Source organism: Alteromonas aquimaris (assembly GCF_026183695.1).
Classification (GTDB): domain Bacteria; phylum Pseudomonadota; class Gammaproteobacteria; order Enterobacterales; family Alteromonadaceae; genus Alteromonas; species Alteromonas aquimaris.
Genome location: NZ_JAPFRD010000011.1, coordinates 171,915 through 532,789 on the forward strand (window position 1 = coordinate 171,915; position 360,875 = coordinate 532,789).

Consider the following 360,875-nt stretch of genomic DNA (forward strand, 5'->3'; position numbering starts at 1 on the left):
AACAGTGAACATCGTCACGCCCATCCCTACCAATGTGGTGTTTAGTACTGCCAACGTTAATACCGAGGCGGCGCGTCGTGACAACCTGTTAATAGAAACCATTCCCGCCACCTCCGCCTCTGATCAGGGGGATAACAACAAGGGACTAGGTTCAGATTCTGATCGAGCGCGCTCACCGGGCCAACTTGCTGGCCCCCTTGTGTATGAAAAGCCTCAAATCCAGTCTCAGGTAAGTGAAGCACTTGCTCAGCAGGAGGAAGCGGCAAATAACAGCGAGCAGGATGAGGCAAACGGCGAGAGCGCCGGTAAAGATAGTGCCGAAGATAAACAACAACAGCAAGCAGAAGAACAAAAGCTCAAACAATTAAAAGATCGTGATGCCGAAGTACGTCGTCATGAAGAAGCTCACGCATCTGTAGGGGGGCAATATGCCGGCGCGCCTCAATATGAATATGAGGAAGGCCCCGACGGCAAGCGCTATGCTGTGGGTGGCGAAGTGTCTATCGATATTTCTGAAGCGCCCACGCCTGAAAAAACCATTCAAAAGATGGAGCAGGTTCGCGCAGCCGCGTTGGCACCTGAACAACCCTCTCAACAAGATTTAAAAGTGGCTGCCGAAGCGCAGCAAAAATCTGCCGAAGCTAAAGCAGAGTTAGCCAAAGAAAAAGCGCAAGTCGCTCCGACGGCGGGACTAAAGGCGCGTTTAGCTGATGTGGACAATTCAATATCTACGAACAATGCAACTGCAACTAGCATGGCTGTTCGCACAGGCGTTATCCAACAACACTACCAAGGTGTGGCATCACCAAAAGGTGGTGGCTTTTCTGCCAGCGCATAACGCTTTCGCCTTCGTTCAAAAGTTTTTCTGTCTAACGGGTTGTATCACGTGCGTGCGCATTGACTAACCGGCTTTGTGCGTAATGAATCAACTTTGCTTAGCGGCATGACCGACCTTTGTGATGGGGATGTGCTACCGATACCGGCAGCAACATTTGTTGGTGCTTCACCGGTTTATTTCATCGGGTAAACCATTCCACCGTAATGCGTGGAGGATTCACGCAGCCATTTGGTTAATATCCACTTAGTGCCCTGTGTCACGGGCCGACCTGAGTGATACGAATCACGCAAGGTGGCCCCGTCGCGTGTCCAGTTATCAAAAATCAGTACATCGCCTACATTACCTTTTACACGAATACCAAGCTTTGGAAATTCTGTCTCACCACCCGTATAGTTGTCTGATAAATAGGTGATCGCAGTTTTCACCCGTTGACCCCCATCACTTAGGATCTTATCAAATTCAGGCCCTTGACCAACTATGGCATCGTAATGGGGCTTGTATTCCTGATGGTTTTTATAACGCAGTAAATTCATTGATTCACCGCGTTTACGGCTTATTCCAGTTAATGACTCAAGGATCATGTCTATTTCAAGACAAAACCAATCGAGATGATCGGGAGTGATGGGAACGATATCACTGGTACGAATGTCGTTTTTGATGCCCTTACCGGTTACGGGGTCATGCACCATTGACGGTTGTAGATGGGGTTGTAAACGCAACGTTATGTAGTTACAACAGAGTTGAGAAATTACTTTTCTGTATAATTTGATCCCAATTTTTTCAACCGTTAATACAGGTTCATGATGAGTACGCGCAAACCAACTTCGGCACACATACTCAAGTAAATCGTCAATGTCAGCATTTTGTTCGGCGTATTCTTTAACCTGATTAGTGAGATCGTGTAGGGCCAAATCATGTAACAGTCTAGGCGCAAATCGCTGCAACAACGCTGCGTAAAAGACCTGATCTTTATGCCCATCACTCAGATTCAAAAGAATCAGAATAGACTCAGCGTGCCCCGCTATGGCTTCACTGTGTAATAATTTAAAATCTGCTACGGTTAAGTCCGGTTCATCGAAAAATGCTTTCAACGTTACCAGACGATGCAGTGTTCCTTTTACCCCAGCATTCCAACGTTGCTGTAAAAATTGATAAGCATCGTCTGGTCGCTGTCGAAAATATTGTTCAGCCAGATACAAGGTTGCCATTGAATGGCCAAACTGTGCAGCTTGAGTAAGAGCCTGATTTGCTGCTGGAATATTTTGACGCGAAAAATGTTGTAATGCTTGTTGAAAGAAAGCCTCTCCGTTCATTGACTGCCTGCACGGGTATTTAAAAACTAAAAGACTAACGCCCTTACATTGACATTACAACTGCTGACATTCTGTACAAGTAATCGCATTTTACCAAATGATGACGTTTTCACAGCGGGGGATGACACGCAGCAGGTTTATGGGTGAGGTGTAAGATTGAAGGATAAGTAGGGTGGTGGGCTTTAAGAAAGCCGATTATACACGCAATAGAGGAATGCAAGACTGTTGCATTCCTCCACATTTGCGTTTTTCACGATAGCAGAGTTTATTAACTTATTTCTGCTTGGCTTTCGCAAACGCATCAGCAAAGGCATTACCCATCGCCGCGTTTTGCGCCGGCGCAGCGTGGCGCTGGCCTTTATTGTGTCCCTTGGAATTAGAACGGGGTGATGCAGATTTGCTCTTAGGTACAGCGGCCTTGGCTGGTGCAGGGGTTTCATCTAATCGCATAGTAAAGGAAATACGCTTGCGCTCTACATCTACTTCCATCACTTTCACTTTGACGATGTCTCCCGCTTTGACTACTTCGCGCGGATCGGAAATAAACTTATTAGTCAGTGCCGAGATGTGAACCAGACCGTCCTGGTGCACGCCTACATCCACAAAGGCCCCAAAATTTGCCACATTGCTCACCACGCCTTCTAATATCATGCCTGGTTTAAGATCGCTAATGGTCTCCACACCTTCTTTGAACGCCGCCGTTTTAAATTCTGGGCGCGGATCGCGGCCAGGTTTATCCAGTTCTTTAAGAATGTCTTTGACGGTGGGCAGACCAAATTGTTCATCGGTAAACGTATCAGGTGAAAGTTTTCTCAGTAATTCAGTATTACCAATTAAATCGTTAACCGCTACATTCGTTTGCGCCACAATTTTATCAATCACCGGGTAGGCTTCAGGATGCACAGCAGAACGATCAAGCGGATTGGTACCATCGTTGATGCGCAGGAATCCAGCGGCTTGCTCGAAAGCTTTCGGCCCTAAACGCTCAACCTTCAACAACGCTTTACGATCGGAAAATGCGCCATTGTTATTGCGGAACATGACAATGTTGTTAGCCAGGGTTTTATTCAGACCAGACACATAACTTAACAACGCTGGTGAAGCCGTATTTAAATCCACCCCTACAGCGTTCACACAGTCTTCAATAACCTGATCAAGTGATTTGCCTAACTGACTTTGACTTACATCATGCTGATACTGGCCTACGCCAATCGCTTTGGGCTCAATTTTAACCAATTCAGCAAGAGGATCCTGTAAACGACGAGCAATGGAAACTGCACCACGTAATGACACATCTAAATCAGGCAGTTCTTGCGAGGCTAATTCAGAGGCTGAGTAAACCGATGCCCCTGCCTCACTGACTACAATTTTTTGCGCCTTTAGTTCAGGCTGGGCTTTCAGCATCTCGGCCACCAGTTTATCGGTTTCGCGCGAAGCGGTGCCGTTACCAATGCTGATCAGAGTGACTTTATGTTGTTGGCACAACACGGCCAGGGTGCGTAATGACTTATCCCACTGATTTTGTGGCGCATGGGGATAAATGGTATTGGTTGCCAATACCTTACCGGTGGCATCCACAATGGCCACTTTCACACCGGTACGTAAACCCGGATCCAAGCCCATGGTCACACGCGAGCCAGCCGGGGCAGCCATAAGCAAATCGTTCAGGTTCTTGGCAAATACATTAATTGCCTCTTCATCCGCTCTTTCACGCAAGCTGGCAAAGAGTTCCGTTTCCATGTGCATGCCGATTTTGATTTTCCAGGTCCACTGCACCACCTGCTGCAAAAATGCATCCGCTGGACGGCCTTTATCCTGAATCTCCACGTGTGCGGCAATAATGCTCTCACATTCTGAGCGCTGACCGGCAGACTCGTTCGTTGGATCGGCGTTCAGGTGTATGTGCAACATACCCTCATTGCGGCCACGGAACATTGCTAATGCGCGGTGTGAGGGCACGGTTTTAAATTTTTCCTGATGCGCAAAATAATCTTTGTATTTGGCCGCTTCTTTTTCTTTTCCCGCAACCACTGAACTGACCATTACCGCATTGTCGGTAAGGTAACGGCGAATTTTAGCTAATAATGCTGCATCTTCAGCAAAGCGTTCCATCAAGATAAATCGCGCCCCTTCAAGAGCGGCTTTGGTATCGGCCACCCCTTTATCGACATCGACAAACGCTTGTGCTTCGTTTTCCGGATCTAGTTCAGGGTTGCTATATAATGCGTCGGCAAGCGGCTCCAGTCCTGCCTCAATAGCTATTTGTCCCTTGGTGCGCCGACGAGGTTTATAAGGCAAATACAAATCTTCCAGCGTAGTTTTGCTGTCGGCTGTTTTGATCTGAGCGGCTAATTCGTCACTCAATTTGCCTTGTTCGCTTATTGACTTAAGAATAACGTTGCGACGATCTTCCAGTTCACGTAAATAGGTTAAACGCTGTTGAAGATTACGTAACTGGGTATCGTCCAGCCCTTGGGTGACTTCTTTTCGGTAACGGGCAATAAAGGGAACAGTGGCGCCTTCATCCAGAAGATTAACGGCAGCTTCAATCTGGCTTTCTTTTACCGCCAGTTCTTTCGCAATAGTCGATATGATCATAGATTATCAATTGAATGTTTAATTAGGGCTGAAGAATGAATGTCTCAGCCAAGAGATAGGTTCATTTCACGTAAAAACAAGAGACGCAGTATATCACTGATAAATTAAGAGGGGAGATTAAAATCTGGCAAGATTCTATAAAGCATCAAAAACGTCAGGTAGCACTCATAGCAAACATCAAAGCGGATTGGTAACACTTCATACTTATTTCACATAACATCGTTTAGCGTCGTTACTTTCATTACATTATTTAAGTAGAAAGTGCCGCATCATGAACAGCCAAATTCAATTAATAAATGTGAGTCAGCAATTTTCAGATCAAGGTGCCACCGTGCATCTGTTCAGCAACCTTAATTTAGTCATACAGCAAGGCCGGTCTTACGCGATAACCGGACCTTCAGGTAGCGGCAAGTCAAGTTTATTAATGATTATGGCAGGCCTCGAGCAGCCTCACGCGGGGCGCCTTTCCTACTTTACATCTAACACCATTGCACCGCTGGACAGCCTACGTAGAAGCACCGGCTTTGTATTTCAACAATTTCATTTACTGCCAGAGCTTTCAGCGTTGCACAACGTTGCGCTCCCTTTAAAGCTGCGGGGAGATAAATATGCAGAAGAAAAAGCCGAAGTATGGTTGGCGAAAGTAGGCCTGGCGAACAGAATGAACCACAAACCCACCACCTTAAGTGGTGGCGAGCAACAACGGGTGGCCTTAGCCAGGGCATTGGTGTTTGAACCCAAGTACATTTTTGCTGATGAGCCCACAGGTAATCTTGATGCAAATAGTGCCCATGACGTAGCGGATTTACTGTTCTCATGCTGTGAAGAACAAAACGCTGCATTGGTAGTGGTCACCCACTGTCAGAAGCTGGCACGAAGAGCGCAGCGCGTGTTTAATCTTGAGTTTGGGCATTGTGGTGTGCAACGAGATGATGCGCGCAGGGGGGCATTATGCTAGGACCATCTATCAAATTAGCCTGGCAACTTTTTCATCAAGAGAAGTACGCTAACCATCAGGTGCTGCTACGCTGGACCCAAGGAGTATTGCTGGTTTTTATGGTCACATTAAGCCTGACCAGCTCGAATATTCAATATTTTTTAGAGCGCAATCTACAGTCACTACTGGGGGCTGACGTGGTTGTATCTCACTCGCAAAAACTCACTCTCAACCAGATTAAGGAATTAAACAGCTGGGCTAAAAAAATTGTGTGGACGCGGCAACTAAAAGCAATGATTACCAGGGATGAACAATGGCAACAGATTTCGCTTAAAGCGGTGGGCAATGATTATCCCTTGCAGGGAGAGCTTCGCTACAGTCAGCAACTAGATGTGGAAGGCGAGGCGCGGACGGTTTCTTTTCCAAACGGCATCCCCCGGTTAGGAGAGATCTGGCTAGAACCCAGATTGATGAAGGCGTTAAACGTGCATGTCGGCGAGGATATTGAGTTGGGTGAACGCGCCTTTAAAGTTTCCAGCATACTCTTGCATGAGCCTGACCGGCTGCTGGAAGCGCATAATGTTGATATGCGCGCCATGATAAATGCGGAAGACTTATCAAGTTTGCAGTTTCCGGATGAAGTGATTCAGCATCGTTATTTGATTGCCGCCAATAACTCGAACATTCAAAACATATTGGACTGGCAGGCCGTTAACCTGCCCGCTGCGAGGATACACCATAAAGGGAGTGGGCATCCATTGGCCTTATTTTGGAAAAGAGTGGAAAACTTCGTTGGGCTTACTTCAATTATTCTGTTTTTCATGGCGGCAATCGGAATCCAGCAACTTTCTCACGTGCACGTGCGCAAAGATCAGCTTTTCACCGCTTTATGCATGAGCATGACAGCGTCAAAACTCCCTGGTGCGGTGATTTCTTGGTTTAAATGGTTTTTCGGGTTTGCCTGGTCATTACCTGGCGTACTTTTATTTTCTACAGCACTGCACTGGCTAATCGTAAAGTGGTTACGCGATACCTTTACCGATATTGAGTGGTTTTGGGATGTAACTCAGCTTTATACGCCGATAGCGATATTGGCAGTCGTTTTTATGCTTTTTTATTCCCGCGTCTGGCTATCTTTTATCAACTGCTCTGCAGCTCAGCTGTTAAGAGAAGCACCGCTGAAATCGCAGCAATGGATAAGCCAGCTAATGATTCTGGTCGGGTTGACTATGGTTGCTTTTTTCTATTCAGATAATCACACCCTCACTTTCATGGTTGTCATCGCATTGGCTTTTTGCGTGGTGACGATGATCGTAGTGAGTTGGGGGTCATTATATGTGTTGGAGCGTATAACGAGGAGAATGTCAGGACTTATCCCCTTCTCACTTTACATGATGCGGCAACGCATAGTGAGCAAAAGTACCCAAATGCTGGGAGTGGGGCTGTCGTGCTTTCTCTTACTCTTTACCCTGATGTTATTAAAAGACTTTGGGGCATCGATGAGTCATTATACCCGACAACATGATGGCAATGTTTTAGTCACGCAAGCTACCCCAGCGCAAATGGACGCGATCCAGCAATGGGCTGGGCAGAAGGATATCTCCCTTCGTCAGCACAAACCTTATGTTTACGCGCAGTTACTCGAAGTGAATTCAATTGCGCTAGCAAAGTTTATCAGTAATCCCAGTGAAAGCGCTGCAACCCTTTCCCGACCCATCCGGCTGCATTGGAGTGACACGATTCCTGGCAATAATCGCGTCGTAACAGGACAGTGGTGGCAACCCGATACAAGGCACTGGCAACAGATTTCGGTGGAGCAAGAAGTGATGACCGATTTAAAGCTTCACCTAGGTGACACGCTATATTTTCAAATTGGCCCTGACCGCGCTGCCTTCAGGATTGTGGCCAGTCACGAGTATCAAGCCGGAAATGGCTCGATTACTTTTTGGATGCAGGTGCCCCCTGCTGCTCTGGCTCACCTCAATGCAGCCCGTTATAGCATGGCTAGCATGGAACTGGCTGAACCCCACTGGGCCGAGCTCAGTCAGCTTTGGCGGCAACATCCATCGCTGCGGATGGTAACCCTTAAGGACTTAATGCGTCGATATGACAACGTGTTAGGAATGGTAACCACGGTGGTCAGTGGGTTCTCACTAATTATTAGCTTACTGGCGGCAATCGTCATTGTGGCTACGGTAAAATCCTGTGAAGCGCGGGATAGAAGCCGTAACAGTGTCATCTTAAGTTTTGGGTTATCCAGGTTAACCTGTTTTCGCCTAACGATAATTGAATGGTTTTTTACTGCCACAATCGCCGCCTGCGGCGCCATTTCAGGAACCTATCTGGCCGGCATGCTAATTTATCACTCACAGTTTTCGCTGGCGTATTCACCAGATTTCCTATGGCTGGCCGCAACCCTGTGCATTGTGTTGCTATTGGTTACCGCGCTAGGTTTGATGGCAAGCAAACAATCGCTGAATAATAGCATCCGACAACTTATGGCAGAAAATTAGCCGGACTTCACATCTGTTTCACATACAAGGCGTCATTATGAGCAAAACAACAGGAGAACGATGATGAAAAATAAGTTACTACGCTTTGCTCTTTTCGCAATGGCTGCACTTGGTATTCCCTTTACTGTGGTCGCCAACGATGAAGGCAAAATACTGATGATAGTTAGCAGCAACGGAAAAGAGGCTGGAGAAGTAGCACCCGGCTACGAGTTTGACGAATTCGCCAAAGCCTATTTGGTATTCAAGCAAAATGGATTGAAAGTGGATATTGCCAGCCCTGCTGGAGGTACGCCCGTGGCGGATAAATATAACCCCGAAAAAGACTTCAATGCGGAGGTGTTGGCAAACCGTCATATCATGGCGCAACTTACTCAAACCATTCCCACCAGTGCCGTGAATGCGCAGGATTACGATGCTGTATTTGTGGTGGGTGGAAAAGGTGCGATGTTCGACCTACCTGACGATAAGGCGCTGCAGCAGATTATCGCTGAGGTCTGGCACCAAAATGGTGTGGTGGCGGCCGTATGTCATGGCCCAGCCGCACTCGTCAATGTAACCCTTGATGATGGAAGTTATTTAATTGCGAATAAAAAAATAAATGGGTTTACTAATCAGGAAGAGCAATTGTTTGGCAAAAAATGGATAAATGAGTTTAAGTTTCTTTTAGAAGATAAATTTGCCGAAAGAGGAGCAAAATTCGAGTCTAGCCCATTTATGCTGAGCCACGTGGCGATAGATCAGCGACTTATAACAGGACAAAACCCTGCATCCACCGTTGCGGTAGCGAATAAAGTGGTGGAACAGCTCGGTAAAACACCCGTACAGAGTGCGCCCTATTCTGACGATTATACATTGGCAATCGTCGCCGACTACCTGAGTGGTAAAGAAGAGGCATTGGATAAATTCAAGCAGCAACCTGAAAACGTTCAGTTGGAGTGGGTGGGGATGTATGGTTATTACTATGCCGAAGTGGCAACTACGGACAACCAATCCAAGCAAGCACTGGAACTGATGCAGGTAGCTCAACCTTCGCTTAAGCATCCGATGCTTGGTGTAAAAATAGCACAAGTACAGCACGAGTTGGGCGAGGTGAATGCGGCGATAGTAACCCTTAATACGCTGTTAAAAGATACGCCTGACTTCCAACCTGCCCTAGACATGCTTAAAAGCCTGTCTATATAATCGGTTAAAAATCATGAGCACAGCGATGTTACCAGAGAGTTCTTCATTGCGTATTTTGCTGGTGGAAGACCAGCAAAATATGGCCAGAAATGTTGCAGATTATATGGAGCAACAGGGGCATGTGCTTGATTTTGCCGTTCGGGGTGATCAAGGGTTAATGTTAGCCACTCGAGAATATTACGATCTGGTTATACTTGACCTTAATTTACCCGGAATGGATGGTATTGAAGTGTGTCGTCAGCTTAGGCAACAGTCATCGCGACACGTGCCTGTTTTAATGCTGACGGCTAGAGACGCCATCGAGGATAAAATAACCGGTTTTACGGCAGGGGCGGATGATTACCTCACCAAACCATTTTCCCTTCAAGAGTTAGAGGTTCGGTGCATTGCGTTATCGCGGCGACACCTGCTACAAACCGATGACGTAGTGGTAATTGGGCCATTGCGAATAGACAGAAAACGTCAATCAGCCAGCCGCAATGGTGAGCTATTACCCTTACACACGATGGGATATCGTATTCTAGTTATACTGGCTGAAGCGTATCCGGTAGTGGTCAGTCGAAGTGAGCTTACGCATAAATTATGGGGTGATGAGCCTACCGAATCCGATGCATTGCGTTCGCATATTTATCAATTACGCAATGCGCTGGATAAATCTTTCCCATTCGCCATGTTAAAAACCATCCACGGCGTGGGGTTTGCGTTGCAAGATCAGAAAGATACCTCATTGTGAAAGCCGATCCCGATTTAGCTAAATTTAACAGCATCAGTAGACAGGTCATTATTCGCTTCTGTCTTTTCACCCTCATACTCTGTGCCGTTTACAGTTTGCTCAGTTTAATTATGTTGTACAACTTAGAAGACCGTTTTATCGAACGTGAAATGGCTCACGAAATGAATTATTTAAGCCAGGAATACCGTAACACTGGCAATTGGTCCGCACCACGGCGAGAACATATGAAGCTTTATTTCGCCAGGCAGGATTTTCCTCAGGATATTCGTGAGATGGCGATCCGCGAGCCACAGCGAAAAGAGTTTTCCGGTGATCAAGGACGTCATTACCATATAATGAAATTGCCCGCTTTTTCAGAGGCGTGGCTGGTGGCAGAAGTCAGTGGGGAATTATTGGTTAGGCCAATCAGAGACGATGTCATAAAGTTTTTAGTCATCAGTGGATTTGTCGTCACGCTTATTGCGTGTTTAATTGCGTGGCTTATTGGACGAAGAACTACTCAACCACTCAGAAAACTAGCGCATCTAATTAACACAATGCAACCAGGACAGATGCAGCAGGGTTTCTCAACGCAGTTTCCTAATAATGAGATTCGATTTCTGGCAAGGTCTCTGGAAAATACCATGCTTGCGTTTAATGAGGCGTTAAAGCGAGAAACATGTTTTACCCGAGATGTCAGTCATGAATTACGAACACCGCTTGCCGTTATTAGAAATGCACTAGAGGTATATCGTCAAGAACTCTCAACATTGCCTGCAGAGCTCAAACGTATTGATGATGCCAGCCAGAATATGGAGCGTATCGTCACCACCCTGTTAATGCTCGCAAGGGCGGAACATGTTGAAAGTGAAAAAGCGGCTGTAAAACTGATGCCCATTATCGAGCAGACTATCCTTAACCATCATCATTTACTGGCAGATAAACCGGTCAAAGTGAATGTGGAGGATTCCTGTCACGTATCAGTCTGGGCCCAGCCCGGTATGCTGGATGTACTGTTAGCCAATATTTTAAGTAACGCCTTTCAATACACCCTCAGTGGACAAGTCACTATTCGTTTCCACCAGAATATGCTGGTGATTGAAGATACTGGTCCTGGTATCGACACTGAAATTGCCAGCGAAATCACTTGCCCCGCCGTACGTGGGAAGCACAGTCTGGGATACGGTTTTGGGCTGGCTATTGTTGAGCGGCTATGTCAACAACAAGCCTGGGAGTTGAAGGTGAAAAGTGAACAAGGCACCGAAATCCAAATAAAAATCAACGCTTAACGGAATTGAGAAATCTTAACAAGGATAATTTGAACATGGCAAATAAAATAGCTTGTTTGGTGTTAACACTCTCGCTTTTCCTCATATAGCCCCAACCGATGGTTGTGATACCATCGGTGTATTCTTTTCGTGTACAGAAACATACTTGTTTAAGTGAAAACCAAACTCGTTACCCCAGAAGGCTATAAAAAACTCAAAGACGAACACGACCATTTGTGGTTTGAAAAGCGTCCGGAAATCACCAAAATTGTAACGTGGGCTGCGAGCCTGGGCGACCGCTCAGAAAACGCAGATTACACCTACAATAAGCGATTACTGCGACAAATCGACCGCCGTGTTCGTTTCCTGCGTAAGTTGCTTCCAGAACTGACCGTTGTGCATTATTCGCCGCAACAGGAAGGAAAAGTATTTTTTGGTGCCTGGGTAGAAATTGAAAATGAGTTGGGTGAAATTCATGCTTTTAGAATAGTGGGCCCGGAAGAAATTTACGGCGAAGAAAAAGGGGTTATTTCGATTGATTCGCCGATGGCGCGAGCCTTACTCAAGAAAGAAGTAGATGATGTGTGCACTGTGACCACGCCTTCTGGCAAAAAAGACTGGTATATCAATAAGATAAAATACCAACAAGCGTTTGCTAAAATGTCCGCCGGTGAACAAAGAAAATCATGAAAATCATTTAATGATTAATTTGTGAACAAAAATTCACGCAAACGGTCATAATTCATACTTAAAGCGTTTTTACGGTGTTACGTATTATGTATAGAAGTTTTTCTACGCGTTCTCAGTCAGTTTCAGCCTTAAATCTGGCAGTGACGATATCGGGATTCTTCCTCTTTTTGACCGGGGCGTTGCTGGTTATTGTGGGTTTTGTGGATATTTTTGGCAGTTGGGAAAACGTGAGAAAACTGGCATATTTACTAGCTGGAGCTATACTCTATAAGGTAGGTCTGACCATGATCAGACATTACGCTACGTTGACCCTAAAGAGGGAAAGACGTAGAGGATTCTGGCTTTAAAACATTTAGCTATAATAGTTTCGTGATTAGTACAAATCAATTTAATGATAAGTGCTGAAGGAGGGGCTAATTTCGAAATCCACGCTATACTTAAGTGACAATTCGAGAAAGTCGAAATTAAAAAATACCCGAATATTTAATCCGGGTTAAGCAGATACATATTAAGTTCTGCACATGTGGAATAAGGCGAGCAAGGATTATGCTCATCCCCAAAAATATGAGAAAGGCCGGCAGGTAACTGCCGGCTTTTTTCACATTTATTCAGACGCTTCTTCTTCGCCTTTAGGTATAACTTCTAACAGTTCAACTTCAAAAATAAGCGTAGAGTTAGGGGCGATATTCCCTGTCGCACGCTTACCATAAGCTAAGTTTGAAGGGATATGAAAACGGTATTTTGCACCCTCTTTCATTAATTGGACACCCTCGGTCCAGCCGACAATAACCCGATCAAGTGGGAAAACAGCAGGTTCGTTACGTGCGTATGACGAATCAAATTCGGTGCCGTCAAGTAAAGTGCCTTTATAATGCACTTTAACTGTATCTTCTTTGTCTGGGCTTTTCCCCTCACCTTCTTCAAGTACTTCATACTGCAGTCCTGAATCAGTGGTTTTAACCCCTTCTTTTTTAGCGTTCTGGGCTAAATACGCTTCACCAGCGGCAATATTCTCTTCTGCTTTTTTCGTAGCAATTTCTTGTTGCTTAGCGCGAAGCGACTGCTCACCTTCCTGGGCAAATTGCTGGATTTCCTGAGTTGAGAATTTCAGGCTGTCGTTTAAGGCATCTTTAAAACCTTGCATGAGAGCATCCTGGTCCATCTCTTCACCCATTTCTTTTTGCTGCTTCGCACGATTATCAACAAAAAGACCCATGCTTGCGCCCATGGCATATGCTTGCTTCTGCGCAGCCGTCATTTCACTGCCTTGATTGTCCGTCGAAGCAATTTCAGCCGACTCAGCTTTGTCTGTGGCGGTTGTGTTTTCTTCATTGGTATTTGGTTGGCAGGCAAAAAGGCCTAACGCAGTAAGGGTAGATAAGGCGACTAGCGACTTACGCATAAAAAACTTCTCCATAATCTTGTTTAAATCGTACTTTACCATGTCGTTTTTTGGCACGTTACACAATGTCATAGTGCTACTGCTAAATGGTAACCGTTTTGACGATCGTTACAGTGTAAAATTAAACGTGTTCCGTGCTATGGTAAACGTAGTAGTAACAAAGCGAAACCCATTTGACAGGAATCATTAACAATTGTTCCCTAAAGCTTTATTAATTTTCCTATTGGTTACGTTCATCGCTGCCTGCTCAGTGCCAGAAAGTAAACCTGACAAAGTTTGGCGTCATGCGGAGGAAGCAGCTTTTGCGGCCGATATCAGTCCGGATGGTCGCTTTTCAGTTGTGTCTAGCCTTACGCAGGGCATTAATGTGTGGCAATACGGGAAAGAAGAGCCCATCTATCAATGGAGCCACCAAGGCGCGGGCAGTAATGTGGTCGTTTCCGTGCATATTTCTGCTGATAACCAATATGTTGCCACCTCTGACAGAGAAGCCTTTGCCTTGTGGAGCATGCGGCGCGGAGAGCCCGTTGGTTTTTGGCGAATCGACGAGTCGTCGGTGCGTGATATAGCCGTAGCAAATGAGGGCAAAGGGCTTCTTGTCGCTCGCTCCAACGGCAAAGTAATGTACTTTGAGCCAATGACTGGGCGACGTCTGGAATTTTTGGGTCACCAGGAAAAAGTAAATAGCGTTGACATCTCACCCAACGGGAAATTTGCCTTAAGTGGCGGCAATGATTATGTGGCCTATCTGTGGAGTACCGAATCGGGACAAATCATTCATACCTTTACCCATCCTAGTAGAGTAACGTTGGTCGCTATAGATGATGAAGGACGATACGTGTTTACTGCGGACAGCCAGCAAAAGTCACAGATATGGAACGCGCAAACAGGTGCGCCGGTAAGTAATTTGCAGTATATTGCGCGTCAGAAAATTTTTACCGATGCTGTATTCTCAAAAGATGGTAAGCGCTTGCTAACGGGAGCCCCCTCTCGTCGTGTCTATGAGTGGGATATCCAAACGGGTGAGCAAATAAATGAATGGAAAGTGGCTCCCCGAGAAAATATGAGCCCTCCCAGCGCTGTTGTGTATGGCGTAGGGTATATCGATGAGAAACACGTGCTCACAGAAAGCAGTAGCGGTTTGGCCGAGTTATGGAGTCGCGAAAATGACTAATCCATTGATAGAACAACAATTACATAGTGCAGAGCAGTTTATCGAAGAACTGCAAACGAAAGTGGCTTTTCAGGAGCACACTATCGAATTATTAAACGATGCGTTGGCCAGTCAACAGCATCAGCTAGATAAACTGCAATACCAAATGAAACAAGTATTACAAAAAGTCAAAGCGATAGAGCCATCCAATATTGCCAAGCCATCTGAAGAAACGCCCCCTCCCCATTATTAGCGCGCGAGAGTAAGTGGGCACGATTGCCTCATCTCACTTCGTAAATTTCAGGTGGAGAAGAGTAGGTTCCTCTTCCCCACCTGAACTGACATAAATTCACCCCTTTGTATTCCTATTAATACCAAACATTAATGCGAATAGGTATAAGCTTTACTTTACATCATTTGAAACGCTGAAGATAAATGTACACGGGTGGTCTGTGTAGGTGTTTTATTAAAAAACTTGATTCCACAGCGCAAATTTGTTTAATTTGTAAGCAGGTCGAAGCCCGTTCACAATTTGGATAGTGGGTTAATAAGAAAAAGGGGTAATAAATATGGGTAGGTTTTGGTTAATTCTTGCAGGCTGTGCCAGCTTTTTCGCATCTTTACTGCATGTGGCCATCATTTTCCGAGGTGCTGACTGGTACCGCACCTTCGGTGCGGGCGAACAGATGGCTCGATTGGCAGAATCAGGTAGTTTATATCCTGTTATCGTTACCGGTGTTATTGCGCTGGGATTATTCATCGGGGCTTTGTATGCGTTCTCCGCGGCAAATCTTTTGACCAGATTACCCCTTCAAAAAGCTGTTCTTTACCTTCTTACCGGGGTTTTTTTAGTACGGGGTGCAATCGGGCTGGTATTTGTTGTATCACCAAATTTTTATCTACCCGCGGCCAATCCCCCGTTGTTCTGGTTAATTAGTTCTGCAGTATGCATTATGCTGGGTACCAGCTATTTGCTTGGCACCCGGTGGCACAACCGAGACACCCGTGCGCATCAATTTGCCTGAGAGCGAATTTCGATCAATTTAGTCTGTCTGCTATCAAAATAGTGAACCTGCTGTCCGTCAAAATACGCATCTTCTTCTAACATGATGCGTATTTCTTTGTTCCATTCTTTTGCATCATAAGCGTTATTTAATTCAATGGAGTAAGCAGTATTCGCATGCAGAGGATAATCGCCATCGCCGGGTACCCCATCCTGTTGATCCCACATGCCTAAGGTGGTGCCAGCGGCATGCCCATGGTAGCCCAGAGGGTGGGTGTAAATAGTGGGTTTTAATCCCGCTTTTCTAGCAGCCTGTAGACTTTCTTTTAACACTTCATTGCCCGTTTTGCCTACTGCAAACCTGACGGTAAAAATATCCTGTAACTGGTTACCCTTCGCCAGTGCCTCATGCAAAAAATCCGGAGCGGTTTTTTCGTGTGGCCTCAATACATAGGCATGCTGTTGGGTATCGGTATGTAAGCGTAAGTAGCTTATTCCAAAGTCGACATGTAGTAAGTCGCCGTGTTGAATCACTTTAGCCGATGCATCAGTAAAAGTATTTTCATGGTCAAACTGCGCTGCACTTCGGCGTTGGATGGAAACGGAGGGATGAAACCAGGTGTCTAACCTTAAGGACACCACCTTTTCGCGAAACCACCAGACTAAATCCTCAGTAGTGGTTTCGCCCGGGGTAATGGTTTTACTGGAAAACCCTTCGGCAATGATTGCGTGGGCTATTTTCCCCATGGTTTTCATGAGTTCGATTTCTTCAGGTAAACGCTGTTCCAGCCAAGCCACCGCTACCGCCTCTGCAGACACTAAGCGTTTTTGATATTGCGGTTTTAATGCCGCAATTAAGCGTGCTTTTTCACTGGCTACCAAGCCGTCGGCATGCGCCCAGTTTGCGGATTGATTGATTCCAATCCGTTGAGGATTATGTTTTTCTATAAACTCTGCAAGTGCCCGCCACTGGTCGGGTTGTGCATCTTTGTTCCATGCGCGCTTGAACAGCTTGCCCACGGGGTAAGGCGCAATGGCGTGGGTTAAAACGGTATTCTCATCTGTCAACGTCACCACCAACATGGTCGTACGACGAGCCGATAGCCACGTTGCAGGAAGTAAAGTCTTTAAAACAGGATCCTCATTGTATTCACTACTAATCAGCAGCCACATGTCGATGTCAGCGTCCTTCATTGCCTGCGGTAGTATTTGATGGACGCGTTTATGTGTAAGTGAATCAACAATTTCTGCTCTTTGCTTGAGTGGCAATATTTCTTCAAAAGGGGAAGCTACGGCATTAATACTAAGTAATAACAATAAGACGAAAGGGCGCATTTAAAGGGTCCGGTTTATGAGCAGAAACGCTACTATAAGTAAAAAGCACATAAAAAAAAAGCGTCACCGGGACGCTTTTTACATGGGCATTAAGACTAAAACCTGTCTAAATTCATTACTTTGTGCCACGCCTTAACAAAGTGATCGACAAACATTTGATCTGCGTCATTTGAGGCATAAACTTCTGCCACTGCCCGAAGTTCCGCATTGGCGCCAAAGACGAGGTCGACCGGTGTGGCCGTCCACTTGTTTTTCCCACTTTTGCGGTCGACCCCTTGATATAATCCTTCATTGTCGTCCATCTTCTCCCACTTCGTATCCATACTTAACAGATTAACAAAAAAGTCGTTATTCAATGTACCCGGTTTATTCGTCAAGATACCGTGCTGGGCACCATTCGCATTTGCATCTAACGCTCGCATTCCACCAATGAGGACGGTCATTTCGGGTACTGTCAAGCTTAGCTGGTCCGCTTTATCTACCATCATTTCTAAAACCGGACGATAACTATTGGCTTCATTGTAATAGTTTCTGAATGCATCGGCAGTGGGCTCAAGTAACGCAAAGGATTCAACATCGGTTTGTGTTTGTGTTGCATCAGCTCGACCCGCCTCGAAAGGCACCGCTACGGGGTGACCCGCATCTTGCGCAGCCTTCTCAATAGCCGCAGCCCCGCCAAGGATAATCAAATCTGCCATAGAGACCTGTTTCTGCTGTGAATTTTTATTAAAATCAGTCTGAATTTTGGTCAGCGTGGATAACACTCTCTTAAGCTCATCAGGGTTGTTAACTTCCCAACTATTTTGCGGTGCAAGGCGCAACCGTCCACCATTAGCGCCCCCACGCATATCCGTGACACGATGACTTGAAGCAGCAGCCCACGCCGTTCTGACCAGCTCAGAAACCGTCAGTTTACTGTCCAGAATCTGCTGCTTAAGTGACGCAATATCCTCGTCGCTAACCTGCTCGTAACCGACAGTTGGAACCGGGTCTTGCCAAATTAGTTCTTCCTGTGGAATGCCCTTACCTAGATAACGTGTCGTGGGTCCCATATCGCGGTGGGTGAGTTTGTACCACGCTTTACCGAATGCCTTTTTATACTCATCGGGATTTTTGAGAAAACGCTCAGCAATTTTTCTATATTCAGGGTCGAATTTCAGCGCCAGGTCTGCGGTCGTCATTACCGGAGGATTTTTCTTTCCGTTTACGTGTGCGTCGGGCACCGCGTTGTGCAGGGACTTATCTTTAGGATGCCAGACAATACCGCCGGCAGGGCTTTTTGTCTGTTCCCATTCAAGATTAAGTAAATTAGACAAGTACAAAGAGGACCATTTGGTTGGAGTTTGGGTCCAAGCCCCTTCTATTCCGCTTGTTGTGGTATCTTCTGAATGACCCTTGCCACATTTATTTATCCATCCCTGCCCCTGTTTTTCCAAACCTGCGGCAGCCGGTTCTTTACCTACACAGTCCGGTTTTCTGGCTCCATGCATTTTACCGAATGTATGGCCACCGGCGATTAACGCAACCGTTTCTTCATCATTCATGGCCATACGACTAAACGCTGTTCGAATATTTTTTGCCGAACCCATCGGATCAGGCTTACCCATTGGGCCTTCGGGGTTAACATAGATCAGCCCCATGTGAGTTGCCCCTAACGGACGAATCAATTCGCCGTCTTTATTCATGCGATCACTGGCAAGCATTTCAACTTCTGGCCCCCAATAAACAAAATCTGGCTCCCAATCATCAGCGCGGCCGTAAGCAAAGCCGTAGATTTCAAAACCCATGTTTTTCATACCAATTGTTCCAGCCAGCACCATCAGGTCACTCCAGGATAATGCTCTGCCATACTTTTGTTTAATCGGCCATAGCAACCGACGAGCCTTATCCAGGTTACCGTTATCGGGCCAACTATTCAGAGGGTCAAAACGCATTTGACCCCCGCTAGCGCCACCTCGACCGTCTACGGTGCGATAGGTGCCGGCACTATGCCAGCTTAAACGAATAAACAGAGGGCCATAGTTACCAAAATCTGCTGGCCACCAATCCTTCGACGATGTTAAGAGCTCATTCACATCCTTTTCTACTGCCTCAATATCCAGCTTTTTAAATTCTTCTGCATAACGGAATTCAGCACCATACGGATTGGAGCGGGTTTCATGGTCCCTTAATGGCGACAAGTCCAGTTGATCCGGCCACCAGAATTGGTTGGATACCGGTGAAGAAAGTTCACTAATGATACGATCATCAGCTGCGAGCGGTGTTGCCACGAGTAACGCACATAATGTCGCGACCTTTGTTTTACGCATTAGCATATAAACGCCTTATTCGGGAGAGCCACAAAGTTATCGAAAATATAGGTTACAACTTATTAACTTTCCATTTACCGCTAATTCATATAAGCGATTGCTGTGATGAGTTTTTATGATTAGGTTTATCAAAACTTATTAGACAGACACCATCACGAAATGAAAAACCTATAAAGTTCAATATTAAGTGAGCGGATGGCACATTCTGTGCGTATATGTAATCGAGCTAACAAATGGAGATGAACAATGACCAAATTTCATAAATTTTTAGCCATTACCAGTATGGCTTTGGCCTTAGGCGCATGTGACGTGGATAAGACAGAAGATGGCGAACTGCCTGACGTAGATGCTGATGCAGGTGAGCTACCTGAATATGAGGTCAAAAAAACCGATGAAGGCGAACTTCCCGATGTCGATGTAGAGGGAGGCGAAATGCCCGAATATGACGTCGATGTGGCAGACGTAGATGTAGGTACTACTACGAAGGAAGTAGAGGTGCCCACCGTTGATGTCACCATGCCAGACGAGGACGAAGAAGACGAAGAAGACAAGGATAGATAATTTCCTTTTCATCACCAGCAGATTAAGGAGCCAGCTGTAAGCTGGTTCCTTCAGCTTTTCATTTTTCGTTATGTGTAATGTTTGCCCATCGAATAAAAAATGTTCGCGGTACTACTTCTGCAAAAAACTTCTTTGCCTAATAATAGATTAAGGTAAAATTAATTATCCGATAGTAACGCCGGAGGCTTACTTATTATCGCTTTCCGCATTTTCTGTTTCAGATGGCTCCAATTCGTCGGTTTTGGGCTGTTCCAATTCCACGCTATTTTCCAGGTCGCCTTGCATCGCACGAATAAACGCGTTTTTCAAAATACCCAGAATGGAAGGGATAATAGCGGTATCTGGCTCTTCAATAGACCCTTCTATGGGGATGCGGGTAGCAATTTGATCTTCAGACTGATTCTCGAATATTTCAGTAACAAAAGCAGAGAGCATTTCTGTTAACCCTTCGAAAAAACCATCCCCATCTTCTTCAATATCCCCTTTCCACGAAAAGACTTCCACGTTATGCAATACTGGCTTGGCGTAGCCCGATATTTTGCCATTGTCACTAGCCAACTCCAAGGCCAAATCAAGTGAGCCGGCCTCTAAGTCGAATGGCGCATAGGTATCGAGGAAATTTTTGAAATTGACGAGCGCCACTCCTTCAGCTTGTGCATCAATATCAAAGGTGGGATTTTTAGTGGAGGGATCTAAAGAAGCGTGGAACTTCAAGGTACCAGCGTCTTCAGTTTGACCTTGGGCTTGTACACGAGCGACTAGATCTCTGGAGAGATCTCTGCTGTTGACAAGGTTTTGTGCGATTAAATCAATATCGTGCAAAGAGAGGTGGACTTCAGGTTCAACATCAGTGTTGTGAAAGCCAATCTTACCTTTATGAATACGTAGCTGATCTATTTTAAGTGGAAATAGTTGATCAGCCAGCACCAGCCACTTTTCATCCTTACCTGATTGGGCCTTGGTTTTGTCTTTGCTATCAACAAAATTTAGCTCGGGTTGGTAAAGATTTATCGACCCAACAAATGCACCATCTAACAGAGCCGACCACAGTAAACTAAACTCGACTTCATTCGCTTTGATAAACGGTTCTTTAACTTTTCCGTTGCGCTTGACCAACACAATATCTTCGAAGCTGTAAGCTCCTCGCCACAGCATGATATCGACATCACCTACCCGACCTACAAATTCCTGAGGGGTTTCGTTGCCAGCAAATCCTTCCGGTTCCGACAGCATTCTGTTGACATACCACTCAACCGCGTAAGGCAGTGCTAAACGCAACGCAATTATGATCCCCAGAAAGATGAGAACCCCCGTGATCCAGCGAGAATACGTTTTTGATTGCATCGAAGCGACCCTGCTTTAATCCATTACCGTTCAAACGGCAAACTAGGACAGAACGATCATAAATAAAGCAGAGTTAAGGTTTAAAAACACCGATTACACTGTGCTTGGATTTTGCTGCATGCTGCACATTTTCTTCGGTCTGGCTTTCACTATATCCACAGGCTACGCATTCAAGTTTTTCAACATTATGTTCCATATATAACATAACAGTATCGGCGGCCTTGCACTGAGGGCACGTTGCACCAGCGATGAAACGCTTGCGTTTTTTCGTCGTCATTGTGTTCCTTTCATTATTAGGATGACGCTGATTATACCGCAATTAAGCCATTAATAATTCCTCAAACATTCTGGTATGATACGCGCCGAAATTGGGGAGACGGATATTACATGATTAAATTGTCAAACATGACGTTGATGCGGGGCAACAAGGTGCTGCTGGATGAAGTGTCAGCGCAAATTAATCCGGGTCAAAAAGTCGCGTTAATCGGTGCAAATGGTTGTGGAAAATCCAGTTTGTTTGCGCTTCTGCGTCACGAACTGAGTGCGGAAACCGGCGAATGTAACCTTCCCATTCAGTGGCGCATTGTTAGCGTCGCGCAGGAAACGCCTGCTACCGAACGACGGGCAATTGATTATGTTATTGATGGTGATACCCACCTGCGCTCGTTGCAAGCGGATCTGGTTAAAGCTGAACAAAGCCATGATGGCGAAGCCATAGGTAAGTTGCATGGCCAGTTAGAGCATTCAGGCGCCTATACCGTAGAGGCGCGAGCCGCCACTATACTAGCTGGGCTGGGATTTTCGCAAGCACAACTAGTGCATCCAGTCAGCGCATTTTCAGGAGGATGGCGAATGCGGCTGAACTTGGCGCAGGCATTACTATGTCCTTCTGATTTGTTGCTGTTGGATGAGCCTACCAACCATTTGGATCTGGATGCCGTCATCTGGCTGGAAAAATGGCTTCAACGTTATGAAGGAACGTTAATTCTCATATCCCACGACAAGGCGTTTATTGATAGTGCGGTGTCCAGCATTATCAGCATTGAACACAAAAAGCTGGTGGCGTATACCGGTAATTACTCCAGCTACGAAAAACAGCGTGCCGAGCGCGCGCGCTTGCAAACTATTGAGTACGAAAAACAACAGGCGAAACGAGCGCATTTGGAATCTTTTATCAATCGATTTAAAGCAAAGGCGAGTAAAGCGAAACAGGCGCAAAGTCGAATCAAACAGTTGCAAAAAATGGAAGATTTGCTGCCTGCTCATGCCCAGAGCCAGTTTAACTTCTCATTCGCCGAACCCTCGGCGCTGCCCAATCCGCTGGTGCAAATGAGCGATATCAAGCTGGGATATGGTGAAACGACCATTCTTAAACAAGTTAAGCTTAACTTGGTACCCGGGAGTCGTATTGGTTTGTTAGGGCGCAATGGTCAGGGCAAGTCTACGTTGATCAAATTATTAGCGGGCGTATTGACACCACAGCATGGTAATTTCACCACTGCACAAGGATTGAACGTAGGTTACTTTGCCCAGCATCAGTTAGAAACCCTCGACCCTAAAGCAAGCGCGTTATTGCATATTCAGCGTCTGGACGAAAAAGCGACTGAACAATCGATGCGTGATTATCTGGGTGGGTTCGGTTTTCATGGTGACGAAGCGACCTCGCCGGTGGCGCCTATGTCAGGCGGTGAGAAAGCGCGATTGGTGTTAGCCATGATAGTTTATCAAAAGCCTAATCTACTATTGCTGGATGAACCCACCAACCATTTAGATCTGGAAATGCGCCATGCGTTGAATATCGCTTTACAAGCCTACGAAGGGGCCATGGTATTGGTTTCGCACGATCGCTTTCTGCTCGGTTCAGTGTGCGAATCGTTTTATTTGGTTAATGAAGGCGAAGTTAATCCGTTTGATGGCGACTTAGAGGACTACAAAAACTGGATACTCGCTCAGGTTAAAGCTGTGCAGCAGCCAGTTGACGCAGAGGCTAAGGTAGATCGCAAGGCTGAAAAGCGCAAGCAGGCGGAACTTCGTCAACAAGCAGCGCCATTTAAAAAGGCACTAGAAAAGTATGAGAAGCAGATGGCGAACGCTACTGATGAATTGTCAAAGATTGAAGAGCAATTAGCCCAACCGGATATTTACGATGACAGGAATAAAGCCACATTGCTTGAGCTACTCACCCGTCAAACACATTTAAAAACGCAGGTAGAAGAGGTGGAATCTCTATGGTTGGAAGCGCAAGATGCTATCGAAACCATTATGCAGGAGAAAAAAGCCGATACTGAATAGGCTTAACAAGTGGTCAATCTCTGTCCATTTTTTTTACAGTAACAAAAAATTGTTGATTTCGGGTTAAATTAACCTATTGATTTAACGAGTAATTTATCTATTGGCTTAATCGTTGCTTATGCCTAAGCGGAACAATAACACTAACTAGGCACTCAACATGAAAACAGCAAGAATACTGGCTCTATTATTAAGCTTTATGTCGATATCGGCGCAAGCTGCATATATCCATATCGATGATAGTGATGTGGATACCATAACTATTACTGCCGGAGATTTTGAAGATGGTTTCTCAGTAAACGGCGAACTACTTACAGTCGGTCTGGGCGAGAGCGGTTCAATCACACTGGAAGACGGGCTTCCCCATTTCTTTACCGGGCGGTGGGTCGATCTGGGAAGCTTGCCAACAGGCCCCGAGATAGACAGTCTGCCTGTCCCTGAAATAGTTCTATTATTTGGCCTTGATAATGTACCGTTTAGTGGTATGGGAGCAATTCGAGATACTGATGGATTTATGGGTTCCATAGAAGGGTTGTTTGTTGGCTTTGACCCCCTTATGTGGGGTTTAGGCACCCCTCCTGTAGAAGATATCCCTTTCCCTGTCTACGCACAGGATGGGTCTACCAAATTCTTTTCGGCTCCTTTTTTAACCGGTACCTTCACCTCTGAAGCCGCACAAGTACCAGAGCCTGCAATGGTAGGATTATTGGCACTGGGTTTAGCCGGTTTAGGATTGAGACGCCGCCGCACGTTCGCGTAAAAGCCGCGGTATTCATCGAACTAAGATTCTTTAGTTACCCCATGCCCGTTAACTGATTAGCGGGCATTTTACTTTTCTAACCTAAACGCTTTTTGCACTCTCCCGTATTTTGAATAATCATAAATAAGATTAGCTTGGGTTTTGTAAGCGTACTGGCGAGCGATTTCACCTCTTTCATTTTAGAGGAATAAAACAACGTTGGTGGGTGTACGCCCTATCGCCCACTAAGACGCAATATTGTTGGAATTACGAAAAAACCAGTGTTGTGTTAAACACGAACTCATTTACAATCGATCACGCACGCACGCACGCAGCGGCGAGCGTCGTGTTGGTTTCTCTATGTATGTGAAGAAGATACTATGGCGCGTCGTTCGGCGTCGGCAGTGCTTTTTGAAAGAGCGAAACTGGTTGATTTTACGTTACCAGCGCGCATACGTGATAAACACAATCCGTTAATTAGTTTAGAAAAGGGGCACAAAGATTGCCCCTAAGTAATGGCAACCAATGACAAAACTCTCTTTCCAGCACTTTTGGAATTTTAGTGTTACACACTATTTGGCAGGCGAAAATAAACGATGTTGCCTGACATTACAGGATCAGTATGGCGTGAATGTTAACCTGTTGCTTTTATTAGGTTGGTGCATCACACATCATAAAATAGTGACGCTGGTTCAGTGGAATGAGTTGCAAGGGGCTATTGAACAAAGTGACGAAAATTTAAAAGCTCATCGCCATAGGCGCCAAAAAGAAAAGCAAAAGACGCAATTTGACAGCGCTCGCTATCAGCTTTTAAAGGATCAGGAGCTAGTATTGGAACGTAGGCAGCAAGCGGATATGCTGGAGCAGTTTAGTCAGCAAGTCCATCTTTGTATTGAGCCTGACCAGGTTAATGGTAGTATCCCTGCTTTTGTTCATTCATATAACTTGCGCGGTAAACCCGACGCACTGGCGTTAATGGCCGAAGTTATTAACTCACTGTAGAAAATAGTAAAGTCGGTTGTTATGAGTCATCCTCAGCTAAATCACGGAAAAATCATTGAAAGCGCATTCACCGCTCCGCGCTGGGCCCGTAATCGGCATATCCAGACTATCTGGCCCCGTTTTTTTCAAAAACGTCTGCCTCTTAAATTTTCTATGGAAAGGTTGGCGTTACCCGACGACGATTTTGTTGATCTGGCGTGGGGGCCTAAACCAAAAAAACTGACTGGTTTAGTAACGCTTTTTCACGGTCTAGAGGGCAATATACGCTCTCATTACGCCAACGACCTTATGGCTATTTTAAGTACCAACGGCTGGCAGGTGGTAATGATGCATTATCGGGGTTGTAGCGGTGTGCCTAATAAACTTCCTCGAGCCTATCATTCTGGAGAAACGGAAGATCCCAGTCATTTTTTGGATGTCTTGCATAAGCGCTTTCCCAGCATCCCGAAAGTGGCAGTCGGCTTTTCGCTTGGGGGCAATATGTTGCTAAAACTGTTAGGTGAAAACCCAGCCCAGAAGTGGTTAAAAGCAGCAGTGGCCGTGTCGGCCCCGTTAAAACTATCAGAATGCGCACAGAGCATTAACCAAGGCTTTTCTCGCGTTTACCAAAAATATCTTTTAGGTAGCATGAAGGCTACCTTGAAAAAGAAAATGGAATATATTGATTACCGCCGCTTAATTCAGCTCAAACCTAGTGATTTAAATGACATAACCAGCTTTCAACATTTTGACCAAAAAGTGACGGCACCATTGCACGGCTTTGCTGATGCCGAAGACTATTACGAAAAAAGTAGTGCCTTTCATTACTTAAGTGCAATTCATTGTCCTACACTTATTCTGCATAGTATTGACGATCCGTTTATGAATCACCTGATCATTCCTAGTGAAGAAAACTTGGCTAAAGAGGTGACCATCGAGTTGAGTGATAGAGGAGGTCATGTGGGTTTTATGCAAGGTTCGATGGCCAGTCCGTCGGTGTGGCTACACAAGCGCATAAAACGGTTTGTCGAGCGCTATCTTCCCATCGAAACGGAGGTAAATAGATGATAATTCCTATCGATCAACTTTCGCCAGAAACCCTACAAAATATCGCACAAGAGTTTGTACTTAGAGAGGGTACCGATTATGGCGATGAAGAAGTGGCATTGAGTGATAAAGTGCAACAAGTCATCTCACAGCTCAAGACGGGTGAGGCGGTATTAGTCTATTCCGAACTGCACGAATCCGTCGATATTAAACATTTTTCTGAACTGGCGACTAATCACGAGTCCGACTCACTATAGCTATATAAGCTATTTATAATAAAGGCTTTGTTCTCCAGGCGTACCTCAAAGGCTAACGTCGTCTCGTATCTGTTACCTTATATAGGTATAAGCTTACATTCCCCCCTAATATTGAGAGACAAAATAACCCGTGTATGCTCAGGATATTAATTCAACTCAGGAATTAACCAATGACATATCGTAACTCTTTACTCGCTATTACCATCGCTACCGCTTTGACCGCTTGTGGTGGCGGTGATTCTGCCCCTCCCGCAGTGGAAGAGGCTCCTGCGCCAACTGTACCAGCACCTGCGCCTACACCAGCCCCTACTGCTTCTCCAACTGTGACCCAAGGTGTCATCACAGGCTTTGGCAGTGTGTATGTTAATGGTAAACGGTATGTTTCTGACAGTGCTTCCTTCACTATTGCAGGCCAAAGTGGTGCGCAGGAATCGGGACTCAAGATGGGAATGGTAGTAAAAGTGAAAGCTACCGAAGGAGAAGAAGGTCAGGATCCGGAAGCCAGTGAAATAGAGTACGAAGAAACGTTACAAGGTATTGTTAGCCTAATCGATTACGGTAATGCCCGACTGACTATTTTGGGGCAGGCTGTGTATTTCGATGATTTGACTGAGTTTGAAAATGTCGATCCAGCTCAGTTGAGTATTGGGGACATGGTCGAAATTAGTGGGTACGTCACCGAGTCAGGCTTTTATGCCACCTACGTAGAGCTTGAAGCAGAAGAGGACGAAATAAAACTGGCTGGCTCTGTTTCGGCGTTAAACACTGAAGCGCAGACTTTTTCGTTAGGTCAGCTTACGGTGAATTACAGTGAAGCGAGTTTTGACGATATGCTTGCTGGGGATTTGCGAGATGGCTTGGTAGTGAAGGTAAAAGGTAGCGTTTACGATATCCAGACCCAAACCTTGACCGCGATAGAGGTGGAAAATAAAGAACCGGATGTGGAAAATGATTTCGATGATGTAGATGAAGTTGAAATTGCAGGGGTGGTTACCAGCTACGATAGTGCGGCAGGCACGTTTAAGGTAAATCGCTATAACTTTGTGCTCAACGATGAAACCGAATTCGAAGAGGGCGCCCTTGAAAATTTTGCGGGTAACCTGTGGGTTAAGGTTGAGGGAAGTCGCGACGGCGATACCTTTGTGGCTGAGCAGATCGAATTTAAAGAGCGTAAAAATAACGGTAAATCCGAAGGCCAGGTTACCGCTGTTGACGGTGAGGCCGAAACCTTTGTTATTAACGGTATTACCTTTACTGCAAATGCTGACACCCAATATGAAGATGAGTCAGAACAAAACGAACGTCGTTTTACCTTTGACGATATTGTAGTAAACGACATCTTAAAAGTAGCTTCCAGGGAATTACCGGACAGTACGGTACTGGCGCTGAAAGTTAAACGCATTGATGAAGACGATCGCGAAGGCGAAGTTAAAGGCGTGGTGAAAGCACTTACTCTGGAAGGAATGACAGTGGCGGGTGTGGCCGTGTTGTTTGATGAGAATACAGAGTTCGAAACAGACGAGGGTGATATTACTGCGGAACAGTTTCTTACTCTGGCTGAAGGGAACACTGCACTTATTGTAGAAGTTGAAGGTGAGTATGGTGAACTAGGCCTTATCGCCACGGAAGTAGAAGTGCGGACTAATCGAGATAACGATGATCAGGACGAGGACGATGGAAAAGCTGATAAAGTAGAACTTGAGGGGCTGATTGAAGCAATTAACGGTGAGTCGGTAATAGTGGCTGGCTATGAACTCCGCTTTGATCAGGAGAGTGAACTTGAATTTAATGACGATGCGGTTTCTTTGGAAACATTTTTATCCTCAATTGCAGTAGGTGACGCGCTGGAGTTCACCGGTTTATGGGTAGAAGACACCTATATTCGGGTGTTGGAGGCTGAGGCTGAAACCGCTGCGGAATAGTGGCTTGGACTGATATTCTCCTACACTAAGAGAATGCATTTATAGAAATAGTATAAAAGGCTTGAACACCGGTTCAGGCCTTTATTTTTTGCACCTCTTACCCTTATTTAAGTAGTCACCAAGAAGCGCTCGTTATTGCAATCTAAAGGCAAAGAGATCCACCAACAAAAGCGCGTTTAGTTGCTCGATAATAAGTTTTGATAAAGATTAGTGCGCGTCACTTATTATTGGAACTGATTACGTAGTAGCAGACAGCTCTATTGATAATTGCGTTCTGAAACATGTTTAACATTTGAATAGTGTTTGAAAATAGCCACACTTTCTCCTGCAACCTATCAAAATCATTCGTTACCTCTAATCCCCTGACAGAGGACTTTAATATAACCAACTGAAAAACAACAAATAAGTTAAAAATTTAGAGAATGTGTTTGTTTAGGAGCAAAATTTGCAAAGCAAACTCTGATTTTCATTTGTCATCGGGGGAACATGATGAAAAGTATTTTCACGCACCTTAATAAACCGATTAATCTGGCTAAGCTTTGTCGTGGCAATCAACGTCGCCAGCGCAGGGAAGTGTTGAGCACCATCCTTATGCTGATGATGATGATGATTGTGGCCGGCTTCAGACACGCCAGTGCAACGTCCCGTTAACATCGTAAACAAGGCATCAATGCACAGGGGTATTAAGGGCAGTGCAAGCTGCCCGCCGACTATTGTTGGGTAAAGGTAACGGAGAACGTCACCGGTACACTCAGCGTAATGCTAGATAAGCTTGCAATCTCTTTCAATACTTCTACACCCTGGCCTAAATCAAAGGCATTAGCATCAATCACTGTGGGCGAGACCGTGGTGACGGTCATCATAGTGTCGTTGCGTGCCACACTTACATTAAATGTAGCCGGTGCTTGTTTACCGTGGAGTTCAAGGGTGCCTCTGACTTCTCCCTGAATCACTTTTCCCGACTCAACGTTCATCAAAGGTTCCGGCACTTGGGCGGTAAAGGTCGCATGAGGAAACTTGGCTACTTCGAACAATTTTTCCTGCATCCGGGTGTCGCGAATTTCGATATTGGTATTCACACTATCTAACGGAACTTTAACCGATAACTTACCTGATTTATCCAGCGAACCCGAAAGCGCGTCAAAGCGATGTACTTCGATGACCTGTGCGTTTTTAGTAGAAACAAAATGGAGACTCGAAGCATCTGCATCAATTTGCCACTGTGCGAAGACAGGCGCACTCAATACCCATGCAATTGCGATTAAACTTTTAAGTGTCATATTTTATTCCTTTTCGTATTGGACAATGTCTTTCCACGGGACTCGTTGATCCCCCATTACCACAAAGTCCGGATTATTTAGCGACTTGGTTTGATTGTAGGTCAATGGCTCGAAATCGGCCGCCAAAATTTTCCCGCCTGCTTCAGTAACAATGCATTGTGACGCACCCGTGTCCCATTCGCCTGTAATGCCAATGCGCATGAACACATCTGCCTTTCCTTCCGCGATAAAGCAGGACTTAAGTGAACAACTCCCTAAAGGTAATGTCTGGTAGATGCGGTTACCACTTAAACGCTTGAATATTTTATCCCGTGACTGGCGACGGCTTATCGCGATCATTACCACGCCATTATGCGGGTCATCTAACTTACGCACCCTAATTTGCTTATGTTCATCCGGGCATTCTTTAAACGCACCCTTACCCTTGGTAGCGTAATAAATCGTTTGACCTGTGGGCCAAAAAATTACTCCTAGAATAGGTTCATTATCTTCAACTAAGGCGATATTTACCGCAAAATCGCCACTCCGAGCAATAAACTCCTGGGTGCCATCAATAGGGTCGATAAGCCAGTAGCGGGACCAGGATTTACGATCTTTCAATTTAGCGTTTTTATTTTCTTCCGACAAAATAGGGATGTGCGGTGTTTTTTCAGTCAACTTTTTGGTGATGATATCGTTGGCCAGGTAATCGGCACTCGTCACGGGGGAGTCGTCCGCTTTGGTATAACTTTCAAAAGCGCCCTTATCGTATACCGACAAGATCGCCTGGCCAGCTTCTACCGCAGCGTCTTTGGCCAGTTTCAGTAAGTCTTCAAGGGAGTCTTCGGGCATAGTTACTGCTCCTTTAACCACTTCTGAGCAAGAAATAAGGCTGCGACACAGCGAGCCTCGACGAAATCTGGCCGACCAAGCAAGCTATCGCTATCAGCCATAGGCCACTGTACCACTTCCAACGGTTCTGGTTCATCCCCAGGCAACTGTTGGGGATACAAATCCTGCGCGATGACAATATGCATGGTGGCATTAAAAAATGTGGGTGCCATGCTCACAGCATGGATAAGATGCAGTGACTTGGCTGCGTAGCCTGCTTCTTCCTGCAATTCACGATTGGCTGCCTGTAACGGGGTTTCGCCGGGGTCAATCAAACCTTTGGGAAAGCCCAGCTGATAGGAGTGGGTACCTGCAGCATATTCACGAATCAGTAGCATGGTATCGGCATCTATCATTGGCACAATCATTACGGCCCCGCGCCCACTACCGGCCATGCGTTCAAATTGACGGGTGGCACCATTAGAAAATTCCAGATCCAGCCTTTCCACCTTAAACAGACGACTTTGCGCAACTATCTCACGATGGTGAACTAACGGTAATGGTTTGGAAGGATCAATTTTACTCATGTTATCAGATACAACTTTCGTTATTATTAGTACAACAAGTTAAGGTTACTGCATTTTAAGGAATTTCGCTTGCCATTTCTGCCTTGGAACCAAATCGATACCGTATTACTCGATATGGATGGAACGTTATTAGATTTACACTTCGACACCCACTTTTGGATCGAACATTTACCGAAAAAGGTAGCACAGCTGACCCAAAAACCCATTGAATTGTGTCGCGCTGACATGCTGGCGCACTATGAGCGAGTGCAAGGCAGAATTGAATGGTACTGCCTGGATTACTGGGCCAACGAATTGCAGATGGATATCATGTCTGCCAAACGTGAGATCGAGCATCTTATTGCGATGCGAGAAGATTCGCTGCCTTTTCTGGATGCGTTGCGCGAAAGTGGTAGAGAGGTGGTACTTGTCACCAATGCGCATCCCAATAGTCTGTCGTTAAAGGTTGAGCATACCCAACTCGACGCGCATATTGACACATTAATTTCGACTCATGAATTCAATGTCACCAAAGAATCGCAGACGCTTTGGCAGAAATTACAGGCGCGTTTACAATTTGATCCACAACGTACGTTGTTTGTGGATGATAGTCTGGTTATTCTAACCGCCGCAAAACAATTCGGCATAGCGCATCTGCTAGCCGTGAGAAACCCGGACAGTCAGCAACCTGAGCGCGAAATCAAAGATTTTCCCAGTATCGCTGACTATCGGACTTTACTCGAAGAGATTCGTCAGTATCCAGTAGAGAAATAAAAAAGCCATGAAGAAGTTATTAGTCGGCTCACGTAATCCCATTAAAGTCGCCGCGGCAAAGCAGGCGTTCATGAAAGCATTTAGTACCCAATCCCTGCTAGCCGAAGGCATTAATTCACCTTCTGGCGTAAATCGCCAACCTATGTCGGAAGCTGAAACCAGACTAGGTGCGATTAATCGGGTAAACGCTATTTTAGAGGATTCGCACCTTTGCGTAATGGAGACGGACTGGGTGGTGGCCATCGAGGGCGGTGCGCAGCAATTTGTGGACGGTCCCGCCACGTTTGCCTACATCGCTATCTGGCATCAGCACAAATGGTCAATTGGTCGCAGTGCAAATTTACCCCTGCCAAGCCCGATTTATCAGGCGCTCGAACAAGGGCAGGAGTTAGGTGATGTAATGGACGAATATTTTGGTACCTCAAACGTTAAACAAAAAGGCGGCGCAATTGGATTGCTGACCAACAACCTCGCCACGCGCCAAAGTGTTTATGAGTTAGCCATCATCCTGGCGCTGAGTAAGTTTCAACATGAGATTGGCTGTTCACCTGTGACGACTGTAAAAATTTTACTGATGAGTGCTGAATAATTGCCCATAGCGGTCGCCAGCAACATTAAAAAAAGTTAACCTCATCAGTTATCTATCTGATTATAGGTTGGTAATGCGGCTTCTAAAAATCTGGTTTCTAACTTGCAGGCAGTGCGGTCTCATTCACAAAGTCGGAGACTGTTATGTCCAACACCGTTGAGACGATCAACCCAGCCACGGAAGAGACATTAAACCAATACACACTGCTTTCAGAGAAAGAGGCATTAAACGCAGTGGATAACGCCCACTCGCAGTTTCAAAAATGGCGAAAAACCTCGTTCGCTGAACGCGCTAAACTGTTTCATGCGCTTGCTGACCTTATTGAAGCCCGCTCCAATGATTTAGCGAATCTTATGACCAGTGAAATGGGCAAGGTAGGTGCGCAGGGAAAACAGGAGGTGGCACTGTGCGCCCAAATTTGTCGCTATACCGCCGACCACGCTGAAGATGTCCTGGCCGATGAAAATCGCGTATACGAAGAAGGCACCGCCATCATCACCTATCAACCCATTGGGGTCATACTGGGTATTCAGCCCTGGAACTTCCCTCTCTACCAGGTGATTCGTTACAGCGCTTCTACCATCATGGCGGGGAACGTGGCGGTATTAAAACATGCTGCTAATGTGTTTGGTATGGCGCAAGCTGTTCAGCAACTCTATGAAGATGCTGGTTTTCCTAAAAATGTGTATCAGTCACTATTAGTTGACGGAGAAACAGCCAGTAAGCTGATTTCCCACGATGCCATTCGCGGGGTCTCGTTTACAGGAAGTGATGAAGTAGGTAAGTCTGTTGCCGAAAAGGCGGGTTCGCAAGCGAAAAAATCGGTTATGGAATTAGGGAGCAATGACGCCTTTATCGTGCTGGCTGACGCCGATATAGATACAGCAGTTGAAGCCTGCGTGCAGGGAAGAATTATCAATAATGGTGAAACCTGTGTGGCAGCGAAACGGTTTATTATCGTGGATGAGGTGTTTGACCAGTTCAGAGATGCATTTGTTACCGCATGTAAAGCACTTAAGATGGGCGATCCTAGCGCAGAGGATACTGATATTGGTCCGATGGCTAGAAAAGACTTGCGTGATGAATTACATCAGCAGGTACAAGAATCGGTCAAGAAAGGCGCGGTGTGCAGCTTGGGTGGAGAGATGCCGGATCAAAAAGGTTGGTATTATCCAGTCACTGTGCTGGAAAATGTTAGCGCAGGTATGCCTGCCTACGACGATGAACTGTTCGGCCCGGTTGCCGCGCTGATTAGAGCAAAAGACACACAAGACGCGATGAACATCGCCAACAGCTCACGTTATGGGCTAGGGGGTGGTATTTTTACCGCCGACAGAGACGAAGCCATACGCCTGGCGCGTGATGAGTTTGACACCGGCATGGTGAATATCAATGGGTATGCATTGGCACAACCGAATTTACCCTTTGGTGGGGTTAAAGATAGTGGCTATGGCCGAGAGCACGGCGGCTTCGGTCTTCGTGAATTCGTCAATGTGAAAACACTCATGATTGCCAATTAAAGCTTAAAACGTGTATATCCATCAGCTTCAGGTTGACCAAATAGTAAGGCGGCCTGGCTGACTTCTTCTGGTAGCGAAGGATCAGGCTTAAACTGACCCTCTACGCTTACCAGTTCAAATTCACTATTTAATCTGGCTTTAAGGGTTAGCCCTAACTTATTCGGCTCATCAACGCTAACGCTTACACCTTGCCCGTCACACGCCAGTTTTGCGGTATATTCACCGAACGCGATGGGTCCCTGGGTTCCAGACACGGTGGCATTTAACCAGTCTCCCGTTGCCTCAAGTCTGTGGCAATCTGGGGTAAACTCCAACTCATTCACTAACACTCTGAAACGCCCGCCAGCGTTAACAGGTAAGGGCAATTGCACTTCCGCCAGCACGCGATCGACTGGAAAATAAAGCGAAGCGTCCGCGATACGGATATTTTTGACATTAAATAAACTCACGCTAATGGGTCCCATAAAGGCGACTTCTTCGGCATCCCGAATGTTTCCCGCTACGATATCAGCTTGTACCCTCCCGGAAAGAAGAGACCACGCCGAAAGTTGCCAACGCACGTCTTTTACTGGCATACCTTGCACCACGACCTGTTGCACTTTGCCATCCCAAATGGTGCCGCTTACCCCGCTGATTGTGATGTTGGCGGGGAGGGCCACGCGGCCAAGAACCTGACTCGCTGGCACGTAGGCGAGCACACAAATAACGAAAAAAACTACCCCGGCAAGGGTAAATGAAAGCGAAGACTTCATGCTTTTCCTAACTGTAAGCGTCTGATTTTAACCTGTCCTGGTTCATCCGCTTCCGCAATGTCTGCATTAAGAATGACGATGCCTAGCTTTTCCATTTCCTGTAGCCAACCCAACACGTCGTTAAAGGGCGCTTGATCTACCCAAACCTGCAATTCTTCACCTTGGGGCTGCATGCGGCTAATAGCAATATTAAAGCGGCCAGTCGTGCTGTTTACCACCTGTGGCAATGAGCCAGTGAATCGATTGGGTGTCCCGGCTGCGGCGCGTAATTGCTGAGCACGATTGGCACGCTCGCTTACCCACTCAAGAAGTTTTTGCTGATTGGCCAAGCGGGTTTGTTCGCGTTCGAGCCCGGCGTTTAAGGGGGCAAATATTCCCCAATATAAGATAGCGATGAGGATAACTACGCCACTTAACGCTACCAACATTTGTTCGCGTTCCGTTAGCGCGCGATATTTCTCGATAATTATCTTCACGACTCACTCCGAATGGCTATGGTGCCAATAAACTCGTCTCCGCGATTATTTATAGCCCCGCTCTCCACTTCAAACCCGGCATTTTCAGCGTGTTTTTTAAATTGTTCAAGTGCTTCAAAGTTCTTGCCCGCTGCCTGCATACGAATTTCAGCGCGACTGGCATCAAAGCGAACCGTTTGCGGTTTAACCCGTGACTGGGTAAACGCACTGCCTAACTGACTGAGCATCGCTAACATGGACGAGTTACCCGCCCCTGCTTCTAATTTGGTCATTTCAGACTGGACCGCCCGTTTAACGTCGCGATACACCCCGATCGTTGGAAAACCCCGTTTGACGGTCTGATCAATTTGCTGGGCCAACTGTGCATTTTGTTGTTTAAGCTGCATAAGCCTTACGCCTTTTTCAACGACGCTGGCGGTAAGAACTAATAGTGCCAGTATTGCGGCGACACGCCACTGCTTCCAGGCTGAATTATTTTGCCGTTTGACTTTGTATTCGCCTTGCAGCAGATTGAATGAAACGCTGTTCGCGGTCGTCGCTAGCGTCAACATAGGCAGTTCCACCGCCTCGTTTACTATTTCGGTATTAGGGATGTCTTGCAATGCATATTGCGAGTAGTTTTTAATCTGTAACGGTGCTTTTTGACCTTGACTGTAATGCGCTACCGCGGGGAGGATCCAGTCAACCTCGCCTTGTAAACCACACCATTCATCCTGGCGGATTATAATGTCGTGGCCCACATTCAAGACGGACCAGCCCTCACTAAAATGAGGCACGGCCAGCACGTCCGGAATAATCGTATCGCAGGAAAGTCCGGCGTCAGCTAACCATACTTGCCAGGTCTCAAGCAGTGCGCGTGATACCACTGCTACCGCTTGTTTATCGTTTACCTTTGGGCCTAACGCAAAAAATTGTTTGCCGATATCCTGTGCCAGCTCCTCTTCCAGCATAAAGGGAATGGCAGAAAGCACTTTGCGACTCGCCCGCGGCGGTAAATTCACCCACTTCAATGCTATATTACAGCTGGCCACCAGTGCGATCACCGGTCTTTCACCTGCGCGTTCTGCCAGCGATGATAGCTCAGATGCTTCGGCTAGTTCGCCTGAGGCAATCACTTCTTTTTCCGTGCTTGACCACACCAGCCAGCTGACAGGTTCGTTAATAGAGGAACCCAGCCTTACTAATAATTGTTCCATTAATCAATTCCTCCAAACTCACGTCTGATTACTCGCACCATCTCCCCTTCAGGCGCATGAAACACCGACGTCAGTTTGAATGTCGCTTTATTGTAACGGGTCTTAGTGTGCAACATAAAATATTCCGATGACACCGTAAACCAGGCTATTTGCTCATTGGTTAAGGAGAGCGCAGCGATATCAGGTTCACTCCTGAACTCTTCTACATTCTCCCATCCCTCCTGGGGTCTTGAGCTAATTAAGCTTTTTGCCTGTTGCAGGGATAATCCTGTTAGGCCAGCCATGACTGGCGCGCGTTCTTCGGTGATTGTGTTCACATTCACCTTTAATTCGGTCACCCCTGGCACCACACATATAGAGGGCAAAATTTGATTCAGCCATTTAACTTCCACGCCATTAATCAGACGTAATTCAGATTGTGAGTACATTAAACCATTTGCCGCCAGATATGGAAACTCGCGTGATTCATATTCACTATCCTCTGCGCCATAAGGGCGCATTCTGTCATCCTCGTCCAGCCAGTCAGCCAGGCTATCACGCACGGTGTCTGCTGCGAAATTAGAAATATTAAACTCGGTCGCAAGCAGTAGACGGTGAAACGCCTCCATCGCTGGCGTGACGTCATTTGCGCTGCCATTGCGTTTACTTTTAGGTTTTCTGTTGCCACCATTACCCTCAGCGTTGGTGGTGTCTTCGGCATCGCGGGTGCCATTCGTGCTGCCCGCATCAAGAATAGCATTGAGGTTAAAACAGCTTTGCATATCCTCTAGAGTGGCGCTGATTGTCCCCCCTTCAACGGGATACATAAACTCCTGGGTCCAGGGTTGGTCCAGCGCAATTTTTTCGCGACTTTCCTGCATTAGCAAATCGATCGATTTACGGGCAAATTGTTCTGCACCCATCGCGTACCAGTAAGCCTGATTATTATCCTTTATGTTCATTGCGCGCTGAACTTGAAGCTGTAACCGTGATGCCATATCCGTGGCCAGCACTGAGACCAGTGCCACTACCATTAGTACAATTATTAACGCCACCCCGCGTTGTGGTGCAATACGCGATTTCATGAGCGACTTCTCAGAGTAAATTCGCGCCGAATTTTACCGAAGTCCTGAGTGTCTATTTCAAATGCAACAGCGAGCGGCAAAGTGGTGGAGGTAAAGCTTTCTTCCCAGCTGTTCTCCTCATCGCTAGCGCCTTCGCGCTGGGTTACGGGAAGAAAATACACCCTAAAGTCGGTCACATCTTCCAGCATTATGCGAACTTTTGGCTCATACCCAATGACATTATCCACATAATTGCTATAAAGACGTTCGAGTTTGTTATCTACTAAGCGGTATCCCACATACTGTAACGTGCTGCGAGGCAGCATGTTACGCGGATTATGGCGACCACTGCGTACAAATTCTATGGCATCCGCTTCGCTTCCATCCAGTTTGCCTCCGCGCATCACCACTTCATTGATTTCCCCTTCAATACGCGTGGGCTTGGCGATGGCCTGCTGAATATCCCTTTCTAAGGTAAGCATAGTGCGCTGTAGCTCTTGTAATTTGGAAAAACGTTCTTCGGATAGCGCGTTACTGTCAATCACGGTGGTAAGAATACCTGTGGCTGCTAACCCAATAAGCGAGAAAATCGCCATCGCTATCAAGATTTCGATGAGGGTGAAACCGGTATGTTGGCGAGCTGGAAACCTATTCATCTTGCGAAGGTTTTGCTAAGTAGGTGGTTATAGTAGTAAGGCTGCTCGAATAGTCTTCGTGTAAGCCCACGCTTACTTCAACAGCACGCAGGTCCTTATCGCTGGTTTGGATTACTTTTTGCTGCCAGTACCAGATGCGGTCTGACATTTCCTGTTGGCCTTTTAGATTATTTTTTGGGGGCCAGGTGGGGTCTCTCAGCAAGGCATGTAATCGGTTATTTGCCACCCAGGTAGCAAACGTAATTTCTTCTATTTGCCCTACGCTGAACAAATGGTCGGACGCGGCTTTCATCACCGCGGTCCCTGTAATCGCAAAAATCAACAAGGCCACCATCACTTCCAGTAAGGTCATGCCTCGTGGGAGCTTACTGGACATCAGGCGTCTCCAGTGGCCCTGCTAAAGTGAGAGGGGGGATATCCTCATTCATCAACACAAAATAAGCGGGGGTCTCGCTGCCGAATCCAGGTTCGTAATTGAAGGTTAAGGTGAACGGGGTAACTTCACCACTGGACATTATTAGAACCTGGGGAGGCGGTAACGGTTTATCTTCTTCATTGCCAATGTTAACCCCTTCGTCGGACACACTTAATTCTTCATCAAATAGTTCGCGGTCAAATAAACGGTCTTCCTCCAACCAGGGCAAATCATCTAAATTAAGCTGGAAAGTAAAAGGTTCGGGCAGGGTACGTTTTTGATAAATGTCTTCTTCAATAACCTGCCAGCGATCGTCTTCGTCCAGCCGCATAAACTGATAAAAATTATCCTTTTCTTCAATGCGTAAGCCTAATTCCTGCTGGTTCAGTACGGCGAAATCACTGGCCATATCGATCAGTACTTGTAAGCGGGCGGCTTCCTGCTTTAACCGGTCTGTTTCGCTGCTGCTAAAGACGTTAAATACCACATAACTACTTGCCAGCCCAATCAATAATAAGACCAGCAAAACCTCAAGCAGCGTGAAACCACGCTGCGTAGACTGCTTGTAGAAAAGGTATCGGGCTAACTGCATACCACCAAACTTAGTTTAAGTATTCGTTGATATTCCAGTTGCCGATATCGTCATCAGTGCCTGCTTCCTGATCCGGCCCATTGGAAAAAATGTCAATTCTGCCAAGCTCTCCCGGACTGATAAGGGTATAGGGGTTGCCCCATGGATCATCAGGCAACCGACGAATAAAGCCATCAGCAGGATAATTGCGTGGGATAGGGTCAATGGTAGGCGCGGTGACCAAGGCATCTAATCCCTGTTCCGTGGTAGGAAAAACATTATTACGTAATTTGTACATTTCCAAGGCGCTTTCCAGTTGCTGTATATCCACTGCCGCCTTCTTCAACTGCGCTTCTTCCTGATTACCCAGAATTTGAGGTGCCACCATGGCCGCCATGATACCGATGATCAACAAGACCACCATCACTTCTATCAAACTGAAACCCGAATTCTGTCTAAATGCTTTCATTACATATTCACCATATTGTTTAACGCTAAAATAGGTTGCAGAATGGCCAGTACAATAAATAGTACTATTCCAGCCATACTGACAATGAGCAAAGGCTCAAATACTTTAAGTGAGACACTTATTAACGACTCAAATTCCCTGTCCTGATTATCGGCTGCACGGGCCAGCATTTGTTGTAACTCACCTGACTTTTCCCCTGATGCAATCATGTGCATCATCATCGGGGGGAACATTTTTGTTTTGTCGAGTGACGCGCGTAAACTGCTGCCTTCTTTTACGTTGATAGCTGCTTCCGACACTTCATTTTTAATATGCTGATTTTCTAGCACGTCACTGGAAATGCGCATCGCTTCGAGCAAGGGCACGGCGCTGGCCGATAATATACTTAATGTCCTGGCAAAACGCGCAGTGTTAAGACCGCGGGATACTTTGCCTATAAGCGGTAACTTGAGAATAAGCTGGTGATAGCGAAGCTTCATCGCTGGTTGTTGCAATAGTTGCCGGATAAGTACGGCCAGTAGGATGAGAATAGCAGCCATGACTAGACCATAATCCTGTACGAAGGTACTGATGGTAATCAATACCTGGGTGATAGTGGGAAGTTCTTGCCCCATATTATCAAACTGGCCAACAATTTTCGGCACCACCACGGTCAAGAGCAGGATCACGATAGCCAGCGCGAAAAACATCATTAATGAAGGATATATCATCGCCTGAATGATCTGGCTGCGAGTTTGCTGGCGGCGCTCGGTATAGTCGGCAAGACGGTTGAGTACGGTATCCAGATGGCCGGACTTTTCCCCCGCCGCTACCATCGCCCGATAAAGCTCGTCAAATACGCTGGGAAACTCTGCTAATGCATCGGCCAGTCCATGCCCTTCCACCACTTTGCTGCGAACTGCCATCATCATGTTTTTCTGACGCGGCTTTTCGCTTTGCTCTGCAACGGCGAGTAAAGCCTCTTCAATGGGTAGAGCAGACTCTACTAACGTCGCCAGCTGTCGGGTCATCAAAGCTAACTCCGCGGCCGACACCCGGGGTTTGAATAAACTGAAAGACGATTTGCCGCTTTTACTGCGCTCGGCAACCTGTTCCACTTCAAGTGGAATAAGCCCTTGCTCACGTAACTGTTGCCTGACCTGACGCGCATTATCGCCTTCTAACACACCAGAGGCGTTACGGCCGGAAGTATTTAGCGCCTTATATGCGAACGCTGCCATTTAGTCCTCCCTGGTAACCCGCAACACTTCTTCCAGCGCAGTGGTCCCGGCTAAAACTTTCCGACAGCCATCTTCTCTAATGCTTGGGGTAAAGGTACGGATATACTTTTCGATGGCTTGTTCACCGTGGCCTTCGTGCATCATTTCCCGGATTTTTTCGTCCACGAGTAACAGCTCATGTATCCCTGTGCGGCCACGATAGCCGGTTTGATTACAAGCTGCACAGCCATGGGGCGCATAGATTGTAGGAGGCGCGGCGATGTCGGCTATACCCAGGATCTCCACTTCCTGTGGGGTGGGTGTATGTGGCTGTTTACAATCAGCACACAGGGTGCGCACAAGACGTTGGGATAAGACTGCCAGCAAGCTGGAGGAGAGCAGGAAGGGTTCAATTCCCATGTCTTCTAAGCGAGTAATCGCACCGGCCGCCGTATTAGTATGCAGGGTGGATAATACCAGGTGACCGGTCAAGCTGGCTTGAACCGCGATTTGCGCAGTTTCGATATCGCGGATTTCACCCACCATTACCACATCCGGGTCCTGCCGCAGAATAGCCCGCAATCCTCGCGCAAAGGTCATATCTACCCGTGGGTTGACCTGTGTCTGGCCGATACCTTGTAAGTCAAATTCAATAGGATCTTCAACCGTTAATATATTGCGATCTTTGGAGTTAATTTCAGATAATCCCGCGTAAAGCGTGGTACTTTTACCCGACCCTGTCGGGCCTGTTACCAGAATAATGCCGTGGGGTTTACGGATAAGATTGGAAAAATGCTCGCGATTACGTTTGGTCATGCCAAGGTCAGTCAAATTCAAACGTGCGTTATTTTTGTCTAACAAACGTAGTACCACGCGCTCGCCATGGCTCGAAGGCATGGTCGAGACGCGCACATCCACTGCGCGACCAGCAATACGTAACGTTATCCGCCCATCCTGAGGCACACGCTTTTCAGCAATATCCAGTTTGGCCATGACTTTTATACGCGACACCAACATCGAGGACAGCTTGCGGTTAGGCCGCAATATTTCCCGTAATACACCGTCTACCCGAAAGCGTACTACCAACTGATTTTCAAACGTTTCGATATGAATGTCCGACGCCCCTTCCTTGATCGCTTCGCCGAGCATGGCATTAATTAATTTAATAATGGGCGCATCGTCTTCACTATCGAGTAAGTCTTCGGTATCGGGCAGCTCGTCAGCCAGGGCAAACAAATCGGATTCGTTACCTAAATCTTCCATCAACTGTTTCGCTGCCGACGAGTCGCGTTGGAATGCCTGGGTCAGCAAATATTCGAACTGATCAACGGGGATCTCTTTTAAACGAAACGGTACGCCGAAAAAGCGGCGCACTTCTGCGAACACCGACAAGGGAGTTTCCTTGGTATGATACAGGATGGCCGGTGTTTCATTCTCTTCCAGCAGAACATGATTACGTTTGGCGAAGCTGAAACTTAATTGACGATGATCGGGATCAGCCTCCATACCTTCCTCAGGTAGCGCCTCTAACGCCTCTTCCTGGGCGACGAGAGCTTCATGCAGTTCTACATTTTCCGCCATAATTAATCGTCACCTTTTTCGCGGCGTTCTTTCTCCATCAGGTATTCCTCAAATGTCGGCGGAAGAGTTAATGCATCATTCCATTCGGGCATGCTTGGGCCTTCTTTGTCATACATTAACGGAATACCTTCTTGCTGCCGTTTAAGTTGTTGCGCGCGAATATAATTATATTTGCGATGACTGATTTCGTTCATGGTGACCCCGTCGCGAACGATAGTCGGTTTGATAAATACCATCAGATTACGCTTACGCTTGCTGGTTGAGGTAGTTTTAAACAAGTGGCCAAGAATCGGAATATCGCCTAACAGCGGCACCTTAGAGACGCTTTCCTGCACATCTTCGTCAATCAACCCACCCAGGACGATAGTACCGCCATCATCCACGATAACCGTAGTTTTAATTTCCCGCTTGTTGATAGAGATATCCACCGCAGTTGCTCCGCTTACGCTAGATACTTCCTGTTCAATTAATAACTGCACAGCATCACCCTCGTTGATTTGTGGGGTAACCTTTAATTTGATACCTACTTCCTGACGGTCAACTGTGGTAAACGGATTGGAATTATTATCGCCGGCTGTGGTACCGGTAATAATCGGTACTTCCTGACCGACAATAAAGAAGGCTTCTTCATTATCCATTGTGGTCAGGTGCGGTGTAGCCAGAATATTGGAGTTGGTGTCATTACTTACCGCCTGAACCACAGCGCCCCAACCATCTTTTATCACCCCAGCTATCATGCCACTGGCACCACCCAGCAGATTAGCCAGCGGGGTAAGATCCCCTTCAATGGTTTCTTCCGTTTCCACGGGTTCACCGTTAGCCGAAATGATGGTGCGTTTAACGGTTCTGTCTTCTGCCTGTCTTAAGGCCACACCTAACGATCCCACGGGTACAACACCATTGGTGAATTGAGTTCCGCCACCTTCTTCGGAAACCCATTGTACGCCTAGGGTGGTGCCATCCCCTTCAAAAACTTCCACGATAATCGCTTCCACCTGAACTTGAGCACGGCGCACATCCAGTTGGCGGATAACCTCTTCCAGTGACCGCATCATGTCAGGCTCAGCGGTGATCACCACCGAATTAGACGATTCATGGGCATCAATACTCACTTCGCGGCCTGAACTACTTCTGCGACCGGTGGGAGTAGCGCTGGCTTGCTCCTCCGCCTGAATACTGGCGGATACCCCTTGTAACACCTTCACTAAATCTTCCGCTTTGGCGTAATTTAAAAAGATCACGCGGGTGTTACCGTTGGTTTGTAATTCCTGATCCATTCGTTTGATCAAGTTAACAATACGCTTCCGCGCTTTCTCATCGCCACTGACAATTACCGAATTAGTGCGATCATCTGCAACCACCCGTGGATCGGATTTTGCTCCCGTATTGGCGGCTTTACCCTGCGATTTGTTAATGCTATCGATAATACGCACCATTTCGCCGGCAGAGGCAAATCGAAGTTTGACGATATCTACTTCTTCATCTCCTGCCTGATCTACCCGTTCGATGATCTCGACCAGACGGTTCACCACCGCGGCACGGCCTGTCAGCATCATCACATTGGAAGGGTCGTGGCTGACTACGTTGCCGCCTCCGGCCTGGTCATTAAGTTGACGTAAAATAGGAGCAAGTTCGCGCACTGGTACATTGTAAACCGGCACCACGCGGGTGATCATTTCATCGCCGTCAGTCTCCATGCCTTCGACGACAGGTATATTGGACGTTTTTGCATCCTTTGCGCGCACTACTTTTAAAATACCGCTTGGCATTTCTACCACAGCAAAGTCATAGACCTGAAGAACGTTTAGAAAGAACTGATAGTACTGGTCTTCGTTTAACATATCATAGCTGCGAACACTGATTTTGCCGCGAACATTCGGGTCGACTATGATTGTACGCTGCAGGTTTTTACCCACAATCGTAATAAACTCATTGATGTCGGTATCTTTGAAGTTCGGCATATATTCGGCGGTGTATGCCGCAGCACTGAGCAAGGCAGCGCATAGTGCCAGGCTGATTTTAGAAAACAATTTTTGGCCAACTCGCCTCATATTACAATCGTCCTATATCTTAATCGTAGTCTGCGGATGGGATATCCAGATAAATGGTTTGCATATCCCCGTCGCGCGATACAGTTAATTCAAGTACTTGCGCATTTCGCAATTCATTCATCGCTTCCATGGATTGCTGCGCATCAGTTAAATCCAGCCCGTTAATCTGCACAATCACGTCACCCGTGTTAAGACCTGCAGCTTCAAATAATTCAGGCGATTTTCCCGGGCGTACCTGGTAGCCAATGAGCTGGCCATTTTGAGTTTGCGGCGTTATCGAAATAAATTCGGTGAAACTGGCTGGCTTTTCGCGTAGGTTTTCCGCCAGCTCAAGGGCCTCTTCGCGAACCCCTGGCGACATTTCTTCATTCCGTTGTAAGGGTCTGCTGTTAGGCTTCATGGTGGGCGAATTACGTCGCTTTGCTTTGGCAAAATCAACACCATCCAGCATTAATGTTTCGTGACGTGGCCCGTTACGAATGATCACGCGGTCATGGAATACCTGATGTAAGGTGGCATTCGTGCCTTCTATTTTTTCCCCTAACCCATAGGTATTTTGTTTACCACGATTTTCAATAATGGCCGCCCCGCTTTGCTCAAGCGAACTTGCTACTACTCCGGTCAAGGTAAGGTTCAATTGCGTCTCAGGCGCATCGGTAACCTGCTCAACTTGCGGCGCATCGTCCTGTTTTACCTCACCGAAAAGATTTAACCGTTGTATTTGACTGATGTCGTCCCCACGTTTGGGGCCGCGAACGGTTTGTCCTGAGTTAGCGATATCAACAGATGTGGAGGAAACCTCTGGTTGAGGTATAATTTGCCAGACCAGGCGGGCTGCAAACGCTAGCAAATAAAGACTCAGAAGCACAACCAAAACGAGTTGTAACTGTTTTTGATGCTGGTTAAAGAAGTGGACCAGCGATTGTGAGTTGAATTTGCTGAATGTCATGCTGCCAAAGATGGAACTACTATATTCATTGTATAATTGTAAGGATTCAATGCATCAAAGCCGACCCATCATAGCCTAGTCGGGGTAGGGGTCACAACACTAAAACGAACGAGTAACAAAAATATTACATGAGCGACCGTAAAGTTGAAAATCTATCTGAAAACGTCCGCATAGATAAATGGTTATGGGCGGCCCGATTTTTTAAAACGCGTTCAGTAGCGCGAGACATGGTGCAAGCTGGCAAAGTGCATTACAACGGGCAGCGTGTCAAAGCGGGCAAAATCGTCGAACTGGGAGCGATGATTAAGATCCCTGCGGGTTGGGATACCAAAGAAGTGGTGGTGAAAAAAATTACCGATAAACGGCAAGGAGCACCTCTAGCGCAGCAATTGTATGAGGAGACCGTACAAAGCATCGCCCAGCGTGAAGATAATCAGACTGCGCGAAAACTTAGCGGCTTTCATAGTCCGAAACCCGATGGCAAGCCCGACAAAAAACAACGCCGCCAAATTATTAAATTCAAACATCAGTAACGATGTCAGCAGGAAAGATATATGAGTGACTTTGATCAGCTTAATCGATTTTTAATTGACCGTGCCCATGTCAGGGGACAGCTTGTGCGATTGCAGGACAGTCTGACTGATATTGTTCATAGCCAGGAATACCCCGTACAAATTCAGCGTTTGCTGAGTGAAATGGCGGCGGCCGCCAGTATGCTCACAGCAACGCTAAAATTTGAGGGGGAAATCAGTTTGCAAATTCAGGGTAATGGGCCGGTTAATTACGCGGTAATCCATGCTACCCATAACCAAACCATGCGCGGTGTGGCTCGCTGGGACCAAAGTAGCCCATCTTTACCTGATGTATTAGAAGCGCTACTCCGCCAGGCCGTATTAGTGATCACCATCACGCCCGATAAAGGAGAGCGTTACCAGGGGGTTGTGGCGCTGGATAAGCCTACATTGGCTGAAAGCATGGAAAGCTATTTTGCGCAATCAGAACAGTTACCAACAAAAATAATGCTAATGACTGATTTGCGCGATCCTGAACACATAAAAGCAGCCGGTATGCTATTACAGGTATTGCCCGAAGATGCCTCACAAAGCGTACTCGCTTCGGGTAATGACTTCGAGCACCTGGTTAAACTAGGAGAGACGCTCTCAGAAGAAGAAATGTTTTGCCTACCAGTGAGTGAGATTTTATACCGCTTGTATCATCAGGAGGAAGTAGAACTGTTCGCACCACAACCGGTGAAATTTGCCTGTACGTGTTCCAAAGTGCGCACCGCGCAAGCCCTGAGAAATGTGGAAAAAGCGGAGTTGTTGAATATTATTGCCGAAGATGGCGCGGTAAATATGAACTGTCAGTACTGTCATGCGGAGTATTCGTTTGACGAAATTGATATAGAGGCCATTCATGCCGGTAACTTTGACTCCCCTGAGACGCCACAATAAGTATTGCCATTGCTCATTTCAGAAGGGGCATCGTCTGCCCGCTTCTGAAAGTTTTCAAGGCTTGCAACATTTAATTTTTTAAATCTTTTCAATATCCTATTTTGTAACAGTCAAGCTTTCTTGCCAGAAACGTATTGTTCTTAACACCCACCACTCATTTTTCTTCCCAAAGAAAGCCTCAAGGAGGTTGTCGAATCCGTTTTATCATATACACTTGCTGCAATTGATGTGATTAGTAACCCAGTGTGTAAGGTTTTAAATAGGATTTCATAAAAATGACTGCGGCAGCCAATTTAAGTCGTTCTACAACGGCATCCGTCCATACGGATTTAAATACTTCAGAATTAGTTGAAATAGCGTTACAGCGCAAAGAGGGAAAGTTAGCCTCTAACGGTGCGCTGGTGGTTGAAACCGGTACACGTACAGGGCGCTCGCCAAACGATCGTTTCATCGTTAAAGAGCCGTCCACGGAAAATGATATTGACTGGGGCAAGGTTAACAAACCTTTTGATGCGCAAAAGTTTGACGCATTGTGGGAGAGAGTGGATGCATATCTTGCGGAGCAAGAGCACTTTTTGTCCCATTTACAAGTGGGCTCGGATGCGCGCTATGCCTTACCAGTGAAAGTGCGCACGCAAACGGCGTGGCAGCACATTTTTGCCAAAAATTTATTTATCGAGCCGCAGACGTATAATCCCGATAACAAACCTGAATGGCAAATTTTAAACGTACCGGGCTTCACCTGTGAACCTGACCGTGATGGCACCAACAGTGATGGAACGGTAATCATTAATTTTGCTCAGCGCAAGGTGCTTATTGCGGGCATGCGTTATGCTGGCGAAATGAAAAAAGCCATGTTCTCGGTGCAAAACTTCCTCTTACCAGGCGAAGAAGTATTACCCATGCATTGCTCTGCGAATGTGGGTGAAGATGGCGATGTAACCTTATTTTTTGGCTTGTCGGGCACGGGAAAAACAACCCTTTCCGCGGACCCTAAGCGTTTCCTGATAGGCGATGATGAACATGGCTGGGCACCCGGTAGCGTATTTAACATTGAGGGTGGCTGCTACGCAAAATGTATCGATTTGTCGCAAAAGAATGAGCCCGTCATCTGGGATGCGATCAAGTTTGGGACGATTTTGGAAAATGTAATTCTGGATGACAAACGGACACCCGATTATACGGACACCAGCCTTACCCAGAACTCACGAGCCGCCTACCCGCTAGAACACATTGAGAAGCGTGTAGAAGAAAATCGGGGTGGCGAACCCCGTTCAGTGGTGTTCTTAACCTGTGATGTGAGTGGTGTTTTACCTCCTGTATCTGTGCTAAGTGAAGAAGCAGCTGCTTATCACTTCCTGAGTGGATATACCGCCAAGGTTGGGTCAACCGAAATAGGCTCTACCGCCGATATAGAGTCGACGTTTTCCACTTGTTTCGGTGCTCCATTTTTCCCACGGCCTGCCCGCGTGTATGCCGACTTATTGATTAAGCGGGTAAAGGACTTTAATGCCAAAGTGTTTCTGGTAAATACAGGCTGGACGGGCGGCCCCTACGGTACGGGTAAGCGCTTTGACATTCCCACTACCCGCGCAATTATCGACGCTATCGTATCCGGCAGCCTTGCCAATGTGGACACTCACTATATCGAAGGGTTAAATCTGCACGTACCTGTTGAGGTACCCGGCGTCGATAGCAATTTGTTGGTGCCGCAAAATACCTGGGCAGATAAAGCGCGATACGAAGAATATGCACAGGATCTCATCGTTAAGTTCCAGCAAAATTTTGCAAAGTATGACGTGGATGAAAAAATTGTTACAGCGGGACCTGGCTATCGCTGATTAGCTATGTCCTTTAAATGCCCGCTTTTATAGCGGGCTTTTTTTATGAGACTGGCAACCAGAATTCAGCAATGAGTCCCTTTTCAGGATGGTTGCGCAGGACAATATCACCATGGTGGGATTTGATAATTCTGCGGCTAATGGCCAGGCCCAGACCGGATCCCAGACTGCCGCGAGCTTTATCACCTTGTGTAAATGGCGTAAACACTTCTTCCAGTTCGCCTGGCGGAATTCCGGGACCATAATCTCGAACTCGACAATAAACTCTGTTTAGATCTTTATCTTCAAAGGTGGTGACCACAATATTGTTACTGCCATAGCGAAATGCATTTTCAATCAAATTATCTAACACTCGTTTGATGGCAATTTTGCGTAAGGTAAGTAAGGGCACGTCATTCATCTTAAGCTCAATGTGATGAGTCTCTTCGATGTGGCGAGCCTGTGCCAGCTCACGGATTAGTGTGTTCATATCCGCCGACTCAAGGCGTTCTGTGCCTTCCTGCCGCGCATAATCGATAAACTGATCGATGATGGCGTTCATATCTTCGATATCGTTGACAATCCCTTCTTTTAACCAGTCTTGCTCATCGGGCAGCATTTCAGTGGCTAATCGAATGCGGGTAAGAGGCGTGCGCAAATCATGGGAGATGCCCGCTGTCATTAATGCACGATCGCGTTCAAGTTGCTGAATCCCCTGATTCATGCGGTTGAACGCTCGCGTTACTTCTATCATTTCGCTACTGCCCTGTTCCTTCAATGGTTCCGGCGATTTTCCCTGCCCCACTTGTAGCGCGGCCTTCTGCAGTGCCTGTAGCGGACGATTAAGACGCCTGACGAACAGCCAGCCCCCCGCCACGCTTAGCACTCCAATAACCATTAAGTACATGGTGAGGGGGGAAATATTCGCTTCGCTTAAACCGGAAATAGGAATGGCTATCCAACGATCAGGATGGGATTCCAGGTGTATCCATACCAAATAGGGCATAGCGGCGTTGTTATTAGGCTGGGTACTGATCCTCACATCAGCTCTGGTATTTAATGATTTCGAGACTGCGGCCGACATAAACCCGTAATAGGTGGCGTGCGGCAAATCTTTTTTCATCGCCTGGCGCGCCGTATATACCTTAATACCTGTGGCGCTAGCAAGTTCAGACTGTGCGGTAGATGGGCTCGCCAGGCGGTCCTGGCTAAGCAATGTTTTAACCTGCGTCGCCAATAAACTGTTAATTTGCTGATAGCTCGGCTGAATAAAGTAATAAGTTACCGACAGGTAGGAAACAACCTGATTAATCAACAACAGTACGCCGATCAGCAATACAGTCTGCCCAAAGGCGCTTTTAGGAAGCATGCGCATAACTAAAACCGCTTAAGCTTGCTCTCCACCGTCAGGTACGAACACGTAACCTAATCCCCACACTGTTTGGATATAACGAGGATTAGCCGGATCCTCTTCCAGCATACGACGTAAACGGGAAACCTGAACATCGATACTACGCTCCAGCGCACTATAATCTCGGCCGCGGGCCAGATTCATCAGTTTATCTCGGGATAAGGGCTGTCTAGGATGCTGAACCAGTGATTTGAGCACAGCAAATTCGCCACTGGTTAAGCTCATGGGATTACCATTGCCAGTCATTTCGCGGGTGGCTAGATTTAGACGGTAGGTGCCAAAACTTATCACTTGCTCGTCTTTTGAGGGCGCACCTGGCGCTTCAGCGGATTGACGGCGCATAACCGCTTTAACCCGGGCTAATAATTCCCGAGGATTAAAGGGCTTGGGCAAATAATCATCAGCGCCCATTTCTAATCCGATAATACGATCAACTTCATCACCTTTGGCTGTCAGCATAATGATGGGGAGCTGGCTTTCAGCCTGGCGTAACCTGCGGCAGATAGACAATCCGTCTTCACCTGGTAACATCAAATCCAGCACCATCAGATGGAAATTCTCCCGTTCCAATAACCGATCCATCTGCTCCGCATTTGCTGCCGCCCTGACCTGATAGCCCTGTTCTACCAAATAGCGCTCTAACAGACTGCGTAAACGCATATCGTCATCAACCACTAGAATTTTAGACGTTTCCTGACCCATTACTTTTTCCTGGCTCTGAATAGTAGTTTTTATCTTATATGTTTTCACTATACCCAGAAGGGTCCTAAAACAAAAAGTTTATCTGTTCTGTTATAAGTAAATGAGTGTTACAAAATTTGTCAGCGAATTCATTATCCGTTGCATTTTGGTGGCTAAGCTGGCAAATATAAATGGGTAAATACGGAGGCCATTTTATGACTGTACCCATCGATGCGGTTAAGCGAGAGATCAAACTTGCCGAGTTGTCTGCGGCGCGACTCAACTACTTAAAACAATTTATGCATTTAGAAAACGCGCACGTACTTGGCCAACATTCCACCTTCTGGCACACCTATGTCCATTGGAAAATGTTCAAATGGGGGGTAAAGCATAAATCTATAAAAGAAATTACAGGGCAACTGTTTAGAATGGTAGGAGCTATAACCAAAACCCCGTTTGGCCTGCTGCCAATGGGGAATACAGGGGGGGCGAATGTCAGTCCGTTTAAAGCTATGCCCTTGAAACCTGAGCATGCCAGGTTACTAAATAAACTAAAATAAGGCGGTTAATTTATTCCGCAGTGGGTATTAAGTAATCATTCGCTTAAAGACCCAGTAAGGTTACGGATTACTTCTCTGATAGCCAATCCATTTGATGGCCCGCCCGGCGTTTCTTGTCCAGCAATTCTTCGATAAGTGGCGTTAAAATTAATTCCATGGCCAGACCCATTTTTCCGCCAGGCACTACAATAGTATTGATGCGAGACATAAACGCGCCGTCGATCATCTGTAGCAAATAGGGAAAGTTGACAGTTTTCATTTCGCGGCGAAAACGCACTACTACAAAGCTCTCATCCTGCGAGGGTATTTCTCTGGCTGAGAACGGGTTTGATGTATCCACTGTGGGAACACGTTGAAAATTGACGTGAGTGCGCGAGAATTGCGGCGTAATGTAATGAAAGTAGTCATCCAGGCCCCTTACGATGCTACTCATTACCGCTTCACGAGAATGCCCTCGATCAGTGGTGTCTCGGACTATCTTTTGGATCCACTCAAGGTTAACGATGGGAACCATGCCGACCAGTAAATCCACATGCCGAGCAACATCATTGTCCTCGGTTTTAACGCCCCCATGCAACCCTTCATAGAAGAGTAAGTCCGTATTTGGCGGAAGATCTTGCCAGGGAGTAAAGGTGCCCGGCATCTGGTTAAAGGGGACGGCTTCATCAAATGTATGCAGATATTGGCGAAATTTCCCGTGTCCTGATTCACCATAGTCTTTAAATAAGGTTTCCAGCAAATCGAAATCGTTTGCCTTGGGGCCGAAATAGCTGATATGTCTACCCTGCTCCTGCGCCTTACGTATTTCCACTTCCATTTCCGGGCGCGTAAATCGATGAAAGCTGTCTCCACCGATAAACGCAGAATTAACCCGTAGATTACGGAATATGTGGCGTATGGCGTTGGTGGTCGTCGTCGTGCCGGCACCGGAGGAACCGGTAATGGCAATTATAGGGTGTTTCACAGACATAAAAACTTCGACCTTAATTCAACATGGCAGATTAGCTTACCAGTTTATTAAACTAAGTGAAGCCTTGTTATATCGAGCCGCATCGATGTTTGTTTAGCTCAGACATAAATCGAAACACTCCGCTAGCGTTTTTACTATTGCGGAGTGTAATAAAGATTTACACTTGGCTTTCGCGGGCGATAGCGCGATGCGCTATATCGGTTCGAAAATACATATCAGGCCAGCTTATCTCATTCACTAATGCGTAGGCATTTTCCTGGGCTTCAGTAACATTGTTGCCCAGTGCAGTAGCACATAGCACTCGACCCCCACTGGTTACCACCTGGTTGTCCTTCAGCGCGGTACCGGCATGAAATACTTTACCCTGTAATCCACTGGCTGCTTCCAGCCCATGAATGGATAAACCTTTATCGTAATTGCCAGGGTAACCACCTGCAGCAAGTACAACACCTACTGCTGCGCGTTCATCAAAGGTGATAGTCGCTTCGTTAAGTTTCTTTTCACAGGCTAATAAACAAAGTTCGGCCAAATCCGATTTTAACCGCATCATAATAGGCTGCGTCTCCGGGTCACCGAAGCGGCAATTATATTCAATTACCTTTGGCGTACCATCAGCCATAACCATCAACCCAGCGTATAAGAAGCCGCTATATGGATTACCTTCAGCGGCCATTCCAGCCACCGTCGGTTCAATCACCTCTTGCATAATGCGTTGATGAACTTCTGGGGTTACCACGGGGGCAGGAGAATAAGCGCCCATCCCGCCTGTATTAGGCCCTTTATCGCCGTTGGCGGCGCGTTTGTGATCCTGACTGGTGGCGAAAGGAAGAATATGCTTACCGTCAGCCATGACAATAAACGATGCTTCTTCTCCTTCTAAAAACTCTTCAATCACCACTCGACTACCGGCGTCACCGAATACGTTATCCGCAAGCATATCCCGGATAGCCGATTCTGCTTCTGCCTGGTTCATCGCCACGATCACCCCTTTACCCGCCGCCAAACCATCTGCTTTGATGACAATTGGCGCGCCTTTTTCCTGAACATACGCCAGAGCTTGGTCTATCTCGGTGAAAGTCGCATAGTCGGCTGTGGGAATGTTATGACGGGCAAGAAAATCTTTGGTGAAGGCCTTGGAGCCTTCAAGTTGCGCAGCGGCCTGGGTGGGGCCAAATATGGTTAGTCCCGCTTGCTCGAATGCGTCAACGACACCTTCAACAAGTGGGGCTTCAGGCCCCACAATGGTAAGCGTGATAGACTTGTGTTTGACGAAGTTGACCAGCGCTGGGATATCAGTGACCCCAATGTCTACATTTTGAAGTTTTGCTTCTGATGCGGTGCCTGCATTACCTGGTGCTACATAAACAAGCTCAACCTTCTCAGATTGTGCTACTTTCCAGGCCAATGCATGCTCACGGCCACCGCCGCCAATTACAAGTACATTCATTCAAGCTTTCCGTTAATTTTTAGGTTTTACAAATTTCAATGTCATACGATTACTTTCGCCGATAGCGAGGTACTTATCCTTATCTTTATCGCCCAATGCCATACTTGGCGGTAATGACCAGACGCCACGGGGGTGATCCGCAGTGTCCAGCGGGTTTTCGTTAATTGCACTTTCTGCTTCCAATTTAAAACCAGCGGCCTGGGCGGCTTCGATTACCAGCGACTTTTTAATGTAACCACTTTCTTTCATCATGGCGTCATCGGCTGCTTCGGGTAATTGATGATCAACCACCCCAAGTATACCACCTGGTTTTAGTGCTTTGAAAAAAGCTTTAAACGCATTGGTTAATGATTCTTCGCCTTTTTGCATATACCAGTTGTGCACATTTCTAAAGGTCAGTACCGCATCCGCACTGTTTGCTTTGGCAAGATCAGGTGCTTTCATCACATCAAATTCGGTGAGTTCGATATTGGCGTAAGGAGGGTGATTGGCCATTTTGTCCTTAAATTGGTCAAGGTAACGGCTGTAATATTTTGGTGAATTATCAGTTATGTGAAAATGAGCGGCCACCAGTTTGCCGTTTTCTTTCAGTAATGGCGCTAAAATATCTGTGTACCAACCGCCACCAGGCCAAATTTCGACTACAGTCATGCTAGGTTCGATACCGAAAAAGCGAAGGGTCTGCTGTGGGTGACGGTACTCGTCCCTCAATCTGTCTTTTATCTCACGGTGTTCACTAGCGACAGCATCTGTGATGGGATCAGCTAACGCTGAGCCTGCGGCAAAGGTCAGTAATGCGGCAGAGAGTAGAGTGGTAAGTGGCTTCATTGGACTTCCTTTTTTCAAATGGACAATACAGATAGGTAGCGAAGGTTAATCTTCGCTACCGTTATATTTGTTACCAGTGTAGCCACAATTTTAAGAAGTTGAATTGTTTTAAACGATTAATTTCAACAAATTAACGCTCTACTTAGTGGCGGAAATGTCGCATTCCGGTAAAGACCATTGCGATTCCATGCTCATTCGCGGCTGCAATCACCTCTTCATCTCGCATAGAACCGCCAGGCTGAATTACTGCTTTTACGCCTGCTGCTGCCGCTGCGTCAATTCCATCGCGGAAAGGGAAGAACGCATCAGATGCCATCACGCAACCTGCAACTTGAAGATTCTCATCGGCCGCTTTAATACCGGCTATTTTGGCAGAATACACCCGGCTCATCTGGCCAGCACCAACACCGATGGTCATGCCATCTTTACAATAAACAATGGCATTGGACTTGACATATTTGGCGACTTTCCAGCAAAACAGTAAATCTTGCAATTCTTCAGCTGAAGGTTGACGCGTGGTTACCACGGTTAAATCTTCCGCCTCCACCATGCCAAAATCGCGTTCCTGAACCAATAACCCGCCGTTTACTCGCTTGAAGTCGTAACCCTCGGTAAGTTGTCCGTGCCAATCGCCACAGCTTAACAAGCGCACATTTTTCTTAGCGGACACCACTTGCTGCGCACCTTTGCTAACCGAGGGTGCAATAATCACCTCAACAAATTGACGCTCAACGATGGCGCTGGCGGTTTGTTCGTCCAGCTCACGGTTAAATGCGATAATTCCTCCAAATGCAGAGGTTGGATCGGTTTTATATGCGCGGTTATAAGCATCCAGAATGCTGTCGCCGATAGCGACGCCGCAGGGGTTGGCATGTTTCACGATCACGCAAGCGGGTTCAGCGAATTCTTTTACGCACTCCAGTGCCGCATCAGTATCGGCAATATTGTTAAAGGACAATTCTTTGCCCTGAAGCTGCGTCGCTGTGGCAACAGAGGCTTCCTGAATGGTGTTCTCTACGTAGAAAGCTGCGCTTTGATGACTATTCTCACCGTAGCGTAAATCCTGTTTTTTGGTCATTTGAACGTTGAAAGTACGGGGAAACTCGCTATGCTGATGGTCGCAATCTGCTTCACAGTCTGTCTGATCCAGCTTTGCACCAAAATAGTTCGCAATCATGCCATCATATTCTGCAGTGTGTTCGAATGCTTTGATCGCTAGGTCAAAACGCGTCGCGTAAGAAACAGAGTTTTGATGTTGCTGCATTTCATCAATGACACGCTGGTAATCAGCGGCGTTAACTACAATGGTCACATCATTATGGTTCTTTGCTGCTGCACGAACCATGGTAGGGCCGCCAATGTCGATGTTTTCGATAGCATCTTCCAGGGAGCACTCTTGATTCGCGACCGTCTGGGCAAAAGGATAGAGATTCACCGCGACTAAATCGATGGCACTGATGTCGTTCTCTGCCATTACCGCTTCATCTTTACCACGGCGAGCCAAAATGCCGCCATGAACTTTAGGATGCAGAGTTTTTACCCTACCGTCCATAATTTCAGGATGCCCTGTGTAGGCAGAAACTTCGATTACTGGTAAACCTGCATCGGCAAGAAGTTTTGCCGTGCCGCCAGTGGAAAGTAACTCAACGCCTGCTTGGTGTAACGCCTGGGCGAATTCAACCATGCCGGTTTTGTCAGAAACACTTAACAGTGCGCGTTTAATGGGTTTAGGTGCATGCATAATAATTAACTAAATAAAAAAGAGAGTGAAACAAAAAGAGCACCAATCGGTGCTCTTCGTTAGGGCCAGGCCCGTGCAGTCTTAGTTCATGCCATACTGCTTCAGTTTCTTACGAAGCGTACCGCGGTTAATTCCCATCATGATTGCCGCGCGGGTTTGATTGCCGCGGGTGTAAGTCATGACTTCCTCAAGCAAAGGCGCTTCTACTTCTGCCAGTACTAAATCGTACAAATTATCGATATTGGCGTTATCCAATTGCTTCAGGTATTTATTTACAGCTTGTTTAACCGAATCACGCAAAGGCTTCTGGGCCTGCGTCTGAGAAGGAGTGGTTACTGTTGTTGTAAAAGGTGAAGTCACATTTTGATCGAACATAATACTTTCTTGCTCTTTAGTTAGTCATCACTATGCTGCAGGAGAAACATCATGCGTGTTTCTTGCTTGCAGCGATTGAAAATATCGTCCAAGCGCATTGAGCTGCTCATCGGCCTCTTCAATTGCATTGAACTGTTTGCGAAACTGTCGATCCGTATCATGTTCCGCCAAATACCAGCCAACGTGCTTGCGGGCAATACGTACACCAGTTATCCCGCTGTAGAACCCGTGCACGTTGTTTACATGCTCACTTAGTACCTGGTGTTGTTCAGACAGCGATGGTGGTGGGAGGTTCTCACCTGTTTTCAGAAAATGTTGAATTTCTCTGAAAATCCAGGGGTTACCCTGAGCGCCCCTACCAATCATGACACCGTCTGCACCTGTTTTATTGAGCACGTCCAGTGCTTTTTCGGGTGAGGTAATGTCCCCGTTTGCTACAACGGGAATAGATACGGCTTGTTTTATAAGCCGAATCGTTTCGTACTCCGCCTCACCCTTATACATACATGCACGCGTTCTTCCATGAACGGCTAACGATTGTATGCCATTGTCTTGCGCAATCTTCGCTATCTGAACGCCATTGCGATTGTCGGTGTCCCACCCCGTACGGATTTTTAGAGTGACAGGAACATCAACAGCCGCTACGACCGCACAAATGATTGCTTCGACCTGTTCGGGATATTGCAACAACGCCGAACCGGCCAACTTTTTATTAACCTTCTTGGCTGGGCAGCCCATATTGATATCAATAATCTGCGCGCCATTTTCTACATTTAATCGCGCTGCATTCGCCATTAACTCAGGCTCAGCACCCGCGATTTGCACAGAGCGGATTCCGATTTCGCCACTATGATCCATCCGATGTTTTGATTTCTCGGTATTCCATACCAAAGGATTACTGGACAACATTTCCGAAACCACTAACCCGGCACCCATCCTTTTACACAGCTGACGAAAAGGTCTATCAGTTACTCCCGCCATAGGCGCGAGCATCAAATTATTGTCGAGCGTGTAAGGACCGATTCGCATAGTAAATATTAAACAACGATAGTGCAGAAATTAAACAACTTGCCCAAACGGGGCGCTAAGTGTACGTGTTTTCGAAACGTAAGAAAAGGCTAAAAATCGCACAAAATATTGCGTTCAGCCCTTGACAACAACTATTGATTCGTAAAGAGAAACTATTGCATACGTATGCAATATTAGGATGGTTATCCTATTTGCGCGAGATTTACAAGATTAATCAACCACATGTTGAGGCTTAATTTATATCTTGATCCCTGAGACGCGTGCCCATTCTCCCTCGATTACACTGGGGTCGAGCGTAATATCTTTTGCATAGGCCGCTTCAATTTTGGCAATTTGCTCTGCTAAGATACCTGATAGCACGAGTGAGCCCCCTTTTTTACAGTAATCTGTGATGGTGTCTTGCAATTCGATGAGCGGTCCAGAGAGGATATTCGCCATCACAATATCCGCTTTTAGTGAGGGTTGATCATCGGGAAGATACACCTTCAGGCGGTCTGCAACATTATTTCTGCTCGCATTTTCCATGGAGGCTTGCAGCGCCTGCGGATCAATATCAATACCTATCACCTTTTTTGCGCCTAATTTTAAGGCCGCCAGGGCCAATATCCCTGAACCACAGCCAAAATCGACCACCACCTTGTCTTCAACATCTATCCCATCTAACCATTTTAAACATAATGCTGTCGTCGGGTGAGTGCCGGTACCGAACGCTAACCCCGGATCCAGCATCACGTTTACGGCGTCTGGGTCGGGTACCTCTCGCCAGCTCGGACAAATCCATAATCGACTACCAAATTGCATGGGGTGAAAGTTCTCCATCCATTCTCTTTCCCAGTCTTTATCTTCAAGCGGCTCTAAGCGGTAGTTGAAATCTTTTCCCAGTACCTTGGCTTTTTGCAGATTGTTGATGATTGATGGCATATCGTCGCTGGCATCGAACAAGCCGACCACCTGCGTATCTGGCCACAACATAACTTCACCGGGTTTAGGTTCATACATGGGGGTATCCTTAGCGTCGACGAAGGTCACCGCTTGTGCTCCATTGGCGCTGAGCATGTTGCCTATCTGTTCCGCTTGCTCTGCAGAAGAATCTATTTTCAGTTGTAGCCAGGGCATGGTACTTTCACTTTTCACTTTTCACTTGTCAGTATTAATTTAATGGCAATTACTATAATAACAGTCTGCAAGGTACGAATGGAATGGTATACTTTTGCCGGGGCAGTGTCTGCGTTTCACTATAGAGAGTCACTTGATTGAAGTTATTCATTCGTAATTCTATTTTAATACTACTTTTTTTCAGTGCGAGTTCTGAGGCGCGAGAGATAGAGGTGGCTGCGGGCTGGGACAAGCCTCCCTATATTATGTCCCGCGGACATACAGGCTTTGAGCTTGAGTTAATTCGCGCCATACTTAAAGAGTTAGGGCACGAAATGGTGCCAGTTTATGTCCCCATGGGGCGAGTTCCTAAAATGGTCAGAGAAGAAAGTGTCGACATAGGTTTAACCATGAATCATCGACATAACATCGACCGCACAACCCTGAGTAAAGCATACGTCGCGTATCAAAATGTGGCCGTAACGCTGGCAGATCGCAATGTAGCGCTTAAGCGAATGTCAGACCTGAAAAACTACACGGTGATTGGCTTTCAAACGGCTAAACGCGTATTGGGCAATGAATATTCCGATGCCGTAGAAGGGCATTCTGGCTATTTGGAAACGCCACAGCAAAGTCGTCAGGTATCCATGCTGTTGTTTGGCAGTGTGGATGTAGCCGTAATGGACCGAAACATTTTTAACTATTTCAAAAACCAACTGCCGTCACATCAACAGTTTCCCACCAAGATGTTTGAAATTTTTCCCGTCATTTTTTACCACGCCGCGATCCTGGATCCGAAATTAAGGGCGGGGTTCGATAGGGTATTAGCTGAGATGATGAGCGATGGTCGATATCAGGCATTAACAAGACAGTTCTACGTTGCTGATCTGCTCGAGCGGGCAGAACAACCAGGGGAACAGAGCGTAGATTCAGGAAATGCCGGCGCCGAGGATAATGCTAATTAGCCACTAAACAGGTGTCTGCGTTGGTCGTGTCAGCGCGTCCGCATTTAAAGCTGTAATCCCAGCAGAGCCAAAGCGTTTTTTTCGAACACCAGACGGCTAATACCAATTCGCACTGATGTTTGCTCACTCAGCGCGTAAATTTTTACACTTTTCACAAGCCAATGGTGTGAAGGTTTAGTGGATCTAAATAAACTCAGGTAAGTTCACGCTTCGGGTGGTATTAAAAGCTGACCCAAACCGGGGGGACGGAAGAACCCGGTCAAATATATGCGGGGAAAGAAAAAAAGGGCAAACATCTGTTTACCCTTACATAATACCTTATTCTTTATTCATAAACTCACGAATATCTTTCACCAATTGCTCCAGTGAAGGATGATGGATATACATCATATGACCCGCTTCATAATATTTCATGGTTACCCGTGAGGTATCCATGCCGTGGTGATTCATCGAATATTCCGTGGCAAAGAAGGGAGTGGCCAAATCGTAATAGCCGTTGGCGACAAACACTCTGAAGTCTTTGTTCTGGCGCATGGCGCGTGACAAATTTGGCGTCATGGCTAGAAAACCCTGGCTACGGGGGCTGTCCCCGTATAGCCAATCCCAGTTGCGAAACACTTCTGCCGAAAGAATATGATATCGATCCTCCCGTTCAACATTGAGTTCCGTGGCCATGTAGTGTTGCAGAGCGGCAGTGTAAGCCCCGTCAATCGCATACGAGGACGGATCAGCTTCAAAACTATCGCTAACCTGATCCTGGTCTTCTCCTAAATAACGGCTATCAAGTCGGCCCACTACTTTCCCCTGGTCACGCAACAATTCTTTCATGAAACGAAACTCGTTTATGCGCAGGTCAGTTTGTTCAATATAACGCTTGGACAGCCCGGTATACTGATGCAGCTTATTCACCGCCTTTTCAATTTGGGATGGTTGCGCTAGATCGCCTTTTAGCAATACACTAGCGTAGTCACTCAGGGCAAACTCACGCACTTCGTTCAAGAAACTTTCGAGGTCGGGATATTTTGACTTATTGGGAATTGCGTTGTGATACCAGGCTGTAGCAGCATAAGTTGGTAAAAAAGTCAGATAGGGCAGATCGTTGCCAGCAGTGAAATCGCCAGTCTGAAAATCCAGAATGGAAGAGATCAGCAACACCCCGTTTAAATCAATGCTGCCCCAGCCCTCTTGTAATTCTTTTACCATTGCAGCAGCTCGGGTGGTACCATAACTTTCACCCGCTAAGTATTTAGGCGAATTCCAGCGCTTGTTGCGGGTAATATAAACGCGAACGAATTCGGCCAAAATTTCAGCGTCCTGTTTTACGCCCCAAAACGCTTTGCCTTCTTTATCCCCCAATGCTTTGGAATAACCGGTGCCGACCGGGTCGATAAACACTAAATCGGCCATATCCAACAAACTTAATGGATTAGTTTCGATAGGATAAGGTGGTGCGCCAACCCGTTCTGCATCGCTAGGCAACACAACCCGTTTAGGTCCAAAAACACCCATATGCATCCACACGCTGGAAGAGCCAGGCCCCCCGTTGAAGACGAAGAGTAAGGGACGGTCCGTGACATCTTTCATATCGGTGCGCGTATAAGCGATGCTGAAAATACTGGCGGCAGGTTTGCCTTTGCTGTCCTGTAAATGTGTTTCCCCAGCGGTCACTTTGTAGTTGACCGGAGTGCCATTTAACAATGTTTTATGTTCTGAGGTGGCTACAACAGGCTCTGGAATATCTGCAGGGGGGGCCTTTTCCTCAGCCATGGTATGGAGGGGGTAAGCCGTTAAAAAAATAAGTAGAACAAAAAGCTGGAATTTTATTAATTTCATATTAGACGAAGTGAAGTTAATCATTCCGTCTAACATGCCAGAAATCACCTTCGCTTACAAATACTTACAAGATGAAATTCAGATAGATGCGGTAGCTGGTGGGGGGCTTAGCCGGGGCGTTTCACCCAGGCTGTACACCAGCCGTTGACGTTAACCAGTTTACCCGGGAATATTGCACATGGGCGGTGCTCGTCCCCTTCTTTGCCTTGAATGTACATACAATTACCGCATATCGCGTTAGCTTCTGGAGATTTGGGGGTATATTTTAACGCTTCAGCAGTGGGATCGCTGACCTGTAATTGCTCTTGAGCCAAGGTATGTAAGGCTGCACTACCTAGCGTTATTCCGATAAGTGATTTACCTGAAATTTTCAAAAAATTTCTGCGATTATATCCTGCCATTTTTCCTACCTCGTAAGAGAAACGAAAATGATTCTCTTTTATACCCTGCCAAAAACAGAAAAATCTGCTTATTCCAGCAGATTTTTTGCTACGAGTTTTCCCGTTCGGCGCTCAAACTAAGCGTATCACCATCCGTATGAATAGACAATTCGATTGGTTGACAACACACCTGGCAATCCAAGATTTGCGTTTGTCCAATATCGTTAAGTTCGTCCACTTCCACGTCGTTTGGTGCCATACAATAGGGGCATGAAAATGACATCGGTCTGGTTAGACTCATATGCTATCCTCTTGATCTTGTTTCGCATTAATACGCAGTTAAAATAGAGGCAGATCCGCACGTCATGCAAAAGCCACATAAAGTTGGGGTTTGCCCCTGCTGCCACCGCACCGCTCAGCTGACTTTTCATCACCTCATACCCAAAAAGATGCATCGACGAACTTTTTTCAGAAAAAACAAAAGGCACGAATTAGATGAAGGCATCATGATTTGTCGGCAATGTCATAATGGCATTCACCGCTTTTATTCTGAGATGGATTTAGCTAAACGATTAAATTCTTTGGTGGCGTTACAGTCAGATGAACGATTGGCTGCCTATTTCGCCTGGGTGAGTAAGCAGAAGATCAGGATCGATGCAGACTAGAAAAATAGTGAAGAATACTGTATAAATATACAAGTTCGCTATTCAAGTATTCTAGTGTGATGAGAAAAACCCTACCCACATTCTATTATTTAACCCACTTTCATGAGTTTCTCGGCTTTTTCTCTGGGGTGAATAAGACGCTTTTAGGCGAGCAGGAAACCCGCTTTATTGAAGGCTTCGCCGCGCTCACCCACGATCAGCAATGTATTATTGCACGAGCGGCCAATCGAAAATATGCGGTCATTAATCGATACCACTTCAATTATGAGGAAATTCTCAACCCTCAACAACAGATTGATGAGTTGATCGAGAAACGATGGTTTACTGATTTATCCACCGCTAAAGCGCATGATGTGGCAGCCGTGATGACCAAAAGCGACTTGATTGAGCTACTAGTTCAATTAACTCAGTCATCTATTTCTCCAGCGCTAAAGAAGCCTGAGCTAAGTAACCTGCTTATGCAACAAGTTTCGCTGAAGGGGTGGCCAAAAAATTTTCTTCCGGAACAGTTTTTAGTACGGGGATTTGAGCACACCTTCAGGTTTCTCTTATTTGTGTATTTTGGGCATACCAAGGGACGTTTAAACCAATTTTCTTTGCGCGATTTAGGCGTGATGCGTACCCGCAACGAAAATCCTTCAGAGCAAATTCGCTTTCATAACCAAGAAGACGCCCAGGCAGCTTTTTTCTACGCCATGCAGCTAGAGCAAATGCCGTATTGGCAAGATAACCAATTTACATCAGCGCCTCGTGTAGCGAAGACACAGCTACATTCTCCATTGGCTATTCAATGGCAGGAGAAGTATCAGTTTGCCCTCGGGCTTCAACTGTTAAGTATTGATATTGACACTGGGCTAAACGTTTTGGCCAACGCCCCAGGGGACAAGGCAAGAGAAAAGTGGATACGTGAAGCGTATAAGCATGGACAGAAAGATGCGGTTAAAGCGGAATTGGAAGTACTCATCGATACACCGCCGTCAGATACGATATTAAATTTTGCAGAAGACTTTTTAGCGCGTAAATTTTTGAAAAAGCGAACCAGTGCGCTAACAGATATGCTGCGAAGTGCCACCCGCACCCTGAAGCTGGACATCAGCCAGAACACTGGGGTAGAAGCGGGGGTGTTAGCCCAGTACAAACGCCAAGGCATCACAGCTTACCGAACTGAAAATCAACTGTGGCGTAGCATGTTTGGGTTAATTTTCTGGCCAATCCTGTTTGAGCAGGATGAGTTTGTAAATGAATTTGACCGACGACCCGTTTGTCTGAAAGAAAACACCTTCTATACCCGCTACGAAAAGCAGATTGAAACTTTGTTGGCGCAAGTGAATTCGCTAGCAAAGTTGCAACAACATATACTATCCATTGCCAGCAGTCGCTACGGGGAGCCGAACGCATTATTTATCTGGTCACACAAACTGTTGGATCCCATCAACGCACTTCTTGAACATTCTCAACTGGAGCCGTTATTAGGTTTTTTACGCATGATGTGCCAGGATTTTCACAGTCTTCAAGATGGTTTCCCCGATATAATGGTTATCGAAAAGGGTGAGCTACGGTTTGAAGAAATTAAAGCACCCGGTGATCAACTTAGACGAAATCAGCTGGTCTCCATCCAACGCTTGCAGCAGGCCGGCTTTACCGTTCAGATTAGCAAAGTGGAGTGGTATTTTGATCCGCAGCAGCCTTACGTGGTAGTAGATATTGAAACAACGGGAGGCAAATCCGATTACCACCGCATCACCGAAATTGGGATGGTTAAACTGATTAATGGACATGAAGTGGGGCGTTGGCAAAGTTTACTCAATCCCCAGCGGCGAATCCCCTCATCGATTACCGCTTTAACAGGTATCACCAATGATATGGTAGCCGGGGCCCCCTTATTTGCTGAGGTGGCTGGTGAAATTAATGAATTTACTCAGGATTGTGTATTCGTGGCGCATAATGTGAACTTTGATTACGGTTTTATCAGGCAGGAGTTTGCGCGCTTAGAGCTGCCATTTAAGCGAGCGAAATTGTGTACGGTGAGAGAAATGAGAAAAGTAAAGCCCGGGCTAGCGTCTTACTCTCTCGCTGCGCTTACGCAAACATTTGATATCAAGATGGAACGGCACCACCGAGCCTTATCTGACGCTAAAGCGGCTGCTGAGTTATTGAAAATTATTCTCAACGAACGGCTATCTGCTCAAGTACCTAGCTAATTGATAAATATTCTTCCCAATTGGGGGGAGCTTTTCTGAGTGTGCATTAGAGCGCATACCACGCATGGGGCTTTCCATAAGGCAATGCGTGTATCATTTAGTCAGCATGTCGTTAGGTGGTTTGCTTATCCATGGTGAACGCAGGTAACAGATATGCCATAAGTTGTCTTTTCCAGTCTGGAGGCAGCATACCGTTGGCTGATAAGTTTGCCGTTGAGGGGGCAAGCAATTCAGCAGCTAAGTCATTAAAAATTTTGCCTTGTGTCAGCGCTTCGATACGATTAAAAATATCTTCAATCATTTCGTCTGCGGCCAGGTGCAATCTGGCTATGGCGTATTCAGTAAGTTCGGCTTTGACTCTGTTATGCAAAGCCAATTTTAGGGGGGTTTCCAGTCCATTTGGTTGGGTTGGTTTAGATCGCCAACGCGTTTCCAATTGCTCATTTTCATCCATGAAAATTAATGCAGTGGCGAGAAGGATACTTGTTGGCAGCTTATAGAATGGAAGCTGTCCTATGACCAATTTTGTATGTGCTGACATATTTTTTATTTTTAAAGCTTGGCTACTTGATACAACTTCTACATTACACTTAGATCACCACAGTCTTGCCTGTTTTTGCTGAGTCAAAAATGGCTTGGATAATCTGGATGTCTTTGAGGCCTTCTTCCCCAGAGACTAACGCTGGCCCCTTGCCAAGAATGGCAAGCGCGTCATTATCCATCTGTAACGTCTGTTGCATACCGGTAATGGGCGAAAGCACTGTACCATCGCTGATTTTTCCCCTCACACCACTATAGGATTGCATGGGTTGCAGAGAATAGACCCCGCGCTCGCATTGAACTTCCAACCGATTAAATGATTTCACCACACTGGTACCACATTGTGCGACTAAACCATTTTTAAACTGCATATCAAAATAAGTGGTTTCATCAACTTCAGTGAAGGTATCTGGATGGGACTTTTCGTGATACCCAGTTACGCTAACAGGCTCCATGCCAGTAATAAAACGTACCCCATTGATAGGGTATACCCCCATATCATAGAGTGCGCCGCCACCCATTTCCTTTTGCATGCGCCAATTATTTGCGGGCAGGCCGTTGCCTGCGTATCCAGCAAAGCTTGCAATGCGAGTAAATGCTCCAAATGGCATAGTGTTTTTCAAGCTCGCCAAGCGGCGAGTATTGGGCTCATGTTGCATACGGTAGCCAATTGCCAGTTTCACCTTATTTTGCTTACATGTATCCATTATGTTCTGGCATTCACGTGGATTCATCGCCATGGGCTTTTCGCACCAAACATGCTTACCGGCCTGGGCCGCTATAACCGAATACTTTTCATGTAAGCTGGTGGGCGTAACCACATAAATGATATCAATGTCAGAATTATTCGCTATGTTAGGCAAGTCATCGTAGGAATAGACATTTTTGTCAGCAATATTGTATTGTTTTTGCCATTGCGGAATCTTTTCTGGGCTGCCGGTCACAATCCCACGTAGTTCGCAAAATTGGGTATGTTGTAAAGCAGGGGCAAGCAGTCCTTTACTATAACCTCCTAAGCCGAGTAAGGCGACACCAAGCTTACGCGGAGATGATGGTGTGCGGGCGCCAAGCAGCCGAAAGTGAGGCATGGCTAATGCGGCCAGGCCTGAAGCTAAAAATTGTCTACGGGTAAGTTGCGGCACATGGTTTCCCCTTCTTCAACAAATTACATAAATTTAATTCTATTGACAGAACTGGTGCCAACAGTGGACGTATAAAACTATGCACTGTTGAAGGTGCGTACGCGTTCTTGCAATTTTGGCTCGTCCCCCCGACGAGCCTTTTTTTGTACGCCATAATCTGCTAAATCGTTTCACCCAAAATGGGGTACAAAAGAAACATGTAAAACTTATTTGCCTGCCTACCCGCAAGTAATACGGGGATTAATACCAAGTGGCATTAATGTTTGATCCGCTAAGAGATAGAGGCGGGTATCTTGCCAGGGTGGAGTGGTATATTTAGTCCAAAAAAAAGCCCGGTAACTACCGGGCTTAATTTATTTGGCCATACCTAACTTTTTCTCCAGGTAGTGGATGTTCGTTCCACCAGCGAAGAAGTTTTCATCGGCCATAATTTTTCGTTGTAAAGGAATGTTGGTTTTAATTCCGTCTATTACCAGTTCATCCAGAGCATGGCGCATTCGCGCGATCGCTTCGTCCCGACTTTCGCCGTAGGTGATCAACTTGCCAATCATCGAATCGTAAAAGGGTGGTACTGAATAACCTGCGTAAATATGTGAATCCCACCGAACGCCTAAGCCGCCAGGTGAGTGAAACATATTAATTTTGCCGGGACTGGGTACAAAATTATCAGGGTCTTCAGCGTTTATGCGGCATTCAACTGCATGACCACGAATTTGAATTTGCGATTGGTCAATTGATAAGGGCTGCCCCGCCGCGATGCGAAGTTGCTCTTTGATCAAATCAACCCCGGTGATCATTTCCGTTACCGGATGTTCCACCTGAATACGGGTGTTCATTTCGATAAAATAAAACTCACCGTTTTCATACAGGAATTCGAACGTACCTGCACCCCGATAGCCAATCTCAATACAGGCACGACGACAGCGATCACCGATTTTACTGCGCATTTGTTCAGACACACCAGGAGCCGGCGCTTCTTCCACTACTTTTTGATGGCGGCGCTGCATTGAACAATCACGCTCACCTAGGTGTATGGCATTACCCTGTCCATCCGCTAATACTTGAATTTCCACATGACGAGGGTTTTCAAGAAATTTTTCCATGTAGACAGTAGCATTGCCGAACGCTGCTGCGGCCTCGGCCTTAGTTGTTTCAATCGCACGTACTAACTCATTCTCGCTACGCACAACACGCATACCGCGACCACCACCGCCGCCGGCGGCTTTTACAATGATCGGGTAGCCAATACGTTTGGCAATACTTTTATTGCGTTCTTCATCGTCATTTAAGGGGCCATCTGAACCCGGTACACAGGGTACCCCTGCTTTTTTCATCGAATTGATTGCAGAAACTTTATCCCCCATCAAATCGATGGTGTCAGCCGTAGGCCCAATAAAAATAAAACCACTTTTTTCCACTGCTTCAGCAAAGTCAGCATTTTCTGCTAAAAAGCCGTAACCAGGATGGATAGCGATTGAGTTTGTCACTTCTGCGGCGGCGATGATGCGTGGAATATTCAGATAACTATCGGTTGCAGAGTTACCACCGATACAAATGGATTCATCCGCCAACAGGACATGTTTAAGATTGCGATCTGCAGTGGAGTGCACGGCGACGGTCTTAATGCCAAGCTCCTTACAGGCCCGCAAAATACGCAGGGCAATTTCACCGCGATTTGCTATGAGCACTTTATCTAACATAATTGCCAACCTACTTATTCGATTACGAACATTGGCTGATCAAATTCCACGGGGTCTTGGTTCTCGACCAGAATTTCTTTGACTACACCAGCTTTGTCAGCTTCAATTTGATTCATCATTTTCATCGCTTCTACGATGCAAAGGGTATCGCCTACATTTACTGACTGACCCACTTCCACAAATGGTTTAGCCGTGGGCGATGATGAACGATAGAATGTGCCTACCATGGGTGACTTGACCACATGACCGGATGGGGCCGCAGGCGTGCTGGCTTCAGCAACTGGTGCGGGGGCGGCAGGCGCCTGCGCTACTGGTGCCTGGGCGGCAAAGGTGTACTGTGGAGGCATCATTGGTTGGCCGGTAGGCCCACGATGGATGCGTACTGATTCTTCACCTTCGGTGATCTCCAATTCAGCAATACCTGATTCTTCAACCAGCTCGATCAGTTTTTTAATCTTTCTTATATCCATGTTCGGTCTCTGTCTGTTAGTTCGATTTATATTGTGTAACTGCTGCGGTTAACGCAAGGTGGTAGCCTAAACTGCCCATGCCAAACAAAACCCCAGCGGCGATATCGGAAAAAAAGGAATGATGTCTAAAGTTTTCGCGAGCATATATGTTGGATAAGTGCACTTCGTAAAAAGGAATGGCCACACTCAGTAACGCATCTCGCAACGCTATGCTGGTATGGGTGAAGGCGCCAGGATTGAAAATGATCACGTCTATCTTGCCGAATGCTTGATGTATGCGATCTATCAACGCATGCTCTGCATTAGATTGAAAGTGGTCTAGAGACACTGCGAGTTTTTCAGCATGTGTGCTGACACTCTTCACTATTTCAGAGAGGGTCTCGGTACCATACTTTTCAGGTTCACGATGACCTAACATATTCAGGTTAGGACCGTTTAGAAGCAAAATGTTCATTAAAATGCAGTTATCTTCCGACAAATCGTCATATATTTTCCATTCCACCAAAATTTTTAGCAACTTGCACGAAAAAAAGCCAATTTCGCGAAAACTTTTTAAGTTAACCATCGATTATAGTCAGGAATGAAGATTTAGCAGCAAAATACTGGTCTAATCAGCCATTATCGCCGCAAATTTAGTTGGAAGGCATTTCTTCGAAATTAAACTTTATCGATTGAAAGTTACCATGAGGTAAGGCTTTGTACACCCCAAAATGCAGATGCGGTAAGGAGGAGAACCCAGTGTTACCCGATTTCGCGATAGGTTGCCCCTGCTTTACGCGCTCGCCTCGATTGACCAGTACGCCATTTTTCTGCAAATGGTAGTACTCGCCTGTAGTGCCATCATCATGCAATATAACGACATAATTGGCATATCTTGCGTACTTTCGTGCTGGACCGCCACGATCAAATGACGCTTCTAGGTCGATTACTTTGCCCCCTCTTGCAGCAACCACTTGGGTACCCACCGGAACGGCAAAGTCGATGGCGTACTTTGAGGCACCTTGATGACTGTACTGACCATTAAAACCTTGCACTATCTTATGTCTACCGTTTTGTACAGGATAGCGGTAAGCAAAGTTATCGTTATGCTGTGGGTTAAGGGTACCCGCTGTCCAACTTACTTCCATGGTGGACCAGTATCGCTCCAGCGAAGTGACCCGACCAAGTGCACGGGGGCGGGTATCGGATAGGGAGAGGGTAACCTCAGAGGGGTCCATTGCCGGTGAACTTACAGTCACCACCACCGGTAAATGATCTTGTAACTGGATAGTTGCAGCGCCGTGGTTGTTTTCCTTTGCGGTACTGACGCAAAACCAGTTATCAAAGCAAGACGGGTTTGCCTGCGCTGTGCTTATCAGCAAAAAGAAACATAGTGAAAAAGATCTCATAGGCGTTATTCACTATTGGCTGGCTGGGCCAACGCCTCTTCCACATGCTTTGAAAATGGTTCTGCGCGCATAAAACCCGTCACACGATACTGTTTCAATTCATTCCCATTTTTATCAAAAAATAAAATGGTGGGTAACCCCAGAATGTCAAAATGTTCCTGAAATGTCAGATTAGTTGGCGTATTGTCGGTTAAATCAATTTGCATCCACTCAGTGTTGGCCAGGGCTTGTTGCACACGTTTGTCTGGGAAGGTGTACTTCTCAAATTCTTTACATGCAACACACCAATCCGCATATAGATCTACCATGACCGACTTGCCTTGCGCATTTGCCTGGGCCAGTTTTTCTTCGAAATCAGTGAGATCCTTTACCACCAAAAATTCAGGATGATTAGCGGCATCCACGCTTTCAGCATCTGACGAGAAGGTACCTTTAAAATTAAGTGCTTGTTGTAACGCCTGATAACCCACTAGCACACTGATAAATAATCCTACAAAAATGATGGCTGAGCGGAGCCCCTTCATAAATGTCGGGGAGGTATTTTGGTTCATTACCTGATAATAGGTAAACGTTGCCAAACCTAGCACAGCCCAGGTCAGATCGATGTAGAGGTTACTCCAGAGCCGTTCTATAAAGAACAAGGCTACAGCCAGCATCATGAATCCAAAGGTAACTTTGACCACATTCATCCAGTTACCTGCTTTGGGTAAAAGTTTGCCTCCACTCATACCAAACAACATAAGGGGTATACCCATGCCGATACTGAGTACATACAGTGATATAAAGCCTAAAAACATGTCACCTGTTTGCGCTATAAAGAGCAGTATTCCAGTAAGCGGTGCAGTAGTGCAAGGGGAGGCAATGAGACCAGACAGCACGCCCATGATGAATACGCCGCCCATCTTGCCGCGCGATTGCGAATTGCTTAAATTATTAAGCTTTTCCTGCCAACTAGCGGGTAATTGCAAATTGTAGGTGCCGAACATAGCCAGCGCGAGGAGAATAAAAATAATGATGAAAGTGATTAAGATAATGGGATGCTGTAACGCCGCCTGAAATTGCACACCCGCCGACGCGACCGCGAGTCCAAGCAAGGAATAGGTAATCGCCATGCCCTGTACATAAACAAAGGACAGCATGAAGCTGTGGCCTATCGAGGCACCTTTACCTTGTCCTAAAATTATGCCTGATAAAATGGGGTACATGGGAAAAACGCAAGGCGTAAACGCCAGCCCAATCCCTAACGCTAGGAACAGTAATAATGTAATGAGCAGGTCATCTTGGGTTAACTTCGCTGCTAAATCATATTGCTGGGACTGGAAGCTTGACGCGCCGGCGTTGCCCCCCGCATTTGTGGTACTGGCTGCATTTTCGCCCGCCCCTTCAACTTTGGACAGATAAACAATTTTTGTGGTCGGCGGGTAACATAAACCGGCATCCGCACAGCCTTGAAAGCGCAGTTTTACGACCCCGTCCTGTTCAGCGGACTCAATAGGATAATTCAGCGTAACGCTGTCGTAGTACACTTCGCTCAACCCGAAAAACTCATCTTCTTTTTCTTTAGCCGGCGGGAACGTTGGCTCACCAAGTACAGCGTTTTTCGTGACGGTTTTAAATTGATGTTTATATAGATAGTAGCCTTCTGCCACCGTAAAATGGATTTGCAGATTGTTATCTTGCTGTTGAAATTCAAACTTAAAGGCTTGATCAACAGGAAGAAACTCAGGTTCATCTGTAAATAGATTGGTTAACTGATCGTCAGCCGTGATTTGCGCACAGCATGGATAGGCCACACATAGGGCCAGTAGGAATATTAGCGCATGTTTCATTTTCATTTAATACATCTCTACCACTTCTTTGTAATAACTTTATCGAGCTAACCTGATTAATGACCTAAGTGCCTGTCTGTTCATGGATCCAACTGATATAGGAGTCACTCCCTTGTACATCAGGCATGACCACCCACTCCGGCACATCATAAGGGTGATGTTTATTGACCAACAGGAACGCCTCTTCAACTCTGTCTGTGACAGTTTTGATCATGAGCTGGCACTCTGTATCGGTTACTACCTTTTCATCCCACCGATATATAGCTGTCACTTTAGGGATGATTTTCACGCAGGCCGCCAGGTTTTTTTCCACCAAGACTGTAGCAACTCTCTTAGCCAGGTTTTCTTCTGGAACGGTGCAAAGTACGATGCAGACTGACATGGTATAATCCTTTGGTTAATAAAAATTAACGATATTAGTCAGCTTAGCACGATCTAACTATAAGCATCGATTGTAAAAAGACCGCTAATATACGAATTATCATTCACTTTTTATAAATTAACTTAATGTAGTTGTCATTTAGGGGAATCGCCCCATTTCTAATCATTAAGGTCATTTAAGCAGGATATCGTTTTGCGCAATTTGTTTTTACTATTCGCCATCATGCCAATTGTCGAAATCGCTCTGTTGGTGCAGGTGGGTGGTATCATCGGAGGCTGGAACACAATTGCTCTGGTGTTAATCAGTGCGTTTGTGGGGGCCTATTTTGTTCGTCGTGAGGGAGTGCATACATTAACCACTGCACAACAGAAGATGCAGTCGAACCAGATTCCCGGTCAGGAATTACTGGAAGGCTTGATGTTACTGGTGGCTGGGGTATTACTAGTGACGCCGGGCTTCATTACCGATATATTCGGTTTGGCGCTGGTTCTGCCGCCCTCGCGAAAATATATCGCCAAAAAACTAAAGAAACACTTATCGATGCATGTGGTAAGTGGCTCAGCATTTCAATCGCAGCAATATTACCATTCCTCCGCCCAGGCTCCTGATAAGGATGAAGATATTATAGAAGGCGAATATCAGGAAAAATCTGACACGAACAAGCCGAAGCGACTGGATTAAAATTTTTTCAGATTTTTTTCAGTTTACCCCTTGAGATTGTTTCGTGACTACCCCATTTATCCACGCAGAAACAAATCATGCCTGTTTAAGGGAATAGCCATAAGCAGGCTCACCGTAAAAGCTTTGTACCTTTAGCGTGGCAAAGCGAATATGAAACTTAAAAATAGTTGGATTTTCAGGAGACTTGAAAATGGCAATTCGTCCTTTACATGATCGCGTAATTATCAAGCGCGCTGAGCAAGAAACCAAATCTGCTGGTGGTATTGTGTTAACTGGTTCCGCAGCAGAAAAATCAACCCGTGGCGAAGTTATCGCTGTAGGAAATGGTCGCATCCTAGACAATGGTGATGTGAAAGCTTTGGATGTAAAAGTTGGCGACACCGTTATTTTTAATGATGGTTATGGCGTGAAAACTGAAAAGCTGGACGGCGAAGAAGTGCTGATCGTAAGCGAAAGCGACATCCTGGCGATTGTCGAGTAATCATCAATTAACTGATTTTAGAGGAAAGTAATCATGGCAGCTAAAGAAGTTCGTTTTGGAGATGACGCCCGTACGAAAATGCTGAAAGGCGTTAACACTCTGGCAAACGCAGTTAAAGTCACACTGGGTCCAAAAGGCCGTAATGTGGTTTTGGATAAGTCATTTGGCGCACCTACGATCACCAAAGATGGTGTGTCTGTAGCTAAAGAGATTGAACTTGAAGACAAGTTTGAAAACATGGGCGCGCAGATGGTTAAAGAAGTGGCGTCAAAAGCTAATGATGAAGCGGGTGACGGTACTACTACAGCAACAGTATTGGCACAATCTATCGTTACTGAAGGATTGAAATCTGTTGCCGCGGGCATGAACCCAATGGATCTTAAGCGTGGTATCGATAAAGCTGTTGTTGCTGCGGTTGAGGAACTAAAAGCGCTTTCTACCGACTGTGCAGACAGCAAATCGATTGCTCAAGTTGGCACAATCTCTGCCAACTCAGATCCAGAAGTGGGTGAAATCATTGCTAAAGCAATGGAAAAGGTTGGTAAAGAAGGTGTTATCACGGTAGAAGAAGGTCAAGCACTTCAAAACGAACTTGATGTGGTTGAAGGGATGCAGTTTGACCGCGGTTACCTATCTCCTTACTTTATCAACAATCAGGAAAATGGCACCGTTGAGTTAGACAACCCATTCATTCTGTTGGTGGACAAGAAAATTTCTAACATCCGCGAATTGCTTCCTACGCTTGAAGGTGTAGCCAAAGCAGGTAAGCCGCTGATGATCATTGCAGAAGACGTTGAGGGTGAAGCTCTAGCGACGTTGGTTGTTAACAACATGCGCGGGATCGTAAAAGTAGCCGCAGTTAAAGCACCAGGCTTCGGTGATCGCCGTAAAGCTATGTTGCAGGACATTGCTACGCTTACAGGTGGCACCGTGATCTCTGAAGAGATTGGTCTTGAGCTTGAAAAAGCCCAGCTGGAAGATTTAGGTACCGCTAAACGCGTTGTTATCAACAAAGATAATACCACTGTCGTAGATGGTGCGGGCGAACAAGCCGCTATCGAAGGTCGTTGTGCGCAAATTCGTGGCCAAATCGAAGAGTCGACTTCAGACTACGACAAAGAAAAACTTCAAGAACGTCTGGCTAAATTGTCTGGCGGTGTAGCTGTTATTAAAGTGGGTGCAGCGACTGAAGTTGAAATGAAAGAGAAGAAAGACCGTGTAGAAGATGCCCTTCACGCAACGCGTGCTGCGGTTGAAGAAGGTGTGGTACCAGGTGGTGGTGTGGCATTGGTTCGCGCTGCGGCAAAACTTGCTGATCTTAAAGGCGACAATGAAGATCAAACCGTAGGTATCAAGTTAGCCCTGCGTGCAATGGAAGCACCTCTTCGTCAGATCGCTATCAACTCTGGCGCCGAGTCATCTGTTGTAGTTAATGAGATTAAGAATGGCTCTGGTAACTTTGGTTACAATGCCGGTAACGACACGTACGGTGACATGCTAGAGATGGGTATTCTAGACCCAACTAAAGTGACTCGTTCTGCACTGCAATTCGCTGCGTCAATCGCGTCACTTATGATCACGACTGAAGCAATGGTAGCTGAAATCCCTAAAGAAGACGCTCCAGCAATGCCTGATATGGGCGGCATGGGCGGTATGGGCGGCATGATGTAATCACATCCCGCTGACACCGCTCCAGAAAAAGCGCTGAGAAATCAGCGCTTTTTTTTTGATCGTGCTAATTTGTAAGAATATAGGTCTGATGGATACGCCGTTCACTATGCTAAAATAGCCTCCTTAACTTCATAGGTGAGATAAGGGAACATCTTTTTGGACAAGCGAATTATCATTCACATAGGGCCGCCTAAAACAGGTAGTTCAGCGATTCAGTTTTTTTTATTGCGCAATGCAAAGAAACTCAAACAATCAGGTATATGGTATCCCTCACATTCCACGGATAAAAATAATATAAGTTCTGGTAATGCACGTGAGATATGTTCTGAAGATAAAGATGGACGTTTACTCGCTGACCCAGACAAGCTGAGCAAATTAATAACCAAATTCAATAGAAACAGCGAACTTCATACATTGGTGTTAAGCTCAGAGTCGTTCTTCAGGATTGCGGAATCTCTTGCCGCATTAATCCCCAATGCCGAGTTCATCGCATTCTTAAGAAATCCCATTGAATATGCCATGTCAATTTATAACCAGTCCGTTAAACGGCATGGTAATACTAACGTGTTCCTACCGCCTGCAAAGTTGAACATGGGACAATGGAAAACGATTGTAAAGCTTTCTCAAGTTGTTAATGAGAAAAACCTTCATCTTTGTCGTTATAAATCTGCAGAGAGTCACGAGAATATTTTAGATGATATCGCGGCGATTCTGCGCATTAATATGCCAACCATGAATTCAGATAATTCTAAGATAAACTCTTCCTATTCGTTTGCTGCAATCGAATTAAAAAGGTGGCTAAACCAGCTGGATGTTAACGGGGTTCAGCAACAACTGGATAATTTTCTGCAGCGTACAAGCGAACATTCCCGCCCCTACAGGTTATTGTCAGACACAAAATTGCAGTCTTTTACTATTCAATTTCAAAAGCATATTGAAAAGTTTTCGACGTTGCTGGAGAAAACTGAGTTAGCCAAGTTAAGTAATGAGATCAATGGATTAAAATCGTATCCGTTTAAAGCTCAATCTGAGTTTTATCCTGAGGTGCAGACGCTTATCAAAAAAATGAAAGATGAAGAACCTGATCTTTATCACGCGGTGGGTGCCCTGGTTATTAAAGCTAATAATAATCTAATTTCAAGTAGATACGGTGAGTGTTTTCGTCTCACGCCTTGGCAAAAAATGGTAGCAAGCACACAACTAACGGCAAAGGTACTAGGTCAACGAATTAAACGCATTTTAAAACAACATATTGCGCAGGAAAGAAGATTTAAGCTACCTCAGGATCAACATGTCGATATTGTAAGTCCCGCACACCTGATCCCCCTTAGCAGTCATTCTGCACCTAGCAGAATTTATGGGGGCATAGCGGGAAATAACGTGCCTGCGACGGCCCAACAATACAGAGGGAATCGCGCCAAGAACGAAAACATGATTGTAGAAAGCGTTTCTCAGCTGGACTATCTTCATGAAAATGACCAACAAGCACGATGGGTCCGTTCGGGAACCTATTACTATGGAGGACCGGTTTTCTCTAATTTTGGCCATTTTCTTGCTGAATGCGTTCACCGCTTACGTCCTTATAATTACTTGAGCGAAGCAAACGTAAAAGGCGTTATATTTCAACCAAAACGCCGCCCCGAAGTGGTAAAGTTACGTTTCCCTATCTTACCGCCACATTTTTATGACACATTAAAATATCTGGGCGTGCCTAAATCGAAAGTGATAATTCAGACCCGAGCTATGTCTGTTAGCAATCTTATTGTTAGCGAGCAGGAAAGTATTTTCCGGTCAGGCTTACCCGTCAGTGAAGATTACCTCCAATTTCTGAAATTCTGTGAAAGACGCGCTGGAATTGAGCGTGATGCGCAAAGGCCGAGAAAAGTCTATGTAAGCCGTACGCCCTTTTTATTGCGCGGCGCGCTCGCGGGAGAAGCGTATATTGATAAGCTGATGGAAGAAAACAATTTTTATGTTTTCAGACCCGAGAAATTTTCATTAATAGAGCAACTGAAAATTTATAAAAGTGCTGACACACTGGTATTCGCCGAAGGTGGTGCGGTGCATGTTTTGGAACTGCTAGGCCCCCTGCAGGCAGATGTACACATTTTACAACGCAGAGTTCATTCGCCACGGGTGTTCGCGCAGATTCTCTCGCCGCGAGTAAATAGTACAAGTTACTACTCTTCAGTATACGAATTGCCGTCACTTTTCGCGTTAAAAGAGGCTAACAATATCGCTCATGGAAGTGCGCTTTCTATTCCTGATGTTCAGGCGATGGAATCCTATCTAACGGAAAAACTGAAGTTAACCGGATTTGATAAAACGCAATACGCAAAACAAATTTACACAGATGTAAACAGGTATTTCGACCACTACAGACCCATCTTGTCTACGAATAATCAGCTTAAACATTGTTTGACTGACTACGTAGACGAGATCAATAGGTTGGCACCGCAGCTAATAAGACAAAGTGGTGAACTAAGGGGGCTGCAAAACCTCAGGCACAGTTGACCCGAATAAAGCAGGAATAAGTCAACACGAGCAATGCGACAATGACAGGATTGTAAATGAGGCATTATCGACCAGGGCGCATCAAGTGGTATGCACCTCAGGGCGTTAAATTTGAATATTTTATCGCTGCGAACTAAGTGTTACTTCCAATACCATACTTGTCATTCTTCTTGCATGCACATGCTTAAACCTAAGTGGTAATTTTCATGCCAGGTTGTTTTCGGTTAATTTAGAAGTGAATTGTAATTGTATGTCGTTAAAAAAATTTGCCATTCGAAGTGTAAGAAGTCTTGTATTGGTCAAGCTTTCCGGCGAATGGAGCATGTCCACCGACCTCAGCTATCTATCTGAATTGGCTGAACATATAGCGCGCGTAAAAGCGCGCAAATATTGTGTGTTTGTGGATATGAGAGGGTGGCAACTCGAGCAGCCCGTTGCGCATGAAGTAGCGAAAACGGATGTACGATTTGACCGGCGCTCTCAAAAAGGTGAGTGTTGGCTCCAAGCAACACCACAGCAAGCAAACTATTTGGTGAAATTTTTTAGCGCCGTGCGTTTTCCACTATGTCGTACGGTTGCAAAAAATGAAGTGATCGAATGGGCTAGAGAATTGGTTGACGAGGACTTAGTTGTTACACTAGACAAATGGATAGATACCGACCTTCGTGATATCGAAAAAATTTTCCCTTCAAATTAACATTTAAGATAGCATCCTGTTTGTCTACTACTATAATGTCGGCGACTAAACAAAGCGCGTAGCAGCGCACCTACTTTTTCATTTACCAAAAAGGTGATTCACATTGTCCAATTGGAATATTGAGCAAGCTGAAAAAATGTATGGCGTCTCTCAATGGGGCGGCGGTTATTTTCAGATAGGTGAAAACGGCAATGTTCAAGTATTGCCTGATCCTAACAATTCCTCAGTCAAAATTGATTTTAAAGCGGTGATTGACGAAATTTGTGATGAGGGCGTGCAATTCCCAGTGGTAGTTCGCTTCCACGATATTCTGCGATCCCAGGTAGCAGCCCTGAACCTATCGTTCAGAGAGGTTATCGCCGAGGCTGAGTACCAAGGTGAGTATCACGGTGTGTACCCTGTGAAAGTTAATCAGATGCGCGAAGTGGTTGAAGAAATCGTTGATGCTGGTCAAGCCTTTAATTATGGGCTGGAAGCAGGCTCAAAAGCGGAACTGCTTACTGTTCTGGCAATGAACACCAATGAAGGTTCGCTAACCGTTCTTAATGGTTATAAAGACGAAGAATTTATGCGTCTGGCGTTGCTTGGAAGAAAGCTTGGCCGCCGTATGGTGGTGGTTGTCGAAAAATATTCAGAACTTTTACTTTTGGTGAAAACGTCTAAAGAACTTGGCATTGAACCCATTATTGGCGTACGCGCTAAAATGACGGTCAAGGGGCGGGGTAAATGGGAAAGCTCTGGAGGCGAACGAGCCAAGTTTGGCTTAACCATTACCGAAATCATCAATACCGCCCGTTACCTTGAAGAACAGGGGATGAGTCATTGCCTTAAATTATTGCACTTCCATATCGGCAGCCAGTTGACCGATATACGTGCAGTTAAAGAAGCCATGACCGAAGGAGCGCGAATTTACGCTGAATTACACAAAATGGGTTTTCATCTCGATTACGTTGATGTCGGTGGTGGTTTAGGTATTGATTACGACGGCACCAAATCAACCAATGAATCCTCACGCAACTACAATATGCAAGAATATGTGGCGGATGTAGTGTATGGAATGAAAGAGGTATGTGATATGGAAGGCGTACCTCATCCTAATTTAGTCAGTGAAAGTGGCAGAGCCATTACCGCCCATCACAGTTGTGTAGTGACCCAAATCGTAGGTGAAATCCGCTCTGATAGCTCAAAAATGGCGACAGACGAAGTGGATGGAGAGCACATTTTTGTAAAGAATATTCGTGAGCTGGCTGAATCGTTTGACGAGCAAACAAACATGCAGGAGGTGTTTAATGACGCTTCGCAGTGGAAAGAGCAAGCCTTAGACGCCTTTAAATTACGCGTGCTGACATTAGAAGAGCTGGGTAAAATAGAAACGCTTTATTGGCAGATCATGGGACGGCTGCATGAATACTATTCTACGCAAGAGTATGTTCCGGAGGAATTACAGGAATTAAATTACAGTTTATCCTCTCAATACTTGTGTAATTTTTCTGTCTTCCAGTCGGCTGCCGACACCTGGGCCATTGAACAGCTTTTACCCGTGGTGCCGCTCACGCGTATGAACGAAGAACCCACCGTAAATTGCTCTCTGGTCGATATTACCTGTGACAGCGATGGTAAAATTGATCAGTTCACTATCGGTCGTGAAATTACCGATATTATGCCGATGCACAAGCTTCGAAAGGATGAAGATTATTATATAGGCTTATTCCTGACTGGCGCTTATCAGGACGTAATGGGCGATATGCATAATTTATTCGGACGCCTGAACGAAGTGCATATATTTAGCTATGACGACGACCCACAAGATTTTTACATCGAAGAAGTTGTGAAAGGCTCTTCCGTGGAAGATGTTCTAAACATTATGCAATACAACCCGAGAGCCATGGCCTCCGATGTTAAGCGCATGATAGATAAGCAAATTTCCTCTGGGAAACTCAACCCGCGGGAAGGCGTTAAGTGGACAGATTTCTATGAGAGTTGCTTAAGTGGGTATACCTACCTTAAGCCTTAAAAGCTTAGAGGGTGGCGGCATTAGTTTGCTGCCTCACCCTTTCGTTGGAAATAACGTTTCCAAAAGTCTGCGGTAGTGGTGTTGATAAGATTAGATTCAGCATTCATCAACATCACGTATCCGGACTTGAAATCGGGTGCAAATGCCACATCAGCCCGATACCCTTTCACCCATCCGCCGTGATAAACAATACGGTGTCCCCTGAAATTGTACACGCGCCAACCCAAGCCATAGTGCGCATCCTGAAGATCGCCACGCCAGCCTCTGCGATACGTTTCACGTTTTGTCTTAACCCGCGGGGCGGAAACGGTTTCGATGATTTCAGGCGGAACGATTGTAGGGAATTCGCCAAGTAATGCTTGTAAATAAATGGTCATATCACTGATACTGGCATTCACTCCCGCTGCCGGCGCAAAACGGTAATAATTACTCTCCACCTCGCCTTCTCGCCAGCGGTTACGTGCAATCGCTATGTGAGGTCGGGCCCACTGTTTGGAATTGACTAACGCACCTTTTCCAGCGCTGGCGTGCGTCATGCCCAAGGGCACAAACAACTGTTCTTGAAGTTGTCGATGGTAGGAGGTTTCCTCACTGAGAAGGTAATTTTCAATCGCACCGAAAAGCGCATTCTGATAGGTGTAACATTCTCCAGGCGCACAAATTGGTTCTAACTTGGCTAAATTTGATAACACTCTGTCCAGCGAATAATCGGCTTCGATTAAGTTGTCATAGGCGTTCGGCATAAACCCACTGGATTGCCCTACAATGTGCTCCAAAGCCAGGCTATTCATACCTTTACCCACAAATTTTTGCTGCGGAATCAGTTCGCCGATTTTGGTGTCCCAGCTCAACTCTCCTTGCTCTACCAGTTTTGCCATCAGTAATCCGGTAAAAGTTTTTGATACCGAGGCCAAACGGAAAACCGTGTCTCTATTGATGGCTTTTCCATGCGCATGTGTTTTACCGTACACATAGATTTTAGGTGTTTCACCCTGTTGATAATAAACAAACGCATAACCAGGGATGCGGTACTTTTGCGCTTCTCTTTTTACTTTGCTGGCGTAATCCTGTAGCCACTCATCATCTGCACGCACTGAGGTGATGCCTATTGTCATGAGTAAAATTAGGAATAGGTGCGATAAAAATCGCATAAGAACAGGCAATGTCACCCCAGAAATTGATTATTGTTGTAGCGCGTTATAAGGGTTCGCATGGAGCTATTATGCTGGGGTGAGTTTTCCGGATCAACTGCTGTTTTAAGCTTACTCTTTAAAAACTATCTTTCCTGGTGCACAAAGAGGACAATATTCAGTTCCGAATTCATCGCATACGTGCGAACGAATACCACTACACTAAAGCTGTTAATATCAAGGTTAGATTGTTTATTATGCTGAAAAATGACGTCCAGACATATGAGTTAGCGCGGAAAAGCCGTGACAGGCGCTTCGATGGCAAATTTTATGTTGGCGTTAAAACGACCGGTATTTTTTGTCGGCCCATCTGCCCAGCCAGATTACCTGCTGAAGCGAATGTTGAATACTTCCAGTTTGCTGCACAGGCTATGGATAACGGTTACCGCCCCTGCTTACGGTGTCGCCCTGACAGCGCGCCAGGTTCCTGGGCGTGGCAAGGGGTAAATACGACGGTAAGCCGTGCACAAAAACTACTCAGCGAGATCCCTGCGCACTCTATACAGCATATTGCCAATCGTTTAGGGATAGGTTGCCGTTATCTTAATAAACTGTTCACCGCGCATTTGGGAGTGACACCCAAACGGTTTCAGTTGTGTAATCAAATGATGCTGGCTAAGCGGCTCTTACAGAACACCGCGTTACCGGTAGATATGGTGGCACAAGCGGCAGGGTTTGCTTCTACCAGGCGATTACAGAGTCAATTACAGCAGCATTGGAAACTCACTCCCACTGCGCTGAGAAAAACAGTCTCTGCTGATATCCCCCCTAACCAAGTGCCCGCTATCACATTTAAACTCGCCTATCGTCCACCGTACAATTGGGAGTGGGTGCGGAATTTTCTTTCCTTACGCGCAATCGAAGGGGTCGAAACCCTCACCGCAAATTCCTATTCGCGGGTATTCGAAATTAACGGTGTCGGCGGACAGGTGCTCGCTGTGCATCATGCTGATCAGTATGCTTTTGAAATCCAAATTAAGTTGGAAGATCTTAAATACCTGCAGAAAGTCATTCAAACGGTCAGTCGGGTGTTAGATATTGACGCTGAACCTGAACTGATAGAGTATGCGCTGGCAAAAGGTGGGCTAAAGCCAACCCAAATATGTAAAGGACTTCGCATCCCTGGTGCCTTCAGTACATTTGAAGCGGGCTGCAGAGCAATTTTAGGACAACAGGTTACCTTAATTGCTGCTACAACACAGCTTAATAAATTGGTGACACACTTGTCTCATTCATCACAATACGGAAAGGTATTCCCTGCGCCATCCGCCGTCGCGAAAAGTGATTTAAGCTTTTTGCGAATGCCTGAACAGCGAAAAAAGGCGTTAAGGGCATTTGCCCAGCTATTTAATGAAAGCGTTGCTGAACGGCCACAGAATAATGCCATTCTTAACATAAAAGGAGTCGGTCCATGGACATTAAACTACTTTTTAATCCGTGGCTGTGGAGAACCTGACATTTTTTTGGATAGCGATTTAGTGGCACGTAATATGGCTGCGAAATTTTCCACCAACGCTGATATGGCGTCACCCTGGCGCAGTTATCTCACCCTGAATTTGTGGTACCTTGCCACGCTGGAGAAACAGCATGTTAAATCAATATAATCAATTTATTGAAAGTCCACTGGGTTTGGTTGAGGTTACCGCCAGTGCAGAAGGCCTCACGGCGGTGAGATTTTGTGAAGCGTTGCAGAAATGTCATCCGAATCATTATACTCAACAAATCTGTGAACAACTACAGGCTTACTTTGCCAACCAGCTAACAGAGTTTTCTGTCCCTCTATGTCCTCAGGGGACCCCATTTCAGCAACAGGTTTGGCGTGCGCTTACCACTATTCAATATGGGGAAACCGCCAGCTATGGCGATATTGCTCGGTATATAAAAAATGAAAAAGCGGTCAGAGCGGTGGGGATGGCGAATGGTCGCAACCCAATTGCTATCGTTATCCCCTGTCACCGAATTATCGGCAGTAACGGTACCTTAACAGGGTACGCAGGGGGATTAACACGTAAAGCCTATTTGTTGGCGTTGGAAAAACAGGAACGAGAATGCCCGTAAAAGATTTGATGGCTTTATTGTTACTCGGCGCGATCTGGGGTGGTTCCTTCATTTTTATGCGTGTGGCCGCGCCTGAATTTGGGATTTTCGCATTAGTAGAAGTGCGTACTCTACTGGCTACCTTAGTGTTACTCCCCGTGCTCGCGTGTAGAGGTGGTATGCGGGACATAGTTGTACACTGGAAGGCGATAGCGTTAATTGGTGCGGTCAATACCGCCATCCCTTTCGTTTTATTTAATTACAGTAGCTTGCACTTGGAAGCAGGCGTGAATGCCATTTTAAATGCTACTGCGCCTATGTTTGGCGCCGTAATAGCGTTTTTGTGGTTAAGTGACAAACTGTCCAAACAAGCAGTAATCGGCCTGTGCCTGGGTTTCGTTGGTGTGGCGGTGATAAGCGCACAAAAAATCGGCGACCAGGGCATAAGTATATTTCCTATCATTACTGCGCTATTAGCCACCACATGTTACGGTCTCGCCGCTAGCATGATGAAAAAGTATCTGCAGGGCGTCAGGCCCTTGGCAGTCGCCACGGGTAGCCAGGCATCCGCGTCATTATTTCTGTTACCCTTTGCGCTTTATACGCTGCCTGCAACCATGCCTTCTATCGTTGCGTGGAATAACGCGATTGCATTAGCAGTATTTGGAACTGGTATAGCTTATATTCTCTATTTCAGTTTAATCGCAAATGTCGGGCCGGCTAAAGCAATTACGGTCGCGTATCTGGTGCCGTTATTTGGAATTGTGTGGGGCGTGGTGTTTTTAAACGAGACATTGTCGTTGCAAACCCTTTTGGGTGGGGGGCTGATTTTGACAGGTGTTGCCCTGACTACCGGTTTTTCCCCGTCGCTCTTCAGGAAAAAGCGCGGCAAAAAGATAGAGCAAGCCAATTGCCGGGCCGAATAGTTGCTGAAGCTTTAAGACCAGTTTGCCTATTCTATTAATTGCATACGAACCAAGTTGCAGCCATCTCGTTTGGCCTGGTAAAGCGCATCTTCTGCATTAATGGTCACCTCAGCCATGGGGCGGGGAGTGGCGGTAAAAGAGACGCCAAATGAGGCGGTGATCTTAAGTTCAGGGCGACTCTCTGGTCCACAAAGCGTTGCAATGCCATAACGTAACTGTTGCGCAAACTCGAGCGCATCATGGGGACCTGAAAGGGGGCGTAGAATGATAAATTCCTCGCTGCTCCAGCGACCCAAAACGTCAGTTTCATTCAGCTGACTAGATAAATAACTGGCTACTTTGTCAAGCACTCCATCGGCGACATTTCTTCCATAGGTATCGCTCAAATGCGAGAAGTTATCTACATCCACCAGAATAACACTTACCGATTGGTGTTGATCCATCAGTTTGAGGTAATAAGACTCCATTTCCTCTCTGGGAGGTAAACTGTAGCTACTGCGTATAAAGATGTCCGCATTTATCCCCCGCCTGAAATAATACAATAAATGATACACCATCAAGAATAAGGAAAATATCACCACCAGTAGCGTGACTACACTAATGATAAAGCCCTGAGAAATTTCAGATTGTCGTTTTTGCAACGGGCTGAGCAGGTATACCGTCCAATTAAACTGATTAAGCTTTACCTCTGCAACGAGATAATCTTCATGTTCAATGGTTATCAGCCGGTTATTGAGGTCGCGTTGCTGCTGTACATCATTAGGCAAACTAGCATACCACGCCAGTTCTGATAGATTGGTGAAATTGGAATTATCTGCCATCAATTGCGGATCAGAAGACAACATAATGTCACCGTTTTCGTCCACAAAAAGAAAATCGTAGCCGAATTGCTGTTTGTACGTATTAAAGATATTAACAAAACTGCGTAAACTTTTACCGATGCCAAAAAAACCTAAAAACTCGCCATAATCGTTAAATATTTTAATGTCGATAAAAAAGTGCGGATCTTCCCATTTGCCGATGTCAGCGACTTTATTTTGCGGCAAATCCTTGTACTTAAAATACCAACTCACGTCGCCCTCTGTAAGTGAGCGTTTACTGCCGTCAACATCGTACTGTATTCTAACTTTTTCACTGGCTAAAAAGAAAAATAGGTCAAATTCAGATTGCAATCGTTCCAACGTACTGAAGACGGCTTTTTCATCTAGTGTATTCGCGTTTAACAAGTCTTCCACCTCTTGCGATTTGCCCAGCACTTCCGATACGTGCAGGGGCTTTAGAAGCTGTTCAACGATCAATGAAACGGCGGGAGATAGGGATTGTTGTTGGGCCCGGCTCTGTTCAGCAACGATGTTAGTAATACTGACATGTACAAGCGTGACAAGAGAGATAATAACAATGGCAAACAGCAACAGAAAACTTCTGTGCAACATCCTGAAGGCTTTCACAGGTTACGCGGACTCCATGTGTAACATTACAAAGCTGTTAATGTTTTATTATAATAATTTCGCTCAAGTATACCTGCGCAAAAATTAATCTTCCAGAAAAGCCTAATGATCTTTTGGGCAAGTATTACGGCATATAAATAATACATTCAGTCGCTGACTTAATCAGCGGGCTTAGTTACACTATTTTCATTATTCAAATCACTATCTGTTTACATGGGAAATATTATGGGGTTTTCAGTAGTCATTCTGGCTGCAGGCAAAGGGACGCGGATGAAGTCATCTTTACCTAAAGTTTTACATAAAGTGGGTGGCATACCCATGGTTCAACGCATCATCAATACAGTAGAGGCTATGTCTGCCCAGAATGTTCACCTGGTGTATGGACATGGAGGCGACCAGCTTAAATCTGCTGTGAACGGAAAGCATTTGAACTGGTGTTTACAAGCTGAACAACTAGGAACCGGGCACGCGGTTAAGCAGGCTGCTGAACATATTCAGGACGACGAAGATGTGATGATTCTGGTGGGGGACGCACCATTGATTCAGCAGCAAACATTGGAACGGTTAGTTGCAGTGAAAGCAGAGTGTGATTTGGCGCTGTTAACCGTGGAACTGGACGATCCCACTGGGATGGGACGGATCGTGCGTAATGGTGAACAAATCACAGCCATCGTTGAACACAAAGATGCCAGTGAAGCGCAGCGAAATATTCGTGAAATCAATACAGGTATGATGATCATGGGTGGCGCAAATTTAAAACGCTGGTTAAACGCCCTTGGCAATGACAACGCCCAAGGCGAATATTACTTAACCGATGTAATTGAAATGGCCGCAAAAGAAGGGAAGGTTATTAAAGCCGCCCAGCCTGACTCCGCCGTCGAAGTGGAAGGCGTTAACAACCGGATTCACCTTGCCGGTATTGAGCGTGCTTTACAACAGCGTGAGGCGGTTAAGCTGATGACCAACGGGGCCACTTTAGCCGATCCAGCGCGCATTGATGTTCGTGGCAATGTTTCCACAGGCCAGGATGTTTTTATCGACATCAACGTGATCATGCAAGGCACAGTGACAATCGGTCACAATGCGTCTATTGGCGCCAATTGTGTATTAATTGACTGTGAAATAGGTGACAACGCAGTAATTGATTCTCATTCGGTTATCGAAGGGGCCAGTGTAGGCGAAAACTGTACAGTAGGCCCGTTTGCTCGTTTGCGCCCAGGAGCCGTGATGAAAACTGACGCGAAGGTGGGTAACTTTGTGGAAATGAAAAAGTCGGTGTTAGGGGAAGGAGCTAAGGCCAATCATCTCACTTATCTTGGCGACGCAGAAGTGGGTGCTAAAGCGAACATCGGCGCCGGTACCATTACCTGCAATTATGATGGTGTCAATAAATCTAAAACTATCATCGGTGAAAATGCCTTTATCGGCTCTAATTCATCCTTGGTAGCGCCTGTTAAAATTGGAGAGGGAGCCACAGTGGGTGCGGGTTCGGTTATCACCTCAGAAGTACGTAAAGATGCATTAGCGGTTGCCCGAGGTAAACAACGTAATATTGAAGGGTGGAACCGACCAGTCAAAAAGAACGACTAAAAGGGGAAGCAGCATGGCATTAACAACGTTAATTGTAGGGTTTGGCTATGCTGCGCGAACTTTTCACTTACCATTTTTGCATGGGTTAGACGACTACCACGTCACTGGCGTGGTATCTTCTGACCCAGGTAAAGTCAGACACGTCTTACCCGACTGCACGGTCTATCCTTCCCTCGAATTGGCCCTCGCGACACAGCACTTTGACCTGGTGATCATAACCACCCCTAATCCGTTGCATGGGGCGCAGGCCAGGGAAGCATTGCAAGCCAATTGTCATGTGCTGGTCGAAAAACCGTTTGTGCTATCTAGCGCAGAAGCTAAGGCGATAGTAGCAATAGCTGATGCAAGAGGATTACGGATATGCGCGTTTCACAACCGGCGTTTCGATGGGGATTTCGTCACTGTTCGTCGCCTGGTCACATCAAACAGACTGGGAGACATCAAACATATTAATTCTCGCTTCGACCGGTTTCGACCTCATCCCAGAGACCGTTGGCGTGAAAACGCAGGCGAAGGAAGTGGTATCTTCTGGGATCTTGGCCCTCATTTAATTGATCAAGCTATCCTCTTATGCGGGAAGCCGAAAAGCATAAGTGGCTATTTACACATCATGCGCGATAAGGGTCAGTCCGTCGATAATTTCGAATTGACGCTGCATTATCCTAGTCTAAATTACCATATCGGCAGCTCGCCGTTGCAGGCCAATGAAACTTTGCGGTTTGAATTACAGGGTACACAGGGTAGTTATCGCCAGTACGGGTTGGATCCTCAGGAGTTGCAGCTGAAACAAGGAGGATCGCCCTTTACTAAGGACTTTGGAGCGGGCGCGAACGATGGGCTGCTGTGTACACCAGAAAACTGTGAAGCAATATCCCTCGAAACCGGCCGTTACCTTCAATTCTTTAAACAATTCGCACGCTCCATCACGGCGAATGTAGCGCCCCCGGTAAGTGTAACGGAGATGCTTACCAATATTGAGGTTTTAGCCACGGTTGCAAACTGCGCTGCTAGCAAAAGTGGTCACATATCAATCGAATTATAACCTGAGATAACAAAACATACTCAACAGACACAAATAATGCTTGCAATTCGAAATATAAATATTACGATAACTTTCATGTCGAAACTTAATCTTTCGAAATATGCTTAAAAGGAATACGCAACAGCGTCGACGCGCGATTATCGAACGTCTCAATACAGAGGGCGAGGTCGCGGTAGATCAGCTTGCTCAACTGTTTTCTACGTCTGAAGTCACTATTCGTAAAGATCTTGCTGAATTGGAACGGAACGGGTTGTTGCTGCGGCGTTTTGGTGGGGCAGTAAAAATTCCTGCAGAAATCGAAACTGCCGCAGAACATGAAGTTTCAAAACGAAAGTTAAATATTGCGGTGGCTGCAGCACAACTGATAAAAGACCATCACCGGATTATTATTGACAGTGGCAGCACGACCGCTGCCCTGATGCCGTTATTGTCTGGTAAGCGGGGGTTAGTGGTCATGACTAATTCTTTGCATGTGGCGCACACGTTATTGGAACTTGAGAATGAACCGCAAGTTCTCATGACAGGCGGTACCTGGGATTCGCTATCCCATTCCTTCCAGGGGCAAATGGCTGAATCAATGTTGCAGGCTTATAATTTCGACATAGCATTCTTAGGTGCCGCCGGTCTTGATCTTAAACGGGGTACGACCACGTTTAATGAGTTGACTTCACTTAGTCGAGTAATGGCAGAGGTATCATCTAAAGTAGTGGTGATGGCTGAATCTGAAAAGCTAGCCCGCAAGATCCCAAACGTAGAATTACCCTGGTCATCAATCTCAACATTGGTGACTGATAGTGAAATAAATAACGAAGCAATTAAACAAATTAAAGCATATGGTGTAGATGTTATCTGCGCCGCTGAAAGCAATTAGGAGCCATGTATGTGCGGAATAGTGGGCGCAGTCGCCGAACGGAATGTAGTTGAAATTTTACTGGAAGGCTTAAAACGCCTTGAGTATCGAGGGTATGATTCGGCAGGGGTTGCCTTATTGGAGCAGGACGGTTCACTGACTCGTATCCGCCGAACCGGAAAGGTTCAGGAGCTGGTAGATGCTGTGGCTCAAGGAAGCGCGCTTGGTACCACCGGGATTGCCCATACTCGTTGGGCCACCCATGGCGGGGTAACGGAAGCTAATGCCCACCCGCATTTTTCCAGTGAGCGTGTGGCAGTGGTGCATAATGGTATCATCGAAAACTATCAGAGCCTGCGTGAGTCATTGCGAGAAAAAGGCTACACCTTTACCAGTGATACAGATACAGAATCCATTGCTCACTCTGTGCATGAAGAATTAAAAGCGGGAGCGTCGTTGCTTTTAGCGGTACAAAATTCGGTTAAGCAGTTTCACGGCGCGTATGGCACCGTAATTATGGATAGAGAAGACCCATCACGTCTGGTTGTGGCGCGTTCAGGCAGTCCTTTAGTTATTGGTTTAGGCCTGGGCGAAAACTTTATCGCTTCTGATCAAATGGCGTTATTGCCGGTCACACGCCGCTTTATCTTTCTTGAAGAAGGTGATGTAGCAGAAATTACCCGTCGCGAAGTGACTGTTTTTGATAAAGACGGTCAGTTAGTGGAACGCGAAGTGATTGAATCAAATGTTGAACACGACGCAGGTGATAAAGCGGGTTATCGTCACTATATGTTAAAAGAAATCCATGAGCAGCCTACCGTTGTGCGTAATGCGCTTAAAGGCCGCCTGGGTGAGAAGGATATCGAAGCAGATATCTTTGGTGCGGGTGCAGACGATATATTTGCCAAGGTCAAGCACGTCCAGATAATCGCCTGTGGCACCAGTTACCATGCAGGGATGACCGCTCGATACTGGCTTGAACAATATGCCAACGTGTCTTGCGGCATCGAGATTGCTTCGGAGTTCCGCTATCGCAAATCTGTGGTACATGAAAATAGTTTATTAGTGACAATTTCACAATCAGGGGAAACGGCCGACACATTAGCCGCACTCCGTCTGGCAAAAGAGTTAGGTTATATGTCTAGCTTGACGATATGTAACGTACTAGGCTCCTCTTTAGTTCGCGAGTCTGATTTGGCGTTTATGACCAAAGCCGGTGCAGAAATTGGTGTGGCCTCAACCAAAGCGTTTACCACTCAGCTTACCGCATTTTTGATGCTGACCATTGCGTTAGGTAAACACAATGGTCTTAGCGAAGAGCATAAAGACAATATCATTACTGCACTGCACAGCCTGCCATCTAAACTTGAAGAAACGCTTGCTATTACCCAGGGTATAGAAGATTTGGCGGAAGAGTTTGCAGATAAAAACCATAGCTTGTTCCTTGGTCGCGGTGATCAGTATCCTATCGCCATGGAAGGCGCCCTTAAGCTGAAGGAAATTTCGTATATTCATGCAGAAGCCTACGCGTCAGGTGAACTTAAACATGGTCCGCTTGCGTTAATTGACGAAGAAATGCCGGTGATAGTGGTGGCGCCAAATAATGAGCTGTTGGAAAAACTAAAATCCAATGTGGAAGAAGTGCGTGCGCGCGGCGGGATCATGTATGTGTTTGCTGATAAAGACGCACACTTTGCATCTGATGAGACAATGCGTGTGATAAACGTGCCTCACTGTGAGTCACCTATCGCCCCCATTATATACACCATTCCGTTACAGCTGCTTTCCTATTATGTAGCGCTAATTAAGGGAACGGACGTAGATCAACCGCGCAATCTTGCTAAATCGGTGACGGTAGAATAGCGCCCTGTATTGGGAACGTGTTGTGCACGTTAAATAATGTTTGAAACACTGTTTAATGTGCACTCGTCTTAAAAAAGATAGAAACTTTCAAGAACGCTACTGGATAACATGTCCTGATCAAAAAACTGTCGATTCAATGTAAAGGTGTATCGCCATTAATGTATAACAGCCAGTTCGTCGACAAACGCGATCTGGCTGCCTTTTTCTCTCCTTCAGTTTTCCTTCCATGTGGTTATTTTTAAAGGCTTTGACTATCGTCAGCTGGCAATGAGCAAACCGGAACGAGTGCTGCATTTGATTCTACTCGTCAAACCCCGCGTAAAGATTTTGATATGGGACTTTCCAAAAGAGGGTATCAATAGCACGTGTAAGTGAGCATTCACTTTTGTTGATATCGGTTATATTATATTTAATTTGTCATGACTGTGTTTTGCGCAATTTGATAGCGGTCAATACTGAAAGTTTGAAGGACATTTGTGTCCGTTAGATGGTCTTTCAACCTACTTGCTCTGGACTAAGATGATTTAGGTTATGTGTTCGTTGCAGACGAACATCGTACGTAAGTCACTTGATGATTATCGCTTTACTTTCGATGCAATGAGTTACTTGGCTCACAACGAATATTTAGAGCCTGCAACGAACGCCATTCATATTATCTTCGACGAATAAAGACTACATAACACACTTCATGTTCAGGAGGTGGTGATAACTGACTTGTTAAGGAAGTTCTTTGCGTATATTGGCTTAGCTGGGCATCGAAAAAGCATGATTCCCTTGATAAAAAAATTAAAAATTTCATCAATAAAGTTGGAATCTATAAAATAAAACATCTGTACATAAACTTTTGACTATACTTACTCTCGTTCAAGTTCTGCTGTAACGCCTGGACACTACTAAAAATTTTACTTAAGGAGTGAAAGGATGAAAAGTAGGGTAATTGGATTATTATGCTTAGTACTTAGCTGTACTGTGATGGCAAAAGACCGCTTAAAAGTTTACGAAGATTACGATTTAGGCACTGAAATAATTGCCATGACTACCGTCAAAGTGGATCCCAATATGGGTGATGTATATCTTGCCGGGCTTAAAGAAAGCTGGGTTAAGGCGGTTAAGATACAAAAGGAAATGGGCTATATAAAAGATTGGAAAATATATGGCAGTGACCTCCCCGTCAGCGGTGACTTCAACATGGTACTAATGGTTTTCTTTGATAATGCCGCCGATATGGAGCCAAGCAAGGAAAAGTACACCGAATTTATGAAGAAGTGGGGCGAGGAAAATGAAAAGATGTCGAACAAGATTTCTGCCACTTACCCCGAAGTAAGGAGCCTAACTGGTGAATACCGACTAAGAGAAGTAAAAATGAAGTAAAGCCAGTCAATTTATTGAAAAGGCGGTCTTAATTTTCAGAACGTCTTTTCTTCTTATGGGGCTGTTAAATCGCTCGCGAGAATTATTCGCACCATCCATTATGTTCACCCGTGTTGCGAGCCAGCTTACGCAGTTAAAATCGTTCCGAAGATTTTGTGGAACGAAGATCCTATATAGCGGAGCTCACTAAAAACAAAAACTGACACACCGATCGGTAACTCGTGCAGTAAATTCGAACCCAAATTTGTTTCAGTTATGCTGCAGCATCTTTTCTTCTTTGTCGTTACTAGTTTTACTTCATATTCAGCTGATAGAATGTCACTGATAAGCTCTAGCCGCCATCTGTTGTCTGAAGCAGTATAATCATCAAGTCCCGCCAAACTCCCCCTTATTATCGCATGGTAAACTCGGTATAAAGAATCTTCCCAGTCAGTAATTTACTTTTAACACAAGCTCGATGAACCAAATATAATATTATTTGCGGGAATAAAATTAATACTTACTTACAGCCCGTCGAATTCCAACAAAGAATATTTTAAGACCCCTTCTTCATTCGTAAGTTTTCATCGACGTTTAACATAGCTAAAAGCTGCTTACGTAAACCATATTTAAAACGCGAGAATCTAACAGCGTAGGTATATAAACCGAATACTGATGACTGCTCTCTTTATCTTTTCTACCATTTTTTAATTATGCTCAACAATATACCTTGCATTGCAAGGTATATTGCATTATAAAATAGAAACTACATAAATTTAGCAGCATTCAGAATGGAAAAAGATAATTCAGCGGCGAAGTGGGATGTGCAATTGCGCAAAGGCACCCTCGACATGGTCATTCTTGCCGCGCTTAAAGGGCGCTCCTTGTACGGTTTGGCTTTGTTAAACCTTCTACAAAAGTTAGAAACTACTGCTATTACCGAAGGTACCTTGTATCCACTCCTCGATCGTTTGAAAAAAGAAGGCGTCGTGAGCGCCCAATGGGTACAAGAAGGCACGACCAGACCCAGAAAATACTACTCCTTAACACCAGAAGGGAAGGCAAAACTCAACATTTTAACCGAGCGCTGGCGCAAATCGGTCAGCGATATGGAATTCCTACTCGCCAACCCTGGACCGGCGACGTTCTAAGACCAAGGATATTACTATGAATTACGATAGACAGATAAATCAGTACTTAATAACCTTAGCTCAATACATGTCACGATTGGATACACAACAAGCAAACGAAGTTATCAGAGAGATTGAAAGCCACATTTACGATGTTATCGATAACGCCGAAATTGAGGGCAGACCTATCGCCATCGATGAAGTATTAGCTCGCTTTGGCTCACCAAGGCAACTCGCACAGCAATACAGTGATCATTTGCTCATGGGCACTCCACCCCCGCCAGGATTTACCGCACTGCGAAAAATAAAAAAAAGCGTCACAGCGGGAGTATTCTATGGCTCTGGCATTGTCGGCTACATTTTGGGCGCAGTGCTTATTATCATTGGTATTTTAAAAGTCTTTATGCCTGAATCAGTAGGTGTGTGGGTCAATGATCACGGCCAAAGCATCATTCTGGGCGTTGTTGAACAAGCACCACTTTCGAGCGATGAATTACTCGGTATCTGGTTAATTCCTGTGGGCATTGCTACTGGTTCGTTGATAACGTATCTGACATACCGTTTGCTCAGCGTACTCAAGCAATATCGTGAACACTAAGGGGGAACCGAGATGAAAACCTTACTCCGATATCTGGGTCATTTTGCAGCCGTGAGTACAGTTCTACTGGTGTTGGGCTTTGCTTTACTTATCAGTCAACATGGTACAGTAGGGTTTCCTGCCGACCCATTAGCAAAAACGGTTGGCAATGAAGGCCCCCACGTTTTCTTTGACGGCGGGAAAGTTCGAGCCGAATACATTCGTGGTAACCGTGATGACGGTTTTTACAAAGAAACGGTGCCATTGCAATTAGAAGGAAGTAATCAGTTAGACGTATACTTCCCCCTCACAGATTCCACGTTCCAGGTTGACTACATACCGGTGGTGGAAACGCCACCTTCCATTTACTCAGACAACGCGCCAATTCTTGCTATATCAGATCTAGAGGGCAATTTGGCGACATTTATCGACTTTCTAAAAGCTCATAAGGTGATTAATAACGATAACCAATGGCAATTTGGTAACGGCCATTTGGTGCTCATCGGTGATATGGTCGATCGCGGTTATTCGACAACGCCTTTATTGTGGTTTATCTACAAGTTAGAACAAGAAGCTCAGCTAGCTGGAGGTAAACTGCATTACATAATCGGTAACCATGAAATCAAAAACTTACAAGGCAACTTTTACTCAGCGGCCGACAAATACTTTGCAATAGCGGGTATTTTAGAGCGCCAACAGTACGAGTTGTTTGGTCCAAACGCCGCCATTGGGCGGTGGTTAGCCAGTAAGAATGTTATTGAAAACATCAACGGCCACCTGTTTGTGCACGGCGGCATTCACCCGGACATTAGCAAGCTGGGTATGTCAATTGATGAAATAAATGCTGTTGTTAGAGAACACTTCAGACAGTTTTATTATCCACGCGCAACCTTACAAAACCATATCGATTTACTCACTTCCACCATAACTGGCCCTGCTTGGTATCGCGGTTACTTTAAAGATGATGTCGATACACACCATGTTAAGCAAAGCCTGGAAGCGTTTAAAGCCAAAGCTGTCATTGTTGGCCACACGTTACAATTTAAAGTTAATGCATTGTTCGACAATCAAGTGTTCGCTATCGATGTTAAGCACCCGGATGACTACAACGTTAGCTTCCCCACAAAGTCATCTGAAGGGCTATTAATTGAAAATGGCAGCTATTACCGCCTGATGGAAGACGGCGAAAGGGTTGCAATTTAGCTGCCTTAGCCATGATACAAATGGCATGTACAACTCAATGAGCCAGCTACTTTTGTTAACCGGATAATACCTAGTAGGAACGGGTTAAAAGTGTAACTGTTTCGTTTTTTAACCGTAGCGAACAATTACAGAGACATTTTAGCGCCGTACTTCCAAAAATACCCGAGGTCTGTTGCATGAGGATCATCCCTTTTCGAAACAGCTTTAGAAGCGTACTTTTTATAATTTCCACAGGCGTGTGCCCTTTCTTCCTACTTTACCCACCTCCCCGCGTCTCCTTATTTCACTTCCCGATTCTTCCACTACGCCTTTGAGTGATAAATTAAATCTGCCAAACCCGTAGTATTCTTTGCAACATAGGTAAGAGGCGTCAATAATTACGTTAAATCTCATTGTTAAAACTCAGCCGTTGAAAGTACAACTCACTACCAAAATTATCTGCTCAGCCGTGCTTTTGTTCCTTTGCATGAGGTGTGCGTGGTCCAACGAAAAAACGGTGACGTTTGTCTTCACTGCCGATATGCCGGTTGTCGGTGATGAACGTAAAGGCGCTTATGCTAGATTAGCGAGCCTGCTTGATGAGATTCGTTCTACTCAACCGGAAACGGTATTCTTATTTGGCGGGGCGAGCTTAGGTCCGAGTACAATGTCTGGGTTTGACCGCGGCGCCCATATAATTGATGTCCTCAATAGTTTAGAGCCGGATGTGATGGGCGTAAGCCAACGAGAATTCAGTTATTACGAGGATGAGCTTTCACTGCGGGCCTTTGAAGCTGGCTTTCCCATGGTGGCCAGTAATTTATTCGATCCCCTTACCCAAGGCACGCCGACAGGGTTGGTTGACCGTTTTCTCATCGAAAAAGGTAATTTAATCATCGGTGTGGTGAGTGTAGTACATCCCTCGGTGACTGAAGAGTATCCCTTATTGCGCGTGCAAGTTACCCCACCCAAAGAGCAAATAAACGCCAAAGCACAACAACTGCGAGCGGCAGGCGCTCATATCATTGTGCTACTTTACTCTCATCCTTCTTTATTTGTGCGAGAACAATTAGAGGAGGGGATTGTGGACTTAGCCTTTCTTACCGATCCCGATCTTGATATTCGTAACGAAGAGGAGATGTGGTCACACCCCCGCAATATTGCATTGCTTCAATATGCTCAGGCGGCAATAGTTAACTGTTCACTGCATGAGAATGGGAAAGAAATTCTAACTACTAACTGGAAGTTGTTTAACCTGGATAACTTTGTACCTGATCCAATCATTGCCGCTCAAACGACCGGATATACAATGCGTTTAAATCGATTGCTGGATGAGCAGGTCGGGCAATTGAAAACCGCGATGGATACCACAAGAAAAGCGGTTCGGGCTGGGGAAAATGCCTTTGCCAATCTACTGACCGACGCCATACGAAATTTTACAGAGGTAAATGTTATCCTGTTGAACGGTGGCATTATCCGGGGAGAAAACATTTATAAGGCAGGGGCAGTAATTACGCGCGGCGATATCTTTGAGGAATTACCTTTTCGAAATAAAGTGGCCACCTTAACGCTTAAAGGAAGCGCTATCAAACAGGCATTGGAAAATGGTCTAAGTATGCTCGAGACGCTAGAAGGGCGCTTCCCCCATGTGTCGGGTATGACGGTGACTTACAACAGTGACTTGCCAGCAGGGGAGCGCGTATTAAAGGTAGAAATTGATGGAGAACCACTTGATTTTGACCAAAATTATTCGCTGGCCACCACGCAGTATCTGTCCAATGGTGGCGACGGCTACTGGATGTTTAAAGAGCGGGAGACTGAATCGTTAAGCACAAAATTTCCGCCCTTACTTTCTGACATTGTTATCTCTAATATTCGCCGCCAGGGACAAATCAGCCCCGCCATTGAAAACAGAATGGTTGATATTGCTAACAGGTCATCTGGTGAGTAATCAAAAAGTTTCCTCCCATAAACATTCGAAGGTGCCTTTTTGGGGCGACAAACGGATCCCCCTTTCCGCTGTATTCTTATCTTCCATTGCCACCATAATTTTTCTCTTTTTCCTGGTCTCGGTACTGGCATTTTCTCGCTTACAAAACTTCAGTGCCATTATCACGCAACTTACCGAAGAGTCAGTACCCAAATTGGCGATATCAGGACGTATTGTGGGTAAAGTTAACCAGCTTACCTATCTCACCGAAGGGTTAACGCGAGCGCAAAACGAAGTGGTGCGAAGAGTTCTATTTACCCAGCTTCAATCACAAATTTCAGATATTCAACTGCTCGCGCTGGATCCTAATGCCGATCCTGCTTTGCAAGCGCATATTCAAGGCTTGGATCTGGAAATAAACGAATTAAATCAGCTGGTCAAAAGTAGGTTGGATATCGAGTCTGCGATTCAGGACAAACTCAAATCAATTTACCAACTCTATAACCAAGTCATGATCGTGCAGACAGATCAGCCAATGAGTAATCGCATTATAGATGACACCAACTGGAAAATAATATTCGCTGATATTGTAGCTATGTCTTCCAGGGTTGCGACTTTGGAAAGGCTCACAGAGATCAGGCAAATAGAGCGCGGATTAAAGGAGCAAATTAATAAATTAGCCATGCTGGTTCAGGGACTACCCGATAACCAAAGAAACGATGCGACCACGCAAATGCAGCTATTAAAAAAGCTGGTCATCGATAAAAGTGGTTTAGTGGAACAAAAAATAACGCATTTGCGTACAAAAGGCCGCACAACCGGACGCGGTAATTTTGTGCGTAATTTTATTCTCGATTATGCTGGCATGTCTGAGTATCGTGCGTATCAACTAAACGAAGCTACGCTTGAAAGAACCAAAGACACCACCGAACAAGTTAAACGGCAGGTAAGTGTATTAACGACAATTAGCGTGATCGCTATTCTGATACTGCTGGGGGTGCTTTATCTTATTCAATCGAGAATCGTTAATCGCTTAGAAAAATTAAATAGCTTTGTACGCGACCGCTTAGCAGGGCGTGACACCCCTCTTTCGATTACAGGCAATGATGAAATCTCCGACATCGCCAAATCCTTCGAAAAGTTTGCTTTAACTATTGAAAAGCAAAAACAAATATTAGAGGAGATTTCGTTATCCGATGGTCTCACCGGAATTGCCAATCGTCGCGCGTTTGATAATAGAATCGAGCATGACATTAAACTGGCTATTCGGCACCAATGGCCATTAACTGTCATTCTGTTTGATGTGGATCATTTCAAACTCTATAACGATTCCTACGGCCACGCGGTTGGAGATGAATGCCTGAAGGATTTGGCTACATCCGTGAAGAAAGTTATGCGACGAGATCAGGACTTTTTCGCTCGCTATGGTGGGGAAGAATTTGTCTGCATTTTGGCAAACACCAATTTTAAAGGGGCGAAAGCCGTCTCCGACACTATTCTACAAACCGTTCGAAATCAAGCTATCCCCCATCAGAAAAGCCCGATTACTGATTACGTCACCGTAAGTGTTGGTTCAGTAACAGCAACCCCTTCGCAGGAACAAAATATTTCACCTATACAGCTTCTCAAGCAGGCGGATCAAGCCCTGTATGAAGCGAAAGAGCAGGGTCGAAATAGAAAAGTGAATATGCGGTTACAGTAAACCGGTTTCCAAGGTAGCCGCTACCCTTTTTTTACACCGGTAAACTCTGCGATGGCAGCGGGTAAAGGCGCTGCCGTCACGGAAGGTGTTGGTTTCTGCCCGATTCGTTGCGGATTATGCTGCTATCTGACAGACAGCTGATAGGCACACATGCTCAGGGCACTGGCAACGTTCAAGGAGTCGATATTCCCACTTCCTGCGATGGTAAACGCAGTGGCATTAAATGCGCTAAGTGTGTCCTGGGGAACGCCGCGCGCTTCGTTGCCAAACAGGTAACATGAATAATCAGCAAAATCTGGGCGGGTAATGGAACTGCCGTTTAAATCCAGATAAGCGAAGGAATTAAACCGTGCAGCAAGCGAATGAATTGTTACCTCGTGTTCCAAGGGCAAATGGAAAATTGCCCCCATGCTCGCGCGCACCACTTTTGCATTGTAAGGATCAACACAATTGGGGCTAAGCAGTAACCTGAAATGACCAAACCAGGCCAGGGTGCGCATAATCGTACCTAAGTTTCCGGGATCTTGTATCTCGTGAAGGTAGATACACTTTTCCTGCTTGTCAGCCTTTAAATTTGCCGCATCTGTGGCCGACAGCGGCACACATGCCAGAATGCCTTGGGGAGTTTTGGTATCACTCAGCTGCGCCATCTGTTTTTTTGAAACTAGGCTGACGGGCCATTGACTGGCTTGGCTGTCAGCCCACTGTTGATATTCTTCGGTAACATAGATCCTAGTGGCTCGTCGGTAGGCTGGATTTTTTACTGCTTTGAACAGTTCCAACACCAAATGCTCTCCTTCAACAAGAAAATAACCGAATTGGTTTCGGTATTTTTTTTGATGCAGTTTTTTTACATCGTCTAGTTTCATGTTGAAGCTCTACCTGAATAAAGAGGAGAAAAATGTTGTTCAATTGTATCGGTTAATACGCATAAAGTCAGGCGCATTGGTAAATCTACAGCGGGGAGATTACAATGTGCTCCTTTAAATGCGCACACAGTAGATTGAGTTTATGGCAAAGTCTAAAACCAGTAAAAAGTGGATGGATGAGCACGTTAACGATCCTTATGTCAAAAGGGCACAGATTGACGGCTATCGTTCAAGAGCTAGTTATAAACTGATTGAAATAAACGATAAAGACCAATTGATTCGTCAGGGTGATATTGTCATGGATCTTGGCTCTGCGCCCGGCGGTTGGTCACAAATAGTGGCGCCTATCGTGGGCCAATCAGGCCGAGTGATTGCCTCAGACATCTTACCGATGGATAGTATTATCGGAGTGGACTTTATTCAGGGCGATTTCACCGAAGAGGCAGTGTATGACTCTATCCTTCAAACTCTCAACGGCGCCGAAGTGGACACAGTGATTTCCGACATGGCCCCCAACATGAGTGGGGTGAATACGACTGATCAATATGCCTCGATGTACTTAGTTGAACTAGCGCTCGATATGGCGCGCAATGTCCTTAAGCCGGGTGGAAATTTCTGTGCAAAAGTGTTTCAAGGGGTAGGGTACGACGACTACATGAAAGAAGTTCGAAGTTCGTTTACAAAGGTAGTGGTTCGTAAACCCGCGGCATCTCGCCCTCGTTCTCGTGAGGTATACATTGTTGGAAAAGGCTTTAAACGTTGATGTTTGCTCTTTATCTAAAAAAATAAAAAAAGGGGCCCTAGGGCCCCAAGTTAGGTCCAGGGATTAGACCAGGTAAGCAGGAATGAATCGGCTTGTGCAACGTATCTATAACGTTACGCCTTCAGCCACCAACATCGGGATAGGTATCACTTCATATAAACTAATATGTAGGCTGTAAATACACTAGGCCCAATCCACAAATGGGGGTATATATGTTACTAACTGGCTGGTAGATGTGATTAACGGTAGTCTGAACGAATTGGCATTTACCGTGAAACTCACCCGTAACGGCTTGATAGTAACCCAGAGAGCACAAGACGCATAATTCTATGTTGGCAGACATGGCTGATGGACATTCAGGCTGAGAGAACGCTGAATGAGCTGATTTTTGGGATAAATTAGAATTCACAACCTGAGAACAGATTTGCTTCGCTACGCTATTTTTAGTAATAATCGATTGTCTGTCTAAAGGTAGTCCCCCACATGTTCTCGTCGTTTATCAGAAACTTTCCCTCTCGATTATTTTGTTTATCGTCTACGTTGTTTTGGCTGATTATGAATACGCTGGCAGCGGATAATGCTTATCGAATTGCTATAGAATATGGGCGAAACCCAGTGTGGCATGAAGTATGGTTGCGCTATATTCCATGGTGGGGTAATTGGATAATTTTAACGCCAATCGTTATCGCCTTGATTAAGACTATAAGTTTAGATCCTAAACAACGCAGCAAGTTCATAGGGGTAAATCTTACCTTAATGATCCTGGTGATGTGCTTTTACTGGTTCATCACTGCCTTAGAAGTAGCTCTGATACAGGGCGATGTCACCTTACAGGCAATCGGTAACGTAATACAAGAAGTACTGCGCAGCCCAATGCACTTAGATGTTCTTATGTATCTGGCGGTGGCATGTATCGGCTTTAGTGGAATGTACTACAATCGGAGTCAAAAAGAAGCATTAGTAAATGTAAAGCTGACGAATCAGCTGCTGGAAGTGGAGCTGCAGTCGCTAAAATCACAATTGAGTCCACATTTTTTGTTCAATACCCTTAATACCATTTCTGGTCTTATACGCTTAGAACAAAAAAGCGAAGCGGTAATAGCGCTAAGCGAATTATCGAAGATGTTCCGAACCGTACTAGAAAATCAAAAAAAATCAACTAATTACGTTGCGTGAAGAAATGGCATTTATTCATAGCTATTTGGCCATTCAGAAAATTCGCTTTGAAGATAAAATTGAAATTGATACCCGCATAGACAAGACTGTGATGGAGGAAGAAGTGCCTTTCATGTTATTGCATACCTTGGTTGAAAATGCCGTGCAACATGGTTCTCAATTAGAGAGTAATCGTAATTTGTTACGACTTACCATTGAGAAAAGTACACGTCAGTTAGAAATTGTATTAACGAACCAAGCATGCAAGAAAAAGGGACATGCTGGATTTGGTATCGGCCTGGAAGTGAGTAAAAAAAGGTTGCATCATTTATATGGCCGCGAGGATCTGTTGACGTCACACACATCTGCGGATGGGGTTTACACTACACGATTAACCATACCCATTAGGGGGAATGATGTATAAAGTGCTCGTGGCGGACGATGAACGTATTGCCAGACAGTTAATCGTCAATTTGCTTGCCCAAGAAAGTGATATTGCTACCATTGTCGAAGCCAGGGATGGTAATGAGGCGCTTGAACTGGCCCATGGACAACAGCCAGATATCGTTTTTCTTGATATCCAGATGCCCGGTCAAACTGGAATTGAATTAGCCGCGAAGCTGCCTACCCATTGTGCCATCATATTCGTCAGTGCATATGAGGGGTTTGCGATTGATGCATTTGAATTGTGTGCCGCAGACTATATTTTGAAACCTTTTGATGACGCCCGCTTTTATAAAGCCCTCGACAAAGCTCGCACACACTTACAGACCCGCCTTCATATCGACCGTGACAGCATGGCTGAATTTTTTTCCCATGTGATGAGCGAGCAACACAACAAATACAAAAGCAGATTGGTGGTGAAGGAAACGGGACGCATCCGATTTATTAATGTGGAAAGTATCAATTATATTGAAGGCGCGGGGAATTATGTTGATGTGCATTTAAATGACGGGAGTCAGTTATTGCACCGGGAAACCCTCACTCGACTTGAGAGTCAACTTGACCCCACGGTGTTTGCTCGTATTCATCGTTCCACTATCGTGCGCCAGAGCAATATTAAAGAGCTTAAACCCGCGAACCGGGGCGACTATGAAGTCACCATGAAAAGTGGGGATAGATTGATTCTGTCACGACGCCATAAATTTCGCCTGTCTGACTTTATGGATTAAAAGAACCTGGCTTTTTTTCACCTGCTTCCCTCACGCTTTCACAGCTTATATTTTCTCTTGTGCATCACCAAACTCTTTATTCCCATCGATGCTACTTAACGCATTCAACTTGCTTAATTTCTGGTAGTCATTAAAACTAGTAACCGATTGAATAAAAATGGAAATTGTTTGATGAAAATAAAAACTACGCTGGCGGTGCTGTCGATGATAGCGATATGTGCACACGCCACAGAAGAACGAACGGTAAATAATGGGAATCTGGTCCTGCAAAATATCCCCGAAATCCCAGAGCAGGTGGTCGATAATTTAAATCAGTATCAGAATATTCGCTCGGCCCCTTTCGAAGCATTTAGTAAAGATGGAGACAGCGTGTTCATCACAACGCGTTTTGGTGATGTGGGCCAGTTGCATCGTGTGGATATGCCAGCGGGCGCTCGGCATCAGGTAACGTTTTTCAAAGAGCCCATTGGCGCGGTGGCGCGTCAACCCCATGCAGATTCTATTGCGTTTACCATGGATGCGGGTGGAAGTGAAAATTCCCAGGTTTTTCTACTCGATCCGAATACAGCCAAGAGTACCATGCTTACCGACGGCACGTCGCGTAACGGTGCACTGCAATGGAGTAAATCTGGGCAATGGTTAGCCTACCAAAGTACAGAACGTAACGGGCGTTCTAACGATATATGGATGATGGACCCGACCCAGCCAGAAAAACGCCGGGTGGTATTAGAGTCTACTGACGGCAGCTGGTGGGGCCCCGCCGATTGGAACAAAGAAGATAGCAAAATCCTGGCTCAGCAATATATTAGTGCAAGTGACTCACGTGTCTATTTACTTGATGTTGAATCTGGTGAAAAAACCTTACTGGATGGGAGCGATACATCGCCATCGGTTAATTACGCTTTAGCCTTCAGTGCAAATGATAACGGGTATTTTATTACTACTAATCAAAAAAGCGAATTTACTCAGCTTGCCTATCGCGATATGCAGCAAAACAAACTGACAATTATCACCGACAAAATTAACTGGAATGTGGAAGGATTTGCCATCAGTAATGACGGTAAACGTGCTGCCTTCACCACCAACGAAGATGGTATCAGTAAGCTGTATTTGCTTAACACAGATACTTTTAAATACGAGCAGGTAAAAGCCATTCCAGTGGGTTTGATAGGTGGGATTGAGTTTAGTCCTGACGATAGCAAGCTAGCCATGACCCTGAATACCGCTCAAACCCCCAGTGATACGTTTGTGTTAGACCTTACTGGTGAACCAACACAATACGGTAAGTTGACACGGTGGACTCATAGCGAAGTGGGCGGGTTAAATACCGACAACTTCACTCTGCCCGAATTAGTACGCTATCCCTCATTTGATGAGCGTCAGATTCCGGCATTTGTTTATAAACCGAAAGCGGACGGCCCCCGCCCTGTAATCATCTCTATTCATGGTGGACCAGAGGGACAGTCGCGTCCTGCGTTTGCAAGTACTTACCAATTGTGGATGGATACCCTTGGTGCTGCGGTGGTCGTACCTAATGTACGTGGTTCTTCAGGCTACGGAAAGGAATACATTAATCTGGATAACGGTTTCAACCGTGAGGATTCGGTAAAGGATATTGGTGCATTACTAGACTGGATTGCAACGCAGCCAGATCTGGATGAGAACAGAGTTGCCGTATTTGGTGGCAGCTATGGTGGTTATATGGTATTGGCCAGTGCGGTGCATTATAGCGATCGGTTAAGTGCTGCCGTCGATATTGTAGGCATTTCCAATTTTGTTACCTTTCTTAAAAATACTAAAGATTATCGCCGTGACTTACGCCGGGTTGAGTACGGTGATGAACGTGATCAAAAAATGCATGACTTCCTGCAGAAAATCAGTCCCAGTAACAACGTTGATAAAATAAACGTACCAATGTTTGTTATCCAGGGTGAAAACGATCCACGTGTACCGGTCAGCGAAGCTGAGCAAATTGTCAAAGCGTTGCGGGATAAAGGTAAAGAAGTGTGGTACATGAATGCACTGAATGAAGGTCATGGATACCGTAAAAAAGAAAATCGTGATGTTTATCAACAAGCCGTAGTGATGTTCTTCGAAGAACACTTACTGAAACCTCGGTCTACGCAGTAAACAACCTGTTACGCCTTGCCTTTCCTCAGGTAGCTGGGGAAAGGTGGTGCGCATTATGTCATGGAAGGTAAGCTCCAATTATTTCAGGTGTAATCAGCAATTTCATAGAAGGCATATTACGCCGCAGATAATCGCGATACTGGATTTGGGCAACCCCGTTTACATAAAAGATTTTCGTGTGTGTATAATATTCTGCTTAATTTGACCTAACTATGAAAAGGAGATTTTGGGGATGTGCAGGTTTTTTATTGCGCTGTATTTAGTGGCGATCTCGGCTGACAGTATCGCGCTTAGTTATCAGAGTGAAAACTTTACCATTGAATATGAAGAAAATGTCCCCTATGAAGTAATAGAGAAGCTGGCAAGCCGAGTAGAAGAAAACCGAAAAGTAGTGCTGGGATTTCTTAATAGGTCGTCTGAATATAATGGCACGCCAATAAAAGAATCGTTGGTCGTACACGTGTCGAAAACCAAACGCACCCCTTACCAACATTGGAATACCATCCATATTCCTGAAAAACGTGTGCTGGCGGCGTTCGCTAAAAATGATTCAAAAGATAAAGGGATGGCCGTTATTCATGAACTAACCCACGTTTATGCTGTTTCTGCGTATCGCAAAAAGATTAAGAATGGGCATGAAGACAGGTTCTATGATGACGGCTTAGCGGTGTATCTGCAGCATGAGTTTGGTGAAAAACCGGAATATCCTGATTTTGGTACCAACCTTTACCGCGCGGTTTATAAATTGGCAGAAAAATATGGTTCGCTCATTCCTTTGGCTAAAGCGGAAGATGTTAGGCATGCAAGCAAATCAGGGGTAGGCAGACAGCTTGCGTACCTTCAAGAGGGAGCTTTCACCAATTTCTTAATTGAAAACTATGGATTGTCTGCTTACCTAAAAATCTATAACGGAGCCTCACCTAAGTCCGTTACGGGAAAAAGTTTTTCTACGCTGGAAACTGAGTGGCAAAATTTTGTTAGCTTGTTTGCCGATAACTGAAAATCGTCACAATACATGCGCGCCACAGTAATCAAGATAATGGAATACAATAGCCCTAGGCCAATACGGGTGGAGCGGCTTTGGAGGCCTGCCAGAAGGTATTCGCCCGTTATAGAAGAGATGGCAGCAGGGAAAGGGTGAACAGACTTTCTACTCGGTTATTACATTTTTTACGCAGAATCATGGCTGGGCTTTACTCGCGGTAACATTTTACTTGTACACTTGAGCTTTTCTCCAACCACCACCATATTTATGCCGGACACGCATTTTAGGATTGAGTTATGCTACGTATTGCACTTTTTATCGGTACTAACATCGCCATTATGGCGTTACTTAGTATTACATTCAGCCTGTTTGGTATACAGGGCTTGTTGGCGCAGAATGGGGTTGATTTAGATTTAACCGCCTTGCTGATTTACTCTGGCGTGATCGGGTTCAGTGGCGCAATCATCTCCCTTTTACTGTCAAAAATGTTGGCTAAAAAGAGCATGGGAGTGCATGTTATCAAGCAACCTTCCAATGCTACTGAACAGTGGCTCCTACGCACGGTGCAGCGCCAGGCTAAGCAAGCAGGCATTGGCATGCCGGAGGTGGGAATTTTCGACCATCCATCACTTAATGCGTTTGCCACCGGCTGGAATAAAAATAACGCATTGGTGGCGGTGAGCACCGGCTTGCTTCAGGGTATGAACGAAAGGGAAGCAGAAGCGGTGTTAGCTCATGAAGTCAGCCATGTGGCGAACGGCGACATGGTCACCATGGCTTTATTGCAAGGGGTGGTGAATACCTTTGTGGTGTTTTTATCGCGGGTAATAGGTCATATCGTGGATCGTGTGGTGTTTAGAGTAGAACGAGGTCATGGCCCGGCATTTTGGATTGTCTCAATTATTGCAGAGATGGTGTTGGGTGTTTTAGCCATGATGATTGTCATGTGGTTCTCTCGCCGCAGAGAATTTAGAGCGGATGCAGGGGGAGCGGCGTTGACCAGCAAACAGGATATGGCAGCAGCGTTAATGCGACTTAAACAGAATCAAAATGCTCCGCAGATGCCAGATGAGATGGCAGCGTTTGCAATCAGCGCGGGGAAAGTACAGGCACTGTTTGCGAGTCATCCTCCGCTCGAAAAGCGTATCGAGGCGCTACGCTAAATGCGGATAAGTGTGCCTTTTGCCGTGAACATCCTGATCTAGTCTGACAGTGAATCACAGTGGTTCACTGGCTGGCTGCGTACCGTTGATTAGATGTTGAAAGCGAAGACTAACTCCCAGATATCGGGCGCAAGCGCGATGGCATAACCGCGAAGCCACATCGTCCTTTTGCCCCGGTGCGCGCCTTCGCTTACGCCCTTATTTGTCTGCCTGTGTACTGCTAAAACTACCTTCGTACACATTGGCGCTAAATATGTACCAGGTATGTTCAATTTGGTGACAAATATACAGCGTACGAAAATCTATATTAGAGTTAACAGTTTTAATGCGCCAACCAATAGTAATGGCTACTTTTCCTAAACCTAGTTGCTGTTCATCCAGAATATTGAATTCAGCTTGCAGATAGCCAAAACTGCGCATTGCTTCACAGTTAGAGGAAAACTTCTCGAGAAGGGCAGCTCTATCGATGAATGTTTGGACTCCATCCGCATCTGAAATAGCACAAGGTAAGCGATAGAAGCTGGCTATTTTCTCTGCGTCAAAGACGTCGAAAGCAGTTGTATATTTTCTAAAAAATTCTTCCATGTATGCTCTCGACTCCTGATACAGCATTTTAACATATTAAGTGTGGAGGACTAGCTCACACGCTCACAACGAATCTATAATAAGCTTTATATCTGCAATGAGTTTCTATAATGACAAAAGGCACACAGCAACAAGTAGCGCATTTCAACTTTTTGATGTTCGAAAATACGCAGTGTTTGTCTGTTGAGTAGGTGTTGTTTATCACTTCACAACGTAAGTTAACCGCCTTCCTCTACCCAATTACTCTTATAGAAAACTGTTGAGGGATTTCTGGTCTTCAAGATATCTAAAAACATCACCCTAATTGCGGCGTTTTTTCATTCGTTGACTTTGCGCCTCACGCTTTTCGTTTCGTTTCTCTTTACGATCCTTTTTGTCCGGGGTGAGCGAGCCTTCCTTGAATTTTTGTTTACGCTTGGCTTTGGCGGCGACTTTAGCTGCTGCCATTTCAGCCATCTCAAGTTTTTCTTTTTCAAGCATTGCGGGTGTTTCCAGACTAACTCGGCCTAATTTACCCGACTGAAGTTCGTTGAGCAGCACCTCACAAATTTTGTGCAGATTGACCCGACCTCCTGCCATAATCGCTCCACGTTTTCTTGCTGCTGATTCTAAAAACTCAATTTCACTGGCCGGAAGTTCATCTAACTTGTAACGCTCCTGCATACGACTTGGGTACGCTTTAATTAGATAATCCGCAGCAAAGAAACCCACATCATCATATTCCATCGCGGTGTTTTTCACCGCGCCAGATGAAGCCAGTCGGTAGATCGAATGTGGATTCTCTAATTTTGGCCACAGCACCCCGGGGGTATCAAATAGCACTATACCACTACCTAAATTAATACGTTGCTGGCTTTTTGTTACCGCCGGCTCGTTGCCTGTTTTTGCGATAGTACGTTCAGCCAGTATATTTATTAACGTTGATTTACCCACGTTGGGAATGCCCGTGATCATGGCATGAATATGTTTCGCAGAGGCATCTTTTTGAGCGCAAATTTGGCGGATTAAGTTAATGATTTGCTTACTGTTAGCAGGATTGTCACTGGATGTGGTAATGGTTTTTACGTTTCGTTCGGATTCAAGATAGGCTTGCCAGTCAGCGGTAATAGCGGGATCTGCGAGGTCATACTTGTTAAGAATTTTTATACACGGCTTATCCCCGCGGATCTTAGCGATTTCGGGGTTTTCGCTTGAGTATGGAATACGCGCGTCAAGTACTTCAATCAGAATATCTACCTGACCGAGTGACTCCTTTATCTCTTTTAAGGCCTTGTGCATATGGCCGGGAAACCACTGTAATGCCACCGTAGCTATCCTTACACATTTAAATTTGCGCTAGTTTACTGCATTTGTGATAACACTTCATTGCTGAATAGGCTGACTCTGTTGCGCTGCAAGGTAATTTTTAAGTCTGTTTACCTCATTTTCAGAAAACCATAGTCCCTTCTTCGTCCTTCTCCATAAAATGTCATCAGCAGTATGGGCCCATTCTGAACGGCAAAGGTAATCCACTTCCGCCTGAAACAAACCGTGTCCAAAATGTTCTCCTAGCTCATCGGCAGTAGAGAGGGGGTCTAGGAATTTTTCGCATAGTCTGCCGTATCGCGCGACATATTCTTCGATCAACTTCCCACTCAGCCACGGGTAACGTTGTTGATATTCATATTTTAACGAAGGTTTGTCGCTGAAATTCCCCCCTGGCAGGGGGACAGACGATGTCCAGGCTGGCCCTGCATGAGGAAAGAATTTAGACAGTTTATTGAGCGCTTGCTCTGCCAGACGTCGGTACGTGGTTATTTTTCCCCCAAAAACGTTTAACATCACAGGCACGTGGGGTGCCCCCACTATCTCTATCCTGTAATCCCGGCTAACCGCTTGGGCAGAGGTGTTTTCTTCTTCGAGTAAAGGGCGAACGCCGCTGAAGCTATATACGATCTCTTCCGGTGCAGTTTGATGCAGAAAATAGCGATTGACAATGTCCAGCAGATACGTTTTCTCAGCGTCGCAAATGTGAACATCACCTGGATCCCCGGTGTAATCAACATCAGTTGTTCCTATTAAAGAAAAGTGGTTCTCATAAGGAATAACAAACACAATGCGCTTATCTTCGTTTTGTAAAATATAAGCTTCGTCACTGGGGTAGAGTTGAGGCACCACGATATGGCTGCCCTTAACTAAGCGTACAGAGTTTGCCTCAGTCGCACACTCGATGTCGTGTAGAGTAGATTCCACCCAAGGTCCAGAAGCGTTGACTATCGTAGTTGACGCGACAATTTGCTCTCTACCCTCTGCATCTTTTAATATGGCGTGCCACCGTCCGTTAAGTTTTTTTGCTGATATAAAAGTCGTCCGCACCAATATGCGTGCGCCCTTATCCTGCGCTGCTAACGCGTTTAAAATCACTAGTCGTGCATCATCTACCCAGCCATCAACGTATTCAAAGCATGTCGTAATTTCCGGGATCAACGGCCCTTTATTGTCACACCTTATTTTTTTCGAGCTCGAGAGGCGATTGCCCCAAGCAAGCTGGTCATACAGAAATAACCCTAATCTAATCAACCAAGTAGGCCGAAGATGAGGTTGATGAGGTAACCTGAAACAGAGCGGGCGCATAATATGAGGGGCTTTTTTTAGCAAGACTTGACGTTCTTTTAAAGCGGCATGGACCAGTTTGAATTCTCGCTGTTCCAAGTACCGCAGGCCTCCGTGAATGAGTTTGCTTGATGCAGAAGAGGTGGCGCCGCCCAAGTCACCCTTTTCACACAAAATTACCCTCAGACCTCGGCCTGCTGCATCGGCGGCAATACCCGCGCCATTAATCCCACCTCCGACGATGAGTAAATCAGTATCCAGGGGGCTTGTCGGCGTCACGCCCTTTCCTCATGTTGTCAGCAGTCATTCTATATTATTAACATAATACATCATGGTGACGTCTGCATTGTGAAAGCAATAAGTATGGTTCACACTCAGATATTCACTTAGCGGTCAATAAACGAAGGTGCTCAATGCGTTACATTCTTGCCATCGATCAGGGGACAACCAGTTCGCGAACAATCATTTTTTCAGACAGTGGGGAGATTATCGCCATGGCGCAGGCTGAATTTACTCAGGCTTACCCAAACGATGGTTGGGTAGAACATGACGCTGAGGAGATTTGGCAGAGCGTGCTTACAACCATGAAAGCGGTATTTGAAAAATGTCATTTAACCCCAGAAGATATTTCTACTATTGGTATCACCAATCAGCGGGAAACCACAGTAGTGTGGAACAAACATACGGGTAAAACAGTTTATCCCGCTATTGTATGGCAAGACAGACGCACCGCAGAACAGTGTCGCCAACTGAATGAGAATGACAAACAAGCGACATACATTAAAAACAACACCGGGTTACTTATTGATCCCTATTTTTCAGCCACAAAAATTGGCTGGATCCTTGATAATGTGAAAGGAGCAAGAGACGCAGCAGAACACGGTGACTTGCTCTTTGGCACCATGGATAGTTTTTTAATCTGGCGTTTAACCGGGCGCCTGCATCATGTTACTGATGCAACCAACGCGTCGCGCACAATGTTATTCAATCTGCACTCCCAGCAGTGGGACAATGCATTACTTGAGCTATTTGGGGTTCCGCCTGCGATGCTGCCAGAGGTCAAAGACTGCGCAGCTGACTTTGGCGAACTGGATAAACGTATTTTAGGCGTCAGTATTCCCATTCAAGGTGTGGCCGGGGATCAGCAAGCGGCGTTAATCGGACAAACGTGCTTTGAAAAAGGCATGGCCAAGAGTACTTATGGCACCGGATGCTTCATGATCCTAAACACCGGCGACCAACCATTGGTATCGGAAAATAGGTTACTGGCAACAGTAGCCTACAGATTGAATGGCAAAGTTACCTATGGGTTGGAAGGCAGTATCTTTATGGCGGGCGCCACTGTCCAATGGTTACGTGACGGTTTGAAACTTATTGACCATGCCGAAGAGACTGAAGCGCTGGCACAACGCGCGAGGCGCAATAACGGCGTTTTTTTGGTGCCTGCCTTTACTGGCTTGGGTGCGCCTTATTGGGATCCTGGCGCCAGGGGCGCTATTTTAGGTTTAACCCGCGACACGGGTATCAGTGAAATCGTCGCGGCTGGATTGCAGTCTGTTTGCTACCAAACCAAAGATCTGCAAAAAGCCATGGAAAACGATGGGGCAAGACCGTGCACGTTAAGAGTGGATGGCGGTATGGCGAATAACGACTGGGTAATGGGGTTTCTGGCCGATATTTTAGGTGCGCAAGTACAGCGTCCTGTCGTTACCGAAACCACCGCTTTAGGCGCGGCTTATCTGGCTGGTTTGCAGGCGGGGATTTACTCGTCCTTAGAGGAATTAGCGAGTAAATGGCAAGTAGAGCACACATTTCTGCCCCGTATGACGAAAGCGCAACGTGATGAAGCTTATAAACTCTGGAAAGAAGCGGTAGAACGAATCAGATCTCATTAAGCATGTAAAAACAATCGCAAATGTTTGATAAAAAATTTAACTAAAAAAGAACCGAACGATGTCTTCCGCTGTACGTTAATTCATCACTGGACAATATTAATGCTAGTGAAATAAAAAACATCACGTAAGGAGATGAAAATGGTAAGACATTTGTTAGTGGTTGTTTTAGTGGGATGGCTAGCCGGTTGTGTCGTGCACAGCCATGATGATTGGGATGGTATGAGCCAAACCGAAATTGCGTCTTGGAAAGCAGCAGGGTTTACCGCTGAACAAGCGCAAGATTGGCGAGCCGCAGGGTTCACTGTACCACAAGCGCAAGCATGGCAAACGGGGACTTTCTCTGTTGTTGAAGCGCGAGAGTGGCATCAGGCTGGATACATGGCTACTGACGCAGCGCAATGGCGTGCAGCAGGACTCACATATCATGAAGCGGCTGAATGGCGCTCCCATCAGTTCACTCCGTTGGAAGCTCGCCGGTGGATTGAATCTGGCTACAGCTTACCCGAAGCGATCGAACAACGAGCGAACGGGCTTGAACCTATTGATCGCTCATACTAACTTCGTTAGTTGATAAAAAAGCACAGGCTTTTTGGTCTGTGCTTTTTTTAATGATTGTTTCGTCTTAAAAACTGTCCACCTATTCTAGAACGACACATAACGTGGAAGGATAAAACCTGCTTTAAGGCTTACTTTTTCGCACTACCTTGTTTTGCCACCGCTTCCATCATGGCTTTAATTTTCTCTGGATCACCTAAATACTCTTTTGACACAGGTTTCAGGTTTTCATCCAGTTCATACACTAACGGAACACCCGTAGGAATATTTAACCCAAGCACTTCTTCTTCCGACATGCCATCGAGATATTTCACTAACGCTCGCAAACTGTTTCCATGAGCAGCGATAATGATATTTTCTCCACGTTGAATGGCGGGGCGAAGTTCGTCGTGCCAGTAAGGTAAGACACGCTCAATAGTTAGAGCGAGGCTCTCACCGCGAGGTAAAATAGCGGGGTCAATGTGGCTATAGCGACGGTCATGACCAGGAAAATATTCGTCATCCATTTCGACAAACGGAGGGGGGATATCAAAGCTTCGTCGCCAGATTTTAACCTGTTCTTCGCCATGCTTTGCTGCTGTCTCAGCTTTATCCAGTCCAGTTAGCGCGCCATAATGACGTTCATTCAAGCGCCAACTGCGTTTGACAGGAAGATAATGTTGGCCCATTTCTTCCAATGCAATATTTAACGTTTTGATCGCTCGCAAAAGTACTGAAGTGTAGGCAGTATCAAATTCAAACCCAGCCTCTTTCAGCATTCTCCCTGCGTTTTTTGCTTGTGCAACACCTGTTTCAGTTAAGTTGACGTCGTGCCATCCGGTGAACCGGTTTTCGAGATTCCATTGACTTTCTCCATGACGGATAAGTACCAGTTTATACATTTGCGTTACCTTATCTGCTGTTGTGCAATTTGCGAGGGGATAATCATCCTTGATATAACCGTAAAAATCCAGCGTGGCCAAGGCTATTCACAAAGATTAAATTAAATTTAGGCACAAACCTTGTTCAGCGATAACCGTAATGATTGAGGTAGATCTTTTGGCACGGGGTAACAAGAAATGGATAGGTGGATAGATAGTTTTCAGCCCAGGCAACGAAAAGTTAAAAAGGCACTGAAAAAGATTTTAGACTTGCCAGAGAAGGAAATAAAACGCTATCACAATCAACCTAAAGGTCTGAGGGCTGAAGCGGTTTTTGCACACCGTCGACTTTCCTACTGAACACAACTCATTCGGTCAAGTTACATAGCCCTTTTAACTTGGAAGGTATCTATTATTTGATTCAAACTGTTGAAATTATAGTAATCTAGTGCAAAAGCCAGGTAACTAAATTTCAACCACCCATGAATAATTCACAAGACACGTTTATCCAATCGTTTTTTAAGTTGCAGTCAGCGGGCGGCATTCTGCTTTTTATTGCTGCCCTATTGGCCATTATCCTTGCCAATTCCCCCTTATCAGGTTTGTACGATATGTTTTTGTCGACGCCAGTGGAAGTGAGAGTGGGAGCTCTGAAAATTGCGAAACCCCTCCTGCTATGGATAAATGACGGATTGATGGCGGTCTTCTTTTTCTTGGTCGGTCTGGAGTTGAAGCGAGAATTAGTTGAGGGCGAGCTGGCCGACAAGCGAAATATTATCTTACCAGGGGCGGGCGCGATTGGTGGAATGCTGGTGCCCGCGCTAATTTATGTTTACTTTAATTATGACGACCCCGTAGCCGTTAAAGGCTGGGCAATCCCCGCCGCGACGGACATCGCCTTTGCATTGGGGGTGCTTACTTTATTAGGGCCACGTGTACCGCTATCGGTAAAGGTTTTTTTAACTTCGCTCGCCATATTTGACGATATTGGTGCGATCCTAATTATCGCCTTTTTTTACACCTCCAAAATCTCACTGACTGCCTTGATTGTGGTTGCACTGTGTATTCCGGTACTGGCGATTCTTAATAAGAGAGGGGTAATATCGAAAAGCCCATACATTCTGCTAGGGGTCATCATGTGGATTGCTACCCTCAAGTCAGGCGTACACGCCACATTGGCCGGGGTGGTGCTGGCTATGTTTATCCCTCTGCGCGGAAAGCAGGATGATGGTTATTCCCCGCTGAAATCACTCGAGCAGGACTTACACTCAGTAGTAGGCTTTTTCGTGTTACCCGTGTTTGCTTTTGCCAATGCAGGCCTTAATTTACAGGGAATCAATATGGATCAAATCCAGCATGGGGTGCCGATTGGCATCACCTTGGGCTTGTTTATCGGTAAGCAGGTTGGGATTTTCGGTTTTTGCTGGTTAGCGGTGAAATTGAGTCTGACCTCGTTACCTAAAAGCGTATCCTGGCTAACCTTGTATGGCACCTCCGCTCTTTGTGGAATCGGTTTTACTATGAGTTTATTTATCGGCTCATTGGCATTCGAAGAAACCGGCGTAAATTTATTGTTCGATGAAAGGCTGGGTATTGTAATCGGTTCAATACTTTCTGGTGTACTGGGTTATGTTGTGTTGAAGATAAGTCTCAGACCGTCTGCCATATATCGCCAATGAAGTGTTAGCGCGTATCAACGCAAACAGGCAAAAATGTGATTTGCTTTTAATTCATACGGGGGCTCTCGCTAGTAATAGTGCACCTGTGCTTTCTTATTCATTATTAATAAAGTAGTTGTTATGACGTATAGAAAAAGGTCTGTGATATGCAATATTGCAATAATGCTGGGTTATCTCTCCACTCCAGCTTATGTGCAATCGACAGAGGACGATGTTGAACGTATCACCACCACACAGCAGCGTTATCAGTTAGTTGATACTACGAGCGCTAATGCTCTGGGGATAGTCACTGAACAATCCCTGCTTGAGATAGCACCAACCCATATAGAAGAAGCATTAAGACAAATTGCCGGCGTAGGATTACAACGGGGTAGCGGCCAGGAGTATCTGCCCGCGCTTCGTTCGCCAGTGCTAACCGGTGCTGGTGCGTGTGGGGCCGTCCTCACCAGCGAAGATGGGATCCCAATCAGGGCGGCGGGTTTTTGTAATAATAACGAATTATTTGAAGCACACACTGAAATGGCGCAGCGAATTGACGTTATAAAAGGGCCAGCCACCGTGGTATATGGCTCGAATGCCCTACATGGAACAATTAACGTCGTCACGCCTGATACCACATATGATACGAGCTGGTTGGGAGTGGATATTGGCTCCTATGGATACAAACGATTTAAAGGACGCTATGGGAAAGACATGGGGTCCTCAGGCATCGGCGTCAACATGAGCGTTACTCGGGACAACGGATTTCGGGATGAAGAATCTGTATTTCAAGAGAAGTTAAATCTTCGCCACCGCTATGACGGTGATCGTTTGTCATTTAACTCCGGTGTCACTTACACCCATCTGGACCAACAAACCGCGGGCTACTTAACCGGTGAAAACAGTTACAAAAGTGACGTGCTAATTAACTTAAATGAAAATCCGGAAGCATTTAGGTGGGCTAAGGCGCTTCGCATGTGGTCAAAGATCGAATGGCGAAATAGCAGCAACCAGCGATTCATGGTCACACCTTATTTCCGTAATCAGGATATGCAGTTTATTATGCATTTTTTACCGGGGAAACCGCTGGAAATCAATAATCAACAAGGTGGTGGGGTGCAATCGTTATGGCAGTATTGGAACGATGATTTTCAGCTGACAGCCGGCTTTGATGCGGAGGTTACCCAAGGCATCCTCAAACAATTTCAGGATGGTCCCACGAAAGGTTTGGACTTTCTACGGGAAACCATACCAGCAGGCACCCATTACGATTATGAAGTTGATGCGCATACACTAGCCCCCTTTTTACAGGCCACTCAGCAATGGGATAAGTGGACGGTGTCTGTAGGGGCGCGCTACGAAACAATGGCTTATGACTATCAAACCTATGCACCACCTGGCAGAACTAAAGACAACGGTGATACCTGCGGTTTTGGGGGCTGTCGTTATTCTCGTCCGGCGGATACAGACATCGATTTTCACCGCTTTTCCCCCAAACTGAGCGCACTCTACCGCGCTACCAACCAAATGGAGCTTTACGCGAGTGTTGCTGAGGGTTACCGAATGCCTCAGGCGACCGAATTGTTTCGTCTGCAACGCGCCCAGTCGTTGACAGACCTGTCACCAGAAAGTGGGCTGCACAAAGAGGTGGGTGCTCACTTACTCTTCGAAGATCTGTCACTTAACTTAGCTTACTATGTGTTAAACAAGGAAAATGTGATCTACCGTAACGATGAGTTTTTCAATGTCAGTGACGGAGAAACCCGCCATGAAGGTATTGAGTTGTCGATGCGCTGGGAATTACACCCGGGGTGGACCTTACGTTCTGCCATGACGTATGCCGAACACACCTACGTTCACCAGGGAGACAGAACACAAGCGTCCATTGCCGGTAACGCGATGGACACGGCGCCACGTAAAATGGCCAACACCCAACTTACATGGGCGCCTTCTATGCCTCTAGGAGTAACGTTAGAGTGGCAGCATATCAGTCAATACTTTCTCGACTCAGAGAATACCCAAACTTATCCAGGTCACGACGTTTTACACGTACGCACTCACTATCAAATAAACCCTCAAATGGTTTTGCGTTTTCGTATTTACAACCTTTTTGATACCCGCTATGCCGAACGTGCAGACTATACCAGCTTCAGTGGTGCGCGTTATTTTCCCGGCCAACCCAGACGTTTTCTTCTCTCTGCGGAGTTTGCGTGGTGATAACCAGATTTAAATTAATAAGAGTAGTGATACATGAAAAAAATAGTAGTTGTAGGGGGCGGTGCAGGCGGACTTGAACTTGTCACTAAATTAGCTAACTCCCTTGGGAAAAAGCGACAGGCCGAAATTATTCTGGTAGATAAGAGTCGCACGCATGTGTGGAAGCCTCTGCTGCATGAAGTGGCCGCTGGCGTTATCGATAAGTTCTCGGATGGTGTGGATTATCGGATGCATGCGGTCAAACATCATTATCGATTTGAGCTTGGTGAGGTAAGTTGTATACGGGCTGAATCTCGAACCATCACCCTGCTAGCTCTACACGATGATGAAGGGGAACAAATCCTACCCGAGCGCGAGATACGCTATGACTATCTGGTAATGGCGGTGGGCAGTAAAAGTAATGATTTTGGTACACCCGGCGTTAGTGAGCATTGCTTTTTCCTTGATTCGTTAGCGCAGGCCGAGAGGTTTCATAAGGCATTATTAAATCAATTGTTGAAAATTAATAACGACGCTACAGACGATCGTGTATTACACGTGGCAATTGTTGGCGGCGGTGCCACCGGCACCGAATTAGCTGCTCAACTCTATCATGTGGCTAATTTGGCGCGCGCATACGGCATGCCGGAAATGTCTTCAAGGCGCATAAAAGTTTCCATTATCGAAGCCGATAAGCGAATCTTACCCGCACTACCAGAGCGTATTGCTAATTCCGCTCGTAGCGCTTTGGTCAAACTAGGTGTCGAGGTGTTGGAAGAAACCAGGGTGGCAAGTGCAGCCAAAAACGGCTTTCAGACCACAGAGGGAAAACACATTCAAGCTGATCTTTTGGTATGGGCGGCAGGGGTGAAGGCGCCTGACTTTTTAACGCAGTTGCAATTGTTCGAAACCAATCGCGCCAATCAAATTTTAGTGAAGCCATCATTACAGAGTACGTGTTTTGACAACATTCTCGCCGTGGGAGACTGCTGCGGGTTTAAACAAGCCGACAATACCTGGGTGCCGCCGCGCGCCCAATCCGCTCATCAGATGGCTGCAGTTGCCTGCAAGAATCTGGTTAACCTTATTAAAGGCCGCGAATTAGCGTCATTCCAATACCGTGACTATGGCTCGTTGGTCCATTTAAGCCGATATAGTACGGTAGGGAGTCTGATGGGAGCGCTGTCCAATAACAGTATGTTTATTGAAGGTCGATTGGCGAAATTGGTTTATCTGTCGTTATACAACATGCACCAATTCGCGATTCATGGATATTTGCGAGGGATTATTGTGCTGCTCAGCCGCAAGCTCGGCAATATTGTGGGGATGCGATTAAAACTGCATTAAGAGTCGTAGTGGTACGTATTTAAGTAATCTACATGCAGACGCTCCCGTTATGGGGGGAGCGTCTTGTAAACATGTACTAAGCGTGCCACCTGACAGCTAATAGCGGTACTTTCGTACAATCCATTCGGTTAAAGCTGGGTCAGTATCGACTATTGCTTGACCCCTTCAATATGTAGCATAAGTTTAACTTCAGTAGAGGCCGGACCTAAATCATAATCAATACCGAAATCTTTTAATGCAATGTGAGTTTCGCCGGCAAATCCAGCGCGATACCCACCCCACGGGTCCTTCCCTTCACCCACCTTGTGCGCATCAATGGATACCGAACGCGTCACGCCATGTAAGGTTAAGTCGCCAATAATTGTCATTTCATCATCGCCATCATGCGTTACATTGGTACTGACAAATGTGGCTTCCGGATATTTTTTCACATCTAAAAAGTCATCGCCTCTTAAATGCTTATCGCGTTCAGCATGGTTGGAGTCGATACTCGCTGTTTTAACCGTTACGTTAACTTTAGATACTTTCGGTTCGCCCTCTTCGTAGCTAAACTCGCCACTAAAATCGTTAAACCTTCCTGTTAGCCAGGAATAGCCCAAATGTTGAATTTTAAAATTGATTGAGGCGTGCGCTCCCTTGGTGTCTATAATATAGTCAGCGGCATTGGCCACACTTGCCCCTAAGGTAAATGCCAAAGCTAAAGCGAGTTTTTTCATTTATTTCTCCTGATTAAGATAGGTGTTTCTTACCCAACATACGTTTTAATGTCACGTCTTTGTCGATAAAGTGATGTTTAAGCGCGCCGACAATATGCAAGCTGACTAGCCCGATCAGAGTCCATGCGATATAAAAATGAATACTGCCTGCAATATCTTCTTGATCATCAAATAATTGCCCAAAGGAAGGGACGGCAAACCAGTCAAATACATCGATTGCTCTACCATCCGCAGTCGATATAAGGTAGCCACTTACAAACAGGGAAAATAACAGCAGGTAGATAAGAAGATGCACCAGACTGGCAATTGCTCGCTCAAACGCACTTCCCAATTTTGGTGGACGGGGCCGTAATAACCGCCAAATCACCCTGCACACCGTGAGACCGGCTAATAGTAGCCCTATACTTTTATGCCAGTGAGGTGCGGTTTTATACCAATCGCTGTAGTAATTTAAATCAACCATCCATAACCCTACCGCAAACATGCTGAACACGGTAAGGGCAGTCAACCAGTGAATCGTTATCAGTACCCAGTCCCATCCTGCAGATACTTGTTTCAATTAAGTTTTCCTCACTAAATTGCGGTGTATGCTGTTACATTAATGGAATTTTGGCAAAATAAACACCTTAAAAAATTGAGCTGATGATTCTGAAAAATAGAATGGTGATGATGCAAAAGGATAGCGCCATACTGTACCTGCGGAAGGTTTCGCTCATAGAACCTGAATGTGGTTTTCAAAAGCTATAGAATAATTGGTGGTCTAATCCCTTGGGGCCAATCTCAATTTGGCCCAAGCAGGAATTAAATGCCCACCACTAATGAAAATTTTTCTTATATATTTTTCTCCCCTTCAATAGGTCCCTCTTCACTGTCGACCGTTGCTGCCGTTTCCTGTACAACAGGGTTAATTGTAAATGCTTTGTTAACGGGGGCTTGCGATGAGTGAGAATCGGAAATTAGGCAAAACAAGTGGAACGTTTAGGGTTATCTAGCCTAAGTATTCTGCTTAGGAAATTATGGAACGAATCTAGCAACAGTCTTTTTTATGTATCCATTAAGTATGTAACAAGGTGGCTTTAATGACATATGCCCATTATCAACCTGCGGTAATTATGAAAGCATTTACCTGGGCTTACGAAGAGTTAGGTTTATCGCCCTTTGAGGCCGCAGCAATGCTGGGAGTAAGTGAGCGAGGGTTATTGCAAACAGCGTTAGTGGGCTTTGACGTTACGTCTGCGGAAACGGAAATTCAACTTGCCTTTATCCGCCTGTATCATCTGCTGTATGCGTTATCAGATGGTGACAGTGAAAAAATGATCACCTGGTTTACCCAACCCAATTTACATTTAGCGGAAACGCCAAAGTTAATGTGCCGCGATAAAGCAGGATTAACCTGTATTATCGATTACCTTGAAGGCATGCAGGCAGATATCAAGTTGCCTGATGTGGACTTTACCCTTCCCAAGCGTGCCCCTCAACCAGCCGCACAGGGATTACATCGATAGGTCATACCCTTCTCGGTCTTTATGCGGGATTAGCGTCGCCATGCGCGGTATTCTGATAGAACCCCGGATGATAAGTGACTCTCGCTCTTGGGTAATACCGGGTAAACGAACGAGACAGGAAATACTCAGGGGGTGCCCCGGGGAAGGTTAATCCTTCGACTGCTTTGAATCCAAATTGAGAATAATAACCGGGCTCTCCTAACAGGACACATCCTTTGGTATTTTCTTTCAACCAATTCAACACGCTTTGCATTAATTTACTGCCTACGCCTTTCGATTGCGCATGAGGCGAGACAGCGAGGGGCCCAATCCCATACCAGCCTGCTTCAGCATTGGATAAGGTCACAGGTGATACCGCTACATAGCCTATAATTTTTCCTTGCTCTTCAGCCACCCGTGATAATGTCAATGCATCATCTTTGCGTAATGCCTCTACAATTAAATGTTCGTTATGTTGTGAATGAGGCATGGTTTTAAAGGCCATTTTAATGACTTCGCGGATGGCTGATACATCTTCTGGGTGCTCAGGACGAATAGTAAGGATCATCGCTTTACAGTTAGCTGAGAAATATTGATTTTATACAGATAGCACAGTCGTTCGGAAATCGTCCACTTAGTAATTATTAAATTTGTGCGCCGCAGCCACATGCATTTGATATACGGCCTCAGTTTAAAAGAATTAAGCGCCCGCCGGGCTATGTATATTGCGAACGCGTATTAATCATTAAGGTGCCCGTATATAACCCTCATCGTTTTACTTAAATTTTGTTGAGCGATGGGCCAAAAAATCGAAATATTGTCGATATTGCCGTGTTCGCAGTCAGCTTCTAGCCGGTTGGCCATGTCGTTCAGTGGTGCTGAATTGACAGGACGAATGATTGAAATCAGCTTGCGAGTATTCGCGAGCATCTGCGCGCGATCATCTTTTTGCACGGCGTCGCTTGTGGCGGCAACCGCATTTTCCAGGTCACTTAACAGGGATCGTAAGGATACCGCCAGCGAGCCCACCTGTTTGTTAGCCTGCAGATAGGGAAGTAAATCGAACCAAACTGACGAGTCAAGCGGCATATCAAATTTAGCATAGCCTGGTAGTGTTTTCGGTTTTGCGACAGTGGTATCGCTTTGCTCATTATGCAGCTGCGCTTTTTGCGCAGCAACCAATGCTGAGGCTTGTTGTTGCAACTGCGACTCTTGCTGCTGAAGTTGCTGCTGAGCCCCACTCAGTGCTTGCTCTTTTTGGGCGAGTTGAGCTTTGCTGTCATTAAGGCTTTGTTCAAGTGCTGCCAATTGTTTATTTAAGTCGGACTGATCCGCATCAACATTATTCAACGATTTTTTAGCTTTGGCGCACTCCTCTTCTGCCGCATTGAGCTTTTGCTCCAGTAATGTTTGAGCCTGTTTCAGTGCTGCAATATCGTCTTCTTTTTGTTGCAAGGTGGTATGCTGTGAACGGATCTGTAACTGAAGCTTTTCTTCATTAGCCTGTTTTTCGCACAGTTGCTGCTGTAGTGTTTCAGCGTCCGCTTTGACTTTATTCAACTCCTGATTCAGTTTTTTCTCTTCAATATGCGTTTGCGATACTTTGCTTTCCGCGTCAACTAAATCAGACTGGCTGGACTGCAATTTCTCCTTCATCTTTGCATTTTCAAGTTTTGCAGAGTTAAGCGCGGCCTGGAGCTGCACTTTTTGTGCTTCTATTTCTTCGCGATGCTTGCGCCACTGTTCGTCGCTTCCTTCCATCATAGCTTTTTGCTTGGCTGCACGTTGCGCCACATCGGCAAGCTCGGCTTCCAGCTGCGCGAGACGATTTTGTTGTGCTTCTTTAGCTCGCTTTTCCGTTTCAACTTGTTGTTGATGGGTTTCAAGCAGCGATTGTGCTTTACTCAACTGTGCTTGCTTGGCTTCCAATGCCACCGCCAGATTTTGCTGAGAGGCTTTCCACTCCTGTTCATTTTGGGTCATGTGTTGCTGCTGGGCATTTGCTGCTTCCTGCATTTGCTCAAATTCAATGCGCAACTGATTTAGCTCTTGTTGATGACGTGCCCTCTCGTTTTTTTCAGCTTCACTTTCTGCGATGGTGTGATGCAATTCAGCTTCTCTTTGTTTTAATTGAGCTTCTTTCGCTTGCAGGCTTTCCTGCAATAAACGCTGTTGCTTTTGCCATTTTTGCTGAGCTTCTGAATTAGCCCTTTGCTGGTTTTGTGCAGCCGTTTGTAACTTGTTCAATTCTTCAGCAAGCTTATCCAAGGCATCTTGCTTTTGCTGCTTTTCAGCTTGTACCGCGTTTGATTGTTGTTTCAACGTGGTGAGATCATGCTTCGATGCTTCCAGCTGATCTTCTTTAGCTTTAAGTTCAGTTTCTAATTGCTGCTTGTGTGCTTGCATTTCCTCCTTGCTTTGATTAGTCATCACTTCAAGCGCCTGCATTTCGTGTTGAAGGTGCTCTATATGGCGAGCTCTTCCGGCCAATTCTGCTTGAGCCTTGGCGCAACTTTCCTGAAGCAAACGGCGTTCGTTTTCAGCTTTTTCGCTGGCTTTACGCTGATTAACAAGTTGTATTTTTAGCGCTTCTTTTGCTTGCACTGAACTTTGTAACTGTGAATTTAACAACTGAATTTGGTCATTGATTTTATGCAGCTGGGTATCTTTCTCTTCTAATGAGTTCTTAAGGGCTGCAATTTTTTGCTCAGATTGCGCCATGATCTGTGTCTGTTCACTTTGTGCCTGCTTTAATTTCTCGGACTCAACGCGACTTTGGTCAAGCTGTTGTTGAGTCTGGCGATATTGCTTTTCGCTGTATTGAAGTGCATTAGCAATTTGATGGCGCTGAGTTTCTAATCGCGTCACTTTCTCGCTACTCTGATTGAGCTGGTCCTCCAATTTTTGGTTAGCTGCTTTCGCTTCATCTAACCATTGTTGATTCTGCGTGTACTCGTCTTGTAACTTAGCAAAGTCAGCACGAATAGTGTGGTGAGCTTCTTCCAGTGCGGAAAGGGTCGAGATTTTATCGGAAAGGGTACCCTGTACCTGATCTAACTCTGTTTGTGTCTTGGCAAGATGTTGCGCAGTTTCCGTCAGGGTGAGATCTTTTTTGGCTAGTTCTGCTTTGCTAGTGCAAAGCTCTTCATCTTTTTTGACGATTTCTTGTTGTGCCAAGTCTCTTAACTGTTGCGCTTGTGCGCGTGCCGCATTTGCCTCTTTTAATGCACGTAAATCAACCCACAAACAGATTATGCTGGAAAGTTCGGCCTCGTTAAAAACGGGGATAAGCGTAATTTCGCAGGGTAAGCGTTTATGTCGATATTGATGCTGCCACTTTAAGGTTAATACTTGACCATGGGCTTTAGTCGCCGTTAATTTATCACGCAGTAATTTGCTGTTAGCTTCGGAATCATTGAGATCGGTACTGTGTAACGCTTGGCCTAACAATACCTGTTCATCTTCAATTTCGAAAAATGCACAGGCAGCAGCGTTTAAATGGGTAAATACATCGTTTTCGATTATTGCCATAGGGATGCTGGCATAGTTAACTAAACGATCGAAGCGATGGCTCAAATACCGTTGTTCTTCTCTTTCAGCCAGCCAGGCTATATAACGACAAGGCACTTCACTCAACTTACTCATATTGAGTGTCATCTCGAGTGGCAGCTTATCTTGGTTTAGTAATTTTACTAACGTATCGTGGCAGCGCTCCTGACGCTCTAATCGGGCTAGAACCTGATTGGCTTGCTCCGTATCGTTAAACAAAGATGCGAAGGCCGCTCCGGTTAACTCAGTAATTTCTACGCCTAGCTGATTTAAAAACGTCTGATTGGCTTCAATAATATTGTAATGAGCATCGACAACGAGAATGCCTGATGGTGAGCGATCCACCATACTGGTTAACGTGGTCTCTGCATTGATTTTAGCCGTGTTAGCGGCTATCTCCGCGGATTGGTTTATCACCGTGGCAATAATCGACGTGGGTATTCCCGGTTCTGAAAATTTTTGCAAATGTAATTGTAAACACAGGTTCTCTTTCGGGGGCAGTGTCACTTTTACTGGGGTGGATCCAAGGTCAACTAAGTGGGCTTTCGCCCATTCTTCGCTTACACGGGGTAAGGTGGCAAACGGTTTACCTTTAAATTTATTGATATCGCTGCCAATCAGTTCACTAAATGCGCGATTGCCTTCTAAAAAATGTCCCTTGTCATCGACGCGATAAAGGGCAAATGGTGCTATACTTGTGGTTTTCTGATGCAGTTTCAGCGCATTCTGAAGTTGTTGCTTTAACGATTTCTCCGCTTTTAAATCCATCATGATCAATTGCACCAGCGACCCCTCGTCTGCACCCCTTGCGGGTACGACAGAGCCTAAAACACGCACTGGCCTTGTCTCTTCGGACTCATTTAAGTCTACAGATAGCTCAAATTGCTGGCACTCTCCCAGGCCCAAAAGAGCAGAATTAAGCGTCTGCCAGCTCTGGTCAGTAAACCAGGCAGGCATATCCTCAAGCGTAAAAATAGCGCTGTCTTGCGCGCTGACCCATTTCGCCACAGCGGCGTTAATTTCAACGGTGCCGCTGTGGTAATCGATGTTCATCACTCCCTGTCCACTATTACCTACTTCTCTGGTGAGGTGAGAAAGATGATCATGCTGATTCTCGATTTTCTGCTGCAGCTGGTGGATGTCTTCCAGCATGACAACTGCGTGCACACCCAAAGAAGCATCAATATTGGGACAAACTCTTAATTGATAAGTGCGATCCCGACGGGGCATTGTGGCTTGAAAACGCGTCTCTTTCGAGCTGGCCAATGCGTGACTAAGGGTCTTTTCACTATCTCCCGGTAATAAAGATAACAAGCTGGTGTTGTGCAGTTGTTCTTCTTTTAGACCTAACAAGTAAAGCGCGGTGCGGTTAGCGGCAACTAAGGTACCGGACTTGTCAATAAATACGGCACCCGAAGGAAGTGCATTAAGTTGCGCTTCCAGTGTTGATGCAGCGGCTTGCAAAGTGGCTAAGGTGCGTTTAGTAAAAAATTGTTTCACTAGAAGAAAAATTAACAACAACGCGAAGATACTACTGAAAATTGCTCCCCCATAGACAGCAAATTCAGGGCGTTGTTCCACCAAACGGATTAAATAGTTGATATCTGCAGAGGCTGGGAATGTCAGCAAACTTAAGGCCGCTATACTGGCATATTGCGCGAATGGGTGACGTGCGCAGACTTTCATATTACTTCCTTCGATACGGCAATGGGACAATTCTGAGCTTACTATACGAAAAAGCTGGTGGATTTTTAGTCTTCACATTATGAATAGGTATGAAAAGTAATATCAATTTCATAACGGAATCTGACACTTGGGTAAAAATGTGAACTGGGTGAATCGCTTGTCTGTACAAAATATTTAAAACAGTTTGATTGAGTCGAAAAGGAAGAATGAGTGAACAAAATACATATTCTGCTGGCGGTCGTGTTGACCATGCTGACTTTAGCGGGCTGCGCGGGGAAATCCAGAGATTACCGCGAAGCTTCGCGAGGCGGTTTCGGATATACTGAAACTAAACTAAGCGATACCCAATATCGTGTTCATTTTAAAGCCAGAGGTACTGATCGCGCCAAGGCGATGGACTATGCCATGCTAAGAGCAGCCGAGGTAACCATATTAAATGATTACGACTGGTTTGTGGTTACTGATAGAGAAACCCTGGTTGATAAGGAGCGTGTTGCACCAAGCCCACAGTTTGGTTTTCAACAACGCTATGCGAGAGTGACAGAGTGTGGTGCATTTAGCTGTCGCACCACTTTGTACCCTACGTCCCAATTTAGCACCGGTATCTTTGTGGGCGGTTCTGACAGAAGTGAAATTGAAAGTATATTAAGTATAGAGGTCGGTCGCGGCGAACAGCCCCAGCGAGAAAATACGTATGACGCTCGACAGGTTCGCAATAACTTGATGCCAGCGAGAGAAAAATAAAAAAACCGTGCAGAATATGCTCCCCAGCTACGCTGCACGGTTGGATAGGTCCACTGGACATTCCAAAGGTATTGTCATGAAGTTAAAACAGCGGCATCGAATTATTGTTACCACTGTAATGAATCGCACTATATCAAAGCAGATTTATGTGTTGGGTATAAAGTGAGGTACGTTTTGTGTAATACCGATACGTTAGCAATGTGGATGCACGAAAAAGTAACGGGTAATTCAACAAGGTGCGTACGATCTTTAGCCGAGAAGGTGCGTATAATGAATGGTTATCTTCCCCTTGTTAGGCGAAATTCACTTTGGTTGACGCAGGGTTAAGGGGTTGGCATCATGTGTATTGTGCAGATGATTTGTAACGCATACTGATGCGCAGTTAAAAATATGAGAATAAAGAAGTTAGATGAAATAAGTTAAAAGTAAGTTGAACGTTAAAAAAGTAGACATAGTGACTGCAATGAAAGTAAGGATTACCTTATTGTTGACTGTATCCGTTTTTTTAGCCGGATGTTCCCAGCAACCAAGCTACGACTTTATGGTCGACAATTTCAATCAAAATAAACCCACATTCTCCATGATCGCCACTATCGCCTGTGATATTGGTGAAAAAACCGGTTTGCGTTCTTATGCGATCAATGGCAAGACAGAGCAAGAGAAAACGTTGCTGGAGCTGGCTGAACGCATAAATGTTGAAGCGATTAGTTATGTAGAGGCTAGTGGCAAATGTCAGCTTTCCATGCCTGTGTGGAAGGGATATTTAGACGATAGCCACCAACTATTTGCCTATCGATACAACATATCCGCTCCGAGACCCTACAATGCTGCACTTCATCGTTATCAGCAAATTCGGGATAAAGAGGGAACGCAAACAGAGAAATCCAAGTCTGTATTGTTTGATATGAAGCTATCGAAGCGTTGGTTTTTTTCATTTATTACCCGGTGAATTATACTTCCAATCTTTCATTTGCTATTCAGGCAGTGCTGCGGTTAAATTGAGTGTAGTTAAAGCACAGTTAGCAGGTTGTTGTGTATGAAAACTCAAATTTTACTGGCTGTTCTGATGAGTTTTTGTGTGAAGTCATTTGCCGCTACGGAAACCACCCCAGTCCGTATTTACTACGGAATGGAAAGTTTTCTAAAAGACGTTGCCAATCCTGCAGATCAGGATGCATTGCCCACCACTTATCGACTTTTATTACCAAAAATAAACGTTCCAATGGAATTCGTGTATGCGCCTTTCAAACGTTCGCTAAGACACTTGCTGGAAAACGAACCAGCGTGTCACTTCTATGCTTTAGAAAATGGAGAACGCAAGACTCAGCATTTATTTTCCTTACCAATTACTTTTTTGCCGTCGCCAAGGGTCTATACCCGGACACCGGTAGAAGAAAAAATGCTTAATAACAAGGGCGAAATAATTTCGTTAACAGAAACAGTGCAAATGCAACCGGCCCGCGTAATTTTGCTTACCGAAAGTATTTCGTACGGGGATGAATTAGACACCTTTATTAAGCAAATCCCCGCTCGAAATATTGTATGGCGGGCCAGCGGAGATCGGCACAATAAAGTTTCGGAGATGTTTTTCAAACACCGTACGCAGATGGCGTTGATCTATCCGCAGGAAGCACATCAATATCTGGAAACCCAGCCTGGTAATGATAGAAAATATTATTCGTACGGGATCGAAGGCGTTCCTGCGATAGTAGGCGGTAAAATGATGTGTAACAAATTTCCGCAAAACGAAGCCTTCTTAGAGGAATTTAATCAAGGTATTCTAGGGCTTTACGATGATGAGGAATATATTGCCACCCAACAACGACATACACCCGACGCACTTCGCGACTTACTCCATGAAGCTATTACACGCGCAAAAAGTTCCTACCGTGAGACCATCGAGCCCGAGCTAAGTATAAACATTAATTGAAAGGCCGGCTTAGTTACTGTCTCTTTTCACCCCCCCTGCCAAAACGCTTAAAAGGTAAAATGCCTTTTTGCCAGCGCGGTAAAAAATTGGGCAAGCTTTGACACGGGCAGTTGCATTTTCGCTCTAATTTTTTTAGTTTCCCCCGCCTTTGGGGGGACGGCACTTATGACAAGCGCTCTATTTTAACTCGGAATGTAAGGCAGTAAATTTTTCTCGCTCATCAAAAAAAACTTCACGCATAAAATTAGAATAAATATTAAATTTATACAAAACAAAAAGTTATCTTGTCTTTTTATGGGCCCGGTTTTTGCTTTATAGGTTTTAGTATTGAAGCTGAAAATAAGTGAAACTGGGAAGTAGTTAAATGGAAAGTATCGTTGCATTGGCGGTTGTGTTGGAGTGTTATTTATTTGCACGGCGATATATAAAGCAATCTAATTTTCAGATGAAAAATCTGGCAAACGGGGTTTTCGGTTAGATTAATTTCAAATTTGAGGCGCAGATTAAATGGCGTGACTCTGCAGACTTTGAGCGCTTGCGCTGCGAGTATCTTTAACGATTTGATCTGCTAAAGTGTGACCATCAGATAACGTATCGTAAACAAGGGGTGGCCCTAAAATGCGTACCATACTGTTTACTGATCTTTATAAACGATACAGCGCAAGCGGCTTTTATTGCCCCAAAAAATATTTCCCACCCAACGAATAGTTGATGAAGTTCCATGACGTCCACCGCTTGTGCTCTGGCCACATTGTGACGGGGCATCATAGATGGTGATACTCGCCAGAACCCAGCAGTAAAGGCGAACGCTATCGTAGAGTCCGACAATAAGTTATCAAGGCTATCCATTGCGAAAAGTGACAATTACGCAATATTTCTTGTAATGGCATACACTTCACCCACTATAATAGTTTCGGCTATATTCGAATAACTGCAGTGAGATATCGCCCATATAATTTGAAAAAAGGTTACAGGATGAGAGGAATAGCGCTATTAGTTTCACTTTTTTCCATGGTTGCAGCGAATGCATCGCAGGCATTTAATGCTAAGGCGTACTTCGAAGACGCGATTACTAAAACCAAGCAGCCTGCCCACCATTTTATTGAATTATATTTACATCAACATGACTTTGACAATGCACATCAGTTACTTTGTCGGGATATCGCGGATAAGACACCCGTTTCGTCACTGAAGACAGTTTATTCACAACTAGAAGAATTTGCTGATTTAAGTCAGTTTTCAGAAATCAAGATTGTGGATGCGTATGTGCAATTAACTAAAGTCGAGCCAGAAGGCTTAGTGAATTATGTGGTCGTACTTACTCACAACAATGATGAAAAAATCTCTGGTTCGATCACGCTAAGAGCGACTTCTGGCTGCTTATGGGGTTGGCGATTTGAACCTATGAAGATAAAACAGTTTCAATTTGATAACTAAGGGATTGGATGGGTTACTTACAGGATCCAAGAGTATTATTTGCCGCAGAAAGAACATTATTAGCCTGGAATCGCACCAGTTTAGGTCTGATCGCGTTTGGCTTTATCTTAGAACGCGCAGGTTTATTGATGAGGCTTCTACAAGATGGGGGAAATGAGTCGCTCGATGCATCCGCTTTTATTTTGGGTATGGCGTTTATTTTATTAGGTGGGATGTGTGCGGTGGTGTCGGCCTATCAATATGCCCGCGTGCTTAAGTCCCTGACTCAAGAAGAGATCCCGCCTGGCTACAAGCCCCGGTGGGGGATGTTTGTTAATATTACGCTAGCAATATTTAGTGTCGCTCTCTCTCTACTTCTTTACTTTATGCACGACTGGTAACGCCATAACAGGCCTACATCGGAGAGGACTTTTGACGATAAGTGGGGCTTAAAAGAATGCGCAGAGACTATTTTCTCACAACTCAGAGCCTGTGCCTGTTCGCTTATCATTGCCAGAAAACATACTAAAACACACAAAACTGGCACGATAATGCACTGTCGCAAATCGACGGAAAAACTATTTTTTCTCTGTCGCATCGGAAATTAACTTACTTTTAAAGAAGAACCCTTAATAAGTCGCAATAAAAGGGCAAAAAGTTTATTTGCGGGGAAGCAGTTTTAAGAACGCCAGGGTAAAAACGAATAAGATTAATAAACAGGCAAATAAAAACGGAAAACGATGATCATAGTTATACAGAAGCGCAGCTATTGGAGGCCCGGCAATATAACCCATAGCTGGAGTGGATGTAATGAGCCCCGTCACTGTGGCTTGTTTTTCAGGGTCGCAACGACTGGAAGCGATGGCCGCAATGGACGGATAGGCTATCCCTAATCCACTGCCTAGTAGAACCATAGCAAGATAAAGTACGGTGTTAGTCTGGTGCACATAACAGAGTAGATAAGCTACGGTAAGTAAAAGTAACGCGATTTGTACAAGCTGTTCAGGTCGTAACCTGACTCTCTGTATCAACCCGACTTGCGCAGCAAAGGAGCTTGCCGCGCTAATCATCATTGCGATCCCTACCGACTGGGCCGCTGCTATCGTCGATTCACCATACTCATCCATAAAGAAGAACCCCAGCGTTTGCTGCAGCATCGCCATTGAGCAGAATACACAGGCAGAAAAAACCACCAGCAAAGCGGTTATCGGTTTAACCGCCACAATTTTGTTATTGTCACCTTCTATCACTGGTGCAGAATGGGATTTGGCCGCCTGATCGGGCAGAAAGCGTTTCACCACGAAAAGAGCCATTACTGTCAACACTATCACGCTGTAAAGAGGGGTGAGGATCCCAAATCCCACTAATGCGCCGGCGAAGGTTGGCCCCAACACCTGCCCTAAATTATTGGCCGAGGTGACCTTGCTAATGGCTTTTACTCTATCTGCCTGGGCACTGTTAGTGATTGCATACCCAATCGCCGATGGAGGGGTTGCTGACATAATGCTAGATTGCATCGTGCGCGAAATTAACAAGGCTAAAAATAAACTGACACCGCTGAGAATGGAGTGAATTCCCATATACCACATACTGGCGAAAAGCAAGGTGCCAATGCTGTATCCTGTCAAACCTATCATTAAGGTTCGTTTGTAGCCTTTGCGTCTGGCTACTCGGCTCCACAAGTTGGTTCCAATGGCAAACATCACCGCAGAGCTGGACATAATAATCGCCACCTGAATTTCTGTTAATCCAGCCTCTCGCCCAAGGGAAGGTAGCGTCGTGATGACTATGCTTTGCCCAATCGCTGTAGTGAAAAGCGCCAAAAATAATACGCGAAAAATCATCGAATAATTCTAAAGTGATAAGCGCCCAAAAGAGTATCCACTTTGATACTCTTTCGCAATGAAGTGAGCTCACTAGCGTAAAAATATTTCAACTTCTGATAACCGGATGCTGTAAACGCTTGTAGGGAATTTTAAATGAAATTGCCGCAGCTCTTACTATGCAATAGCCCACCTGCAAGTATGATGGTAAAGGAAAAATACGTGTGCTTCGTGTAACACGGAATTCAAAGAGCATCGGCGTTCAACCTCTGGGTCCTGATAAATCGCTCTTTTGGTATTCCTGACTGATACTCAGCGCGATGATGCGGAATATAACACCGTGACGGCGGCCTTAAAAAAACACCCGCCAAGTGGCGGGTGAAAATCAGAGGTATTGTTAGGTCAAGAAGACCTAGGGGAGATTAACTGTCTACCGACAGTTCACTTATTACGTCATCGACGTCATCAGTGTTCTTCGCAATGGCTATGGCCAAATCCCGTTCGCGGTAGGATTTCACCTTGCCGTAAAGAGTAACAATCCCTTGTTGAAATTGGACATCAATGTCAACACCAGTAATGGTAGATTCCAGTAGTAAACGCGACTTAACCGCAGTTACTACTTTTGCCTCCTGCAAATCTTTAGCGAACGTACTTCCGGTACTGTCATTATCGTTCGGTGTTACGACGGCCAATCTATTCTCGACCGCTATTACTCCTGTTAGCGACTTCACCAACTCCGTGGCGAGCGCCTTGTGAACTTCAGTGTCCACGCTGCCGGTTAATATAACCTTACCGTCCGTGACTTCCGTGTAAATATCGAAAATATTCAATCTTCCATCAAGCAAAAGAGTCGACTCTGCTTCGCTATCAATCCTTGCATCCATGGCTGATACGTTTCCCATTATTTCCTTGGCATCAGCTAGGCTTAGCAGAGAGGGCGTAGTTAAGGACGCAATGAATGTCAGGGATTTTCCTAAACCATTCATGCTTGGCTCCTTCGCTTGTTGCCGTCAATATCTACTATGCCACAAGCGTGCCAACTCAAAGTCAATCTAAAATGTTAATTTATATGCATGATTTTTATAGGAAAATTTCGAAATCCTTATTGCAGGTAAATATTAGCTTTCTAACCCTGTGTAGTTTTTTCACATTACGCTGTCGTTTCTTTCATACACTTTGTGAGTACATATATCCATCTAGCAACGCATAGTGGATTCGTTAGCAATTTTCAGAATCGGTGATACTTTTTATTAATAGCCTTTTCTATTCGATATCTAACAGGTAGGTAAATGTTTAATCAACATCTAAAAGCTGAAATTCAGGAATTGAAGGATGAACTGTTTAGCCTACGTCAGGTTCGCGACAGTCTTGAAGAAGAAATGCTGTTTGTTACGTTAAATGCAGATCGCACAATACGTTCCGTGAATCGAGAGTTTGAAATTGAAATGAATTATAATGAACGCGAACTCATCGGTAGAGCTATTCTTGATCTGGTTCCTGCTATTGCGCGCCATACACCTCACTATGCTCGCTTGGAAGACGCGTTAAAGACCCCTATACATTATGCAGGTGTGTTCGAGTGTAAGCGTGGGAACGACGAAGACGCGTGGTTACGGGTAATCTTACAACCGGTAATGTCCCAGAATGGTGAGGTCCAGTATTTTACTCTGCACGGCAATGACCTTACCAGAACCATAACCACCTCACGAGAATATGAAAATTTAGTTCAGGCATTGCAAAGATCGACCGCGGTGATCGAATTTGACCTCAAGGGCATGATAGAGACAGCGAATACACCGTTTTTAGATGCCTTGGGTTATAGCCTGAAAGACATTCAAGGTAAGCATCACAGCATCTTGTGTACAACAGACGATGCGAGATCTTCTGCCTATGAACAGTTCTGGCAGCAACTGCGGCGAGGTGAAGCAATCAGGGGCCGCTTTAGACGCATCGACAGCAGGGGCAATACAGTATGGCTGGAAGCAAGCTATAACCCGGTTTATGATCAACATGATGTTTTATATAAAGTGGTACAGTTAGCGACTGTGGTAACCAACCAGGTTGAGCGCGAAAAAACGATCAACGATGCAGCCGATATCGCCTATGACACCTCTAACAATACAGAAGCTGCTGCCAGTCGAGGCAGTGCTGTCGTTGCAGAGACAGTCCAAGTTATGAATACTCTCGCTGAACAGATGATCAAGGCCAGTCAGGGGATCAATGATCTGGATTCTCAATCTCAGCAAATTGCCACGATTATCGAAAGCATCAGCAGTATCGCAGAGCAAACGAATTTACTCGCTTTAAATGCCGCTATCGAAGCAGCACGGGCAGGCGACCAGGGAAGGGGGTTTGCAGTGGTTGCAGATGAAGTAAGACAACTTGCATCGCGCACCACCTCGGCAACAGAAGAAATTGTAGGTGTGGTGCAGCGAAATCAATCATTGGCAGCGGAGGCGGTGAATTTGGTCGATAGCGGTAAACAACAGGCGGAAAAAGGACTGCAACTGGCCAAAAAAGCGGGTCAGGTAATTGAAGAAATTGGTCAAGGTGCTCGTCAGGTTGTAGAGGCAGTGGGTCAGGTAACCAATAAACTTGAACAGTAGCCCTGTATTGCCTTGCGCGGTAACTTACTGATTATACGCTAGACGAGCAAAACACATGGGAATGAGCAACCGCGCTAGATTAACTGAATGACCGCTTTTAATAACAGGTGCAATGCCAGTAGTGTTACCACCGTGGTATATAAAACCGTAAACAGCTGAGTCGAGAATTTCTGTAGGGCGCTTAACCCTACTTTGGTGCCGATAAACCCGCTGATAATCATTCCACCCGCTAGAGGTAACCAATCGATAAAGTAAACACCTGCAGCGAGAAAGACAATCAACTTCAAAACATTTTGCAGGCTCATACAGGAAGCGAAGGTTGCTGTGTGTGACATCTTCCCCATTTTGTTCTGATGCAAAAACGCGGCCAGCAGCGGTCCGGTTGCCCCTACAAAAGCCGAAAGCATTGTCGTTATTGTCCCTACAGCAAACATTCCTTTTGCTGATATTTGACGTGACTTAGGCTTGAATCCCCAGAGTAAATACAGAATGAATAGTCCTACACTGAGTTGGATCCATTGTAACGGAAGCTGGATAAGAACGAACGAAACCGCAATGGCCCCCACAATCGCGCCAAATCCAAATGCGTTGAATGTTGGTCGATCCAGATTGGCGTGGGTTTTATACGCCCTGTACCCATTGGAGCCGAGCTGAACGAGAGCGTGAACAGGAATCAATACTTCTATGGGGATATAGTGTGCCATGATAGCAATCAGCATGATCCCGCCTCCTATTCCAAACGCTGCTGTAACAAACGACGTCACCGCTGATGAAATAATCAACAGCAATAACACAGCCACTGAAATCTGACCTGCGCCCAACCACTCAATGAGTGCGACCAAGAGAACTCCTTTTGTATAACAATGAGCTAAAATTTGAGCAAGAAAAATACTTGCCATCCCGGTATAAAGAATCATACTGAGATTAGAGGTTAGGGTGATATCGCTTTTACCCATAATATTATTAAAATAACATCTGCTGTTAAGTTTACGATTAAGTGTTACGAAATTTATAGATGAATTGCATGCGACGTAATCATGACTGTAAAGACTGCAAAACGCTATTTTTGTCCAGATTGTAAACATCAGTTTTCAACGAATACTGATCACGATCATACGCTGATCGTAACTTGTCCTAATTGCAAATCCCTTTGCCCAAAACGGTGTCTGGAAGAGAGTGCACTGGTCAAGGTCTTAAGCCAACGAAAAAACTGGCCGTTGATTTCAACCCGGGTGATCGCCTTTGAGGGTAGAGAAGGGTTTGAGGCGGCTAAAGCTGCATGTGCCGATCAACCGTTCTTTACCTATCCCGCGTCCCATTTTTTTAATGAAAAAAATCCTGTTGAATCAGGCGAAGTCTGGATAGAAACCAGTCTTCCATTATATAAAAACTGGGAAGTGGCGCATGACAGCCCCACCAATGCGGGGGAAAGGTTACAAAACTTTGTGGTGGTGCATGAGCATCATTGTGCCGAAAACATCTTGTATGGTTATTACTTGGTCATTACCGATGAAATGCGTGCTTTCAAAACCAATACTTATGTGTGTGGAGAGTGCCATAGCGCTGCTAATAAGAATGACAAGTTTTGTAAAAAATGTCTGCATAAACACATGTTGACATACGCCCAGCTACAGAACACCAAGTTGCTGCCGGTAAGCCAGTCACTTAACCGATTCCGTCTGACCAAAGGTGAAATGAAAGAAGCATTGGATTTGTACGTGCAGACCCATGTCAAATTACCGCAAAAAGAACAGAAAAAGAGACTGGAACAGCTGGTGGCCAAAAAAAATACCGTCAGCGATGTGGAGTACAAAGGCTTCAAATGGCTTCTTAATGAAGGAATTAACACCGAGATATTCGTTTTCGAAGAGGACGAGAACCGTTTCGTAATGGGCCACCAAACTCCACGAATCCCAGAGATACTAAGTCACATTCAGAAAAGACTGCAGGCTTTTCCGTACCCACATGAGATTAGGTAAGATAAACGCCCAACAATAAAAAACAATTTGCCGCCTTATTTGTAATTAGCACCCTACCATATGGGCCTCGCGCAGCTTCAAAAGGCAATCCATCTTTTAAAGCGAGTGAAAGTATGCTGTTAAGTTGCGCTCGGTATTCACACCACGGATCGAAAAGGGATTAGTCGTGCATCAGCCTCATCATCACCGTCATCCTCATCACGATCAGTCTGAAACAACTCGAATGGGCTATGCGTTTTGGCTGAACTTTGTTTTCACCGTCATTGAGTTTGTTGGGGGATGGTTAACAAATAGTGTCGCGATAATGGCGGATGCGGTGCATGATTTGGGTGATACGCTTTCCATTGGCATGTCATGGATTCTGGCCAGGTTGGGTAAACAACAAGCTGACGATACCTACACGTATGGGTTTAAAAGACTTAGCTTGTTTGGCGCGTTGATCAACGGGGTGATTCTAATCGGTGGTTCTGTGTGGATTTTGATGGAATCCATTCCGCGCTTGTTTAATCCTGAAATGCCAGTGACAGAGGGAATGATGGCGTTGGCCATATTAGGTGTCATGGTAAACGGTGCCGCCGCAGTCAAATTGCACGGTGGTCATACATTAAACGAGAAAGTGCTTAATTGGCATCTATTGGAGGACATGTTTGGTTGGATAGCGGTTTTAATTGTGGCCGTAGTACTGCATTTTTATCCTTTTCCTATTCTTGACCCTATTTTAAGTATTGGTTTCACCTTATTCATTTTGTTTAACGTTGTCAGACATGTGACCCAGACATTGAAACTGTTTTTACAGGCAACGCCAGATGATGCAGTGCAACAGAAAATTAAGCAGGGGTTGTTAGGTATAGAAGAAATTAAGAATCTGCACCACTTACATTTCTGGTCATTAGACGGCGAACATCATGTGTTGACCGCACACTTGGTCACGCATACCGATTTACATCCTGAGCATTTAAAACAACTCAAACAGTCCGTTGATACTATCCTGGCGGCCTTTAACTTGGCGCATACCACCATCGAAATAGAAATGCCCGGGGAGCCTTGTCGAGACGAGACGCCAACCGGGCATTAACCTCATGGATTATGATTATTCACTCATCGGTTTACTGGCAAGCAGGTAATTTTCCTTCATGGTGCAGATAGCGAATATTGGATACAGTAAGTTCACCGGCTTTCGCTCTTGAAAGTGCAAAGGGTGATTGAACCGTACCAAGACTCGCGTTCCCTTGAGTAAAACATGTGAGGGGAATGATCACCTCCTGCCACTCTTCGGTATTTTCCGCAAAATTTGCCAAATTAACTTTATTGGCACAGCCTTCCCCACAAGTAACGCTTACCAGTGTGTCTTCAATAGCCGATCCCTTGACATCAAAGGCGATAACACTTTGCGCTTTCCCAAAGCTTCGCATATCTTCGCTAAACGGTGTATAAAATCCGACGCTACCCGCTTGCTGCCAATTAATTAATAAGGAGTCTTCTTGTACCTGTCTATCTGTAGTACGTACACTAATATCCTGTAGAGAGACCGTATTACTGTTCATGATGCGTGATTCCCCGTTAGCACGGATCTCGAGTTGCCAGGGCTTTTGGGTAGTCAGTACATAAATAGCATGTTCACTCGTATTAGCATCGTCGCCGCTTTCGATGGTTTCGTTAAGCTTATCGCCTAGACTATCTTTGTCTTCATAGGTGAGGCCATAACCAAACGCAAACTGAGGGGTTTTCCCATCGCCAACGTTGAGTTCCTCTTGTGAAGGATCGGCTGGCCAGCTAAACGGTAATTTACCGGTCATCGGGTAATTGACGTCACCGTTTTGTGTTTTCAACAAGACATCTGCCACACCCGCGCCTTCACTTCCGGGTAACCAGGCCACCACAAAAGCATCACTTGCATTAAGTTCAGGATTGACCCACAAAGGGCGGCCGGTGATGAACACTGATACCACCGGAATACCCTGTGATTTGAGTTTCTTCAATAAAGCCAAGTCAGATTTTTCACCCCGTTGGTATTCCAGGTTGGAAATATCGCCATTACCTTCTGCATAGGGGTTTTCACCAAACACGACCACAGCTACATCTGGTTTTTGGTTAAATTCGCCGTTTTCTGCTAACTCCAATTGCCCACCACTTTGCTCGATGTGGGATTTGAAGCCATCATATATTGAGCTGCCACCAGGGAAATCGTTGTTCGTATTCCCCGTGCCCTGCCAGGTGATGGTCCATCCTCCCGACTGCTTGCCGATATTATGTGCGGCATCCCCCGTTAAGCCAATTTGTAAATCAGCTGACAAGGGCAGTATGTTATTTTTGTTCTTTAACATTACCAGTGATTTACGCACCGCTTCACGGGCTAGTTGACGATGTTCCTGCGCGCCAATCAGTTCTTTTTTTCCTGCCAGTACGCGATTGGCTGGAGAGGGTTGTTCAAACAGGCCCGCACGCACTTTCACACGTAATATGCGACGCACTGCATCATCTAAGCGGGCCGTCGCAATGGTGCCGTCTTTCACCTGCTCGACTAAATTCTCGTACAAAGGTTTCCAGGCGCTGGTGGGGACCATGTAAATATCCAGCCCCGCATTCATCGCCTGAGGACAATTATCATTGGTGCAGCCTTCGATTTGCCCGTGACCATTCCAGTCACCTACCACAAAGCCATCGAAACCCATCTTGTTTTTCAGTACATCAGTAAGTAAGTATTTGCTACCATGTATTTTCTTGCCATGCCAGCTGTTAAACGAGGCCATCACACTTTGCGCGCCGGCGGACAATCCTTCAACATAGCCCTGCGCATGTATTTCAAACAACTCTTTTTCTGTACTGATATTATTGCCCTGATCGTCCCCATTCTGAGTACCACCGTCACCTAGAAAATGCTTAACCGTAGAAATCGCGTGGTGTTCGTCAATCACGCCATCACTCATGTCGCCCTGCATTCCTGTGACGATGGCTTTGGCATAAGCACCAACAATATCAGGGCTTTCAGAATAGCTTTCATAAGTTCTGCCCCATCTATCGTTCCTGGCTACTGCTACTGTGGGAGCAAATATCCAATCAATCCCAGTGGCCTTGACTTCCTTGGAGGTGGCTTCGGCAATCTCAGTGATGAGACCGGGGTCATTCATTGCACCCAATCCGATATTGTGTGGGAATAAGGTCGCCCCAATAACATTATTATGACCGTGTACGGCATCAGTTCCCCACATTGTGGGAATGCGGCTGCCGTCAAGAGAATCATCGACCGACGCCTGATACATTTTTTCGGCGAGAGCCACCCAATCGTCAACAGAAGCATGCTTATCATTATTTGGAAAGGCGCCCCCGCCATTCAAATAAGAGCCAAAGCCATATTTTCGCATATCCTCAACAGTGATATCGCGAATTTCCGGTTGAATAACCTGGGCGACTTTTTGTTCAAGTGTCATGTCATTAAGTAGAGCCTCGACACGCTTTTCAACTTCATCGTCATTTGTTTTAGTAAATGAAATGTCTGGCCAAAAGTCAGGTACAGTATTGTCATTAGCCCGGGCGACTGGAGCCTCTTGAGAATCTGAACTGTTACATGCGGTTAATAATGACACCCCAATTAGTGCCACACTTAAAGGAAGAGTGATTTTCTTCATACCTGGGCCTCCTGCTTGATATATTTACTTCCTGACAGTCCGTAATAAGCAATATAGATATAACAGACCAGAGGTAATAAAAATGAAATTTGCAGACCTAAACTGTCAGCCAATACACCTTGCAATAATGGAACAATTGCGCCGCCTACGATAGCAAGGCAAAGCATGCCAGAGCCTTGCGCAGTTTGCTGGCCTAACCCTTTAAGGGCAAGACTGAAAATCGTAGGGAACATAATTGAATTGCATAATCCTACGGCCAGAATCGACCACATTGCCACGTGGCCAGTACTATTAACAGATACAGCTATTAGGATGCACGAAAGAACGCTATTGAAGGCCAGGCATTTTCCAGGATTAACTTTTTGCATGACCACGGCACCGATAAAGCGACCTACCATGGCACCGCCCCAATAATAGGCGATGAAATTTGCAGCCTGCCGCTCAGTCAAACTTAACACCTCTTCGGAAATGAAATAGTTAACTAAGAAACTGCCTATAGAAACCTCTGCCCCGACATAGAGAAAAATACCGATCACGCCCAGCATGAGATGGCGGTGTTTCAGCACGCTGCCTGTCATTTCTCCCAACGCCATATCAGCGGATTCAGCTGGTTTGGGCAGCTGAACTTTTATCATCATTAACGCCATAATCCCTAACACAACTGCCAGACCTAAATAGGGCACAATAGTTGAATTGGCTTCTGCTTGCGCGCTTACCTCGCCGTGGGCTGAGAACAGCAACATACCACCTACTAATGGGGCCACGGTGGTACCCAACGAATTAAATGCCTGGGTCATTGTGAGCCGACTGGAGGCAGTGTCGGGATCTCCCATAATCGTAACTAAGGGGTTTGCTGCAACCTGCAGTATGGTGATACCTGAAGCCAGCACAAATAACGCCGTTAAAAACATCCAATACTGGGCGGCTAACGCAGAAGGGATAAACATTAAGCAACCAACCGCTGCAGTGATTAAGCCGATACCAATGCCTTTTTGATAGCCCACGTTGTTGACCAGTTTCCCGGCAGGAACTGAGATGAGAAAATAGGCACCGAAAAAACACGATTGCACAAGCATGGCCTGCGTATAGTTGAGTGAAAAAAGCCCCTTTAAATGGGGGATCAAGATGTCATTTAACGCGGTAATAAAACCCCACATGAAAAATAGCGACGTTAGAGTAGCAAGCGCAAAGAATGACGTTGTTTGTGCACGCGTGGGTGACACGTAGGCTGAGTTTGTCATGTGGTTTTCCTGATTTTTTGTTTCGCAACATTGGTCTCTAAGAGAGCCTTGATGTTACTAACAAACATTTCATTAACAAATATCGCGAGTATAAAGTCATTTCAGGGAAATGCAAGCGCTTACATTTTTAGCTCTTTTACCTTTCAAATATAGTTAAATGCAAAAATGATTTAACCCAAATTCGGGTAAGAGCCATCGGCACAGTCTCGTATATAAAAAAATTTAAATAAAGAATTCAATTAGTTGGTGGGATACCGGACACGCATTGATCAAGATGATTTCAAGCGACTTCTCGATTTTACTTGCCAAAATGTGTTAAAACATTGTAAAACTACAATGAAAGCGCTTACAGTTTGTTCTGGACATCTAATAAAAAGATATTCGTAAGGCTTTCGTATTTCTATTACATATAACCCTACTATTAAGCCGAATGTATGAGTAACCGTTTAACCCTGAATCCACACTTTCGTAGCAACACTTTCACTTTCGGCGTCGCCACCTCATCTTTTCAAATAGAAGGCGCGGCAGCCAGTCGGGAAGAATCAATTTGGGATCGTTTCTGTCAGCAACCAGGCAAGATCCTGGATGGCAGTAATGGAAAAGTAGCCTGTGATCACGTCAACCGATGGCAAGAAGATCTGGAAATCATTGCCAGTTTGAATGTTGATGCTTATCGGTTTTCTGTTTCCTGGCCGAGAATTATCCGAGCAAATGGTAGCATCAACCAAGCAGGGTTAGATTTCTATATTGCTTTATTAGACAAACTGAATGCAAAAGGTATTAAAGCGTATGTCACTTTGTATCATTGGGATTTACCCCAATACCTGGAAGACGAGGGAGGATGGTTAAATAGGGACACCGCATTTGCTTTCGCACAGTATGTGGAAGTGATAGTAAAAGCGTTTGGAGATCGCGTTTACTCTTACGCTACCTTAAACGAACCCTTCTGTAGCGCCTACTTAGGTTATGAGGTAGGTGTGCATGCACCCGGCAAAGCAAAGAAGGAGTATGGTAAAAAAGCCATTCATCACCTTTTGTTAGCGCATGGTCTGGCGATGAAAGAGCTTCGAGCGCATGCACCGGCAGCTCAAAGTGGTATTGTTTTGAATTTCACCCCTTTTTATCCCGCCTCGCCAAGCGAAGAAGACGCTCGCGCCACCGAACTCGCTCACATACATTTTAATGACTGGTATATTCGTCCAATTGTTGAGGGGCGGTATCCCGCGTTAATTGAGGATATACCGCAGTCACATCGTCCTGATATTCAACCTGGCGACCTTGAGCTTATTGCCCAACCTATCGATTATCTAGGCGTGAATTACTATACCCGGGCCCGGATTAAGTGTGATGCGCCAAATGATCCAGTCCATTTACCTCCTCCCGAGTCAAGCGAACAGACCGCGATGGGATGGGAAGTGTACCCCCGAGGGTTAAGTGACTTATTATTGCAGCTTCATCGAGACTTTACGTTGCCACCCATTATTATTACCGAAAATGGACTGGCGAGTGATGATCATTTAGTTAACGGTGAGATTGACGATCAGCAGCGCATTCGTTATCTGCAAGACCACTTGGACGCAGTCGCAGTGGCGATGGATCAGGGCGTTAATATAACCGGTTATTTTGTTTGGAGTCTGTTAGACAACTTTGAATGGGCGTTAGGGTATGAAAAACGCTTTGGTATCGTGTATGTTGATTATGAAACACAGAAGCGTACGTTAAAAAACAGTGCATTAGCGTTAGCAGCTACACTGTTATCGCGTCAACAATAAGCAGCGGAACCGGAAGTTCACTATGGTAAGTGTTCGCGAAAAGATAGCATATGGTTTAGGTGACACCGCCAGCAACTTTATTTTTCAAACGGTGATGCTGTTTCTAACCTTTTATTATACTGACATCATTGGACTAGCCCCGGCGGCGGTGGGCACCATGTTTTTGGTTGTACGTGTATTTGACGCCGTCACCGATCCTCTGATGGGTGCCCTTGCCGACAAAACGAATACCCGCTGGGGCTCCTACCGCCCTTACTTGCTCTGGCTTGCGCTGCCCTTTGCTCTCTGTAGTGTATTAGCGTTCACCTCACCCCCGTTGCCAGAGGAAGGAAAATTAATTTATGCGTTTGTCACTTATGCATTACTAATGCTGATGTATACCGCAATCAATATTCCTTATTCAGCCCTGGGCGGCGTGATGAGTGCTGACGCTAGTGAACGCGTATCTATCCAGTCTTATCGTTTCGTATTTGCCATGGTGGGTGGATTATTGGTTACCACGTTTACTTTGCCATTGGTGGAATTTTTTGGCGAAGGTGATCAGGCATTAGGCTATCAACAAACTATGATTGCCATGAGCATTGTAGGTATGGTGCTGTTTCTATTGTGTTTCGCTGGCACCAAAGAACGCGTAAAGCCTTCTACGCAGGGTACAGTTACCATTAAAGCGCAGCTTCGGGCATTGTGGCAAAACGATCAATGTCGCGTGCTGTGTGTAGTAGCTGTAGTGTTGCTAACGGGTATGGTGTTACGAAATACGTTGGCAATTTACTATGTTAAGTATGTTTTACAGCGTCCTGACGAGGTGACCCTTTTTGTAACGGCTGGGATGATTGGCAGCATTATCGGCTGTGCTCTTGCTAACCCGTTAGCTAATAGAATGTGCAAGGTAAAAGCCTATATGCTGCTGCAATTGATCAGCGCTGTACTCTGTTTTATAAACTACTTTGTTCCCCCGGACATGTGGCGGACGGCCATGGGAGTGCATTTTCTTTGGGGGCTGTTTTTACAAATGGCCACGCCACTTTTGTGGGCGAAAATTGCAGATGTGGTGGATTACGGAGAGAGTACTACGGGCGTACGTATGACCGGGATTACTTATTCGACCGTAGTATTTTTCATTAAAGTAGGGCTTGCAGTAGGAGGAGCGTTAGCGGGCTGGCTGCTTGCGATATATGGTTATCAGCCGAATGTATTTGAGGCGAGTGTGGCACATGGAATTATTGTTTCATTTTGTATTTTCCCCGCGATAGCATCGATTGCAGTTGCGATTATCATGCGGTGGTATACATTAGACAGCCAAAAGATGGAATCGGTCCAAGCATCACTGTCATCAGGGAAAGCTGGTTAAGCAACTAGCCTTGATGCATCCTTAGGGCGGTATCAGGAATAGGAACATGGTAACAATAAAACAAGTCAGTGAAATGGCGGGCGTATCATCGGCAACGGTTTCCCGCGTAATCAACAACACTGATACGGTTAAAGAAAGAACCCGTGTAAAAGTAATGGAAGCGATGGCGAAGCTTGGCTATCGTCATAATGTTTTGGCTGCGTCGCTAGCTTCCAATAAAACCAATACTATCGGCTATGTGGTGCCTGAACTGCATGGTTCGTTCTTTGGAAATATGATGGCGGGCTCCGAAAAAGTCTTGCGCAAAGCCAATAAACACATGTTCGTGGTGACTGGTCACTCTGACGAGAAACTCGAAATGCAGGAAATTGAAGCTTTGCTGAGTCGTCGCTGCGACGCATTAATTCTGCATGTTGAAGCAATTAGTGATGAGTATCTGATTCATCTTGCTAAGCAGGATGTCCCTCTGGTTATTGTCAACCGCTACATAAAAGAAATAGAAGAAAACTGTATCAGTTTAGACAATGAACTGGGCGGTTATTTAGCTACGCGTCATCTGATTGAGTTGGGACACACGCAAATTGCTTATTTATCCGGTTCATTGTTTAAGGCGGACGGTTTAAATCGTCTTGCAGGGCACAAACGCGCTCTCAGTGAAGCCGGTTTATCCTTCGATGACTCCCTGATGGTTGAGGGTGACTTCCAAGCTAAATCAGGTGAAGCGGGGATACACCAGTTAGCGCAAAGAGCCAAGTGCTATACCGCTGTGGCGTGTGCGAACGATGAAATGGCGTCGGGCGCCATTAACGCGCTGCGCGCACTCAATAAACGTGTGCCCGAGGATATTTCGGTTGTAGGGTTTGATAACGTTGATTTTGCCAGCTATCTCACCCCAGGACTTACTACCATTGACTACCCAATGCGCGAAATTGGCGAGATGGCGGCGCGGTGGATATTGAATCGAGCATACGGTGACCACAAAATGTCATTGACGCATATACTTGAACCAAAATTGGTGCATAGGGGTACAACCAATCAAGCGGCTGAAAAATAAATGCTAAACATTTGTTAATGCTTCTTACCATTTTTGCCGATATCGGGTTAATATGAAAAAATCACGCTTTCACCCTTTGCCTGAATACAGAGGTTAACATGCTCGTACTTAAGTCAACATACGAAGAAAAACTCGAAGAATTAAATGCGCTTAAGCGCGAACAAGCCGATTTAGAAAGCCGCCTTAAGCAGCTTGAAAAAGAAAACGAAATGCTGGCTGAAGAGAATCAGCAGCTACATGCTGCGACGGGCAAAAGTGGTCATTCTGTATTGACGGAGTCTATGCTGGATGCGCTTTCGCAGATCGAAGGTATCCGTGACACGGTGCTCAGTGCATATCAACATATCGAAAACGAAAGCGATTCAATTGAAAATATTAACGTGCTGTTTTCAGAGTCATCCACCGCACTTTCGCAAATTTTGAAGGACATGGATCAGCTCAGTGGCAAGATGAGTCATATGAATGAGCGAATTTCTGGTCTGTCAGACACTGCAGATAACATCAACAAATTCGTCAGTACGATAACCAGTATTTCAGATCAAACCAACTTGCTAGCGCTTAATGCTGCGATTGAAGCCGCACGTGCGGGTGACGCGGGTAGAGGCTTTAGCGTGGTTGCCGACGAAGTACGGGCTTTGGCAAACGAAACTAACAAATCTGCTAATGAAGTTGCCGAATTGGTACAGGGTATCATTCAATCAACCCGCGCAGCGGTTGGCTCGGTAACAGAACTGCAAACCAATAACACACATTTGGCAGAAGGTGTAGGCAGTTTAAACAAAGCTTATGACCAAATGGTAACTCATTGCACTAGTATGAAAGATACTATCCACCGCGGTTCACATGAAACCTTTATTCAAACGGTTAAACTGGATCATGTAGTGTGGAAATCAGAAGTCTATGCTGTTATTCAGGGGAGTAGCAACAAGTCACCTTCTGATTTTACTGATTCAGCTTCATGTCGATTAGGTAAGTGGTATAAAGAATCAGTGAATAAACCTATCTCAAAATCGGACGCTTTCTCAAGGCTAGAGCGTCCACATGCAAGTGTACACACTTCAGGTGTAGCAGCCATGAAAGCTCATCAGCAACAAGATGTTGCGCTTAGAGACAAGCACCTAAACGAAATGGAGCAAGCCAGTTCGCAAGTTATGTCTTTATTGGACAGGTTAGCGAACGACGGTTAATCCATCGTTGAGTAATCCTGAAGCCCCTCATTGCAGGGGCTTTTTCATATCTACTAATCAATCAAAATCCATTGCTTCAATCAAACGAATTACTCGCGTAAATTGAACTTTAAAACGTAAAACACCATTATGATACCAGTCTTAGATAATTAACGACGTCACCCCTAATCTACGCTAAAGTTCGCACTTAGACACGGCAACTGGGTTTTCAAACCCTTCATTTACTACTCTCATAGGGCATACCAGTATCTGATCATACAACCGTATCGCTATAAATAAAGTGAATGAATAGCTTGATCTGAATATTTAAATGGCGACGTTTATGCGCTAAATGTCCTTTATGCCAACTTATTTAATTTCATCTAATGGTTTACCCATTCGCCTTAAGCTTGACCACCTCAGCCGCATCTATTTCTAATACGGATTCAGCGTTTGCCCCTTTAAGCAACTTGGCAACACTGTCTTTGTGCTTCGCCAACATGATTGACAACTCTTCGGTAACAGCATCATCCAACTTAATGCCTTTGGCTTCAATAAATGCGGCTAGGTTGTCAGCCGTATCAAGCATCTTATCAAACTGATCCGCTTCCCTCTTATCCGTTGTCACCAGCTTCTCCACCCCTTTATGTGTTACCACGTATTTGATTGTAATCGCCATGAGTTACCTTTTTTCTTGGAAAGTGTGAGAGTAGATTAGCAGAAGAGGCTGTATAAATAAACAGTTGTTTTGATGGGGTATAAGTTAATAGCCAGTAACTTACTGGCGAAAGTAGTGTATTACTTCTTTACGGGGCGTTTAGGGGGTTTGGGTGGTCCAACCGCTATTGTTCTCAATAAATTTTCTGAAGACATGAATATAGTTATAGCGTGATGGCCTCCATATACTTCCCCGGTTTCCTTTTCACTGAGCTCGAATAGTTTATTTGCTTTTTCTGGTTCGCAAATTTCCATGTGTAGTTTATCCCTTATATTGATTTGATGAATAGAATCTGATATTTCTATCAAAAGCTAGCGTATACTGTCCAAATTATCTCTCATAGCAGTAATACGGAAGACAAGGAATGTCAAAAATGAGACGGGTTGTACAATTTTTAATTTTTAAGATTATCTTGGCTCATTGCGCGTATGTCGCTGCAGGTTCCACCAATACTTTGAGTACGACCCACTCTTTTAAAGAAATGATAACAGGGTCCCTGCTATCCATCGAGTCCACAAAAAATGGGATCTGGTTAGGCGGAGAAAATGGGTTATACGGAATAGTTGGTAAGCAGACTTATCATTTTTGCGCAAAAAAAACGCTAATAACAAAAAGTTATATTTCGGCCCTTAAGAGTATCGGAGAGCATGAGTTACTGGTGTCAGTTTTTGGTAACGGCCTTTTTCGCTTTGACACTATTTCTCACCAATTCCAGCAAATATCACCTCATCTGGAGGACCTAAAGTACGTTTGGGACATTGATCTCAGCGGAACCAATATCGCAATTTCCACAATCGATAATATTTATCTACTAGACGCGCAAACCCTCGCAGTCACTAAAAATCTTAAAGAAAGCGGCATAGTTGTTGGAGACAATGTTCTGAATCTCCAGTTTTCTCCCTCAGGTGATACGTTATGGTGGATAGATCGCAAAAAGGGATTACATTCCTACGCCTTAGATTCGTCCGCTTGGTTGTTATTTGGCATTGAACGATACTTCAGAAATACGAGGGAGTTAACTTCGATTTTCGTCGAAGAAGAGAATGTCTATATAGGCACGGATAATTCATTAAAAATATTTGACGTAAAAACGAGTGAAATTACCTCGATTTCCCAAAGACCGGATGAGAATTCTAAGGTTGTTTCGCCAGTTCGTTACATTGCAAGGGACAATAAAGATAATTTGTGGGTAGCTGCTGAACGATTGTACCAATTCGATAAAACTTCATCGAAGTTAATCTCTCCTGCAAAGCAATATCCTCTCTTTGAAAGTCAAGATTTGGGGGAAATATATAAAATTGAAATTACGAATAAAGGCGATATCTATGTATTAGAAGCGAAAAACGGCTTAGCAATATTACCTGTTTTATCCGGAGCTGTTTCTTATGTAGGTGGTGAAAAAAACTTGATTTCAACATCTATAGACTCCGCTTTATTCACATCAGACGATGAGTTTATCTTCTCTACAAAAAGCCAAGTAGGATGGTATAACTCATTAGATAAAACCTATCGTGGAATAGATGTTGGTACCCCCAAGCAATTAACTGTAATTGCAGGAGATGCAAATGCGATAACAGCAGCGGACGATAGTGGAGCTCTGTTTACAATCAATCGTGACGGCGATACTCGCAAAGCTGATTCACCGTTTATAATGCAAACAGGGAAGATACTTCAGATAGAGAAAGATCCCCAGGGTAGGCTCATCTACATTCATGAAACTGACGAAAAAGATTATTTAATTCGTCATGCTAAGTATGGAGATGAAAAGCTTCTCACTGGTTCAATATATACTTTCCAGCGTTCTATTGGTGAAAATATTTATGTGGCTGCCCACGGTCAAGGCATTTATCGTATTCAAAAAAACGGTGTCACCAAGAAACTTGCGCAAAAATATAACTTCGACGTAAGCAGCATCGACTGTATTTTTGTAGACTCAAAAAATAATTTATTCGTTTGTACATCTGGCAATGGTTTGATGAAGTATTCAAAATCTTCCGACCAATTCAAGAGAGTACAGGCGATTAAATCAAATTATATTAGGGCAATCTCCGAAATCAATGCACACGTGTATTTATTGGCTACCAATATAGGATTGTTCTATTACGATGCCACCCGGAGTCGATCTTTCCGCCTCGGTTCTGAATTTGGAATTCCTGATACCGATTTCGCGTACAAAGGAATTTATACGTCGAAGACGCGGACTTTAGTGGTCGGGGATAACCTAAATTATCTGATTGATAATCAAAAATTGATCGATTCGATTGAAGAAACCGCTCAGAGAATCAATCACGTTATTATCTCTTCCTTTTCTGCATTCGATGAAGAAACGAATCTTCTAAAGCCCATTAATTCACGGTTTTATGAGGCAATAAAATCAGGCGAGAAACTTGAATTGAGCAATGACGAATTCATGTTCGAATTGGGGTTGAGCGTGGCCAATTTCCTAGAGCGTGAGCGCCTTCAAATTGAATATCGACTGCGTGGATTGACAGAGGAATGGACTCATTTCTCTGACTCCTCGGCTCAGATCGTTTATTCATCTTTGCCTTTTGGCAACTATATATTTGAGACACGGGTAGTTGATGCACGAAGTGATGCAATTCAACCTATCTCTAAATTAACGATCCGCGTCCTGCCGCCCTTCTGGCTTTCTCCACTCGCTTTTATTGTTTACCTTTTAGTATCGAGTGTCACTGGGTTAGCGCTGTTTCGACGCTACCGTCGCAAATTAGCAGTTCAGGCAAATGCGTTACATGACACAGTAAATGGAAGCCAGTGTCTATCTTCAGATAATAGTAAAACGATCCGTAGCGCCTTAGAGCAAAAACAACGATTATTTACCAATATTTCCCATGAACTTAGAACTCCGTTAGCGCTCGTCCTGGGGCCGTTAAAACAGGTAAAAGGTAAACCTAATGATAGGGAGAATCCTCAGCGTCTTGCACTTGCCTTAGATAATGCTGTTAAATTGGAAAAGCTGGTCGATCATCTGCTGGAAATTGAGCAAGTTGAAAGCTTGTGTGAAAACGAACGAAAATCCTACGATATCAAAGCAGATATACCGGCGATTTTAGCAAATGTCAGACCTTTGGCAGATTACAAGCAGCAGGAGTTTGTGAGCTCAATTCGGGGGAAAGGACGAATTTCCCTGATTGCCGATTCGTTAGAGAAAATTTGTCATAATCTGGTATCTAATGCGGTTAAGTACACCGATACACATGGAAAAGTAAAGATTGATGTGACATGTCAGGAGTTACATCTGGTTATTAAAGTCTCTGATACAGGATGCGGTATCCCTGAGGAGGACGTCTCACGGATTTTTAACCGCTTCGCCCGTGGTAAACATGAAACGGAAGTGGTTGGTTCGGGGGTTGGTTTAGCGTTAGTTAAAGAGTTGATTTTAGCGAATCAAGGGTGGATTGACGTCTCCAGCAGAGAGGGTAAAGGCAGCATATTCACGGTCTATTTGCCATTGCACTCAACGTCATTTCTGCTAACTGCATCTATCAGTCAACAAGCGCAAAGTCCAAGAGTTTTAGCGTTACCAAAACCCAGCGACCTACCAGAAAACAAGACAGTGATTCTGCTGGTTGAAGATAACGAAGACATGCGCGCATATCTTTATTCACTTTTGAAACAAAAATATACGTGTTTACTCGCTCGTCATGGTATCGAAGCGATGAGTATTGTAAAAACTGTCACGCCTGCATTGATTATCACAGATTATATGATGCCTGTTATGGATGGTCTCACACTGGCAGACAGGCTCAAGGCGAAGGAAAATTTCGCGCATATTCCTATTATCCTGTTAACTGCGAGGGGGGATAGCGTAACGCAGACCAAGAGTCTAAATGCACGCATAGAACACTGTCTAATCAAACCGGTTACCGATGAAGCGCTAATGTTGCGCGTTGAGAATTTGCTGGAGCAGCGACAACGTCTGCGAGATTCGCTTCTAGCCTCTGCGGAATCTGACCATGCTAGCGATGAGTCAGCTGATCTTCCTTCCTATGAGTGCGATAAGGATCAGGCATTTTATGCGAGGTTTATTGCTATCGTGGAGAAATTTTATCAAGAGGAATCATTTAATCGTGCGCAGGCAGCAAGTGAATTGGCTGTCAGTGAAAGACAGCTAAACCGAAAACTCGCTTCGCTGCTTGAATACAATTTCACAGAATATTTAAAAAATTACCGATTGAAAAAGTCAAAAGCATTATTACGCAGCGGGCAGCAAATTACGCAAATAGCATTAGATGTAGGTTTTAACTCTACAAGTTATTTTTCCTCTCGTTTCAAAGCAATGTACGGTATGAGCCCAAGTCAGTACCAAGAAATGCATATTGAAGAGAAAAAGCGTGCATAATCAGGTAGGCTAAGTAAAAAAACACAAGGCAACAAGCATGTGCGGATTCATCCAACGCGTAACCGACAACCCCACCATTATTGATTTGCTGGAAGAAGTAGGGTTGGGTGACTTGGTGCCTCATTTCGCTGCACAATCTTCTTCCCTGCTAAATTTTTATCCTGCCTTTGGCGGTAATGCTTCACGGCAGATCACGTCACTGATTACTGCACCCGATAACATCATCGATGCCACCTGGTGGTTCGATTGTCAAAGCGATGGTGACAGTTTAGCTATCGGCAAGCGCACGACATTTAACGCCAGAAATTTAGAGAGTGGCTTTTGGCGTACGGCGCTTAAACGGCATCGCGGCATTGTTCTGGCTACTGCCATTGGCGAGTCTAACCCAGTTGGGAAGAGTAAGCAGCACTATTTTATGCAGGGCCGGCGAGCATTTATGCTAGGGGCGCTATATCGATCTTTTGACAATGGAAAGTACGCATGTGCCGTTATCACACGGCCTCCTCATGAACGCTTCAGTAATTTTCATGAGAAATCTTTCCCATTTTTCTTACCCTTCGATAAAGATTTTATCCAGGACTGGTTGTCGGGGGAGCCATTACATCCGGCTTCGACGCAGGAGTTGGAACAGCCAAAACTTCATGTAGATCTAGAGGTTACGCCCGTTAAAACGTTTAAAGCCGCTGAGCCCACGGGGCCAGCCCATTTGCTGGAGGCAGACATATAACCCCTATTGGCACCCAGCGGTAAAAGTTTATCTTCTCTGCTAATCGCACTTTCGAGGTAAGTCATCGCGAAAATAACCCATTATTTCAAAATTTTGGCATACTTCGCCCGCATTTTAATTTTGAGGAAGCGAAGTATGCTTATACGCCTGAGTGCGATTCTGGCCTACCTTTTGATTTCGGCAGCAAGCGCAAGCGAACCAGCCCCTGATACGTTACCTGATACGGACTCACCAAAAGACCAAACAGAAATAGAGCATACTGAATCAAGGTCTGATAATTTATTTGGAAAGGATGAGCTTAAACAAGCGTTTGTCCCCTTTTTAGATGGGGCCATTGCAGTAGATGCGAAGCTGGATGAACCTCAATGGCAACAGGCAAACCACTTCACCTTAGATTTTGTCACCCAGCCATTCGATAATACGGCCGCACCAGTGAAAACCGATGTGTACGTATTTGAAGACGGAGAAAACCTCTACGTAGGATTTATCGCACATGATCCTAATCCCGCAGAAATAAGTGGCTTTTATCGTGACAGAGACAAAATCTGGAGCAATGATCTTGTTGGCCTCAAGCTAGATACATTCAATAACGAGCGCTTGGCTTATCAGTTTTTTGTTAATCCTCACGGCGTTCAGGCTGACGCTATTGAAAATGAAATGACCAAATCGGAAAGTGATAGCTGGAATGCCATCTGGAACTCCGCAGGTCAAATCACCGAGTCAGGCTATGTAGTTGAGCTAGCTATCCCATTACGAGCGATGAATTTTGACGAACAAGCAGACCGTAAAATTTGGGGAGCAGAATTTGTACGTTTTTATCCACGCGAAGAACGCTTCCGAATTTCCAATTTACCCTTTGATCGTAATAACGAGTGTGTGTTGTGCCAAATGGGAGAGATTGAAGGGTTTAATAACGCCACGCAGGGCAATAATCTCGCGATAATCCCCACCTTGGTGCTGGGCACAGGTCGAGAACGAGAGGTATTTGCCGATAAAGACTGGCAATCAGTCGATAATCAGGAGGTGGGCGTTGATGTCAATTGGGGTATTACACCGCAAATGTCGCTACAAGCCACGCTAAACCCTGATTTTTCTCAAGTAGAAGCCGATGTTGCACAAGTGAGCATCAACAACACGTTTTCGTTATATTTCGATGAACTTCGCCCATTTTTTGTGGAGAATGCAGGGTATTTCTCATCTAATCAGAATCTGGTTTATACCCGCAATATCAGCAATCCCGACTACGGCGCAAAACTGACAGGGCAGACTGGGGATCATACATTCGGTGTGTTTGTCGCAAACGATGAGAACACACAATTTATTGTGCCGGGCAATTTGAGTTCGAGTGTGGCATCGTTAAAGTCTGAGTCAGTCAACAGCGCGCTACGTTATCGATACGATGTTGATGAAGACTTTTCGGTCGGTTGGGTTTCTACCCTTAGAGACGCCGACGATTACCATAATTATGTTAACGGGGCTGATATTAAATATCGTTTCACTAACCAAGATACATTACGTGCACAGTATGTCATTTCTGATACTCAATATCCGTTCCTATTACATGAAGATTTTTGTGCGAACGATTGTACCCGTCCGTCAGATAATAGTGAGATTGCCTTGCGAACGCGTAAAAACAACGCTTTCATGGGTGAGTCATGGCGGGTCAATTATATCCATCAGGAGCGTGATTGGTTTTTTAAGGCGGATCACTTTGCTAATGACAGTGACTTTCGCGCTGACTTAGGGTTTGAATCTAAGACAGACTTCCATAAATCCATTGTGGGTGGCGGATACATGTGGTGGAACGACACTGGGTGGTGGAATCGAATTCGCCTGAACGGTGACTGGGATATCACCCATAACGATAAAGGCGAATTACTAGAAAGAGAGGTAGAAGCATACTTGAGTTTGCGTGGCACATACCAGTCCTACTTTGAAGTAGGTCATGTGAAGCGTGAACGGGTAGGGTTGCGCCACGATCCCTCTACGCTTGCCGTGCAGGGCAATACCGATTTGTTTAATGAATCCTCAAATAGCGTTTACGTCGAGACTCGTCCTAGCTCCTTGCTTTTCTTCAGTACTTTCACTCGCTTTGGCGATCAAATTGATTTTGCTAATAATCGCTTAGGCAAGCAGCTATATGTGGAGTCACGTATGGACGTGAATATTGGTAGTCACGCTCAGCTCAGCGCCCGCCAAATCTACAGCGATTTGGATGTGGCGAATGCCAAGTTATTTATCGCGCGTATCAGCGATATTCGTTTAACCTATCAATTTGATGCCCGACAGTTTTTGCGCTTGATAATGATTTATAACAATACCTCTCGTAATCAAGCGAATTACCAAACTGAGGTCGATGCTTTTTCGCGCAACCTTGGCGCTCAGCTGCTTTATTCATATAAGGTAAATCCCTTAACGAAGTTCTTTGTAGGGGTTGGCACAGCTGCTACAGAAGCGCCTAGTCTGGACGGATTACAAGCTTACGAACAATCTATTTTTATGAAATTCAGTTACGCCTGGCTTCAATAGAAGATTATTGCCTGCCCCAACGTAATCCTTGTCATTGAGGGTGAACTTTTTAAGTCGCCCTCTACGTACCTATCTCAAACTCTTATTCTTACCGTGCGACACGCAATCCGTGTCGTGATGGCAACCTATTTCGAAAGGAGTCCCTGTGAGTTATCAAAAAATCGACACCTTAAATGTCAATAATAGCGATTATCAGATGGTCAGTTTTGACAAGATAGCTGACCGCTATGACATTGACCGACTACCTTTTTGTATCAAGATCCTGCTTGAAAATTTGTTACGACACGAGCAAGACGAGTTTGTAGAAAAAGCAGACATCGAGGCGGTGGCTAAGTGGGATACAAGTATCGACCTTACGCAAGAAATATCATTTGTGCCGGCCAGGGTGATTTTGCAAGACTTCACCGGGGTCCCTGCTATTGTAGATCTGGCGGCTATGCGAGATGCCATGCAAAAACTAGGAGGGGAAGGAGAAGCCCTTAACCCTTTAAGCCCCGTGGAGCTGGTGATAGATCATTCGGTGATGGTAGACTTTTTTGGCGCAGAGGATTCCCTGGAGAAAAACACTTCACTAGAGATCCTGCGTAATAAGGAACGCTACCAGTTTCTCAAATGGGGACAATCTTCTTTTGATAACTTTAAGGTAGTCCCTCCTGGTAGAGGTATCGTGCATCAGGTAAACCTTGAATATCTTGCCCGTTGTGCATTCAGTAAGGTTGAGGGGGATAAGCGTTGGGTATATCCCGATACGCTGGTGGGTACCGACTCACACACTACAATGATAAATGGCTTAGGCATCTTAGGATGGGGCGTGGGGGGGATCGAAGCCGAAGCAGCCATGCTTGGCCAGCCTGTAAGCATGTTGGTGCCAAAGGTCGTAGGCTTCCGGTTATCGGGGCGTTTACCCACAGGGGTGACCGCTACTGACATGGTATTAACTATCACGGAACAACTGCGCAACCACGGGGTTGTAGGCAAGTTCGTAGAATTTTACGGCCCAGGTATTAAACACCTGACGGTAGCTGACCGCGCTACGATAGCTAACATGGCGCCTGAATACGGTGCGACGTGCGGCATCTTTCCGGTAGACAGTATGACAATGGATTATTTGCGTCTTACTGGACGCAGTGAAGAACAATTAAATCTGGTGGAAGTGTATGCGAAAAAAGCCGGCCTATGGCACGACGACCACACCAAAGATGCCGAGTATCATGAAGTCCTTGAATTAGAGTTAAGTGAGGTGGTGCCTTCAATAGCAGGACCTAAGCGCCCCCAGGACAGAATCAAACTGAACGAAGCGGCCAAAGCATTCCATGACTGGTATCGCGAACAGATTGATGTAGAGGTAGTAGACGAAAAGACTGATTTTGTCGCAGAAGGCGGGGCAACCCCAGAAGTAGACGAAGAGCATGCCTCATTTGTAGAATTTCAGGGTAATAAATTTAATCTCGAAGATGGCGCAATCGTTATCGCCGCCATCACCAGTTGCACTAATACGTCAAACCCTTCTGTCTTAATGGCTGCCGGCTTGTTAGCCAAAAAAGCCAGGGAGGCAGGGTTATCCTGCAAGCCTTGGGTGAAAACCTCCCTTGCGCCGGGGTCGCAAGTGGTCACTCAATATTTGGAAAACGCTGGGTTAATGGCACCGTTACGAGAATTGGGTTTTAATTTGGTGGGTTATGGCTGTACAACGTGTATAGGTAATTCAGGTCCTTTGCCAGAGCCTGTCTCGAACGCTATTCGGCAGGCCAGGTTAACCGTGACTTCAGTGTTATCCGGTAACCGTAATTTTGAAGGGCGCATTCACCCCGACGTGGCGGCTAACTATCTGGCTTCGCCACCACTGGTAGTGGCATACGCCTTGGCGGGCAACATGAATATTGATATCACTTCTGAACCGTTGGGTAAAAACAAGGAAGGATCGCCTGTATATTTGAAAGATATCTGGCCCACAGAGGAAGAGATTCATCAGCACATAGCGCAATTTGTGTCGGCTGATTTGTTTAAACAGAAGTATGCCGATGTATTTAAAGGGAACGATGTGTGGAACGAACTAAACGTATCGGCTAGCGCCGTGTACGACTGGCCTCAATCCACTTACATCAAACACCCACCGTTCTTTGAAGGAATGGGCGCGCAACCCGATCCTATTCACGCCATTGAAAATGCTCGATGCCTGGTAAAAGTGGGCGATTCTATTACCACTGACCATATTTCTCCCGCTGGCGCAATTGCTCCTGACAGTCCCGCTGGGGAATATTTGCAGGAGCACGGTATTGAACCAAAAGACTTTAATTCCTATGGTTCGCGCAGGGGGAATCATGAAATAATGATGCGAGGAACTTTCGCCAACATAAGACTGAAAAACCAGCTTGCTCCAGGCACCACAGGTAGTGTCACCACCCACTATCCTAGTGGAAATGAGATGTCGATATTCCACGCTGCTATGCGCTACAAAGACGATGGCGTGGCCACCATTGTCATTGGCGGAAAAGAGTACGGTACCGGTTCTAGTCGTGACTGGGCTGCAAAAGGGCCATCGTTGTTGGGGGTTAAAGCGGTACTGGCAGAAAGCTATGAGCGTATTCACCGCTCAAATCTGATTGGTATGGGTATATTGCCATTACAGTTTAAGCCAGGTGATACCGCTTCGTCTCTGGAACTTAAAGGGGACGAACGCTTTAGTATTGAAAAAGTAGATCGGGGCCAAAAAGAGGTAAAAGTCACCGTTCAGGCATCGGATGGTCAAACCCGGAGTTTCAATATGGATGTGCGTATCGACACCGCCAATGAGTTTACTTACTTTGAGCATGGCGGCATTTTGCAGTACGTGATTCGCCAGTATTTGCAAAAATCTTAATCACATATACCGTCTGCGCTCGGCCATTATGCCGAGCGCAATAAATACCACGATGAAGCCGATTCCTTGCCACATCCACGGCAGAAACTTAATGATGTGCAGCACTAAGGGAGCCCCGTACAGCGTTAAAGCCCCGTAACCAAACGCACACACGAGCACGAACAGTGTGGTTCTGATAACAAAGTGATACGGTGCAAAGAGGCGTTTAAGGTGGCCATTGATGACATCACCATAAATGACTAAAAGTGTAGCCATTACCATCAAACTCATTTCAGGAAAATAAGCGGATAGCGCTTTGCTGATGCTGGCTAAAAAAGAATAAAAAGGCGCTAGCATGGCTTCGTCTCGCAGTACTCATTGAAAGGCGAGAGTGTAAAGCCTAATCACATTATAAAAAAGACACTTGTTAACCATAAAGGTTTTGCTACCCTGCACGGCAATAAATCATCGCGTGGTAAATATTTATGATCGGTGAAACTGCTGCTTTGGTTACAGCAGTGTGTTGGGCTGTCGCAGCAAGGATGTTCAGAGTATTGGGAAGCTCTTTTTCTCCGCTGGCGCTGAATTTTTGGAAAGGCATACTGGCAATGGGGCTGTTGCTGATCATCACGCAAGGGGTAATGCCACCGGTGGCATTACCGGCAAGTGCTTACGCCTGGCTGATTCTGAGCGGCATCATTGGTATAGGCCTTGGGGATACTTTTTTCTTTAAGGCGCTTAATAAGATCGGCGATAGTCAGACATTGCTTATCGCCGAAACGATGGGTCCAATTGCAACTGCATTACTAGCTATGGCGTGGATTGCAGAGTGGCTAAGTTGGACGCAATGGCTGGGTATTGCCATTATCATTGTTACAGTTGATGTCATTATAAAACTACACAAGCGAACGCAAATGCACTTATTTGCACCCAGTGGGTACGTGTTCGCAGCCCTTGCTGCATTATGTCAATCGATTGGGGCAGTAATTTCGCGGGATATGTTAACTGCTTACGAATTGGATGCTTTCAACGCAAGCCAGATTCGACTGGCGGGTGGCATGGCGGTGATTGTGGTGCTTATGTTAAGTATGCGTCAAAACTGGCTACCAAAGTCCGCTAACTCGCGAAAACTTTGGGGATACTTTTTTCTTGCCACCCTCATCGGCACATTTGCAGCGCTTTACCTGCAGATGGTGTCGTTTACTTATACTAAGGCGGCGGTGGCAGAAACTTTATTCGCTACCAGCGTTGTTATCTCGTTGGTGGTAGCATTTTTTACGGGAGAACGGGTAAGCCAGACGGTGTGGATCTGGTCACTCGTAGCATTATCGGGCGTGGGCATTCTGGTGGTCACATAACATTTTTAATTTGGCATAAGAACCACATTGATTAATCCTTGTGCTTTTCTTGGCAAGTCTATATAATGCGCGCCCTTACAGCTACAACAACTTCGTTCCTTGTCTCTATGCAGCTTGGCTGTGCTGTGGAGACTACAACCGTAAGGAGCAATAATGCGTCATTACGAAATCGTATTTATGGTTCACCCTGATCAGAGTGAACAAGTACCTGGTATGATCGAGCGTTATACCACTATTCTGAAGCAAGACGATGGGCAAATTCATCGTTTAGAAGACTGGGGCCGTCGTCAACTGGCTTACCCAATCGAAAAGCTTCATAAAGCACACTATGTACTTATCAATGCAGAAGCCACCACTGAAGCGGTAGCTGAGCTAGAGAATGCATTCCGCTTTAACGATATTATCCTGCGTAACATGGTAATGCGTACTAAGTCTGCGGTCACTGAGCCTTCTCCTATGATGAAAGAAGAGCGTCGTGAGCGTCGTGAAGATTCTGCTCCTCGTACAGAGCGCACTGAGCGTTCAGAGAAGCAAACCGAAACCACTGAAGACAACGCGTAAGGAGAACTATCATGGCTCGTTTTTTCAGACGTCGTAAGTTCTGCCGTTTTTCTGCAGAAGGTGTGACGGAAATTGATTACAAAGATATCGCTACGTTGAAAAACTACATCACCGAAAGCGGTAAGATCGTACCTAGCCGTATCACTGGCACCAGTGCAAAGTATCAGCGTCAGCTTTCGAGCGCAATCAAGCGTGCTCGTTTCTTGGCTTTACTGCCTTACACTGATTCACACAAGTAATTGGCGAAAGAGGACTAGCAAATGGAAATCATTCTACTAGACAAAATCGCCAACCTTGGCGGATTGGGTGACCAGGTTAACGTTAAATCTGGTTTTGCACGTAACTTTCTTTTCCCACAAGGTAAAGCCGTTCCTGCAACTAAAGTTAACGTTGAAAAATTTGAAGCTCGCCGCGCTGAACTTGAAGCAAAAATTGCTGATGAGTTGAAAGCTGCTGAAGGCCGTGCTGAAAAACTAAACGAACTAGGCGAAGTGACTATCGCGGCACCAGCTGGTGACGAAGGTAAGTTGTTCGGTTCTGTTGGTACACGTGATATCGCAGAAGCAATTACTGCTGCTGGGGTGGAAGTGGCTAAGTCTGAAGTTAAACTTCCTACTGGTACACTGCGTGAAACTGGCGAATATGAAATTGATATTCAACTTCACTCTGATGTAATGACAACGATTAAAGTTATTATTATCGCTGAAGCGTAAAATTAGCAATTTCGCAAAAGCCGCTCTGATGAGCGGCTTTTTTAATTCAGCTTTCTTTCGCTGCGCACAGAAGTCATTTGGTGTGCAAATCTATTCTCAACCATGTCATTACTCCTTACCTCCTTTTTAGCGCGTTTTCGTTCGTACATCCGTTGATCGGCTCGTTCGATAAGTACTGATAGGAGACGCCCGTCGTCAGGAAAAATTGCCCCGCCTATACTGGCATCCAAAGGCAAGAGGTTACCTTCAAACGGTAGGTCATCATAAAAATGCTCCCTGATCTGTCTCTGAAGAGGCTCTAGCGCATCTTGCGCCAGTAAATTGTTAAGGATTACCCCAAACTCGTCCCCTCCCAAGCGAGCGATGCAATCGGCGTAAGGTAAAGCGTGGGTCAGTCGAGTAGCGAATTCTGTAATTAACTCATCCCCTGCCCGATGCCCGTAAGAATCATTAACCAGCTTCAGGTTATCCATATCAATAATAAGAATACCAAATCTTGTTTGACTATCATGGTTGATACTAAAAAGGGCTCTTAGCTGCTCCATAAATACAGAGCGGTTGGCTAATCCAGTCATCTCGTCCCGTCTTGCCAATTGTAAAAGCTTATCCGCAGAAAGTTGCTCGCAAAAATAGATAGCTGCCGCCACTTGTTCAGAGAGAAGGTTAAGCAAAACTAAATCTGTTTTTTTAAATGCAGCCAATTGTGTCGACATAACCTTTAGCACACCAACGGTTTTTGTTTCATGAATTAAAGGAACCACCAACATAGAGGCAATGCCAATCGCTTTTGAGGCCTTTTTATCTACTAGAGGGTGGTTAGTCGCATCGTTACAAAATAACGCTTTAGCGGTGGTGACGCAGTGTCCGGATAAACTGGCATCCACCTCTAAATGCATGCCAAGATGGGAGGCTGCGATCCCGGAGGCCGCGCGATAAACCATCAAGTTTCCTTCTCTTAACTCAATAACAGCGCCATCTGCTTTAAGTAAATTAAGCAGACGTTTAACAACTAAATTCATTACAGAGCTAAGATCCATGCCTACTTTGCTGACATCTCGCTGAATTGCAATAACTTCGAATAGTTGGACTTGAGTGGGCATAACTCCTCCAGTGGATATGAAAACAAATAGCCCGTGGGCGACAAAACCCGTTCCCTTTCGTCCAATATGTCGGGTGAATAACACGGATTATGTTCCCTACCATTGAGATTGCACAAAAGCAGTACAAGGTAAGGTAAATCTATTGCTCGTTAACTCAATCAGTGCTTTGCACGTTACCCGTTTTACCGGGATAATCTCTCATGCTTATAGCTAAAATTAGTTAAGTATAAAGTATCTAAATTTAATACTACTTGACCGCTAAGTGTGATCAGCGCGATACGGGATAGGGTAAAAAGGAATACTCAAATTACTCCTCACGCTACGCTATCACGGGTAATCACTCGTACGTTAAAAATCCAAGAACTGTGACGTATGTTCGCTTTTTAATTTATTCAGACCGACTATCTTCGCAGTAGTCTTGCTGCACACAACCCAGTCTGATATCTATGATAGTGACAAATATCATTGCCTATTCGAAGCCTTTAGCAAGCGCCTACAGTATACGCTTTTGTATTCTGTGTTTGGAAAGGGGTCATTATATTTCATTGGATGTGACGGCGTGCGACCAAACGTAATCACGCTAAGCGCAAGTAGGTGATGTCAGGTCTTCTGTATCAAAAAATACCGCCTGGTAGCATAACTCGCTGGCTATTTAATCATAAACACACTCCGCTAACTCGTTTGACGATAAAACACTCCCATTGATTGATTTATCAATTTCCTTCCGCAACCTGTGGTATCGCATCTATTTAGTTCGGTAGCGTTATTTAGAATTATTTCGCGTTTGTATTTACCGCGGGCGAGCTCCGTCGGTGCATAGTTAAGTGAGTAAATAATATTATCTAATACACAGTAAGGCATAAAAGGAGAGGGCACTTATATAAACAGCAATTTTTGGAGAGGTAGCAATCTGATAAATAAGCTATTTTCGTTCATTAAATAAAAATCTTTTTTTCATTTTAAACCATCCTCGCGTAGGCTACGACTAACTACTCAACAAACCAATAATAAATAAGTGAAATGATTGAAGCTCAGGCGAGTGTAGTGGATGCCAGCGAAACTTTCTCACAGCAAAAAGAGAAATCGCTGATCCAAGCCGCACAAAAAGGAGATAAACATGCATATCATGCTCTATACGATTTGCATGTAAAACGGGTATATGCACTGTGCTACAGGCTTACAGGTGATCGCGCACTGGCAGAAGACGCCACACAGGAAGTGTTCATTCAGTTATGGCGAAAATTGACAAACTTTGATGGGCAGAGTCGCTTTACCACTTGGTTACACAGCGTGACCGCAAACGTCACGGTTTCGTACCTGCGAAAGCAAAGAGGCTGGTTTCAGCGGATGTTCAATATCGAAGAATCAGCCGCTGAGTATGAACAAGCTGAGTCTTCCAGTGCAGAGGTCGATTTGGAATCTTTCATAGTGCGACTGCCTGAGCGGGCAAGAATGGTTTTCGTATTACATGCAGTAGAAGGCTATCGACACGAAGAAATTGCCCACATGTTAAATATGGCAGTGGGGACAAGTAAGGCACAATTTCATCGAGCTAAGCAATTGATGAAAGAGTGGATGGGATATGGTGATGAATAACTTCGAACACGAATTGCAGCGACAACTTGATACGCTACCTAAGGAAAAACAGCCCCAACGAGATTTGTGGAAAGGTATTGAATTAAGTCTTGAAGCTGAAAACCCAGCTGAGTCACGCTCGGGTTTGCATGCTAAACACATTGCGCTGGCAGCCAGTTTTGCGCTGGTAGCCATGGTAAGCTGGTTTACATTTAAGCCTATTGAACCACAGACTCACGACAGTCTGACCGGTCAATCACTGGTAACCGCACTAAGTAACCAGCATCAACAACAGATGAATGCGTTATTAGTAAAGTTTGAAGGTCAGCCCGCGGTGACAGAAAATTGGCAGCAGCAATTACAAGAATTAGACAGTGCCGCTAACGCGATAAAAGCAGCGCTGGAAGAAGATCCTGACAATACAGCATTACTTAAAATGCTACAAAACGTCTATCAGCAACAAATGATGTTAGTTGAGCGAGTGCACGCGCCCAAGTGGCAGCAGATTTAAGGTAAAGGTGAATAAAATGAGTTTCATTAAAAATTATCCAATAAACCAAAGCGTGCAAAGAAAATGGACGCTGGGCATGGGGCTGCTTTTGTTAAGTTGTGTCGTAAATGCGGGGCAGAAAGTCGATCAAACGATGGACACCACAGAGACACCTTTTGTAAAAATTGAGCACATGAATGGCAAAGCAGTCTTAAAAGGCTGGGATAAAAGTGAAGTAAGGGTGACAGGCGAACTCGGGGATCAGACCGAAGACTTCGAATTTACAGGCAATAAACAGGAGGTTACCATTGAGGTTGAAGTAAAGCGGCACCGCAACGGTTGGAAATGGAATGATAACGCCCATGGTGACGATCTTACCATCTATGTGCCCTATGGTAGTAAAGTCAGTTACACGTCAATCAACGCATCCGTTAAAGTGTACGAAATATCAGGCAAGACAAACGTTGAAGTGGTCAATGGTAATATCGATTTGTACACGCTAACAGGCAAAGTGGATGTAGAATCGGTAAATGGCGATATTGACTTGCAGGATATTAATGCGCTGTTACGGGTAGCCACGGTCAATGGTGATATTAGCGGCAACCATATTGGCCGGCAAGAAGCACAATTTGAATCTGTAAACGGTGAAATTGATGTGACATCAAACAGCCCGGATTTCACCGTGGATACGGTTAATGGTGATATGAACTTAAAGCTTGCCGAAGTCAAGCAGGCCAGATTAAATACAGTGAATGGACGGATTGATGCATCAATGAATTTGCTCGACAGCGGCGATGTCAATGCTTCCTCAGTGGGAGGCCGAATTAAGCTTACGTTTCAGAAAAATGTTTCTGCACAGTTTGACATAGAAGCCCACGCGGGAGGCAGCATCGACAACAATATCAGCTCAGATAGAATGATAAAGGCAAAGTACGGCCCGCGCCGCTGGTTAGAGTTTACCCATAACGGTGGTTCCGCAAACGTCGATATTTCAACCGTGAGTGGTAGAGTTGTGTTGAATAACTAATGTTGGAGCTAATGAATTTATTAATTAGGTTTACGGTGCGGCTATCTTAAAATAGTCGCCTTTTGTTGCGTACGGAAATTTATGTTTAATTAAGCTTATTAAAGGATATTGAAGTCCCGTTGCTTTAACTGTCTTAAATACAACTTTATTTTTCTTCCAAACATAAAATTTCTGGGGAAAGGTATTTTAAAGTATCTTACAGGAAGCTTACTTTCAGAGTTAGCCTTATGCAAAATATCGTTTAATCTGTTGTTACAATCACGGGCGCTACTTGCACTGAGCTTTAAAACATAAGTTGTTTCGTTATATCTAGCTATCTTTTCATCAGATAAAAGTTGATATTTGCAATTTTTAATAAAATCGAAAGTAGACTCTTCATATTTTAGAAGATTTCTATCAATTCCGGTCTCTATAAGAACTAGAAAAAAATCTATCTTAGTCTTATATAATTTTATAGCGTTACTTTTCCAACTTGAGAAACTGAGCGTACCTGATGCAATGTCGTACATCGAATTGATTTTGGAATCTTTTCGTTCCGATAGTATATTTTTTAATGAGTAAAGTACGAAAACAAATAAAATTGCGAGAAAGATAAGCGCCGTAATTAGGGAGGCTTCTCTTAACTTGGTTAAAGATTCTGTCTTATTGAGATGGCGTATCTGTCTTTCATTAAGTTTGTTAATCAAATTTGTAAGTGCTTGGTAGGGAAATTTTTGTTCTCTTTCTAAGGATATTTCTACTGCCTTTTTAGCTATTTTTAATGCTTCAGAATAGTACTCTCTTTTTTCTAATATATTTTGTTCAATATTAAGATATCTAAGCTCCATACCCACATTTGAATAAGCATCCTTCAATTCACTTTTTGATAGCGATAGGTAACGCTCTGCTTTATTAAAGTCTCCTTTTTTATTAAAAATGTCAGCTAGTAACATATACTCAGGTGCATACCCTTCAAATCCGTCGTAATTTTTATTTTTCTGAATTATTAAAGCATCGTTTATTAGTACTTCAGCTTGATCCAATTTATTTGAACCAATAAGAGCCCTGGCAGTTGATATATAATTAATCACCAAAGAATAGTGATCTGCAGTTTCTCGGGAAGTCTTTATTTCTTCATATAGTAACTTTAGCGCGTCTTCACTTCTTCCAAGAGCAAGCAAAGGATGTATTTTGCATTGGGTGCTGTAATACTTCAGGTCAGAATTCTTTGCTCCCAATTCTCTTAGCATATGACAATATTGCAACGCGTCACTATGTCTACCAAGTCTGTTTAGGCTTACTGCAATATCAAAGTAAAGCGATTGTAGGGGATAGTCTATTGCTATTTCCGCATACTCAAATACGGGTGCCTTATCAAGCAGTTGGTACATTCTTACCAATGCAGAACTATCTCGAAAGTTGTTTACTTCAAATTCGACCAACCACGCCATGGAATAGCGGAATACCCTGGGCCACCTTTCCTTTTCAGCTATCGCAGCGTAACTTTCAAATTTTGCGATTTTTTCATCAATGCTTTCATCTGATTCGATATTTTTCTTAATCAAATATTCTAGAAATATAGCTGGATAGGTCTTTTTAAGATCCTCCTCATCCTGTAGTGTTATAAAAAGCTGTTCATTTCCCATATGAGAAAATCTAATAATGCTATTGTAAAAATATTTACCAATTGGGCTATTCTTGTCATAGATTTTCGAGTTTTCGAGCGCTTCGTAAACTTGGAAATGATCCAGTCTTAGAATCCTAGAGCGCTCATTTTCATAGCTCTCTTGGACGTTAGCATCACTGAAACTTGAGATAGTAATTAATTTAAGTAATAGGAAAAATATATATATTTTTTTATTACTCATATATTTTCTCTTTAAGTTTGTATTGGCATTCTTCTATTATCTTGAGAAGATTACTCCGTTCGTGAACCTGTGAAAAAGAGAATTCGTATCTGGCGGTATCGAAACTACAATCGTTGCTTGAATAATCAATACAGATACGCCGAATATGCTGTAGATGTTGATAGGCTTTACTATATTCAGTTTGTGGGAACCAAATCACAAAAGTAGTTCCACTATAACGACCTATAACACATCTCTTTCCTACATTCGATTTGATCAATGTCGCAATGTTTTTCAATTTATCCTGTTTAATTGCCATGTGTGGAAGATTGGAGACGTTAAATAGTGCTAATGAACCAAGTTTTTCTCGTGATAACTCCTTTTCAATTATGTTAAGACTGGCCCAGCTATTATAAACAGAGGTGAAAGGGTCAGCTCGGGAAAGGTACTCAAGCTGGTTCTTGGTTCGAGCCGCTTTATACACAATAATCAAACTGATGGTAAGTAAAATAGAAAGTATTATTATTAAAGCTTTGAGAAAATTATGATTATCATTATATGATTGTTTTTTCAGGATCAAATCTTCAATATTCTGTTCATCAAGTTTCGACGAGATCTGCTTTACCTTATCCCAAGGTATAGTAGGAAGACTTGTATGGATTTGATTATATAAATTATTGAAATGCGCTAGAGCGATTTTATAGTTGCCGCTTGCCTCAGCAATCTCTCCCTGAGTGCGCAGTAACGCTCGAATATGGTATTTGCTGTTTTCCAATGACTCAATACTTTGTTCTGCATCAGAAGCAAATCGCGCGGCTTCTTCAGGGTTACCGTGTTTTAGATATACCTGTGCGAGTAAAAGTGAGATATTAAAGATGTCTTTTGCAGGTGGTGTGCCGGAAGCATTAAGCCGTTCATAAGCCTTTAAAGCAGCTTCTCTCGCCTCTTCCAATCGTTCTGTACCAAGCAGGGCTTCTGCGTGTAACCTCAATATAGTTAACGCATCAACATTATATTCGGAGGCGGTTAACAGCGGAAGCAGTATCTGCAACGAGGCTAAGGCGGTATCGTGCTGGCCTAATCTAATCTGCGCCCGGATTTCACACAACTTTCCCTGTAGCATTATCTCACTGGCTTCAGGCTGGGGAACTGCGATTTGCTGGCAGTAATCAAGTGACTTCTGATATTCACCCAAATAGTAAAGGGTCGCCGCCATATCCTGTCGCATAAGGACTAATGGATATTCAAAGTGGGTCCCGTTAAGCGCAATATCAGGCGCAAAGTCAATTTCTTCATACAGTCGAAATAGCGCGTGGCCGTAATTACCTGTCGCCATTTCCAATTCTACCAGTAAAGCCGTGAGCCAGCGTACCAGGCGTGCCCAGCCTTCCGCTTCAGCGTGAGACAGCAGCGTTTCAAGCGCTGTGATTTTTTCCGCTTCACTGCTATTGCTTAAGTAAGTTGTCAACACCTGATGTTCAGCGTGCAGATCTGGAAAGTCATTTTCCAACGTATTGATATCCTGCACAGTGAGAGGGGCTCCCAGCTGCTTATTGTAAAGCGAGACAATGGAGAAGCGGAAATACCGACCCAGAAGTGTAGTTGAATCAAAGGGGGCTAATTCTTTTTCGGCTAACTCGCCTGCTTGTACAGCATGCGCAAAAAGTTGCAGACGCTTAGTCACATATGTCTGTTTTTCAGCAGCAAAAATCGAAATAGAAAAGAATAATGAAAAAAATAAAACGAGACAGCGCATGTTAATTATTGTTATCGGCCAAGGCTGAAATATAACGCGGCTCCTGCAAGATTAATAGTGCAAATGCCATGGGTAAAGCTATATAATCAAACGTACATTGCCGCTCAGAGGCACTAAAGCTGAAATCATTTTATTGGTTTGTGAATTGTCGTAAAAACATATCTACAACCAGTCAATCTAAACAGATTATTATTCTATTGCTGTCATCTCTTTTAACATGGAAGTCGTAGATAGCGTTGAGCTTGATGATCTTATTCATTCGGGGCTTGCTGTGGCTAACCTTACAGTGTGAGCTGGTAGCGTGTTCTTTCTGTCGGACTTTTGCTTTATCGACGGGCGTGTTTTAATCCGACTACGAGCCAGTTATCTCCACAGTTTTTCGGTAGAAACGTTAGCACGTTGACCAGCAGTGGCAAAAGCTTTATAAACCACTGTTTCGGGTTGTAGGATATCTATTCGCCCACTTTCTAGATACTATCAGCTGTTCAGCTAATTTATTTATTAGATCTACAGTGATTATTTGTTTTTTACCAATAGGATAGCGTATGAGTGTTCAACGTCGTAACAATGTCAAAGTCATGGGTAAAGGAACAGAAACCATCGTTTTTGCGCATGGCTTTGGTTGTGATCAGAATATGTGGAAATATTTGGTGCCATCTTATGAAGATCGTTACAAGATTGTGTTGTTTGATTTGGTCGGGAGTGGAAAATCCGATTTATCTGCTTATGATTTTGATAAATACGCGAGCTTGCAAGGATTCGCAAACGATCTTATTGAGATCATTGAGGAATTTAGCGACGGCCCGGTCATTTTTGTAGGTCATTCTGTGAGTGCCACCATAGGAATGCTAGCTTCAGTTGATCACCCGGACAAATTTAAATGCCAAATAATGGTCGGTCCCTCTCCCTCTTATATCAATGATGGAGATTATATAGGAGGCTTTTCTCAGGCAGATATAGATGAATTGTGCAATATGATTGACAGCAATTATCTGGGATGGGCAAGCAATATGGCTCCAGCTATTATGGGACCTCCCGATCAACCTGAATTAGCTGAAGAATTAGAAAATAGTTTTTGTAGAACCGATCCTGCTATTGCTAAACATTTTGCTCGGGTTACTTTTCTTTCCGATCATCGCGATGCGGTGGCAAAAAGCCAGCCTCCTGCGTTAATTTTGCAGTGTAGCGATGATTTTATTGCCCCGCGTACGGTGGGTGAATACATGCTCCAAAATATGCCAGACGCAAAAATGGTAATTATTGAAAATGTGGGTCATTGTCCGCATTTAAGCGCACCCCATGCCAGCATTGATGCCATAGATGAGTTTTTAAATGAACGCTTTATGTAGTTTGTTTTAATGACCGAGCTCCCGGATCTTTCTTCTTGCTTTGAAAACGCTGCTTGTGGTCTCGTAGTTACGGCCGAGGATGGCACGATTCTGCGCGTTAATGCTACTTTTGCAAACTGGTTGGGATACGGTAGCGCAGAACTTATTCAGCACAAGAAAATACAGGATTTGTTCACCATCGGTGGACGATTCTTTCATCATACCCATTGGGCTCCACTGCTACATATGCAAGGCTCAGTGGCAGAAGTCCAGATAGATTTAAAAGCGCATGATAATCGAATTGTCCCTATGCTAGTGAATGCGTTACGAAAAACGCACCAGGGGCAGACCTTTGATCGCTTAGCTTTTTTCGTGGTCAATGACAGAAAAAAATTTGAACAAGAACTGGTTTCAGCGCGACTCAAGATAGAAGCCTCCTTATCTTCATTACGCAAGACCCAGGATGAACTAAAACGGAATCAAGACGTTTTAAGCCTGGCCATGCATAGTGCGAAAATGGCAAGTTGGACGTTGGATATTAATGCAGCAAAGGTGGAATGGAATAGCGAGCTCCAGTCTTTGCTGGGATTTGATGAAGAAAGTTGTTGGCTGACCAAAGAAGACTTCTATCGCTTAATTCATCCTGATGACAGGCTACTCTTCGATGAGCAATTAAATCAGGCCATTGAAGACGGAGAAAACTATACGCTTGAATGCAGATTGAAAAATTCTATAAACCTATGGGTCGACATGGAGATAAGCGGGCACGTAATGGTGTCTGCACAGGGAGAGACTCAGTCGGTGTATGGAATTTGCATGGACGTATCAGAACGTAAGGCTCGCTTGAGAGAGCTTTCTGAATTAAATAAAAAGTTATCCTCAAGTGACCGTCGAAAAAGTGAGTTTTTGGCAACACTCAGTCATGAACTTAGAAATCCATTGGCCCCTATCCGAAATGTGTTAGAAATTATGCGGGTTAAAGAGGATGATGGAGAGGTATTGAAAAGATCTCGTCAGGTCATCGAACGGCATGTTACCCATATGACGCGGCTCATCGAGGATCTGATGGACATTTCCAGGGTCTCTCATAATCGAATTAAACTACGTAAACAAACAATAGATATTCTTCCCTCCATTCAATGCGCAGTTGAGGAAACTACGCCGTTAATTTCTGCGAGTGGGCACACACTATCGGTTAACAAGCCGGAGGAATCTATTTACATTAATGCAGACGCCACCCGCATCGTACAAATTTTTTCGAACCTGCTAAATAACGCGGCAAAATATACCCCTGCGGGGGGGGCTATAGAAATCATTATCACCCACCAGGAAGGACAGGCGGTCATTGTTATAAAAGATTCGGGTATAGGCATTCCTGCCAACGAACTGGCTAATATTTTTACCATGTTCTCCCAGCTTTCACCTGCTCTAGAGCGCGCCCAGGGCGGGCTGGGTATCGGATTAGCGCTGGTTAATCATTTGGTAAAGTTGCATGGTGGTGAAATAGAGGTAACTAGCGAAGGTCACAATAAGGGCAGTCAATTTATTGTCAAATTGCCCACGGTACAAAATATTGCCGATGAAACCGTCGTCTCTTCAATGGCTACACAGCCACAAACAACTAAGGATCCTAAACATCGTATTCTGGTGATCGATGATAATGAAGATACGGCAGAGAGCTTAGCCGAACTCTTAGAGTATAATGGCCATATTACCTGTACCGCTTTTGATGGAAATTCCGGTGTAAAGTTAGCAAACGAGTTTTTCCCAGATATCATTTTGTCAGATATTGGTTTACCAGATATTTCAGGTTATGAGGTAGCCAAGAGGGTACGTGAAGGATTAGCAGACGCGAATATCTATCTTGTTGCAATAACAGGGTGGGGACAGAAAAAAGATAAGCTTATGGCTAAAGAATCCGGCTTTAATCACCACATTACAAAACCGGTGGATTTCACAGAACTAAAACGAATATTGGCGGAGGTTCCGAAAGATTAGCTCCTGCTTAATTCCTTTTGCCTCGCGGACTCTATAACTGTCATTCGAGAATACGGAAAAATGCTTCTTTTAGTGGTAGTGGTACATCCATCACATCGTTTCACTAAAATGTCAGCTTCCCATGATATAAAGATCTGAGAAAGGATTTGTTGGTGGTGTAACATTCAAGACCACGTACTTTTTACATTTATTGTAAAACGTGGAATATACACAGCGAGGGTAGATACCGCTTGAATATACCACTTTTCCTGCGATCAAAATTGTGAGATTTTGAAAAATACCGCATAATAGCCAACCTCAAATCATCGGAAAAAGTTAAGTTTGTGAAAGTTGTTCCTGCGTCAGGCACTGACAAAAATATAGAAAAGTTGAAAGTTCCCCCTCACAGCATTGAGGCGGAGCAGTCTGTGCTTGGCAGTATGCTTATCGATCCCGACAGCTGGGACAAGGTGGCCGAACTGGTTACCGAGAATGACTTTTACAATCGCTCTCATCAAATTATCTTCAAATCTATTTTGCGCTTATTGTCGCAGAATATGCCTGTCGATCTGATCACCGTTTCTGAAGAATTAGAAAATCATGACCAGTTGGATGACGCCGGTGGTTTTGCTTATTTGGGTGAATTAGCGAAGAACACGCCTAGCTCGGCAAATGTAACGGCCTATGCGCGTATTATTGCCGAGCGAGCGATTACGCGTGAATTAATAGGCGTGGCCCATGAAATCGCCGAAATAGGCTACAACCCAGAAGGGCGCGAAAGTGCTGATATTCTGGATTTCGCAGAAAGTAAGGTCTTCGAAATAGCGGAAAAGCGCACAGGTGAGAATGAAGGCCCTCGCAACGTCGAATCCGTGTTAGGCAAAACCATCGACCGTCTCGAAGCATTAATTAAAACGAATAAAGAAGTCACTGGGGTTACCACAGGTTTTACTGATTTGGATAAAAAGACCAGTGGGTTACAACCCTCTGATTTAATCATCGTTGCTGCACGTCCCTCCATGGGTAAAACAACCTTCGCCATGAACTTGTGTGAAAATGCCATGATGGCAGAAGAAAAGCCGGTCCTGGTATTCAGCCTTGAGATGCCTTCTGAACAAATTATGATGCGTATGCTGGCGTCGTTAAGCAGGGTGGATCAAACCAAAATTCGTACCGCGCAGCTGGACGATGAAGATTGGGCACGCATTTCCAACACCATGGCGATGCTTAAAGACAAAGACAATTTATTTGTTGATGACTCATCAGGGCTCACGCCTATGGACGTGCGTAGCCGCGCGCGAAAACTGGCCAGAGAGCGGGGAGGGATCAGTCTGATAATGGTCGATTATCTTCAGCTGATGCGGGTGCCATCGTTAAGTGATAATCGTACGCTGGAAATTGCTGAAATCTCGCGTTCACTTAAGGCCCTGGCGAAAGAGTTGGAAGTGCCAGTTGTTGCACTATCGCAGTTAAACAGGAGTCTGGAGCAGCGTGCAGACAAACGCCCGGTTAATTCTGATTTGAGAGAATCTGGTTCAATCGAGCAGGACGCGGATTTGATCATGTTCATTTATCGTGATGAGGTCTATCACGAAAACAGTGAAGAAAAAGGTGTCGCAGAAATCATCATCGGTAAACAGCGTAATGGCCCAATAGGTACGTCGAGACTGACGTTCCAGGGGCAGTTTTCTCGTTTCGACAACTATGCGGGTCCTACCTATTCCGACGATTATTAACTGATTTTTAGGTTCAGGTATCCAGATGCATGCCGATACTACTTATTCAATTACCTGAATTTTGACACCAAAAAGGGAAAGGAAAACGGATGTAACTCCCAGCTTCCACACACTATTCAAGCATGTGTTGGAAAGGTTAAAGAGGACAGAATTATTCACTTTTAACATGGGAATCGGCTATGCGCACTCCGACTAAGTTGGCTGTAATTACAGCTACGTTATTTTCTACTTATACCCTGGCTGATCAGCCAATATATCATCCCATCGGGCCTTCTCTCACGCAGGGTAAAATAAGCAGCAAATATGATTTAACGTCGATTATGAATAATCCGGCCGCTTCGCCTCTGGTTTTTGATAAAGACAAAGATGAAAACTGGCGAGTGGGCGCGATCGGTCCATTTGGAATTGGTTACGAAGTAGGTCAGGTGGATGATTTAGTCGATGAACTAGATGAACTTATCGATATTTTGGACCAAGAAAACCTCAACATTGACGATGCACTGGATGCGGTTGATCGTTTCGAGCCTTTTTTAGAGAATGCCGAGCAAAACGGATACGTAAAAACCTCGACAGCCTTCACTATTCCTTTATTACCCGTGGTATACCATCATCCAAAATGGGGAACATTTACTTTTGAAATGTCATCACACGGGCAATTAAAAGGCAATGTGCTCGCGGATGATATCGACATACTCGTGCTGGATGGGGGTTACGAGTTAAATACCAACGCAGCCATGTATGTAAAAAGTGCGGTGCAGCTTAATGCATCACTGAGTTACGCTAACACCTTTTGGCAACGTGATTACGCACAGTTAATCGGGGGAGTTAGGGCGAAGCTGGTTACCATGGAATTGTCTAAAAGTGTTTTGTCATTTAGTGCGTTAGACAGCAGCGATGACTTGGCTGATGTTATTGAAGACGAATATGACAAAGGTGCAGATAGAACGTCGGAAGTGGCCTTCGATCTAGGCCTGCTGTGGATGGCTGACAGCTATTCATTGGGTATCACGGTGACCGACATTAATGAGCCCGAATTCAAATACGGCGATTTAACCAGTAATTGTGCAGACCAAACGGGCGTCGGCATTGACAATTGTTTTGTCGCGCAACAATTCATCGGAGCCGGAAAAATAAACGGTCAGGAAATTCATGTTGCTAACAGACAGGTAACCTTAGAAGGATCAGTGCTATTTGGTGATGACAGACAAATTGGCTTGCATGCCTCGGTTGACTTAAACGACAAGAATGATCCCGTAGGTGACTTATACCAATGGTCTACATTAGCTATGACCTACAATTTTGACAATTGGTTGCTGCCACAATTAAGGGCCGGTTATAGCTTAAATAGCGTAGGCTCCAAGCTAGGCTATTACAATGTTGGTTTGACGTTGCTTAACAATCTCTATTTGGATGTGCGTTGGGCAGACGAAAATACCGAAATTGATGGTACATCCATTCCTCGCTCCGCGCTCGTAAATCTTGGCTTTCAAACGCGTTTCTAAATTGGAGTAATCGTATGAAGTATTTTAAAAGACAGAGCTCCTTAGTAGCCATTGCCGTTTTGACCGGACTTGTGGGGTGTGGGGGCACAGAAGAACAAGATATTACTGGAGCGAAGGAACCATTTAATCTAGCCGGTAGAGGGGTCGATGGCTACATCGCCAATGCGACTGTATGGATTGATGTGAAAGCAAACGACCGAATTGATAGTTTCGAGCCATTTGCGTATACCGATGCGCAAGGCTTTTACAGCTATAATCCCATTACCGGCGTAGATTACTGCTCGCAGGAATCGGAGTCACTGCAGAAATTTTGTTTACAAAGCAGTGCAGAGCTTGATAACACCCGTATTAAGCTAACTGGTGGAACCGATTTAATTACGGGAGAACAGTTTGACGGTACATTAACGTTAGACATTGCTACCGATGAAGCGGTGAATCGGTTGCAGGAACTCAAAGCGCTCGGCGCGAAACCAGTAGACGACGATGGTACCTGGCAAATTCAGGCGGACGAATGGGCCACGCTAGTAACACCACTGACTACGATAAAAAAGTATCTGTCTGCAGATACTGATATAAGCACTTTTTTAGCGTCTATGGGCGTTGCAGTGCCGGGAGGGACTGAGGATCTTACGCTTCTTCAACAGGACTACGTGGCGAACCTTGACAGATCAGGCAGCTATGCAGGTGGCTTGTTCAGAACCGCAGTAGAATTACAGAAATTAGTCGATTCGATTGCGACATATCTGGATGCAGCAGGTGAACCGCTTGGGTTAGGCGAAGATGGCTTGCCAGAAAGCAGTGCTGATGCAGTATGGAAAGCACTAGTATCCTGGCTACAAAAAAATCCGGGGGCAAAGTTGACCCAGGGAATAGGTGCAATTACGAATAGCGCGGTTAACCATTTCGTCTCTCAAGTCACTGCTGCCGGTGCTACTGCATCTTCGGCTGCTTTTAGCAAGATACAAAGTGATACGCTTGCTTCGCAGATGAAAACGAGTGCTACTGCGACCGTTGCAGTAAATAATTCCTTCTTTAACGCGGCATCAAATCGGTCGGATATGATCGCAGCAGCAAAGGGCGCAGAAATCTTTTATGCGGCAGTAAAAAAACATAGTAAAGGTGATGCACGGTTATCCTCGGTTAATAAAATCGCAACGCATTTCACCAATGATAGCCGTCTACTTGCTGAACTTAGCCGGAGACAAGCTGACATTGAAAATGGAACTTCTTTCGCGACATTAGATTTACTGACTATAAGTGACAATTTACTGAAGTTGGCAGATGCCGGTGGCTCGATTGATGCAGATATTGAAACAATAATTGCGGATGCTGAATTAGCGGATCTTACGGGCAGCTCCTCTTCGCCATTTTGGCCTGACAAACGCCTGGATTTCTCGGGAATAGTAGATGATGGTGACAACGCTGAGATTAAAATGTTTTTTCTTGACGATGATGGCAGTGGTGAGAACGGGGACGTGGTCATTTGCTTAAGCTACCGTAGCGAAGATCCCCAGGATGATATTGTTGGTCAACGATTGGATGGTAGCTGGTCGTTGCTGGATATAAATAACCCGAATAGCTTATCTTTATTAGCAGAGGGGTATTCACTACGGGTCAAGATAATTGGTGAAGTCTTAGGGTCTGAAATTGATGAAGAGGTCGGGACACCGCCAAATTCCAACACACTCTACGGCAAGTTTAGGTTTGATTTAGAAGATAGTAGCGAAATTTGGTATTCCGATGAGATATCTGAAAACCGAAACTACGGCCTTCGCATGACGCAAAATGTGCCCGCTGACGATCAGGCCTGTCGAGATATTCTGACTTTAGATGATCAATAAGCGCTAATCCTTGAATAAAAGGTCCGCAACAGCTCGGACCTTTTATCGTTTTAGAGATTGTACCTCTATTTCTTAGCTCTACGTTTAACCGTCTCAGTAACCTTGATGTAAATGCGACGATTTTTCTTGTGTGCTTCCAGTGTATTTGATGTATCAAGTAACTGGGTTTCACCAAACCCTTTGGCTTGTAAACGACTCTCATCGATACCATAGCGTGAAACCAACAATTCTTTGAATGCGTTAGCACGTTTTTCAGACAGCATCATATTATAGTCGTCATCGCCCGGTTCCGATGCATGCCCTTCAATTACTACAGATGTTTTGCCATAGCGTTTGATGAATTTAACAAAGTTTCTGATATCCTGTGAATCTGGATCCTGTATCACCGAACTGTTGTGTGCAAACGGTACGCGGATAGTATGAGACACTTCTTTTTCAGTGAAAATGGTACAACCGTCAGCATCCACCTTATCGTTAGCGGGTGTGTCGGCGCACTGATCACGGTCATCCTTTACCCCATCATTGTCTGCATCACCCACCTCTTGAATTGGACAGCCGGTTTCATCGACTCGGGTATTCGGGGGAGTGTTAGGACATTGGTCGTACTGATTGGTGACCCCGTCGTTATCTGAATCCAATTCACACCCGCGCGAATCTACCTGCGCACCGGCTGGGGTGCCAGGGCATTGATCAAGATTGTTGTTTACCCCATCATTATCCGCATCGCCTACTACGGCCGGGGCCGCCGAGCGGGAGCCGAAGGTAAATGCTATTCCAGCTTTTACACGAAAGTCATTCGTATTGTTGGAAAAATCGTGGAACATCCCAGCTTCAGTTATGAAGCGTAGATTGTCTGCCATCTCCCAGTGGCGCCCAACTCCCACATCGCCTAACGTGTAGTGATCTTGTAAATGCTGGCGTCTTAAACCCGCAAAGAAAAACGTGTCACCATTGCCAGGAAAATATAGCGCGTCAGCGCCAAACATCTGGCCTTGGTCTTCAGGCTGGCTCGTCGACTGCCTGTAATCCAGCTTTAAATTACTGTATTCAAATCGTCCGCCCCATTTATTGTCCATACGAAAACCATACTCAATACCACGCTCTATCCCACTTTGGTAAACTCCACTGGGAGAGGTTTTCTCTGAATCGGCATTGTATTTTGAGGCATAGATCCCCAGCCAGCTATCGTACGCGGGGCCTGGTAGCGTATCTTGGGCGCATGCTCCTGCTGCTAAAAATGCTACGCAGAGTGATGATAAACGTAATTGTGTGTGCATTCTGACATCCTTTTTTGTTCTAACCCTTTTATATACGTAGGGGAGTTGGACGCGATGCTTTATTAAATAAATTTAATGTAAGGAAGGTGGAACTTTATACGGCAATTGAACCATGAAGGGTCGCAATCACTTTTCTGGCTCCTCCGTGGTTTCTATGCTCACCCAATATAATTCCCTGCCAAGTACCGAGCTGTAGTGCGCCACTACTAATTGGGATGGTCAATGAACAACCCAGTAGACTTGACTTAATATGCGCAGGCATATCATCACTGCCTTCACATGTATGCTCGTAATACGTTTCATCTTCACGCACGGTACGCGAAAACCACTGCTCTAAATCGCGCCTTACGGAAGGGTCAGCATTTTCATTAATGGTTAAGCTGGCACTGGTGTGCTGTAAGAAAAGGTGCAGTATTCCCACGTTTACCTTTCGTATCTGAGGGAGTGCAGAAACAATATCACTAGTAATCAGATGGAACCCGCGAGGTTTAGGCTTAAGTGTTATCGTACTTGAGTACCACATCGCTATTTATCGAAACAAATTTCCAAGTGGGCATGTCCTTCATCACACATAAAGGGCAATATAATTTTCGGACCATCAACCTGGTGGCTGATGGAGTGAGATTTACCTGAAACCACTATAGGTGTGGCCATGCCGAACTCGTAACCTTTATCACCTAATTCACGTTTAGCACTGCCACAAATCATATTGGTAATTTCACCCACCATATCGCCTACTTCCGCATCGATTTTGCCTGGTCTTTCGCCCACCATACGCTCCATGATGGTAAGCGCAAGTTGCTCATCAAATGTGATAGACATTGAACCTTTCACCTCTGGGCCAACCATACCTATTAAACCGGACACGTCTCCTTTTGCCACATCGCTTTGCTTACGCTGTGGTTTTCCTGGGGTAAGCGTGGTTTGTGCCATGGTCGACATTACGTTCAGTAAGCCTGAAATAAACGGGTTAACAAAATCAGCTTTCATGAACTGGTTCCTCGTAGCTGGTTGATTCAGCAAGTTGGCATTCTGCACACAAGCCGTGTGCTTCTATAGTTTGTTTTGATACTTTAAAACCGCGGCTATTAGCCTGCTTTTCTAGCGTGTCCTGTAAACCTTCGGACTGAATCTCAGCTACGTCTCCGCAACTATCGCAGATCAAAAACTGGACAGGATGCTGGCAACCAAAGTGGTGGCACGCTACAAACGCATTGGTGGATTCGAGTCGATGAATAAACCCAAAATCTAAAAGAAAATCCAACGCACGATAAACAGTGGCAGGTTTCGCACTCGACTCTGTTTCTTTGAGAGTATCTAATAACTCATAAGCACCCATAGGACCATGCTTACTCAATAGAATTTGATATACTTTTTCACGTAAAGGGGTGAAACGCGCCGCTCTTTTTTCGCAGTACGCTCGTGCTTTAGATAATATGGTTGCATGTTTCATCAGTTTAAAATTGAACCGAGCCGTCTATTCTCAAAGTGAAACTTCATGCCGAAGTTACGGTGTTATTATTTTGCGTTTTACGGTGCATATGTTGAATCAACTTATCTTCTAAAGCAAAGCGTGCTTCAAGCACGTTCCCTAAATCGGCTAATTCGCGGTCAAAATTCTTAGCCTGTTCAAACGAAAGTGCCTCTGCATAATGGTCATTGAAACGCAAAGCGCTATCCGTAGTTTGTGCAATTTCGGGATACACGGCACGTTTTAACCGAATACCGGCTTCGTCGTCATTTACCAGCATTTCATAAACTTCAAAATGACCAGCAGAAATATAATCCATCAGTACGCTACAAAATTCATTTACATCATTAGCAGTAGGTAGTGTGGCCCCATCCGCGGGTTTTATGCCCGCTAATTCACAGTATTTGATTAGCAAAGACTGTCGCTCCAACAACCATTTGTCTATAGTTTCAGACCGCCCGCCCCAACTGGATTTTGCTTCTTCTAATTTAGTTAACATACTACCCCCGCCGTTCACGCAATCGTGAATTTTGCATTTGGTATTCATCTGAGTATAACACCCACTATGCCGCAGACCAATTAAACTTAACCCTGGAAGATGCCCCGGCAGATAGTTAATAGTTCATGTAAACAGTTACTTACGGTTTGATACCCGCGGCCTGTTTGTCGAACCGCGAAACGCGCCTTGTTATTTGATAAATAATCGTCAGATAATAGTTTGTCAGAAGAGTTAAATCAGGGTTAGGCAGATGTTAAAAAAAGTTGCTTCACTTCCCTCTGAAAAAAAAGGCCGCTGGCTAGTTTTTTGTGAAGGAAAACTGTTGGTCGACCCAAATACCCAGTTGCCACCCCTTACACGCTGGGAAAGCCTGCGGGATTTGCACCATCACCGCGACGCTATTTATCAATTGCATCCTTTGCTGAACGAGTGCTACCCCGTGGACCAGTTTGTGATTGACGTCGGCAATGAAAATATTGCCTCCCTACCTTATGAAAGTGCTTCTCTACGCAGTGTGCTGATGGCCGCGCCCGAGGACTTTGGCGTGATTGCAAGGGCATGGCAATATACCCATTTTTACCGTACTCATCGCTTTTGCGGAAAATGTGGAATGGCCACTTCAAAAGTGGACTGGGAGGTAGCTATCCAATGCCATCATTGTAGCCATCGCGTCTATCCAAGGGTATCGCCCTGTGTGATAGTGGCGATCTATCACGACCACAAAATTCTTTTAGCGAAGGGTATTCGACATAAAGAGAGCGACATGTATTCTACGCTTGCCGGATTTGTTGAAAGTGGTGAAAGTTTAGAGCAGGCAGTGCATAGAGAAGTGAAAGAAGAAGTGGGGGTTGAAATTACTAACCTTGAATATTTTGGTTCACAGCCATGGCCATTTCCGCACTCCTTAATGGTGGGTTACATTGCGCAATATAAACACGGCGAAATTAAGATAGATGCAAAGGAGATAGTGGATGCTCAGTGGTTCGATCTGAACGCTCTGCCCCTGACTCCGCCACCATTTTCCATAGCGGGGCAATTGATTGAAAAGGTAAAAAGCAGACAATAAAAAACCCTGTAATAATACAGGGCTTCAAGTAGTTCGACCGGTCCCGTTATCGGGCTTCTTTATATTCGGTATGTATAGTTGTAGCAAACACTTACTTTCTTTGCAAATTTTTGTACAAAATTTTATCAGAAAATTTTAAAAATCTGTTTAAATCATTGTTTTATCGTCTCTTTCAAAACTTAAAAAATTTAAATTGATTCGTTAATATCTCTGGTTAAAAGTTGCTATAATGCGCGGCCAGCAAAAAAATATCGGTAAATAGAGGTAACTATGGTCGGCGACTCCGCAACTACAACAGGTTCTGAACTTAAAAATGATCGCTATTTACGCGCCCTGATGCGGCAACCTGTTGATGTTACCCCGGTGTGGATGATGCGTCAGGCTGGAAGATACCTTCCAGAATATAAGCAAACGCGTGCACTGGCCGGCGATTTCATGTCGCTTTGCAAAAATACCGAGCTGGCCACTGAAGTTACGCTTCAACCATTGCGCCGTTTTCCTCTGGATGCCGCCATTCTTTTCTCTGATATTCTCACAATTCCTGACGCAATGGGTTTAGGCTTGTATTTTGAAACAGGTGAAGGGCCTAAGTTTAAACGTCCCATTCTAAATCGCAGTGATGTCGAGCAACTGGGCATACCCGATCCTGAACAAGAGTTACAATACGTCATGAATGCGGTACGTTCGATTAAAAAAGCATTAAATGGTGATGTACCCTTAATTGGTTTCTCCGGCAGTCCCTGGACACTTGCTACCTACATGGTGGAAGGTGGCTCCAGTAAAGCATTTACTAAAATAAAAAAAATGGCGTTTGCAGAACCAGAGGCGCTTCATGCGTTGTTGGATAAACTGGCCGATGCGGTTATTTTGTATTTAAATGCTCAAATTGCTGCGGGTGCGCAATCGGTAATGGTGTTTGATACATGGGGAGGCGTGTTATCTCCGCGCGATTACAAATTATTTTCACTCCAATATATGCATAAAATTGTCGATGGATTAACTCGGGAGAATGATGGGCGAAAAGTGCCTGTTACCTTGTTCACTAAAAACGCGGGTATGTGGCTGGAAGCTATCGCTGCGACCGGATGTGATGCTGTGGGTCTTGACTGGACGATTGATATCGCAGATGCTCGAAAAAGAGTGGGTGACAAGGTGGCATTACAAGGTAATATGGACCCGTCAATGTTATATGCGCAACCTGCAAGGATCCAGCAAGAGGTGTCGGACATACTGGCAGGCTATGGGTATGGGAGTGGTCATGTATTCAATCTTGGGCATGGAATACATCTGGACGTGCCGCCTGAAAACGCTGGCGTATTTGTTGAAGCCGTGCATCAACTTAGCAAGCCTTACCATCAAAAGTAAAAATTAGCGGGTTAGTTACATGAAAGTTTGGATGTTAATTCCACTAGTTATCTTTATTGCCATAGCTGGGTATCAATTTGGTTATTACCACGCCAAAATTGATATCAGCGATGCGCAAAAAGTGCGCTTGTCAGAAAATAGTAATAAAGAGTCGCCAAATGTATTGGCTGACAAGGTTGTTCATAAGGTGTCGGCTGCTGAAATTCCAGCTCAATCACAGAAAATTCTGCAAACTAAGAAAACCGCCAATTACTCTGTGGCAGACGAAACAGAATCTGCGCCTATCAGTGCTGGAGCAGGTGGGGTAATTGATAGAATTGAAAAAGCTTCCGCGGAAGATGCCGATAGAAATAAACAGTATGATGAGTTTGTGGAGAATTATCGGGACGAAGATTTAGATATGGAGTTGGCCACCCAACTCACCGACTTTTTCTCGTTGCTACCAGACGGGCAAAACGTTTATTTTCATCATGTTCGCTGCAATACTAGCCAATGTCAGCTAGTAGGTCAGTTCGATGGTGACCACAAGCGTTTTAGTGAAATGATTGAAGAGTTGCAACAACAAGATTGGTACTCGTTTGGTGGGACTTCCAGTAATATCAATAGCGATAAAACACAAACGCACTTTATCCTTCACCTCACCGAACGAAAAACGCAAAGTTAAGCGTCGCGAGGCAAGCCTTTTTCTATTGCTCTGGTAAGCCGTAAGGTTTTGCGGGACCTTAGATTTTCACCCTCACCCCTGGTGCGACTTTGCGTCTGCCGTAAGAGAGCCCACTCGATATGCGGTTTGACCAGTGCTGATGCCTCTATGAGCCTCTGTCTCAGGGATGCCTCGATAGCTGGATCATAATGCGCATTCCCCATTGCTACAGCGATATTGCGTAACCATTTTTGATATCCGATGCGCCGTATCGCAGAACCTTGCGTATGGGTTAAAAACTCTTCCTCGCTCCATTCAAACAACTTGACTAATGAGCGGCCATGCAGTGCTTTGCGGGGATAAAAGTCTACTTCTTCGGTTACTGCCGCGAAGCGATTCCACGGGCATATTAATTGACAGTCATCACATCCATATATCCGGTTACCCATTAATGGGCGCAACGGCTCAGGGATAATTCCATCATATTCAATAGTCAGATATGAAATGCACTTTCTGGCATCGACTTTATAGGGCGCCACGATAGCATTGGTGGGGCAGATCGTCATGCAGGCGGTGCATGTTCCGCAACCTTCCTCAACCGGTTCATCCACCGGTAAAGGTAGGTTAATGAAAAGTTCACCCAGAAAAAACCATGAGCCTGCATGGCGATTAAGCGTAAGTGAGTGTTTACCAGTCCAACCGATCCCAGCTTTTTCCGCAATCGCATGCTCAAGTACAGGCGCAGAATCGACAAAGGGACGACTCTCGAGATCGCTGCATGCAGCAAGAATTTTTTGACTCAATGTTTTCAGTCTTTTTCTAATCACTTTGTGGTAGTCACGTCCCAGCGCATAGCCACTGATATAACCAATTTTATCATCCTTGAGGTTGCTCGCAAACGACGCATCAGGGGGGAGATAATCCATTCTAACGCTTATCACCCGCACAGTACCTGGCACGAGTTCTGCGGGACGGGCACGTTTCATGCCATGGCTTTCCATATAGGTCATATCGCCGTGATAACCTTCGCTTAGCCAGTGCTGGAGTGCGGATTCATGTTTTGACAAGTCAATATCGCTTATCCCAACCTGCTGAAACCCTAGCTTACGGCCCCAAGCCTTGATATCGTTGGTTAATTGAACTAAATCTACCGAATGAATAATGGACATGTGCTCATGTTAGATAATCAAATCGCGACCAGTTTACCATATAAACTTTATCGGGCCGACCAGGTCCGTGACAACGAGCGAACTGCCGCTGAAAACAGTGGATGTGATATGTTCGCCCTCATGCAGCGCGCAGGTGCTTCTGTGTTTCGTCAATGCGAACAGCTCGTCCCAGAAGCAGATGTTATTTTAGTTTTGGTAGGACAAGGAAATAATGCAGGTGATGGTTATATCGCGGCTACACATCTAAAAAATGCAGGCAGACAAGTGATTCTCTGTGCTGTAGAGCCTGATCGTGAGTTGGAGGGCGATGCAGGACGTGCGCAGGCCTATTGGCTAAGTACGGGCGGCAAAATTGAATCTTTCTCCAATCAATACTTACAACAAGCGGATTTAGTTATTGATGCGTTACTAGGTACGGGGATTAATAGTGCGATAAGAAAGGAATTCTCTTTAATTATTGACGACGTGAATGCTTCCGATATACCGGTATTAAGTATTGATGTGCCCTCTGGATTAGATGCCAACACTGGTCAATCGCTGGGTCGCTGTGTACAGGCGGATGTTACTCTTACCCTGGTAGGCATTAAACTTGGACTAACCACGGGTGCTGGTAAACAGTCGTGTGGCAAGCTGGTATTTGACGATTTAGGCATCGGAAATGCCTTTAAATCCCTCGCCAGAGCATCCGCATCGGCATTAACTATCGAGCAATTCGATAGCATGAAGCCGCGTGATATTCACAGCCATAAAGGATCGTATGGACGCTTACTATGCGTTGGTGGCAATAAAGGGACCGCGGGGGCTATTCGTTTAAGCAGTGAAGCAGCCTTGCGCAGCGGCGCGGGCATGGTTAGAACGTATGTCCATTCAGGTTCAGTAATTCAAGTGAGTGCAGGTAGGCCTGAACTGATGGTGACCGATGAGGATCTAGAGCATGCTCTGGAATGGTCTACCTGCGTAGTGATTGGCCCGGGCTTAGGTCAGGATGACTGGGCGGATGAAGCATTTCAAATGACGTTAAAGCACTGTCAGCAACATGCAAAACCGTTAGTTATCGACGCAGATGCACTTAACCTGCTGAGTAAGCAGGCGACTGCGTATACCATCAATGACTGCATTATAACGCCACATGCGGGGGAAGCGGCCAGGTTGCTAGGGGTATCGGTAGACGATGTAGAAGGGGAACGCTTTAACTATGCCCGTCAATGTGCGCAAAGATATCATGCTTTATGTGTGTTAAAAGGCGCTGGGACAATTATTGATAATGAGTCGACAGCATGGGTCTGTTCTCACGGCAATCCTGGTCTGGCGACGGCGGGTAGCGGTGACGTATTGAGTGGAATTCTGGGAGCCTTGTTAGCACAAGGAATGTCTACTGAACTGGCTTGTAAATACGGTGTAACGCTGCACGCAAAAGCGGGAGATAACATTGCTCAATCCCATGGTCAACGTGGTATGATAGCCAGCGACCTGTTTGATGCAGTGCGCACTCTGTTGAATCAGTAACCCATTTATTTGAGCTTTATATGGCCGAGAACGAATATTCGATTCGCGTTGGCAACGAAATCGAAACCAAGCAAATAGCATCGCAATTAGCCTCGGTATGGGAATCTCAAGGGTTCCCAGGCTGTGTAATTTATCTTAATGGTGATTTGGGCGCAGGAAAAACGACCTTTAGCCGCTTTCTAATCCAACAAGCGGGCCATACAGGTAATGTGAAAAGTCCCACTTACACCCTGGTTGAACCCTATGAATTAGGCGATAAATCCATATATCATTTCGATCTCTACCGTCTGGCTGATCCTGAAGAATTGGAGTTTATGGGGATACGTGATTATTTTACCGAACGGACCTTGTGTATAGTCGAGTGGCCCCAGAAAGGAAGCGGGTGCTTGGCATCTGCTGATATTATCATTACTATAACGGTTACAGGCGAGCAGCGAGACTTTTCGTTATCTGCTTCGAGTGAGACTGGGCAGGCGTTACTTTCCCAGTTGGTTAAAGGCACGTAGAAGCCGAATGAATACTAAAAAGTAGAGTTTTTTAAAGAGTTAAGGGCGAAGTATGTGGCGCGGCTTCTTATTAGGTTTGATTTTTTGGGTGATACCCACCGCGTTACAGGCTGCTCAGAATACCATTCAGACGGTTCGCGTATCGCAGGAAGCGGGCCAAACACGTCTGGTGTTTGATTTAAGGAGCGCACCTGAATTTACTTACTTCAGCTTAACTAATCCCAACCGACTGGTAATTGATTTAGCCAATACAAGCGATGCAGCGAGTTTATCCAGCCAGGATGAATTAGGTTCGTTAGTCAGGCGCATCCGTTACTCGACCCCTAAAAACAGTCAATCTGCGCGACTTGTCATTGATTTGGCCAGAAAAGCAGAGCCTACTCTTTTTCCCATTACGCCTTCCGGCGGGTTTGGTCACCGTCTGGTGGTAGATTTGGCCGACAGTGACGCTTCCCCAGCCAGCGTATTGATAGACAGTACCAACAATCAACGTGACAAAGATATTTTAATCGCGATTGATGCTGGCCATGGCGGCAATGACCCCGGTTCCGTGGGGCCAGCAGGTACTTACGAAAAAAATATTACCCTGAGTATTGCAAAGAAGTTAGAAGCAATCGTCAACGCCGAGCCTGGTATGCGTGCCATCCCTATTCGAACGGGAGATTATTATATCTATCCAACCAAACGCCCTGAAATAGCTCGTAGGAATAAGGCCGATTTATTGGTCTCTATTCACGCGGATGCCTTTACCACGCCTCAACCCAGAGGAGGCTCCGTTTGGGTATTATCAATGGGACGTGCAGATACGGAGCTGGGTCGCTGGATGGAAAAAACCGAGCGCCACTCTGAGCTACTTGGTGGCGCCGCCGAAGTTATTACCGATAAAACATCCGAACGTTATTTAGCCGAGACGATCCTTGGTTTGTCGATGGATCATTCCATGGCGTCCAGCTATGACTTAAGTGAGAAGGTGATTGAAGAAATGAAACAGGTGACGCGAATGCACAAGCGTCGCCCACAATCTGCCAGTCTCGCGGTACTGACCTCGCCTGACATTCCTTCAATCTTGGTAGAAGTAGGCTTTATTTCCAACCCCCAGGAGGAAAAAAATCTAAATTGGGCTGAATATCGCCAACGGCTTGCTCAGTCGATGTTTGATGCGATCAAGGCTTACTTTAGCCAGGTGCCACCGGATGGGACATTATGGGCGTCGTGGAAAGAGAAGAACCGGACTCATAAGGTACGCAGTGGCGAATCACTTTCTTTGCTTGCGCAACGCTATAATGTCAAAGTGGCCAGTATCAAAGAAGCAAATAATTTAAGTACCGATGTGGTCAGAATTGGCCAGTTGCTTACTATTCCCAGTACGTAACATCTGAAACTTTCAACGGAAAAAACGTTGCCAATAAAATTACTCCCTCCACAACTTGCCAACCAGATCGCCGCAGGCGAAGTGGTCGAACGGCCAGCGTCAGTGGTTAAAGAGCTGGTTGAAAACAGTATCGATGCAGGTTCGACCCAGATTGAAATAGACATTGAGAAAGGGGGCCATAAACGAATTAAGATTCGTGACAATGGTCAGGGTATCGCTCACGATGAACTTGAGTTGGCGTTAAGTCGTCATGCGACCAGTAAAATAGCGACGCTTGATGATTTAGAACAAATCCTATCACTCGGCTTTCGCGGTGAAGCATTAGCCAGTATCAGTTCTGTAAGTCGACTAACATTGACTTCTAAGCCAGCCAATCAGGAACAGGCATGGCAGGCACATTGCCATGGGCGCGATATGGCAGTTAAGTTAAATCCCGTAGCCCACCCCAACGGAACTACCATTGATGCAGCTGACTTATTTTATAATACCCCAGCCAGACGCAAATTTTTACGTACAGAAAAAACCGAATTTCAACATATTGATGACATCATAAAACGTATTGCTCTAAGTCACCATAAAGTGGGTTTTATACTGCGTCATAATGGCAAAACAGTACGTAAGTTAGCGGGACGGGCCGAACAGGATAAAAGTAAACGCATTGGGGATTTGCTTGGGCAGAAATTTATTGGCAACAGTACGTATTTAAAAACGGACTATGACAGCATTAAAATGGAGGCCTGGTTAGGTAGTTTAAGTGAGGTACGCAGCAGTAACGACTGCCAGTTTTCGTTTGTTAATGGGCGAGGAATGCGCGATAAACTTATTCTACATGCGCTCAGACAGGCCTATGAAATGACGTGGGGTATCGCTGAACAACCTGCTTTTGTGGTGTTCTTAAGTGTGCCAGCTCGGGATGTTGATGTGAATGTGCATCCAGCCAAGCACGAAGTACGCTTTCAGCAAGCGCGCCTTGTCCACGACTTTATTGTGCAGGCAGTCAGTCAGGCCTTAAGCGAGGATGCAGCTGGGACTAGCGCTAACGGAAGTTATCAACATCAGCCTAATCACGATTACATTCAGCCGCTTTCCCAATCTGTGCGCGAAAATACAACGGCTTCTCCAGCGCTAAAAGGTTACTCGAGCAAGCGTGAAAACACCGCGAGCCGACACTCTTCAATTTCTTCTTCGCGTGCATCGGCAAGCTATAATTCGGCGTATAGCGCATTGATGACACCTACACCTGAGGGGCAGGTAAGCAAGCAGTCTCCATTCACAACCCTAAAATTATCGTCTCATTACCGCGTAAGTGTTTTCAATGAAACGGCTTATTTACTTTCCGCCAAACAGCTGGTGCCCGAAGCCATCATTGCCCAAATCACGTCGGCATCAACCGGGCACCCGTTGCTCATGCCGGTCGCAATTGAAATGCAGTCGGTGCCTAAACGCCAGCTGGATCTGCTCCGCAGTGCGCATTTCAAGATTGATCAGGTAGCTGGTAAAGTCAGGTTACAGCAGGTTCCTTCCGGTTGTAGACATTTTCCCTGGGTAGTGCTGTTTCCTAAGCTGATGTCCGGCTCGGCCAACAGTCTCGAGGCTTTACTAAGCGAAACCTTTTCTGCGCATCAGGATTGGGATGAGCCTGTGATACAGTACAGTTGGGACTGGTTCGATGCCCTGCCCCTTGCGAAACAAGAACAACTGGTTTTGAATAATGCGCGTGCGGTGTCAACCTCCACGCTGATTAGTTGCTGGGATTAAACCATGAGTAATCAACCTCAAGCAATGCCGGTGGTGGCGATCATGGGACCCACTGCATCCGGTAAAACCGACTTGGCGTTATCCCTCGCTAAAGAACTTCCCTGCGAAGTGATCAGTGTTGATTCAGCCTTGGTATTTAAAGGAATGGATATCGGCACAGCAAAGCCAACCACTGAAGAGCGACAGCTGTGTCCTCACCACCTGATTGATATTCTAGATCCCAGTGAAAGTTACTCTGTTACCCAATTTTGTAATGATACCAATCGATTGGTGTCGCAAATTCATCACCGGGGCAACATCCCAATCCTGGTCGGTGGTACAATGATGTACTTTAATGCCTTGATAAATGGAATTTCGCCCTTACCTAAGTCCGATGAAGCAATTCGCCAGACTATTTGTGAAGAGGCAGAACAGTCTGGGTGGAGTAAAATGCATGCGCAGCTGCAGCAAATTGACCCGGTCAGTGCTGAGCGTATTCATCCGAACGATCCACAACGTTTAACGCGAGCGCTTGAAGTTTACCGTAGTTCAGGTAAGCCACTGACTTACTGGCAACAGCAAGAAGTCTCGAAAACGCCTTTTGAGATAACGCAATTCGCCATTGCACCGCAGGATAGAGCAGTACTGCACAGGCGCATTGAAAAACGATTTAAGCAAATGCTTGCCGGGGGATTTGTTGAAGAGGTGAGAAAACTCTATCAACGAGGTGATCTTCATATGGATTTACCCGCTATACGTTCAGTAGGTTATAGACAAGTTTGGCAGTATCTTAACCAAACATTCAGTTACGATGAGATGCAGGAGCGAGGAATCATTGCCACCAGGCAGCTCGCTAAGCGACAGCTCACTTGGTTGCGGGGATGGAATTCTCTTGACTGGCTGGACACATTTGCGAACAATAATTTGTCTAAAATTTTGGCAAAAATCGATCGCTAAGCTGTAGGTTGTGATATAAATAGTAAGACGCGGTGAAAACACTTGTTTTCATTGAAATAATAAAAATTAAGGAATACAAATGGCTAAAGGGCAATCTTTACAAGACCCATTTCTGAATGCGTTACGCAAGGAACGTATTCCGGTTTCCATTTATTTGGTTAATGGCATCAAGCTGCAAGGACAAGTGGAGTCGTTTGACCAATTTGTCATTTTGCTTAAAAACACTGTTAGTCAGATGGTTTATAAGCATGCAATTTCGACGGTTGTGCCGTCTCGAGCAATTCAAATGCCAACGCAAGGAGACTCTGATAATAATAAAGGTGAATAAACTAGAAGGAATTACGCTTGTTTGACCGTTATCAAGCCGGTGAACAGGCTGTACTTGTTCATGTCCATTTTTCTGACGAGAATTCTAAAGAAGATTTAGCCGAACTTGAGCTTTTAGTAGCGTCAGCAGGAGTAGAAGCGGTAGATGTGCTTACTACGTCGCGCCAGGCTCCCCACGCTAAATATTTTGTAGGTTCAGGCAAAGCTGAAGAAATTGCTTCAGCAGTGAAAGCGCATGATGCCAATGTGGTAATTTTCAATCATGCTCTTTCCCCCTCTCAGGAAAGAAACCTTGAAGCTATCTGTCAATGTCGTGTGCTTGACCGCACCGGACTCATTCTGGATATTTTTGCGCAACGTGCCCGTACGCATGAAGGTAAGTTACAAGTCGAATTAGCGCAACTACGTCACATTTCTACCCGTCTGATTCGGGGTTGGACGCATTTAGAACGTCAGAAAGGGGGCATAGGATTACGCGGTCCTGGTGAGACTCAGCTTGAAACCGATAGAAGGTTATTGCGAGGAAGAATTAAAGCTATTTTGCGCCGGCTCGAAAAAGTGCAGAAACAGCGAGAACAAGGCCGACGATCGCGCAAGCGGGCTGAGATCCCCACGGTGTCATTAGTAGGTTACACCAACGCTGGTAAATCGACATTGTTCAACCAAATCACTAACTCACACGTATATGCAGCAGACCAATTGTTTGCCACGCTGGACCCTACCTTGCGTAAGATTGAACTCAATGAGGTGGGTGCCACCATTCTGGCCGATACAGTTGGATTTATCCGTCACCTTCCCCATGATCTTGTTGCCGCGTTTAAAGCGACATTACAAGAGACGCAAGAGGCGGATTTACTTTTACATGTTGTCGATGTCAGTGAAGCAAACCATCGAGAAACGATGGGTGAGGTAAACGCCGTGCTGGAAGAGATAGACGCAGATGAAATTCAGCAACTCATTGTGTGTAATAAAATTGATAGTATGGACGGTGTTGTCGCACGGATAGATCGCGATGATGAAGATGTGCCCATTCGCGTTTGGATGTCGGCAAAAACAGGTGAGGGCGTCGAGCTCCTACATCAGGCCTTATCCGAGTGCCTTGGCCGCAGTATGGTAAATTATACGCTGCGGATCCCCCCGGCTCATAGTCAGTTGCGTGGGGTGTTATACGAATTAAATTGCATTGATAGTGAAGTATATGATTCAACAGGTGACTGGATTGTCGATGTTCGAATGCCATCTGTTGACTGGAACAGGCTTGAAAAAAGGCTGGATAAAGGAATCTCTTCTTTTGTCGTACAGCATTAAGCGCTAAACTCCTCAATGCTCTTAAATACGAATTTTAATTAAAACCACTTACGGAGTAATAGCATGGCTTGGAATGAGCCGGGTGGCAAAAACAACGACCCGTGGAAAAATCGCGGAGGCCGGGACCAAGGCCCACCGGATTTGGATGATGTGTTCAAAAATTTGTTTGGCAAATTCGGCAAGTCCGGCGGCGGTAAAGGCGGCTCGGGTTCGAATATGGGCAAATTTGGTATAGGTCTGATAGTTGGCCTATTGGTGGTAATTTGGTTTGTAAGTGGGTTTTATACCATTCGCGAAGCGGAGCGCGGTGTTGTGCTGCGTTTTGGCCAGTATTATAAGCAGGTTGAACCGGGCTTACGGTGGAAACCGACGTTCATTGATCGAGTGATTCCGGTAGATGTGCAATCTATTCGAGATCAAGCGTCATCGGGTTCAATGCTTACTGAAGATGAAAACGTGGTGCGTGTGCAGATGGAGATGCAATACCGCGTGGTGGATCCCTATCGATGGACCTTTGCCGTGACAAGTCCTGAAATGAGCTTAAGCCAGGCACTCGATAGCGCTATTCGCTACGTCGTCGGCCATTCTTCAATGGATGACGTGCTGACGGACGGCCGTGAAGTGACGCGTCAACGGGTATGGGAAGAGCTGCAATCAATTATTGAGCCTTACAATCTTGGGGTATCAATTTTAGATATGAACTTTAAAGACGCCAGACCTCCAGAAGAAGTGAAAGACGCTTTTGATGACGCTATTTCTGCGCAGGAAGATGAGCAGCGTTTTATTCGTGAAGCAGAGGCTTACGCCCGTGAAATTGAACCACGTGCCCGTGGTCAGGTGAACCGGATGAATGAAGAAGCTCAGGCATATAAAGAGCGAGTGATTCTTGAAGCGCAAGGTGAAGTGGCTCGTTTTGCTGAGTTACTTCCACAGTACGAAAAAGCTCCCGAAGTAACGCGTGATCGTATCTATCTGGAAACGATGGAAGAAGTTTACAGTCGCACCAGTAAGATACTCATTGATAATGAAAAGGGCAGCAGCATGATGTATTTGCCGCTGGACAAAATCATGGAACGTCAAGGCAGTATGGAACCTAAGCGTTCAAGAAGCTCCTTACAAGGTTTACAAAATCAAGGGGATCGTGAGCGTAATCAAACTTCACAAAATGAATCTGGCTTAAGAGAAGGCCGGTTCAGGAATGAGAGGGAGTAAACGACCATGAAGAATTTATTAATTGTTGTCATAATTATCCTTGGCGTATTGGCTTCCGGCTCATTATTTGTGGTAAAGGAAGGCGAAAGAGCCATTGTTATCCAGTTTGGTAAAGTAGATCGCGATGCTGAAACGGGCGAGACTAAAGTATTTGAACCAGGATTGCATTTTAAAATTCCGTTAATTGATACGGTGAAACACTTAGATGCCCGCATTCAAACCCTCGATGATGCACCGGATCGCTTTGTCACCTCAGAGAAAAAAGATCTGATTGTAGATTCTTATGTAAAGTGGAAAATAAAAGATTTTGCGCGTTACTATTTATCTACCGGTGGCAACAAGTTACAGGCTGAAGCCTTATTAAAGCAGAAAGTGAATAACGGCTTACGTTCGGAATTTGGTGCCAGAACCATTGCCCAAATTGTTTCTGGTGAGCGTTCTGCATTAATGAATCAGGCAATGGAGCAAGCTGCGTCTTCCTCGGACGAACTGGGTATCGGTATTGTTGATGTAAGGGTAAAACAGATTAATCTGCCAACTGAAGTCAGCAATTCTATTTTCCAGCGTATGCGAGCTGAACGTGCGGGTGTGGCGAGAGAACACAGGTCTGAAGGTCAAGAGCAGGCTGAAGTTATTCGTGCAGATATTGACGCCAAAGTGACTGTCATGCTGGCAGATGCAGAGCGTAACGCCCGTCAGGTTAAAGGTGAGGGAGACGCATTAGCGGCACAGATTTACGCTGATACGTACTCTAGAAACCCCGAGTTCTATAGTTTCCTGCGGAGTATGGATGCCTATCGTAGGAGCTTTAACAGCAAACAGGATGTGCTGGTAGTGGAGCCTGACAACGATTTCTTCCAATATATGAATGGAAAGAAAATCGCGGAAAAAGAAAAGTAACGCGAAGAGCCGGTGTTTTTCACCGGCTTTTTTAATTCTATGGATATTAACAAAATTTAGCTTAAACCTCATATAACCTTGTCCTTGCTACTCATATTCTAGTCGAAAAATAACTTATAATGATTAAGTGATATAAGTTATCCCTCTGATTACAAATCACAAATTACTGAATAAATTCAGTTTCATCCGTTAAATTAAGTTTTGCTGATAAGCGACAGGATTCTTGCTAGAATAATGGCAAAATCAAGCCATAGATAAATAATAAATGGCATGTGGTGATGAATAACCATACATCACAATTAAGACTTAACAGCTACGTGTTTATCACATAACGTCAGAGGAAGTAGGGTGTCATCTTCAAATTCAAATAGCCAGACCGCGACCAGTACTGAGTCGACGGGTTGGTTTTCTCGTTTTCTGGCAACAGTAGAGTGGTTAGGTAATCTACTACCTCATCCTGTCACATTGTTTGCCCTGTTATCAGTATTCATAGTTTTCTTAAGCGGTATTTTGGGATATTTCGATGTTGCGGTGGCTGACCCGCGTCCGCTTGATGCTAAAGGTCGTGATCCTGATGGTATGATCGAAGTCATCTCACTCATGAGTGCCGAAGGACTGCAGCGGATTGTCACCGGTCTGGTCACCAACTTTACCGGTTTTGCCCCATTAGGCACGGTGCTGGTGGCACTATTAGGCGTGTCTGTTGCAGAACACTCCGGATTATTATCTACTGCTTTACGCGCATTAGTAATGAACGCTTCAAAAAGAGCAGTCACCTTTTCAATCGTATTTGCGGGGATAATTTCTAACACAGCCTCTGAACTAGGCTATGTAGTGTTGATTCCATTAGCAGCCATGATTTTTCATTCCCTTGGCCGTCATCCCCTGGCAGGTTTAGCCGCAGCGTTTGCAGGAGTTTCTGCAGGGTATAGCGCGAATCTGCTGCTAGGTACGGTGGATCCCCTCCTATCTGGGATAACTGAAGCTGCAGCACATATGATCGATCCAGAATATTCAGTCGGCCCCGAAGTAAACTGGTATTTCATGTTCATTAGCACGTTTTTGGTGGCCACCATGGGTGCTTTGGTAACAGAGAAGATTGTCGAACCCCGCTTGGGTAAGTTTGATGAAAAAGATGCCTCTGTACATTTAGAAAAGCAGTCAATGGACCCGCCTACAGCAAAAGAAAAATCCGCTCTTAAATGGGCTGGAGTTTCGTTTGCGGTAATGTGCGGTTTGTTAGCACTTACTGTAGTTCCTGAATGGGGAATACTAAGGCATCCTGAAACCAACGAAGTGGCCGGCTCGCCGTTTCTCAAAGGCATTGTAGCGTTCATCTTTATCACCTTTGCGGTGCCGGGTTTCGTCTATGGTCGAGTGGCTGGAACGATGAAAAATGATCGGGACATCATCGATGCCATGTCAAAGAGCATGGGGGCGATGGGCTTATATATCACTCTGGTATTTTTCGCCGCGCAATTTGTCGCCTTCTTTAAGTGGACCAATCTGGGAACTGTATTGGCGGTAAAAGGGGCAGCCTTGCTGCAAACCTTGGGGCTTGACGGGCCCGAAGTGTTTGTACTCTTCATCATCATGTGCGGCATTGTGAACCTTTCTTTGGGCAGCGCGTCGGCACAGTGGGCGGTTACCGCACCTATTTTTGTGCCCATGCTGATGTTGATCGGTTTTGCCCCGGAAGTTATCCAAGCCGCTTACCGCATCGGAGATTCTGTAACTAACGTCATCTCACCCATGATGAGTTATTTCGGACTTATTCTGGCAATGGCCTCACGCTATCAGAAAAACTTAGGTATGGGCACGCTGATCGCAACGATGTTGCCATATTCACTTGTCTTTATGTTAGGTTGGTCACTATTATTTTATCTTTGGGTATTTGTGCTTGGGATGCCAGTGGGGCCCGGCGCAGCGACCTATTACCAACCATAAACCGTTAATTAGGGAGGGTGTGAACCCATTATGAAATATATCAATTCGACTGGTTTTACTCATAAACAGAGCGATAAAATTGGTGTATTGATTACGAATTTGGGCACACCCGACGAGCCTACTGCAAAAGCGTTAAAACGTTATCTCAAACAGTTTTTATCTGACCCCAGAGTGGTAGAAGTTCCAAAGCTTATCTGGTGGATGGTGTTGAACGGCGTTATCCTTAATATTCGACCACGTCGCTCAGCGAAAGCCTATCGCACTGTGTGGACAAAGGAAGGTTCACCCCTGCTCACTATCACTCAACAGCAAACTAATGCACTGCGCGCAAGACTCCGTAAACATCATGGCGAGGATATCGTCGTAGATTTCGCCATGCGTTATGGCAACCCAGGGATCGAACAGGTGGCAAATAACATGTTGGACCAGGGGGTTAGAAAACTGATGGTGCTGCCGTTATACCCTCAATATTGCGCCTCTACTACCGCTTCCACGTTCGACGCTATCGCCAGTTTATTTACCCGTCGTCGCTGGTTACCTGATTTTCGCTTTATCAGTTCCTATCACGACCACCCATACTACATTCAGACGCTGGCAGAAAGTATCAGGCAACATTGGGCAACGAACGGAAAGACGGACAAACTTATTTTTTCCTTTCACGGCATCCCAAAACGCTATCTAACCAATGGCGACCCTTATTTCTGTCATTGTCACAAGACGTCCAGGTTACTTGCAGAAGCGCTCAATCTGGACAACACCCAGTATGAAACCACTTTTCAATCACGCTTTGGTCGGGAAGAATGGTTACAGCCTTACACCGATTTCAGGCTTAAAGCCTTACCAGCAGAAGGGATAAAATCGGTGCAAGTGGTTTGCCCTGGCTTCTCGGCCGATTGTTTGGAAACTTTGGAAGAGATAGCGGTGGAAAACCGGGATTATTTTATGAACGCGGGGGGAGAACGCTACGAATATATCCCGGCACTAAATGATCAGCCTGATCATATAGAGTCGCTTGCAAAAATTATTGAGCAAAATATTCAAGGGTGGCGTATTGAAAACGAGATTTCAGTGAGATCTAAGTTATCACACCAGCACGGAGCGACACTATAGTGGATCAAGCTAAGGCCCCCAAAGAGCTACTAGAGGCTCAAAAAATGGCGAACACATTAGATACCGCCATTAAAGTGCCGTTTATCCCTTTTAAATTTGGCCTCGATTCTATCGTCGGTCTCATTCCCGGCGTGGGTGATGCAGTCATGCTTGCTGCAGCCATGCGCATCGTCTATTTAGGAAAAAAATTAGGCATGCCCAAACCGTTAATTAAAAAAATGGTTCGCAATGCGGCGCTTGACTTTGGTATTGGATTTGTCCCCTTTGTGGGCGATGTAGTGGATTTCTTTTATAAGGCCAATCGAGCCAACGTGAAAATCATGGAAAAATGGTGGCTACAGGAAAACCAGGGTCACATTGATGCCACTACACGTGAATCATTGTCAGCATGGGCACAAAAAACCTCCTGATTGATGACTAAGAAGCCAGTGGGATGGGCTATGGCAGCATGTAGCGTCGCCGTTACTTCCTGACCACATAATTTTAAATCGATCTTATCTTTACTGCTCTCGGTACATACTGTTATGCCAATTCACATCATCGCGAATCGGTATTACTTCGCAAAAACGATGTAAATAAGGAGAGCACAACTGCATGAAAGCCTCTGATCTGTTTATCAAAGCGCTGGAGGCCGAAGGAGTGGAATATATCTTCGGCATTCCGGGTGAAGAGAACCTGGATTTACTTGAATCAATTCGCACCTCTTCAATCAAGTTAATTCTGACCCGCCACGAACAAGGTGCTGGCTTTATGGCAGCTACCTATGGCAGGCTAACCGGTAAAGTAGGCGTGTGTTTATCGACTTTAGGCCCGGGTGCCACTAATTTGGTAACACCTGCTGCGTATGCCCAGCTTGGCGCAATGCCGATGTTAATGATAACCGGTCAAAAACCTATTAAGACCAGCAAGCAAGGGCGCTTTCAAGTGATAGATGCGGTCGATATGATGCGCCCGATTACCAAATATACCACCCAAGTGGTAAGCGGGGACCGCATTCCCTCCATTATTCGTGAAGCCTTTCGCATTGCCCACGAAGAACGTCCCGGGGCCGTGCATATTGAATTGCCAGAAGATATAGCCGCGGAAACAACCACTGCCCCGTTATTGCGCCCCAGTTACTCTCGCCGGCCTATCGCCGAATATAAAGCAATTAACGAAGCGGTCAGCATGATTGAAAAAGCTAAATCGCCGCTCATTCTTATCGGCGCGGGGGCCAATCGTAAACTGACGGCAAAAATGTTGCGAGAATTTGTCGATAAAACCGGTATCCCTTTCATTACCACCCAAATGGGTAAAGGTGTGTTGAACGAAGCAGACGCTTTATTTGCCGGCAACACCGCGTTATCTGACGGAGATTTTGTCCATCGCGCGATAAAACGGGCTGATCTTATTCTCAATGTTGGCCATGATGTGGTAGAAAAACCGCCCTTCTTTATGCACAACGATAGCAAGCAGGTTATCCATATCAATTTTGAGCCAGCAGCGGTAGACCCGGTGTATTTTCCTCAACTAGAAGTAGTCGGTGATATTGCAAACAGTATCTGGCAAATTAAAGAACGCATAGAACCACAAGATAATTGGAAACTCGATTTTTACAAAGATGTACACGAAGCGTACGTTAACCATCGCAACGAAGCGGAAAACGATGACAGATTTCCTGTACTGCCAGAGCGGTTTGTACGAGACGTGCGTGCGGTAATGCCTAAAGAAGGGATTGTTACCCTGGACAACGGTGTGTATAAAATCTGGTTTGCGCGCAACTACCCTGCCTATCAACCGAATACGTTACTACTTGATAACGCACTTGCATCTATGGGCGCAGGCTTACCTTCTGCTATCGCAGCAAAACTGGTTAATCCTGAGGTACCCGTTCTCAGTGTTTGTGGAGACGGTGGCTTTATGATGAACAGTCAGGAGCTTGAAACGGCGGTCAGGCTCAAGCTCGATTTAGTGGTCATTATTCTTCGCGATAATGCTTATGGGATGATCAAATGGAAGCAGGCGCATATGGATCTGGGTAATTTTGGTTTGGATTACGGTAATCCAGATTTTGTAGCCTACGCCAATGCCTATGGCGCACAGGGGTGGCGAATCGAATCGACTGCATCGTTACGTGAATGTATACAGCATTGTTTGAACACCACAGGCGTGCATGTAATCGATTGCCCAGTCGATTACAGCATGAACGACAAAACCCTAAATAATACCATACGTGAACTAAGCAGCCAGCTATAAGGACCGAACATGAAGGACAAATACCCGTTTTACCTGGCCAACGAGGCTGTATTCAAAAACCAGGATCTTGAAGTCACCAACAAATATACCGGTGAAGTGGCAACCCGCGTGGCGAAAGCTAATGCGGATGATATTGATAAGGCCATCGCGGCGGCAGAGAAAGCCCAGCCTGCAATGACTGCTATGGCGCCATATGAGCGCCAAGCCGTATTGGACCACTGTGTTAAGCGATTCAAGGAACGTGAAGACGAACTGGCAAAAGCACTATGCATAGAAGCGGGCAAGCCGATCAAAGATGCTAAAGGTGAAGTGGCACGTTTAATCGATACGTTTCGCATTGCGTCGGAGGAGTCGGTGCGAATAAACGGCGAAGTGATCAACCTTGAAATTTCGGCGCGCGCGAAAGGATATCAGGGGATGACGAAAAAAGTCCCCATCGGACCCTGTTCATTTATTTCGCCCTTTAACTTCCCCTTGAATCTAGCAGCACATAAAGTGGCCCCTGCCATTGCCGCGGGTTGTACGTTTGTGCTCAAACCCGCGTCGCGTACGCCTATCGGCGCGCTGATTATTGGCGAAATCCTGGCCGAAACCGATTTACCAAAAGGTGCATTTTCGATTTTACCCTGCAGTCGTGACGGCGCAGATCTATTCACAACTGACGAGCGTCTAAAGTTATTAAGCTTCACGGGCTCTCCTGATGTGGGCTGGGAATTAAAAGCAAAAGCAGGTAAAAAACCCGTTATTTTGGAGCTTGGCGGCAATGCCGCATGCATCATCGATGAGGATGCCGACCTAGAGGATGCTATCGAAAGAGTAATAGTAGGCGCTTACTATCAATCTGGTCAAAGTTGTATAGGAGTTCAGCGTATCCTTATCCATCGCTCTATTTATGATAATTTCAAGCAGCGCTTCGTAGACAAAGTGAAAACGTTAAAATCTGGCGATCCCTCAGATGAAGACACTTTCATCGGGCCAATGATTTCTGAGTCGGAAGCCAAGCGCCTGCACGGCTGGATAGAGGATGCAAAAAATCAGGGGGCGACTTTGCTCTGTGGCGGAGAGCGTAACGGCGCCATGTTGGAAGCAACAGTTATGGAAAATGTACCTAAAGATGCAGATGTGAGTGCAGAAGAAGCTTTCGGTCCGGTCGCTATTTTGTATCCTTTTGACGATTTTGATGCCGCCTTAGACGAAATAAACAATAGTCGATATGGCCTTCAGGCGGGGATCTTCACACGAGACCTGTACAAAGCTAATCGTGCGTGGGACAAACTCGATGTGGGTGGCGTAGTTATTGGTGATGTACCTAGCTGGCGGGTAGACAATATGCCGTATGGCGGGGTAAAAGACTCGGGGCTGGGTCGCGAAGGTATCCGCTATGCAATAGAAGATATGACCGAAACACGATTATTGGTAATAAGGACACCGCAATAACGTTATACGGCCAATTCTTCAAGATACGCTAAAGGTATTACTTCCAGCGCTTTCTCATGGGTGGCCTCCATATTCACCTTGGGGGCCACACCCACTTCATAGGCGTGTAACCAACGAATGGCGCACAAACACCAGCGGTCACCCGACTTTAAACCAGGGAACTGCATTTCGGGACGTGGGGTAATTAAATCGTTCCCCTGCGTTAAAGAATATTCAAGGAAGGCGTCATCGACTATCGCGCATACACTATGATTACCAATGTCGTCATTGGGAACATAGCAAAATCCTTCTCGTGTGTAACCTGAGTTTCCACAGCACAGTTTTAAGGGAGTCCCTAAAACATTTTTTGCATTAGCCATATTTTGCATCCACAATCCATCTTTATCATAATTGTGACAGCATGCTATCTTTTTGCCAGTCATTTACGTTATCTTTAAGCTTTGCACGCTGCAAGGGGAGATAATGAAACTATATCAAATGCATAAGGCACCTAATCCGCGCCGCGTTCGCATATTCATGGCAGAAAAGTCGGTCCAGGCAGAAATGGTAGAACTTGATTTGCTGAAGGGAGAAAACCTCAGCAAAGAAATGCGCGCTAAAAACCCGTTAGCTAAAGTTCCGATTTTGGAATTAGATGATGGCACCTGTATCAGCGAATGTGCTGCCATTTATACCTATCTGGAAGCACAATATCCCGAACCACCCTTGTTAGGCACAACGCCGTTGGAAACCGCCCAGATTGTGATGTGGGAACGTCAGGTTGAGTTAGCCCTTTTGTTGCAAATAGGCATGTGTTTTCAACACACCACTGGTTATTTTAAAGACCGGATGACGCCGGTGCCTGAATACGGAAAAGTGGCAGGTGAAAACGCGACCCAGTACATGAAACTGCTCGACAGGCGTCTTGCACAGAGCCAATATATCGCCGGTAAGGCGTTTTCCGCCGCAGATATTACTGCCTTATGTGCAATAGATTTCGGGCGGGTAGTAGATATTCGCTTAACCGATGAATATCCCAATCTTAAGCGCTGGCACGCCATCGTGAGTGCTCGGGAAAGCGCACAAGCATAAATTGCTGCCAGCACATCTGTATCTGCGTGGGAAGGTTAATTAGCAGAGTCGATTGAATTTTCAAATGCGCTGCGGATCAAGAAGGGTCTATGGTGACTACGCTATTCCGATTCCCAGCGTATAACGAATAGCAGCAATCTATTAAAGCTTATCTGGCGTAATAGTATTTAGTGTCAGAGCGCATACAGTGTGATCTCACCTTTAGCGTAAGGCTTACATTCGCAGATTACAGAGATTAGTGTGGTATCATTTACCGCTATGTAAAGCGTGTGGCGGAGCTTCCTCCATCGTCAATCTCTATTACCGATATTGTGCCGCTACCTATCAACACAAGGCTTTTTGAGCATATGGAAGATCCACACACAACTGTTCTCCCATCAACCATTTTTACGCTAGAAGATCTTGCTCAGCGAGCCGACTATTCCTTGCTGAATAATCTTAATGCGGATCCGGAGGCCACGGAAAACGGGCTGGATTTTCACCCCCGACAGGTATTTTCTGGTCATTATGTTCCTGTACGACCGACCCCTATTGCTGATCCTGTGTATGTTGCACACAGTAAGTTGCTGTTCGGCGAATTGAAGATGGATGACAGCCTGGCGTTAACAGAGGCGTTTAAGCAGTTTTTTTCAGGCAACCTCAATGATGGGCCCTCACCTCTCCAGCCAGTCGGCTGGGCAACGGGATACGCATTGTCAATCTTCGGCAACGAATATGTCCAGCAATGCCCCTTTCAAACTGGCAATGGTTACGGGGATGGGCGTGCGATTTCTGTGCTCGAAGTGGTGATTGCGGGTAAACGGTGGGAAATGCAATTGAAGGGGGCAGGGCGCACTCCGTATTGTCGTGGTGGTGATGGACGGGCTGTTTTACGCTCAAGTGTCAGGGAATTTCTGGCCCAGGAACATATGCATGCGCTAGGCGTACCTACCTCGCGCTCCCTGTGTCTATATGCTTCGGCGTCAGAGCGCGTGGATCGTCCCTGGTATGTCGACGGTTCAAAATCACTTGATCCTGAAACCATGGTGTCTAATCCGGTGGCAATAACCACCCGCGTTGCATCCTCGTTTCTGCGGGTAGGGCAATTGGAATTATTTGCGCGACGGGCGCGCAGCAATGCCCACCCCCACGCGCAAGCAGAATTGGAAATGATTATTCTTCATGCAATTGAGCGCGAATATAAAGATGAAATAGTTGGCGCGTTGCCGCTGCGTGAAAAGGTGCTGCAATTCGCGTGTGCCTTTCGGGAGCGGTTAACGTCATTGGTGACCAATTGGATCCGGGTAGGTTATTGTCAGGGCAATTTTAACAGCGATAACTGTGCAGTAGGGGGCTTTACGCTTGACTATGGCCCGTTTGGCTTCATCGAGCGCTTTGAACCTTTCTATCAGCCCTGGACCGGGGGCGGTCGTCATTTTTCATTCCTTAATCAGCCCCAGGCGGCTGAAAAGAACTTTGAAAGTTTTTGCGCGGCGTTGCGACCAGCGCTGGATTCCGATACTGATGCGTTGTCAGCCTTGGAAACGATTTGTGCGGAATTTTCTGCGGTTATGGAAGAAAAGCTGCAACACATGTGGGCAACTAAGCTAGGGTTAGTATCTTACGACGCTGAGCTGGTTGTTCAGCTATTACAATTAATGATAAACACCTCGGTTGACTATACCGTACTCTTTCGCGAGTTATCTTCGCTCCCTGGTGACATTGACGCGATTTATAAGAGTTTTTACCGTGAGCCTGCCGAGGGCCTACGCGAAGAATGGCAACAGTGGTTTCGCTCATGGCGCTCCCGCTTGCAAAGTGGCAAGGCAGTTGACGAGATTTCGCGAAATATGAAACAAGTCAATCCCAAATACACCTGGCGAGAGTGGTTAATAGTTCCTGCTTATCAACATGCTGAGCACGAAGATTATTCCCGTATCCGACAATTGCAGGAGGTGTTAACGCAACCCTACGAAGAGCAATCTGACGCAATAGCAGAAAGATACTACACCTTACGACCAGAAGCGTATTTTGGCAGGGGAGGCATCACCCACTATAGCTGTTCCTCGTAAAGCTATGGGTTCCATCGGTTGGGAATGTGGGCACGCCTCTAAGTGATGAAACAGTCATCCTAACTGGATGGCTACTGGTTGTTATGATATTTTCACAGCCGCCGCAGAGGACGTGTATTTCCCTTCACAATCGCTTTACTAGCGTCTATAAGAAGACATGAAGTCAGCTGGTAGGCTGCCTATTGAATTAATAACAGGTGGCGGTATTGTATCAGCTGTTTGATGTTTCAATAGATCTCGCTGACTTAACGCAGATTGGTATCGTGGGCCGAAATTACAGCGCGGCTCTAACGATAGCTAATAGGACAAATACCTTAAACACGAACTAGCTAATGCCGATAGCTACCCACTCAAAGGGTCAGCACTCTACCTGTAACAAAATGAGGGCACGTTCCTATTTATAAAATTCCCTTAGCATCAAAAATACCAACTTATCAGCCACTGAATGCGCCTCTTATAATGTGTTAGGTGCGTGCGAATGCAAAGCTTGAATTATAATCGCCGGGACTGTATCCATACTAACTTTGCGTGTTGCTTTAACACCATCTCAGCACTATTTCAGTTCCACGTTTTCGATATGATAACGCGGATTTTTCAATTCTCGCGTAACCAGCTGCTTCAAGTTCTCATGCGTCTCGGCGGAAACATAGGACTTCATAGTGTCCCAGAAAACGGGCGCACCAGCGTCATCCGTATTTTGGGCTGCTTCCCTAAACTCAGTCCAGAATGTGAAAATCGAACTCGTAGAATTTGATTGACGACGTATTTCGTCATCGAGCAACCGGTTAATTATCATCCCGCAATCATAATAAGCGCGGTAGTTACTATGCTGGGCTGCGTTTTGTAACGAATGGTATTGAAGCGCCTCTATGCACTGCGTTTTAGCATGATGCACTTTCTTATCGACAAAAGTTACTGAAGACTCCCCATATAACTCCTGAAAAGCTAGTGCAGCAAGCCACTCCGCATTTCCTTCGTGTATCCAGCTGTCAGTTTTGGTCAAACCAATATTATCAATACCTTGATAGAAGTGCGCTACCTCATGAGCGAACATCCAAAGGGTGTCTAAAACAAAGTGTTCATCAGCTAATAGAGTTTCAAGATTATTCATATCCCAGTGAATAAAAATTTGCCGAGGCAGGGTGCCGCCCTGAATATCGCCCCCTTGGCTATTTGAATAGGAAGCAAACAGCATGGGTTTGATTTCGCTACCATGATCACCTAAATGAGATTCGAATAAACGCATGAGCTGAGGAATAGTTTCCTGCAATGCTGTCTTAATTTTATTTGGTAAGCCTTCATCAATCATGGCTATGAAGCTTGTTCCTTCCAATGGGACTTGCTGACCAACATAGACATACTGACCATCGTCATAGTCGGTCCAGCTCGCACTATGTTGGTATAACTCACCATTCGCGATGATATGGGAGCTTTTATCCACGTATATGTTGATGGGCCAACCCTCTGTTCTCGTAGAGCATTTACTAGCACATGCGAAAAATCGACCGGTATGGATTAGTGCGCCACCGTCCGAAAACGGCGCGAAAGGCGCGTATGCTTTCGGTAGGTGTGTATAGGTTGGGGTTAGCTCAAATTGGACATGAGTAAATGGACGACCGTCTTTACGCTGGACATATTCTTTTTGATCTTCATACACAATTTCAAAGTCGAGGTCCTGAGGGTGCCATCTTTTTTCACGAGCGTCATTAGGTGTATTAGCAAATACGATTTTTCTAATCGGTGCCGCGGAGATATAGGAGACAGTCCAGTTTTTAGCAGATTTATTGATCACAATATTTATTCTTTCTTTAGCGAAGACCATTTCGCCATAGCAAAGAAAAAAATATGCAAGTAAAATTGAATAGTATCTATTTTTCAATGCGTTACCTCCCCAAGTTGCACTACATTTTTAGCACATTTAATTGCATGAATCGAGCTGTTGATGGAGATCTTTAACTTAATTTGTTAGGCACAAAGAAAAGCGACAGCTAACTGCGCTTCTTAATATTTTTTAACGGGGTATAGCCCGAAGGGGCCTATCGCTGCCCTCCACTTTCGATGGCATCAGCACACTAACCGTGGATTAAGGCAAACTTAAGGTTGTGTAATAGAAGGTTCATTCTTCAAAGGACTATGGCGCAAAAAAGTGGCGAAGCGAGGGATGCCTCGTTGCGTTCGACCATAGAATTTAAAGGTAATCCAGCTATCGATAGGGGGGGGATTAATACGATCGTCGTTTGTAAATCCACTGCCAATTTTAAATTGCATACCATCCTTTGTTTGTACAACCAGTGCTCCCATCATGCCAGTAAGTTTTCCTTTTCCTGCGACATGCGCAACCACTTTGGCTTCATCATCCTCAAAGCGTTTTGCTTTCAATAAACTGTCACTGCGACCATCCTGATAGAGTGCCTGCTTATGGTGTAGCATCAAGCCTTCGCCGCCGATATTGGTGATGTTATCCAGTTTGGCCTCCAGTTCTTCTATCGACTGCAGGCTGATTTGGGGGATCATGACTAGCGAGGGATGGGCGGTATTCGATACTAACTCAATCATTTTGGCTACTCGTGAAGAAAAAGGCATATCTGAGCTCGGTAAATCAAACAACATCATTTTAACTTCGCGCCACCTGCTGTCTGGCGTTTCACTAAGGACGATAGATGCAATAGTTTGAAAATCTCCGCGTTTTGTCCATAATTCACCGTCCATTGCTATAGCTGGCCAGTCCTTGGTAAACCAGGCAGGGGGGTAAAGTTTATGGCCATTTCTAGTCAGCAACTCTCGTCCTGTCCATCTGGCCCGCACTCCATCCAGTTTTTCGCTAATCAGATATTCTCTTACCTCAATATCTGTAGAGTACGTTTTTGCAAGTTGAATGGGGCCAATTTCGTCACTTTTGTGGCCATACGCACACCAACTTATAAAAAAAAGTATAAAAACGGGCGCATATAATTTCTGTTTCATAAGGTGAATATCAGTAAAAAAAGTCAAGTCTACTATTGATTACGGATTAACCTACTGTTCTTGGGTACAGTTTGAGAATGGTTTTCAACGCTTTTATATTTTTCTTAAAATGTTCTATATTCAATACATTAAATGAACATGAAACCTTATCGATAGCTTGCTGTTATTTTTGGAGAAGAGGTCAGCTTAAGCATAATTTGATTTCATAAGGAAAGCGTGTACGTTAAATAAGTGATTAAAATAAATACAAAATATTTGTAAGAAGCAGGGACGTTATATGAAACTATCAAACGTATTATCACTCATCAACCAGGTTGAGAAATCAAAGTTTATAAATGCGATTGACCGTATTTGCAATGAAGCGGTTCAGCACGATAAATAAATTATTGCCCAACTTAATAAGTTAGATGGGCAAATAAAAGACGCATCTAGTACTGATATCACACAGTTATTTAAAATCGCCCTTCCATATTTTGAAAAGACCGTTCGTGAGCAATTAGCCCTACTGGGCGCTCAAGCCACTCTGTTAACTAATATCTTAAGTAGAGACGGAAATAGTATCTCCCGAATTACATGGGTAGAAGCTTTGTATTCGAAAGAATGGGAAGTAATTAATTCTCGCGCGAAAGAATTGAAATCCACTATTGAGTCTATTGTGGATAGTGATAGTTTTTCGGATGAAAAGAGGCTAGCGATTTATTATGCCTGCTATAAAGAAGCATTCTCCAATGATGAGCGTATTAATCGAGAGGCAAAAATTTCGAATGAGGAGCGAGGCATTCTAAACGTTCTCGCGAAGAAACTAGACGTCACCGCAGATGATCAAGCGGGGATTGAGCATTTAGTTGAAACAATTCCGATGAATGGTGTGCAAGAGGCGCTTAACGAGCTGAGAGAAATTGGTTTGATTTTTGTAAGTCGAAAGCGTCAAACGGTATATGTCCCTGATGAAATTGTGAGTCTACTACATCGGCTTCAGGGTAAAGAACTTGCAGATAAGCATCAGTTGCGAATTTTGCGAACATTCAGTGATGCAGAATTATCTATTATTCTTAAGAACCATCGTAAAAAAATTCGTGGAATAGATAGAAAAGAGAAGATTCTCAATATCATGAGATTAGGTATTTCCACCACACAGCTTCTCCAAACAGATCTGTATAGCGCAGATACTTCCCTTAATGAAAGAAAAGAACGTTTAAAAGTATTGATACATGATTTGGATCTCAGTTTGGACAAGCTTGGTACTACATTGGAAGAGCGCATAACATTAATCCTTAATTCCTTAAATACGTGTACAGAAGAGGAATTTAATTCTTTAAGCGCCACGGGTTTCAAAGAACTTTTCTCCACCCTTCAAAATCACTTTCCTAAATTATCAGATGTGCTTAAGAATGAGTTTGAATTAGAACCCAATGAAGAGCTCGATGTGGAAAAACTCCGGGCACTTAGTATCACCCCTTACGATATTTTATACATGCTTAGTAATGATGAAGTAAAAAAGGTTTGTGAAAGTATGGGGATTAAGAAACGTGGGAATCTTCGACTGAATATTTTAAATAGTTTTGCAGATGCTACAGATAAGCTAATTGATAACTATCATGCTCTTGCGAAACGCGATTTAGCGTCGCTCAAAAGTGAAGGAATAGAAATTTCTGAATCAGATGTTGGAGTGAAATTTGAAGAAGTAACAAAAGCTATCTTTGAGCAGCTTGGAATGTTAGTTGACGAAGACCTTCGCCGCTTAATCAATACCGCAAAAGACAAAGCTGACGTACTCATCTCACTGAGCGAGGATGATGTAATAATAAGCGAAACAAAAACCTGCAAAAATGGTGACTTCGCAAAATATTCCACGACGTCCAGACAAGTTAAGGCGTACGTCAATCGCTGTGAACAAGCTGGAAAACGTGTCGCTCAAGTGCTTATTGTTGCACCAACGTTTTCGAATGATTTTGTTGAAAGTGCAGAGATGGACACCGAAGTTAATATATCTTTGCTTGAGGCGGAAGGGTTAAAACTAATTTTAGATGCGTACAAATCACGAAGAAATCCGAAGTTTTCAGCGAAATTATTTACTAAAGGTGGGTTATTAAAAGCTGATTTAATAGCTAAAAATATTTGATGGCCCAAGTGATAAAGAAAATAAAAGGTGGTGTATGAGAAATGCAGGATAACAATATTTAAGGCATCCATTGTTGCTAAGTTTCAATTAAGCCCACCACATTTTCTAATGTATCCGCTTCATTGGCCGGTTTGTCCCAGCGGATACGGTTGATCCTGGGGAAACGCATTGCGACGCCGGATTTGTGACGGCTTGAGGGGTGGACGGCATCAAATGCCACTTCTACTACTAATTCTTTTTTCACTTCCCGCACGGGGCCAAAGCGTCCAATGCTATTACGGCGTACCCAGTTATCCAGCTTCTTTAATTCTTCATCGGTGAATCCTGAATACGCTTTGCCAATGGGGAGGAGTGTCTCGCCCTGCCACGCCCCAAAAGTAAAATCTGAATAGTAGCTAGAACGTTTTCCGTGGCCCCGCTGGGCGTACATAATCACGGCATCCACTAATTTGGGCTCCCGTTTCCACTTAAACCATTGTCCTTTGGGCCGGCCAGGGGTGTAGATACTGTCTACACGTTTGAGCATTAAACCTTCTACTGCCAAGTTGTCAGAGGCATGCTGGTGAAGCGAACGCAGTTCGCTTTCCGAATCTGCTGGGAGAATGTCTGACAGCTGCACCCGTGATGTATTTTGGCGCTTTACCCAATCAAGAAGGTACGTTCTTCTCTTTTCCAATGGCAGGTCGACAAGGGATCTATTTTCCAGTTCAAGGATGTCGTACGCAACAAGTCCAGCCGGATGGGTTTCCATCAGTTTTTTAGTGGGTTTTTTCTTATTCAGTCGCTGTTGTAGGTCATTAAAAGGCGCCACATCAACGCCATGCATCACCAGTAGCTCTCCGTCGACCACCGCATCTACCGACACCTGTTCCAATAAGTCCGGGAACGTGTGAGAGATATCATCGGCATTGCGACTGAACAGCGCTTTTTCTGCGCCTTTGATGACCAGTTGTACACGAATGCCATCGAACTTATGTTCGATTTGCCAACGCTCGCCTTGCCATGGCAACACCTCCTCCAAACTTAATGGATGTGAAAGCATGACGGGTGAAAATGTAATTTTATTGCTTATATCCGGAGGGGCGGCTTTACCCTCCAGCCAGGCCAACAACTCAATGTAAGGAGGCGCAATCCCGTGCCATAACCGCTCTATCTCAGCCACTGGTTTGTCACCGTAGCGGGCCAGGATTTGCTTAACGCTTCGAGCTGACACGCCCACCCTAAGCCCACGGGTACCCAGCTTAATCAATGCCCACCGCTGCGCGGCATTCATCGAATTCAAATGGTCGATTAACATGTCTGGGATAGCTTGGCGACTGGCATGGGTAAACTGCTCAACCAGCTCGCCTAACGAGGGTAATGGTCGGTTATGCTGGTGCGAATCAGGCCACAAATGTGCCACTGTTTCGCTCATTTCCCCCACATAGTCGTAGCTTAAATCAAACAGTACCGGATCCACCCGTTCAAGAATTAACTGTTTAATCGTGTTACGTTTGAAGAAATCGAAACGAAGGGTGCCGGCAATGGCGGCAATGGCCCAGCCCCGATCCGGATCAGGGGTATTTCTGAGGTAGTCTATGATAAGCGCAGCTTTGGCATTGTGACTACTGGTATAATATAGTTGCTCGAGTAAATTACTGAATGCCTGCATTAACCCGTTTCATCCTCGTCATCATAGCCGATTAATCTCAATGCTTTGGTGGTGTAACCCATTTTTGTCGACTGGTGAACCAGCGCGTCTTCGCGCCCATGGGTAACCCATACTTCCTGAGGATTAACTTCTTCGATTGTCTGTAATAATTCCGGCCAGTCACAATGGTCTGAAATGATGAGTGGCAACTCGACCAGTCTTTGTCTGGCGCGTGCGCGGATTTGCATCCAGCCCGATGCCATGACCGTTCGTAGCTTAGGCAATGAACGAGACCAGCGATCGGCCAATGCAGAAGGGGGCGCTATCACGATCTCGCCCGCCAGTAACTTTTTATCGTCGACATCGCTTACCGGGAGCAACTCGCCCAGGTCAATGCCCCGCGACTGGTAAAGGTTACAAAGTTTAATCAGCGCACCGTGCAAGTAAATAGGCTTGCTATAGCCTGCGTTTCTCAAGCCTAATATTACCCGCTGACATTTTCCCAACGCATAAGCCCCGATTAAATGACAGCGGTCAGGAAACACAGCGACCGAAGAGAGCAGCTTAGCTATTTCATGTTCGATAGGGGGATGCCTAAATACGGGTAGGGCAAAGGTGGCTTCGGTAATAAAAACGTCGCAAGGGAGGATTTCAAACAAATCACAGGTCGGGTCGGGGCGTCGTTTATAGTCACCAGAGATAACCAGGACTTGGTGACGATATTCAATTCTCACCTGGCAGGACCCTAAAATATGTCCTGCCGGATGCAAGCTAATAAGTACAGGATCGTCTTTCTTACCAAACTGTTTAATTTCACCCATGGCCAGGCCATGTGTATTTTTCGCCATCTCTTCACCATATCGTGTATGCATGATAGCGATGGTGTCGTCGCTGGCGTATACGGTGTCATGGCCTGAGCGCGCGTGATCCGCATGGCCATGGGTCACTATGGCCTGCGCAACAGGTTGCATAGGGTCGATGTAAATGTCTGCAGGTTTACAATATAAACCTGGTGATTCAACCGACATCCATTCCTGTGGGTGCAAAACAAAGCTCCTGTTCGTAGATGAAGTGATATACGCCTTAACACAAACATTTGATTTTTTTTAATCGTGGAAGGAATTCAAAACGTAACAGGATGCAGATCCGATTAACTGAGAATGCCTATTTTACCGCCAAGATTTGCTGACTGGTTTGCCCATAGAGGATGGACGTTACGCGATTACCAGCTTGAAATGCTGCGCGCAGCGACCACACCGCAACATACCTTGCTGGTGGCACCAACCGGTGCAGGTAAAACATTATCCGGTTTTTTACCCTCTCTGGTTGAACTTGACGCGTCGCCGCGTAAAGGCTTGCATACCCTATACATATCACCTTTAAAAGCCTTAACGCAGGATATCCACCGCAACTTACTCGAGCCAATTGAGCAAATGGGACTGGAAGTGACGGCAGAAACCCGCACCGGTGACACGCCTTCACACAAGCGTCAGCGCCAACGTAAAAATCCCCCCAACATACTGCTAACGACGCCTGAATCGTTAATGCTAATGCTGTCTTACGCTGATGCACGCGTTTTATTTGATAAACTAGAGCGAGTTATTATCGATGAAATCCACAGTGTGGTAGCGAATAAGCGTGGGGATTTTACTTCGCTGGCGCTAAGTCGACTGTCGTCACTCGCCCCCGGCATAAAGCGCATAGGACTCTCAGCCACCATCGCAGAACCCGAAACAATCGCCAGCTGGTTAGGCAATACGGGAAACCCGGCAGAAATAGTGGAAGTCCCTTCGCCTGTAAAGCCCGATGTGAACATATTAAGATCGATGAATCGTATGCCTTTTGGCGGCTACATGGCGAAGTACGCAATGAGCGATATCTATGCTGCCATTGAAAACGCGAAAACCTGTTTAGTGTTTGTTAACACTCGTGCTCAAGCCGAGCTGGTGTTTCAAATGTTGTGGGAGGAAAATCGTCTTGGCTTACCCATCGCGCTATACCATGGCTCACTGAGTAAAGAGCAGAGACGTAAAACTGAAGCTATGATGGCCGCAGGACAGCTGCGTGCCATTGTCTCCACTTCAGCGTTGGAGTTGGGTATTGACTGGGGAGATGTGGATTTGGTTATTCAGGTTGGCGCACCAAAAGGGGTCAGTCGGTTGATGCAGCGCATTGGCAGGGCCAATCACCGGCTGGATGAACCTAGTGTGGCGTTGTTGGTGCCAGCGAATCGTTTCGAAGCACTGGAATGCCAGGCAGCGGTGGATGCAATTGAAGCAGGTCAATTGGATGGGGACGCGCCGCAGCCAGGGGCGATGGATATCCTGCCCCAATTCATTCTTAATTGTGCCTGTCATGAACCCATCGATGTGGAAGAAATATATCAACAAATAACTGACGCAGCGCCCTATCAGGCGGTGAGCCGCGAAGACTACCAAAAGCTTCTCGCATTTACCCGGGATGGGGGCAGCGCATTGCAAGGCTACGAACGCTATCAACGATTACTGCAAAATGAAGAAGGGAAACTTGTTGCGGCTAATAAGCGTGTCATACAGCGCCATCGACAAAACATTGGAACCATTGTAGAAGCGGGCAGGCTAAAAGTGAAGCGTCTGCGTAGAGGCAACCAGGGTACCATTATCGGTGAAGTAGAAGAATACTTTGCGCAGCAATTGACCCCGGGGGATACCTTCATTTTTGCTGGCGAAGTACTGCAATATGAGGCCATCAGAGACATGCAGTTACATGCCCGCCCTGCCAAAGGTAAAGATCCTAAAATACCGAGTTATGTAGGTGGACAAATGCCCATGTCTACCTTTTTGGCCGATAATGTTAAACGAATTTTGCATGACAAAAATGAGTGGAAAAAGTTACCCGAACAGGTGCTGGAATGGTTGCAACTGCAGGAGGGTTTTTCACAAATCCCTACTCCTGATCGGGTTTTAGTTGAGCAGTTTCCTTTTCGAAAAACCTTTTATACCTTGTTCTATACCTTTGAAGGGCGCATGGCAAATCAAACCTTGGGCATGTTACTGACTCGTCGCATGGAAAAACTAAAACTTAAACCGCTAAGTTTTAGTGTGACTGATTACGGTCTTTCCATCAGTGCGTTAAAAGAGATATCTTCAGCGCAACTAGCGGCACTTTTCCAACCTGACATCCTCGGCGATGAACTGGAAGACTGGATGCTGCAAGCACCCATGCTCAAGCGTTCATTCAGGCAGGTAGCTGTGGTGAGCGGTTTGACCGAGCAGCGCTATCACAGCAGTCAGAAAACCATGAAACAGGTGACGTTTTCAACGGATTTGATATATGACACGTTAAGGGAGTATGACCCTGATCATATCTTGTTAAGTGTGGCCCGTGCAGATGCGGAAAGAGAGCTGCTGGATCTGCGTCGGTTGGCCGACATGCTGATTCGCTATGTAGGAAAAACAACCCTTATTAACCTGCCGAAGGTCTCTCCCATGGCTATACCAATTGTGCTGGATGTGCGTAGTGAACAGATTAAAGGGGCCGGTGCGCATGCGTTACTTGAACAAGCGGATTTGTATGCGGAAGCTGAGGCAATGATGGACGAAATCAGGGAGTTATTAGGTGGCAGTCACAGCTGATTGGTTATACGACGCCATAGCTAAAAGGCAAGGTGTATTGGTCAAGCTGGCAAACATAAGCTGGTTGTTGCATGCTGAAGGTGTCGCATTTTGCCCCGCTCACGATACGTTATTGGTGTCAGATCTGCATCTTGAAAAAGCTAGCTATCTGGCTCGGTCTGGAAACCCACTGACACCCTTGGACACCTACGCCACCTTGCAGCGTTTGACAAAACTAATAGCGCTTTTTAAGCCCGCCAAAGTGATATGTGTGGGTGATAGTTTTCACGATGTGGGGGCATTTACGCGCTTGTCATCGGGCGATCGAGCAGAATTGTCCAGGATGGTAGAAATGCCCACAGAATGGGTGTGGATTTTAGGTAATCACGATCCCGATCTGCCTGCAGACATTCCTGGCAAGAAGCGCAAACAAACTATCGTTGGCAATATACGTATAGTACATGAGCCCGAACAGGACGCAGCCTATCAGGTGGTAGGACATTTTCATCCGAAGGGAAAGGTCAGCGTCAACCGGCATCGGTTGCGTGGGAAATGTTATGTGTTGACCGAAAACCTGCTCATTATGCCCTCGTTTGGACAATATACTGGCGGCCTGGATGTGAGCGATGCAGCAATTACCCGCCACGCCCCGAAAGCTGGGCGTCAGTGCTTTTTAATGTACGAAGGTGCGATTTATACACTAAACGAGCGCACGCGCAAGACATAGCGAAGCAAGACTGCCTGTGAACTCCAGGCAGTACAGAATGACAAAATCAGTCTAACCAGCGTTTAATCAGATTATCGTAAGCATCAATGCGCCGATCCCGGAAGTAGGGCCAGATACGTTTAACGTGTTCGGTACGCTCCATATCCAGCTCAACTGACAGGGTAGTTTCTTCATCAACACCTGCCTGAGCCAGTATCTCACCTTGTGGACCGGCAATGAAACTTTGTCCCCAGAATTGTATACCCGGATCGTTTTCGCTCGGAGACGCTTCAAATCCAGTACGATTGGCTACAATCACCGGCAGTGAGTTGGCGACCGCATGTGCGCGCTGTATGGTCTGCCACGCGCCGAACTGACGCGACTTTTCGTCATCCGTGTCCCGTGTGTCCCAGCCAATAGCCGTCGGGTAGAACAGAATCTCTGCGCCTGCCAAAGCCATCAAACGGGCAGCCTCTGGATACCATTGATCCCAACACACCAAAACGCCCAGCTTGCCGACACTGGTATCTATAGGTTTAAAGCCCATGTCCCCCGGGGTAAAGTAGAATTTTTCATAAAAACCCGGGTCGTCAGGAATATGCATCTTACGATAGCGTCCGGCTATTTCTCTACTCCGATCGAATACTACTGCGGTGTTGTGATAAAGCCCCGCCGCCCGCTTTTCGAACAAGGAGGTCACTAATACGATGTTGTGCTTTTCCGCCAGGGCACCAAAATATTCGGTAGCCGGTCCGGGAATAGGCTCAGCCAAATCAAATGCATCGACATTTTCGTCCTGACAGAAATAAAGGGTGCTGTGCAATTCCTGCAACATAATGCACTCACACCCTTGCGCAGCAAGCTCGGCAATTTTATCCGCACTTTTTTGCCAGTTAGTTTGTTTGTCGTTATCTGCAACGGCCTGCTGAACCAGACCTACTTTAAGCTTATTTGGTCGCATAAACGCTTACTCCATTTTTTATTTGGGAGGCCACTTCGGGCTTTAGTGTATCGCGGGGGATCTGCATCGAAATACAGTGCAAACTGCCATACTGTTGGACAAGAACGGCACAGTCCACTGGCACAATCTTATGGTTGGGATAGGCCAGTTGCATCACACTAATCGCCATGTCATCTTCAGGCTGTTGATAAATCGGTAGCAAGATACGGTCGTTACAGATCAGAAAGTTTGCATACGAAGCCGGTAAACGGTCACCTTCATCGTTGTACATTGCCGGAAGCGGGAGATGAAACTGTCTGTGATTAGGAAGTTGGGCCTCACATTCTTTACAGAGTGCGTGTAGCGAACCGAAATGTGGATCCTCTTCACGGTTGTAGGCAGCCTGAATGACAAGCCCCTTATTGGGGGTGAATCGTACCAAGGTGTCAATATGGCCGTCGGTATCGTCACCTTCTAAATGGCCTTGCTCAAAAATGGTAATATACTTGGCGCCAAGCTTTTGGGTGAATTCATCGTGATATTGAGCTAATGTCAATTCGCCATTTCGCTCTGGGTTTAGCAGACACAGCGATGTACTCAATAAGTGGCCGTTAGCATCTATTTCCAGTGCGCCGCCCTCTGCGACGATATTCGAATGAACAGCGGCATGCCGACACAAATTAAACAGATAGCGCTGATTAACATGATTATCATCGATTGCGGAAAATTTATTGCCCCAGCCATTAAAGCGAAACTCGACCGGTATCTTTTTACCTTCAGCATTGCACGTTAAGAACGCATAGTCACGCACCCAGGTGTCATTAAAAATAGCAGGCACAATCAGTACATTGGCATTAACTGGTAAGTACAGTTGGATGTCAGTGAGATCATCCTCAGAGACAAGTAAAACAACACCGACGTTGGCAAGGTTGACCTGTTCGATAAGTTTTACATAAGTTTGCCTGGCTGTCTCTAACCATGGCGCCCAGTCAGTGTGCGGATGGGGCCACGCCAAAATAACAGCTTCAATCGGTTCCCATTCGGGTATGAGTTGGTGGTGCATATCGCGCCTCATAATAAATTAGGCAGCAAGTATAACGGCTGATAATTCTCCCTCCAACATTTCTCTGTAATGAAGTGACAATGAATAAGATATTTTAATGGTTCAGCTAACGGTTCAATAAACAGACAAATCTTGAATTCACAGATATTCGCATGGGGGATAAAGAGCAACCGCATCGGTTACCACTCGTTTCAAGTCAGTTTGAAGTTGCTCCCTGACGCCTAGTCCTTCAACAAATCGCAATTCGTTGGCAGGCTGCTCGGTGATAACCTGGTAAAACACCAAAGCCGATAAAACTGCACCACGTCGATTAAAATGATTGCCATCTTCGTTATGAAGGGATAAGTCTGGGTACCACTCTGCCGCGATGTCCCATGCTGGCCCTATCGGCGCAACACATGCATTAGAAGATTGCGCTATCGTATGATGAAGGTCGTAAACCCGCTGTCCTTCTTCGAAATTATTTTCCCGTGGATGTTCGGGATACATGATAGGGATGATATCGAGGTCTCTGAGCAGCGCCACCCATTCTTCAGCTGCGGTGGTGGGGAATGTGTTATTACCCGAGGTTGAGTACATCTGCCCCTGTAGAATAACATGCGTCCAGTTTCTACTGTGAACTATGTCATACGTAGTACCGCTTTCTCTACTCCGCTCTGACAAATAACTCCAATCATTGGTATTAAATGAATTAACCGTCTGATTAGTTCCCGCTTCAACTAAATTTTTAATAATAAGGGGAAAGTCTTCAAGTGCGCTGTGACTGTTTCCAATCAGCAATATTTCAATATCAGCATCCGGAGCGTTAAGTATGTAATCTGGTACAGAATTCGTTGGGGCGCTCTCCACCGCACCCATGACGGCTTCTTCATCGTTTGATTTTCCACCCCCGCAGGATGTGATCATTGTCACTAACAAACATATAGCCATCCAACGAACACTCATCCTTTAATCCTTATACGCTACCTGTACGCTACGATCCCTATTTAATGGTAGGGGAGAGCGCTTGTCAATGTTGGTCGACAATGCATCAGTCAGTTAAGTTTTTGTCAGCTATCAAAAATGAAATTACAAATAAACGTACGCACCATACTGTCTATCCTTTAGCGCGCTAACCGACGGTTCCAATTTCCCTGGTCTTCCATCAGGCAGCGTTCTTCGCTATCGAAACGCACCAGGCGGTTGTTATCTTTAACCTGAACTCCAATTCGTAACAGCTCAGAGTGAATGATTCGGCGTAAATCGTTATCCATTCCCTGTGCATAGGCTTCCTGAATCTCACTTTCCTGGCCGAAAACGCAGGTCACCCTTAAACTTGCAGGAAAGTGTTGGTAATTGGCAGAGTGGGTGAGCCATAAAAAACCGCTATCCCACTGTTTCGCCGTTTCACACGCAATTGTGAGCGCTTTAATTACGCTATTATCCAGTTTTTTAGTCGTCTTTTTCATTAGCGGTCGATAGATACAGGCGGCAGTTGATCTTATCACTTACATGAATTTAAGATGAAGAAATTTGCAGAACTCGCGTTTATTAGCGGGTGGTGATAAAATTACCAGTCCCGAGGCCTATAGGGTCTTTAGAATTTGTTTTGAATAGACGGATTGTGTGGATGTCAGTAAATAAAGCAGTGATCGTGCGTGATGCACTAGAAACCTCAATATCAAAAGAAGCTTTGTTGGTGCGTAATACCCTGGAAGCAAAAGGGCTGGAGACGCCCATGATAGATGTGGATCTGAGTGACGAAGAAAAACGCCAGAAAATCGCTGCTGCGATGAGCGATATTCTCGATGTGTTAGGGCTCGACAGAAATGACGATAGCTTAATGGATACGCCAGAACGTATCGCAAAAATGTATGTTGACGAAATATTTTCCGGTCTTGACTATCGAAAGTTTCCCAAGATAACCCAGATTGAAAATAAGATGTCGCTGGCTGAGCCAGTGAAAGTCTCTGACATCAGCCTGACCAGTACCTGTGAGCACCACTTTGTCACAATTGATGGCACAGCGACCGTTGCTTATATCCCGCAAGACACTGTCATCGGATTATCGAAAATAAATCGATTAGTGAGTTTTTTCGCGCAACGTCCGCAAGTTCAGGAGCGTCTCACGCAGCAGGTGATGGTGGCGTTACAAGCGCTGGCGGGCACAGAAGATGTGGCCGTAACTATCAATGCTACACATTACTGTGTAAAGGCTAGAGGTATCAGAGACACTAACTCCTTTACCCGCACCTCCGCTTTGGGTGGGCAGTTCACGCGCAACCCTGACTTACGCAGAGAGTTTTTCACCAACTAAGGGACGTAGTATTCCTGTCCCGCGATGGACACAACCAAGTTTATCTGGTTATTGATTCCATCCGCCGGGGTCACTTCTAACTTGCAGCCACATTTTTCACATGTGGTGAGTTGTTCCTTGTACATGTTGCGCAGCGCACGTTCCGGTAGCGCGTTGATATGGCTACACTGCGGGCACATATATTCGTGGTGACTTGATGAGCTCATTGAAAATCCTCGAAAAACCACTTCATTGATGCCAGCGACTTACTTTTCGTATGGACAACTAGATAATACTGTCGAAAATAAAGAGCGCGTGAACTATTAACTATAGTCGATAATAGATTGCTCGCGCTCGATTCTACTGATGCTTCATCGCGGTGCGGCTTTCACCTTGATGTTGATTAGTAGCGAAGTCACTTTCCACCTTTGTTAGAGTTACTCTTAAAAAGTTGAAATGGTTCTAAGGTTGAGCAAATTTCATAAATGAATTTCGTACAACTCGAGGGGAAGATTGTCCGGGTCGCTAAAAAAGGTGAAACGTTTTTGGGTGTAAGGGTCAGTGCGTATGTCTTCGCATTCGATGCCAAACGTTGCTAAATGAGCAATCATTGGTTCGAGTTTCGCTACGCTAAAAGCCAGATGCCGTAGCCCCTGAGCTTCTGGTCTGGAAGGTCTAATGGGAGGCTCCGGAAAGGAAAATAATTCGATTTGTGTTTTATCTGGGGTGACTAAATCACATTTCCATGACTGGCGATCTGGGCGATAATTCTCAGCAGCAATTTGAAATCCCAGGATCGCATGGTAAAAATGGCGTGACTTTGGGTAATCGCTGCAAATAATAGCGATGTGGTGAACACCCGTTATCAACGTTGTCGTCAAGGTACTTCGTCCCCTCGTACGCTTTGTAGTAACGCATACCAGTCTTCCCTGCTTAGGGTTAATTTGTCGACTTCGGCACACGCCCGAATACGTTCAGGATGGGTGGTACCCACCACTGGCTGAATGCCAATTGGATGGCGTATCAACCATCCCAACACGATAGCTTCTGGGCTGCTGCTATACTTTTCTGCAAGTTGAAGAACAAGCGCGCGCGTGGCTTCATCTTTTATACATTCTGTAACCTTGCCACTAAAACGTCCTTGTGCAAGACTTCCCCACGCTTGCAATTGGACGTGATTCAACCAGCAATATTCCAGTGTACCAGCAGCATAACCCATTTGACGGTTTAAACTACTGCCGGTAGTGATGCCATCTTCCAGCCAGTCTCGGTGCGCCAAACTCATTTCGAGCTGATTAACAATGATGGGCATATCCAATGTTTTATTGAGAAATTCAATTTGATGCGCGTGCATATTAGACACGCCCAGGTGTGCAATCTTCCCTGCATTTTTCAAACGGCAAAGAGCCTCGGCTAACAGTTCGGGCTCCATTAGAGGATCGGGGCGATGAAGCAGGAGAATGTCTAATTGTTCCGTGTGCAACCGTTTTAAACTGTTTTCAACCGAGGAGGTTATCCACTCAGGGCTAAAGTCATAGCGTTTAGGGCCGTGATTATCGCTGAATCGTATGGCACATTTTGATTGTAAAATAACGCTGTCGCGTAACGAGGGGGTTTTCTTTAACACCTCTCCAAACACAGCTTCCGCTTTACCATGTGTATAAATATCAGCATGATCAAAAACAGTGATACCTGTTTCAATAGCGATATTGATAATCTTTTCAGCTTGTTTGATATGGGATTGGTCATAATGGGGTGTATCCCACCCTCCGCCCAGACCCATACATCCGTAGATTAGCTTGCTCGCGTGCGGATAAATAGTCTTTAACATCAATCAACTCGTATCAAATGGCCATATCTAAAATGACCACAATTCACCTAAGCTTTAATTTACCACTTTGGAGCAAACATGCGACTGATTATTTTGTTATGCGTGACAATGTTGACAAGCTGTACAGGTGTGCCCGAAAACATTACGCCGGTATCAAACTTTGAACTTCCTCGTTATCTGGGGAAGTGGTATGAGATTGCTCGCTTACCACACCCTTTTGAAGAAGGGTTAAACAAGGTTACCGCTGAATATGAACGCCGCGCTGATGGCGGAATTAAGGTTATTAATCGCGGCTTTCATTCAGAAGATAAAGAATGGAAGGAGGCAGAAGGAAAGGCTTATTTTGTTGATGAAGAGAATACCGGCCATTTGAAAGTGAGCTTTTTCGGCCCCTTTTATGCCAGCTATGTCATTATTGAATTGGATGAAAATTACCAATATGCCATGGTAACTGGACCAGATCGAGATTATCTGTGGATACTTTCGCGTCGTCCCCAATTGAAACAACAAACAGTCGAGCGTTTAGTTAACCAAGCTTCTTCACTCGGTTATCCTGTTGAAGAATTGATTTTTGTCAAACATGACATTGGTGTCTGAAAAAAGGGCCTCACAAGTGGTATACTTTAGGCAGAATACCTAATTGAGAAAACAGTGTGATAGAAAGTCGAGTTGCGGCACGGGCCAACCACAGTTGTGAACTGTGTGGCAGCGAAAATAAATTGACCGTTTACAGTGTGCCAATGTCACCTACCGATGATGAGGATTCAGGCATTTACGTGTGTGATAAATGCCGCTTACAATTAACTGAAGGTGAGGGTTTAGATACACATCATTGGCATTGTTTAAATGAGGCTGTTTGGTCCTCCGTCCCTGCAGTTCAGGTAGTGGCCTGGCGAATGTTGAAAAGATTGAACAGCGAACCATGGGCCCAAGATCTCCTTGATATGGTCTATCTGGATGAGGCCACTGAGGCGTGGGCTAAAGCGGAAGCAAGCATACTGCACCACTCCCCCACCGTGGATAGTAATGGCACGGTATTGAGTCAAGGAGATACAGTCCATTTAATTAAAGATTTAAATGTAAAAGGGGCAAGTTTTACTGCTAAGCGGGGGACGGCTGTGCGTAACATTGCGTTGAGCGATAATCCCGACCATATTGAAGGAAAGGTTAACGGTACGCGCATTGTAATCATCGCAGCTTACACCAAAAAAGCGTAAACTAAGGTGATAAAATACTAACTATCAATTTATAAATCGTAGAAAGGGGCATCATGGATCGCATTACAATAACCACGCCGGATGACTGGCACTTGCATTTTCGTGACGGTGATATGTTAAAAGAGACCGTACCGGCAACCGCACGCTGCTTCAAACGCGCTATTGTCATGCCCAATTTAGTGCCCCCTGTCACCACGGCAACAATGGCACTACAGTATCAGTCGCGAATTTTAAAGGCCCGTCCAGCCAATAACCAATTTGAACCGTTAATGACGTTATACTTGACGAATGCGACATCAACACAGGATATCGTTGATGCTAAACAAGCTGGGATCCATGCGTGCAAACTCTATCCCGCTGGCGCAACAACAAATTCAGATAGTGCGGTTACAGGGATAGACGCGTTGTACCCAGTATTTGAAGCGATGCAAGAGCACGGAATGTTATTGTTAGTTCACGGCGAAGTGACCGATTCACACATCGACATATTTGACCGCGAAAAGGCATTTATTGATACCCATTTAGCTCCCATCGTTGAAGCCTTTCCTAGGTTAAAAGTAGTTTTCGAACACATTACCACTGCTGACGCGGTAGAGTTTGTCTCTGACAGCTCTGAAAATGTGGCTGCAACAGTGACCCCCCAGCATTTATTATTAAATAGGAACGATTTACTGGTGGGGGGGATCAAACCCCACAATTACTGTTTACCAGTATTGAAAAGAAATACCCATCAACAAGCCATTCGAGAAGTCATTGCGAGCGGCTCCAAGAAATTTTTCCTCGGTACAGATTCCGCGCCCCATGCGCGCGAGAAAAAAGAAAATGCATGCGGTTGTGCGGGGTGCTATAGTGCTTGGAGCGCAATTGAACTCTACGCTCAAGTATTTGAAGAGCTTGGCGTTTTGGATAAACTGGAAGGGTTTGCAAGCCATTACGGGGCCGACTTTTATGGCTTAAAACGCAATACAGGCACGATTACGTTAGTTCAGGATGCGTGGCAAGTACCTGAAATCGTGTCGTTGGCAGACGGGACCGAGATGGTTCCATTCTTTGCCGGTCAAACTCTGAATTGGAAGCTGGAGACTCCATTAAGCTGATGGGCAAGAAGTGGCTTTTTATATTACTCGGTGTTTTGCTACTCGCGAGCGTTGGTTTTGCTATGCCGGATGCTCAGAAGAGTAAAATACGGGTAATCACGAGTAATTCACCCGTGTTTAGTGAGATTGATGCGCAGGGCGAAGTCTCCGGGTTTACCGTCAGTCTGGTGAAGGGGGTAATAGCCAACGCAGGGATTGACGCCCGCTTCGAAACCTTACCCTTTGCTACTGTAATCAGTGAGCTAGGCTCCAAGAAGCCAGACGTGGTGTCGGTACTCGCGCGCACCCCCGAGCGCGAAAATGATTATTACTGGATCACGCCCCTTACTGCCAACCCGGTCGCACTTTTTGTCAAATCTGATTCCCCATTCGTCAACCAGCAGAACCTGTCGATGGCCGATATACCGCGTATTAGTGTGTTAGAAAATGATTACCGGGAGTCCATACTCAGACAGCATGAAATTAATCAAATCGTGCTTAAAGATAGTTGGGCGGAAGCGGTAAACGCAACACTTTCAGGGGAGGCTGACGGATTATTCTTTTCTCAAATGGGCGTGGCGTTGGTATGTAAACAACACCAGCTAGACTGTAGTCGATTGGTTAAAGTACTACTGTGGGATACGGCTTACAGCTACATAGTGCTGCCTAAAACTGTAGAGAATTCAGAGCTTGCCGCCAAGCTAACCGTTGCCGCGAGCGAATATAAAGCTTCCTCAGCATACCGTAAGCTGATTGAGCAGACGGTTCCTCAGTTGAGAAAGTATTTACCTGATGTGAGCGTAGAAGAAGGAATTATCAGCTTTGTCGGTGATAAACAATTAGGCAGCACCAATGATTTATGGGTCATCGCCGATCTCATCCCTTACTTCGCCGAGATGGACAGTCGCGGCAACATCGTAGGTTACATCCCTGATCTGGTTAGAAAAATTCTTCATCAGGCTGGACTCGAGCAGCAGATCCTGGCGGCGCCGTGGGAAAGAATTGTCAGAGAAGCGCAATCAAAATCAAACGTGCTGGCGTTTGCCGTGGCCCGAACGCCGGATCGTGAAGAGCTGTTTCATTGGCTAACCCCTGTCACCCGCAATATGCATGCGCTGTTTGGTATAGATGGCAAAACCTATACCTCTTTAGGTGACATCCCGAAAGATAAGAAAATCGCCACATTGCGTTCAGACTATCGCAGCGAAGTCAGCAGAGAAGCAGGTTTAACCACCATTGAGTTTGATTCATGGGGCTCCGCCATGGCAGCAGTGTTAAGCGGAGAAGCTGATTATATATTCGGTTCACAAGGTGGCATACAAGTCGGTTGTAAAGAGATCAGTAAAGCATGCAGAGATGTTCAGTTGGTAATGCCCCACCGATATGTCACAGCTTATATCGTCTTATCAAAAATTGGCACTCAGCCAGAGTTGGTGGAGAAGCTCAAAAATGCCGCTGTCGTTGTCAAACAGTCAGAAGAATACAAACAGTGGGCACAACAGTGGAGTGAAAATACAAAAATGAAAAAGGGCCTGGAACAACATGTGGAGAATGGGGTGATTAATCTTTGGCGGATGGCAAAATAGTGTCATCATTCTCATCATTCTCATCATTACCGCTTAATCAATCTATTGCTGACGTACTTGAACGGCGTAGCTTTCATCAAATGACACCCGTGCAACAGGAAACGTTACCGCACTCTCTAGATGGTCGCGACGTGCTGGCAAAGGCAAGGACGGGCAGTGGAAAAACACTGGCTTTTTTACTGCCTGTATTTAATAAGCTCGAACTAAATCAATACTCACCTCAGGCTATCATTTTGTGTCCGACTCGGGAATTAGCTGAGCAAGTGGCACAAGAAGCCAGAGTGGTCGGACAGGTGATGGGCAATGTAAAAGTACTCGCTGTATATGGAGGCGTACCTATCCGCCATCATATTCAATCTTTAGAGCATGGCGCACATATCATTGTCGGCACGCCGGGCCGGGTAAAAGATTTACTTGCCAGACAACAACTGGACTTTTCTCAAATTACCTTTCGAGTACTTGATGAAGTCGACCGCATGTTAGATTTGGGATTCCATGACGATGTGGCCGAGATATTTTCTGCAATTACGACCCCTGTGCAAACACTTATGTTTTCTGCGACTTTGCCAGCAGCAGTGGAGACCCTGGCCTCACGCTTTTTGCGACAACCGTTAAAATGTGAGATTAGTGCCCCAGAGTTAGCGCAACCTCAGATCAGTGAGGTGGCTTATCATGTCGGCACACTATCAAAGCTGCAAGCACTCAAGGCGCTGTTAACAACCTGCCAGCCGACCTCTGCCATCATATTTTGTAACCGTCGAATTCATGTAGCAGAGGTAGTTGATGAACTTTCTAATGCTGGTTTTAGCGTACAGGGGCTGGATGGGGGCATGGAGCAAGCAAAGCGGAATGAGGTAATTATCCGTTTTTCTGCCAAAGCACTGCAGATATTAGTAGCAACTGACGTAGCAGCAAGAGGCTTGGACATCGAGCAGGTCGATCACGTTTTTAATTATAGTGTGAGCGAAGAAGTCGAATCCCATATTCACCGGATCGGACGCACCGCCAGAGGAGATGCCGAAGGCACAGCTATCACGCTGTATGATGATAACGAACTTGCGCATTTGAATAAGATTGAAGCGTTCAGAGAAAAACAGTTTGTTAAAAAAAGTGCACAGAGTCTTACCTTTCAACCTAAAAACGTGTCTCAACCTGCCTATACCTGCCTGGTATTATCTGCTGGAAAGAAGAGTAAGATTCGGCCAGGCGATATTGTCGGCGCGCTCACCAATGATGCAGCAATTCAGGCGGATGACATCGGCAATATCAAAGTGGTAAGCAATGCGTCTTACGTAGCGGTAAAAACTCGCAGTGCAAAGCGGGCAATGGCGCATTTTCGGGAAGGCAAGATTAAAGGTAAAAAGGTTCGATGCAAAAAGCTGACCTGACAAGAGAGGAAGGGGAGCTCGATCTCAATACCCTGGTGGCCAATCTCAACCCATCCCTTGATGACAAAATCTACGTATTTATATCCGTTCCCCTGGATGAAGGAAAGCGTGTCCCGGATTTTCCAATAAAGGGATTGTTCCACGAACGCGAGGGGTGTACGTGCATTGTTGAAAAGAAAGTTGCCGACGCATACGGTTATGCTTACTCAGAGTTATTTTGTTGCCTAACCTGTGAAGTCCATTCCAGTTTGAATGCCGTGGGTTTAACCGCTGTTATCGCGACCACACTTGCCAAGCAAAACATTAGCGCGAATGTGGTCGCCGGCTTTTATCACGATCACATTTTTATCCCCACAAGCGATGCTCACCGCGCCTTATCGTTACTAAACCAGCTTTAAACTTCTTGCCAATCTTCATTGATAAATATTTTCAAATCTATACCCTAAGCCCCTTTTCGATTATCCCATAAATATAAATACCAATCGGAGTGACTATTGAAACACTTAAGCGTTAAACCATTAGCCGCGTGCACAGGACTTCTTCTTTCATCTACTGCCTACGCCATCGTACCTGTAGACCAAGCCAACGTGGCTGAAAAAGGGGTAAGCGGTAATGTAGGGGTAAGCATTCATGGAGAGGCAGGCAATAAAGACGAACTTGAATATAGCCTGAGCAGTATCCTGCGCTATGGCCAACGAGAAGACTCGTGGGTGTTGATTACGGACTACAGCTATTCGGAAACCAATGATATTAAAGACGAAGACGAGTTTTATACCCATTTACGCTGGACGCGCTTTAACTTTTTCAGCCCTCAGGTAGATGGCGAGTTATTCGCACAATATGAATACGATGATTTTGCGGATTTATCCAGCCGTAAATTGGCGGGCGGGGGAGCGCGCTGGCGTTTTTCTCGGACGTTTGAAAAGGCCGAACTTAAAACCTCAATTGGAACCGGTTTGTTCTACGAAGTAGAAAAATCCCTTTCCAGCGGTGGCGATGTCGAAACAACCCGGGCTAATCTTTACGCTAAATTTCTCTATTCTCAGGCCTCACAATATCCCTTTGACGCCTACACTACTGTCTATTACCAACCCGCAGTTGATGATGTAGACGATTTCCGTTCAGTGATTATTTCAGGTATCGAATTTAAGGTCACACAAACCCTATCTCTAACCTTAGAGGCTGAGTTAAAACATAATTCAAAACCCTTTACGGCAGTTGAAAAGACCGATTTCGAGTATGGGGTTAGATTAAGCTACAGTTTTTAAGAGCAAGGATAATAAAAAGGTCAGCGAACGCTGACCTTTTTGGTGTTGCAGAACTACCAAATTTTTACGCGCTTCTCAGGAGGCAGGTAAAGCTCATCATCGGGCTTGACGTCAAACGCGGTATAGAATTCTGGAACATTTCTCACCGCGCCATTCGCTCGGAAGTGGGCAGGCGAATGGGTGTCAGTTTGTACGCGAGTACGCAGCGCTTCATCGCGATATTTATTTGCCCATACCTGACCAAAGCCGATAAAGACACGTTGCTCGCCAGTAAAGCCATCCATCACCGGCGCTTCTTCGCCTTCAAGAGACATTTTATAGGCTTTAAGGGCGATACTGATACCGCCTAAGTCACCAATGTTTTCCCCCAGGGTGTATTCACCGTTTACATTAAGGTCGGGTAACGCTTCGAACTGGTTATACTGATCAACCAGTTGCTTGGTACGGTTTTCAAACTCTTTACGGTCTGTGTCTGTCCACCAATTTCTCAACACGCCATCACCATCAAATGTACTGCCTGAGTCATCGAAGCCATGACCAATTTCATGACCAATAACCGCACCAATACCCCCATAATTCACTGCGTCTTCCGCATTCATATCAAAGAACGGCGGCTGCAAGATTGCCGCAGGAAAAACAATTTCATTCTGCGGAGGACTATAATAAGCGTTAACTGTTTGCGGCGTCATGCCCCACTCGTGATCCCATACTGGACCTCCTTGCTTTTCAAGGGCTTCAGCATACCGGCGATCGGCAGAACGCTTGATATTACCAAGCAAGTCATTGGCTTCTACCGATAACGCACTGTAGTCGGTCCATTTGTCAGGATAACCAATTTTTACACTGAATTTAGATAATTTGTCCAGGGCCTGCTTGCGGGTCTCGTCGGTCATCCAGTCAAGTTCATTGATGCTGTCTTTGTACGCCGCCAATAAATTATCCACCATTTCCATCATGCGTTCTTTCGCTTCAGGTGGGAAATGCTTTTTAACGTATACTTTGCCTATAATCTCACCCACGTGCGGGTCTAGAAAGTCCACCGCTCGACGCCATTGGGGGCGCTGCTCTTCTACCCCATGTAAAACTTTACTGTAAAATTCGAAATTTGCTTCATCAAACGCACTGGTAAGGTGGCTAGCAGTTGCTTTAATTAAGTGCCAGCGCAGGAAGGTCTTCCATTGATCAAGCGGCGTCTTGGTGATCAGACTGTCTAGCTCTTTGGCAAAATCGGTTTGCATGAATACCAGGCCGTCGATATCAGTGATTTGGGCCTGAGATAAGTAGGCGCTCCAATCGAAATCAGGCATCACGGTTTTCAGCTCATCCAACGATACTTTGTTGTAGTTTGATGCCCAATCCCGTGTCTGCTCTTTTTTCATGTGTAGCGATGCAATGTCGGTTTCAAACTTCATCAACATCTCAGCGCTCTTCGCGGGTTCATCGAAGCCGGCCAGAGTAAACATTTTTTCAATATGTTTAACGTAAGCATCGCGGATAGTTTGCGAGCTTTCATCCTCTTTAAAGTAATATTCTCGCTCTGGTAAGCCTAATCCATTCTGCCAGATGTACATCATATACGTATCCGGCTGTTTGAAGTCTACGTATTGACCCAGGGAAAATGGGGAGCCATAGCCGTAGCGATTAGCATACGCAAAATAGGACGCCAGTTCTGAGTAGTCAGAAATCGCATCGATCATGGCTAAATCTTTATTCAGCGGCTCCAGACCTAACTTGTTGCGTGTTTCCATATCCATATAGGAAGCATAGAAATCGCCGACTTTCTGCTCATCAGAGCCTTTTTCAAAATCGCCGCTGGCGGACTCTTCGATAATGGCTTTTACATCATCCTGTGCTGCATCACGCAGAATGTTAAAGGCGCCGTAGCTGGACTTATCTGCAGGTATATCAGTTTTGTCTACCCATTTTCCATTAACATAACGGAAAAAGTCGTCACCAGGATCGACTGACATATCCATATTCTCTTTGACCACCCCAGAGGTGAGTTGTGATTTATTTTCGTCCTGTTTTTGGGTCTGGGCGGTTTCGGTATTGCTTGTATCAGTTGGTTGCGGGCTACAAGCCGCCAATCCTAAGACGATGCTTAGGCTGAGTAATGTACGTTGCATGATGTTTCCTGTCTGGTGCGCTTAATAACGCATCTGTCTATAAACGTTCCTGTCGAGCAGGGCTTTGCATCCTCTTTAATAACACGACCAAGTCAGTAGTAAAACTATTTATCGTAGAAATACATAACTTGTAACAACTCTGCTGTGTTGTCGCCTCTCATTGCTAGGCAACTCAGCTCATCAGACGTTAAAGTTGCCCGCATAAGTTCACTCAACAATAGGGTCGCCATGAATTAACAACATAACGCTGATGACGTCGTTTTGTTTTTAAAATAGGAGTTTTTCCATCTACGCATCAGCAAATATGCATAGAATCTGTAGCATCCCATGCACCGGGACAGCATCTAGGTAATAAAATGGTATTAGAGTTGGAAAAGGGGAAGTCGCTGCGATAACACTTACGTTACGAGGCACTACTGAATGAGGTGGGCTGAAGCGGAAGTAACAGGACACAAAGATAAGATTAAACCAATGACATTAACAATACCTTGAAAAAGTTGAATCTACCCTCACAAAGCTAAGGTTTACAAAGTATTCCTGAGTGTTACGAATGTTTTCATTTTTTGAACGATTGACGAAACCGTTTCCGAATCCTCCACCCACACAACCGCCAGAGAGTCTGGTGGCATTTTGTCGCCACTATACCCAGGGTATGTGGTGGGTGATCGCAATCGTGTCAGTGCTAGGTGCACTGGTCGCCATGCTGGAAGTGACCTTATTTGGATTCTTAGGTCAATTGGTAGACTGGTTTGCCACTCACGACCGTGCAACGTTCCTGCAGCAAGAAAAATGGACTCTGATCGGGATGAGCGTGGTGGTTATTATGCTTATCCCTGGGCTCATTCTCATTCGCTCGCTTTTTAATCGTCAGGCCTTGATGGGAAATTATCCCATGCGGATCCGCTGGAATGCTCATCGTTACTTACTTAGCCAGAGCGTGAGTTTTTTTCAGAACGAGTTTGCCGGCAGGGTAGCCACCAAAGTTATGCAAACTGCTTTATCTGTTCGCGAAGCAGTAATGAAGCTACTGGATTTGATGGTGTATATCAGTGTGTATTTCCTTTCCATGGTGGTGTTGGTTTTTAGCATTGACTGGCGTATGGCTATTCCGTTAGTAATTTGGTTTGCAGTTTACCTCTCCATTCTAAGAGTATTGGTGCCTAAATTAAAAACCGTGTCGCAAGCGCAGGCTGATGCCCGCTCCATGATGACAGGACGCATTGTGGACAGCTACACCAATATCACTACGGTAAAGCTGTTCTCTCACAGTAAACGTGAAGCAGATTACGCCAAAGACAGTATGGGTAATTTCTTACATACCGTATATCCGCAAATGAGATTGGTAACGGTACTGGAAACCTGTGTTGAGATAGCAAACGCATTGCTCATTTTTTCCGTGGCGGCCATGTCGGTGTATTTATGGTTACATAATGTCACCAGTCCTGGTGACATTGCAGTAGCGGTAAGTTTGTGTTTACGACTTAATGGCATGTCTCACTGGATAATGTGGGAAGTTTCTGCGCTGTTTGAAAATATCGGCACCGTACAGGATGGAATGAATACTTTGGCGAAGCCCGTTGCGGTAAAAGATGCGGTAAAACCGACGTTATTTAGCGTTAAAGGCGGGGAGATCCATTTTGACAGCATAAATTTTGGTTACACTGGGGTAGAGGGTCATCCGGTAACAGTGTTTAAGAATTTAAATCTGCGAATCAAGCCAGGCGAGAAAGTTGGTTTAGTGGGACGCTCGGGGGCGGGTAAGTCCACGCTGGTTAATTTATTGATGCGATTTTACGACATTCAGTCTGGCAGTATTAAAATTGATGGGCAAGATATCCGGCAGGTGCCGCAAGAACATTTACGTTCACAAATAAGTATGGTCACCCAGGATACTTCTTTGATGCATCGTTCTGTAAGAGATAATATTTTGTATGGCAGAGCGAATGCCACCGAAGAGGAGATGATCCGAGCAGCAAAACAAGCAGAAGCCCACGATTTTATATTGACCCTTTCCGATAGCGCAGGACGAACCGGATATGACGCCCATGTGGGCGAGCGCGGCGTTAAACTCTCAGGAGGGCAACGTCAGCGTATTGCGATTGCGCGTGTATTGCTTAAAGATGCACCTATTTTAGTATTAGATGAAGCCACCTCAGCGTTAGATTCTGAAGTAGAAGCCGCTATTCAGGATTGTTTAAATCAGGTGATGCAGAATAAGACAGTTCTGGCTATTGCTCACCGGCTTTCAACAATCGCTAAAATGGACAGATTACTGGTTTTGGATGAAGGAGAAATTGTTGAAGCGGGTACACATAGCGAATTAATCGCCAAAGAGGGCATATATGCCAAATTGTGGGCCCACCAAACGGGCGGTTTCATTGGTGTGGAATAGCCGTGAAGCACTTATTAGCGTATCATTAGAATTAAGGTGACAAAGCGCTTGTATCTCAAGAACGGTTAAGTATAATACGCCTCCCTCCCTTGCGATACCGCACTTTCCACTAAAAGACGCTAATTTCCCAAGGGTAGTGTAAATAAAATTTGCTATTAAAAGCTTCAGGGGTGTAGTTCGAATTGGTAGAACAGCGGTCTCCAAAACCGATGGTTGGGGGTTCGAGTCCCTCCACCCCTGCCAAATTATCACTTATCTTAATGCGAAGGTAAGTTTGAACGATGCAGTATTGTTAGGATCGTAACATGAGCGAAAAAACGGAAAGTACATCAAACCCACTCGATATGTTGAAGTGGCTGGTTGTTTTTGCCTTGCTGATAGGTTTAGTGACAGCAAATTATATGTTTGGTGAGTACTCAGTACTTTACCGCGCTTTGGTCGCCGTAGCGGTTGGCGCAATTGCGTTGTTTATCGCAGCCACTACCGAAAAAGGTAGCACTTTCCTTTCCTTTGCGAAGGATTCAAGAATGGAAGTGCGCAAGGTTATTTGGCCAACGCGTCAGGAAACCAACCAAACCACATTGATTGTCATTGCTGCAACTGTAGTGGTGGGGTTAATTTTGTGGGGGCTGGATGGCATAATTGTCCGCGTAGTCGGCTTCATTACTGGTATAGGAGCCTAAGCCATGACTGAAGAAAAAAAGAAAAGATGGTATGTAGTTCAAGCGTATTCTCAGTATGAATCACGGGTTAAGAAAACCCTGCTTGAATACATCAAGATGCATAATATGGAAGAGTACTTCGGGCAGGTTTTAGTACCGACAGAAGAAGTGGTCGAAATGCGTGCAGGCCAGAAACGTAAATCAGAGCGTAAGTTTTACCCAGGCTACGTACTGGTTGAAATGGAAATGAATGAAGATTCGTGGCACTTGGTTAAGAGCGTACCGCGGGTGCTGGGTTTCATCGGTGGCACCTCTGATCGTCCAATGCCTATTTCACAGCGTGAGGCAGATGCGATTCTAAACCGACTTGAAGAGTCGGTTGATAAGCCAAAGCCCAAAACTTTATTCGAACCTGGCGAAGTGGTACGTGTTACCGATGGGCCGTTTGCCGATTTCAACGGTGTCGTCGAAGAAGTCGACTACGAAAAGAGCCGCGTGAAAGTATCAGTATTGATTTTTGGGCGGTCTACACCCGTCGATCTGGAATTTGGTCAGGTCGAAAAGGGTTAATTCCTTTTATTTACTCAAAAGCGGCTTACAGCCGCTTTTTTTGTTTATTCTCCCCGCTAGTCTAGGCATATCAAATATCAGTGCAATTTGTTATAACCCAGAAGCTTCTAAATATGCTCACCTCATCGTGGAACTGTATTATTTCTTCTTTTTAAGAAATTCCTGAATCTTCTTCTACACTTAACTCATTAACTTGGTTTTTGGGGGCTATCTTTTTGATTAAAGTGTTAATGATCGTATGGGTCGCATTTTGTGTACAACTGGCTTTTGGCCAAGATGTGATGTCAGCTTTAAGCCAGCAACAGGCAGCAAATCAGCAAGAACAAGGTAATGAAAACCCGCCGCCTCCAAATAGCGAGGAAATGGCATCTGAACCTGAACTTTCCCCCATCGCCATGTTGAAAAAAACACTGTATGACATTTATCAGGACTTTATAGAACGCTTACCCTATCTAGGCGCCGGTTTAATTGTCATCATTTTAACCTGGATCATTTCAAACCTTATCGGACGCGCCGTATTTAAAGTGGCACATTCGCGTAAACTCAGGCGGTCTCTGTGCGAACTGTTCTCCCGTCTAACTGTTATTTTTGTATGGATTTTAGGTTTACTGATAGCGGCCATGATTATGTTTCCCGGCTTAACTCCTGCAAAGGCGTTAGGGGGACTGGGTCTTGCTTCAGTGGCTATTGGCTTTGCATTCAAAGAAATATTTGAAAACTTTTTCGCAGGAATTTTGCTGTTATGGAAATATCCCTTCGAATCAGGCGATTTTATTGAGTGTGAATCCATTCTTGGCAGAGTTGAAGATATCTCGGTCAGGATGACACAAATTCGTAAAACCAATGGTGAGCTGGTCGTCATGCCCAACTCATTTTTATTTAAAAATCCGGTGAACGTGCTGACAGATAGAGATGTGAGACGCATTACTATCATGACAGGTGTCGCTTATGACGAAGATGCAGACAAGTCGGTAGAGGTGATCGAGGAAGCATTAAAGCAATGTGAAACTGTAGATCATGATCATCCCGTAGAAATCTTTCTCAACGGTTTTGGCGCTAGCAGTATTGATATCGAAGTAACCTGGTGGACCAGTCCTACTCCATTAGGCCACCGCAAATCCCGCAGTGAAGTAGTCAGTGCGGTTAAACGTGCACTGGATGAGGCCGGCATAGAGATACCTTTCCCTTATCGTACGCTTACCTTTAAGGAGCCATTGCCCCTTGAAAGGCTATCGCCATCAACGCAAAACGAATAATGCTTTACGCAATGACGAGTATTTCCTTAGCGCACAAGCATCACCCCTTTACCCGGCCCCCCAGCACAAAGCTGGAGGGTCTGAGTCAATCCTGAAAGGGTCCTCGTATTGCCTGATATTAGCTTGCGCATGACTAAAATTACTTGAACCCTCACCGCTGCCCAGTGTTGTATTTGTGCGTTTGACATCAATCCTTTCTGCAGCGATATGGCGCGTTTCACTATCTTTTGCCCTCTGTGAAGCCTACATAATTTAATGCCCCACAGACCACAGCTCAGTGTTTCAGATGAGAACACGAAAGTTCAAAATATCAACATTTAGGGTTGCGAAGGGCTGTGTATTCATCTATAATTCGCGCCCTTTTAAATGGAAACGGGAAGCCATTTGAGCAAATATTCTCGATATTTGCGAGGCGTTAGACCCATAAACGAGAGCAATTACTATGGCTAAAAAAGTAACTGGCTTAATTAAGCTACAGGTTGCGGCAGGTGCTGCTAACCCAAGTCCACCGGTTGGTCCTGCATTAGGTCAGCACGGTGTAAACATCATGGAATTCTGTAAGGCTTTCAATGCGAAAACTGAAAGTCTTGAGAAAGGCGCTCCAGTTCCAGTAGAAATTACTGTTTATGAAGATCGCTCTTTCACATTCGAAACTAAAACTCCTCCAGCGTCTTATTTGCTTAAAAAAGCAGCTGGCATCAAGAGTGGTTCTGGCCGTCCTAACACTGAGAAAGTGGGTAAAGTTACCCGCGCTCAGTTAGAAGAGATAGCAAAAACTAAAGAACCGGATCTGACTGCTGCTGACCTTGACGCTGCAGTTCGCACTATCGCGGGTTCTGCTCGCTCAATGGGCTTGAACGTAGAGGACTAATCGAATGGCTAAATTAACAAAACGTGCTCGCCTAATCCGCGACAAAGTTGATTCAACTAAAGAGTATGAAATCAACGAAGCTGTTGCTCTATTAAAAGAACTAGCTACTGCTAAGTTCGCAGAAAGTGTAGACGTAGCAGTAAATCTTGGTATTGATGCCAAGAAATCTGATCAGAACGTTCGTGGTGCAACGGTACTACCTAACGGAACTGGTAAAGAAGTTCGTGTTGCCGTGTTCACCCAAGGCGCTAACGCAGAAGCTGCGAAAGAAGCAGGTGCGGATATCGTCGGTATGGAAGATCTTGCTGAGCAAGTGAAAAAAGGCGAAATGAACTTTGACGTAGTGGTTGCCAGCCCAGACGCTATGCGTGTTGTTGGTCAATTAGGTCAAATTTTAGGTCCACGTGGCCTGATGCCTAACCCAAAAACTGGCACAGTAACGCCAGACGTTGCGACTGCAGTTAAGAATGCAAAAGCAGGTCAGGTTCGCTACCGTAACGATAAGAACGGTATCATCCACGCAAGCATCGGTAAGATCGCTTTTGAAGCGAACCAGATTCAAGAAAACTTAGAAGCATTACTTGAAGCATTGAAGAAAGCTAAGCCTTCTTCAGCGAAAGGTACTTACATCAAGAAAATTAGCTTAAGCACCACTATGGGCGCTGGCGTTTCTGTTGATAAGGCAAGCGTAGGTCAGTAATGCGACCCGCTGATGTGATTGCACATCAGCTTCTCTATATGGTTATGGGTTGGAGCTGAAAATTAGCTTGCTAAATTTTAGCTCCCGTCCAAGACCGCAGGCGTGCAGCAGTAAAAGAGGTAAGAGAACTTTTACATTCAATGCTCACTTAATACACAAGCCTGCGCAGACGGTGGTTTGACTCAGACTCTCTGGGGTAGCAAACACCGTAGAGCGGTATAACCATTTCGGTTATATCAATCTGTGAACCCTGATGTGAAAGTAATTTGCTTGATCATCAGATACAAAGAGGTGAACTCAGTGGCACTAGGATTAGCAGCTAAAAAAGAGATCGTAGCGGAAGTTTCCGAAGTTGCGTCTCGCGCTCTATCTGTTGCCGTCGCTGAATACCGTGGGATGGAAGTTGCAGAGCTGACTGACCTGCGCGTTCAAGCTCGTGAGCAAGGCGTATACCTGAAGGTTGTACGTAACACTCTGGCTAAACGTGCTTTGGCAGACAGCAAATTTGCTGACTTAGACAGCGCCTTAACTGGCCCGCTTATCTACGGCTTCTCTATCGATGCACCTGGTGGTGCAGCGCGTCTTTTCAAAGACTATGGGAAGAAGAACGATAAGCTTAAAGTTACTGCACTTTCAATTGGCAGTGGTCTGCTTGGTCCAGAAAAACTGGATGCAGTGGCGTCACTTCCAACCCGCGACGAAGCGCTTGCAAAACTTCTTGCAACCTTCAAAGCACCGGTGGGCAAATTCGTTCGCACTATCAACGAAGTACCTACCAAATTTGTGCGCGTATTGGCGGCGATCAAAGACACCAAGTAATTGGTTTCTTTGGCATATTGATTTTTTTAACTTATTAAACCCGGGAGTTTAGAGAAATGGCTCTAACTAAAGAAGATATTTTGAACGCGATTGCTGAAATGCCAGTTATGGAATTGGTTGAGCTAATCGAAGCTGCTGAAGAAAAATTCGGCGTTGAAGCAACTGCTGCTGTTGCAGTAGCTGCAGGTCCTGCTGCCGCTGCTGAAGCTGCAGAAGAAAAGACTGAATTCGATGTAGTTATGACTTCATTCGGTGCCAACAAAGTTGCTGTTATCAAAGCAGTACGTGGCGCAACTGGCCTAGGTCTTAAAGAAGCTAAAGAAGTAGTTGAATCTGCTCCTAAAGCTATCAAAGAAGGCGTAAGCAAAGACGAAGCAGAAGAACTGAAGAAGCAGCTTGAAGAAGCTGGTGCTGAAGTTGAAATCAAGTAATCTGAATTAATCAGATTACCTGCCTTAATTGGCAAGGCTGGTGGTTTTTTTAACCACCAGCCTTTTTGCGCTGTGGGGTGTACAGTTTTTAACCCTAAGTTGTACACTGGATAACCACACGGGATTTCATCGTAAATAGCAGTAAACCAACAAGTTAACTACCATATTGGTTAAATTTTGTTGTATGCTGGTGAGATTGCCCGAAACAGGGTTGAGGAAGTTTGTTATCTGGTAGTATTTCAGATAGCAGGTTGGGTCAAAAATCAGCAGGCTGAGGAACCCATGGTTTACTCTTATAGCGAAAAGAAACGTATCCGTAAGGATTTTGGCAAACGCCCACAGGTATTGGAAATTCCATACCTCCTTTCAATTCAGCTAGACTCATTTAAAAAATTTATTGAAGTCGATGTCGACGGGCAATACGGTTTGGAAGCAGCTTTCCGTTCAGTATTTCCTATTAAAAGCTACTCAGGCAACTCCGAATTACAGTTCGTAAGCTACCGCCTGGGTGAACCTGTGTTTGACGTAAAAGAATGTCAAATACGAGGTGTAACTTATTCAGCTCCATTAAGAGTAAAACTACGGTTAGTATTATTTGATAAAGAAGCCGCACCCGGTACTGTAAAAGATATTAAAGAACAAGAAGTGTACATGGGTGAAATTCCGTTAATGACGGAAAATGGTACTTTTGTTATCAATGGTACTGAGCGTGTCATCGTTTCTCAGTTACACCGTTCACCCGGTGTGTTCTATGATCACGATAAAGGTAAAACACACTCTTCTGGTAAAGTGTTATATAACGCTCGTGTTATCCCGTATCGTGGTTCATGGTTAGATTTTGAGTTCGATCCAAAGGATAATCTGTTTGTCCGAATAGACCGTCGTCGTAAACTTCCAGCCACTATTATTTTACGTGCGCTTGAAATGACCACCGAAGAAATCTTAGAGACATTCTTCGACAAGGTACAAGTACGCATCGATGAAGACCGTCTGATGATGGAAATTGTGCCTGATCGTCTACGCGGTGAAACTGCACAATTCGATATCCTTGATGCAGAAGGTAATGTACTGGTTGAAACGGGCCGTCGAATTTCAGCTCGCCATACACGTGCGCTTGAAAAAGCCAATATCAGTGAGCTTGAAGTTCCAGCTGAGTATTTGGTAGGCCGCGTTTATGCTGGCACTTTTGTGGATGAAGAAACCGGTGAAGTCATCGTCAATGCGAATGACGAAGTCACACTGGAAACCATGGCTGAGCTTAGTAAAGCAGGTATTAAAGAGTTCGAAACGCTTTACATTAATGAACTGGATCATGGTTCATATATCTCTGATACGCTTCGTATCGATAGTTCAACTAACCGCCTTGAAGCATTAGTCGAGATTTATCGTATGATGCGTCCTGGTGAGCCACCAACAAAAGACGCAGCAGAAACCTTGTTCGACAATCTGTTCTTCGCTGAAGAGCGTTACGATTTGTCGTCTGTAGGTCGTATGAAGTTCAACCGCCGTTTAGGACGTGAAGAACTAACTGGTTCTGGCACTCTGGATAAAGAAGATATTATTGCGGTCATGAAGCAACTCATCATGATCCGTGACGGTAAAGATGAAGTGGACGACATTGACCACTTAGGTAACCGTCGTATCCGTTCTGTTGGTGAAATGGCGGAAAACCAGTTCCGTGTAGGTCTGGTACGTGTTGAGCGAGCAGTTAAAGAGCGCCTGAGCTTAGGTGATCTTGATAACATCATGCCGCAAGATTTGATCAATGCTAAGCCTATCTCTGCAGCTGTTAAAGAATTCTTTGGTTCTTCACAGTTGTCACAGTTCATGGATCAGAACAACCCGCTTTCAGAAGTCACGCACAAGCGCCGTATTTCTGCATTAGGCCCGGGTGGTTTGACTCGTGAGCGTGCTGGTTTCGAAGTTCGAGACGTACACCCGACGCATTATGGTCGTTTATGTCCAATCGAAACTCCTGAAGGTCCAAACATCGGTCTAATCAACTCATTGGCAAGCTTCGCGCGTACCAATGACTTTGGTTTCCTTGAAACGCCTTTCCGTCGCATCGTTGATGGTGTTGTAGGTGATGAAATCGATTATTTATCGGCGATTGAAGAAGGTCAGTACCCCATTGCTCAGGCTAACATTGCGTTAACTGAAAATGGCGAACTGGTAGATGACCTGATCCCTTGTCGTCACCGCGGTGAAACAACCTTGATGCCTAAAGAAGACATCAAGTATATGGACGTTTCGCCTCAACAGATCGTGTCAATTGCTGCATCGATCATTCCGTTCCTTGAACACGACGATGCTAACCGTGCCTTGATGGGCTCGAACATGCAACGTCAGGCTGTTCCTACCCTACGTGCTGACAAGCCGTTAGTTGGAACGGGTATGGAGAAGACGGTTGCTGTCGATTCTGGGGTAACAGTGGTGGCTAAACGTGGCGGCGTAGTAGATTACGTTGATGCCAGCCGCATAGTCATTAAGGTTGATGAAGATGAAATGCTTCCAGGTGAAGCAGGTATTGATATCTACAACCTGACAAAATATACACGCTCAAACCAGAACACCTGTATTAACCAAAGACCAACCTGTAATGTAGGGGAGCCTATTGTTGCTGGTGACGTGTTAGCTGATGGTCCATCAACCGACCTAGGCGAATTAGCGCTTGGTCAGAACATGCGCATCGCATTCATGCCATGGAACGGTTATAACTTCGAGGATTCGATCCTTATTTCTGAGCGCGTAGCGCAAGAAGACCGATTCACGACTATTCACATTCAGGAACTAAGCTGTATCGCTCGTGATACCAAGCTTGGGCCAGAGGAAATCAGCTCCGACATCCCTAATGTGGGTGAAGCTGCTCTAGGTAAGCTGGATGAGTCAGGCGTTGTTTATATCGGTGCCGAAGTGAAAGGCGGAGACATTCTGGTAGGTAAAGTGACGCCAAAAGGTGAAACACAGCTTACTCCAGAAGAAAAATTGTTACGTGCCATCTTTGGTGAAAAAGCCTCTGATGTTAAAGATACGTCACTGCGCGTGCCTAATTCTGTACACGGTACCGTGATTGATGTTCAGGTCTTTACCCGCGATGGTGTTGAAAAAGATAAGCGTGCTTTAGAAATTGAAGATATGCAATTACGTCAGGTTAAGAAAGATTTGTCTGACGAATTCAACATTCTTGCTGATGGTATCTTCTCTCGTGCGCGCAACTTGCTAATTAAAGCCGGTGTCGATGAGGCCAAGCTTGATAGCATGCCACGTGAAAAATGGTTTGATATCACGCTTAAAGATGAAGACATGCAAAATGATCTTGATCAAAGTGCAGAACAGCACGGCGAAATCAAAGCCGATTTTGACAAAAAGTTTGAAGCCAAGCGTCGTAAAATCACCCAGGGTGATGACTTAGCACCAGGCGTGTTGAAAATCGTGAAAGTGTACCTTGCAGTTAAACGACACATTCAACCTGGTGACAAGATGGCGGGTCGTCACGGTAACAAAGGTGTTATTTCTACCATCGTTCCCGTTGAAGACATGCCTTATGACGAGAACGGCACGCCGGTAGATATCGTGCTAAACCCGTTGGGTGTACCTTCGCGGATGAACATCGGTCAGATCCTTGAGACACACTTGGGTATGGCTGCACATGGAATCGGTGTAAAAATCGATAACATGATCAAAGAACAACGCGAGATTGCACATCTAAGAGACTTCTTGAAAGAAGTGTATACCTTAGGTGAGAACCATCAGGAAGTAGACATTGACTCGTTCAGTGATGACGAAGTTAAACGTCTTGCTGAGAACTTGCGGAAAGGATTACCTGTTGCGACGCCAGTGTTTGACGGTGCGCGTGAAGAGGAAATCAAGGCAATGTTGAAACTGGCTGATCTACCTGAAAGTGGTCAAATCAGCATGTTTGATGGTCGTACCGGCCGTGCATTTGAGCGTCCTGTAACGGTAGGTTACATGTATATGCTCAAACTTAACCACCTTGTTGATGACAAGATGCATGCGCGTTCTACAGGCTCTTACAGCCTAGTTACGCAACAGCCTCTGGGTGGTAAAGCACAATTCGGTGGTCAGCGCTTCGGTGAGATGGAAGTGTGGGCACTGGAAGCGTACGGTGCTGCTTATACTCTGCAAGAAATGTTAACAGTGAAGTCGGATGACGTTAACGGTCGTACTAAGATGTATAAGAACATCGTAGATGGCGACCACAGAATGGAGCCAGGCATGCCTGAATCCTTTAACGTATTGCTTAAAGAGATCCGTTCATTGGGTATCAACATTGAGCTTGAAGAGAATTAGGCTAGTAAACGCCTCGTAATTGACGTAACTGACCCGGCCTGGTGCCGGGTTATAGAGACTGACTCCGCTGGGAGAGTAATGTGAAAGACTTATTAAAGTTTCTAAAGCAACAAAATAAGACTGAAGAATTCGATAATATTCGAATTGGTTTAGCTTCACCGGACATGATTCGTTCATGGTCTTATGGTGAAGTGAAAAAACCTGAAACGATTAACTACCGTACGTTCAAACCAGAGCGTGATGGTTTATTCTGTGCGCGTATTTTCGGCCCGGTAAAAGACTACGAATGTCTGTGTGGAAAATATAAGCGTCTTAAGCACCGTGGTGTTATTTGTGAAAAGTGTGGCGTTGAAGTTACACTGACGAAAGTGCGTCGTGAGCGCATGGGTCACATCGAACTTGCCAGCCCGGTTGCTCATATATGGTTCCTTAAATCACTCCCGTCGCGCATCGGTTTGATGTTAGATATGACGCTACGTGATATCGAACGCGTATTATATTTCGAATCATACGTGGTGACAGAACCAGGTATGACCACGCTTGAGCGCAGCCAACTGTTGACAGAAGAAGAATATCTGGATGCACTAGAAGAAAACGGCGATGAGTTCGAAGCTAAAATGGGTGCTGAAGCGGTATTTGATCTGCTGACTCACCTCGACGTTGATGCAGACGTTGCCGCGATGCGTGAAGAATTGCCTAGTATCAACTCCGAAACTAAGCGCAAGAAGATTACCAAGCGTCTTAAATTGCTAGAATCTTTCCAGCAATCAGGTAACAAACCTGAATGGATGATTATGACGGTGCTGCCAGTTTTGCCACCAGATCTACGTCCATTAGTTCCACTGGATGGTGGCCGCTTCGCAACCTCAGATTTGAACGACTTATACCGTCGTGTTATCAACCGGAATAACCGTCTGAAGCGTCTTCTTGATCTTGCTGCACCAGATATCATTGTACGCAACGAAAAGCGTATGCTTCAGGAAGCGGTTGACGCATTGCTAGATAACGGTCGTCGTGGCCGTGCTATTACTGGTTCTAACAAGCGTCCTTTAAAATCACTTGCTGATATGATCAAAGGTAAGCAGGGGCGTTTCCGTCAGAACCTGCTAGGTAAGCGTGTTGACTATTCTGGTCGTTCTGTAATTACCGTTGGTCCAACGCTGCGTTTGCACCAGTGTGGTTTACCTAAGAAAATGGCACTTGAGCTATTCAAGCCGTTTATCTACGGTAAATTAGAGGGCCGTGGTCTAGCGACGACGATTAAAGCCGCTAAGAAATTAGTGGAACGTGAAGCACCCGAGGTATGGGACGTTCTTGATGACGTAATCCGCGAACATCCGGTGTTGCTAAACCGTGCACCTACTCTTCACCGCTTGGGTATTCAAGCGTTTGAACCCACCCTGATTGAGGGTAAAGCCATTCAATTGCACCCGTTGGTGTGTGCGGCGTATAACGCTGACTTCGACGGTGACCAAATGGCGGTTCACGTACCATTGACCATCGAAGCTCAGCTTGAAGCGCGTGCGTTGATGATGTCAACCAACAACATTCTGTCGCCAGCGAACGGTGAGCCAATCATCGTACCTTCACAGGACGTTGTATTGGGACTTTATTATCTAACGCGGGATAAAGTGAATGGTTTGGGTGAAGGCATGGTATTTACCAGCCCTAACGAAGCTGAAAAAGCTTACCGCACCGGTAATGCTGAACTGCATTCTCGGGTTAAAGTGCGTATCACTGAATATGACGTAGCCGAAGATGGTACTAAGACTGAGAAAGTTACACTGACGGATACTACTGTTGGTCGTGCGATATTCTCACTTATCCTGCCTAAAGGTTTGCCATTTGAAATTATTAACCAGGCGATGGGTAAGAAGCAGATTTCTCGTCTACTTAATGCCTGTTACCGAACGTTGGGTCTGAAAGATACCGTTATCGCAGCTGACCAGGTCATGTATACCGGTTTCCATTACGCAATGGTCGCGGGTGCATCGGTGGGTATTGATGATATGGTTATCCCAGCGGCGAAGAAAGAAATTATCGATGCTGCAGAAGCTGAAGTCATCGAAATTCAGGAACAGTTCCAGAACGGTCTTGTAACAGCCGGTGAGCGTTACAATAAAGTTATCGATATCTGGTCAAACGCTAACGAAAAAGTCGCCAAGGCGATGATGGACAACCTTAAAACTGACATCGTCATTAATAAAGACGGTGAGGAAGAAGAGCAGCAGTCGTTTAACTCTGTTTACATGATGGCTGACTCCGGTGCTCGTGGTAGTGCCGCACAGATTCGTCAGTTAGCAGGTATGCGTGGTCTGATGGCTAAGCCAGATGGCTCAATCATCGAAACGCCTATTACGGCTAACTTCCGTGAAGGTTTGAACGTTCTACAGTACTTCATCTCAACGCACGGTGCGCGAAAAGGTTTGGCCGATACAGCATTGAAGACGGCAAACTCAGGTTACCTGACGCGTCGTTTGGTTGACGTTGCGCAGGATTTGGTTATCACCAATGAAGATTGTGGCACCTTTGAAGGTGTTCAGATGTCTCCGTTGATTGAAGGTGGGGACGTTGTAGAACCGCTACGCGAGCGTGTGCTAGGTCGTACGGTTGCTGAAGATGTGTTGAAGCCGGGCTCTGACGAAGTGTTAGTCGAGCGTAACGTAATGCTTGATGAAGCATTAGTAGATATGCTTGAAGCCAATTCTATCGACCAGGTAATGGTGCGCTCAGTAATTACCTGTGACAATGACTTTGGTGTATGTGCAAACTGTTACGGCCGTGACCTAGCCCGTGGCCACATGGTTGGTCAAGGTGAAGCAGTGGGTGTAATTGCTGCGCAGTCAATCGGTGAACCAGGTACACAGCTTACCATGCGTACCTTCCACATCGGTGGTGCCGCTTCAAGAGCGTCTGCTGAAAACAGTGTTCAGGTTAAAACCTCTGGTAGCTTGAAACTGCACAATGCGAAGTATGTACGTAACACTGACGACAAGGTAGTGATCGTTTCTCGTTCAACTGAGTTAACGATGATCGATGATCAGGGTCGTGAGAAAGAGCGTTATAAAGTACCTTACGGCGCAATCTTAAGTGTTGATGATGGCGCATCCGTGGAAGCGGGCGATATCGTTGCTAACTGGGATCCGCACAGCCACCCAATCATCACCGAACGCAAAGCGAAAATCAGCTTTGCTGATATTGATGATTCAAACACTGAAATGCAGCAAGATGAATTGACAGGTTTAACCCGTATTGTGGTTAAAGACCTGGCTAAAGTGAACGCGAAAGAGCCTAAACTTATTCTTGAAAGCGATGAGTTTGGCTTGCAGGAAATTCGTCTGCCAAGCTTTACTACGATCGAAGCATCTGACGGTAAATTGGCGAATGAAGGTGACGTGTTAGCACGTATACCTCAGGAAAGCTCGAAGACTCGCGACATCACGGGTGGTCTACCACGTGTTGCTGACTTGTTCGAAGCTCGTAAGCCAAAAGAGCCTGCAATCCTGGCTGAGATTTCAGGTACCATCGGTTTTGGTAAAGAAACCAAAGGTAAGAAACGCTTGGTGATCACTCCTAAAGACGGTGATCCATACGAAGAAATGATCCCTAAATGGCGTCAGCTCAACGTATTCGAAGGTGAAAACGTGGAAAAAGGTGAAGTTATCGCCGATGGACCAGAGTCACCACATGACATCTTGCGTTTGCGTGGTATCAGTGCGGTATCAAACTATATCGTGAACGAAGTTCAGGAAGTTTACCGTTTACAGGGTGTTAAGATAAACGATAAGCATATCGAGGTGGTTATCCGCCAGATGTTGCGTAAGTGTATTATTACCCATCCTGGCGATACACAGTTCCTAGAAGGCGAACAGGTTGAAGTGTCGAATGTAAAAGTGGCTAACCGTGAAATCGAGAAGCAAGGTAAGATCCCAGCATCTTATGAAACACAGCTTCTGGGTATTACTAAAGCATCACTTTCAACCGAATCGTTTATCTCAGCGGCGTCGTTCCAGGAAACTACACGCGTATTAACGGAAGCAGCGGTACAAGGTAAAGAAGACGACTTACGTGGTCTGAAAGAAAACGTAATTGTTGGACGCCTAATCCCTGCTGGTACTGGTTTTGCCTATCACCAGCGCCGTGCGCAAAGACGTATACAGGAAATCGAAGAAATGTCTGTCTCTGCTGCTGACGCAGAACAGGCGCTGACTGAAGCATTGAATGCGGAAGTGAGCGAGCAGTCTTCTAACGAAGAGTAAACGTTAAGTTTTGCCGGGTATCAAAGCCCGGCAAGCTAAGCGTTGACTGGCAATCTGTACAGGATTTAATTTGCATATCTTGTGTACAGCTTGACAGCTGCGACTTTGATCTTTAATATTCCGCGACCCGAAATTTGGTTAACCTTGCTGTTAACCTTTCGGAAAGCGGAATTTTTGTTTTCAGAGTCGTTATTCATACTGACGAGCACAGTATGAAAACGGAAGTAAAAAACCGAAAATGAATGACCCGAACATGTGTATCGGGTTTTTGTAGTTATTAATCAGGAGCTAGTTAATGGCAACAGTTAACCAGTTAGTGCGTAAGCCACGTAGAAAGCCGGTTGCGAAAAGCAACGTAGCGGCACTACAAGCTTGCCCACAAAGACGTGGTGTATGTACACGTGTATATACCACTACGCCTAAGAAACCAAACTCAGCGCTACGTAAAGTATGTCGTGTGCGTTTAACTAACGGTTATGAAGTTTCTTCATACATCGGTGGTGAAGGCCACAACCTGCAGGAGCACAGCGTTGTACTAATTCGTGGTGGTCGTGTTAAAGACTTACCAGGTGTTCGTTACCACACTGTTCGCGGTACATTAGACTGCGCAGGTGTAAACGATCGTAAACAAGCCCGTTCTAAGTACGGCGCGAAAAAGCCTAAATCGTAACGGTTCTCCGTTAGTAAGGCCAAACTGAAATTTAAGAGTTTTGGGTTATCCCTGAATTCCACGGAGAATTAAGATGCCAAGAAGAAGAGTCGTAGGTCAACGTAAAATCCTACCAGAGCCAAAATTTGGTTCACAGCTGCTTGCTAAATTCATGAATGTCGTAATGCTCGACGGCAAAAAATCTGTCGCTGAAAAAATCGTTTACGGTGCGCTTGAAATTGTTGCTGAAAAAACCGGCAAGGCACATTTAGATGTATTCGAAGAAGCACTAGACAACATCCGTCCTACGGTAGAGGTTAAATCTCGTCGTGTAGGTGGTTCTACTTATCAGGTACCAGTAGAAGTTCGTCCAGTTCGTCGTAATGCACTAGGTATGCGTTGGATGGTAGATGCGGCACGTAAACGTGGCGAAAAGTCTATGGCACAGCGCCTGGCTGCAGAAATGTTAGACGCAGCAGAAAATAAAGGTTCAGCGGTTAAGAAGCGTGAAGACGTGCACCGTATGGCCGAAGCGAACAAAGCGTTCGCACATTACCGTTGGTAAGAAAATAACTGAGAGAGTCGTATGCCTCGTAAGACCCCAATTGAGCGGTATCGTAATATTGGAATTGTTGCTCACGTTGACGCGGGTAAAACCACGACAACGGAGCGAGTTCTGTTTTATACAGGACTTTCACACAAAATAGGTGAAGTTCATGATGGTGCTGCCACTATGGACTGGATGGAGCAGGAACAAGAACGCGGGATTACTATCACTTCCGCAGCAACAACCTGCTTCTGGTCGGGAATGCAACAGCAGTTCCACCAGCACCGTATCAATATTATTGATACTCCCGGACACGTTGATTTTACTATCGAAGTAGAGCGTTCTTTGCGCGTATTAGATGGTGCGGTTGTGGTGTTCTGTGGGTCTTCCGGGGTTGAACCTCAATCAGAAACTGTCTGGCGACAGGCAGATAAATATCATGTGCCGCGCATGGTTTTCGTCAATAAGATGGACCGTGCCGGTGCAGATTTTGAACGCGTAATCGGACAAATCCGTAAGCGTTTGGGTGCGACTTGTGTACCCATCCAACTGAACATTGGATCTGAAGAAGAATTCCGTGGCGTCATCGACCTGGTGAAGATGAAAGCCATTAACTGGAATATGGAAGACATGGGTATGACTTTTACCTATGAAGATATTCCGGCAGAGTTACAAGATAAAGCGAACAAGTATCGCAGTGAACTTGTTGAAGCGGCAGCAGAAGCGTCCGATGACTTAATGAATAAATATCTGGAAGGAGAAGAGCTTTCAGAGGATGAAATTCGTGAAGGTCTGCGCGAACGCACGCTTAAAAATGAAATTGTGCTTGCTACGTGCGGCAGTGCCTTTAAGAATAAAGGTGTACAGGCTGTATTAGACGCGGTTATTGAATATTTGCCGTCTCCTACCGATGTTAAATCCATTACCGGTATCCTCGATGATGGTAAGGAGACTGAAGCTGAGCGTCATTCAGACGATAACGAGCCATTCTCAGCGTTAGCATTCAAGATCGCCACTGACCCGTTTGTGGGTACGCTTACGTTTTTCCGCTGTTACTCGGGTGTAGTGAACACCGGTGATACGGTTTACAACCCTGTTAAGGGTAAGCGTGAGCGCTTCGGTCGTATTGTACAAATGCACGCCAATGATCGGGCTGAATTAAAAGAAGTTCGGGCCGGTGATATTGCTGCGGCTATCGGGTTAAAAGACGTTACTACCGGTGATACTTTATGTGATCCAAATCACGTGATAACACTGGAACGTATGGAATTTCCGGATCCGGTCATTTCAATTGCCGTTGAGCCAAAATCACAGGCTGACCAGGAAAAAATGGGGATGGCACTAAGTAAGTTAGCTGCTGAAGATCCCTCTTTCCGCGTAAAAACTGACGATGAGACAGGCCAGACAATCATCTCCGGAATGGGTGAGCTTCACCTGGATATCATTGTTGATCGCATGAAGCGGGAATTTAAGGTTGAGTGTAATGTGGGTAAGCCCCAAGTGGCTTATCGCGAAACCATTCGCAAGAAAGTCGAAGTCGAAGGGAAATTTATCCGTCAATCTGGCGGACGTGGCCAGTTCGGTCACGTATGGCTTCGTATAGAGCCTCAGGAAGAAGGTAAAGGCTACGAATTTGTCAATGCAATCGTTGGTGGTGTGGTTCCTAAGGAATTCATTCCAGCGGTGGACAAAGGTGTTCAGGAGCAGCTGCAGAATGGTGTTGTCGCAGGGTATCCGGTACTGGATGTAAAGGTTACTTTGTTCGATGGCTCTTACCATGATGTTGACTCTTCTGAAATGGCGTTTAAGATCGCCGGTTCGATGGGATTCAAAAAAGGCGCCGCTGAAGCTAATCCGGTGTTGCTTGAACCCATGATGAAAGTTGAAGTAACCACTCCAGAAGACTGGATGGGTGATGTTGTTGGTGACTTAAACCGTCGTCGCGGCATGATCGAAGGTATGGAAGAAGGTGTTGCAGGCATTAAAATTGTTCGCGCTAAAGTGCCACTTTCGGAAATGTTTGGGTATGCAACTGACTTGCGTTCAGCAACGCAGGGCAGAGCATCGTACTCTATGGAGTTCTTCAATTATTCAGAGGCGCCAAATAATGTGGCGCAAGCTATTATTGAAGCTAGAATGTAAATCTAAATGAAGGTTCGGTCCGGTCTATGTTGGGTCGGGCTTTTAACTTAGGAAACGAGAAAAATGGCAAAAGAAAAGTTTGAACGTACGAAACCCCATGTAAACGTGGGAACAATCGGCCACGTTGACCACGGTAAAACCACTCTGACTGCAGCGATCACTACTGTATTGGCAAAGACTTACGGTGGTTCAGCTCAGGCTTTTGATCAAATCGATAACGCGCCTGAAGAAAAGGCTCGTGGTATCACCATCTCTACTTCACACGTAGAATATGACACGCCAAGCCGTCACTACGCGCACGTAGACTGTCCTGGACACGCTGACTATGTTAAAAACATGATCACTGGTGCGGCACAGATGGACGGAGCAATCCTGGTAGTAGCTGCGACTGATGGCCCAATGCCACAGACTCGTGAGCACATCCTTCTAGGTCGTCAGGTAGGTGTACCTTACATCATCGTATTCATGAACAAGTGTGACATGGTAGATGATGAAGAATTGCTAGAATTGGTAGAAATGGAAGTTCGTGAACTTCTTAACGAATACGAATTCCCAGGTGATGACCTGCCAGTAATCAAAGGTTCAGCACTTAAAGCCCTTGAAGGCGACGAAGAGTGGGAAAAGAAAATTGTTGAGTTAGGTGAAGCACTTGATTCATACATCCCAGAACCAGAGCGTGCCATCGACAAGCCGTTCATTCTTCCAATCGAAGACGTATTCTCAATCTCTGGTCGTGGTACTGTTGTAACAGGCCGTGTAGAGCAAGGTATCGTTAAAGTTGGTGAAGAAGTAGAAATCGTTGGTATCAAAGATACTACTAAGACGACTTGTACTGGTGTTGAAATGTTCCGTAAGCTGCTTGACGAAGGTCGTGCAGGTGAGAACGTTGGTGTACTACTACGTGGTACTAAGCGTGATGACGTTGAGCGTGGTCAAGTACTGGCTAAGCCTGGTTCAATCACTCCTCACACTAAGTTCGAAGCTGAAGTTTACGTACTAAGCAAAGACGAAGGTGGCCGTCATACGCCATTCTTTAAAGGCTACCGTCCTCAGTTCTACTTCCGTACAACTGACGTAACGGGCGCGGTACAGCTTCCAGAAGGCGTTGAAATGGTAATGCCTGGCGACAACCTTAAGTTTGAAGTTGAACTGATTGCACCAATCGCGATGGACGAAGGTCTACGCTTCGCAATCCGTGAAGGTGGTCGTACTGTAGGTGCTGGTGTTGTTTCTAAGATTATTGAATAATCTTATCTGACATCGAGTCATCTGAGAAAAAGGTCGCGCAAGCGGCCTTTTTTGGTTTAATGCAATACCGTTAGACAAGACTAGAATTATCAGAAGTAATTTTGATTTTTTGCCTGCTGTTTAGGTGAACTTAAAGATCGAAATCTGCGAATTAGCGTTTATGGCTTCAGTGGCACCTTCATAATGCACTGGGAGCGTGTTCCATCCATTACCGCATCAAAACAAATGAGTTTTGTCTCCCGGTCCCATCTAGGGTGAAAGTCACACCTTTTCTCGTCACGAAAGAAAAACGGGATCCGTAATTTTAATAAGTCTTCGCAGATGTTATGTTTCAAATCATAAAGTTTAAGGAACTGGTCCCTGCAACGATCGGGATAAGTATCCGTGATTATCCATCTGCCATCTTTTGATGCATGAGGGTGGCCATCTGATGATAGTTTTTTCGTCGTTATCTTCTCAAATGTATCATTTTGGTCTGTGAATAAGTAATACCCAGAGCCGCCGTGAATGGTACTGGCGTAAGCGATGATATGATCTTCTGACGTCCAGGATATATGTGAAACCATGCCATCAGTGGGAAAAAGAAAGATATTTTCACCATTTGTATCAAGCGAAAACATTCTATTTTTTACCAGACCAGTTGGGGTAACCCATTGATGAAAAAAAACTATCCTTTTATCTGAAGGCGAAAATAGACAGTGGGAAAAAAAATGATATGAATCGAAGAAATCTTTTTCAGGTTGAAAAGATACTGCTTGTCTCAAAGACAAGAGCATGGTTGATTCTTCACTCTTCATATCAATAAGATAAAGTCCTTCATTTGATGGTATTTTTTCCTGTGCGCTTTTTCCCTGAGAAAATTCATATCCATACCCTGCTAACCCTCTCCCCAGGCGGTCGAAGCTGAACGACAGCGCACTCTTACCGTCGTTAGAAACAATGTAAATAGGGAATTTGTACGTATGTAAATCTTCTCCTTCAATATTTTTTACTTTACTCACGACACTATTGTTCGCGTGGTCGTTGAATAGAAATTGGTGACTACGGCCAATCCACTGTAGTCTGGAACCTTGTTGGAAATTCCAGCATCTGCTCATTCCAACTCGTCTGTAATTATTGAGTGTCTGTCCACACAGTAGGCCAATCTCAACTGGTGTAGATAGGCTTTGTTTCTGTTGAACTAGTTTATGGGTAAGTATGTATTTGTTATCAAAAGACCAGGGTGAAATATCATGAAAGCCAAAAAAATGATTTTTCGCTATCTCAATATCATAGGCGAAGTGATCGCTGGAGGGAAAATTAGAAAGTACAAGCTGGTATATGTTTCTAATTACGCGCTTTAAAGCTGGTATTTTGGATAGTTTTTCGTGAACGAGCTTCTCTATTATGTTCATGATTTTCCCTTATCATCTCGATTAAACGCTTGTGTTCGCCGTTATGGATAAACATATCTTGAGGGAGAGCTGCCAGGTTTCTCTTCCAGGTTTTCAAATTTTGATGAGATATATCTTCAATTTTTTTCATTGAGGCAGGATCTGAAATATCGATGGTTAACCCTATATCAAGATTTTTCACCACCTTTCCTTCCGATGTAAGGTCCTGAGATATGATAGGTTTGTTAAAATAGCCCGCATTATAAAACCTGCATGAGCGTGACCATGCATAGCTTGCTTTTCCGTGGAATCCCGCTGCCCAGACCACATCAACACTACTGTACACTTCTTCTAGCTGCTCGGGATCCAAAAAAGGACCTAAGTATTGTATATTGCTGTGTTTACTAAGCCTCTCGTCGAAATTGTCAATTCCACTAGGTGCGCCATGAATCTTCAATTTAATTTTGTGTGGGTTTTTCTCGCAAAGTTGAAGAAGATACTGCCAAGCTTTTTCGCATCTGATAGATCCGAAATAACCGATTGTCAAATGCTGTTCGACGTTTGTTGTGTTGTCGAAGTTGGTTATATTTTGTCGTGCGGGAGCGTGGCTGAGTTTGTTTTCAATGACTATAAAGTTCTCTGTTTTTAACCTGAGAATGTTTTCGTAGTACTGACAGATGTAATCTTGTGACGTGACCACCACACAGTCGCTTATATTTACGATGATTTTTTCAATTTTTCGAACTATACCAGAGATAAGTCCTTTGTTAGTTTGTGTTGGTCTTATGTCCTGAACTTCATAAACTAACGTTTTGGTCGGGGAAAAAAGGGTTGATATAACAGCCAGCATTGCCATATCTAATCCAAAGCAGTACACGGTATCGTAGTTTCCAACTATCTCTGCGGTCTTTCGTATCGCCTTTAGAATCAGAAAAAGCCTTTTCCAATAGTTTCCATTCTGTATTTTTCCAAGTGATACAGTAGAAATTTGGACGTCTTTCGTTGGGTATTCGAAGTTTCGTTCGAAGCCTAAAACTAAAGAACTCATGGTGTCGTCGCTGAGCGCGTTAATTCTCTTGTTGAAAGCCGGATAGTTAATTGATGAAGTTAAAAATAAAATGCGGGGGTGCTCTCTCATCTCTATCTTCCTTGTTGAATGTGACACGTAACAGAACCCTCAAAGTTAATTGATACCCAGATATCCGGCTAATCCTTTTAAATAAGAATAGGCTATTACAGGATAAGTACCAAAAGTCCTGAAAAAGATTTTATTTGGGTAAAATTGAATAGGAAAACGTAATGAGGAACGCTTAGGTGCTAAACGAATTGCTAAATAATTAATATCACGAAACCCCTAACAGGCCAATACACCTCATTTCCGCATTAAGGACTCTGGAGAAGACTGCCTTAAAAAATACACGGCCGAATGTATGTAATTAAAACTATCAATAGTGTTATTGATTATTCCAACACTTAGGATCAGTAAACCCTCTATCCGAAAGCTACTTGGCCATGTGATCGAAAAATCCATCAGCATACCTGGGGCTACTACTAGTATCTTGTATCATGAAATAGTCCGTGTCCCAGACGCTCGCTTCTTGGTCAGAAGTCAATACAGCCGCTCACCAGTAAAATTTGCAATAAAACAATAAGACGTGAAAAACAGGATTTGATAAGCAGGTTTTTAATCATCCTTAACATCAATGCCAAGTTATTGTTATTTCGATAATACATGCCATTGACTAGTATCACTAATAGTAATGTGTCAGAGCACTTATTAAATTTAGGTTTTTTAGCTTTCACCTCGCGCTTTGCTCATAATATCCTGCTCTATTTTGGCCGAAATAGTCGGCTATGTGTCCTTTCGGCCGGCCTGTGATCAAAGTATAGTAGTCTCATTGAGGAGGAGAACACTGTGGCAAAGCAAATAGGTATTTTCATTTACCCTGGCTTCCAGCCGATGGATGTGACCTGTGCATACGATTGTTTTACTGAAGCCAGTTCACGGGCCAAAAGTGCAGATAAACCACCGCCGTACCAAGTGTCGTTAATCAGTGAGTCGATGGCACCAGTGACCTCGGCGAACGGGATCACCCTGCTTCCTCACCAGACCCTTGACACTGTTGAACGCTTGCATGTGTTGATACTTCCTGGCGGCGAAGGCAGTCGGGAGCTGATCAAGCAGGTAAACGTAACCGACGCATTAACTACAGTGGCGAAGCGGTCAGACAAGGTTGCGTCTATTTGCACCGGTGCATTTATTCTGGCTGCATTGGGCTTAGCTGAACATCGACAAATCGCTACCCACTGGCGCTTTGCGCGACAGCTACAGCAGTCTTTTCCTAATTGCGTAGTCAACGAAAAAGCGCTGTATGTTGCGCAAGGTAACATTTTCTCCTCTGGGGGGTTAAGTGCGGGACTAGATCTGACCTTGCACTTAATTGAACAAGATTTAGGTGCCCGCGAAGCAACCAATATAGCGCGCGAAATGGTGATGTACATGCGTCGCTCGGGCAATCAATCGCAGTATTCTGAACCACTTAGTTTACAAGTTAACACTTCAGGAAGGTTGGAAAACCTGAGTGAGCTGCTGATTAAACACCTTCACAAGAATATCAAGGTCGCAGATATGGCGGAGCTGGTCAATATGAGTGAGCGTCACTTTAGACGTGAATTAATGAATCAGACAGCGATGAGTCCTAAACAAATGCTGGAAAAAATTCGCCTTGAATACGCGCAGGATTTGCTTGTTACGTCTCAAAAGCAGGTAGAACAGGTAGCTGCAAGTTGCGGTTTCAATAGCGCAGATGTGTTTTGTCGAAGATTTAGACATCATTTTGGGGTACCCCCTTCAGACTACCGCTTACGATTTGGAAAAAGTGACCTTCAATAAAATAAGGATGAATACCAGTGAAAAAAGCTCTATTTATGTTGTGTGCAGTCATACTTTTATTCTCACAAACACTAATAACTAAAGCGGAAGAGCAACCCTCGGTGGGTATTCTACTATTCGATGGGGTACAAATTATAGATTTTACGGGGCCATGGGAGGTGTTTGGACACGCGAAGTATAGTGTAAAGACTGTATCATCCGATGGGCAGCAAATTACTACTACCATGGGGATGAAAGTTACTCCTGATTACAGTTATCGCGACGCGCCACAATTCGATATTCTGCTGGTTCCTGGTGGACACGTACACAATGTTCAATCTGCACGTCACATAAAATGGATAGGTCAACATGCCAAGCAAACTGACTTCACTCTTTCGGTATGTACTGGCGCTTTACTTTTAGCCGACGCGGGACTGTTGAAGAACAAAGAAGCGACAACTTTTTTTAGTGCACTCGATATGCTTGAAGATAATTACGACGGTATCATCGTTAGGTCAGATGTACGGTATACCCATAGTGACAATATAGTCACCTCAGCAGGGTTGTCTTCGGGGATTGACGCTTCCTTATATGTAGTAAGTCAACAATCAGGTTTGCAGAAGGCCAGAGAAATAGCCATGCACATGGAATACGACTGGGATCCTGACACAGGTTTTATACGAGGATTGATGGCAGATAAGTATTTGCCAGACTTACATATCGATTTTGCTGATGACACAAAATTCAACGCTGAGCGTGTGCACCACTATGGAAACGAAGACCAGTGGCAACAACACCATAAAATTGATACTGATGCAAAAATAGAGACTGTATTATCCCAGATACAAGAGCAAGTAGGTAAACAAGGCTGGCAATATCAAAAACAAACGGACGTATGGCATAAAGTCGCTAATGAGACGCCGCTTGAATATCAGTACTTCGTCACGGATATCGATCCTCACCATAAAACATTCACCTTTCAACAGAAAATCAATGTGTTGTGACTGCCTCGACGGGGGGTAATGTTTGCCCCGCCGTTCCTTCAAGATTGATTATTTGCATGATTTTTTCAAAATGTGACTGCCATCCAGTTAGACATTCCGCCCATACTTGTTCCGTCAACTGACACTGCTCAGCACCTTTTCTCTGTACGGCAAAAATGCGTTCACGTGGAATACCTGCTTTAGAATAAGCTTCAAAATCAGTGTAAGTATCTCCATAAGCAGCGACTAGCTTCCATCCTTTGCTGATGTATTCCTGTAATATCTGAGACTTAAATTTTGCGGGATTAAAGTGCTCAGTATGAGTGCGCGGGACGTGAATTGTGCCTGCTGGAAAATTATTTTCTTCAAGCCAGCCTGGAATGGGAAATTGAAAGAATAAGTTCCTCGCGCTTAAATAGATAATGGTATAGCCGTGTTCTGCGAACATATTAACGGCTCGAGACGCATGTTCTCGCGCGGTGTTGATTGCAATGGGTTTTGGTGTCAGCGTACCGTCTATATCAAAAATGATTGCTTGGTTGCTAGCTTCAGGGGCTACTGGTATTGGCTGCTCAGATAATGTAGTACATCCCGCTATTATAATTAAATTGATGATGATAGTTAACGCTCGCAAAATCCGCCTTCCTTTCCTGCCGTGTATCTGCTTGTGATAGGTAATCTAAACAAAATAACTAACGCAACTGTATTTGTTAACTCACCCATGTAAAATAACCCGAAATGCCAATGCTTCCAAAACTATAACTAACTAGTTTTTCGCTAAATTCACTTACGCGATAAAAAGAATGGCTAAATTTTTTTGCTGACGGAACAAAACAATGTTGTTGCTGCTGATTTACGTGCTGATTGCACTTGGTTTTTCTTTTCTTTGCTCCATCGCGGAAGCGGTTATATTAAGCGTATCGTCTGCTTACGTCTCAGTCATGGAAGCCGAAGGGAAGACCAGCGGTAAGCTGTTACGTAAACTTACTGACAATATCAATAATCCACTTTCTGCTATTCTCACGCTCAACACTATTGCCCATACAATGGGGGCTGCGGGGGCGGGTGCCCAAGCAGCCGTCGTATTTGGTGATGCTTACCTGGGCTTGATTTCAGCCATACTCACTTTTCTGATATTAGTTTTTTCAGAAATTATCCCAAAAACTCTGGGAGCCACCTACTGGCGCGCATTGGCTCCCGCTACCGCTTACTTTTTGAAATACCTAACTATTATCCTCCATCCCTTTGTTGTGATGTCACGATGGATGACGAAAAGTTTCAAGGAGGACAGTCCACTAAGAGGCTTGAGTAGAAATGAAATGCAAGCCATGGCCGAGGTATCCAGTCAGGAAGGCCAGTTGGCGAATCATGAGGCGGCTTTCCTGCAAAGTTTACTTACCTTGCATGAATTTACCGTCAGGGATGCGATGACTCACCGCACGCAGATGTTTTCGGTCAACGAGTCTATGCTGGTTTCAGAATTCTTTCACAAACACAGTGATATCGAATATTCCCGTATTCCGGTTTACGCTGACAATGACAACGAAGATATCACGGGTTATGTTATGCGAACCGATTTGCTCTTAGCAAAGGCAAGAGGAAACGAGGAGAAGCCTTTATCCACCTATCTGAAAAAGATGGTAACGGTGCTTAACACTATGCCGCTTTCTTCTACTTTTGATCACTTCTTGCAGAAACGTCGTCATATGTTGTTGGTAGTAGACGAATATGGCGGGCTGGAGGGGATCATTACGCTTGAAGACTTATTAGAAAGATTATTGGGTGTAGATATTCTGGATGAAAAAGACAATGCGGTAAGTATGCGTCGCTATGCCAGGATGCTGGCTAAACGCAAAGAATCGATGATGTTGAAAAATGTGCCAGACCACTCATTCAGCCAGGAAAAGTAATCATCGCTCTGGAAAGGAAAGGGTAACCACTACCCCTGAGTGATCGGCCAAGTTGGCGATGTGTAAATGGCCATTATGGAACATGGCGATAGTGTTGGCGATGTACAAGCCTAAACCAAGATGGGGATCTGCTGACGTATCCTGATGAGTGTTTTCAGCCCGGATCGATACCATCGACTGCAATAATTCTTCCTGCATATCACTGGGTAAAAGAGGCCCAGGATTAATAACCTGGATGTACAGAGACCGGGCGCTGCGAAAAATTTGAAAGGTAATGGTATCCTCAGGCTGGCTGAATTCCACGGCATTACTCACGATTTTATCCAACATCTGCACGAAAAGTTCTGGCGCGCCTGTGATCATGCCTTCATTAGCCTGGCTTGAAAGGACGAATTTGCGCGTACTGTATGCATGTTGATAACCCTCAACACAGGCCTTTATTAGTTTTATTAGATCCACTCGCTCAAATTCTTCATGGGTAATTGCCTGCTCAAGCCGAGTTGCTTCACTCATACGGTTTAATATGGTGCTTAAGCGGGTGATACCGTCCTGGGCACGTTCAATAAATCCTTCATTTTCTTTATGCAAATTGAATTGTTTCAAGTTATCCAAAGAGGATTTTACAATGGCGATGGGGGTACGTAACTCATGCGACAGTCTTGATGCCATATTTTCCAAGTAGGAATTATAATGTTGCAAACGTTCAATGACGGTAGCGAAAGTGCGGTTAAGATCACCTATTTCGTCATGTTGGGAGGCTACAGGTAACTGACCCACAATCTTTCCGTTGTGATCAATTACGCTTTCAGTCTGATCGCGTAATTTTCGAATTCTCGATGAAATGCGATTAGCGAATAAGAATAATCCCAGGGTACCCAATAACATTACCGCAATAATCACGTGAAAAAGCTGTTCCAAAGCCCTATTGCGCAGGGTACGAATGCCATGGGTGGTCTGTTCGACGATGACCGCACCTCTTACTTCACCATCGATAAATATGGGGTGGGAGGCAGACAAAATAACCGCCTGGTTGTCTGGGGTTAGACGCCAAAGCGATTCGGCACGTCCAGCCAACGCGGTTTTTACACCTTCAGTTTCTAATTCGTAAGCATTTTCAAGTTCATCGATAAAGTTATCTGGTGGTCGAGTGAGAATGTGGTAGTACACGGGCAAAATCCAGTTTTGCTCCACCCAGTTCATCCATTCCCATTCAAACTGCTGACGCGGTTTAACGCGTACCCCTGTGGCTGCTTGAATATTTCCAGCTTTCGCTAACACCCTTTGATGACGATCAACCACCCACACGCGGGAATCGGCATATCTCAACCCGGCCAGAATTTGTTCAATTTCTGGCGAAGAAGAAATGACGGTGCCAAGGTCCTCAAATTGGTTCGGATCGGCGGTACCTATTGCATATTGTTTTTCGCGAGTATCGGCATCATCAACGTCCACTAGTGCGAAAGCCAGCGAACCGGAGAATAATGCCAAGGGAAAACGCAACTCTATGTTGTATCCATCGCGCGTAGGCTTCCAATGCCCCTGAATTTCCAATGCGTTATCTGTCGGCGTTACCTGCGTCACGTCTTCATCCAAGCGATAAGCATTGATCCAGCCCTCATTGTATGGGGAGATAATATAGCGAATGAGCTCTCCATCATTTGATAACAGACTTATTAGTAAGTGGTCACTTCTATCCACCTTCAAGCTATCTTTTCTTCGCCACAGTAATTTATCATCAGCCACCATAAACATCGCATAGAGATATTGTTCGTATTTCCCCACCATATGGGTAAAGCGGAGCGTGGTAGCAGAAGCGTTAGCCGAATACTGATGAACCACTTTTTCCCTCCCATAGCGCTGGGCTAAATGGCCAACGTTTTGCCAGTCTTCAAACTTACCATCCAGGCGAATAGGGGTTTCCAGTTGGGGAGCATACAAATCCGTGCCCTGACGGATATTTTTTAAATAAGAGGAGCGACTCTCAAAAAGCGCCTTACGCTCGTGCAGTGCTGTGGCTACCGCGCGAGCAGTACCAAGCATTGTTTGCTCCTGCCCGTTGCGAAGATATTCTTCCACTTCCCAGACATATTGATACCCGAGCCATGGGATGGTGAACAAAAACAGCGATAAGACAACCAGCTGATAACGAATCGAAAACCTAAAGCGCATTAATTAACTCTGCCAGCGATAGCCCATGCCGTAGACTGTTTCAATATGATCAAAATCAGGATCTAATTGAACGAATTTTTTGCGCATGCGTTTGATGTGTGACGTAATGGTAGAGTCATCCACTACCATCTGCGACTCGTCCATTAATTGCTGACGACTTTTAACATGTCCGGGTCGCTTAATTATCGCGTGCAACATCCAAAATTCAGTTACTGTCAGAGCCACAGAGTGGTCCTGCCAACTTACTGTCATGCGACTCACATCCACCAGAAGATCATTTAAGCGTATCTGTTCACTTTGCTGACTGGGAGAGGAGAGTAAATCTATTCGCCGAAAAAGCGCAGCTATGCGCGCCAGTAAATGGGCCATACTGATATCTTTAGTCAGGTAATCATCTGCTCCCATACGTAAACCGCTTATCGTGTCGACGTCGTTATCCCGCGCAGTGAAGAAGATAATTGGCAGAGTCTGAGAGAGTTGTCGCAATTGCTGACAAAGTAAAAACCCTCCCTCCATTTCATCTACCAAGCCTATATCTATAATTGCTAAGTCAGGTAATTGTTCCGCGAACGCTTTTGAGGCCGAGGGACGGTCGCTATAGGCATTTACGGCGTATCCTTGCGCACGTAAAGCGACAATATAGTTTTCTCTGATGGCTTTATCATCCTCTACCAGCGCAATGGTTCGTGGCATTTCTTTGGTTCTCACTTATACGTTGATGCGCTCACTATACGCAACTTTTACTCCTAGTGAAAAAGTGGGCGATAAAATCCTTTTGTTTGACATTTTATTGCCACAATTCACCCCCGAAACATTATGAGCAAACGGGCAAATTGAGGGTTACTCCCCTATTAAGTAGAGCGGGTTGTTCGCAGAATAGCCTAGCTGAAATGCTATCGGCCAGGAAAGGTTCACAGGTTTTTTCTACCGACATTTCAAACCAATCGTAGCGGTTCCTCGCATAACGTCGAACCCTTTCCCAGTATAGACAGGGTAGAAGTAATGTCAGGCTTGGTTTGGCGTTTAGGGTTGCCTTTCGTGGAGCCAGTATAAATTATCTTGTTAAATTTATACCTCGCGAATTCGAGCTAAATCAGTTTCGCCCCAATTCATCTTTATCTTTCCATTTTTTAATTCATATTTTGACAGAACATTTTTATTTAATCAGTGCTCCCGAAACACTTTTTATCAATGAGAGCACGACATATGAAATTTTCAATTAAACAAACCCTTATCGCTTTATCAATTTCTGCACTATTTTTACCTACATCTGTTATGGCCGATAGCGCCGAGGATCACGCGCAAGATAAGTCCGTCGCTATCGGATTGGGCGCAGGGGCAGTAGTCGGTGCTATTGTCGCAGGGCCAGTAGGCGCAGGTGTTGCGGCCATTATTGGTGCAATGCTTGGAAACGAAAGTATTCAAAAAGAAAATTTAAAGAAAAAAGAAACGGAGTTAGCCACTTCGAAAAAAACTTTGAACCAGCTGAAGGCGACAAATTATGCGCTCACAGAGCAGGTGCGGGCGGCGGAAATAGCGATGGCGCCTGCGATTGAGACCGCTGCTCTCGCTTTAGAGCAGGCCGTTCAATTTAAAACAGGCTCATATAGTATAGAGCCGGGCTATGGTGAACAGCTGAAATTAATCGCTTCCGCACTTACACGGAATCAAAAATTACACGTTAGGATTACCGGACATGCTGATAGTCGTGGCGACGAAGACTACAACGAAGCACTGTCCATGCAACGGGCCTTGTCAGTAAAGCAATTTTTGACGCAGGCAGGCGTTAACGAGGATCAAATCATCACTGAATCTGTAGGTGAAAAATTTGCCGCTACAGCGACCATTGAAGAAGCATTTTTTGACCGCAAAGTCGTAATGGAAATTTCAGATGAACCTGAAAAGTTAACCGCCAGTCGCTGAGTTTGATCTTATAGCTATCAACCACGGGGGCAACTTGTTCCCCGTCAGGACCTCCTCTCCACTATCTCGGTTTCTTTTGTCATCACCGCTCCTCCTCGTCATCACCGCTCATCCTCGTCATCACCGCTCATCCTCGTCATCACCGCTCCCTCCGTCATCACCGCTCCCTCCGTCATCACCGCGCAGGCGGTGATCTAGTGAGTCAGCAGCAACAGCCAAAGAGACCCCGTCCTGCGACGGGGTGACGGTTGTTTGCGATCCCTCGGCCACCACCGCTCCCCCCGTCATCACCGCGCAGGCGGTGATCCAGTGAGTCAGCAACGGTCAAAGAGACCCCGTCCTACGACGGGGTGACGGTTGTTTGCGATCCCTTGGCAACCACCGCTCCCCCCGTCATCACCGCGCAGGCGGTGATCTAGTGAGGCAGCAGCCACAGTCATAGAGACCCCGTCCTGCGACGAGTTGACAGTAGTTTGGGAATGGCTGACGCCCTATTTGGTGTGTTTACCGCCGGTCCAGCCGCCTTTCTTAAGTATTTTGTCGCCCAGCGCTTTGGGAGGTTCCTCTAAATCAGTAGCCATAGAGTCGTTCCAGCGATTTAAGAAGCCATACAAGCTGACCGCGGCCAAAATTTCTACGATCTGATCCTCATCCCAATGCTGCTTCATACGCACCATCAAAGCGTCATCTACCTGATTAGGCACACTGCCGGCGGCAAGCGCATAATCTAATGCTACGCGTTCTGCCTCAGAATACAGTGGGCTGGTTTGATAGTCCCATACTGCGGCAATTTTTTCGTCGCTCACTCCATGCAGACCAGCTGCGATTAATGAATGGGCTTCACAATACTGACATCCCGCGGCTCTGCTGGCAAAATGTGCCAGAACACGTTTAAAGCCTCTGTCTACTGTACCGTCCGCTGCCATCACAGCTTTAGTCAGTTCGGCAAACCCTTTTACAATCTGAGGTCGCCGCTGCATGGTGAGCAGTGAATTAGGCACAAACCCTAAAATATCGATAAATATCGCAAAGTCCTCTTTTAATTCAGGAGTGGTGTCTGCGGGTAAAGGTGATAAGTGCGCCATTATGTGTCTCGCTTTGGTTTAGATTTAAGTTCAGGGCAAAATCAGGGTTGAAAAATTCGAAAAAATAACAATTTAGTACTAAAGCGCAATGACGTGTGTTCACATATCAACGCGATCTAGTATAAGAAACTTGCAGTATTTAATCTTCTGCTTACCATAACAAAACTACATTCACACTCAATAGTACAGGCATCTTAATGAAAGCGCTGGATATTTCCGGATTACGTAAAGTCTATAAGGGCGGCGTAGAGGCCCTGAAAGGGATTGACCTGGTCGTTAACGAAGGCGATTTTTTCGCATTGCTAGGCCCAAATGGAGCGGGTAAGTCTACTACCATAGGCATTGTCAGCTCCCTGGTAAACCAAACCGAAGGTCACGTAAAGGTATGTGGTTTTGATTTGGCTACGCAAAAAGAAGCAGCCAAAGCCTGTATTGGGTTAGTGCCGCAAGAATTTAACTTTAACCAGTTCGAAACGGTTGAACAGATCGTGCTTAACCAGGCTGGTTATTATGGGGTGCCCCGCGGCTTGGCCAAAGAACGCGCAAAGAAATATCTGGCACAGCTGGATTTATGGGAAAAACGTCAGGCCAGAGCACGAGAACTCTCTGGTGGAATGAAGCGCCGACTGATGATAGCAAGGGCATTAATGCACGAACCCAAGGTGCTGATACTGGATGAACCAACTGCTGGTGTGGATATTGAAATCCGTCGATCAATGTGGACTTTTTTAAAAGAAATAAACGAACAAGGCATCACGATTATTCTGACGACACATTACCTGGAAGAAGCAGAAATGTTGTGTCGCAATATCGCCATTATCGATAAAGGTCGGATTGTGGAAAACACCACGATGAAATCATTGTTGGCAAAATTGAGCTTAGAAACCTTTATTTTAGACTTGGGCGAAAACTCAGCAAAACCGGTATTGCAAGGTTTTACTTACCGACAGGTAGATGATCATACTTTGGAGATCGATGTAGAAAAAACAGAAGGACTGAACCCGGTATTCAGCCAGCTCTCCGAACAAGGTATATCAGTGATGAGCATGCGTAATAAATCGAATCGCTTGGAAGAGCTTTTTGTGCGCTTGGTCGAAGCAGGCAGGAATCAACAGGGGCAAACCAGCAATGCAAAATAAAAATAACTGGGTAGCGCTGACGACTATCTGGATCAAAGAATGTACGCGTTTCTTACGCATCTGGGTACAAACATTAGTTCCACCGGCCATCACTATGAGCCTTTATTTCGTGATATTCGGCAGTTTGATTGGGGAGCGTATCGGCCAGATGGATGGCTTTAGCTATATGGAATTTATAGTGCCCGGCCTCATTATGATGTCAATCATTACTAACGCCTATTCTAACGTGTCATCTTCTTTTTTTAGTGCCAAATTTCAGCGTAATGTGGAAGAGTTGCTGGTGGCCCCTGTGCCAACTTGGATTATCATTGCAGGCTATGTTGGAGGAGGGGTAGCCCGCGCCGTGTTGATCGGGATCATTGTGACGATCGTCTCTTTATTTTTCGTTGACGTGCAAATTCACCATTTCGGTATCATTGTGCTGACATTGCTGCTTACTGCTTCGTTATTCGCTACAGCAGGGCTTATCAATGCGATATTTGCGAAGACCTTCGATGACATCAGTGTCGTTCCCACCTTCGTGCTGACACCCCTGACTTACTTAGGGGGAGTATTCTATTCACTAAGTTTGTTGCCCGAATTTTGGCAATGGGTAAGTAAAGCCAATCCCATCGTCTATATGGTAAACGGATTCCGCTATGGCTTCCTGGGCGTATCGGACGTCAATGTACAAGTCTCCCTTACTTTGCTGGTCGGCTTTAACGCGTTGTTATTTGGCGTTGCTTATTATTTATTAGACACAGGCAAAGGGATCCGCTCCTGATGAGCGCACCATTGGGAAATTCCCGTTCCATCAGCACCAACCAAGTTGGTGTACATGACAAGCTGGATGATATTGTTAAAAAGTATCAACAAAGTGAAAGTCGCCGTCCTATCAGCGAACATACCCAATTCGCATTTGCACAGGCAAGCGACTGGCTGGAGGGATGGAATGGACCGGTTATTCTCGATTCCTGCTGTGGCGTGGGTGAGAGTACCGCTAATTTGGCGAAGCGGTTCCCCGCCCATAAAATTATCGGCATCGATAAATCTGCAGCGCGCATCGATAAGCATCACGCGTATCGAGGAAGTAATGATAATTATAGGTTGGTAAGGGCGGATGTTAATGATTTCTGGCGCTTAGTACGTCGCTCAAATTGGCAAGTGTGTCAGCACTTTCTGCTCTATCCGAACCCCTATCCAAAATCTAGTCAGGTGCAAAAACGCTGGCATGCCAGTGCTGCTATGCCAGATCTAATGGCTATCACGTCCAGTATTCAAGTTCGCAGCAACTGGGTGGTCTATTTAATGGAGTTTGCTCAGGCGGCACGGCATTATGGGGTAACAAGCCATCTCTCTTCCATAGCTCAAGGTGATGCGTTCACTCCATTTGAGCGAAAGTATCAGCAGAGTGGCCAGACATGCTGGCGACTCGACTGTGGTAGTGAAGAGCAGGAATAGCCGACTTTGTAATACAGACTAATGTTCTACAGGACGTGGTTCAGGCTTACTGAATACATAGCCTTGGGCATACCGAATCGGAAGCTGTTTAACTTTATCCAATGTTTGCTCATCTTCGACATGTTCTGCAACCAACGCGATACTGCGCTGTTGAGCAAGCTCGCAAATGTTTAACAAAAATTCTTTCACTTCCGGCTGGGTATCAAATTGGCGAATTAGGCCCCCGGCTAGCTTAATCCCGCGGACAGGCATCGATAACAACGTTTTAATGTTACCCGGCGATTTGCCCACGTTATCAATGAACACACCCAGACCGCTGTGCATGCTTTTGTCGATAAAGGCTTTTAAGCGGTCAGGATATTTTAGTGCCGTGCTTGCACTCACCTCTACACTCACTCTTGAGGGATTGGGATAATTGGCCAGGTGCATAATGAGGGTATTGGTTAATTCTTCGCAATCTAAATCGCTGGCATCCAAATTGATGTTCCAGGGAATATTTACGTTTTTAAAGTATTTAGCACTTTGGGTAAACATCGTTTCAGTTAATTGATGAACGTGGTTATTGCGTTCTATCAAATACAAAAACTCGCTTGGCAAAAAGGTTTTATCAGAAGGTGTCACCAGTCTAGCCAGACACTCATAACGCCAAACACGCACGTTCTCCAAGTCTACAATAGGCTGAAAGTAAGGGACAATGCTTTCAATACTAAAATTTTCAGTCACTTCACGGATGGGCATGATTCTTAGTTCCAGATCGTTCTTATTTGACTATAGCAGAGACCGCCAATTAAAAAATGACAATTATTGATGGTCCCCAACAAATTGAGAAAATCGCCTTTTCAAACTACCTTAAGCTATAAAATCATTAACGTGATTTATGCTGCAGATATTAGATAAGCCCCTTGGCTCAACCCGCATTCTGGGGTAAAGTTCGGCTCTTTGTCGTCGCTATGCTAAGTTTTCATATTTAGTATCAAACGTTCACCAAAGATACAAGGGTAATTTAGTAACGTCTGATGTCGGTGAATGGTTTAGTCAAAATTTATTAGAGGTGCGTTTAGTGGGTGAAGCTCAGGTCAGTCTAAGGCATTTGTATCGGGTTTTTACCAAGCCTGAACACCAGGACTCTAAACTTGCCCAGATAGAACAGCATCTATCTGATAATATTCTGGACTTTCTTTCTCAACACGTGGTTACCAAAAAAACCTCGCTGGAAGAAATTGAACAGGATTTCTCCGATTCTAAAGTCCCAGAGTCACCCGAGTTTGTTTCATCACATGCAGAATCGTTGCTGGACAAATTGGTCGCTCACTCGGTCAATACCTATTCACCCACTTTTATCGGTCACATGACCTCCGCATTGCCTTACTTCCATTTACCGCTGTCAAAGCTGATGGTGGGGTTAAATCAAAACCTGGTTAAAATTGAGACCTCTAAAGCTTTCACCCCGCTAGAACGCCAGGTGCTAGGCATGATGCATAACCTGGTATATGACAACGATGAGTCCTTTTATCAACGCTATTTGCACAGTGCCCGTCATGCGTTAGGCGCGTTTTGTTCAGGCGGAACCATAGCGAACATCACTGCACTGTGGGTCGCGCGTAATAAAGCGCTGGGTGCGCAAAAAGGGTTTGCGGGCGTAGCTAAGGAAGGGTTGGCGTCCGCTTATCGTCATTATGGCATCAATAATTTAGGTGTGATGTGCTCAAAACGGGGTCATTATTCACTGTCTAAGGCGGTAGACGCACTGGGGATTGGGCGTCAACAACTGTTAGCATTACCGTGTCCGACCCAAACCTTGCAACCCGAAGATGCACTTAAAGCTGGAAAGGCCTATCAGGAAGAGGGTAACCGCCTGTTAGCGATTGTGGGCGTTGGCGGCACCACGGAAACCGGTCACATCGATCCTCTTGACGAACTAGCTGATGTGGCCAGTGAGTTAGGCTGCTGGTTCCACGTTGATGCGGCATGGGGTGGAGCGACATTATTTTCCAAAAAGCATCGGCATAAACTGAAAGGAATAGAACGAGCGGACTCAGTGACCATTGATGCACATAAACAAATGTACGTGCCAATGGGGGCGGGTATGGCGTTATTTAAAGATCCGGAAAATGCCAATGTTGTCAGACATCATGCGCAGTATATTCTTCGTGAAGGCTCTAAAGATTTAGGCGCCACCACCTTGGAGGGATCCAGAAACGGTATGGCGATGATGGTTTATTCTTCGCTACATATTTTTGGTCGCCGCGGCTACGAGTTGCTGATTGATCAGAGCATCGAAAAGGCTAAGACGTTTGCCGATATGATCAATCGTCATCCGGACTTTGAACTGATAACCGCACCAACCTTGTCATTGCTCACCTACCGGGTTTGTCCGGCAGCTATACAGGCGCGTTTGCAAGTCGCAGCAGAACAAGAAGTGAATACATTAAATCAAACCCTGGACAGGCTGATTGTCAACGTGCAAAAACTCCAGCGGGAAGCGGGTAAGTCATTTGTCTCCCGAACGCGGTTAGAAAGTCCAGGTTACCCTGACCGCTCAGTCACTGTGTTCCGGGTAGTATTGGCTAATCCGCTTACTACCCATCATGACTTAGCAGCGATCCTCGCTGAGCAACACATGATCGCGAGTGGCACTGAAGATTGGCGGGATCTAGAGGATGGTAAGTACTCGCTTACCGCCTAAATACGAAAGTGAAGATTGTCAATTAGACGAGTGGTGTGAAGATAAGCGGCAACCAAAACCACTAAATTGGTATCGGCCGGGTGGGCTTCTGCCAATGTATCGGCATTTCGGATAGTAACGTAATCTGTTTTAAACCCTTTGTTATCCAAAAAGGCCTTAGCGTTAGCTTCTAATGTTCGGTAGTCCCTTTCACCCGCTTCCACGGCTATGCGAATACTTTTCAGTGCCAGGTAAACATTTGGTGCGTTTTTCCGTTCCATTTCATTCAGGTAGCCGTTGCGAGAACTCATCGCCAAGCCATCGGTTTCGCGCTCAGTCGCCACAGCTTGAATAAGAATATCCATCGACAAATCTTTCACCATGGTTTTGATAACCTGGAGCTGTTGAAAGTCTTTCTCGCCAAAAAACGCTTGGTCTGGCTGTACCATATTAAACAATTTTGACACCACCGTTGCCACCCCTCGAAAATGTCCGGGGCGGCTTGTGCCACAGATAATGTCTGAAATCCCGGGCACCTCAACAAATGTTTGCTGTTGTATGCCTCGTGGGTACATTTCAGGTACGGAAGGTAAAAATAATGCATCGACATGATGCGCAATGAGTTTCGTTTTATCCGCATCAAGGGTCCGAGGATACGCGTCCAAGTCTTCGTTCTCCCCGAATTGCATGGGGTTAACGAAAATAGAAGCGATCACGACATCACACTGTGCGCGTGCGGCTTGAACAAGTTGCAAGTGGCCTTCGTGCAAATTACCCATTGTCGGTACAAAGCCCACTTGTTTATTTTGCTGATATAAAGCCTTGCGCCATGCGCGAAGCTCTGCCAATGTGGTGATAATTTGCATGGAATTTACTCGAAACTATGCGCTGAAGAGGGGAAGATCCCGTTGCGGACTTCTTCTTTATACTGACAGACCGCCTGACGAATATCACCACATTCGATGAGATAATTTTTAGAAAACTTGGGCATGTAATTGGCACTGATACCCAGCATGTCGTGCATCACCAATATTTGCCCATCGGTATGGCTGCCCGCGCCTATACCGATCACGGGAATAGACAACTTCGCTGAAACTTTTTGGCCTAACGAGGTAGGCACACATTCCAGCACCAGTAACTGGATACCGGCTTTTTCCAGGGCGATCGCATCGTCTATTAGCTTTTGTGCTTTTTCTTCCTCACGTCCTTGGACTTTAAAGCCACCGAACACGTTGACTGACTGAGGTGTTAAACCCAGATGACCACAGACGGGAACGCTCCTTTGTACAAGACCCTGTATCGTTTCTAACAGCCACTCTCCGCCTTCCAATTTAACCATTTGTGCGCCGGCGGACATAAGTTTTGCTGCGTTGTCATATGCCTGCGCGGGCGTGGCATAGGACATAAATGGCATATCCGCCATCACTAATGCGGTCTGCACACTTTTGCTTACACAGCGCGTATGGTAAGCCATTTGCTCAATGGTTACAGGTAACGTGGTCTCTTCTCCTTGTAACACCATGCCCAAGGAGTCACCAATTAACAAGATATCGATCCCTTGCTCATCAAACAGCTTGGCAAAGCTGGCATCATATGCCGTTAGCGCAGTGATCTTTTGGTTCGCTTTCTTTTGTGCAAGTAGCGAAGAGACAGATACTTTTTTCATTACGAATACCTGTGATTAACGATAGAAAGTAGAATGGCGAACTATACGTTATTTATACCAATGTGCAATAAGGTGCGTCATCGGTTCAATGGGTAACCTTCCGCAGGATCAGGATGAGTTCATCGCGCTTGGGAAGGGCGCAGACGTTTTAATCCATCCAATGAACACTTGGCTACCCACTGTGAAATTGGTTTACCATCAGGCATTACCATGTTGGGCGCAATTTCAAACAGAGGTACTAAAACAAACTCTCGTTCTGCCATGCCATAATGCGGTATGGTAAGCGTGTCAGTGTCAATTTCATGATTACCGTACAATAGAATATCTAAATCAAGTGTACGGGGGCCCCAGCGTTCGCCTTGGCGTTCACGCCCGTGGTTATTCTCAATCTGTTGTAACTGTTGGAGTAATGATTCAGGAGCGAGTCCGGTTTCAATTAAACATACTGAGTTAATAAAATCAGGCTGATCTTGTGGACCCATTGGTGCACTTTGGTATAGAGATGCAGTGCGTAGCAAGCGGGTATTTTCAACTTCGCTCAGGGCAAGAAAGGCGGACTCAATGTGTTTACCCGCCTCACCTACATTACTGCCTAAGCCAATATAAGCCCGCTCTTTATGCATCGTTATCTTTCCTGGGTTTCCTTCTGCGGCGAGGTTTACGGGTACCGCTCCCTTCGTTATTACGCAAATTATTCAACATTTTTTTCTGCTGACCGGGATGCGCATCCTGAAATTGCGTCCACCAGTCGGCCAGTTCTAACAGGTCACCCCCTTCAACTTCTCCGCGCAAAAGCAGGAAATCATAACCAGCACGGAATTTCGGATGGGCCAGAGTTTGAAACGCTCGGCGTCCGAAACGACGGGGTAAGCGTTGCTGCAACATCCAGATATCGCGGACCACAGTAGAGAACCGTTTCGGGATCATGATCCGTTGAGTCTGCTTACGCATTACTTCAGACATAGCAATATTGTAAGCGTCATGGGCGGTTAAACCGGACTCTGTCATCATTTTTTGAGCATATTCTTCTAACGGATACCACAACAGCGCGGCATATAAAAATGCCGGCGTTACCCGTTGTTCGCGATTAACGCGGTCGTCCGTGTTTTCTAGCACACGATAAATAAACTGCATCTCTCTGCACGAATCATCCTGCAAAAATCCAGCTAGTTGTGGGAATAAGGGTTCAATCAAGCCGTGTGCGTGCAACTGCTTAAACGTTTCCACACCATTTCCACTGATAAATAGCTTCAATGTTTCTTCGAAAAGTCGGGCAGGCGGAATATTGGTGAGCAGCCCAGCCATCTCACGAATAGGGACAGCAGTACGCTCACTAATAGTCATGTTGAGTTTAGCTGCAAACCGAATAGCACGTAGCATGCGTACCGGATCTTCACGATATCGTTCTTGCGGATCGCCGATTAGCTCCACTTCACGTTTTTTAATCGCAGTACGACCGTTGGCAAAATCGGTGACTGAGAAATCCACCACATTGTAATACATAGCGTTGAACGTGAAGTCCCGACGTTCGGCGTCCTCTTCGATACTGCCAAACACGTTATCTCGGGTAAGGTGGCCATGTTCATTGCGTCTGGAGTGAGGTGCTGACGAACCTTCCTCGTCGGGATGGTGGCCTCGAAAAGTCGCTACCTCGATCACTTCTCTACCAAAAATGATATGTGCGAGCCGAAATCGGCGACCTATTAACCGACAATTATTGAACTGCTCTTTAATTTGTTCAGGTGTGGCATCGGTGACCACATCAAAATCTTTCGGCTTAAGGCCTAACATTAAATCACGAACGCAGCCTCCCACCAGAAAAGCCTGATAACCTGCCTTATTCAGCCGGTAAAGCACCTTAAGCGCATTTTCACTGATATCATCACGGGAAATACCGTGCTCAGCACGAGGCACGGTTACGGCTGCAACACCGGGTTGAGAGTTTGATGCTTTAGCTAGCACCCGTTTGACGGAATTGACAACGCGCGTAATGATGACTGTTTCTCCTGAACATTTAAGGCTCGTAATAATACGGACTATCGTGCTGGTCGACAATAATTTCAGCCTTTTTTGGTAGTTTTTTGCTATCCCATTGACTGGTCGCCCACGCGAGCAATGCTTCACAACTCCCTATGGTAGCGCATTCTGGCTTCCAGAGGGTGAGGAATTTCAACACCTTGTGTAAATTTTGAAGAGGCGTGTTGGCGCCTATTGCACGAGCGTGGTTTTGCTTACTTAATTTATGGCCAGGCAGCATGGCTGCTACCGGGAAGTGGGCATATTCAGGAGGCTTGGTATTTAACAGGCGATACAAGGTGAGATGTGCTGCCGTCGTAGTAAGCAGATCATACCCTCTGACAACGTGAGTGACGCCCTGATAAATGTCATCCAGCACCACTACCAGGTTGTAAGAAAATAAGCCATCCCGGCGCTTTAGCACAGTGTCTTCCAATGCGTGCGCATCGGTAACTATCACTTCGCCCTGAATACGGTCATTAAATAGGGTCACCGGTTCGTCTACATAAAGACGCACCGCATTGCCGGCAGCAGGAAGATGCAAATGCCGACATGTGCCCTGATAAATCCCGCCTGAAGCCCTGATTATTTTACGCGTACATTGGCAATAATACGCACGCTGCTTCTCTAGCAACGAATCAATTACAGTTTGATAGCGGCTGTGCTGATTGGATTGATAGGAGACCCGCTCATCCCAGTACAAGTGGTGAAGCTCAAGCGTGCGTAAAATAACAGCGTCAGCACCTGGAACACAGCGCGGTTCATCGATATCCTCAATTCTGACTAACCATTTGCCATGTTGACTGCGCGCATCAAGATAACTGGCCACTGCAGCCACAAGCGAACCAAAATGCAATGGGCCGGAGGGCGAAGGGGCAAATCGACCAATGTAGGGGCTTGGGGGATTCATATAAGGGTAAATTCAACAGGCCGTTAAACTGAGGTTGAACGGCCCGGGCGTTTTTCTACAGCTTTGAGCGATTAGCCCTGTAACTGCTTTTCTTTAATTTCAGCCATTGTTTTACAATCAATGCAAAGATCGGCTGTCGGTCTGGCTTCTAGTCGGCGAATACCGATTTCAATTCCGCACTGGTCACAAAAACCAAAATCATCATCTTCGATACGCTTCAGCGTTTTTTCGATTTTTTTGATAAGTTTACGCTCACGGTCACGAGTACGAAGTTCTAAGCTAAATTCTTCTTCCTGTGCCGCTCGGTCAACCGGATCAGGAAAATTCGCTGCTTCATCTTTCATATGTGTAACTGTTCTATCTACTTCTTCACGAAGTTGATTGCGCCATGCCTTCAACAATAGACGGAAATGCTCCATCTGATCATCGTTCATGTATTCTTCATCAGCGCCAGGCTGATAAGGTTTAAGTCCCGCCAGGGCAAGTAACCCTAACGATTTTGTTTCATTTCCTGCTGACATGTGTCACATCTCCTACACCACGACACTTATATTCCGCCAAACCAATCGAATATCTATAGCAGAATCGAACAGCGCAAGCAACGTTAAGTGTCTTTGTAATTTATCCCTACCGGTATCGTTACAGGCAACGATAAATTGTGGAATTAACCTAATACCAATCCACCTTGCTGTGTGTTTCTCACTCTCTCGTGGGGAGCGGCTTACCAACCTTTAAACCGCACTGATTACTTTTGTTCTCGGGTCATTAGACCTTCGAAACCAGCGGGCTAAAAGCTGCAAAGTTCTCTCGCAAAATGCGCACACATCAATGCGGATAAGTATAACTTATTTTCAAACCACAACGGCAAAGCAAGGCGCAAATATGGCGTCTCATTTTAAAAAATCAACTTTTTTTTTACAAAATTATAGGGAGTTGTTGATTTATTGCTATTTTTTGTTCATTAACTTCACATCCAAACGCCCTGACATTCACACCATTTTGGCTGGCAAACAATACGGAGTCTGCATAGGCAGGATCAATATGACGCGCTAATTTCACTTGTTTAATACCAGTATGTTGTACGCAAAAAATGAGTTCGGCTCTCACATCCTGGCGCGCTAGCTCTGCTAACGCCAGACAATGCTTCGCCCCGCGGATCGTTTTAGCATCGGGGAAATAGCCACTGTCGTCTTCTGCCAGGGTGACCGATTTAACTTCTACAAATATCGGTTCGTTGTCCATTGTCAGCCTGAAATCGAATCGACTGTCATAACCCGACGGCTTCACTTCTGATTTGATTTCCTGAACTTGCTCGAATCCCGGAATTTTTTTATCCGCCAAGGCTTCGGCTATCAATTTATTTGCGTTATGTGTATTTACACCGATAAATTCATGGTTAAAGGTTTGGGCAATCTCCCAGGTGTATTTTAATTTTCGTTTGGGGTCATCACTTTTGCGTAAATACGCAGTAAATCCTGGCTCTGCACAACCGGTCATCGCTCCAGTATTGGGGCAGTGGGCGGTCACAATTGAACCATCATCTAATTGAACATCGGCCAAAAAACGTTTGTAACGTTTAATCAGTTTTCCTTTAATCAGCGGCGTACTAAACTTCATAGTTGAAAAATCGGCTAGGTGAACCAAGATCACTAGTCTACCAAAGCTTACTAAGGATTTGTTATGACACAATTTACAGTCTCACTGGCAACTCAGCCTGCCTCTTCAGGTTGGGGCGAAAGTGCACTGCTCAGCTTTACCGAGCACGGCGCGACCATACATTTGCCAGAGCGAGGCGACGGTTTGCTAACAATTCAGCAAGCTGCTCGAAAGCTTGATGGGTTAAGTATTCCAGAGGTAACCTTAACAGGGGAGTGGCAGTTTGAGCATCAGTGGGCGTTTGCATTAAGTTTTACCCGCGCGCGGAATCCCGCCACGATCCATTTTTGCGACAATGGCGACAAAGAGCGTATACAGCAATGTTATGAAGCAATGTTATTTACACGAAAATTAGTAAATGACACGCCAGAAGATTTGTCTCCAGAGAATTTAGCTCAGCGTGCCGCAGAGTGGATTAAGTCACTTTCACCCGATGCAGTCAGCTATTCCATGACCACCGGTGAAGAACTCGCCGAAGCGGGGTGGATTGGTATTTATAATGTTGGTCGCGGAAGTGATCGTCCACCGGTGCTTTTAGAATTAGACTATAATCCAACCGGCGATGCTAACGCTCCGGTGACCACGGCGCTTGTGGGCAAGGGTATTACATTCGATAGTGGTGGTTATTCTATTAAATCCAGCGAAGGTATGCTGGATATGAAGTGTGATATGGGAGGAGCCGCCACTGTCACCGGAGCGCTAGGCTTGGCCATTTCACAGGGGCTCAATACCCGCGTTAAATTGTTTTTGTGTTGTGCAGAAAACCTCATCAGTGGTCACGCGTATAAACTTGGTGATGTGCTCACCTATAAGAATGGGGTGACGGTTGAGGTAGTTAATACTGATGCAGAAGGCCGCTTAGTGTTGGCCGATGGATTGATGGCTGCGAGTGAAACCAATGCGTCATTAATTCTAGATGCAGCAACCCTTACCGGCGCTGCGACTGTAGCGTTAGGCAATGATTATCATGCGGTCTTCAGCATGGATGACCGTGTTAGAGAAGCGATGCTTGAATGTGCGAAAGCAGAGTCAGAACGTTTCTGGCCGCTGCCGCTAGAACAGTGGCATAAAGATCGCTGTCCTTCGCCCTTTGCAGACACGGCTAACAGCCGTCCGCAAAAAGGTGGCGGCGGAGGCGGCGCTTCAAATGCAGCAGGCTTTCTGGCGCGGTTCGTCGATCCGCAAGGCAAAGGATGGATTCATCTGGATTTAGCGGCAGCATACCATGGTAAAGGAACCGCTGAAATGCCGGTGGGGGCCAGCGCCGTAGGCATCCGCTCAATTGCTGCATTATTAAGACAGCAAGGCTAAAAGAAACTCAGCCCGAATTGAATGATTCGGGCTGAATTCGTGACGCTGTTTTTTACTTAAATGAATTAAATTCCACCCAGGCGCTCGGCCAACACTTTATAACGTTCCACATCGTCTTTATCAAACAAAGGATTGCCTTCTATATCCTTGTCTTTAGACACCAACAAGCTTTCGCGTTCGAGCCGTTGCACCCTAGCTTCTTTAATTTCCAAGTAGGCGGCGACTTCTTTTACGGTCATTAAACTCATTTCTTATTATCCTTTTCGGAGTGATAGTATTAGTTAAGCGTAAATGCGACAATTTGCTAAGATTTTTGTGAGTCCAGCTTTTAATTGAGCAATCTGATACGTAATTTAACGTTTAAAACAAAATAGTAACAGTATTTTTACCAGTTGGGGAGACTGTCAGTTATGGATACATGGTCGGCCGCAGTTATGTTATTTCTGATCATGGACCCGCTAGGTAACCTGCCGGTCTTTATGTCGGTTTTAAAAACTATCGAGCCTAAACGGCAACGCTTTATTTTAGTGCGTGAGTTATTGATTGCACTGGCTATTCTGTTCATCTTTTTGTTCAGTGGGCAGGCTCTACTCGACTTTTTAAACGTACGGCAGGAAACAGTTAGCATTGCAGGTGGCATCATCTTGTTTTTGATTGCCATAAAAATGATTTTTCCTACTACCGGCAATGCGACCGGGCTGCCTGTAGGCGAAGAGCCCTTCATCGTACCCTTAGCTATTCCGATGATTGCAGGACCATCGACGATGGCGGCGTTGATATTGTTGGCTAATCAGAACCCTGATCGCATGCTGGACTGGACCTTCGCCTTAGGGGCTGCCTGGTTAGTCAGTGCGATAATTTTACTGTTTTCCGGCTTGTTCCATAAACTATTGGGTGAGCGAGGGTTAACCGCAATGGAACGATTAATGGGCATGATATTGGTGATGATCGCTATTCAGATGTTGTTAGATGGGGTGGGCAGTTACTATACCCCTCAAATAGGAATGAAATAATGACCAACAAGCTAAATACGTTTGCCCGGGTGCGCGAACTTGAGGGATGGAAAGCGGTGGCATTCAGCGCAGCTTTATTGGAGCGTATGGTGCCAAATTATGAACTTTTTTGTAGCGCCAATGAGATTGAAGAACGAGATTTACTGCGCAAGTGTTTGGATCTGGTGTGGGAGTCGTTATTAAGCCCGAAAAGTAAAATCAATTTTTCATTACAACTTGAAAAAGTGGAAGCCGCCACACCGGATATAGCAGATCACGATTCGTTTGGGGTATATCCGGCAATTGATGCAGCGATAGGTGTCGCAGCCTGCCTCAATTTAATTTTGAAACAAGATTTACAAGGCGCTGTGGTTATTAGCAAGCTTTCTCAGGGTAGCGTGGAAAATTATTTACTTGCTATGGGAGAGGCAAGAGATGAAACCGTTCGAGCCCATCCATTAATGGAGTTTGAAATTGAAGTGCAAGGACAGTTGCTGGCGTATTTAAGCGCTGCTACTCACCAAAAAGATGCCTGCAGGCATGTAAAACAGCTCGCGCTGGAAGAGGGGATTTCGAACTTGGGTATCGTTATTGATGATGAAGCAGCAGACAGCTGACCTGAGCGGTTTGCTTTTGTTTAATCAAGGTTAAGCCCTCAGGAAGTTGCGGTAATGGCAACTGTGACTCCTGCTCAAGATAAATTAGTCCTCCTGCTTTTAGCAACTGATAGTGCATGATCACGTCAATCGCTTGCTGGGCTAGACCCTGATGAAAAGGCGGGTCGATAAAAATAATATCGAATGAGCGTGATATCGATGAGGCGATCTGTCGGGCATCCCCTTGTATGACCGAGGCGGAAGCTCCTAGTGCGTCGATATTTTCCTTGATCCTTTGCGCTGCCATTTTATCGTATTCCACGAAGGTACAATCTGTTGCATAGCGGGAGAGTGCCTCAAAGCCAAGGCCGCCGGAGCCGGCAAACATATCCAGTACCTGGGTATCCCGAATATCATGCATTAACCAGTTGAAAAGCATTTCCTTATTGCGATCCGTGGTGGGGCGTAATCCGTGGGTGTTGATCACCGGTAGCTTACGGCCACGCCATTGACCACTGATAATTCGAATCGAACCGGAGGTGGTCTTGGGATTGGCTTTTTTTGAGGCTCGCTTCATTAAGTCTGACAATGCTATGATAGGACAACTCCATGCCGGCAAGTGTAGCCTATTTTGTATTTTGATATAAGGAATTGTCCCTGCAATGTCCAAACTTTTTAACTGGTTTAAAAAGAACAAGTCACCTGAAAAAAAGTCTTCAGAGGAAGTGACTCATTTACAAGAAACACCACCTGAGTCAAGTTCAACAGCTTCTGAGCAAGAGCAACTTGTCACGCAGGAAGTACCCTCGGAAGCTAAAAAATCGTCAGCGGACGAAGCGTATTCCGCGCAAGAAGCCTCTACAGCGAAACGCACCAATACAAGTGAAACTCCCTTGTCGCCTCTTCAGCCAAACACTGAAGCAGGTACTGAAGCGGTGCAAGCGAACCCAATGGACGAGCTGCCCGAAGCTGCCGATGGACGCATTATTGAGCCCCATTCAGAAATGCAGGTTGAAACGGGCGATCAGGTGGCCCATACACTTGCTGAGCCTGAGCCTGAGCCTGAGCCTGAGCCTGAGCCAGAAAAACCTCGCCAGTCGCTATTTCAGCGTCTCAAAGCCAGCCTGGGGAAAACGCGCACCAATCTGGGCAGTGGTTTTGTTAATCTGTTCAAAGGAAAAACGATTGACGAGGACCTCTATGAAGAACTGGAAACACAATTATTGATGGCCGATGTGGGGATGGACACCACACAGAAAATTATCGATCAGCTCACTGATAGTGCCAAACGTTCTGATTTGAAGAACGCCGAAGCCTTGTATGGCATATTGAAAACGCAGTTACACGATTTGTTATTAAATGTGGACCAGCCACTTGATGCAGTGATGAGGACTCATCCCAGCGATCAGGGGCCATTTGTAATTTTGATGGTTGGGGTGAATGGTGTGGGTAAGACCACCACTATTGGAAAACTTGCCAAGCAGTTTCAGCAGCAAGGCAAAAAGGTCATGCTCGCTGCAGGTGACACTTTTAGGGCGGCAGCGGTAGAACAGCTTCAGGTATGGGGAGAACGTAACAATATCCCGGTCATAGCTCAACCTACAGGTTCAGACAGTGCGTCAGTACTTTATGATGCATTGGAGTCGGCTAAATCAAGAAAAATGGATGTGCTGATAGCCGATACGGCTGGGCGGTTGCAGAACAAAGATCATTTAATGGAAGAATTGAAAAAAGTCGTCCGCGTGATGAAAAAGCTCAATCCCAATGCTCCGCACGAAGTAATGATGGCTCTAGACGCTGGTACCGGCCAAAACGCAATTAGTCAGGCAAAACTGTTTAGTCAGGCTGTGGGTTTAACGGGTATTACATTAACTAAGCTAGATGGTACTGCGAAAGGGGGAGTGATATTCTCAATAGCGGATCAGTTTGGCATCCCAATACGTTATATCGGGGTTGGAGAAAGCATCGATGATTTACGCCCCTTTAACAGTGATGAATTTATTGACGCACTGTTTAGTGAAACCGAAAAATAACACGTAAAGAATAATAATAATAAGATGCAGAATAAATTTTTAGGGACGTTGCCATGATTAAGTTTGAGCAGGTTAGCAAGACTTATCTTGGCGGACAACGCGCGTTGAGCAAGGTGAATTTTCATATTGAGCCGGGTGAAATGGCATTTTTAACAGGCCATTCTGGGGCGGGGAAGAGCACCTTGCTAAAATTGATAAGCATTATGGAGCGCCCCACGGTAGGGCGCGTGCTCATCAACGGACATGACCTAAATACCATCACGCGCCGACAAATTGCTTTTATACGTCGGGATATTGGCATGATTTTTCAAAATCATCACCTGTTGATGGATAAATCAGTCTTTGACAACGTTGCTTTACCCCTGATTATTGAAGGTTACACTCGTAAAGAAACGTCCCGCCGCGTTGAAGCTGCACTGGAAATGGTCGGGTTGAGTCAAAAAGCAAAAAACTCTCCTTTGATGTTATCTGGCGGCGAACAGCAGCGGGTGGGTATAGCACGGGCAGTGGTTAATAAACCGCCCTTATTGTTAGCTGATGAGCCCACAGGGAACCTCGACCCTAAATTGTCGATGGAAATTATCAGCCTCTTTGAAGATTTCAACCAAGCAGGTGTATCTGTGTTTATAGCCACTCACGACTTGGGGCTGATTGCGCGCATGCGTTACCGTACGTTGACCTTACGCCATGGCCAAATGATAACCGATGGACTTAACGAAGATGAGGGGGCCTGGCAGTGAGTTTATTGTTTAAAGGACGCTCCCAAGGCGCCAGTGATGTGCGCATCGGTTTAGCGCAACAATTTACTATGTTAATGGTGAGTCATCTCAGACAGGCATTGAACAGTTTAGGGGAGTTATGGCGTCAGCCTACGGCCTCGATTATGACAGTAGCGGTATTGGGGCTCAGTATTACGCTACCCAGTACTCTCTATATACTGGTCAAAAACACTGAAAAAATTAGTGCTGGTTGGGATCAGGCGTCAGAAATTTCACTTTTTCTTACTGCGCAAACCACCGCAGGTAATGCCCAACAGTTGTTGGCTCGTCTTTCCACATGGGAAGAGATCGATTCTACCGTGTATGTTCCCGCTGATGACGCATTAAAGGAATTTCAACAGCTTTCCGGCTTAGGCGATGCAGTAGCGTATCTGGAAGCTAATCCTTTGCCCGATGTGATTTTAGTGCGACCGACAGAAAAATTTGCGGGCCCCACTGCCGCAGCAGCGCTGTTAGAAAAACTTAAGCAACAGCGTGAAGTGGACATAGGAAAATTGGATATCGAATGGTTAGAACGCCTCTATGCACTACTCGATATTGCTCGTGAGTTAGTCTCACTCATTGGCATTTTGCTTTTCTTAGCCGTCGTTTTAATTATTGGAAATACAATAAGACTGAATATTCTGAACAAACGCGATGAGATTGTGGTGATGAAGCTGATCGGTGCTACCGACTCTTTTATTCATCGACCCTTTCTCTACACCGGGTTTTGGTACGGACTATTAGGCGGACTGCTGGCCTGGTTAGCGGTCATCATCATTTTATGGTGGATGGACAGCAGTATTGAAGCATTTGCAGCCTTGTATCAAAAGGATTTCGATATTACGGGATTAACAGGCACTGCGCTGTTAACCATGTTAGCGTTATCTGTTGGATTAGGTTTGCTCGGCTCAATGATAGCCGTTCAACGGCATGTGCGAGAAATTGAGCCTAGCTAACTATTAAGAGAGTCTGGCGGGTAACAAAACGACCCTGTGGCCCACTTCTCCACGAAGGAGAAAACCCCGCTAGTGGCGGGAACAGGTACCATCCTCATTTACCAACAAAAGTCGGGGTATTATTATTCGACTGTAGTGAGCGCACCCTTATCCCGGTAGATGCCGTAGGTTATCCTGCAGAAATACAGGCCGCTTTAATAGGCTCCCTCGTCAATTCTGAATCAAACTTCGATTAAATTTATAGTGGAATGCAGCTTTGTCGAACTGAAAAGGGGCACGTCATCGGGAACCTTATTCAGCGTCAGTCATGCCATCTAACTTCATTTTGACCTCTTGCATGGGGTATCAGTGGCAGGATATTGTGAGCAAAGTGCTACGAAGTGGCTAATCACTTTTTACTTATCACCTATAGCGTGAAATATCAGTTGTTAATCCGCCGTGGGCGCGTCACCTGAGGTGCAAAGCGCCACTGCGAAGCGAGTGGCTTAGGCAAAAGCCCATGACAATGCGCTCTATACGTTACTGTCAATCAAACAAGCGTGCAGCGCTGCCTTCCCCATAACGTTTCGTCCATACAAAGCCAGACTTGAGAAGGGGCGCACTCATGGCGCTATTAAAAATGATCGTGCGGGATAACAGATGTTGGCCGTAGTTGGCTGACATTATTTAGTTGTCAATGTCAGCTTTGTACGGTTATCGAATGGCCGGACGGGGAAAATAAGCCGAAATGGCGTTTTTAATCCCATTACCCCAGACTATTGCCTGATTATATAAACTATGTAAGTGCTTCTGGTCGATATCGAGAATCTTGGCTTGTTTCACCACGTTTAACCATAATGCGCCCTCGAAAGCTCTGACTAACTGAAGATAGCTTCTGAACTCCTTGTCGTTACCTAGTAAAGCATCATTAATGCTATCGGTCAGCGGTAATTGTTTAAGAATATCTTCCATATTCTGGTCGAGTAAACTGTCCAGCATTGAAAACAGCCCCACCAAAAAACCTATAGGAGGGTTGGTGTTGAGTTTTCTTTCCTGCGACACTAAATCGAAAAACTTAGCGCGTACCAATGACATATGGATGAGTTCTAGGGGCTTGTCATCCCCTAAGTTAGCGAGAGAAAGAAGGGCAATAAACTTCTTGATCTCAATTTCGCCCATATAATTTAGCGCATGTTTTAATGAAGTTATTTTATAGCGTTTATTGATAGTGGGGTTATTAATAAACTTCAATAAAATATAGCTTAATGCCGCATCCCGTTCGATGATCTGATTAATTCGGTTTAAGTCAAAATGGGACTGGGAACTTTCGCCCATCAGGTCTACCAGATTCATTTTAGAAGCGGGCAGTTGACGTTGAATCCGAGTCTCGGGCTGGGCGAAGAAATAACCCTGAAATAAGTCAAAACCTAAATCGCGGCAGGTATTAAATTGGTCATGTGAGTCAACCTGCTCCGCCACCAATCGGATATTAGAATCTAAAAAGCGCGGGATGTTTTTTTCAATCAGTTCAAAGCGGCTTTTTGAAACATCGACCTTAACAATATCAATTAACGGAAAAATTTCATGTTTTCCACTGATCAGCATTGGGTCATCAATAGCAAGCTTAAAGCCTAATTGCTTTATATGTTGGCAGGCCTCCATTAATCCCGCTTGTAACGAGGGATTTTCGGTAATCTCTACCACTACCGTTTCCGGATTAAGCGATGTTGGGAAGCGGGAGATCAGCGTGTCAGAGCTAAAGTTGATGAAAGACGTTTTTTCACCACATATATCATCCAATCCAAGGGCATGAAAACGTTGTGAGATATAGCGTACTTTTTCCGGGTCTAAGTCGGGAAAGGTTCCACCTTTTCCATCCCTGAAAAGGAGCTCGTAGGCAAACACATCTTTTTCCCGATCGAGGATCGGCTGTCGAGCGATAAAGGCAAACATGTTAGTGAAAGGATTCCTCACGACAAACACTTCTTTTATTATAGTTATGGTAGTGCCCACATCTGGGGATAGCGGGGCGTAACTATCACTTTACCCTACGGTTAAATTATAATCTACTTTTTCCCGTTTAAGAGGGGTGGCTGCGCCTTGATTTAATGAACTGCTTCCGAGCTATGGCATCCTACTCATTTACGCAAGATCGCATTGAGCGGCCCCACTTTATTGACTCATTATAAAACGCGTGTAACAAGGTTTGTTTAAGTTTATGTTTTGCAGATAATTTTTTGATTTCTGCCCAGTTTGCACATTCAAAATGTTTAACCATAAGCAGACAATCTTTAAGTAGGTTCTGTCTCCCACACAGCGCATCTTTCACTTGTTCACTGATAGGTATTTTTTTCATTAACTCTTCCATGGGTTGCTCTGTCAATGCGTCCAATAGGGACAAAAGACCGGTAAGAAATCCTGTGGGTGGGTTCTCCTTTACGTCCAGCGCCAGAGAAACCAGTTCACAAAATTTAGCACGAATCAATGACATCTCCATTAGCTCACTCGGTTTGCCTTCACTAAGATTGGCCAGCGCCAGCAACGCAATGAATTTTTTTACTTCAATTTCACCCATATAAGTCAAAGCGTGTTTGAGCGAGCTAATTCTGTTACGTTTATTAAACATTGGATTATTGATAAAGCGCAGTAACAGGTAGGTTAATGAGACGTCACGTTCTAGAATGGCGTTAACTTTATCAAAATCCATTTTGATAGATGCACTGGCTGTAAGTAGTTCCAGTAGCGTCACTTTCGAGGCTTCTAAAGCACGATGACGGACTATCTGTGGGTAGGCAAGAAAATATCCCTGGAAGTAATCAAAGCCCATCGCTTTGAATTTCTCGAAGTCACTATATGTTTCTATTTTTTCTGCTATCAGTTTTATGCGCTGTTGTTTAAGCTCTGGCACACGCTTTTCGATTTCTTCGTCACTCATGGTGGTAATATCAAACTTCACTATGCTGGTAAACGGAAGGAATGGCTTCCATTTGTCCGTTGCATCGAAATCATCCAGTGCCAGTTTGAAACCTAAACCGCGCAAATGCTTGCACGCACTCACAAGTTGTTGGTCGACTTTCACCGTTTCCAGTACTTCAATTACTACTTGAGAGGCGTCTAAAGAAGTGGGGAAGCGGTACATTAAGGTATCGCGATGAAAATTGATAAAAGCCAGCTTATCCCCGACAATCTCTTCCAACCCCAGACTTAAGTGGCTGGTAGCAAGTAGTTTTGAGGTGGCCTCATCAGGGGGAATATCAGGAAAACAATTTTTTTCACCGTCGCGGAAAAGCAGTTCATACGCATATACCTCTCGGTTTACGTCGAAAATTGGCTGGCGCGCAATATATGCAAACATAGTGCTCCTGTTCGTTTTCCGTCAATAATTCGTATTTAGTGTTAGTGTAACATTTTGTACCATGGTAACCGGTATAGCTACCTTGTCGCACGTTTTTTCTTATAATTTTCATCGTGTTGAATGAAAAAGTGTAGGGTAAATGTGGTTCCCTCTACGATTAAGATAGTTTAATCTACATGAGTATGGGAACTTTTTTATTACATAACTAGTCTTGATATTTAGTCAATACACTCTATATTTCTTTCTTTGTTGTGTAGAGACTTAAGTGAGACTCGCAAGGTACTTTTTGCAATGTTATACTTGGGCGTGTTTTAAATTGAGGTGAATATGAGCAACAATTTGCAATCTATGGCCCTGTCAGTACCTCATAATGGTAGTATTGAGGGGTATATTCAAGCAGTTAGCGGGATTGATATGCTTTCTGCGGCAGAAGAACGTGAATTAGCCACTCGCTTGCGTGAAGAAGATGATCTTGGCGCGGCAAGAAAGCTGGTCATGTCGCATCTGCGTTTTGTCGTCCATATTGCAAAATCGTACTCCGGTTACGGCTTACCTCAGGCTGATTTAATTCAGGAAGGTAATATTGGTTTGATGAAAGCGGTAAAACGCTTTGACCCTACCGTGGGTGTAAGACTGGTTTCATTTGCCGTGCATTGGATTAAAGCTGAGATTCATGAGTTCGTGCTGAAGAATTGGCGCATTGTGAAAGTAGCGACAACAAAAGCGCAACGTAAATTATTCTTCAATCTGCGCAAAGCCAAAAAGCGTCTTGGCTGGTTTACGCATGCTGAGGTGCAGACCGTAGCAGAAGAGCTGGGCGTCAGTACTAAAGAAGTGCTGCAAATGGAAGCACGTATGAGCAGCCAGGATCAGGCGTTTGATTTATCTGCCGATGATGATGAAAATAGTAATTTTGCACCAGTTCAGTTTCTTGAAGATAAAAGTGCTGATGTGGAAATGGACGTGATCAATAACGATTGGGATACTAACGCGTCAAAGCGGTTGTATTCAGCAATCAAAACGTTGGACGAGCGCAGTCAGGATATCATTGAAACCCGTTGGTTAGCCGATAACAAAATTACTTTACAGGATTTGGCAGACAAATATCAGGTGTCGGCAGAACGAGTTCGACAGATTGAAAAAAATGCGATGAAAAAACTTCAAGCTGCGATGGTAGTGTAAATTTATAACGCTAATTACGCACCTGTTGTGAGCGCAGAAATCACTGCGAATTTGAATAAATAAAAAACGCCTCTCGTTTAGAGGCGTTTTTTTATATCTTTGATACCTTCTTTTACGCCGCTATGGGCTTTAAAGCGGATAAGTTCTATTCTTCTTCAGCGTCCGACGACTTTTCTTTTTTAGGCGGTAATACCCAGTAAACGCCCTTGAACTCAGCTACCGGATCGTCACCATCCAGGATATCGACTTGCAATGTCAGTTTGGTCTTCTTATTTTTTTCAACCAATGCCAGTTTGCCGCTGAGCGATTCAATATTACAGATGGCCCGAGGCTTCCTAGTGATGGGTTTATGGTAATGAATATCCCCATCACCTAGCACAATATCACCGCGCACGCCTTTTTCCTTAAGTTGCAGAAAAATCATTCCCCATCCGGTGAGGGTGGATAAGGAAAAAATACTACCGGCAAACATAGTGCCATGAATGTTAATGTTTTTATTAAGTGAGGCGCGCGTTTCTAATGTTCTGCCTGTAAATTGGTGTATTTTTATGCCCATATGGTCGGTAATAGGGATGGTTTCAGACCAGGTTTTTTGCAGTTCTTTACACCAATTGGGGTGCATGACAAGCGAACTTAAGTCACTTAATTTTTTAACCATTTGCTGGCGGCGAAGGGTTCCCAGTTCGGTGGGAGCTTCACGTTCTATTGCAAAACCGCATGCAGTGAAGAAGGGGATGGAAATTTCCCGACTGTTGGTTACCGCTCTAATGGCGCCTAAGTCTCTCGCTACCGCTTCAAGCGCCCCCAGTATCATCTGGCCCAAGCCTTTACGCTGGAAGTCAGTATGTACTGCAATATGTCTGATTTGCGCTTCTTCTGCGGTATTAAGATGAACCCGGCCACATGCTACAATGTCGCCTGCCCCATTCACAATCATGCGATGTTCAGCAACCTGCTCGTATTCATCCTTCTCTGAACCAGGGGGGAAGTTCCACGGCTGCCTAAGATACGTCCAGCGAAAAGTAAAATAAGCTTCGAATTCTTCTTCGCTTTTGGGCTTTACAACTCTAAACACAGACAAACCATAATTTTAATCATAATAAACCCATTAAACATGAGCGGCACTAACGAAACAAGACCTTTATAATGAAACTGTTCCCTGGTGGCTGCTGCCCGCTATGCAAACGTGTCTACACAGATAGCTATATCGGCAAAGGTTTATTCATACCTCTAATCAAACTTGAAACGAAAAAGTGACCGGTCCATCATTAATCAAACATACCTGCATGTCAGCACCAAATGAGCCGGTTTGGGTGTGTACGCCTGTGGCAGCAAGTTTTGCGACAAACTCACTATATATTTTCTCGCCGTGTTCCGGGGAAGCGCCCTTGGAAAAACCGGGGCGATTGCCTTTACTGGTATCGGCAACCAAAGTGAATTGTGAGACCACTAATATACTACCGTTAATTTGCTGCACATTGAGATTCATCTTGCCCGCCTCATCGGCAAATACCCGATAGTGAATCACTTTTTTAATAAGTTTATCTATTTGTGCAGATCCATCTTCTCGTTCAACCCCAAGAAATAACAACAGACCGTGTTTTATTTGCCCGACCGTGCTGCCATCTACCTTCACACTGGCCTGACTGACGCGCTGGATAATTCCCCTCATTGCTGCTCCTTAATAAAGCGCGCCATATCACGTGTAGCCCGACATAAGGCATAGCCGATCCCTGGCTCTGAGGTACTGTGCCCTGCATCAGGTACCATTTGTAACCTGCTATTAGGCCATGCCTGGTGTAACAAGTATGCACTGTTAGGTCTGCACACCATGTCATAACGCCCATGTATCAAAATTGCGGGTAGATGGGCAAGTCGGTGAATATTCTGCATGATGTAATTTTCTTCTATAAAACAGTTATGCATTAAATAATGACATTCCAACAGAGCCAGCCCGGTCACCAGATGAATGGGATATTGCGCAGTTAACTCTCCCGTGCCGACGGGCAAGACTAACCGTGAAAGTCTTTCTTCCCAGCAGTACCAGCGCTTTAAAGCGGCGAGCTTGTTAACTTCATTTTCACTGGCAAAAATTTCGCTATAAGCATGCAGAATCGAAGAGGAGGTAACAGGTGAAGAAATTCCGTGGGCAAATTTCTTGAAGTATTCTGGGAAAAATATTGCACCACCACCCTGTTCAGATACGAACCAGTCAATATCCTCCTGCCGCCCTAAAAAAATGCCACGTAAGATCAAACCGAACACGGCTTCCGGTTCATCCATCGCGTATAATAATCCGAGCGTGGTGCCCCACGAGCCCCCAAAAACTACCCATTTATCAATATTAAGGTGCTTGCGTAGGCGACAAATATCGGCCAGCAGATCCTGGGTGGTATTTTGCCTTAAATCGCCAAACGGTCGCGAACGTCCACAGCCTCGTTGTTCAAAACCAATGATGCGATAGCGGCTTGAGTCGAAAAAGCAGCGATAGTTTGGCGATAAGCCCGCGCCCGGCCCGCCGTGCAGATAGACCACGGGGATCCCGTCAGGATTGCCACTTTGTTCATAGTAGATTTCATGATGGGAATCGGTTTTTAAGTACCCACTATGGTAAGCGGCAATATCTGGATAAAGTCGTTTCATTTTATTTCAGCTCATTGTGTGCCGCTTAAAATTAGTATATTAATGAAACACATTCTAATCATAAATGCGAGAGAGATAATATGGCAGGTCAAGGTTCAGGCGGTAACGTAATCGCGGCAATTTGTAGTTTCTTCATTCCCGGATTAGGCCAATTAGTGCAAGGAAGAGTATTAAGTGCATTGATGTTCTTTGTTGTGTGTACTATTTGTTACACATTGTGGGTAACAGTCATTCTAATATTTCTCTGGCCGGTTGGGGTAATTTTTCATCTGTGGTCAATTATCAGTGCGGCCAGATATCGAGGATAGGAGCTTTAGGTAATGAAAACGCGCTCGATAGCATTTTGCTTGGGCCTAACTCTACAGGCTTTAGGTGGATGTCAGTCCGCCTATTACGCCGCATGGGAAAAAGTAGGCGTTGAAAAACGGGAAATCATGGTCGATAGGGTAGAGGATGCCCGTGAATCGCAAGAGGATGCCCAGGAACAGTTTAGCTCTGCTTTGGAAGAATTCAGTGCACTAATTAACTTTCAAGGCGGCGAACTGGAAGACGTCTATGATAGGTTGAGCGATGAATATGAAGATAGCAAAGCTGCTGCCGACGAGGTCTCCAATCGCATAAACAAAGTTGAGTCTGTTGCAGAAGCTTTGTTCAATGAATGGGAAGATGAGCTGGAAAGGTATCAAAACGATAATTATCGTCGTAGCAGCGCGCAGCAGTTGCGTGATACCAGACGAAAATACGAAACCATGCTAAGTGCAATGCGCAAAGCCGAAGGTACCATGGCCCCAGTGCTAAGAAAGTTAGAAGATAATGTTTTGTTTTTAAAGCATAATTTGAATGCCAGTGCGATTGGCTCGCTGGAAAGTGAACTAACGGTGATGCAAGCAGATATCCGCATACTTATTCGTAACATGAAAAGCGCGATAGCTGAGTCTGACGCCTTTATTGCTTCTATGAAGTAAACACAGTAAAAAATTGATTAATCCGTACTGGAGTGAATAACTCATTTCAGTGCGAATGATCATTATTCATTGGGTAATTCCCTGGGTTCTTCACTGGCTTTATGGTGATCAAAGGTATCATTAAGGCTGCAGGTGAATTCCGCCCCGATTAAGACAACTATCCATGACAAGTATACCCACAAAAACAAGATGGGTAGGGTAGCAAGCGCGCCATAAATAATCTGGTACGAAGGAAAGTTGGTTACATAATAAGTAAAGCCGTTTTTGGTGATTTCGAAAAGGATGGTCGCCACTAATGCACCGGGTAACGCGTACTTAGGACTGACTCGGCGGTTCGGCACTAACATGTATAAAATAACGAATGCCAGCATAGTAGTCAGACTTGGTACCATCTTTAAAAAAGTTGTACCTAAACCAGGTGTATATTCTTCAGCAAACGTAGCGATTCCAGACAGATAAGATGTCACCACAACGCTGGAGCCGATAAGCATGGGGCTGAGTGTGATCACCATCCAGTAGATCGCGAGCGTATAAATTAACGGCCGCTCGCTGGGCGTTCGCCAGATCCGATTTAGGGTTTTATCCACATTAGAAATAAGCAATAAGGCCACAACCAGCAAGGACAGAATGCCGATAGCACTCATTTCGGCCGCATTTGATACAAATGACAAAATATGTTCATGAACCACATCACTGGCAGTGGGGACAAAATTGGTAAAGATAAAATGCTCTAATTTACTTCTCACGGATGCAAAAGCGGGGAAGGCGGACATCATGGTGAACGTCACCATAATAAAGGGTACGAGCGACAACAGGGTAACATACGCTAAATGCCCCGCAGATATAGTAATGTTATCGCTGGCACAACGTTGAATAAAAATACGCCCAAAATCGCGTATACGGCGATGGTGTTTGTGCCACATGGTCTTCATACGTTCTGCATTCACATTACACTCCATTTGCTAGCGGGATGGATACCATACTATTTTTATCCAGCACTACGCATAAGTGTAACGGCTTGTTCAAATAGGTAAAACTAAATTTTCCTCAACAAGGCGGGTGGTTCGATTGCGCTTTGTTCCCGTTTGCCCAGCATGTGGCAAATCGCGTAACTTAATTCACACCGATTTAAGGTGTAAAAGTGAAAATGTTTTACCCCTTCTTTGGCCAGTACTTTCACCATGTCCAGTGCAATATTGGCACCCAATAAATTACGTGTAGTCTGATCGTCTTTGTTTAAACCATCGAACGTTCGATGCAACCATCCAGGAATATGCACATTGGTAAAGCCGGCGAATTTTAATAAGGTGTGGTAATTGGTGACCGGTAATACCCCTGGTACTATGTCCAAATCTATCCCAGCTGCCGCAGCACGATCTCGGAATCGTAGGAACACACTGGTGTCGAAAAAAAATTGCGTTATGGCCTCGGTCGCCCCAGCTTGCGCTTTGCGTCTTAAATTCAGTAAGTCGAATTGTGAGTTTGGCGCTTCTGGATGCTTCTCAGGATAGGCTGCAACTGACACATTAAAATCTGCCACCTCTTTTAACAGTTCAACCAGTTCTGCTGCGAACATCTCTGTCTTACTCACGCCGGGGGGTAAGTCTCCTCTTAAGGCAACAATATGTCGAATGCCTGAATCCCAATAATCTTTAGCAATTTGGCGAAGTTCTTCTTTGGATGCATCCACACAGGTTAAATGGGGGGCGGCTGGTATCCCTGTTTCCTGGTGTATTCTTTTCACCACCTGGTGGGTTCTGTCACGTTCGCCGCTATTTGCGCCATAGGTAACCGACATATATGCAGGCTTTAGTGGCGCCAGTCGTTCTACCGATTTCCACAGCGTCTTTTCCATTTGTTCGGTCTTAGGCGGAAAAAATTCGAACGAGACATCGATATCGGTTAACTCAGCCAACGACTGATTTAACGCATCTATTCCTTGTGCATAGGAGACCATGAACTACCCTGCCTTTCTTGTAGACGTTTAGACGTCCAAAGTATGGGATATATGGATAGACGTCAAGAAGTTTACACCGCTTAATTGACCTTTTTTAGATATTGGTTAGAATTTCCAGTCATAACGATACCCTATAAGAAAATAATGAGACCCTTATGGCAGAATGGAACGGTAAATATATTCATCCGTACGCAGAGCATGGTAAAAAGAGTGAACAGGTTAAGAAAGTGACCGTCTCTATCCCCACCAATGTGTTAAAAGTGCTTACCGACGAGCGTACGCGCAGGCAAATCAATAATTTGCGACACGCCACTAATTCAGAACTTTTGTGTGAAGCCTTTTTACATGCATTTACCGGGCAGCCCTTGCCTGACGATGAGGATTTACGAAAAGATAACCCTAACCGCATACCTGCAAATGCACGTAAAATTATGGAAAAAATGGGCATTGACCCAGATTTGGGAGGGGAAGATTAACAGTATCAGAATTGGTGCCAGATAATTTCCAGCACCTTTTTGCCTTTAGGCATAGCTTTCCGGTAGGGTGTCAAGACGGGCGACGCCAGACTCGATAGCCGCCACTGCCACAGCTTTTGCAATACGCCCGCACAAGCGAGGATCCATTGGTTTGGGGATAATGTAATCTTTACCAAACGTTAAGCTGCTGCTCTTGCTCGCTTTTAGCACTTCCTCAGGAACCGGTTCTTTGGAGATAGAGCGAATGGCTTCCACCGCCGCCACTTTCATTTCATCATTGATAGCGCTGGCACGCACATCCAGGGCGCCTCTGAATATGAACGGAAAACAGAGTACGTTATTCACCTGATTAGGGTAATCGGAACGACCCGTAGCCATAATTAAGTCATCCCGGACACTGTGGGCCAGTTCGGGTTTAATTTCGGGATCGGGATTAGAGCAGGCAAACACGATAGGCTTATCGGCCATGAGTTTTAATGCCTCCGCAGAAAGCACATCCGGACCTGACACGCCAACGAAAATATCTGCGCCTTCCATGACATCTTCCAGCGAACGTTTATCAGTATTGTTCGCAAACAACTTTTTATGCTCGGTTAGGTCTTCGCGTCTGGTGTGTATAACCCCTTTGCGATCGAGCATGTATATGCGTTCGCGCTGGGCGCCACACTTGATCAGCAATTCCATACAAGCTACGGCCGCTGCCCCCGCCCCCATACATACGATTTTTGCAGTCTGAATATCTTTGCCTTGGATTTCCAGCGCATTTAGCATGCCTGCTGCGGTTACAATGGCCGTGCCGTGCTGGTCGTCATGGAAAACGGGAACCTTACAGCGTTTTATCAACTCTTGTTCAATTTCAAAACACTCAGGTGCTTTTATATCTTCTAAATTGATGCCGCCAAAGGTATCCGCAATGTTAGCGACAGTATTGATAAACTCTTCGGTCGTGCGATGCTTAACTTCAATATCAATGGCGTCGAGGCCCGCAAAGCGTTTAAAAAGCAGTGCTTTTCCTTCCATAACGGGTTTGGATGCTAAGGGACCGAGATTACCCAACCCCAAAATAGCCGTTCCATTGCTGATCACCGCTACCATATTTCCTTTAGCGGTATATTTATAGGCGGCGTCCGCATCTTCTGCGATTTCACGCACAGGCTCTGCTACGCCTGGACTGTAAGCCAGTGCGAGATCGTCTACGCTGTCAGCAGGTTTGGAAAGCTCCACTTTTATTTTGCCTGGAGTGGGATAGGCGTGATAGTCCAGTGCTCGTTGTCTGAAATCTGACATTATGGCAATAGTCCTTACTGTGTAGGGTTGGTAAAAACGTTGTTATGCAATTTTTATGAACGCTGCTGGTTTTTTTATATTCAAGCCTGTGAACAAACTCAAATTAGAGCATACAGCGGATAGTGACAACCATTCAATATTGCGAATTTCAAATGGGCGGAACTCTATCACACCTTTGTTTCCTCAACATATCAGATGAGGGATAAGGATTTAAAGTATCTTGGAAGGAAAATCAGCGAAAGTAATTGTTTTCAATTTTAGGCATTCACAAGGATTATGAGTAGTGCCTTTACAAAAAAAACGCCGGCTGAAAGCCGGCGTCTGCAAGAATTTTGTTATTCACACAACTCTTACTTTTTACCCAGCGCGCCAAAACGCTTCTTGAAGCGATCAACACGACCACCGGTATCAACGTTACGCTGCTTACCAGTATAGAATGGGTGACAGTTTGAACATACGTCCAGGTTAATATCTTTACCAAGAGTAGAACGAACTTTAATAGTGTTACCACAAGAACAGTTTGCAGTAATTTCTTCGTAATCCGGATGGATATCTTGTTTCATGGTTTACCTCAAAAAAAGGCCGTATCGCTATCCGACCCGCAGTCGAACACCATACGCTATTAACAATTGCGTAGTTTCAGATGAAACCCCGCCAATAAAGGCCGCGCATAATAATGGAAGCTCAAGTTTTGGTCAAGTTATTTATCTTTACGTTAGAGGCTAATCATGAGCTGAGATTATCCTACTACTCTGTTATTTATTCGGTATGATTAAGTCATCAAATTGGTGTCGCCCTCGGAGTTGGTCAGGATTTCATGTCGCAGTGGTTTATAGAAGTAGCCGTACCTGTACCTTTACGTCAAACATTTACCTATCTCTCTGGTAGTATGTTGGAGAAAGGTTGCCGCGTGAGTGTCCCGTTTGGGAAACGGACCTTGGTGGGCATCGTGATTTCCTCCCACTCGACTTATCACGGTAACGTCAATAAATTAAAATCATTACATGATGTACTTGATGCATCCCCCATACTCCCCCCGATACTGTTAACTTTGTGTGATTGGTTAACGCATTACTACCATCATCCCATCGGCGAAGTTTTTCATACTGCATTGCCTGTATTGTTGCGCAAAGGTGAGCCATTACCTAAAGATACGCATCTGCTTGTTGAAGCCGTTACTCCAAACGATGAGGCACCGACCGAACTTTTAGCGCGAGCGCCTAAGCAGCTTGCCTGTTGGCAATTCATTTCGCAGCATACAGAGCCGCTGGCAACAGTAAACAAACAGTTCTCCTCCGTGGTGGTGAATGCGCTCATTGAAAAGGGGGTAGCGCGTACCATTGAAAAGCCTGTGATGTCTGCTGGTTGGCGAACGAATTTACATCTAGCTGATAAGCCTACGGCAAATCGTGAGCAAGCTGCGGCCATCGCGGCGATAAATCACATTTCGGGCTTCTCAACCTTGCTGCTCGAAGGGGTCACTGGTAGTGGCAAGACCGAAGTGTATCTGCAGGCGTTGGAACAAGTGTTGCTAGCCGGTAAACAAGTTCTTATCCTGGTGCCGGAAATCGGCCTCACTCCGCAGACCGTAAGGCGTTTCATCACTCGGTTTGGTATCGATGTCGCCGTACTTCATTCGCAAGTCACCAATACAGAAAGATTAGTGATTTGGCAGCGGGCCAAGGAGAATAAAATTGGTATCATAATTGGTACCCGCTCAGCCATCTTCACGCCGTTTGAAAATTTAGGAATGATCATTCTGGATGAAGAACACGACGATTCTTTCAAGCAAACTGACGGGTTGCGATACCATGCCAGAGATCTGGCCGTCATTCGGGCAAAAAACGAAGGTATTCCCTTGGTGTTGGGCTCCGGTTCACCTTCGTTGGAATCATTAAACAATGCATTAAATAAGCGCTATCAGCATGTGCTGTTAACGGCGCGCGCTGGGGCGGCAGTTATGCCCACCCAGCACTTACTCGATGCTAGAGAACAACCCTTACAGTATGGCTTAGCTGCTGGGACCATCGCCATTATCAAGTCGCATCTGGAGGCAAATAATCAGGTACTGGTATTTATCAATCGAAAAGGCTACGCGCCCGCGCTGATATGTCACCGCTGTGGGCATTCGGCAGAATGTCATCGCTGTGAACAGCCATTTACCGTATATCAAAAGCCGCCTCGCTTACAATGTCAACGCTGTGAAAAAACCAAGCCGGTGCCGCTAAGGTGTGCCGCCTGTGGAAGTAGCGAACTCATCCCCTCTGGGGCGGGCACCGAGCAAATTGAAGCGGGACTGGCACATTTGTTTCCGCAATATTCACAAGTGAGGATCGACAGTGACTCAGTAAGAGGGAAAGATAAACTTGCAAACATTTTGAAAAAGGTAGACCGTCAGGAATATCAACTGCTTGTAGGTACGCAAATTCTTGCAAAAGGTCATCATTTTCCCCATGTCACGCTGGTGGTGGTGTTAGGTTGCGACGGCGCCCTTTACAGTGCTGATTTTCGAGCCCCGGAAAAACTGGCGCAATTAGTGACTCAACTCGCGGGTCGCGCGGGTCGCGCAAGTAAGCCTGGCGAAATGTGGTTACAAACTCATTCTCCAGAGCATCCTCTGTTGCAGGATTTGATATGCAATGGCTATCAGGCATTTTCCCGCTACCTCCTTCAAGAAAGGCGCCAAACCGGATTACCGCCGTATAGCGTTCAGTGTGTACTGCGGGCAGAAGCCGTCAATGCAGAGTTGTCCTACAATTTTCTCATGCAGTCGCGTCACTACTTGGATACGCTAAATACACTACAGATGGTTGGGCCTATCCCTGCGATGGTGGAAAAAAAACAGGGGCGTTACCGCTTCATGCTCATTCTTTCTGCAAATAAGCGTTCAGTACTTCACCATGCGCTTAGAAATGCACTACCCAGCATTACCCAGTCTGCGCTATCCTCGAAGGTGAGGTGGTCTATTGATGTGGACCCGATGGATTTTAATTAGTGCTATTCCGGCGTGAAAATAACTTTCAAATCAGATGATGGATAAGTGAGCAGCATTTTTCGTTTATCCACGTTACACTGTGGGCCTCAATTGTAATCTACCCTAAGTTTGGAAAATACGCCGTTTATGGCTCAAAAAGATTATGTATCTCGTGGGCGAACTCCTCAAAAAGGTAACAAAAAGAGCCCAACTAAAAAATCGCCGGCCAAAAAGCAAGCGAACATAAAAGCTGATACCTCCCATTCGGCCGCCTTACCATGGGTAAGGTTAATCGTAGTGGTGGCATTACTAGTGGGATTTGTTGTCTTTTTATGGACAATAAAAGACTCCGCGAAACAAAAAGTAGATGCGCCGGTTTCGATTGACGCTAATAAAGATAAAGATGATCTGCCACAGCTTCCGGAAGAGGAATGGGAGTACATCAAATCCCTCCCAGGGTACGAGGTTGAGGTCGATGTAGCCGAGCAGGAGAAATCTGATAAGCGCTATTTAATGCAATGCGCCTCTTTCAGAACTCGTTCTCAGGCCGAAGAAATGAAAGCCACTATTGCCTTTCAGGGATTGGAATCCCAGATCCGGCCTAGCACAGGCGCGAATGGAGAATGGTTCAGGGTCATCCTTGGGCCATTTGAGACTAAGCGCGATGCTGAACGCGCCAAACATACCTTGCGCAAAGTGAATATCGCTACCTGCCAAATCTGGTTCTGGAATTTATAGTTTTTACGGAAAATCAGGGCATAGTAAAACAACTATGCCCTGACCTTGAAAACCTGCCAACGCTCCCCCACATATCCTTACAGCATAAAACTTCAGCTACTGAAGTAACTCTTCAAATTCATTAAAGTGGGGAATTTACGTGACCACAATTGTTTCAGTCAGACGTGACAACCAGGTAGTGATGGCGGGTGATGGCCAGGTTTCCCTGGGCAATACCGTAATGAAAGGTAATGCGCGTAAAGTGCGTCGTTTGTACCATAATAAAATACTCGCAGGATTTGCCGGTGGGACTGCGGATGCGTTTACCTTATTTGAACGTTTCGAGGCCAAATTAGAGGCCCATCAAGGCCAAATAACCCGGGCGGCAGTCGAAATGGCCAAAGACTGGCGTACCGACCGAATGTTGCGAAAACTTGAAGCATTACTGGCGGTAGCAGATGAGAATGCTTCTTTTATTATTACGGGGAACGGTGACGTGGTTCAGCCCGAAAATGATTTGATCGCGATCGGATCTGGCGGTCCGTACGCGCAGTCAGCTGCCACCGCCCTCTTGCAAAATACTTCGCTAAGTGCAAAAGAAATCGCTGAAAAAAGTCTAACCATTGCGGGTGATATTTGCGTATTTACTAATCATAGCCAAACGCTTGAAGTATTGGATTATTAAGTCTAACCCATTTTCATAACGCCTGCCTTCAGGGTAGGCATGAACAGAATTTTATAGAAAAAGGTTATATATGTCTGAGATGACACCTCGCGAAATAGTGCACGAACTGGATCGTCATATTATTGGTCAGCAAGATGCGAAGCGTGCTGTATCTATTGCGCTGCGCAATCGTTGGCGTCGCATGCAGTTACCAGCGGAATTGCGACAGGAAGTTACCCCTAAAAATATCCTCATGATAGGGCCCACAGGAGTGGGTAAAACCGAAATCGCACGGCGTTTAGCAAAGCTCGCTAATGCGCCCTTCATTAAGGTGGAAGCAACTAAATTCACCGAAGTGGGTTACGTGGGTAAAGAAGTAGAGCAGATTATTCGTGATCTTGCCGATATCTCGGTGAAGATGACGAAAGAAAATGCTATGGCTAAAGTAAAGCATCGCGCAGAGGAAGCGGCGGAAGAACGCATTTTGGATATCCTGATACCGCCCCCGGAAAATGCATGGGGTGAAAAGGAAAAAGTAGAGGATCGGGGCACACGCCAGAATTTCCGCAAAAAACTGCGTGAAGGCAGCCTGGACGAAAAAGAGATTGAAGTGGATGTGGCGCTTCCGCAGGTGGGGGTTGAGATTATGGCTCCGCCTGGGATGGAAGAAATGACCAACCAGCTACAAAGCATGTTCCAAAACCTTTCGGGAAGCTCAAAGAAAAAGAAGAAGCTCAAAATCAAAGAAGCCCGCAAGTTGCTGATTGAAGAGGAAGCCGCCCGTCTGGTCAATCAGGAAGATCTAAAAGAAATGGCCATTGAGGCGGTAGAGCAACACGGAATTGTGTTCATCGACGAGATTGACAAAATCTGCAAGCGCGAAGGTAATACCTCAGGAGATGTCTCCCGTGAAGGTGTGCAGCGCGACCTGCTGCCATTGGTAGAAGGGTCTACCGTGTCGACCAAGCACGGTATGGTGAAAACTGACCACATTCTGTTTATCGCCTCTGGGGCTTTCCAAATGAGCAAGCCCTCGGATCTTATTCCGGAATTACAAGGCCGCTTGCCTATTCGTGTGGAACTTTCTGCCCTTGCAGTAGGAGACTTTAAGCGAATCCTCACCGAGCCGAATGCATCATTAACGGATCAGTATATAGCTCTCCTTAAAACAGAAGGGGTAGATATTGAATTTACCGAATCGGGGATCCAGCGAATTGCGGAAGCCGCCTGGCAGGTGAATGAACGCACCGAGAATATTGGTGCTCGCCGCCTACACACAGTGCTGGAAAGGTTAATGGAGGACATTTCGTTTGATGCATCTGAGAAAAGTGGCGAATCACTCACAGTCGATGACGCGTACGTGAACAAGCATCTTGAGCAGTTAGTGGACAACGAAGATCTGAGTCGCTTCATTCTTTAAGTGCTTCTATGCGCACATCAATGGATGTGCGCGCTTCAAGCCATCAAATTTACTCTCTTTCTTCTTCCCCATAACATCAATGATAGGCCGTCAATTCGTTAACGAGCATTCGCGTTATCCCCAAACCGGTTTCTTGTTCAAAGCGCAAGAAATAAGGTGCAGGGTTAATTTCTAAAAACCAGTACGTGCCACCATCCTCTAATCGCCAGTCAATTGCACACCACACCATACCCATATCTTTGCACAGCAATAAGGATAGCCTGATGATTGCCTGGGGAAGAGAGTGTGGGATAGCCGCCGTTTCATCATCGGTACGATAGTCAATGTGATCACTGCTTAATTCCGCTGATACACATTGTTGACCGCATACGTAGGTGCGGATATTAGTTCCTTGGATGTAGCGTTGTAATGTAATGGGCCCGGAGGCTTTGAACTGGTCCCAATAATCTTCTGGTAATTTATTTGCCCACAGGTGCTGGGCTAACTCACCCCCGTACACCGGTTTAGCAATTATTCGAGAGTAGGCACTTACAAACTTTTCCGCGGCATGTACCACGTTGGTAATAATGGTTTCGGCCACATTCGCACCTAGTCTCTTGGCGTGAACTAGCTGTAATGGCTTAGATTGGTGATATCGAATAGACGACATACCGTTTACCCACCTTATGGGGGTGGCGTGGAATAAAACATTCAGTGTGGAGAGACAATTCTGCCGGGCAAACTCTCGCTGTGTGCGAGTAACTTTAGTCGGTTCCGGTAAATGAAACCTGTGCCAATAAACAGCGCTAATGTCAGCGAGAATAATCGGCTTATCGTTTACATATAGCGTGGTGTGATTATTGGTCACGTCAAAGTGCATTGAATGAGTCGCAGGGAAGTCGCCCCCATCGAAGATGAATGTCTGGTGACCCAAAGCTGCAAGGGTTCGCTCAATATGGGACACCTGGGGATCATCTGAACGGCCGAATATTATCAGAGACATTTTAAAGCTCCAAAGGACAGGGAATTGTCGCCTCGCAGGAGACGACGTTAACCATCAATATAAGTCGGGTAGATGACCCCCACCTTCTCCGATAGCCAAGGTAAAATAGCTTGGTGGCTTGATGGGAGTTACAGGGGGGGTGACCTGGGACAAATCAGGTAGTTTAGCTAAGCTACCGCCTGCAACATTCGCCGCGTCGGTAGATGAAAGGCTTATAAGATGTTGATTTTGATGTTTCATTAAGTTAAGTCCTCTTTAATATTATTAATTCACTGCACTCCATGCAGTAGGGGTAAGTTTACTTAGCGCATTAACAAATACAGCTGAACATTTAGCCGGTTTATTATTATTCGCTGCGGGTGCGCTTTCCGGATGCCCCGAAATGACATGCCAGCACTGAAACTACCTCCCTCAGGCTGAGAAACCACAAAAGATTTACGATTAAAAAAGTAAACAGCCCACTGGGCCATTCACCGCTAACCATTCTTAAAAAAACATGAGTAAGCGTCACCATACCGACTGAGATAACAGTGTATCGAAACATTAAATAGCGTAAGGGAGTCATAGATAGCGTGTTAAGTGGTGAATGATGGAGTTAGCGCAGCGACGTATTATTTCACTGCGCACGGTCACTAAATATCTGATGTCTGTAGCTGATATAGCTGCCTGAAATACGCTGCCATTAACGCAGCTCGATCCCGTATCTCCAGTTTTCGATAGATATTTGCGCAATGAAATTTTACAGTGCGCTCACTAATATAAAGTTGACTGGCGATGCGTTTATTAGGTAATCCTTCCATTATTTTATGGGCCACCTGAAGTTCTCGTTTAGACAGTTGGGATAGTTTATCTTCCATAGACTTATTGCATTGATTATCAAGCATCATGCTCTCCTTGTTGGTTAACCTTGTGTAGTTGGGCGTTGGGTTCGAGTAAGTGAAGCCGACCTTGCTGCAGTACGTAAACTTTTTCAGCTAGGGCGATAGTTTGCGGGCGATGCGCCACAAGAATTCTAGTGATAGCTAATTTTGCCAGGTTTTGATTGATGCGCTGTTCGTTGATGACATCTAAATGGCTACTGGCTTCATCCAGAAACAGAATTGAAGGCTTGCGGTAGAGTGCACGGGCTAATAAAACCCTCTGTAATTGGCCGCCCGACAGACTGCTGCCCATGTCACCCACAAGTGTTTGGTATTGCATAGGCATAGCGAGAATCTCATCGTGTATACCCGCTTGTTGGGCACACCCTATCATATGCTCAAAGTCCGCTGTTTCATCAAAGCAGGTAATATTATCGGCTATCGTGCCGCCTAAGCATTGATCCCCCTGCATCACTGAGGCTGTGTTTTTTCTATACCAGGCTGAACGATGAACCGCGTGGCCCGCGTACATGATATTACCCGAGCTGGGGGCGTCTAACCCCATCAAGCAACGCATTAATGTGGATTTACCCGCCCCGCTTGGACCGATAATCGCGATGAGACTACCTGGCTCCACTGTTAACGACACATCACTAAACACCGGGGGCTCGATATCACTGTAGCGATAACTGATAGCATCAATTTTCAGCGCTTGTGAAGACAGTGAACTCTGGCTTACATGCTTTGAAAAATCGGCGAGTACCGGCTCTTTTTCTGAGAACACGATATCCGCCAGGCGGTCAAAATGAACGCTCATCAACTTGAACTCAATAAATTTAGTAATCAGGGCGTCGGCAGAAGTGATAAAGCGGTTTTTGTAACTCATGAATGCGTACAGCATGCCTACAGTGAACACGCTATCCAGCACAAGCGTAGCAGCGAGATAAATGATGACGATATTCTCCAGTCCAAACATCAACTGGTTAATTGTGGTTGTGCTGATATCCCACTTACCCAAGCGAATATCAGCATTAATTACTTCGGTAAGCATGTTTTGCCACTGCCCCTCTCTTGAAGCCTCTTGGGAAAACTGCTTGACGGTTTGCACCCCACGCACCGATTCCATAAAGTGACTCTGTTCATTCGCTGAGGCTAAAATACGTTCCGCGTTTAAGCGTTTAATTACTGGTAAGATACTGATACGCAATATAAAATATAAAGCTGCTACAGCAATCACTACGAGGGTAAGTTGTACAGAGTAAACGAGCAACATACTTAGCGTAATAAGCGCCATTAGTCCATCTAGTACAGCAGTGACTACGCCAACCGTGAAAAATTCGCGTATGTGACTTAATGAAGAAAACCGGGACACCACATCTCCCACATGGCGTTTGCTAAAGTAACTGACAGGGAGTCGGATTAGATGGTGAAATACATTTGCTGACATTTGTAATTGCAGGCGGGATGACAGGCTTAACACTAAAAACTGTCTGCAAAGCGAAACGCCTGATTCAATAAGTAACAACAGACCGAATCCCAGTGCAAGAACAACCAATAAATCGTTTTGCTGGTTAATCAGTGCATCGTCAATTACCGTTTGCATATAGTAAGGTGATGCGAGCGCGAAAAGCTGGATGAGCAGCGAGAGTAAAAATAGAATAGTTAACGACCGCTTGAGTCCCTGGATATGTTGCCAGAAATGTCCCAATGATAATTTGGTTGGCGAAGGTTGACGTTGGAATTCTGAGGTGGGGGACAGTTCAAGCGCGATGCCGGTAAAATGCGTATCGACGTCTTCCCAGCATATCTTACGTTCACCCAGAGCGGGATCATTAATAAGAATACCATCCCGCTTTACTTTTGTGAGAACAACAAAGTGATGCATATCCCAATGTAAAATACAGGGCGTTTGTAATTGCTGAAGGTGGGAAATGTCTACTTTCAATGGGCGGGCAGAAAGCTGAAGTTGGCTGGCAATTTCGATAATTTGTTTTAACGAAGCGCCGCGCATTGATATCGCAAATCGGCCTCTCAGCGTAGTCAGGTCAGTGTGCTTTCCGAAATAACTTGTCACCATACCTAAGCACGCGAGTCCGCATTCTGCAGCTTCGGTCTGTAGTAATAACGGTACCCGACGATGGCTCTTCCAAGACAAAGTGTTTAACGCGCTAGACGCTATCGTACTCATCACACTCTCCCCGCCAAGCTAAACAGGGGTTCAAACAACCACTCTATTAGTGAGCGCTTGCTAACTTCAACATGTGCGGAGAAGGTCATACCCGCTTTCAGGGGTACATTTACCCCATAGGCCTGTATAAAATTTGATTCCACCGTGGCATTGACCACATAAACGGGCTCGTTAAACGCCACAGGAACCGCTTGCAACTCGCCGGGTAGTGAGACCGACTGTGCAATATCAATCACTCTTCCGGTATACACACCAAATTTTTGAAAAGGGAAGGCGTCGTAACGCAAATCGATGAGCTGCCCTGCTTTGACAAATCCAGCAGCACGTACGGGCACAATAAGTTTTGCGGTTATGGACGCATCAGGTGGTAAAAGAGTAAGCAGGGGCTTTTGGGGTTGTGAAAACTCTCCTTCAAACGCAAGCAGGTTTGAAACAATCCCGGCTTTTGGCGCTTTAATGACTTCGGTTTGCTGGCTATGCGTGGTGGCGATACGTTGATTAAGTTCCGAGAGAGCGACCTTAACGTCGTTGTTGTTTTGCTCGAATTGTAGAGTAAGCTGTTGAAATGCGAGTTTTTGGTCTTCTAGAGTATTGCTTAGCTGTAGCGTTTCAGCGTCCCATTGTGAAACGTCTTGTTGTAGGGCTAGATAGCTTGCTCTTATCCGCTGGGCTTCCTGGTACGACAACAGCTCCTTTTCAACCAAAGACACTGCAGAATCATAGTGCGAACGCGCCAGATCAAGCCGTTCCACCACTAATTTTTTGGTGCCATCCAGATTGGCAAGTCTTTGCTGAGTATTTTGCATAGATAAGCGGAGCGCGCGTTGCTCTGTTTGATAGTGTGTTTGTAGCACAGTCAGTTGATTATTGAGGGTCTTTTGTTGGGCGTGGTATTCCGTGATAAGTTTTTGCTCCAGGCTGCCGTCTAGTGTGACAGCACGGTTATCTATGGTGAGCAATGTTTGCCCAGCAGTCACATGCTGACCTTCTTTTACGTTAAGCATGGTTATTCTACCGCCACCACGGTGAGGATATACCCGAACAAGTCCCTGCGCGGGCTCAAGCCAGCCGCTTACCTGAGCCTGTTGGGCGTAATCATGAGTAAATAAAAAGTAAGCAGAAATCCCAACCCAGATGAATACAAAAAACGTGACCAAAAGTGCTGAAAAGTGTGGTAGCAAAATGACGTTACCATCAAGTTTCTGACGCTGAGACTCAATCGCCTCTTGCCGAAATAGCCCTTTACGCATACCGCTCTCCTTTTTGTCTGTAATAGTGAAGATTACGCAAAGCAAGTGAGTACCCAACCAAAGCCCAATCCTTTGGGCGATCCGCTTCCCTGGCATCGTAATCCATGACGCCTCCATCACGATTCAGTCAGGTACCCACTGTTTACGGTCAGCGTTCCCTGCTGACGGTTTTCAATGTAGTGGGCATGAGGCGAGGGCAGCTACATCCGTCAGGTCCAGGCTAAAAAATAGTCAGCCAAAGACGGCGATGGCCTGATCCTTACACAGCTTGTCTCAAATGTTACAGACGTTGGCGGCACGTTTTCAAAAGTGAATGTTGTTGATATTCACCATTAGCGGCATTTATTTATAAATGTGCTATAACAATTACACGTACCAGGTTTACTAACAAAATCAATAACAAGGATTTCGAATGTTTGTACCCAGCATGTTGTTAAAACAACTTTATACCCACGGAAGTTTGTGTCGCACTTCTCAGGGCGTACGGTTTATGCTCAAAAACCGACTAAAAGATGCAACGATCCAATCATTGAACTGGATAGCACTGGATGGCAAGCGAATAGATGAAGATAAAATCTATTTAGAGATTTCTCCTGAGGAAATACTCAGTTTTACCGAATTCAATCAAAAAGGTGAAGTCAGCTTCGATTTAAAACAAGTGCTAACGGTTCATTTGCATTTAGATGAGTCAGTCAGTCCGGAAAAGCGTAAAGTGGGTATCTCGTTTAAAGCCTCACCCTTCGGCAAGTTGAAGTTTGAAGTGGAAGACAATGTGTCAGAGGAAACCTCAGATAAAACGCAAATTCCACGAGATAATCATGACGATTACGAAGAAGGCATCATTGGTAAGCGTCAACGATACTTTGAAAATTTTACCAAAGGCAAAGTAAACCATGTGGGGAAATATTCTATTGATCCCCAACAGCTTAAAGGCAATATCGAACATTTCATCGGTGTGGCGCAGGTACCAATGGGCATTGCCGGGCCGCTGATTATTGATGGAGAACATGCGAAAGGGGAGTTTGTGGTTCCTTTAGCCACCACAGAAGGGACTTTGGTGGCCTCCTACAACAGAGGCATGAAATTACTCAATATGAGTGGGGGAGTGAAGTCAACAGTGGTGGACGATGCCATGCAACGGGCGCCAGTGTTTGTATTCTCTGATGCAAGAGGGGCTAGAGACTTTGCCAAGTGGGTACAGGACAACATAGCTACCATCCGCGAACATGCAGAAGGTACTTCTTCGGTGGCTAAGTTAACTTATATCGACCACTTTCTTTCCAATAAATTCGCATTTTTGCGTTTTAACTACAAAACAGGTGACGCAGCCGGCCAAAACATGGTGGGGCGTGCGACATTTGCGGCGTGCGGCTGGATACTGGATAACTACCAAGGCATTGAAAACTTTTACCTAGAATCCAATTTTGCCACGGATAAGAAAGCATCACAGATTAACATCATGCGAACCCGTGGTAAGCGGGTTACTGCAGAGGCCACCATTAAACGAGAGCATCTGTTAAGTGTGATGCGGGTGGACCCCAAACAGATTGATTATCATGGCAGAGTAGCGGGAGTGGGGTCATTTTTATCTGGCGTGAATAACACCGGTCTGCATTCTCCTAATGGCATCACCGCTATGTTTATCGCCACTGGGCAAGATGTGGCGAACGTATCAGAATCCTCTGCTGGGATACTTTATAGTGAATTAACCGAAGAAGGAGATTTGTATCTTTCGCTAACTATTCCCTCCCTAATTGTCGCCACGTATGGGGGCGGCACAGGGATAGGTACGCAACGGGAGTGTTTGGAGCTAATGGATTGCTACGGACGAGACCGGGCGTACAAGTTTGCAGAAATTGTTGGCGCGGTGGCGTTAGCGGGTGAAATATCGTTGGCCTCTGCCATTTCCTCGTCCGATTGGGTTTCGTCCCACGAACAATACGGTCGTAACCGCTAAGCTATCACTTAAAAGCAGCCCTCGATAGGGTGAGTGCATAGCAGCGAGTAAAGCAAAAAAAAACGGCTTCCATGTGGAAGCCGTTTTTGTCTGCCTATTTTTTTAGCACAGATCAGTGGTGCCAGTGATACTTTTCCGCTTTTGCTTCAATTTCCGCTGCGGTGGAGGCGGGCATAAAGGTAGCGTTGTCTTCCTCGAAGAAGAACGCATTACGCTGCTTTTTACTTCCCACTTCATTCATTGTGGCGGCGTCGTATATCCTGCCATTTAACACCGTGTAGGCTACATATTCACTGCGGCGTAAATCGTTTAAGACATCACCTTCTATCACTACAAGATCAGCCAACTTACCTTTCTCGATACTGCCGATGTGCTTATCCATGCCCAAATGACGAGCCCCGTCGATAGTGCCACCACGCAGTGCTTCCCAAGGTGTAAAGCCGCCCTGCTGCATGATCCAGAGTTCCCAGTGCGCACCTAATCCTTCCCGCTGACCATGCGCGCCAATATGGACACTCACCCCCGCATCCCTTAACGTTTTCGCATATTCAGCCACCTTAACGTGGTTGTATTGATTGTCGGGGGCGGTGGGGCGTCTGATTGAGCGGGAGTCAATCAAAAACGACGGCACATAACGCAGCAGGCGTTCGTTTTTCCACACTTGCGTACGATCATACCAGTATTCTTCGCCCATCATGCCACCATAGGCTACGACGAACGTTGGCGTATATCCGTAATTAGTGGCTTGCCATAACTGGGTTACATCGCTATATCCTTTAGGAATAGGAATGCTGTGTTCAAGGCCTGTATGTCCATCAACCAACATAGTCATATTTTGTTGATATTTACCGCCGCCTTCAGGCATTACCATCATGTTCAGATCATTAGCTGCCCATAGCACCTGTTGGCGTTGGTCCCGGCGTGGCTGGTTGTAACTTTTAACCGAAATTGCACCACTTTCTTTTAACCTGTTAACGTGGAACCAGGCATCATCGTAAGAATTGATAATGGCCTTGTAACCTAAAGCTTCTGCACCATATAAAATGGTGCCAGTTGAATAGGTACGCGGCGCCACACGTTCACCAGCACGCTGCAATTCAGACGCGGCGAAGATTTCGGTGGTATCGTTACTGGGGTCATGGATCGTGGTTACTCCGAAGGCGAGATTTGAATACTGTTCCCAGTTTTGTTGTGGAATAATCTCATGACGGCCTTGTGAGCCGTGTGCGTGGGCATCGATCAAGCCTGGGATAATGGTCATGCCCTTGGCATCAATGCGCAAAGCTTCGTCCGGTATCGTGACTTCCCCTACACGCCCTACCGCTTCAATACGGTTATCCTTGATAAGCACTACACCATTCTCAATAACTTCCTGAGTATCATCGGCATTTCGCATAGTTACCACTTTACCACCGACCAGTGCTTTCGTTCCTGAGGGTTTATCCGCCTTTACCTTAAACGCGAGATTAAGGCCGTTTTCCTCAGGCTCAGGTAATGTTTCCGCTGCTTCTGGTAAGTATGCAAATGCCTTTGTCAGCTCTCTCTCGTAATAAACCGGGCCATGGAACCAGCCGACAGATTTATTATCGGCACTCCATGTTAGATATTCACCCGCGCGGGCGGACAGTTGTTTAACCGGAAAGGCGGAAGTGGTCGGCCCTATGTCAATCTTTTTGCCGTTATCAATGAATGGTGCCACAAAGGTTTTGAACTGGTTAACAAAAGCGATCCATTTTCCGTCATGTGAAAGTTTATACTCACTTACTTTGTCTCCCCCATGTAAGTGGACGCGTTTATCATCGCCCTGCAGGTTAACACTGCTAAACTGGGTTTCTGGATAGGGGGTTCCGCCAACATATTCAGTAAAGTATAGCCGCTTATTATCGCTGGTGAAATGCGGGGACGAGCCGCTATCCAAGACCTTCTTCGCTTTTTTCTCGCTCAGGTTCATTACATAGATGCCAGGGTTCACTGAATACTTCGGATCTAACAGGTAACCGCCATCAAATTTTTGGTAGGTCACCCATTTTCCGTCAGGTGAAAAGCTGGGGTGAGTGTAATGACCAGGCTCAGGGGTGATGACTCGGCTATTTTTACCCGAGGTATCAACAATGCGTACCGAACCCAATGATTGGTCATTCCAACTGACATAAATAATCGATTTGCCATCGTTGGAGAAACGTGGGTAATATTCATCGTGTTCGTTTTGGGTAGTTAAACGTCGATGTTTACCCGACTTAATGTCACGAACATACAATTTTCCTAGTGCCTGAAAGAGGATCGATTTGCCATCAGGAGATTTTTGCGACCAACGAATCATCTTCACATCGAATGCGTCTGCCGCGACGTCCACAGGGAAACGTAAGGCATCAGCGTATTGTAACTGGGCATCTACCGAGACGTTAATAGGGGTAACTGTCTTATCCGCAAGGTTTAGGCGGTGAAACTTACCACCGGCCCAGTAAACCAGCGCCGAAGAGTCCGGCAGCCAATCAAAGTAGGCGTAATAACCTTCTGAGCCAAAACCTTCCTGCATGTCGCGTTCTAGTTCCAGGGTTAGGGGATTTTCTACACCGGTTTCTACATTTTTGACAAATAATGCTGTTTTATCTTTTACGCGACGTATAAATGCCACGTATTTCCCATCAGGAGAAGGGGTCGGTACGACTGCCCCGCCGGTGCCGGAAATATAACGGCTTTCTTTGCCGGTTTCTCGGTCAAAGCGGGTGATCGCGAAAATACCTTCCAGCGCATTACGATTATATTCAAATGCACTGCCCGCCACTGTATTCTGGGTATAGTAGATGTAACGGCCATCAGCGGAAAACGCAGGATCAGCGATATTGTTTTGTTCACTTTTACCGTTTACCCGCTCCTTAATAGGTAAGCCGTCGCCACCATCTTTGTGATACAACCAAATCTCGCCAGCCGGGATACTACGGCTGGACATAATTCCTTTGGTCGCGACTAAATAGTTGCCATCCGGCGACCACTTGGGTGAGTGAACGAGGTTTTTATCTGAGGTGCTCACTTGTTTTAAGTTTTTACCATCACTGTCCATTACCCAGATATTGGAAATTCCATCGCGGTCGGAAATAAAAGCAATCTGCTTACCATCAGGTGATATTGCTGGATGGATGTTCCAGGCAAAATCCTGGGTCAACGCGGTGGCTTTGCCACCAGATAGAGGCACTTTGTAGAGATCGCCAAGCATGTCAAATACCATGTATTGGCCATCAGGCGACACATCCAGACTTGACCAAGTGGTTTCATCGGTAGAAATTGAAATATCGTTTAATGCAAAAGGAGGCTCTAATACGTTCCACTTTTCTTCTTTTTTTGCTTTTTTTTCCTCTGCGTTCTCAGCAGCATGGAGAGAGAATGTGGTTGAGCAAAGGCTAAGCGCTAATGCACTTAGCCATAATTTGGGTTGCTTTATCATTATAGTATTCCAGCTAAGCGTGAAAAATCCGCCCATAAAGTACATTTGTTTAGGCAAACTTGCAAAGTGGATGAGAGTTGCTTGAGATTAGCAGTTGTTCTACAGCGTCAAACTACATGATTGACCTTGACCCATTCGCGTAATGGCTGGCGTATGCCAGCCGAAATAGCTTGACCGCTACTGTAGTTTTAATAGACAAGGATAGTGAGCGTCGTTATTTTTCTGATGTATCCGCACGCTCGGTGGGATTATCCGGAAACTTTCGTCTAACCTCTAAAAAGGAAGGTAAATCTGCTAATAAAATATCAACTAGTTCTGGCTCAAAGCGTTTGCCCTTTTCCTGTTTAAAATACTCAACGATTTCCTCCTCGGTCCATGGGCCTTTGTAGCACCGCTTACTCCCTAACGCATCGAAAACATCCGCGACCGCAGTAATGCGCCCGGCAACATGAATATCGTTACCGCAAAGCTGCCGCGGGTAGCCATTCCCATCCCAATGCTCATGATGTTCATGAGAGATATGGGCACCCAATTGTAAAATTGGATTTTCGGACTTCTTCAGCATTTCGTAACCAATAAAGGGGTGGGTCTGCATGATTTTTTGCTCATCGACATCGTGTTTCCCGGGTTTGTTTAAAATGTGGTCAGGTATGCCTACTTTTCCCACATCATGCAGCGGCGAAGCGAGCTTTATCAGCTCGGCATCTGCTTCTGAGAGCCCGTATTTTTTGGCCAGCAGATAACTGATTTCTGCTACCCTTTTAACATGCGATCCGGTTTCTTTGGAGCGCATTTCAACCGCTTCACCGATTACATAAGACAGCTCTTTCTGCGACTCTTTAATCACTTCGCGTAATTTGAGATTTTCGTGAGCGACCGCGATATTGTGGGTAAATACGCCTAACAGATGATGTTGAACTGCCTCAAGTCGAGCCTCGTTCTCTACGTAAAGAACGCTTTCAGTGCCTCGTTTGGTGGTAAAGTACCCTACAAAGTAATCTTCTTTTTCTATATTTTTCTTCGCTTCAAGTGCTTCGGCAATGCGTTTATCAACGATTTCGTTCAATGTTGACGGATTAACCGCCAAATGCAGTGTAGCCCCTTGATTCGCAGCAAGTATTTTGAGGTCAGAGTGTGACTGGTTAGGTTCCTTCACTACCGCACAGCAGACAATTTGGCTGGATTCGATATTCAAAATAACCGAGATTTGGTCAAGTATAGTGGACGCGAATTCATTGAGTGTATCGCACTCGATAAATTGCGAGGTAGCATCGATGATTTTTTCCAACCCGCGTCGATGTCGTTCAATGATGCGGATATCACGATAACTTCGCAAAGTAGCGTATAAAGATGTTTTTAGTCGTAACGCAGTCAGTTCGGTTTTATTCTTGTAATCATTAATATCATAGTCGCGAATGACGCTCTCTTCCGGCGCTTCCCCGGGTTGGCCTGTGCGTAAGATGAGTCGAATAGTGTGGTTTTTTAACTCATCGCGCACCCACTGAACGAGCTCTAATCCAGCGTGAGATGATTCCATCACCACATCTATAATGGCAACCGCGATATCGTGCTCGGTATCGTCCGCAAGAATCGCTTTGGCCTCTTTGGCGGAAGACGCGAATTCGAGCCGGATACCATGGCCATCAAACACCATATCGTTCATCACCAAGCTGGTAACCTGATGCACTTCCTGTTCATCATCGACCACCAAAATCCGCCACTTTGCTTGTTGAGGTAATACATTTTCGGTAAGTTCATCACTGGCAAAGACCAGCTCATCGTCATCCATTTACGCTACCTATTTGAGTTAGTAATCCTGAATATAGAAAACAATTCGGATTATTGCTGCTAAAAATTTTGATACGCCAAGATATCCGTAATTCGGTGCAATGCCGAGTTAAATTAAATTAAGTGAGGTGATTTAGAAATGTGCCTGTCTGAATTCCAAAATTCCATTTCAATTCCGACACGCGTGGAAGAAACGATGTATTCGCGTTAGCTTTGTGCAGGACAGTCACATACTAATCCAACGTCCAGTTGGATTTTGAGCTGGTTTAGCCACAATTGAATCACGTTTTCTTTAGCTGCAACTGACGCCATGCCTAGACCTAGAAAAAGCCTGATCAATCTTTCCGATACCCCTTACTATCATTGCGTATCTCGTTGCGTGCGTAGGGCATTTTTGTGTGGGAAAGACAAGCTAACGGGAAAAAATTATGAATATCGCCGTCAGTGGGTAGAGGATAGGTTGATGTTTTTAGCTGACGTATTTTGCGTAGATGTATGTGCTTACGCAGTGATGAGTAATCATACTCATGTAGTCTTGCGGATCAATAAGCAAAAGGCTGAGTCGCTATCAGTGAAAGACATCATTAGGCGATGGCATCGATTATTTAACGGGATGCTGTTAGCCCAGCGCTATATTGACGCAGATGAATGCGTAGCGATGTCTGAGGCAGAAATTAACACCGTAAACAAGCTCGCGGAAGTGTATCGTCATCGACTTTACAATATCAGTTGGTTCATGCGGCTCCTTAATGAGTATATTGCCAGACAAGCCAACAAAGAAGATAGTTGTAGCGGTCACTTTTGGGAAGGGAGGTTTAAATCTCAGGCGCTCATGGACGAAGCATCCTTAGCCGCATGTATGGCATATGTAGATTTAAACCCAGTGCGAGCCAAACTGGCGAAAACCCCCGAGGAGTCAGCCCACACCAGTATTCAAAAAAGGATAAACGCAGCTACATCTAATCGTCAGCCTCACCTGTTACTCCCTTTTACCGGTAATCTTCAGCACAACATGCCTGATGGCCTGCCATTTTGTATCCAGGACTACTTAGCGCTAGTAGATGTTACGGGGCGTCATTTCAATCCTGCAAAACGTGGCAAGATTGACGCATCAGCCTCACCAATTTTAGAGCGTGTTGGGCTTGAAGAGATGGATTGGACTCTAATGGTGTCTAGCATTGAGAGCGAATTTAAGTCAGTAGTGAGTGTTGAAAACTTGACCCGCCAATGCGACAGAAATAAAGGCTATAATAGCACTTAACCGCGTTAGGTTTTCCTTCGCGTTCTGCATGCAACCTCTCGTGACCAGTTAACCACGTTCATATGAACATGGGGTAAACCTGTGTTTATTTTGAGCACTCCAATGCCAACTCTGCTATCCAAACCGATTTGAGACACCCGTTAAGCAAACCCTAACGAAAAACGCTAAGGAAAAAGCCTGCAGTTTCCCTGATTTAAATTCTCCTGAGAAACCGATAAGTTGCATGTTAGGCGAGTGACTGTCCATGTTTATTCGTGTTTATTGCCGAAAACAGAAACGAAATGGGGTAACTTTTGAGTAGATGATATTGGTGCTCTAGATTACTCAGTAGTTCGCTAAAATATGGTTTTTGCTTCAGCGTTTCGTATAGTTCGTTTTTTTTCGTTTCAGTTAAATTCGTATAACTGCCCAAATATTGAAGTGGGGCCACTTTATCTCCTTCACAGCATTTGTGTGCCGTTTCGATAAAATCCACAATATATTTCGTGGCGTTTCTATCCCCAATGCGTCTGTATAGGGCTGACATCCATATCAGGCATGGAAGTTTATCGTTGACAAATGACGTTTCCATCATCCCTTTGATTTGTAGAAAAGGAGGTATAAACTTTTTGCCTACTTTTTTAGGGTCTTTTAACACCTTTCCTTGGTGGTTGCTTTTTCTCATTTTACTTTGTCAATCTCACACTATTGTCTTTGTTGGAAGTGGGTATTTTAAATCAACGTCTTTAGTCTGGATTTCTCTTACTTCTCTGCGGGTGTCATGAAAATACCAGATATTGAATTTTCGTTCGTGCTTCCAAGTATCGTGCTTTAGAGATTTCCAGCCTAAATACGAAGCTATGTGAGCTGCCATGTCCTTTTTTCTATCTGAGGTGACCTTACCCTGAAATGCACTCATCACCGCTCCTAATAAAAAATCCGCAAGTTGTATTTGATGCGAATCCTTCGAATCCTTTGTTACTACGGTATGGATTAGAGCATTACCTCCAAGTTGTTGTTTAAGCATATTATTCGCGATTGTGTGAAACGCTTCATCGGCCTTGTTATATCGCGATGGCAGCGGGTCTACTTCGACCCTAAACTCTGATTGCTGGTTCGGATGCGCATTTTTAACTGCTTTTATCTTTGAAGAGATGAGGGTCGTAAAATGCTTTCGCATTGCAAGGTCATAGTCACCATCATGAAAAGACTTATCAACTAAACCTTTCCTTACAATTATACAATGAAAAGCTAACCAAGCATGCCTGAAGAATACATCTGCTAGCTCTTTATAGAATGCAATATTGTTTTTTTGATGAGCGCGTTGCCATTTGATTTCGTTTGAATACCGATGTTTTTCTCGGAGATCTCTAATTATTCGAGCAAAGTCGCCTCGGCGCTGGTACTTCATCCACAGTGAACCGAATCCATAGTAAACTTGACCATCTACACCAGATTCATCACATGCTATGTGCCAGATTAGCTTTCCTTTGCTCACATCGCTGCTCCTTAGCCTTTTCTATAACGATAGCCTAAACCAATCACTTTGGCGACAAAAGCCCCGCTGGGTGGGCGGGGTGGATGCTAGCATCATACTAAGGGCGACTGTCCTTTTTATTTAACTCTCTTGATCTTCATGGCAATGAGGTTTTCGATACTAAATCAGAAGCGCTAATACGAATGTAATGGCTTAGCCTATCGGCTACAGGAACGGTATCTATATCTTCTGGTGCTAACATAATTTCATACACATCTATACCTTCAACTTTAAGTCTAAAATTAACAGATGCCTTTGCATTTTCAATATTGAAATATGTCCACTCGGATGTTTTAAAATTGGAGAGGGTGACAACGCCGATTTTTTTACATTCTTCAATAGTTAAGTCAGATTGATCTATATCTATTTGCACTTCAACGTATTCATCGTCTCTTCCATCGAATTTTCGGCTAACGTCTATTCCACAATGAGACAACTCATCTAACGTGCTTGCACAAGAAAGTCCCGACAAAGAAACGAACAAAATAGCTATGAATTTTTTCATTGACTTTCTCCACGCAAAGAATTTCTATATCTTTTCACAGCAGCATCAGATGCAAGATCAAAACTAAGATATTGGTGTGAATTAATATGCTTATGTGCTTGAGAGGGCTTAGCACGATTGTAATGCTTGGACTCATGTGCCAGATATTGAATCGTCCTCTCTACACCCGTATAGCCATTTTTCGCAAACGTCGCAGTCCTATAAATTGTAGATACCCCACCATAATGGTAACCATTTACCCAAACTTTCTCGTAACCGCCTCCATATTCTGTACCAGCATATTTATTTGCTTCTTCAAAGGTGGTAAAAAGTTTTGGTGCGTATGTTTTTGAGTGGTCTTCAACGCTTCTTATTGACACAGCATACATATCTTCAAACTCAACCTCTTCACCCATGTAACTTTGGTCAGCCTTGAAAAATTTCTCCGCTTCATCATAGACTTCTTGGGAATTTCCTTCTTCTTTCCCCAGTTGATCTTTATCTATCTTACCAACTAAACCGGTCGAGGCTGCGGCACCTTCACTGGCTAGATGACCAAAGATAGAGAAGCCGTCTGATTTGGCGAGGCTACCTTGCCCCCCTATGTCCATCATAGAAGAGCCTAGGTCATGAACACCTTTGTACGCACCTGAAACATTCTTACCTCCAACGGAGTCCACTTTAAAACTTCCGTTGTCGGTATTGATAACGATATCGCCCTTGTCTGTGACTTGGATATCGTCAATCGTGCTTACATCAAGGTCAGTTAAATCTTCAGGTTTGTAACCTGTAGGATCTGTTCCCGAAAGAGGATTATTCATTAGATACGAGTACGGGTTTATACCCTGCGATCCCCCATGCACGAGCGGATCAACCGACATAAACCGCCCAAGGTTATAATCATACACCCGACCGTTCATATGAATGATATTGATATGCTCTAGCGGCCCAGCGGGGAGAACATGCTGAAATGGTACTTCGTATCGTTAAGATAAATGAGGGCATCAACCCCTCCACAATGGGCAAGCCCCCGAGTCTCTGAACTAACCTGTCATAGTAACGAACTCTTCGGCACTAGTCGGATGAATCGCCACGCAGGCGTCAAAGTCCGCTTTGGTCGCGCCCATTTTCATGGCTACTGCGAAGCCTTGTAAAATTTCATCCATGCCGAAACCTATGCCGTGTAGGCCCACCACTTTTTCTTCTTTGCCTGCACAAACCAGTTTCATATGGGTACTTTGCCTATTGCGGGTAACGGCGGAAAACATGGCGGCGAAGGTTGAGGTGTACACCTTGATGTTATCTTCGCCAAATTCGGATTTGGCTTCGTCCTCGCTAAGTCCAACCGTACCGATAGGCGGGTGGCTGAACACCACGGTGGGAATTTGCGAGTAATCCATGTATGCATGGGTCCGATCATTAAATAAACGTTCACTTAACAATCGGCCTGCTTTCACTGCCACCGGCGTCAATTCAGCCTGACCCGTGACATCGCCAAGGGCATAAACGCCTTGAATGGTGGTGGTTTGGTATTTATCTACCTTTATATAGCCTTTGTCATCAGTTTTAATGCCGGTATTTTCCAGGCCTAATTTAGCGGTACTGGGGGTACGTCCGATGGCCCAAATCAGCGTTTCCACGGTAAGGGATTTACCCTCTTTCAGGGTTATCTTGAGTTCACCACTATCTAATTTTTCCACTTTTTCTACATTGGTATGATCATGCAGTGTGGGGCCGTCTTCATTGATAAACTCGACTAACTTTGAGTGGATAATCGAATCGAAATGGCGCAGTGGCGCATGATGACGAATAAGCAGATGGGTGTCGGTTCCCAGCGCGTGCAGCATCCCGGCTAACTCCACCGCAATATAGCCGGCGCCCACCACGGCCACACTTTTAGGCTGCTCGTTTAAGGCAAAAAAGCCATCAGAGTCTATGCCGTGTTCCGCACCCGGAATGTCAGGTAACGTGGGATGTCCACCCACTGCAATAGTAATGTGTTGACTGGTGTACTGCTCACCATTCACCTCGATAGTATGGTCGTTGATAAACTTCGCATGTCCCTGAATGCGGGTGATACCGTTATTCCCCAGCACTTTGTCGTAAGAGGCATGAACACGTTCAATATACGCCTCACGGTTAGCCACTAACGTTTTCCAACTGAACTTGTTCACGGTCAGCTCGAAGCCATAATCTGGTGCATAGTGGGAAAGGGTCTCAGCTACCTGTGCGCCATGCCACATGGCTTTTTTAGGTACACAACCAACGTTCACGCAGGTACCACCGATTGGGCCGCCTTCAATTAATGCGACGTTTTTCCCGTGCTTCGCTGCCCGATTCGCTGAAGCAATGCCGCCACTGCCACCACCAATACAAATATAATCAAATTCTTTCATTGTTTTTTAACACGCTGTAAAAAGTTATTTCAACATCCTACATGGTTGTTAAGCTTATGCCAAAGCTTGCACATTAGAGAATTAAATTACCTTTATAGTAGTTGTTTTTGTTTTCAACTACCCTTACATCAATAAGCAAATCTACACAACGAATGAGTAAAAAATGACTGTTTCAGCACTTGAAAAGGTGGATGGTTTACCTTTGTTTTCTCAGATTAAAACTGAAGAGATTAAACCCGCGGTTGAGCGTGCCATTGCAAATTGCAAGAAAGTAATTGAAGAGGTGGTCGCGTCGAAAGATTACACCTTTAACAATGTGGTCACCTATATCGATGAGGCTGATGATACGCTTGGCAAAGTGTGGTCACCGGTAAGTCATATGAACTCGGTGGTCAGCTCTGATGAATTAAGACAGGCCCATGATGCTTGCCTGCCGTTATTATCTGAATATTCTACCTGGGTTGGACAACACGAAGGGCTGTATCAGGCATATTGTGCGCTAAAAGAAAGTGATGAATTTGCTTCGTTAGACGAGCAAAGTCAAAAGCATATTACCAATACAATTCGTGATTTCACCTTGTCAGGGGTGGCGTTGCCTGCCGACAAGAAAAGCCGTTTTGCGGAAATTCAGGCGCGGCTTAGTGAACTGGCGTCGACGTTTAGCAATAACGTAATGGATGCCACCATGGGGTGGACTAAACATGTTACAGATAAAGAAGAATTAAGTGGCCTGCCTGATTCAGCGCTTGATGCCGCAGCAGAAGCAGCGAAAGAAAAGGAGCTTGAAGGCTGGTTGTTTACGCTGGACATTCCCTCTTATTTGCCAGTGATGCTGTACGCCGACAACCAAGCGCTGCGTGAAGAACTATACGTTGCCTATGCTACTCGAGCCTCTGATCAAGGGCCAAATGCGGGTGAATGGGATAACTCTGCGATTATTCAGGAAACCTTAAAACTACGCACAGAACTGGCCAAGCTGCTAGGTTTTGACACATTTGCCGAACGTTCCCTGGCCACCAAAATGGCTTCCTCTACAGAGCAGGTGCTGGAATTTTTACACGATTTAGCTGCGCGTTCGCTGCCACAAGCGAAAACAGAGCTGGAAGAAGTCAGGCAGTTTGCCAAAGAAGAACACGGTATTGAGTCGTTAAATGCCTGGGATATTCCCTATTACAGTGAAAAGCTAAAACAACAACGCTATACCATCTCAGATGAAATGTTACGGCCATACTTTCCGGAAGAAAGAGTGCTGGGCGGTTTATTCGAAGTAGTAAAACGCCTGTATGGCATTACTATTAAAGAACAGCAGGGCGTGGATACCTGGCATAAAGATGTGCGGTATTTCACCTTAACTGATGAAGACGACGTACATCGTGGCAGTTTTTATCTCGATCTATACGCCAGAGCGAAAAAACGCGGCGGCGCGTGGATGGATGAGTGTCGGGTAAGGCGAATTAAGCCCGATGGCACGCTGCAACAACCAGTGGCTTTTCTGACCTGCAATTTTAATCGCCCGGTGGGGGATAAGCCTGCGCTATTTACCCACGATGAAGTGGTTACCTTATTCCATGAGTTTGGCCACGGTACTCATCATATGCTGACGAAAATGTCGGTGGCAGGGGTATCTGGAATTAATGGCGTACCTTGGGATGCGGTGGAATTACCTAGTCAATTCTTAGAAAACTGGTGCTGGGAAAAAGAAGCGCTCAATTTTATTTCAGGTCACTGGCAAACCGGTGAGCCGCTGCCAGAAGATTTGCTCGAACGCATGCTGGCGGCGCGGGATTTTCAGTCTGCCATGTTAATGGTGCGTCAGTTGGAATTCAGCTTATTTGACTTTATTTTGCATAGTCAGGACGGCGCAAGCGTAGATGTGCAAAAAGTTCTCGATGACGTCAGAGACGAGGTAGCAGTAAATATTCCGCCTAAATTTAATCGTTTTCAACATAGTTTCGGCCACGTTTTTGCCGGAGGGTACGCGGCAGGTTATTACAGTTATAAATGGGCCGAGGTACTCTCTGCGGACGCCTATAGTAAATTTGAAGAAGATGGGATTTTTAACCGCACCACCGGCCGCTCGTTTTTGCAAAACATTCTCGAAATGGGCGGGAGCCGCGAGCCTATGGAGTTGTTTGTTGCTTTCAGGGGGCGCGAACCCAAAGTGGATGCGTTGTTAAGGCATAATGGTATTGTCGCCAATGCCTGAGTCATTTGATTCAATCTATAACCGTGCTTGCGAACGTAAGGGCTCTGCGCAGGCACTTGAGGCGCAGTTAAGTCGTCCACTGAACAAAACGGAGGTCGCTCACATCAGTGACGACCGCTTTTTGGCTCAAATGACGAAGAAGGTATTTCAGTCCGGGTTTGTGTGGCGCGTGATAGAGCAGAAATGGGCTGCTTTCGAAGAGGTGTTCTTCGGGTTTGATATCGACAAGGTCTTACTCATGCCGGATGAAATGCTTGAACAAAAAGCCACAGATAAACGTATTGTCCGAAACTATAAAAAGGTTATGACAGTACGTGATAATGCCATGATGATAAAAGATATCAGTCAGCAATATGGTAGTTTTGCTACATTCGTGAATCAGTATGGGCCCGGCGACATCACCGTATTGTGGCGAAAGCTGAAGCAGCACGGTGCACGCTTAGGTGGGAATACAGGGCCCTACATGCTTCGCGCTTTAGGGGTGGATACCTTTGTCTTATCCCGCGACGTAGAAGATTATCTTCGCAAACACGACATTTTCAGCGGGGGAGCGTATTCGAACCGAAGTCTGGAGGCGATGGACGCAGCGTTTTTGTCCTGGCACGAGCAGAGTCAACGTCCGTTACAGCATCTCAGTCGTATTATCGCGATGAGCTGGGGCACCAACCAGTCAGCCTGATCCCAGAACATCTAGCGGCTTTCGTTATGGTGGGGTGAGCTAAATTACTGGTTAATGTGGGCAAATAACTGTCCTCATAGATGCGAATTGGTTACACTTCACTGAAAATTCAAACCTAGTTTGACAGGATAGTCATGAGCGACCATCACACAACAGACCATTCTCTTCCCAATGACGGGGAGCATGCGACCACCCATTTTGGGTTTAGACAAGTAGATAAATCATCCAAAGCGTCCATGGTTGCGGGGGTTTTTGATTCCGTTGCGGCCAAATATGATGTCATGAACGATGTCATGTCGATGGGCGTCCATCGATTATGGAAACGTTATACGGTGGATTGCGCCGCGGTGCGAACAGGTCAGCATATATTGGACCTGGCCGGTGGCACTGGCGACCTGGCCGCAAAATTTTCCCGCCGGGTGGGGCCAACTGGCTCGGTCACCCTGGCTGACATTAATTTGTCGATGTTAAAAGTGGGACGCGATAAGTTGCGGGATCAGGGGCTTATTCAGAATATTGAATATGTACAGGCCGATGCCGAGGCGCTGCCCTTTGCCGAAAATACCTTCGACTTAGTCACTATGGCTTTCGGCTTACGTAACGTTACCGAAAAGCAAAATGCGCTAAATTCAATTTTTCGCGTGCTTAAACCAGGCGGACGTTTATTGGTATTAGAATTTTCTAAGCCCACTGTGGAGCCAATAAGCAAAATTTACGATTGGTATTCATTTCATGTGTTGCCCAAAATGGGGAAGCTGGTGGCCAACGACAGTGAAAGTTACCAGTACCTTGCTGAAAGTATCCGCATGCATCCAGATCAGGAAACCCTTAAAAGCATGTTCGAGCAGGCGGGTTTTGAAAACTGCGACTACCAGAATCTGACCAGTGGTATTGTGGCACTTCACCGTGGGTACAAATTTTAAATGCCAGCCCTGCCCATGTTAAGCGGTGTGCTAGAAACGCTCATCAATCAAGTACTGGCCTTTGATCCTGATAGTCACCAGCGGCTTGCCAAGCTTAATCATGCTTGCTTGAGCATATTTATTGATGGTTTCCCCGAGGGGGTCACCATGCACTTTGCGGATAAAGTCGAAGTCAATATTGAACGTGAACCGTTTGCACAGTTAGCGCAAAATCTGCCCCCCCGGCATTGTTGTATTAAGACCCATCTGGGAGTGCTGCCGGAACTGAAAGAAACCAGTCAGCTGACTCGCCTCATCCAGCAGAACAAGCTTTATTTGGAGGGAGACATTAACGTCGCCCAACAGGTGAGTGCGTTGTTTCGCGAATTGGACATAGACTGGGAAGAGCAGGTGGCGAAATACACCGGGGATGTGATTGCCCATCAGGCGTTCTCGGTACTGCATGGTCTGTTCGACGCGGCCTCTGAGTTTACCCATAAGGGACAGCGCGTGTTAGCCAATACGATAGTAGAAGAAAAAGAGCTCGCTGCGCACAAACTGGCGGTCATGCATTTTTGTGATGAGGTCAGCGCGTTACGAAACGATGTAGAACGCTTTGAAGTACGTTTGAAGCAATTAGAGTCCCCCTTATCTTAAAAAAATTATGCGAATAGTCAGACTTTACCAAATAAATAAAGTGCTTCTGCAACATGGGTTGGATGAACTCATTCCCAGCCGATGGCAACCGTGGTACGCCCGTAGCTTCCGTAAATGCATCTTTTGGATACGTAACAAGCACAAAGATGAGTCCGCCGGCATACGCATAACGTTAGCATTACAGTCATTAGGGCCGGTTTTTGTTAAGTTTGGGCAAATGCTTAGCACTCGCCGTGATCTCTTGCCGCCAGAGATAGCCAACGAACTGGCGATGTTGCAAGACAAAGTGAAACCCTTTTCCAGCGCCAAGGCACAACAAATCATCAGGACCTCGCTAAAGCTTAATGCCTTGTCAGAGTTATTTGAAGAATTCGATGAAACGCCGCTGGCATCCGCTTCCATAGCGCAGGTTCATGCCGCCAAATTACGCCATGGCAGTAAGGATGTGGTGGTTAAAGTACTTCGTCCGGATATTCAAAATACTATTTTTGCCGACATGAAACTACTTTTCACTCTGGCGCAAATGCTCCAGAAGTGGCTTCCCGATGGTCGAAGGCTGCGCCCAATAGAAGTGGTGAGAGAATACGAAAAAACGGTGATAGATGAACTGGATCTGTTACGTGAGGCTTCCAATGGTATTCAGTTAAAACGCAATTTTGAAGATTCAGCCGCACTCTATGTGCCGCACATTTATAGCGATCTTTGTCGCACCAACGTGCTGGTGATGGAGCGCATCTACGGTATTCCCATTTCCAATATTGATGCCCTGCTGGCTCAACGAACCAACCTGAAAAGGTTAGCCGAGACGGGGGTGGAAGTCTTTTTTACCCAAGTCTTCAGAGACAGTTTTTTCCATGCTGACATGCATCCGGGCAATATTTTTGTGTCGACCGAACATCCGCAAGAACCCAAATATATCGCTATTGATTTTGGCATTGTGGGTACGTTGAACGAGGAAGATAAGCGCTATTTGGCCGAGAATTTCATTGCCTTTTTCAATCGGGATTACCGCAAAGTGGCCACTTTACACGTGGACTCAGGCTGGGTGCCCAGCGACACTAATATTGATGCGTTTGAGTTGGCCATTCGTACCGTATGTGAACCGATATTTCAAAAGCCATTAGCTGAGATATCTTTTGGCCATGTGTTGTTACAGCTGTTCAATGTGGCGCGTCGATTCAACATGGTGGTGCAGCCGCAGTTAGTTTTATTGCAGAAAACCTTACTTTATATTGAAGGGCTGGGACGCCAACTGTATCCACAGCTGGATTTGTGGAAAACTGCAAAACCCTTTTTAGAAAAGTGGATGAAAGAACAGATTGGCTTTAGCGCCATGATGAGCAAGGTCAAAGCGAATTTACCCTTTTGGTCCGAAAAATTTCCCGAAATTCCAGATTTGCTTCACGATGGTTTAACGCAACTGAAGCGACTTCCGTTGCAGCAACAAATATTGCAGGCGCAAATTATACAGGAACATCACAATACTAACTCGGTCATCGGACTAAGTGCGATGGCAGCAAGCTTTACCATTCTCGCAGGAGTATTGCCCTTGTATGCAAATTCGTGGGTTTTTTCAGCCGCTGCTGGCGGGGTAGCGCTCGCTTGCTGGTTTAAAGTTTGGCATACCAGTCGAATTCAAGTCGTTTAACCATCTCGGTTATATAACTTGTTGCTTACGCAAGAAAAAGCAACATGAACTTTTTGTGATTTTTTACATTTTTCACTATAAAAATGTGTCAATTTTCTCAGGCGGTGTTATAGTGAAGTGGTCTTTAAATAGACGTGATTATTGAAGCTCTGCCTTGATGTAAAACCACTCAAGTTACCTAGTGATTTGTTGTTAGTTGTTTACCGCAATAAAGTAAGACCCAAATAACCGTTTATTAAAGGCGTTAGGTGCGCGTTAGCGCAGTTTTTTGCAAGATATTTGAGGTCTTTATGTCTAAAGTAACAGGCACAGTTAAGTGGTTTAACGCTGACAAAGGGTATGGTTTTCTAACGCAGGATAGCGGTGATAAGGATGTGTTTGTACACTTCCGTGCTATCGTTTCTGAGGGTTACAAAACTTTGAACGAAGGTCAACGTGTAGAATTTGAAGTAGAGCAAGGTCAAAAAGGTTTGCAAGCTGCAAACGTGAACGCGCTTTAATTCTATTGGGCAGCGGTGTAGTTTACCGCTGCTTTCATTCCCCCCCTGTTATTTCATTTTAATACGCAATATTCACTTGCTTATGCGTTTTGCCTTCGTATGATGGTAAGTGTGACTTATTTTCTTTTGAATTTTTGCGGCATTTCTGAGTCTTATATTCATTTGTAATGACGTGGGTGCGCCCCTCATTGCGAAGGAGCAGCATGGATGTTATTCGTTTCAGGAGACGTTTTTTCATGATTCATAAGTGGATGGCTTCGCTTCTCATTTGGGTAGTGCTTTGCATCGCCTCTGCGCATGCGCAAGAAAAACCCATAGCCGAACTATTTGCTCAGCCGGTTTTGGAATCGGCCTTGATGCCAGACAGCCAGACGCTAAGTCAAATTGCCAGAATGAATTCTGCCAGTAAAGAAATGGCGTTAGTTCAGTATCTACATAGTAAATTTGCCGAAACACTGATTGAAGGGGTGCTTGAGGACTTTGCCCAACGCCAGGCGATAAAGGTGGATCAACAACTGAAGCGTGCGTTCGTAGAACGGTTCGAGCAACAAATTCTTCAAGAGACCGTGAACGACGATACCGCCGCCAATACCGCTAAAGTGAACGAAATTGCCGACACCCAGGTTCGGCACTGGCAGATAAATAAAGCACTTTATGAAAAGTTTGGCGGGGTGGTGATATTCAAGCAGAATAACCCGCAGTTTCCCGTCGGGGCTTATGAAACGTTACTTAAACAATATCAACAAGCTGGTAAACTGAAAATTTTCGATGATCGCTATCGGGCGGTTTTTTGGGAAGCCCTTGAGCCTCCCTATTCGTTTGAAATCGATCCTGCAAACGTGAATTTTGACACGCCCTGGTGGCTTGAAACAAAAGTTGCTCCCTAGCCGTTACTGAAGGTTAAATGCCTTAATTTGCTAATCAAAGAGAGGGGTTGAAAAGTAACGTTCTGCGCCATCGGCGAGAATCACCACAATTGTTTTTGTTTTAAACGCCTCGTTTTTCACTAACTGCGCTGCCGCATGCAATGTAGCACCGGAGGAAATACCTACCGCCAGCCCTTCCAGGCGGGCTATTCTTTTCGCCGCCGCAATGGCGTCTTCATCACTCACCGTTATGATGTGATTTATAAGTTTTGTATCTAAGATATCAGGCACATGACCAGAACTTAATCCTTGTATGTTGTGCACTCCGCTTCTCCCGGCACTTAAGATGGGGCAGCTGGCTGGCTCTACCGCTACCACTTTCACTGACGGCTTATACTCTTTGAGCTTCCGGGCCACGCCAGTTAATGTGCCGCCGGTACCCACACCGCATACCAGTACATCTACCTTGCCCGCGCTATCCAGCCAAATTTCTTCGGCGGTAGATTCGCTGTGCGCTTCAGGATTAGTACTATTACCAAATTGATCCAGGCTTACCGCATGCGGATTTGCCGCTACCATTTCATGCGCTTTATCGATAGCGCCTTTGGTGCCTTTTGCTTTGGGGGTGGTCACGACCTTTCCGCCAAAGTGCTTGATTAATTTCTGTCTTTCAATTGACATGTGCTCAGGAATGACAATGGTAATGGGGATATTATACAGAGCACACAGCCAGGCACACGCCACACCATTGTTACCCGATGAAGCTTCAATAATTTCGGTTTTGTCGCAGAAGTCCGGTGATGTCATTAAATGTTTAAGCATCGCCATCGCTGGGCGGTCTTTGATGGAACCGGCCGGGTTAAAATACTCTACTTTGGCAAGCAAGTCGGCCTTAGTCTCAAGTTGTTTTTGCAGTTTACCCAAGCGGACCAATGGCGTTTTACCAATTGTTTCGGTGATGTGGTTAAAAATTTTGCCTTGTTGCTCGGTACTACTCAATTTCGATTGCGTGAAATCAAACATCTTTTATCTCTGATAGCTTGCTTTGGAACAATCATGCCATCCGCGAGATAGCATTTGTTGCTAAATACCGATGATTATCTACAATAGATTAAAATTTTAATCTATATGCGCGGCTGCAAATGAAAAATATTACCCTTGATAGAATTGATAAAGAAATATTGTCGTTCATTCAAGACGATGCTGAACGATCTGTGGCAGACATTGCCGACGCGGTAGGACTTTCGCAAACGCCCTGTTGGAGACGGATCCAGCGATTGCAAGCCGCTGATTTTATTAAAAAACGCGTGGGACTATTGAATGCACAGAAGTTAGGTCTGTCGATGACTGTCTTTGTGCAGGTAAAAGCGGCTCGCCACGATGGTCAATGGTTAGATAAGTTCGCCCAACATGCCTCGGGTTTCGAAGAGGTGGTGGAATTTTACCGCATGTCCGGTGAGTACGACTATTTACTTAAGGTGCTGGTGGCAGATATGGTGAGTTTTGATCACTTCTACAAACGTTTGGTCAACGGTATTGATTTAAATGACGTGACATCCAGTTTCGCTATGGAGCAAATTAAATATGCTACCGCCATCCCTTTGAATCACCTTTAAGACGCATTAGTGACACGGTTGTCTCCGTGTACGGTACAGTGTCTAATGTCTTCTGAAAGCGGGTGTTGTAAATTGGCTTGGCTGGGTGGATGGCATCTGGATAAGACTGCAGTATCTTTAGCTAAACACCGCTTAGTGGTCGTTTTATTACCGTAAGAATGTGTAGGAGGCCGAAAAGGGAATGAGGCTGTGCACGAGAGGAAAATCATAAAGAGCGAGGCGGACATTAAGGCTGCCACTCGGGACAGCCTTGTTTGCTGAATAAGCTTATTTACTGGCGAGAGTGCTACTACCCACCATGCTATCGACTAATTCGTGAACTTTTTCTTCTGCATCGATGAATTTGTCCAGACCATGTCGGCTAATGTAGGATGCCTGAGCAAGTCGATTCTTGTTCTCGCTATCGGTGATCCAGATATTTGCGTAACTCATGTAAAGCGCTAAATCCCAATTCCAGTGAGCGGTATAGAAGAGCACGGCCGGGCAGCTTTTTAACTCTTCTAAATTAACCTTAGGGTTCACTTCACCATGTTCCTTCACATAGGTTGCACTAACTACCTGACTATTTATTCCATTTTTATACAGTGCATCCTCCAAAGCGGTAAGAAAACCCGGTCTTACCTCCTCATGGTGAGCGATACACATTGAGTTTGGGATATCTCCTTCGAACGAAGTGATTTCTTGCTTTGCTGCGCAACCGGAGAGTAACGCGCCTGCGACAATCAGCCCTGATATCTTTATCTTTTGCATTTTTTTTATCCTGTTTGAATGCTTTTTATTAAAATACTCCCCCTGACGGAACCTCCTGTGTACCTCAGTTATGTGGCCGCGCTCTAGTCAGCCGCTGCACTGAGTAAACACGTCGAAAATGGGTGAGTATGGTGGTCAGCATCGTTAAATCATTTAACCGTAATGACCAGTTTGAATAGTAAAGGGTAGGGATAGCAGAGGCAATTAAAAAGTAAAAAGGGAGCGAAAATGCGCTCCCCCCAGGATTTATTTACACGCGTTCAAAAATGGTCGCAATGCCCTGACCCAGCCCAATACACATGGTAGCCAAGCCCACTGATTTGTCATTTGACTCCATCAGATTAAGTAGGGTGGTGCTGATACGCGCACCCGAACAGCCCAGAGGGTGACCTAAAGCAATAGCGCCACCATTGAGGTTCACATGGTCGTCATATTTATCCAGCCAGCCTAGCTGTTTAACGCATGACAGCGCCTGTGCAGCGAAAGCTTCGTTGAACTCAGCAATCTCAATATCATCCATGGTCATGCCAGCACGTTTGAGCGCTTTTTGCGTAGCAGGGACCGGACCATAACCCATGATCGCAGCATCACATCCTGCTACTCCCATAGCACGAATACGTGCGCGTGGCGTCAGGCCCAGTGCTTTTGCTTTCTCCGCCGACATTAGCAGCATCGCAGCGGCACCATCAGATATCGCCGAGGAGGTGCCTGCAGTCACAGTGCCGTTCACAGGGTCAAATACAGGGCGTAACGACGCCATGGTTTCAACGGTGCTGTCTGGACGAATCACCTCGTCGTGTTCAATCAATTTCAATACGCCGTCCGCGTCATGGCCTTCGGTAGCCACGATTTCATTGTTCCATCGACCTTCCAGATGCGCTTGATGCGCGCGCTGATGGGAGCGTGCACCAAATTCATCCTGCATTTCGCGCGTGATACCATTCTGACGACCAAGTAACTCTGCCGTCATACCCATATTACCCGACGCTTTCGCCGTATATTTGGCCAGAGCGGGGTGGAAATCGACATTAAAGGTCATGGGGACATGACCCATATGTTCTACACCACCGATCATGAAGATATCGCCATTGCCTGTCATAATGCCTTTGGTTGCATCATGAAGTGCCTGCATGGACGAGCCGCATAGACGGTTTACCGTTACCGCGCTGGTGGAGCGGGGAATGTCGGTCAACAGCTGTGCATTGCGAGCAATATTAAATCCTTGCTCTTTAGTTTGTTGAACACAACCCCAGATGATGTCTTCGATTTCTGCCGGATCTACTCCCGGGTTTCTGGCCAGTAATTGGGTCATTAAGTGAGCAGATAACGACTCTGCTCTTACATTACGAAATACGCCACCCTTGGAGCGACCCATAGGGGTACGTATGCAATCAATCACTACTACGTCTTTCATTGTCATTCTCCTAGGATTAAGCGAAATACGATTTGCCGTTGGCCGCCATTTCGCGGACACCGTCAGTTACTTGATAAATTGGCCCAAGTTCAGCATATTTATCTGCCATTTCAACGAACTTGTCTAATCCAATGGTTTCAATCCAACGGAAAATTCCACCGCGGAAAGGAGGGAAGCCCAGACCGTACAATAACGCCATATCTGCTTCAGCAGCGCTATCCACTATGCCTTCTTCCAGACAACGAATGGCTTCATTTGCCATCGGCACCATAAGACGGGCAATGATTTCCTCTTTGTCGAAATCACGGGTTTCCCCAACATGATCCGCCATCAGCGTATAGGCTTCGTCAGCAGCTGTTTTAGTGGGTCGACCCCGTTTGTCCGTGCTGTAATTATAAAATCCTTTCTGGTTTTTCTGGCCCAGACGCTCAGCCCGATATTGTAAGGCTACCGGATCATTTTCTATTTTTTGCATACGCTCAGGAATACCTTCTGCCATCACACCTGCAGCATGATCGGCGGTATCAATACCCACCACATCCAGAAGATAAGCCGGGCCCATTGGCCAGCCAAAATCTTTCTCCATTACTTTATCGACCGCCACAAAATCCGCACCATCCAGCATAAGCTTGCTAAACCCAGCGAAATAAGGGAAGAGCACACGATTAACCAGGAATCCAGGACAATCATTTACCACAATAGGGGTTTTACCCATCTTCATGGTGGTGGCGACAACCGTATTAATTGTGTCTTCCGAGGTGTCTTTACCGCGAATGATTTCGACTAATGGCATTCTGTGCACGGGATTGAAAAAGTGCATCCCACAGAAACGTTCAGGTTTATCCAAACTTTCTGCCAGCTGATTGATGGAAATGGTTGAGGTATTCGAACAAATGATGGCGTCCTCACCAACTGCTTGCTCTGTTTCCTTTAATACCGATGCTTTGACTTTGGCGTTTTCCACTACTGCCTCAATAACCATATCCGCATCTTTCAGCGCAGAATATTCTAGCGTAGGGGTAATGGCGTTCAGGGTTGCCGCCATTTTCTTAGGCGTCACCTTGCCTTTTTCCATGCCCTTGTGCAGAATTTTCGCCGCTTCTGATAAACCTAAGTCCAATGCGCTCTGGTTGATGTCTTTCATGACCACCGGAATGCCTTTGGCTGCGCTTTGATAAGCGATACCACCACCCATGATGCCGGCGCCCAATACAGCGTTCATTTTTACTTGTTGCTTAGCCGCCTTCGCACGCTTCTTTCCTTTACTTTTAACCAGCTGATCAGCCAGGAAAATCCCAATTTGCGCTTGAGCTGCATCGGTCTTTGCCAGTTTAACAAAACCTTCGTTTTCCAGCTTAAGTGCGCCTGCACGGTCTTGTGTTGCCGCATTTTTAACGGTTTCTACCATCATATGAGGCGCGGGATAATGCTTTCCAGCCTGGGCTGCAATCAACGCCTGGGCAGTAGAAAAGCTCATCATGGCTTCATTTTTATTTAACTTAAGTGCTGATGTTTTTGCTTTGCGTCGCGCCTGCCAGTCGATTTTTCCTGCAGCCGCATCTTTAAGCATCGCCATGGCAGCCTCGCGCAGTTTCTCTGGGGCAACCACTGCATCCACAGCACCTTCGTTCAATGCTTTTTGACCGTCTCTGTCTTTACCGGTAGTCATCCATTCTAATGCGTTGTCTGAACCGATAATGCGAGGCAGGCGAACCGTACCACCAAACCCAGGCATTAAACCCAGCTTCACCTCAGGCAGACCGATGCGGGCAGTAGTATCTGCAACTCGCAGGTCACACGCCAGGGTCATTTCGCAGCCACCGCCTAGTGCGAAGCCGTTAATCGCAGCAATGGATGGAAAGGGTAAGTCTTCGAAATGGTCAAAAACCTGTGAGGTTTTACCCACCCAGGCGAGAATTTCTTCATCTGATTTGCTAAACAAGTCGGTAAATTCAGTGATGTCGGCACCTACAATAAAGACAGGCTTTGCACTGCGAACTAATACCCCTTTAATACCACCATGTGAGGCCATTTTGGCAGCTGCATCATCTAACTCCTGCACGGTTTGGCGGTCGAATTTATTTACAGAACCTTCTGCGTCGAAGACTAATTCTGCAAAACCGTCGTCTGCAACCGAAACCGTCAGACTCTTGCCTTCATATATCATTATCATCTCCTTTGGCCTGGGCCAGGATGTAAACTCAATCTAATCGAGAGATTAAATCGTTGGTTATAGGGTGGCTAGATTTTTGACAATGCCACAGAAAATTTCAATCAAAAATTCAAACAAGTGTTTCAATTTGGTTGGTTATGGTGTTTGATTGATCAAAAATCAAGCTCGATATTGAAAAACTTCTCAGTATAATGGTATTTAAACCGATAAATAAAAACCTGTTCAGCTTAGCCTCGCAATAAGCAGCACACAAATAAATTAACGCAATAATCATAAGTGCTGCGCGACGATAATAAAGTTAAATTAATTCACGCTGACGTGTCAGGTTTCGGCTTAATATATTTTACTCACGTGCACTCACACGGATTTTGTCATCTAGAGCAACAGGTAACTATTTCCTGAAGGTTCTCTAATTTCTGCATGAAAAATGCAGCGTATTCTTTGTTTCAAAAATAAGGATGGCTCAATGGTAGTGAAGTTTGGTTTACTTAGTCGGCTCAGCTTGCTTAAAGCCTGTCTGCTTTTAATTGCCCCCGTGACAATGGCAACCACATTGTTACCCCAGGATGATCCCAGGCAAGCCCAGCGTGAGTTATTTCTGCAGACAGAGCGCGCCATCCAGTCGCTGCCTGTAAGCCAATTACACAAAGTGGAAAATAATATGACGTCGCTGTCATCCTATCCGCTTTATCCTTACCTTGTGCGCCAAAAATTATTCAGAAATATTTCTATTGCTAATCGTAGCGCGATTGAGACATTCTTGATGACCCATGACGGCCACCCTATTGTCTATTCGCTGCGGGCAAAGTGGTTGCGTTATCTTGCGAAAAATAAGCAAAAGTCCGCATTCCTGGCAAGTTATCGTGATGACATGGGCGCCGAGATAACCTGCTACTATCTTCAATATCAGCTAGCTGAAGCGACCAATCCGGATTACTGGTTGGAAAAAGTAGACACGATCTGGCTCAGTGATCGCTCACAACCTGATTCGTGTGATCCGGTTTTTAAACAGTGGAGCCAACAAGGGCGTCTTACTGAAGAAAAGTTGCTTGCGCGCATTGAACGCGCTGCATTATCTGGCAACGCTCAACTTGCCACTTACCTACAACGCCGCTTGCCACAAGAAAAACAATATTTGAGTCAGCTATGGTTGAAGGTACGTAACCTGCCCGCCAACGTAATGAAACCTTCTTTTTTCCCCATGTCGGTACCCGAGGTGGAATCACAGATCTTAGCTTACGGCTTGGAGCGTTTAGCATGGCAAGATTCAGAAAAAGCGGTTAAGGCGTACTACCTGTGGCAAAGCAAACTCAGGTTAACGGAAGATGAATGGGCCAACATTCATCGAGCCATTGCGCTAAGCCTGGCGATTGATAACAAGCCTGACGCGCTGGCCTGGTTAGAGCGGGCTGATGTTGCCGGCGCGGCCCAGGATGTCAAACGCTGGCACTTAGCCTATTTGTTGAGAAAACAAAACTGGCAAAAAGTGCTCGAATTAATCGAGCTTAGCCAACCCCATATTCAGCAACAGGATGCATTCAGGTATTGGCGGGCGCGGAGCTTTGCGCATTTAGGCGCGCCCCAGCAGGCCAAATCTACGCTTGAACAACTGGCTTCTGAGCGCAACTATTATGGTTTCATGGCTAGCGCACAGCTTGCTCAACCAGCAAGTCTGAAGCATATGGAAGCCCCGACCAACTCTGAAGCAATGAAAGATATTGAAGTGCGCCCTGCAGCACAACGGGCATTTGAGTTTTTACAATTAGGCCGCCTAATTGATGCCAGACGCGAGTGGCGCTATCTCATTTCGCAGCTGGATACGGCCATGGTTAAGGATGCTGCAGTACTTGCCAGTGAGTGGGGCTGGTACGATCAAGCTATTATCAGTTTTACCCAAAGTGGTTTTTTAGATGATGTAAAAAGGCGCTTCCCGCTAGCTTTCGCCCCTAAATTTTCCAGCGTAGGGCAAACGTACGATATCCCGCCAGCATTTGCGATGGCGATTGCGCGTCGTGAGAGTTCTTTTATGGTAGATGCCATTTCCCCAGCGGGCGCGACAGGGCTCATGCAACTTATGCCGGGAACGGCGCAATATCTGGTCGATAAAAAAATCAATCGAGCCGCACTAATCGAACCCGACCAGAATGTGCAGTTAGGCGTGCAATACCTGCGCTATCTGATGGATAAGCTCGACAACAATCCGGTATTGGTGTCAGCCTCATATAATGCAGGATGGAAGAAAGTCCTGAATTGGTTACCACGGGATGAAGCATTGCCTACGGATGTGTGGATAGAAAACATCCCCTATCGTGAAACCAGAGGCTATGTGAAAGCGGTGCTAGCCTATCGATATATTTACGAGCAGCAGTTAGGCACGCAGTCAGGGCTGTTTTCACAGCTATCCACTACCTCTATCCCGGCGCTGCCCAGCAAAGCATCAGGTCAAATGGCGACCAGTCTGCAATTAGCCCCTGAATAACAATTCTGGGTGCAGCAAGGGCAGGGGACATGTTAAGGTGGACGTATTGGTATGATCGGCGAACAGCCTGCATTGTTGATTTATTATTGAGGAAATATGACGCATATTACGCAACTTTATCAGGAGCATATTGCAACCTTACAAAGCCGCACTCGTGAAGCACTGGAAAGAGAAGGCCTGGAAGGTCTGATCATCCATTCAGGGCAAGGTAAGCGACTGTTTTTGGACGACAATCACTATCCGTTCAAGGTCAATCCTCAATTTAAAGCCTGGTTACCGGTGACGGATAACCCTAACTGTTGGTTGGTGGTTAACGGGGTAGATAAGCCTAAGCTTATATTTTATCGTCCGGTGGATTTCTGGCATAAAGTGCCCTCGGAACCCAGCGATTTCTGGACTGAATTTTTTGATATCAGTTTGCTCAAACACCCCGAAGAAGTTGAACAATTTCTGCCCTATGATAGACGCCAGTTTGCTTATGTTGGGGAATATCTTGAAGTAGCGAAGGCGCTGGGATTTGAACAGATTAACCCCGATCGCGTGCTGAACTATTTACATTATTATCGTGCCTATAAGACCGATTATGAACTGGAATGTATGCGCAAAGCGAATGATGCGGCGGTTGCCGGACATCAGGCCGCTGCGAACGCTTTCAAGGAAGGAGGCAGCGAATTTGATATAAACCTGGCCTATGCGAAAGCCAGCAGACAAGGTGAAAACGATGTCCCTTATACCAGTATCATTGCCCTTAACGAACATGCGGCTATCCTGCACTACATGCACTATGAAGTGGATGCGCCGAAGGAGCATCGTTCTTTTTTAATTGATGCTGGTGCCTCCTTTGCCGGATATGCTGCGGATATTACGCGTACTTATTGCAAACAACAAAATCATTTTGCCGAACTTATTCAGCAGGTAGACGCACTGACATTACAGCTTTGCGATCAACTTAAGCCTGGCGTAGATTATACTGAAATCCACTTGCAGGCCCATCAGGGCATCGGTGCGATTCTGGCAGAGACCGGATTGGTTGCTGGTTCGGCGGACGATATTGTTTCACAAGGTATCACCCGTACCTTTTTCCCTCATGGTATTGGACACTTTTTGGGTTTGCAGGTGCACGATGTAGGCTCCTTGATCAACGATGATCGGGGTACCCCACTACCCCAACCGGAAAACCACCCTTTCTTACGCTGTACCCGGCCCATTGAACCCCGTCAGGTCTTTACCATAGAACCGGGACTTTACTTTATTGAAAGTCTACTAGCTGAGTTAAAAGAGAGTGCTAACGGAAACCAGGTGAATTGGGAGCTGGTGGAAAAATACAAGCCTTTTGGCGGGATCCGGATTGAAGATAATGTAATTGTACATCGGGATCGCAATGAGAATATGACCCGGGAGCGAGGGTTAAAGTAGGCCGAGTCGCTTGGATGGCACGCGCCAGTGCCATCCCTCTTTGCAGGCGTTGGGCTTAGTTAGAGCGCTCTACCGATAGATGAGCAAGGGCGATTAGCGCATCTTTATAGGGTGAATCAGGAACCTTCTCAAGGCTGGCGATAGCACGCTCTGCTTCAGTATTTGCACAGGCCTTCGTATAGTCAATGGCTCCCGTCTCGTGCATGATGCTTTGGATCCGTTTGAGATGAGGTAAGCCGTTTGATTGTTCAATGGCCTCTCGAATCAATACCCGATCACTGTCGGTTTTGCTGTGCCACATGGCATATAACAAGGGCAGAGTAGGCTTGCCTTCGGCTAAATCATCGCCCGCATTTTTACCCATTTCTTCGGTTTCTGCCTGATAGTCTAAGATATCGTCGACTAACTGAAACGCAGTGCCCAGATGCTTGCCATAGGCTTGCATAGCCTGTTCGACCTGTGCAGACTGGTCTGTGATAACGGCAGCTAGCTGAGTGGCGGCTTCAAACAAACGGGCAGTTTTGCCGTAGATGACGTCAAAGTAACGTTGCTCGGTGGTGTCTGGATCGTTGCAGTTCATTAACTGTAACACTTCCCCTTCTGCAATCTGATTCGTGGCTTCGGAGAGGATTTCCATTACCCGCATACGTTTAAGGCTAACCATCATCTGAAATGAGCGGGTATACAGAAAATCACCTACCAAGACACTGGCCTGATTACCAAAAATAGCGTTTGCGGTTTCACGACCACGGCGTAAGGTCGATTCATCTACAACATCATCGTGTAACAAAGTGGCTGTGTGGATAAACTCTACGATCGCCGCTAACGTATGATGATCGGATGACTTGATTTGCATGGCGCGCGCAGCGAGCACACAGAGCAAAGGGCGCAAACGCTTACCGCCGCTGTTAACAATGTAAAAACCCAGCTGATTAATTAACGCAACCTCTGAATCCACTTGTTGCTGTATGATCGCATTGACGGCATCCATGTCATCTGAAGCCAGGGATCGAATTTGATCTATATCCATGTGTGTGTAATTAGCAGATGATTTAGTTTGTAACGATTGTACCTGAATTAGCACGTCTATCCAGCGGATAAACGTAAAAAGTCGTTCGTTCAAGAAAACATTGATATGCCACTGTTCAATATGGACATTAGCGGATTGGGGTGTGACTTATTACAAGCTAATGAGCGAGTTATCGTGCAGATTAGTGAGTCCGCCCACAGACTTCATAACGAATTTGCGGTAATTTGATGGAGCAGAATATGGCGGAAAGTAGCGATATGTGGGCAATTTGTGCGATGAGTGAAAAATAATCGAATTTTCTCAAAAGTGGGGTTGTGATCCAGGGATGTTTCACGTACAATTCGCGCCCTGTTTTTTGAATTAAAAGCGTCAGAGACGCAGAGCGGAGTTAGATATGTACGCGGTTTTCCAAAGTGGCGGTAAACAGCACCGTGTGGCTGAAGGCCAGACCGTTCGTTTAGAAAAAATCGAAGTTGCACCTGGAAAGAGTGTTGAGTTCGGTGAAGTATTAATGGTTAGCAACGGTGACGATGTTAAAATTGGCACTCCTTTCGTTGCTAAAGGTAAAGTGACTGCAGAAGTGATTACTCACGGTCGTGGCGAGAAGATTAAGATTGTTAAATTCCGTCGCCGTAAGCACTCACGTAAGCAAATGGGTCATCGTCAGTGGTTCACTGAAGTGAAAATTACTGGCATTAGCGCATAATAGGAGCACGAACACATGGCACACAAAAAAGCTGGTGGTAGTACCAAAAACGGTCGTGATTCAGAAAGTAAACGCCTTGGTGTTAAACGCTTTGGTGGTGAGTCAGTACTGGCAGGTAACATCATTGTTAGACAACGTGGAACTCGTTTCCATGCAGGCGACAATGTAGGTATCGGTAAAGACCACACTTTATTTGCACTTTCAGACGGTAAGGTTCAGTTCAACGTAAAGGGACCTAAAAACCGTAAGTTCGTGAGCATTGTTTCTGAGTAAGCAATTGTCACGCTAACCTGAACAGGTTGTTAAGAACCCCGCGTTAGCGGGGTTTTTTTATGAGAGAATCAGATAACATCCTGCCTTAACCTGTGTCTTGGTGTACACTTATTACGATGAGTGAATATCGATAATCAATTTACTTTGCGAATGGATAAAGCCAATTTTCCACAGTTCGAGTAAAGAGTAAAAAATGCATAACAGTCGTTCATGCTGATGAACGCTGCAATAAGGTCCGATCACAACCTGATCGACACTGGAGCGATAGATGAAATTTGTTGATGAAGCTGAAATCCGAGTTGAAGCTGGTGACGGCGGCAATGGCGTAGTTGGCTTTAGACGAGAAAAATACGTACCAAAAGGTGGCCCTGATGGTGGTGATGGGGGAGACGGCGGTAGTGTCTATCTGCAAGCCGATGAAAACCTGAATACACTTATCGACTACCGTTTTGAACGCTTTCATCGCGCTGAACGGGGTCAAAATGGGCAGGGAGGCGATTGTACGGGCCGAAAAGGTAAAGACTTGACGGTTACTGTGCCTGTGGGAACACGCGCCACAGACTGCGACACAGGTGAAGTCTTAGGTGACTTAACCCGTCATGGACAACGCCTCAAAGTAGCTCAGGGTGGGTTCCATGGTTTAGGTAATGCCCGCTTTAAAAGTAGTACTAACCGTGCACCGCGGCAGAAAACGAATGGTACCCCAGGCGAAATTCGTTCACTTAAATTAGAATTAATGCTGTTAGCGGATGTAGGTTTATTAGGTATGCCAAACGCCGGTAAATCAACATTTATTCGCTCAGTTTCAGCCGCCAAGCCAAAAGTCGCCGATTATCCATTTACCACATTAGTGCCTAATTTAGGCGTGGTAAGGCAAGATTCGCAGCGCAGCTTCGTTATTGCGGACATTCCGGGTTTAATTGAAGGTGCCGCGGAAGGTGCCGGATTGGGTATTCAATTTTTAAAGCATTTGGAGCGTTGTCGCATACTATTGCACATGGTGGATCTGCTTCCTGCAGATGAAAGCGATCCTGCAGATAATGCCAGAGCTATCGTAACCGAATTAGAAAAGTACAGCCCGAAACTAGCCAGCAAACCCCGTTGGTTAGTATTTAATAAAACGGATCTGTTACTGGAAGATGAAGTCGAAGAAAGGTGTCAGCGCGTAATTGCTGCCCTGGATTGGGATGGTCCGGTATATAAGATATCCGCCTTTCAGAAGCTTGATGTTGAGCCGTTGTGTAAAGACATAATGAATTTCATCGAGACGTTACCATCCCAGTTGGAAGCTGACGAAGCGGCGGATGCGCCGGTAGAATTCAAGTGGGATAGCTATCATCGTAATACGGTTGAAAAGACAGATTTTACCGATGATGACGACGATGATTTTGACGATGACGACTATGACGTCGAAGTAGTTTACCGCAAATAGGAATGTAAGAGGGTAATGGTGAGTAAAGTCGCAATGATAGCCGCCATGGCAAAGAACCGCATTATTGGCGCGGAAAACACGATGCCGTGGCACCTACCAGCAGATTTAGCCCATTTCAAACGTGTTACCATGGGCAAGCCTGTAATCATGGGACGTAAAACCTATCAGTCGATCGGAAAAGCACTTCCCGGCCGACCTAATATTGTGATCAGTCGAGATCCACACTTTAAGCCGAACGACGCGTCAGTCGTTCCCAGTCCCGACGATGCACTGGATATGGCCGTTACGCTGCCAACCCGGGATCAGGAAATCATGATTATTGGCGGGGGAACCATCTACCAAAGTTTTCTCTCTGAGGCCGAAACGCTTTACTTAACTTTCATAGATACCGAAGTAGCTGGTGATACCAAGTTTCCTGACTACACCCACACAAATGATTGGCATGAAATAGCCAGAGAAAGCCATCACGCTGATGCAAATAATCCGTATAACTATCAGTTTGTGACATTAAGTCGCAGAACGTGATCTCCTACCCAATTAATGATTTATTCGTTAACTGAACAGATCCCAGCATTCGTCATTCCAGTTTCACGTAGTGAAGACTCGAATCTCTAGGGTTGGTTCGGGGGCGGTAGTTTAAGGGAACAGGTCCCCGACTTCTCGGGGATGACGGGGCTTGAATGAGCTCTGACGTTCCATTAATTTCTACAGTCATCATTCCAGTTTCACGTAGTGAAGACTGGAATCTCTGGCATTGAGTCGAGAGACGTCCTCAAGGCGTACAGATCCCAACGTTTTGTCATTCCAGTTTCACGCAGTGAAGACTGGAATCTCTGGCCTTGAGTCGAGGGCCGTCCTCAAGGCGAACAGATCCCAGCGTTCGTCATTCCAGTTTCACGCAGTGAAGACTGGAATCTCCAGGGTTGATTCGGGGGCTGTACTTTTAGGGAACAGATCCCCGACGTCTCGGGGATGACGGGGCGTGAGCGATCCCCGACGTCTCGGGGATGACGGGGCTTGAGAGATCCCCGATGTCTCGGGGATAACGGGTGAAAAGGGGATGACGGATAAAAAAGGGATGACGCGTCTTAAGAAATCCCCGATTGCTCGGGGATCAGGGAAATTGAATGAGACGTAGCTACAGGAACCGTTTAACAGGTACTGATGTTAGAACCAAAAAGCTTACGCATTAATTTTGTCAAATAGATTCTCCAGCGTTAAGCCTTGATGACCGAGCATATCTTTTAATCTGCGTAACGCTTCAACTTGGATTTGACGGACACGTTCGCGTGTTAAGCCAATTTCCGTACCAACATCTTCTAAAGTTGAAGGTTCATAACCCATCAGTCCAAAACGGCGGGCAAGTACCTCACGTTGTTTGGGGTTCAGATCGGTTAACCATTTCACAATATTGTCTTTGATATCGTCATCCTGAAGGTTTTCTTCCGGACCAAATTCTTTTTCATCAGCCAATATATCTAACAACGCTTTGTCGTTTTCGCCGCCTATGGGCGTATCCACAGAAGTGATACGTTCATTTAGACGCAGCATTTTGCTTACTTCGTCTACCGGTTTTTGCAGGCTGTTGGCAATTTCTTCTGCTGAAGGCTCATGATCAAGTTTTTGAGATAGCTCTCTGGCTGCGCGCAGGTAAACGTTCAGCTCTTTAACCACGTGAATAGGTAGCCGAATGGTGCGGGTCTGGTTCATTATTGCCCGTTCAATAGTTTGCCTGATCCACCAGGTAGCATAAGTTGAGAAGCGGAAGCCGCGTTCGGGATCAAATTTTTCAACGGCACGGATTAAGCCAAGATTACCTTCTTCAATTAGATCCAATAAGGCAAGCCCACGATTATTGTAACGTCTTGCAATTTTGACGACCAGGCGCAGGTTACTGACAATCATACGCTTTCGAGATGACTCACACCCTTTTAAGGCACGGCGGGCAAAATAGACTTCTTCTTCGGCGGTTAACAAGGGGGAAAAACCGATTTCGCCCAAGTAAAGTTGGGTGGCATCGAGGTTTTTAGGAAGTTCTTCCTGACTGAATACAACGTCATCATTGCTATCGTCAGTATCAGATTCGTCAGCTTTTAAATCAGCTGGTATTTCTATATCGTCGAGTTCATCCCGCGATTTTCTTGCGACTACAGTGTTTTTATTGTGATCCACAACTGCATCTCCTGCTTTAAGGTTTATTTATAACATTCGCTCCCTTAGATTATTATTGTTGTTTATAGTTATTATGGACGTGACGTTGGCAGGTATCGCATCGGATCTAACGATTTTCCCCGATACCTCACTTCAAAATGAAGTCTGACCGAATTTGTACCGCTATTCCCCATAGTCGCAATCAATTGACCTGCGTCAACCCATTGCTGCTCGCGCACCGAAATGGTGTCATTGTGAGCATATGCACTTAAGAACGTGTCTGTATGCTTTATTATTATCAGATTTCCGTAGCCTCTAAGCGCGTTACCGGCATAAACCACCTTTCCTGCGGCGGCTGCTCGGATCGGGCTACCTTTCGCGGCACTTATGTCAATTCCTTTGCTGCCGTTTTCACCTGCTGAAAATGTTGCTACCAACTTACCATATGCCGGCCAGACCCACTTTTCAACCTTGTTCGGGAACCCGTCTTTAATGGGTTTGCCTGATTTAGGCTGTGTGTTTCCAACAGCCTTAACTGGCTGGTTGTTAACATTATTTTCACTTTTACCATACGCCTGCTGTTTTCTTCGGTCAACTTTATTTTTCGATTTATTTTTTGAGGTCCGACCAGGTTGGGATCGTTGGGATCGCGTCGATCCCTTGTAGGCTTTGACAGGGTTGAGTTTCAGCTCCTGACCAGGAAAAATATTGTATGGCGGCGACAAATTATTGTAGCGGGCGAGCTCAAGATAATCTTTACCCGTGAACCACGCAATGGCATATAGAGTCTCACCCTGCCTTACTGTATAGGTAGGCTCCATATATCCCTGTTCTTCAACAGGTTGACTATCCAGTAATACTAATGGAGCAGGCGCCCTGCGAGAAGAGCAACCTGCAACAAGCACTAATAGACAGGTGGCAAGCAAGAGTTGTTTTATGATTGTCCTTACGCCCTTCATCAACATTATCAGCGCAGAAGAAGATATGCACCAATTGCCAGCAGCACCGTCGCCCAACCCAGAACTTCCACATATTGGCGTAGCTTTGCTTCCATCGCCGCTCCACCCCATTTCATTAAACCCGCTACCAGGAAAAATCGTGCGCCACGGCCAATCGCCGATGCCACAATAAAGGGTAAAAATGCCATCTGCATTACCCCGGCGCCCACCGTAAATACCTTGTAAGGAATCGGCGAAAAGCCAGCTAAAAAGACCACCCAGACACCGTATTCTTCAAACCACGAGAGGGCCATATCAAACTTTGGTTGGTATCCAGATGAAGCGATCCAGGGTTCAAGCCACGCATCAAATGCAAAATAACCGAGTAAATAGCCGCCAATCCCCCCTAAAACTGAAGTGAGGGTGGTCAACAATGCGAAAAACCACGCTTTATCTGGACGTGACAGTGACATCGGTGCCAGCATAACGTCAGGGGGGATGGGGAAGAACATAGATTCAGAGAAGCTTAAGCCCCCCAGGTAGACACTGGCGTGCCGATGACGTGACCAACGTAATACCCGGTCGTATAACGGTTGAAATACCTTCAAAGAATGTCTCCAGCTACAAGGGGAACGAAACGTACCGATTCAATCGTCTGTGTAGTCAACTCGCCATCTTTTTGGTCGACACACATCAACGTTTGCTGCTCACTACCAATAGGAATAATCAGTCTTCCCCCTTCATCAAGCTGATTACACAGATCCGCTGGCAACGAACTGGCCGCGGCAGTGACAATGATGGCGTCAAAGGGCCCTTTAGATGCCCATCCCTTCCAACCATCACCATGCTTCATAGATATGTTATGCAGATCCAATTGGTTCATTCGGCGTTTAGCCTGAAATTGCAGGGATTTGATACGTTCTACAGAGAAAACTTTGCTAAAAAGCTGACCTAGGATAGCAGTTTGATAACCGGAGCCAGTCCCAATTTCCAAAACATTTTTAGCCTCGTTATCAGCAGATAACAACAATTCGGTCATCTTAGCGACAATATAGGGTTGAGAAATGGTTTGGCCCTGTCCAATTGGCAACGCGGTATTCTGGTATGCCTTATGTTTTAGTGCATCGGGCAAAAACAACTCTCTGGGCGTTGCTGCGATAGCATTCAGCACTTTTTGATTACGTATCCCTTCCTTGAACAAAAGTTCGGCGAGGACATCTCCTTTACGTGTCGTTCTCATAGTGGCGTTACTTTTAAGATTAATTATTCTAATTATTAAATGGTGATTATAGTTTTTCGCCTAGCCAAACTTTCATATCATCCAGGCTTCGATAGTCGGTCATGTCCACACTTAACGGAGTGACGGAGCAGTAGTGATTGGCTATTGCGTCAAAATCTGTTCCTGGCCCGGCATCCTGCTCAGCGCCCGCTGGACCATACCAATAAATAGTTCGTCCGAATGGGTCTGTATCTGCCATCATTCCTTCTGCACGGTGGCGTCGCCCTTGGCGCGTAATCTTTATTCCCGCTAATTCATCATAAGGGATATCGGGAACATTAACATTTAAAATTTGGTTTGGCGGAAGGGGATGGGTTTTTAGTTTATTCACGATATCTAACGCCACCTTTGCCGCGGTTTCAAAGTATTTCCCTTCCCGGCCCACTAAGGAAACAGCTATAGCAGGTAACCCCATATACCGTCCTTCGGTCGCAGCGGCCACGGTACCAGAATAGATAACATCATCACCCAGGTTTGCACCATGATTGATTCCTGATACCACCAGTTGGGGATCATCATCTAGAAAACAATTGACCCCCAGATGGACACAGTCAGAGGGAGTACCATTTACAGAGTAAAAACCATTCTCCATTTTTTGAATTCGCAATGGATTATGCAGCGATAATGCATTACTAGCACCGCTACAGTTGCGATCAGGCGCGATCACGGTCACATCATGTTCAGATGCGATGGCAGTATGCAGTGCGGCGAGGCCTTTCGCAAAAACGCCATCGTCATTACTTAATAGTATATTCATGGGTACTCCGTTAACTGGCATGGTGCAACACTGCGCACTCACGTAATACGCTAGTGGCAAAGCAGCCGCCAGGCAGGGCAAAGGAAACCGTTAATTTATCACCCTCAACTCCCCATTCAAGCTCCCGCGGCCAAATTTTTATTGCCCGGCGTTCCTGTTCCATGCCTACCGTGGCTAAAAAGTCTTTTACAGCAGTATGTTCGGTGCACACAGCCTGTTCGAAGTTTTTCGCCTCTTCGATAGGAATGCTTTCTCCTTTACCCCATAACGGGCCCGTGGGAGACAAATCACCCTGCTGATAACGGCTGAGTTCTTCAATAGAAGGTTGTGCGCAGATAAAAAAGCTGTTTGAGCCGGTCAGCATTAATGCATCGCCAGATAGAATTGATTCAAAACACTTTGCTTTGATCCGCGCGGAAACCACTTCGTTAAATAACCAACTTCTAAGCGCAGACAGCACAATATTTCGTTTATTGCGGTTGCGTATGGGCTCTCCAGCCATCATTCGTTCAGCCAGTATAAGATTGCCCCCTTTGCTGGCCTCACCTTCTGCGTTAACCGCCACGCCAAAACGCTGTTCACCGAAATAGTTGGGTACACCAGCTTTAGTTTTTTCCAGCGCAGCGCTTAATGCAGCTGGATCCGAGACGTTGCGCAGACAAATAGTAAAATGATTCGCTTTGGCCTGGCCTGTGCGCAGTTTTTTGTTATGCCGAGTTTGTTTCACAACCGTCACCCCGGGAAGCGTCCACCCACTAAAATCAATATCAGCTTTACCGGGCGTATGTATACCAAACCACTGGCGGGTAAGTGCATATTTATCTTTTCGTCCCGCGTAGGTCACTGCGCGCAAAGGCAGGTTACAAAATTTGGCGAGCTGCTCAGCCACGAACGCCGTATTTGCATTAACTTTTTCCACCCAGATAAACTGATGTTCGCCTTCTCCGGTGGGGGTGAAGCCCAAATGTTCTTCGACAATAAAATCTTCCGGATGTTGCTTAAACACGGCAGTACACGCGGGTTTGGCATATAAATATTGCCAGTGCTCAGTGCTAAAGATCATGCGTCAACCTTCTTCAGCAACACCACAGCGTGAGCGGCAATACCTTCTTTACGGCCAGTAAAACCTAATTTTTCGGTGGTGGTAGCTTTAATATTAATGTCGCTGGTTGGGCAACAACAATCCTCTGCCAGTAGCTCGCTCATGGAGGGGATATGCGGCGCCATCTTTGGTGCCTGAGCGATAATAGTCATATCGACATTGCCGATGGCGTAGCCTTTTTTGGCAACCAAGCCAATGACATGTCTAAGTAAGTTTCGGCTGTCTGCATCGGCGTAAGCGTCATCAGTATCAGGAAAATGCTTACCAATATCACCCATCGCAGCGGCACCGAGTAACGCGTCACATAAAGCGTGAATGAGCACGTCGCCATCGGAGTGTGCCAGCAGACCCTGTTCGTAGTCTATTTTCACTCCTCCGATAACAATCGGGCCTTCGCCGCCAAATTTATGGACATCGTAACCATGGCCTATGCGCATGTATTATTCCTTATGTGTATTTGCCAGTTGAGATAAATAAAATGCAGCCAATGGTAAATCCTCAGGGTGAGTGATTTTTATATTGGCGGGGTTGCCAGCCACTAATTTTACCTGATGTCCCACCGCTTCCATTGCCGATGCTTCATCGGTGATGAGTACGCCACTCGTTAATCCGGCCTGAATTGCATGGGTTAATGCACCCGCTCTGAATAATTGCGGGGTGAGTGCGTGCCACAGCGACTCGCGGCTCTCAGTATGCGATACAATCTGTTTTTTTGTAGGGTGAGCACGCTTCATCGTATCGCGAACAGGCGTAGCCAATATCCCGCCCGCGACGGATTGATCGTTAATTAAGGTCAGAAGTTTGCCAATATCTTCAGTGCTAAGGCAAGGTCTGGCTGCATCATGCACCAATGCCCACGCAGTTTCGGGGAGAGTACTGACAGCATTTAATACTGATTGCGCACGTTCTGCGCCCCCTTTTACCACCGTCAACCAACTCTTTTTATAAAACGGCAGCGTGGGCAAGATGTTATCATCAGGATGTGCGGCAATAATAATATGGTTCACCAGCGGGTGCGCCATCAAAGCATCTAACGTATGCTCCAGAATCGTTTTGCCCGCTATTTCAAGGTACTGTTTGGGTATGTCCGCTTGCATACGGGTGCCAATACCAGCTGCCGGTACTACGGCGGTAACAGATAAATTAAGACTCATTGATTAATTCGCTTCTGCAGGCAGGATTCGATAAAAGGTTTCACCTTCCTTGATAAGTCCCAACTCGTTGCGCGCCCGCTCCTCAATAGCCTCAAGACCGATTTTTAGATCATTGATATCAGCCTCTAATAACGCGTTGCGCTGGGCAAGATTGGCATTTTGCTGAGATTGCTCTTCTACCTGGCGGGTCAAAGCGTGGTAGTCAGGGATACTGTGCTTACCCAGCCACAGGCGATACTGGAGCAATCCCAGTAATACCAGTAACACCACTGTAATCCACTTATCCCGCCACACGGCCACAACCTGAAACTTCGACATAGGGCTATTATGCCCACTCATTAAGGATGCGTCTACGCTGGTTTTACCTCAAATAATCTGGTCACTCGCTTTTGCCGAGCTTGTCTTTCAGTTTGTCGAGTAATTTGTCTTTGTGTTTTTCAATCACGTTGCTCAACTGGGCTTGCAACAGAGCTTGCAGGGTGTCGCTATTGCCCTGGGCGATTTCTAACATTTTATCGATATCTTTTAGTACGCTGCTCGTTTGCTTTTGCTCGGTGGCTACCTTTGATGCAAGCTTCTGTTTTAATTCTGCTAATTTATCTTGTTGAGATGCGGTCAGTTCTGCCAGCGCCAGTTGCGCGAACTGGTTATCCAAATCTGAGCGGATACTAAATTCAGGGTCATCAACCTTACCGGAAAAATCAATGTTCAAATTGAGCTGGTTAAGCTGTTGTAAAACGTTTGCAATCGATGATGTCAACTGGTTTTTGCCCTCAGCTTGCATGGCCAAATCTGATAACTTCACCGCACTGGTGCCACTGACTGCATTGTTTTCCACTTTAAAGTGACCGGTGCTGGCCAGCATAGCAGTCTGCAGCAGTGCGGATAATTTCTCAGCCTGCACAAACGCAATGCCTTTCATCTCAATTCCTTCTAGTGACCATCGTTGTTGAGCATCCACGCCTTCATCATCCAGCCAGAACTGACCTTGTGATTCAAATTGTTTGAACTTATTACTTTCAGCGAAAATAGTGTAGGTGGTAGGTTCGCCTATCAGGGGGTGGGTATTTGTGATATTTTTCCATTCGCTCGCTATCTGTTGACCGATTACTTCAACAGACATGTAAGCTTCTTTAACCCAGACGGAAGGCATATCAGTGGACTCAGCGGATTTCTCTTGGTCACCTTGCAGTAAAGGTAAAATAAGTTGTGTGGCTGAATTCAGGTATTCGGTTATTTCTGCCGCTTTGTCACCAAATACCATATGGGTTACACGTTGCAGCGAAGCCTGGTCACCCGTTAAGGCACCTTTTAGTAAGTTGTAATCTTCTTTAGGAGCTTGTTTCAATGCACTAGCTGAATTTTTCAACGCTTGTTGCGCGGCTTTCGCTTCACGGGAAAAGGCGCGAATACGCTGCCGGTCCTGTTTTACTTTTTGCTTAATTTTATCCAGTGTTTGTTTGGCTTTCGCCAACGCGGCCGGAGAGGCGTACTCAGCGTTTTTTAGCTGTTCAATTTGCGTTTTATAATCCTCCACCCGAGTCTGATCGGGTAACGCCTGGTAAGTTTGTTTGAGTGATTCGTCATAGTGCTGGTATTGCTGACGGGCGCGCTCAGCTACTTGGGTTGATTTTAATTCTGAGCGGGCCAGCAGTTCGTTAACAGTGGGAATGGCTGTCTGTGCTTGCTTTTGTATGTCTGCTAGCGATACCGACTTTTCCGGCTGGCGATACACCTGTCCTACTGTCTGCCGCGGCAGGTCAAACTGTATTTTCAGTAGCTTGAGCTTCGACACTACTACTTGTTCAGACAATAAGGGAAGTACTTCGACATCTGCACTGGCCTCGTCAATTTGAACTTTGTTGCGGGTAGGTTCGGCTGGATCGGTTAATTGAATGTCGAACAAACTGGCGGTGACCGGCATTAACGTATGGTTCACCCGCCCTATATTAACTTCTGCCCCATAGGCTTCGGAGAGTTTATCTTCGAGTATCCACTTAATCAGTGGATTGGCGAGAAACCAGTAACTAATCCCCAGCATAAGAAGAATACCCAGTAAGATATGCCAAAAACTTACGCCTCGTTGAGATTGCATAGCTGCCTACTTAATTGTTGTCTGGAATAAAAACGGTGCATTTTATACCACTATAGTTCAGTTACTTAGTGAAAAAAACCGCGGGATTAAGTAGCTTGGCGCCAAATTTGCGATGAACGACATAGATTAACTAGCTGGTGAGCTTGGCGTACGCCGAAATTGTGCTAGTATCCGCGAAATTTGCGCCGCATCGTGATCTTTGTCGCAGTGCAAGAGTTTAAAGAAAACATTCATCCAGTTTATTGGTGGAAATTGAACATTTGAGTTGCTGCGCGATCCCGCCCTGTTTGTGCTGTCCTGCATTGGGTTCCGCGGTGACAATTTTTAACGCATAGTCAAATTTTGAAGGGTAGCAATGCTCATTAACGACGACCTCTATACTACTACACCACTGCGTCAGCGCATCCGTGATTATTATCGTGTGGGTGAATCAACCGCCATTGATCAAATCTTGCCTGTAGCCGAAGTTAACCCACGTGCACGAAGCCGTGCCTGGGAGCGCGCAAGAAAGATGGTGCTGAAGATTCGAAAAGATCAGGAAGGACACGGTGGCATTGATGCGTTGCTAAATGAGTTTTCACTTTCAACCGCTGAAGGTGTGGTGTTGATGTGTTTGGCTGAAGCTCTACTGAGAGTGCCAGATGAAGACACGCAGAACGAACTCATCCGCGACAAATTATCAAAAGGCCAGTGGACACCCCATTTAGGAAATTCTGATTCGCTTTTTGTGAATGCGTCAGCCTGGGGCCTGCTAATGACCGGGAACATGGTTAATTATGCGGATCGTCGTAAAAGTGAACATTTAGGTATTCTCAAACGCACGTTGGGGCGGTTGGGCGAGCCTGTTATCCGCCGCGCCATGAACATTGCTATGCGCATTATGGGACGCCAGTTTGTAATGGGTGAAACCATTGAGACTGCGGTGGAACGGGCGAAAGACAAAGAGAAGAAAGGCTATGTGTATTCTTACGACATGCTCGGCGAAGGCGCACGAACCATGGCCGATGCGGATCGTTACTACAAAGCCTATGAAGATGCGATCAAAGTAATCGGTAAAAACGCGCATGGTCGCGGTCCCATAAAATCGCCAGGTATCTCGGTGAAATTGTCGGCTATTCACCCGCGTTATGAGTTTGTAAAATACGAGCGGGTAATGGAAGAGATCCCCCCGCGTCTAAAAGCCTTGTGTATGATGGCCAAGGAATATGATATCGGCCTGACAGTGGATGCGGAAGAAGCAGATCGTTTAGACGTATCTTTAGATATCATCGATAAAGTTTTCAGCGATCCAGACTTGGATGGCTGGCATGGGTTTGGTCTGGCGGTACAGGCATATCAAAAGCGTGCATTGTATGTAATTGAATGGCTGCGCGCGCTAACGCTTCGCGTGGGACGGCCGATGATGGTACGGTTGGTTAAGGGAGCCTACTGGGATACTGAAATAAAACTTACGCAGCAGGCAGGCTTAGACGAGTTTCCTGTGTTCACCCGTAAGTCCTCCACCGACGTGTCTTACCATGCCTGTGCAAACCGCTTATTAGATTATCGCGATACCATCTATCCGCAATTTGCTACCCACAATGCCTACACAGCATCGGTGATTATCGAACTGGCTGGCGACGATAAAGAAAATTTTGAGTTTCAGTGCCTTCACGGCATGGGAGACACGCTTTATGACCAAATTGTAACGGAAGAAAAAATTCAATGTCGCGTGTACGCCCCGGTGGGTGAACACGAAGATTTGCTTGCTTATCTGGTCAGGCGTTTATTGGAGAACGGCGCGAACTCTTCGTTTGTTAATGCGATTGTGGATGATTCCAAGCCAGTAGAATCGCTGCTGGAAGATCCCGTGGAGAAAACCCAGCGGTTGAAAATACGTTTTAACAAATTTATCAGGAAGCCGCGCGATTTATACGCCCCTGAGCGAGATAATTCGCGCGGGCTGGATATATCCGACCACCATGCTGTACATGCGTTAAGCCATGAGATTGCCCGTTGGCAGAGCGTGTATAGCGTGAATGAAAGTGATTTGCCAGACGGGGCGACAGCGGTAAGAAACCCAACCGACCATAACGATCTGGTTGGGTATCATATTTATGCCAACAAAGAGCAGATGTCACAGGCCCTGGATAAGGCGCATAATGCGTTTCAGGGTTGGTCTAAAACACCAGTGGCCGAACGTGCCGAAATTCTCTTTCGCACCGCCGATGCGCTAGAGCGTCACATGTCTGAGTTGATTGCCATTTGTATTCGCGAAGCCGGCAAGGTAACGCAAGACAGCATTGACGAAGTGAGAGAAGCAGTAGATTTCTGTCGCTATTATGCAGTACGTGCCAAAGAACTTGACGAAGATCAGCGTTTACTTCCGCGCGGTGTGGTGCTGTGTATCAGCCCATGGAACTTCCCGCTGGCGATCTTTTTAGGTCAGGTGGTAGCGGCTCTGGCCACAGGTAATACTGTGGTCGCCAAACCAGCTGAGCAAACCAGCCTTATCGCCAAGCGCGCAGTGGAGATCATGCGTAATGTGGGCTTGCCGGACGATGTGCTACAACTGATTATTGCGCCTGGCCGTGAGGTGGGAGAATTATTATTACCGGACGAACGCATCAAAGCGGTGATGTTTACCGGTTCCACCCAAACAGGTACGCTAATTTCACAAACCCTGGCTAACCGTGGTGGTGAGCAGGTGCCGCTGATCGCTGAAACCGGCGGGCAGAACTGCATGATTGTAGATTCAACAGCATTGCCTGAACAGGTGGTGGATGATGTCATTCATTCTGGATTCCAAAGTGCAGGACAGCGCTGTTCCGCATTGCGTGTTATGTATGTTCAGGAAGATATCGCTGATAAGCTTATTACTATGTTAACCGGCGCCATGAAAGAGCTTAAAATTGGTGATCCAGCGCTATTAAGAACCGATATTGGGCCGGTAATTGACGAAAAAGCGCTTAGCAGCTTGCAAGATCATCAACGTTATATGGAAGACAACGGTAAATTACTGTATCGCGTAGAACTGCCGAATGACGCCAAAAATGGCACCTTCTTCCCTCCCACTTTGTACGAAATTGATAATATCGATGTGCTACAACGCGAAGTGTTCGGGCCAGTGATCCATATCATCCGTTTTAAGTCGAAAGACCTCGAAAACGTTATCAATGCTATTAATGGAACCGGTTTCGGCTTGACCATGGGCGTGCATTCGCGTCTTGAAGAACGGGCAAATGAGCTGGCGGCGAAAAGCCGAGCGGGCAACGTTTATATTAACCGTAACATGATTGGGGCCATTGTGGGCGTACAACCCTTTGGTGGTCGTGGACTGTCCGGGACAGGTCCAAAAGCGGGTGGGCCGAATTATCTACCCCGCTTGATGATGGAGCGCGCTACACCCAAACCTTCTACGGTTGATGATGTTGAACAACTGGATACCGCATTAACGGGTGATAAAGCAGCGCAGGAGGCCGCACAAAGATTGATGTCTCAAGCTACAGCGTTAGAAGCAAAATGGCGTCATACCCCATTGAATGACCGAATCTCTATGGTACGACAGCTTCTAGCTAAAATAGCCAATGTGGATATTCTGGAAGAGTTTGCCGATGATTTAAATCGCACGTTAGCGACCTCTCGTCAGCAAATCACCAATGTTGAGCGTAAATTAGCCAAAGCAACTGAGCTTCCAGGGCCGACGGGTGAGTCCAATAAGTTATATCTGGAGCCAAGGGGTGTGTTGGTATGTTTTGCCGACAAAGGGGTGACCTTCGAATATTGGACACTGTCTATTGTGACAGCACTGGCCACCGGGAATGTAGTGGTTTCAGTCGTGTCAGAAACGTTTTACGAAGAGGCGTTAGAGTTTCAGAAAAAATTTGAAGCCACAGGGGCTGAAAAGGGAATTTTCCAGGTCGCGCGCTTGCAGCACTTGCATGATCTGGTTATGCATCCTGATTTAGCTGGGGTAGTGGTGGATTCCAACACTGAAAGAACGGCGCAGATTTCTGCCATGCTGGCGGCGAGAGAGGGCGGGGCAATATTGCCTGTCATCACGGCGGAGTATAACGATAACCTTATTCAACGCTTGATGACTGAGAAAACCATCAGCATTGATACCACGGCGTCGGGCGGAAATACCTCGTTAATGACATTGGTAGAAGAAGACGAGTAACCTGCTATCGCCCTCTGTCTCTGCAGAGGGCGAATACCTGCGTAGGTAGTCTTTTTTCTTTTTTCTTTTTACTTTTTACTGTTCATTTTTCCTTTCGGCATTTTCCTCGGACTTATCGGGGTTATTGCGCAAATAGCCAGCGGCACGCTCTTCGTCCCTCGTGGTTAACTTTTCACTTGCCGAGGACGAATCGTTCTCCAGCGCCCGCGTTTGTTGATTAACCTGATGAATCGTACTGGCGTTGCGCAAGTCTGCTTCACTGGTGATTGATGCAATAGATTCGCGACCTTTAAGAAATGCTTTTAGCTCGGCCACGATTTTATCCAGTTCAACATCATCTCTGGACATCGACATAATAAATCGTGGTGATTCAAGATTAGCGCGTCCGCTGGTGGCAAAAATTGACGAACTGATACGGGAAAGTATTATCCACGGTGTGATAGAACTTCTTACCACCGTATTTTCAGAGCGGGTAGAATCATGAATTGACATACCGGTTGATACCTTAGACTCAGTAAAAGTGCCTTCCGTTTTCATAAACATGAGTAACGATGAAAATTGCATTTCACCCCAAAACAAATGCGACGCCCGATTGAGAATTCTGCCCGCCAAATAGAAGGTCAGCCAACCAAAAAAATAAAATTTCGCCGCATTAACAATACTTATGCCTGCGGCAAACTGGCTCATTTGGTTGAGATTATTCTGCGTCTGAAAATACTCTATGGCGGCACCTAGCTTAAGCAAAAACATGGCGAAAAAAGCAAAGCCCGTCAGCACACACAGTTGTGCCAGCAGGGTGGTAAAATAGCGAAAGCTGTTTTTATAGCACTGGTCGCTATCAGCAGCTAAAGCCGGTTGCGTTTCAATAATGAGTTCACCGAAAAATCCGCCTTTATCTGCGGCTTCAATTTTAAGTTTTGGATCGTAGTTCTGGTAGATACGATTCGGGATTTCCTTATAGCGCCGGTTAGTCAGAATGATATTTTCGACATTGATAAACACTTCGTTAGGGTGAATACTTTCCTGCAAATTATCACGATATTCACTGACTTCCGTTTTGGGCGTAACTTTTTTAAGGCGGGTATACAGGTTCGGCGTAATGCCCACTACCACCAACACACAGGCGCCTAGTAACAAGGCTAGATTACTCCATACACTGAACGTCAGCAGGTTCTCTTTAATTGCCACCACGGTCTCTAGCTCAGTGCCAAAAATTCGATCAAACAAGAATCCTGTTACCATGGGAACTAGAATACTCAGCGCTAGTAAAATGCCGAAAGAAAGACCGCCCGTGCTATGAAGTGATTGGTTGCCTTCATTGTGGATTCGGTTGGCTGTATTACGCCAGGTGATAATAAAAAATATCAGCAGTACCAAGGCCATAACAGGCAGGGTAATTTGTTGTGCTACCTTGCCTGCCAGACCGGTGGATACGACAAACCAGACCACTGCAAATAGCACCAGCCCAGCCACAAAATTAATCACCAGCGAGCCCATTTCTTGTGCCAAATGGCGTATAGGGTAGGGTAAAAAGGTCAGATTGGGGGAGATGGAGTGAAGCAAACGTGCCATCCAGCCAACTGGCTCGGCAAAGGTGACGTTCTTGCGGCCCATCAGCATAGAAAATAAATCCTGTTGATCGTACAACAAGGCATTCTTCTCTTTTTCCTGCGCTGCCACATCGCGCTCGGAAGGCGCATGGTTATACGCTAACGAGCTGGGCACAGAACGGCCGACAAAATAGCGGAATAGTTGCAGTAAACCGTGACCCAAGTGTCGCGAACCATCAGCGATCAGGATAAAACCTAAAACAGCATAGATATAACCCAGTACCGAGCCTTGCTGCAGGGCGCTAGCCACGTTCATCAACGGAAAAATCCCTGCTCCAATCAGAATAGCGCCAGTAATGACGCGGAAGCGTCCTTCGGGCTTAAACGGATTTTTGATTCCTAACGTTGCTGAGCCGAAATCATAAGGCATTTTTCACTCCCTGTTTTAGTCTGCTTGTTTTTTGAAGGTAATGCCCATCGGGCCGACAAGATCACCGGCTTCGTTGATGCGGTAAATAAGATTGGCTTGCTCTGATACTTCCACAATGATTTTATTGTCGTCCACTTTGTAATCAAATTCCACTTCGGTACCGAGGGTGCGCTGTTTAAATTTGCCATCTTCAATAACCACAGTGGCCATCCCTGAACCATAAGTCCCATTAATGTTTGGGGAACAAGCAGAAAGAGTGAACGTAAAACAAGCAGTTAGGGAAATGATAAATAGCCTAAGCGGCATTGTGGACTCCTGATATTTTCGAAATAGAAACGCATCATTTTTACAGGAATTTAAGCCATATCGATGGGAATTGGTATAAATTTTAGCTGGTTATTATCCACACGCACTGCATCTTATCGATTCAGCATCCTGCATCAAGACACGCCATGGGCAACGGAAAAAGGACTACTTGTTATGGAAAAAGAATGAAAAAAGCCTGTGCTTAGGCACAGGCTAACTAAAAAAATTAAACAAAGGGGCGCATCAACTTAACACCTTTCAACATAGATCAGACCATCTTGAAGGTAAGTGAGAAGGCTACATCCATTGATCCTCGCGTCGCCTTTTCTTCGGTAAGTAGGTTAATATTACGCCTAGTAAAATTCCGGCGCCAGCAACCATGCCACCGCGAGTAAACCAGCGGACCAGCTCTTTTTGTTCACTCTCATCTACCTGTTGCGAAAGCTTTTTAATCTCACGTTCTTGCTCAGATACCTGCGCTGACAGCTTGGAAACTTGCTGGCGAGCGTCGTTGAGTTGCTGGTTTAAACGTTGATTTTCTGATTGTAAACCCTGGGTACCTGACCGGGTTTGCGCTAAACGTTCAGTAAGCAGTGGAACCAGTTCGCGGCGTGAAATCTGGTCACTGACAAACTTTGTTTCAATCCAGCCACGGCGCCCTTCATTATCACGAATTTCGGTGAATTCCTGTTCGCGGTTGTGTTGTAGTACGGTGATTGGAGTACCCGCCTCAACTGAACCTAGGATACGATAATTTCTACCTGCACCCGCGTGTAAGAAAACAAATAAATCATCCCTAATGTAATGATTTGAAGATTGTTCGATATCCAGTGTGGTTTCTTGCGCGAACGCAGGAACTGATAAGGAAATGACAGCGATTAGCAGCCAGCTTCGAAACATAGAAAATCCGTCATGCAGTTAAAATCAACTCCCGATGGTAGGGCGTAGCCTGCATAAAGGCAAGCCCGATGTGGTCAGACACACTAGTATAAGCAACATTTTCACCCCTACAGATTGCCAATTATTAATGACACAGGTAAGGTGTCGCATCATTCTTGTTAAGTCTACCTGCCCTTTATATGGCTGAAATTGAAATTAAGTTCGCTACCCGCCAATCGAGCCACCAATTGCTTGAAGAGTGTGTGGTTCCATTTGTAGAAAAAACCGGGGCCAGGCTGGAGAAGCTGCCCGCGCAGTCGTTGCAAAACGATTATTACGACACCCCCGAGCAATTGTTTCATGAGCATAAAATTGGCTTTCGCGTCAGACAAAACGGCGATCAGATTGAGCAAACGGTGAAGACCCAAGGCAATGTCGATGCCGGTTTGCATGCGCGAGGTGAATATAATGTGTCATTATCAAAGCCAGTTCCCGATCTCACTCTGTTTCCTCGTGAAATCTGGCCGCAAGACTGGAATATCGTTGACATTAATACCCAACTGAGCCGTCAATTCAGTACTCATTTTAAACGCGAAGGGTATCTGGTGTTCTGGCAAAACAGCCAGATAGAGATGGTGGTGGATAAGGGCGAAGCTGCAACCGAAAAAATCAGCGCTGAAATCAACGAAATTGAACTTGAACTTAAAACGGGAAGAGTGGAAGACCTGTTTGCGCTTGCTGCGCTGGTTAATCAGCATGCCGAAGTGCGTCTCAGTGACGTGTCTAAAGCAGCGCGAGGTTATCAGTTGCTGCATGGATGGCAATTACATGTAAAACCGTTACCGGCGGTATTACCCCTGCATCACAACATTTCCACAGAGGCTGCATTTGCCGAAGCCGTTAAGTGTGCATTAGCGCACTGGCAGCATCACGAACATTTATTTATCGAAACGGGTTCGGTAAAAATGCTGCAGGAGGTGGGGACAAGTGTGCGACTACTGTTACAAAGCGTTTCGCTTTATCTGCCAGTTCTCCAGTGTCCGCAGATGTTAGCGTTACATAAGCAGCTAATGGACTATGCTCAGCAATGGAGTTGGCTAGACGATTTACAAAGTCTGCGTTACCTGCTCTCTAAAAAGAGCCTGTTTGCCCGTTTTCTCTCCAAACACCCGGCGCTGGTGAGTTATCTGCAAGGTAGAAAAGCAGGTTTACTCCATGCTCATGAGCCCGCCCATGGGTTTTATGCCACTGAGTCTACCGCAATAAAATTAGGCGCCGCGCAGTTACTGGAACTGAAGCCCTGGCAGTCTCATGCGCAAGGTTTTGATGTGCCTGTAATGGAACACGCAAAAGGCTGGCTCTCGCAGGGCTGGCAGACGCTGCAACAAAGCATGCCGAAAAACCGCAACATGCAAGAGGCAAACTACGCCGCCATCGAAATGCTGTTGCGACAGACCTTATGGAATGGTTTCTTGTTAGCAGATATGTTTCCTGAAGAGCATGGCCAGTTTCGTGCCCCATGGTTGGATATTGTTAAGGGTATCGATGAGCTAAAAGCACTGCTGATACTGCAAAATGCCATATCCGATACCGAATTGGCCTCGCCCACTGAAGCACGGGAATGGGTTGCAAGTAAAATTACCAGTTTGGTGCAGGTAATGGAACGAACCCGTCAGATTGCGGTGCAGGGAGACTTGTACTGGCAAAACCTTAATTTAAACAACGACTAGTGAATGATGAACACTGTGTTAATGCTCCTGGCGGCCTGCTACTTAGTGGTTGTTATGTTGTTTTGGCGCAATAAGGCGCAACTCAGTAAGCCGGTTGACTATGCAATTGGGTTGGCGCTATGGCCGCTACTTTTGCTCTCTACCGTTTTGAGTAAGGAGGTGGACGCGGTTTATTTACATATCGCAGCCTATATCTGCTTTGGTGTGATTCCCTTGATCCTGGCTTTGCAATATAAGGTGGTGACCGCTCAAATCCTTCAATACCCTGCCAAGAACAATAAAATATGGTTCCCTGCTTTAATAGTGTGGGTAAGTTTCGTCAGTTTATTCGCCGTTCCTCCCGAGATGCTGCCGACGCTGCTACAAGCACCTTCGGCGGGTCAACTTCTGACAAATTGGCCGGTGTATCTTATTCATCTGGCAACCGGTTTTGCGGTATTGCTGCTTAGCGTAGCGGCGTCTGAGCAGGTCCAACGCTATCACCATTATTTAACTGATCAGGTAGTGGATCCACCTGAGCATCGCATCAGAAAGATGCAGCACGGCTTAGCTTTTGTTGTCGCCAGTGCCTTACTCAGCGTCACGCTGGTGGTGGTCAATGCCTTTGCGATATTGGAAATTCAGCAATGGTCTTTGTTGAACTCAATCCTATTTATGGTGGCGCTATTAGTGTTATTAACGGTGGTGGTGTTACCGCATCACAGTATACCTTCCCCACTCGACTACAACCTGCTGGAAAATGGACGTAAATCGAAAGCAGTTTTGCAACAGACTATCGAGCAGACGCACCAGGCTATCATTGAATACAAATTGTATAAAAAAGTCGGGTTAACGATTGCTGAGGTGGCCGAGTTGGCCAAGGTGGATCCCACCACCCTGGCCAAAGCCACCCGAGAGATAAATCAGCAAAAATTCAGACGCTTTATTTACGAATACCGTCTAGATTATGCCAAGAAAGTGCTACTTAGAAGCGATACGAATATCGCAGATGTCGCTAAACGGTTAGGGTTAAATTCAAAGATCTTTCTGGATGAAGTACTCGTTGAGCATCTGCGAAACTTTAAATCATAGCGGGATAGTGTTTAGCGGAGTTAACATCATGCACTACATAGACGGATTTGTTTTTCCCATTGCGAAAAGTGGTCTGGAAAAATATCGGCAATTGGGGACAGCGGTTGCGGCGATATGGAAAGAACATGGCGCTTTGCATTACTGCGAATTTACCGGTGACGACATGAGGTTACCCGGCACTAAATCGTTTACGGACATGCTCTGTGTGAGCGAAGATGAAACCGTGATATTTGGGTGGGTGGCCTTTGCATCTCGCGAGGCGCGCATCATTGCTAATGCGAAGGTTGCTGCCGATCCCAGAATCGAAGAGCTGATCACTTCAATTGATTCAGGTTTTGATGCCAGCAGAATGGTCTACGGCGGTTTCAGCGCTATTATCGCTAGTTGACCCCGGGCATGATTTTAATAATGTTTTCCGCGTTTAATCGCCATTGGCAGGCAACGTTGCCGTGCGTGCAAAATAAGTTAAGGTTGCAATAGCTGTTAAGCAGCTCTGTCAGTATAAACGCTCCAATTTTGATGGCGCTTATTCAAATTGGCTGATGCAAAAAAAAGTGCCCTAGACCGTTTCAAAAGGGTTATTGATTAGGGCACTGGAAAAATTGTTTTTCTAGTGTGGGGACGCACAGATATATACGGTTACGACAAGGTAGCAGGTGCAGTTGAGTATTTTTCTATAATCAAGGGGCAGGCAGTCACAGAAAAGTTGAATGCGTGGACAGGAACGCCGCACGCATCTGTAATAGTGGACATCTGCTGTTTGCAGTCTGCTCTGGCTGGTAAGCTAATCCCTTTCTTGCGATGGTTTATCGTATTGCCCATAACTAAACATTGACCGGTGTGGGGCGGTTGTTTACTCTGATTATTCTGTATTCACGGACGAAGCTAATACGTGCAGATGCTGCGCGTAACGTGAACAGTGATAGGTGATAAGTAAAAAGCGAAAAGCAAAAAGTAAAAACTTATCGAAATCATTCACTTCCCTTGGTCCTGATTCTAAATTGGTTAATTAATTTTAGGACTATTTATGCATAAATCTCTGTTTACGCTGGTCTTTCTCGTTTTGATGACGGCCTGTACCCAGTATACTTCTGAGCCGGAATTACCCGCTCTATCCGCCTCCCGATTAAATAATACTACCGAGGTTCAGCCTCCTGTGGCGCGAAAAGAAGCGAAAGAGCTTAGCGCTCACGGTCATACACGAATTGATAACTATTATTGGATGCGAGACGACCAGCGTGAAAATGCTGAAGTCATTACTCATCTGGAGAAAGAAAATGCCTACACCAATGCTGTATTAGCACCACTAAAAGGGGACATCGATACCTTATTCAATGAATTGGTTTCACGTATACCCAAAACCGATTCCTCCGTACCCTACCTTATCAACGGGTACTGGTATCATAGTGAGTTTCAGGAAGATAAAGAGTATCCCCTTCACTATCGTCGGGAAGAAGGAACAAACGCAAGCCGTTTGCTTATCGACGAAAATGCGCTGGCAAAAGGTCACGATTACTTTAAGTTGGGCGAGTATAAGGTAGCCAAAAATAACGAATTGCTCGCTTATACAACCGATACCGTTAGTCGTCGCATTTATACCATCGTATTCAAAAATCTAGTCACCGATAAAATGCTGACGGATGAGTTGCAGCATACGTCAGGGCATGTTGTCTGGGCTAACGATAATCAGCATGTTTATTATATTAAAAAAGATTTGCAAACCTTATTAGGTTATCAGGTGTATCGCCATAAATTAGGGACATCTCAGGCCGACGATGAACTCGTTTATCAGGAAGATGACCATTCTTTTTATACATCGCTAAGTAAGAGTAAAGACGGCCAGATGATTTATATTCATCATCATAGCACTGATAAGCGGGGTGTCAGTTTAATTGACGCGAACAATCCAGCTGCCCAAGCCAAAGTGTTTATGCCTCTCAAAGACGGCTTGGAATACACCATCGCGAAAGTGGGGGAGACCTACTATATCCTGACCAATCTTGATGCCACGAATTTTCGCATCATGAAAGTTAATGCCAATCAATCCACAGACTTATCGGCATGGGAAGAAGTGGTAGCACACGACGCGGACGTGTTTATTAACGACATGGAACTAATGCAAGGCCATCTAGCCTATAGCGAGAAAGAAGCGGGTCTTACCCGCATAAAGGTGCTTAATCTGGAGACAGGTCACACCCAAGTACTTGATATGCCTGATCCTATATTTGGCGCCTCGTTCAAAGAAAACACGCAAGTTGAGACAGATACTTTGCGTATTCATTACAGCTCCCTGACCACACCGCCTTCGGTGTATGAGATCGATTTGAATACATTTGCGTTTACTCAACTAAAGCAGGAGGAAGTGAATGCTTCATTTAATGCTGATGCGTATGAATCAAAACGTATTATGGTGCCAGCCAGGGATGGTAAAAAAATCCCGGTTTCTCTGGTTTACCGTAAAGCAGACTTTAAACAGGATGGCACGAACCCGCTGTATCAATACGCGTATGGGTCATATGGTCATACTATCGAACCTCAATTTGTGCGAAATTGGATATCACTCTTAGATCGCGGCTTCGTAGTTGCGCTCAGCCATATCCGAGGTAGTCAGATGTTAGGCCGCCAGTGGTATGAGGACGGTAAAATGTTTAATAAAATTAATACTTTTAACGACTTCATTGATGTGACCCGTTATCTAACTTCACACAACTATGCCGACAAAAATCGCGTATTCGCGGAGGGCGGAAGTGCTGGGGGGTTATTAATGGGGGCGGTGGCCAATATGGCGCCTGAAGAATACACCGGCATCGTGGCGAACGTCCCCTTTGTTGACGTTGTCACTACCATGAGTGATGAAACCATCCCCCTTACCACCGGGGAGTACAGCGAGTGGGGTAACCCTGCTAATGCCGAGTCCTATCACTATATGTTGTCCTATTCACCTTACGATCAGGTTAAAGCGCAAGCGTATCCGCATATGCTTATCACCACAGGGCTGCATGATTCCCAGGTACAATATTTTGAACCCATGAAGTGGGTGGCGAAATTACGCGAAATGAAAACAGATGACAATCTGCTGCTGTTCAAAGTGGAGATGGCTGCGGGACATGGCGGCGCGTCGGGCCGGTTTGAGCGTTTAAAAATTAAAGCAATGGGCTACGCATTCATTTTTGAATTAGCTGGTGTGAATATTTAGTTTTAAAAAGCCATCGCCACCTAAGTGGCGAACGCTAGGTTTACCTCATACCCCCGTCATCGCCACGAAGGTGGCGATCTTCTTGGTGTACTTTGTTTCAATTGTTTACTAATCCTCGTTATGCGTGTTGAAAGGTTCCCGCCTGCGCGGGAATGACTAAGGGGAGGCGGGCATATGCCACAACATAGTCATCGCCACGGAGGTGGCGATCTCTAGGCT

The 360,875-nt window shown here is 45.5% G+C and carries 315 protein-coding genes and 1 tRNA gene; 179 read left to right on the forward strand and 137 right to left on the reverse strand.

Going from position 1 to position 360,875, the window contains the following annotated elements; translation table 11 throughout:
• The first annotated feature begins 4 nt into the window (after positions 1-4).
• Positions 5-838 carry a putative metalloprotease CJM1_0395 family protein gene (locus OPS25_RS10935; protein WP_265617756.1) on the forward strand — a complete coding sequence of 278 codons (834 nt, stop codon included), beginning with the start codon at positions 5-7 and terminating at the stop codon, positions 836-838.
• A gap of 173 nt (positions 839-1,011) precedes the next feature.
• Here the strand turns inward: OPS25_RS10935 and OPS25_RS10940 are convergent, their stop codons facing one another.
• Both OPS25_RS10940 and OPS25_RS10945 read right to left on the reverse strand, forming a co-directional pair.
• On the reverse strand, positions 1,012-2,151 hold the full coding sequence (locus tag OPS25_RS10940; protein WP_265617757.1) for a prolyl hydroxylase family protein: 1,140 nt from the start codon (positions 2,149-2,151) through the stop codon (positions 1,012-1,014).
• Between the two features lie 273 nt (positions 2,152-2,424).
• Positions 2,425-4,749 (reverse strand): Tex family protein, encoded by a 2,325-nt coding sequence (locus OPS25_RS10945; RefSeq protein WP_265617758.1) that lies wholly within the window; start codon positions 4,747-4,749, stop codon positions 2,425-2,427.
• Between the two features lie 271 nt (positions 4,750-5,020).
• Between OPS25_RS10945 and OPS25_RS10950 the strand changes: the two genes are divergently transcribed.
• The 7 genes from OPS25_RS10950 (at position 5,021) to OPS25_RS10980 (ending at position 12,398) form a co-directional block, all read left to right on the forward strand.
• A complete protein-coding gene (locus OPS25_RS10950) occupies positions 5,021-5,707 on the forward strand; it encodes an ABC transporter ATP-binding protein (RefSeq protein WP_265617759.1) in 687 nt (228 codons plus the stop codon).
• On the forward strand, positions 5,701-8,199 hold the full coding sequence (locus tag OPS25_RS10955) for an ABC transporter permease (protein WP_265617760.1): 2,499 nt from the start codon (positions 5,701-5,703) through the stop codon (positions 8,197-8,199). Before OPS25_RS10950 ends, OPS25_RS10955 begins: the two co-directional genes overlap by 7 nt.
• Positions 8,200-8,259: 60 nt before the next feature.
• A complete protein-coding gene (locus OPS25_RS10960) occupies positions 8,260-9,381 on the forward strand; it encodes a type 1 glutamine amidotransferase domain-containing protein (RefSeq protein ID WP_265617761.1) in 1,122 nt (373 codons plus the stop codon).
• Positions 9,382-9,394: 13 nt separating this feature from the next.
• Entirely contained in the window at positions 9,395-10,114 is a 720-nt protein-coding gene (locus OPS25_RS10965; protein ID WP_265617762.1) for a response regulator transcription factor, read from the forward strand.
• On the forward strand, positions 10,111-11,382 hold the full coding sequence (locus OPS25_RS15930) for a sensor histidine kinase (RefSeq protein WP_265617763.1): 1,272 nt from the start codon (positions 10,111-10,113) through the stop codon (positions 11,380-11,382). The genes OPS25_RS10965 and OPS25_RS15930 overlap by 4 nt, the downstream gene beginning before the upstream one ends.
• Positions 11,383-11,535: 153 nt before the next feature.
• Positions 11,536-12,051, forward strand: coding sequence for a transcription elongation factor GreB (greB, locus tag OPS25_RS10975; RefSeq protein WP_265617764.1), 516 nt, complete (start codon positions 11,536-11,538; stop codon positions 12,049-12,051).
• Between the two features lie 86 nt (positions 12,052-12,137).
• Complete coding sequence (locus tag OPS25_RS10980; RefSeq protein ID WP_265617765.1) at positions 12,138-12,398, forward strand: hypothetical protein; 261 nt, start codon at positions 12,138-12,140, stop codon at positions 12,396-12,398.
• 257 nt (positions 12,399-12,655) lie between these two features.
• Here OPS25_RS10980 and fkpA read toward each other — a convergent pair whose 3' ends face one another.
• Complete coding sequence (gene fkpA / locus OPS25_RS10985) at positions 12,656-13,453, reverse strand: FKBP-type peptidyl-prolyl cis-trans isomerase (RefSeq protein ID WP_265617766.1); 798 nt, start codon at positions 13,451-13,453, stop codon at positions 12,656-12,658.
• 193 nt (positions 13,454-13,646) lie between these two features.
• On the opposite strand from fkpA, the gene OPS25_RS10990 reads away from it, so the two are divergent.
• The 3 genes from OPS25_RS10990 (at position 13,647) to OPS25_RS11000 (ending at position 15,631) form a co-directional block, all read left to right on the forward strand.
• Positions 13,647-14,627, forward strand: coding sequence for a WD40 repeat domain-containing protein (locus tag OPS25_RS10990; protein WP_265617767.1), 981 nt, complete (start codon positions 13,647-13,649; stop codon positions 14,625-14,627).
• A complete protein-coding gene (locus OPS25_RS10995; RefSeq protein WP_265617768.1) occupies positions 14,620-14,859 on the forward strand; it encodes a SlyX family protein in 240 nt (79 codons plus the stop codon). The genes OPS25_RS10990 and OPS25_RS10995 overlap by 8 nt, the downstream gene beginning before the upstream one ends.
• Positions 14,860-15,175: 316 nt before the next feature.
• The gene (locus OPS25_RS11000) at positions 15,176-15,631 is read left to right on the forward strand and encodes a hypothetical protein (protein ID WP_265617769.1); all 456 of its coding nucleotides are present in this window, start codon (positions 15,176-15,178) and stop codon (positions 15,629-15,631) included.
• Here the strand turns inward: OPS25_RS11000 and OPS25_RS11005 are convergent.
• Together OPS25_RS11005 and katG are read right to left on the reverse strand one after the other, a co-directional pair.
• Complete coding sequence (locus OPS25_RS11005; RefSeq protein WP_265617770.1) at positions 15,619-16,944, reverse strand: M24 family metallopeptidase; 1,326 nt, start codon at positions 16,942-16,944, stop codon at positions 15,619-15,621. The two genes, OPS25_RS11000 and OPS25_RS11005, sit on opposite strands and share 13 nt — an antisense overlap.
• Positions 16,945-17,039: 95 nt before the next feature.
• Positions 17,040-19,253 carry a catalase/peroxidase HPI gene (gene katG / locus OPS25_RS11010; RefSeq protein ID WP_407080235.1) on the reverse strand — a complete coding sequence of 738 codons (2,214 nt, stop codon included), beginning with the start codon at positions 19,251-19,253 and terminating at the stop codon, positions 17,040-17,042.
• 246 nt (positions 19,254-19,499) lie between these two features.
• On the opposite strand from katG, the gene OPS25_RS11015 reads away from it, so the two are divergent.
• On the forward strand, positions 19,500-19,814 hold the full coding sequence (locus OPS25_RS11015; RefSeq protein ID WP_265617772.1) for a hypothetical protein: 315 nt from the start codon (positions 19,500-19,502) through the stop codon (positions 19,812-19,814).
• Positions 19,815-20,000: 186 nt separating this feature from the next.
• Here OPS25_RS11015 and OPS25_RS11020 read toward each other — a convergent pair whose 3' ends face one another.
• Positions 20,001-21,158, reverse strand: coding sequence for a DUF748 domain-containing protein (locus tag OPS25_RS11020; protein ID WP_265617773.1), 1,158 nt, complete (start codon positions 21,156-21,158; stop codon positions 20,001-20,003).
• Positions 21,159-21,231: 73 nt separating this feature from the next.
• Positions 21,232-21,435 carry a YheV family putative zinc ribbon protein gene (locus OPS25_RS11025; protein WP_265617774.1) on the reverse strand — a complete coding sequence of 68 codons (204 nt, stop codon included), beginning with the start codon at positions 21,433-21,435 and terminating at the stop codon, positions 21,232-21,234.
• Positions 21,436-21,545: 110 nt separating this feature from the next.
• On the opposite strand from OPS25_RS11025, the gene OPS25_RS11030 reads away from it, so the two are divergent.
• The 8 genes from OPS25_RS11030 to OPS25_RS11065 all read left to right on the forward strand — a co-directional run bounded on the left by OPS25_RS11030 (position 21,546) and on the right by OPS25_RS11065 (position 29,044).
• Positions 21,546-23,450 (forward strand): ATP-binding cassette domain-containing protein, encoded by a 1,905-nt coding sequence (locus tag OPS25_RS11030; protein WP_265617775.1) that lies wholly within the window; start codon positions 21,546-21,548, stop codon positions 23,448-23,450.
• 157 nt (positions 23,451-23,607) lie between these two features.
• Positions 23,608-24,207, forward strand: coding sequence for a PEP-CTERM sorting domain-containing protein (locus OPS25_RS11035; RefSeq protein WP_265617776.1), 600 nt, complete (start codon positions 23,608-23,610; stop codon positions 24,205-24,207).
• 359 nt (positions 24,208-24,566) lie between these two features.
• Complete coding sequence (locus tag OPS25_RS11040) at positions 24,567-24,698, forward strand: hypothetical protein (RefSeq protein WP_265617777.1); 132 nt, start codon at positions 24,567-24,569, stop codon at positions 24,696-24,698.
• Positions 24,699-24,711: 13 nt separating this feature from the next.
• Positions 24,712-25,188, forward strand: coding sequence for a TIGR02444 family protein (locus tag OPS25_RS11045; RefSeq protein ID WP_265617778.1), 477 nt, complete (start codon positions 24,712-24,714; stop codon positions 25,186-25,188).
• Positions 25,189-25,209: 21 nt separating this feature from the next.
• Positions 25,210-26,235 carry a hydrolase gene (locus OPS25_RS11050; protein WP_265617779.1) on the forward strand — a complete coding sequence of 342 codons (1,026 nt, stop codon included), beginning with the start codon at positions 25,210-25,212 and terminating at the stop codon, positions 26,233-26,235.
• Complete coding sequence (locus OPS25_RS11055) at positions 26,232-26,471, forward strand: YheU family protein (RefSeq protein ID WP_265617780.1); 240 nt, start codon at positions 26,232-26,234, stop codon at positions 26,469-26,471. The genes OPS25_RS11050 and OPS25_RS11055 overlap by 4 nt, the downstream gene beginning before the upstream one ends.
• A 170-nt stretch (positions 26,472-26,641) precedes the next feature.
• A complete protein-coding gene (locus OPS25_RS11060) occupies positions 26,642-28,393 on the forward strand; it encodes a DUF5666 domain-containing protein (RefSeq protein ID WP_265617781.1) in 1,752 nt (583 codons plus the stop codon).
• A 486-nt stretch (positions 28,394-28,879) separates the two neighbouring features.
• On the forward strand, positions 28,880-29,044 hold the full coding sequence (locus tag OPS25_RS11065) for a hypothetical protein (RefSeq protein WP_265617782.1): 165 nt from the start codon (positions 28,880-28,882) through the stop codon (positions 29,042-29,044).
• Positions 29,045-29,103: 59 nt separating this feature from the next.
• On the opposite strand, the gene OPS25_RS11070 is transcribed toward OPS25_RS11065, so the two are convergent.
• The 3 genes from OPS25_RS11070 to nudE are packed head-to-tail and all read right to left on the reverse strand — an operon-like array spanning position 29,104 to position 31,070.
• Complete coding sequence (locus OPS25_RS11070) at positions 29,104-29,673, reverse strand: YceI family protein (protein ID WP_265617783.1); 570 nt, start codon at positions 29,671-29,673, stop codon at positions 29,104-29,106.
• A gap of 3 nt (positions 29,674-29,676) precedes the next feature.
• Entirely contained in the window at positions 29,677-30,504 is an 828-nt protein-coding gene (gene cysQ, locus OPS25_RS11075) for a 3'(2'),5'-bisphosphate nucleotidase CysQ (RefSeq protein ID WP_265617784.1), read from the reverse strand.
• A 2-nt stretch (positions 30,505-30,506) separates the two neighbouring features.
• Positions 30,507-31,070 carry an ADP compounds hydrolase NudE gene (nudE, locus tag OPS25_RS11080; RefSeq protein WP_265617785.1) on the reverse strand — a complete coding sequence of 188 codons (564 nt, stop codon included), beginning with the start codon at positions 31,068-31,070 and terminating at the stop codon, positions 30,507-30,509.
• Between the two features lie 69 nt (positions 31,071-31,139).
• Between nudE and yrfG the strand changes: the two genes are divergently transcribed.
• From yrfG to OPS25_RS11095, 3 genes are all read left to right on the forward strand, one after another.
• Entirely contained in the window at positions 31,140-31,823 is a 684-nt protein-coding gene (gene yrfG, locus OPS25_RS11085; RefSeq protein ID WP_265617786.1) for a GMP/IMP nucleotidase, read from the forward strand.
• A gap of 7 nt (positions 31,824-31,830) precedes the next feature.
• Positions 31,831-32,412, forward strand: coding sequence for an inosine/xanthosine triphosphatase (gene yjjX / locus OPS25_RS11090; protein WP_265617787.1), 582 nt, complete (start codon positions 31,831-31,833; stop codon positions 32,410-32,412).
• A gap of 143 nt (positions 32,413-32,555) precedes the next feature.
• Entirely contained in the window at positions 32,556-33,932 is a 1,377-nt protein-coding gene (locus tag OPS25_RS11095) for an NAD-dependent succinate-semialdehyde dehydrogenase (RefSeq protein ID WP_265617788.1), read from the forward strand.
• Here the strand turns inward: OPS25_RS11095 and OPS25_RS11100 are convergent.
• From OPS25_RS11100 to gspC, 12 genes are read right to left on the reverse strand one after another with little or no spacing between them, the layout of a single operon-like run.
• A complete protein-coding gene (locus OPS25_RS11100) occupies positions 33,929-34,684 on the reverse strand; it encodes a type II secretion system protein N (protein WP_265617789.1) in 756 nt (251 codons plus the stop codon). The genes OPS25_RS11095 and OPS25_RS11100 overlap by 4 nt on opposite strands.
• Positions 34,681-35,160, reverse strand: a complete 480-nt coding sequence (locus OPS25_RS11105; protein WP_265617790.1) for a type II secretion system protein M — start codon at positions 35,158-35,160, stop codon at positions 34,681-34,683. The genes OPS25_RS11100 and OPS25_RS11105 overlap by 4 nt, the downstream gene beginning before the upstream one ends.
• On the reverse strand, positions 35,157-36,356 hold the full coding sequence (gene gspL, locus OPS25_RS11110) for a type II secretion system protein GspL (protein ID WP_265617791.1): 1,200 nt from the start codon (positions 36,354-36,356) through the stop codon (positions 35,157-35,159). The genes OPS25_RS11105 and gspL overlap by 4 nt, the downstream gene beginning before the upstream one ends.
• A complete protein-coding gene (gene gspK, locus OPS25_RS11115) occupies positions 36,356-37,420 on the reverse strand; it encodes a type II secretion system minor pseudopilin GspK (RefSeq protein ID WP_265617792.1) in 1,065 nt (354 codons plus the stop codon). The genes gspL and gspK overlap by 1 nt, the downstream gene beginning before the upstream one ends.
• On the reverse strand, positions 37,417-38,055 hold the full coding sequence (gspJ, locus tag OPS25_RS11120) for a type II secretion system minor pseudopilin GspJ (protein WP_265617793.1): 639 nt from the start codon (positions 38,053-38,055) through the stop codon (positions 37,417-37,419). The genes gspK and gspJ overlap by 4 nt, the downstream gene beginning before the upstream one ends.
• Entirely contained in the window at positions 38,048-38,431 is a 384-nt protein-coding gene (gene gspI / locus OPS25_RS11125; protein ID WP_265617794.1) for a type II secretion system minor pseudopilin GspI, read from the reverse strand. Before gspI ends, gspJ begins: the two co-directional genes overlap by 8 nt.
• On the reverse strand, positions 38,421-39,062 hold the full coding sequence (gspH, locus tag OPS25_RS11130) for a type II secretion system minor pseudopilin GspH (RefSeq protein WP_265617795.1): 642 nt from the start codon (positions 39,060-39,062) through the stop codon (positions 38,421-38,423). The genes gspI and gspH overlap by 11 nt, the downstream gene beginning before the upstream one ends.
• 10 nt (positions 39,063-39,072) lie before the next feature.
• A complete protein-coding gene (gene gspG / locus OPS25_RS11135) occupies positions 39,073-39,510 on the reverse strand; it encodes a type II secretion system major pseudopilin GspG (RefSeq protein WP_265617796.1) in 438 nt (145 codons plus the stop codon).
• Positions 39,510-40,730, reverse strand: coding sequence for a type II secretion system inner membrane protein GspF (gene gspF, locus OPS25_RS11140; RefSeq protein ID WP_265617797.1), 1,221 nt, complete (start codon positions 40,728-40,730; stop codon positions 39,510-39,512). The genes gspG and gspF overlap by 1 nt, the downstream gene beginning before the upstream one ends.
• Positions 40,731-42,290 (reverse strand): type II secretion system ATPase GspE, encoded by a 1,560-nt coding sequence (gene gspE, locus OPS25_RS11145; RefSeq protein WP_320411957.1) that lies wholly within the window; start codon positions 42,288-42,290, stop codon positions 40,731-40,733.
• Between the two features lie 2 nt (positions 42,291-42,292).
• Complete coding sequence (gene gspD, locus OPS25_RS11150; protein ID WP_265617798.1) at positions 42,293-44,341, reverse strand: type II secretion system secretin GspD; 2,049 nt, start codon at positions 44,339-44,341, stop codon at positions 42,293-42,295.
• A 19-nt stretch (positions 44,342-44,360) separates the two neighbouring features.
• Positions 44,361-45,290, reverse strand: coding sequence for a type II secretion system protein GspC (gene gspC, locus OPS25_RS11155; RefSeq protein ID WP_265617799.1), 930 nt, complete (start codon positions 45,288-45,290; stop codon positions 44,361-44,363).
• A gap of 128 nt (positions 45,291-45,418) precedes the next feature.
• On the opposite strand from gspC, the gene hslR reads away from it, so the two are divergent.
• The 3 genes from hslR to OPS25_RS11170 all read left to right on the forward strand — a co-directional run bounded on the left by hslR (position 45,419) and on the right by OPS25_RS11170 (position 48,585).
• Positions 45,419-45,823: a ribosome-associated heat shock protein Hsp15 gene (gene hslR, locus OPS25_RS11160; protein ID WP_265617800.1), complete on the forward strand. Its 405-nt coding sequence runs from the start codon at positions 45,419-45,421 to the stop codon at positions 45,821-45,823.
• Positions 45,824-45,844: 21 nt separating this feature from the next.
• The gene (hslO, locus tag OPS25_RS11165; protein ID WP_265617801.1) at positions 45,845-46,744 is read left to right on the forward strand and encodes an Hsp33 family molecular chaperone HslO; all 900 of its coding nucleotides are present in this window, start codon (positions 45,845-45,847) and stop codon (positions 46,742-46,744) included.
• Between the two features lie 275 nt (positions 46,745-47,019).
• Positions 47,020-48,585, forward strand: a complete 1,566-nt coding sequence (locus OPS25_RS11170; protein WP_265617802.1) for a phosphoenolpyruvate carboxykinase — start codon at positions 47,020-47,022, stop codon at positions 48,583-48,585.
• Between the two features lie 43 nt (positions 48,586-48,628).
• Here OPS25_RS11170 and envZ read toward each other — a convergent pair whose 3' ends face one another.
• Entirely contained in the window at positions 48,629-49,939 is a 1,311-nt protein-coding gene (gene envZ / locus OPS25_RS11175; protein WP_265617803.1) for a two-component system sensor histidine kinase EnvZ, read from the reverse strand.
• A 12-nt stretch (positions 49,940-49,951) separates the two neighbouring features.
• Entirely contained in the window at positions 49,952-50,677 is a 726-nt protein-coding gene (gene ompR, locus OPS25_RS11180) for an osmolarity response regulator transcription factor OmpR (protein ID WP_265617804.1), read from the reverse strand.
• A gap of 194 nt (positions 50,678-50,871) precedes the next feature.
• On the opposite strand from ompR, the gene OPS25_RS11185 reads away from it, so the two are divergent.
• The gene (locus tag OPS25_RS11185) at positions 50,872-51,216 is read left to right on the forward strand and encodes a DUF3703 domain-containing protein (protein ID WP_265617805.1); all 345 of its coding nucleotides are present in this window, start codon (positions 50,872-50,874) and stop codon (positions 51,214-51,216) included.
• A 67-nt stretch (positions 51,217-51,283) separates the two neighbouring features.
• Here the strand turns inward: OPS25_RS11185 and OPS25_RS11190 are convergent, their stop codons facing one another.
• The 7 genes from OPS25_RS11190 to prmA all read right to left on the reverse strand — a co-directional run bounded on the left by OPS25_RS11190 (position 51,284) and on the right by prmA (position 58,722).
• Positions 51,284-52,186, reverse strand: coding sequence for a phosphoribulokinase (locus OPS25_RS11190; RefSeq protein WP_265617806.1), 903 nt, complete (start codon positions 52,184-52,186; stop codon positions 51,284-51,286).
• Positions 52,187-52,343: 157 nt separating this feature from the next.
• A complete protein-coding gene (purD, locus tag OPS25_RS11195; RefSeq protein ID WP_265617807.1) occupies positions 52,344-53,633 on the reverse strand; it encodes a phosphoribosylamine--glycine ligase in 1,290 nt (429 codons plus the stop codon).
• Between the two features lie 12 nt (positions 53,634-53,645).
• Positions 53,646-54,461: a class I SAM-dependent methyltransferase gene (locus OPS25_RS11200; protein ID WP_265617808.1), complete on the reverse strand. Its 816-nt coding sequence runs from the start codon at positions 54,459-54,461 to the stop codon at positions 53,646-53,648.
• Between the two features lie 142 nt (positions 54,462-54,603).
• Positions 54,604-56,202: a bifunctional phosphoribosylaminoimidazolecarboxamide formyltransferase/IMP cyclohydrolase gene (gene purH / locus OPS25_RS11205; RefSeq protein WP_265617809.1), complete on the reverse strand. Its 1,599-nt coding sequence runs from the start codon at positions 56,200-56,202 to the stop codon at positions 54,604-54,606.
• 81 nt (positions 56,203-56,283) lie between these two features.
• Entirely contained in the window at positions 56,284-56,577 is a 294-nt protein-coding gene (gene fis, locus OPS25_RS11210) for a DNA-binding transcriptional regulator Fis (protein WP_075607907.1), read from the reverse strand.
• Positions 56,578-56,607: 30 nt separating this feature from the next.
• Entirely contained in the window at positions 56,608-57,606 is a 999-nt protein-coding gene (gene dusB / locus OPS25_RS11215; protein WP_265617810.1) for a tRNA dihydrouridine synthase DusB, read from the reverse strand.
• Between the two features lie 237 nt (positions 57,607-57,843).
• A complete protein-coding gene (gene prmA, locus OPS25_RS11220) occupies positions 57,844-58,722 on the reverse strand; it encodes a 50S ribosomal protein L11 methyltransferase (RefSeq protein WP_265618410.1) in 879 nt (292 codons plus the stop codon).
• Between the two features lie 137 nt (positions 58,723-58,859).
• Between prmA and OPS25_RS11225 the strand changes: the two genes are divergently transcribed.
• A complete protein-coding gene (locus OPS25_RS11225; protein ID WP_265617811.1) occupies positions 58,860-59,666 on the forward strand; it encodes a substrate-binding periplasmic protein in 807 nt (268 codons plus the stop codon).
• Between the two features lie 318 nt (positions 59,667-59,984).
• On the opposite strand, the gene OPS25_RS11230 is transcribed toward OPS25_RS11225, so the two are convergent.
• The 3 genes from OPS25_RS11230 to OPS25_RS11240 form a co-directional block, all read right to left on the reverse strand.
• Positions 59,985-61,535, reverse strand: coding sequence for a S10 family peptidase (locus OPS25_RS11230; RefSeq protein ID WP_265617812.1), 1,551 nt, complete (start codon positions 61,533-61,535; stop codon positions 59,985-59,987).
• Between the two features lie 71 nt (positions 61,536-61,606).
• On the reverse strand, positions 61,607-61,900 hold the full coding sequence (locus tag OPS25_RS11235) for a high-potential iron-sulfur protein (RefSeq protein WP_265617813.1): 294 nt from the start codon (positions 61,898-61,900) through the stop codon (positions 61,607-61,609).
• 88 nt (positions 61,901-61,988) lie between these two features.
• Positions 61,989-62,180, reverse strand: coding sequence for a CPXCG motif-containing cysteine-rich protein (locus tag OPS25_RS11240; RefSeq protein WP_265617814.1), 192 nt, complete (start codon positions 62,178-62,180; stop codon positions 61,989-61,991).
• 64 nt (positions 62,181-62,244) lie between these two features.
• Between OPS25_RS11240 and OPS25_RS11245 the strand changes: the two genes are divergently transcribed.
• Both OPS25_RS11245 and OPS25_RS11250 read left to right on the forward strand, forming a co-directional pair.
• Positions 62,245-62,544 carry an HNH endonuclease gene (locus OPS25_RS11245; RefSeq protein ID WP_265617815.1) on the forward strand — a complete coding sequence of 100 codons (300 nt, stop codon included), beginning with the start codon at positions 62,245-62,247 and terminating at the stop codon, positions 62,542-62,544.
• 59 nt (positions 62,545-62,603) lie between these two features.
• Positions 62,604-64,745, forward strand: a complete 2,142-nt coding sequence (locus tag OPS25_RS11250; protein ID WP_265618412.1) for an exonuclease domain-containing protein — start codon at positions 62,604-62,606, stop codon at positions 64,743-64,745.
• A gap of 112 nt (positions 64,746-64,857) precedes the next feature.
• Here OPS25_RS11250 and OPS25_RS11255 read toward each other — a convergent pair whose 3' ends face one another.
• The 8 genes from OPS25_RS11255 to cutA form a co-directional block, all read right to left on the reverse strand.
• Positions 64,858-65,286: a hypothetical protein gene (locus OPS25_RS11255; protein WP_265617816.1), complete on the reverse strand. Its 429-nt coding sequence runs from the start codon at positions 65,284-65,286 to the stop codon at positions 64,858-64,860.
• 49 nt (positions 65,287-65,335) lie between these two features.
• Entirely contained in the window at positions 65,336-66,427 is a 1,092-nt protein-coding gene (locus tag OPS25_RS11260; protein WP_265617817.1) for a Gfo/Idh/MocA family protein, read from the reverse strand.
• A 353-nt stretch (positions 66,428-66,780) separates the two neighbouring features.
• Positions 66,781-68,127 carry an acetyl-CoA carboxylase biotin carboxylase subunit gene (gene accC / locus OPS25_RS11265; protein ID WP_265617818.1) on the reverse strand — a complete coding sequence of 449 codons (1,347 nt, stop codon included), beginning with the start codon at positions 68,125-68,127 and terminating at the stop codon, positions 66,781-66,783.
• Positions 68,128-68,141: 14 nt separating this feature from the next.
• Positions 68,142-68,597, reverse strand: a complete 456-nt coding sequence (accB, locus tag OPS25_RS11270; RefSeq protein WP_265617819.1) for an acetyl-CoA carboxylase biotin carboxyl carrier protein — start codon at positions 68,595-68,597, stop codon at positions 68,142-68,144.
• Between the two features lie 16 nt (positions 68,598-68,613).
• Positions 68,614-69,051 carry a type II 3-dehydroquinate dehydratase gene (aroQ, locus tag OPS25_RS11275; RefSeq protein WP_265617820.1) on the reverse strand — a complete coding sequence of 146 codons (438 nt, stop codon included), beginning with the start codon at positions 69,049-69,051 and terminating at the stop codon, positions 68,614-68,616.
• A gap of 178 nt (positions 69,052-69,229) precedes the next feature.
• Complete coding sequence (locus OPS25_RS11280) at positions 69,230-69,985, reverse strand: M23 family metallopeptidase (RefSeq protein WP_265617822.1); 756 nt, start codon at positions 69,983-69,985, stop codon at positions 69,230-69,232.
• A 5-nt stretch (positions 69,986-69,990) separates the two neighbouring features.
• Positions 69,991-71,814 carry a protein-disulfide reductase DsbD gene (locus OPS25_RS11285; RefSeq protein ID WP_407080241.1) on the reverse strand — a complete coding sequence of 608 codons (1,824 nt, stop codon included), beginning with the start codon at positions 71,812-71,814 and terminating at the stop codon, positions 69,991-69,993.
• A gap of 64 nt (positions 71,815-71,878) precedes the next feature.
• The gene (cutA, locus tag OPS25_RS11290; RefSeq protein ID WP_265617824.1) at positions 71,879-72,196 is read right to left on the reverse strand and encodes a divalent-cation tolerance protein CutA; all 318 of its coding nucleotides are present in this window, start codon (positions 72,194-72,196) and stop codon (positions 71,879-71,881) included.
• 192 nt (positions 72,197-72,388) lie between these two features.
• Here cutA and OPS25_RS11295 point away from each other — a divergent pair, with 192 nt between their 5' ends.
• The 6 genes from OPS25_RS11295 to speA all read left to right on the forward strand — a co-directional run bounded on the left by OPS25_RS11295 (position 72,389) and on the right by speA (position 80,254).
• Positions 72,389-72,877: an FxsA family protein gene (locus OPS25_RS11295; RefSeq protein ID WP_265617825.1), complete on the forward strand. Its 489-nt coding sequence runs from the start codon at positions 72,389-72,391 to the stop codon at positions 72,875-72,877.
• A gap of 190 nt (positions 72,878-73,067) precedes the next feature.
• Positions 73,068-73,358, forward strand: a complete 291-nt coding sequence (locus OPS25_RS11300; RefSeq protein ID WP_265610405.1) for a co-chaperone GroES — start codon at positions 73,068-73,070, stop codon at positions 73,356-73,358.
• 33 nt (positions 73,359-73,391) lie between these two features.
• Positions 73,392-75,029: a chaperonin GroEL gene (groL, locus tag OPS25_RS11305; RefSeq protein WP_265617826.1), complete on the forward strand. Its 1,638-nt coding sequence runs from the start codon at positions 73,392-73,394 to the stop codon at positions 75,027-75,029.
• A 156-nt stretch (positions 75,030-75,185) separates the two neighbouring features.
• The gene (locus OPS25_RS11310) at positions 75,186-77,543 is read left to right on the forward strand and encodes a glycosyltransferase 61 family protein (RefSeq protein WP_265617827.1); all 2,358 of its coding nucleotides are present in this window, start codon (positions 75,186-75,188) and stop codon (positions 77,541-77,543) included.
• 250 nt (positions 77,544-77,793) lie between these two features.
• Positions 77,794-78,240, forward strand: a complete 447-nt coding sequence (locus OPS25_RS11315; protein ID WP_265617828.1) for a hypothetical protein — start codon at positions 77,794-77,796, stop codon at positions 78,238-78,240.
• Between the two features lie 103 nt (positions 78,241-78,343).
• Positions 78,344-80,254: a biosynthetic arginine decarboxylase gene (speA, locus tag OPS25_RS11320; protein WP_265617829.1), complete on the forward strand. Its 1,911-nt coding sequence runs from the start codon at positions 78,344-78,346 to the stop codon at positions 80,252-80,254.
• A gap of 20 nt (positions 80,255-80,274) precedes the next feature.
• Here speA and OPS25_RS11325 read toward each other — a convergent pair whose 3' ends face one another.
• Positions 80,275-81,369 carry a serine hydrolase domain-containing protein gene (locus OPS25_RS11325; protein ID WP_265617830.1) on the reverse strand — a complete coding sequence of 365 codons (1,095 nt, stop codon included), beginning with the start codon at positions 81,367-81,369 and terminating at the stop codon, positions 80,275-80,277.
• Positions 81,370-81,641: 272 nt separating this feature from the next.
• Here OPS25_RS11325 and OPS25_RS11330 point away from each other — a divergent pair, with 272 nt between their 5' ends.
• From OPS25_RS11330 to OPS25_RS11340, 3 genes are read left to right on the forward strand one after another with little or no spacing between them, the layout of a single operon-like run.
• Positions 81,642-83,048 (forward strand): DNA-3-methyladenine glycosylase 2 family protein, encoded by a 1,407-nt coding sequence (locus OPS25_RS11330; protein WP_265617831.1) that lies wholly within the window; start codon positions 81,642-81,644, stop codon positions 83,046-83,048.
• Positions 83,032-83,502, forward strand: a complete 471-nt coding sequence (locus OPS25_RS11335; protein ID WP_265617832.1) for a methylated-DNA--[protein]-cysteine S-methyltransferase — start codon at positions 83,032-83,034, stop codon at positions 83,500-83,502. Before OPS25_RS11330 ends, OPS25_RS11335 begins: the two co-directional genes overlap by 17 nt.
• On the forward strand, positions 83,493-84,407 hold the full coding sequence (locus tag OPS25_RS11340) for a DMT family transporter (protein ID WP_265617833.1): 915 nt from the start codon (positions 83,493-83,495) through the stop codon (positions 84,405-84,407). Before OPS25_RS11335 ends, OPS25_RS11340 begins: the two co-directional genes overlap by 10 nt.
• A 26-nt stretch (positions 84,408-84,433) precedes the next feature.
• Here OPS25_RS11340 and OPS25_RS11345 read toward each other — a convergent pair whose 3' ends face one another.
• Positions 84,434-85,855: a sensor domain-containing diguanylate cyclase gene (locus OPS25_RS11345; RefSeq protein WP_265617835.1), complete on the reverse strand. Its 1,422-nt coding sequence runs from the start codon at positions 85,853-85,855 to the stop codon at positions 84,434-84,436.
• A 225-nt stretch (positions 85,856-86,080) separates the two neighbouring features.
• Between OPS25_RS11345 and glmU the strand changes: the two genes are divergently transcribed.
• The 11 genes from glmU to OPS25_RS15940 all read left to right on the forward strand — a co-directional run bounded on the left by glmU (position 86,081) and on the right by OPS25_RS15940 (position 99,071).
• Complete coding sequence (gene glmU / locus OPS25_RS11350) at positions 86,081-87,445, forward strand: bifunctional UDP-N-acetylglucosamine diphosphorylase/glucosamine-1-phosphate N-acetyltransferase GlmU (protein ID WP_265617836.1); 1,365 nt, start codon at positions 86,081-86,083, stop codon at positions 87,443-87,445.
• Between the two features lie 13 nt (positions 87,446-87,458).
• On the forward strand, positions 87,459-88,487 hold the full coding sequence (locus OPS25_RS11355; protein WP_265617837.1) for a Gfo/Idh/MocA family protein: 1,029 nt from the start codon (positions 87,459-87,461) through the stop codon (positions 88,485-88,487).
• 100 nt (positions 88,488-88,587) lie between these two features.
• A complete protein-coding gene (locus OPS25_RS11360; protein ID WP_265617838.1) occupies positions 88,588-89,358 on the forward strand; it encodes a DeoR/GlpR family DNA-binding transcription regulator in 771 nt (256 codons plus the stop codon).
• Between the two features lie 9 nt (positions 89,359-89,367).
• The gene (gene glmS, locus OPS25_RS11365) at positions 89,368-91,200 is read left to right on the forward strand and encodes a glutamine--fructose-6-phosphate transaminase (isomerizing) (RefSeq protein WP_265617839.1); all 1,833 of its coding nucleotides are present in this window, start codon (positions 89,368-89,370) and stop codon (positions 91,198-91,200) included.
• A 540-nt stretch (positions 91,201-91,740) separates the two neighbouring features.
• A complete protein-coding gene (locus OPS25_RS11370) occupies positions 91,741-91,869 on the forward strand; it encodes a hypothetical protein (RefSeq protein ID WP_265617841.1) in 129 nt (42 codons plus the stop codon).
• Between the two features lie 252 nt (positions 91,870-92,121).
• Entirely contained in the window at positions 92,122-92,571 is a 450-nt protein-coding gene (locus tag OPS25_RS11375) for a hypothetical protein (RefSeq protein WP_265617842.1), read from the forward strand.
• Positions 92,572-93,341: 770 nt separating this feature from the next.
• Positions 93,342-93,701: a PadR family transcriptional regulator gene (locus tag OPS25_RS11380; protein WP_265617843.1), complete on the forward strand. Its 360-nt coding sequence runs from the start codon at positions 93,342-93,344 to the stop codon at positions 93,699-93,701.
• A gap of 16 nt (positions 93,702-93,717) precedes the next feature.
• The gene (locus tag OPS25_RS11385) at positions 93,718-94,278 is read left to right on the forward strand and encodes an HAAS signaling domain-containing protein (protein WP_265617844.1); all 561 of its coding nucleotides are present in this window, start codon (positions 93,718-93,720) and stop codon (positions 94,276-94,278) included.
• Positions 94,279-94,290: 12 nt separating this feature from the next.
• Positions 94,291-95,460 carry a metallophosphoesterase gene (locus OPS25_RS11390; protein WP_265617846.1) on the forward strand — a complete coding sequence of 390 codons (1,170 nt, stop codon included), beginning with the start codon at positions 94,291-94,293 and terminating at the stop codon, positions 95,458-95,460.
• 496 nt (positions 95,461-95,956) lie between these two features.
• Positions 95,957-97,390: a bifunctional metallophosphatase/5'-nucleotidase gene (locus OPS25_RS15935; RefSeq protein ID WP_265617847.1), complete on the forward strand. Its 1,434-nt coding sequence runs from the start codon at positions 95,957-95,959 to the stop codon at positions 97,388-97,390.
• Entirely contained in the window at positions 97,383-99,071 is a 1,689-nt protein-coding gene (locus OPS25_RS15940) for a GGDEF domain-containing protein (RefSeq protein WP_265617848.1), read from the forward strand. Before OPS25_RS15935 ends, OPS25_RS15940 begins: the two co-directional genes overlap by 8 nt.
• A 122-nt stretch (positions 99,072-99,193) precedes the next feature.
• On the opposite strand, the gene OPS25_RS11405 is transcribed toward OPS25_RS15940, so the two are convergent.
• The gene (locus OPS25_RS11405; protein WP_265617849.1) at positions 99,194-99,940 is read right to left on the reverse strand and encodes a TrmH family RNA methyltransferase; all 747 of its coding nucleotides are present in this window, start codon (positions 99,938-99,940) and stop codon (positions 99,194-99,196) included.
• 142 nt (positions 99,941-100,082) lie between these two features.
• On the opposite strand from OPS25_RS11405, the gene rlmE reads away from it, so the two are divergent.
• The 7 genes from rlmE (at position 100,083) to htpX (ending at position 107,308) form a co-directional block, all read left to right on the forward strand.
• A complete protein-coding gene (rlmE, locus tag OPS25_RS11410) occupies positions 100,083-100,703 on the forward strand; it encodes a 23S rRNA (uridine(2552)-2'-O)-methyltransferase RlmE (protein WP_265617850.1) in 621 nt (206 codons plus the stop codon).
• 483 nt (positions 100,704-101,186) lie between these two features.
• Positions 101,187-101,879, forward strand: coding sequence for a histidine kinase (locus tag OPS25_RS11415; protein WP_265617851.1), 693 nt, complete (start codon positions 101,187-101,189; stop codon positions 101,877-101,879).
• 4 nt (positions 101,880-101,883) lie between these two features.
• Positions 101,884-102,282 carry a LytS family sensor histidine kinase gene (locus tag OPS25_RS11420; RefSeq protein WP_265617852.1) on the forward strand — a complete coding sequence of 133 codons (399 nt, stop codon included), beginning with the start codon at positions 101,884-101,886 and terminating at the stop codon, positions 102,280-102,282.
• Positions 102,275-103,030: a LytR/AlgR family response regulator transcription factor gene (locus OPS25_RS11425; RefSeq protein WP_265617853.1), complete on the forward strand. Its 756-nt coding sequence runs from the start codon at positions 102,275-102,277 to the stop codon at positions 103,028-103,030. Before OPS25_RS11420 ends, OPS25_RS11425 begins: the two co-directional genes overlap by 8 nt.
• Positions 103,031-103,201: 171 nt before the next feature.
• The gene (locus tag OPS25_RS11430) at positions 103,202-105,160 is read left to right on the forward strand and encodes a S9 family peptidase (protein ID WP_265617854.1); all 1,959 of its coding nucleotides are present in this window, start codon (positions 103,202-103,204) and stop codon (positions 105,158-105,160) included.
• Positions 105,161-105,392: 232 nt separating this feature from the next.
• The gene (locus OPS25_RS11435; RefSeq protein ID WP_265617855.1) at positions 105,393-106,160 is read left to right on the forward strand and encodes a hypothetical protein; all 768 of its coding nucleotides are present in this window, start codon (positions 105,393-105,395) and stop codon (positions 106,158-106,160) included.
• 281 nt (positions 106,161-106,441) lie between these two features.
• Positions 106,442-107,308: a protease HtpX gene (htpX, locus tag OPS25_RS11440; RefSeq protein ID WP_265617856.1), complete on the forward strand. Its 867-nt coding sequence runs from the start codon at positions 106,442-106,444 to the stop codon at positions 107,306-107,308.
• Positions 107,309-107,506: 198 nt separating this feature from the next.
• Here the strand turns inward: htpX and OPS25_RS11445 are convergent, their stop codons facing one another.
• The 3 genes from OPS25_RS11445 to glpD form a co-directional block, all read right to left on the reverse strand.
• Positions 107,507-107,893 carry a ketosteroid isomerase family protein gene (locus OPS25_RS11445; protein WP_265617857.1) on the reverse strand — a complete coding sequence of 129 codons (387 nt, stop codon included), beginning with the start codon at positions 107,891-107,893 and terminating at the stop codon, positions 107,507-107,509.
• Positions 107,894-108,193: 300 nt separating this feature from the next.
• Entirely contained in the window at positions 108,194-109,198 is a 1,005-nt protein-coding gene (gene ylqF, locus OPS25_RS11450) for a ribosome biogenesis GTPase YlqF (RefSeq protein ID WP_265617858.1), read from the reverse strand.
• 57 nt (positions 109,199-109,255) lie between these two features.
• Entirely contained in the window at positions 109,256-110,764 is a 1,509-nt protein-coding gene (gene glpD / locus OPS25_RS11455; RefSeq protein ID WP_265617860.1) for a glycerol-3-phosphate dehydrogenase, read from the reverse strand.
• 134 nt (positions 110,765-110,898) lie between these two features.
• Here glpD and glpK point away from each other — a divergent pair, with 134 nt between their 5' ends.
• Complete coding sequence (gene glpK, locus OPS25_RS11460; protein WP_265617861.1) at positions 110,899-112,380, forward strand: glycerol kinase GlpK; 1,482 nt, start codon at positions 110,899-110,901, stop codon at positions 112,378-112,380.
• Between the two features lie 138 nt (positions 112,381-112,518).
• Positions 112,519-112,938, forward strand: a complete 420-nt coding sequence (locus OPS25_RS11465) for a hypothetical protein (RefSeq protein WP_265617862.1) — start codon at positions 112,519-112,521, stop codon at positions 112,936-112,938.
• A gap of 128 nt (positions 112,939-113,066) precedes the next feature.
• Here OPS25_RS11465 and gpmA read toward each other — a convergent pair whose 3' ends face one another.
• Positions 113,067-113,816: a 2,3-diphosphoglycerate-dependent phosphoglycerate mutase gene (gene gpmA, locus OPS25_RS11470; RefSeq protein ID WP_265617863.1), complete on the reverse strand. Its 750-nt coding sequence runs from the start codon at positions 113,814-113,816 to the stop codon at positions 113,067-113,069.
• Positions 113,817-114,277: 461 nt separating this feature from the next.
• On the opposite strand from gpmA, the gene nhaA reads away from it, so the two are divergent.
• The 3 genes from nhaA (at position 114,278) to OPS25_RS11485 (ending at position 118,996) form a co-directional block, all read left to right on the forward strand.
• On the forward strand, positions 114,278-115,474 hold the full coding sequence (nhaA, locus tag OPS25_RS11475) for a Na+/H+ antiporter NhaA (protein ID WP_265617864.1): 1,197 nt from the start codon (positions 114,278-114,280) through the stop codon (positions 115,472-115,474).
• A gap of 120 nt (positions 115,475-115,594) precedes the next feature.
• Positions 115,595-117,670 carry a TonB-dependent receptor family protein gene (locus tag OPS25_RS11480; RefSeq protein WP_265617865.1) on the forward strand — a complete coding sequence of 692 codons (2,076 nt, stop codon included), beginning with the start codon at positions 115,595-115,597 and terminating at the stop codon, positions 117,668-117,670.
• A gap of 33 nt (positions 117,671-117,703) precedes the next feature.
• A complete protein-coding gene (locus OPS25_RS11485; RefSeq protein WP_265617866.1) occupies positions 117,704-118,996 on the forward strand; it encodes an NAD(P)/FAD-dependent oxidoreductase in 1,293 nt (430 codons plus the stop codon).
• A gap of 149 nt (positions 118,997-119,145) precedes the next feature.
• Here OPS25_RS11485 and OPS25_RS11490 read toward each other — a convergent pair whose 3' ends face one another.
• Both OPS25_RS11490 and OPS25_RS11495 read right to left on the reverse strand, forming a co-directional pair.
• Complete coding sequence (locus tag OPS25_RS11490; RefSeq protein ID WP_265617867.1) at positions 119,146-119,712, reverse strand: YceI family protein; 567 nt, start codon at positions 119,710-119,712, stop codon at positions 119,146-119,148.
• 13 nt (positions 119,713-119,725) lie between these two features.
• Positions 119,726-120,271: a cytochrome b gene (locus OPS25_RS11495; RefSeq protein ID WP_265617868.1), complete on the reverse strand. Its 546-nt coding sequence runs from the start codon at positions 120,269-120,271 to the stop codon at positions 119,726-119,728.
• Positions 120,272-120,791: 520 nt separating this feature from the next.
• On the opposite strand from OPS25_RS11495, the gene OPS25_RS11500 reads away from it, so the two are divergent.
• The gene (locus OPS25_RS11500; RefSeq protein WP_265617869.1) at positions 120,792-121,217 is read left to right on the forward strand and encodes an antitoxin Xre/MbcA/ParS toxin-binding domain-containing protein; all 426 of its coding nucleotides are present in this window, start codon (positions 120,792-120,794) and stop codon (positions 121,215-121,217) included.
• 19 nt (positions 121,218-121,236) lie between these two features.
• On the opposite strand, the gene OPS25_RS11505 is transcribed toward OPS25_RS11500, so the two are convergent.
• Both OPS25_RS11505 and OPS25_RS11510 read right to left on the reverse strand, forming a co-directional pair.
• Complete coding sequence (locus OPS25_RS11505) at positions 121,237-121,764, reverse strand: GNAT family N-acetyltransferase (RefSeq protein WP_265617870.1); 528 nt, start codon at positions 121,762-121,764, stop codon at positions 121,237-121,239.
• 170 nt (positions 121,765-121,934) lie between these two features.
• A complete protein-coding gene (locus OPS25_RS11510) occupies positions 121,935-126,431 on the reverse strand; it encodes a PAS domain-containing protein (protein WP_265617871.1) in 4,497 nt (1,498 codons plus the stop codon).
• Between the two features lie 210 nt (positions 126,432-126,641).
• Between OPS25_RS11510 and OPS25_RS11515 the strand changes: the two genes are divergently transcribed.
• The 3 genes from OPS25_RS11515 to OPS25_RS11525 all read left to right on the forward strand — a co-directional run bounded on the left by OPS25_RS11515 (position 126,642) and on the right by OPS25_RS11525 (position 129,105).
• Entirely contained in the window at positions 126,642-127,175 is a 534-nt protein-coding gene (locus tag OPS25_RS11515; RefSeq protein ID WP_265617872.1) for a CC0125/CC1285 family lipoprotein, read from the forward strand.
• Positions 127,176-127,638: 463 nt separating this feature from the next.
• Positions 127,639-128,124, forward strand: coding sequence for a hypothetical protein (locus tag OPS25_RS11520; RefSeq protein ID WP_265617873.1), 486 nt, complete (start codon positions 127,639-127,641; stop codon positions 128,122-128,124).
• A gap of 87 nt (positions 128,125-128,211) precedes the next feature.
• Complete coding sequence (locus OPS25_RS11525; RefSeq protein ID WP_265617874.1) at positions 128,212-129,105, forward strand: hypothetical protein; 894 nt, start codon at positions 128,212-128,214, stop codon at positions 129,103-129,105.
• 582 nt (positions 129,106-129,687) lie between these two features.
• Here OPS25_RS11525 and OPS25_RS11530 read toward each other — a convergent pair.
• The gene (locus OPS25_RS11530; RefSeq protein WP_265617875.1) at positions 129,688-129,969 is read right to left on the reverse strand and encodes a hypothetical protein; all 282 of its coding nucleotides are present in this window, start codon (positions 129,967-129,969) and stop codon (positions 129,688-129,690) included.
• Positions 129,970-130,080: 111 nt separating this feature from the next.
• Here OPS25_RS11530 and OPS25_RS11535 point away from each other — a divergent pair, with 111 nt between their 5' ends.
• Together OPS25_RS11535 and OPS25_RS11540 are read left to right on the forward strand one after the other, a co-directional pair.
• On the forward strand, positions 130,081-130,542 hold the full coding sequence (locus OPS25_RS11535) for a hypothetical protein (protein WP_265617876.1): 462 nt from the start codon (positions 130,081-130,083) through the stop codon (positions 130,540-130,542).
• Positions 130,543-130,550: 8 nt separating this feature from the next.
• A complete protein-coding gene (locus tag OPS25_RS11540; protein WP_265617877.1) occupies positions 130,551-130,922 on the forward strand; it encodes a YidH family protein in 372 nt (123 codons plus the stop codon).
• Between the two features lie 258 nt (positions 130,923-131,180).
• Here OPS25_RS11540 and OPS25_RS11545 read toward each other — a convergent pair whose 3' ends face one another.
• Together OPS25_RS11545 and OPS25_RS11550 are read right to left on the reverse strand one after the other, a co-directional pair.
• Positions 131,181-132,365 (reverse strand): MFS transporter, encoded by a 1,185-nt coding sequence (locus OPS25_RS11545; RefSeq protein WP_265617878.1) that lies wholly within the window; start codon positions 132,363-132,365, stop codon positions 131,181-131,183.
• 401 nt (positions 132,366-132,766) lie between these two features.
• Positions 132,767-133,330, reverse strand: a complete 564-nt coding sequence (locus tag OPS25_RS11550) for a BON domain-containing protein (protein WP_265617879.1) — start codon at positions 133,328-133,330, stop codon at positions 132,767-132,769.
• A gap of 303 nt (positions 133,331-133,633) precedes the next feature.
• Between OPS25_RS11550 and OPS25_RS11555 the strand changes: the two genes are divergently transcribed.
• Complete coding sequence (locus OPS25_RS11555; RefSeq protein ID WP_265617880.1) at positions 133,634-134,950, forward strand: methyl-accepting chemotaxis protein; 1,317 nt, start codon at positions 133,634-133,636, stop codon at positions 134,948-134,950.
• 74 nt (positions 134,951-135,024) lie between these two features.
• Here the strand turns inward: OPS25_RS11555 and OPS25_RS11560 are convergent, their stop codons facing one another.
• Entirely contained in the window at positions 135,025-135,792 is a 768-nt protein-coding gene (locus OPS25_RS11560) for a sulfite exporter TauE/SafE family protein (protein ID WP_265617881.1), read from the reverse strand.
• A 195-nt stretch (positions 135,793-135,987) separates the two neighbouring features.
• On the opposite strand from OPS25_RS11560, the gene OPS25_RS11565 reads away from it, so the two are divergent.
• Both OPS25_RS11565 and OPS25_RS11570 read left to right on the forward strand, forming a co-directional pair.
• Positions 135,988-136,929, forward strand: coding sequence for a hypothetical protein (locus OPS25_RS11565; RefSeq protein WP_265617882.1), 942 nt, complete (start codon positions 135,988-135,990; stop codon positions 136,927-136,929).
• Between the two features lie 223 nt (positions 136,930-137,152).
• Complete coding sequence (locus OPS25_RS11570; RefSeq protein ID WP_265618414.1) at positions 137,153-138,004, forward strand: cation diffusion facilitator family transporter; 852 nt, start codon at positions 137,153-137,155, stop codon at positions 138,002-138,004.
• Between the two features lie 31 nt (positions 138,005-138,035).
• Here OPS25_RS11570 and OPS25_RS11575 read toward each other — a convergent pair whose 3' ends face one another.
• Entirely contained in the window at positions 138,036-140,555 is a 2,520-nt protein-coding gene (locus OPS25_RS11575; RefSeq protein ID WP_265617883.1) for a glycoside hydrolase family 3 protein, read from the reverse strand.
• The gene (locus OPS25_RS11580) at positions 140,552-141,796 is read right to left on the reverse strand and encodes a sugar MFS transporter (protein ID WP_265617884.1); all 1,245 of its coding nucleotides are present in this window, start codon (positions 141,794-141,796) and stop codon (positions 140,552-140,554) included. Before OPS25_RS11580 ends, OPS25_RS11575 begins: the two co-directional genes overlap by 4 nt.
• A 434-nt stretch (positions 141,797-142,230) precedes the next feature.
• Here OPS25_RS11580 and OPS25_RS11585 point away from each other — a divergent pair, with 434 nt between their 5' ends.
• From OPS25_RS11585 to OPS25_RS11600, 4 genes are all read left to right on the forward strand, one after another.
• Complete coding sequence (locus tag OPS25_RS11585) at positions 142,231-143,568, forward strand: GH1 family beta-glucosidase (protein WP_265617885.1); 1,338 nt, start codon at positions 142,231-142,233, stop codon at positions 143,566-143,568.
• Positions 143,569-143,590: 22 nt separating this feature from the next.
• Entirely contained in the window at positions 143,591-144,919 is a 1,329-nt protein-coding gene (locus tag OPS25_RS11590; RefSeq protein ID WP_265617886.1) for a glycoside-pentoside-hexuronide (GPH):cation symporter, read from the forward strand.
• 46 nt (positions 144,920-144,965) lie between these two features.
• Positions 144,966-145,973 carry a LacI family DNA-binding transcriptional regulator gene (locus OPS25_RS11595; RefSeq protein ID WP_265617887.1) on the forward strand — a complete coding sequence of 336 codons (1,008 nt, stop codon included), beginning with the start codon at positions 144,966-144,968 and terminating at the stop codon, positions 145,971-145,973.
• 98 nt (positions 145,974-146,071) lie between these two features.
• A complete protein-coding gene (locus OPS25_RS11600) occupies positions 146,072-147,160 on the forward strand; it encodes a methyl-accepting chemotaxis protein (protein WP_265617888.1) in 1,089 nt (362 codons plus the stop codon).
• A gap of 370 nt (positions 147,161-147,530) precedes the next feature.
• Here the strand turns inward: OPS25_RS11600 and OPS25_RS11605 are convergent, their stop codons facing one another.
• The gene (locus OPS25_RS11605; RefSeq protein WP_265617889.1) at positions 147,531-147,818 is read right to left on the reverse strand and encodes a YebG family protein; all 288 of its coding nucleotides are present in this window, start codon (positions 147,816-147,818) and stop codon (positions 147,531-147,533) included.
• A gap of 403 nt (positions 147,819-148,221) precedes the next feature.
• Between OPS25_RS11605 and OPS25_RS11610 the strand changes: the two genes are divergently transcribed.
• From OPS25_RS11610 to acnA, 4 genes are all read left to right on the forward strand, one after another.
• The gene (locus OPS25_RS11610; RefSeq protein WP_265617890.1) at positions 148,222-152,220 is read left to right on the forward strand and encodes an ATP-binding protein; all 3,999 of its coding nucleotides are present in this window, start codon (positions 148,222-148,224) and stop codon (positions 152,218-152,220) included.
• A 37-nt stretch (positions 152,221-152,257) separates the two neighbouring features.
• On the forward strand, positions 152,258-152,947 hold the full coding sequence (locus tag OPS25_RS11615) for an SOS response-associated peptidase family protein (protein ID WP_265617891.1): 690 nt from the start codon (positions 152,258-152,260) through the stop codon (positions 152,945-152,947).
• A 135-nt stretch (positions 152,948-153,082) separates the two neighbouring features.
• A complete protein-coding gene (locus OPS25_RS11620) occupies positions 153,083-155,476 on the forward strand; it encodes a carbohydrate binding family 9 domain-containing protein (protein ID WP_265617893.1) in 2,394 nt (797 codons plus the stop codon).
• A 145-nt stretch (positions 155,477-155,621) separates the two neighbouring features.
• Positions 155,622-158,336, forward strand: coding sequence for an aconitate hydratase AcnA (gene acnA / locus OPS25_RS11625; protein ID WP_265617895.1), 2,715 nt, complete (start codon positions 155,622-155,624; stop codon positions 158,334-158,336).
• On the opposite strand, the gene OPS25_RS11630 is transcribed toward acnA, so the two are convergent.
• Entirely contained in the window at positions 158,337-158,672 is a 336-nt protein-coding gene (locus OPS25_RS11630; protein WP_265617897.1) for a DUF3392 family protein, read from the reverse strand.
• Between the two features lie 131 nt (positions 158,673-158,803).
• Here OPS25_RS11630 and OPS25_RS11635 point away from each other — a divergent pair, with 131 nt between their 5' ends.
• The 4 genes from OPS25_RS11635 (at position 158,804) to rplI (ending at position 160,947) form a co-directional block, all read left to right on the forward strand.
• Positions 158,804-159,673 (forward strand): DMT family transporter, encoded by an 870-nt coding sequence (locus tag OPS25_RS11635; protein ID WP_265618415.1) that lies wholly within the window; start codon positions 158,804-158,806, stop codon positions 159,671-159,673.
• 153 nt (positions 159,674-159,826) lie between these two features.
• Positions 159,827-160,234 carry a 30S ribosomal protein S6 gene (gene rpsF / locus OPS25_RS11640; RefSeq protein WP_265617898.1) on the forward strand — a complete coding sequence of 136 codons (408 nt, stop codon included), beginning with the start codon at positions 159,827-159,829 and terminating at the stop codon, positions 160,232-160,234.
• An 11-nt stretch (positions 160,235-160,245) separates the two neighbouring features.
• Complete coding sequence (rpsR, locus tag OPS25_RS11645; RefSeq protein WP_073316739.1) at positions 160,246-160,473, forward strand: 30S ribosomal protein S18; 228 nt, start codon at positions 160,246-160,248, stop codon at positions 160,471-160,473.
• A gap of 21 nt (positions 160,474-160,494) precedes the next feature.
• Positions 160,495-160,947 (forward strand): 50S ribosomal protein L9, encoded by a 453-nt coding sequence (gene rplI, locus OPS25_RS11650; protein WP_265617899.1) that lies wholly within the window; start codon positions 160,495-160,497, stop codon positions 160,945-160,947.
• 41 nt (positions 160,948-160,988) lie between these two features.
• Here the strand turns inward: rplI and OPS25_RS11655 are convergent, their stop codons facing one another.
• Positions 160,989-162,047 (reverse strand): sensor domain-containing diguanylate cyclase, encoded by a 1,059-nt coding sequence (locus OPS25_RS11655; RefSeq protein WP_265617900.1) that lies wholly within the window; start codon positions 162,045-162,047, stop codon positions 160,989-160,991.
• Between the two features lie 1,020 nt (positions 162,048-163,067).
• Between OPS25_RS11655 and OPS25_RS11660 the strand changes: the two genes are divergently transcribed.
• From OPS25_RS11660 to OPS25_RS11670, 3 genes are read left to right on the forward strand one after another with little or no spacing between them, the layout of a single operon-like run.
• Positions 163,068-163,643: an RNA polymerase sigma factor gene (locus OPS25_RS11660; RefSeq protein ID WP_268741455.1), complete on the forward strand. Its 576-nt coding sequence runs from the start codon at positions 163,068-163,070 to the stop codon at positions 163,641-163,643.
• Positions 163,630-164,133 carry a hypothetical protein gene (locus OPS25_RS11665; protein ID WP_265617901.1) on the forward strand — a complete coding sequence of 168 codons (504 nt, stop codon included), beginning with the start codon at positions 163,630-163,632 and terminating at the stop codon, positions 164,131-164,133. Before OPS25_RS11660 ends, OPS25_RS11665 begins: the two co-directional genes overlap by 14 nt.
• 16 nt (positions 164,134-164,149) lie before the next feature.
• On the forward strand, positions 164,150-165,139 hold the full coding sequence (locus tag OPS25_RS11670; protein ID WP_265617902.1) for a DUF4097 family beta strand repeat-containing protein: 990 nt from the start codon (positions 164,150-164,152) through the stop codon (positions 165,137-165,139).
• 98 nt (positions 165,140-165,237) lie between these two features.
• Here the strand turns inward: OPS25_RS11670 and OPS25_RS11675 are convergent, their stop codons facing one another.
• Positions 165,238-166,986, reverse strand: coding sequence for a tetratricopeptide repeat protein (locus tag OPS25_RS11675; protein WP_265617903.1), 1,749 nt, complete (start codon positions 166,984-166,986; stop codon positions 165,238-165,240).
• Entirely contained in the window at positions 166,979-168,649 is a 1,671-nt protein-coding gene (locus OPS25_RS11680; RefSeq protein ID WP_265617904.1) for a tetratricopeptide repeat-containing diguanylate cyclase, read from the reverse strand. Before OPS25_RS11680 ends, OPS25_RS11675 begins: the two co-directional genes overlap by 8 nt.
• 617 nt (positions 168,650-169,266) lie before the next feature.
• Here OPS25_RS11680 and OPS25_RS11685 point away from each other — a divergent pair.
• The 5 genes from OPS25_RS11685 (at position 169,267) to OPS25_RS11705 (ending at position 177,105) form a co-directional block, all read left to right on the forward strand.
• Positions 169,267-170,070, forward strand: coding sequence for an alpha/beta fold hydrolase (locus OPS25_RS11685; RefSeq protein ID WP_265617905.1), 804 nt, complete (start codon positions 169,267-169,269; stop codon positions 170,068-170,070).
• A 9-nt stretch (positions 170,071-170,079) separates the two neighbouring features.
• Complete coding sequence (locus tag OPS25_RS11690; protein WP_265617906.1) at positions 170,080-172,047, forward strand: PAS domain-containing hybrid sensor histidine kinase/response regulator; 1,968 nt, start codon at positions 170,080-170,082, stop codon at positions 172,045-172,047.
• Between the two features lie 323 nt (positions 172,048-172,370).
• Complete coding sequence (dnaB, locus tag OPS25_RS11695) at positions 172,371-173,762, forward strand: replicative DNA helicase (protein ID WP_265617907.1); 1,392 nt, start codon at positions 172,371-172,373, stop codon at positions 173,760-173,762.
• A 179-nt stretch (positions 173,763-173,941) separates the two neighbouring features.
• Entirely contained in the window at positions 173,942-175,264 is a 1,323-nt protein-coding gene (locus OPS25_RS11700; RefSeq protein WP_265617908.1) for a conjugal transfer protein TraF, read from the forward strand.
• Between the two features lie 14 nt (positions 175,265-175,278).
• Positions 175,279-177,105: a hypothetical protein gene (locus OPS25_RS11705; RefSeq protein ID WP_265617909.1), complete on the forward strand. Its 1,827-nt coding sequence runs from the start codon at positions 175,279-175,281 to the stop codon at positions 177,103-177,105.
• 65 nt (positions 177,106-177,170) lie between these two features.
• Here the strand turns inward: OPS25_RS11705 and OPS25_RS11710 are convergent, their stop codons facing one another.
• The 5 genes from OPS25_RS11710 to rsd form a co-directional block, all read right to left on the reverse strand.
• Positions 177,171-178,382, reverse strand: a complete 1,212-nt coding sequence (locus tag OPS25_RS11710) for an OmpA family protein (protein ID WP_265617910.1) — start codon at positions 178,380-178,382, stop codon at positions 177,171-177,173.
• Between the two features lie 94 nt (positions 178,383-178,476).
• Entirely contained in the window at positions 178,477-178,905 is a 429-nt protein-coding gene (locus OPS25_RS11715) for a secondary thiamine-phosphate synthase enzyme YjbQ (protein ID WP_265617911.1), read from the reverse strand.
• 2 nt (positions 178,906-178,907) lie between these two features.
• Positions 178,908-179,372 carry a chemotaxis protein CheX gene (locus tag OPS25_RS11720; RefSeq protein ID WP_265617912.1) on the reverse strand — a complete coding sequence of 155 codons (465 nt, stop codon included), beginning with the start codon at positions 179,370-179,372 and terminating at the stop codon, positions 178,908-178,910.
• Positions 179,362-179,835: a transcriptional repressor gene (locus OPS25_RS11725; RefSeq protein ID WP_265617913.1), complete on the reverse strand. Its 474-nt coding sequence runs from the start codon at positions 179,833-179,835 to the stop codon at positions 179,362-179,364. The genes OPS25_RS11720 and OPS25_RS11725 overlap by 11 nt, the downstream gene beginning before the upstream one ends.
• A gap of 43 nt (positions 179,836-179,878) precedes the next feature.
• On the reverse strand, positions 179,879-180,352 hold the full coding sequence (gene rsd, locus OPS25_RS11730) for a sigma D regulator (protein ID WP_265617914.1): 474 nt from the start codon (positions 180,350-180,352) through the stop codon (positions 179,879-179,881).
• Positions 180,353-180,602: 250 nt separating this feature from the next.
• Here rsd and nudC point away from each other — a divergent pair, with 250 nt between their 5' ends.
• From nudC to OPS25_RS11745, 3 genes are all read left to right on the forward strand, one after another.
• The gene (nudC, locus tag OPS25_RS11735; protein WP_265617915.1) at positions 180,603-181,418 is read left to right on the forward strand and encodes an NAD(+) diphosphatase; all 816 of its coding nucleotides are present in this window, start codon (positions 180,603-180,605) and stop codon (positions 181,416-181,418) included.
• 270 nt (positions 181,419-181,688) lie between these two features.
• On the forward strand, positions 181,689-182,783 hold the full coding sequence (gene hemE / locus OPS25_RS11740) for a uroporphyrinogen decarboxylase (RefSeq protein WP_265617916.1): 1,095 nt from the start codon (positions 181,689-181,691) through the stop codon (positions 182,781-182,783).
• A gap of 31 nt (positions 182,784-182,814) precedes the next feature.
• Positions 182,815-183,447 (forward strand): hypothetical protein, encoded by a 633-nt coding sequence (locus OPS25_RS11745; protein ID WP_265617917.1) that lies wholly within the window; start codon positions 182,815-182,817, stop codon positions 183,445-183,447.
• On the opposite strand, the gene queG is transcribed toward OPS25_RS11745, so the two are convergent.
• Positions 183,444-184,595, reverse strand: coding sequence for a tRNA epoxyqueuosine(34) reductase QueG (gene queG, locus OPS25_RS11750; protein ID WP_265617918.1), 1,152 nt, complete (start codon positions 184,593-184,595; stop codon positions 183,444-183,446). The genes OPS25_RS11745 and queG overlap by 4 nt on opposite strands.
• A 6-nt stretch (positions 184,596-184,601) precedes the next feature.
• On the opposite strand from queG, the gene OPS25_RS11755 reads away from it, so the two are divergent.
• The 14 genes from OPS25_RS11755 (at position 184,602) to OPS25_RS11820 (ending at position 201,149) form a co-directional block, all read left to right on the forward strand.
• Positions 184,602-186,101, forward strand: a complete 1,500-nt coding sequence (locus tag OPS25_RS11755) for an NAD(P)H-hydrate dehydratase (protein ID WP_265617919.1) — start codon at positions 184,602-184,604, stop codon at positions 186,099-186,101.
• Between the two features lie 20 nt (positions 186,102-186,121).
• A complete protein-coding gene (tsaE, locus tag OPS25_RS11760) occupies positions 186,122-186,607 on the forward strand; it encodes a tRNA (adenosine(37)-N6)-threonylcarbamoyltransferase complex ATPase subunit type 1 TsaE (RefSeq protein ID WP_265617920.1) in 486 nt (161 codons plus the stop codon).
• Positions 186,608-186,659: 52 nt separating this feature from the next.
• The gene (locus tag OPS25_RS11765; protein ID WP_265617921.1) at positions 186,660-187,979 is read left to right on the forward strand and encodes an N-acetylmuramoyl-L-alanine amidase; all 1,320 of its coding nucleotides are present in this window, start codon (positions 186,660-186,662) and stop codon (positions 187,977-187,979) included.
• 27 nt (positions 187,980-188,006) lie between these two features.
• Complete coding sequence (gene mutL, locus OPS25_RS11770) at positions 188,007-189,737, forward strand: DNA mismatch repair endonuclease MutL (protein WP_265617922.1); 1,731 nt, start codon at positions 188,007-188,009, stop codon at positions 189,735-189,737.
• A gap of 3 nt (positions 189,738-189,740) precedes the next feature.
• On the forward strand, positions 189,741-190,673 hold the full coding sequence (miaA, locus tag OPS25_RS11775) for a tRNA (adenosine(37)-N6)-dimethylallyltransferase MiaA (protein ID WP_265617923.1): 933 nt from the start codon (positions 189,741-189,743) through the stop codon (positions 190,671-190,673).
• 79 nt (positions 190,674-190,752) lie between these two features.
• Complete coding sequence (gene hfq / locus OPS25_RS11780) at positions 190,753-191,001, forward strand: RNA chaperone Hfq (RefSeq protein ID WP_265617924.1); 249 nt, start codon at positions 190,753-190,755, stop codon at positions 190,999-191,001.
• A 17-nt stretch (positions 191,002-191,018) separates the two neighbouring features.
• Positions 191,019-192,308, forward strand: a complete 1,290-nt coding sequence (hflX, locus tag OPS25_RS11785; RefSeq protein ID WP_265617925.1) for a ribosome rescue GTPase HflX — start codon at positions 191,019-191,021, stop codon at positions 192,306-192,308.
• Positions 192,309-192,371: 63 nt separating this feature from the next.
• On the forward strand, positions 192,372-193,520 hold the full coding sequence (gene hflK / locus OPS25_RS11790) for an FtsH protease activity modulator HflK (RefSeq protein WP_265617926.1): 1,149 nt from the start codon (positions 192,372-192,374) through the stop codon (positions 193,518-193,520).
• A 6-nt stretch (positions 193,521-193,526) separates the two neighbouring features.
• Positions 193,527-194,420 (forward strand): protease modulator HflC, encoded by an 894-nt coding sequence (hflC, locus tag OPS25_RS11795; RefSeq protein WP_265617927.1) that lies wholly within the window; start codon positions 193,527-193,529, stop codon positions 194,418-194,420.
• A 348-nt stretch (positions 194,421-194,768) separates the two neighbouring features.
• A complete protein-coding gene (locus tag OPS25_RS11800) occupies positions 194,769-196,367 on the forward strand; it encodes an AbgT family transporter (RefSeq protein ID WP_320411958.1) in 1,599 nt (532 codons plus the stop codon).
• Between the two features lie 30 nt (positions 196,368-196,397).
• Positions 196,398-197,477, forward strand: a complete 1,080-nt coding sequence (gene hemH, locus OPS25_RS11805; RefSeq protein ID WP_265617928.1) for a ferrochelatase — start codon at positions 196,398-196,400, stop codon at positions 197,475-197,477.
• Positions 197,477-197,887, forward strand: coding sequence for a DUF4112 domain-containing protein (locus OPS25_RS11810; RefSeq protein ID WP_320411959.1), 411 nt, complete (start codon positions 197,477-197,479; stop codon positions 197,885-197,887). Before hemH ends, OPS25_RS11810 begins: the two co-directional genes overlap by 1 nt.
• 184 nt (positions 197,888-198,071) lie before the next feature.
• A complete protein-coding gene (locus OPS25_RS11815) occupies positions 198,072-199,712 on the forward strand; it encodes an acetolactate synthase large subunit (RefSeq protein WP_265617929.1) in 1,641 nt (546 codons plus the stop codon).
• 9 nt (positions 199,713-199,721) lie between these two features.
• Complete coding sequence (locus tag OPS25_RS11820) at positions 199,722-201,149, forward strand: aldehyde dehydrogenase family protein (RefSeq protein ID WP_265617931.1); 1,428 nt, start codon at positions 199,722-199,724, stop codon at positions 201,147-201,149.
• A 2-nt stretch (positions 201,150-201,151) separates the two neighbouring features.
• Here the strand turns inward: OPS25_RS11820 and OPS25_RS11825 are convergent, their stop codons facing one another.
• Positions 201,152-201,508: a DUF2237 family protein gene (locus tag OPS25_RS11825; protein WP_265618419.1), complete on the reverse strand. Its 357-nt coding sequence runs from the start codon at positions 201,506-201,508 to the stop codon at positions 201,152-201,154.
• A 103-nt stretch (positions 201,509-201,611) separates the two neighbouring features.
• On the opposite strand from OPS25_RS11825, the gene OPS25_RS11830 reads away from it, so the two are divergent.
• Positions 201,612-202,220: a glutathione S-transferase family protein gene (locus tag OPS25_RS11830; RefSeq protein WP_265617933.1), complete on the forward strand. Its 609-nt coding sequence runs from the start codon at positions 201,612-201,614 to the stop codon at positions 202,218-202,220.
• 347 nt (positions 202,221-202,567) lie between these two features.
• The gene (locus OPS25_RS11835; protein ID WP_265618420.1) at positions 202,568-204,271 is read left to right on the forward strand and encodes a protein adenylyltransferase SelO; all 1,704 of its coding nucleotides are present in this window, start codon (positions 202,568-202,570) and stop codon (positions 204,269-204,271) included.
• Positions 204,272-204,824: 553 nt separating this feature from the next.
• On the opposite strand, the gene OPS25_RS11840 is transcribed toward OPS25_RS11835, so the two are convergent.
• Together OPS25_RS11840 and OPS25_RS11845 are read right to left on the reverse strand one after the other, a co-directional pair.
• Positions 204,825-206,150 (reverse strand): gluzincin family metallopeptidase, encoded by a 1,326-nt coding sequence (locus OPS25_RS11840; protein WP_265617934.1) that lies wholly within the window; start codon positions 206,148-206,150, stop codon positions 204,825-204,827.
• Positions 206,151-206,365: 215 nt separating this feature from the next.
• Entirely contained in the window at positions 206,366-207,235 is an 870-nt protein-coding gene (locus OPS25_RS11845) for a DNA ligase (RefSeq protein WP_265617935.1), read from the reverse strand.
• A 586-nt stretch (positions 207,236-207,821) separates the two neighbouring features.
• Here OPS25_RS11845 and OPS25_RS11850 point away from each other — a divergent pair.
• A complete protein-coding gene (locus tag OPS25_RS11850; protein ID WP_265617936.1) occupies positions 207,822-209,357 on the forward strand; it encodes a hypothetical protein in 1,536 nt (511 codons plus the stop codon).
• Positions 209,358-209,433: 76 nt separating this feature from the next.
• Here the strand turns inward: OPS25_RS11850 and OPS25_RS11855 are convergent, their stop codons facing one another.
• Together OPS25_RS11855 and OPS25_RS11860 are read right to left on the reverse strand one after the other, a co-directional pair.
• Complete coding sequence (locus OPS25_RS11855; protein ID WP_265617937.1) at positions 209,434-211,008, reverse strand: cisplatin damage response ATP-dependent DNA ligase; 1,575 nt, start codon at positions 211,006-211,008, stop codon at positions 209,434-209,436.
• Entirely contained in the window at positions 211,008-212,015 is a 1,008-nt protein-coding gene (locus OPS25_RS11860; RefSeq protein ID WP_265617938.1) for a ligase-associated DNA damage response exonuclease, read from the reverse strand. Before OPS25_RS11860 ends, OPS25_RS11855 begins: the two co-directional genes overlap by 1 nt.
• A gap of 132 nt (positions 212,016-212,147) precedes the next feature.
• Between OPS25_RS11860 and OPS25_RS11865 the strand changes: the two genes are divergently transcribed.
• Both OPS25_RS11865 and pdeM read left to right on the forward strand, forming a co-directional pair.
• Entirely contained in the window at positions 212,148-214,601 is a 2,454-nt protein-coding gene (locus tag OPS25_RS11865; RefSeq protein WP_265617939.1) for a ligase-associated DNA damage response DEXH box helicase, read from the forward strand.
• Positions 214,585-215,307 carry a ligase-associated DNA damage response endonuclease PdeM gene (gene pdeM / locus OPS25_RS11870; RefSeq protein WP_265617940.1) on the forward strand — a complete coding sequence of 241 codons (723 nt, stop codon included), beginning with the start codon at positions 214,585-214,587 and terminating at the stop codon, positions 215,305-215,307. The genes OPS25_RS11865 and pdeM overlap by 17 nt, the downstream gene beginning before the upstream one ends.
• A gap of 46 nt (positions 215,308-215,353) precedes the next feature.
• Here pdeM and OPS25_RS11875 read toward each other — a convergent pair whose 3' ends face one another.
• From OPS25_RS11875 to OPS25_RS11890, 4 genes are all read right to left on the reverse strand, one after another.
• Entirely contained in the window at positions 215,354-216,247 is an 894-nt protein-coding gene (locus OPS25_RS11875) for a carbon-nitrogen hydrolase (RefSeq protein WP_265617941.1), read from the reverse strand.
• Entirely contained in the window at positions 216,234-217,289 is a 1,056-nt protein-coding gene (locus tag OPS25_RS11880) for an agmatine deiminase family protein (RefSeq protein ID WP_265617942.1), read from the reverse strand. The genes OPS25_RS11875 and OPS25_RS11880 overlap by 14 nt, the downstream gene beginning before the upstream one ends.
• Before the next feature lie 138 nt (positions 217,290-217,427).
• Positions 217,428-218,234, reverse strand: coding sequence for a hypothetical protein (locus OPS25_RS11885; RefSeq protein WP_265617943.1), 807 nt, complete (start codon positions 218,232-218,234; stop codon positions 217,428-217,430).
• 158 nt (positions 218,235-218,392) lie between these two features.
• Positions 218,393-218,737 (reverse strand): Fis family transcriptional regulator, encoded by a 345-nt coding sequence (locus OPS25_RS11890; RefSeq protein WP_265617944.1) that lies wholly within the window; start codon positions 218,735-218,737, stop codon positions 218,393-218,395.
• Positions 218,738-218,898: 161 nt separating this feature from the next.
• Between OPS25_RS11890 and folE the strand changes: the two genes are divergently transcribed.
• Positions 218,899-219,585, forward strand: coding sequence for a GTP cyclohydrolase I FolE (gene folE / locus OPS25_RS11895; protein WP_265617945.1), 687 nt, complete (start codon positions 218,899-218,901; stop codon positions 219,583-219,585).
• Between the two features lie 458 nt (positions 219,586-220,043).
• On the opposite strand, the gene gloA2 is transcribed toward folE, so the two are convergent.
• Both gloA2 and OPS25_RS11905 read right to left on the reverse strand, forming a co-directional pair.
• The gene (gene gloA2 / locus OPS25_RS11900; protein ID WP_265618421.1) at positions 220,044-220,433 is read right to left on the reverse strand and encodes an SMU1112c/YaeR family gloxylase I-like metalloprotein; all 390 of its coding nucleotides are present in this window, start codon (positions 220,431-220,433) and stop codon (positions 220,044-220,046) included.
• A gap of 8 nt (positions 220,434-220,441) precedes the next feature.
• Positions 220,442-221,395 (reverse strand): aldo/keto reductase, encoded by a 954-nt coding sequence (locus tag OPS25_RS11905; RefSeq protein WP_265617947.1) that lies wholly within the window; start codon positions 221,393-221,395, stop codon positions 220,442-220,444.
• A 78-nt stretch (positions 221,396-221,473) separates the two neighbouring features.
• Between OPS25_RS11905 and OPS25_RS11910 the strand changes: the two genes are divergently transcribed.
• The 7 genes from OPS25_RS11910 (at position 221,474) to OPS25_RS11940 (ending at position 227,930) form a co-directional block, all read left to right on the forward strand.
• A complete protein-coding gene (locus OPS25_RS11910) occupies positions 221,474-221,992 on the forward strand; it encodes a lipocalin family protein (protein WP_265617949.1) in 519 nt (172 codons plus the stop codon).
• Positions 221,993-222,048: 56 nt separating this feature from the next.
• Positions 222,049-222,612, forward strand: a complete 564-nt coding sequence (locus tag OPS25_RS11915; RefSeq protein WP_265617951.1) for a PhnA domain-containing protein — start codon at positions 222,049-222,051, stop codon at positions 222,610-222,612.
• A 53-nt stretch (positions 222,613-222,665) separates the two neighbouring features.
• Entirely contained in the window at positions 222,666-223,709 is a 1,044-nt protein-coding gene (pyrC, locus tag OPS25_RS11920; RefSeq protein WP_265617952.1) for a dihydroorotase, read from the forward strand.
• 62 nt (positions 223,710-223,771) lie between these two features.
• Positions 223,772-225,274, forward strand: a complete 1,503-nt coding sequence (locus OPS25_RS11925; protein ID WP_265618422.1) for a substrate-binding periplasmic protein — start codon at positions 223,772-223,774, stop codon at positions 225,272-225,274.
• Positions 225,274-226,662, forward strand: coding sequence for an ATP-dependent RNA helicase DbpA (dbpA, locus tag OPS25_RS11930; protein ID WP_265617953.1), 1,389 nt, complete (start codon positions 225,274-225,276; stop codon positions 226,660-226,662). The genes OPS25_RS11925 and dbpA overlap by 1 nt, the downstream gene beginning before the upstream one ends.
• Positions 226,644-227,060 carry an ACT domain-containing protein gene (locus OPS25_RS11935; RefSeq protein WP_265617954.1) on the forward strand — a complete coding sequence of 139 codons (417 nt, stop codon included), beginning with the start codon at positions 226,644-226,646 and terminating at the stop codon, positions 227,058-227,060. Before dbpA ends, OPS25_RS11935 begins: the two co-directional genes overlap by 19 nt.
• Positions 227,061-227,156: 96 nt before the next feature.
• Positions 227,157-227,930 carry a DUF481 domain-containing protein gene (locus OPS25_RS11940; RefSeq protein ID WP_265617955.1) on the forward strand — a complete coding sequence of 258 codons (774 nt, stop codon included), beginning with the start codon at positions 227,157-227,159 and terminating at the stop codon, positions 227,928-227,930.
• Positions 227,931-227,983: 53 nt separating this feature from the next.
• On the opposite strand, the gene OPS25_RS11945 is transcribed toward OPS25_RS11940, so the two are convergent.
• Positions 227,984-230,056, reverse strand: a complete 2,073-nt coding sequence (locus tag OPS25_RS11945; protein WP_265617957.1) for a M13 family metallopeptidase — start codon at positions 230,054-230,056, stop codon at positions 227,984-227,986.
• Between the two features lie 550 nt (positions 230,057-230,606).
• On the opposite strand from OPS25_RS11945, the gene OPS25_RS11950 reads away from it, so the two are divergent.
• The 15 genes from OPS25_RS11950 to tuf all read left to right on the forward strand — a co-directional run bounded on the left by OPS25_RS11950 (position 230,607) and on the right by tuf (position 250,913).
• On the forward strand, positions 230,607-232,448 hold the full coding sequence (locus tag OPS25_RS11950) for an ABC transporter ATP-binding protein (RefSeq protein ID WP_265617958.1): 1,842 nt from the start codon (positions 230,607-230,609) through the stop codon (positions 232,446-232,448).
• Positions 232,449-232,614: 166 nt separating this feature from the next.
• Positions 232,615-232,691 (forward strand) — tRNA-Trp (locus OPS25_RS11955).
• A gap of 62 nt (positions 232,692-232,753) precedes the next feature.
• Positions 232,754-233,131, forward strand: coding sequence for a preprotein translocase subunit SecE (gene secE / locus OPS25_RS11960; protein WP_265617959.1), 378 nt, complete (start codon positions 232,754-232,756; stop codon positions 233,129-233,131).
• A gap of 3 nt (positions 233,132-233,134) precedes the next feature.
• Entirely contained in the window at positions 233,135-233,680 is a 546-nt protein-coding gene (nusG, locus tag OPS25_RS11965) for a transcription termination/antitermination protein NusG (RefSeq protein ID WP_265617960.1), read from the forward strand.
• Positions 233,681-233,910: 230 nt separating this feature from the next.
• Positions 233,911-234,936, forward strand: a complete 1,026-nt coding sequence (locus OPS25_RS11970) for a mechanosensitive ion channel family protein (protein ID WP_265617961.1) — start codon at positions 233,911-233,913, stop codon at positions 234,934-234,936.
• A gap of 442 nt (positions 234,937-235,378) precedes the next feature.
• The gene (gene rplK / locus OPS25_RS11975; protein ID WP_169211502.1) at positions 235,379-235,807 is read left to right on the forward strand and encodes a 50S ribosomal protein L11; all 429 of its coding nucleotides are present in this window, start codon (positions 235,379-235,381) and stop codon (positions 235,805-235,807) included.
• Positions 235,808-235,811: 4 nt separating this feature from the next.
• Positions 235,812-236,507, forward strand: a complete 696-nt coding sequence (gene rplA, locus OPS25_RS11980) for a 50S ribosomal protein L1 (protein WP_265617963.1) — start codon at positions 235,812-235,814, stop codon at positions 236,505-236,507.
• 300 nt (positions 236,508-236,807) lie between these two features.
• The gene (rplJ, locus tag OPS25_RS11985) at positions 236,808-237,326 is read left to right on the forward strand and encodes a 50S ribosomal protein L10 (RefSeq protein ID WP_169211504.1); all 519 of its coding nucleotides are present in this window, start codon (positions 236,808-236,810) and stop codon (positions 237,324-237,326) included.
• 56 nt (positions 237,327-237,382) lie between these two features.
• A complete protein-coding gene (gene rplL / locus OPS25_RS11990; RefSeq protein WP_265617964.1) occupies positions 237,383-237,757 on the forward strand; it encodes a 50S ribosomal protein L7/L12 in 375 nt (124 codons plus the stop codon).
• A gap of 282 nt (positions 237,758-238,039) precedes the next feature.
• Positions 238,040-242,068, forward strand: coding sequence for a DNA-directed RNA polymerase subunit beta (gene rpoB, locus OPS25_RS11995; protein WP_265618423.1), 4,029 nt, complete (start codon positions 238,040-238,042; stop codon positions 242,066-242,068).
• Positions 242,069-242,148: 80 nt separating this feature from the next.
• Positions 242,149-246,327 carry a DNA-directed RNA polymerase subunit beta' gene (gene rpoC / locus OPS25_RS12000; RefSeq protein ID WP_265617965.1) on the forward strand — a complete coding sequence of 1,393 codons (4,179 nt, stop codon included), beginning with the start codon at positions 242,149-242,151 and terminating at the stop codon, positions 246,325-246,327.
• 295 nt (positions 246,328-246,622) lie between these two features.
• Positions 246,623-246,997 carry a 30S ribosomal protein S12 gene (rpsL, locus tag OPS25_RS12005; protein ID WP_265607900.1) on the forward strand — a complete coding sequence of 125 codons (375 nt, stop codon included), beginning with the start codon at positions 246,623-246,625 and terminating at the stop codon, positions 246,995-246,997.
• A 73-nt stretch (positions 246,998-247,070) separates the two neighbouring features.
• Positions 247,071-247,541 carry a 30S ribosomal protein S7 gene (gene rpsG / locus OPS25_RS12010; RefSeq protein ID WP_265617966.1) on the forward strand — a complete coding sequence of 157 codons (471 nt, stop codon included), beginning with the start codon at positions 247,071-247,073 and terminating at the stop codon, positions 247,539-247,541.
• A gap of 21 nt (positions 247,542-247,562) precedes the next feature.
• Positions 247,563-249,665, forward strand: a complete 2,103-nt coding sequence (fusA, locus tag OPS25_RS12015; protein WP_265617967.1) for an elongation factor G — start codon at positions 247,563-247,565, stop codon at positions 249,663-249,665.
• Positions 249,666-249,728: 63 nt separating this feature from the next.
• On the forward strand, positions 249,729-250,913 hold the full coding sequence (tuf, locus tag OPS25_RS12020; RefSeq protein WP_265617968.1) for an elongation factor Tu: 1,185 nt from the start codon (positions 249,729-249,731) through the stop codon (positions 250,911-250,913).
• 158 nt (positions 250,914-251,071) lie between these two features.
• On the opposite strand, the gene OPS25_RS12025 is transcribed toward tuf, so the two are convergent.
• Together OPS25_RS12025 and OPS25_RS12030 are read right to left on the reverse strand one after the other, a co-directional pair.
• Complete coding sequence (locus OPS25_RS12025; RefSeq protein ID WP_265617969.1) at positions 251,072-252,307, reverse strand: hypothetical protein; 1,236 nt, start codon at positions 252,305-252,307, stop codon at positions 251,072-251,074.
• On the reverse strand, positions 252,240-253,424 hold the full coding sequence (locus tag OPS25_RS12030; protein ID WP_265617970.1) for a glycosyltransferase family protein: 1,185 nt from the start codon (positions 253,422-253,424) through the stop codon (positions 252,240-252,242). The genes OPS25_RS12025 and OPS25_RS12030 overlap by 68 nt, the downstream gene beginning before the upstream one ends.
• 777 nt (positions 253,425-254,201) lie before the next feature.
• Here OPS25_RS12030 and OPS25_RS15945 point away from each other — a divergent pair.
• Both OPS25_RS15945 and OPS25_RS12040 read left to right on the forward strand, forming a co-directional pair.
• Positions 254,202-255,179 (forward strand): GlxA family transcriptional regulator, encoded by a 978-nt coding sequence (locus tag OPS25_RS15945; RefSeq protein ID WP_265617971.1) that lies wholly within the window; start codon positions 254,202-254,204, stop codon positions 255,177-255,179.
• A gap of 17 nt (positions 255,180-255,196) precedes the next feature.
• The gene (locus OPS25_RS12040) at positions 255,197-256,162 is read left to right on the forward strand and encodes a DJ-1/PfpI family protein (protein ID WP_265617973.1); all 966 of its coding nucleotides are present in this window, start codon (positions 255,197-255,199) and stop codon (positions 256,160-256,162) included.
• Here OPS25_RS12040 and OPS25_RS12045 read toward each other — a convergent pair.
• Positions 256,149-256,775, reverse strand: coding sequence for an LNS2 domain-containing protein (locus OPS25_RS12045; RefSeq protein ID WP_265617975.1), 627 nt, complete (start codon positions 256,773-256,775; stop codon positions 256,149-256,151). The genes OPS25_RS12040 and OPS25_RS12045 overlap by 14 nt on opposite strands.
• Before the next feature lie 202 nt (positions 256,776-256,977).
• Here OPS25_RS12045 and OPS25_RS12050 point away from each other — a divergent pair, with 202 nt between their 5' ends.
• Positions 256,978-258,051: a CNNM domain-containing protein gene (locus OPS25_RS12050; protein WP_265617976.1), complete on the forward strand. Its 1,074-nt coding sequence runs from the start codon at positions 256,978-256,980 to the stop codon at positions 258,049-258,051.
• Here the strand turns inward: OPS25_RS12050 and pdsS are convergent, their stop codons facing one another.
• Both pdsS and pdsR read right to left on the reverse strand, forming a co-directional pair.
• Positions 258,052-260,220 (reverse strand): proteobacterial dedicated sortase system histidine kinase, encoded by a 2,169-nt coding sequence (gene pdsS, locus OPS25_RS12055; protein ID WP_265617977.1) that lies wholly within the window; start codon positions 260,218-260,220, stop codon positions 258,052-258,054. It lies immediately after the preceding gene.
• Positions 260,221-260,223: 3 nt separating this feature from the next.
• Entirely contained in the window at positions 260,224-260,913 is a 690-nt protein-coding gene (gene pdsR / locus OPS25_RS12060) for a proteobacterial dedicated sortase system response regulator (RefSeq protein ID WP_265617978.1), read from the reverse strand.
• A 513-nt stretch (positions 260,914-261,426) separates the two neighbouring features.
• Here pdsR and pdsO point away from each other — a divergent pair.
• On the forward strand, positions 261,427-262,143 hold the full coding sequence (pdsO, locus tag OPS25_RS12065; RefSeq protein WP_265617979.1) for a sortase-associated OmpA-like protein PdsO: 717 nt from the start codon (positions 261,427-261,429) through the stop codon (positions 262,141-262,143).
• Positions 262,144-262,634: 491 nt separating this feature from the next.
• Here pdsO and OPS25_RS12070 read toward each other — a convergent pair whose 3' ends face one another.
• On the reverse strand, positions 262,635-263,228 hold the full coding sequence (locus tag OPS25_RS12070; RefSeq protein WP_265617981.1) for a carboxymuconolactone decarboxylase family protein: 594 nt from the start codon (positions 263,226-263,228) through the stop codon (positions 262,635-262,637).
• A gap of 197 nt (positions 263,229-263,425) precedes the next feature.
• Here OPS25_RS12070 and OPS25_RS12075 point away from each other — a divergent pair, with 197 nt between their 5' ends.
• From OPS25_RS12075 to trmB, 3 genes are read left to right on the forward strand one after another with little or no spacing between them, the layout of a single operon-like run.
• Positions 263,426-264,367 carry an ABC transporter ATP-binding protein gene (locus tag OPS25_RS12075; RefSeq protein ID WP_265617983.1) on the forward strand — a complete coding sequence of 314 codons (942 nt, stop codon included), beginning with the start codon at positions 263,426-263,428 and terminating at the stop codon, positions 264,365-264,367.
• Entirely contained in the window at positions 264,357-265,130 is a 774-nt protein-coding gene (locus tag OPS25_RS12080) for an ABC transporter permease (RefSeq protein ID WP_265617984.1), read from the forward strand. Before OPS25_RS12075 ends, OPS25_RS12080 begins: the two co-directional genes overlap by 11 nt.
• Positions 265,130-265,807 (forward strand): tRNA (guanine(46)-N(7))-methyltransferase TrmB, encoded by a 678-nt coding sequence (trmB, locus tag OPS25_RS12085; protein WP_265617986.1) that lies wholly within the window; start codon positions 265,130-265,132, stop codon positions 265,805-265,807. The genes OPS25_RS12080 and trmB overlap by 1 nt, the downstream gene beginning before the upstream one ends.
• A gap of 18 nt (positions 265,808-265,825) precedes the next feature.
• Here the strand turns inward: trmB and OPS25_RS12090 are convergent, their stop codons facing one another.
• Positions 265,826-266,545 carry an EAL domain-containing protein gene (locus OPS25_RS12090; RefSeq protein ID WP_265617987.1) on the reverse strand — a complete coding sequence of 240 codons (720 nt, stop codon included), beginning with the start codon at positions 266,543-266,545 and terminating at the stop codon, positions 265,826-265,828.
• Between the two features lie 322 nt (positions 266,546-266,867).
• Here OPS25_RS12090 and panP point away from each other — a divergent pair, with 322 nt between their 5' ends.
• Positions 266,868-268,493 (forward strand): pyridoxal-dependent aspartate 1-decarboxylase PanP, encoded by a 1,626-nt coding sequence (panP, locus tag OPS25_RS12095; protein ID WP_265617988.1) that lies wholly within the window; start codon positions 266,868-266,870, stop codon positions 268,491-268,493.
• Here panP and panC read toward each other — a convergent pair.
• The 7 genes from panC to sfsA form a co-directional block, all read right to left on the reverse strand.
• A complete protein-coding gene (gene panC, locus OPS25_RS12100) occupies positions 268,490-269,338 on the reverse strand; it encodes a pantoate--beta-alanine ligase (RefSeq protein WP_265617989.1) in 849 nt (282 codons plus the stop codon). The genes panP and panC overlap by 4 nt on opposite strands.
• Before the next feature lie 5 nt (positions 269,339-269,343).
• A complete protein-coding gene (gene panB, locus OPS25_RS12105; RefSeq protein ID WP_265617991.1) occupies positions 269,344-270,138 on the reverse strand; it encodes a 3-methyl-2-oxobutanoate hydroxymethyltransferase in 795 nt (264 codons plus the stop codon).
• Between the two features lie 119 nt (positions 270,139-270,257).
• On the reverse strand, positions 270,258-270,761 hold the full coding sequence (gene folK / locus OPS25_RS12110; RefSeq protein WP_265617992.1) for a 2-amino-4-hydroxy-6-hydroxymethyldihydropteridine diphosphokinase: 504 nt from the start codon (positions 270,759-270,761) through the stop codon (positions 270,258-270,260).
• Positions 270,754-272,052: a polynucleotide adenylyltransferase PcnB gene (gene pcnB, locus OPS25_RS12115; protein ID WP_265618424.1), complete on the reverse strand. Its 1,299-nt coding sequence runs from the start codon at positions 272,050-272,052 to the stop codon at positions 270,754-270,756. The genes folK and pcnB overlap by 8 nt, the downstream gene beginning before the upstream one ends.
• Before the next feature lie 100 nt (positions 272,053-272,152).
• Positions 272,153-273,064 (reverse strand): tRNA glutamyl-Q(34) synthetase GluQRS, encoded by a 912-nt coding sequence (gene gluQRS, locus OPS25_RS12120; protein WP_265617993.1) that lies wholly within the window; start codon positions 273,062-273,064, stop codon positions 272,153-272,155.
• A 71-nt stretch (positions 273,065-273,135) separates the two neighbouring features.
• Complete coding sequence (gene dksA, locus OPS25_RS12125; protein WP_169210799.1) at positions 273,136-273,585, reverse strand: RNA polymerase-binding protein DksA; 450 nt, start codon at positions 273,583-273,585, stop codon at positions 273,136-273,138.
• Between the two features lie 394 nt (positions 273,586-273,979).
• The gene (gene sfsA, locus OPS25_RS12130; protein ID WP_265617995.1) at positions 273,980-274,681 is read right to left on the reverse strand and encodes a DNA/RNA nuclease SfsA; all 702 of its coding nucleotides are present in this window, start codon (positions 274,679-274,681) and stop codon (positions 273,980-273,982) included.
• A gap of 63 nt (positions 274,682-274,744) precedes the next feature.
• Between sfsA and pepB the strand changes: the two genes are divergently transcribed.
• A complete protein-coding gene (gene pepB / locus OPS25_RS12135) occupies positions 274,745-276,031 on the forward strand; it encodes an aminopeptidase PepB (protein ID WP_265617996.1) in 1,287 nt (428 codons plus the stop codon).
• Between the two features lie 65 nt (positions 276,032-276,096).
• On the opposite strand, the gene OPS25_RS12140 is transcribed toward pepB, so the two are convergent.
• A complete protein-coding gene (locus OPS25_RS12140) occupies positions 276,097-276,279 on the reverse strand; it encodes a MerR family transcriptional regulator (RefSeq protein ID WP_265617997.1) in 183 nt (60 codons plus the stop codon).
• Between the two features lie 162 nt (positions 276,280-276,441).
• Here OPS25_RS12140 and OPS25_RS12145 point away from each other — a divergent pair, with 162 nt between their 5' ends.
• Together OPS25_RS12145 and OPS25_RS12150 are read left to right on the forward strand one after the other, a co-directional pair.
• Entirely contained in the window at positions 276,442-277,044 is a 603-nt protein-coding gene (locus tag OPS25_RS12145; protein ID WP_265617998.1) for a YhgN family NAAT transporter, read from the forward strand.
• Positions 277,041-277,640, forward strand: a complete 600-nt coding sequence (locus tag OPS25_RS12150) for a YjaG family protein (RefSeq protein ID WP_265618425.1) — start codon at positions 277,041-277,043, stop codon at positions 277,638-277,640. Before OPS25_RS12145 ends, OPS25_RS12150 begins: the two co-directional genes overlap by 4 nt.
• Here the strand turns inward: OPS25_RS12150 and rsmD are convergent.
• Positions 277,612-278,196 (reverse strand): 16S rRNA (guanine(966)-N(2))-methyltransferase RsmD, encoded by a 585-nt coding sequence (gene rsmD, locus OPS25_RS12155; RefSeq protein WP_265617999.1) that lies wholly within the window; start codon positions 278,194-278,196, stop codon positions 277,612-277,614. The genes OPS25_RS12150 and rsmD overlap by 29 nt on opposite strands.
• Before the next feature lie 85 nt (positions 278,197-278,281).
• Between rsmD and ftsY the strand changes: the two genes are divergently transcribed.
• From ftsY to ftsX, 3 genes are read left to right on the forward strand one after another with little or no spacing between them, the layout of a single operon-like run.
• Positions 278,282-279,652 carry a signal recognition particle-docking protein FtsY gene (ftsY, locus tag OPS25_RS12160; RefSeq protein ID WP_265618001.1) on the forward strand — a complete coding sequence of 457 codons (1,371 nt, stop codon included), beginning with the start codon at positions 278,282-278,284 and terminating at the stop codon, positions 279,650-279,652.
• 53 nt (positions 279,653-279,705) lie between these two features.
• On the forward strand, positions 279,706-280,392 hold the full coding sequence (ftsE, locus tag OPS25_RS12165; protein ID WP_265618002.1) for a cell division ATP-binding protein FtsE: 687 nt from the start codon (positions 279,706-279,708) through the stop codon (positions 280,390-280,392).
• Positions 280,389-281,369 carry a permease-like cell division protein FtsX gene (gene ftsX / locus OPS25_RS12170; protein WP_265618003.1) on the forward strand — a complete coding sequence of 327 codons (981 nt, stop codon included), beginning with the start codon at positions 280,389-280,391 and terminating at the stop codon, positions 281,367-281,369. The genes ftsE and ftsX overlap by 4 nt, the downstream gene beginning before the upstream one ends.
• A 693-nt stretch (positions 281,370-282,062) precedes the next feature.
• Here the strand turns inward: ftsX and OPS25_RS12175 are convergent.
• Both OPS25_RS12175 and OPS25_RS12180 read right to left on the reverse strand, forming a co-directional pair.
• Complete coding sequence (locus OPS25_RS12175; protein ID WP_265618004.1) at positions 282,063-283,301, reverse strand: EAL and HDOD domain-containing protein; 1,239 nt, start codon at positions 283,299-283,301, stop codon at positions 282,063-282,065.
• A 181-nt stretch (positions 283,302-283,482) separates the two neighbouring features.
• Complete coding sequence (locus OPS25_RS12180; protein WP_265618005.1) at positions 283,483-284,703, reverse strand: EAL and HDOD domain-containing protein; 1,221 nt, start codon at positions 284,701-284,703, stop codon at positions 283,483-283,485.
• A gap of 327 nt (positions 284,704-285,030) precedes the next feature.
• Between OPS25_RS12180 and rpoH the strand changes: the two genes are divergently transcribed.
• Positions 285,031-285,885, forward strand: a complete 855-nt coding sequence (gene rpoH, locus OPS25_RS12185; protein ID WP_265618006.1) for an RNA polymerase sigma factor RpoH — start codon at positions 285,031-285,033, stop codon at positions 285,883-285,885.
• A gap of 145 nt (positions 285,886-286,030) precedes the next feature.
• Here the strand turns inward: rpoH and OPS25_RS12190 are convergent, their stop codons facing one another.
• The 3 genes from OPS25_RS12190 to pip form a co-directional block, all read right to left on the reverse strand.
• Positions 286,031-286,960, reverse strand: coding sequence for a bifunctional GNAT family N-acetyltransferase/hotdog fold thioesterase (locus OPS25_RS12190; protein WP_265618007.1), 930 nt, complete (start codon positions 286,958-286,960; stop codon positions 286,031-286,033).
• A 159-nt stretch (positions 286,961-287,119) separates the two neighbouring features.
• Positions 287,120-287,557, reverse strand: a complete 438-nt coding sequence (gene dtd, locus OPS25_RS12195; RefSeq protein ID WP_265618008.1) for a D-aminoacyl-tRNA deacylase — start codon at positions 287,555-287,557, stop codon at positions 287,120-287,122.
• Positions 287,554-288,528: a prolyl aminopeptidase gene (gene pip / locus OPS25_RS12200; protein WP_265618009.1), complete on the reverse strand. Its 975-nt coding sequence runs from the start codon at positions 288,526-288,528 to the stop codon at positions 287,554-287,556. The genes dtd and pip overlap by 4 nt, the downstream gene beginning before the upstream one ends.
• Positions 288,529-288,608: 80 nt before the next feature.
• On the opposite strand from pip, the gene OPS25_RS12205 reads away from it, so the two are divergent.
• Together OPS25_RS12205 and OPS25_RS12210 are read left to right on the forward strand one after the other, a co-directional pair.
• Complete coding sequence (locus tag OPS25_RS12205) at positions 288,609-288,836, forward strand: hypothetical protein (RefSeq protein ID WP_265618010.1); 228 nt, start codon at positions 288,609-288,611, stop codon at positions 288,834-288,836.
• Positions 288,837-288,848: 12 nt separating this feature from the next.
• The gene (locus OPS25_RS12210; RefSeq protein ID WP_265618011.1) at positions 288,849-289,493 is read left to right on the forward strand and encodes a DUF2959 domain-containing protein; all 645 of its coding nucleotides are present in this window, start codon (positions 288,849-288,851) and stop codon (positions 289,491-289,493) included.
• 62 nt (positions 289,494-289,555) lie between these two features.
• Here the strand turns inward: OPS25_RS12210 and OPS25_RS12215 are convergent, their stop codons facing one another.
• Positions 289,556-290,425 (reverse strand): virulence factor BrkB family protein, encoded by an 870-nt coding sequence (locus OPS25_RS12215; RefSeq protein WP_268741491.1) that lies wholly within the window; start codon positions 290,423-290,425, stop codon positions 289,556-289,558.
• 104 nt (positions 290,426-290,529) lie between these two features.
• Positions 290,530-291,450, reverse strand: coding sequence for a methylenetetrahydrofolate reductase (gene metF, locus OPS25_RS12220; RefSeq protein WP_265618013.1), 921 nt, complete (start codon positions 291,448-291,450; stop codon positions 290,530-290,532).
• 155 nt (positions 291,451-291,605) lie between these two features.
• On the opposite strand from metF, the gene metJ reads away from it, so the two are divergent.
• Complete coding sequence (metJ, locus tag OPS25_RS12225; protein WP_265618014.1) at positions 291,606-291,926, forward strand: met regulon transcriptional regulator MetJ; 321 nt, start codon at positions 291,606-291,608, stop codon at positions 291,924-291,926.
• 45 nt (positions 291,927-291,971) lie between these two features.
• On the opposite strand, the gene OPS25_RS12230 is transcribed toward metJ, so the two are convergent.
• Together OPS25_RS12230 and rpmE are read right to left on the reverse strand one after the other, a co-directional pair.
• A complete protein-coding gene (locus OPS25_RS12230) occupies positions 291,972-293,213 on the reverse strand; it encodes a malic enzyme-like NAD(P)-binding protein (RefSeq protein WP_265618015.1) in 1,242 nt (413 codons plus the stop codon).
• Between the two features lie 350 nt (positions 293,214-293,563).
• Entirely contained in the window at positions 293,564-293,776 is a 213-nt protein-coding gene (rpmE, locus tag OPS25_RS12235) for a 50S ribosomal protein L31 (protein ID WP_265618016.1), read from the reverse strand.
• 254 nt (positions 293,777-294,030) lie between these two features.
• Here rpmE and priA point away from each other — a divergent pair, with 254 nt between their 5' ends.
• The 4 genes from priA to hslU all read left to right on the forward strand — a co-directional run bounded on the left by priA (position 294,031) and on the right by hslU (position 298,988).
• Positions 294,031-296,208, forward strand: coding sequence for a primosomal protein N' (gene priA, locus OPS25_RS12240; RefSeq protein WP_265618017.1), 2,178 nt, complete (start codon positions 294,031-294,033; stop codon positions 296,206-296,208).
• Between the two features lie 126 nt (positions 296,209-296,334).
• Positions 296,335-296,925, forward strand: a complete 591-nt coding sequence (locus tag OPS25_RS12245) for an SPOR domain-containing protein (RefSeq protein WP_265618019.1) — start codon at positions 296,335-296,337, stop codon at positions 296,923-296,925.
• Between the two features lie 139 nt (positions 296,926-297,064).
• On the forward strand, positions 297,065-297,589 hold the full coding sequence (gene hslV / locus OPS25_RS12250) for an ATP-dependent protease subunit HslV (protein WP_265618020.1): 525 nt from the start codon (positions 297,065-297,067) through the stop codon (positions 297,587-297,589).
• A gap of 70 nt (positions 297,590-297,659) precedes the next feature.
• Entirely contained in the window at positions 297,660-298,988 is a 1,329-nt protein-coding gene (gene hslU, locus OPS25_RS12255; RefSeq protein ID WP_265618021.1) for an HslU--HslV peptidase ATPase subunit, read from the forward strand.
• Positions 298,989-299,064: 76 nt separating this feature from the next.
• Here the strand turns inward: hslU and OPS25_RS12260 are convergent, their stop codons facing one another.
• The 5 genes from OPS25_RS12260 to OPS25_RS12280 form a co-directional block, all read right to left on the reverse strand.
• Positions 299,065-299,970: an ATP-grasp domain-containing protein gene (locus OPS25_RS12260; protein ID WP_265618022.1), complete on the reverse strand. Its 906-nt coding sequence runs from the start codon at positions 299,968-299,970 to the stop codon at positions 299,065-299,067.
• A 54-nt stretch (positions 299,971-300,024) separates the two neighbouring features.
• On the reverse strand, positions 300,025-300,210 hold the full coding sequence (locus OPS25_RS12265) for a hypothetical protein (protein ID WP_265618023.1): 186 nt from the start codon (positions 300,208-300,210) through the stop codon (positions 300,025-300,027).
• Between the two features lie 392 nt (positions 300,211-300,602).
• Positions 300,603-300,854: a helix-turn-helix domain-containing protein gene (locus OPS25_RS12270; RefSeq protein WP_265618024.1), complete on the reverse strand. Its 252-nt coding sequence runs from the start codon at positions 300,852-300,854 to the stop codon at positions 300,603-300,605.
• The gene (locus tag OPS25_RS12275; protein ID WP_265618025.1) at positions 300,847-303,018 is read right to left on the reverse strand and encodes a peptidase domain-containing ABC transporter; all 2,172 of its coding nucleotides are present in this window, start codon (positions 303,016-303,018) and stop codon (positions 300,847-300,849) included. The genes OPS25_RS12270 and OPS25_RS12275 overlap by 8 nt, the downstream gene beginning before the upstream one ends.
• Positions 303,018-304,268, reverse strand: coding sequence for an HlyD family secretion protein (locus OPS25_RS12280; protein ID WP_265618027.1), 1,251 nt, complete (start codon positions 304,266-304,268; stop codon positions 303,018-303,020). The genes OPS25_RS12275 and OPS25_RS12280 overlap by 1 nt, the downstream gene beginning before the upstream one ends.
• 412 nt (positions 304,269-304,680) lie before the next feature.
• Here OPS25_RS12280 and OPS25_RS12285 point away from each other — a divergent pair, with 412 nt between their 5' ends.
• Entirely contained in the window at positions 304,681-306,225 is a 1,545-nt protein-coding gene (locus tag OPS25_RS12285; protein ID WP_265618028.1) for a hydroxymethylglutaryl-CoA reductase, read from the forward strand.
• A 112-nt stretch (positions 306,226-306,337) separates the two neighbouring features.
• On the opposite strand, the gene OPS25_RS12290 is transcribed toward OPS25_RS12285, so the two are convergent.
• Both OPS25_RS12290 and OPS25_RS12295 read right to left on the reverse strand, forming a co-directional pair.
• On the reverse strand, positions 306,338-309,667 hold the full coding sequence (locus OPS25_RS12290) for an amidohydrolase family protein (RefSeq protein WP_265618029.1): 3,330 nt from the start codon (positions 309,665-309,667) through the stop codon (positions 306,338-306,340).
• Between the two features lie 214 nt (positions 309,668-309,881).
• Positions 309,882-311,456, reverse strand: a complete 1,575-nt coding sequence (locus OPS25_RS12295; RefSeq protein ID WP_265618031.1) for a DUF3369 domain-containing protein — start codon at positions 311,454-311,456, stop codon at positions 309,882-309,884.
• Positions 311,457-311,765: 309 nt separating this feature from the next.
• Between OPS25_RS12295 and OPS25_RS12300 the strand changes: the two genes are divergently transcribed.
• Positions 311,766-312,716 (forward strand): transposase, encoded by a 951-nt coding sequence (locus OPS25_RS12300; protein ID WP_265618032.1) that lies wholly within the window; start codon positions 311,766-311,768, stop codon positions 312,714-312,716.
• Positions 312,717-312,942: 226 nt separating this feature from the next.
• Here the strand turns inward: OPS25_RS12300 and OPS25_RS12305 are convergent, their stop codons facing one another.
• The 5 genes from OPS25_RS12305 to gorA form a co-directional block, all read right to left on the reverse strand.
• Positions 312,943-313,380, reverse strand: a complete 438-nt coding sequence (locus OPS25_RS12305) for a hypothetical protein (protein WP_265618033.1) — start codon at positions 313,378-313,380, stop codon at positions 312,943-312,945.
• 15 nt (positions 313,381-313,395) lie between these two features.
• Positions 313,396-314,193, reverse strand: coding sequence for a DUF3800 domain-containing protein (locus tag OPS25_RS12310; RefSeq protein WP_265618034.1), 798 nt, complete (start codon positions 314,191-314,193; stop codon positions 313,396-313,398).
• Positions 314,194-314,329: 136 nt separating this feature from the next.
• Complete coding sequence (locus tag OPS25_RS12315) at positions 314,330-314,737, reverse strand: hypothetical protein (protein ID WP_265618035.1); 408 nt, start codon at positions 314,735-314,737, stop codon at positions 314,330-314,332.
• A complete protein-coding gene (locus OPS25_RS12320; protein WP_265618036.1) occupies positions 314,734-315,636 on the reverse strand; it encodes an RHS repeat-associated core domain-containing protein in 903 nt (300 codons plus the stop codon). The genes OPS25_RS12315 and OPS25_RS12320 overlap by 4 nt, the downstream gene beginning before the upstream one ends.
• Before the next feature lie 123 nt (positions 315,637-315,759).
• Positions 315,760-317,112: a glutathione-disulfide reductase gene (gorA, locus tag OPS25_RS12325; protein WP_265618037.1), complete on the reverse strand. Its 1,353-nt coding sequence runs from the start codon at positions 317,110-317,112 to the stop codon at positions 315,760-315,762.
• Between the two features lie 163 nt (positions 317,113-317,275).
• Between gorA and prlC the strand changes: the two genes are divergently transcribed.
• From prlC to OPS25_RS12360, 7 genes are all read left to right on the forward strand, one after another.
• The gene (prlC, locus tag OPS25_RS12330) at positions 317,276-319,318 is read left to right on the forward strand and encodes an oligopeptidase A (RefSeq protein ID WP_265618038.1); all 2,043 of its coding nucleotides are present in this window, start codon (positions 317,276-317,278) and stop codon (positions 319,316-319,318) included.
• A complete protein-coding gene (locus OPS25_RS12335; protein ID WP_265618039.1) occupies positions 319,311-319,997 on the forward strand; it encodes a DNA-3-methyladenine glycosylase I in 687 nt (228 codons plus the stop codon). The genes prlC and OPS25_RS12335 overlap by 8 nt, the downstream gene beginning before the upstream one ends.
• A gap of 134 nt (positions 319,998-320,131) precedes the next feature.
• The gene (gene ubiE, locus OPS25_RS12340; protein WP_265618040.1) at positions 320,132-320,920 is read left to right on the forward strand and encodes a bifunctional demethylmenaquinone methyltransferase/2-methoxy-6-polyprenyl-1,4-benzoquinol methylase UbiE; all 789 of its coding nucleotides are present in this window, start codon (positions 320,132-320,134) and stop codon (positions 320,918-320,920) included.
• Positions 320,921-321,556, forward strand: coding sequence for a ubiquinone biosynthesis accessory factor UbiJ (locus tag OPS25_RS12345; RefSeq protein ID WP_265618041.1), 636 nt, complete (start codon positions 320,921-320,923; stop codon positions 321,554-321,556).
• Positions 321,557-321,563: 7 nt separating this feature from the next.
• The gene (gene ubiB, locus OPS25_RS12350) at positions 321,564-323,204 is read left to right on the forward strand and encodes a ubiquinone biosynthesis regulatory protein kinase UbiB (RefSeq protein ID WP_265618042.1); all 1,641 of its coding nucleotides are present in this window, start codon (positions 321,564-321,566) and stop codon (positions 323,202-323,204) included.
• A 290-nt stretch (positions 323,205-323,494) separates the two neighbouring features.
• Positions 323,495-323,704, forward strand: coding sequence for a transcription antiterminator/RNA stability regulator CspE (gene cspE / locus OPS25_RS12355; protein WP_265609086.1), 210 nt, complete (start codon positions 323,495-323,497; stop codon positions 323,702-323,704).
• Positions 323,705-323,940: 236 nt separating this feature from the next.
• Positions 323,941-324,591, forward strand: a complete 651-nt coding sequence (locus tag OPS25_RS12360; RefSeq protein ID WP_265618043.1) for a hypothetical protein — start codon at positions 323,941-323,943, stop codon at positions 324,589-324,591.
• 30 nt (positions 324,592-324,621) lie between these two features.
• Here OPS25_RS12360 and cysK read toward each other — a convergent pair whose 3' ends face one another.
• On the reverse strand, positions 324,622-325,593 hold the full coding sequence (gene cysK / locus OPS25_RS12365; protein WP_265618044.1) for a cysteine synthase A: 972 nt from the start codon (positions 325,591-325,593) through the stop codon (positions 324,622-324,624).
• 119 nt (positions 325,594-325,712) lie between these two features.
• Between cysK and OPS25_RS12370 the strand changes: the two genes are divergently transcribed.
• Entirely contained in the window at positions 325,713-326,186 is a 474-nt protein-coding gene (locus OPS25_RS12370; RefSeq protein WP_265618045.1) for an Lrp/AsnC family transcriptional regulator, read from the forward strand.
• 267 nt (positions 326,187-326,453) lie between these two features.
• Here OPS25_RS12370 and OPS25_RS12375 read toward each other — a convergent pair whose 3' ends face one another.
• The 3 genes from OPS25_RS12375 to fadB form a co-directional block, all read right to left on the reverse strand.
• Positions 326,454-326,936, reverse strand: a complete 483-nt coding sequence (locus OPS25_RS12375; protein WP_265618046.1) for an Sbal_3080 family lipoprotein — start codon at positions 326,934-326,936, stop codon at positions 326,454-326,456.
• A 250-nt stretch (positions 326,937-327,186) separates the two neighbouring features.
• Positions 327,187-328,350 carry an acetyl-CoA C-acyltransferase FadA gene (gene fadA / locus OPS25_RS12380; protein WP_265618047.1) on the reverse strand — a complete coding sequence of 388 codons (1,164 nt, stop codon included), beginning with the start codon at positions 328,348-328,350 and terminating at the stop codon, positions 327,187-327,189.
• 16 nt (positions 328,351-328,366) lie between these two features.
• Positions 328,367-330,517, reverse strand: coding sequence for a fatty acid oxidation complex subunit alpha FadB (fadB, locus tag OPS25_RS12385; protein WP_265618048.1), 2,151 nt, complete (start codon positions 330,515-330,517; stop codon positions 328,367-328,369).
• A 472-nt stretch (positions 330,518-330,989) separates the two neighbouring features.
• On the opposite strand from fadB, the gene OPS25_RS12390 reads away from it, so the two are divergent.
• Together OPS25_RS12390 and pepQ are read left to right on the forward strand one after the other, a co-directional pair.
• On the forward strand, positions 330,990-333,002 hold the full coding sequence (locus tag OPS25_RS12390; protein WP_265618049.1) for a transglycosylase SLT domain-containing protein: 2,013 nt from the start codon (positions 330,990-330,992) through the stop codon (positions 333,000-333,002).
• 96 nt (positions 333,003-333,098) lie between these two features.
• Positions 333,099-334,418 (forward strand): Xaa-Pro dipeptidase, encoded by a 1,320-nt coding sequence (gene pepQ / locus OPS25_RS12395; protein ID WP_265618050.1) that lies wholly within the window; start codon positions 333,099-333,101, stop codon positions 334,416-334,418.
• Between the two features lie 55 nt (positions 334,419-334,473).
• On the opposite strand, the gene ispB is transcribed toward pepQ, so the two are convergent.
• Positions 334,474-335,448, reverse strand: a complete 975-nt coding sequence (gene ispB / locus OPS25_RS12400; RefSeq protein WP_265618426.1) for an octaprenyl diphosphate synthase — start codon at positions 335,446-335,448, stop codon at positions 334,474-334,476.
• 394 nt (positions 335,449-335,842) lie between these two features.
• Between ispB and rplU the strand changes: the two genes are divergently transcribed.
• The 4 genes from rplU to folA all read left to right on the forward strand — a co-directional run bounded on the left by rplU (position 335,843) and on the right by folA (position 338,384).
• Positions 335,843-336,154, forward strand: a complete 312-nt coding sequence (rplU, locus tag OPS25_RS12405) for a 50S ribosomal protein L21 (protein WP_265618051.1) — start codon at positions 335,843-335,845, stop codon at positions 336,152-336,154.
• Between the two features lie 15 nt (positions 336,155-336,169).
• Positions 336,170-336,427, forward strand: a complete 258-nt coding sequence (gene rpmA / locus OPS25_RS12410) for a 50S ribosomal protein L27 (RefSeq protein ID WP_169210867.1) — start codon at positions 336,170-336,172, stop codon at positions 336,425-336,427.
• A 268-nt stretch (positions 336,428-336,695) separates the two neighbouring features.
• On the forward strand, positions 336,696-337,859 hold the full coding sequence (gene cgtA, locus OPS25_RS12415) for an Obg family GTPase CgtA (RefSeq protein WP_265618053.1): 1,164 nt from the start codon (positions 336,696-336,698) through the stop codon (positions 337,857-337,859).
• Between the two features lie 33 nt (positions 337,860-337,892).
• Positions 337,893-338,384, forward strand: coding sequence for a type 3 dihydrofolate reductase (gene folA, locus OPS25_RS12420; RefSeq protein WP_265618427.1), 492 nt, complete (start codon positions 337,893-337,895; stop codon positions 338,382-338,384).
• Between the two features lie 657 nt (positions 338,385-339,041).
• On the opposite strand, the gene rpoS is transcribed toward folA, so the two are convergent.
• The 10 genes from rpoS to OPS25_RS12470 all read right to left on the reverse strand — a co-directional run bounded on the left by rpoS (position 339,042) and on the right by OPS25_RS12470 (position 347,335).
• On the reverse strand, positions 339,042-340,031 hold the full coding sequence (gene rpoS / locus OPS25_RS12425) for an RNA polymerase sigma factor RpoS (RefSeq protein ID WP_407080236.1): 990 nt from the start codon (positions 340,029-340,031) through the stop codon (positions 339,042-339,044).
• A gap of 71 nt (positions 340,032-340,102) precedes the next feature.
• Complete coding sequence (locus OPS25_RS12430; protein ID WP_265618055.1) at positions 340,103-340,969, reverse strand: peptidoglycan DD-metalloendopeptidase family protein; 867 nt, start codon at positions 340,967-340,969, stop codon at positions 340,103-340,105.
• Positions 340,970-340,977: 8 nt separating this feature from the next.
• Positions 340,978-341,556 (reverse strand): YqaA family protein, encoded by a 579-nt coding sequence (locus OPS25_RS12435; RefSeq protein ID WP_265618056.1) that lies wholly within the window; start codon positions 341,554-341,556, stop codon positions 340,978-340,980.
• Positions 341,553-342,188, reverse strand: coding sequence for a protein-L-isoaspartate(D-aspartate) O-methyltransferase (locus OPS25_RS12440; RefSeq protein WP_265618057.1), 636 nt, complete (start codon positions 342,186-342,188; stop codon positions 341,553-341,555). The genes OPS25_RS12435 and OPS25_RS12440 overlap by 4 nt, the downstream gene beginning before the upstream one ends.
• Before the next feature lie 46 nt (positions 342,189-342,234).
• Positions 342,235-342,984 (reverse strand): 5'/3'-nucleotidase SurE, encoded by a 750-nt coding sequence (gene surE / locus OPS25_RS12445; protein WP_265618058.1) that lies wholly within the window; start codon positions 342,982-342,984, stop codon positions 342,235-342,237.
• 10 nt (positions 342,985-342,994) lie between these two features.
• Entirely contained in the window at positions 342,995-344,047 is a 1,053-nt protein-coding gene (truD, locus tag OPS25_RS12450; protein WP_265618059.1) for a tRNA pseudouridine(13) synthase TruD, read from the reverse strand.
• Positions 344,044-344,523, reverse strand: coding sequence for a 2-C-methyl-D-erythritol 2,4-cyclodiphosphate synthase (ispF, locus tag OPS25_RS12455; protein WP_265618060.1), 480 nt, complete (start codon positions 344,521-344,523; stop codon positions 344,044-344,046). The genes truD and ispF overlap by 4 nt, the downstream gene beginning before the upstream one ends.
• Positions 344,524-344,526: 3 nt before the next feature.
• The gene (gene ispD / locus OPS25_RS12460; protein ID WP_265618061.1) at positions 344,527-345,240 is read right to left on the reverse strand and encodes a 2-C-methyl-D-erythritol 4-phosphate cytidylyltransferase; all 714 of its coding nucleotides are present in this window, start codon (positions 345,238-345,240) and stop codon (positions 344,527-344,529) included.
• 3 nt (positions 345,241-345,243) lie between these two features.
• The gene (gene ftsB / locus OPS25_RS12465; RefSeq protein ID WP_265618062.1) at positions 345,244-345,558 is read right to left on the reverse strand and encodes a cell division protein FtsB; all 315 of its coding nucleotides are present in this window, start codon (positions 345,556-345,558) and stop codon (positions 345,244-345,246) included.
• Positions 345,559-345,619: 61 nt separating this feature from the next.
• Positions 345,620-347,335, reverse strand: a complete 1,716-nt coding sequence (locus OPS25_RS12470) for a TIGR03545 family protein (protein ID WP_265618063.1) — start codon at positions 347,333-347,335, stop codon at positions 345,620-345,622.
• Between the two features lie 355 nt (positions 347,336-347,690).
• On the opposite strand from OPS25_RS12470, the gene putA reads away from it, so the two are divergent.
• Positions 347,691-351,494 carry a bifunctional proline dehydrogenase/L-glutamate gamma-semialdehyde dehydrogenase PutA gene (putA, locus tag OPS25_RS12475; RefSeq protein WP_265618064.1) on the forward strand — a complete coding sequence of 1,268 codons (3,804 nt, stop codon included), beginning with the start codon at positions 347,691-347,693 and terminating at the stop codon, positions 351,492-351,494.
• Positions 351,495-351,569: 75 nt separating this feature from the next.
• Here the strand turns inward: putA and OPS25_RS12480 are convergent, their stop codons facing one another.
• From OPS25_RS12480 to OPS25_RS12490, 3 genes are all read right to left on the reverse strand, one after another.
• Positions 351,570-353,474 (reverse strand): hypothetical protein, encoded by a 1,905-nt coding sequence (locus OPS25_RS12480; RefSeq protein ID WP_265618065.1) that lies wholly within the window; start codon positions 353,472-353,474, stop codon positions 351,570-351,572.
• 15 nt (positions 353,475-353,489) lie between these two features.
• Positions 353,490-353,780 carry a hypothetical protein gene (locus OPS25_RS12485; protein WP_265618066.1) on the reverse strand — a complete coding sequence of 97 codons (291 nt, stop codon included), beginning with the start codon at positions 353,778-353,780 and terminating at the stop codon, positions 353,490-353,492.
• A gap of 297 nt (positions 353,781-354,077) precedes the next feature.
• Positions 354,078-354,680, reverse strand: a complete 603-nt coding sequence (locus tag OPS25_RS12490; RefSeq protein WP_265618067.1) for a TIGR04211 family SH3 domain-containing protein — start codon at positions 354,678-354,680, stop codon at positions 354,078-354,080.
• Positions 354,681-354,835: 155 nt separating this feature from the next.
• Between OPS25_RS12490 and OPS25_RS12495 the strand changes: the two genes are divergently transcribed.
• The 4 genes from OPS25_RS12495 (at position 354,836) to OPS25_RS12510 (ending at position 360,656) form a co-directional block, all read left to right on the forward strand.
• Positions 354,836-356,389 (forward strand): CYTH domain-containing protein, encoded by a 1,554-nt coding sequence (locus tag OPS25_RS12495; RefSeq protein WP_265618069.1) that lies wholly within the window; start codon positions 354,836-354,838, stop codon positions 356,387-356,389.
• Positions 356,390-356,392: 3 nt separating this feature from the next.
• The gene (locus OPS25_RS12500; protein ID WP_265618070.1) at positions 356,393-357,460 is read left to right on the forward strand and encodes a helix-turn-helix transcriptional regulator; all 1,068 of its coding nucleotides are present in this window, start codon (positions 356,393-356,395) and stop codon (positions 357,458-357,460) included.
• Between the two features lie 28 nt (positions 357,461-357,488).
• On the forward strand, positions 357,489-357,848 hold the full coding sequence (locus OPS25_RS12505; protein WP_265618071.1) for a DUF1428 domain-containing protein: 360 nt from the start codon (positions 357,489-357,491) through the stop codon (positions 357,846-357,848).
• Between the two features lie 639 nt (positions 357,849-358,487).
• Positions 358,488-360,656: a S9 family peptidase gene (locus OPS25_RS12510; RefSeq protein ID WP_265618072.1), complete on the forward strand. Its 2,169-nt coding sequence runs from the start codon at positions 358,488-358,490 to the stop codon at positions 360,654-360,656.
• Positions 360,657-360,875: the final 219 nt, after the last annotated feature.

Bases quoted from the DNA above. Each gene is read 5' to 3' on its own strand.
- rplI (WP_265617899.1), top strand. From the start codon at position 160,495: ATGGAAATCATTCTACTAGACAAAATCGCCAACCTTGGCGGATTGGGT.
- OPS25_RS12180 (WP_265618005.1), bottom strand. From the start codon at position 284,703: ATGTTTGCATATATTGCGCGCCAGCCAATTTTCGACGTAAACCGAGAG.
- OPS25_RS12370 (WP_265618045.1), top strand. From the start codon at position 325,713: ATGAAAAATATTACCCTTGATAGAATTGATAAAGAAATATTGTCGTTC.
- OPS25_RS12090 (WP_265617987.1), bottom strand. From the start codon at position 266,545: ATGCCCATCCGTGAAGTGACTGAAAATTTTAGTATTGAAAGCATTGTC.
- pdsR (WP_265617978.1), bottom strand. From the start codon at position 260,913: ATGCCACGAACCATTGCGCTGGTAGAGGATGATAAAGCCATCAGAGAA.
- OPS25_RS12230 (WP_265618015.1), bottom strand. From the start codon at position 293,213: ATGTCAGATTTCAGACAACGAGCACTGGACTATCACGCCTATCCCACT.
- rpsR (WP_073316739.1), top strand. From the start codon at position 160,246: ATGGCTCGTTTTTTCAGACGTCGTAAGTTCTGCCGTTTTTCTGCAGAA.
- OPS25_RS12260 (WP_265618022.1), bottom strand. From the start codon at position 299,970: ATGTCTCTGATAATATTCGGCCGTTCAGATGATCCCCAGGTGTCCCAT.
- OPS25_RS11550 (WP_265617879.1), bottom strand. From the start codon at position 133,330: ATGAATGGTTTAGGAAAATCCCTGACATTCATTGCGTCCTTAACTACG.
- OPS25_RS10960 (WP_265617761.1), top strand. From the start codon at position 8,260: ATGATGAAAAATAAGTTACTACGCTTTGCTCTTTTCGCAATGGCTGCA.
- OPS25_RS12215 (WP_268741491.1), bottom strand. From the start codon at position 290,425: ATGAAGACCATGTGGCACAAACACCATCGCCGTATACGCGATTTTGGG.
- rplA (WP_265617963.1), top strand. From the start codon at position 235,812: ATGGCTAAATTAACAAAACGTGCTCGCCTAATCCGCGACAAAGTTGAT.
- gluQRS (WP_265617993.1), bottom strand. From the start codon at position 273,064: ATGAATCCCCCAAGCCCCTACATTGGTCGATTTGCCCCTTCGCCCTCC.
- OPS25_RS12265 (WP_265618023.1), bottom strand. From the start codon at position 300,210: ATGAAACATCAAAATCAACATCTTATAAGCCTTTCATCTACCGACGCG.
- queG (WP_265617918.1), bottom strand. From the start codon at position 184,595: ATGTCCATTATTCATTCGGTAGATTTAGTTCAATTAACCAACGATATC.
- OPS25_RS11720 (WP_265617912.1), bottom strand. From the start codon at position 179,372: ATGAAAGCTGATTTTGTTAACCCGTTTATTTCAGGCTTACTGAACGTA.
- tuf (WP_265617968.1), top strand. From the start codon at position 249,729: ATGGCAAAAGAAAAGTTTGAACGTACGAAACCCCATGTAAACGTGGGA.
- fis (WP_075607907.1), bottom strand. From the start codon at position 56,577: ATGTTCGATCAAAATGTGACTTCACCTTTTACAACAACAGTAACCACT.
- ubiE (WP_265618040.1), top strand. From the start codon at position 320,132: ATGAGCGACCATCACACAACAGACCATTCTCTTCCCAATGACGGGGAG.
- OPS25_RS11280 (WP_265617822.1), bottom strand. From the start codon at position 69,985: ATGAGATCTTTTTCACTATGTTTCTTTTTGCTGATAAGCACAGCGCAG.
- OPS25_RS11880 (WP_265617942.1), bottom strand. From the start codon at position 217,289: ATGCACCACCAACTCATACCCGAATGGGAACCGATTGAAGCTGTTATT.
- gspC (WP_265617799.1), bottom strand. From the start codon at position 45,290: ATGACATTCAGCAAATTCAACTCACAATCGCTGGTCCACTTCTTTAAC.
- rsd (WP_265617914.1), bottom strand. From the start codon at position 180,352: ATGTTAACTAAATTAGAAGAAGCAAAATCCAGTTGGGGCGGGCGGTCT.
- fadB (WP_265618048.1), bottom strand. From the start codon at position 330,517: ATGATATATGAAGGCAAGAGTCTGACGGTTTCGGTTGCAGACGACGGT.
- OPS25_RS12175 (WP_265618004.1), bottom strand. From the start codon at position 283,301: ATGTTTGCCTTTATCGCTCGACAGCCGATCCTCGATCGGGAAAAAGAT.
- gspJ (WP_265617793.1), bottom strand. From the start codon at position 38,055: ATGAATAGGTTTCCAGCTCGCCAACATACCGGTTTCACCCTCATCGAA.
- OPS25_RS12270 (WP_265618024.1), bottom strand. From the start codon at position 300,854: ATGCTTGATAATCAATGCAATAAGTCTATGGAAGATAAACTATCCCAA.
- OPS25_RS11025 (WP_265617774.1), bottom strand. From the start codon at position 21,435: ATGACGACGAAAAAACGCAAGCGTTTCATCGCTGGTGCAACGTGCCCT.
- OPS25_RS12050 (WP_265617976.1), top strand. From the start codon at position 256,978: ATGTTGTTGCTGCTGATTTACGTGCTGATTGCACTTGGTTTTTCTTTT.
- OPS25_RS11630 (WP_265617897.1), bottom strand. From the start codon at position 158,672: ATGCTAGCGCCTTTTTATTCTTTTTTAGCCAGCATCAGCAAAGCGCTA.
- OPS25_RS11375 (WP_265617842.1), top strand. From the start codon at position 92,122: ATGAAAAGTAGGGTAATTGGATTATTATGCTTAGTACTTAGCTGTACT.
- OPS25_RS11830 (WP_265617933.1), top strand. From the start codon at position 201,612: ATGAAACTATATCAAATGCATAAGGCACCTAATCCGCGCCGCGTTCGC.
- envZ (WP_265617803.1), bottom strand. From the start codon at position 49,939: ATGCGCATGCTTCCTAAAAGCGCCTTTGGGCAGACTGTATTGCTGATC.
- rplL (WP_265617964.1), top strand. From the start codon at position 237,383: ATGGCTCTAACTAAAGAAGATATTTTGAACGCGATTGCTGAAATGCCA.
- ftsE (WP_265618002.1), top strand. From the start codon at position 279,706: ATGATTAAGTTTGAGCAGGTTAGCAAGACTTATCTTGGCGGACAACGC.
- dusB (WP_265617810.1), bottom strand. From the start codon at position 57,606: ATGCGAATCGGTCCTTACACGCTCGACAATAATTTGATGCTCGCGCCT.
- trmB (WP_265617986.1), top strand. From the start codon at position 265,130: ATGAGCGCACCATTGGGAAATTCCCGTTCCATCAGCACCAACCAAGTT.
- OPS25_RS11480 (WP_265617865.1), top strand. From the start codon at position 115,595: ATGACGTATAGAAAAAGGTCTGTGATATGCAATATTGCAATAATGCTG.
- OPS25_RS11685 (WP_265617905.1), top strand. From the start codon at position 169,267: ATGAGTGTTCAACGTCGTAACAATGTCAAAGTCATGGGTAAAGGAACA.
- pdsS (WP_265617977.1), bottom strand. From the start codon at position 260,220: ATGCGCTTTAGGTTTTCGATTCGTTATCAGCTGGTTGTCTTATCGCTG.
- OPS25_RS11405 (WP_265617849.1), bottom strand. From the start codon at position 99,940: ATGAAACTAGACGATGTAAAAAAACTGCATCAAAAAAAATACCGAAAC.
- glpK (WP_265617861.1), top strand. From the start codon at position 110,899: ATGCGTTACATTCTTGCCATCGATCAGGGGACAACCAGTTCGCGAACA.
- OPS25_RS12470 (WP_265618063.1), bottom strand. From the start codon at position 347,335: ATGCAATCTCAACGAGGCGTAAGTTTTTGGCATATCTTACTGGGTATT.
- OPS25_RS11860 (WP_265617938.1), bottom strand. From the start codon at position 212,015: ATGTCGGTTGAATCACCAGGTTTATATTGTAAACCTGCAGACATTTAC.
- hflK (WP_265617926.1), top strand. From the start codon at position 192,372: ATGGCTTGGAATGAGCCGGGTGGCAAAAACAACGACCCGTGGAAAAAT.
- rsmD (WP_265617999.1), bottom strand. From the start codon at position 278,196: ATGAAGCGAGCCTCAAAAAAAGCCAATCCCAAGACCACCTCCGGTTCG.
- OPS25_RS11425 (WP_265617853.1), top strand. From the start codon at position 102,275: ATGTATAAAGTGCTCGTGGCGGACGATGAACGTATTGCCAGACAGTTA.
- surE (WP_265618058.1), bottom strand. From the start codon at position 342,984: ATGAATATACTATTAAGTAATGACGATGGCGTTTTTGCGAAAGGCCTC.
- OPS25_RS11430 (WP_265617854.1), top strand. From the start codon at position 103,202: ATGAAAATAAAAACTACGCTGGCGGTGCTGTCGATGATAGCGATATGT.
- OPS25_RS11000 (WP_265617769.1), top strand. From the start codon at position 15,176: ATGGGTAGGTTTTGGTTAATTCTTGCAGGCTGTGCCAGCTTTTTCGCA.
- OPS25_RS11485 (WP_265617866.1), top strand. From the start codon at position 117,704: ATGAAAAAAATAGTAGTTGTAGGGGGCGGTGCAGGCGGACTTGAACTT.
- cysK (WP_265618044.1), bottom strand. From the start codon at position 325,593: ATGTTTGATTTCACGCAATCGAAATTGAGTAGTACCGAGCAACAAGGC.
- OPS25_RS11875 (WP_265617941.1), bottom strand. From the start codon at position 216,247: ATGCGACCAAATAAGCTTAAAGTAGGTCTGGTTCAGCAGGCCGTTGCA.
- OPS25_RS11745 (WP_265617917.1), top strand. From the start codon at position 182,815: ATGTTAATTCCACTAGTTATCTTTATTGCCATAGCTGGGTATCAATTT.
- tsaE (WP_265617920.1), top strand. From the start codon at position 186,122: ATGGCCGAGAACGAATATTCGATTCGCGTTGGCAACGAAATCGAAACC.
- OPS25_RS12390 (WP_265618049.1), top strand. From the start codon at position 330,990: ATGGTAGTGAAGTTTGGTTTACTTAGTCGGCTCAGCTTGCTTAAAGCC.
- OPS25_RS11575 (WP_265617883.1), bottom strand. From the start codon at position 140,555: ATGAAGAAAATCACTCTTCCTTTAAGTGTGGCACTAATTGGGGTGTCA.
- OPS25_RS11710 (WP_265617910.1), bottom strand. From the start codon at position 178,382: ATGCACACACAATTACGTTTATCATCACTCTGCGTAGCATTTTTAGCA.
- ompR (WP_265617804.1), bottom strand. From the start codon at position 50,677: ATGGGTCAGGAAACGTCTAAAATTCTAGTGGTTGATGACGATATGCGT.
- nudE (WP_265617785.1), bottom strand. From the start codon at position 31,070: ATGAGTAAAATTGATCCTTCCAAACCATTACCGTTAGTTCACCATCGT.
- OPS25_RS11390 (WP_265617846.1), top strand. From the start codon at position 94,291: ATGAAAACCTTACTCCGATATCTGGGTCATTTTGCAGCCGTGAGTACA.
- hslO (WP_265617801.1), top strand. From the start codon at position 45,845: ATGAGTGACTTTGATCAGCTTAATCGATTTTTAATTGACCGTGCCCAT.
- OPS25_RS12290 (WP_265618029.1), bottom strand. From the start codon at position 309,667: ATGATAAAGCAACCCAAATTATGGCTAAGTGCATTAGCGCTTAGCCTT.
- glmS (WP_265617839.1), top strand. From the start codon at position 89,368: ATGTGCGGAATAGTGGGCGCAGTCGCCGAACGGAATGTAGTTGAAATT.
- metF (WP_265618013.1), bottom strand. From the start codon at position 291,450: ATGGTCTCCTATGCACAAGGAATAGATGCGTTAAATCAGTCGTTGGCT.
- OPS25_RS11580 (WP_265617884.1), bottom strand. From the start codon at position 141,796: ATGACAAACTCAGCCTACGTGTCACCCACGCGTGCACAAACAACGTCA.
- miaA (WP_265617923.1), top strand. From the start codon at position 189,741: ATGAGTAATCAACCTCAAGCAATGCCGGTGGTGGCGATCATGGGACCC.
- dtd (WP_265618008.1), bottom strand. From the start codon at position 287,557: ATGAGGGGAATTATCCAGCGCGTCAGTCAGGCCAGTGTGAAGGTAGAT.
- purD (WP_265617807.1), bottom strand. From the start codon at position 53,633: ATGAATGTACTTGTAATTGGCGGCGGTGGCCGTGAGCATGCATTGGCC.
- OPS25_RS11885 (WP_265617943.1), bottom strand. From the start codon at position 218,234: ATGAGTGTTCGTTGGATGGCTATATGTTTGTTAGTGACAATGATCACA.
- OPS25_RS11545 (WP_265617878.1), bottom strand. From the start codon at position 132,365: ATGATTTTTCGCGTATTATTTTTGGCGCTTTTCACTACAGCGATTGGG.
- OPS25_RS11935 (WP_265617954.1), top strand. From the start codon at position 226,644: ATGCAAAAAGCTGACCTGACAAGAGAGGAAGGGGAGCTCGATCTCAAT.
- OPS25_RS11905 (WP_265617947.1), bottom strand. From the start codon at position 221,395: ATGTTAAAGACTATTTATCCGCACGCGAGCAAGCTAATCTACGGATGT.
- OPS25_RS11500 (WP_265617869.1), top strand. From the start codon at position 120,792: ATGACATATGCCCATTATCAACCTGCGGTAATTATGAAAGCATTTACC.
- OPS25_RS11705 (WP_265617909.1), top strand. From the start codon at position 175,279: ATGAAGTATTTTAAAAGACAGAGCTCCTTAGTAGCCATTGCCGTTTTG.
- OPS25_RS11250 (WP_265618412.1), top strand. From the start codon at position 62,604: ATGAGAAAAACCCTACCCACATTCTATTATTTAACCCACTTTCATGAG.
- OPS25_RS11035 (WP_265617776.1), top strand. From the start codon at position 23,608: ATGAAAACAGCAAGAATACTGGCTCTATTATTAAGCTTTATGTCGATA.
- OPS25_RS11590 (WP_265617886.1), top strand. From the start codon at position 143,591: ATGGTAAGTGTTCGCGAAAAGATAGCATATGGTTTAGGTGACACCGCC.
- ubiB (WP_265618042.1), top strand. From the start codon at position 321,564: ATGCGAATAGTCAGACTTTACCAAATAAATAAAGTGCTTCTGCAACAT.
- gspI (WP_265617794.1), bottom strand. From the start codon at position 38,431: ATGTCCAGTAAGCTCCCACGAGGCATGACCTTACTGGAAGTGATGGTG.
- pepB (WP_265617996.1), top strand. From the start codon at position 274,745: ATGACACAATTTACAGTCTCACTGGCAACTCAGCCTGCCTCTTCAGGT.
- OPS25_RS11285 (WP_407080241.1), bottom strand. From the start codon at position 71,814: ATGAAACATGCGCTAATATTCCTACTGGCCCTATGTGTGGCCTATCCA.
- OPS25_RS11655 (WP_265617900.1), bottom strand. From the start codon at position 162,047: ATGCCCACTCAAGTCCAACTATTCGAAGTTATTGCAATTCAGCGAGAT.
- OPS25_RS11595 (WP_265617887.1), top strand. From the start codon at position 144,966: ATGGTAACAATAAAACAAGTCAGTGAAATGGCGGGCGTATCATCGGCA.
- rpsL (WP_265607900.1), top strand. From the start codon at position 246,623: ATGGCAACAGTTAACCAGTTAGTGCGTAAGCCACGTAGAAAGCCGGTT.
- pyrC (WP_265617952.1), top strand. From the start codon at position 222,666: ATGGATCGCATTACAATAACCACGCCGGATGACTGGCACTTGCATTTT.
- htpX (WP_265617856.1), top strand. From the start codon at position 106,442: ATGCTACGTATTGCACTTTTTATCGGTACTAACATCGCCATTATGGCG.
- groL (WP_265617826.1), top strand. From the start codon at position 73,392: ATGGCAGCTAAAGAAGTTCGTTTTGGAGATGACGCCCGTACGAAAATG.
- OPS25_RS11620 (WP_265617893.1), top strand. From the start codon at position 153,083: ATGCTTATACGCCTGAGTGCGATTCTGGCCTACCTTTTGATTTCGGCA.
- OPS25_RS12345 (WP_265618041.1), top strand. From the start codon at position 320,921: ATGCCAGCCCTGCCCATGTTAAGCGGTGTGCTAGAAACGCTCATCAAT.
- glmU (WP_265617836.1), top strand. From the start codon at position 86,081: ATGGGGTTTTCAGTAGTCATTCTGGCTGCAGGCAAAGGGACGCGGATG.
- OPS25_RS11765 (WP_265617921.1), top strand. From the start codon at position 186,660: ATGTGGCGCGGCTTCTTATTAGGTTTGATTTTTTGGGTGATACCCACC.
- OPS25_RS12210 (WP_265618011.1), top strand. From the start codon at position 288,849: ATGAAAACGCGCTCGATAGCATTTTGCTTGGGCCTAACTCTACAGGCT.
- rpmE (WP_265618016.1), bottom strand. From the start codon at position 293,776: ATGAAACAAGATATCCATCCGGATTACGAAGAAATTACTGCAAACTGT.
- OPS25_RS11070 (WP_265617783.1), bottom strand. From the start codon at position 29,673: ATGACACTTAAAAGTTTAATCGCAATTGCATGGGTATTGAGTGCGCCT.
- rpmA (WP_169210867.1), top strand. From the start codon at position 336,170: ATGGCACACAAAAAAGCTGGTGGTAGTACCAAAAACGGTCGTGATTCA.
- gspH (WP_265617795.1), bottom strand. From the start codon at position 39,062: ATGCAGTTAGCCCGATACCTTTTCTACAAGCAGTCTACGCAGCGTGGT.
- OPS25_RS11555 (WP_265617880.1), top strand. From the start codon at position 133,634: ATGTTTAATCAACATCTAAAAGCTGAAATTCAGGAATTGAAGGATGAA.
- OPS25_RS11340 (WP_265617833.1), top strand. From the start codon at position 83,493: ATGCCCGTAAAAGATTTGATGGCTTTATTGTTACTCGGCGCGATCTGG.
- folK (WP_265617992.1), bottom strand. From the start codon at position 270,761: ATGCATAAAGAGCGGGCTTATATTGGCTTAGGCAGTAATGTAGGTGAG.
- OPS25_RS11065 (WP_265617782.1), top strand. From the start codon at position 28,880: ATGATGAAAAGTATTTTCACGCACCTTAATAAACCGATTAATCTGGCT.
- OPS25_RS12075 (WP_265617983.1), top strand. From the start codon at position 263,426: ATGAAAGCGCTGGATATTTCCGGATTACGTAAAGTCTATAAGGGCGGC.
- OPS25_RS11030 (WP_265617775.1), top strand. From the start codon at position 21,546: ATGATTAAATTGTCAAACATGACGTTGATGCGGGGCAACAAGGTGCTG.
- OPS25_RS11605 (WP_265617889.1), bottom strand. From the start codon at position 147,818: ATGGCGATTACAATCAAATACGTGGTAACACATAAAGGGGTGGAGAAG.
- OPS25_RS11415 (WP_265617851.1), top strand. From the start codon at position 101,187: ATGTTCTCGTCGTTTATCAGAAACTTTCCCTCTCGATTATTTTGTTTA.
- nudC (WP_265617915.1), top strand. From the start codon at position 180,603: ATGTTAAAAAAAGTTGCTTCACTTCCCTCTGAAAAAAAAGGCCGCTGG.
- gspG (WP_265617796.1), bottom strand. From the start codon at position 39,510: ATGAAAGCATTTAGACAGAATTCGGGTTTCAGTTTGATAGAAGTGATG.
- OPS25_RS12315 (WP_265618035.1), bottom strand. From the start codon at position 314,737: ATGAAAAAATTCATAGCTATTTTGTTCGTTTCTTTGTCGGGACTTTCT.
- OPS25_RS12335 (WP_265618039.1), top strand. From the start codon at position 319,311: ATGCCTGAGTCATTTGATTCAATCTATAACCGTGCTTGCGAACGTAAG.
- OPS25_RS11660 (WP_268741455.1), top strand. From the start codon at position 163,068: ATGATTGAAGCTCAGGCGAGTGTAGTGGATGCCAGCGAAACTTTCTCA.
- OPS25_RS12320 (WP_265618036.1), bottom strand. From the start codon at position 315,636: ATGAACGGTCGGGTGTATGATTATAACCTTGGGCGGTTTATGTCGGTT.
- OPS25_RS11005 (WP_265617770.1), bottom strand. From the start codon at position 16,944: ATGCGCCCTTTCGTCTTATTGTTATTACTTAGTATTAATGCCGTAGCT.
- cysQ (WP_265617784.1), bottom strand. From the start codon at position 30,504: ATGCCCGAAGACTCCCTTGAAGACTTACTGAAACTGGCCAAAGACGCT.
- OPS25_RS12430 (WP_265618055.1), bottom strand. From the start codon at position 340,969: ATGAAGGGCGTAAGGACAATCATAAAACAACTCTTGCTTGCCACCTGT.
- nusG (WP_265617960.1), top strand. From the start codon at position 233,135: ATGACTGAAGAAAAAAAGAAAAGATGGTATGTAGTTCAAGCGTATTCT.
- hflC (WP_265617927.1), top strand. From the start codon at position 193,527: ATGAAGAATTTATTAATTGTTGTCATAATTATCCTTGGCGTATTGGCT.
- OPS25_RS11815 (WP_265617929.1), top strand. From the start codon at position 198,072: ATGAAAGCCTCTGATCTGTTTATCAAAGCGCTGGAGGCCGAAGGAGTG.
- OPS25_RS11700 (WP_265617908.1), top strand. From the start codon at position 173,942: ATGCGCACTCCGACTAAGTTGGCTGTAATTACAGCTACGTTATTTTCT.
- rpsG (WP_265617966.1), top strand. From the start codon at position 247,071: ATGCCAAGAAGAAGAGTCGTAGGTCAACGTAAAATCCTACCAGAGCCA.
- hslU (WP_265618021.1), top strand. From the start codon at position 297,660: ATGTCTGAGATGACACCTCGCGAAATAGTGCACGAACTGGATCGTCAT.
- OPS25_RS11435 (WP_265617855.1), top strand. From the start codon at position 105,393: ATGTGCAGGTTTTTTATTGCGCTGTATTTAGTGGCGATCTCGGCTGAC.
- accC (WP_265617818.1), bottom strand. From the start codon at position 68,127: ATGTTAGATAAAGTGCTCATAGCAAATCGCGGTGAAATTGCCCTGCGT.
- OPS25_RS11200 (WP_265617808.1), bottom strand. From the start codon at position 54,461: ATGAAGCCACTTACCACTCTACTCTCTGCCGCATTACTGACCTTTGCC.
- OPS25_RS11185 (WP_265617805.1), top strand. From the start codon at position 50,872: ATGACTGTACCCATCGATGCGGTTAAGCGAGAGATCAAACTTGCCGAG.
- metJ (WP_265618014.1), top strand. From the start codon at position 291,606: ATGGCAGAATGGAACGGTAAATATATTCATCCGTACGCAGAGCATGGT.
- hemE (WP_265617916.1), top strand. From the start codon at position 181,689: ATGGTCGGCGACTCCGCAACTACAACAGGTTCTGAACTTAAAAATGAT.
- OPS25_RS11615 (WP_265617891.1), top strand. From the start codon at position 152,258: ATGTGCGGATTCATCCAACGCGTAACCGACAACCCCACCATTATTGAT.
- panC (WP_265617989.1), bottom strand. From the start codon at position 269,338: ATGCAAATTATCACCACATTGGCAGAGCTTCGCGCATGGCGCAAGGCT.
- rplU (WP_265618051.1), top strand. From the start codon at position 335,843: ATGTACGCGGTTTTCCAAAGTGGCGGTAAACAGCACCGTGTGGCTGAA.
- katG (WP_407080235.1), bottom strand. From the start codon at position 19,253: ATGCGTAAAACAAAGGTCGCGACATTATGTGCGTTACTCGTGGCAACA.
- OPS25_RS11540 (WP_265617877.1), top strand. From the start codon at position 130,551: ATGGGTTACTTACAGGATCCAAGAGTATTATTTGCCGCAGAAAGAACA.
- dksA (WP_169210799.1), bottom strand. From the start codon at position 273,585: ATGTCAGCAGGAAATGAAACAAAATCGTTAGGGTTACTTGCCCTGGCG.
- accB (WP_265617819.1), bottom strand. From the start codon at position 68,597: ATGGATATAAGAAAGATTAAAAAACTGATCGAGCTGGTTGAAGAATCA.
- OPS25_RS11355 (WP_265617837.1), top strand. From the start codon at position 87,459: ATGGCATTAACAACGTTAATTGTAGGGTTTGGCTATGCTGCGCGAACT.
- OPS25_RS11690 (WP_265617906.1), top strand. From the start codon at position 170,080: ATGACCGAGCTCCCGGATCTTTCTTCTTGCTTTGAAAACGCTGCTTGT.
- OPS25_RS11330 (WP_265617831.1), top strand. From the start codon at position 81,642: ATGCTGAAAAATGACGTCCAGACATATGAGTTAGCGCGGAAAAGCCGT.
- ftsY (WP_265618001.1), top strand. From the start codon at position 278,282: ATGTCCAAACTTTTTAACTGGTTTAAAAAGAACAAGTCACCTGAAAAA.
- OPS25_RS11845 (WP_265617935.1), bottom strand. From the start codon at position 207,235: ATGAAACAGAAATTATATGCGCCCGTTTTTATACTTTTTTTTATAAGT.
- pip (WP_265618009.1), bottom strand. From the start codon at position 288,528: ATGAAACGACTTTATCCAGATATTGCCGCTTACCATAGTGGGTACTTA.
- gspL (WP_265617791.1), bottom strand. From the start codon at position 36,356: ATGGAACAATTATTAGTAAGGCTGGGTTCCTCTATTAACGAACCTGTC.
- gpmA (WP_265617863.1), bottom strand. From the start codon at position 113,816: ATGTATAAACTGGTACTTATCCGTCATGGAGAAAGTCAATGGAATCTC.
- OPS25_RS11510 (WP_265617871.1), bottom strand. From the start codon at position 126,431: ATGAAAGTCTGCGCACGTCACCCATTCGCGCAATATGCCAGTATAGCG.
- OPS25_RS12295 (WP_265618031.1), bottom strand. From the start codon at position 311,456: ATGGATGACGATGAGCTGGTCTTTGCCAGTGATGAACTTACCGAAAAT.
- truD (WP_265618059.1), bottom strand. From the start codon at position 344,047: ATGATCTTTAGCACTGAGCACTGGCAATATTTATATGCCAAACCCGCG.
- OPS25_RS11725 (WP_265617913.1), bottom strand. From the start codon at position 179,835: ATGAAACATGCAACCATATTATCTAAAGCACGAGCGTACTGCGAAAAA.
- folE (WP_265617945.1), top strand. From the start codon at position 218,899: ATGTCAGTAAATAAAGCAGTGATCGTGCGTGATGCACTAGAAACCTCA.
- OPS25_RS12280 (WP_265618027.1), bottom strand. From the start codon at position 304,268: ATGCGTAAAGGGCTATTTCGGCAAGAGGCGATTGAGTCTCAGCGTCAG.
- OPS25_RS12245 (WP_265618019.1), top strand. From the start codon at position 296,335: ATGGCTCAAAAAGATTATGTATCTCGTGGGCGAACTCCTCAAAAAGGT.
- OPS25_RS12300 (WP_265618032.1), top strand. From the start codon at position 311,766: ATGCCTAGACCTAGAAAAAGCCTGATCAATCTTTCCGATACCCCTTAC.
- OPS25_RS11100 (WP_265617789.1), bottom strand. From the start codon at position 34,684: ATGAAGTCTTCGCTTTCATTTACCCTTGCCGGGGTAGTTTTTTTCGTT.
- OPS25_RS12440 (WP_265618057.1), bottom strand. From the start codon at position 342,188: ATGAGAACGACACGTAAAGGAGATGTCCTCGCCGAACTTTTGTTCAAG.
- gspE (WP_320411957.1), bottom strand. From the start codon at position 42,290: ATGGCGGAAAATGTAGAACTGCATGAAGCTCTCGTCGCCCAGGAAGAG.
- OPS25_RS11315 (WP_265617828.1), top strand. From the start codon at position 77,794: ATGTCGTTAAAAAAATTTGCCATTCGAAGTGTAAGAAGTCTTGTATTG.
- OPS25_RS11040 (WP_265617777.1), top strand. From the start codon at position 24,567: ATGGCGCGTCGTTCGGCGTCGGCAGTGCTTTTTGAAAGAGCGAAACTG.
- OPS25_RS11855 (WP_265617937.1), bottom strand. From the start codon at position 211,008: ATGCAGGCATTCAGTAATTTACTCGAGCAACTATATTATACCAGTAGT.
- OPS25_RS11715 (WP_265617911.1), bottom strand. From the start codon at position 178,905: ATGTGGTACTCAAGTACGATAACACTTAAGCCTAAACCTCGCGGGTTC.
- OPS25_RS11380 (WP_265617843.1), top strand. From the start codon at position 93,342: ATGGAAAAAGATAATTCAGCGGCGAAGTGGGATGTGCAATTGCGCAAA.
- OPS25_RS11020 (WP_265617773.1), bottom strand. From the start codon at position 21,158: ATGCAATCAAAAACGTATTCTCGCTGGATCACGGGGGTTCTCATCTTT.
- OPS25_RS11865 (WP_265617939.1), top strand. From the start codon at position 212,148: ATGCCTATTTTACCGCCAAGATTTGCTGACTGGTTTGCCCATAGAGGA.
- OPS25_RS11235 (WP_265617813.1), bottom strand. From the start codon at position 61,900: ATGGCAGGATATAATCGCAGAAATTTTTTGAAAATTTCAGGTAAATCA.
- OPS25_RS11525 (WP_265617874.1), top strand. From the start codon at position 128,212: ATGAAAACTCAAATTTTACTGGCTGTTCTGATGAGTTTTTGTGTGAAG.
- OPS25_RS10965 (WP_265617762.1), top strand. From the start codon at position 9,395: ATGAGCACAGCGATGTTACCAGAGAGTTCTTCATTGCGTATTTTGCTG.
- OPS25_RS12485 (WP_265618066.1), bottom strand. From the start codon at position 353,780: ATGCCGCTTAGGCTATTTATCATTTCCCTAACTGCTTGTTTTACGTTC.
- prmA (WP_265618410.1), bottom strand. From the start codon at position 58,722: ATGCCCTGGCTACAACTGAAAATAGATTCTTCTGCAGAGCAAGCGGAA.
- OPS25_RS11240 (WP_265617814.1), bottom strand. From the start codon at position 62,180: ATGAGTCTAACCAGACCGATGTCATTTTCATGCCCCTATTGTATGGCA.
- fusA (WP_265617967.1), top strand. From the start codon at position 247,563: ATGCCTCGTAAGACCCCAATTGAGCGGTATCGTAATATTGGAATTGTT.
- OPS25_RS11190 (WP_265617806.1), bottom strand. From the start codon at position 52,186: ATGTCTGTGAAACACCCTATAATTGCCATTACCGGTTCCTCCGGTGCC.
- OPS25_RS11385 (WP_265617844.1), top strand. From the start codon at position 93,718: ATGAATTACGATAGACAGATAAATCAGTACTTAATAACCTTAGCTCAA.
- OPS25_RS11610 (WP_265617890.1), top strand. From the start codon at position 148,222: ATGTCAAAAATGAGACGGGTTGTACAATTTTTAATTTTTAAGATTATC.
- OPS25_RS12305 (WP_265618033.1), bottom strand. From the start codon at position 313,380: ATGAGAAAAAGCAACCACCAAGGAAAGGTGTTAAAAGACCCTAAAAAA.
- OPS25_RS11505 (WP_265617870.1), bottom strand. From the start codon at position 121,764: ATGATCCTTACTATTCGTCCTGAGCACCCAGAAGATGTATCAGCCATC.
- OPS25_RS11325 (WP_265617830.1), bottom strand. From the start codon at position 81,369: ATGACAATAGGCATCACCTCAGTGCGTGCAGATGATGAGTGGCTACAG.
- OPS25_RS11335 (WP_265617832.1), top strand. From the start codon at position 83,032: ATGTTAAATCAATATAATCAATTTATTGAAAGTCCACTGGGTTTGGTT.
- OPS25_RS11910 (WP_265617949.1), top strand. From the start codon at position 221,474: ATGCGACTGATTATTTTGTTATGCGTGACAATGTTGACAAGCTGTACA.
- OPS25_RS12080 (WP_265617984.1), top strand. From the start codon at position 264,357: ATGCAAAATAAAAATAACTGGGTAGCGCTGACGACTATCTGGATCAAA.
- OPS25_RS11665 (WP_265617901.1), top strand. From the start codon at position 163,630: ATGGTGATGAATAACTTCGAACACGAATTGCAGCGACAACTTGATACG.
- OPS25_RS12505 (WP_265618071.1), top strand. From the start codon at position 357,489: ATGCACTACATAGACGGATTTGTTTTTCCCATTGCGAAAAGTGGTCTG.
- priA (WP_265618017.1), top strand. From the start codon at position 294,031: ATGTCGCAGTGGTTTATAGAAGTAGCCGTACCTGTACCTTTACGTCAA.
- yjjX (WP_265617787.1), top strand. From the start codon at position 31,831: ATGAAGAAGTTATTAGTCGGCTCACGTAATCCCATTAAAGTCGCCGCG.
- OPS25_RS11245 (WP_265617815.1), top strand. From the start codon at position 62,245: ATGCAAAAGCCACATAAAGTTGGGGTTTGCCCCTGCTGCCACCGCACC.
- ispB (WP_265618426.1), bottom strand. From the start codon at position 335,448: ATGGATATAGATCAAATTCGATCCCTGGCTTCAGATGACATGGATGCC.
- pepQ (WP_265618050.1), top strand. From the start codon at position 333,099: ATGACGCATATTACGCAACTTTATCAGGAGCATATTGCAACCTTACAA.
- prlC (WP_265618038.1), top strand. From the start codon at position 317,276: ATGACTGTTTCAGCACTTGAAAAGGTGGATGGTTTACCTTTGTTTTCT.
- OPS25_RS12030 (WP_265617970.1), bottom strand. From the start codon at position 253,424: ATGAGAGAGCACCCCCGCATTTTATTTTTAACTTCATCAATTAACTAT.
- pdsO (WP_265617979.1), top strand. From the start codon at position 261,427: ATGAAATTTTCAATTAAACAAACCCTTATCGCTTTATCAATTTCTGCA.
- OPS25_RS12275 (WP_265618025.1), bottom strand. From the start codon at position 303,018: ATGAGTACGATAGCGTCTAGCGCGTTAAACACTTTGTCTTGGAAGAGC.
- fadA (WP_265618047.1), bottom strand. From the start codon at position 328,350: ATGAAAGACGTAGTAGTGATTGATTGCATACGTACCCCTATGGGTCGC.
- OPS25_RS12500 (WP_265618070.1), top strand. From the start codon at position 356,393: ATGATGAACACTGTGTTAATGCTCCTGGCGGCCTGCTACTTAGTGGTT.
- OPS25_RS10945 (WP_265617758.1), bottom strand. From the start codon at position 4,749: ATGATCATATCGACTATTGCGAAAGAACTGGCGGTAAAAGAAAGCCAG.
- OPS25_RS11565 (WP_265617882.1), top strand. From the start codon at position 135,988: ATGACTGTAAAGACTGCAAAACGCTATTTTTGTCCAGATTGTAAACAT.
- OPS25_RS11950 (WP_265617958.1), top strand. From the start codon at position 230,607: ATGTTTTCATTTTTTGAACGATTGACGAAACCGTTTCCGAATCCTCCA.
- hslR (WP_265617800.1), top strand. From the start codon at position 45,419: ATGAGCGACCGTAAAGTTGAAAATCTATCTGAAAACGTCCGCATAGAT.
- rlmE (WP_265617850.1), top strand. From the start codon at position 100,083: ATGGCAAAGTCTAAAACCAGTAAAAAGTGGATGGATGAGCACGTTAAC.
- OPS25_RS12490 (WP_265618067.1), bottom strand. From the start codon at position 354,680: ATGTTTCGAAGCTGGCTGCTAATCGCTGTCATTTCCTTATCAGTTCCT.
- secE (WP_265617959.1), top strand. From the start codon at position 232,754: ATGAGCGAAAAAACGGAAAGTACATCAAACCCACTCGATATGTTGAAG.
- cutA (WP_265617824.1), bottom strand. From the start codon at position 72,196: ATGTCAGTCTGCATCGTACTTTGCACCGTTCCAGAAGAAAACCTGGCT.
- hfq (WP_265617924.1), top strand. From the start codon at position 190,753: ATGGCTAAAGGGCAATCTTTACAAGACCCATTTCTGAATGCGTTACGC.
- gspF (WP_265617797.1), bottom strand. From the start codon at position 40,730: ATGGCAGCGTTCGCATATAAGGCGCTAAATACTTCCGGCCGTAACGCC.
- OPS25_RS12375 (WP_265618046.1), bottom strand. From the start codon at position 326,936: ATGCAAAAGATAAAGATATCAGGGCTGATTGTCGCAGGCGCGTTACTC.
- OPS25_RS11600 (WP_265617888.1), top strand. From the start codon at position 146,072: ATGCTCGTACTTAAGTCAACATACGAAGAAAAACTCGAAGAATTAAAT.
- purH (WP_265617809.1), bottom strand. From the start codon at position 56,202: ATGCATGCACCTAAACCCATTAAACGCGCACTGTTAAGTGTTTCTGAC.
- OPS25_RS11050 (WP_265617779.1), top strand. From the start codon at position 25,210: ATGAGTCATCCTCAGCTAAATCACGGAAAAATCATTGAAAGCGCATTC.
- gspK (WP_265617792.1), bottom strand. From the start codon at position 37,420: ATGAAATCGCGTATTGCACCACAACGCGGGGTGGCGTTAATAATTGTA.
- rpoB (WP_265618423.1), top strand. From the start codon at position 238,040: ATGGTTTACTCTTATAGCGAAAAGAAACGTATCCGTAAGGATTTTGGC.
- OPS25_RS12070 (WP_265617981.1), bottom strand. From the start codon at position 263,228: ATGGCGCACTTATCACCTTTACCCGCAGACACCACTCCTGAATTAAAA.
- OPS25_RS10940 (WP_265617757.1), bottom strand. From the start codon at position 2,151: ATGAACGGAGAGGCTTTCTTTCAACAAGCATTACAACATTTTTCGCGT.
- OPS25_RS11670 (WP_265617902.1), top strand. From the start codon at position 164,150: ATGAGTTTCATTAAAAATTATCCAATAAACCAAAGCGTGCAAAGAAAA.
- OPS25_RS11825 (WP_265618419.1), bottom strand. From the start codon at position 201,508: ATGGCTAATGCAAAAAATGTTTTAGGGACTCCCTTAAAACTGTGCTGT.
- OPS25_RS12480 (WP_265618065.1), bottom strand. From the start codon at position 353,474: ATGCCTTATGATTTCGGCTCAGCAACGTTAGGAATCAAAAATCCGTTT.
- OPS25_RS11755 (WP_265617919.1), top strand. From the start codon at position 184,602: ATGTTAGATAATCAAATCGCGACCAGTTTACCATATAAACTTTATCGG.
- OPS25_RS11945 (WP_265617957.1), bottom strand. From the start codon at position 230,056: ATGCAACGTACATTACTCAGCCTAAGCATCGTCTTAGGATTGGCGGCT.
- ftsB (WP_265618062.1), bottom strand. From the start codon at position 345,558: ATGTCGAAGTTTCAGGTTGTGGCCGTGTGGCGGGATAAGTGGATTACA.
- OPS25_RS11890 (WP_265617944.1), bottom strand. From the start codon at position 218,737: ATGAAAAAGACGACTAAAAAACTGGATAATAGCGTAATTAAAGCGCTC.
- cspE (WP_265609086.1), top strand. From the start codon at position 323,495: ATGTCTAAAGTAACAGGCACAGTTAAGTGGTTTAACGCTGACAAAGGG.
- OPS25_RS12285 (WP_265618028.1), top strand. From the start codon at position 304,681: ATGTTTGTACCCAGCATGTTGTTAAAACAACTTTATACCCACGGAAGT.
- OPS25_RS11570 (WP_265618414.1), top strand. From the start codon at position 137,153: ATGGGCTATGCGTTTTGGCTGAACTTTGTTTTCACCGTCATTGAGTTT.
- gorA (WP_265618037.1), bottom strand. From the start codon at position 317,112: ATGAAAGAATTTGATTATATTTGTATTGGTGGTGGCAGTGGCGGCATT.
- ispF (WP_265618060.1), bottom strand. From the start codon at position 344,523: ATGCGCATAGGCCATGGTTACGATGTCCATAAATTTGGCGGCGAAGGC.
- sfsA (WP_265617995.1), bottom strand. From the start codon at position 274,681: ATGAAGTTTAGTACGCCGCTGATTAAAGGAAAACTGATTAAACGTTAC.
- OPS25_RS11255 (WP_265617816.1), bottom strand. From the start codon at position 65,286: ATGTCAGCACATACAAAATTGGTCATAGGACAGCTTCCATTCTATAAG.
- OPS25_RS10995 (WP_265617768.1), top strand. From the start codon at position 14,620: ATGACTAATCCATTGATAGAACAACAATTACATAGTGCAGAGCAGTTT.
- OPS25_RS12145 (WP_265617998.1), top strand. From the start codon at position 276,442: ATGGATACATGGTCGGCCGCAGTTATGTTATTTCTGATCATGGACCCG.
- rpsF (WP_265617898.1), top strand. From the start codon at position 159,827: ATGCGTCATTACGAAATCGTATTTATGGTTCACCCTGATCAGAGTGAA.
- OPS25_RS11300 (WP_265610405.1), top strand. From the start codon at position 73,068: ATGGCAATTCGTCCTTTACATGATCGCGTAATTATCAAGCGCGCTGAG.
- OPS25_RS11465 (WP_265617862.1), top strand. From the start codon at position 112,519: ATGGTAAGACATTTGTTAGTGGTTGTTTTAGTGGGATGGCTAGCCGGT.
- OPS25_RS10950 (WP_265617759.1), top strand. From the start codon at position 5,021: ATGAACAGCCAAATTCAATTAATAAATGTGAGTCAGCAATTTTCAGAT.
- gspD (WP_265617798.1), bottom strand. From the start codon at position 44,341: ATGAGGCGAGTTGGCCAAAAATTGTTTTCTAAAATCAGCCTGGCACTA.
- hemH (WP_265617928.1), top strand. From the start codon at position 196,398: ATGAAATATATCAATTCGACTGGTTTTACTCATAAACAGAGCGATAAA.
- OPS25_RS12205 (WP_265618010.1), top strand. From the start codon at position 288,609: ATGGCAGGTCAAGGTTCAGGCGGTAACGTAATCGCGGCAATTTGTAGT.
- OPS25_RS12510 (WP_265618072.1), top strand. From the start codon at position 358,488: ATGCATAAATCTCTGTTTACGCTGGTCTTTCTCGTTTTGATGACGGCC.
- OPS25_RS11520 (WP_265617873.1), top strand. From the start codon at position 127,639: ATGAAAGTAAGGATTACCTTATTGTTGACTGTATCCGTTTTTTTAGCC.
- nhaA (WP_265617864.1), top strand. From the start codon at position 114,278: ATGAATAATTCACAAGACACGTTTATCCAATCGTTTTTTAAGTTGCAG.
- OPS25_RS11925 (WP_265618422.1), top strand. From the start codon at position 223,772: ATGCCGGATGCTCAGAAGAGTAAAATACGGGTAATCACGAGTAATTCA.
- ispD (WP_265618061.1), bottom strand. From the start codon at position 345,240: ATGAGTCTTAATTTATCTGTTACCGCCGTAGTACCGGCAGCTGGTATT.
- OPS25_RS11535 (WP_265617876.1), top strand. From the start codon at position 130,081: ATGAGAGGAATAGCGCTATTAGTTTCACTTTTTTCCATGGTTGCAGCG.
- OPS25_RS11170 (WP_265617802.1), top strand. From the start codon at position 47,020: ATGACTGCGGCAGCCAATTTAAGTCGTTCTACAACGGCATCCGTCCAT.
- OPS25_RS12360 (WP_265618043.1), top strand. From the start codon at position 323,941: ATGATTCATAAGTGGATGGCTTCGCTTCTCATTTGGGTAGTGCTTTGC.
- OPS25_RS11675 (WP_265617903.1), bottom strand. From the start codon at position 166,986: ATGAGTAATAAAAAAATATATATATTTTTCCTATTACTTAAATTAATT.
- OPS25_RS11490 (WP_265617867.1), bottom strand. From the start codon at position 119,712: ATGAAAAAACTCGCTTTAGCTTTGGCATTTACCTTAGGGGCAAGTGTG.
- putA (WP_265618064.1), top strand. From the start codon at position 347,691: ATGCTCATTAACGACGACCTCTATACTACTACACCACTGCGTCAGCGC.
- OPS25_RS12025 (WP_265617969.1), bottom strand. From the start codon at position 252,307: ATGAACATAATAGAGAAGCTCGTTCACGAAAAACTATCCAAAATACCA.
- OPS25_RS11820 (WP_265617931.1), top strand. From the start codon at position 199,722: ATGAAGGACAAATACCCGTTTTACCTGGCCAACGAGGCTGTATTCAAA.
- folA (WP_265618427.1), top strand. From the start codon at position 337,893: ATGATAGCCGCCATGGCAAAGAACCGCATTATTGGCGCGGAAAACACG.
- OPS25_RS10980 (WP_265617765.1), top strand. From the start codon at position 12,138: ATGTATAGAAGTTTTTCTACGCGTTCTCAGTCAGTTTCAGCCTTAAAT.
- aroQ (WP_265617820.1), bottom strand. From the start codon at position 69,051: ATGAACATTTTGCTTCTAAACGGTCCTAACCTGAATATGTTAGGTCAT.
- OPS25_RS11970 (WP_265617961.1), top strand. From the start codon at position 233,911: ATGATCGTATGGGTCGCATTTTGTGTACAACTGGCTTTTGGCCAAGAT.
- OPS25_RS11360 (WP_265617838.1), top strand. From the start codon at position 88,588: ATGCTTAAAAGGAATACGCAACAGCGTCGACGCGCGATTATCGAACGT.
- OPS25_RS12140 (WP_265617997.1), bottom strand. From the start codon at position 276,279: ATGAGTTTAATGACCGTAAAAGAAGTCGCCGCCTACTTGGAAATTAAA.
- OPS25_RS11585 (WP_265617885.1), top strand. From the start codon at position 142,231: ATGAGTAACCGTTTAACCCTGAATCCACACTTTCGTAGCAACACTTTC.
- OPS25_RS11095 (WP_265617788.1), top strand. From the start codon at position 32,556: ATGTCCAACACCGTTGAGACGATCAACCCAGCCACGGAAGAGACATTA.
- OPS25_RS11015 (WP_265617772.1), top strand. From the start codon at position 19,500: ATGACCAAATTTCATAAATTTTTAGCCATTACCAGTATGGCTTTGGCC.
- rpoH (WP_265618006.1), top strand. From the start codon at position 285,031: ATGAGCAACAATTTGCAATCTATGGCCCTGTCAGTACCTCATAATGGT.
- OPS25_RS11230 (WP_265617812.1), bottom strand. From the start codon at position 61,535: ATGTTAGACGGAATGATTAACTTCACTTCGTCTAATATGAAATTAATA.
- fkpA (WP_265617766.1), bottom strand. From the start codon at position 13,453: ATGCGTAAGTCGCTAGTCGCCTTATCTACCCTTACTGCGTTAGGCCTT.
- cgtA (WP_265618053.1), top strand. From the start codon at position 336,696: ATGAAATTTGTTGATGAAGCTGAAATCCGAGTTGAAGCTGGTGACGGC.
- OPS25_RS11835 (WP_265618420.1), top strand. From the start codon at position 202,568: ATGGAAGATCCACACACAACTGTTCTCCCATCAACCATTTTTACGCTA.
- panB (WP_265617991.1), bottom strand. From the start codon at position 270,138: ATGAAAAAAGTATCTGTCTCTTCGCTACTTGCACAAAAGAAAGCGAAC.
- OPS25_RS11060 (WP_265617781.1), top strand. From the start codon at position 26,642: ATGACATATCGTAACTCTTTACTCGCTATTACCATCGCTACCGCTTTG.
- OPS25_RS10955 (WP_265617760.1), top strand. From the start codon at position 5,701: ATGCTAGGACCATCTATCAAATTAGCCTGGCAACTTTTTCATCAAGAG.
- OPS25_RS11045 (WP_265617778.1), top strand. From the start codon at position 24,712: ATGACAAAACTCTCTTTCCAGCACTTTTGGAATTTTAGTGTTACACAC.
- rplK (WP_169211502.1), top strand. From the start codon at position 235,379: ATGGCTAAAAAAGTAACTGGCTTAATTAAGCTACAGGTTGCGGCAGGT.
- OPS25_RS11445 (WP_265617857.1), bottom strand. From the start codon at position 107,893: ATGGAAGAATTTTTTAGAAAATATACAACTGCTTTCGACGTCTTTGAC.
- OPS25_RS11420 (WP_265617852.1), top strand. From the start codon at position 101,884: ATGGCATTTATTCATAGCTATTTGGCCATTCAGAAAATTCGCTTTGAA.
- OPS25_RS11055 (WP_265617780.1), top strand. From the start codon at position 26,232: ATGATAATTCCTATCGATCAACTTTCGCCAGAAACCCTACAAAATATC.